Consider the following 459,466-nt stretch of genomic DNA (forward strand, 5'->3'; position numbering starts at 1 on the left):
GTTCGCCGCGCTGTCGGCCGCCACCGGCGTGCAGCTGGTGCTGGACAGCTACCAGGTGCACAGCGTCGGCATCGGCGCCGACGCGCGCGGCGAGGCCAACCTCAGCGTGCGCCACGGCGAGGTCGAGTACGACGGCACCGGCACCAGCCGCGACATCATCGAGGCCAGCGCGCTGGCCTGGCTGGACGTGGCCAACCGCGTGCTGCGCCAGCGCCAGGCGGCGCCGGCCGCCGCCGACGCGATGGCCTGAGCGGCCACGCCGCGGTCATCGTCCTCGTGCACGCTCGCCTTCGCTCGCCCTCTCCGCCCAGCTTTCCTGCCAGGTAGTTCCGCAATGTCCGCCACTCCCCGCACCCTGTACGACAAGCTGTGGGACGCGCACGTCGTCGTCCCCGAAAGCGCCGCCGCCCCGGCGGTGCTGTACATTGATCTGCACCTGATCCACGAGGTGACCTCGCCGCAGGCGTTCACCGAGCTCAAGACGCGCGGCCTGGCGCCGCGCCGGCCCGACCGCACCAAGGCGACGATGGACCATTCCACGCCGACCCTGCCGCGTGGCGCCGACGGCAAGCTGCCGTACTACACCCCGGCCTCCGAGGCGCAGGTGGACATGCTCGCGCGCAACTGCGCCGACTACGGCATCGAGCTGTTCGACATGGGCTCGGACAACCGCGGCATCGTCCACGTGATCGCGCCGGAGCAGGGCTTCACCCAGCCCGGCATGACCATCGTCTGCGGCGACAGCCACACCTCCACGCACGGCGCGTTCGGCGCGCTGGCGTTCGGCATCGGCACCAGCGAGGTCGGCCACGTGCTGGCCACGCAGTGCCTGCTGCAGCGCAAGGCCAGGACCATGGCGATCACCGTCGACGGGCCGCTGGCGCCGGGCGTCGGCGCCAAGGACGTGATCCTGCACATCATCGGCGTGATCGGGGTCAACGGCGGCACCGGCCACGTGCTGGAATACCGCGGCTCCACCATCGAAGCGATGGACATGGAGCAGCGCATGACCCTGTGCAACATGTCGATCGAGGCCGGCGCGCGCGCCGGCATGGTCGCGCCGGACCAGGTCACCTTCGACTGGGTCGCCAACACTCCGCGCGGCCCCAAGGGCGCCGACTTCGACGCCGCCGTGCAGCGCTGGTCGCAGTTGCGCAGCGATCCCGGCGCGCGCTTCGACGCCGAGGTGCACATCGATGCGCGCGACATCCGCCCGACCCTGACCTGGGGCACCCACCCCGGCACCGCGATCGCGGTGGACGTGCCGATCCCGGCCGCACAGGATCCGGCGGCGCAGAAGGGCCTGCACTACATGCACCTGGAAGCCGGGCACGCGCTGATCGGCACGCCGGTGGACGTGGTGTTCGTCGGTTCCTGCACCAACGGCCGGCTCAGCGACATGCGCGCCGTGGCGCAGGTGCTGCGCGGCCGCAAGGTGGCGCCGCACGTGCGCATGCTGGTGGTGCCGGGTTCGGAGATCGTCAAGCGCCAGGCCGAGGCCGAGGGCATCCACGAGGTGGTGCGCGCGGCCGGTGCGGAATGGCGCGAGTCCGGCTGCTCGATGTGCATCGCCATGAACGGCGACCTGGTGGCGCCGGGACAGCTGGCGGTGAGCACCAGCAACCGCAATTTCGAGGGCCGTCAGGGCCCGGGCTCGCGCACTCTGCTGGCCTCGCCACTGACCGCGGCCTGGGCGGCGGTGAACGGCAAGGTCAGCGATCCGCGCGCGCTGTTCGCGGAGGTCGCGTGATGGCGTCGCACATCGCCGCGTTCGCGGCCACGCTGACCTTCGTCGCCACCACCACCCGCGCCTTCGCGCACCGCCACCAGCCGCTGCTGCCGCCGCACGTGCCGCCCGCGGCGCTGCCACCGCCCGTGGCCGACGCCGCAGCGCCCGCCCCCGACTCCGTCGCTTCCCAGGAGACCCCGTGATGGCCGGCTTCGCCACCCTCACCTCGCGCAGCGTGGTGCTGCGCCAGACCAACATCGACACCGACCAGATCATCCCGGCGCGGTTCCTGTCCACCACCGAGCGCGCCGGCCTCGGCCGCCATGCCTTCAACGACTGGCGCTGGCAGGCCGACGGCACGCCGAACCCGGAGTTCGCCTTCAACCAGGCGCACAACGCCGGCCGCCAGATCCTGCTGGCCGGGCGCAACTTCGGCTGCGGCTCCTCGCGCGAGCATGCGCCGTGGGCGCTGACCGACCTGGGCCTGCGCGCCATCGTCAGCAGCGAGATCGCCGACATCTTCCGCAACAACAGCCTCAAGAACGGCCTGCTGCCGATCGTGCTGGCCGAGGACGACGTGCAGACGCTGATGCAGCGCCCGGACGACGAACTGACCGTGGACGTGGCCGCGCGCGAGCTGCGCACGCCCGACGGCCGCGTCTACAGCTTCCCGCTCGACGCGTTCTCGCAGACCTGCCTGCTCGAAGGCGTGGACGAGATGGGCTACCTACTACTGCGCCAACCCGACATCGAACGCTACGAGGCCACCCATGCACGCTGACATCGTCGTCCTGCCCGGCGACGGCATCGGTCCGGAAGTCGCCGCCGCCGCGGTCGCGGTGCTGCGCGCCGTCGCCGCGCGCCACGGCCACGACTTCCAGTTCCACGAACACGACATCGGCGGCATCGCCATCGACCGCCACGGCGAGCCGCTGCCGGCGGCCACGCTGACCGCCTGCCAGGGCGCCGACGCGGTGCTGCTGGGTGCGGTCGGCGGACCGAAGTGGTCCGACCCCAACGCCAAGGTGCGCCCGGAGCAGGGCCTGCTGGCGATCCGCCGCGGCCTGGGCCTGTTCGCCAACCTGCGCCCGGTCAAACCGCACAAGGCGGCGCTGGACGCCTCGCCGATCAAGCCGCACCTGTTGCAGGGCGTGGACATCGTGGTGGTGCGCGAACTGACCGGCGGCATCTACTTCGGCGACAAGACCCGCAGCGCCAGCGACGCCAGCGACCTGTGCCGCTATACCGTCGCGGAGATCGAACGGGTGCTGCGCAGCGCGTTCCGCCTGGCCCGGCAGCGCCGCAACCACGTGGTCTCGGTGGACAAGGCCAACGTGCTGGAAACCTCGCGGCTGTGGCGCGACGTCGCCGCGCGGATCGGCCGCGAGGAATTCCCGGACGTGCGCCTGGAACACCAACTGGTCGATTCGATGGCCATGCACCTGCTGGCCAAGCCGCGCGAATACGACGTGATCGTCACCGAGAACATGTTCGGCGACATCCTCACCGACGAAGCCTCGATGCTGGCCGGTTCGCTGGGGCTGCTGCCGTCGGCCTCGCTGGGCGACGGCCGCATCGGCCTGTACGAGCCGATCCACGGTTCGGCGCCGGACATCGCCGGCAAGGGCATCGCCAATCCGTACGCGACCATCCTCAGCGCGGCGCTGCTGCTGCGCCATTCGCTGGGCCTGGATGCCGAAGCGGTGGCGATCGAGCAGGCGGTGGATGCCGCGCTCGAGGCGCAGGCGTTCACCGCCGATCTCGCCGCGCCCGGCCAGGGCATCTCCACCGAGGCGGCCACGCAGGCGGTGTTGCAGCGCCTGCAAGGCTGATCCGCGCCGGCGCGCTGGCGCCAGCCGCCTCCCGCCCGCCGCGACGATGCGGCGGGTGCGGAACGCCCCACTGGAATACCCCACGCGCTTCGCGGCGCCTGCCTGGCGCCTGCGCGCCCTGCCCACGCAACCTGCGTCGCCGCGCAACCGTCGCGCTGCGTCCGTGTGGCGACAGCGCCCTAGCCCACCACCCGATCGCGGCCTTCGCGCTTGGCCTGGTACAGGAGCTTGTCGGCCTTCACCAGCAGGTCGCGGCGCGTGCGCAGGGTCGGCGACACGCAGGCGAAGCCGATGCTGGCGGTGAAGCGCACCGCGCGCCCGTCGTCGTCGTACAGCACCAGGTCGGCGATGCGCACGCGCAACGCGTCCAGGCGCGCACGCGCCGGTTCCTGGTCCAGGCCGGGCAGCACCAGCAGGAATTCCTCGCCGCCGTGGCGCGCAGCGAACGCCTGCTCGCCGAGGCTGGCGCGCAGCGCCTCGCCGACCCGGCGCAGCACCTCGTCGCCGATCTCGTGGCCGTACGCGTCGTTGATCTTCTTGAAATGGTCGATGTCCAGCAGCGCCACGCACAGGGGCGTGCGCGTGCTCAGCGCCCGCTCCAGCGCCGCGTTGAGGTAGGGATCGCCGGTGCGCCGGTTGGGCAGGCCGGTCAGGGCATCGTGGCCGGCCTGGTAGGCGAGCTTGCGCACCAGATCCTCGCGTTCGAGATTGGCCAGCTTCAAGGCCAGGTTCTTGGCCTTCAGCTCGTGGGTACGCTCGGCGATGATGGTGTTGAGGCGACGCTGGCGGCGCCGGTAGCGATGGCTGCGGCCGCGGTACCACCACAGGATCAGGCCGGTCGCGCACAGGGCCACCAGCACCACGAACGGCCAGCGCTCCCAGAACGGCGGCACCAACTGCAACTGCAGCGAGGCGCTGCCGATGCGGTCGCTGCGCGACCAGTCCAGCGGGCTGGTCATCGCCTGCACGTCCAGGCGATAGCTGCCCGACGGCAGGTTGGTGTAGACGGCCTCCTCGCTGCTGCCGGCATCGACCCACTGGCGGTCGAACCCCTGCAGGCGGTAGCGGTAGCGCACCTTGTCCGGCGAGCGGAAGCTCAGCCCGGCATAGCCGACCGCGAGCCGGGCGACGCCGCCGTGCAGGCGGTACTCGCCCCGCAGCGGCTGCGCCACGCCATCCACCTGCACGTGGGAGATCACCAGCGGCGGCGCCCGTACGTCGCGCCGGCTCGGCAGCGCCGGATCGATCAGCGCCAGGCCGGCCGAGGTCGGGATCAGCAACACCCCATCGCGGCTGCGCCAACCGGCCGGCGCGGTGCTGCCGTTGCCCTGCACGCTGGGCATGCCGTCGCTGCGATCGACCACATCCACCGCCAGGGTGCTGCGCTGGCCGGCGTCCAGTTCCGCCAGACGCGCACGCGCGATGCGCAGCACCCCACGATTGCTGTTGGCCCACAGGTTGCCGTTGCCGTCGTCGAGCAACCGGAACAGCTTGTCGCGCGGCAGGCCGACGCTGTGGTCGTAGATGCGCCACTGCCCGCCGCGTAGCCGCAGCAGCCCGCGGTCGCTGGCGACCCACATCGTGCCATCGGCATCTTCGAGGAAGTCGAAGGCGTTCTGCGCCGGGAAGCCGTGGCCGCTCGGCCGCGCCCGCAGCGTGCCGTCCGCGGCGAGCGTGGCGATGCCCTGGCTGGTGCCGATCCACAGCACGCCGGCGCGGTCGCGGTACAGCGCCTGCACCTGCCGCCCCGGCAAGCCGTCGGCGCTGCCGTAGGCGCGCGTGCGATCGCCCTTGCGGTACAGCAGCCCCTCGTTGCCGCCGATCCACAGGCCGCCGTCGGCGTCGGCCAGCAGCGCGCGCACCATGCTCCGCGGCACGCCCGCGGCCACGCCCAGGCGCTGCCGGATGGTGCCGTCGGCCGACAGCAGCAGCACGCCCTGGTCGTAGGTGCCCACCCACATGCCGCCGTCACGCGCGGCGGCCAGCGCCAGCACCGACGGATCGCGGCCTGCGCGCTCGCTCAATCGCACCCCACGGATGCGGCCGCCCTGCCAGCGGTCGAGGCCCGCGGCATGGCCGATCCAGATCGCGCCATCGGCGTTCTGCTGGACCACGCGCACGTAGTCGCTGCCCAGCCCGTCCTGGCGGGTCAGGCCGCCGGCGTCGCCCTTGGCGACGCGAAACAGGCCGTCGGTACTGCCGGCCCAGATGAGGCCTTCGTGATCCTCGATCAGCGCCGGGCTGACCACGCCGGAAATCGACAGCACTTCGTCGCTGGCGCCGTTGCCGGCGCGCCGCAGCAGTTGTCCGCTGGACAGGCTCATCCACAGCTGGCCGTCGCGGTCCTGCAGCGCGGCATCGACGCGCTGGCCGCGCCGCAGCCATTGCAGGCTGTCATCGGCGCCGAGCCAGAACACGCCCTCGTCGCTGGCCGCCAGCAGGCCGCCGTGGCGGTCGGGGGCCAGGCGCCGGATCGACGCCGTGCGCATCGCCGCCGCGCCCCAGCGCTGCGCGCGCGTGCCATGCGCGGTCAGCCGGAACAGCCCTTGCGGCGTGCCCACCAGCACCGCATCGCGGTAGCGCAGCAGCGCGGCGATACGGGTCCTGCCCAACCCCGCGGCGGCGCCGGCATCGACCAGGCGGCCGTCGGCCTCGATCCGGAACAGGCCGTCCTCGCTGCCCACCCACAGTCCGCCATCGGCATCGCGCAGCATGGCGGTGACCCGCAGCCGTTGCGCGCGCGCATCGCCCAGATGCTCCCAGCGCCCGGCGGCGTAGCGGAACACGCCGTCGTAGGCGGTGCCGACCAGCATGCCGCCGTCGGCGTCGGCGAGCAGCGCGAACACCCCCGACAGCTCCATGCCCGGCGTGTTCTGCCGATCGAAGACGGTGAAGGCGCGGCCGTCGAAACGCGCCACGCCTTCCCAGGTGCCGACCCAGATCATGCCGTCGCGGTCCTGCGCCAGCGCGTGCACGAGGTTGTGCGGCAGCCCTTCTTGCATGGTCCAGCGCGCGATCACCGGGCGCTCGAGCACCGCGCGCTCGGTCAGCGGCGCGGCCGGTTCGGCGCGCGCGACGACACTGGCGCAGCACAACGCCAGCAACAGGCACAGACCCACGCCCAGGCGGCGACACAGCGCGTGCGCGCCGTCGCGAATATCGTGACGCCGATCCCCCTGTTCCATCCTTTCCGAATCACACCGGTAACGGCGCGCGGGTACCCCCTGTGGGCAGATGGCTAATCTATCACCGCCTGTTCGGCGCCGATGTCAGGGTGTTCCTGACGCCCCGGCTGGATTCACGGCGGCAGCGGCAGGGTCACGCAGACGCGCAGGCCGCCCAGGGTCGGGGAGGTGTCCAGGGTCACCTCGCCGCCGTGCGCGCTCACCACCTCGCGCACGATCGCCAGGCCCAGGCCGCTGCCCTCCACGCCGCTGCCCAGTTCGCGGTGGAAGCGCGCGAACACCCGCTCGCGCGCCTCGGCCGGGATGCCGGGGCCGGAATCCTCGACGCTGAAGCAGACCCCGTCGCGCCCGGCGCACAGCGCCACCTCGACCTGGCCCTGCGGCGGCGCGTAGCGCAACGCGTTGTCGATCAGGTTGCGCACCAGCGCCGACAGCGCAGCCTCGTTGGCCGGCAGCCGCGCCGGGTCGTTGCGGCGCAGGTGCAGGTGCTGGCCGCGGCGCGCGGCCAGGTCGTGCGCCTCCTCCACCTGCAGCGCCACCAGCGCGTCCAGCGCCAGCGGCGCCAGCGTCGCGGCGGCAGCCCCCGGCTCGACCCGGCTCAGGGTCAGCAATTGCGCGACCAGCCGCTCCACCCGGCGCACGCTGGCGTCCAGGTGCCGCTGCGAGTCGGCGCGCTCGTCGGCATCGCGGGCGTGCCGCAGGTTGTCGGCGTGCACCTTCAGCGCGGCGATCGGGGTGCGCAGTTCGTGCGCGGCGTCGGCGATGAAGCGGCGTTCGCGCTCCAGCGCGGTCTGCAGGCGCCGCATCAGCCCGTTGACCGCGGCGACCAGGCCGAGGATCTCGCGCGGCACGCCCTGCAGCGGCAGCGGCTCCAGCCGCTGCGGGTCGCGCTCGCCGATCTCTTGCGACACCCGGCTCAACGCGCCGCTGGCCCAGTTCACCAGCAGCCACACCAGCACCACCAGCACCGGCAGCGCCAGCAGCAGCGGCAAGGCCGTGCCCAGCGCGATGTCCTCGGCCAGTTCCTCGCGGATATCGGCCTGCTCGCCGGTCTGGAACCAGCGCCCGCCCGGCGAGCGCAGGCTGAAGGTGCGCCAGCGGTCGCCATCCAGGGTCACGTCGGCGAAGCCGGCGCGCAGTGGCGCCAGTTGCCGGGTCGGCCCGCTGTCCGAGCGCAGCAGCAGATGGCCGTTGCCGTCGCGCACCTGGAACGCCAGCTTGCTTTCGTAGGCGTGCCCGGTACGGAACGCCAGCGCCTCGCCCACGCCCTGCGCCTGGCCATGCCAGCCGTGGATCACGATGGCATCGCCGGCCGGCCCCAGCCGCGACAGATCGTCCAGCGGCTCGTCGACCAGGCTCAGCAGCACCCGCGAGGACTGCACCAGCTTGGCGTCGAACATCTCGCCAGCCTCCTGCAGGCCGGCGCGGTAGCTCAGCAGCGCGGTCAGCGCGAACACCGGCACCACCACGCCGAGCAGGCCGCCCAGCAAGCGTCGCCGCATCGAGCTCATGGCGCGGCCGTCGCGGCCTGGGTGTCGAGCGCGTAGCCGACCCCGCGCACGGTGCGGATCAGCGCCGGATCGAGCTTGCGCCGCAACTGGTGCACGTGCACGTCCACCGCGTTACTGGCCACGTCCTCGTCCCAGCCGTACAGCCGCTGCTGGATCGAATCGCGGGCGATGGCACGGCCATGGCGCTCGGCCAACAGCCACAGCAGGGCGAACTCGCGTCGGGTCAGGTCCAGCGCACGGCCGCGCCAGCGCACCGCCAGGCGCTCCGGGTCCAGGTGCAGCGCACCGATCTCCAGCTGCGGCGTGGCGCGGCCGGCGCTGCGCCGCAGCAGCGCACGCGTGCGCGCCAGCAGTTCGGTGGTGTCGAAGGGCTTGCCCAGGTAGTCGTCGGCGCCCACGTCCAGGCCCAGCGCGCGATCGGCCGGCCGTTCGCGCGCGCTGAGCACCAGGATCGGCACGTCGGCGCCGAGCTGGCGGGTGCGCCGGATCACCTCCAGCCCGTCCATCCGCGGCAGCCCCAGGTCCAGCAGCACCAGGTCGATCTCGCCATCGCCGATCGCGGCCAGTGCAGCGGCACCGTCCTGCACCCAGTCCACCGAATAGGCGGCGCGGCGCAACGCGGTGCGGATGCCTTCTCCCAGCGACAGATCGTCTTCCACCAGCAGGATGCGCATGGCCGCAGTGTGGGCGGCCGCTCAGCGGCTGGCAAGATGCGTTTCGACCTCGTGCAGTACCGCCTGGATCTGCTGGCGGCGGCCGTGGTCGGCCACCTCGCGCCCGGGCCGCGGCGGTGCCGCCAGGGCCTTGCGCAAGGCCGCGGCAGCGCCGCTCCAGTCCTTCTGCGCGCGCAGGAAATCGCCGTAGAAGTAGTTGGCGTCGATGCCGTCCGGATCGTACTGCAGGCCCTGCTGCAACAAGGTCCGCGCCTTGGCGTCGTCGCCGAAGCCGACCGGCCAGCCGGGCACCTGGTAGTACAGCGCGCCCAGGCTGGTGCAGCCGGCGCCGTTCAAGGCGGCCGGGTCCAGCGCCAGCGCCTGCTCGAAATCGCTGCGGGCGCGCTTGACCAGGGCGAGCGCGCCGAGTCCGCCACGTTCATTGGCCTCGCTGGACAGCACGATGCCCTCCCAGATCAGTGCCGCCGGATCGCGCGGCGACGCCTGCCGGGCCACGCCCGCCTGCGTGGCGAGGCGGGCGTAGGCCTGCAGGCGCTGCGGCTTCGGCGTCTGGTAGGTAACCTGCGCCCACTGGTCGCGCACCGCGGCCACCGCCGGGTTCAGTGGCGCGGCAGCGGCCGCCCCCAGCGGCGACAGCGCAAGCAACAACGACAGCGCACGCAGACGGACGTTCATCGGGCATCTCCAAATCGGGAAGGAGCGCGCGCGGCATGCCGGCGCACCACGGGCAACTGCGCTTTCAAACTGCGGTCCACCAGCCCCGGCAAGGCGCCGTTGAGGCGGGCGAAGAGCTTTTCCGGCCAGCCGATCTGCAGGCGCCGATCGCCGCGTTCGATCGCCTGGCGCAGCGCGCGCGCCACCCGCTCGGGCGTATCCGCGCCGACCTTCAGCTCCTGGTTCATCGCATCCACCTGCGCGGTATTGAACGCGGTGCGGGTGGCACGCGGCGCCAGATACTGGAAACGCACATGGCTGTCGGCGTACTCGCGCGCCAGCGCCTCGAACAGGCCGCGCAGGCCGAACTTGCTGGCGCTGTATCCGGCGAAGCCGGGGAACCCCAGGCTGCCGAAGGTCGAGCCGACCGCCACCACCGTGGCCTGCGGCTGCGCCTGCAGCAACGGCAGCAGCGCGCGCACCAGCAACATCGGCGCCATCAGGTTGGTGTCCAGCAGTTGCCGCAGATCCTGCTCGGACTGCTCGGCGAACAGGCCGAAACCGCTCTGCGCATGCGCGATCAGCAGCAGCGACGGACGGATCGGCAAGGCCCCGGCGGCGCCGAGCAACTGCGCGCGCCCGGCCGGCGTGGACAGGTCCAGCGGCAGCGGCAGCACCCGCCCCTGCGGATGCCGGCCGGCGACCTGCGCCAGCCGCACCGGGTCGCGGCCGACCGCCAGCACGCAAGCGCCGGCGGCCACCAGTTCGTCGCACAGGGCGGCGCCGATGCCGCCGCTGGCGCCAGTGAGAATCACGCTGCGTCCGTTGAGATCCATCATGCGGCCTCCGCCATGGGCAGCGCCGGCTGTACGCGCAGGCTGCGGAAGATGTCGCCGTACAGGCCGTAGAAGCGCTTGGCCGCGTGCACCACGGCACGCTGGTCGTCGGCGTCGTCGAGGCGGTCCATCAGGCCTTCGAAGAAGCCGGCATGCTCGATATCCAGGTCGCCGTGCGAGCGCAGGTAGCTGAAGGCGTTGCGCGGCAGGCCCAGCGAGGTCTCGATGCTCTCGGCCGCGCGCGTGGCCAGCGCCACGCTGGTGCCTTCCAGCACCAGCACCATGCCGAAGAAGCCCACCGGATTACCGCGGGCGATGGTGTCGTAGGCGTAGGCCACCATCAGCTCGGTCGCCGCCGACGGCATCGACGCCGCAGCCGCGGCACGGTCGGCACCGCAGGCGGCCAGGTCGTCGAGGATCCACTCCTGGTGGCCCAGTTCTTCCTCGATGTACTCGGCCACCGCGCTGCGCAGCCACTCCAGCCGCGCCGGCAGGCGCGCGCCGCAGGCCATCAGCAACGGCACGGTGTGGCGGACGTGATGATAGGCCTGGCCCAGGAAGGCGACGTAGTCGGCGCGGGCGATCTGCCCGGCCAGGGCGGTCTGGATGATCGGAATGGCGATCAGGTCGGCGCGTTCGGCCTGGGTCTCGGCGAGCAGCCGGGCATGGAAACTCATTGGAAGGCTCCTGGGGCGGGATCGGGTTCGAGTTCGGCGTAGCGCTGCGCCACGGCGTCGGCGTAGCGCTGCAGGATGGCGTCGCGGCGCGGACGGCCGTTGCCGGTGAGCAGGCCGTCGGCGGCGCTGAACGGCGCGGCGGCGCGCACGAAGCCGGCGACGCGGGCGTAATCGGGCAGGCCGGCATTGACCTCGGCCAGCGCCCCTTGCAGCGCGGCGTCGTCTTCGCCGGCGCGGCGCGGCCACAGCACCGCCAGGTTGTGCGCGCGCGCCTCGCCGCACACCACCGCCTGCGCGATCAGCGGATGCTGCAGCAACTCGCTTTCCACCCACTCCGGCGAGACGTTGCGGCCGAACGCGGTGATGAACACATGCTTGCGGCGGCCGGTGATGTGCACGAAGCCATCGGCGTCGACATGGCCCAGGTCGCCGGTGGCGATCGGCCCCGGCGCCGGGCCGGGGGCGCCCAGGTAGCCCAGGCAACGCACGCCGTCGACCTGCAGTTCGCCATCGACCATCTGCACCCGCGCATGCGGCAGCGGCCGCCCGACGCTGCCCAGGCGCTGCGCCTCGGGCCGGTTCAAGGCCACCACCGAGGCGCATTCGGTCAGGCCATAGCCTTCGAACACCGGCAACTGCAGCGCCGCCGCACGGCGCAGCAGGCCCGGGCCGACGCGGCCACCGCCGACCGCCAGGTAGCGCAACGAGGCGGGCAGCGGCACGCCGCGCTCGGCGGCCATGACCAGCCCCAGCAGCAACTGCGGCACCAGGATCACGCTGTGCGGCTGGTAGCGGTGCAGGCAGGCGATCAGGGACGGAATGTCCAGGCCGGCAGCGCCGCTGTAGCCGATCTCGGCCAGCGACGGCAGCGCGATCTGCGCGCCGGACAGCAGTGGCGCGTACAGGCCGCCGACGTTTTCCAGCAGCGTCGACAGCGGCATCAGGCACAGGTGCCGGCGCGGCGCCAGCGCCGAGGCCGCGTCGGCCAGCGAGCCGGCCACCTGCAGCAGCGCCTCGGCACTCAGGCACACCCCCTTGGGCTGGCCGGTGGTGCCGGAGGTGTAGGTGATGCAGCCGGTGCCCGCAGGCAGGGCCACCGGCGCCTGCGCCAGGCGCCGGCCCGCCAGGCCCTGCTCCGGCAGGCGCAGCGCCTCGCCGTCGAGACCGGCCAGCGCCGGACCCGGCGCCGCGATCAGCCCCTGCGCACCGCTGCTGGCCAGGGCGTACTGCACCTGCGCCGGGCTGAAGAAGGTCGGCAGCGGCACGTGCACGCCGCCACCCAGGCGGATCGCCAGGTCCAGCAGCAGCCACTCGGGGCCGTTGTCCAGGCGGCTGGCGACGCAATGCAACCCATGCCCCTGCAGCGCATCGGCCAGGCGCCGGGCGCGCTCGAGCAGATCGCGCTCGGGCAGCGCCTCATCGGCGTAAAGCACCCGCGCGTCGTCGCCGCGCAAGCCGGCCAGCAGGTCGGCGACGCCGGGCGCGCTCACGGCGCCCCCGCCAGGCAGGCGCGGAACGTCGGCAGCACGCCGTGGCGTGGTTCCGCCTCGCGCTGCAGGAAGGCGTGCCCGGCGGCGATATCGCCGAACATCAGCCGCGGCTGCGCCGCGTAGTAGTCGCCCCAGTCGCTGGGGTCGTCGCGCAGGTCCTGGCCGCGCGCCTCGCCCAGCTCCACGGTCGCCAGGTGCAGGCGGTCGAAAGCGTTGCGCAATTGCCGGGTCGCCACGAACAGCACCCAGCGCAGACCCGCGCCATGCAGGGTGCAGGTCAGTGCGCGGATCATCGCCCGCGCATCGCCGGCGTGCTCGGCGGCGAAATTGCCCACCTCCACCAGTTCGCTGCGCACCACCCGCCGCGGCATCCGCTCGGCGATCGCCAGCTCGGCCGGCTGCGCCAGGTACTGCTCGACGAACAGCGGACCCTCGCTGGCGCAGCGCAGGCCCAGCGCGGCCTGCAGGCGACCATCGGCGCCGTGGTAGGCGAGCAGGTGCGGAAGGAAACCGCGCAGGACCGCGCCGTAGCGCTCGCGGTAGACACGGGCGATGAAGGCTTCGACCTGCGCGCGGTCGGGATGCAGGGCATCCACCAGCACGGGATCGGCGAAGCGGAAACCGGAAGCGGCGGAGAGGGGGACGATGGCCATGGCGGCATCGTCGGGGCCGCCGATTAGGCGACCATGAGCCCGATGTTAGGCAAATGTAAGCCGCGCATAAGCAAAGCATTGGATGCCGACGCCGCTGCGCCCCGCCAGGCCGTTCGCTGCCTGCCCTCCCCGACCACGACGCCGGCCAAACGCAGCGTCACAATAATGAACCAACGGGTCTAGTATAAATATCGAACCGACTGGTCTAGTATTGCCACCATGGTCAGCAAATCGCCCGCCGCCGCCAAACCCTCTCCCCGCCCCGCCGGGCCCGGCCGCCCCAAGGACATGGGCAAACGCGCCGCGATCCTGGAAGCGGCGCGGGAGATGTTCACCGAACTGGGCTTCGGCGGGGTCAGCATGGACGGCATCGCCGCCCGCGCCGGCGTCTCCAAGCTCACCGTCTACAGCCACTACGGCGACAAGGAGACGCTGTTCGCCGAGGCGGTGCGCGCGCAATGCCAGGCGCTGCTGCCGGACGACCTGTTCGGGCACGCGCTCAAGGGCCCCCTGCGCACCCAGTTGCTGGACATCGGCCAGGCCTTCTTCGCCATGATCAGCAGCGAGGCGGCGATGGCCACCCACCGCATGATGCTGACCCCCGGCACCGGCGACGACCACGTCCGCGAGATGTTCTGGAATGCCGGCCCCAAGCGCACCCAGCAGGACCTGGCCAGGTTGCTGCAGGCCCACGTCGCCGCCGGCGAACTGGACATCGCCGACCTGGACCTGGCCGCTTCGCAGTTCTTCTGCCTGGTCAAGGGCGAGCTGCACTCGCTGATGATGTGCGGTTTGTGCCGCGACGCCAGCCAGGAGCGGGTCCGCGCCCATGTCGAGGCCAGCATCGACTTCTTCCTGCGTGCCTATGCGGTGCGCTAGCCCGGCCGCCCGGCCGTTCCCCGGCGCCGATGACTTCCGGCACTGCGCGCCGGGCCGTCCGGCGGCGATGCTGCGGCATACGCCCGGCCTCCGTGCCGGCTAAAATGCCCGGCCCTCCGCGTTGGATGCCCGAAATGACGATCGACTACTCCCAAGCCCGCGAAAAGATGGTGGAACAGCAGGTCCGTCCCTGGGACGTGCTGGACCTGCGCGTGCTCGACGTGCTGTCGCGGCTGCCGCGCGAGACCTTCGTGCCGCCGGCCCACCGCGCCGTGGCCTACGCCGACCTGGAAATTCCGCTGGGCCACGGCCAGTTCATGATGAAGCCGGTCATCGAAGGCCGCATGCTGCAGGCCCTGGACCTGCAGCCGGGCGAGGACGTGCTCGAGATCGGTACCGGCAGCGGCTTCGTCAGCGCCTGCCTGGGCGAGCTCGGCCGCGAAGTGGTCAGCCTGGAGATCGAGCCGGCCCTGGCCGCCGCCGCGCGCGCCAACCTGGACGCCGCCGGCCTGGGCAGCAACGTCCGCATCGAGACCGCCGACGCCTTCGCCTGGAACAGCGAACGCCGCTTCGACGTGGTCTGCGTCACCGCCGCGGTCACCGAGATCCCGGCGCAGTTCCTGGCCTGGCTGCGTCCCGGCGGGCGCCTGTTCGCGATCCGCGGCCGCGCGCCGGTCATGGAAGCGGTGCTGGTGCATGCCGAAGCCGGCGCGCCGCGCACGGAATCGCTGTTCGAAACCGACCTGGCGTACTACCTGCGAGGCGCAGCGCCAGTCCCCCAGTTCACATTCTGATCCATCAAGGAAGCCGCAATGATCCGCCGATCCCTCGTCCTGGCGCTGGCCGCCGCGCTGTTTCCGCTGGCCGCCAACGCCACGGACCTGCTGCAAGTCTACGAAATGGCCCGCAACAGCGACCCGCAGTTGGCCTCCGCGGAATCGACCCGGCTGTACGACAAGGAGGGCGAGGTGCAGGCGCGCGCCGCGCTGCTGCCGCAGCTCAACGGCAGCGCATCGCTGCAGCGCAGCCATAGCGAGATCGAGCGCGGCACCGGCGAGCTGTCCGGCACCAGCAAGAGCCGCAGCTACGCCGTGCAGGGCCAGCAGACCCTGGTCAACTTCGCGCAGTTCTCCAACCTGCGCGCGCAGAAGGCGCGCAGCCTGGCCGCCGACTACACCCTGGATTCGGCCAACGACGACCTGATCGTGCGCACCTCGGCGGCCTACTTCAACGTGCTGGTGGCGATCGAGTCGCTGGTCGCCGCCGAGACCAACGAAGCCGCTGCCAAGAAGCAGTTCGACTATGCCGACAAGCGTCTGGAAGTGGGCCTGGCGCCGATCACCGACGTGCACGAAGCCCGCGCCGAGTACGACCAGGCCCGCGCCGACACGATCACCGCGCGCAACTCGCTGCAGGACCTGTACCAGGCGCTGACCGAGATCACCGGCCAGCCGGTGCGCGACCTGCGCGGCCTGCCGGAGGATTTCCGTCCGCAGCTGCCGGCCACCGGCGGCGACATCGACAGCCTGATCGCCTCGGCGCTGGACAAGAATCCGTCGCTGCGTTCCTACCAGTACCAGGTGCAGGCCGCCGAGGCCAGCGTCTCGGCCGCGCGCGCCGGGCACCTGCCGACGCTGAACCTGTCGGCCAGCGCCGGCCGCGATGCGACCTGGGGCGACGGCGTCTCCGGCAGCAATTCGCCGCGCGCCGACAGCAACACCATCGGCGTCACCCTGAGCATCCCGATCTTCGCCGGCGGCGCCACCCAGTCGGCGGTGCGCCAGGCGCTGGCGCAGCGCGACATCGCCCAGGACACCTACGAACTGCAGAAGCGTGCGCTCGACCGCAACACCCGCAACGCCTACCAGACGGTGGTGGCCGGGATCAGCGAGATCGAGGCGCGGCGCCTGGCGGTGGTCTCGGCGCAGGCCGCGTTCGACGCCTCGCAGGTCGGCCTGGAAGTGGGTACCCGCACCGTGCTGGACGTCGTGCAGAACCAGCGCACCCTGTACCAGGCGCAGCTGGCCTACGCGCAGGCGCGCTATAACTTCCTGCAGAACCGCCTGCTGCTGAGCCAGGCGCTCGGCTCGCTGGACGTGGCCGAGGTGCAGTCGATCAACGCGCTGCTGACTCAGAGCGCCGAATCCAAGCTCAACTCCACCAGCACGCAGTAAGCGCGTTCGCGCGCGCATCGAAACGGCGGGCCTTCGGGTCCGCCGTTTTGTTTTGGGGAAGTCGCAGGCGGCGGTGCGTCAGCGCCCTGTTCCCGCTTGCCGGTCGCGGCTGAAGCCGCTTGTGTCAAATAAGGGTCTATCGTTGTAGGTGAGAGCGGAGTGCGGCAGGCCGTTTAGCCGCAGTGCCAGCAAGCACGAGTAGGAGTCAGCGCCGCCGCACTCCGGTTCTCCTGCCTGACAAGCCCGAACAGTTGCCCGAGTGACGAGCTCGAACTCCACAAGCATGGGCATCGGCAGGAGCGCTCTCGTCCATGAGTCTACTGCGGAGAACGTCTATGCGACGCCATGTCGGGATCGATGTATCCAAGGCCGAACTGGTCATTCATGCCCTGCCGGACGAGCAGGCCTGGACCCAGCCCAATACGCCACAGGGGCAGCGTGCGCTGGCCCAACGTCTGGCTGGGATGGACTGCGAGCGGATCGTGCTGGAAGCCAGCGGTGGGTACGAACGTGCCGTGCTGCAAGTGTTGCGGCAGGCCGATCTGCCCGTGGTGCGGATGCCCGCCGATCGTCCGCGCAAGCTCGCCCAGGCCTTGGGCCTGCATGCCAAGACCGATGCCCTGGACGCGCGCCTGCTGGCCATCGCCGCCCAGCACATCCCGACCACCCCCACGCCCGTGGTGCCCGGGCACCAGCAGTCTCTTCGCGAACTGCTGGACCTGCGTGCCACGCTGGTGGGCCAGCGCGATGCCCATCGGCGGCGCTTGGAACACATTACCAGCGCCAAGGCGCAACACCGCTGCCGAGAGGTGATCGCCCTGCTGAACCAGCAGATCCAGACGTTGATGCAGGAGATCGAGCAGCAGGGCAAGACCTGCTCGAGCCTACCCAAGGTGCCTGGGCTCGGCACGATCCTGCGCGCGGTTCTGGCCGCGCGGCTGCCAGAGCTGGGCACGCTGCCGCCACGCAAGCTCGCTGCCCTGATCGGGCTGGCCCCGTTCAATCACGACAGCGGTTGCTGGAAAGGCCAGCGCCGCATCAAAGGCGGACGTGCCGACGTGCGGCGCGTGCTGTACATGGCCACCTGGGCCAGCATCCGCGCCAAATCCCCCTTGGCCAACACCTACGCACGTCTGCGCGCAGCGGGCAAGCCGGCCAAGGTCGCCATCGTCGCCTGCATGCACAAGTTCTTGCGCTGGCTCAATGCCATCGCGCGCGATCAGGCCCCGTACGCTCCTCCTGTCATCGCAGGTGCATGACAGTTGACTCCTACGAGTACGCACTCGCCATGCGACACGCGCCGTGCAGCGTCGCCCGCCATCTGCCAAAGCGAAAGTCGTTCTGACCGTGACAGCAGCCCACTGTGGGAGGGACTTCAGTCCCGACGCGCTGCGCGATGGAAGGGGCGGAATAGGCGAACGGAGAGTGTCATGCGTCGCGGCTGAAGCCGCTCCCACACGGGTCTTTCTGGGATACGGAAAAGGAAGCTGGCGCAGTCACCGTAGGAGCGGCTTCAGCCGCGACGCGCTTTACCGGGAACGCCGAATGACGCACGCATCCCGGCGCCACGCACGTCAGTCCTCCGCACTCGCCTCGCCTGCCAACGGCGGCAGATGCGGCGCGATCAGTTGCAGGGTCCGTTGCAGCGCACCGCGGCCGTTGGCGACCAGCGCGCAGCCGGCCTCGGCCATCTGCTTGCGCGCCTCGGCATCGCCCAGCAGGGACTGCAGCGCCGCGCACACGGCGCCGGCATCCTCGCAGATGGCCACCGCACCGGCCTCGCGCATGCGCCGCGAGATTTCGGAGAAGTTGTGCAGGTGCGGGCCGGTGACCGACGGCGTGCCGACCGCCGCCGGCTCCAGCAGGTTGTGGCCGCCGATCGGCTGCAGGCTGCCGCCGACGAAGGCGACCTGCGCGCAGGCGTAGAAGCCCATCAACTCGCCCAGCGTGTCGATCACGAACACCGCATCGTCGGCACCCGGCCATTGCTGCTGGCGGCGCGTGGCCACGCGCCAGCCCTGGTCGCGCGCCAGCGCCTCGACCTTGGCGAAGCGTTCCGGATGCCGCGGCGCCCACAGCAGCAGCAGGTCCGGCCACTGCCGGCGCAGTTGCCGGTGCATCTCGATCACCGCCGCTTCCTCGCCGTCGTGGGTGCTGGCGGCGATCCACACCGGGCGCGCCGCCGGCACACGCTCGCGGAACGCGGCAACGACCTCCGGCAGGTGCGCGGGCGCGGCGATGTCGAACTTCAGGTTGCCCAGGGCGCGCACCTGCTCGGCGCGCGCGCCCAGCGCGACGAAGCGCTCGGCGTCCTCCTGCGACTGCGCCGCCACACAGGTGACGGTGCGCAGCGCACGCCCGATCAGCGGTCGCAGCACCCGGTAGCCGCGCAGCGAACGCGCCGACAGCCGCGCGTTGAGCACGTACACCGGAATGCCGCGGTCGCGGCAGCCGAACAGCATGTTCGGCCACAGTTCGGTTTCCAGGATCAGCGCCAGGCTCGGGCGGAAATGCTGCAGGAAGCGGCCGACGCTGCCGGGCACGTCGTAGGGCAGGTACACATGGTCCAGCGCGTCGCCCCACAGCGCGCGTACCCGCTCCGAGCCGGTCGGGGTGATGGTGGTGATCACCCAGCGGATGTCCGGACGCTGCGCACGCAGCGCGTTGACCACCGGCGCGGCGACGTTGACCTCGCCCACCGAGACCGCGTGCAGCCACACCCGCGGGCGTCCGCGCGCCTGCGAGTACGAGGCGTAACGCTCGTCCCAGCGCTGGAAGTACTGGCGCACGCGGAAGCCGCGCCAGACCAGGTGATAGACGGTGACCGGCAGCAGCAGATAGAGCACGGCCGAGTACAGGCCGCGCAGCAGCCGCTCGATGAAATCGTTGCGCATCCGGACAGCATAGCCGGTTGCGTCGGGACGGCGGCAGACGATCGCCATGCCCCCAGCCGTGCGCGCCGACGCGGCCGTACGCGTGCCCGGCTAAACTTGGCGCATGTCTGCCGCTCCCACTCCGCCCGCGTCCGCGACCCAGGCCGCACCGCCGCCACGCTCGCCCCGCCACTGGCCCACCTGGCTGCTGCTCGGCCTGGCGGTGATCGCCGCACGCCTGCCGTGGCTGCTGCAGCGCGCCCTGGGCCGCGGCATCGGCTGGCTGGCGCTGCGCCTGGCCGGCACCCGCCGCCATGCCGCCGAGGTGAACCTGACACTGTGCTTCCCGGAGCAGAGCGAGGCCTGGCGCGCGCGCCTGCTGCGCGACAGCTTCGACGCGCTGGGCGTGGGCGTGTTCGAATTCGCCCGCGCCTGGTGGGGCGGCATCGGCGCGATTCGCCGGCGCACCCGCATCGAGGGCCTGGAACACCTGCAGGCGCTGCAGGCGCAAGGCCGCGGCGTGCTGCTGGTGTCGGGCCACTTCATGACCCTGGAGATCTGCGGCCGCCTGCTGTGCGATCACGTGCCGCTGGCCGGCATGTACCGGCGCCACCGCAATCCGGTGTTCGAATGGGCGGTCAAGCGCGGCCGCCTGCGCTACGCCACCGCCATGTTCGCCAACGAGGACCTGCGCGGCAGCGTGCGCCACCTCAAGCGCGGCGGTTTCCTGTGGTACGCGCCGGACCAGGACATGCGCGGCAAGGACACGGTGTTCGTGCCGTTCTTCGGCATGCCCGCGGCGACCATCACCGCCACCCACCAGCTGGCGCGACTGACCGGTTGCGCGGTGGTGCCGTACTTCCACCGCCGCGAAGGCGCCGACTACATCCTGCGCATCGCCCCGCCGCTGGAAGACTTTCCGTCGGAAGACATGGTCGCCGACACCGCGCGGGTCAACGCCGCCATCGAGGCGATGGTGCGCGAGGCGCCGGCGCAGTATCTGTGGATCCACCGCCGCTTCAAGCGCCAGCCCGGCGGCCGCAGCGACTTCTACGAGCGCGGCTGAACACTCACTCCGGCGTCGCGGCGTCGGTGCGTTCGCCCGGTTCGGGGTCGTTCGCCAGCAGGGCGCCGGCGTACAGGCCGATCAGCAGCATGGTCAGCGCGCCCCAGAACGACGAATAGAAGGCCAGGTGGGTGTTGAACGGGAACACCGTGATCAGCAGCGCCTGCATGGCCGGCCGCGCGCGTTCGCGCGCCTGCGCCGACGCGTAGCGCCACGCGCGCCACGCCTGCGCGGCACCGGCCAGCCACAGCAGCAGGCCGATCACGCCGGTCTCGGCGAGCACCTCGAGCACGATCTGGTGGGCATGGAAGGCCGGTTCGCGTCCCCATTCCCCGGCATGGCTCGGGTCTGGATCGCACCCGACGTAGGCCTCGCGGAAGCCGCGCACGCCGACGCCATTGATCGGGTGCTGGCGGATCATGCACCAGGCCGCGGTCCAGATCTGCGCGCGCCCGGTCAGGGCGGCGTTGAGGTCGGCCGGATGCCCGCTGAGCGCGCGCGCGGTGCGCTCGAAGCGGTCGTGCACCTGCGGCGACACCACGCCCAGCACCCCGGCGCCCAGCAGCGCGGCCACGCCCAGCGCCAGCAGCTTGCGCGCGCCAAGCAGGCGCCAGCCCGACAGCACCAGCAGCAGCGCGTAGGTGACCCACGACGCGCGCGACCCGGCCAGCACCAGCACCACGCCCACCGCGCCCGCCGCAAGCAGCCAGCCCCAGGCGCCGCCGCGGCGCGCGGCCACCCACAGCAGGAACGGCGAGACGCTGGCCAGCACCTGGCCGAACTTCAGATTGCACGGGCCGAACACGCCGCTGAGGCGATCGGCCAGGGCGATCTCCTGCGGCGTGCACAGGCCGTGGTGGCTGATCGCCCACTTCAGCTGGTCCATCGACCAGAACAGCGGGCTGGTGCCGCACAGTGCCTGCGCCAGCGCGTCCACGGTCCAGATCGCCGCGATCGCCGCCAGGCCGTTGAAGGTGATGCGGCGCCCACGCGGCGTCGCCACCGCCATCGCCACCAGCCACAGGAACGGCAGGAAGCGCAGGTCCACCGCCGATTCGCGCAGGGCCAGCGCCACGTCCACCGCGCCGAACGCCGACAGCGGCTGCGGCAGCCAGTAGGTGAGGAACAGCAGCGTGGTCAGCGCCCAGGCCGGACCGCTGAGCAGGCGCGCGCCGCCGCGGAAGCGGCTGTGCAGCAGCCGCGCCAGGGTGACCAGGGCGCCCAGCGCCAGCACGCCGGCGGCCAGGCCGGGCGCCGGCCACAGCGCGACGAACACCAGCACCCACACCGGCGCCCAGCGTTCGCGGACCTCGGGCAGGGCAGAAGCGGACAGGGAACCGTCAGGGCCGGAGTTCGTCATAGATCGCCAGGGTGCTGCGCTGCATCGCCTGCAGCGTATAGGGAAGCGTGGCCGGCGGCGCCGGTGGTTGCGCCAGCAGCGCGCGCGCGGCGCCCTGCAGGGCCGTGGCGTCGAACGTCGCCACGGCGCCGGCGGGCTGCAGTTGCGCCAGCAGTTCGCCGACCCCGCCATGCGCCCAGCCCAGGACCGGCCGCCCGACCGCCAGCGCTTCGACCACGGTGCGGCCGAACGCCTCGGGCTTGCGCGAGAGTTGCAGCACCAGGTCGCTGGCGGCATAGGCCTCGGCGATGCGGGCGGTCGGCGGCGTGAACGCCACCGCGTCGGCGACGCCGAGCGATGCCGCCTCGGCCTCCAGCTCGCGCACATACGCGTCGCGCCCGGGCTCGCGCGCGCCGGGCAGCCACAGCCGCGCGTCGCTGCCCTCGCCGCGCAGCGCCGCCAGCAGGCGCAGGGCGTCGGCGTGGCCCTTCAGGCGGGTGCCGCGCCCCGGCAGCAACAGCAGCGGCCCATTGCCGGCCAGCGCCGGCGCCTGGCCAGCGGCCCAGGCCCGCGCCTGCGCGTCCGGCCAGGGACGGCGCGGGAACTGCACCGGATCGATGCCGCGCGGCACCACCCGCAGGCGCGCCGGATCGGTCTGTGGATAGTGCTGCAGCACGTAGGCGCGTACGGTCTCGGACACGCAGATGACCCGCTCGCCGCGGGTCATCACCGCGCTGTAGCGGCTGGGCGAGTTGAGCCCATGCACGGTGGTGACCAGGCGCGGGCGCTGCGCCGCCGGCATGCCCTGCAGCGCGCGCCAGCCCAGCCAGGCAGGCAGCCGCGAGCGCGCGTGCACGATGTCCGCGCGCTCGCGCGCGAACAGGCGCCGCAGCGCCGGCACATGGCGCAGGGTCAGCAGGGACTTGCGGCCGATGTCCAGGGCGATGTGCTCGGCGCCGGTGGCGGCCAACGCCGGGAGCAGGCGGCCACCGGCCGACACGACCACGGCGCGATGCCCGGCGTCGACCAGGGCCTGGGCGATTTCCAGCGTGGACCGCTCGACGCCGCCGGACTCCAGCGCCGGCAGCAACTGCACCACGGTCAGGCGGTGCATCGAATCCGGGTCAGTCGACCAGCACGAAGACCGCGCCGCAGTACGGGCACTTGGCTTCCAGGCCCGGCTCGTCCTCGATCGGCAGGTAAACCCGCGGATGCGAGTTCCACAGCGCCATCTCCGGCGTCGGGCAGCTCAGCGGCAGGTCGGCGCGGCGCACCTCGTAGCGCGTCTGGGCGTTGGCGGGCGCGGTGGCGGTATGGCTCATGGCGGTGGGGACACGGCGAAAAGGGACAGGCGATTCTAGCAGTCCATCCCGGGCCAGGCGCGGGTCCCGGAGGCCGCGGTGGCAGCGATCGCCGGCCGTCCTTTCACGCGCCTTTCCGCTTCGCTTGATACGGAACCAACGCACCACTATGCTGGCATCACGCGGCGCCGACATGCCGCTTTGAGGTGTCTCGTGGATATAGGTGTGCGTTTGATGCAGGCGCGGCGAAATGCCGGTTTCACACTGCGCGAGCTTGCCGCCTTGTTGGGCGTGGCGCATAGCACGCTGGGTCATTGGGAGAACAACCGCTCGGTCCCCAATGCCCGGCATTTGCTGAAGATCGCCGAACTTACCGGCGTCGACGCATATGTGCTGCTGACCGGCAAGCCCTCCAAGCTGAACCAGACGGACGGCGACAGCCTGCCGCTGCCGGTGGGCAAGCGCATGGCCTGAACGAGGCGCGGCGCCGCCGGCGCCGCCCTTCGTGCCTGGCCTTCCCTCGCGCGGCCTTCGTGCCGGCCGCGCGCGCAGCGATGCGAATGGCACTGCGACATTCTGTGTCGCCCACGAATGAAAGCGTTTTCAGTCTCGACCTTTCGGTCCCTCCCCTAGCGTCTCCCTCGCCCGCCGGCCCAGCAGCCGCGCGGATCGTGGCGCCGCTGCTGTTCTCCTCTCGCCCCATACCATTGCGCGCAACCAGCGCAGGCGGCTGCGTGCGCGGCAGGTGCGATTCGCCTGCAATGCGGAAGCGTACGGCAAATCGTCCCACCCTTCTCTCCCGTTGCCCTGTCCGCCGCCGTGGCTATATCTATATTGAGCTGCCACTTTGAGGAAGTTAGGAGAGGGCAATCTGTGGCCTAAAGCTACAAATGAGTTACATCCAGCGAATATGGATCAGAATCCAATTTCCAGGAAAACAATGATCTAGGCTGCATGGCAATCAAAGACCCGACCTTCGCCAATAGCTGCGCTAGCCGCCGGACGAAGTTGCCTACCGTCAAGCCAGGACTGGCAATAACGCCCCTTAACAGCTAAACATTTATGGAAGTCGTCTGGGCAATTTGCCAACGATAAAGGCTCCGCCTCGGACAGACATATACCCAAGGACGAAGATTGTAAAAATCACAGGGGAGCAACTCATTGCTGGATGGATTCAATCAGAAACCACGTACAGCGTAGAAACCGCAACCAATACAACCGGGCCATTGATAGAATTACAACACAGCAAGTCACCAATCACTTGATCGCTCACCAACACCTTTTGATTCTCTACGACTTGCCTCTACCGCATTGCGACAGCCGAATTGCGAAACGGCTTAGAGAAAACAAGCTGGCAGCAACCGACATAACGCATCAGACCTATCGCCAAATAGATTTTGTGACATAAAGAGAGGACATACAGCACTTAACAAAAAAATGGCCAGCCCAAATTGTTGGGTGGCCATTAGAATTTCATAACCGACCCTTGCTACCGGGTCTTGATAAGATATAAGCCACCAAAGCAAAATATGAAAAAAAGAAAACGAGAACTATCCAGATGAATTTGGTACGCCCCGCAGATCTTCGCGAAAAGCAGACATAAGACAAAGGCAGAACCCAGAGAATAAAAACCCAGAAATTATTTAGCCCTGTCACTATCTACTCTCCGAACACCTGAGCGTTGTGCCATCCCAAAAGCATTCGGCACCAGCCCAGTTCATTGCCTGACTAAAATCGCCCTGGGCTCCAAAACCTTGAGCCAAATGAATAAAATTTGTGCGATCATAACCAGGATCACCGGTAAAATTATAGCTTGCGACGGAGCTTCCGTTGCTAACCATCGCTTTATTTTCCGGAATTAGATTACCGTGGGAATCACGAGCCGTCCCCGGTACAGCAGCGTAACTATGGGCCTGGAAATCGACACGATAAGTGCGCTGACTTCCGTCCGGAAATTCAACAATATACGTTGCATTGAAATTGCTGAAATTTATAAGACTTGAGTTAAAGGAATTTTCCAATTCAGCTATCGCCCCAACAAGGCCCGGGCCAAATCCAGGATTGGCTTCAGACAGAGAAGGCGCACTGAAAGCTTGGCTCGCCAATTGATTAATAACGTTCTGGTTCGCCTGAACAGATACCACCGTGTCATAAGCGTTGGTATAGCCATTGTCACTGGAAGAACCTTGCGCTTTCGCCACCGAAACCATCGAATCCAGAAGAAAGGAGATATAGCGACTTAGCAAAGACTCTTGGACAGACGCCGTAGGCGTGATGCCGTGAAGGTAAGCGGTGTAACCAAGCGTCCGGTTATTATTAATGTAGACCTGATAGTACTTGTTGAAAATACCCTGATAGTCTTGACCAACCGCATTATATTGAACTCGGCGCGTTCGGGTCACAGGCTTAGTATCATTAACATCAAGATACGAACAAGCATTATAAAGTTTATTGCTGGAAAAATCTGCCACATAAGTACTGCCAGCACTACAATTGGCAACGAGTTGAATTAATTGCTTCTCGTTGCACCCCTCACAACTTTGAGCAACAACTTGCGCATTAGCGATAGACGAAAAAAGCAAAACCGCCCCAAAACACGTAGAAACTACCGGACCTTTCATAGAACCCCAATGATTTATTGTTAGAAATCCGCTTATCGGCGCCAGCAATATCTTCAACTCAGAAATATGTCTGCGTACGTGCACTCCTAGAGGCGCGTTGGAGGCTCAATTTAGTCACTATTAAGCAGCTACAGCAATGCCTATTGCGCAAATTTTCATACATTTGCGCAATACAATGTTTTAAATATTAAACAATAGTAAGCCAAACAAGATGGCAACCAAGGGCTACCGTGTGTAGTAAGGCTCCGCCGGCATGCCGGGGCCTTCAAAAACATCAGCAACTCAACTTGGCTACTGGAGCGTGACTTGCCCCTTTCTGCTTGCTCAATCCTTGAAATATTCTCTAAAATTCTATCTCAGACCAACATGTAGCGTCTTATACAGACGCCTCATCCGGTATGACTTAGGCCTTCAATTCATCCATTTTGGTTTCTCCATCCCTGAGAACGTGGCGACTCACGTTTTGGAGTCTCCGGATAGCCCCCCCTCGCATATACCAAAAATCTATTCCTTTCCCGGCTGAGCCGGGAAATTCTCAGGCCAGATTAGTATGGATCCAACATAGAAAACCGTCATACATATGCACTAATGGCCATAACCACAGCTAACATTACTACTTATCAGCAATAGCAGGGACACACTCAAGCAGCGAGCACTCTTAGTGCTACTCCAGATAAGAGCTAGCGCTCTCAAGTAGTGCGATTACTGTCGCTAGAAAAGAAATGGGGACATGTCGAGAGAGAATTAAAAGATGCGACTCAAGATCACGACGCGACCTTGGCGCAACACGCATTTCCCCTACAGCACTACCAAGTGCAAGCCAGTCAAAAGCAACTTTCAGTTCTTGGCTAAGGATGCGCAAGCTGCTGAGACTGGGCGCAACACCATCTCCCCGCTCCCAATAAGCAATGGTAGATCTGTGGACACCCAGTTTACTGGCTAGCTCACTCTGCGATAGACCCAGAGCCTTACGAGCCGAACGGATACGGGTTGCGACTTCGCCATCATCCATTTTTTGCCCACCGATCTAGTGCCAAAAGTTGCGCCCACATTCCATTAGAGCAGGCGCAGCAGGCATTTTGCTTGAATCAGTGAGACTGTCAAACGATTGACTATGACCGCCCTCATCTATCTCCTGGGGGATTCCATGCGAGACAAGGGCCGTCCGTATCGGGCAACGTACTTCGGCTAACTCAGCCAGTCTTCTCCGCGTCGCGTTGCTTGCGGATCTGCGCATCGACCGCGGCGATCGCGGTCATGTTCATCACCCGGCGCGAGGTGGCGCTGGTGGTGAGGATGTGCACCGGCTTGGAGATGCCCATCAGGATCGGGCCGATTGCCACGCCGTCGGTGAACACGCGCACCAGGTTGTAGGCGATGTTGGCCGCTTCCAGGTTGGGCAGCACGAACAGGTTGGCGCGGCCCTTCAGCGTGCTGTTGGGCATGATCTGCTTGCGCAGCGCCTCGTCCCACGCGGTATCGCCCTGCATCTCGCCGTCGATGTTGAGTTCCGGCTTGCGCTTGAGCAGCGCCTCGCGCACCTGGCGCATCTTCAGCGCGTCGCGCGAATCGTGGCTGCCGAAGTTGGAATGCGACAGCAGCGCGATGTTCGGCTCGATGCCGAACAGCTTCAGGCGATAGGCGGCCTGCAGCGTGGCCTCGACGATCTGTTCCACGCTCGGGTCTTCCTGCACGTGGGTGTCGACGAAGAAGAACGCGCCCTGCTGGTTGATCACGCCGGTCATCGCCGAGGTCGAGCTGACCCGCGGCTCCAGCGGAATCACGCTGCGCGCGTAACCGAGCTTCTTGTGGAAGCGGCCGACCACGCCGGTGAGCAGCGCATCGGCTTCGCCGCGCGCGACCATCACCGCGGCGATCAGCGTCGGCCGCGAGCGCATCAGTTCCTTGGCCGCGGTGACGGTGACGCCGCGGCGCTCGGTCAGCGCGTGGTAGTACTGCCAGTAGTCGTTGAAGCGCGGATCGTCATGGATATTGGTGATCTCGAAATCCACGCCCGCGGTGATGCGCAGGCCCAGGCGCTGGATGCGCGCCTCGATCACGTCCGGGCGGCCGATCAGGATCGGGAACGCCAGGCCCTCGTCGATCACGCTCTGCACCGCGCGCAGCACCACTTCCTCTTCGCCTTCGGCATAGACCACGCGCTGCTTGTCGGCCCGGGCGCGGTCGTACACCGGCTTCATCATCAGGCTGGTGCGGTAGACGAACTGGCTGAGCTTGTCGCGGTAGGCGTCCATGTCGGCGATCGGCCGCGTGGCCACGCCCGAGTCCATCGCCGCCTGCGCCACCGCCGAGGACAACTCGACCAGCAGGCGCGGATCCAGCGGCCGCGGGATCAGGTAGTCGGGGCCGAAGCTCGGCGTCTCGCCGCCGTAGGCCGCGCCCAGGTCCGAGGCCTCGCGCCGTGCCATCGCGGCGATCGCCTTGACGCAGGCGACCTTCATCTCCTCGTTGATGCCGGTGGCGCCGACATCGATGGCGCCGCGGAACAGGTAGGGGAAGCACAACACGTTGTTGATCTGGTTCGGGTAGTCCGAACGGCCGGTGCCGATGATCGCGTCCGGGCGCACTGCCTTGGCCGCTTCCGGGGTGATCTCCGGATTGGGATTGGCAAGGGCGAAGATCACCGGCTGCGGCGCCATCGTCGCCACCATCTCCGGCTTGAGGATGCCCGCGGCCGACAGGCCGAGGAAGATGTCCGCGCCCTCGACGATCTCGGCCAGCGTGCGCTTGTCGGTGTCGCGCGCGTAGCGCGCCTTGTCCGGATCCAGGTCGGTACGGCCGGTGTGGATCACGCCGTCGCGGTCCAGCGCCAGGATGTTCTCCGGCTTCAGGCCCAGCGAGACCAGCATGTTGACGCAGGAGATGCCGGCCGCGCCCATGCCGGTGGTGGCCAGCTTGACCTCTTCGATCTTCTTGCCGGTGACCACCAGCGCGTTGAGCACGGCCGCGCCGACGATGATCGCGGTGCCGTGCTGGTCGTCGTGGAACACCGGGATGTTCATGCGCTCGCGCAGCTTGCGCTCGACGATGAAGCACTCCGGCGCCTTGATGTCTTCCAGGTTGATGCCGCCGAAGGTCGGCTCGAGGCTGGCGATGATGTCGACCAGCTTGTCCGGGTCGTTCTCGTTGATCTCGATGTCGAACACGTCGATGCCGGCGAACTTCTGGAACAGCACACCCTTGCCTTCCATCACCGGCTTGGACGCCAGCGGGCCGATGTTGCCGAGGCCCAGCACCGCGGTGCCGTTGCTGATCACCGCCACCAGGTTGCCGCGCGCGGTCAGTTCGCTGGCCTGCTGCGGATCGGCGACAATGGCCTCGCAGGCGAAGGCCACGCCCGGCGAATAGGCCAGGGACAGGTCGCGCTGGGTCAGCATGGGCTTGGTCGCGGAGACCTTGATCTTGCCCGCCGGCTGTTGGCGGTGATAGTCGAGGGCGGCCTGTTTGAAATCGTCGTTTGACATCGAGGGCTTCTTTTGTCGAAAGGCGCGGAGGCCCGGAATTCTACCCCCAGCAGCAGGAGTGGTCCTGTCTGGCGGCTGTCGCCAGGGCCTTGAGTGCCGGGAAAAACGCGACGCGCCGGCAAGGCCGGCGCGTCGTGCGGTGCAGCGGATCAGCGCGTGGCGAGCGGTTCGGCCGCCATCGCGGGCAACGGCACGGCCTCGCCGTCCAGGGCCAGGCGTAGGCGGTCGCGATCCAGTGCGTTCTCCCAGCGCGAGACCACCACGGTGGCCACCGCATTGCCCATGAAGTTGGTCAGCGAGCGGCACTCGCTCATGAAGCGGTCCACGCCCAGGATCAACGCCATGCCGGCCACCGGCACTTCCGGCACCACCGCCAGCGTCGCCGCCAGGGTGATGAAGCCGGCGCCGGTCACGCCGGCCGCGCCCTTGGAGCTGAGCATCGCCACCAGCAGCAGCGTGATCTGGTGGCCGAGGGTGAGTTCGGTATTGGTGGCCTGGGCGATGAACAGCGCCGCCAGGGTCATGTAGATGTTGGTGCCGTCGAGATTGAAGGAATAGCCGGTGGGTACCACCAGGCCGACCACCGACTTCTCGCAGCCGGCGCGCTCCATCTTCTCCATCAGCGACGGCAGCGCCGATTCGGACGAGGACGTGCCCAGCACCAGCAACAATTCGGCCTTCAGGTAGCGGATCAGCTTGAAGATCGAGAAACCGCACAGATACGCCACGGCACCGAGGATCACCACCACGAACAGCAGCGAGGTGACGTAAAACGAACCGACCAGCCAGGCCAGCTGCACCAACGAGTGCAGGCCGTGTTCGCCGATGGTGTAGGCGATCGCGCCCAGCGCGCCGATCGGCGCGGTCTTCATCAGGATGTGCACCAGCTTGAACACCGGCGCGATCAGCGCCTCCAGCAGGTTGACCACCGGCTTGCCGCGCTCGCCGATCAGGGCCAGCGACACGCCGAACAGCACGGCGACGAACAGCACCTGCAGCACATTGGGACCGACCAGCTTGCCATTGACCACCTGGTCGCCAGTGAACGCGCCGATCAGCGACGTGGGGATGATGTCCATCAGGAAGCCGACCAGGGTCAGGTCGTGCGACTTCTGCACGTAGCTGGCGACCTTGCTCTGGTCCAGCGTGGCCAGGTTGACGTTCATGCCCGCGCCGGGCTGCACCACGTGCGCGACGATCATGCCCACCACCAGCGCGAGGGTGGAGAAGAACAGGAAGTACACCATCGCCTTGCCGAACACCCGGCCGACCGTCTTCAGGTGGGTCATGCCGGCGATGCCGGTGACGATGGTCAGGAAGATCACCGGCGCGATGATCATCTTCACCAGCTTGATGAAGGCATCGGCCAGCGGCTTGAGCTGGGTGGCGAACTGCGGTTCCAGATGGCCGAGGACGGCACCGATGACGATGGCCACCAGCACCTGGACGTAGGTGTGCCGGTAGAACGGCACAGGCCGCGGCGCAGGCGTGGCCGGGGAAGTTGAGATGTGCATCGAAAGCGCTCCGGGACGGTCCGCCCACCCGACGCGGGTCGCGGAATGCTGCCTTTGTACGCGTCGCCAGCGTCTAAGCAGATAACCTATTGGTACTAGGCCCGGCGCCGCGCCGTGTCGACGCGGTTACAGTGGCGCGGTAGGCTCACGGAAGGGCTAACGCTACGCCGCACGCAGACGCCGCCCCTCGCGGCCGACGGCGGCGCCGTCGCCATCGCAGCGCACGTCTTCAGGGGTAGACGTCGCCGCAGGACTGCAACATCGCCGTAAAGAACGGCCGGGCGCGTCCGCTATTGCATGCAGGGGGCATCACGTCCGGCACTGTGTCCGCATCGCGGCGGCGTCGCCGTTCGCGTGCGGCCCGCCGCCGCACTGCCCGCGTCATCGCACCACCTGCCCGGCCGGGGACTGCCGTGCCTTCATTCCTTACCGAGACGACTCCATCATGCGCCACACTCTTCTCTTCGCCGCGCTGGGCCTGACCGCCGCCGCTCCCGCCTTCGCCGCCAACGGCTTCGACGACTGGCCGACCAAGGTCGCCTTCAACGACGGCACCGAACTGGCCGTGACCGGCAACTACGCCTACGACTGGAACAACTTCTCCAACGACGACGGCCGCCTGGAGGACGACAATACGTTCCGGCGCAAGGAGTTCGGCGCCACGCTGAAGAAGAAGGGCGTGTACGACGCGATGGTGTACTTCGACTTCCAGTCCAAGCTGTGGCTAGACGTGTTCTTCCGCTTCGAGACCAAGGCCCTGTTCGGCGCCGACTACGGCAAGGTGCGCCTGGGCTACATCAAGGTGCCGGTGGGTCTGGAAGGCGTGACCAGCTCGCGTGCGGACAGCTTCATGGAAGTGGCGCTGCCGGTGCAGGCGATCTACCAGGGCCGCCGGACCGGCGTGGAGTGGACCTTCGAGCGTCCGCAGTACCTGCTGCAGGCCGGCGCCTACGGCGGCAAGGATCTGCAGGGCGACAATCCCGGCACCACCCAGGCGGTACGCGGCGTGTGGACCCCGTTCAAGGCCGACGGCGACGTGCTGCACCTGGGCCTGGCGTACTCGCAGGAGAATCCGCGCGGCTACCACAACGGCCTGGACGTGAGCTTCAGCCCGCGCGCGCGCTTCCGTGCGCGTCCGGAAGCCGGCCTGACCGACGTGCGCCTGATCGATTCGGGCACGCTGGTCGACGTCGACCAGGTGCGCCGTACCGGCCTGGAGGCGATCTGGATCAAGGGTCCGTTCTCGATGCAGGGCGAGGCGCTGCGCGCCGACGTGACCCGCGACAACGGCCGTCCCGACTACACCGCCAACGGCCAGTACGTGTTCGCCAGCTACGTGCTGACCGGCGAATCGCGGCCCTACAGTGCCGGCAACGTCGGCAACATCAAGCCGGCCAACGCCTACGGCGCGGTCGAACTGCTGGCGCGCTACAGCCGCCTGGACCTGGACGACGGCACGGTGCTCGGCGGCCGCCAGCACGACTGGACCCTGGGCGCCAACTGGTACCTGACCAGCCACTTCAAGTTCCAGGTGAACTACGTGCGTGCCGATGCCGAGCGCGCCGGCGTGCGCGTCAAGCCGAACTCGCTGGACCTGCGCGCCCAGGTCCAGTTCTGAGCCGACGCAGTCCGGCCGATCCGACGCGATCGGCCGGACTGCGGCCCGCTGCGCCGCGCGAAGGCGCTGCGCAGCGAACTGCTGGCATGGCGCTCGGCGATACCGACGACGACTGGGTGATGTGCCCTGTCCACCCACGACGTGCCCGTTGCAGATCCGCGAGACGGGGTCGCCGACATCCACTGACGCGATCGGCGGCCAATCTGCCTGGGTCCTTCGCTCTCGCTTGGCGATCCACGGCACCGGCCATCGCCACCGCGCACCGCAAACGCCAGCGCACCCTCTAAGCTGATGCGGTCCCGGCCGTCGCGTTCTTCCGCATGCCCTCGCTCCTGCGCCATCGTCGCCTGATCCTGCTGCTGGTCGTCATCGTCGGCGGCATGGTGCTGGCGATGCTGTCGGCGCAACACGTCGCCGAACAGCGCGCGCTGCGCGCAGAGAGCGTGCAGTTGCGCCAACAGCTGGAGCTGTATGCGCAGACCCTGCAGCAGCGCATCGACCGCTACCGCACCCTGCCGCAGGTGCTGGCGCTGGACCCGGAACTGCGCGACGCCCTCACCCATCCGCTGGACGCGGCCACGCAGCAGCAGTTGAACCTGAAGCTGGAACGCGCCAACGACGTCACCCGCTCCTCGACCCTGACCCTGATCGATGCCAACGGCGTGGCCCTGGCCGCCAGCAACTGGCGCCTGGCCAGCAGCAACGTCGGCGCCGACTACAGCTTCCGCCCCTACGTGAAACAGGCCCTGGCGCAAGGCAAGGGCCGTTTCTACGGCATCGGCATGACCACTGGCGTGCCCGGCTACTTCCTCTCGCAGGCGATCCTCGACGCGCATGGACGCCCGCTCGGGGTGATCGTGATCAAGATCGAACTGGCCGCGCTGGAGCACGAATGGCTGCGCGTCCCCGACGTAGTGCTGGTCAGCGATGGGCATGGCGTGGTGTTCCTGTCCAGCCGCGACGTGTGGCGTTACCGCCAGTTGCAGCCGCTCAGCGCGCGCGAGCGCGACGAACTGCTGGCGACCCGCCAGTACGCGCAGCAGACCCTGCTGCCGGCGCGACGGCGGGTCTTGGAGACGCTGGACGATGGCGGCCAAGTGATGCGCATCGACATGCCGGCGCAGCCGGCGCCGCTGCTGTGGCAGAGCATGGCGCTGCCGGAGAGCGGCTGGCGCCTGCACCTGCTGCACGACGTCGGCGGCAGCCGCGCCGCCGGCCGCGCCGCCGCGCTGGCCGCGGCCGGCATCTGGCTGGCGCTGTCGTTTCTGGGCCTGCTGTTCCAGCAGCGCCAGCGCCTGGCGCGGCTGCGCCAACGCAGCCGGCGCGAACTGGAAGCGCTGTTGCAGCAGCACGCGCAGGAACTGCGCACCGCCCAGGATGGCATCGTGCAGGCCGCGCAGCAGGCCGACACCGGCCTCAGCCGCAGCCTGGAGCACCTGCCGCAGGGCGTGGTGATCATCGACGCGCAACTGCGCCTGGTGGCGTGGAATTCGCGCTATCTGGAGATCTTCCGCTTTCCGCCGGAGCTGATCCGGGTCGGCCGCCCGATCGAGGACGTGTTCCGCTACAACGCGCGCCGCGGCCTGCTCGGCCCCGGCCCCGTGGAAGCGGCGATCCAGCGCCGCCTGGACCATCTGCGCAGCGGCCGCCCGCACATGCGCGAGAGCGAGAAGGACGACGGCACGGTGCTGGAGATCCGCGGCAATCCGCTGCCCGACGGCGGCTTCGTGACCAGCTACGCCGACATCACCAGCTACAAGAACGCCGCACGCGAACTGCGCTCGCTGGCCGACGCGCTGGAGCACCGCGTCGCCGAACGCACCCACGACCTGGCCGAGGCCAAGCGCGAGGCCGAGAACGCCAACCGCTACAAGACCCGCTTCGTGGCCTCGGCGGTGCACGACCTGCTGCAGCCGCTCAACGCCGCGCGCATGTTCGTCTCGGCACTGCGCGGCAAGCTGCACGACGCCGATGCGCGGCAGATCGCCGACCACGTCGACAACGCGCTGGCGGCGCAGGATGCGATCCTCAACAGCCTGCTGGACATCTCGCGACTGGAAGCGGGCACGCTGAAGACGCAGGTGCAGGACCTGGCGCTGGACCCGCTGCTGCAGACCCTGGCGCGCGAGTTCGGCATCGTCGCCGAAGGCCGCGGCCTGCGCCTGGACTACGTGCCGACCCGCGCCACCGTGCGCAGCGATGCGACCCTGCTGCGGCGCATCCTGCAGAACTTCCTGTCCAACGCGGTGCGCTATACGCCACGCGGGCGCGTGCTGCTGGGTTGCCGGCGCGACGGCACGCAGTTGCGCATCGAGGTCCACGACCAGGGACCGGGCATTCCCGACGCGCTGCAACAGGAGATCTTCGAGGAGTTCCGCCGACTCGGCGACGGCGTCGCCAACGACCGCGGCGCCGGCCTCGGCCTGGCGATCGTGGAGCGCATCGGCCGCCTGCTCGGCCATCGCATCGGCCTGCGCTCGCAGTTGGGCCGCGGCAGCGTGTTCTCGGTGACCGTGCCGCTGGGCGATGCCGCGGCCGCGCAACGCCAGGCGCCGGCGGCGATGGCCAGCGACAACGGCGACGACCCGATCCTGCACGGCTGCCGGGTCTGGTGCATCGACGACGACCCGCGGGTCTGCGAGGCCAGCCGCACCTTGCTGACGCGCTGGGCCTGCCAGGTGGAACTGGCCGCCGGCCCGGAGCAGGCGTTGGCCGCGGCACAGCCGGCGCAGGCACCGGAACTGGTGCTGCTGGACGTGCGCATGGGCGAATGCGACGGCCCGACCCTGTTCGCGCAGTTGTGCACGCGCTGGCAGGCCGAGCCGCGCGCGATCCTGGTCACCGCCGAGGCCGATCCGGCGCTGCGCACCCTGGCGCAGGAGCGCGGCTGGGGCTTCCTGGCCAAGCCGGTCCGCGCGCCAGCCCTGCGCGCGCTGATGACGCAGATGCTGCTGCGGCGTGGGTGAGGCGTGTGAGCGGTTTATCAGGCTTGGGGAGTGTGGATCTTTGGCTGCCGTACCCTCATCCGCCCCTGCGGGGCACCTTCTCCCGGCGGGAGAAGGAAAGCGCTAGCCCCTCTCCCCCCGGGAGAGGGGTTGGGGTGAGGGTACGGGGCGCGCCGCGCCGCGCACGACCTCATCCGCAGTTGACGCGCCAATCCCACCGCTGCGCTGGCGGCGAAAGAATTCTAGCCGCCGTACCCTCATCCGCCCCTGCGGGGCACCTTCTCCCGGCGGGAGAAGGGAGGCGCTGGCCCCTCTCCCCCGGGAGAGGGGTTGGGGTGAGGGTCCGGGCGCGCAGCGAGGCCTCTACCACTCGCGCGGCGCGATCAGTTCCTCGACGTCGGCGTCTTCGAAACCGTAGGCCTTGGCGATGTGCAGGAAATCCACGCCGATGTTCTCGCTTGCGGCGGTCTCGATCTCGCTGTCGTGGGCCTCGAACTCCAGCGCTAGCTTGTTGAATTCCTCGGTGGCGGCATGGGTCAGCCGGTATAGCGCCGGCAGGTCCGCCGGTGCCTGCGCCTCGATCGCCTCGCACAACCGCAGCAGGATCTTCTGTCCCTTGCCGACCAGCGACGGGGGGAAGTAGTCGTCGTCCAGCATCTCCTGCAGGAACGGATAGTGGGCGGTCTGCTCGTTGCGGAGGGTCGTGGTGGGCATGGTCAGGTGGGCTCCGCCCGCGGGGGGCGCGGGCATCGGCGCATAGCATCGCGTATCCGGGCGCCGCGGAAAACGCCCCCCGCGGCGATTCGGTTCAGGCCTCGCCTTCCGGCTCCAGCGCCTTCACCAGCACCGCGGCCTGGGTGCGGCTGTGGCACTCGAGCTTCTTCAGGATCGCGGTCACGTGGACCTTGACGGTGTTCTCGGCCAGGCCCAGTTCGTAGGCGATCTGCTTGTTGAGCAGGCCGTCGGCCAGGCACAGCAGCACCCGGAATTGCTGCGGGGTCAGTTGCGCCAGGCGCGCGGCCAGCTGCGCGTCTGCCTCCGACCGTGCCGCGGTCAGCGGCGGGAACCAGGTGCCGCCGTCGAGCACCGCCGCCACCGCGATGCCGATGGTCTCGGCCGGCGAGGACTTGGGGATGAAGCCGGCCGCGCCGAATTGCTGCGCACGACGGATGACCCGCGGGTGATCGTTGGAGGAGATCACCACCACCGGCACGTCCGGGCGCTCGCCGCGCACGTGCAGCAGGGCCGAGAAGCCGCGCGCGCCAGGCATGGCCAGGTCCAGCAGGATCAGGTCGGCATCGGCCTGCGCGGCCAGCGCAGCGTCCAGGGTGGCGGCACTGGCCGCTTCCACCACCAGGGCGCGCGGCAAGGCCTGGCGCAGCGCGTGCAGCACGGCAGCGCGGAACAGCGGGTGGTCGTCGGCGACCAGGATCGTCGGGGCATCCATGGGCGTGAGGCGGCTGGCATGACGCCGCGAGGCGTCGGGTGGGCGCGGACGGCGCGCAGGACATGCAGTGTACGTGTAGCGTGGAGGGATGCCGAGCGTGCGGCCGCTCCACCGGAGAGTTGCGCGCCATGGCCGGCCTGCCGGATCTTGTCGGCAGCGCGCGCCACGCGGCACAGCCTTGCACGCGCCGCGCCGGACAATTGCCCGGCATGCTGACCGCCAGTGGCAGCGGCAGGCGCCGACTGCCGCACATTCAAGACCGACACCACAGTGGCCGATAACACGGCGTGATCGTCTCCCTCTCCAACCTGCTGGGCCGCCTGCCGCTGGCCGCGTCCTGGCTCACCCTGTGCCTGGCGCTCGCGCCGGCTGCCTCCGCGGCCGTGACGGCCGACGACGACGCCCTGCCCAGCAGCCTGGAGCACTTCGGCCTGGACGAGGGCCTGTCGCAACTGTCGATCAACGCCTTGCAGAGCGACGACCAGGGCTTCCTGTGGGTCGGCACGCAGGAAGGCCTGAACCGCTTCGACGGGCATCTGTTCCGCGCCTACCGGCGCGAACTCGGCAGCGACAGCCGGCAGAGCCTGCTCAGCAGCAGCATCGACAGCCTCGGCTTCGAGCCGCGCGGCACCCGCCTGTGGCTGGGCACCAACGACGCCGGCCTGGAAGTGATCGAACTGGCGACCTGGCAGCACCACCGTCTCGACACCAAGCAGGGCCTGTCGCACAACCGCATCACCCAGATCCTGATCGATCCGCAGGGCGGCGCGTGGCTGGGCACCGAACGCGGCCTGGACCGGGTCGAGGCCGACCTGCAACGGGCACGGCCGCTGGGCGGCGATGCGCCGGTGGTGGGTCTGACCTGGATGCCGGACGGTACGCAGCCGGTGGCGCTGGACCGGCAATGCCGGCTGTGGCGGCTGAGCCGCGACGCACGCGAGGAGCTGCCGGCGCCGCGCGGGATCGACGAATGCGTGGGACTGCAGTCCGGGCCGGAAGGCCTGTGGCTGGCCTCGGCGCGCGGCGGGCTGTTCCAGCTCGATCCGCGCGGTGCGGTGCTGGCGCACTGGACACCGGCGCAGTTGTTCACCCGCGACAGCGACCTCAGCGCGCTGATCCGGCTGCACGACGGCCGCGTGCTGGTCGGCACCACCAACGCCACGGTGACGCAACTGGACAGCGTGCGCCATGTGCCGCAGCGGCTCAGCTTCGACCTGCCACCGAACAGCGCCATCATCCGCTTCTACCAGGCCCCCGACGGCACCTGGTGGATCGGCACCTACACCGCCGGGCTGTACCGGGTGCGGCCATTGTCGGCGGTGATCCGCAACGACGAGGAGCGCGTCAGCGACACCCACGCCTGGCCCAGCAGCAGCGTGCGCAGCATCTGGCGCGACGGCGAGCGCATGCTGATCGGCACCGACCAGGGCCTGCTGACCCGCGACAACAGCCGCGCCGCCTGGCAGCTGGTGCCGGGGCTGGCCAGCCAGGCGATCCGCAGCATCGCCGCCGATCGCGACGGCTGGTGGCTGGGCACCCGCCAGGGCCTGTGGCGCCTGGACCGCAGCGGCGCGCTGCGACGCCTGGGCGGCCTGGCCGACGAGCACATCAACGATCTGCTGCTGGAAGGCGACACGCTGTGGGTGGCCACCCGCCGCGGCCTGAGCCGCGTGGTCGGCGGCCAGGTGCGCAACGATCCGCGCTGGGCGCCGCTGAACGGACATACCCTGACCCGGATCTACCGCGACAGCGAGGACACGCTGTGGATCGGCTGCAACGACTGCGGCGTGTGGCGCATGCGCAGCGGCCGTCCCGCCGAGCCCTACCGCCCGCGCGGTAGCACCCTCTATCCCTCGGTGTGGTCGCTGTACGAACACGACGGCGTGCTGTGGGTGGGCACCTTCTCCGGCGGGCTGTACCGCATCGACCTCAAGCGCGACGTGGCGCTGCGCTACAGCGACCGCGAGGGGCTCAGCAGCAACGTCATCTACACCATCCTGCCGGATCCGCAGGGGCGGCTGTGGCTGAGCACCAACAACGGCCTGAGCGTGCTCGACCCGCGCACCCGCATCGTGCAGAGCCTGGGCCGCCGCGACGGCCTGCAGAACCAGGAGTACAACAGCGGCCGCGGCTATCGCGACGCGCACGGGCTGCTGTACTTCGGCGGCACCCAGGGCGTGGACGTGGTCGATCCCACGCGCCTGCCGCTGCGCAGCCCGCAGGCGCGCGCGGTGCTCACCGACCTGCGCATCCTCAATGCCGGCGAGGACCGCGACGGCGGCGAGAACCAGACCGAGAGCGACGTGGTCTACGCGCAACGCATCGCCCTGGACCACCGCGACAACGTGTTCACCATCGGCATGACCGCGATCGACTTCGCCGCGCCCGGCACCGCGCGCCTGCGCTACCGCGTCGACGGCCTGCAGAAGGGCTGGGTGTACCCGCAGACCGCGCACAGCGATTTCTCGGTCAGCCACCTGCCGCCGGACCGCTATACGCTGGTGGTGGAAGCGGCCGGGCGCGACGGCCAGTTCGGCGCCGCGCGGCGACTGCAGATCGAGGTACTGCCGCCGCCGTGGCGGCATCCGCTGGCCTACGCCGGCTACGTGCTGCTGGCGCTGGCGCTGCTCGGGCTGGTCTTGCATCGCGTGCGACGCACGGTCAACCGCGAGCGCGACATGGTGGAACTGTTGAACCTCACCGTGGCCGAGCGCACCCGCCAGCTCGAACGCGCCAACCAGCAACTGCTGCAGAGCAACGCGCGCCTGCAGGCGGCCACGCGCCTGGATCCGCTGACCCAGGTCGCCAACCGCCGCGAGCTGCAGGATTGGCTGGCGCGCGAATGCCCGGTCCTGCTGGCGGCGCTGGACGACGGCAGCAGCGCCGATGCGCTGTATTTCTTCATGATCGACGTGGACAACTTCAAGCGCATCAACGACGACTATGGCCACCAGGCCGGCGACGCGGCGCTGGTGCACTGCGCCGACCGCCTGCGCGGGCTGTGCGGCGAGCGCGACCTGCTGGTGCGCTGGGGCGGCGAGGAGTTCCTGCTGGTCACGCGCCTGCCGCGCGAGGACGCCGCCAGCGCCCTGGCCGAACGCCTGCGCGCGGCGATGGCGACGCAGGGCTTCGCCCTGGCCGAGCGCGAACTGACGCTGACCTGTTCGATCGGTTTCGCACCGTGGCCGTTCGTCGCCGCGTGGCCGGCGCTGGGCGACTGGGAACAGAGCGTGGGCCTGGCCGACCGCTGCCTCTACGCCGCCAAGGGCGCCGGCAAGGACGCCTGGGTGGGGCTGGCGCCGGGCGCGGCCCCGGACCGGCCGCGCCTGCACGCGCTGCTGGCCGGCGGCGCGCCGGAAGAGCTGGGCGACAGCGTGCGCGTGCTGTGCTCGCCCGGGCGCCAGCCGCGCTTCGCGCGCTGAGCACCGGCGCCGCGGCTCAGCGCGGCGGCGCCTGCTGCATGCTGCTGCGCCAGGCGTCCAGGAACTGCCGCCGCTTCAGCGCATCCAGGTACACCAGCAGGCCCGGGCCCAGCGCGATCGGGCGGAACGCCGCGGCCGCCGCCGGCCCGCCCTGCGCGACCCCGCCTGGCTGCGGCAGGATCGGCTGCAGCCGCGCCTCGCGCGACAGCACCTGCTGTCCGCGCGGCGACAGCAGGTAATCCAGGAAACGACGCGCCTCCGCCGCATGTGGACTGTCGCGCGGGATCACCGCGGTGCGCAGCGCGACCAGGGTGTAGTCCTCCGGCTGCACGATCGCCAGCGGCGCGCCGGCGTCGATGCGCGCCTGCGCGTACGAACCCAGCACGTTGTAGGCCAGCAACAGCTCGCCGCGCGCGACCTTGTCCAGCAGCACGCCGGTGCGTTCTTCCAGCACCACGTGGTTGTCGCCCATCGCCGCCAGCAGCGCCCCGGCCATGCTGCCGAGCTGGCTGTCCTGGGTCGCGAACAGATAGCCCACGCCGCTGCGTTCGACGTCGTAGGTGCCGATGCGCCCGCGCAGCGGCGATGCGGGCGCGCGCAGCAGTTCCAGCAGCCGGCGGCGGGTCCGCGGCACCTGCGCGGCCGGCAACCGCGCGGTGTTGTAGACGATCGCGACCGGCTCGTAGCTGATGCCGAACACTTCGTGCCGCCATTGCGCCCACGCCGGCAGCGCCTCGGTCTGCGGCGAGCGGTGCGCCAGCGCGTGGCCGTCGTTCACCAGCTTGGTCTGCAGGTCCATGCTGGCGCTGATCAGCAGATCGGCGCAGCGCGGGCCCGGGCCCGGATGCAGGTAACGTCGGTAGATATCGCCGGCGATCACGTCCTGATACACCACCTCGGTGTGCGGATGCAGGCGTTGGTAGTCGCCGATCACCGCGGCGAACACCTCGATGTCGGTCGAGCCCTGGATGCACAGGTGCGCGGTGGCCGCGCCCTGCGCCGGGAAGCGGCGCACCTCGCCGGGCGCGGCCAGCGCGGCATTGGCGAGCAGCATGGTCAGCAGCAGCGGCAGACGGCGCAGCAGCATGGACAGGCTCATGGATGCAACCTCGGCAGATGCAGGCTGGCGATCAGGCCGCCGCCCACGCGGTTGGACAGATCGATGCGCCCACCATGCGCTTCGACCACGCGCTTGACGATCGCCAGGCCGAGCCCGGCGCCGCCGGCGGCCGCGCCCTCGCCGCGCACGAAGCGCTCGAACACGCGCTCGGCCTCGGCCGCGGCGATGCCCGGGCCGTGGTCGGCCACGGTCACCACGCAGTCGCGCGCGCTGCAGGTCAGCGCCACCTGCAGCGCACCGTCGCCGCCGTACTTGCAGGCGTTGTCGATCAGATTCTTGATCGCCTCGCGCAACAGCAGCGCGTCGCCGCGCACCAATGCCGGCTCGCTGGCGACGGCCAGTTGCAAGCGCGGCCGCGGCGCGGCCTGCGGCACCGCTTCGTGCAGCGCCTGGTGCAGCACCTCGGCCAGGTCGACGCTGGCGTAGCGCTGCAGGTTGGAGCGGTGGATCACGCTGGCATCGCTGAGCAACTGGTTGAGCAGGCGGCTCATGTGCGTGGCGTTGCGCTCGATCGCCTCCAGGCTGCGGCGCATCTCCTGCGGGTCGTCCTCGTCCAGCGCCAGTTGCGCCTGCGCGCGCAGCGCCGCCAGCGGCGTGCGCATCTGGTGCGCGGCCTCGGCCATGAACGCACGCAGGGTTTCGTTGCTGCCGGCCAGGCGCGCCATGAAGCGGTTCAACGCCGTCACCATCTGCTGCATCTCCTGCGGCGCAGTCGCGGCCACCGGCTTGAGTTCCGACGGTTCGCGCCGCGACAGCTCGCGCTCCAGCGTGCGCAACGGCCGCAAGGCGCGCGACACGCCCAGCCACACCAGCGCCAGGGCCAGCAGCGACAACAGCGCGATCGCCACCAGCGCGTGCAGCACCACGTCCTGCGCCAGCGCCTCGCGCGCGCGCCGGGTCTGGCCCACCTGCACCCACACCTGGTCCTGCGCCGCCGCCGAGGATACCCGCCGCGACACCACCGCAAAGCGCACCGGCTCGCCGCTGTAGACCGCATCGAACAAGCGCGGTGGCGCGCTGGCGCGCGGCAGCGACGGCGCCGCCGGCAGATCGTCGTAGCCGGTGATGGTGCGCCCGCGCGCATCGAACACGCGGTAGAACACCCGGTCCTCCGGCGCCATCGCCAGCAGGTCCAGCGCCGCGTACGGCAGGTCCACCTGCCACTGGCCGCCGGCCAGCGCCACCGAATCGACGATGGACAGCGCCGAGGACACGAGCAGGTGGTCGTAGGAACGGTTGGCGGCACGCTGGCCGTAGTCGCGCGCCACGAAGAACAGCGCCACCGCGCCGAGCAGCGACAACGCACCCAGGTAGCGCAACAGCGTGCGCCGGATCGACGGCGCCGGCGACGCGGCCTCAGCCATCGCTGTCCGCTGCCGCCGGATCCGGCGGCGTCGCCGCCGCCTCCAGCTTGTAGCCGACGCCGCGCACGGTGACGATGCGCAACGGCGCGGCGGCCAGCTTCTTGCGCAGGCGCCCGACGTACAGCTCGATCGCGTTCGGCCCGGCCTCGTCGTCGAACCCGAACAGGCCGTTGCCGATCTCGTCCTTGCCGACGACCTGGCCGAGCCGGCCGATCAGGATCTCCAGCAAGCGGTACTCGCGGTTGGGCAACTCGATCGGCGTGCCGTCCAGGCTGACGCTGTGCGCGGCGTTGTCGAAGGCGAAACCGCCGAGTTGCACCACCTCGCTGGCCTGGCCGCGGTTGCGCCGCAGCAGCACCCGGCAGCGCGCCTCGAACTCGCGGAAATCGAACGGCTTGCCGAGGTAATCGTCGGCGCCCACGTCCAGCGCCTGCACCCGATCCTCGATGCCGTCGCGCGCGGTCAGCATCAGCACCGGCGTGGTATCGCCGCGCTCGCGCAGCCCGGCCAGCACGCGCAGCCCGTCCAGCCCCGGCAGGCCGATGTCCAGCACCACCAGATCGAAACGCTGGTAGCGCAGCACCCCGGCCGCACTCAAGCCATCGCGCTGCCAGTCCACCGCATGCCCACTGCGGCGCATGCGCCGCACGATCGCATCGGCGAGATCGGCGTTGTCTTCTACCAGGAGGAGGCGCATGTGTCGGGATTCGGGATTGGGGATTGGGGATTCGCAAAAGCGGCTCCGCGCACGCCGGATGCTAACGCGCTTGTGGCAAAGCAGACAGTCGCAATGCGCTGTTGCCAATCCCGAATCCCCAATCCCCAATCCCGGCCCCACCGACAGGTCGTTGACAGCTACGCCCGACTAGGCTGCGTCCATGCCGGTCCGCGGCCGTTGCTGGCGGGCCGATCCAATCGCTGCGACACGCACCTGGGAGGGGACGTGGAACTGAAGACTCTGACATTGGGCAGCGCCTGCGCGTTGCTGTGCCTGGCCGGATCGGCGCGCGCCGCCAGCGACGACGACGGCCCGGTGACCGCCGAACTCGGTGGCCGCCTGCACTGGGATTTCGCCCACTTCGACAACGACAATCGCGGCACGCCCAATCCCGACGACACCGAGATCCGCCGGCTGTGGCTGGACGTGTCCGGCAAGTTCTTCGGCTTCGGCTACAAGGTCGAGGGCGATTTCGCCGGGCTGCAGGACGACTTCAACGGCAAGGGCATCGAGGCCAAGGACGTCTACATCACCCGTAAATTCGATGCCGGCACCCTCACCGTGGGCCAGTTCAAGCAGTACTTCACCCTCGACGACCGCACCGGCTCCAACTTCGGCCAGTTCCTGGAGCGCAGCGGCGCGGCCAGCACGCTGGCGCCGCTGTACCGCAAGGCGGTGTCGTGGCAGGCCGCGGGCACCGACTACACCTGGGCCGCCAGCGTCTACAGCCTGCAGAGCATCGACGTCTCCAACACCCGCGGCCACGCGTTCGGCGGCCGCGGCACGTGGGCGCCAGGCGCGCGCGACGGCGACGTGCTGCACCTGGGCCTGTCGCTGGCGCACGAGCACTACGACCATCCCGGCGCCGGCGGTGCGCCCGCGCTGAGCATCCGCCCGCGCCCGGCCGGGCATCTGTCCGACGACAGCCGCGTCACCCTGGCGCGCTTCGCCGACGGCCGCGATACCGACGTGGACAAGTGGTCGCTGGAATACGCGCAGGTGCGCGGACCGTTGTCGTGGCAGGGCGAGTTCAGCGGCGGATTGTTCGACGACGGCGCGCAGCGTGCCGACGTGATGGCGGCCTATGGCTTCGTCAGCTGGTTCGCCACCGGCGAATCGCGCCGCTACGACGGCAAGACCGGCCGCTTCACCCGCATCAAGCAGGTCAACCACAAATATGGCGCCTTCGAACTGGCATTGCGCTACGACCGCATGTGGGGCGAGCAGCACCGCGATGGGCAGCCCGATCTGCTCGACGCTTCCACCGCGTCGTGGACGCTGGCCGGCAACTGGTACATCAAGCCGAACCTGCGGCTGATGCTCAATCTGATCGACAGCCGCAACCGCGATCACCTGGCCGGGACCACGCTCGACCATACCCGCGCGATTACCGGTCGTTTCCAGTATGACTTCTGAGTGCCGGGATTGGGGAATGGGGATTCGGGATTCGCAACGGCGGGATCGTGCGATGTGACGTCTGGTCGGCCTCTTTTCGGATCCCCGATGCGGGTTCCATCTTCTTTCATGCACTGCCCTGAGGAACTTCCATGCTGACCGCGCTCGGTTTCGGAATGGTCATTACCTTCATGTACCTGATCATGAGCAAGCGGCTGTCGCCGCTGGTCGCGCTGATCATCGTCCCGATCGCGTTCGCGCTGGCCGGCGGCTTCGGTACCGGCATCAACGAGATGATGCTGGAGGGGATCAAGAAGATCGCGCCCACCGGCGTCATGCTGATGTTCGCGATCCTGTACTTCGGGGTGATGATCGACGCCGGCCTGTTCGATCCGCTGGTGCGGCGCATCCTGCGCCTGGTCAAGGGCGACCCGATGAAGATCGTGGTCGGCACCGCGGTGCTCGCGCTGCTGATCTCGCTCGATGGCGACGGCTCCACCACCTATATGATCACCGTCTCGGCGATGCTGCCGCTGTACCGGCGGCTGGGCATGAACGCACTGAACATGACCTGCGTGACCATCCTCGCTGGTGGGGTGATGAACCTGACGCCGTGGGGCGGCCCGACCGCGCGCGCCGCCACCGCCCTGCACGTGGACCCGGCCGACGTGTTCGTGCCGCTGGTGCCCGCGATGGCGCTGGCGATCGCCGGCATCCTGGTGCTGGCCTGGTACCTGGGCATGAAGGAACGACGCCGCCTCGGCGTGGTGACGCTGCCGGGCGATGCCTGGATGGACGGCAGCGTGGCCGACGACGGCGAAGCACTGCCCACCGTGGAAGACGCCGAGGACATCAAGCGGCCGCGGCTGCTGTGGGTGAACCTGGTGCTGACCCTGGCGCTGATGGCCGCGCTGGTGATCGGCGTGCTGCCGATGCCGGTGCTATTCATGATCGGCTTCGCGCTGGCGCTGCTGATCAACTACCCGAACCTGGCCGAGCAGCGCCGCCGCCTGGTCAACCATGCCGGCAACGTGCTGTCGGTGGTGTCGCTGATCTTCGCCGCCGGCGTGTTCACCGGCATCCTCTCCAACACCGGCATGGTCGAGGCGATGTCGCGCAGCTTCCTGGCGGTGATCCCCGACGCCTGGGGGCCTTACCTGGCGGTGATCACCGCGCTGGCCAGCATGCCCTTCACCTTCTTCATGTCCAACGACGCCTTCTACTTCGGCGTGCTGCCGATCCTGTCCGACGCCGCCAGCCACTACGGCATCACCCCGGTGGAAATGGCCCGCGCCTCGCTGGCCGGACAACCGGTGCACCTGCTCAGCCCGCTGGTGCCGTCCACCTACCTGCTGGTCGGCCTGGCCAAGGTCGACTTCGCCGACCACCAGCGCTTCACCCTGAAATGGGCGGTGCTGGTGTCGTTGGTGTTGATGGGCGGCGGGTTGTTGTTCGGCCTGTTTCCTTTGGCGAAGTGAGCGCCGCCCGGGATTGGGGATTGGGCATTGGGCATTCGTAACAGCCACTGCCCGCGCGCCCATCCAATCCCGACTCCCCAATCCCGATTCCCAACTCCGAAGGAGTTCAACGTGACCCTCAGAATCGCCTACGTCACCAGCGGCATGGGCAGCATCGGTACCGCGATCTGCCAGAAACTGGCGCGCAACGGCCATACCGTGGTTGCCGGCTGCGGGCCGGACTCGCCGCGCAAGTCGGCGTGGCTGCGCGAGCAGCGCGAGCTCGGCTTCGACTTCATCGCCTCCGAGGGCAATGCCACCGACTGGGATTCGACGGTGGCCGCGTTCGCCAAGGTCAAGGCCGAGGTCGGCGAGATCGACGTGCTGGTCAACAACGCCGGCGGCAGCCGCGACATGCTGTTCCGGCAGATGGGCCGCGAGGACTGGCAGGCGGTGATCGCCAGCAATCTGCACGCGCTGTTCAACATCACCAAGCAGGTGGTCGACGGCATGACCGCGCGCGGCTGGGGCCGCATCGTCAACATCGGCGCGGTCAGCGCGCAGAAGGGCCAGATCGGGCAGATCAACTACGCCACCGCCAAGGCGGCGATGCAGGGCTTCAGCCGCGCACTGGCGCAGGAAGTGGCCTCGCGCGGCGTCACCGTCAACACGGTGTCGCCCGGCTACATCGCCAGCGCGGCGATCAGCGGCTTCCCGCCGGACGTGCTCGACCGCCTGGCCAGCTCGGTGCCGCTGCGCCGGCTCGGCAAGCCCGAGGAAGTGGCCGCGCTGTGCGCCTGGCTGGCCTCGGACGAGGCCGCCTACGTCACCGGCGCCGACTACGCGGTCAACGGCGGCCTGCATATGGCTTAGGGCGTGTCACCAATTCCCGAGTATGCCGCGCCTGCCAGGCCCAACCCGAAGGGCCGCTCGGGAATTGATGACACGCCATAGCCATGCGCAGCGCCGCGACGCGCGCCTGGCATACACTGCCGGTTCCGCTTCGTCCGTCGCGCCCGCTCCGCATGTCCGACAAACCCGAATCCGGCGCGCCCACCGCGCGCCTGCAGATGGCCGACATCGCGCGCATGGCCGGCGTCTCCGAATCCACGGTGTCGCGCGCGCTGGCCGACAATCCGGTGGTCGCCGAACGCACCCGCGCCTACATCAAGCAACTCGCCCGCGATGCCGGCTACCGGGTCGATCCGGTGGCGCGCAGCCTGCGCTCGCGGCGTTCCAACATCGTCTGCGTGGCCGTGCCGCTGATGCACGCGCACGAACAGCCGCTGTCGGACCCGTTCATGATGACCATGCTGGCGCTGCTGGCCGACGCGCTGACCGCGCGCGGCTACAGCATGCTGCTGTCCAAGCTGGACCAGCACCAGGACCACTGGGTCGAGGACCTGGCGCGCAACAGCCGCGCCGACGGCGTCATCATGCTCGGCCAGAGCCACGAGCACGCCTCGCTGGACGCCGCCGCGCGCGGCGGCCTGCCGATGCTGGTGTGGGGCAGCCGCATCGACGGCCAGGCCTATGCCAGCGTGGGTAGCGACAACCTGCGCGGCGGCGAACTGGCCACCGCGCACCTGATCGAACATGGCCGCCAGCGCATCGCCTTCCTCGGCGACGAGCAGTTGCCGGAGGTGGCGCCGCGCTTCGCCGGCTACCGGCGCATGCTCGACGTGCACGGCCTGGCGTTCGACCCGCGGCTGCACGCGCGCAGCCACTTCCTCAGCGAGGACGCCTACCGCCTGACCCGCGCGATGCTGAAGAAGACCGACCCGCCGGATGCGGTGTTCGCCGCCTCCGACGTGATCGCCCTGGGCGCGATCCGCGCCCTGATCGAGGCCGGCCACCGCGTGCCGCAGGACATCGCCCTGGTCGGCTTCGACGACATCCCCCTGGCCGCCTACAGCCAGCCGCCCTTGACCACCGTGCGCCAGGACCTGGCCCAGGCCGCCACCCTGCTGGTGGACGGCGTACTGAACCTGATCGCCGGCACGCCGGTGGACTCGGTGGAGATGCCGGTGAGTCTGGTGGTGCGGGAGTCGGCTTGAAGGCTGGGAATGGGGAGTCGGGAATGGGGAATCGGAAAAGCGTTGGTCGCGCGCTGACGCTCCATCAGCTGGCCTAGGGCTCTACATTCGAGTAGGGAGTTGGGGAGATCGGTCAGCACGCAGAGTTTCAGCGCACGACGCCGCGCTTTTCCGATTCCCCATTCCCGGTTCCCCATTCCCGACGCTTCACCAACAACATCGCCACCGCCGCCGCCAGCATCAACACGCCGGCCAGGCGAATGACGTTGCGCGGATCGCCCTGCAGCAGGCTGTCGTAGTACAGCGGCAGGGTCACGATCTGGATCAGCATCGGCAGCACGATGAACAGGTTGAACAGGCCCATGTACACGCCGGTGCGTTCGGGCGGGATGCTGTTGGCCAGCATCAGGTAGGGATTGCCCATCATGCTGGCCCAGGCCAGGCCGATGCCGATCATCGGCAGCAGCAACAGCCAGCGGTCGTGGATCGACGGCAGCACGCACATGCCGATGCCGGCGGCGACCAGGCAGGCGGCGTGGGTGGCCTTGGGGCCGACGCGGCGTGCCACCGGCACCATCGCGAACGCGGCCAGGAAGGCGACGAAGTTGTAGAAGCCGCCGATCTGCCCGTTGACCAGGCCGGCCTCGCGGAAGCCGTGCGAATCGGCCGCGGTGGTGCCGAACAGGGTGGTCGACAGCGACAGCACGATGTACTGCCAGTAGCAGAACATCGCATACCACTGGAACAGCATCACCGGCGCCATCTGCCGCATCGTCGGCGGCATCTGCCGCACCGCGTCGACGATCTCGCGCAACGTCGCCAGCGGCCCGACCGCAGCGCTGCGCAGGCGCTGCAGTTCCGCCGCCGGCAGCACCGGCTCGCGCACGCTGCGCGCGGTGAGCAGGATCGAGGCGGCGGAGAACCCCGCACCGATCGCGAACGCGGCGATGGTGACGTAGGGAATGTGGTGGGCGTTGGCCGCGTCCTGGTTCATGCCCAGCCACACCAGCAACGGCGGGGTGACATAGGCCAGGGTCTGGCCGAGGCCGGTGAACGCGCTCTGGGTCAGGTAGCCCAGCGGCCGCTGCGGCGGCGCCAGCACGTCGCTGACCAGCGCGCGGTACGGCTCCATCGCCACGTTGTTGGCCGCATCCAGCATCCACAGCAGCGCCACCGCCATCCACAGCGCCACGCTGAAGGGCATGGTCAGCAGGCACAGGCTGCACACCAGCGCGCCCACCACCATGTACGGCATGCGCCGGCCCCAGCGGGTGACGGTGCGGTCGCTGAGCACGCCGACCACCGGTTGCAGCACCAGCCCGGTGATCGGGCCGGCCAGCCACAGGTACGGCAGGTTGGCGTGGTCGGCACCCAGGTAGTTGTAGATCGGGCTCATGTTGCTCTGCTGCAGCCCGAAGCTGTACTGCACGCCGAAGAAACCGGCGTTGAGCGCCAGCACGCGCGAGAGCGGAAGCAGGGGACGATCGGAACGCATGAGCATCGGCATCGGCCTGGGCGGGTCGGGCACGCGGGAGGCGTGCCGCAGCGGCGGAGCGGAGTGTCGCTGCGCCTGCAATCGTTTGTAAAGCTGCGCTGCACCATGCAGAATGCCTCGAATTCTCAGCGATAAGGTTGGCGGAAGCGCCACAGGTGGATTTGCTGCACTGCAAATTGCAATCGATTGCGGACGGCCGTATCTCTACGCCGCCGCACCCACCGACCGCGCCGCGCCCTGCCCGTTCCGGCAGCGGCGCGCCGCCACCCACTGCACCACTCGCTTCGGGAGAGACAGCGATGCACCACCCTTCGATCCGCCTGCAGACCCTGGCCCTGGCCGTCGCCGCGGCGCTGTCCGCACCGGCCGCGTTCGCGCAACAGGCCACGCCCGCCGCTGCCGACGCCCCGGCGGCGCAGGGCGACGTGGTCAGCCTGGACTCGGTCTTCGTCACCGGCACCGCCACGCCCAAGAGCAAGCTCAAGTCCAGCGTCTCGGTCAGCACCGTCGGCGCCGAGGCGATCGAACAGTCGGCGCCGCGCAGCACCGCCGAGATCTTCCGCAACATTCCCGGCATCCGCTCCGAATCCAGCGGCGGCGAAGGCAACGCCAACATCGCCGTGCGCGGCCTGCCGGTCGCCTCCGGCGGCGCCAAGTTCCTGCAATTGCAGGAAGACGGCCTGCCGGTGCTGGAGTTCGGCGACATCGCCTTCGGCAATGCCGACATCTTCCTGCGCGCCGACTACAGCCTGGAGCGCATCGAGGCGATCCGCGGCGGCTCGGCGTCCACCTTCGCCAGCAACTCGCCCGGCGGCATCATCAATTTCATCAGCAAGACCGGCGACACCGCCGGCGGCAGCGTCGGCCTCACCCGCGGCCTGGGCGGCTACGACAACACCCGCCTGGACTTCGACTACGGCGCACCGTTCGCCGAACACTGGCAGTTCAACGTCGGCGGTTTCTACCGCCGCGGCGACGGCGTGCGCGACGCCGGCTTCACCACCGACAAGGGCGGCCAGCTCAAGGCCAACCTGACCCGGCTGTTCGACAACGGCTACGTGCGCGTCTACGCCAAGTACCTCAACGACCGCGCCGCCGGCTACCTGCCGGTGCCCACGCGGGTCAGCGGCAGCGACGGCTCGCCGCACTTCGGCAGCATCGACGGTTTCGATCCCGGCACCGACACGCTGTACAGCCCGTACTTCCGCAGCAGCGCCACCCTCGATGGCGGCAACAAGCCGTCGCGCGTGGAACTGGGCGACGGCATGCATCCGCTGTCGCGCGCGTTCGGCGCCGAGGCGCAGTTCGACATCGGCGGCGGCTGGACCCTGACCGACAAGTTCCGCATCGCCGACACCTCCGGCCGCTTCGTCGCGCCGTTCCCGGCGCAGGTCGCCGATGCGAGCGCGCTGGCGGCGAGCATCGGGGGCGCCGGTGCCGGCCTGCGCTACGTCGACGGGCCGAACGCCGGCCAGGCCTACACCGGTCTGGCGCTGCGCACGCACCTGTTCAACGTGCACCTCAACGACCTGGGCAACGCGGTCAACGACTTCAGCCTGGCGCGCGACTTCGGCAGCGGCGACGGCGGCAATCTCAACCTCAAGGCCGGCTGGTACACCTCGCGGCAGACCATCGACGTGGACTGGACCTGGAACTCCTACGTGCAGTCGCTGGGGCACCGTCCACGGCTGCTGGACGTGGTCGCCGCCGACGGCAGCCTGCGCTCGCAGGACGGCCTGTACGCCTACGGCGTGCCGTACTGGGGCCTGGACGTCACCCGTCACTACGACGTGCGCTACGACATCAATGCGCCGTACCTGGCGCTGAGCTGGGACCAGGGTCCGCTGAGCCTGGACGGCAGCCTGCGCTACGACATGGGCCGCGCGCGCGGCAACACCGCCGGCGGCGTGCTGGCCAGCAATGTCGACGTGAACGGCGACGGCGTGATCGAGGCGCCGGAGCAACGCGTGGCGACCATCGACTACGCCAACCCCAAGCCGGTGCGCTACGACTGGAACTACCTGTCGTATTCGTTCGGCGGCAACTACATGCTCAACGACGACCTGGCCGCCTTCGCGCGCTACAGCCGCGGCGCCCGCGCCAACGCCGACCGCCTGCTGTTCGGCGTGGTCCGTGACGACGGCTCGGTGTCCTCCAACGAGGCGGTGAACGTGGTCAAGCAGCTCGAGGGCGGCCTGAAGTGGCGCAGCGGCGGGTTGAGCCTGTTCGCCACCGCCTTTGCCGCGCGCACCCAGGAGCAGAACTACGAAGCCACCACCCAGCGCTTCTTCGACCGCACCTACAAGGCGCACGGCCTGGAACTGGAAGCGGCGTACCGCGCGGGTGGCTTCAACCTCAACGGCGGCCTGACCTGGACCGACGCCACCATCGACAAGGACCAGATCACCCCGGCCAACGCCGGCAACACGCCGCGTCGGCAGGCGCGCTTCGTGTGGCAGCTGACGCCGAGCTATCGCGGCGAGCGCTACCAGGTCGGCGTCAACGCGATCGGCACCAGTTCGGCCTACACCCAGGACAGCAACCAGCTGAAGATGCCCGGCTACACCCAGGTCAACCTGTTCGGCGACTACCGCATCACGGATGCGCTGACCGTCTCGCTCAACGTCAACAACCTGTTCAACACCTTCGGCCTGACCGAAGCGGAGGAAGCGTCGATCGCCGACGCGGCTTCCGGCGTGATCCGTGCGCGCTCGATCCCGGGCCGCACCTCCAGCATCAGCCTGCGCTACGACTTCTGACGAGGACCGCACATCCGCGCCCCGCTCGGGGCGCGGCCAAGCCCCCCATGACCGCACCCGCTCCTTCCGCACTGTCCGCGCTCGCCCACACCCTGTGGCAGGCGCATCTGCATCCGGATGTCGCCGCCACACTGTTGCCGCGGCTGCAGCGCCACGGCGAGCGTCTGTTGGCGCCTTTGCATGCGCTATACGGCACGCATCCGGCCTTCACGCAGTGGTTGCCGCAGTGGCTGACGCAACTGGCGACCGCCGCCAACGCGCGGCCGTCGGCGCTGCGCCAGCTCGATGCCGAGCGCGCGCCCGACTGGTTCGCCACCCCGGCGATGCTCGGCTACAGCGCCTATGTCGACCGCTTCGCCGGCACCTTGCATGGCGTCGGCGAACGCGTGCCCTACCTGCAGGAACTGGGCGTGCGCTACCTGCACCTGCTGCCGTTCCTGCGCGCCCGCGCCGGCGACAACGATGGCGGCTTCGCGGTCAGCGACTACGGCCAGGTCGAGCCGCGGCTGGGCGACACCGCCGACCTGGCGGCACTGACCGCACGCCTGCGCGCGGCCGGCATCAGCCTGTGCGCCGACTTCGTGCTCAACCACACCGCCGACGATCACCCGTGGGCGCTGGCGGCCAAGCGCGGCGACGCGCGGCATCTGGACTACTACCACCACTTCCCCGACCGCAGCGTGCCGGACGCCTACGAGCGCACCCTGGGCCAGGTGTTCCCGCACACCGCGCCGGGCAACTTCACCTGGGTGGAGGAAGCCGACGCCTGGGTGTGGACCACGTTCTACCCCTACCAATGGGATCTGGACTGGAGCAACCCGGCAGTATTCGGCGACATGGCGCTGGCGCTGCTGCAGTTGGCCAATCTGGGCGTGGAGGTGTTCCGCCTGGATTCCACCGCCTACCTGTGGAAGCGCCCGGGCACCGACTGCATGAACCAGCCGGAGGCGCACACCATCCTGCAGGCGCTGCGCGCACTCACCGACATCCTGGCGCCGGCGGTGCTGCTGAAGGCCGAGGCGATCGTGCCGATGGCGCAGTTGCCGCCGTATTTCGGCGAGGGCGCCGCGCGCGGCCACGAATGTCACCTGGCCTACCACAGCACGCTGATGGCGGCCGGCTGGGTGGCGCTGGCCGAGCAGCGCGGCGACATCGTGCAGGCCGCGATCGCGCACACGCCGGCGCTGCCGCCGGCCTGCGGCTGGCTCAGCTACGTGCGCTGCCACGACGACATCGGCTGGAACGTGCTGCAGCGCGAAGCCGCCGGTGGCGATGGCGTGGCGCCGTTTGCGCTGGCGCGCACCGCCCAGTTCTACGCCGGCCGCACAGCGGACAGCTACGCGCGCGGCGAAGCCTTCCAGAGCAGCGGCGATGGCGTGCACGGCAGCAACGGCATGAGCGCTGCGCTGGTTGGCATCGCCGCGGCGCTGGCCGCCAGCGACAGCGACGCGCTGGAACTGGGCGTGCGCCGCCTGCTGCTGCTGTACGCGGTGGCGCTGGCGATGCCGGGCATCCCGCTGTTGTACATGGGCGACGAACTGGCGCTGGGCAACGACGAGGACTATCGCCACGACCCGCTACGCCAGCACGAAGGCCGTTGGCTGCACCGCCCGGTCATGGACTGGGCACGCGCGGCGCAACGCCACGACACCGGCAGCCTGCCCGGCCAGGTCTACACCCGCCTGCGCGGGTTGATCGCCGCACGTGCCGCCACCGCGGCGCTGGCCGCCGACCAGCCGTTGCGCGCGGTGCCACTGGGCAATCCCGCCCTGCTCGGGCTGGCGCGCGGCGAGGCGTTCGTGGCGGTGTACAACTTCAGTGCGGAGCCGGTTGCGGTGGAGGTCGCCGATGCGCTTGGAGCAGGCGACTGGCACGCCATCGCCGATGGCGGCAACGATCCGGCAACGCTGGTGCAATGGGATGGCATCCTGCCCGCGTACGGCCTGCGCTGGTGGCGGCGCAACTGAGCCGAAAACAGCAGCGGCGCCGATCAGCGCCGCTGCGTTGCATCTGCGCTTGCGAGTGCGTGCAGTCGGGACTGAAGTCCCTCCCACAGACGTAAAGCCTGCCTGGCATCCGGCGGCACAGGTGTGCGTTGTAGGAGCGGCTTCAGCCGCGACCGGCATCAATGGGAACGCCCGTCGCGGCTGAAGCCACTCCTACGAATGACGGAGCAAGGGTGCGTTTAGTGGAGCACTACAAGGCGGGCTATCAACGCGACCTTCAAGCGCTGCGCCATCACCAGGAACCGAAGCACCCCTTGTGCCGTGATGGCAAGTTGGCCTCGCCATCCTCGCGATCGGTGAGTACTCACTTACCGCGCAGCAATCCCAGCAACGCCTCAGCCGCCGCCTCGGACGAGGCCGGGTTCTGCCCGGTGACCAAGCGACCGTCCTCGACCACGTGCACGCCCCAGTCGGCGCCCTTGCTGTAGTTGCCGCCCAGCCGCTGCAGTTCGTCCTCGACCAGGAACGGCACCACGTCGGTCAGGCCCACCGCGGCTTCCTCGCCGTTGGTGAAACCGGTGACGCGGCGGCCTTTCACCAACGGCGCGCCATCGGCCGCGTTCACCCGGCGCAGCACGCCCGGTGCATGGCAGACGAAGCCGATTGGCTTGCCGGCGCGCGCGAACGCTTCGATCAGCGCGATGGAGTCGCGGTCTTCGGCCAGATCCCACAGCGGGCCGTGGCCGCCCGGGTAGAACAGCGCGTCGTAATCTTCCATGCGCACCGACGCCAAGGTCTGCGTGCTCGCCAACTGCTGCTGCGCCGCCGGGTCGTCCTTGAAGCGATGGGTGGCCTCGGTCTGCGCATCCGGCGCATCGCTCTTCGGGTCCAGCGGCGGCTGCCCGCCCTTGGGCGAGGCCAGGGTGATCTCGGCGCCGGCATCCTTGAACGTGTAGTACGGCGCGGCGAATTCTTCCAGCCAGAAGCCGGTCTTGTGGCCGGTGTCGCCGAGACGGTCGTGCGACGTCAGCACCATCAGGATCTTCATGCGGATCTCCTCGTGAGGGGAAGCGGCCATGCGGGGACAGGCCAGGCGCCGCAGTATCGGCAGCCGCACATTCGCGGCGGGTGAGCATCGCGCAATGCGGTTCAGCTCACACACGCGATCCTGCAAGGCGGCCGAAGCCAGTCACTACGGCGGCAGCCCAGCCGCTGCGCCGGGTCGCCCAGCTTGTTCGAAGCGGATAGCGACCAGTTGATCAGCCAGCGAACCATAGGCGGCCTCCATACACCAGACGAAGTCACCGGCGTCCTGGGGCAGTCCATGCGTCCCCCGGGCCAGGCTGCATGCAGTGCGCGCTCTGTTCGACGTGAAATGAAACTGCAGGCCGAACGGCGGCGCGCACTGGAATCCGCGGCTACCCAAATCCACCGAGTGATGGCGTGGATGCCGATGCGCCGCCACCCCGTACGCACGCGATCAGGCATCGCGCCCGGCTACTCCAGCGAGACACCAGACCACTCCGGCAACTCCATGGCCGGTATCGACCATGCCACTACTTCTTCACGACGGGGGTTTCCGGGAGACTCTGGACGACGTCACCCTTGTCATCAATAAAATCCAACGATGCCTTTCCAGCAGGCGTGACGGACATGATGATCCTGGGATTTCCGGAATCGTCCGCGAGAATCACCGCAGACGATTTTCCGCGAGTACGCCCGACAAAGAGTCTCTGCGTCTGCTCACCACCCGCGTCCTTCCACTGCTTCAACAGCGCATCCTTCTCCGGCCCGTTCGGGGCCGCCAGATACTTTTCATACAGCCCTTCGTACTGCTTGGGGAGTCCGCGATCGAATACGGAAAGGCCGGTTTCCATGAAGCCGCCCTCCTCGTAGTGATGCAGGGCGATTTGCTGATCTCCGCCGAACCGATCCATCGAAAGATGCACGCCGCCACTGGGCTTTCCATCTTGACCGAGACTGCCGTCATAGATGAGCCCGCCGACCTCGTCGCCCACGCCGTTATAGAACAGCATTCCGGGCATGTTGCTCCTCTCGGTTTTCATGACCTTCCCGCCCATCACTGGATCGGGCAGCAAACCGCGGGCGGCCAACACCATGGACCTGGACCCGTCCTCGTTGACGATATTGATGCGCTTGACATCGATTTCGGAAAATGCCTGCTTGCTGCCAGCGCCTCGGGCGCCCATCAGCATCAGCGTCAAAGGAAGGGCGAGCGCCACAGCCGAAAAAATCTTCAGAATTCGATTTTGCCTGCGCAGCTGCGCGATGACGCCAGCCGCTCCCATGTCCCCACCCCTACCTTCCGTCATCGACACGCGAGCCTCCTTATTGGCGATAAATGCGCGACCCAGCATAGGTACTTGATTCTTCTCTCTGCAAGCAAGATGGACATGAGCGAACCATCCTTCTTGCCAGAGAAATGCCTCGGACTTCTTTTCGTTTCTTCAAAAAAAAACGGCCGACAGCCCGCAATAGAAGGTTGCGATAGTCATAGGAACAATGCAGCCGCATTCGACGCTTCCGATCGTCCCCGCGGCTGGTCGCTGCGAATGCCGTCCACTTCTCGCAGCGGCAGCTCCTTCCTTCTGGAGCGCCCTACTCCACCTGATCAATGCGAATCCGGTTGGCGAACAGCGAGAACGCCAGCATCCCGGCCAGGCCGCTGGCGCGCGCCACCCAGGTCGGCAACCAGCGCGGCGGCGCCAGCACGCCGGACTCGAACAGCGGTGCGAACGCGGCCACGTCCTCCAGCGCCATCTTGCCGGCGAACAGCCAGCGGCACAGCGGCAGCCGGTCGCGCTGCAGCGCCTGGCGGAAGAAGGTGTGCACCGACACCAGCCCGCGCAGGTACACGGTGTCCTTGGTGAACGCGGCGCCCCCGGTGGTCGGCACGCCGCGGAACACGCGCTGCGCCGAGGAGAAACTCTCCGCAGGCGATTGCCCGGCCGCATCGAAGTAGCGGAACACCTCGATGAAATCGGCGCCGTCGCGGGCCAGCGCGATCGCCTCGATGCGCAGGCTGATCCGCTTCATTCGCTCGATGTCGATGCTGCCGGTGATCTGCTCGGCGAAGGTCGCCAGGCCTTCCTGGGTGGCGGTGGTGCGCGGCGAGGACAGCGCCAGGCTCGGCAATTGCGCCTGTTGCCGGCCGTTGAGCGCGGTCAGCGAATGCACCAGCGCCTCGTGATGGAACAGTTGCGCGCGGTCGTAATCGCTGAAGTGCGCGCCGGAGCGCAGGCGGATGCGCTGCGCGCCGGCGGCGGCCTTGGCCAGCAGGTCCGGATCCAGTTCCACCGTGATCACCCGCCCGCCGAAGAACTCGTCCAGGTCGCGCTGCAGCAGAAGGCGCAGCGCGGTGGCCGACACCGGTACCTGTTCTTCGGCCGAGAACAGTTCGCGGTCCAGTTCCTGGGCGATGCGGATGAAATGGCCGGCCGCCTCGCGGGTCGTCGGGCCGTGGCCGGGCATCGGGTCGTCCGGCACGCCGAACAACTGCGCCGAGTACGTGCCCACCGCCGGCGTGCCGAGCGCTTCCAGCAGGGCGGCGGCCAGATCCCAACTGTGTACCGAGGCCTGCAGGTAGGCGCCGAGCGGATGCATGGGATCGGCGGCCTCGGCGATCGCCGCCAGTTCGCGGCGGGTGTCGGCGAAATCCAGCCTGGGGTAGTCCACCTGCGGCAGTTGCGGCTGCCCGCGCGCCACGCTCTTCAGGAACGGTGCCTGCAACGCCACCGGCCAACTCGCCAGCGCCAGCAGACGGATGCCGCGCACCGCCTTGACCAGCCGCGCATCGAGCGCGGCGTGGTGGCGGATCTCGGCCGGCAGCGCGCGCTTGGCCACGGCCGGCGTCAGCGGCGCAGGGTGCGCGGCGGCGGGCGCTTGCCGCCCGGCTTGCCGCCGCCGGGCTTGCCGCTGCGGCCGGCGGCCGCGTTCTGCGCCTGGCGCTGCGCCAGCTTGCCGGCGGCGCCGGCCACTTCCTCGCGCAGCTTCAGGTAGTTGGCCAGGCGCGCGGCGTCGATCTCGCCACGCTCGATCGCCGCCTGCACCGCGCAGCCCGGCTCGGCCAGGTGCGCGCAATCGTTGAAGCGGCACTGCGCGGCCAGCGCCTCGATGTCGGCGAAGGCGCCCTCGGCCAGGTCTTCCTCGCCGGTGGGCTTGAGTTCGCGCATGCCCGGGGTGTCGATCAGGCAGGCGCCGGACGGCAGCGGCAGCAGCGCGCGATGGGTGGTGGTGTGGCGGCCGCGCGAGTCGGTGGCGCGTACTGCTGCGGTGCGCATCTTCTGCACGCCGAGCAAGGTGTTGGTGAGGGTGGACTTGCCGGCACCGGACGAGCCGACCAGCACCGCGGTCTGTCCCGGCCCCAGCCACGGCCGCAGCGCGGCGACGCTGTCGGCCTCGCGCGCGTTGACCGTGAGCAGCGGGATCGACTGCGCCGCCAGTTCCTCCAGCACCGCCAGCGCGTCGTCGGCGTACTCGGTGAGGTCGGCCTTGGTCAGCACCACCACCGGTGCCGCACCGCCGCCGCCCACCAGCAGCAGATAGCGCTCGATCCGCCGCGGGTTGAAGTCCGCGTCCAGGCCGCAGACGATGAACACCGTGTCGATATTGGCCGCGATCACCTGCTGGTGGTAGTGCTCGCCGGCGGCGCCGCGCTTGATCGCGGTGCGCCGCGGCAGCAGCGCGACGATGCGCGTCTCTTCCAGCAACACCCAATCGCCGACCGCGGCGCGTTCATGGCTGGGAAACCGCGGCCGCTGCCAGTCCGGCAGCGATTCGACCTTGAATCCGGTGTCCACCGCGTCGGCGACCACGTAGCCGGTGCGGTGCTGCTCCACCACCCGCGCCGGCCGCGCCTGCGGATGCGCCTCGAACAGCGCGCGCCAGGCCGGCTCCTCGGGCATTCCGGGCCAGGGCCAGCCGATAGGGCGCAACGCGTCGAAGTCGATCGGAGAGGTGGTCATGCGCGGATTCTAGAGGGTGCGCCGGGCCCGGAGGTGAGCGCAGTCCGGCCGCGGCGAGACGTGCGGGGCCATGCCTGGCGTCGCTGCCCTGTCCCGCTGCGGCGATCACGGCGCGCCGCAGAGCGGCCTCCCCGGATCGGCCAGCAGTTGGGCACGCGCCGCGTGACGCCTCCGCTGACGCACACGGACCAGCCGCTCGCCGCGCCCATCGCAGCGCCGAGCGCGGAGGCCGGCCGCCGTAGACGGCCCGCCGTTGCGGCGCCCCCTGCCCCGCCGCGGTGTCACATTTCCGCTACCATGCAGGTCCCACGCCCCACCGGCCAATGCGATGCCCACCCTGCCGATAAAGCCGCTCGCGATCCGCGAACGCCTGTCCGAAGTCCGCTACGAGATCCGCGGCGAACTGGCACGGCGAGCCCGCGAGCTGGAGGCCCAGGGGCGCAAGCTGATCAAGCTCAACATCGGCAATCCCGGCGCGTTCGGCTTCCGTGCGCCCGAGCACCTGCAGCGCGCGATCGCTGACGACATGGGCCGCACCGATCCCTACACCCACCAGCAGGGCCTGCCGGAGGCGCGCGAGGCGATCGCCGCGGCCTACGCCCGGCGCCAGCATCCGGACGCGCACCCGGACCGCATCTTCGTCGGCAACGGCGTCAGCGAGCTGATCGACCTGTCGCTGCGCGCGCTGCTCAACCCCGGCGACGAAGTGCTGGTGCCCTCGCCCGACTACCCGCTGTGGTCTGCCGCCACCATCCTCAACGACGGCCGCCCGGTGTACTACCGCTGCGCGCCGGAGAACGGCTTCCAGCCCGACCCGGTGGAGATCGAGACGCTGGTGTCCTCGCGCACCCGCGCCATCGTGCTGATCAACCCGAACAACCCCAGCGGCGCCAGCTACTCGCGCGTGCTGCTGGAGAAGATCGTCGCCATCGCGGTCAAGCACAACCTGCTGCTGATGGTCGACGAGATCTACGACCAGGTGCTGTACGACGCCGCGGAGTTCGTGTCGGTGGCGCCGCTGGCCGGCGCGCATCCGTGCATCAGCTTCGGCGGCCTGAGCAAGGTACACCGCGCCTGCGGCTGGCGCGTGGGCTGGGCGCTGCTGTCGGGCGACGCCGAGCGCGTCGGCGATTTCCGCAACGCCATGGACCTGCTCGGCGCGCTGCGCCTGTGCGCCAACGTGCCGGGCCAGTTCGCCATCGATGCCGCGGTCAACGGCCCAGACACGATCTCGCCGCTGTGCGCCCCCGGCGGCCGCCTGTACGAGACCCGCCGCGCGGTGATCGAGGCCTGCGCGGCCAGCGAGCACCTGTCGCTGGTGCAGCCGGCCGGCGCGCTGTACGCGTTCCCGGCCGTGGTCGGCGCCGCCGCGCGTGGCTTCGACGATCACGCCTTCGCCCTGGAACTGATGGAACAGGAAGGCGTGCTGGTGGTGCCCGGCTCCAGCTTCAACGTGCCCTACCGGCACCATTTCCGCGTCACCCTGCTGCCGGAGGCGGCGACGATGCGCGAGGTGTTCGCGCGCATCGATCGTGTCCTGGCGCGCCGCGCCGAGGACGCCACCAAGGTGGTGCCGCTGAAGCCGCGGGCGGCTGTGGGGCGGTGAGTGGGGACTGGAGAATCGGGAATCGGGAATCGGGAATGGCAAAGCGTGCGCCGTTCCTGGATCGCGTATTCCGGTGATCTGGCAGCTGCCGGTTCCGCATAGATGAGCAAAGGCAGTTTCGCCACGCCCGAGCACACACCGCTGCGCTACCTGGCGCTGGGCGATTCCTACACGATCGGCGAAGGCGTGGATGCCGACGGACGCTGGCCGATGCAGCTGGCGGCGGCGCTGCGCCGCGACGGCATCGCCCTGGCCGATCCGCAGATCGTCGCCACCACCGGCTGGACCACCGACGAACTGGACGCCGGCATCGACGCGGCCGCGCCGCAGGGACCGTTCGACCTGGTGACGCTGCTGATCGGCGTCAACAACCAGTACCGCGGCTACCCGCTCGACGACTACCGCGCGCAGTTCGACGCGCTGCTGCAGCGTGCGATCGGTTTCGCCGACGCGCGGCCGCAGCGGGTGCTGGCGGTGTCGATCCCGGACTGGGGCGTGACCGCCTTCGCGCAGCCGCCCGCGCACGATCCGGCGCGCATCGCCGCGCAGATCGACGCCTTCAACGCCGCCGCGCAGGCCTGCTGCGCCGCGCGCGCGGTGCGCTTCGTCGACATCACCGCCTGCAGCCGCGACGGCGGCGGCGATCCGGCGATGCTGGCCGCCGACGGACTGCATCCGTCGGCGGCGATGTATGCACGCTGGACCGCGCTGCTGTCATCTGCGTCACGCGATGCGTTAGCCTAGCCGGCGTACGACGCCCGCTGCCAAGGACCGACATTGCGCGACGCCAGCACCACCCAGCCCATGACCCGCCCGCAGGCCCTGGCCATCGCCCGCGCCTTCCTGCCCACGCATCCGCTGGGCAACCGCTACGACTACTACTACACGCGCACCAAGCTGCGCACCGATCCACTGTATCCCGGCGTGCTCGCCGCGCTGCGCGGCACCGACGCGCCGGTGCTGGACCTGGGCTGCGGGCTCGGCCTGCTCGCGCACGCGCTGCGCGCCGACGGCCAGCGCCAGCGCTACCACGGCGTGGATATCGACGCGGCCAAGATCCGCCGCGCCGGCGCCATCGCCGCGCGCAACGGGCTGCAGGACACCCATTTCGCGGTGGTCGACCTGGGCCAGTCCTGGCCCGAGCACCACGGCAGCGTCGCGATCCTGGACGTGCTGCAGTACCTGGACCGCGACATGCAGTCCAACCTGATCCGCAGCGTCGCGCGCATGCTCACGCCCGGCGCCAAGCTGGTGATCCGCAGCGGCCTGGGCGATGCCAGCGGCCGCGGCCGCACCAGCCGCATCACCGACGTGCTGGCGCACCTGGCCGGCTGGATGCAGGAACTGCCCAAGGCCTACCCCACCCGCGACAGCCTGCAGGCGCAGCTCGACGCCGCCGGCCTGCGCGCCAGCTTCGCGCCGCTGTACGGCAACACGCCGTTCAACAACTGGCTGATCGTGGCGGAGCCGCGTTGAGGCGGGTGCAGGAAGGTCGCTTACGCAGCGGCCGCGTCGGCTGCGCCGACCCACACCCGGTTTGCCGCGCATGACCGCACCCGCGCCACGGCCACGCTCCGGCCTGGGCATCGCGTCCCTGGCGACCAGCCTGATCAGCGCGTTCGCGGCCCTGGCGACGCTGTTGCTCAGTACCTTCTTCGTGGTCCCGACGTTCACCGCCGATCCGGACGCGCCGATGTCGCTGCTGCTCGGCCTACTCGGCCTGCTGGCACTGTTCACCGCCATCGCGCAGGTCTGCGCCATCGCGCTGGGCATCGGCAACTGCCTGCAGCGTGGCCGAAGCAAGCATTACGGCATTCTCGGCCTGTTGTGTGGCCTGCTCACCCTCGGCGCGATGGCGGCGCTGATGGCCTACGGCATGACGCGGCCGGGCTGATTCAGGCGCCGAGCGAACCGATCGGCACGCGGCGTGCCGCGTGCATCGCACTGCCGCGGCACGACGACGCACCTCCTAGTCAATCCGGCAGCACCGCCTGCAACCCACGCGCCTGCAACGCCTGCAACACCCCCTCCACGATCGCCGGGTTATGCCCGTGCGCAGCGCCCTCGTGCAGCAGCACGATGGCGCCGGGACGCAGATCGCGGGCGATGCGCGCAACGGTGACGGCCGGATCGCAGCGCACGCCATCGAAGCCGCGCGCGCTCCAGGCCACCCGGGTGAGGCCGTGCCGGCGCAACGGTGCGGCGACGAAAGGGTTGGTCATGCCCACCACCGAGCGGTACCAGCGCGGCGCAGTGCCGGCGATCGCGGCCAGGGTCTGCTGCGCCTGGCCGATTTCCTGGGCCATGCGCCGCGGTCCCAGCGCCCAGAACCACGCCTGCGGGTGATGCTGACTGTGGTTGCCGATGCCGTGGCCGCGGCGCAGGATCTCGCGCACCAGCTGCGGGCGCGCGGCGGCGCGGGCGCCGACCAGGAAGAAGGTGGCCTTGGCCTGGTGGCGGTCGAGCAGGTCCAGGATCGCCGCGGTGTCGTCGGACGGGCCGTCGTCGATGGTCAGCCACACCCGCGGCGCACTGCCGGGCAGGTGGTCCAGCACCGGCGCGTACAGCCGCGCCCGCGGCAGGAACACCGGCAGCACCAGCGCCGCGTGCGACAGCAGCAGCGCTGGCAGGCCGACCTGCCAGCCGTACATCCACCACAGCGCCGCCACCAGCGCCTGCGAGGCCAGCGCCCAGGGCAGCCAGCGGTACGGGTGGCGCGGGATGCGATGCAGCGTTTCCGGAACTGTCATGCCCCATGATGCCATGCGGCGTAGAATGACCGGTCCGACTCTGCGACGACTGCTGCCATGTCCCTCGACCCCGCCCTGCGCTCCCGTATCGAAACGCTGCTCAGCTCCAACCGCGTCGTGCTGTTCATGAAAGGCCAGCCGGGCATGCCGCAGTGCGGTTTCTCCGCCAAGGCGGTGGGCGCGCTGAACGAGCTCGGCGTCGACTTCGCCCACGTCAACGTGCTGGCCGACCAGGACATCCGCGAGGGCATCAAGGTCTACGGCGACTGGCCGACCATCCCGCAGCTGTACGTGGACGGCGAACTGATCGGCGGCAGCGACATCATTCTGCAGATGGCCGGCAGCGGCGAACTGAGCGAACTGCTCGGCGTGGCCGCGCCGGATCGCACCCCGCCGTCGATCACCATCACCGATGCCGCCGCCGAGATGCTGCGCGGCGCGTTGGCCGACGCCCCGGGCGCGAGCCTGGCGCTGGCGATCGACGCGCAGTTCCAGCCGAACTTCCAGTTGGCGCCGACCGATCCCAACGCCATCGCCGCCGAGTCCAACGGCCTGCGCGTGCAGTTCGACCTGGGCAGCGCGCGCCGCGCCGACGGCATCACCATCGACTGGGTGGACGACATCCGCGGCCGCGGCCTGGCCATCGACAATCCCAATGCGCCCAAGCCGGTGCAGGACCTCAGCCCGCGCGACGCCGACGACCAGGTGCGCGCCGGCAGCCTGCTCCTGGTGGACGTGCGCCCGCCGGAAGAGCGCGCGGTGGCGGCGGTCAACGTGCCGTTCCGCACCCTCGACGGCGAGCAGCGCGCGCAACTGGAAGCGCTGCCCAAGGACACCGCCCTGGCCTTCCTGTGCCACCGCGGCGGCCGCAGCGCGCAGGCGGCCGAGCACTTCCGTTCGCTGGGCTTCACCAAGGTGCACAACGTGGTCGGCGGCATCGACGCCTGGACCGACCAGGTCGACGGCAGCGTGCCGAAATACTGAGTCACGCACCTCGTTGTTTGCGTCCAGTGCGGACGCGCCGAAAGGGCGATCGAACGATCGCCTTTTTTGTGCCCGCGCGCCGCGTTCGCCACAACGCGCAACCGCGCAACCGCGTAGGAGCGGCTTCAGCCGCGACCTGGCTTTACCGGGAACGCCAGGTCGCGGCTGAAGCCGCTCCTACCCTGGGCACACCACCGCTTGGCGTCTTGCGCACCTGCTGACGGCAGCAGCGAAGTCCGGCAATCCCTGTGGGAGGGACTTCAGTTCCGACTGCAGCGACATCCGATGCGCCAGGGGCGTCGCTGGCATGACGCCGTGATCGCGCAGCCCCCATACCTCACCCAGCAAACCCGCCCGCATCCAGGAACGCCTGCTCCTCCGCCGTGGTCGTGCGCCCCAGCGCCGCATTGCGGTGCGGGAAGCGGCCGAAGCGCTGGATCACGTCCTCGTGCACCACCGCCCACTGCAGCGACTCGGTATCGCCGAGCGCGCTGAACAGTTCCACCGCCTGGCGCTGCCGCGCCGCGTCCTCGGCGTGCGTGTAAGGCAGGTAGAAGAACATCCGCAGTTCCGTATCGGTCTGCTGGTCGAAGCCGGCCGCCAGCGCCTGGTCGGCGTAGCGGCCGGCCAGGCCGTCGGTGGCGAAGGCGTGCGCGCTGCCACGGAACACGTTGCGCGGCACCTGGTCGAGCAACAGCAGCAGCGCCAGCGCGCCCTCGGCGTCGGCCAGCCAGTCGGCGCGTTCGCCGCGCGCGGCGGCGTGGTGCGCCTCCAGCAGGTGCTGGCGGACATTGGCGTCGAAGGAGTCGTTGGCGGCGAACCAGCGTTCGCGGCCGGCGCTGCGCCAGAAGTCCACGACGGTGCGCGCGGGGGTGTCGGTCATCGCAGTTTCCATGGGCGGCAATCGGCCTGGATAGCAGGGTCGGCGTCGCGATCCGGTGCAGCCGGGCGCGCCGATGCCGCACCCGCACTTGGCAAGCGCGCCGGCTCGGGCTAGCGTGCGGGCACGGCCGCAAGGGCCGCGTCCATCTTCCGGGGAAAATCCGATGCGTCATCTGTTGCTCGCCTGCCTGGGCGTGGCGTTGTGCGGCCCTGCCGCGGCCGCCTCGCGTTTCGTCGACGATCCCTATCCCAGCACCTACCGCGCGCTGCCGTCGGTGCCGGTGCTGATCGAACACGCCACCGTGCTCACCGGCACCGGCGAGCGCCTGGACGATGCCGACGTGCTGCTGCAGGACGGCCGCGTGCAGGCGGTCGGCCGCGCGTTGGCCGCGCCGGCCAACGCCACCCGCATCGACGGCCACGGCAAGTGGGTCACGCCCGGCATCATCGACGTGCACTCGCACCTGGGCGTCTACCCCAGCCCGGGCGTCAGCGCGCACAGCGACGGCAACGAGGCGACCGCGCCGGTAACCCCGAACGTGTGGGCCGAGCATTCGATTTGGCCGCAGGATCCCGGCTTCGGCACCGCGCTGGCCGGCGGCGTCACCGCGCTGCAGGTGCTGCCCGGCTCGGCCAACCTGGTCGGCGGCCGCGGTGTCACGTTGAAGAACGTGCCGGCCACCACCTACCAGGCGATGAAGTTCCCGGGCGCACCTTGGGGCCTGAAGATGGCCTGCGGCGAGAACCCCAAGCGGGTCTACGGCGAGAAGGGCGGCCCATCCACGCGCATGGGCAACGTCGCCGGCTACCGCGCGGCCTTCATCGACGCCAGCGAATACCTGCGCAAGAACGCGCCCAAGCAGAAGAGCCCGCCCAAGCGCCATTGGTGGAGCCGCGGCAACGGCGACAACGACAGCAGCGGCGACAGCGGCGGCAAGCGCGACCTGAAGCTGGACACGCTGGCCGGCGCCATCAACGGCGACATCCGCGTGCACATCCACTGCTACCGCGCCGACGAGATGACCACCATGCTCGACCTGGCCAAGGAATTCGGCTTCAAGATCGCCGCCTTCCACCATGGCGTGGAGGCCTACAAGATCGCCGACCGCCTGGCCCAGGAGAACGTCTGCGGCGCGCTGTGGGCCGACTGGTGGGGCTTCAAGATGGAGGCCTTCGACGGCATCCAGGAGAACATCGCCCTGGTCGATCGCCCCGCCAACGGCTGCGCGATCGTGCACTCGGATTCGGAGGAAGGCATCCAGCGGCTCAACCAGGAAGCGGCCAAGGCGATGGCCGCCGGCCGCCGCGCCGGCATGGACATCCCGCCCGAACGCGCGATCCGCTGGCTGACCAGCAACCCGGCCAAGGCGCTGGGCATCGACAGGCAGACCGGTTCGCTGGAGCCGGGCAAGATGGCCGACGTGGTGCTGTGGAACGGCAACCCCTTCAGCTCCTACGCCCTGGCCGACAAGGTCTACATCGACGGCGCGCAGGTCTACGACCGCGCCGACCGCCGCCTGCAACCGACCTCCGACTTCATGCTCGGCCAGGAGGCTGCCCGATGAGCCGCGCCCTGCTCTCGTCCCATCGCCTGGCGCAACGCCTGGCCCTGGCCGCCTGCCTGCTGCTGGGCAGCGCGCCCGGGTTCGCCCAGGACGTGCTGATCCGCGGCGCCACCGTGCACACCGCCAGCGCCCGCGGCACCCTCGCCAATGCCGACGTGCTGGTCCAGAGCGGCGTGATCCGCGCGGTCGGCCCCGGCCTGAGCGCGCCGGCCGGCGTCGCCGTGGTCGAGGCCAAGGGCCGGCCGCTGACCCCGGCGCTGTTCGGCGGCATCACCGAGATCGGCATCGAGGAGGTCTCCGGCGAGGCGTCCACCGTGGACAGCACGCTGACCCTGCCGCATGACCAGCCGATGCGTCCGGAGTTCGACGTGACCCTGGCCTACAACCCCGAATCGGTGCTGATCCCGGTCGCGCGGGTGGAAGGCATCGGCTTCACCGCGCTCGGCGCCAACACCGGCGGCGCCTTCGTCGCCGGCCAGGGCGCGGTGATGCGCCTGGACGGCGGCGCCGACCCGATCGGCCCGCGCGCGCTGTACCTGCACCTGGGCAGCGATGCGCTGGAACTGAGCGGCAAGTCGCGTGCGGCGCAGTGGATGCTGCTCGACCAACTGGTCGCCGAAGCGCGCGGGCGCATGCCCGCCGACTCGCCGCACGCGCTGCTGACCCCAGCCGGACGCGCGGTGCTGGCGCGGTACCTCGCCGGCCAGGGCCGCATCGTGGTCACGGTGAACCGCGCGGCCGACATCCGCCAGCTGCTGCGTTGGGCACAGCGCGAGAAGGTGCGCATCGCCATCGCCGGCGGCGACGAGGCCTGGAAGCTGGCGCCGGAACTGGCGAAGGCGCAGGTGCCGGTGTTCGTCAACGCGCTGGACGACCTGCCGGCCAGCTTCGACCAGATCGGCGCCACCCTGGAGAACGCCGCGCGCCTCAACGCCGCCGGCGTGGCGGTGAGCTTCACCCAGGGCGGCGACGGCGCGCACAACGCGCGCAAGCAGCGGCAACTGGCCGGCAACGCGGTCGCGCACGGGCTGCCGTGGGACGCCGCCCTGGCCGGCCTGACCCGGGTCCCGGCCGAGGCCTTCGGCGTCGGCGATCGCCTGGGCAGCATCGCCCCGGGCAAGCTCGCCGATCTGGTGCTGTGGGAAGGCGACCCGCTGGACGTGGCGCACTATGCCGAGCAGGTCTGGCTGGGTGGCCGCGCCATCCCGATGCGCTCGCGGCAGACCGAGCTGCGCGACCGCTACATGCAGCAGAGCGGCGCGCTGCCGAAGGCGTATACGCACTAAACCGCGTCGAGCACGCCGGGACGGCATCGCACGGACGATGCCGTCCCGCGATAGCGGCGCCCCGCAACGCACAACGCGTCGCTGTGCAAGGCGCCGCCGCGCTGAGCCAGGCAGGAACGGCGGCGCCCGTGCGGCGCCGTCAGTTGGCGCCGATATTGGCCTGGATCCAGGCCCAGCCGTTGCCGCGCACCACCTCGAAACCGGCCTCGACCACGTGCAGGTACATCGCGTTGCTGAAGCGCCCGTCCTGCGCGCGGTGCGTGTGCAGCCAGGTCAGGAACGGCTTGATGTCGATGTTGAGATTGCCGTTGCTCGGCAGGGTCGGCTGGCCCGCGGTGTTGTGCGGAATGAAGGTGTAGACGTAGTAGCCGGCGGCGCTGTTCATGCCTTCCCACAGATCGAAGGTGTAGCCGCCGGCGCTGATGACGTTGCTGGCGGTGAGCGTGCCGATCGGATACGAGTTGTGGCCGCCCCAGATCATCACCTCGGCCTGCGGAATCGCGTTGGAGGACACCGTGCTGTCCCAGCGGAAGAACAGGTCGTAGGCGAAATCGCCGGCCAGGTTGCTGCCGCCGGACGAGTACGCGAAGGTCGCCGGCAACGACCGCAGCGCCGAGACCTGCCGCGGGAAGGTGCGGTCGGCGGTGGGATTGAAGCCGTAGTGCGAGCCGCGCAGGATCGCCGGATAGCCGTACAGGCTGGCGTTGGGGAAATTGAAGGTCACGGTCATGCTTGGCGTGCTGCCGCTGTGGAACGTGCCCTGGATGACGTTGTTGGGATCGTTGAAGTTGTTCACCCAGGCGTACTGGTTGCCGTACACCTGGTAGGGACCGGCCAGCGCCAGCGGCACGACGGCGAGCAGGGCGGCGGCGACCAGCGCGCGTAAAACGCGCGTCCGTCCGCGCCGCGGCGCGATGACGGTGGCGGGAAGGCGCGGCGAAGCGGCAGCGGAAACGGGAGCGGAAGCGTGCATGGCGGTCTCTCCTGAGCGTGCAGGGGCAGCGAAGCTGCTGCCGCGGCGGACGCTAGCAAGGCGCGCGCGCCGCGAGCTATGACAAGACCCGCGCGCGCCATGCGCCAACGCAATAGCGCTACCGCGATCCAGGCCGCAGGCGTGGGCCGCTTCACAGGTATCTCGCGCCGGCGAGATTTTCGCCAATGCATCGTCTACGCAGTGCTGTCCGCATCCGCACCAGGCTGCAACGACGTCCCGCACTGCAGCATGCGCTGACAGGTCGCCGCGCGCGCAGCGCCGCGATAAGCTGATGGGTCATTGCGGAGAAGCACGATGACATTGCGCTGGTACTTCGATTTCATCTCGCCGTTTTCCTATCTGCACTGGCAGCAGGTGAAAACGCTTCCGGAGTTCGACCGGATCCAGCCGGTGCCGATCGTGTTCGGCGCGGTGCTGGCGCAGTTGCAGGCGCGCGGACCGGCCGAGGTGCCGCACAAGCGCGAGTTCACCTACCGCTTCGTGCAGTGGCAGGCGCAGCAGCAAGGCGTGCCGCTGCGTTTCCCGCCGGCGCACCCGTTCAACCCGCTGACCGCGCTGCGCCTGTGCGTCGCCACCGGCACCACGCCGCAGGCCATCGATGCGCTCTTCGACTGGCTGTGGCGCGACGGCCACGCCGGCGACGACGCCGCGGCGCTGGCGCCGGTCGGCCAGGCGCTGGGTATCGCCGACGTGGCCGCGGCCACCGCCGATGCGCAGGTCAAGGCGCAGCTGCGCGCCAACACCGAGCAGGCGCTGGCGGCCGGCGTGTTCGGCGTGCCGACCCTGCAGATCGACGACACCCTGCTGTGGGGCAACGACGCGCACCCGCTGATGCGGGCGGTGCTGGCCGACCCGCAGTTGCTGCAGCGCGGCGAGATGGCGCGCCTGGCGACGCTGCCGGCCGCCGTGCAGCGGGGCGCCTGAGCGGCCGCCATGTTCATCGCCATTTTCCCGTACTGGAGCTTCAGCGGATGCGTATCGGCATCGTCGTAGATTCCGCCTGCGATCTGCCGCAGGACTACATCGCGCAACACGAGCTGGTGGTTTTGCCGATCAGCGTGCGCCTCGGCGGCACCGTGCTGGCCGATCAGCGCGACGAAGCGGCGACCCTGGAATTCCTGCACGCGCAGGTCAGCGCGCACGGCGCCGAGGCCGAGACCGTGCCGTACAGCGTGGGGCAGATCCGCGAGCTGTTCCTTGGCCGGCTGGTCATCGACTACGACCACGTGTTCTGCCTGACCATCGCCAAGACCCGCAGCCCGATCCACGACCACGCGCAGCAGGCCGGCTTCGCCATCCTCAGCGACTACAAGCCGATCCGCCAGGCCGCCGGTCACGCCTCGCCGTTCGCGCTGCGGGTGATCGACACCCAGAACCTGTTCGCCGCACAGGCGGTGGTCGCCGTCGAGGCGGTGCGCTTGCGCGCCGACGGCGCCAGCGTGCAGGCCATCCGCGAGCGGCTGGAGACGCTGGCCGAGCACACCCACGGCTACATGATCGCGCGCGACCTGTACTACCTGCGCAGCCGCGCGCGCAGCAAGGGCGACCGCAGCGTCGGCCTGCTCAGCGCCGCACTCGGCTCGGCCCTGGACATCAAACCAGTGCTGCACTGCCACCGCGGCGAGACCGCGCCGGTGGCCAAGCTCAAGGGCTTCGACCACGCCGTGCAGACGCTGTTCGGCCTGGCCGCCAAGCGCGTGGCCGCCGGGCTGATGACGCCCACGCTGTGCCTGAGCTACGGCGGCGAACTGGCGGAACTGCGCGCCCTGCCCGGCTACGCGGCGCTGCGCCAGGCCTGCGACAGCCACGGCGTAGAGCTGCAGGAAAGCGTGATGAGCCTGACCGGCATGGTCAACGTGGGCAAGGGCGCGCTGGTGCTGGGCTTCGCCGGCGAGGCGCTGCGCTTCGGCTGATTCGTCCGAGCCGCGTCGACGGCGGCGCGGCGCCGGCTCTGCTAGGCTCCGCCGCTTCGTACCGCCCACAAGAGATGCCCATGGCCGTGACCTACTCGATCAGCCTGCCCGATCCCGCCCGTGCCCGCGGCAGCCAGCCATCGCTGAGCTTCACCGCGCACGGCGCCGACGCCTTCGCCGAACAGCTTCAGGCCGCGCTGAGCGACCCGGCCTGGTTCGAGCGCTGGCGCGCGCTGCAGCCGGAGCCGGACGAGGTCGATCCGGCCCTGGGCGTGACCGATCCGGCAGCGCGGGTGACCGGCCGCCAGGACGATCTGCGCATCGACCTGTCCGCCACCACCAGCATCCCCGGCGACATCCTCAAGCAGCGCCTGCGCCTGCTGGCCGGCAGCGGCTGGGAACTGCGCGACGTGCGCTGAAACGCGCGCCCAGGCCACCGCACTGCGGTGGCCGACGCGCCCATGCAGAGCCGCGTCGCGCTACGACGCGGCCAGCGCGCGGCGCGGCCAGGACCAGCGCAGATTGACCGCCAGCGTGCCCAGCACGATCAGCGCCAGGCCCAGCCACTGCACCGGCACCAGCCGGTGGCCGTACAGCAGGTAGTCCAGCAGCAGCGTCACCAGCGGGTAGACGAAGGCCACCACCGCGATCGCCGCCACGTGCAGGTGCCGGTAGGCGCTGTAGAACAGCACGTACACCACGCCGCTGTGGATCACCCCCAGGCCGACCAGCCAGAACCAGTGCCGCCCGGGATGCAGCGCGGCGCTGCTGGAGAAGCCGGCCAGCATCGCCGCACCGACCCAGCACTGCACCGTCACCACCGCCAGCGGCCGCTCGCGGCTGATCCGCCGCGACATCAGCAACGAGGCGCCGCACAGCAGCGCGCCCAGCAGGGTCAGCGCGATCCCGCCCAGGTAGCCACGGTCGGCGCTGGACCACAGCCGCAGCGGATCGGCCGAACAGGCCACGCCGACGAAGGCCAGCAACGTCCAGCCCAGGTCGGCGCGGCGGCTGCGCTCGCCCTGCAGCACCGCCGCCAGGATCAGCATGACGAACGGGAACACGTGGTAGACCATGGTCGCCACGCCGATCGACGAGCGCGCCATGCCGGCGAACAGCGCCACCCAGTTGAGCACCAGCAACACGCCACTGAGCGCCGCGTCGCGCAACAGCGCACGCTCGCGCCACAGTCCGCGCAACTGCCCGCCGAGCAGGCCGCACACGGTCAGGAACAGCGCGCCGAACAGGCAGCGGTAGAACACCGCGGTCACCGGGTCCTGGCCGCTCTCGTGCACGAACACGCCGACCGAACCGATCAGCACCTCGGCCAGCAGCAACTGCCATAGTGCCCGCCGGGACGCGCCCGCGGATGTCGCGACGGCGGCGCTCATAGCGCGATGCTCCCGTGCAGGTACTGCACCGCCGCGCCACGCACCTGCACGTGGTCCGGCGTCACCCGGCACTCCAGCTCGCCGCCGCGCGCCGACGCCTGCCACGCACGCAGGTCGCGCTTGCCCAGGCGCTGCGCCCACAGCGGCGCCAGCGCGGCGTGGATCGAGCCGGTCACCGGATCCTCGGCGCCGCCGTTGGCCGGCCAGAAATAACGCGAGACGAAATCGTGCTCGCGGCCGGGCGCGGTGACCGCGACATCGCGCGGCGCCAGCACCAGCATCCGCGCCAGGTCCGGCACCACCGCGCGCACCTGGGCTTCGTCCGCGTACACGGCGATGTAAGCCTGGTCGTTGCGGTAGGCCGTCTGCGGCGCGATCGACAAGGTCTGCGCGAGCGCCTCCGGCACCGTCGCCAACGCGGTCGGCGCCTGGTTCGGAAAGCGCAGGACGAAGCGTCCGTCGGCCTCGCGGTCCACCCCCAGTTCGCCGACCGCCGCGGCGCGGAACCGCAACGGCAGCGGCGCCAGGCCCTGGGTGGCGACGACGAAAGCGCTGGCCAAGGTGGCATGGCCGCAGAACCCCACTTCGCGCAGCGGCGAGAACCAGCGGATCGCGAACGCGCCATCGGCCTCGCGCACGAAGAACGCGGTCTCCGACAGATTGTTCTCGCTGGCGATGGCCTGCATCAGCGCGTCCGGCAACCACGCCTGCAGCGGCACCACCACGGCCGGGTTGCCGCGGAACCGCACCGTGGTGAAGGCATCGACGATGAACAGCGGCAGTTGCACGCGCGGCCTCGGGAATGGGGAAGGACGCGGCCAGTGTGCGCCGGGGTGGGCGACCAGCACAGAGTCAGATACGCTGCAAATCGACCGATACAGATGAGGCCGCCGCATGCGCCTGTACGAAGCCCTCGCCAGCCAGCTGCGCGAACAGATCGCGCAGGGCACGCTGCGTGCCGGCGAGCGCCTGCCGTCGATCCGGCAACTGGCCGCCGGCCACGGCATCAGCGCCGCCACCGCGGTGCAGGCCTGCCTGCAACTGGAACGCGAAGGCCGGGTGCAGGCACGCCCGCGCTCGGGCTACTTCGTGCGCGCCGCGGCCACGCCGCAACCGACCGGGGCAGGCGCGACTACCCGACGGCGCGCGCCGGGCGCGGTCGCCAATCCGGCGCTGCAGGGCGTGCTGGACATGCTCGCGCGCTCGGACTTGGTGCCGCTGCACACCGCCACACCGGCGGCGGCGCTGCTGCCCGGCGCACACCTGGCCAGCGCGCTGGCGCGGCAGTTGCGCCGCCAGCGCAGCGCTGCGCTCGACTACGCCCCGCCGCAGGGCCACGCCGCGCTGCGCCGGCAGATCGCGCAGCGTTACGCACACTGCGCCACCGCCGTGGCCGCCGACGAGGTGGTGGTGACCGCCGGCGCGATGGAAGCGATCAGCCTGGCGCTGCGCACCCTCACCGCGCCCGGCGACGTGGTGCTGGTCGAGACCCCGACCTACCACGGCATCCTGCAGGCGGTGGCGGCGCTGCGGCTGAAGGTGCTGGAAGTCCCGAACCGGCCCGGCCAGGGCATCGACGCCGCGCGCCTGGATGCGCTGCTGCAGCGCACGCCGGCGCGCGCCGCGGTGCTGGTGCCGAACTTCAACAACCCGCTCGGCAGCCTCACCCCGGACGCGGCCAAGCGCGCCCTGCTGGACAGTTGCGCGCGCCACGGCACGGTGGTGATCGAGGACGACATCTACGGCGAACTCGACTGGTCGGGGCAGCGCCCAAGGCCGCTGCGCCATTTCGACACCCACGGCAACGTGATCACCTGCGGCGCCTTCTCCAAGGTGCTGGCGCCCGGCCTGCGCGTGGGCTGGCTGCTCGGCGGCGCCTGGACCGACGCGCTGGTGCGCGCCAAGTACTTCTCCACCATCGGCGGCGCCAGCCTGCCGCAACTGGCCCTGGCCGACTACCTGCAGCGGCACGACCTGGAGCGGCACCTGCGCAAGCTGCGCCGCACCCTGGCCGACAACGGCCAGCGCCTGCGCGAGGCGGTGCTGCGGCACTGGCCGGCCGGCACCCGCATCGGCGACCCGGCCGGCGGCCTGTCGCTGTGGCTGCAACTGGCCGACGCCGGCAGCGGCCAGGCCTTGTTCGAGGCCGCCCTCGCCGCCGGCATCGGCACCTCGCCCGGGCATCTGTTCTCCAGCCGCGGCGACTACGCCGACCACCTGCGACTGAGCTGCGGCCAGCCGTGGAGCGAGACCCTGGAACACGCCATGCGGCGGCTGGGCACGCTGGCGGCGCGGCTGCCGCGCTGAACGCGACGCCCGGCGCCATGCCGCTGCCCCGATGCGAAACGCGTACTGCCAGCGTCTGCCTGACAGTCCAGCGCACCATGCTGTCCTACCGGCACCGCGGGACGATGCAGCGGATTGCATGCGAGCGCTTGCCGATCCAGGCGATGCCGCCGCAGTACGGCGCGACCGCGTCAGCGCGTCCCGCGCAACGGCGTCGATACGATCGCCGGCAGCCGGGACTGGCTGCGCTATCGCGTGGCCGCGCCGATCGCCAACGCCACGCAGGCACCGAACACGGTACAGGCCAGCATCGCCACCGCGCTGAGCGGGCTGCGCCAGCGCTGCCAGGGGAGCAGCAAGGTGCGACGGCAGGACATGGCGCGGCTCCGATCCAGTGACGTGGGAATGGCGAACACTGCGGAATCTAGCCAGCGCCCGTCTCAGCAGGCGCGAACGCGATCGCACAACCGTACGCTGGCTGCCGCCGCCCCCACGTTTGTTTACGAGACCGGCCACACCGCCGCCGTGATGGTCACGGCGCTGTCATGTGCAGGGCCGGTGCGTGCCGCATGCATCATGTGCCTGCCGCGGCCTGGCCGCGGTGTGCGGCACCCTGCCCGGCGGCACGCGTCGCGCGCGGCCGCCGGCGGAGCGCGCTCAGCCCTGCAGGGCGCGCGCGTGGAAGACGATGTGCTCGCCGATGAAGCTGCCGATGAAGTAGTAGCTGTGGTCGTAGCCGGGCTGCACGCGCAGGGTCAGCGGATAGCCGGCGGCGTCGGCGGCGGCCTGCAGCAGCTGCGGGCGCAACTGCTTGTCGAGGAACTCGTCGCCGCCGCCCTGGTCGACCAGCAGCGGCAGGCGCTCGCTGGCGCTGCCGATCAGCACGCTGGCGTCGTACGCCTGCCACTGCGCGCGGTCCTCGCCCAGGTAGGCGGTGAAGGCCTTCTCGCCCCACGGCACCTGCGTGGGCGCCACGATCGGCGAGAACGCCGACACGCTGCGGTAGCGGCCGGGATTCTTGAGCGCGATCACCAGGGCGCCGTGGCCGCCCATCGAGTGCCCGCTGATGGCGCGGCGGCCGTTGTGCGGGAACTGCGCCTCGATCAGCGCCGGCAGTTCCTGCACCACGTAGTCGTACATGCGGTAGTGCGCGGCCCACGGCGCCTGGGTGGCGTTGACGTAGAAGCCGGCGCCCTTGCCCAGGTCGTAGCCCTCGGCATCGGCGACGTTCTCCCCCCGCGGGCTGGTGTCGGGCGCGACCAGGATCACGCCATGCTCGGCCGCGTAGCGCTGCGCGCCGGCCTTGGTGATGAAGTTCTGCTCGGTGCAGGTGAGGCCGCTGAGCCAGTACAGCACTGGCAGCTTGCTGTGCTCGGCCTGCGGCGGCAGGTACACGGCGACCTGCATGCTGCAGCCGAGCACGGCCGAATCGTGGCGATAGACGTCCTGCCAGCCGCCGCAGCAGGCGTGGTGTTCGATGCGTTCCATGGGCAGTTCCGGGAAGAGGGCCTGCGACCGCGCGCGGCCGCAGGCGGAGATGCCGCGACGCGTCGACCGGCGACGCGCGCGGCAGCGGACTTCAGTGCAGCACGCCGTTCTTGCGCGCCACGTGGGTGGAGATCGCGTCCATCAGCGGCGGCGACAGGCAGTCGTACGGCTCCAGCTTCAGTTCGCGCAGGCGATTGCGTATCCCGTCCATCGCCTCCGGACGCGTGCCGCTCTCGATGATCGAGGACACGAACGCGGCGAAGCCCGGCGCCGACCAGCCCTGCTGCGGCGACAGTTCCGTGTGCACGAAATCCAGGCCGTAGAACGGATGTTCGGTGTTCTCGATGCGGCCGTACATGTGCACGCCGCAGCCGGTGCAGGCATGACGGCGGATGGTCGCGCTCTCGTCCACCACCTTGAGCTTCTCCTCGTGCGCGGTCACCTTGACCTTGTCGCGCGCCACCACCGCCACCACCGAGAACGTCGCGCCCTTCGGCTTCCAGCACTTGGTACAGCCGCACGCATGGTTGTGCGCGGTCTGCGCCCCCACTTCCACCACCACCTTGTCGCTGGCGCAGTGGCATTCCAGGGTGCCGCCCTGGAAATGCTCCGCGCCGGCACGCACGCCGGCATCCACCGACGGATGAATCGTCACAGTACTCATCTTGCCCCCTCCCGGGTTCGTTGCGTCGCTGCAATGCGCGGAAACGGCCGCGCGCCGGACTGACCTGCGGTCAGAAGTGGATGACGGTGCGGATCGACTTGCCCTCGTGCATCAGGTGGAAGGCTTCGTTGATCTCGTCCAGCGGCAGGGTGTGGGTGATGAACGGATCGAGGTCGATCGCGCCGTGCATCGCCTGCTCCACCATGCCCGGCAACTGGGTGCGGCCCTTGACCCCGCCGAAGGCGCTGCCGCGCCAGACGCGGCCGGTGACCAGCTGGAACGGGCGCGTGCTGATTTCCTGGCCGGCGCCGGCCACGCCGATGATGACGCTCTCGCCCCAGCCCTTGTGGCAGCACTCCAGCGCCGAGCGCATCACGTGCACGTTGCCGATGCATTCGAAACTGAAGTCCACGCCGCCATCGGTCAGCTCGACGATGACTTCCTGGATCGGCTTGCTGTAATCCTTGGGGTTGATGCAGTCGGTGGCGCCCATGCTGCGCGCCAGCTCGAACTTGCCCGGATTGGTGTCGATGGCCAGGATGCGGCCGGCCTTGGCCTGCACCGCGCCCTGGATCACCGCCAGGCCGATGCCGCCCAGGCCGAACACCGCCACGGTGTCGCCTTCCTTCACCTTGGCCGTGTTGTGCACCGCACCGATGCCGGTGGTGACGCCGCAGCCGAGCAGGCACACCTTCTCCAGCGGCGCCTCGGGATTGACCACCGCCAGCGAGATCTCCGGCACCACCGTGTACTCGCTGAAGGTGCTGCAGCCCATGTAGTGGTAGATCGGCTGGCCGTTGTAGGAGAAGCGGGTGGTGCCGTCGGGCATCAGGCCCTTGCCCTGGGTGGCGCGCACCGCCTGGCACAGGTTGGTCTTGCCGGACAGGCAGAACTTGCACTTGCGACACTCGGCCGTGTACAGCGGGATCACGTGGTCGCCGACCTTGACGCTGGTGACGCCCTCGCCCACCGCCTCGACGATGCCGCCGCCCTCGTGGCCGAGCACCGCCGGGAAGATGCCTTCCGGGTCGTCGCCGGACAGCGTGAACGCGTCGGTATGGCACACGCCGGTGTGGGTGATGCGCACCAGCACCTCGCCCTGGCGCGGCGGTTCGACATCGATCTCCACGATCTGCAGCGGCTGGCCGGCTTCGAATGCAACGGCGGCTCGGGATTTCATGCGCTTTCTCCTGGCTGAGGAAATGGGTGTGGGGTGCGGATCACTTGAGATAGGAGCGGACCAGCATGCCCATCTCGCGCACGCGCGCGGCGCGCTGCGCGTCGGAACTGGCGGGCTGGCCGAATTCTTCGCGGACGTGGGCTTCCATCACCTCCGACATCAGGCCGTTGACCGCACCGCGGATGGCGGCGATCTGCTGCAGCACGGCAGCGCACTCCGTCCCCTCTTCCAGCGCACGTTCCAGCGCCTCGGTCTGGCCGCGCAGGCGGCGGATGCGGGCGAGGACGCGCTTCTTCTCGTGCGGGGTGTGCGGCATGCGGTGAGGCCCTAGAACTATACTGGGGGATAGTATGCCGGCCGCCGGCAAAAGAAAACGGCCGCGCATCCCGCAACCCCGGCCCAGCCTGTGACAGACGCCCCGCCAGCGCAGGTGCCGACGCATGGCAACGCGTGTCGGCACAGGACACGCGACGGCCATGATCCCGCTGCCGGCGCTGCCTATGATGGCCATGCGTTCAGGCGCGGGCCCCGGGTGCGGTGGCCTCGTCCCTGGGCGCCCCCAGTTCCAGGCAGCCGCGGCCACGTCTAGACTGGGCGACTCCCGTGTGGCGGCCCTTCAAGATCGTGGACATGAAATCCTTCATTCTGGTCGTCGACGACGATCCGGATCTGCGCCGACTCATCAGCGAGTTCCTGAGCGACCACGGCTACCAGGTGGACACCGCCGAGACCGTGGCGGACATGCGCCTGCGGATGGCCGAGCGCCAGCCGGACCTGGTGATCCTGGACGTGATGATGCCCGGCGAAGATGGCCTCAGCGCCGCCCGCCAGCTCGCCAGCGAGCGCGGCGCGCCGGCGGTGATCATGCTCAGCGCGCTGGGCAGCGACACCGACCGCATCATCGGCCTGGAGGTCGGCGCCGACGACTACCTGGCCAAGCCATGCAATCCGCGCGAGCTGCTGGCGCGGGTGCGCGCCCTGCTGCGGCGCAGCCAGGCCACGACGCTGCCGCCGGAAGCGCGCGGCAACGTCTACGAGTTCGCCGGCTGGCGGCTGGACGTGATCCGCCGCGACCTGCGCGATCCCACCGGCATCTTCATCAACCTCTCCGACGGCGAGTTCGCGCTGCTGCGCACCTTCGTCGAGCATCCGCAGCGCGTGCTCAGCCGCGACCAGTTGCTCGACTACGCGCGCGGCCGCGACACCGAGGTCTACGATCGGGCCATCGACAGCCAGATCAGCCGCCTGCGCCGCAAGATCAACGAACGCGTGCAGACCGAACTGATCCGCACCGTGCGCAACGAGGGCTACATGCTGCTGCCGAGCGTCGCCCGCCTGTGAGTGCGTCCACGCGCGCCCGCCGCGGCGTGCCGATCTTCGCCCGCGCCTTCCTGCTGCTGGTGGTGGCGCTGCTCACCGCGCAGCTGATCGGCATCGCCCTGGTGCTGCGCACGCCGGTCTACGAGATGCCGGTGCATCCGCCGGAGGTGATCGCCCTGCTCAGCACGCGCATGCCGGCCGGCACCCAGACCCTGAAGGTGCAGGACACCGCGCATGCACCGCTGCCGGCGCGCGACCAGGTACGCGACCGCAATGCCGAACGGGTGATGGCGCACTGGCTGGACGTGCCGCCGGACCAGGTGCGTTTCTACCGCAACAGCGACGGCCGCCTGGAGCGCCTGCGCCTGCGCCTGGGCGAACACCCACCGCCGCCGCCGCACGCCGTCGCCGCCGACGATGCGTCCTCGCACGGGGCGATGCCGCCGCCGCACGGACAGGAACCGCCGCCGATGGAGCCACCGCCCGGCCCGGGCGAGCCACCGCGCGATGGCGCCTTCGGCGGGGCCATGCATGCATCGGGCTGGCGCGAGCGCGGCTTCGCCCCGGCGGTGCCGCTGCTGGATGGCTTCACCGCCGCACTGCGCCAGCCCGACGGGCGCTGGCGCAGCGTGATGTCGCCGCCGCGGCGGTTTTCCAACGAATTCAAGACCCAGGTGGTCATGCTGTTCCTGGCCGGCATGCTGGCGATGCTGCCACTGGCCTGGTGGTTCTCGCGGGCGCTGTCGGCGCCGATCCGGCGCTTCGCCGAGGCGGCCGATCAGCTCGGCCGCAACCCCGACGCGCAACCGCTGCGGCGCAGCGGCCCCAGCGAGATCGTGCAGGCGGCCGATTCGTTCAACGCCATGCAGGCGCGCCTGAACCGGCTGATCAACGAGCGCACGCACATGGTCGCGGCGATCGCCCACGACCTGCGTACGCCGCTGGCGCGGCTGGCGTTCCGCCTGGAGACCCTGCAGTCGCCGCTGCGCGAGAAGACCATGGCCGACATCGACGAGATGAAGGCGATGATCTCCGCGGCGCTGGACTTCATCCACAACGACAGCCGCCGCGGCAAGCGCTCGCCGCTGGATTTCCGCCTGCTGGTGGAAAGCGTGGTCGACGACGCCAGCGACACCGGCGCCGACGTGGTCCTGCTGCTCGGCGACGCCATCACCCTCGACGGCGACCCGCTGTCGCTGCGGCGCATGGTGATGAACCTGGTGGAGAACGCGCTGAAGTACGGCAAGCGCGCGCGCCTGCAGCTGCGCCACGAGGCCGGCGAGTGCGTGCTGTGGATCGACGACGACGGCCCCGGCATCGATCCGGCGCAGCGCGAAAAGCTGTTCCTGCCATTCTTCCGCGGCGAGAACTCGCGCAACCGCGATACCGGCGGCATCGGCCTGGGCCTGTCGGTGGCGCACAGCATCGTGCTGGCGCATGGCGGCCAGATCGCCCTGGACAACCGCCCCGAGGGCGGCCTGCGGGTCAGCGTGCGGCTGCCCTGCCACGCGGTCGGCGGCTGAGCCGCCCCGCAGCAGTACCGCCGCACGCCGACCGGCTCAGTGCGGGTTCGGATCGACGATCACGGCGGTGCCATAGCACAGCACCTCGGTCAGGCCAGCCATCAGCTCGGTGGCGTCGTAGCGCACCGCGACGATGGCATTGCCGCCCATCTGCCGCGCGTGCTGCAGCATGTCGCGGTAGGTCTCCAGGCGCGCCTGCTCGCACAGTTGGGTGTAGATGGTGATATTGCCGCCGAAGATGGTCTGCAGCCCGCCCAGGAAGTTGCCGACGATGGAGCGCGAGCGCACGGTGATGCCGCGCACGATGCCCAGATTGCGCACGATGCGGTAGCCGGGAAGCTCCAGCGCGGTGGTCACCATCGCATCGTTGAGCGGCGAGGCCGCCATCGCGCGTGGCGGCGAGGAATTGTACGGATCGGTCATGGATGCCCCCTGTGGCGCCGGTCCGTGGTTCCGCGGACCGCGGACCCGGCACGCGTGCGCCGGAACCGGCAGTGTTAGCACTGCAGGAAGAACGACGCAATCGCCAGGACCAGGCCGCCGATCCACAGCAGCAGCATCGCCACGACGCCGGCCAGGACGACCGCGACGCGTCGCCAGCGGCGCAGGCCGCGCGCGCGCCGCACCACGTGCACGCACAACCCGGCGCCCAACACCACACCGGTGACGATCACGGCCCACCCGAGCAGATCGACGAGCGGATCCTTCGGGCCAACGTCAGCCGGGCATTGGCTGGTCGCATGCGCGGATGCCATGCAGCCGAGCAACACGCTCAGGGCGCCGGCCCTGCCGCCGCGGTGGCGCCCCACACCGCTGCCCGCCTTCATGCAGGTCGCGGACTCGGCACGCACGCGACCAAGCGTGCGCAATGCGAAGGAGCTCGACATGCAACGGGACTTCGCGGAACGCGCAAGATGCAGCTCAACGGATCGGCGGCATGGGGCTGCCGGCACCTGTCGATGAGGGTCGCCGAAACTCGGCCGTCACGGATCGCGACAGCAAGCGCGCGATGATCCAGCCATGCAAGGCGACGAAGGCCGCCGCGAAGACCACACCAATCGCGGACATGGCCCACAGCATCGGCTGCATGTCCGGCGCGCCATGCATCTGCGCAACAGCGAGCTGCTTCTGCATGAACGCGATCATCTGCACCTGCACGACCGCGCCTCCCAGGTTCCATGCGATCACCAGCGACATGGCCGCGATGAAACACCACCGCGCCCAATTCGACCGCCGCAGAAGCCCGATCGAACTCGCCAGGGTCCACGCTGAAAACAGCGTAGTCCCAAGAAAAAACCACCGAAAGTGGGAAAAAATGAAGGCGATCGTCGGCGGCATTCCTGGCGGAAACCTGTGCACCGCATCGGCGAACTGCACGTGATCGAACACGGCGAACACAACGAAGACCTGCATGATGCCGATCACCGTGCCGAAACCGGAGAGTGCGATGAAGATCCAGGCCAGGATGGCGACAAAATTGGACCGCTGTGGCGCCTGATGCATACGTCCCCCTGAAGACGAGTCGACAATAGTGCCGCCTGGCCGCTCCCCGTGCCATCGCCTGCAGCCACATCCGATCGCCGAACGCTCTAACCGCGTCGCGCCATGCGCATGCCTCGGGCACCGCGCTGGTACAGCCAGCGCGCCGGCATGACGCCGCAACAGGCAAGACGGCACTCAGCGGCACCGTCAGGCGGCGTCGCCCGCGGCGACGCGCATCGCCTCAACGTCGCTGCGCCAGCGCCGCGGCATGACGCCCCAGCAACAGCGGCAGGGCGGTCTTCCGCCAGAACACCAGGCTGACGTGGCCGGAGGACATGCCACCATGGCTGAGGCGCGGCACGAACACCGACTCGACAGAGGCGTCGTCCAGCGCCGTGCCGACCAGGCGCGCGAAGGTGTCGGCAAGCAGCGCCTCGCACTGCGCGGACGTCGCCGGCAGCGGCACGCCGGTCAGGGTCAACGCCATCTCCTCCCACAGATACGGATCGCCACGGCCGCCCCATGTGGGCGGCTCGTCCTGGAACAGGCCCGCCATGTCTACGGTCGCGGTCATCGTCGTGCTGGCCCAGCGGCGCGCGGCGCTGCGCTCAGTACGCGAACTCGCGGAACACGTGGTCGATGTCGCCCTGCCACGCGCCGTGGTACAGCGCCAGCTTGCGCTCGGCCGCGGTCTCGCCGGCGTGCAGGATTTCCACCAGCGGCTCGAGGAAGCGCGATTCGTCCTGGCCGTCGCGATTCAGGCGCGCACGCCGGCGCAGGCCGTCCAGGGCGATCTTCACCGCCTCGGCGGCCAGGTCCTGCACGGTGCCGTTGCGGAACGGCAGCTTCAGCGCCAGCTTCGGCACGCCGTCGCGCAACGCGTGGCGTTCGACCAGGCTGAAATCCTTGACCAGGTCCCAGGCCGCATCCAGTGCGGCATCGTCGTACAGCAGGCCGACCCAGAACGCCGACAGCGCGCACAGCCGGCCCCACGGGCCAGCGTCGGCGCCGCGCATTTCCAGGTACTTCTTCAGGCGCACTTCCGGGAACGCGGTGGTCATGTGGTCGGACCAGTCGCGCAAGGTCGGCAACGCGCCCGGCAAGGCAGGCAGCCTGCCCTGCAGGAAGTCGCGGAAGCTCTGTCCGCTGGCGTCCACGTAGGTGCCGTTACGGTAGGAGAAGTACATCGGCACGTCGAGCAGGTAGTCGACGTAGCGCTCGTAGCCGAAGCCGTCCTCGAACACGAAGTCGAGCATGCCGGTGCGGTCGGCGTCGGTATCGGTCCAGATGTGCGAGCGGTAGCTGAGGTAGCCGTTGGGCGTGCCGTCGGCGAACGGCGAATCGGCGAACAGCGCGGTGGCGATCGGCTGCAGCGCCAGCGACACGCGGAACTTGCGCACCATGTCCGCTTCGCTGGCGTAGTCCAGGTTGACCTGCACGGTGCAGGTGCGGGTCATCATGTCCAGGCCGAGCGCGCCGACCTTGGGCATGTAGTGTTTCATGATCTTGTAGCGGCCCTTGGGCATCCACGGCATCTCGTCGCGGCGCCACTTCGGCTGGAAGCCCATGCCGAGGAAGCCCAGGCCCAGTTCGTCGGCGACCTGCTTGACCTCGTTGAGGTGGCTGCCCACTTCCACGCAGGTGTCGTGGATGGTCGGCAGCGGCGCGCCGGACAGTTCCAACTGGCCGGCCGGCTCCAGCGTCACCGAGGCGCCGTCGCGCAGCAGGGCGATGGTGTGCCCGGCTTCGCGCACCGGCTCCCAGCCGAAGCGGGTCAGGCCCAGCAGCAGCGCCTCGATGCCGCGCTCGCCGTCGAAGGTCGGCGGCCGCAGGTCGTCCAGGCGGAAGCCGAACTTCTCGTGCTCGGTGCCGATGCGCCACTGCGCTTCGGGCTTCTCTCCAGAGGCGAGCACCTGCACCAGTTCGGCGCGGTCGGTGATCGGCGTCTCGGCAACGTGGCTGGGGCTCGACAAGGGCAGGACTCGCACGGCGGGTGAGGCGATGTGGGGACCGGGCCCGGCCATCGCAAGGCCCGCACTATAGCCTGCCGGGGGTGAGGCCCATATCGCTACCGGCGGCACTGCAGCATTCCACGGCCGCGCCGCCGCCGCGTCGAGAGTGAGACGCAGCAAGCGCCCGCGGCGCCGGCTTCGGTAGGCTGCGGACTCTCCCACCGCCCGCGGCAGGCAACGCATGCGCCCGACCCACTCCGAACGCCATCGCACCGACCGCGCCGGCTGGCTGCGCGCGGCCGTGCTCGGCGCCAACGACGGCATCCTGTCCGTGGCCGGCCTGGTGGTCGGCGTCGCCAGCAGCGGCGCGTCGGCGGCCACGGTATTGACCACCGGCATCGCCGGCCTGGTCGCCGGCGCGATGTCGATGGCCGCCGGCGAATACGTGTCGGTGCAATCGCAGGCCGACACCGAGCGCGCCGACCTGGCGCTGGAACGCCGCGAACTGCACGAGGATCCGCAGAGCGAACTGGAGGAACTGATCGCGATCTATCGCCAGCGCGGCCTCGATCCCGCCCTCGCCCGCCAGGTTGCCGAGCAGTTGACCGCGCACGATGCGCTGGGCGCGCACGCGCGCGACGAACTCGGCATCACCGAGAGCCTGCGTGCGCGCCCGCTGCAGGCGGCCGCCGCATCGGCGGCGGCGTTCTGCAGCGGCGCGGCGCTGCCGATCGTGGCCGCCTGGCTGGCACCGGACGGACGGCAACTGTGGGTGACCGGCGCGGCCACCCTCGTCGGCCTGTCGCTGACCGGCGCGCTGGCCGCGCGCGCCGGCGGCGCCTCGGGCCTGCGCGGCGCGGTGCGCGTGGTGTTCTGGGGCGCGGCGGCGATGCTCGCCAGCGGCGCGATCGGCCATGTGTTCGGCGTGCATGTCTGAGCGGGCATGCGCGGTAATGGGTAGCATCACCGGCATGGCCGACGCCCGTTTCCCCGAAATGCAAGGCAAGCGCACGCCCATCGCTCAAAACGCAACCTGACCTGGAGGACTGAAAATCAACACGGACACCTGCGTCGTCGACCACATGGGATTTTCCGTTTCATCGCTGGAGGAGGCGATCGCGTTCTGGACTGAGGCCATGGGCTTCGAACTTGTCCGCACAGGCGAAATGGGCGGCGATTTCCTGCGCGAGGTGACGGGTGTCGACGATCCTCGTTGCCGCATGGCGCTGGTGGTCTCGCCTGCCGGCTTTCCCATCGAACTGCTGGAATACTCGACAGCTCGCACGTTGGGCAAGACACCCGCGAGCGCTGGCGCGATCGGCGCAGCCCATCTTGCCGTCACCGTGACGGAGATCGACGTGGCTGTCGCCAGGATCCAGGCGCAGGGATGGCACTTGAAAGGATCTCCGCGGCCGATCGAGGCAGGGCCACGCTCGGGAACCGTCGTTGTCTACGTCAGCGGGCCCGACGGGATCACCATCGAGCTCATGCAACCTCCCAGGTAAGCGTGGCTGACAAAACGACTGCGCAGTCGCCAGACCGCGGGGAAGCGGCCTGTGGCGTGCCGAGACCGGCAGTTTGCGGGGCCGGCGCCAGCGCAGTCGTGGTGGTCAGACCGGCTGCGACGTAGCAGCTTGGCGCTTTGCTCTGAGCGCGCGCGCCGCGCTGCGTTAGCATCGCAGCCATGGCCGACACCACCTCTCCCGACGCCCTGCTGCTGGCGCGTCTTTCCAGCCTGGCCGACTGCACCCAGGCGGAGGGCTACGCCTGCATCAGCGCCCGCCGCGAACACGGCGCGCGCTCGGTGGAGATCCCGCGGCCGCAGCTGGCGATCCTGCTGCAGGGCCGCAAGCAGGTGCGCACCGCCACGCAGACCCTGGACTTCGTGCCGGGCGACCTGTTCCTGGTGACGCGGCGCTGCCGCATCGATGTGGTCAACATCCCGGATCCGCACAGCGGCCTGTACCTGAGCGTGCTGGTGCCGCTGTGCGAGGAAGCGCTGAGCGCCGCCCGCGTGCTGTGGAACGAGCCGCTGCCCGCCGCCGGCGCGGAACTGGCGCGCCTGCGTGCCGAGACCTTCGGCGGCACCCTGCTGCAATGGCGGCAGGCACTGCAGGACGGCCGCTACACCGAGGCGCGGCTGGCGCTGGCGGCCCTGGTGGTGGCGCTGTGCCGGCAAGGCCACGGCGGCCTGCTGCTGCCGCCGGCGCCAAGCGTGGCGGCGCAGGTGCGCGAGCTGATCGCCGCACAGCCGCAGCGCGGCTGGCGTTCGCGCGACATCGAAGACCACCTGGGACTGAGCGGTGCGACCCTGCGCCGGCACCTGGCCGGCGAAGGCACCTCCTTGCGCGAGCTGCTTGCCGATGCGCGCCTGGCGCATGCGATGCAGCTGCTGTACACCACGCGCTGGCCGCTGAAGACGGTCGCCGCGCACGCCGGCTACCGCTCGGTGCGCAGCTTCAGCCAACGCTTCCAGCAACGCTACGGCCTGGATCCGGCCAGCATCGGCAATTGAGCCACGTCGGCGTTGAGCGCCGCGCGCAGCGGAATGAGCGAATCGCGCAGCGGGACCGGCGCAGCATTCTGGTACCGCGGCGCCTGCCGCATTGCCAGGAAATCCCATGTCCGTGTTCCCGTTGCGCGCGCTGTGCGCGCTGGCCCTGACCGCCAGCACGGCGCTGACGCTGCCGCCCATCGCCCATGCCGCCGCGCCGGAGAGCGCCGTTGCGCAAGTACCCGGCGTCTATCGCCAGGCGGTCGGCCGCTTGCGCATCACCGCCCTGTTCGACGGCACCGTGGCGCTGCCGCGCGCGCAACTGGCGAACATCCCGCCAGAGGCGATCGCGCGCCTGCTCGACCACCGCTACGTGCCGGAGAACGACAAGGGCCTGCAGACCGCGGTCAACGCCTACCTGATCCAGGACGGCACGCACCTGACCCTGGTCGATACCGGCACCGCGACTTGTTTTGGCCCCGGACTCGGCCAGGTGCTGGCCAACCTGCGCGCGGCCGGCTACGCACCCGAGCAGGTCGACGATGTGCTGCTGACCCACGCCCATCCCGATCACCTGTGCGGCCTGCTCGATGCGCAGGGCCAGCCCGCCTATCCCAAGGCGACGGTGTGGCTGAGCGCCGCTGACGCCGCGTACTGGCTGGATCCGGCCAGCGAGGCCGGCGCGCCGCAGATGTTGCGCTTCGCCTTCCCGCTGGCGCGCGCGGCGGTGGCGCCGTACCAGGCGGCGCAGCGGCTGCGCCGTTTCCACCCCAGCGACGCGTTGCCGGGCGGTGCGGTGGCGCTGGACACCCACGGGCACACGCCCGGACACGTGTCGTACCGCTTCGACGGTGGTGCGGGGCAGCAATTGCTGGTGTGGGGCGACCTGGTGCACTACCACGCGGTGCAGTTCGCGCAACCGCAGGCCTCGTACGAGGCCGACAGCGACCGCGCCGCAGCGATCGCCGCACGCAAGCGCATGCTGGCGCAGGCCGCGGACCACGGCTGGTGGGTGGCCGGCGCGCACCTGCCGTTCCCGGGCCTGGGCCACGTGCGCCGCGAGGGTGAAGCGTTCGCCTGGGTGCCGGCGGAGTTTTCGCCGTTGTCGGCGGCGCCTTGAGGCTGTTCTTTCTTGGAAGAAAGAACAGCTGCTAGCCCCTCTCCCCTCGGGAGAGGGGTTGGGGTGAGGGTCCGGCGCGAAGCGTCTCGCAGAGTTCGAGTGCACGAGGCTTCGCCCGTACCCTCATCCGCCCCTTCGGGGCACCTTCTCCCAAGGGGAGAAGGGAACGGCTAGCCCCTCTCCCTCCGGGAGAGGGGTTGGGGTGAGGGTCCGGCGCGAAAGCGTCTCGCAGCGTTCAAGCGCAAGAGGCCGAATCCGACACCACCCCACTCACTCCGCGACAGTCGGCTCCGTCTCCAACCCCAGCCAGCCACCGACGATGCCACGCAACTCGTCCACGCCCTGGCGGCTCTCGCCGGAGAAGGCCTGCACGCTGACGGTGTCGCCGAACGCGCTGGCCAGCTCCTTGCGTACCTGCTGCAGCACCTGCGCCTGCTGGCCGCGGCCGAGCTTGTCGGCCTTGGTCAGCAACGCATGCGCCGGCAGGCCGCGCTGCACCGCATACCCGAGCATCTGCCGGTCGTAGTCCTTGAGCGGATGGCGGATGTCCATCACCACCACCAGCCCGCGCAGGGCCTCGCGCGTGCGGAAATAGGTGTCGATGAACTTCTGCCAGTGCGCCTGCAGTTCCTGCGGCACCTTGGCGTAGCCGTAGCCGGGCAGGTCCACCAGGTAGCGCTCGGGCTGGACCTGGAAGAACACCAGTTGCTGCGTACGGCCTGGCGTCTTGGAGACACGGGCCAGGGCGTTCTGCCGGGTCAGCGCGTTCAGCGCGCTGGACTTGCCGGCGTTGGAGCGGCCGGCGAAGGCCACCTCCCAGCCGCCGTCGTCCGGCAACTGACGGGCATTGTGGGCGGACAACAGATACTGGGCACGTTCGAGGATCAGCGACATCCGCCTAGGATCGCACGTCCGCGGCCCCTGGCGGGCTTCGTTGACCGCCGGGCCGCGGCATGCCGATAATCGCGCGAGTGCGGTCGCCGGCCCGGCAGCCGCGGGGTCGGGTCATACGGAGCTTCAGCAATGCGCCACGCTCGCGTTCTTGCCTTTGCCGGTCTAGCGGTTTCCGTCGCCGCCGCGGTCGCGTTCGCGCAGACCTCGGTGGTTCCCATTCCAGACCACGCCCCGGTGCGCACCACGCCGCTGGAGAGCGACGTCGGCAAGGCCGCCTGGGGCGATCCCAAGGCCGGCCAGGCCAAGGCCGCGGCCTGCGCCGCCTGCCACGGTGCGGACGGCAATCCCGCCATCGCCATGTATCCGCGCATCGCCGGCCAGATGGAGCGCTACAGCGCGCGGCAGATGGCGCTGATCGCGCATGGCGAGCGCACCAGCGGCGCGGTCGCGGCGATGGTGCCGTTCGTGCAGCCGTTGAGCACGCAGGACATGCGCGACATCGGCGCCTACTTCGCCACGCAGAAGGCCGGCGCCGGCATCGCCGACGACGCAGTGATCGCCGACGGCCCGTACGCCGGCATGAAGTTCTACGAGGTCGGCCAGCAGCTGTATCGCGGCGGCGATGCGACCCGCGGCATCCCCGCGTGCATGGCCTGCCACGGCCCGGCCGGCGCCGGCAACCCTGGCCCCGCCTACCCGCATCTGGGCGGCCAGCACGCCGACTACGTGGCGCGGCGCCTGCAGGAGTACCAGGCCGGCACCACCCAGGAACGCGATCCGACGATGTTCAAGATCATGGCGCAGGTGGCCAAGCCGCTGACCAACCAGGAGATCAAGGCGCTGGGCAGCTACCTGCAGGGCCTGCACGACCGCGCCGACGACGCGGCCGCCGCACAGGCCGCACCGGCCGCGGCAACGCCACAGCAGCCGGCGCCCGCGCAACAATCCTGACCGCGCGCCGCCGCGGCGGCGCCGGCCCGTTTCCCCTTCGCGCCGGTCCCGACGACCGGCGTTCGTTTTTTGCCATTGGAGATCGCATGAATCGTCTGCCCCGCCTGCTGTTGTGCCTGCTCGCCCTGCTGCCGTTGAGCGCCTGCGCGCAACCCAAGTCCGCCACTGTGGTGGAAGGCGAGGACTACACCCTGATCGCCGACCCCAAGCCGTTCGCGCCGCTGGCCGGCAAGATCGAGGTGGTGGAAGTGTTCGGCTATACCTGCCCGCATTGCGCGCACTTCGAGCCGCTGCTGGAGGAATGGGCCGGCAAGCAGGCCAAGGACGTGCGCCTGACCCTGGTGCCGGCGGCGTTCGGCGGCTACTGGGACAGCTTCGCCAGCGCCTTCTACGCCGCGCAGCAACTGGGCGTGCAGAGCCGCAGCCACCGTGCCATGTTCGAGGCCATCCACGACAAGCGCAGCGTGCCGGTGCAGAACGTGGCGCCGGAGGAACTGGCCACGTTCTACGCCGGCTTCGGGGTCAAGCCGCAGGCCTTCATCGCCGCCTACCAGAGCCCGCAGGTCGCCGCGCAGGTGAAGGCCGCGCGCGATTTCGCCGTGCGCGCCGACATCGCCGGCACTCCGGCGCTGATCGTCAACGGCAAGTACCTGGTCAAGGGCAAGAACTTCGAGGACATGCTGCGCATCGCCGATGCGCTGATCGCCCGCGAGCGCGCCGGCAAGTAATCGGCGCACGGCGCTTCATCCGCGCCATGGCATCATGACGGGGTGGCCGGACCGCGCTTGCGGCGCGTCCGGCGTTTTTCCCCCATCCTGCTGGAGATGTCGCCGATGAAGACCCGCTTCGCCCTGACCCTGATGGCCCTGCTGCCGATCCTGGTGGCATGCAAGGCCCAGGACGGCACTGCCGACACCGTCGCCCCTGCTTCCGGCACCGCCGCGGCCCCGGCTGCGCCCGCCGCTGGCACTGACGCCGCCGCGCCCGCCGAGACCCCGGCCGCGCCTGCGGCCACCACCGCCGATGCCGCCGCGCAGCCCGCCGCCACCGACGGCGACAGCGACAGCGCCGCCGCGGCCAAGCCGGTCGCCGCCAAGACCCCGAACGGCCCGGAGCCGGTCGCCGGCACCGACTACGTCGACATCGCGGGCGGCCAGCCGTTCCAGCCGACCAACGGCAAGATCGAGGTGGCCGAGATCTTCGGCTACGTCTGCCCGGCCTGCGCGCGCTTCCAGCCGCTGATCGGCCCGTGGAAGGCTGGCCTGCCGTCGGACGTGCGCTTCGTCTATGTGCCGGCGATGTTCGGCGGCACCTGGGACGACTACGCCCGCGCGTTCTACGCCGCCGAGGCGCTGGGCGTGCAGGAGAAGACCCACGAGGCGCTGTACAAGGCGATCCACGTCGACGAGACCCTGAAGGGCGAGCGCGGCCGCGACTCGGTGCAGGACATCGCCAACTTCTACGCCAAGTACGGCGTGGACCCGAAGCAGTTCGCCGACACCATGGGCAGCTTCGCGGTGGCCACCAAGACCAACCGCGCCAAGCAGTTCGCCACGCGCAGCGGCATCACCGGCACGCCGTCGCTGATCATCAACGGCAAGTACCTGGTCAAGGGCAAGAGCTACGACGACATGCTGCGCGTGGCCGATCACCTGATCGCGCGCGAGCGCGCGGCGATGGCCAAGTAAGCCGTCCGCCCCGGGCCGCACCGCCGTGACCGCTCCCGCCACCCGCACCCTGCGCGTGCTGACCGCCAACATCCAGGCCGGTTCCAGCACACGCCGCTACAGCGACTACGTGACCCGCAGCTGGTCGCATGCGCTACCGGCCGGGCGCAAGCGCAGCAGCCTGGACGCGATCGCGCAACTGGCCAGCGACCACGACATCGTCGGCCTGCAGGAGGCCGACCCCGGCAGCCTGCGCTCGGGTTTCACCAACCAGACCCACTACCTGGCCGAGCGCGCCGGCTTCAACTACTGGAGCCACCAGCCGAACCGCCGCGTGGGCGGCGTGGCGTCCAGCGCCAACGGCCTGCTCAGCCGGCTGGAGCCGGTGGAAGTGCAGGACCACGCCCTGCCCGGCCGGCTCGGCGGGCGCGGCGTGCTGCTGGCCAAGTTCGGCAACGGCGCCGACGGCCTGGCGGTGGCGGTGGCGCACCTGTCGCTGGGCGCCAATTCGCGCGCGGCGCAGTTGGCCTTCATCGCCGAGTTGCTGTCCGATCATCCCAACGCGGTGCTGATGGGCGACTTCAACTGCGTCGCCGACCGCCCGGAAATGCAGTTGCTCTACAAACGCACCCGGCTGCAACCGCCGGGCTGCGTGGTGCCGACCTTCCCCAGTTGGCGCCCGCAGCGCGCCATCGACCACATCCTGGTCAGTGACGGCCTGCGCTGCAACGAACAGCGTGCGGTGCCTGCGGCGTTCTCCGACCACCTGGCGGTGGCCACCGAGATCGACGTGCCGCAGCACTTGTTGCGCTGAGACAGCACGTCGATTCTTTTAGCGCGTCGTCGCGGCTGAAGCCGCTCCTACAGCTCGCATCGATACGCCCTTCGGGAGCGTGCACACGCTCCCGAAGTGTGTCAGGCGTAGGCAGCGACTAGAACTTCAGATCCGCACGCACATACAGGTAACGTCCACCGGGAATGCCGTAGGTGGAGGCGTCGTAGCCGTTGAGCGAGCACGACAGGCAGATCGGCGGGTCCTTGTCGAAGACGTTGTTGACGCCGCCGCTGAGGGTCAGGCCCTTGAGCCAGTCGAAGCGGTAGCCCACCTGCAGGTCGTGGTAGGTGATCGCGTCCAGCGTGTTGGTGCCGGCGACCGGATTGCTGCACACCGGGAACGCGACCGCATCGCCGCATTGCTCGGTCAGCTCGGAGATGTGCCGCAGCGTCCACGACGCGTTCCAGCGGCCGCGCGACCAGTCCAGGCTCAGGTTGCTGGTCCACTCGGGAATCGAGCTGTCCACCACTTCCACGCCCGGGCGCTGCGGCTGCACCTGGCCGGCCGCGCCGGTGGCGACATAGCGGGTGACGAAGGTGTTCTGCCAGCCGATCTTGAAGCGGCCGGCGGCGGTCTCCGGCGAGTTCCAGAACAGGTCCACGTCCCAGCCGTCGGTCTTGATCGAGCCGAGGTTGGTGAGCCGGTTATTGAAGCCGTTGATGCCGCCGGTGGAGGCGCGGGTGATGCCGTCGCAGTAGGTGGGCGACAGCGTGTCCACGCACAGGTCGAGCTGGGTCTGCGCGTTGATCGCCTGGATCGCGCCGTCGATGTCGTGGCGGTAGAAGGTCACCTCCACATCGAAGCGGTCCGACCACGGCACGTTGCTGGCGAACCACGGGCTCCACACGAAGCCGGCGCTGAAGCTGCGCGCCTTCTCCGGCTCCAGCGCGCGGTTGCCGCCGGTGGTCACCGAGATCTGCGAGTTGGCCTGCTGGTAGCCGGTCGGCACGCCGAGCGCGGCACAGTTGCTGGCGCTGCCGCGCGGCGCGGTACCGCCCAGGCCGATCGAGCACGGGTCGGACAGGGTCAGGTCGGCGCGCGCGGCCGAGCCGTACAGTTCGCCGATGCTGGGCGCGCGGAAGCCTTCGGCGTAGCTGGCGCGCAGCACGAAGTCCGGCGCCACCTGCCAGCGCAGTCCGTACTTCGGGGTGAACTTGCCGCCGAAGGTGGAGTAGTCGGAATAGCGCCCGGCCAGGCTCAGGTCCAGTTTGTCGCCCAGCGGCGAGTCGGCGAAGATCGGCACGCTCAGTTCGAGGTAGGCCTCCTTGACGTCGTAGCTGCCCTGCGTCGGCAGCGACGGCACGCCGTTGTAGTGGCCGATCACCGTCAGCGGATCGGGGCGGTAGAAGCCCTCGTACTTGCGGTACTCCACGCCGGTGGCGAAGGACACCGCACCGGCCGGCAGCCGGAACAGGTCGCTGCTGAGGTTGGCGGTGAACTGGGTCAGCTCGTTCTGGCTGCGGTCGTGCACCACCGGCTGGATCCAGCGCAGCATGTCCGGGGTGATGCTGCCGGCGCCGCCGAAGATGTTCAGCGGCACGCAACCGGCCACCGCCGCGCACGCCGCCGGATCGCCTAGCGCCAGGTTGATGTTGTAGATGTTGTAGCTGCCGTAGTTGGTCTGCTCGGCCTTGTTCTTGCTGTAGGCGCCGTTGACGTCCCAGAACCAGGTGCGGTCGGCGCCCTCGAAGCTGCCGATGAAGCCGGTGCCGACGTACTGGGTGTCCACGCGCTGCTCGAACACACGCGACCCGCCTTCCACCGGACGGCGCCCGATCATGATCAGGTTGCTGCCCGAATCCAGCGCGAAGCCGAACGGGTTGTACGGGTTGGCGGCGGAGATGACGATGTTGTCGGCCAGCGGATTGCCGGTGCCAGCGTCGGGGCCAAGGAAGATCGGCTCCGGCGCGGCCTGGTTGGTCGATTCGCGGCGGTTGCCGAGCAGCTTCAGGTACCACTGCACGTCGTCGTTGAAGAAGAAGCGGAACTGGCCAAACACACCCTTGCGCTCGGACGGCGTCAGCAGCAGGTTGGACGCGGCGAAGTTGTAGCGGTCGGCGGTGGTGAAGCAGTGGTAGTCGTCGCTGCGGGTGCAGCCGCCGGTGCCGTCGTAGCGCGGCGTGCCCACGCCGCTGTTGGGCGTCAGGTTCTGCTCGGCGCCGGTGTTGGGGTCGACGAAGATGAAGCGCCCGTCCGGTGTGGCCGAGCTGCCGAAGGTCAGGCCGGTGCCGGGAATCGGATACAGCGACTGCGCACGGTCGCGCGCGTAGATCGGATCCTGCTTGGTGTAGCTGGCGCCGAGGAACAGGCTGGTGCGCTCGGTGCTGTGGCCCCAGGCCAGGTCCACGCCCTTGCTGGCACCGTCGCCCTTGTCGTACTCGCCGTAGTTCAGCGTGACCTGGCCGCCTTCGAAATTGCGCCGGGTGATGATGTTGACCACGCCGGCGATGGCATCAGAGCCGTACAGCGAGGACGCGCCGTCCTCCAGCACCTCGACGCGTTCGACGATGGCCAGCGGGATGGTGTTGAGATCGGTGGCCGCGCCCACGCCCGAGGCCGAGGACTCGTTGACCCAGCGCATGCCGTCGACCAGCACCAGCACGCGCTTGGCGCCGAGATGGCGCAGATCGACCTGCGCCGAACCGGCGCCGACGCCGCTGCCGTCCGGCGGGAAGCCGAAATTGCCGGAGGAATTGAACTTGGCGTTCAAGGCCGAACCGGAGGCGGTGAGTTCCTGCAGCACGTCGCCGATGGAGGTCAGGCCGGTGCGTTCGATGTCGGCGCGGCTCAGGGTCTGCACCGGCACCTGGCCTTCGACTTCGGCGCGGCGGATGCGGGTGCCGGTGACCTGCACGCTGTCCAGCGTGGTGGCAGTGCCGGGAGCGGCCGGGGGCGTCTGTTGCTGGGCGCCGGCGATGGCGGGGACGCCGCCGAGCAGGACCAGGGATACCGCGAAGACCAAAGGATGGCGGTGCAGGAAATTCATCCGTCTCTCTCTCCAGAAAGGATGTGGGTCGGCCGCTGCGACCCCCTGCACCGCGACGGCGTGGAATTCTTTGTAAACAAATCGTAAACGGGCTGCAAGCGTCCGGCCGGCAAAGCGCGGGCCATCGCGACGACTGGTCGATCTGGTAGACACGAGGGGTGAGAGACGCCGTCAACTGGCGACGCACCGAAGCCCCTCTCCCCTTGGGAGAGGGGTTGGGGTGAGGGTACGGAGCGCGAAGCGCCCGCGCGATCTGGCGATCAGAGGCTTCGCCCGCACCCTCATCCGCCCCTGCGGGGCACCTTCTCCCGATGGGAGAAGGGGGAAGCCAAAGCCCCTCTCCCACCGGGAGAGGGGTTGGGGTGAGGGTACGGCGCGAAGCGACTCGCGGAGTTCCGGCGTACGAAGCTGCACCCGCACCTCACCGCCCGTGCCGGAGCACAAAACGCAGGCCGGCGCGCGAATACCGATCTGCAACGCTCCAGGGCATCGCACTGACACGACCTGCCGTGGCTCTACCCGTCGTTGAAACGGCGATTCATCGGCGTTCGGTATAGTCCCGCGCATGATCCTGCGCACGTCCCTTCTGCTGTTCGCCGCCGCGTTGTGCGGCCCCGTTTCCGCCCTCGCCCAGTCCCTGGATGCGCAACGCCCGGCGATCCGCTCGGCGATCGACGATGCCGAACAGGGCCGCTTCGATCCGGTCCGCGCGGCCGCCTTCAAGCAGCATCCGCTGTACGGCTGGCTGGAGTACGCCAACCTGCGCCGCACCATCGACAAGGTGTCCGATGCGCAGGCGCAGGACTTCCTCAAGCGCTACGCGGGGCAGCCGGTGGCCGAGAGTTTCCGCGCGCTGTGGCTGCCGGCGCTGGCGCGGCGCGAGGACTGGCCGGCGCTGCTGGCGAACTGGAAACCCACCGAGAACCTCGGCCTGCGCTGCGCCCAGCTCAATGCGCGCCAGGCCACCGGCCGCGCCGACGCGCAATGGACGGACGAAGCGCAAGCGCTGTGGCGCAACGCCGGCAAGTCGCTGCCCGACGCCTGCGATCCGGTGTTCGCGGTGCTGCAGGCGCGCGGCGGCATGACCGATGCGCTGCGCTGGGCGCGCGTGGAAGCGGCCGCGGACGCACAGCAGCCAGCGGTGATGCGCGCCGCCGCACGCGGCCTGCCCGCGGCCGACCTGGCCCTGGCCAACGACTACGCGGCGTTCCTGGACGCGGTGCACACGCGTGCGCTGAACTGGCCCAAGACCGAGCGCAGCCGCAAGGTGGCGGTGGACGGGCTGCAGAAGCTGGCCAAGATCGACCCGGACGCGGCCGAGCGGCAACTGCCGCAATTCGCCCAGGCGCTGCAGTTGAGCGAGGCGCAGCGCGGCGCGGTGCTGTACCAGATCGCGCTGTGGACGGTGGCCTCGTACGGGCCGGATTCGGCGCGCCGGCTCAACGCCGTGCCCGAGTCCGCCTACGACGAACGCCTGCACGAGTGGCGCGCGCGCGAGGCGATGGCGCGCGGCGACTGGCCGGCGGCATTGGCCGCGATCCGCAAGATGCCGCCGGCGCAGCGCAACGATTCGCGCTGGCAGTACTTCGAGGCGCGGCTGGCGGAGAAGACCGGCAATGCCGGCGAGGCGCAGCGGCTGTACCGCGCGGCCGCCAGCTCCGCCACCTTCCACGGCTTCCTGGCCGCCGACCGGCTCAAGCAGCCCTACGCGCTGTGCCCGTGGGAACCGAACGACAGCGCGCAGGCGCAGGCGACGGTGGCGCGCGATCCGGCGCTGATCCGCGCACTGGAGCTGTTCAAGATCGACCGCGCCGGCTGGGCCGTGGCCGAGTGGAACGATGCGCTGAGCCGCTTCGACGACACCCAGCGGCGCCTGGCGGTGGAAGTGGCCAGCGCCAACGGCTGGTTCGACCGCGCGGTGTTCGGGCTCGGCAAGCGCCCGGAGGAACAGCGCCTGTACACGCTGCGCTTCCCGCTGCACCACGCCGACACCATCCGCCGCGAAGCCGGCAAGAACGCGATCGACCCGGCCTGGGTTGCCGCCGAGATCCGCGCCGAAAGCGTGTTCAACCCGAACGCGCGCTCCCCGGCCAACGCGATGGGCCTGATGCAGGTGGTGCCGGCCACCGGCGCCAGCGTCGCCCGCAGCCTCGGCCTGGCCGGCTACGGCGGCGCCGCCAGCCTGTACGACCCGGACACCAACATCGCCATCGGCACGGCCTACCTGCGCCAGTTGCTCAACACCTACGGCCTGCCCTACCTGACCATCGCCGCCTACAACGCCGGCCCCGGCCCGGCCGCGCGCTGGCAGAGCCAGCGCCCGGGCCACGATGCCGACTTCTGGATCGAGACGGTCAGCTACAAGGAAACCCGCGAGTACGTGGCGCGCATCCTCGCCTTCAGCGTGATCTACGACTGGCGCCTCAACGGCGACGCCCTGCCGGTCACCGAGCGCATGCTCGGCAAGCTGGACGCGCCGCGGAAGAAGTTCGTGTGCGCGGCCGCTGGTGCGGCCGCCGGGAGTGGGGAATAGGGAATGGGGAATCGCACCGGCGCACCGCGCGCAACCGCGCCGAACATTGGGTCGACACGCCAGCGCGACATCAGGCGAAGGGAATCTGCGTCTACCATTCCCCATTCTCTAATCCCCATTCCCAGCCCCCAATGAACATCTACCTCGTCGGCGGCGCCGTCCGCGACGCCTTGCTCGGTCAACCGCCCGGCGACCGCGACTGGGTGGTGGTCGGCGCCACCCCGCAGCAGATGCTGGAGCTGGGCTACAAGCAGGTCGGGCGCGATTTCCCGGTGTTCCTGCATCCGCGCAGCGGCGAGGAATACGCGCTGGCGCGCACCGAGCGCAAGGCCGGGCGCGGTTACCACGGCTTCGTGGTGCAGGCCGATCCGTCGGTGACGCTGGACGAGGATCTGCAGCGGCGCGACTTCACCATCAACGCCATCGCCCGCGACGAGGCCGATGGGCGTCTGGTCGATCCGTATGGCGGCGCACGCGATCTCAAGCAGCGGGTGCTGCGCCATGTCGGCCCGGCCTTCGCCGAGGATCCGCTGCGGGTGCTGCGCGCGGCGCGGTTCATGGCGCGGCTGGCGCCCCTGGGATTCGTCGTCGCGGCCGAGACCATGGACCTGATGCGCGCGATGGCCGCCGGCGGCGAACTGGAAACGCTGGTGCCCGAACGCGTCTGGCAGGAACTGCGGCGCAGCCTGGCCTCGGCGCAGCCCTCGGCGTTCCTGCGCACGCTGCGCGAGGCCGATGCGCTGCGCTGGGTGTTGCCGGAGCTGGATGCGCTGTACGGGGTGCCGCAACGCGCCGAGTACCACCCCGAGGTCGACACCGGCCGCCACCAGGAACTGGTCAGCGACATGGCCGCGCGGCTGGCGCCGGGCGACGCGCTGATCGGCTTCGCCGCGCTGACCCACGACCTGGGCAAGGCACTGACGCCGCCGGAGGAATGGCCGCGCCACCTGATGCACGAACAACGCGGCCTGGCGCCGCTGCGCGCACTGTGCGACCGCCTCAAGCTGCCGCAGGAGCATCGGCAACTGGCCGAGATCGCCTGCCGCGAGCATCTGAACGTGCATCGCCTGGCCGAGTTGCGCGACCGCACCGTGCACGAACTGCTGCAGCGCTGCGACGGCTTCCGCAAGCCCGAGCGCATCGCGGAGCTGGCAACGGTGTGCGAGGCCGACAAGCGCGGCCGCCTCGGCAGCGAGGACGCCGACTATCCGCAGGGCCGCACCCTGCAGCGCCTGCATGCGGCGGCGCTGGCGGTGAACGCGCGCGACCTGGCCGCACAGGGCCTGAGCGGCCCGCAGATCGGCGAGGCACTGGCCAAGGCGCGGATCGCGGCGATCGCTGCGGCGCGGCGGGCGGCAACGATGTCTGCAGAGCGCGGACGCTAGTTTCCTACTGGAACAGTCAAAGTTCGCGCGCCCGCAGCTCCCTGAATCCCGAATCGATCGCGGCCGGATCCGCGAACTCGACCTGCAGACCATTGGAGGCAAGCGCGAGCACCTCACTCCCATCGACAGCCGTACCGCTCATCTTTGCGAGTAGCGGCTCAAGCACGGCCGTGGCGAACGCGCGGGACAAATCCGCGCGACACGCCAGATCGGAGACAGTGACGGGAACGGTACTGGCGGCAGCCAGGTACGTTTCAATATCTCGCGAGGGCTCGAAGAAGGTAGCGACCAGCATACCGACCCCAGGCTGCCCGACCGTCATCAGGCCATAAGGGACGAACAGGTACATGGGGCGCCCATGCTCCGCGGACGTGTCTTTTTCGCTGGCCCCAAACAAATGCGCGACCATGAGCCGACCGCTGTCCCACGGTAACCGGACAAGGCTTCCATCCCTGACGTAGGCACCGTTCTTCCAGGCGGCGAAACCGGCACGAAACTCCTTCAGAAACACGCCGGCGACATGTTCGTTGAACCACGCAGGTGCGGCAGGATGCCGGGCATTTTTGGCAAAGCGCCGATGCAGCAGCATCATTCCAGCCGACAGCTTCATCAACCACAGATGCGCTTCGTCGTCCGCGACCTTGGACCAGTCTTCCGACAGTCGTTGTTCAAGCCGGCCGAACTCAGCATTGGCCTGTGGATCGGCGGGCGCCTTGAAATCGCAGAGCCGGGCAAAGCTCCCGGCACCGCCGAGCAACACCCGGCCCGCACTTTGATGGCGCCGAGCAAGCCATCGGGGAATTACATGCTCGCCGGCGCCTGACACCGGCGCCCCGGTGAAGAGACAGGCCGCGTCCATCGGCTCTTCGAGATAGCGGTTCGGTTCCATGCATTGCCGCCTGCGTTGTCAGCGACGCACACTGTACACAACGCATGGCAGCACGCGCGGGTTTCAGCAGCCTGGCTAAACAGCCGCAGTACCGCCGCCTACTCCATCATACCCGCGATCCAGGTATGCCGGACCTGCAACGTGTCGTCCAGCAGCACCAGGTCGGCCTGATAGCCCGGCGCGATGTGGCCGTAGCGGTGGTCCAGGCCCACGCACTGCGCCGGGTACAGCGAGGCCATGCGCGCGGCTTCTTCCAGCGGCACGTCCAGCCACTGCACGCTGTTGCGCACCGCACTGGCCATGTCCAGCGCCGAGCCGGCCAGGGCGCCGGCGGCATTGCGCACCACGCCGTCGATGGCGGTGATGGTTTCGCCGTACAGGTCGAACGCGGGGCTGTCGGCGCCGACCATCGGCATCGCGTCGGTGACCAGGAACACGGTGCCGCGCGGCTTGGCCGCCAGCGCGACGCGCAGGCTGGCCGGATGCACGTGCACGCCGTCGACGATCACGCCGCACCAGGCGTTGCGATCTTCCAGCGCCGCGCCGACCACGCCGGGATCGCGCCCCTGCAACGGGGTCATGGCGTTGTACAGATGGGTGAAGCCGCAGATGCCGGCGTCCAGCCCGGCGCGGGTCTCTTCGTAGCTGGCGGCGGTGTGGCCGGCGAACACGCGCGCCCCAGCCGCGGCCAGGGTACGGATGCTGGCCGCCGGCACGCGCTCCGGTGCCAGGGTGATCAGGGTGACGCCGTTGTCCAGCGAGGTGGCCATGGCCAGTTCGTCGGCGTCGGGCACGCGGAACTTGTCGGCGTTGTGGGTGCCCTTGCGCGCCGGCGCCAGGTACGGGCCTTCCAGATGGATGCCGAGCACGCCCGGCACGCCTTCGGCGATGGCCTGGCGCGTGGCGGCGATCGCCGCGCGCATCACCTCCACGTCGTCGCTGATCAGTGTCGGCAGGTAGCCGGTGGTGCCGTAGCGGCGATGGCCCTGGCCGATGCGGCGCAGCGCCTCGACGTCGGTGCGGTTGTTGAACAGCACGCCGCCGCCGCCGTTGACCTGCAGGTCAATGAAGCCCGGCAGCAGGCTGCCGCCGCCCAGGTCGTGTTGCACCGGCGCTGCCGCCACGCGCGGATCGGCGTCGTCGAGCAGGGCGAGGATGCGCCCGCCCTCCAGCAGCACGCTGACGCCGTCGAGAAACCCGTCCTCGCCGAGCACGCGCGCATTGCGCAGCGCCACCGTGGTCATCAGACGGTCTCCGTCACTTTGTTCAGATGCGGCGGCAGGTCCGGGTTGTAGCCACGGCGCAGCGCCAGGGCGTTGATCGCACGGTAGAAGCTCTGGATCGCCAGCAACGGCGCACACGCCGGGTGCGGCGCGGCGACCAGCGGCAGATCGCCGCCGGCGCTGGCCAGCCATACCTGCGCGCCGCGGCCGCGGAACTCCTCGGCCAGGCGCCGGGTGCCCTCGCCGGCTTCGTCCGGCTGGTCGAACGCCAGCACCGGGAAGCCCGGGCCGACCAGGGCCATCGGCCCGTGCTTCACTTCCGCCGAGCTGTAGGCCTCGGCATGCAGGCCGCAGGTCTCCTTGAACTTCAGCGCCGCTTCCTGCGCCGCCGCCAGGCCCAGGCCGCGGTCGAGCACGAACAGGTTGTGCGCCTCGACCAGGCCCTCGGTCAGCGAGCGCCAGTCGGCCTGCCAGGCCGCGCGCAGCGCCTGCGGCAGTTCCTGCAGTGCGCCCAGCAGCGCCGGGTCGTTCTTCCAGTGCGCGCCGAGCTGCAGGATCGCCGCCAGCGAGGCCAGATAGCTCTTGGTCGCGGCCACGCTCTTCTCCGGGCCGGCGCCGAGCGGGATCACCGTGTCGGCCAACTGCGCCAACGGCGAATCCTCGACGTTGACCAGGGCCACCACGCGTGCGCCGGCGTCCTTGGCCGCCTGCGCGTTGCGCAGCAGGTCCGGGCTCTTGCCCGACTGCGAGATCACCAGGTACAGCGCGCCGCGCAACTGCAGCGGCGCTTCGTACACCGACCCCACCGACGGCGAGGCCGAGGCGGTGACCACGCCGAGCTGGGTCTCGAACAGGTACTTGGCGTAGGTGGCGGCGTGGTCGGAACTGCCGCGCGCGCAGGTCACCACGAACGGCGGCGGCGTGGCACGCAACGACGCGGCGAGCGCGCTCACGGTGGCGTGGTTGCGTTCGAACTGCGCGGCGATGACCGCGGCGGCTTCCGCGGCTTCGCGGAACATCAGGGTGTCGGTTTCGGAGGGAAGCGCCATGGGCAGGGTCATGTGGGGTCAGGGGAGGAGGAACGACGGGAATGCGGCTGCATGGGCGCGGTCGAGCCACGCACGACCAGTTGCGGCACGAAGCCTTGGTTGTGCACCGGCGCCGGATGGTCTTCGTAGGCATCGCTGCGCAGCTGGCTGATCAGCAGCCGCGCGGCGTGGCGGGCGATGTCCTCGGTGGCCTGCTTGGCGGTGGTCAGCGGCGGCCACGACTGGCGCGAGAACGGGCTGTCCTCGAAGCCGGCGATGGACAGGTCGTAGGGCACGTTCATGCCCGCCGACTTGGCCGCGGCCAGCACGCCGGCGGCGATCTCGTCGTTGGAGCCGAAGATCGCGGTCGGCGGCTCGCGCAGCGCCAACAGGCGACGCGCGCCGCGGAAGCCATCGTCGAAGGTGTAGTCGCCGGGGATCACCAGATGCTTGTCCAGGGTGATGCCGTAGTCCTTCAGCGCCGCCTCGTAGCCGGCATAGCGCTCGCCGCTGGAGCGATGCGAGGTGCCGCCCCACAGGAAGCCGATGCGCTGGTGGCCGAGCTGGATCAGGTGCTCGGTGATCTCGTAGGCGGCATCGCGGTCGTCGACGTAGACGCAGGGGCCATCCTGCGGATCCTCGGTGGCGGCGATGATGCGCACGGTCTTGATCCCGCGCGCGGCCAGCGCCGCGACCAGGTCGGCGCGCTCGGACATCGGCGCGGTCAGCACCAGCCCGGCCAGGCGCGAGCGCTGGGTCCACTCGGCCAGTTCCTCGGCGAGCATCGGCGCGGTGGAATCGCAGGGATGGATCTGCAGGCCGAAGCCGGTCTCGCGGCAGGCGGCGAGCACGCCGTTCTGCACGCCGATGATGTGGTACGGGTTGGGGTTGTCGTACACCAGCCCGATCACGAACGGCGTGCCGCTGCGCAGGTTGCGCGCCGACGGATCCGGCTCGTAGTCCAGCTCGGCGATGGCATGCAGCACGCGCGAGCGCGTGGCCTGCATCACCGACGGTTCGTTGTTGATGACCCGCGAGACGGTCTTCAGCGACACCCGCGCCCGTTCGGCGACGTCTTTGATGGTGGGTCTGCGCATTGGAATGAGTTTGCCGGGTTGGAGAAAAGCGCGTCAGCTCACCGCGCGCCCTGGCCGACGCGGTGACCGCGCAGCGCGAAGAACAAGATGTACAGGTAGCAGGCGATCATCAAGCCGGCGAAGACCACCTGGAAATCGAACGACTCCTTCAGATGGGCGAACAGCTGCGGCACCGCGGCGCCGCCCACGATGCCCATGATCAACAGCGCCGCGCCCTTCTCGGTGAACTTTCCCAGCCCCTTGATGGCCAGCGGGAAGATGGCCGGCCACATGATGGCATTGGCGAATCCGAGCGCCGCCACGAACGCCACCGAGACATAACCGCCGGTCAACATCGCGCACAGCGAAAAGACGATGCCGAGGCATGCCGAAATGGACAGGTACTTCTCCTGCGAGATGTACTTCGGAATCAGCACCAGGCCGACCAGGTAGCCCGCCAGCATGCAGGCCAGGGTGCCGATGGTGAAATACTTCGCGTAGTCCAGCGAGAGGCCGAGGCTGTTGCCGTAGATGCCGATCGCATCGCCCGCCATCACCTCGGCGCCGACGTACACGAAGATGCACAACGCGCCCAGCCACACGTGCGGGAACGCGAAGATGCTGTCGCGGCTGCGCTCGTCGGCGGCCGACGCGTTCGCCTTCTCGGCGCTGATCTCGGGCAGGGGCGAAAACAGGATGGCCACGGAAAGCACGGCAAGCACGCCGGCGATCGCCATGTAGGGGCCGTGGATGCGGCCGGCGAATTCCTGCAGCAGCAGTTCCTTCTGCGCCGGCAGCACCTGTTCGATCTGGGTCGAAAAATCCTCCATGCCGTGCAGGACCACCTTCGCCAGTCCATACGTGGCCAGCGCGCCCGCCACCTTGTTGCAGATGCCCATGAGCGCGATACGGCGCGCGGCGCCGTCGATCGGCCCGAGGATGCTGATGTACGGATTGACCGCAGTCTGCAGCAGGGCCAGGCCGCCGCCGATGATGAAGATGCCGCTCACCGCGCCCACGTAGGAACGGGCGTTGGTGAACTGGCCGAAGATGGCCGCGCCGATCGCCAGGATCAGCAGGCTCAGGGCCAGGCCCTTCTTCATCCCGGTCAGCTTCAGGATGAACGACGAAGGCAATGCCAGGCAGAAGTAGGAAATGTAGAACGCGCTCGGAATGAGGAACGCGAACGTGTCGCTGACATTGAAGGCGACCTTGGCGAACAGGATCAACGGCCCGTTGATCCAGGTAAAGAAGCCCATGATGAAGAACAACAGGCCGACGATGGCGATGGAAGCGTAGGGACTGGCGGGCCGTGCGGTGGTCATGGGCGGGCGTGCTCCGGGAGGGCGCGGGGGTCGGCGATCAGCGTCGCAGTTCGGCGACGAAGTCGTAGTAGTCGTTGTGGCAGTAGGTGTCGGTCAGTTCGATCGCGCTGCCGTCGCGGGTGTAGCCGACCCGCACCACGTGCAGGATCGCCTCGCCTTCCTTCATGCCGAGATGGCCGGCCAGCCGCGCCGGCAGGTTGATGGCGCGGAAGTACTGCAGCGCCCGCACCACCGGGGTACCGCGCTCGTCCAGGTAGCTGTAGAGCGAATCGGCGATGGCGTGCGGATCGGGCACCACGTGTTGCGGCAGCACCGCCTTCTCGTAAGCCATCACCCGGCCGTCGGCGCTGCGCAGGCGGGTCAGCGCCGCAACCACCGTGTCCGGCGACAGGCCCAGGCGCAGGATCTCCTCCCCGTGCGCCGGACGCGTGCGCCGCTCCAGCCAGCGCGTGCCAGGCTCCAGCCCCTTCATGCGCAGGGTTTCGCTGAAGCTGGCCAGGCCGCTGAGCTGGTGCTGGATGTGCGAGGTGACGAAGGTCCCGGCGCCCTGGCGGCGCGACACCAGGCCCTGCTCGACCAGCGCGTCCACGGCCTGGCGCAGGGTCACCCGCGACACCTGCAGGTATTCGCACAGTTGCCGTTCGGCCGGCAGCGCCTCGCCCGGCTTCCACTGCCCGCCCTTGATCGCCTCCACCAGCTTGCTGGCCAGTTGCAGGTACAGCGGCGTCGGCGCGTCCGGATCCACGGCCAGCGCATGCAGGCGTGGATCGGCCTGCGGCTTGGGCTTGGTCATGGCGCGCTCTCCAGTCCGCATGAATTCGTTATGTCCAATATAGTACCAATTTGCGGTCCGTGCACGTTGGGTCACAGCCGCAGGTACAGCCTCCTGCGATCCATCCACCAGCCCACCAGCCAGCACAGCAACGTATAGGCCAACGCGCAGGCCAGGCTGCCCCACGGGCCGGGCAGCAGCCGCTGGAACACCTCCACGCCCAGCCACTGGTACAGGTCCATGCCGCTGGCGCCGGCCGGGACCAGCCGCAGGCAGACCACGAACAGCTCGGAGAACAGGTAGATCGCCAGCGGATTGCGCCCGAGCACGGTGAAGAAGCCGCTGCCGGCCTGCCAGCCGCGCACCTCGATCGCCCACAGCAGCGCGCCCAGCAACCACAGGTCCAGGCCCACGGTCAGCAGCACGAACGAGCCGGTCCACAGTTTCTTGGCCAGCGGGAACCAGGGCTGCCAGGCCAGGGCCAGCAACGCCAGCGCGATTCCGGCCAGCAGCAGCCAGCGCACCGTGCGCGCCTGCTTGCCGACCCGGCGCACGTACAACCCGGTCAGGTAGCCGGCGATGACGTTGACCGTGGCCGGCAACGTGCCGAGCAGGCCCTCTGGATCGAACCCGCCGTCCTTGCGATACAGCTGCGCCGGATCCAGCAGCCACAGGTCCAGGCGCGTGCCGGCATTGCCGAGCTTGCTCAGCTCTGCGCCCGGCTGGCCCCACAGGTACAGCGCGCCCCAGTAGCCGAGCAGCAGCGCGACGCACATGCCCAGCAGGCCGCGCGGCGACAGCCAGCGGCACAGCAGCGCCGCCAGCGCGTAGCACAGCGCGATGCGCTGCAGCACGCCCGGCACGCGGGTCTGGTCGATCGCAGTGAGGCTCCAGTGGCCGTCGGCGCCCTGGTGCACGAACGGGAACCAGTACATCAAGAAGCCGAGCAGGAAGATCAGCGCGCTACGCTTGCCGACCCGGCGCAGGAACGCGCCGAGCGGCTGGCCGCGGTCCAGCGCGAAGCTCATCGCGTTGCCGACCGCGAACAGGAACGACGGGAACACCAGGTCCGCGGCGGTGAAGCCGAACCACGGCGTATGCCGCAGTTGCACGAACGCATCGGCGCCGGCACCCGGCGTGTTGACCAGGATCATCAGGAAGATGGTCAGGCCGCGGAACACGTCCAGCGACAGGAAGCGTTCGCGCGGCGGCGCCGCGGCGGGAAGGCGGACGGACGCGACGCTCATGGCGCATCCACCTGGTGCAGCAGCGTGCGCACCGCCGCGACCGGATCGGCCGGCGCCTGCCGCACGTAGGCCGTGTCGCGCGCCACCCAGTCCCGTTCCCAGGCGCGCAGCCGCTGCTGCAGTTGCGCCTCGTCCACGCTGCCGCCGGCGACCGCCGCCTCGCGCAGCATCTGCAGTGCCAGCGTCCAGCGCGGCAGGTAATAGTCCGCATACATGCCCTGCCAGGCCTTGGACGCGTAATCGCCCAGATTGCCCTCGCCGCCCCACACGCTGACCTGCGCCTTGGCGTCGCGCCGGTAGTAGGCCGCGTCCTGCGGAGTCTTCGCATAGCCGGCGGCGGCGTCGAGCCAGCTCGACAGGGTGTCCTGCTGGCCGCCGACCAGGTTGTCGAGCTGCGTCACCGCCTCGCGCACGCGCGCGGCCGCCGCGTCGCCGGCCGCGACATCGCCGCGCCGGTAGGCGGCCACCGCCTGCTGCAACTGCACGTCCACGCGGCCGGTGGCGTAGTGGCGGGCGAAATCGACCAGGTCGTAGCGGTACAACGGCGCGTCGGCGTATTCCGGCGCCAGCGCCAGCAGTTGCTGCAGCGCGCGGCGCAATCGTGGCGGATCGCCGGGCGCGCCCTCGAACTCGCCGATGTCCAGCGTCGGCCGCTTGAACAACAGGTAGGCGCCGGCGCGGCTGCGCCACCAGCGCGGCGTCCAGTAGCGGGTCGACAGCACCGACGCCTGCAGGTCGTCCCAGGCCGCGCGCAAGGCCGGCGAGGTGTGTCCGTAGCGGGCGCGGGTGTAGTCGTCGAGCCAGTCCTGCAACGGGCGCTGCTGCGCGCCCCAGGCCAATGCGTACATGTACTCGTAGACCACCGAGGTGGTGTGCAGCCCTTCCGGGAAGGCGCCGAAGCCGACCAGTTGCTGCTTGTCCTTGTCGGCGAGCAGCGTGCGCAGGTCCTCGCGGTAGAACGCCAGGTCGCCGTACACCGGATTGCTGCCGCCGTAGTTGTGCACGTAGCCGTAGATCCACTGCTTGCCGTCGAACGCGTCGGACAGTTTCCAGGTGCCGGGGTAGCGGTCGTTGCCGATATCCAGCACCAGTAACTTGTCGTTGGGCACCTCGCGCAGGAACGCGGCGATCGCCTGCGGCGTCCAGAAGTGGCGGTCCGCGCCGAACAGCCAGCCCTGCATCACCCACACCGCATCCGGGTTGGCGCGGTGGATCGAGGCGTACAGCGCGCGGCCGTACGCGGCCAGGCGCTTGTCGCGCTGCGCCGGCGGCACCTCGGGCGGCTTGGCCTTGGCGGTGTTGGCGGTGCTGTCGCCGTAACTGGCCAGGCGCGCGTCGCTGCCGTCGGCGGCGATCGGCGGCAACATCTCGTTGAACGCATCGGCCAGGTAGTAGGTGCCCTTGCCGTAGGTGCGGTCGTAGAGCTGGATGAAGCGCTGCGCGATCTGCGCGAACAGCGGATCGGCCGGATCCAGCCAATAGGTCTCGTGGAAGCCCTCCCAGGCGCGCATGCGGTAGATGCGCGCCTGCGGATGCGCCTGCGCGAACGCCTTCGGCACGTAGCCGGCGAAGGCCGGCAACACCGGTTTCATGCCCAGCGCGCGCATGCGCTGCAGGATGCGCAACTGCAGTGCGTGCTTGTCCTCGATCCACTGCTGCGGCAGCGGCGCGTCGTAGCCTTCGATGTTGCCCATGCGTTGCCATGGCGCGAACGCCGGGCCGGAGAAGTACTGCGCCAGGTCCGCATCGGCGACGCCGAACTCGCGCCACAGCGCCTGCCACACGTACTCCTGGCCTTCCATCGCCAGCGGCATGTCGATGCCGTGCAGCGCCATCCAGTCGATCTCGCGCTCCCAGCGCGGCCAGTCCCACCACGGCGTGGTGTAGCCGTAGGTGCAGACGTTGAGGTAGGCGCGGTGCGCGAACGGGGTGACCACACGCTGCCCCTGGACGTCCGAGTAGGACGGCGGCAGCGCCACGCGGCTGCCCTCCCAGCTCACCGACGCCGCACCGATCGACTGCAGGTAGCTGTACGCGCCATGCGCCAGCGCCACCTCCGAGGACCCGGACACGCGCAGCGTGCCGGCCTCGGCGGCGACCTGGTACCAGTCGTTGCCGCGGCCGCGCGGCTGCCGTTGCAGCTGCAGCTTGGCGGCGCGCGGGCCGAGCGTGCGCAGCAGCACCTCGCGTGCGGTGCCGCCCTGCGTGTCTTGCGCGGGCGACGCGAATGCACCCGGCGCCAGCAGCGCACAGGCCAGCAGTACCAGCACGGCATGCGCGCACAGCGATATCGCCCGGACACGGCGCAGTCCGGCCTGGCCGCGCGGGAAGATCTGGCGGAAAGCATGGTTCATTGGCTCAATACTCCACTGTCGCGACATCGTCGAAGCCGAATGGCGCTCCGGCCTTCACCTGCATCACCACCGCCAGGACCCGTTCGCCGGCCGCCGGCGACAGCCGCAGAGACACCGGCTGCCCCGCCGCCACACTGACGACCCGCTGCCGATCCAGATACACCTGCACCGCGCCGGTCGCGCGGCCGAGCCGCAAGCGGCCGCCGCGCTGCTGGATGCCGGCCCAGGGCGTGAACGCGGTCCGGTACAGCACGTAGCCGTCGCGCTCGGCGCGCATCTCCAGGTTGCCTGGCTGGCAGAAACTCCAACTGTTGTTGTCGTTGGCCGCACGCGGCAGCGCCGGATCCGGCGGCGCGGCGAACGGCAGGGTGCGCCGCCAGCCGCTCACCACCATCGCCGTGGCGGCCGGCGGCAACGACAGCGGCGGCGACGCCGGCTCCAGTGCGATGCTGGCCTGCGCCGCACGCAGGCCGGGCGCGCGCGCCTCGATGCGCAGACTGCGGCGGCCGCTGCCGGCCTCGACGATGGCCTGCGCCAGGCCGTTGAACAGCTGCACCTGCGGCACGTTGTCGGGCGCATGCCGGTTCGGGTCGCCGTTGCCGACGCCGAGCAGGCGCCCGCCTTCGACCTGCAGCGCGATCTGCGCATCGGCGAACGGCACATGGCGGCCCTGCGCGTCCACCGCCTCCAGGGTGATCGGTTGCGCGTCGCGGCCGTCGCCGCGCATGCGCGTGCGATCCGGGCTCAGCCGCAGCGCGACCGGCGCGCCGACCGTCTGCACCCGCTGCCGCGCGACCTCGCGCCCGTCGCGGTACGCCACCGCTTCCAGCACGCCGGGCGCATACACGACCTGCCAGGTGTTCATCGCGATCCGGTCCACCGCCTGCCGCCCTTGCGAGCGGCCGTTGAGCCACAGCTCCACCTGCTGCGCGTTGCAGAACGCCATCACCTTGATCGGGGTGCCCTCGCGGCCCGGCCAGTTCCAGTGCGGCAGCAGCTGCAGCACCGGCGCCTCGTCGATCCACTGCGCCTGGCGCAGCCAGTAGGCACCCTTGGGGAAGCCGCACAGGTCCATGATGCCGAAGAACGAGGACACCGATGGCCATTCGAACGGCGTCGGCTCGCCGCGATAGTCGAAGCCGGTCCAGACGAAGCCGCCGGCCAGGTAGGGCCGCTCGTCGATCAGCTTCCAGGACGCGCGATGGGTGTTGCCCCAGGGCGCGGCCATCGAGTCGTCCTCGGCGATGACGTGCGCGTCCATGTCGGTGAACCAGGCGCCGCGGGTCTGGAAGGCGCTGGTGTCCTCGCTGGACAGCAGCGGCGTGTGCGGCATCGCCGCATGCACCCGGTCGTAGTTGAACTGGCGGTAGTTGAAGCCGACCACGTCCACCGCATGGGACGCATTGCGTTCGGTCAGCATGCCGTCGTTCATCGCCGCGGTCACCGGACGGCTGTCGTCGAGCGTGCGCACCAGCGCCACCGCGCGGCGCACCATTTCGTAGCCGGCGACGGTGCCTTGCATCGGCTCCTCGTTGAACACCGACCACAGGAACACGCAGGCGCGGTTGCGGTCGCGGCGCACCAGCCAGCGTAGTTGCGCCGCGTAGTCGGGCGCCGGATTGAACACGCGGTTCTCGGCCATCACCAGCATGCCCAGGCGATCGCACACGTCGAGCAGTTCGCTCGCCACCGCGTGGTGCAGACGGATCGCGTTGCAGCCCAGCGCCTTGAGCCGGCGGATGCGGAACTCCAACAGGCTGTCCGGCACCGCCACGCCGACCCCGGCATGGTCCTGGTGCAGGCAGGCGCCCTTGATCTTGAGCGGCCGCTCGTTGAGGAAGAAGCCCTGCTGCGCATCGAAGCGCAGCGTGCGGAAGCCGATCGCGCACTCGCGGCGGTCGCGCTCGCGGCCCGCGCTGCGCAGCACCGCCGCGAGCCGGTAGAGATGCGGCGCGACCACGTCCCAACGCTGCGGCTGGTGTACCTGCAACACGACCTGGGCCTGCACCTGCGCCAGCGCGCCGGCCTGCAGCGCGGCGCTGCCCTGCGCCACCACCGCGCCCTGCGCGTCGTACAGCGTCGCCTCCAGCAGCGTCGCATCGACCTGTTCGCCGACATTGGCGACGGTGACCGTCACCGGCAGCGTCCAGCGATCGTCGGCCTCGGCGCGCGGCACCGCGTGCACGCCGTCGCCGACGATGTGCAGCGCGTCGCGCACCGCCAGCCAGGTATGCCGGTAGATCCCGGCGCCTTCGTACCACCACCCGTCCATCGCGTCGGCGTCCACGCGCACCGCGATGGTGTTCAGATCCTGGCCATAGCGGGCGATGGCGGTCATATCGATCGCGATGCCGTCGTAGCCGCTCCAACTGCGCGCCATCAGCAAGCCGTTGACCCACACCGTGGCGCGGCTGGCGATGCCGTCCAGACGCAGTTCCAGCGCCTTGCCGCGCTGCGCCTCGTCCAGGCGCAGGCTGCGCCGGTACCAGGCGATGCCGCGACGACGATAGCCCTGCGCCACGTTGGCGCTGGCCTCGATCGGTTGCTCGATGGCGAAATCGTGCGGCAGCCGCAATTGCCGCCACTGGCTGTCGTCGAAATCGCCGGCGGCCGCGCCCCAGGCCTTGCCGGCCTTGGCGTTGTCGTAGCTGGCGTCCTGCCCGGTGATCGGCGGAAACGGGATGTCGCCCTCGTGGAAATGCCAGCCCTCGTCCAGGCAGAACAGGCCGGGATCGGCCGCCAGGGTCACCGCAGGCACGGCCGCCACCGCGGCCGTGCCCCTGCTGGCGAGCCCGGCAGACGCCGCCGTGCCGGCCCGGCTCCCGCGCGGCAGCGCCAGCAGCAGGCCGGCGCCGGCGCTACCGGCCAGGAAGGTTCTTCGTTGCATGCGCTTGTCCTCATCGGATCGACCGCCCGGCGCCACCGCGGCGCCGGGTCGGGGTCGCGCTAGCCCGCAGGCGCCTGCGCCGCCCTCACAGGATGTCCCACTGCATCGACACGTAGAAGCTGCGGCCGGTGACCCCGGTCATCTGCCAGCGGCTGCTGATGTCCTTGTACGCTTCTTCCTTCTTGTTGGTCAGGTTGAGCACGCCGAGCTGGAAGCTGAGTGTGTCGGTGGCCTGGTAGCCGAGCACCGCATCGACCTGGGTGCGCGCCTTCATGGTGTGGCCTTCGCGGGCGAAGAAGCTGTCGCTGCTGTCCTGCTCGTACTCGCTGCGATGGTTCAGCGACAGGCGCGCGGAGAACATCGCGTTCTCCCAGTAGCCGGTGGCGTTCCAGGTCTTCTCCGACAGGTTGCGGATCTTGAAGTCGGTGTCGCGCTGCGGGATCACCCGGGTGAAGTTGGCGGTCAGGCCGAAGCCCTGGATCGGCAGCCAGGCATCGAAGGATTGGGTCCAGCCCAGTTCGTAGCCCTTGATCTTGACCTTGCTCGGATCGTTGCGGGTGGCGGTGATCTCGTAGATGTTGCCGCTGCCGTCCACGCAGTCGCCGGCGCCATTGGTGGACAGCGCCGTGCCGTTGAACGTGGCCGGACAGACGATGCTGTTGAAGGTGCCGTTCTTGACGTTCTTCCAGAAGCCGGCCAGGGTCAGCCCGCCGCCCTGCCCGTAGTACCACTCCAGGCTGAGGTCGGCCTGGTCGGCGGTCAGCGCCTTCAGGTCGGTCTGGCCCAGCGCCACGTCGTAGGTGGTGGTGCCGCCGGTGTTGCTGCCGGAGGAGATGGTGGTGGCGATGGCGGTGTTGCTGTCCAGGATCGGCCGCACCAGTACCTTGCCGGCGGCGAAGCGCAGCAGCAGGTCCTCGCGCATGTCCAGCACCAGGTTCAGGCTCGGCAGCCAGTTGTGGTAGTCGTACGGCGCGCGCGCGGTGCCGACCACCTCGTTGGCGTCCTCGCTGTACTGCGAGGCGGTGGTCAGGTAGGTGTCGGTGGTGCGCTTGGTGCCCTCGTAGCGCACACCGACGTTGCCGCGCAGGCGCATGCTGCCGACGTCGGTGTCGATCTTGGCCAGCGCGTAGGCGGAGAAGATATCGTTGCGGATATGGTAGCTGGCCTGCGGCGCGAACAGCACCGGCACGGTGATGCCGGAGGCCGCCAGGGCCCTGGCGTAGGCGTACACGTCCGGCGCCACCCAGTCGCTCTGCGAGGCCAGGTCGCCGTCGAGGAAGTTGCTGACGTTGGAGCTGGCCGCCGACAATTCCGGGAACATGCCGTAGCCGGACACCGCGCCGGAGTTGATCAGGTACAGGAAGTCGCGACGCCAGACGTTGCGGTCGAAGGTCTCGCGGCGGAACTTGGTGCCGACCTTGACCGCGTCCAGGAAGCCGTTGCCGACGTAGCGCTCGGCATCGAACTGCAGCGACCATTCCTTGTTGCGCAGCGCATTGATCGCACCGTTGGGGTATTCGTCGCGGACCAGGTTGGCCTTGTTCCAGGCGCTGGCGTCGGTGGCGTCGGCATCGGTGGTCAGCGAGATCGCGCCGGGATTGGACATGTCGAACAGGGTCGCGCTCGGCTTGCGGCCGAGGATCACCGCACGCTCGTCCTCGTCGGTCTTGCCTTCGGTGTAGTTGGCCACGCCGCTGAAGGTCCACGCGTCGCCCTTCCAGCGCGCGTCCCAGGTCAGCAGTTGCGAGCTCAGGTCGTGGCGCTCGAGCTGGCGGTTGTTCTCCAGCCAGTAGTTGGACGCCGACACCTTGGTCGCGGTCAGGCCTTCGGTCTGCAGCACGGTCAGGTAGTTGCGGTCGAAGGAGTAGACCAACTGATTCATGTCGTTGTCGGTCTTGTCCTGCGAATACAGCGCGGTCAGGTTCATCTCCAGGCGGTCGTTGGGTTTCCACTGCAGCCCGGCGGTGAACATCTTGCGGTCGGTCTCGCGCTCGATCGAGCGATAGCGCGGACGGCGCGGGATGTAGAGGGTGCCGTCGCCGGTGTCCTGGGTGTACCAGCGGTCGATCCACAGGTAGTCGGCACGGTCGCGGAGCTTCTGGTAGCCGGCGTTGACGAACACGCCCAGTTCGCCGCCGTCGGCCAGATGGAACTGGTCGATGTAGGTCAGCACGCCCTTGGGCGTCGGCGCGCCACCGGCGAATTCGGCGTACTGCTCCTTCGCCGAGAAGATCAGCTTGCGCTCTTTGTAGTCCAGCGGCTTGGTCGTTTCGATGTTGACCGTGCCGGACAGGCCGCCGGCATCCATGTCCGCCGACGGCGACTTGATCACCTCGATCGCCGCGGCCACCTCCGGCTGGATGATGTCGTAGCGGAAGCCATCGGTGAAATCGGCGCTCTTGATGGTCTGGCCGTTGATCGTGGTGGCCGAGTATTGCGGGCCCAGGCCGCGGATGCTGATGGTCGAGCCGCGCCCGTTGATGGTGGAGATCTGCACGCCGGGAATGCGCTGGATCGCCTCGGCGATGTTTTCGGCCGGGAACTTGCCGATGTCCTCCGACGAGATGCCGTCGGTCATGCGCGCATCCTCGCGCTTGTTGTCCAGCGCGGTGATCAGGCTCTTCTGGTAGGAACTGGTGACGGTCACCGTGTCGAGCTGGGAAATCGAATCGGACGCGGGCGCTTGCTGCGCCTGCACAGCGGCACTGAACAGGCCGAGCGCGATGGCGCTGGCGAGGACGGACAGGGGACAACAATGCGAACGGGAGCGGGCGACATGTGGCATTGGGCTATCCTGGTTGATGGCGATCGGCACGACGACGTCTGACATCCAGGGCGGCGATCGGCAGGCAGCACCCTCCATCGCGCCCGACGCGACGCGCAGGGCGAGGCCGTCCGTGCGGACGGAGTCGATGGAACGTTCTGGCTGTTTCCTGCGCCCTGTGTTGCGGGAGGCGCGTCCCCGTCCCTTCCCCGGAACGGGCGACTGCATGGTGCGGCTTGACGGATCTGACCCGAATTGGCAAGGACCAATTCCAGGCGCTTCGATTCTTATGGTCTTAGAAAGATTGTGTCAACGCCACACCGCACGAAATCGAAGAATGACCCTTGGACTCGCGCGCTTAACCGAATAAACACCTTAAAAATCAATTTCATGCGCGGGGAAAACATTTCTCGCGAGGCGTTGTTCACGCATCGTTGTCACGATACCTATGCCGCACCAATTGTGACAACGAGACCAATTTTGTGCGTTGCCGCATAAGCGCAGTGCATTCTCATTTGCGCAAGGTGATAAGCCGCGCTGAGCGCCCGCACAAGCAATTGATAAACAATGATTTTTATTTCAGCAGCGCATCCTTTCCGGGATCCACTGCCGATATTGAGCGGCAAAACCAGAACCAGACAAATTTTCGTGGCGAGACTTGACATCGTTGTCATGGGCTCGTAAGAATCGGCGCACACGGGGGTGTAGCCGCGCATTGCGGCGCGAAAGCGGGGCCAAGGGAGGCATGTGATCGCAATGATCCGTTCGCACGCGTCGCGTGTCGCACGCGGCACTTCGTGGCATGACCAAGCACAGCCGTTGCCGAGCGCGCATGCCGCGCCCAGTCCACTGCGGCTGTTGCTGCGCCGCACCGCTCTCGCAGCCCATTTCGATCGACCGCGATGGGCGGCCTCGCTGATCGCCGTCTCCGGGGACCGCCCTACCACCCTGCCCGCACCAAGACCGGCCACGCATGCGCGTGCGCCCCGCACCGGCAGCACCCGCCGTCCCGCGCAACACGCGACGGCCTTCGCGTTTCGCAACACCCGGCACTCCAGCCCGCATCCGCAGCACAGGCAGTAAGGCAACAGGCACCCCGGCGCGCGGCGCACCGTCCGCGCAATCGCGTTGATCCATTGAATGATGAGGGAGAGACATCATGCAATATCGCCATTCCGTCTTGTCCGCGGCCATCGCCGCCAGCGTCCTCACCTTCGCCGCGCAGGCGCAGCAGGCCGATTCCGCCGCCACCGATCTGGACGCGGTCCAGGTGGTCGGCATCCGCGCCAGCCTGGAAAAGTCGCTGGACACCAAGCGCAACAACGTCACCGTGTCCGAGGCGATCACCGCCGAGGACATCGGCAAGTTCCCCAGCACCAACGTCGCCGAGGCGTTCGCGCAGATTCCCGGCGTCACCATCGACCGCCGCTTCGGCCAGGGCGAGCGGGTCAGCATCGACGGCACCGATCCCAGCCTCAACCTGTCGTTTCTGGACGGCCACCCGGTGGCGCAGGCGATCTGGCTGTATGGCGAGCAGCCCAACCGCGGCTTCGACTACACCCTGCTGTCGCCGCAGATCCTGGGCCGCGCGGAGATCGTCAAATCCTCCGAAGCGCGGCTGACCGAGGGCAGCCTCGGCGGCACCGTGCTGATGCACACCCGCCAGCCGCTGGACCTGAAGGCCAACGAGATCGCCGGCTCGGTCGGCTACAGCTACAGCCAACAGGCCAGCGAGGGCAAGCCGAACGCGTCGCTGCTGTACAGCTGGAAGAATCCGCAGGAGACCTTCGGCATCGCGGTGTCCGCGCAGCACTACGAGGAACGCGTGGACCGCCAGGGCCTGGAGGTGTTCGGCTACGCCAAGGCCGGCACCTTCGCCAACGCCAGCGGCGTGCCTGCCGATGCGGACGTGCCCAACTCGATCAACGCCGCCTGGTTCCAGCAGGACCGCAAGCGCGACAGCGCGGTGCTCAACCTGCAGCTCAAGCCCAGCGATGCGCTGGAGTTCAACCTCAGCGGCCTGTACATCAAGGAAGACTTCGACAACTACAACCAGTCGATGTACAGCTTCCTGACATGGAATCCGGGCACCGTCGCCGCGGTCGACGCGCTGGGCGACGTGCGCAACGGCGTGGTCCGCAGCGGCCATTCCAGCGCCAACGCCAACGCGGGCGGCGGCACGGTGATCTACGACAACAACGTGCGCCAGTCGCAGGTGACCACCAAGGGCCTGGATTTGCGTGGCGCCTATCGCGGCGAACGCTGGACCCTGCGCGGCCAGCTCGGCCAGAGCAAGTCCGACAACGACGACCTGGCGCAATACTTCATCGAACCGTTCTACAACGGCGGCTTCCGCTGGGATCTGGACCGCGGCATCCGCTTCGACGATCCCACCGCCGCGCGCAACCCGGCCAACTGGGGCTCGGCCGGCGGCTGGATCGGCAACAACGGCGTGTTCTCCACCCAGAGCAAGGACCGCTATGGCCAGCTCGACCTGGAGCTGCAGTTCGACGGCGTGTTCAACCAGTTGCTGGTCGGCGTGCGCCAGGGCAAGCACGACGAGGACTTCGCGCTCAACGTCTACGGCGGCGTCACCCCCGGCACGCTGGCCGACATCGGCACCATCGGCCTGACCGACATCCGCGGGTTCTATCCCGACCACGGCCAGCACGTGCAGGCCGGGCGCGGCAACGTGATCGACTGGATCCGCAACAGCCCGGTCGACTACGCCAACCCGGATCCGTCCAGCTACCTCAACAACACCTGGGCGCTGCAGCAGACCAACAACGCCGCCTACGTGCAGCTGAACTTCTCCAATGCCGGCCTGCGCGGCAACCTCGGCCTGCGCTACGTGGATTCCAAGACCGAAGGCAGTGGCTTCGTCTACAGCGGCACGCCGACGCTGCAGGACCTGGACAGCAAGTGGCAGACCCGCACCAAGACCGAGCACTTCCTGCTGCCGTCGCTGAACCTGGCCTACGACACCGACAACGACTGGGTGTTCCGCTTCGGCGCCGGCAAGGTGATCGCCTGGGCGCCGTACAACCAGATGGTCAACAACACCTTCCTCAACGACACCACGCTCACCGGCAGCGGCGGCAACGCCGAGCTGTCGCCGTACGAATCGTGGAACTTCAACCTCTCGGCCGAGTACTACTTCGCGCCGCAGGCAGTGGTGGCGTGGTCGGTCTTCTACAAGAAGATCGACAACTACATCGACACCTCGGCCACCATCGAGCGCCAGTACAACGCGATCCGCGACACCTCGCCGCAGACCTGGGCGCAGATGCTCGGCAGCAACGGCTGCACTGCCGACGGCTACTGCGACTACAGCATCCAGCGCCCGCGCAACGCCGGCACCGGCAAGGTCAAGGGCTTCACCCTCGCCTACCAGCAGCCGTTCGGCGACAGCGGCTTCGGCCTGTCGGCCAACTACACCTACGCCAGCGGCGAGAACAACAGCGGCAACCCGCTGCCCTACCAGTCGCGCAACAGCATCGCCTTCAGCCCGTACTACGAGAAGGGGCCGTGGAACGCGCGGATCAGCCTGAACTGGCGCGACAGCTACCTGGCCGGCGGCTACGTCGCCGGCGCCGCGCCGGCCAGCGTCGACGACTACACCGACCTGGGCGCGAGCGTGGGCTACGCCATCAATGCGCAGTGGTCGCTGCAACTGGACGCGCAGAACCTGCTGGACGAGGAGTACCTGCAGTACCTGGGCGACAAGGACCACCCGGCTGGGCGCTACCACAACGGCCGCCGCTACATGGCGACGTTGCACTTCAAGTTCTGAGCACGCGCCTGCGCCTGCGCTGCGGCGTCACCTCCGCGGCGCAGGCACGCGCGCAAGTGGAAGCAGCGCCGGCGCGCAACCGCCGGCGCATGAACGAGCGCCAGTCAACGCGGGAACTGCACGTGCCCGTCGGCGAAGTACACGCCCTTGTCGCCCTGGCTGGGCAGCGCGCCGAGGGTGTCGGTGACCACCTGGCCGCGAATATCGGTCAGGCGGATCTCCAGCAGTTGCGCGCCCATCTGCTCGCCGACGAAGTGGTTGTACGCGGTCTTGGGCAGGCTGACCCAGTCGCCGTTCTTCTTGTATTCGAACTTCACCACCGGATAGCGGTGGTTGCGCACCTGGATCGCCGCCCAGTACTGCGAGCTGCCCTCCTTGATCCGGTACACCACGTTGCCGGTGACCGGCGCGGCCACCACCTGCCAGCGGATCGGGATGCGCCCGGCGCTGGTGTCGCCGATCGCGGCGAAGGCATTGGGCGACAGGTCCAGCCCGCAGTCGGCACCGTCCGGATACAGGTCGGTCACGTACACGGTGACCGTGCCGCGCGGCCCCTGCACCTGCAGATAGGCGCCGGCCAGCGCCGCCTGGATTCCGCCATAGTTGAGCTGATTGGGGTTCAACGCGGTGATCGTGGCGGTCGGGTCGATGGGATCCAGCAGCAAGGCGCCGCCGGAATAGCCGGAGCTGGTGTAGGTGGCGGTGCCATTGCAGAGATCGTTCCAGGCGGCGCTTGCGGGCGCGGCGCTGATCGCCAGGCACAGCGCGGCGCACAGGCCGGCGCCGCGCGCGGCACGGGTGGACTGTCGTGCTTGCATGCGTGTTCTCCTGCACAGGCGCGCGGAGCCGCCGCGCGGCGACCGGGCGGGGTACCCGGCGCCGGCACTCTAGGACGCGGCGCACCTGCCGCGCCTTGCGCGCGGCCGGGAAATCCGGCGTTTGGCCGATGGCGTAGACCGCGCCGCCGCCGCGCTCAACGACGGTGCAGGCTGCCGCGCTCCAGCCGCCACAGCAGATCGCGCCACGGCGTGGCCGCGGTGGCCATGCCGGCCGCCACGCCCAAGGCGTCGGCCAGGGCATCCAGCGGATCGGCCGAGCGCGTGGTGGTCCAGGCGCCCTGCGCGAATTCGATACCCACGCCCAGCGCCAGCAGGCCCAGCGCGGCCCAGGTCCAGGCGCGCGGCCCGGCATAGACCTGCACGGCCGCGGCGGCCAGCAGCAGGTAGGCGATGAAGTGCTCGGCCTTGTCGCTGTCGGGCAGGTCCGACAATTGCGGCGGATGCGGCATCATGCACACGTAGATCAGCACCACGATGCCCAGCCACCACAGCCCCAGCCACAGCCAGGGCCAGCGGAAGTCGCGCACTGCCGCCATCACAGCCGCCAGGTCAGGTCGCCGGACAGGAACGCCGGCGCCAGCGACACGTCGCGCTCGAAGCCCATCACCTGGAAACGCTCGCCCATCTCGCTGGGCAGGGTCAGTCGCTTCACCTGCTGGCGCAGGCGCAGCCGCGCGGCCTCGTCGCTGCGTGCCTCGGCCTCGGCCAGCAGCGCGTCCAGGCCGTTGCCGAGCAGGAAGCTGGCCTGATTGCAGTAGCCGGCCAGGTCGAAGCCGGCCCCGGTGCCGGCCTCGGCCAGCGCGGTGAAGTCCACCGAGGCGGTCAGGTCCTGCAGGCCCGGCCAGCGGTACGGATCGGCATGCGTGCGGTGCCGGTAGAACGCGCGCAAGGTGCCATCGTCGCGCTCGGGCAGATAGAACTCGCGGCGCGGATAACCGTAGTCCACGAACAGCATGGCGCCGCTGCGCAGGCCGCCGGCCACCGCCTGGATCCAGTACGGCAACTGCGGCAGCAGTTCGGAGCGGTAGCCGTCGGCGAACGGCGTCTGCAGATAACGCTCGAGGTGGCGCACCGCCGCCGCTAGCAGCGGATCGGCCGGCTGTTCGCCGCGGCGAAAGCGGCCCTCGCCGTCCAGCATCACCGTCTCCTCGAACACCTCGCCGTCGCGCAGCGCGAAGCGCGGCGTCGGCAACGCGTCGATCACCTCGTTGGCGAACAGCACGCCGTTCCAGTCGTCGTCGAACGGCCGGTCCAGCCATTCCACCAGGTCGAACACCGGCGGGATCAGCGTGCGCGCCAGGCGCTCGCGCTGGCGTTCGCGCAAATCGGCGCTGGGCTCCAGGATCGCATAGCGCTCGGGCAGCGCATCCAGCGCCAGCAGGCGCTTGAGCATGACCTCGGCGAACGCGCCGCTGCCGCCGCCCACTTCCAGCATGCGCGCCTGCGGCCCGAGTTGCTGCAGCACCGGCGCCAACGCATTGGACACGGTGGCGGCAAACAAGGGCCCCAGCTCCGGCGCCGTGACGAAATCGCCCTCTTCGCCGAACTTGCTGCTGCCGGCGCTGTAGTAGCCCAGGCCGGGCGCGTACAGCGCCAGCTCCATGAAGCGCGAGAACGGAATGGCCCCGCCAGCGGCGGCGATCTCGGCGCGCATATGCGCGGCCAGGCGATCGCTGTGGGCCAGCGCGGTGGCATCGGGCAAAGGAAGGTCGGTGGGCATGCGCTGCGCGATTGCGTGGACAATGCACAGCATAGCCGAGCATGGAACCCGTACATGACCCAGACCAAAGTCGCCCTGATCACCGGCAGCGCGCGGCGCATCGGCGCCGGCATCGCCCGGCGCCTGCACGCAACCGGCTATGACGTCGCCTTGCATGCGCACACCTCGCAGGCCGAACTGCAGGCGCTGGCACAGGAACTGGAATCCCTGCGCGCCGGCAGCACATTGACCCTGCAGGCCGACCTGCGCGACATCGCACAGCTACCCGACCTGGTGACGCAGTGCGTGGACCGCTTCGGCCGGCTCGACGCGCTGGTCAACAATGCCTCCAACTTCTATCCCACGCCGCTGCACGAGGCCACACCGGCGCAATGGGACGACCTGTTCGCGGTCAACGCACGCGCGCCGCTGTTCCTGGCGCAGGCCGCCGCCGCGCAGCTGCGTCAGCACGGCGGCGCGATCGTCAACATGACCGACATACACGCGGAAACGCCGCTGCGCGCGCATCCGCTGTACAGCGCGGCCAAGGCCGCCCTGGCGATGCTGACCCGCTCGCTGGCGCTGGAACTGGCGCCGCAGGTGCGCGTCAACGCCATCGCCCCCGGCGCGATCCTGTGGCCCGACGCCGGCAAGGACGCCGCCGCACAACAAGCGCTGCTGGCACGCACCCCGCTGGCGCGCACCGGCCAGGTCGAGGAAATCGCCGACACGGTGCGCTGGCTGCTCGACGACGCCAGCTTCGTCACCGGGCAGACCGTGCGGGTGGATGGCGGGCGTGGGTTGATGTGAGGCCGGGATTGGGGATTCGGGATTGGGGATTCGCTGTGAAGCAGGGATTCGGGATGCAGGGATTGGGGATTCGCTTCAGGCAGCAGCAACAGCGAGACCTCATCGGGTAAGCGCAACGACGTTCAAGCGGACGCTATCGGACCGCTGGAATCCGCTTTTGCGAATCCCGAATCCCCAATCCCTAATCCCGGCTACTCATCCAACTCGACCACCTCGAACGCCTTCCCATGCTCCGCATGCGCCTGCCATAGCGCGCCCAGGGTCTGGCCGCTGACCGGATCGACGAAATCGGCAGCGATGTCGGCCAGCGGCTTGAGCACGAAGGCGTGGCGCAGCTCGGGCCGCGGGATGCGCAGGTGGCCGGGGCCTTCGACGATGCGGTCGCCGTAGAACACCACGTCGATGTCCAGGGTGCGGTCGCTGAAGCGCGGGCCGCTGCGGTCGCGGCCATGCGCGTCCTCCAGCGCATGCAGCCAGTCGTCCAGCGGCGCCAGCTCCCAGTCGGTCTGCAGCGCCACCGCGTTGTTCAGGAACGCCGGCCCGTCGAAGCCGACCGCCGCGGTGCGATAGGTCGGCGACACCGCGATCGCGCCGAACTGCCGGCGCAGCGCCGCGATCGCCGCGGCCAGGTGGTGATGCGGGCGCAGATTGCTGCCCAGGCTCAGAAGCACGGTGGTCATGCACTATTCGCGCATGCCGCGGCGCCGAGCGTCAACGGCTAGCCAGCCCGCGCCAGCCCGCATAGAATCCAGATGCACCCGGTTTCGGCATCGCCATGACATATTGCGTCGGCATCGAAGTGGACGAAGGCCTGGTCTTCGCCGCTGACACCCGCACCAACGCCTCGCTGGACGACGTCCGCGTGCACCGCAAGCTGCACGTGTTCGAGTATCCGGGCCAGGCGGTGTTCGCACTGATGTCGGCCGGCAACCTGGCGACCACCCAGCTGACCATTTCACGCCTGCAGCGCGACGCCGAGGATCCGGAGGCGCCGCGCAGCCTGCGCAGCTTCCGCCACCTGTTCGAGGTGGCCGAGTACGTCGGCGAGGTGCTGGCCTCCAGCCAGATCAAGCTCTCCGAGCAATCCCAGCAAAGCGGCGTCAACGTGCAGTCGACGCTGATCCTGGGCGGGCAGATCGCCGGCGAACGGCCCGGGCTGTACATGATCTACCCGCTCGGCAACGCCATCGCCACCTCGCCGGAGACGCCCTACCTGCAGATCGGCGAATCCAAGTACGGCAAGCCGATCCTGGACCGCATCATCCGTTCGGAGATGCAACTGGAAGATGCCGCGCGCACCGCCCTGGTGTCGCTGGACTCGACCATCCGCTCCAACCTGTCGGTGGGCATGCCGATCGACCTGGCGCTGATCCGCCGCAACGACCTGCGCGTGACCGAGCGCATGCGCCTGGAAGCCGACACCCCGCTGTACGCCGAGATCCACGACACCTGGTCGCGCAAGCTGGAGAACGCCGTGCGCACCCTGCCGCGCTTCCCCTGGGAACCGGCCCTGGCCGCCGGCCACGACACCGAAGCCCGCGACGCCCTGCCGCCCCTGCCTCCCCGCCGCTCCCCCGCCCGCCGCGACCCGGAAGACCAGTCGGCGCAGCAGTGAGAAGCTGGGATTGGGGAATCGGGATTCGGGATTCGCAAAAGCGGGTTTCTGGGAACTGACACCGCGCGCTTAGAGCATCGCTGCGCTTCGCGCGCGAAGCGGAGACGGCCGTTGCTGTTGCCTCCAACGAATCCCTAATCCCGACTCCCGAATCCCCGCTTCACAACGAATCCCCAATCCCCAATCCCTAATCCCGGCCCCTGACTCAGCCACTTTCGAGGGCATGCGCCACAGCCCGGAACACGCGCTGCATTTCCAGCGGCTTGCGCAGGACGTGCACGGCGATGTCGGCGGGGAAGTGGTCGCGCTCCAGGGTGGTGCCGATGTCCTCGAGGACGATCGCCGGCCCCTGGTAGCCCAAGTCCTGCAGCGCCAGCAGCAGGTGCACCGCCGAGAGCAGGATGATGTCGCTGTCGACGATCACCAGCTCCGGCAGGCCGTGCTCCTCGACGTCGCGCAACGCCGCGGCGCCGTCCGAGGCCAGTTGCGGGCGATAGCCCTGGCTGGACAGCGCATTGCCGAGCAGCGACAGGCGCGTGGCCTCGCCGTCGACCAGCAGCACGCGCTGGCCCTTGCCCATCGGCAACGACAGCTCGGGCTCGGTCGATGGCGCCGGCGTGCGCAGCGGAATCAGCATTTCGAAACAGGTGCCCTGGCCCGGCGTGCTGTCCACGCCGATCCGGCCGCCGTAGCTTTCGACGATGCGCTTGCACGAGATCAGGCCCAGGCCGGTACCGTCCGGCTTGGTGGTGAAGAAGGGGCTGAACAGCCGCGCCTGGGTCGCCGCGTCCATGCCCATGCCGCTGTCGCGGACCAGGATGCGCACCTGCTCGCTGCCGTCGGCGCCGATCGCCGGCGCCGCCGAGAAGCTCAGCTGGCCGCCATCGGGCATGGCCTGGATCGCGTTGAGGCCGAGGTTGAGCAGGCACTGCTGCAGTTCGGTGTAGTTGGCTTCGATCGACAGCGCCGGATCGGCCACGTCCGCCTGCAGCGTCACCCGCTCCGGGAGGCTGCTCTTGAGCAGCATCTGCACCGCCTGGAACAGTTCGGCGATGCGCACCCGCTCGCTCGGCGTGCGCGAGCCGCGCACGAACGAGAGCATCGACTCGGCCATTTCGTGGCCGCGCCGGCCGCACTCGGCGATGACGTCGGCCAGGTGCCGCAGTTGCGGATCGTCGCTGCGACCGACGATCAGTTCCGGCACGATCAGCAGCGGCTGCAGGATGTTGCGCAGGTCGTGGCTGAGGCCGGCGGCGAGCAGGGCCAGGCTCTCCAGCCGCTGCGCGCGCATCAGTTCGCGCTCCACCCGCTGCCGCTCGCGTTCGGTGCGGGCCTCGCGGATCGCCCGCGCCACCGCCGACGGCAGGCGGGTCGGGTTGTGCTTGATGATGTAGTCGTTGGCGCCGTCGCGCAGCGCCTCCACCGCGGTCTCCTCGCCGATGGTGCCGGAGACGAAGATGAAGGGCACCGCGTTGCCGTCCTCGCGCACCACCCGCAACGCCTCGTGCCCGGAGAACCCGGGCATGCTCAGGTCCGACAGCACGATGTCCGGGGCGAACTCGCCCAGCGCCTCGCGCAGGGTCGGCTCGCTTTCCACGCGGCGGAAGGTCGCCTCCAGGCCGGCGTCCAGCAACTGGTCGGACAGCAGCTCGGCATCCTCCGGCGAATCCTCGACCATGAGGATCCGGATCGGGCCAAGCCTGGGGCCGGTGGTGGGCATGCGCGCTTACTCTTTGTCCGGCGCCTGGTTGATCAGCGCCCAGAAGGTGCCCAGGGTCTTCACCGCGGTGAAGAACTGGTCCACGTCCACCGGCTTGACCACATACGCGTTCACGCCCAGGTCCCAGCTGCGGGCCAGGTCGCTTTCCTCGCGCGAGGACGACAGGATCACCACCGGCAGGCGCTTGAGCGATTCCTCGCTGCGCACCAGCTTGAGCACTTCCAGGCCGTCCATGCGCGGCATCTTGATGTCCAGCAGCAGCACCGCCGGCAGGCCTTCCTCGCGGTCGGCATAGGCGCCGCGGCGCAGCAGGTAGTCCATCGCCTCCACGCCGTCCTCGACGTGCACGATGGGATTGGCCAGACGCGCGTCGCGCAACGCATCCACCGCCATTTCGGCATCGGCGGGGCTGTCTTCGGCAAGCAGGATGGTGCGGATGGCGGTCATGCAATGAACTCGGTAGAGGACGCTTCGGGCGCCGGGGGCAAGACGAAATGGAAGGTGGCGCCCTGGTCGGGGGCGGACTCGGCCCAGATGTGGCCGCCATGGCGGGCCAGCACGCGGCGCACGCTGGCCAGGCCGATGCCGGTACCGGAATACTCGCTGGCCTTGTGCAGGCGCTGGAATACGCCGAACAGCTTGGCCGCGTAGGTCATGTCGAAGCCTGCGCCATTGTCGCGCACGCTGAAGTGATGGCTGCCGTCCGGCTGCACCTGGTAGCCGACCTCGATCTGCGCGACCTCGCGCTTGGCGCTGTACTTGACCGCATTGCCGAGCAGGTTCAGCCACAGCTGGCGCATCATGTTTTCGTCGGCGACCAGGATCGGCAACGGCGCGATGCTCCATTCGATGCGATGCCCGCTGTCGCCATGGTCGGACTGGTAGTTGGCGTCGAGCACCGAACGCGTCTCCGCCACCAGCGACTGCATGTCCACCGCCTGCAGGCGCAGCGCACTGCGACCCAGGCGCGAGTACACCAGCAGGTCGTCGATCAGCGAGGCCATGCGCCGCGCCGAGGTGCCGATCACCTCCAGGTAGTGCCGGCTCTTCTCGTCGGCACCATCGCCCAGGTGCCGCACCAGCTTGTCGGCGAAGCCGGCCACGTGGCGCAGCGGCGCGCGCAGATCGTGCGAGACCGAGTAGCTGAACGCCTCCAGTTCGCGGTTGACCTCCGACACCTGCTCGACCTTGCCCTCCAGTTGCCGGTTCAGCTCCTGGATGCGCTGCTGGGCGCTCTTTTGCAGGGTGATGTCGCTGACCGTCATCAAGACCACTTCATCCTCGCTGTCCGGCAGCGGCATGCGCCGCGCATTCAGCAGCATGGTCCTTGGTACGCCGTCCGCGCCAAGTTGTTCGTGCTCGAAATCCCACAATTCGCGTCCGCGCAGCAGCACGTCGGCCAGGCGCTGGGCGATGATCGGATCCTGCCAGACGCCGTCGCCGACATCGGTCAGCATCCTCGGCGGATCGGCCAGGTCCATGCCGTACAGTTCGGCGAAGGCGGTGTTGTGCATCAGCATGCGCTGCCCGTTGTCGAGCAGCACGATCGGCTCGCGCACGGTCTGCAGCACCGCCGCGGCGCGACCGTTGGCGCGCAACATGTCGCGCTCGGCGTCCAGGCGCCGGCCGATCTGCCGTTGCAGCAGCCAGATCACCAGGCCCAGCAGCAGCAACTGCACCACGAGCGAGGTCCAACTGACAGCGGAGGCCAGCATGCGTCGCTCATCGGCGTCGGCGGTGCGCTCGACCAGCAGGTCGTCCTCGCGCCGTTGCAGTTCGTTGATCAGGCCACGCACCGGGTTGTCGGCGGTCATGTCCTGGATCAGGGCGCGGATCCGCTCCGGATCGCGGGTCTGCGCGATCCGCTCGGCGATCAGGCCGCGCCGTTCCAGCGTGCTCTGCAGACGACCGACGCGGATCTGCTGGTCCGGATTGTCGCGGGTCAGCTCGGCCAGGTGCGCAAGCGTCGGCTGCAGCGACTTGCGCGACTGCTGCATGCGCGCGGTCAGGATCGGCGACTGCACGCCATGCGACATCGCCATCGCCGCCGATTCCATGTCGCGCAGGTCCGCCTCCATCCCGTTCAGGGTGGCGGTCACTTCCTGGCTGTGCGCCACCCAGTCGGCCGCGCGCAGGGTGCTGGCATTCATCTGCCGCAGCAGCAGCGAGGGCAGGATGACGATCAGGACGACGGCCAAGGCCAGCAGCGGCAGGCGCCAGCGGTCCCAAGCATCGTGTTTGGCGATGGTCTGCATAGCGGATGCGTGAAAAGAAGGAACGGCTGCGGCCATCGCGGGCGCGCATTGTCGCCCATCTTCCCCGGCAGCAGATGAATTATTCAGCGGAAACGCGACACCCCGATCGCGGCAGCGGCAATGACTCTATCCCAGTGCACGCGCACGACGAAACGGGCGGCATGGGGCCGCCCGCACGAATCCCACGCACACACCGCGCTCAGGGCCGGCGCGCCGGGGGCGGGGCGGAACCGGCATTGGCGCCGACCAGGGTCCAGGCCGGCATGCCGGCGCGCACCAGCAGGAAATCGGCGTGGCTGTGCAGGCGCCGGCGCTCGGACAGGCTCAGGCCCTGATCCAGCTCCTGCATCAGCACGGAGAACGCGGGCCAGAAGCCGGCGTCGTCATGAAAGGTGGTCAGCAGCATGCTCAATTGCGCCTCGAGCCTGCGCACGGCCGGCAGCAACAGCGACGGCTGGGCGCCACGGCTCGACAGCGCGGCGCCGAGCGCTTCGGCCGCCGCGGCCGCAGGGCTCGCGGCTGGGTGGGCTTGGGTCTCCAACATCGCGCGTGATCCGTTGACGAACATGAAGGGATGATGTCTGAACCGGTGTCAAAGCGACGCGAAATGCGATGCGCGTCTCCAATTTCGAGCTCCCAAAAAAAACGCACCCCGCAGGGTGCGTCGCAGGCCGGCTGTCGCGGGTGGGGCGCCTCGTCGCATCCCCACCCGCGGCCGCGGAGCGCAATGCTTACTTCTTGGCGGCGGCGCTGACCTTCAGGTCGGTCGCATCGACCTTCTTGACCCCGTCGATCTTCTTGGCGACCGCCACGGCCTTGTCCTTCTCCGCCTTGGTCGCGACCGCGCCCGAGAGCTTGACCGTGCCATTGACGGTATCGACCTTGATCTCGGTGCCCGACACGTTCTTGGTGGCCAGCAGATCGGCCTTCACCTTGGTAGTGATCCAGGTGTCGGTGACCGGCTCCTTGGAATCGTGGCGGCTGGCGTCGTGGGCGGTGGTGTCGTGCTGCATGGTGTCCTGCTGGCCCATGGTGCCGTGGTCCTTGGCGCCGGTGGCCTGACCGGCGGCGAACGCCTGGCCGGCGCCGAACGCGAAACCGGCCATCAGGGTGGCGCCGAGCAGGGTGCGTGCATTGATCGTCTTCATCGTGTCTTCCTCCGCTGAATGTGCGCGCAGTCTCCACCACGCCGTCGTACAGGCAGCGTGACCACGGAATCGCCGCAGCGTGAATGCGCAATGCGTACCAGCAGCCGGGCGATACTGGATGCCCGTCGCTTCCGCCCGCGCCCATGTCCGACTTCAATCTCGCCCTGCTCGGCTTCGGCTACGTCGGCCGCACCTTCCATGCGCCGCTGATCGCACACACGCCCGGCCTGCACCTGCACACCGTGGTCTCGCGCCAGGCCGAGGCGGTGACTGCGGCCTGGCCACAGGCGCACGTGGTCGCCGATGCGGCGCAGGCCTTCGCCGATCCGCGGATCGATGCGGTGGTGATCGCCACGCCCAACCAGACCCACGCGCCGTTGGCGCTGGCCGCCCTGGCCCAGGGCAAGCACGTGCTGGTGGACAAGCCGTTCACCCTGGACGTGGCCGAGGCGCAGCAGGTGCTCGACGAGGCGCAACGCGTCGGCCGCATCGTCAGCGTGTTCCAGAACCGGCGCTGGGACGGCGACTTCCTTGGCGTGCGTGCCTTGCTGGAGGCCGGCACGCTCGGCGAGATCGCCGAGTTCCATTCCCACTTCGACCGCCATCGTCCGCAGGTGGTCGACCGCTGGCGCGAGCACGCGCTCCCCGGCTCGGGGCTATGGTTCGACCTGGGGCCGCACCTGCTCGACCAGGCGCTGCAGCTGTTCGGCCCGCCCCAGGCACTGCAGGCCGACCTGGCGCTGCAGCGTCCCGGCGCGCAGACGGTGGATTACGTGCACGCGGTGCTGCGCTATCCGCGGCTGCGGGTGGTGCTGCATGCCGGTTCGCTGGTCGCCGCAAACGGCCTGCGCTTCGCGCTCCACGGCACCGCCGGCAGCTATCTCAAGCATGGACTGGACACGCAGGAAGCGCAGTTGCGCGCCGGAGTCGCGCCGGGCGCGCCCGGCTGGGGCGAGGATCCCCTGCCCGGCCAGTTGCGCCTGGTCGGCGCCGACGGCACGCACGCGGTGCAGACGCTGCCGGCGCACCGCGGCGATTACCGCGACTGCTACGCGGCGTTTCGCGAGGCGCTGGCCGGGCGTGCACCTGCGCCGGTGCATGCGGCGCAGGCGCTGGCAGTAATGCGCCTGCTGGAGGCGGGCGTGCACAGCGCCGCCTCCGGCTGCAGCGTGACGCTGGACTGAGCGCCGCGGCTCAGGCCGGACGCGTGCCGCCCGGCGCGGGTGCGGCGCCGCCCTCGTGCTTGATCGCATGGCCGCCGAACTGGTTGCGCATCGCCGCCAGCAACTTGTCGGCGAACGAATCGTCGTCGCGCGAGCGCAGCCGCTCCAGCAGCGACAGCGTGATCACAGGAGCAGGCACGTCCAGGTCGATCGCCTCGGCCACGGTCCAGCGGCCTTCGCCGGAATCCTGGACGAACGGCGCGATGCCGGCCAGGGTCGGATTCTCGCCCAGCGCATCGGCGCACAGGTCCAGCAGCCAGGAACGCACCACGCTGCCCTGGCGCCAGACCTCGGCCACCTGGTGCAGGTCCAGCGCGAACTCCTGCTTGCGCCCCATCAGCGCGAAGCCTTCGGCATAGGCCTGCATCATTCCGTACTCGATGCCGTTGTGGACCATCTTGGTGAAGTGGCCGGCACCGCTGGGGCCGACGTGTCCCCAACCGGCATCGGCGGCCGGCGCCAGGGTCGCGAACACATCGTGCAGGCGCTGCACCGCGGCGGTGTCGCCGCCGATCATCAGGCTGTAGCCCTCGCGCAGCCCCCACACGCCGCCGCTGGTGCCGCAGTCGACATAGGCGATGCCGTGCGCGGCGAGTTCGCCGGCACGGCGCATCGAATCCTTGTAGTAGGAATTGCCGCCGTCGATCACCACGTCGCCCTCGCCCAGCAGCGGCAGCAGCGCCGCCAGGGTGTCGTCGACGACCTTGCCGGCAGGCACCATCAGCCACACCGCGCGCGGCGCCGGCAACGCCGCGATCAGCGCGGCCATGCTGTCGACCGCTTCCACCCCGCGCTGCTGCGCCGCACTGCGCGCGGCCTCGCCCAGGTCGAAACCGACCACGCGATGCCCGCCGCGCACCAGCCGCTCGGCCATGTTGGCGCCCATCCGGCCCAAGCCTACAAGTCCCAGTTCCATGCGTCGTTCCCGGTTCGAAAAAAGGAGGGTTAGGGTCTCACGAAGCGGCGGCGCCGACGTGACGCTCAGCTAAGGCGCCGGTGCATCGGCACGCGCCGCCTGTGCGCAGTCGCGCAATTGCAGATCGCGCCAGCGCCGGTACAGGGTGGTGTGCAGGTTGTGCAGGGTCAGTTCGACCGCGAACGGGGTGCGCGGATTGCGATCCAGCAGCCGCACCACGTGATAACCGATCGGCTTGACGCCCTTCGGATGCACGTAGACCTGAAAGCCCCGGTAGAACGGATCGTCGAGCAAGGCGTCGAGTTGCGCGAGCACCGCCTGCTGCGCCGGATCCAGGCGCGCGCGCAGCGCCGGGTCGCGCGCGTAAAGCAAGCGCTCGAAGCGCTCCCGCCCCGGACCGCGCAGCGCCTGCGCCAGTTCCCAGATGCGCCGGTTCTGCTCGTCGTAGTACGCGAAACCGCCGTGCGCGCGTAACGCCGTGGCGGCCTCGGCACTGACCGCGGCGACCACGAAGTTCTCCGCCTGGTTGTTGATGTCGTCCAGGTAACGGCGCTCGAACACGTGCACGATGTAGCCGGGCGCACCGAGGAAGGCCGCACGGCCGCGCTGCGCGGTCCTGGCCGCCTTGCCGTCGGCGAAGAACTCGCCGGCATGCGCGCCGAGCAGGATGCTGTCGGTCTCGTGCAGGGCCAGGAAAGTGCCGATCGACAGCTCGTCGGCGCTGAACGCACGATCGAACGCGGCATCGCCATACAGTTCGCGCTGCGTCGCGAGTTGCGCGATCTGCCGGCCGACGCCGCATTCCGAGCGCACGTGGCCGCTGTAGAACGCCTCGATCGCCTGCGCATTGCCGCCTGCCGGCCGATAGCCGCGGCCGAAACTGCGGAAGCGCTCCCAGCCCTGCGCGTGCGCGCCGCGCAGGCCGAAGCCGATCCAGCCCAGTTGCAGCGCCGAGAAGCGATAGCCCGGGTTGTCCTGCAGCCGCGCGACCGCGCGCGTGGTGGCCGCGCCCAGTTGCAGGAAATAGCCGCACTGCGTCGCCGGCGCGTCCAGCAAGGCGCGCAATGCCTGCTGCCGCTGCGCGTCGTTCCAGCCGGTGGGCAAGGCCGCCTGCAGATCGCCGTGCGCCTGCGCCTCGGCCAGCGAACCGCGTTCGCAGGGTGCGCCGGCCGCGATCTGCGGCTGCGCTGCGGCGGTGCTGCCGATGCGCCAGCCCAACTGCTCCAGCAGCGCGGCCAGGCAGGCCGCGCTGGCCTGGTCGGCCGGCGCCGGCGCGGCGGTGGCCGCGGCACTGGCGAGCAGCGCAGCCAGCAGCAGACCCACGCCGCGGCGCGGACGCGGCATGCGCGCGAATCGGGGTGGTCGGATCATGGAGCGGGCATCGCGAACAAGAGCTTCCGTTGGCCACGTGGCGGCGGCGCCCGCGCAGCGTGCCGCCGCGCCCGTGCAGGCGTCGCGAAACCCATCGCCGCCGCGCCGGCGGCCCGGTATTCACTCTTCCGCCATGCCCGGCGCACCTACACTGCGGCTCCCTTGCCGCAAGCGATCCCCTGCATGCACGTGCTCGTTACCGGAGGCACCGGATTCATCGGCCGCGCGTTGTGCGCTGCCCTGCTCGACGCCGGGCACAAGGTCAGCGTGCTCACCCGCGACCCGGCGCGCGCGGCGCGGCTGTTGCCGGCGGTGCAGGCACTGGACGACCTGCGGCGCGCCGCACCGGCCGATGCGGTGATCAACCTCGCCGGCGAACCGCTGACCGAGGGCCGCTGGAGCGCCACCCGCAAACGCCGCTTCCGCACCTCGCGCATCGGCACCACCCGCGCCCTGCTCGACTGGATGAGCGGACTCGACGCTGCGCGGCGCCCGGGTTGCCTGATCTCCGGCTCGGCGATCGGCTACTACGGCGATCGCGGCGACGAGGTCCTGGACGAAACCAGCACGCCCGGCGACGACTTTTCCGCCGAGCTGTGCCGCGACTGGGAAGCCGAAGCGTTGCGCGCGCAGGACCTGGGCGTGCGCACCAGCCTGGTCCGCACCGGCGTGGTGCTGGGCCGCGACGGCGGCGCGCTGGCGCGGATGCTGCTGCCGTTCCGCTTCGGCATGGGCGGACGCATGGGCGATGGCCGCCAGTGGATGAGCTGGATCCACCGCGACGATCAGGTCGGGCTGCTGCTGTGGCTGCTGCAGCATGGTGGCGAAGGCGCCTACGATGCCACCGCGCCAGCGCCGGTGACCAATGCTGCGTTCGCGCAGCAACTCGCCGCCACCCTGCATCGTCCGGCGCTGCTGCCGATGCCGGCGGCGGCGCTGCGCCTGGGCTTCGGCGAGATGGCGGAACTGCTGCTGGGCAGCCAGCGCGTGCTGCCCACACGCGCACAGCGCGAGGGCTACGTGTTCCGTTATCCGCAGCTGGAGACGGCGCTGCGCGACCTGCTCGCCGGTTGAGCTACGGCGGCGGCGCATCGCGCGACGTCGCAACCGACATCCCAAAGAAAACGCCCCGGCGGAGGCCTCCGCCGGGGCGTGCTTTATCACGTCGTCAGGTCGTCAGGTCGGCGCCGGACGCCGACCGACACGGCGCAGCCGCGCGACTCAGTAGCGCTTGCAGACGGTCTCGACCACGCGATTGCCATTGGCCTGCTGACGCTGGCCCTGGATGTAACGGCCGGTGGCGCCACCGGCGACCGCGCCGCCGACCGTGGCCAGCTTGCGGCCGTCGCCCTTGCCGATCTGGTTGCCGAGCAGGCCGCCGATCGCCGCGCCCGCCAGGGTGCCGCCGATGCGGTCCGGGTCGGTGCTGTTCTTGCGCACCGCGACCTTCTTGCAGTGCACGCGGGTGCCGTCGCTGAAGCGGCGGCCATTGTCCTCGGGGCCGTAATGGCGCTGCGCCTCGGCGAGCGGCGCGGCGGCCGTGGCGATGGCGAGCACGGAAAGACACAAGGCGGATTTGAGAGTGTTCATGCTGATTGCTCCTGGGTGGCGGAGCCGATGCACTAGCACCGCGCTCTCGACGGGCGCCACCTTCTCACCGACTTCGCGAATGGTTCGTGAAGCGAAATCGGCCGCATTCAGCTTGTGCAGCAGCGCCTGAATCAGTCGGCGCCGCCGGGTTCGTTGCTTGCCGGCGCCGTCGTGACCGGCGGCTGCGCTGCCGTGGCCGCCGCGGGTGCCGGCGGCGGCGCGGGCACTGCGGCGGGCGGCGGTGACGGCTCGGTCGACGCGGCCGCGGCAGGGGCTGCCGGTGTCGGTGTCGGTGCCGCCATCGCCGCCGGCGCCGGCGGATGCGCAGGCGGCTCCGGTGCCGGCTTGCTCTTGGGCAGGTACTCGCTCATCAACTGGAAGAAGCGCTTGTAGAAGTCGCCGTCCTGCACGGTGCTGCTGGCGACCCGCACCATCGAGTCGTCGCTGCTGCCGATCGGCAGCGACACCGAGCCCAGCACGCCGACACCGACGCTGGCCGAGGTCGGGCTCTTCTTCAGCGCATAGCGGTCCTGCAAGGCACTCACGAACACCCAGGATTCGTCCTGCCCGTGCGCCACGCAGGACACGCGCAGTTCCAGTTGCTCGTGCAACTCGTCGCTGGGCTGGAAGTTCTTGGTGCCTTCCACCGCATCGGCGGTGGCCTTGGACACCACGTAGCCCTGGCTCAGCAGCGCGCGGCGCGCCGATTCGCAGGCCTGCGCCGGCTGCACCGGATAGTTGCGCGAATACGTGTTGTCGGAGTTGAAGGTCTCTTTCACCAGGCCGTCCTGCTTGCGCGCGAAGCAGCCGCTCAGGCCGATCGCGATCAGCGCGAGCGCGGGAATGGCGAGAACCTTGGGGGTAGCGGACATAGGCCGTTGACCGGAGAGAGGGAACCGCGGCAAAGGATAGCCGCAAGCGCGTCGGCGCGGCCTTGACGCCGCCGCGGCCGCTCATCCCGCGGTTAGCGAGATGCGCGGCCGGGCCGCCGCCGGGTCAGGCGGCGGCGGGTTCCAGCGCCAGGTCCACGCGCAGCAGGCCGCCGTCGCCGGCCCGGCGTTCGGCGCGCAGGTAATGATGGGCGTCGAGCAGTTGCAGGGTCGGCGGCGCCGCCAGCGGCTCGCCCCACAGGCTCAGCAGGAAGCCACGCGCGCGCAGCCAGTCGAGCAGCCGCAGCAGGCCGTCCAGGTCGCGCGGCAACAGCAGGTCGACGTCGCCGGGCAGACGCGGTGCCGCCGCCGGATCGGCCAGCCAGCGCGGATAGCTGCCGTACAACGCGAAGGCGAAACCGTCGGCGCGCAGGGCCGCCAGCAGTTGCGCCGTGCCCGCCAAGTCGATGCGCTGGCGCCGGTGCTGGAAGATCAGCGCGTACTCGTGGCTGCGATCGTTGCGGGTGTCGCCGGGCGCCAGCGGCTGCGCCGTTTCGCGCGGGTAGCACAGCACGCGCTCGGGACAGGGCGCGAACAGGCTGCCGAGGATCCGGGCCAGGTCCCAGGCCTGCGGCACGGTGACCTCGCCGAGTTGGACGTTCTCCACCATTGCGATGCAGAAGCCGTCCTCGCGCAGGTGGCGGCGCACGCCATGGAACACCGCGCGCAGGCCGTGCAGGTAGCTTGCATAGTCGGCGCTGGCGTAGAGCTGACCGGCCCCTGCCTCGGCGGGCCAGGCACAGCCGAAGTACGGGACGTTGGTCAGGCACAGGTCCACCGGTGCGGATGGCGCGCAGTGCGGCAAGCCGCCGTCCAGCACCTCGGCGTGCAGGCCCAGCCGCTGCAGCCGTTCGCGCGCCAAGCGCGCACGTGCCGCGTCGATCTCCAGGCCGATGCCGTGGCGGCCTTCCAGTTCGGCCGCGAGCAGCGTGCTGCCGAAGCCGCAGAACGGATCCAGCACACGCGCGCCGGGCGCGCTGAAGTGGCGCACGAACGGCCGCATCTGCCCGACCCAGCCGCAGTCGCGCGCGCCCAGCGGATCGCGCTGGCGCAGGTCCTCCGGCAGCCGATGTTGCGGCGGATCCGACGACGGCGTCCACCAGCTGCGGCTATCCATGCGGCGCCCGCCACAGCAGATCGCGGTCCGGCTGCCAGCCCGCGCACAGCCGGCCGTCGGCGAAGAACACCAGCTTGTAGATGTCGCCGCTGTCGTGGCGCGCGTGCATCGCGCCATAGTCGGAGGTCTCGAATACCACCTCCATGCCGTCGGCGGTGGCCAGGCGCAGGTTCCAGAAGTAGTAGCCCTCGGTGATCTGCAGCGGCTGCAGCGTGCGCCACCACGGCGCGGCCATGCAGGCGCCGAGCACCTGCTCCACCGCGACCCGTGCCTGCGTCAGATAGCGCGCGGTGCCGCCGTCGCGGTAGCCGTCGCCGAGCCGGGAGAACTCGCGGAAGATCACCGTGCGCGCCCCGCAGGCGCGCGCCCAGTCCAGGTAGGCGGCGACGCCGTCGGCATCGGCGATGCCGCCGTGCTGCAGGATGCACACCATGCGCAATGGCAGCGCTTCGGCGATGCGCTGCGCGGTGGCGACGAAGACGCCCGCGTCGGCAATCGCTTCGCCGTCGCGGAAACGCATGATCGCGTCGTTGCACGCCTGCTGCGGATGGTGCCGCGACAGTTCGATCCACGACAGGTCGAAGCGCTGCAAGGCCTGCAGCAGCGCGTCGCCATGGCCGCGGGCGAAACCGGCGCCATTGCTGTACAGCACCCGCTGCTCGACCAGCAGGCCCTCGCGCTCGGCCGCACCCAGGGTCTGCAGCAGCTCCACGAACCAGGCTTCGTCGTCGGTCATCTCCAGCCCCGACAGCGAGTGCGACAGCGGCAGTCCGCGCAGTTGCGCCAACGCCTGATGCAGTTGCGCGAAGTAGTCCGGCGGCGGCCGCAGGCTGGCCGCGGCGGTGCCGCCGGCCTGTGGCCGCAGGGTTTCCGAGCAGAAGCGGCAGCGTGCCGAACACGGCCGCACCGATGCGTAAGGAGTGAAGGTCACTGGCTGCGCGACGCGGTAGTCGCGTGCGCCGATGCGCTGCTGGCGCCAGCGCGACGCATCGGCGGCGGCCGGCACCCGCCATTCCAGGTGCGGGGTGCTGGCGCGCAGCGCGGCGAACAGCGGCGAGCCGCCGCTCAACGGCGGCGCGCTCGGCAGGGAGGCGTGCATGGCCGCCTCCTACAGGCGCGCGGCGTTCGCGCGCTCGCGCACCTCGGCGAAGCTCCAGTCGTGCAGCAGGCGGCCGTTCTCCCACACGGTGACCATCGCATCGTCGTAGCCGGCCGGGCCGGCGACCGCTTCGGCCGACACCGCGTCTGGCGCCACCGGCTCGGTGCGGTAGCTGCCGTACTCGCGGTGCCGCAGCAGGCGCATGCGCCCGCGCTTGCTGAGCTTGCCCTTGTCGGTGACCGGATCCTTGTAGACGTCGATCCAGCGGCCGTCGACGCGCGCGGCCGAACACTTCAACGCGAACTTCTGCGTATCGCGGTCGAGCCGCTGCAGCAACGCGCCGCCCATGCCGAAGGCCAGGTTGTCGGTGGCGTAGCCGGCGCTGGTGATGCGCTCCAGGATCGCGCGGATGCTGGTCGGGTTGACCCCGTCGCCCTGGATCACCCGCACGTGGTTGAGCACCTTGTAGCCCTTGCCGTTGACGCTGTGGCCGAAGGCCTCGTCGAGCAGTTCCAGGCACTGGTGCACCACCGCCACCGGATCGCCGGAGTCCGGGCGGATCACCACGGTGGCGCCGGAGGCGATCACCTCCTCGCGCAGCGTGGTGCCCCAGTGCTCACGGATCGCGTGGAAGATGTCGTAGCTGTCCGACACCACCGCGACCACGCCGCCGGGCTTGCCGAACTGCTTGAGCATGTTGCGGTACGCATCGACCTCGCGCTCGCGGCCCCAACTGGTGATGGTGCTGTGCTCGGCGGCGGGGATCGAATAGCCGGCCATCGGCTCGTGGTAGTGCGCGCGCGCCAGCAACAGCCCGGACACGGTGTCGGTGCCGAGGAAGTTGACCAGGTGCGCCGCGCCACCGATCGCCGCCGATTCCAGGCTGGACACGCCGCGCGCGCCGAAGTCGTGCAGCTTGAACGGCAACTGCCCGTCCGGATCGTCGCTGGTGCGCTCCAGGAACTGGCGGATGGTCTGCTTGGCATGCCAGCTCACCGTGGCCACGGTCACCGGATACCAGATGCGCAGCAGCAGCGTCTCCAGGTACGACGGCACCCAGTAGGCCTGCGCGTCGGTGGACTCGATGGTCATCAGCGCGTTGTGGGTCGGCACCACGCTGCCCTCGGGCACGGCGCGGATGCGGATCGGCAACTGGCCGCCGAGGCGGTCGACGATGTCGCGCCAGCCGGCCTCGTTGAACGGCTCGCCGTGCGCGGCGAACAGGTCGCGCGCCTCGTCGATGTCGGCATGGGTGACGGGGCGGCCCAGCGCCTCCTTCAGGATCGACTGCAGGCCGAAGAACACGGTGCGGTCGTAGACGCCGCCGCGCGATTCCACATAGAAGAACGTGGCGTCGGTGCCGGGCGGGTACTGCAGCCAGTGGCTGGCCTTGTAGCTGTCGGTGTTGAGCAGCAGGTTGTTCAGGCATTGCATGACGGAAGCTCCTTCGCGTCTGGGAAAGCCGGCGGTCTGTCCGCCGACCGGGAAGGCCGCGTCAGCCGCGGCCCAGGAAGAATTCGAGCAGGTGCAGGTGGTCTTCGAACAGTTTCGGGCCCATGCCCAGCACTTCGCTGACCGGCACCCAGCGCGCCTTGTCGGCGTCGTCCCCGCCGCGCACCTCGGGCAGTTCGCCGAACACGAACTCGAAGTGGAAGGCATGGGTGATGGTGCGCCCGCGCAGGCTGCGTTCGGGGTGGTCGAAGACGTGGCGGTTCTTCAGCGAGCCCTTGAGCACCGGCACCGGGATCTTCAGCCGGGTCTCCTCGCGCAGCTCGCGCAGGCACGCATCGAGGATGCTCTCGTGCTGGCCGACGAAACCGCCCGGCAGCGCCCACAGGCCCTTGCCCGGCGCCGCGCGGCGGCGCACCAGCAGCACGTGCCCGGAATGCACCACCACCGCATCGGCGGTGACGAAGGTCGGCGGATACGGCGCCTCCTTCCAGGCGGCGCGGTACTGCTCGATGAACTGGTACTCGGCGAGCAGTTCGGCATACGACGGCGAGTTCTTGCGGAACGCCTCGAGCATGTCGAACACCGGCGCCGGCACGTTGCCGCGCAGCATCAGCAGCGCGCCGTGGAAATCGATGCTGCCGGCCTCGAACAGGTAACGGCGCAGCTCGGTCGCCGACAGCGTCTCGGTGTGCTGCACGTCGACCAGCGGCCACTGCGGGAACTCGCGCAGGTAATAGCTGCTGGCGTCCTTGTCCATGCCGATCAGGCCGATCCGCGCCTCGGCGCTGCCGCCGTCGCTGCGCACCGCCTCGGCCACCGTGGACTGCACCGCGGCGATCCACTGGCTTTCGTTGTACAGGTGATCGCGCAGCGGACGCAGGATCAAGCGCTCGCCGGCACCTTCCAGTGCGGCCTGGATCATCACGCTGCGCTCGGCAACGGTCCAGGGATTGCGGATGGTGCGGGGAGTCTCGGCCGAGCCGATCAGGAAGATGAGTTTCTGTCCACGCGCCAGGGCGTGGCGGGCAACGGCGGCGTGGCCGTTGTGGAAGGGCTCGAAGCGCCCGATGAACACCAGATAGTCGAACTCCATGAGCATCCCTCACGGTTGGGTGGATCGCCGCGGGTCTGTCCCTTGGCGTGGGGGAAATGCTACGCCGATGCCGCATCGCGTCAAGTGACGCACCGCGCAGATTCATCGGCCATCCAGACAGCGCGCGCGGACGCCGCGCCGGCGACGCTGCAGTGCAGCGCGCGTCGCCACAGCGATCGCGCTAGCCTCGTGCGCGCCGCGGCCACGGGGACCGCCCGGCACGTCGCGCCGGCCGTCGTTCGCGGTCCGCGCGACGCCCCTTCTTCCCTCCTCCCATCACTGCGAGAATCGCATGAACCGATCGAGCAAGCGCGTGTCCGCCTGGCTGCTGGTGTTGTTGCTCGCCTGTCTGTGTGCGCCGGCCATGGCGCAGACCTTCGCCAAGGGTGCCGATGTCAGTTGGATCGACCAGCAGGAGAGCAGCGGGCGCGTGTTCCGCAACGCCTCCGGCGCCACCACCGATTTCTTCTCGCTGCTCAAGGGCACCGGCGTCAACGCGATCCGGCTGCGCGTGTGGGTCAATCCGCAAGGCGGCTGGAACGACGGCGCCGACACGCTGAACATGGCCAAGCGCGCGAAGGCGCAGGGCATGCGCATCATGATCGACTTCCACTACAGCGACAGCTGGGCCGATCCCGGCAAGCAGACCAAGCCGGCGGCCTGGAGCAACCACGACTTCGCCACCCTGGTGAAGGACGTGTACTCGCACACCAACGGCATCCTGTCCTACCTCAAGTCCAACGGCATCGACGTGAACTGGGTGCAGGTGGGCAACGAGATCAACAGCGGCATGCTGTGGCCGGACGGCAAGACGCCCAACTTCGGCAACCTCGCGCAGCTGATCAACAGCGGCTACAACGCCAGCAAGTCGGTCTACCCCAACGCCAAGGTGATCGTGCACCTGGCCAATGGCTACGACAACGCGACCTTCCGCTGGTTCTTCGACAGCCTCAAGTCGGCCGGCGGCAAGTGGGACGTGGTCGGCATGTCGCACTACCCGTCCCCCAATGCCTGGCAGAGCGCCAACACCCAGATCGCCAGCAACATGCAGGACATGGTGGCGCGCTACGGGTCGGACGTGATCGTCAGCGAGGTCGGCATGGACTGGCAGCAGGCCGCCACCACCCGCGCGATGCTGGCCGATCTGCTCAGCAAGACCCGCGCGCTCGGCAGCCGCGGGCTGGGCGTGTTCTATTGGGAACCCGACGCGTATCCGGGCTGGCAGGGCTACACGATGGGCGCGGTCGACAACAACGGCAAACTCACCCAGGCGCTGTCGGCGTTCAACTGATCGCCGCTCGGCAGGCGCGCCACGCGGTGGTCACCGACACCACCGCCGTGCCACCATCGCGTGCTCCGCTCCTGTCGAGATCTGCCATGTCGCTGTCGCTGTCGTCCGCGCGCAAGCTCGCGCTTCCTCTGCTGCTGGTGCTGGGCGCGTGCATCGCGCCGGCGCAGGCGCGCACGCCCGCAATGCCCGCCGCGCCGGCCCCGCTCAAGGTGATGAGCTTCAATGTGCGCGTGCCGGTCGACACCGACGGCGACAAGCGCTGGGACGTGCGCCGCAGCGCGATGGCCTCGCTGATCCGCGCGCAGCATCCGGATGTGTTCGGCACCCAGGAACTGGTCGAGCGCCAGGCCGACTACCTGGCCGCGCAATTGCCGGAGTACCGCTGGTTCGGTCCCAGCCGCGACGGCAAGGACGACGGCGAACGCATGGGCGTGTTCTACGACAGCCGCAGGCTGAAGCTGGTGGACTCGGGACACTTCTGGCTGTCGGACACGCCGGAGGTGATGGGCAGCATCAGCTGGGGCCACCCGCTGCCGCGCATGGTCAACTGGGGGCTGTTCGAGCGCATCGGCGATGGCCGCCGCTTCTACCTGTTCGACACCCATCTGCCCTATCGCGACGAGGACGAAGCCGCGCGCGCCAAGGGCGCGGCGCTGATCGTGTCGCGGCTGAAGGCGCTGCCGGCGGACGTGCCGGTGGTGCTGACCGGCGACTTCAACACCGTGCCGGACTCGCCGACCTACCGCACCCTCACCGCCAGCCTGGCCGATGCGCGCACGCAGGTGGCGCAGCCGCGGGGCCCGGAAGCGACCTTCCACGATTTCACCGGCCACCCGGACCGGCGCATCGACTGGATCCTCTCGCGCGGGCTCAAAGCAACCGACTACGCCACACTCGACGCGCGGCCGGAAGGCCACTGGCCATCGGACCATTTCCCGGTGATCGCCACCTTCGCCTGGCCGCAGTGAGGCGCGTGGGCCTGCGGCATGAACCGCAGGCCCGCGAACGGAAGCGGTTCCTATCTGTTCGGTATCAGCCGCGACGAGGCGCCAGCGGTAAAGCCTGTCGCGGCTGAAGCCGCTCCTACCAGGCGACGTCATGCCTGGTGAGGCAGACGGTTAGCTAACGAAGTGCCGCTCGTCGTAGGAGCGGCTTCAGCCGCGACGCGCGTCACCGGGGAACAGCCGTCGCAAGCGATCCCGGACAGCGTAACAAGGCCCGCGCCTGCCAGTTAACGATGCCTCGCTGCACCATTGCGCAAGCGCATCGTCAGAGGCGTCCGTCGTACGCCAGCCGACGGATCCTCAGGCCGTCGGCACGGCATGCGCGCACAACCAGTCCAACACCTGCTGCACCGGCGACGATGGCGCCGGTGTCGGTCGCCACACGATCGACAACTGGCGCAACGCCCACGGCTCGTGCAGCGGCACCGCGACCAGTTGCGCGCGCACGCTGACCCGCTCCAATGCCGCCTGCGGCAGGATCGCCACGCCGGCGCCGCGTGCCAGCATCCGGCACAGCGGCTCGATGCCGTGCACCTGTGCGCGCAGACGCAACTGGCCACCGGCACGCGCGGCCTGGGTCCGCAGATGCTGCTGCAACGCGCTGTCCTCGGCCAGGCCGAGCAACTGCGCCTGCCACACCTGTGCGAACCGCAGCTGCGACGCCTGTGCCAGCGGGTGCGTGGCCGCGGCCACCAGCACCAGCCGGTCCTGCCGGAATGGGTGGGCCTGCAAGCCCTGCAGATCGGCGTGATCGGCGATCACCGCCAGGTCGGCGCGTTGCTCGCGCAGTGCGTCGGCCGCGGCGACGCTGCCTTGCTCGCGCAGCGCCAGATCGATGCGCGGATGCGCCACCAGGAACTCGGCCAGCACCTCCGGCAACCACTCCGACAGCGCCGCGGTATTGGCCAGCAGGCGCACACTCGCCTGATGGCCGCCAGCGTATTCGCCCAGTTCGCTGCGCATCGCCTCGGCCTGGCGCAGCAACTGCCGCGCGTGCCGCAGCAGCGCGGTGCCGGCCGCGGTGAGGCCGACGCCGCGCGGGCCGCGGTCGAACAACGCGACGCCGAGCTGCGTCTCCAGCGCGCGGATGCGTGCACTGGCGGCGGCCAGCGACAATGCTGCGCGGTCGGCGCCGGCGGTGATGCTGCCGGCTTCGGCCACCGCCAGGAACAGCCGCAGATCGGTGAAATCCAGATGCATCGGCGCTCCCGCCTTCGTCGTTGCCGAAGTCTGCCTGAAGCATTTGCGCATTGTCCGGCCGCCTCGGCACGCCGATGCTCGACGTCATGGACACGCTCGCCCCGCACCTGCTGCCGATCGCCCTGGTCTTCCTGCTGGCCGGCGGCGTCAAAGGCGTGGCCGGCATGGGCCTGCCGACGGTGGCGATGGGCCTGCTCGGGCTGTGGCTGACGCCGACCGAGGCGGCGGCGCTGCTGGCATTGCCATCGCTGCTGACCAACCTGCAACAGGCCTGGGGCGCAGGCACGGGCGCGCTACTGCGGCGGCTGTGGCCGCTGCTGGCCTGCATCGTCGCCGGCACCTGGTGCAGCGCCGGCATCCTCGCCGGCGCCGACCCGCGGCTGGCGCGCGCCGGCCTGGGCGCATTGCTGGCGCTGTACGCCGCGATCGGCCTAAGCAAGTGGCAAGGGCGCCTGTCGCCCTCGCAGGCGCGCTGGGCGGGGCCGCCCGTGGGCCTGGCGACCGGATTGCTGACCGGCGCGACCGGCGTGTTCGTGTTGCCGGTGCTGCCCTACCTGGTGGCGCTGGAGCTGCCGCGGGACACGCTGATGCGCGCCCTGGGCAGTTGCTTCGCCGCGGCGACACTTGCGCTGGCCGCGGCCCTGGTCGCGCACGGCGCCTTCCCCTCGCACGCACTGGGTCCATCGCTGCTGGCGCTGCTGCCCACCGCCATCGGCATGTGGCTGGGCGCACGGCTGCGCCAGCGCATCTCCGCCAACACGTTCCGCCGCGTGTTCTTCCTGACCTTGCTGGGATTGGGCGTGCACCAGGTGTGGCAGGCGCTGGGCTGAAGACGTGGTTGCGCCGCTGTATCGCGCAGCGGTAGGAGCGGCTTCAGCCGCGATGGGGCCTTCTCGGGAATGCTGGGTCGCGGCTGAAGCCGCTCCTACGACGCCACACGGCAAGGACGCGGCGGACCCAACGCCGCGTCCGCGGTGCGTACCGATCCAGGAGATGGACTGCCGGCCCACGCAACTCGCCAGTTCCTCCTCACGCATCGACGCAGCGGACCGATCGACCAGCGCAGGGCGATGACGCATGTCGGCTACCTGCAAAACCCGACCTGCAACAAAAAACGCGCCACCGCTGGGCGATGGCGCGTTCGTGTTCGGACGAAGGCGGCGTGCGGGCTCAGTCGGCCCAGCGCCCCGGGCCGGTGGACTGCGGCAGCACCTGCACCGATAGCGGGCGGTCCTTCTCCAGCAGGTTGACCGCATCGCTCAGGATCGAGGCCGACTCGCGCAGCAGCGGGTCCGGACGCTTGTCGACCAGCTTCTCGCGCGCGGCGTCCTTGACGATGTCGCGCTCGTTGCCGGTCAGGCCGTCGTCGCTGCTGTCGTCGGCCAGCGGATCCAGCGGCAGGCCGAGCTGCTTGCGGATCTCCTGGCGCTGCTTGCGCTGCGCGTCCTGCTTCTCGCGCTCGGCGCGGCGCTCGGCCTCGTTGAGCACCACGTACTTCTTCGCCGCTTCGTCGCGGAACTGGCGCACGTCCTCTTCCCACCACTGGAATTCCTTGTCGTTGGCGATGCGCGTGGTGTGCAGCGCCTCCAGCTTGGGCAGCAGCGGCGCGAAATTGCCGTACTGGGTGTGCGGCACCGCGGCGATGCGGCTCCACGGCAGCGCGTTGTCGTAGGTGCTCTCGCCGAACTCGGTGGCATCGACGCTGGCCGGGAAGGCGATGTCCGGCACCACGCCCTTGTGCTGGGTGCTGCTGCCGCTGACGCGGAAGAACTGGGCGATGGTCAGCTTGACCTGGCCGAAGCGGTCGGTCTCGTTGGCCGGCCAGCGGTCCAGGTCGACGATGTTCTGCACCGTGCCCTTGCCGAAGCTGGTCTCGCCGATGATCAGGCCGCGGCCGTAATCCTGGATGGCACCGGCGAAGATCTCCGACGCCGAGGCCGAGCCACGGTTGATCAGCACCGCCAGCGGGCCGTCCCAGGCCACGGCCGGGTTCTGGTCGCTGTTGACGGTGACGCGGCCGCCGGATTCGCGCACCTGCACCACCGGGCCCTGCTCGATGAACAGGCCGGTCAACTCGATCGCTTCGTCCAGCGAACCGCCGCCGTTGTTGCGCAGGTCCAGCACCACGCCGTCGACCTTGTCGGTCTTGAACCCGGCCAGCAGCTTGGCCACGTCGCGGGTCGCCGAGGCATAGTCCTTGGCGTTGCGGCGGCGGCCTTCGAAGTCCTGGTAGAACGCCGGCAGCTTGATCACGCCGATGCGCCGCGCCGGTTCACCGTCCTTCGCCGGCAGCTCGATGGTCTCGCCCTTGGCGGCCTGCTCGGCCAGGCGCACCTTCTGCCGGGTCAGCAGCACCTGGCGATGCTTGCCGTCCACGCCGGCTTCGGCGGGGATGTACTCCAGACGCACCTGGGTGTCCTTGTCGCCGCGGATCTTGGCGACCACGTCGTCGATGCGCCAGCCGATCACGTCCTCGACCGGACCGCTCTTGCCCTGGCCGACGCCGACGATGCGGTCGCCCGGCTTGAGCGTGCCGTCCAGCGCGGCGGGACCGCCCGGAATCACCTCGCGGATCACCACCAGGTCGTCCTGCTTCTGCAGCTGCGCGCCGATGCCTTCCAGCGACAGCGACATCTGCTGGTTGAAGTTCTCGGCGGTGCGCGGGGTGAAGTAGTCGGTGTGCGGGTCGACCGTGTTGGTGTAGGCGTTCATGAAGAACTGGAACACGTCCTCGCTCTTCAGTTCCTTCACCGAGTCGTCGAGGTTGGCGTAGCGCTTATCGAGCGTCTTGCGGATGTCCTCCGGCTTCTTGCCGGCGAGCTTGAGCCGCAGCCAGTCGTTCATCACCGACTTGCGCCACAGCGCATCCAGTTCCTGGTCGTCCTTGGCCCACGGCGCGTTCTTGCGGTCGTACTCGAACTTCTCGTCGCCGTCGAAGTTGAAGTCCTGCTTGAGCAGCTTGCGCGCGTAGGCGATGCGCTCGTCCACACGTTGCCGGTACACGGCGAAGATCTGGAACGCCGGTTCCAACTGGCCCGAGGAAATGTTGGCGCCGAGGTTGTTCTGGAAGGCGGCGAACTTGTCGATGTCGGCCTGGGTGAAGAACTGCTTGCTGCCGTCCAGGGTCTCCAGATACTTCTTGAAGACCTCCTTGGAGGTCGCCTCGTCGAGGGCGCGCGGCCGGTAGGCGTAGCGGCTGTCGGAGAGCAGGCCGTACACCAGCTTGGCGGTGGTGGCCTGGTCGGCGGTGGCAGCGGCCGGCAGGGCGGGCGCATCGGTACGGGCGAACAGCGCCAGCGGTGCGGTCAGCGCAAACGCCAGCAGGAAGGCGGAAGCTTTGAATTTCATCTGGGGACTCTCGGCACCAGGCCGTCAGGGGGGCAGCACATCGCGTGAGACAACACGACAGTGACGCAAGTTGCAGGCCGTGTCACCTGTTCATGAAGCAGACTAGCGGCGCGCCTGCGCAGAAGTGTGAACGCTGCCGGTGCGAGCCGCGCGGACGGTCGTCCTGCGGCGACGAACGCGCGTCGACGCCGCGCACAGGCGCGATCGACGACGCGGCTCAGGAAGACGCGATTCAGGCGGCGACGCCGGCGCCGGCCGCCTGGCGATCGGCGTGATAGGACGAACGCACCATCGGCCCGGAGGCGACGTGGCTGAAGCCCAGCGCGTTACCGTACTCCTCCAGCGCCTTGTATTCGTCCGGCGTCCAGTAGCGCATCACCGGGTGGTGATGGGCAGTCGGCTGCAGGTACTGGCCGATGGTGACCATGTCCACATCGTGCGCGCGCAGGTCGCGCAGGGTCGCCTGCACCTGCTCCAGGGTCTCGCCCAGGCCGAGCATGATGCCGGACTTGGTGGCGATCGCCGGATGCTGCGCCTTGAACTTCTTCAGCAGGGTCAGCGACCACTGGTAGTCGGCGCCGGGGCGCACGTTCGGGTACAGGTCCGGCACGGTCTCGATGTTGTGGTTGAACACGTCCGGCGGATTGGTCGCCAGGATTTCCAGCGCGCGGTCCATGCGGCCCTTGCCGCGGAAGTCCGGGGTCAGGATCTCGATGCGGGTGTTCGGCGCGGCGACGCGGATGGCGCCGATGCAGTCGGCGAAGTGCTGGGCGCCGCCGTCGCGCAGGTCGTCGCGGTCGACGCTGGTCACCACCACGTACTTCAGGCCCATGTCGGCCACGGTCTGCGCCAGGCTGGCCGGCTCGCCCGCATCCGGCGGCTTGGGCCGGCCGTGCGCGACATCGCAGAACGAGCAGCGCCGGGTGCAGACCTCGCCGAGGATCATGAAGGTGGCGGTGCCGTGGCCGAAGCACTCGTGGATGTTCGGGCAGCTGGCCTCTTCGCAGACGGTGACCAGGCGGTTCTCGCGCAGCTTGGCCTTGAGGGTCTGCACCGCATTGCCGGAGGGGATGCGCACGCGGATCCACGAGGGTTTGCGCAGCACCGGCGCGTCGGCGAACTGCACCGGCGAGCGCGCGATCTTGTCGCCGCCCAACTGCTTGACGCCGGTCTGCAGCGGCGCGGGCGCGCTGTCGCCGGAAAGGACCTGCAAGGGAATGGAGCGTGCGCTGGGCTGGGTCATGGCGTGGTCGGCGGGCAGGCGGTCAGGCCGCGTGCGTGAGCGAAAGATCGGGCAAGGCGTCGAGCGACTGCAGGGTCAGCCCGAACTGGCGCGCCAGTTGGGCCAGCAGGACCGGGGTGACCGCCTGCATGCCGGAGGGACCGCCCAAGTCTAGCACCGCGGTCACCTGCAGGCCCTGGTAGCCGCAGGGATTGATCCGGTGGAACGGCTCCAGGTCCATCGCCACGTTGAACGACAGGCCGTGGAACGTGCAGCCGCGGCGCACGCGGATGCCGAGCGCGGCGACCTTGGCGCCGCCGACATAGACGCCCGGCGCGCCTTCGCGGCGCTCGCCGAGGATGTTCCATTCGTCGAGGGTGTCGATAATCGCCTGCTCGATCCGGCACACGTAGTCGCGCACGCCGATGTGCAGCCGGCGCAGGTCCAGCAGCGGGTACACCACCAACTGGCCGGGGCCGTGGTAGGTGACCTGGCCGCCGCGATCGACCTGCAGCACCGGGATGTCGCCAGGCGCCAGCACGTGTTCCGGCTTGCCGGCCTGGCCGAGGGTGAACACCGGCTCGTGTTCGACCACCCACAGTTCGTCGGAGGTCGCCTCGTCGCGCGCATCGGTGAAGCGCTGCATCGCCCGCCACACCGGCTCGTAGGGCTGGCGGCCGAGCTGGCGCACCCGGCACGGCGGCAGCGCGAGCGCCGGCGCCACTGGCGCGTCCCCGGCTACAGCGTCCACTTCACTTCCGGGTGCTCGCGCAGCGCCTGGTGCGCGGCGTCGTACTGGGCGCGGTCCACCGCACGGAAGGCGATGCGCACCGACACATACTTGCCATTGGACGAATGCTTCCAGCTGATGCGCTCCTCCATCACCTCCACGCCGGCGGCGACCAGCAGGCGCGGCAGTTCGGCCTCCAGGCCGGTGTTGGCGGTGCCCATGGCGCTGAGTTCGAACACGCCGGGGAACTGGAAACCGTGATCGGGGTTGTCGGAAGTGATGTCCATGCCCGCATTATCGTGCCGGCGCCGGGCAAACCCAAGGCCGCGCAGGGGTGGACGGCAACGGCCCGGGCCTGCCAGCGGCATGCCAGGCACGGATGGGGAGCGGCCACGCTGCCTCGGCATGCGCCTACCTGCGCGGGTCATTGCGCACCATCGCCTTCACACGACAAGAGGGCGAATGGGACAGACAAACCCAAACGGACGAATTTGTCCGCTACGGCACTTTTGCCTATCCTTCACTGCACGGGCTGCGTTCATGGTCCGGGATGTCGCCGGCATCGACTGCCTGCAGGCGGACATCGCCGCTCACGCCTTTTCCGACCAGAGACGCCGCCCATGCCGTCACCCCGCCCGCTTGTTCCGCTGGCCATCGCCCTGGCCTTCGCCTCGGCCCCGGTCGCCGCCACCACGCAATGTCCACACGACACCCTGGAAGCGACCGCGCCGACCATCAACGTCCGCGTCGACAACGACCTGTTCGGTGGCGCCGGCCAGGACCAGGGCTATACTAATGGGTTCGGCCTGATCATCGTCTCGCCGAACCTGCGCGACTACACCGACGACCCCTGCCTGCCGCGGCTGGCGCGGGCGGCGAACCGCGCCCTGACCTGGCTGCAGCCGAACAGCGATTTCACCCAGCGCAACATGACCTTCGCGATCGGCCAGGCGTTGTTCACCCCCACCGACAAGACCCGCCGCGACCTGATCGAGGACGACCGTCCCTACGCCGGCCTGTTGCTGATGAACATCGGCTACAACGCGCGCAACGACGAGCGCCTGCGCACCACGCAACTCACCCTGGGCCTGGTCGGCCCGTCGGCGCAGGGCAAGCAGGTGCAGGATGCGGTGCACGACCTGCTGGGCGACGCCAAGTTCCAGGGCTGGGACAACCAGTTGCACGACGAGCCGGTGTTCCGCGTGCTGCACGAACGCCTACGCCGCTGGTCCGGCGACGGCAGCCGCGACGACTGGGGCTGGGACGCGATCAGCCACTGGGGCGGCGCGCTCGGCACGCTGGATACCCACGCCAATGCAGGCATGGAACTGCGCCTGGGCTGGAAGCTGCCCGACGATTTCGGGAGTTCGCCGCTGCGCCCCGCCGGCGAGAACGTCGCCCCGCCGGCCGACAGCGTCGGCAGCGGCTGGTCGGCGCACCTGTTCGTGACCACCGATGGACGCTGGGTACTGCGCGACATCACCCTGGACGGCAACACCTTCCGCGACAGCCACAGCGTGAAGAAGCGCCCCTTCGTCGGCGACGCCGGCATCGGCCTGGCGGTGATGCGCGGCAAATGGAAGTTCGCCCTCGCCCGCTACTGGCGCACCCGCGAGTTCGACCTGCAGCGGCAGACGCCGGTGTTCGGGAGTTTTACGGTCAGCAGGCGGCTTTAGCCGCCGGGATTTGGGATTTGGGATTTGGGAGTCGGGATTCGAAGGTATTCGCGAGCGCGCGGTGCCGTAGGAGCGGCTTCAGCCGCGACGCTTTATCGGTAAGGCGTCGCGGCTGAAGCCGCTCCTACGAAGAGCGAGAGGCAGCACGCACGCGCTGTCGCCACCAATCCCGAATCCCCACTGCCGAATCCCCAAGAAAAAAGCCGGCGTCAGCCGGCTTTTTTCAAACACTCATTCCGATTCCCACCACATCCAGAAGCTGTCCCACAGGCGCTTGAAGAAGCCGGCCTCGTCGACCGCCTTCAGCGCCACCAGCGGGGCCTGCGCCACCACCTTGCCGTCCAGGCTCACCTTGACCGTGCCGATCTGCTGGCCCTGCTTGATCGGGGCCTCCAGGGTCTTGGGCACTTCGATCGCCGGCTTCAATTCGTTGTAGCGGCCGCGCGGCACGCTGACCAGCAGCGGCTGCGCCACGCCCAGCAGCACCTGCTTCTCGGTGCCCTTCCACACGCGCTGCTGCGCGACCTGCTTGCCCGGCTCGTACAGGCTGTGCGTCTCGAAGAAGCGGAAGCCCCAGTTCAGCAGTGCCAGGCTGTCCTCGGCACGCTGCTTCTCGGAACTGTCACCCATCACCACCGCGATCAGGCGCTGGTCGCCGCGCTTGGCCGAGCTGAGCAGGCAGTAGCCGGCTTCGGAGGTGTGGCCGGTCTTGATGCCGTCCACGCTCGGGTCGCGCCACAGCAGCAGGTTGCGGTTCGGCTGGGTGATGTCGCCGACGCGGAATTCCTTGATCTTGTTGTACGCGTAGGTTTCCGGATAGTCGCGCACCATCGCCCGGCCCAGCAGCGCCAGATCGTAGGCGGTGGTGTAGTGGCCGTCGGCCGACAGGCCATGGGCGTTGACGAAGTGCGAGCCGGTCATGCCGATCTTCTTCGCATACTCGTTCATCAGCGAGGCGAAGGCTTCCTCGCTGCCGGCGGTATGTTCGGCCAGCGCGATCGCCGCGTCGTTGCCGGACTGGATCGCCATGCCCTTTTCCATGTCTTCCAGGCGCGCGGTCTTGTTGACCGGGAAGCCGCTGTAGCTGCCGTCGGTGCCGGCGCCGCCCTCGCGCCAGGCGCGCTCGCTGAGCATGACCTGGTCGTCGCGGGTGATCTTGCCCAGCTTCAGTTCGGCCGCGATCACGTACGAGGTCATCACCTTGGTGATGCTGGCCGGAGCCACGCGTTCGTGCTCGTTTTCGCCAGCCAGCACCTGGCCGGTGGCGTAATCCATCAGCACCCAGGACTTGGACACGGCCGGCTTGGGCGCGGGCGGGATCGCCACGGTGGCCGGAGCGGCGGCAGCGGCGGCCGGCGGCGCGGGAACCGGACCGGGCGTCTGCGCGGAAACCAGGCCGACGGCGAACGTGGCCACGGCAGCGACGGCGAAGCGGAATTTCATCTAAAACGACTCCTGGCGGGCCCGAAGGCCGATGGAAAACGCGACATTGTAGGCCGAGCCGGCGCCCGGGCAGGCGCGGCCGGGATACGCGCGCAAACCGGCGTTAAGCCATCGGCGCGCCGAAAGCCCGCCGCGGTGGGCGAGCTACCTCAATCCTTGACGATCTGCGGCCGGCCGAAGCCGAGGCCGGCGATGCGCGTGGCCAGTTCCGCGGCGCGGCCATGGTCCTCGGCCGCCACCCGCAGCCGCCACAGGGTGCGGCCGCCGGAGACGATGTCGCTGATGCTAGCGCCGACGATGCCGGCCGAGGCCAACTGCGACAGCGCGCGGTTGGCGTTCTCGCGACTGGCGAAGCTGGCCACCTGCAGCAGGATGCCGAGCGGACCGCGCGCGCTGTCGGCGTCGGACCGCGGCTCGGCGCTGGCGACCGCTCTAGAAGGAGTCGCCGGCGTCAACGTGGTCACGGCGACACTCGGCGCAGGGGCGGCCGTGGGCGTGGCGGCTGCAGTGCCGCGGGATCCGCGCGCCGGGGTGCTCGCCGCGGCCACGCTGGGCGCCGGCGTGGTCGGCTTGCCGGTGGCCACGCGCACGCCACGCGACTTCATCCACGCGTCGAAGCGGTCCGCATCGCCGACCCGGCCCGGCGCGTCCTGGACACGATAGCGCCAACGCTCGCCTTCCGGCAGCGCCGCGGCCGTGGCGGTCGCCGCGGCGGCGGTAGGCGCGGCCACCGCAGCCACCGGCACGGCGCGCGCCGGCGCGGTCGTGGCGGCGGCCACCGTGCCGACGGCCGTTCCGGCCGACGTCGCCGGCAGGGCCTTGACCAGATTGTCCATGTCCGCCGCGCGCCGCACCGCCGCGGGATCGCGCGTGGCGGCCGCAGTGGACGCGCTGGCCAGCAGCGTCGCCGGGCGCCGGCCGGGAGTGCGCCGTGCCAGCAGGTCGCCGTTGTCGGCCGGGGTCAGGCCGCGCACTTCCACGCGGCCGGTGCCCTTGCCGGTGATGCCGAGCTTGACTGCCGCCGCGTAGCTCAGGTCGATCAGCCGGTCGTCGTGGAACGGGCCGCGATCGTTGATCCGCACCACCACCGATTCGCCGTTGTCCAGGTTGGTGACCAGGGCGAAGCTGGGCAGCGGCAGGGTCTTGTGCGCGGCGGTGAACGCGTACATGTCGTAGACCTCGCGGTTGGAGGTCAGCCGGCCGTGGAACTTGCTGCCGTAGTACGAGGCGGTGCCGCGCTCGACGTAGCTGTGCGGATCGTCGATGACCACGTACTCGCGGCCCAGCACCATGTAAGGGGAGCGGTTGCCGATCGCCGAGCGCGGTTCGTCGGTGACCAGCGGCTCGGGAATGCAGGCGACGTTGGGCACGTAGTCCGGGGTGCTGTCGCGCACGCCGGGCGCGTACAGACCGCCGGCGGTGTAGTTGCCGCGTTTGGACGGGTCTTCCTTGGCCGGCGCGTAGGGCGAGGTCGAGGGGCAGCCGGTGGCGACATGCGCCGGGCCCTTGCCCTCGACCCGGATGCCGGGTCCGGCGCCGCCGGCGGTCTTCTTCGGGGCGCTGCTGCAGGCGGCCAGCGCCAGCACAGCGACGACGGGAGCGATCCGGAGCAGCGCGTTCGGGTTCATGCCGGTGGTAACTCCTTGCCGGCGATGGCCTGGGACAGTTGATAGACGGCCATCGCGTACATCTTGGAATTGTTGTAGCGGGTGATCGCGTAGTAGTTCTGGAAGCCCAGCCAGTACTGCTTGCCGGCGCTGCCGTCGAGGCTGATCGGCGTGGCGGTGCCCGCCGTCGCCGGCACCGGCGCGGTCGGCGTGTAGCCGCGCGCGGCCAGGTCGGCCAGGGTGTAGGTCGGCGTCCAGTCGGTCGGATTGAATTCCTCCGCCCCCGGACGCAGCGTCGCCGGCACCGCGACCAGTCCGTCGCGCACCCAGCCGCCCTTCTTCACGAAGTAATTGGCGATCGACGAGAACGCGTCGTCGTAGTCGGTGAACAGGTTGCGCTTGCCGTCGCCATCGCCGTCGACCGCGAACTGGCGGTAGCTGGAGGGCATGAACTGGCCCAGGCCCATCGCGCCGGCATAGCTGCCGATCAGGCCGGTGATGTCCAGGTTCTCCTCGCGGGCCAGCGCGAACAACTGGCCGAGCTCATCGCGGAAGAACAGCTCGCGGCGCACCTCGCGCTCGAGCTTGGCCGGGTCGCCGCTGCGCGGGTAGCGGAACGCCAGGGTGTATAGCGCGTCCAGCACGCGGTAGGAGCCGGCGTTCTTGCCGTAGCTGGTCTCCACGCCAATGATCGCCACGATGGTCTCGGCCGGCACGCCGGTGCGCGCCTGCACCCGCTGCAATTCGTCGCGGTGCGTGGCCAGGAACGCGCGACCGCCGTCGATGCGCGCCTGGCTGATGAACATCGGCCGGTATTCGCTCCACGGCTTGACCCGCTCGGCCGGGCGCGACATCGCCGCGACGATCGCATCCTTGAACTGCGCCTGCGCCAGGGTCGCCTCGATCTGCGCCGGATCGATGCCGTACTTGGCCGCGGTGTCGCGCACGAAGTTGGCGCGGGCGACCTCGAACGGCACCGGGGTCAGGTCCACCGGCGGCGCCTGCACCGCCTCGGGTGCGGCTTCGACCGGCGGTGCCGGGCGTGGGGCCGGCGGCGGCGCGCTGGCCTGCGGCGGCGACGGCGGCGCCTTGGGCTGGGTCGCGCATGCGACCAGGCCAAGCGTGAGCAGGCAAATCAGCGAGCGTCGGATCATGCCGGCAGACTAACAGATTCAAGATGAATTTCTACCAATAACGCCATGAAACAAAAGAACTTTGCCTCAGGTCAAGTGCGCCTGCAGCATGACCTGCCGGCGTGCACCGGGGCGCACGCCCCGGCCCCGACGTGGCGACGGCACAAAAAAGCCGCCGGGGTTGCCCCCGACGGCCTAGCCTGACGCATGGCGCCCACTCAGAACGGCGCGTCGATGTCGACCACGTCGATCAGCTTGTGATTGACGAATTCCTTGATTCCCAGCCCGATCAGTTCGCGCCCGTAGCCGGAGCGGCGCACGCCGCCGAACGGCAAGTCTGCCTTGACCATGGTCGGGTGGTTGACGAACACCATGCCGGTGGAGATGCGCCTGGCCACCGCCACGCCGCGCGCCTCGTCGCCAGTGAACACCGAACCGCCGAGGCCGAACGGCGAATCGTTGGCGATACGCACCGCGTCGTCCTCGTCCCTGGCGCGAAACAGCATCGACACCGGGCCGAAGAATTCCTGGTGGTAGGCCGGGTTGTCCGGGGCGACGTCGGTAAGGAGGGTCGGCTGCACGAACGCGCCATGCACCGGCACCGGCGGCCCGACCTCGGTCGCGGTGGCGCCATGCCTGACCGCCTCGGCGATCTGCCGCTTCAGCTCGTCGGCGGCGCCTTGCGAAGACAGCGGCGCCAGGGTGGTGGCCGGATCCATCGGATCGCCGGCACGCAACGCCGCCACGCCGGCGCGGTAGCGCTGCAGGAATTCCTCGTACACCTCCTGCACCACGATCATGCGCTTGGACGACACGCAGACCTGCCCGCCGTTCCAGTGGCGGCCGAACACCGCCCACTTCACCGTCTTCTCCAGCGGCGCATCGTCCAGCACCACGAAGGCGTCGGCACCGCCCAGTTCCATGGTCGACTTCTTCAGTGCCTTGGCCGCCTGGGCCGCGACGATGGCGCCGGCGCCTTCCGACCCGGTGAGCGCCACGCCGTGCACGCGCGGATCGTTGAGGATGGTCTCCACCTGGCCGCGGGTCGCGTAGAGATTGGCGAAGGCCCCGGCGGGCAACCCGGCTTCGGCCATCAGCGCCTCGAACTTGGCCGCGCACTGCGGCACATTGGAGGCGTGCTTGAGCAGCACGGTGTTGCCGGCCGACAGTTGCGGGGCGATGATCCGCGCGATCTGGTAGTACGGGAAATTCCACGGCTCGATCGCCAGCAACACGCCCAGCGGCTCGTGCACCACCATCGCCCTGCCCTCGGCCGGATCGGCCACCGGCAGATGCTCCGGCGCCAGCAAGCGCTCGGCATTGACCGCGTAGTACTCGAAGATGTCCGCCGACAGCCGCACCTCGGCTTCGGCCTCGCCGATCAGCTTGCCCATCTCCAGCGTCAGCAGGCGCGCGTAGTCGCGGGTGTTGGCGCGCAGCAGCCGCGCTGCGGCATGCATCACCCTGGCGCGCTCGGCGAACGAGGTCTGCTTCCATTGCTGGAACGCGGCGTCGGCGGCATCGATCGCGGCCAGCACCTGCGCATCGGTGGCCTCGGGGAAGGTGGCGAGCAATTCGCCGGTATAGGGATTGCGGGTCGCATAGGTCATGGTGGTGTCCTCGTGGAAGGTCGAAAGCGCCGGACGCCTCGCGCCGGCGCGGGAAGCGGTTGGGTCAGGCGGCCAGCTCCTTCACCGCCTGCACCATGCGGTTGAGCACCGCCGCGGCGTCGCCGTAGACCATGTCGCAGTTGTCGCCGTAGAACAGCAGGTTTTCCACGCCGGCGTAGCCCTTGCCCTGGCCGCGCTTGATCACGTAGACCTGATGCGCCTGGTCCGCGTTGAGGATCGGCATGCCGTAGATCGGCGAGGCCTTGTCGGTGCGCGCCGCCGGATTGACCACGTCGTTGGCGCCGATCACCAGCGCCACGTCGGTGCTGGCGAAGCTGTCGTTGATGTCCTCCATGTCGTAGATCAGGTCGTAGGGCACGCCGGCTTCGGCCAGCAGCACGTTCATGTGCCCGGGCATGCGCCCGGCGACCGGATGGATGGCGAACTTCACGTCGACGCCGGCGGCCTGAAGCAGCTTCACCAGTTCGTACAGCCGCCCTTGCGCCTGCGCCACGGCCAGGCCGTAACCCGGCACGATGATCACGCTGGAGGCGTAGCGCATCGACGTTGCCGCATCGCCCGGCTCGACCGCGGTCATGCGGCCCTGCACGTCGCCCTGCGCGACCGCGGCGCCGTCGCCGAAATTGCTGAACAACACATTGCCCAGCGAGCGGTTCATCGCCTTGGCCATCAGCACGGTCAGCAGGGTGCCGGCCGAGCCGACCACCATGCCGGCGATCATCAGCGCCGGGTTCTGCAGGGCGAAGCCTTCCAGGCCCACCGCCAGGCCGGTGAACGCGTTGTACAGCGAGATCACCACCGGCATGTCGGCGCCGCCGATCGGCAGCGTCATCAGCACGCCGAAGCCCAGCGCGGCAATGAAGAACGCTGGCGCCGCCCAGGCGCCGCCCGTAGCGGTGACCACCAGCGCGCCGAGCACCAGCGCGGCCAGGAACACCACAGCATTGAACGCGCTCTGCCCCTTGAACCGCCATGCGGTGTTGATGCGGCCATCGAGCTTGGCCCAGGCGATCACCGAGCCGGACAGCGAGATCGCGCCGATCAGCGCACCGAGCACGGTCACCCCCAGATGCAGGCCGCCCTGCTGCGGCTGCCGCGCGGTCAGCGCGACCCCGGCCACCGCCGCGGCTGCGCCGCCGCCCATGCCGTTGTACAGCGCCACCATCTGCGGCATCGCGGTCACCGCGACACGGCGGCCGCTGCGCCAGGCCCAGGCACCGCCCAGCAGCAGCGCCAGCAGCGCCAGGGCCAGATTGGTCAGCGCATGCGGACGCGCCGCGGGCTGCAGGTCGGCGAGATAGCCGAAGGCGGCGGCCACCGCGACCAGCATGCCGATCCCGGCCAGGACGATGCCGCGCAGCGCGGTCACCGGCGAGGACATGCGCTTGAGGCCGAGGACGAACAGCAATGCGGCGGCGAATCCGCTCAGTTCCACCAGGAGCGAGAGCATGGCGCTACTCCTTCGCGGCCGGCGCGGCGCTGGGCTTGAACATCGCCAGCATGCGGTCGGTGACCACGTAGCCGCCGGCGGCATTGCCGGCGCCCAGCAACACACCGATGAAACCGATCGCCTGGCCGGCGACGGTGTCGGCATTGAACAGCGCGTGCATCGCACCGACCACGACGATGCCGTGGACGAAGTTGGAACCGGACATCAGCGGCGTGTGCAGGATCGACGGCACCTTGCCGATCACTTCGTAGCCGGTGAACGCGGCCAGCATGAACACGTACAACGCGATCAGCCAGCTCATCGACAGATCAAGGGACATGACTCAGGACTCCTTGGTGGGAACGGGCGCGACGGCCGGCACCAGTGGGTGGCAGAGGCGGCCGTCGTGGGTAAGTGCGGTGCCGGCAACGACCGCATCGTCGAAGTCAGGCGCCAATGCGCCGTCGCGCACCAGCAGGTCGAGCAGACCTAGCAGGTTCTTGGCGTACAGTTCGCTGGCATGCTGGGCCAGCGCCGAGGGCACGTTGCGCGGGGCGACGAGGGTGACCGGTCCGACGTCCACGGTCTGCCCAGGCACGCTGCCCTCGCAGTTGCCGCCGCTGTCGGCGGCAAGATCCACGATCACCGCGCCGGGCTTCATGCCGGCGATCTGCTCGCGGTCGATCAGGATCGGCGCGGTGCGCCCGGGCACGTTGGCGGTGGTGACGATCAGGTCGGCCTGCTGGATGTGCTGGGTCAGTACCGCCGCAGCCTTGGCCCGCTCCTCGGCGCTGAGTTCGCGCGCATAGCCGCCCTCGCCGCGCGCGTCGATGCCGGTGTCGACGAAGCGCGCGCCGACCGACTGCGCCTGCTCGCGGGTCTCCGGACGCACGTCGTAGCCTTCGGTGATCGCGCCTAGCCGGTGCGCGGTGGCCAGTGCCTGCAGGCCGGCCACGCCCAGGCCCATCACCAACACGCGCGCGGCGCGCAGCGAACCGACCGCGGTGGTCATCATCGGCAGGATGCGCGGCAGGTGCACGGCACCGAGCAGCGGCGCGTAATAGCCGGCCAGCGCGGCCTGGCTGGACAGCACATCCAACGCCTGCGCGCGGCTGATACGCGGCACCGTCTCCATCGCAAAGGCGGTGATGCGGCGTTCGCACAGCAGCTCCAGCAGGCCGGGCAGCTTGGCTGGGTACAGCATCGCGATCAGCATGCTGCCAGGGCGCAGCGCCGCCACCGTACGCAGCGATGGCGCCTGCACGGCCAGCAGCAGATCCGCACCCGCCACTATCTCATCCGCATCGTCGAGCACGGTGGCGCCGGCATAGGCCGCATCCGGCAGTCGCGAGCCACTGCCGGCACCGGCCTGCAGGCGCAGTTGCGCGCCCAGCCTGGCCAGCTTCGGCAGCACCGCGGGCACCATCGCCACGCGGCGCTCCTCGGCCTGTTCTTCCTTCAGCACTGCAACAGTGAACGCCATGATCGCGGCTCGCTTGGAGGACGCGTGCACTGTGCGCGTCGGCCGACGCGCGGGCATTGATCCGGATCAAGCGCGCTGCAGGGTCACGGGCAAAACGAACGCGCGCGCGGTCACCGCAGCAAGGTGGCGGGACGCCTGCGATATGACAAGGCGATTGCAGTGCGTGCCGGCGCACACCGTCGCAACGGCAGGAGGCAGGCACCGACGGCTTCGCGCCACGCGGGCGCGCGCCGAGTGGCCACCGGCGTTGTGCGCGGGCTAAAGCGCCGGGAACACCGGCGCGCTGGCGCAGGCGGGGACCGAACCGGCCAGCGTGGTCGCATAGGTGGAGGCGGCGCTACTGTCCTGGCTCAACTGCAGGTTGGACTGGTCCACGCCGATGCGCGCGTTGCCGGCATGCAGGGCAACGACGTCGGCCTCCACGTGCGCGAGCACCAGGTCCAGCGGTGTCGCGGCGCTGTCGCCCTGCACGGTGCTGCCCTTGCCGGCAGGCGTGTCCTGCGCGCGCAGTCCGTCGACCACGATTCCGACGAAGGTCGGCACGCTGCCGCTGCGACTTCCGCCGTGGTCGTGGCCGTAGCGCGGCGTGATCACCAGCGGCCTGGCCACGCCGAACAGGCAGGTGTTGCGGTAGAGCACATCGCGCACCGGGCCGCCCTTGGTCGGGCCGGTCTTGATGCGCAAGCCGTTGTTGTCGGTGGCGACGATGCCGTCGGCGTCGTGGCCGACCAGGCGGTTGCCGTCCACCCGCACGTTGTCGACGCCGTACATCACCTCGCTGCCGATGGAGATGCCGTGGGTGCCGTAGAAACGCGAATCGCGCACGGTGATGTCGGCCGAACGCGCGGCGCTGGTCTTGATCGCGATGCCGTCGTCGCCGGCCATCACGTCGTTGTCGGCCAGGGTCGCATTGCGCACGCTGTCCAGATCCAGGCCATCGGTGTTGGGGCTGTTGGCCGGTGCCCTGACCCGCACGCCCCACACGGTGACGCCGTCGCCGCCGTGCACGAAGAAGTGGAAGTACGGCGCATCGATCAGGTTGAGGTGGTAGAGCTGCAGATCGGCGACGTCCTGCGCACGGATCAGGTCGGGCGCGTTCTGGGTCAGGCCGGCGGCCTTGGCGCTGCGCGCGAACTGCCACCAGCTGTCGCTGCCGCCGAGCATCGGCAGGTCGCCGCGGCCGTCGATGCTGCCCTGGTGGCCGGCGGCGTCGCGCACGCCCATCACCCCCAGGGCGCGCCCGTGCAGGGTGATCAGCGCGCGGCAGCTGCCACTGCGATCCGCGGCCTGGCCGCAGGCGCTGCGGCCAGAGACCTGGTAGTCGGCCGGCTGGCGCGAGGCGAACAGGGTCACGCCGCTGTCGATGACCAGCGTGGTGTTGTTGCGGATCGTCAACGGCCCGCTGAGGAAGGCGGTACCGCTGCCGGCGCGCAGCAGCACCGCGCCGTGCGCGCCGTCGGCGCAGCGGTCGAGCGCGGCCTGGATGCGTGCGGTGTCCGGCGGGCGGCGCTCCTGCGCGTCGGCGAAGCGGCGTTGCTGCGCCTGCAGGGTCGCATCCAGGGTCGTACACACCGGCGGCAGCTGCGGTTCGACGACACGGCGGGCATCGCCGGTCGCAGCGGCGCTGGCGAACGCCACGGCCGCGAGCAGGCCGCCGCAGACCAGCGCAACGCGCATGCGCAGGCTCATTGCCGCAGCGCGGCGTGCGACGGCGGCAGCGCGGCGGCGGGCGATGCCGTGGCCGCGGCAGGACGCGGCGCGCGCAATTCGGCCACGGGCAGGCGCGCGTCGGCGGACAGTTGCTGCCAGCGGTCGTCGACGATCGTCGCCAGCCCCGCCGGGTGTTGGTCGAAATGGTGACCGCCGTGCAACACCACCACCTCCGCGCCGCGCGCACGCAATTGCGGGCAGAGCGTATCGGTTTCCTTGTCGCCGTACACGCACAGCAACTGCGCCGGGGCGATGCGCGCCACTTCCGGCTGTACCGGCAAGGCATCGTCGGCGTCGCCGAGATTGAACCAGCCGCGCACGCGGATCTGGAAATCGGCCTTGTGCTCCAGGCCCAGCAGGGCCACCAGGCCGACCTGCTCGCGCTGCGCCGGCGGCAGCCGGTTGACCATGAACGGCAGCGTGGTGGCGCCGAAGGAATAGCCGACCAGCAGGATCTTCTGCGGACGCCAGCGCTGCTGGTAATAGGCGATGACCCGGCTCAGGTCGGCGCTGGCCCGCGCCGGCGGCTTGGCCCGCCAGAAGTAGCGCAGACTGTCCCAGCCGACCACTGCGATGCCGCGGCGCTGCAGGGCCTCGGCCATGCCCTTGTCGATGTCGCGCCAGCCGCCGTCGCCGGACAGCACGATGGCCAGCGGCGCGCCCGGGATGTTCGACGGCAGTTCGGTCAGCGGCAGGTCGTCCAGCGCACCGCCGCGGCCGCGCGCGTGCAGGTGCACGGCGACGCGCGCCGCCAGCGCGGCATCCACGCCGCCATCGGCCGGCGCCGCCACGGTGTCGACGAAGCCCTGCGCCGGAGTAGCGGCGGCGGTGCCGGCGCAGACCTCGGTGGGTGCCGGCGCCACGCCGATGGCGCCGCCCAGGGTCGCGGTCGGCGCCGCCCCGACGATGCGCTCGGCGAGGGTCGCGGCGGTACCGGTGCCGGCCAGCACCGGCAGGTAGTAGCTGTCGCCATGCAACTGCCGCTGCAGCCGCCGGCTCAACTGCTCGGCGTCGTGCCAAGCCTTGTCGCAGCCGTGGCCGCCACGACGCAGGTGCTTGAGATAACGCTGGCCGTCGACCACCGCGACCAGCGCGCCGCTGGCGGCGATGCGCTGCGCGGCGGCCTGCCGCTGCGCCGGGCTGCCGCTGGCGAGCAGGATCACCAGGCCCTGCGGCGTGCCCTGCGGATGCACCAGGGTCGCACGACCGTAGCCGCGGGCATGCAGCGCACCCGGCGGAAAGTAATAGCGCAGCAGTGCGTAGCCGCTCAGGCCCAACACCACGCTCGTCAACAGCAATACACGCAGGAATTTCATCAAGACGCATCCAGCCCGGCAGTGCCGGACATCGGGACAACCACGGGACGCGAGGAAACGGCGTTGCGGCGAACGCACGCGGACGCGCAGGCCTGAGCCCGGGTCGGCGGACGTGCTGCGCGTGGCTCCTCGACGACGGTGGGCTGGGATGGATGCGCGGGGTCGCACCTGCCTACCCGGAACGTTCCTGCGCGCGTGCGGGCCGGGGGGAGCGGCGCGCGTCACGTGGCATCGACGCGAATTGTGGCACGCGTGACACGCGCTGCCATCCTGCAGTCATCTGCCTGCAAGGGAGCGGTTAAGCCAGCGCGCGGCAGCGGCCGTGCGGCTCGCTCAGTAACCGTGCACCGGACGGTGCGCCTTCACCGCCATCACCAGGCCCAGTCCGGCCAGCAGCGACACCGCCGAGGTGCCGCCGTAGCTCATCAGCGGCATCGGCACGCCGACCACCGGCAGCAGCCCGGAGATCATGCCGCCGTTGACCAGCACGTAGACGAAGAACGCCAGGCCGGTGGCGCCGGCCAGCAGCCGCGAGAAGGTGTCGCGCGCCTGCGAGGCGATCCACAGGCAACGCCCGATCACGATCAGGTACAGGGTCAGCACGGTGGCCACGCCGATCCAGCCGAACTCCTCGCTGAGCACTGAGAAGGCGAAGTCGGTGGTCTGCTCGGGAATGAAGTTCAGGTGCGACTGCGAGCCCAGGCCCCAGCCCTTGCCGTGCAGGCCGCCGGAGCCGATCGCGATCTTGGACTGGATGATGTTCCAGCCGGCGCCGAGCGCGTCGTTCTCCGGGTTGAGGAACATCATGATGCGGTCCTTCTGGTAGGGCCGCAGCAGCCACAGCCACGCCACCGGCGCGGCCGCGGCGACGCCGCCGACGGCGATGCCCACCCACCACCACGGCAGGCCGGCCAGCAGCAGCACGAAGCCGCCGCTGGCGGCGATCAGCACGCCGGTGCCGAAGTCCGGCTGCAGCATGATCAAGGCGGTGGGAATGCCGATGATGACCGCGCTGACCAGCACCGTGGGGATGCGCGGCGGCAGCGGCATGCGATGCAGGTACCAGGCCACCATCATCGGCATGCTGATCTTCAGCAGTTCGGCCGGCTGCAGGTAGAACACCTTCAGGTCCAGCCACTGCCGCCCGTACTTGCCGGTGCCCAGCACGAACACCGCCAGCAGCGGCAGCATCGACAGCGCATAGATCAGCGGGGTCCAGGCGCGCAGGCGCAGCGCCGACACCCGCGACAGGCTCCACATCGCCGCCGCGCCGATGGCGAAGCGCGCGCCCTGCGCCATGACGAGGTGCATGCCGCCGGCGCTCTTGAGCACCGCCAGCCCCATCGCCATCAGCGCGCCCAGCGCCAGGCACAGCGGCCAGTCCAGGGTGCGGGTGAAGCGGCCGCCGATGTCGACCAGCCAGCGCAGGAAATCCTTCATCGCTCGTCCGGAATCTCGTCGGGGATCGCCGGCGCCGCGGACTGCAGCGGCACCACCGCCGCATCCACCTCGGCCTGGCCGATCAGCACCGGGCGTTCGCCGGCGGCCAGGGCGACCGCATCGGCGGCGGCGCGCGAGCCCGGATCCTCGGCGTAGTACAGGTGGCTGCCGAAGGCGGTGGCGCCGCGCAGGCTGTCCAGCGGCTCGACGCCGGGCGGCAGCCGGCCGAGCAGCCAGGCATCGAAGATCTTGCGCGCGATCGGCGCGGCGGTACTGGCGCCGTAGCCGCCGCCTTCCACCGCGATCGCCAGGGCGATGGTCGGCCGCTCGGCGGGCGCGAAGCCCTCGAACAGCGAGCGGTGACGCAGGTGCATCGGCAGGCTGCGCGGATCGACCGCGGCCAGCCCCTTGCGGCTGACCACCTGCGCGGTGCCGGTCTTGCCGGCCATCTGGTACGGCGCACCGACGGTGATGGCATAGCCGCTGCCGCCCGGGCGCATGGTGTCCATCATGCCCTCGCGCACCGCCTGCAGGTTGCTGGGGTTGTCGCTGATCGGCTTGCTCGGCTCCGGCTGCACCGGCGCCCACGGCTGGTCGAAGGCCTGGCGCGTGGCCATCACCAGGTGCGGCGTGCGCAATTGCCCGTCGGCGATGCCGGCAACCCCGCGCACCAGTTGCAGCGGCGTCACCTTCCAGTCGCCCTGGCCGATGGCGATGTTGACCGTGTCGCCGGGGTACCAGGCTTCCTTGCGGCTCTTGGCCTTGTAGGCCGGCGACGGCACGATGCCGCCGGTCTCGCCGACCAGGTCGATGCCGGTGGGCACGCCGAAGCCGTAGCGGGTCATGTACTGGTCGACCTTGGTGATGCCCATGTCGATGGCCAGCTTGTAGTAGTAGGTGTTCACCGACTGCGCGATCGACTTGCGCAGGTCGGTCCAGCCGTGGCCGCCGCGGTGCGAGTCGCCCCAGCCGCGGCTGACCCCGGGCAGGTAGAACATGCCGGTGGAGAGGATCTTGTCCTCCGGGCGGCGGGTGCCACTGTCCAGGCCGGCCAGGCCCATGAACGGCTTGATGGTGGAGCCGGGCGCCACGCCGCCCAGCACCAGGCGGTTGAACTGCGGCCGCGACGGGTCGCTGTTGAGCGCCTGGAAATCGGCGTGGGAGATGCCGTTGACGAACAGGTTGGGGTCGTAGGATGGCAGGCTGACCATGGCCAGGATCTCGCCGGTGCGCGGATCGATGGCGATCGCCGAGCCCTGGTAGTCCCCGAAGGCGGCGACCATGGCGCGCTGCAGATCGGCGTCGATGGACAGGCGCAGGTCGGCGCCGGATTGCGCCGGCACCCGGCCGACGGTGCGGATCGCGCGGCCCTGCACGTTGGTCTCGACCTGCTCGTAGCCGACCTTGCCACGCAGTTCCTCTTCGTAATAGCGCTCCAGCCCGGACTTGCCGATGTGGGTCAGCGCGGCGTTGCCCTCGCCCAGCGCCTCCAGGTCCTTCTCGTCGATGCGGCCGACGTAGCCGATGATGTGCGCGAACAGGTCGCCGTAGGGGTAGTGCCGGGTCAGGTAGGGCTCCAGCTCCACGCCCGGGAAGCGCCAGCGGTCCACCGCGAAGCGCGCCCGCTCCTCCTCGCTGACACGCAGCTTCAGGGTGATCGGACGGAAGCTGCGGCTGGCCTTGCGCGCGGCCTGGAAACGCTCGATGTCTTCCGGCGACAGCGCGATGACCTTGCCCAGCTCGGCCAGCAGCGCGTCCATGTCGGCGACCTTGTCCGGGGTCACGTCGAGCCGGAACGCGGGCACGTTCTCGGCCAGCAGGCGGCCGTTACGGTCGTAGATCATGCCGCGCCCGGGCACCACCGGCCGCGGCTTGATACGGTTGGCGTCGGAGCGGGTGGCGTAGACATCGTGGTCCAGCACCTGCAGCTTGAAGTACCAGCCGCCCAGGCCCAGCAATGCCACCAGCACGCCGAGGAAGCCCAGCGCCGCGCGGCGCCGGAACTGCTCGGCCTCGGCGTGCGGATTCTTCTGCGCGCGGCGCGGATGCAGGGCCATGCTACTTGCTCCGCCGGCCCAGCCGCAGCGCGTCCAGCAGCACGAACAGCGGCGGCCACAGCGCCATGCCCAGCAGCGGCGCCCACCAGTAGTTCCACGGCAGCGTCGGCTCGCCGACGGCCAGGTGCACCGCCGCGGCGACGATGCGGTCGTTGACCAACAAACCGCCGATCGCCAGCGCCTGCTGCGACATCGGGAAGAAGCGGATGCGCGCGCGGAAGCGCTGCAGGATGAAGCTCAGGATCACCAGGCGCAGCGCCTGCTCGCCCAGCACCCCGCCGTACAGCAGATCGGCGAGCACGCCGACCGCGAAGGCGAAGCCCAGCCCGACCTTGTCCGGGGTCTCGATCACCCAGTACGCCACCACCAGCGCCAGCCAGTACGGCCGCAGCGGCTGCACCACCAGCGGCAACGGCATCAGCCCCAGCAACAGCGCCACGATCACGCTGACCGGAAGCACCCAGCCTTTGCTGCGCAGGCGGCTCATTGGCCCGTCTCCTTTGGAGCCGGGCGGGAATCGGGAATGGGGAGTCGGGAATCGGAGGTCGCGCGTGCCGGCTTGGTCGGCGGCGGCGTGGTCGCGTTGCCGGACGGGTGCGCGTTTGGCGATGTCGGGGCGGCGGCTGTGGTTGCGGGGGCTTGAGTCACGCCCTGCGCTGGCTTGCCGCCACCGCTTTGTGCTGCTCCAGCCACGTGCGAGGCCCCTTCCGCTGCCGCGGACGCCGGCTTCGCCAATTCCCGATTCCCGATTCCCCACTCCCGGCTCTTCAGCAACAACACATCCCGCCCCCGGTCCAGCTTCGCTGCCGGCTTCAGTTCGCCGACCAGGAAGGCGTGGGTGTCGTCCGGGCGCAGGGCGGAGATGGTGCCGACCGGGAAGCCGGCCGGGAAGCGGCCGCCCAGGCCGGAGGTGACGATCTCGTCGCCCACTTCGACGCCGGCGCTGAGCGGGATGTCGCGCAGTTCCAGGCTGCCGCCGCGGCCGTAGACGATCAGGCGCACGCCGTTGCGCGCCACCGTCACCGGCACCGCGTGGTCGGGGTCGGTCAGCAGCAGCACGGTGGAGTGCAGCGGGGTCACCGCGATCACCTGGCCCATCAGGCCGCCGGCGTCGATCACCGCCTGGCCGACGTGCACGCCGTCGCGGCTGCCGGCGTCGAGCACCAGCCGCTGCCGGGTCGGGTCCAGGTCGATGTCCAGGATCGGCGCGAGTTGCACGTCCAGGCCGCGGCGTTCTGCCACGCCCAGCAGTTCGCGCAGCTGCGCGTTGTCCAGCGCCGCGGTCTGCAGCCGGGTCAGGCGCGCCTTGGCGATCAGCAGCTCGTTGCGCAGCGCGCGGTTTTCCTTGACCAGTTGCGCGTGGCTGGCCGCGTTCTCCTGCACCTGGGTGCCCAGCCGCCCGGGCAGGCCGGCCAGCGCCCAGATCGGCTGCACCAGCACCGTGGCCTGGCTGCGCAGGCGGGCCAGCCAGTCGGCCTGCGCGTCGAGCACGATCAGCACCAGCGCCAGCGCCAGGTAGACCAGCAGGCGCGGCGTGCTGGCGGATTCGCCGGGGCGGGCGGTGACGGGAGGACCGGCGTAAGGAGGCACGGGCTAAAGCCGGGAATGGGGAATCGGGAATGGGGAATCGAACAACAACGGCGCGCTCCCGGCTCGATCGGGCCGGGGCGCGGATACGGCGGTGAACGCGGGCACTGGGGCATCGGTGCGGATGGGGCATTGGATTCCCCATTCGCCATTCCCGATTCCCAGCCTCACCATCACTCCGGCGCGAAGAACTCGTTGCCGTGCATGTCCACCAGCTCCAGCGCACGGCCGCCGCCGCGGGCCACGCAGGTCAGCGGATCGTCGGCGACCTGCACGTGCAGGCCGGTTTCCTCGGAGATCAGCCGGTCCAGGTCGCGCAGCAGCGCGCCGCCGCCGGTCAGCACGATGCCGCGCTCGGCGACGTCGGCGCACAGTTCCGGCGGGGTCTGCTCCAGCGCCAGCTTGACCGCCGAGACGATGCCCGACAGCGGCTCGTGCAGCGCCTCCAGCACTTCGTTGGAGTTGATCTTGATCATCTTCGGCACGCCCTCGGCGAGGTTGCGGCCGGAGATCTCCATCTCCTGCACCACCGCCTGCGGGTAAGCGCAGCCGATTTCCAGCTTGATCCGCTCGGCGGTGGCCTCGCCGATCAGCATGCCGTGGTTGCGGCGCACGTAGTTGGTGATCGACTCGTCGAAGCGGTCGCCGCCGATGCGCACCGACTGCGAATAGACGATGCCGTTCAGCGAAATGACCGCCACTTCGGTGGTGCCGCCGCCGATGTCGATGACCATCGAGCCGCGCGCCTCGGTGACCGGCATGCCGGCGCCGATCGCCGCGGCCATCGGTTCCTCGATCAGGTACACGTCGCGGGCGCCGGCCTCCTCGGCCGATTCCTTGATCGCGCGGCGCTCGACCTGGGTGGAGCCGGCCGGCACGCACACCAGCACGCGCGGGCTGGGACGCAGGAAGCGCGACTTGTGCACCTTCTTGATGAAGTGCTTCAGCATCGCCTCGGTGTAGGTGAAGTCGGCGATGACGCCGTCCTTCATCGGGCGGATGGTGGTGATGTGGCCCGGCGTACGGCCGAGCATCTGCTTGGCCTCGGCGCCGACCGCGGCCACCGAGCGGGTGCCGCCGATCGCCCGGTCCTGGCGCACTGCCACCACCGACGGTTCGTTCAGCACGATGCCCTGGCCACGCACGTAGATGAGGGTGTTGGCCGTGCCCAGATCGATGGACAGGTCGTTGGAGAACATGCCGCGGAGTTTCTTGAACATCGGGGGATTGGGTCCTGGGGCGCGCGCCGTCGCCAGAATGGCGAAAAAATGGGCAGAAAACGAAGTCCGCTAGCCTAGCAACCCGCCTGGGTGCGGGCAAGGAAAATTCTCGCTAAAACCACGCGTTGCGTGGTATCGGCGGGACCGCGACGGATCGTGGTTCTGGCCCTGCCGGGCCGCAGCCGTTACCCTTTGCGCCGCGGCGACCCCGCCCCTCGCCCGCCTGAATGCGGGCTCATTCCTCCGCCAAGGCCTGCCCGATGTCTGCACTGATCTGTGGTTCTCTCGCTTACGACACCATCATGGTGTTCCCGGACCAGTTCAAGAACCACATCCTGCCGGACAAGGTGCACATCCTGAACGTGTCGTTCCTGGTGCCGCGGATGCGCCGCGAGTTCGGCGGCTGCGCCGGCAACATCGCCTACAACCTGCACCTGCTGGGCGGCCACCCGATCCCGATGGGCACGGTGGGCCAGGACTTCGGCCCGTACCGCGAGCATTTCCAGGCGCTGGGCATCGACCTGTCGCGGGTCAAGGTGATCGAGGAGCTGTTCACCCCGCAGGCGTTCATCACCACCGACCACGACAACAACCAGATCACCGCCTTCCATCCCGGGGCGATGATGCGCAGCTACGAGAACCACGTGAAGGACGTGCCGGGCGTGACCCTGGGCCTGGTCGGCCCGGACGGGCGCGAGGGCATGATCCAGAACGCCGAGGAGTTCAGCGCCGGCGGCGTGCCGTTCATCTTCGACCCCGGCCAAGCCATGCCGCTGTTCAACGGCCCGGAACTGCGCCAGTTCATCGAGCAGGCCGACTACGTGGTGGTCAACGACTACGAGTCCAACCTGCTGCAGGAGCGCACCGGCTGGGACGAGAAGGACATCGTCTCGCGCGTGCAGGCCTACATCACCACCCAGGGCCCGAAGGGCGCGCTGGTGCACACTCCCGAGAAGACCTACGACATCCCGCCGGCGCACGAGCGCCGGGTGGTCGACCCCACCGGCTGCGGCGACGCCTTCCGCGCCGGCCTGATCTTCGGCATCCAGCGCGGCTGCGACTGGCTGACCATCGGGCGCATGGGCAACCTGATGGGCGCGCTGAAGGTCGAGCACCCGGGCACCCAGAACCAGCGCTTCGACTTCGACGAATTCAACGACCAGTTCAAGCAGCAGTTCGGGTACGCCTTGTAGAGCTGGGATTTGGGAGTCGGGATTGGGGATTCGTAAAAGCTGGCCCTGGTGCCCTGAGTCCACGAAGAACCGCGCGATCGCGCGGTTTTTTCGTTTGGCCTGAGCGGAAAAAAGAAGCCACCCCAGCCAAGCCGCTTTTGCCAATCTCCAATCCCGACTCCCCAATCCCCGCCTTTGCTGCACTGCGGGTTGAGCGCCGGTCCGGTTTGTGCGTCACTTGCGCAAGGGCCCCTGGGGGGGACGAGAGCGCGCCCATGTCCGAGTCGACTGTCGCCAGCCTCGCGCAAGCCAAGGCCGTCGCAGCATCCGCCGCCGAGGCCGACTGTGCGCCGCTGGCGCGCATGCGCCATTTCCGCCAGATCGAGTCCCTGCCGCCGGTGCTGGCACGCTCGTGGCGGCGCTGCCTCGACGAGTACGGCCTGGACCCGGACACCCATCCCTCGCCGATGGTCCACGACGACGGCGAGCTGCGCGAGCGCCAGCAACGACTGGAGGCGCTGCTGCGCATCGCCAAGGTGGAGATGGAAAATCTCTACGAACAGATCGCCGGCGGCAGCTACGCGGTGGTGTTCGCCGACACCGAGGCCACGGTGCTGCACAGCGTGCAGGATCCGGCGCTGTTACGCGCGTTCCGCGAGACCGGGCTGTTCTGCGGCGCCAGCTGGGCCGAGCGCTATCAGGGCACCAACGGCATCGGCACCTGCGCGGTGGAGGGCAGCGCGCTGAGCGTGCACCGCGGCGAACACTACCTGGAGCGGCACCTGCCGTTGTCATGCAGCGGCGCGCCGATCCTGGATCCGCAAGGCCGCCTGCTGGCGGTGCTGGACGCTTCCACGCCCGACGCGCGCGACACCAAGCTGGTGCAATGCCATACCGGCGCGCTGGTGCGCATGTCGGCGGCGCAGATCGCCCGCGCGTACTTCCTGGAACAGTACCGACATGCCTGGATCCTGCGCTTCCACAGCCGCCCGGAATTCGCCGGGCTGCTGCACGAAGCGCTGATCGCGGTGGGCGGCGACGGCCGCGTGCTCGCGGTCAACGAGGCGACGCTGGAACAGCTCGGCAAGCCCGACCGCTCCCCGCTGGTCGGGCGCGACATCGCCCAGGTGATGCAGCTGGATTTCGACACGCTGGAGCAGCGCGCGCGCAACGACGCCAGCACATTGTGGTCGATCCGCTGCGCCTGCCACGGCCGCCGCTTCTTCGCCCTGGCGCAGCCGCCACGCGCACGTCCCCCCGCCAGCCGTGCCCGCGCCGGCGGCGCGGATGACCAGGCCACGCGCGCCAACGACCATGTCGGCTCCGATCCCCGTATGCTGCACAACCTGGACAACGCGCTGAAGCTGGCCAAGCACCGCGTGTCGATCCTGCTGTGCGGCGCCACCGGCACCGGCAAGGAAGAATTCGCCAAGGCGGTGCACCGCAGCTCGCCCTGGGCCGACCGGCCGTTCGTGGCGGTGAACTGCGCGGCGATCCCGGAAGCGCTGATCGAGAGCGAGCTGTTCGGCTATGCGCGTGGCGCCTTCACCGATGCCGCCCGCGAGGGGCGTCACGGCAAGCTGCTGCAGGCCAGCGGCGGCACCCTGTTCCTGGACGAGATCGGCGACATGCCGCTGCCGCTGCAGACGCGCCTGCTGCGCGTGCTGGAGGAACAGAGCGTGACCCCGCTGGGCAGCGACCGCGCGGTGCCGCTGGAACTGCACGTGATCAGCGCCAGCCACCGCGACCTGGCGCAGATGGTCGGCAGCGGCGGCTTCCGCGAGGACCTGTACTACCGCCTCAACGGCGTGGTGCTGCACCTGCCGCCGCTGCGCGAGCGCAGCGACAAGGCCGAACTGATCCGCACACTGCTGCGCGAGGAGAGCGGCGAACAACCGGTGCGCATCAGCGAGGACGCCCTGCACAAGCTGCTCAGCTATGCCTGGCCCGGCAACCTGCGGCAGCTGCGCAACGTGCTGCGCACCGCCGCGGTGCTGTGCGCCGACGGCGTCATCCGCATCCCCAACCTGCCGCAGGAGATCGTCGACGCCGACAGCGGCCCGTGCCTGCTCGGCGACGATGCGCATGCCGGCGACGGCGTGCCCGGCCGCGTCGCCCTGGACAGCGCCGAGCGCAGCGTGCTGCAGCAGCAGCTCGAGCGCCACCGCTGGAACGTCAGCCGCACCGCCGATGCGCTGGGCATCAGCCGCAATACCTTGTATCGCAAGCTGCGCAAGCATGGGTTGGCGACGGTGTGAGTCGAGGTGACATCGCGATTCGATGGGGTTGCTGCGTGTCGCGAATGAAGCCTGGCCGATCGCGACTTGCCGTTCGGTAGATGCGTGGGTGCTGCCGGGTATTCGCACTCCAACCGCTAAGGCGGCTGGAGGATGCCCGGCTTCGACGTCGCGGCTGAAGCCGCTCCTACAGGAATCGCTGCGCCGGTGGCGGCACGCTACCTCCGCAGGAGCGGCTTCAGCCGCGACAGTCGCCGGAGTCGGCTTCCGGCCGCATGCACCAGACGGATCGTGCGAAGCCGATCAGCACTGCACGACCGCCGCTAGAACCGCCAGCGCAGGCCGATCTGGTACTGCCGCGGTGCGCCAGGTGCGACGAAGCGCGAGGGGCCGTCCTCGACCGCGGCGTCCTGCGGGCGCGCCAGGGCTCCGCCCGGAAACAGATCTTCGGCGATGGCCGCATACGTCTCGTAGCGGCGGTCGAACACGTTGTTGACCCGCAGGTACAACGATAGGCCCTCGGCGAGTTCCCAGGTGCCGTGCAGGTCAAGCAAGGCGTAGCCGCCGGTGGACAGGTCGTGGCGCGCTGGCGCCTCGCCTTCCTCCGGATCCTCGACCAGGCCGTCCTCGTTGCCGCTGGCCACGCGCCGCGACACCGCACGCAGATCCGCGCCCAGTGCCAGCTGCGCCAGCGCCTGCCATTCCACGCCCAGCTTCAGCGTGTTGCGCGACAAGCCGGCGATGCGCGTGCCCGGGCGCAGCGTCACGGTGCGTTCGCCCGAGAGCAGTTCGCCGGCGCTGCGGTAGGTGGCGTCCAGATAGCTGTAGCCGGCGAACCAGCGCAGCGCGCCGTGGCTGCCGCGGTAGCTGAGATCGGCGCCCTGGTAGCGGGTGCGGTCGACGTTGTCGAAGTAGCCCTGCTGGGAATTGGGTGCGCGCAGGAACAGGATGTCGTCGCGGTTGTCGGCGCGATACAGCGACGCGTTCAGCGTCTGCGCCGGCGACGGATTCCAGCGCAGGCCGAGCTCGTAGGTGCGCGAGACGATCTGCTCCAGGCGCGGATCGGCCTGCAGCCCGGTCGGCAGCCGGCACGGTTGCTCCGGGTCGGCGCAGCCGAGTTCGATCGCGGTCGGCGCGCGGCTGTTCTGCGAGGCCGAGGCGAACGCGGTGAAGCCGCCGCCCAGGCGCTGGGTGATGCCCAGCGACGGATTGGCCTTGGCGAACACGAAGCGCTCGCGCGGCAGCACGCCGTCGTCGGCGGTGGACAGGGTGTTGGCAACGGCGACGCGGTTCCAGCGCAGCGCAGCGCTGACATGCGTGCCCTCGCTCAGCTCCCAGGTATCGGCGGCGAACAGGCCCAGGGTACTGCTGCGGCCGTCGACGCCGGAGAAGAACTCCCGGTCCTCGTCCGGATCGGCGACCACCGAGCGATCGTCCTGCACGAACGCCTCCTGCTCGTACTGCCGATAGCGCACCCGGCTGCGGTCGTAGGTGGCGCCGATGCTCAGCGCGTGCGCGCCGGCCTGGCGGCTGAGGTTCAGCGCCACGCCCTCGGCGTGCTGGCGCATCTGCGTGGTGTTGAGCACGCCGCTGTGCAGGGCGTCGGCATCGGCGCGCGAGACCGTGCAGCCGGCATCCAGCGGCGTGCCGTCGGCGGCGTAGCCGTCGGCGCAGTCGTCGACGAATTCCTCGTAGTCGTCGTTGATGTCGCCGTTGACGGTGTCGCGGCGCCCCTGCCGGTAGTAGGCCAGCAGATGCAGCGCGGTGCGCTCGTCGAAGCGATGGTCGAACTGCCCGGTCAGCAGGGTGTTGCGGTTGCGGGTCAGGTCCGGCGAGGTGTAGACCGCGGCGCGGTCGGCTTCGTACAGCCCCGGCTCGATGTCCTCGTCGGTGTAGCGGTAGCTCGGCAGCAGGCCATTGCCGACCAGGCGGCTGCGCCCGTGCAGCAGCGACACGTCCCAGTCGGTGCTGTCGCCCTGGCGCCCGAACTTGCCGAACACGGTGCCCAGGCGGCCGGCGGAGGCGTCGCGCCAGCCGTTCTCGTCGAAGCCGGTGACCGCGACGAAGGCATGCAGGCCGTCGCGCCCGGCGTAGCCGTAGGACGCATCCAGGCGCTTGCGCGCGCCGCTGCCCACCGACAGGTCGGCGCGCAGGCCCGGCGCGGTCAGGCCGGACTGGGTGGTGAAGGCCAGCGCGCCGCCCAGCGTGTTGGGACCGAACAGCGGGTTGGAGCCCGGCATCAGCGCGACGCTGCGGATCGCCGCCTCCGGCATCATGTCCCAGCTGACGATGTCGGCGAACGGCTCGTTCATGCGCACGCCGTCCAGGTACACGGACACGCCCTGCGAGGCGCCGGGCAGCGCCGAGGCGCGGAAGCCGCGGAAGGTCAGATCGGTCTGGAACGGACTGCCCTGCACCTCGTTGGTGTCCACGCCGTTCATCTCGCGCAGCAGGAAGTCGGTGAGGTTGCCGGCCTGGCTGCGCGCGATGTCGTCGGCATTGGCGGTCTGCACCGTGTACGGCAGCAGGTCGGCATCGATCAGCGTGCCGGGAATGGGCGTGGCGGTGACCTCGACCCGGTCCAGCGCGGTGATCTGCGCATCGTCGGCGTTGACCGTGGTCTGCGCGCGCGCCGGTGCGGCGAGCACGCCGATGGCAGTGGCGACGGCCAGGGCGAGCAGACTCGCCGACGGGGTGCTGGATCCTGGGGTATGGGGCATGCGGGTTCCTTGAGGCTCAGTAGAGAACGATCGATTTGATGCCGCGGCCGGCGCGCATTGCTTCGAAACCGCGATTGATGTGGTCCAGCGGCAGGGTTTCGCTGATCAGTTCGTCGATGCGGATCTCCCCGGCCAGGTAGCGCTCGGCATAGGCCGGCAGTTCGCTGCGGCCCTTGACCCCGCCGAAGGCGCTGCCGCGCCAGGCGCGGCCGGTGACCAGTTGCAGCGGCCGCGTGCTGATCTCCTGCGCGCTCGGTGCCACGCCGAGGATGATGCTTTCGCCCCAGCCCTTGTGGCAGCACTCCAGCGCCGCGCGCATCGCGCGCACGTCGCCGACGCAGGCGAAGCTGTGGTCGGCGCCGCCGTCGGTGAGATCGACGATGACCTGCTGCACCGGCGCACCGAAATCCTTCGGGTCCAGGCAATCGGTGGCGCCCAGCGCGCGCGCCAGCGGGAACTTGTCGCGGTTGATGTCGACCACGATGATGCGTTCGGCGCGCGCCATCACTGCGCCCTGCACCACCGACAGGCCGATGCCGCCCAGCCCGAACACGGCCACGCTCTCGCCCGGACGCACCCGCGCGGTATTGAGCACCGCGCCGATGCCGGTGGTGACCGTGCAGCCGAGCAGGCAGGCCTTGTCCAGCGGCGCGGCCGGATGGATTCTGGCCACCGCGATCTCCGGCAACACGGTGTATTCGGCGAAGGTGCTGGTGCCCATGTAGTGCAGCAGCGGGCGCCCGTGCAGAGAGAAGCGGCTGCTGCCGTCGGGCATCAGCCCGCGGTCCTGGCTGCTGCGGATCGCCTGGCACAGGTTGGTGCGGTTGGAACGGCAGTACTTGCACACGCCGCATTCGGGCATGTACAGCGGGATCACGTGATCGCCCGGGCGCACGCTGGTGACGCCGACACCGACTTCCTCGACCACGCCGGCGCCTTCCTGGCCCAGAATAACCGGAAACGCCGCCTCGGCATCGATGCCGGACAAGGCGATGTCGTCGCCATGGCAGATGCCGCTGGCGACCATGCGCACCAGCACCTCGCCGGCCTTGGGCGGCTGCAGATCCACTTCCTCGATGGCCAGCGGCTGGTTCGCCGCCCAGGCGACCGCGGCTCGCGTCTTCATTCCGGCTCTCCCCGCCTCCCGTCGCGGCGCCCGAGAGCGCCGCTCGCCTCACCTCACTGCGCCACGACCACACCCCATGGCATCTCGCCCACCGCGATCTGCTTGATCTCCTTCATTGCCGCCGTGTCGATGACACTGACGCTGTTGGAACGGCCATTGGCCACGTACAGCTTCTTGCCGTCAGGACTCAGCGCCGGATTCCACGGCCGTTGCCCGACCGGGATCTCCGCCAGCACCCGGCGCGCGGCCGGGTCGATCACGCTGACCGTGCCTGCACCGTTGGAGGCATACACGCGGCTGCCGTCGCGGGCGATGGCGATGCCGGCGGTGCGTTGCCCGGCCGGGATGCTGGCCACGCGCTTGCGCGCCGCCAGATCGATCACGTCGACCACGTTGGCCGCTTCCTGCGCCACGTACGCCGTCTTGCCGTTCGGCGCGAACGCCATGCCGCGCGGATGCCCGCTGGTGGCGATCACGCCGATGGACGTGCCGGCCTTCAGGTCGATCACGTCCAGGTCGTTGGAGCCCTCGTTGCTGGTCAGCAGCAGCGCGCCGTCCGGGGTGTACACGCAGTGTTCCGGCGCCTGCCCGCGGGTGGCGATGTGCGCGCCGATGGTGAAGCCGGCCGGGTCGATCAGCATCACCTGGTTCTGCCCTTCCACGCACACCGCCAGCTGGCGGCCATCCGGCGACGCGGCCACGCCTTCGGCGTTCTCGCCGATGTCGACGCTGCGCAGCACGCGGTCCTGCACGGTATCCAGGTCCAGCAGGCGATGGCCCTGCGCGTCGATGACGTACAGATGCCCGGGCGGACCCGGCACCACCTGCTGCAGGCGCTTGCCCAGCTGCCCCTGCGCCGACAGCGTCCGCACCACGCGGTCGCTGCCGGTGTCGATCACCGAGATGGTGCCGCTGCGCTGGTTCGGTACGTAGGCCAGCGCCGCGGCAGTGGCCGTCGGTGCCGGCGCAGCCTTCGCGGCGTCGGCCCCTGCGGCTGGCGCAGGGGCACGCTGGCAGGCCGCGGCGCACAGCGACAGCGCGACGACAGCGGCCAGTCGCAACGCATTCCTCATTGCGGGGCGCCCGCGGTCTTGTTGATGGAATGGATGAAGGCCAGCAGCTTCTCGGTATCGCCTGGCTTGAGCACCGGTCCGAACGGCGGCATCTGCCCGACCACCTTCTCGTGGCCGATGCGGGTCTTGCCGTGCGCGGCCATGCCGGCGGTGCCTTCGGTGATCAGCGCGCGCAAGGTGTCGTCGTCGCTGCCGTAGACCCAGATGTCGTTGGTCAGCGGTGGGCACATGCCGCCGCCACCGGTGCCGCCGTGGCAAGCGGTGCAGCCGGCGGAGTTGAAGATCGCCTTGCCTTCGGCGACCAGCTCCGGGGTGACCTTGACCGGCGGCCCCTTCGGAATCGGCGTGACCGCCGCAGCGGGTGCAGGTGCAGGCGCCGCGGCAGCGGGCGCGGCAGGCGCGGCCGGTGCAGGCGCAGGCGCTGCGGCAGGCGCGGCTGGGGCCGGCGCGGCCGCGGGCGCAGGCGGCGTCTCCTGCTTGCCGCAGGCGGCCAGCAACAGGAACGCGGCGAACAGGGACATGGACAGCAGCACGGAGACGGCGCGACGGCGGACGGAAGCAGGACGCATGGGGACAACACCTTTGCGGAGTGCACGATGGGAAGAGCAGGCCGCGCGGGCGGCATGTGCGGGACGACAGGAAGCGGTCATTGCGTGCGTCGGTGCTGGGCCTCCGTCAACAGGTGGGCGAGTTCGGCATTGCCGCGTTGCTGGGCCAGCGCCGCGGGCGTCTTGCCGTCGGCGTCGCGCGCATCGGCGCTGGCGCCGGCGGCGAGCAGACGCCGGGCGCTGTCCTCGCGACCGGCGGCGGCAGCAAGCATCAAGGGAGTGACGCCGGCGCGGTTCGCGCGGTCGGGCTCGGCGCCGCGCTTGAGCAGCAGGTCGAGGATCTTCGGCTCGTTGCGCGCCACCGCGAACATCACCGGGGTGAAGCCGGCCGGATTGGCGTGGCGCACGCTGGCGCCGGCGTCGAGCAGCGCCTGCACCACGTCGGCATCGGCGTAGGAGATGGCCAGGTCCAGCGGCGTCCAGCCGTCGGCGGACACCGCCTCGACCTTGGCACGATGCGCCAGCAACTGCGCGACACTCTTGCCATCGTTGGACCAGGCCGCCTTCATCAATGGCGTCCAGCCATTGCTGTCGCGGTTTTCGACCTTGGCGCCGGCAGCCAGCAGTTCGCCGACCAGCAGCGGCGCCTGGTTGCGGATCGCCTGCTGCAACGGCGGCTCGCCGAGCTGGTTGGGCGTGTCGGCGCTGGCGCCATGGCGCAGCAGCCAGGCCACGCGCACCCCATCGCCGGCGTCCAGCGCGTGTGCCAGTTCCTCATTGGGATCGGCGCCACCGGAGATGCGCAGCTGCAGTTGCGCCAGCATGTCCGAGGAGGCCTGCGCGCTCGGCGTGTCGTCCTGGTCGGCGGGTGGCGCGTAGGGACCGTGCGAGCGCAGGTCGCCGGCAACGATGCAATCGGCGCAGGCCACCAGCGGCACGTGATACTCGCGCAGGATCGCATCGATCTTGCCGGCACTGCGCTGCATCGCCGCGTTCAGCGCATCGCGCAGGTCCGCGTTCTTGCGCGACACCGCCCACGCCATCGAATACTCCAGCACCTCGTTGTCGATGACGTTCAGCGGCACCACGCCGAGGCCGCCGCGCGCGGCGTAGTAGCCGGCCACCGGGCCCCAGGATTCGGCGGCATCGAGCTTGCCCGCGGCGACCTGCTCGGCGAGCTTGCCGGGATGTTCCTGCGGCGCGCTGGCCGAGTCGTAGAACAGGTATTGCACCTCGCCCTGCACGCCATGATCGAACAGCGCCTGCCGCGCCGGCGAACTCTGGAACACGCCGACCTTGAGTTTTTTCAGCGCCGGATCGTCCAGCGACGCCGGGCGCAAATCCAGGCCCTTGCGCGTGACCAGCACATAGGTGGAGCGATACAGCGGGCGCGTGGGCAGGCCCATTTCGAAATCGCTGTTCATGTCCATCAGCACGTCGCAGCGCCCGGCGTTGATCGTGCTGCGCGCCAGGCCGCGTTGGTAGTAGCTGCGCCACTCGTACTCCAGGCGCCGGCCCATCTCCGCGGCCACCACCTGGGCGATCTTGTTCTGGAAGCCCTCGCCTGCGCGATCGGACAACGGCATGTTGCCGGGATCGGCGCAGACCCGCAGCACCGGCGCATCGGCCGGCAGCGTCGTGGCGGGCGCGGCGGAGGCCGGCGCCGCAGCGGCGGGCGGGGCAGCAGGAGCGCGAGCCGTCGCGGACGACGGCTCGCGCGTGCAGCCTGCGGCGACGAGTCCGAGGCTGCACAACAGCAACACGGCGCGCGCGCCCGCAGGCAGGCGCCGCGAGACGGGCGCCATGCGGCCCCCGCTCGCACCCTGGACGCGGCGCCGCCGGCTCATCGCACCGTCTTGGCGGCAACTGCCGCGCTGCCGCCGCCCGCGGCCGCGGTGGCGGTCGTGGTAGGCGTGACGGTCTTGCCGGCGCCGTCGATGCGGAAGGTGTGCACCATGCCGCCCAACGGAATCTTGTCGAAGCCATTGCTGAAGGCCAGGCCTGCGGCACCCAATGCGCCGTACGGATCGCCCGGATCCAGGCCGGCGGCGACCGGCAGGCCGATCCAGCCGCCGATGCCCGAGAACACCGCCACGTACTGGTGGCCGTTGGCCTTGTAGGCGATCGGGTTGCCGATGATGCCCGAGGGCAGCTTGGTCTCCCACAGCTTCTTGCCGGTGTCCTTGTCCACCGCGCGGAACCAGCCGTCCAGCGTGCCGTAGAACACCAGCCCGCCGTCGGTGACCAGGGTGCCGCTCCACACCGGGAACTTCTCCTTGATCTCCCACTTGGACTTGCCTTCGACCACATCGAACGCCTTGACGATGCCCAGCGCGCCGGGCTCGTTCGGCTTCATCAGCACGTTGGCGAACACGTACGGCAGGCCCATCATGGTGTTGCCGCGCTCCTGCGGGTCGAGTTCCATGTGCCAGTTGTTGGTGCCGCAGAAGAACACCGCCGAGTTGGCCGGATCCACCGAGCACGGCTGCTGGTCCTTGCCGCCCATCGCCGACGGGAACGCCTCGACCTTGCGGCCGCGCTCCAGCGGCGAGTGCGCCGCGACCTTGACCGGACGCCCGGTCTTCATGTCGATGCGCTCGGCCCAGTTGGCCGGCACGAACTTGTTGGCGCGCAGCAGGGTGCCGTCGCGGCGGTCGAGCACGTAGGCAAAGCCGTTGCGGTCGAACTGCACCACCGAGGGCACCTGCTTGCCGTCGATGGTCAGGTCGACCAGGATCGGCTCGTTGATGCCGTCGTAGTCCCACTGGTCGAACGGGGTCTTCTGGTAGCCCCACACCGCCTCGCCGGTGTCGATCTTGCGCGCGAACAGGGTCATCGACCACTTGTTGTCGTACTCGCCGGTGTCGCATTCCTTCTGCGTGGTCTTGCCGCAGCGGTACGACGGGCTCCACAGGCCGGGATTGCCGGTGCCGTAGTAGAGCAGCTTGAGTTTCGGGTCGTAGCTGTACCAGCCCCACGCCGCACCGCCGCCGCGCTTCCAGCCTTCGTCGGGATAGGTCTTCTGGCCGAGGTCGCCGAGCTGGCCGTGCTGCGGATTGGCCTTGTTGAAGTCCGGGCCGAGGCAGATCTCCTTGTCGGTGCCGGTGGCCTCGCAGGACCAGGCCTGCTTGCCGTCGGCCAACGCGTACGCGGCGACACGCCCGCGCACGCCGAACTCGTTGCCGCTGATGCCGGCCACGACCTTGCCGTCGGCGATGATCGGAGCCATGGTGATGGTCTCGCCCTTCTCGGGATAGGCGAGCTTCTGCTTCCACACTTCCTTGCCGGTCTTGGCATCGAGGGCGATCACGTCGCCGCTGAGGCTGCCGAACACCAGTTTGCCGTCGGCGTAGGACGCGCCGCGGTTGACCGTGTCGCAGCAGGCCACCGCCACCGCGCGCTCGTCCTGCTGCGGGGTGTACTTCCACAGCACCTTGCCGTTGTCTTCCTGCGACAGGTCGATCGCGAACACGTTGTTCGGATAGGCGCTGACCATGTACATGGTGCTGCCGATCACCAGCGGCTGGCCTTCGTGGCCGCGGGTGGCGTCGGTCTTCATCTCCCACGACATCTTCAGGTTCTTGACGTTGTCGCGATTGATCTCGGCCAGCGGGCTGTGCCGGTTCAGGCCGAAGTCGCGACCGATGCCACCCCAGTTGTCGGGGTTGGCGGCATTGGTGGCGAACTCGCTGTCGGTGTCGGCAACCGCGGCCGGCGCAGCGGCCGGCGGTTGTTGTGCGGCGGCGGCCGGTGCGGCTGGTGCCGGGGCCTCTTCCTGCTTCTTGCAACCCGCCAATGCCAGCGCAGTGGCCAGCGCGAGCAACGTACAAGCCTGGGTACGACGTGAATGACTGTGCATCGTTCTACTCCCCTCGTTGAAGAGCCGCGACAGCTGCACCTGGGTCGGCGTGTGCCACGGAACCTGAAGCGTGGGTGTATGCGAGCAACGTCCATGCCATCGCAGCGCTGCGATGCAACATCCCTTGACGTGCGGATCACGACGCCATGCGCCGCCCTGAAGGTGTCCATCCAGGCGTCCGCAAACGTCTCGAGAACGTGACACTTTGTGCCACGCCGTTGCATCGCCCGTAGCGCAGTGTGAGCACACGCCTCGGTGGCACACCCTGCGCCATCCAGGCCCGTGCGTGGAGGCACGGCAGGGGAAGTGAGACCGCGGCAGCCGTCAGCCGCCGCGGCGCACGGTCAGTGCGGCTGCGGCCCGGCGCCGTCCTGCCACCACGCCAGCAGCGCGGCGCAATCGGCGAAGTGCAGATCGGCCAGCGCCGGCCAGGGGTTGTCCGGATGCAACAGCACGGTCGTCGCACCGGCGTGGCGCCCGCACTGCAGGTCGTAGGCGTGATCGCCGACCATCGCCAGCGCCTGCGGGGCCACGCCCCAGTGCTCGGCCAATTGCAGCAGGCCGCCGGGATGCGGCTTGGGCGGCGCCTCGTCGCGACCGAGGATGGTCACCTCCTCGAACAGATCGTCGACCTCGATCTCCTCCAGGGTCAGTTGCGCCAGCTCGCGCGCGTTGCGGGTCAGCACCGCCAGCCGACAATCGGCCGCACGCAGGGTGCGCAGCAGCGCCGGCGCGCCGTTGGCCGCGGTGGCCTCCTGGGCCAGCAGCCGCTCGTGCTCCAGCAGCCAGGCGTGCTTGCTGGCGCGCTGCGCGTCCGGCAACGCCGCCAGGTGCTGCAGGATGTCGGCCTGCGGCGGAATCTGCAGTTCGCGGCGGATCAGCGCGAAATCGTGCACGGCGCGGGTCAGCGTGCCGTCCATGTCGAACACCCAGTGACGGACCTGGCGCAGGGCTTCGGCTGGCGGCGGCGTGGCGGCATGCATGGTGCTCAATCCCAACCCGGCATCTGCGCGCCGTCCAGGCCGCCGGTCTCGAACACCGCGGTGCGGGTGCCCCCGGCCTTCACCGGGAAGGTGATCTGCAGCACCGTGGTCTTGCGCGCCAGCTTCCACAGCGCCTTGTCGTCGCTGATGAACATGGCGATGGCTTCGTCGGTCTTGGGCCGCCAGGCTGCGGCCGCGTGCGGCGGCGCGTCGTCGGCCTTCAGTTCCACCTTGCAGCCGCCGGCGCAGCGGAAATCGCCGGACTGCAGCACCAGATAGGCGCTGCGCTTCCATTCCGGGTGGTCGCGGAACACCAGTTGCACCGGCTTGGGCCCGCTGCCGTCCACGTCGACCTTGTCGCGGCTGTACAGCATCGCCGAGCGCTGCACGCCCTTGCCGGCCGGCACCTGCGAGTACTGCCAGGCCGCCTGCATGCGCCGCAGCTCGCGCGCCGCCTCACCCTTAGCCTTGACCTCGGCATAGCCGGGCTGGATGCGTTCGGCCGCGTCCGACCCGGGATACTGCTGCAGCAGCGCCGCACCATGGATCCGCGCCAGATCCCAGTTGCCGGACTTCACCGCGGCGTCGTACTGCTTGGCCAGATCGTCGGCCGCCTGCGCCTTGGCCTGCGCTTCGGCCGCAGCCTGCGCCTTGCGCTCGGCCTCGTGATCGCCGCAAGCGGCCAGGGCAACGGCGCACAGCGCGCCGAGCAGGATGCGTTTCATCGTGGGGTTCCTCGTTGGATCAGGGCGTCGATGGCCTGCGCGACCTCGGCGGGCTTTTCGACGATGGACATGTGGCCGCTGCCGTCCAGCAGCACCTGGATCGCCTGCGGCAGGCGTTGCGCGTACAGCGCCAGCGCGCTGGCGTCGATCACCGCGTCCTGCACGCAGTTCAGCAGCAGCGCCGGCTGGCGAATGCGCGCGGCCTCCTCGAACGGCAGAAACGCTTCCTCGCCGCGGCCGATGCGCGCCAGTACCTGCTGCTCGAACGCGGCCTCGCGGCGGCGCCAGGCCACCACCGCCGGCACCGCCCAGCGCGGGATGTGCGGCTTGGCGCGCTCGAGCAGGAACACGGTGTCGATGTAGCGCTGCAGCGACGCGGCATCGTGCACCGCGAACGGATTGTGCCCGTCCAGCACCGCCTGGCCGAAGACGTTGTCGGCGAAGCGCACGCCGGCAGCGTTGAACAGGCCGACGCGGTCGAACACGGTGGGATGGCGCGCCGCGGCCAGCGCGGCGATGCCGCCGCCCATCGAATGCCCCAGCAGCACGCATTCGCTGCCCGCACGGCGTGCGCACTGCAGCGCGAACGCGGCCACGCGCTCGGCCTGCGCGACGAAACCGTAGTCCTGCCCGGCGATGCGCTGGCTCTCGGCCCAGCCGGGCAGATCCGGGATCACCAGGTGATAGCGCGTGCCCAGCGCGCGCGCCAGCGGCAGCCAGTTCTCCTTGCTGCCGGTGAAGCCGTGCACCAGCAGCAGGGTCGGCGCGGCGGGATCGGCCGCGGCGCGCACCAGATAGGTCCAGCTGTGTCCGGCGACCTGCGCCTGGCGCCGCTGCAGCCCGCTGCCACGGCGCTGGCGCAGGCTCTCCAGGCGCACCAGCAGGAACGGATCGCGCAGCACCAGCAGCACGCCGACCAGCGCCACCACCAGCAACAGGACGCCGGCCAGCAGCAGCCAGACCATCGTCAGCACCAGCATGGCGACACCGGAAGGCGGAGACGGATCATGCGCTCACACCACCACGTCGGCTTCGCCGAGATGGATGGCCAGCCACACGGTCGGCTGCCCGGGATCGGTGAAGGTCACCCAATGCGGCGTATCGGCCGGGATGAACAGATGATCGCCCGGCACCAGCGCGACCTCGCGCTCGCACAGCGCCACCCGCGCGCTGCCGCGCAACAGCAGCACCCATTCGTCATGCGCCTGCACATAGGGCGTGTCCTGCGGCGTGGTCTGCCCGTGCGAGACGATTCGCTCGACGCGGCAACCGGAGCGCCGCAGCAGTTCGGTGAAGATTTCGCCAGCGCGCGCATCGGGCAGCGCGGCCAGCAGGGAACCGGACAGTGGATGCGCGTCGCTCATCTCAGCCGCACCTCGACACGCGCAGGCGATTCCGCTCGCATCGGCATCGGCACTGTCCTGCCGTGGCAATGGCGTTTGCAGCGGAGACCAGGGAGGCGGTGGCGAACGGGGTCATGCGCGCATGGACCGGAGACCATCGGGACTGCCGAGGATATCGCGAATGCGTGGCAACGGGTCGCTGCGCGCGAGCAGCGACATGTGTGGAATTCGTTAACGCCGCACTGGGCAGACGCGCGTCGTGCAGGACGCGCAAGCGATGCCGCGCATGCGCATCTGGCGCAACGTGCGCGCAGCGAACTGCTGCAGCGATCGCCGCTTTCGCATGGCGCGCCCGCCGCATCATGCAGGCCTCGCAAACGCACACGGCGCCGGGATTGCTCCCGGCGCCGTGTGCGCGGTCTTCAGCAGCAGACGCGCGTCAGTGCGCGGTGTTGCCGGCCTTGGCCTTGTCCAGCATCTCCTGCACCGACACCGTGGTGATCGGGTGGTAGCCGGGCTTGGCCTTGGCGAACACCTCCTCGGCGAAGGCCAGGCCGTCCGGCGTCTTCACCAGTTCGGCGTAGATCGGCAGGATCAGCTTGCGGCGACCGACGCGGGCGATGAACTCGCCGGCGGCCGGGCGCGCGTCCAGGTAGCCGCTGCGGATCGCCAGCGGATACCAGCGCATGGCGATCTCGCCGTTGGCGGTGCCGGTGAAGTGGTAGGCGTCGTCGAGCTGCTTGAGCTGCGCCGGGGTGAGCTTGTCGCCCAGGCCGCTGAGGAAGCGCGTCCATTCCTGGGTGCTCCACGCATCGGTCACCTGCTTGCCCGGTAGCGTGCCGCTGCCGCTCCAGGCGATGCGGGCGGTGTCGACCATGGCGAAGTTGCGCGAACGCGCCTTCTGCGCGAACGCCGGAATGCCCGGCTCGTCCAGCCACGCATGCAGCTCCTGCGCGGTCACCGCGTTCGGCTTCTTCGACAGCAGGTGGGTCTTCAGGTACTCGACGAACTGGTCGGTGTTGGCGCTCTGGAACGCGTGGTCGTCGAACCAACCGCGCAGGAACGGATCGAAGGTGTCGCGACCGAAGCGCTGCTCCAGGAACTGCAGGAACCATGCGCCCTTGACATAGGCGACCTGGCTCAGCGCCTCGTCCGGATCGCGCTCGGTCAGCGCCGGCAGCGCCAGCGCCTGGTCGGCCGGGCTCATGCCCTTCAGTTCGGCCAGCAGATCGGTCTGGTCGATCTCGCGCTCCATCTCCGCCGCTTCGGGGCCGTACAGCGCCTCGGTGATGCGCGCCTGCACGTAGGTGGTGAAGCCTTCGTTGAGCCAGATGTCCTTCCAGCTGGCGTTGGTCACCAGATTGCCGGACCAGCTATGCGCCAGCTCGTGCGCGATCAGCGACACCAGCGACTTGTCGCCGACGATCACCGTCGGGGTGGCGAAGGTCAGGCGCGGATTTTCCATGCCGCCGAACGGGAACGACGGCGGCAGCACCAGCATGTCGTAGCGGCCCCAGCGGTACGGGCCGTACAGCGTCTCCGCGGCCACGATCATCTTCTCGGTGTCCTCGAACTCCTTGGCCGCCTTGTCGACCATCGCCGGCTCGGCCCACACGCCCGAGCGCGCGGAGATCGGCTTGAACACCAGGTCGCCGGCGGCGATGGCCAGCAGGTAGGACGGGATCGGCTGCGGCATCTTGAAGCGGTAGTCGCCGTTGCGCACCGCCTTGGGATCGTTGTCGGCGCTCATCAGCACCATCACGTCCGGACGCGAGACCACGTGCGCGCTGTAGGTGAACCGCACGCTCGGCGTGTCTTGCAGCGGCACCCACGAACGCGCGTGGATGGCCTGCGACTGGCTGAACATGAAGGGCAGCTTCTTGCCCTCGGTCATCGACGGCTCCAGCCACTGCAGGCCCGAGGCGGTCGGTGCGGTGTGGTAGGTGATGCTGATCTTCTGCGGCTGGGTCGGCGCCTCGATGGTCAGCTTGCTGCCGTAGATCTTGTCGGCCGGCGCCAGCGCGTACTGCAGCGGCGCCTCCTGCCCCTTGCCGTCGTCGGATTGCACCTTCTCGATGGTCAGGTCGCGCGTATCCAGCACCAGTTGCTTGGCGCTCTTGTCCTTCCAGTCCAGCGTGTAGGTGGCGGTGCCGCCGATCTGCTTGCTGTCGAAATCCAGCTTCAGATCCAGCGCCAGATCCTTGATCACGACCTTGGACGGCTCGGCGTAGGAGGTCTCGTCGTGACTGCGGTCGGCCGGCTTGGCCGCGGCGGGCGCCGGCTTGGCGGCAGGTGCGGCCGCATCGGGCGCAGGTGCTTCACGGGAACACCCGGACGCGACCATCGCGGCCAGGGACAACAACAGGAACGGGGAACGCATGGCAGTAACCGGTTCGAGGAAAACTCGCAGTCTACCGGAAGGCCGGGATTGGGGATTCGGGAGTGGGGATTCGCAACAGCAGTGCAGCGCACACTGCCGGACCGCGCGTCGGGACTGAAGTCCCTCCCACAAGGACGACACAGCGCCGCGATCAGGCAGTACCCGATCGCCCGCCTTTGCGAATCCCCAATCCCGAATCCCCAATCCCGGCTCTAAATCCTATAGCCCGAATGGATCGCCACGATCCCACCGGTGAGATTCTTGTAGTGGCTGCGGGCGAAACCGGCCTCTTCCATCATCCCCTTCAGCGCGTCCTGCGGCGGATGCTTGCGGATGCTCTCGGCCAGGTACTGGTAGCTGTCGGCGTCCCTGGCGAACAGCTTGCCCAGGCGCGGCAGCACCTTGAACGAATGGAAGTCGTACAGCGGCTTGAACCAGTCGGCGGTGACTTCGGAGAACTCCAGCACCCGCGCCTGGCCGCCGACCTTGAGCACGCGGTACATCTCGCGCAGCGCCGCGTCCTTGTCGGTGACGTTGCGCAGACCGAAGGCGATGGTCACCAGGTCGAAGCTCTGGTCCGGGAACGGCAGCGCCTCGGCGTTGCACTGCACGTAGTCCAGGCCCGCGACCAGGCCACGGTTGGTGAGGCGGTCGCGGCCCACCGAGAGCATGCCGGCGTTGATGTCGCCCAGCACGATCTCGCCGTCGGCGCCGACCCGCTCCTTCAGCAGCGCGGCGATGTCGCCGGTGCCGCCGGCCAGGTCGAGCACGCGGTCGCCCGGCTTGACCTGCGCGGTGGCGACGAAATAGCGCTTCCAGACCCGATGGATGCCCATGCTCATCAGGTCGTTCATCAGGTCGTAGTTGCCGGCGACCGAGGTGAAGACCTCGCCGACCAGCTTCTGCTTGTCCTTGGCGGCGACGTCGCGGAAGCCGAAATGGGTGGTACCGGTCTTGTAGGGGGATTCGCTCATGCCGGGATTATTGCACTGCCGGCCGCCGCGTGCCGGTGAAGCGCCGCCCGGGATGACAGCCGCCGGCCGCCTGGGCCAGACTGCCGGCCACTCCCTTCCCCCGGCCCTGCCATGCTGACCACGCCCGACTACCGCGCCCTGCTCGACACCGCCATCGCCGAAGCCCGCCAGGGCCTGGCCGAGGGCGGCATCCCGATCGGCGCCGCCCTGTACCACCGCGACGGCCGCCTGCTCGGCTGCGGCCACAACCGCCGCGTGCAGGAGGGCGACCCGTCCGTGCACGGCGAGACCGACGCCTTCCGCAAGGCCGGCCGCCAGCGCCGCTACAAGGACACCATCATGGTCACCACCCTGGCGCCGTGCTGGTACTGCAGCGGCCTGGTGCGGCAGTTCAACATCGGCACGGTAGTGGTCGGCGAATCGGTGACCTTCCAGGGCGGCATCGACTGGCTGCGCGAGAGCGGCGTGGAGGTCATCGACCTGCACAGCCAGGAATGCATCGACCTGCTCGGCGGCTTCATCGCCGCGCACCCGGACGTGTGGAACGAGGACATCGGCGAGGACTGAGCCTTGCGCCGCCGCGCCGGTGCAGGCGCGGCGGCCTGACGACGCGATCCGCGGACAGATACCCGCGTCCGCCAAGGATCGCGCCCTCGCCCCGTCTGGCGCGCGCCGCCGGCACGACCGGCCATCGCCCCGCGTGACCATCAGGGTCGCGACGGCGCCCGACGCGCAAGTGTTATATTGTTTCAATATTCGACACTCGCCGTCACGCATGCCACCCGCTGCTTCCGTTTCCGCCGCGCCCGCATCCTTCGTCCTGCCCGCCGTTGCCACGGCCCACACACGCCTGGCCTCGATCGACCTGCTGCGGGGCACGGTGATGCTGCTGATGCTGCTCGACCACGTGCGCGAGACCTTCTACCTGCACCACCCGGTCGGTGACCCGATGCAGGTGGAAGACACGGCGCCGGCGCTGTTCGTCGCGCGCACCCTGGCCCACCTGTGCGCGCCGGTGTTCGTGTTCCTGACCGGCCTGTCGGCGTGGCTGTCGGCGTCCAGGCAGGCCGACGGGCGCGCGGCGGCCGCCCGTTTCCTGCTCAAGCGCGGCCTGTTCCTGATCGTGCTGGAACTGACCCTGGTCAACCTGGCCTGGAGCGGCGCCTTCCCGCCACAGGCGCTGTACCTGCAGGTGATCTGGGCGATCGGCCTGAGCATGCTCGCGCTGGCCGCGCTGCTGTGGCTGCCGCGGCCGGCGCTGGCGGTGCTGGGCGCGGCGCTGGTTGCCGGCCATCACCTACTGGACGCCGTGCAGGTGCAGGGCGACGGCCCGCTCGCGGCCGCCTGGGCGGTGCTGCACGATCGGCGCTGGCTGGAACTGGGCGATCTGCGCCTGCGCACCTCGTATCCGGTGCTGCCGTGGATCGGGGTGATCGCGCTCGGCTACGCCGCCGGCCCCTGGTACGGCGCCGCCACCGACCCGGCGCAACGCCAGCAGCGCCTGCTGGCCTGGGGACTGGGCGCGCTGGCCGGCTTCCACCTGCTGCGCTGGCACAACGGCTACGGCGATGCGCCCTGGCAGGCGCAGGACGACCTCGCGCATACCGCGATGAGCTTCTTCAACGTCACCAAGTACCCGCCTTCGCTGCAGTTCCTGCTGCTGACCCTGGGCGTGGGCCTGCTGTTGCTGCGCCTGTACGAACACCCCGCCGTGGCGCGCAGGCTGGCGCCATTGGCGGCGATCGGCGCGGCGCCGATGTTCTTCTACCTGCTGCATCTGTACGTGCTCAAACTCGCCTACCTGGCTGCGCTGGCGCTGTGGGGCGCCAACCACGGCGCCGTCTTCGGCGTGGACAGCGTGGCCGCGCTGTGGGCGATCGCCGCGGCGCTGGGGCTGGCCCTGTACTGGCCCACCGCCGCGTTCGCGCGGCTCAAGGCGCGGCGCCGCGACCAGGCCTGGCTGCGCTACTTCTAGGAGCGATGGGCGGTTCATCTGCGTGCAATGCGGGCGTGCTCGACTGCCGCTTCCCTCGTCCGCCCCGGAGACCCGCGATGTCCACCCGCCTGCCGCAGTTGCTGCTGATCGGCCTGACCCTTGCCGCATGCGCCGGGGGCGCGACGGCGGCGAGCAAGCGCGACGCCTGGGTGGTGCAGCAGATCCACGACTACAACCATCCCTACGCCGCGCAGCGCGCCGAGCTGGACACCAAGATGGCGACCATGGCCACCAGCGCCTACGCCTTCTACCGCGGCACCGACCACATTTTCTACCAGGACATGACGACCCTGCCGGAATCGCTGTGGACCTCGCCACAGACCGGCTACACCTGGCTCGGCGGCGACACCCACCTCGGCAACTTCGATGCGGCGCGCGACAGCAGCGGCAAGGCGGTGTTCAAGGTCGCCGACTTCGACGAAGGCCACCTCGGCCAGTACGTGTGGGACCTGCGCCGGCTCGCCGCGAGCATGGTCCTGGCCGGCCGCGACAACGGCCTGTCCGACAGCGACATCGGCGACGCCATCGACACCATGGTCGGCGCCTACCTGGACAAGATCGCCGACTTCCGCGGCAGCGACGCCGAAGCGAGCTTCCAGCTGAGCAAGCGCAACACCAGTGGCGCGGTGGCCAAGATCATCGACAGCGCCGACGGCAAGAGCCGCAGCAGCCTGCTGTCCAAGTACACGGTGGTCAGCGGCGGCAAACGCCAGTTCCAGGACCTGGACAACCTGGTCGCGGTGGACGCCGGCACCGCCTCGGCGGTGGCCGCGGCGATGAACGGCTACATCGGCTCGATCGCCGCGTCCAAGCGCTATGCCGCCAGCTACTACACCATCAAGGACGTGCGCCAGAAGCTGGGTTCGGGCACCGGCAGCCTCGGCCGCCTGCGCCTGTACGTGCTGATCGAAGGCCCGAGCACGTCGACCAGCGACGACGTGATCCTGGAATGGAAGCAGGAAGCGGCCAGCGTGGTCGCGGTGGCCGCGCCGTCGCAGATGCCGGCCTCCACCTACGACAACAACGAGGGCGCGCGGGTGGCGCGCACCGCCAAGGCGCAGACCATCGACGCCGACGTGCTGATCGGCTACGCCAGCGTCAACGGCACCCCGTTCTACGTGCACGAGAAGTCGCCGTTCCAGCAGGACCTGGACCCGACCGCGCTGGACAGCGCCAGCAAGCTCGCCACCGCCGCCACCTACCTCGGCCAGGCCCTGGCCTCGGCGCACGCCCTGGCCGACCAGGACTACGACCCGAACGTGGTGCCCTACAGCATCGACAAGCAGATCGACCAGGCGGCCACCAGCAAGAGCGGGCTGAAATCGGAACTGCGCCAGTTCGCGTTCGACTACGCCGCGCAGGTGCAGTTGGATTGGCAGTCGTTCGTGGCCGCGTACAAGGCGGGCACGCCGCTGTATTGAGTTCGCAGTTGCATGCGGTCGACCATCCTGGCGCGGCGGCGCTAGCACGCGGCGTCTGGTGCGCGTCAGCGACCGCCACTGGCCGCCGATGACGCGCTTGCGCTGCCACCGCCACGCCTAGGAGAGAAGCGGCGCCACGCCGTCGCAGCGCAGGCGGGCGGCGCCAGCGCGCCTCAGTGCAAGGTCGGGCTGTGCGGATCCAGCCGATCGATGACGCCCTGCATGGCGCTGTCGAAGGCGCCGTCGTCCACATGCGCGCGCAGCCGGCCCAGCCGCACCATCACCGCCAGTTCTTCCGGCGAGGCCACGCAGAAGCGCACGCCGCGCCGGTTGACGAACAGCAGGCGCGACGAGATCGGGCTCACCCACGACAGCTTGCCGGCCTGCATCTTGCCGTCGCGGTCGACGAAATCCAGCCAAGTCCCGATCGGCATCGCGCGGAAGCGGTCGGCATCGGCGTTGTCGAAATCGTCCATGGTCTGCGGCGGCGCCACCTCCACCGGTTGCGCCTCCTGCACCGGCGGTTGCGGCAGCGCCACCTGCGGCAGTTCCGGCAGCGGCCGCTCCAGTTCCGGACGCAGTTCGGCCACCGCCTGCAGCGTGTCGTGCAGCGCATCGATCGCCGCCGTGGCCGCCTCGGCATGCAGGCCGACGCTGGCGAAGACCCGCTGCAGCGCGCCCTGCCAGGCCTGCAGCCAGGGCTTGCCGACGATGTGCCGCTGCGCCTCGGCGGCTTCCTCGAGCAGGCCGTCGGCCAGCGCCAGCGCATCGCGCACGCCGGGGCCGCCCTCGCCTTCGCGCAGCATCGCCATGGTCAGGTGGTGCTGCCACGGCTGGCGCAGGAAATCCTGCAGCGCCTGCGGCAACTGCCGGCCCTGCAGGCGCAGCTGCAGTTCGGCCTCGGCGCGCTGCCGCGCCAGTTCCAGCTTCTCCTGGCCGCGCTGGGTCTCGGCGGCGCGGCGCTCGGCGATCTCGATGCGGCGGCGGTGCTGCACCAGGAAATCGCGGAATTCCTCTTCCAGGGTCAGGAAGATCGCCAGGTTCTCGTTGAACTCGGCCACCAGCCGGTCGATGATCTCCTCGACCTTGCCCATCAGCACGCGCTCGGCCTGGCTCTCGCCGGTGTTGCCCTCGCAGGCCTCGGCCAGCGAGTTGAGCAGGCGCCGCGCCGGATGGGTCTTCTGCACGAACATGCGCCGGTCCAGCAGCGCGACCTTGACGAACGGCACCACCAGCCGGCCGATCAGTTCGCGCGAGCGGCCTTCCAGGTCGCGCTCGTCGAGCATCACGTCGAACAGCATGCCGACCAGGTCGATCGCATCCTCGTCGACCGGATCCAGCCGTGCATGCGCCGGGTCCACGCCGAACTGGGTGGCGTTGGACAGCACCTCGCTCTTGAGCCGCTGCGCCAATGACTCGCTGTCGTCGCCGATCGCCGCGCGCAGGGTGGCGCTGGGCGTGGCCTGCAGCAGCGACAGCACCGACATCATCTCGCGCTGGCTCAGCGGGCGTTGCTGGCCGACCGCCGCGGTCGCCGCGGAGGTGGCGCTCTCGCGCGCGTTGCGGGTCTGCTGCAGCAGTTCGTGCAGCGCCTCCAGCAACACGCCCTGGCTGCCGCCGGGCAGGCGCGCCTCGGGGTCCTCGTAGCGCTCGCCGGCCTGTAGGCTGCCGCGGCGCTCGGCCCACCGGTTGACGAAGCGATTGGCCCAGGCCGGCGCGTAGTGTTCCTCGTCCTCGCCCAGCTCGGCGCCGATGCCGGCATCGGCCGCAGCGCCGGTGTCGCGCGGCGGGCGCTGCTCCGGCGGCGGCGCGCGGCGCGGCGGCGGCGTCCGTGGCCGCGAGATCTCCGGCATCACCCCGGCCTGGGCGAGGCTGTCGTCCAGGTCCTGGTAGAGCTTGCCGACCCCGGCGGTGAAGTCGCGCTCGCACAGCTTGATCAGCACCAGCCGCACTTCCGGGGCCAGGTCGCTGGTGGAGAAGGCGGCATGCACGGCCACGCCGATGTGTTCGGGGCCGATCGGGTTGGTGTCCGCATCCAGTTCCAGGCCGCCGGCGATCCAACCCAGGCGCCGGTCGATGCGGGTCAGCACCGGCTTCCACTCGCGCAGCAGCACGCTGGCCAGGTTGCGCACCGCCAGCCGCGATTCCAGTTCGTGTTCGGAGATCAGGCTCAGGCCCTGCCCATAGCCGGCCAGGGCGACTTCGGCCGACAACGGCGCGCCGGCCTCCAGCGCCTCCCAGGCGGTATGCAGTTGCGCGCGGAAGCGCGCGGCGATCTCGTCGCGGCGGCGCCGTAACTCGCGCATCCCGTCCAGGAACAGCAGCTGCGACGCACCCGCGCTCTCGGCGCGGTCGAACAGCACGTCGTCGAAGTGCGCCAGCGCCTCGGCGAACGCCTGGCCCAGCACCGGCAGCATGCCCTCGCGCGCCTGCGTCAACAGGCGCGGGTCACGCGCCGGGTGTGCGTGCGGGCTGGGGCTGAAACTCATGCGCGACGGCTCCGCGCCATGGACGGCGCCAGATGGAGGAATGGTGGAGGACAAACAGACGCGGCCCCTGTTTCCGCTCCTGCATGGTAGGCAAGGTAGCTGAATATCGACCGTGACGGGCTACGCATTTCTCGCTCCAGAACGTGACCCCGAGCAGAATCGTAGCGGTCGGCAGCGTAACCGCGTGTGCAGCGCGGCCTGAATGCGCAACCGCTCAGGCCGCGACCGCCACCCGTTCCAGGCGGTCGACCACGCCCTGCATGGCACTGTAGAAGGCATCGTCGTCGCGATGCAGGCGCAGCCGGTCCAGCCGCGCCATCACCGCCAGCGCCTCGGCCGAGGCGACGCACAGCCGCCCGCCACGACGGTTGACGAACAGCAGGCGCGCCGAGATCGGACTCACCCAGGTCAGCTTGCCGGGTTGCACGCGGCCCTCGCGGTCGACGAAGTCCAGCCAGGTCCCCAACGGCAGGTTGCGGAAGTAATCGGCGGTGATGTGGTCGAAATCGGTGGCCTGGGCCGGTTCCGGCAGGGCCGGCACGGTCTCGGCGGCGGGCGGTTCGGGCACGTCCACGCCCGTCGCGGGCGGCGCGGCCTGCAGCGGCCGCGCGTGTGCCAGGTCGTCCAGCGCCGTGTGCAGGGCCTGCCAGGCGGCTTCGGCCGCCGCGGCGTCCAGGCCGACGCTGGTCCACAGCCGGGTCAGCTCGGCATGCTGCAGCTGCAGCCACCCTTCCGCCGGTGCCACGCCGGACTGGGCCTGGCGGCACTGCGCCAGCACCGCATCGCCCAGCGCCAGCGCCGCGGCGAGCGCGCTGCCCTGGCCGTCGTCGCGCAAGGCCGACTGCTGCACGTACTGGCACCAGGACTGGCGCAGGAACGCCTCGATGGGCAGCGGCAGGGCCAGGTCGTCGCCGGCCTGCTGCAGCAGCTCGTGCAGGGCCTGCGTGGCGCGCTGCCGGGCGACCTCACGGCGCTCCTCGGCCCGCTGCAGTTCGGCCGCGCGGCGCTCGGCGATCTCCACCCGGCGCCGGTACTGTTCGTAGGCGCTGCCGAATTCGGCCTCTAGCGCCAGGAACACCGCCAGGTGCTCGTCGAAATCGCGCACCACCCGCTCCACCGCCGCCTGCGCCTGCGCCAGCAGCGCCTGCTCCGGGCCGGTGCTGCCGGCATTGCCGTCGCAGGCGTCGGCCAGCAGGTTGAGCAGGCGCCGCGCCGGGTGCCCGTCGCGCACGAACAGGCGGCCGTCGATCAGCGCCACCTTGGCCATCGGCACCAGCATCTGCCCCAGCAGCTCGCGCTGCGCCGGCTGCAGCACGCATTCCTCGAGCATCACGTCGAACAGCAGGCCGACCAGATCCAGGGTGTCGGCATCGGCCGGGTCCAGGCAGGTGCTGGCCGGGTCCAGGCCGAGCGAGGCGCCGACCCCGGCGATCTGCCGGCGCAGGCCCTGCGCCAGCGGACCGCCGTGTTCGCAGACCGCGGCGAATCCGGCCAACGGCATGGTCTGCAGCAGCGACAGCACCGACAGCACCTCGCGCGGCGACAGGCAGCGCCGGCCGTCGCCCGGGCCCGCCTCCGGCTGCGCCTCGTGCAGCAGCGCGCGCAACGCCGGCGGCAGTACTTCCTGCTCGTTGCGCGCGTGCGCGTCCAGCACGCGCGCGGCACGGCGCTGCGCCGCCGACAGCGGCGCGGCGGTGTCCCAGTTCTCGAAGAAGCGGCTGATCCAGTCCGGCGCCGCCTCGTCCTCGCTCGCGCCCAGGCGCGGGATGGCACGGCGGCGCGGACGCCCGCTGGGCAGCGCGCGCGCGCGCGCAACCTCGTTCAGGCGCTGCTCCAGTTGCGCATACAGCTCGCCGACGCGCTCCTGCAGTTCCTGTTCGCAGATCTTGACGATCGCCAGTTGCACCTGCGGCGCCAGCACCAGCCCGTGCAGCGCCGCGTACACCGCTGCGCCCACGTGCTCGGGGCCGAACGGGTTGTTGTCGGCATCGATGCGCTGGCCGCCGGCGATGAAGCCGAGGAACCGGTTCAGCCGCATCAGCTCCGGCCGCCAGCGGTGCTGGATCGCGCCGGCCAGGTTGCGCACCGCCAGGCGCACGTCCAGTTCCTGCTCCGAGACCAGGCTGAGGTCGCCGCGCTCGCGCGCCAGGCTGCGCTCCACCGACAGCGGACGGCCGGCTTCCACTGCCTGCCAGGCCTGGGCCAGATGCGCGCGGAACCGCGCGGCGATCGGCTCGCGCTGCTGGCGCAACAGCTGGATCGCCTCGAAGTAGTCGTTCTGCGCCGGCCCGGCGCGCTCGGCCATGCGGAACAGCGCCTCGGCGAGCACGTCCAGCACCTCGCCGAACGCGCCCGCGAGCGGAACCGACACCACGTCACGGACCTGCTCGAGCAGATCCGCGTTGCGGCTGGGCGACAACTCTTCAGCGTATTCAGCAAGGGTCATGGCAGTGTGATACGCAGGCGGCAGTGAGACCGACGTCAATTCGGAAGCTAGCGGCAGATCAGCAACGCAACGTGATTGTCCGTGTAACCGCGGCATCCGCTGCCGCCTGCGAGCGCCCGACTATAATTCCGCGCTCGCCCCACGGAATCGAGACTATGCGCACAATTCATTCGCTGCAAGCGCTGGATGCGCGCCGTTCGGTGCCATCCAAGCAGTTGAGCGAGCCGGGACCGGACGCGGAGACGCTGCTGGCGATGCTGCAGTCGGCAGTGCGTGTCCCCGATCACGGAAAGCTGGTGCCGTTCCGCTTCCTGCGCATCGCCGGCCCGGCGCGTCAGGCATTGGGCGACATCCTCGCCGCGCGTACCCTGCAGCGCGATCCCGGCGCGGCGCCGGCGGCGGTGGAAAAGGACCGCGAACGCTTCGCCCACGCGCCGCTGGTGATCGCGGTCATCGCGCGCCTGCAGCGCGGGCACAAGGTGCCGGAGATCGAACAGTGGATGACCGCCGGATCGGTGTGCTTCGCGCTGCTGCAGGCGGCGCAGGCCTACGGCTTCGGCGCGCAGTGGCTGACCGGCTGGATGGCATATGACGAAACGGTGACCGCGCGACTGGGCCTGGCCGAGCACGAGCATGTCGCCGGCTTCATCCACATCGGCACCGCCCGCCTCGACGTCCCGGAGCGCGAGCGGCCGGACCCACGCGCGCTGCTCAGCGACTGGACGCCGTGAACGCAGGCCTGCCCGTGTCGCGGCCGCTGTACCTGGTCGACGCCAGCCTGTACGTGTTCCGCGCCTGGCATTCGATTCCCGACGAGTTCCAGGACGCGCAGGGCTGGCCGACCAATGCGGTGCACGGCTTCGCCCGCTTCCTGCTCGACCTGCTCGAGCGCGAGCGCCCGCAGCACATCGTGATCGCCTTCGACGAAGCGCTGGACAGCTGCTTCCGGCATCGGCTGTACACCGCCTACAAGGCCAATCGCGCGCCGGCACCGGACGCGCTGCGCCGCCAGTTCGCGCACTGCAAGGCGCTGTGCGCGGCCCTGGGCCTGGGCGTATTGGCGCACCACGACTACGAGGCCGACGACCTGATCGGCAGCGCCCTGCACAGCGCCCGCGGCAACGGCTTCCACGGCGTGATCGTCTCCGCCGACAAGGACCTGTCGCAGTTGTTGCTGGAGTTCGACGAACAGTGGGACTACGGCCGCGGCCAGCGCTGGGGCGCGGCCGGGGTCAAGGCGCGCCACGGCGTGCATGCGCACCAGATCGCCGACTACCTGGCGCTGACCGGCGATGCGATCGACAACATCCCCGGCGTCACCGGCATCGGCGCCAAGTCGGCGGCGATCCTGCTGGCGCATTTCGGCGACCTGGACACGCTGCTGGCACGGGTCGACGAAGTGGCATTCCTGCGCCTGCGCGGCGCCGCGCAGATGGCCGTGCGCCTGCGCGAGCAACGCGAACACGCGCTGCTGTGGCGGCAGCTGACCACCATCGCCCTGGACGCGCCGCTGCACACCGCCACCGCGGATTTCGCCCGCGGCGCGGCCGATGCCGACATGCTGCACGGCCTGTGCGAGGCGCTACGCTTCGGGCCGCTGACCCGGCGCCGGCTGCTGCAGGCCGCAGGCCTGGAGTTCGTGGCCGGCTGAGCGCCGGCCCCGCGTCGCGCCCGCCCACCGCTGGCCGCAGGGCACGCATCAAAAAAACACAGCACACGCTCTACACTGCACCGCATCGCCGGACCGCGCCGCGCGCGACCGCGCCTTCTTCCTCCGCCATCTTGCGAGCTGCCCATGCCCCGCCACGATTCCCCGCCCCGCGTCGTCTACGAAGGCAAGTACCAGCGCATGGTCGTGCGCGGCACCTGGGAGTATTCCGAACGGGTGCATGCCGGTGGCCTGGCCGCGATCATCGTGGCGGTCACGCCGGACGACGAAGTGCTGTTCGTCGAACAGTTCCGCGTGCCGCTGCAGGCGCGCACCATCGAGATGCCGGCCGGGCTGGTCGGCGACATCGATGCCGGCGAATCGATCGAAGTGTCGGCGGTGCGCGAACTGGAGGAGGAGACCGGCTGGACCGCCGACCACGCCGAAGTGCTGCTGATCGGCCCGACCTCGGCCGGCGCCAGCAACGAGAAGATCGCCTTCGTGCGTGCCACCGGCCTGCGCAAGGTCGGCAACGGCGGCGGCGACGCCAGCGAGGACATCACCGTGCATTCGGTACCGCGCGCCCGTGCCGCCGCGTGGCTGGTGCAGAAGATGGGCGAAGGCTACGCACTGGACGCGAAGCTGTGGGCCGGCCTGTGGATGATCGAACACGAGCTCGACGGGACGCCGCGTGGCTGAGGCGCCCCGTTCCGATCTGCCGCCGCTGCTGGGCGCCGGCGACCCGGCGGTGTTAACCCTCCACCGCGCACACGGCGTCTCGCCGTTCGTGCTGCTGGCCGACCACGCCGGCCAGGCGGTGCCGCGCGCACTGCACGGTCTCGGCCTGGCGCAGGCGGACCTGGACCGGCACATCGGCTGGGACATCGGCATCGCCGGCACCACCCGCGCGCTGTCCGCGCTGCTCGACGCCTGGGCGATCGAACAGACCTATTCGCGACTGCTGATCGACTGCAATCGCCCGCTGGCCTCGCCGACGCTGATTCCGCCGGTCAGCGACCACACCGTGGTGCCGGGCAATGCCGCACTGACGGCGGCGCAGCGGCAGCAGCGCATCGACGCCGTGCATGCGCCCTACCACGCGCGCATCGCCGCCGAACTGGACGCACGCCGCGCCGCCGCGCGCCCCACCCTGCTGGTGATGATGCACAGCTTCACCCCGGTGATGGACGGCGTGCCGCGGCCCTGGCATGCCGGCGTGCTCTACCACCGCGACACCCGCTTCGCCCACGCGCTGCTGCAGGCGCTGCGCGAGGAAGACGACCTGCTGGTCGGCGACAACGCGCCGTACGCGGTCAGCGACAGCAGCGACTACGCGGTCCCCGTGCATGGCGAAGGCCGCGGCCTGCCGCACGTGGAACTGGAGATCCGCCAGGACCTGATCGCAGACGCCGCCGGCCAGCAGGCCTGGGCGCAGCGGCTGGCGCGGATCTTCAGCGCGCTGCAGCCGCAGTTGCTGGCGCTGGGCTGAGTACAAGAGGGTCGGCAAGGAGCGCCGTGAGCGATGTGGCTTCTGCCGCGTCCCTCCGTCGAAGACGAGCGACCACCGCGCCCACGCAGTCCGCAACCGGCAGCGCCGCCGCAAGGCGCTCCCAGTGCGCCGGCACTTGGCTTAGCGCGCACGTCGCGCCGCGGTTTCGCCACCCACCCGTCGCCAATGCGTCGGTTCGACATGCACTGAGCCCCCTCCTCCGCTCAGCATGCTGAAGCGGCGAGCGCCCGCCTTCACGCCAAGCTGAGCGCGGCCTGCGCACGCTGGGGTTGGACCGGTCCGCGCCGGCAACCCGCCCCGCACCGGACACCCCATGCTCATCCGCCTCGGCTACGAGATTCGCTACCGGTTCGCGCAAGCGACGCCGATGCTGGCAATGCTGGACATCCACGACAGCCGCCACGACGACATCGTCGCCGCCACCGCCCTGCACAGCGTGCCGGCAGTGCCGCTACACACCTATCGCGACGGCTTCGGCAACCGCTGCACGCGCCTGCAGGCGCCCGCCGGCACGCTGACCCTGCGGGCCGATGCGGTGGTGCGCGACAGCGGACTACCGGACCAGTACCGCTACGACGCGGCGCAGACCCCGGTGGAGGCGTTGCCCGACGACACCCTGGTGTATCTGCTCGGCAGCCGCTACTGCGAGACCGACCTGCTCAGCGGCATGGCCTGGGAACTGTTCGGTGGCACGCCGCCCGGCTGGGCGCGGGTGCAGGCGATCTGCGACTACGTGCATGCGCGCATCGCCTTCGGCTACGCCCACGCCTGCGCCACCAAGAGCGCCGCGCAGGCGCTGCAGGAAGGGCGCGGGGTGTGCCGCGATTTCGCGCATGCGGCCATCGCGCTGTGCCGCTGCATGAACATCCCGGCGCGCTATTGCACCGGCTATCTCGGCGACATCGGCGTCCCAGCATCGGACGCGCCGATGGATTTCTCCGGCTGGTTCGAGGCCTTCCTCGACGGGCACTGGTACACCTTCGACGCGCGCCACAACCTGCCGCGCATCGGCCGCGTGCTGATCGCGCGCGGCCGCGACGCCGCCGACGTGGCGATCAGCACCACCTTCGGCGACAACGTGCTGGAATCGTTCGTGGTCTGGACCGAGGAGACCACGCAGGCGCAGCTCGACCCGCTGCCTGCACCGGCCAGTGCCACCGCGGCTGCCGGTTGCGAACCCGGCAACGCGCTGGCCTGCTGAGCCGCAGACCGGCGCACCGCGAACGGCGCCGCGCGCGGACTCAGGCGAAGCCGTCGGTGGCGCGCACCAGCGCGTCGACGTTCTCGGCCTCGAACGCAGAATGGCCGGACGCCGGCGTGATCTGCAGCGTGGCCTTTGGCCAAACCTTGGCCAGGTCCCAGGCATTGGCCAGCGGGCAGACCACGTCGTAGCGACCGTGCACGATCACGCCCGGGATGTCGGCGATGCGGTGCGCGTCGCGCAGCAACTGGTCCTCGACCTCGAAGAAGCCGCCGTTGACGAAGTAGTGGTTCTCGATGCGCGCGAACGCCAGCGCGAAGTGCGGGTCTTCGTGGCTGTCGACGAAATCGGCATCCACGTGCAGGAAGCTGGTGGCACCCTCCCACACGCTCCAGGCCTTGGCCGCTGCCAGGCGGGTGGCCTCGTCGTCGCTGGTCAGGCGCCGGTGGAAGGCCGAGATCAGGTCCGCGCGCTCCACCGGCGGGATCGCGGCGACATAGTGTTCCCACGCATCCGGGAACAGGCGGCTGGCGCCTTCCTGGTAGAACCACTCCAGTTCCCAGCGACGCAGCATGAAGATGCCGCGCAGCACCAGTTCGGTGACGCGGTCCGGATGGGTCTGCGCGTAGGCCAGCGCCAGGGTCGAGCCCCAGCTGCCGCCGAACACCTGCCAGCGGTCGATGCCCAGGTGCGTGCGCAGCCGCTCGATGTCGGCGACCAGGTCCCAGGTGGTGTTGTCGACCAGGTCGGCGTGCGGCGTGGAGCGGCCGGAGCCGCGCTGGTCGAACAGCACGATGCGGTACTTTGCCGGGTCGTGGAAGCGGCGCATCTTGGCGTTGCAGCCGCCGCCCGGACCGCCATGCAGCAGCACCACCGGCTTGCCGTGCGGATTGCCGCACTGTTCGTAGGACAGGGTATGCCGTGCGTCCACCGGCAACATGCCGCTGTCGAACGGCTCGATCTCGGGATACAGCGTGCGCATGGCGCCTCCTGCAGGGAAACTCCCGATTCTACCCAGCGCATGGCCTGGACTCGCAGACGAATGCACCGCGCTCCCTTGGCGCCTGGGGCGAGTCGACACGACCGCTCGGCGCAGCGCGGGGGGCGCTTCCCTGCACGGCGCGCATCGCGTGCCCGCCATCGGCAACGGTCGCGCGCCCCACAGACCCTGTCGCTCAACTGGTCGGCCACTGCCCCAGCGTGACCCGGTCGCGCGCTTCCAGGTCCTGCCGGGTCGCCACCTCCGCGAAGCCGGCCGCGTCCAGCAGCGCGCGCACCGCCGCGCCCTGGTCCCAGCCGTGTTCCAGCAGCAGCCAGCCGCCGGGCAGCAGATGCGCCGGCGCAGCGGCGACGATCCGGCGCAGATCGTCCAGCCCGTCCGCGCCGGATGCCAGCGCGCTGGCCGGTTCGTAGCGCAGGTCGCCCTGCTGCAGGTGCGGATCGCCATCGGCGATGTACGGCGGGTTGCTGGCGATCAGGTCGAAGCGCTGGCCGGCCAGCGGCGCCAGCCAGGCACCGTGGACGAAGGCGACGTTGCCCAGGCCGTGCGCGTGCGCATTGGCCTGCGCGACCGCCAGCGCGGCTGCACTGAGGTCGGTGGCCGTCACCTGCGCCTGCGGGCGCTCGCTGGCCAAGGCCAGGGCGATGGCACCGCTGCCGGTGCCGAGGTCGGCGACACGCCGGCCCGGCGCACCATCCAGCCGCTCCAGCGCCAGTTCCACCAGCCGCTCGGTGTCCGCGCGCGGGATCAGCGTGGCCGGCCCGACCGCCAGGTCCAGGGTCCAGAAGCCGCGCCGGCCGGTCAGGTAGGCCACCGGCTCGCCCTGCGCACGCCGCGCCAGCAGGGCCTGGAACCCGGCGACCACATCGCCGGGCAGCGGCTCGCGGGCGTGCGCGAACATCCAGGCGCGGTCGCGTTGCAGGGCATGCAACAGCAGGGCTTCGGCATCGCCGCGCTCGACCTGGGTGCAGGCCGCGCGCAGCAGGGACTCGGGGGTAGGCGCATTCATCGCTGTCACGATGACGCAGCGAGCCTGGAAAAGCCAACGTGGTAGAAGGACACCACGCCTACGCGCCATGGGCGGCTGGCGCCATCGCGCGGCAGTGCAGCAAAGAGCCAGGCTTGGAAATCGATAGAGGAAACCTATCTATTCAATTCCATCAATCGATTTGAGGGATCTATCGGCGCCCCCTATCATGAGCCTCGTTCCATCCCCCGACCCCTATCGCAACCACGAGGAAACTCCATGTCGTCTTTGATCAACACCCAGGTCCAGCCGTTCAAGGCCAACGCCTACCGCAACGGCGAATTCATCGAAGTCACCGACGCGGACCTGAAGGGCAAGTGGTCGGTGCTGATCTTCATGCCGGCTGCCTTCACCTTCAACTGCCCCACCGAAGTGGAAGACGCCGCCGAGCATTACGCCGAGTTCCAGAAGATCGGCGCCGAGGTCTACATCGTCACCACCGACACCCATTTCTCGCACAAGGTGTGGCACGAGACCTCGCCGGCGGTGGGTAAGGCCCAGTTCCCGCTGGTCGGCGACCCGACCCACCAGCTGACCCGCGCCTTCGGCGTGCACATCGAGGAAGAAGGCCTGGCCCTGCGCGGCACCTTCGTGATCAACCCGGAAGGCGTGATCAAGACCCTCGAGATCCACGACAACGCCATCGCCCGCGACGTCACCGAGACCCTGCGCAAGCTCAAGGCCGCGCAGTTCGTCGCGTCGCACCCGGGCGAGGTGTGCCCGGCCAAGTGGAAGGAAGGCGAGAAGACCCTGAAGCCGTCGCTGGACCTGGTCGGCAAGATCTAAGCCGCCCGCGCTCCCATCTCCGCCTCGCGGCGGGGGTGGGGGTGAACCGCAGCCGGCATCGCGCGCCGGCGCCGGCTGCGGTTCATCCCTCCTCCCTCTTCGCAGCGCGCTGCTCCGGCAGCTCGCTTCCTCCTCGCTTTGCCCAACGTCAGGAGTCCGCCATGTTGGATGCCGATCTGAAAACCCAGTTGAAGGCTTACCTGGAGCGGGTCGTCCGGCCCATCCACATCACCGCGTCGGTGGACGATGGCGCCAAGTCGCGCGAGATGCTCGACCTGCTCGAGGATCTGGTGCTGCTGTCGGACAAGATCACCCTGGACGTGCACCGCGACAGCGGCGAGCGCACCCCGTCGTTCGCGCTGAACAGCCCCGGCCACGACATCCACCTGCGCTTCGCCGGCCTGCCGATGGGCCACGAGTTCACCTCGCTGGTGCTGGCGCTGCTGCAGGTCGGCGGCCACCCGTCCAAGGCCACCGCCGAGCTGATCGAGCAGGTGCGCAACCTGCCCGGCGAGTACCGTTTCGAAACCTATTTCTCGCTGTCCTGCCAGAACTGCCCGGATGTGGTGCAGGCGCTGAACCTGGCCGCGGTGCTGAACCCGAACATCCAGCACGTGGCGATCGACGGTGCGCTGTTCCAGGACGAGGTCGAGGCGCGGCAGATCATGTCGGTGCCCACCGTCTACCTCAACGGCGAAGTGTTCGACCAGGGCCGCATGACCCTGGAGCAGATCGTGGCCCGGCTCGACACCGGCGCGGCCAAGCGCGATGCGGCGGCGATCGCGGCCAAGGCGCCGTTCGACGTGCTGGTGGTCGGCGGCGGCCCGGCCGGCGCGGCCGCGGCGATCTACGCCGCGCGCAAGGGCATCCGCACCGGTGTGGCGGCCGAGCGCTTCGGCGGCCAGGTGCTGGACACCATGGCGATCGAGAACTTCATCTCCGTGCAGGAGACCGAAGGCCCGAAGATGGCCGCGGCGCTGGAACAGCACGTGCGCCAGTACGACGTGGACATCATGAACCTGCAGCGCGCCGAACAGCTGCTGCCGGCCGGTTCCGACGGCCTGGTCGAGGTCAGGCTGGCCAACGGCGCCTCGCTGAAGAGCCGCACGGTGATCCTGTCCACCGGCGCGCGCTGGCGGCAGATGAACGTGCCCGGCGAAGACCAGTACCGCAACAAGGGCGTGGCCTACTGTCCGCACTGCGACGGCCCGCTGTTCAAGGGCAAGCGCGTGGCGGTGATCGGCGGCGGCAACTCCGGCGTGGAAGCGGCGATCGACCTGGCCGGCATCGTCAGCCACGTCACCCTGGTCGAGTTCGACAGCAAGCTGCGCGCCGACGAAGTCCTGCAGCGCAAGCTGCGCAGCCTGGGCAACGTCGACATCCTGGTCAACGCGCAGAGCACCGAGGTGCTGGGCGACGGCCAGAAGGTCACCGGCCTGGTCTACAAGGACCGCGTCGGCGGCGATGTGCATCGCGTGGCGCTGGAAGGCATCTTCGTGCAGATCGGGCTGCTGCCGAACACCGAATGGCTGCAGGGCACGGTGGCGCTGTCGCCGCGCGGCGAGATCGTGGTCGACGACCGCGGCCAGACCTCGCTGCCGGGCGTGTTCGCCGCCGGCGATGCGACCACGGTGCCGTACAAGCAGATCATCATCGCCATGGGCGAAGGCTCCAAGGCCGCGCTGAGCGCCTTCGACCACCTGATCCGCCACAGCGCACCGGTCGCCAGCGGCAGCGTCGCCGAAGCGGCCTGATCCGCCCCGGTCCCGCGCCGCACTGCCGGCGCGGGACCACGGCACGCGGCCTGCGCCGCGCGCACCCATCTGTCTCGCCGCCATCTGCGCCAGACGCTCTATGCTGTGACCCTGCGACACCTCCCGCCGCTGCGTCCCGAGGACCCCGTCGATGAACCTGCGTGATCTGAAATACCTGGTGGCGCTGGCCGATCACAAGCATTTCGGGCGCGCCGCCGCGGCCTGCTTCGTCAGCCAGCCGACGCTGTCCACGCAGATCAAGAAGCTCGAGGACGAACTGGGCGTGCCGCTGGTCGAACGCGCCCCGCGCAAGGTCATGCTGACCCCGGCCGGGCGCGAGGCCGCCAGCCGCGCGCGCGGCATCGTCGCCGAGATCGAGCAGATGAAGGAGGCGGCGCGGCGCAGCCAGGATCCGGAAGCCGGCACGGTGCGCCTGGGCATCTTCCCCACGCTGGGTCCGTACCTGCTGCCGCACGTGATCCCGCGCATCCGCGAGCGCTTCCCGCAGCTGGAACTGCTGCTGATCGAAGAGAAGAGCGATGTGCTGCTGACCCGCCTGCGCGAAGGCCGGCTGGACGCGGCGCTGCTGGCGCTGCCGCTGCACGACGAGCAGTTGCACGCCGAATTCCTGTTCGAGGAACCGTTCGTGCTGGCGGTGCCCGAGCAGCATCCGCTGGCGCGGCGGCCGACCCCGCTGACCCTGGAGGAACTGCACGCGCAACGCCTGCTGCTGCTCGAGGATGGGCATTGCTTGCGCGACCAGGCGCTGGACGTGTGCCACCTGTCCGGCGCGTTGGAGAAGGCCGAGTTCCAGGCCACCAGCCTGGAGACGCTGCGGCAGATGGTCGCCGCCAACGTCGGCGTGACCCTGCTGCCGCTGCTGGCGGTGCAGCCGCCGGTGGCCAATCCGCCGAACCTGCGCCTGCTGCCGTTCGCGCACGACGGCGGACCGAGCCGGCGCATCGCCATGCTGTGGCGGCGCAGTTCGGCGATGGGCGCGTTCCTGCAGCAACTGGCGCACCTGTTCGGCGCGCTGCCCGAAGACCTGTTCACCCTGCCGGCACAGGCGCCACTGCCGAACCAGGCGCCGCGGCAGGTGGCCTGAGCGGGGCAGACCCGGCCGCAGCGTCGCATCGGCGCCTGCTTGCTTGCACAATGGCAACAGGGGGCGGCACGGTGCCGCCCCCGTGCGTTGTGCCATCCAACCGGAGCCTGTCCATGACCTCGCAACACCACAGCGGCCTGCCGCCCTCGTTGATCGTCTCCAGCCGCGATTTCGCGCGCCTGGAAGCCCTGCTCGATTCCCCTGCCTTGCACCAACACCCGGCCGCGCTCGCGCTGGGCGCAGAACTCGACCGCGCCACCGTCGTGGCGCCGGAGCAACTTCCTCCCGGCATCGTCGCCATGCATTCCCGTGTGGAGTGCGAAGACGAACTGCACGGTGAACGCCACCACCTGACCCTGGTCTATCCGCACGAAGCCGATGCCGCGCATGCGCGCATCTCGGTGCTGGCCCCGGTCGGCAGCGCCCTGCTCGGCCTGGCCGTGGGCCAGTCGATCGACTGGCAGGCGCCTGGCGGACGCCCGCTGCGCCTGCGCGTGACCGCGGTGCAGCGCGCCGACGACGACAATGCGCGCGCAGCGCGTTAACGTGCGCGGCCCTATCCTTGTTCCCACTCGTTCCCGAGAGATACCGATGACCTCTTCCGCCCCCTCCAAGCTCGCCCAGTTGCGCGAGTTGTCCGTGGTCGTGGCCGATACCGGCGACTACGACGCGATCAAGCGGCTCAAGCCGGTGGACTGCACCACCAACCCGACCCTGGTGAAGAAGGCGCTGGACCTGCCGGTCTATGCCGACCTGATCGACGAGGCGCTGGCCTGGGCGCGCGGCCAGGACGGCGACCACGCCGCCCTGGTCGACGAGATCGCCGACCGCCTGACCATCGGCGTCGGCGCCAAGCTCAGCGCGCTGGTGCCCGGCCGCGTGTCCACCGAAGTGGACGCCGACCTGGCCCACGACACCGACGCCACCATCGCCAAGGCACACAAGTTCATCGCCATGTATGCCGAGCGCGGCATCCCCAAGGACCGCATCCTGATCAAGGTCGCCGCGACCTGGGAAGGCATCGAGGCGGCGCGGCAGCTGCAGAAGGACGGCATCGACTGCAACCTGACCCTGATCTTCAACCGCACTCAGGCCCTGGCCTGCGCCGAGGCCGGCGTGTTCCTGATCTCGCCCTTCGTCGGCCGCATCCTCGACTGGTACGTGGCCAAGGGCCAGACCCCGGCGACCATCGACGAAGACCCGGGCGTGCAATTCGTGCGCGGCGTGTACGACGAGTTCAAGCGCCGCGGTTCGGCGACCGTGGTCATGGGCGCCTCGTTCCGTTCCACCGCGCAGATCGAGGCGCTGGCCGGCTGCGACCGCCTGACCATCTCGCCGGACCTGCTGGAGAAGCTCGACGCCGACCACGGCCCGCTGCCGCGCAAGCTCTCGCCCGGCCAGGCCGACGGCGCCAAGATCGAGCCGATCGACGCCAAGCGCTTCGCCGCCGACCTGGCCGCCGATCCGATGGCCACCGAGAAGCTGGCCGGCGGTATCGACACCTTCGCCAAGGACCTGCAGACCCTGCGCGACACGATCCGGCACAAGCTGGTCGGCTGAGTGTTGCCTGCACCCCAAGCGCGGTGATGCTGCGCTTGGGGTGCCGGGAATAGGGAAACGGGAATGGGGAATTGGGAAAAGCGAGTCCCGTTTCTCTGCCATCTCCCGATCGATTCGATGACGTCTGCACGCGGTTGCACTGCGCGAGCGCGAAGGTGCACGTCCCCGCGAACGCCGAAAACAGACTAGGAGCAGCGCACATCACCTGCGGCACTTCGACGCCGCGTTGGCGCGGCCGCAACTTTTCCCGGGCTATGCTGCGCGCCCGAGTGCAGAGGCAAGGCAATGGCAACGATCGCAGTGGTGATGGTGGACGGCGTGGCGGACTGGGAAATCGGCACCATCCTGCCGGCGGCGCGGGCCTGGTTCGGCGACACGATCCAGATCGCCAGCATCGACGGCAAGCCCATCACCTCGATCGGCGGACTCGACCTGCACCCCACCCACGCGCTGTCGGACCTGGCGCCGCTGGACGCCGACCTGTGGCTGCTGCCCGGCAGCGACCGCTGGCAGGCCGGCGAGATTCCGGGCCTGAGCGCGTTGCTGCAGCAGCGCCTGGAGGCCGGCCGCGGCGTCGCGGCGATCTGCGGCGCGACCCTGGCGCTGGCCTACGCCGGCCTGCTCGATAGCCGCCCGCATACCAGCAACTCCGAAGCCTTCCTGCGGGAGCACGCCGGCGTCTATGCCGGCAGCGCGCACTACCAGGAACGCCGTGTTGTCAGCGCCGGCGGCCTGATCACCGCACCGGGCACCAGCCCGGTCAGCTTCGCCGAGGAATGCCTGCGTTTGCTGCATCCCGAACGCGAGGAGCAGATCGCGCAGATGCGGCAGATGTTCGCGGCCGAGTTCGTCTAGCGCGACCAGTGCCACCTGTCATGCAGACGGCGGTGGCGCAGAATGACTACACTTGTCGCCACACCCTGCAGTCCGCCATTGGCGGCTGAGCGCGGCGCCGCGGTCGATCCGTGGCGGACGTGACGTAACGGCGCTCACGCACACCAGCGCGCCGGCAGGGTGCTTCCACGGCCTGGACAGGAGAGAGCGCATGCGCAGATGGGTGGCGCGTTGGTTGTTTTCGCTGACGCTGGCTGCCGCCAGCGCCACCGGCATGGCCGCCACGCCGGCACCGACCCGGGTCGCGATCCTGGGCGTGGAGCACGCCGCGCAACTGGTCTCCGAGCGCGACCAGCCGGGCGTGCTCGCCGCGTTCCTGGAGCACCTCGCGCCGGATGCGATCTGCCTGGAGCGTCCGCCGGAGCAGGCGGCGCGCGGCGACTATTACGAGTACACCTACGAGGTACAGGGCGTGATCCTGCCGTACGCCGCGGCGCATCCAGTCGCCCTCTGTCCGATCGACTGGATGCCGCCGGTGGAGGACGCCAGGCTCGGCTTCGGCGTGGACCTGGACACCCCGCTGGAACTGCGCCGCGAGCAGGGTTTCCAGGGCTTCCTGTCGTTCCCCGACGAGGCCGCCCTGCAGCGCGATTTCTTCGCGGCGGATGCGGCCGAGAACGTGGCCGCGGTGCAGAAGTGGGCGCAGACGCCGGCGCCGCGGGCCGACCAGGACCTGCCGCGACGCCTTTACCTGTACCGCACCTTCCTGCAAGCCCAGCGCATCCGCGCCGCAGCACTGGCGCACCCGGGCAAGACCGTGCTGGTCGTGGTCGGCTATTTCCACAAGCCGGACCTGGAAGCGATCCTCGCGCACGATCCGGCGATCGCTTTGGTCAAGCCCCCGACGCTGGGGCGCCCGGCGGCGGACGCGGTCGAGCGCGCCACCACCGCGACGCAGCGCGCCGCGATCCTCGCCTTCAACCTGCTCGGCACCCAGGCCGACACCGGCAACGTCGATTGGGCGTGGATGGGCCGCGTCCTGGATGCCTACGCGGTCGACGCGCCAGCCGCCGAAACGGCGCTGTTGCAGACGCGCCTGGCACTGCTGAGCGGCCGCATTGCACCGGCCGAGGCGCGGCGGCGCTACGCACGGCTCGCCGAGGACACGCCGGTCGAACTGGGGTTCGGCTGGACCGGCGTGCAGGACCGCACACGCGTGGATTCCTTCTTCGATCCCTTCGGCAACCTGACGGTGCGCCAGCGCGCGACGCTGGAACTGGCGCGGACCGACTACGCGCTCGGCCGCAGCCGTGACGGCGACGCGGCGATCGAACGGCTCAAGGCCGAGCTGTCGCCACGCAAGGCGCTGCAACTGTCCGGTTATGCGGCGCGGCTGCGGCCGGCCGCCACGAGCACGCGCGATCCGCATGCCGCGAAGTAACGGGCTCGCGCCAAGACGTCACCCGCGGTCGCCGTGACCCCCGATGGCGACAGCAGCCTGCGCACACCATCCGCGGATGCGCTCGCTCAGGCCTCCAGCCCGATCGAACAACTCACCCCGGTCCCGCCCAGGCCACAGTAGCCGCCCGGGTTTTTGGCCAGATACTGCTGGTGCTCGTCCTCGGCGTAGTAGAACGGCGGCGCCGGGAAGCGGATCTCGGTGGTGATGGGACCGTAGCCGGCGGCGTCCAGGCGCTGCTGGTAGGCATCGCGGCTGGCCAGCGCGGCCTCGTACTGGGCCTGGGTGGTGCAGTAGATCGCCGAGCGGTACTGGGTGCCGGTGTCGTTGCCCTGGCGCATGCCCTGGGTCGGGTCGTGGCTTTCCCAGAAGGTCTGCAGCAACTGCTCGAAGCGCACGGTCTGCGGGTCGAACGCCACCAGCACCGCCTCGGTGTGGCCGGTCTGGCCCGAGCAGACCTCGCGATAGGTGGCATTGGGCGTCTCGCCGCCGGCGTAGCCGACCGCGGTGCTGAACACGCCCGGCAGCGACCAGAACTTGCGTTCGGCGCCCCAGAAGCAGCCCAGGCCGAACTGCACCTGCTCCAGGCCGGCGAAGGCGTCGCGCAACGGATGGCCGTTGACGAAGTGGCGGTTGTGCAGCGGCAGCGGCTGCGCGCGTCCCGGCAAGCTCTCGCCCGGACGCGGCAGGCGCTGCTTGAAGGCACCGATTCCCAACATGGCATGGACTCCTGGCAGCGACGTCGATGTCTTTGTGGATGGCGCTGCCGGAGTCCGCTTTCAAGTGCGCCGGCCACCGCGGCGGCGGCGGGCGCGACGTTCACTTCGTTGCGGTGCTGGCCGTCGCGGCGGCGACCGGCTCCGGCATCGCCGAGCTGTGGTGGTTGATGATCAGCCAGCGCCCGTCGCGCTTTTCGTAGACGAAGGTGTAGCGCGCCTGCACCTGGCGGGTGCTGCCGTCGGGATTGTTCAGGGTGAAGGTGTAGACGCCGGCGTCGACCGCGCTGTCGTCGTCGAGCAGCCGCACCTGGCGGTAGTTGATGGCGCCGCGCGGCTTGGCGGCGAGGAAGTGGCTGAAGTAGTCCTCGATCTCGGCGCGGCTGGCGCGGACCTGGTTGGACACCGTGGGCAGCAGCACGCCGTCGCGGGCGTACAGGTCGGCCACGCGCTGCGGATTGCCGGTGGCCAGCGCCGCGTTCCAGCGGTCGAACAGGCCGGCGATCTCGCGCTCGGCGCTGCTGGCCGGCGTCGCCGGCTGGCCGTCGTAGTGCATCGCCGGCGCGGCCAGCGCGGTGGTGGTGGTGGTCAGGCCCAGTGCCAGGGCGAACAGGATGCGACGCATGGGAAGTCTCCGTGTGCTGAGGGGATGCCGTCTCGGGGCGAAGCGAGTATTGGCAACCGCGGCTTGCGCAACATCCGCTGGGCGGCATATCCTCGAATATGCCGTTCGGCATACCGGAGACGCGCCCGTGCACCCTCCCTCCAATGCAGGCCAGTGGCGTGAGGCACTACGCCGCGACGCTGCCGACGCGGCACGCTGGCAGGCGGTGGCCGCCGCCGCAGTGGCGCTGCGCGAGTCCGGCGATGCCGCCCAGGCCGCCGCGCACGCGCTGGTGCCGGCCAGCGCCCTGGTGGCGGCCCCGCACGCCGCGGTGCTGGCGGTGCGGGGCGCCCGCTGCCTGGTGCTGGCCAGCCAGGGCGATGCGTTGCCGCCGGGCGCCAGCGTCGCCGTCGAGGCGCCAGCGCATGCGTGGCGCCTGCGCGGCGATGCCGCCAACGAGGCCGGCGAACTGTGCCTGCCGATCGCCGCGCTGGGCGTGCCGCTGGGCACGCTGTGCCTGGGCTGGGACGCCCGCACCGTGCCAGCGCCGGAAGACGTGCAGGCCCTGTCCGCGATCGCCGCGCTGCTGGCACCGCTGGCGGCCGAACCGCCGCGTGCGCCGCGGCGACGCAAACCGGCGCAGGCCGACCGCCTGGCCGTGCTCAGCGCGCGCGAGCGGCAGGTGCTGGCGCTACTCTCGCGCGGCCTCACCAATGCCGCGCTCGGCGCCGAACTCGGCATCAGCGCCGGCACCGCCAAGGTCCACGTCGAGCGCATCCTGCACAAGCTGCAGGTGGCCGACCGCACCCAGGCCGCGGTGGTCGCGGTGCAGGCCGGGGTGGCGCTGTGAAGGCGCTGGCGCGCCGCTGGAACGACTGGCCGCTGACCCGCAAGAGCCTGGCGCTGGTGGCGCTGCCGCTGTTGCTGCTGGTGGCGGCGCTGGTGGCGATCTACAGCGTGGAGCGGCAGAACATCGCCGCCGAGAACGACGTGCGCCGCACCCTGCAGTTGCTCAGCGACCTGCACGAGGCGCATGCGCTGCTGGCCGAGACCGCCGCCGGCGTGCGCGGCTACCGGCTGGTGCGCCAGGACGCGTTCCTGACCCCGTACCGCGATGCCGAGCCGCGGCTGAAGACCGTGGTGCAGCGCCTGTCGCAGCGCATCACCGACCCGCGCCAGGCGCAGCGCTTCGCCCGCATCCAGCCGCTGTTCGAGGAGAAGATGCAGGGCTGGCGGCGGCTGCTCGCGCCGGACCTGAGCCGCGAGGAAGAGATCCGCCAGCTGCGCGAAGGCAAGGTCACCCTCGACATCCTGCGCGCGGAACTGCGCGAGCTGCGCAACTACGAGACCGCGCAGTTGCAGGTGCGTACCGCCAAGGCGCAGGCGCTGCGCCAGCGCAACCTGCTGATCACCCTGTGCGCGGCGATGCTGGGCGGGCTCGGCGCGGTGCTCGCGGTGGCCTGGTTCGCCTCGTCGCTGTCGCGGCGCCTGCGCCAGCTCTCGGCCAATGCCGACCGCCTCGGCGACGGCCGGCCGCTGGCGCCACAGCCACCGGCCGGCGACGAACTGGGCCAGGTCGCGCAACGCCTGCAGCAGGCCAGCACCCTGCTCGCCGCGCGCGCCGAGGAAGCGCAGTCGGCGCGCCGCGAGGCCGAGAGCGCCAACCGCGCCAAGACCGAATTCCTCTCGCGCAGCAGCCACGAACTGCGCACCCCGCTCAACGCCATCCTCGGCTACGCGCAGGTGCTGGAGATGGACCTGCCGGGCGCGGCGCAGCGCGATCACCTGCAGCACATCCTCGGCGCCGGCCGGCATCTGCTGGGGCTGATCACCGAACTGCTGGACATCGCCCGCATCGAGGCCGATCAGCTCGACCTGAGCCCGCGCCCGGTGCCGGTGCGCACCGCGCTGGAAGAGGCGCTGGGGCTGGTCGCGCCGGAGGCGCGGGCGCGCGGCATCGTGCTGCGGCCACCGCAACTGCCGCCGGAGTGGACCGTGCGCGCCGACCCGCAGCGGCTACGCCAGGTGCTGATCAACCTGCTGTCCAACGCGATCAAGTTCAATCGCCCCGGTGGCGCGGTATGGGTAAGCGCGGTGCCCGAAGGCCAGTCCCTGGCGCTGACCGTGCACGACCAGGGCCACGGCCTGACGCCGGCGCAGGTGGAACGCTTGTTCACGCCGTTCGAGCGGCTCGGCGCCGAGCGCTCGGCGATCGAGGGCACCGGCCTGGGCCTGGCGCTGAGCAAGCGCCTGACCGAGGCGATGGGCGGGCGCATCGCCGTGGACAGCGGCCCGGACGGATCGCAGTTCATGATCGCGCTGCCGCTGGACCGGCCGCAGGCCGCGGCGCAGCCGGACCTGGCGGTGGCGACGACGACGGCGGGCGGGGGACAGCGCCAGTTGCTGAGCGTGGAGGACAACCCCTCCAACCAGGCGCTGATCCGTACCCTGGTCGAACGCCGACCGCACTGGCGCCTGTACGAGGCCGCCAGCCTGGCGCAGGCGCACGCGCATCTGCAGCACGCCACGCCCGACCTGATCCTGCTCGACCTGCATCTGAGCGACGGCAACGGCGAGGACCTGCTGCAGGCGCTGCGCGCGCAGCCGCACACCGCGGCGATCCCGGTGGTGGTGGTCAGCGCCGATGCCACCGCGACCACGCTGGCCCGCGTGCAGGGCGATCCCGTGCGCGCCTACCTGACCAAGCCGCTGGACGTGGCCGACTTCTTCTCCGTTCTGGACCGACACCTCGCATGACCCGCAACGATGTCCTCGCCGCGCGCATCCTGATCGTCGACGACGAACCGGCCAACGTGCGCCTGCTGGAAGAACTGCTGCAGCGCGAAGGCTTTCGCCAGGTGGTGGCGACCACCGACCCGCAGCGGGTGCTGGGCCTGGTCGCCGCGTTCGCACCGGACCTGATCCTGCTCGACCTGATGATGCCGGAGCTGGACGGCTACGCGATCCTGGAACAGCTGGCGCGCCTGGCCGGCCCGTCCAGCTTCCTGCCGGTGATCGTGCTCACCGCCGACCCCAGCCGCAGCGCCCGCCACCGCGCCCTCGGCCTGGGCGCCAAGGATTTCCTGACCAAGCCGCTGGACACCTTCGAAGTGGCCCTGCGGGTCTGGAACGTGGCCGAGACCGTGGTGCTGTTCAAGCGCCTGCGTGCGCTGGCCGTGGCCGATGCCGTGCCCCCGGGCTGGTCGACGGCCGGGATTGGGGATTAGGGATTAGGGATTCGCAACGGCGGCACCCCGCTTTTGCCAATCCCCAATCCCGACTCCCCAATCCCCGCCCCCAACCTACATCGCCCGCGTCACCTGCCCGCCCAGGCCCAGCGTCATCAGCACTTCCTGGGCCTTTTCAAGCAGTTCGTCGGCCACGCAGACCTGGACCACGCCGAACGGCAGCTCGCCGGCGCCACCGAGCAGGGCCTCGCCGAACACGAAGGCGGTGATGCCGGCGTCCTCCAGCGCGTGCTTGGCCAGGTGCGCATCGATCAGGTGCTGGGCGCGGTAGGCGATCTGCATGGTCGCGCCCTCAGCGGCGTCCGCCAACGTCGGCGGGGTGGGCGCTGCGGGCGCGCTGCGGCCGCGTGGGCTGGAGCCGATCGCCGACGACGGAGCAGGACAACAAGGACATGGCGGGATCTCGCAGCTGGGCCAAGCCGCAGCCTACGCGCCGGGGCGGCCGCCGGCCAGCTCGGCTAAACTTGCGCTTTACTTATTCGCTGACGCGCATGTCCGACACCCCCGCCACCGACGCCTCCGCCCCGGCCGAGAAGAAAGACTTCATCCGCCAGATCGTCCGCGAGGACCTGGCCAGCGGCAAGCACACGGCCATCCGCACCCGCTTCCCGCCCGAGCCCAACGGCTACCTGCACATCGGCCACGCCAAGGCGATCTGCCTGGACTTCGGCATCGCCGCCGAGTTCGGCGGGCGCTGCAACCTGCGCTTCGACGACACCAACCCGGCCAAGGAAGATCCCGAATTCGTCGCCGCGATCCAGGACGACGTGCGCTGGCTGGGCTTCGACTGGGCCGAGCTGCGCCACGCCTCGGACTATTTCGAGGTGTACTACCTGGCCGCCGAGAAACTGATCCGCGACGGCCACGCCTTCGTCTGCGACCTCTCCGCCGAGCAGGTGCGCGAATACCGCGGCACCCTCACCGAGCCGGGCCGCGACTCGCCGTACCGCACCCGCAGCGTCGAGGAGAACCTGGACCTGTTCCGGCGCATGCGCGCCGGCGAGTTCCCGGACGGCGCGCGCACCCTGCGCGCCAAGATCGACATGAGCAGCGGCAACATCAACCTGCGCGACCCGGCGCTGTACCGGATCAAGCACGTCGAGCACCAGAACACCGGCAACGCCTGGCCGATCTACCCGATGTACGACTTCGCGCATTCGCTGGGCGATGCGGTGGAAGGCATCACCCACTCGCTGTGCACGCTGGAGTTCGAGGACCACCGCCCGCTGTACGACTGGTGCGTGGACAAGGTCGACCTGGCCGGCCACCCGGAACTGCTGCAGCCGCTGCTGGACAAGGGCCTGCCGCGCGAGGCGGCCAAGCCGCGGCAGATCGAGTTCTCGCGGCTCAACATCAACTACACGGTGATGAGCAAGCGCAAGCTGACCCAGCTCGTCGCCGAGGGCCTGGTGGACGGCTGGGACGACCCGCGCATGTACACCCTGCAGGGCCTGCGCCGCCGCGGCTACACGCCGGCCGCGCTGCGCCTGCTGGTCGACCGCGTCGGCATCAGCAAGCAGAACTCGGTGATCGACTTCTCGGTGCTGGAAGGCTGCCTGCGCGAAGACCTGGACGCGCACGCGGCGCGGCGCATGGCGGTGATCGAGCCGCTGAGGCTGGTGCTGAGCAACCTGCCGGAAGGGCACAGCGAGACGTTGACCTTCTCCAATCATCCCAAGGACGAGGGCTTCGGCACGCGCGAGGTGCCGTTCTCGCGCGAACTGTGGATCGAGCGCGAGGACTTCGCCGAAGTCCCGCCCAAGGGCTGGAAGCGGCTGGTGCCGGGCGGCGAAGTGCGCCTACGCGGTGCCGGCATCGCCCGCGTCGACGAAGTGATCAAGAACGACGCCGGCGAGATCGTGGAACTGCGCGGCTGGCTCGACCCGGAATCGCGCCCGGGCATGGAAGGCGCCAACCGCAAGGTCAAGGGCACCATCCACTGGGTCAGCGCCGCGCACGCGGTGGAAGCGGAGATCCGCCTGTACGACCGCCTGTTCTCGGTGGAGAAGCCCGACGACGAATCCGACGGCAAGACCTACCGCGATTACCTCAATCCCGACTCCAAGCGCAGCGTGCGCGGCTACGTCGAACCCGCCGCCGCCAAGGCCGTGCCGGAGCAGGCGTTCCAGTTCGAGCGCACCGGCTATTTCGTCGCCGACCGCTACGACCATCGCGCCGATGCGCCGGTGTTCAACCGCAGCGTGACTCTGCGCGACACCTGGAGCGGCGGCCAGGGCGGCGCCTGACGCAGTGCGCGTGCGGTCCTCGCGGCCGCACGCGCAGCGCCCCGCATGGGCCAGCGCCGGCCGATATCGGCGCCTGGTCTCCGCACCGCAGCATCGCTGGTACACCGCGATGAAACGCTCGAAGCGTCCGTAGGAGCGGCTTCAGCCGCGACGGGCCTTACCAGGAGCCCAGGGTCGCGGCTGAAGCCGCTCCGACGACGACAGCGCACCATCGGGCTGTTGCGAATCCCCAATCCCCGCCCTTCCCCCACCACCATCCGCGCGCTAGCGTAACGGGCATGTCACCCGCCCCATCCCTGAGCCTGCGCAGCTACGGCCGCGACGGCGCCGCCCATCAGCACGACCACGTGCAGTTGGTGCTGCCGTTGCATGGCGCGATGGAACTGGAAGTGGACGGCCGCGGCGGCTATCTGGATCGCTTCCGCGCCGCGGTGGTCGCGCCGCAGACCCGGCATGCGCAGTGCGCGCTGGACGCCAACCGCTTCCTGGTCGTCGATTGCGCCGCCGGTGCCTTCGGCGACGCTGCGCTGGAGCGCCTGCGGCGCCAGCCATTCCTCGACCTGCCCCCTCCCCTGCAGGATCTGCTCGCCGCCCAGGCACCGCATCCACACCTCGCGATCGCCCATGCCGATGCCGGCGCCGCCGTGCTGGCCTGGCTGCAGGCGGGCACTGCGCCGCGCGGCTGGCAGCGGCTGCAGGCGCTGTGCCGACGCATCGAGGCCGCGCCCGGCCAAGACTGGCCGGTGCGGCGCATGGCGCAGGTGGCGCACCTGAGTCCGAGTCGCCTGCACGCGCTGTTCCGCGCGGCGTTCGGACGCACGCCGCAGGACTGGGTGACGGCACGGCGGCTGGACTGGGTGCGCCGACAGCTGGCGCATGGCAACCGGCCGATCGCCGACCTGGCCCAGGACAGCGGCTATGCCGACCAGAGCGCGCTGACCCGCGCGCTCAAGCGCAGCACCGGCCAGACCCCGGCCGCCTACCGCCGCCGTCATCGCCCGGCGCCTGGACAGGAGTCTGGGACAAGCCGGCCGCTGCCGGCGCCGGCATGCTGAGCCGTCACGGCTGACACGGCCGATACGGAAACGAACCGCATGCGCGAACGTCTATGGGCAGGGGTCGGCAGCGGCATGGTCGCGGGCGCGCTGTGGGGCCTGGTGTTCCTGGCGCCGCAACTGCTGAGCGCCTTTTCGCCGCTGCAATTGGCCATCTCGCGCTACCTGGCCTATGGCGCCATCGCCGCCGCGCTGCTGCTGCCGCGCTGGCGCGCCGCCACCGCGCCGCTGGGCGCGGCCGAATGGTGGGCGCTGCTGCGCCTGAGCCTGCTCGGCAACATCGTCTACTACGTGCTGCTGGGCAGCGCGGTGCAGTGGGCCGGCGGCGCCGCCACCGCGCTGATCATCGGCCTGCTGCCGGCGGCGGTCACCGTGATCGGTTCGCGCGCGGCCGGCGCAGTCCGCCTGCGCCGGCTCGCCGCGCCCTGCGCGCTGTGCGTGCTCGGGGTGGCGCTGGTCGCGGTGCAGACCCTGGCCGTCGCGCGGCCGCACATTCCGGCCAGCCTCGGCCTGCGTGCGGCGGGACTGGCCTGTGCGGTCGGTGCGCTGGCGTGCTGGACCGCCTACTCGATCAAGAACGCGCGCTGGCTGCGGCGGCGCCCGGACCTGTCCGGCCGCGACTGGTCGCTGCTGACCGGCGTGGTCACCGGCGCGCTGGCCCTGGGCCTGGCGCTGCCGGCGTTCGCGCTGGCCGGCACGCCACACGCCGGCGCCGAGTGGATGCGCTTCTGGGGCATGGCGCTGGTGCTGGCGCTGTTCGCCTCTGTCATCGGCAACGCCTGCTGGAACCACGCCAGCCGGCTGCTGCCGCTGACCCTGGTCGGGCAGATGATCGTGTTCGAGACCGTGTTCGCGCTGCTGTACGGCTTCCTGTGGGAGCAGCGCTGGCCGACCGCGCTGGAACTGCTGGCGATCGCCTGCCTGCTCGGCGGCGTGCTGTGGTGCACCCTGGTGCATGCGCGGCCGCAACCCGCCGTGCGCGAAGCCAAGCCCGGTTAAGCGGCGCTGCCTAGACTTGCGCAGGTCCTCCCACGGGAATCGCGCCATGCACACCGTCCTGCGCCGTTGCTGCCCCGTCCTCGCGCTGGTCTTCGCACTCACCGGCTGCAGCAACGCTTCCACCGCACCGTCCCCCGCGACACCGGACTCGGCCGTCACCGCCAGCGCATCGGCGGCAACCGGCAAGTGCGACGCCGTCCCCGACCATGCCTACGACCTGCCGGCCGGGCGCTTCGATGAGGTGTCGCAGCAACTGGCCCACGCCACCGGCTGCATGGTCGTGTACCGCGATCCAGGCCTCGCGTCCTTGCCGGTCAACGCGGTGAAGGGACAGGTCAGCATCCGCCAGGCGCTGCACCAGGCGCTGGACGGCACGGCGTTGCGGATCGCGCAGGAGAACGCGGACACGTTGACGGTCGTGCGCCGCTGACCCGGCGGCGGCGCGGGGGGTTGCTACCATGGCCGCACTCCACCGCACGGAAGGTCGCCATGTCCCGCCATTTCGCGTCGTTGCTGTGTTTCCTGTGCCTGCTCGCCGGCATGCTGCTGTCCAGCGCCTGCGCGCGCAGCGAAACCGCCAAGCCGGCGGTGCCGGCGCCGGCGCCGGCGCAAGCGGCATCCGCACCGGGCTTGCCGATCAAGGTCGACAGCAGTTGCCGCACCGATGCCGACTGCACCGTCAAGAACGTCGGCAACTGCTGCGGCGCGATGCCGGCCTGCGTCAACCGCGACAGCCCCACCGATCCGCAGGGCGTGATGGCGCAGTGCCAGGCCAGCGGGCGCATGAGCGTGTGCGGCTCGCGCGCCATCGCCGGCTGCTCCTGCGTGTCTGGGCAATGCAGCGCGCGCCCCGCGCAAGCCGATACACTGCGCGCCCCCCAGCCTGCCGAACCCGTCCGCTGATGCTCTACGCGCAAGTCCACCTCACCCTGCCCGCCTGGATCCACGACGCGGTCGATCCGCAGGCCGTCTACGCCAGTGACACCGACAAGGTCGCGCTGGCGGTGGAACTGTCGCGGCTGAACGTGGACGCCGGCAGCGGCGGCCCATTCGGCGCGGCGGTGTTCGGCCCGGACCACCGCATCGTCGCCGTCGGCGTGAATCGCGTGGTACCGCAGACCACGTCGCTGGCGCATGCCGAGAACATGGCCTACATGCTGGCCCAGCAGCGCCTGCAGACGCCGCGGCTGAACGCGGTGCTGTCGCCGGTGACCCTGGCCACCTCCTCGCAGCCGTGCTGCCAGTGCTACGGCGCCACCATCTGGGCCGGCATCGACCGCCTGCTGATCGGCGCCAGCGCCGAGGACGTGATGGCGCTCACCCCGTTCGACGAAGGCCCGCTGCCGGCGGACTGGGTGGGCGAACTGCAGCGCCGCGGCATCGAGGTGGTGCGCGGCCTGCACCGCGACGCCGCCTGCGCGGTGCTGCGCCGCTACGGCGAACTCGACAGCCCCCGCTACTGACGCCGCCGGCGAAGGCTTGCCCATGTCCTCCGAGAACGGCCCGCTGGTCCATGGCCTGCTGTGCTACTGCCGGCCCGGCTTCGAACCCGAACTGGCGGCCGAGCTCAACGCCCGCGCCGGGGAGGCCGGGCTGGCCGCCTACGCCCGCACCGAGCGCAACAGCGGCTATGCGCTGCTGCTCAGCGACACCGCGGTGCCGGCGCAGGCGTTGCCCTGGCGCGGGCTGATCTTCGCCCGGCAGAAGCTGCAGTTGCTGGCCGACCTGCGCGAGTTGCCGGCCAGCGACCGCATCGCGCCGATCCTGCAGGCGCTGGCCGGACAGCCGCGCTTCGGCGACCTGTGGGTCGAACATCCGGACTCGGACGCCGGCAAGCCGCTGTCGGGCCTGGCACGCAGCTTCGGCAACGCGCTGCGCCCGGCGCTGCGCAAGGCCAGCCTGCTCAGCGACAAGCCGCAGCCGCGGCTGCCGCGCCTGCACGTGTGCTTCGTGACCGGCACCCACGCCCTGCTGGCGGTGGCCGACAGCGAGGACAGCGCGCCGTGGCCGCTGGGCATCCCGCGCCTCAAGCTGCTGCCGGAGGCGCCCTCGCGTTCGGCGCTGAAGCTGGAGGAAGCGCTGCTGGCGCTGCTGACCCCGCACGAGCGCGAGACGCTGCTGCGTCCGGGCATGCGCGCGGCCGACCTCGGCGCCGCCCCCGGCGGCTGGACCTGGGTGCTGACCCGCCAGCACCTGCACGTGACCAGCGTGGACAACGGCCCGCTGCGCCAGCATGTGCTCGACAGCGGCCTGGTCGACCACCTGCGCGCCGACGGCTTCCACTGGAAACCGCCGCAGCCGCTGGACTGGATGGTCTGCGACATGGTCGAGCAACCGCGCCGCGTCGCCGAGCGCATGGCCACCTGGTTCCGCGAAGGCTGGTGCCGGCACGCGATCTTCAACCTCAAGCTGCCGATGAAGAAGCGCTGGGATGAGACCCGGCTGTGCCTGGACCTGTTCGCCGAGCGCGCCGAGCGTCCGCTGCAGTTGCGTGCCAAGCAGCTGTACCACGACCGCGAAGAGATCACGGTGCTGGCGATGCCGCGCTGAGCGGCGGCAAGCCTCCATCCCGTTTTTTCGTAGGAGCGGCTTCAGCCGCGACGGGCTGTCCCGGGAACGCCTATCGCGGCTAAAGCCGCTCCTACGAAGAGCGCATTGGCTCCGCCCACCGCTACAACACGATCCGCGCCCCGTCTTCCCGCGCCGAGCGCTGGATGGCATCGACGATGCGCATGTCGCGCAAGCCTTCCTCGCCAGGCACCCGCAGCGGCGTACCCTGCAGGATCGCCAGCGCGTCCTCGTCCATCTGCAGCGCCTGCTGGTGGTGCACCCGCGCGTCGAACAGGCGGCCATCGCTGGCCCGGCCGCGCACGCCGTCGTAGGCCTGGAACGGCGCCAGTTCGTACCAGCCATTCGCGCACTCGGCGCGCAGCAGGTTCATGGTGCGGCCGAAGCTGGCCGCGCAGCTGGCGGTCACCTCGTGCGGGAACTCCAGGGTGAAGTGCATGTGCTCGTCGACCTCGTCGAACAGCGCCGGCCGATCGGTGGATCGCCGTGCGCTGACCGCCAGCGGCTCGGCGCCGGTCGTGTAGCGCGCCGCATTGAGCGGATACACGCCCATGTCGTACATCGCGCCGCCGCCATACTGCGCGCGCAGCCGCCACGGCCGCTGCGCCGGGTCGGTGTCGCCATAGCCGGCATAGCCCGCCTCGGCGCGCACGCTGCGCATCGCCCCGAACGGGCGTTCGCCGGCCAGGGCGATGAGGCGCCGGGTGTTGGGCTCGTGCTGCATGCGGTAACCGATGCTCAACCGCACCTTGTTGCGCGCGCAGGCCTCGATCATCGCCTGCGCCTGCGCGGCGTGCAGCGCCATCGGCTTCTCGCACCAAACGTGCTTGCCGGCGGCGGCGGCGCGGATGCTCAGCGGCGCATGCAGATGGGTGGGCGTGACCACGTAGACCACGTCGATGTCCGGGTTGTCGGCGATGCGCTCCAACTCGTCGTAGCTGTAGACGTTGCGATCCGGGATGCGGTAGCGCGCCTGCCACTGCGGGATCTTCTGCGGCGAGCCGGTGACGATGCCGGCCAGGCGGCAGTGCCTGGTCAGGGTGAGCCCCGGAGCCAGGCGGCTGCTGGCGTACTCGCCGAGCCCGACCAGGGCCACGCCCAGCGGCTTGCGGCGACGCGCCGGCGTGGCCGCCCACGTGGACGCTCCGAGCATGCCGGCGGCGGTGGCGGAGAGGCCGGCCAGCAACAGGCGGCGGCGATTCGGCGAGGACGGATCCATGCGCAACTCCGACCGGAAGGATGCTCCACCCTAACCGCTCGTGCGGCATCGGCACTGTGAGCGCTATCGCGCGATGCGCCGGGGCCTCTGGCACACTGCCGCCTCCCCCGCCGTCCGGACACCCGATGCGCTGCCGCCCACTGCTTGCCGCCCTCGCCCTGCTGCTGGCTGCCCCGGCCGGGGCGCAGGACCCCCTGTTCCAGGCCCGCGACCTGGTCGGCGATGGCGTGTTCACCGACAAGATCGAAGGCCCTGCGACGGGTCCCGATGGTGCGCTGTACGTGGTCAACTTCGCCCACGACGGCAGCATCGGCCGGGTCCAGCGCGATGCCGACGGCCGCGGGCGGGCCACTCTGTTCGTCGATCTTCCTGAGGGCAGCATCGGCAACGGCATCCGCTTCGACCGCCGCGGGCGCATGTACGTGGCCGACTACGGCCAGCACCGCATCCTGCGCATCGCCCTGCGCAGCAAGCGCATCGAGGTCTACGCCACGCTGCCGGGCGCGTTCCAGCCCAACGACATCGCGATGGCGCCCGACGGCACCCTGTACGCCAGCGACCCGGACTGGAAGCACGACGGCGGCCAGCTGTGGCGCATCGACCGCGACCGCAGCGCGCACCTGATCGAAACCGGCATGGGCACCACCAACGGCATCGAGGTCAGCCCCGACGGCAAGCGCCTGTACGTCAACGAGAGCGTGCAGCGGCGAATCTGGGTCTACGACCGCGCCGCCGACGGCAGCGTGTCGAACAAGCGGCTGTTCGCCAGCTTCGCCGACGCCGGCCTGGACGGCATGCGCTGCGACGTCGACGGCAACCTGTACGTGGCCCGCTACGACGCCGGCAAGGTGATCGTGCTGGCGCCCGACGGCACGCTGCTGCACGAGGTCGCGACCAAGGGCCGCAAGCCTACCAACCTGGCCTTCGGCGGCGCCGACGGCCGCGATGTCGACGTGACCCTGCAGGACCGCGGCGCGATCGAAACCTTCCGCAGCGAGCGCCCCGGGCGCGAGCACGGACGTTGATGGGATGCGTATCGCAGCGGTGTCTCAGCCCGCGCAATGGCTGCCTGGCATCCTGGCTGCACTGACTGGAGGGCCGCGCACATGCAGCCGATCGAACTGAACAACCCGGCCGGCTTCGCCGACGAATTCCTGCGCCTGACCCTGTTGCAAGGCTTCCAGTCGCTGACCAAGCGCGACCTGGAACTGCTGATCTTCGTGTTGCTGGAACGCGACGGCGCGATCTCGCGCAGCGATTCCAACAACGCGGTGGCGATGCGCCTGCGGGTGACCCCGGCCAAGGTCAAGGGCCTGCGCCGCGACGGCTATGCGCGCTGGCGCGCGCTGGTGCCCGAGGACAACGAGGCGGCGCTGCAGCGCATCGTCGCCACCGTGCTCACCGAGGACAACCTGCGCGCCGGGGCCAAGCACGTCAGCGAGCGCAGCAAGAAGGACGGCTTCCTGGCGATCCGCATCGAACACCCCGACGACCAGCAGCGCTTCGAACAGGCCATCGTCGACGTCGGCGCCATGCCCGTGTACGAGCGCAACCGCGACGTGATGGCGGTGCGCTTCGACACGCTGCTGAAGATCGCCGAGCGCTGGGGCTATCTGCAGCCGGAGCCGGAGAAGGTGACACAGGAACTGCAGAAGCTGGCGCCCACCGCCGAAGAGGTCGCCGACCTGTTGAAGAAGGACGTGAGCAAGCTACGCTGGGAGGACGTGCGTCGCGCGCTCAACAGCCTCGGCGCCAAGGCCGTCGCCAGCACCGCCGAGGGCGGGCTGAAGGGTTTGTTGAAGCTCGCGTTTCCGTTCATCCCCGGCTGAGCCGGGGCCGCCATCCATCGCCATACCGGAGTTTCGTCGTGTCCAGTTCCTGCCGTTGCCTCGTCCTGCTCTGCTGCCTGTGCGCCTGCGCCGCGCCGGCCGCGGCGCAGAATCTCAACAGTGCCTCCAGCGCCACCACCGAACCGCTGCGCGATGCGCCGGTCAACGTGCGCGCGCAGCCGCTCAGCAACGGCGTGGTCACCCACCAGGTGCAGCTGCCGGCGACGCCGGGCGAAGCGCAGGTGACCGTGCGCAGCATCCAGCCGGACCGCGTCGCCGGCAGCTACCGCATCGACTTCGAGGCGCTGGACACCGACCACGACGGCTACATCAGCCGCAGCGAAGCGCAGGCCAATCCGTCGCTGGCCGACGAGTTCGACGCGCTCGACACCACCCACAGCGGCCGCCTCAGCCGCGCGCAGCTGGCCGGCTGGCTGTAGGGCGTCTCGCATCACGCCAGGACGCGTTCTGCAGGAGCGGCTTCAGCCGCGACGGGTTTACCGGTAACGCCCCGTCGCGGCTGAAGCCGCTCCTGCAGGCAAGCTGCATCCGGCTTGCGTGTGGCGGAGGCAGATCATGCGAAGTGCGCTGTCGCCGCGCCGAGGTGCGTCCAGCCCGCCATGGCGGACGCCGTGGCGGCGTGATCCGCGTTGCAGCGCGCATTGGAAACACTTGCTAAACAGCGCCGGCACGCAGATGCGAACGGCCGATTTTTTTAGCGTCGATTAATTCGGCCAGGCCTATGTTCTTGACTCCTTCCCAGCAACAGGAGTCGTGCCATGAACCGCATCGTTCCTCGTCTCGTCCCGTTGGCGTTCGCGCTGCTTGCCGCGCCGGCGCTGGCCATGGCGCAGTCGGCGCCGGACGAAGTGACCCTGCACCAGAACGGCCAGATCATCAATGTCACCTCGGTCGAACCGAACTCGATCGTCGGCGACTACCACATCGATTTCGCCAAGCTCGACCGCAACCATGACGGCTACATCAGCCGCGCCGAAGCCAAGGCCGACCCGACGCTGTACGCCGAATTCGATGCCGTCGACGTGCATCACCACGGCCGCCTGAGCAAGGCCGACCTGGAAGGCTGGATGTCGACGTGACGCGACTTGCGCGTCGACCGATTCGCGTCCTTCCCACCACACGCGCCGCCTGCGGCCTCCCCGCCGCATGCGGCGCGATTGTTTTCCGAAGCAGCAATACCGCAGACACCCGTCACGCGCCGGCCGGAGCGTCATGCGCTCGCTTCAGTGCAGTTGCCGCCGCCGCATCGATCGCCACGCCGCGCGCGTCATCCAACACGCCCTCCATCTCGCCTCGCCCACCGCGCCGCTGAGCGTTACAGCATTCCTTCCTAAAGCGGCGCATCCTGCGTTCCGCCCCAGGGATCATTCAGCAGATAACGCGCCGCCACCGGCTGCGTCGCCGGCACCAGGGTGAGCCGGTAATACACCTCGCCGTCGCCTTCGCAGACTTCGTAGTACAGCGCGTAGTCGCCAGGCTGCAGAACCAGCGTCACATCGAAGGCCTCGGCGGCGGACGCCACCTGCACCCTCGTATCCGGACCCACCCGGAACGGCACCTGCATGCGCCGCTGCGCACGCGGATCGGGCGCGAACGCCGCGGCCAGCACCAGGTGCACCTGCGCGCCGAACGCGTCCTCGGGCAACGGATCGAACACCACGTAGTCGCGATGCAGGATCGCGCCCTGCTCCAGATTGCGCGGCCCCCAGCGGCAGGCGGCCTCGTCGAAGCCACGCGCGCGCAACTGCACCTGGCTGTGGGAAATCAGCAGATCCACGGCCTGCGTCCGGGTCGCGTCTTGCATCATCGTGCTCCATGGCAGGAACGCGGCCTGCGTGCTGCGCTTCGCGCCCTACCCTCACCCCAACCCCTCTCCCGAGGGGAGAGGGGCTCAAGCAAACCAGCCGACGCTGGCTCTTCCTTCTCCCTCCGGGAGAAGGTGCCCCGAAGGGGCGGATGAGGGTACGGGCGCCGCTCGGCGCGGGTGGTCGAATCTGCGGCCGCCGCGTCCGGCCGGAGCGTGCGGTCACACGCCGGAAGCGCGCTTCCAGAAACCGTGCATCAACAAGGGCAGCTTGCCGGCCAGGCCCAGCAGCGGGCCGCGCAGCAGGGTCAGGTGCAGCTCGTCGTTGGAGAACAGCCGGTTGATCGCATCGAAGCCGTAGGCGGCCACGGTGTTGTCGCTGCGGCGACCACGCGCCCAACGCGCCAGCCGCTGCGGCGCCGCCCAATCGACCCGCTGCGCCTGCGCCTGCCGCACCAGCGTCGCCAGCGCGGCGACGTCGCGCAGGCCCAGGTTGACGCCCTGCCCGGCCAGCGGATGCACCACGTGCGCGGCATCGCCCAGCACCAGCAGGCGGCCGCGCTGGTAGGCCTCCACCAGTTGCCGGCGCAGCGGGAACGCCAGCCGCGGCGACAGCGCGCGCACCGCGCCCAGGCGGGCGCCGAAGGCCTGGGTCAGTTCGGCGCCGAAGGCCGCATCGTCCAGCGCCAGCACCCGCGCCGCCTCGGCCTCGGGCAAGGTCCACACGATCGAGCTGCGGCCGTCGGCGAACGGCAGGAACGCCAGAGGCCCGCCCGGCAGGAACCGCTGCCAGGCGGTGTCCTGGTGCGGTTGTTCGGTCTGTACGAAGGCGACCACGCCGCGCTGGCCGTAGTCGTGCGCCGGCGCGTCCAGCCCGGCCAGCCCGCGCAGGGTGGAATCGGCACCGTCGGCGGCGATCGCCAGGCGCGCATCCAGGCGACTGCCGTCGTCCAGGCGCAGGCGCGCGCGTTCGGTCGAGGGCTCCAGCGCCTCCACTCGCGCCGGGCAGTGCACCTGCACGCCGGCGGCCGGCAGCGCCGCCCACAGTTGTTCGACCAGCAGGCTGTGTTCGACGATCCAGCCGAGTTGGTCGCGGCCCAGGGTGTCGGCGTCGAAGGCCAGTTCGCCACCGCCGCCGGCATCCCACACGCGCATGCGCCGGTACGCGCTGGCGCGGCTGGCGACGACCTGCGGCCACACGCCCAGGCCCTGCAGCAGCGCCGCGTTGTCCGGGGCGAAGGCGTAGACCCGCAGGTCCGGCGTGTCCGCCGACCAGCGTGGCGGTTCGCGGCCCTCGACCAGCGCCACCGCCAGGCCTTCGCCGGCCAGGGCCAGCGCGCATGCGGCACCGACCACGCCGCCGCCCACCACCACCACATCCAGCACACCGCGCCGGCTCATGCGCGCGTCTCCCGGCACAGCTGCGGCACATCGCCGCGGAAGCCCATCGCGCCACCGACCAGGAACGACTGCAACGGCGCGGCCTGCGCCGCCGCCAGCAGGCCCAGGCTGCGCAGCGGGCGCAGCAGCGTGGCCGGGTTGGCGGTCAGCCGCGCCAGCCCGCCGGAGAACGCCACCGTGCGCTGGCGATCCTGCTCGCGGCGCTGCGCGTACTGCTGCAGCAGCGCCGGCGCGCCCGGGTCGGTGCCGTCGCGCTCTATCAGTTCTGCCAGGGTCAGCGCATCGCGCAAGCCCAGGTTGAAGCCCTGCGCGCCCAGCGGGTGCAAGGTCTGCGCGGCATTGCCCAGCAGCACCGCGCGCGCGTCGGTCAGCCGCTCGGCCAGCACCTGCACGATCGGATAGGCGCTGCGCTCGCCACTGCCGAGCAGGCGGCCGACGCGCCAGCCCAGCGCGTCCTGCAGCCGCTGCAGCCAGGCGCCTTCGTCCAGCGCCGCCACCGCATCGGCGTCCTCGGCGGCGACCGCGTGGATCGCGCCGTAATGGCGGTCGCCGCGCGGCAACAAGGCGGTCGGGCCGTCGTCGCGGAAGCGCTCGTAGGCGGTGCCGTCGGGCTGGCGGCTGCCGCGCACCCGCGCCACGAACAGGGTCTGCTGGAAATCATGGCGCGCCGCGGCGATGCCCAGCGCTTCGCGCACCGCGCTGGCGCTGCCGTCGGCACCGACCAGCAGCCGCGTGTGCAGGACCTGCTCGCTGCCGTCGCGGGCGATGCGCAGGCGGCGCTCGCCCTCCTCGGTGCCGGCCTCCAGCGCCACGAACTGCGCCGGGCGATAGCGGGTCAGCCGCGTGGTCGCCGCCAGGCTGGCCTCCAGCGCCTCGCCGAAGTCGCGCGCGACCACCACCTGACCGAAGGCCTCGCGCCCGTAGTCGGCCGCCTCCAGCCGCACCCGGCCGAAATCGCCGGCGCGGCTGACGTGGATGCGGCGGATCGGGCCGGTCGGCGCGCGCAGCCGCTGCATCACCCCGAGCGCGCTCAGCGCGTTGACCGTGGCGGCGGCGAAGCTGAGGTTGCGCTGGTCGAATACCGGCGGCAACGCGCCCGGCGGCGCGGCCTCGACCAGCCCCACGTCCACACCCAGCCGGTCCAGGGCGATGGCCAGGCTGGCGCCGACCAGGCCGCCGCCGACGATCACTACGTCATGTCGTTTGCTCATCCGGCCATGATACGACCGGCACCCGTCTGGCCGGTGAGCGCCACCGCCCAGCTTGCGCACCGTGGCGGGAGCGGCGCGCGGCGCTCGCGCGCGCCGCGCTTCCAGTAGAATCCGGGGTCTTACGTGCCCCGGTGCCCGCCGTCATGACGCCTTCCGCCCACCGCCTTCCCGCCCTGCTGCTGTTGACCGCGCTGCTGGCCGCGACCCGCATCAACCACTTCGGGGCGATCCCGGACGCCTCGTGGGCGGTGTTCTTCGTCGGCGGTTTCTACCTGCGCAGCTGGACCCGCTGGGCGTTCCCGCTGCTGATGGCGCTGGCGGTGCTGGTCGACTACCTGGTCATCCGCAGCCAGGGCCTGGATTTCTGGCAGCACTACTGCGTGTCGCCGGCCTACTGGTGCCTGATCCCGGCCTACTTCGTGCTGTGGGCCGGCGGCGCCTGGCTGGCGCAGCGCTACCGCGGCGCCGACTGGCGGGCCCTGGGCCTGGCCGCCGGCAGCCTGCTGGTGGCGGTGGCGTTGTGCCACCTGCTGGCGCAGGGCAGCTTCTATTGGGTCAGCCGCAGCGTACCGAACCCGACCCTGGCCGGCTGGTGGCAGAACTACAGCGACTGGCTGCTGCCCTACCTGGGCAGCGCCAGCCTGTACGTGGCGCTGGCCGCCGCGGTCCAGGTCGGCGTCGAGCAACTGGCGCGGCTGGGCCAGCGCGGCCAGCCGGTCGGTCACTGACCGGGATGGGCAACCGCCTCTCCAAGATCTACACCCGCACCGGCGACGACGGCAGCACCGGCCTGGGCGACGGCAACCGGGTCGGCAAGGACTCGGCGCGGGTCGCCGCCTACGGCACCGTGGACGAGGCCAACTCGGCGATCGGCGTGGTCCTGGCCTGCGCGCTGGCCGAGGACGTGCGGCAGTTGCTGACCGCGATCCAGCACCAGTTGTTCGACCTCGGCGGGGAGCTGTGCATCCCCGGCCACGCCGCGATCCATGCCGCCGACATCGACGCGCTGGAACGGCACCTGGACCGCTACAACGACACCCTGCCGCCACTGCAGGACTTCATCCTGCCCGCCGGCGGCGAGGCGGCGGCGCGCTGCCACCTGGCCCGCACCATCGTGCGCCGCGCCGAGCGCGAGACGGTGGCGCTGTCGCGGCAGGACGCGGTGCGCCCGGAAGCGGTGCGCTACCTCAACCGCCTGTCCGACCTGCTGTTCGTGCTGGCGCGGGTGCTGGCGCGGGCCGACGGCCACGGCGAAGTGCTGTGGCGCCACGACCGGCGCCAGGCCTGAGCGACGCCCGGGCCGCGGCCGCGCATGCTGATCTACACCCATCCTGCCTGCCTTGGCCACGCGCCCGGACCGGAACACCCGGAACGTCCGCAGCGCCTGGAGGCGGTGACCAGCGCGCTGCGCGAGGCGTTTCCTGCGCTGGAATGGCGCGAGGCGCCGCTGGCCAAGCTCGGCGACCTGGCCCGGGTGCATGAGCGCGACCTGATCGACCGCGTCCTGGCCGACCTCGACGGCCCGCAGATGCTCGACGTGGACACGGTCCTCTCGCCCGGCTCGCGCGCCGCCGCGCTGCGTGCCGCCGGCGCCGGCGTGGCCGCGGTGGACGCGGTCATGCACGGCGTCAGCGACACCGCGTTCTGTGCGGTGCGCCCGCCCGGCCACCACGCCACCGCCGACACCGCGATGGGCTTCTGCCTGTTCAACAACGTCGCCGTGGCCGCCGCGCACGCCCGCGACACGCACGGCCTGGAGCGGATCGCCATCGTCGATTTCGACGTGCATCACGGCAACGGCACCCAGGCGATCTTCGAGCGCGAGCCCCGCGTGCAGTACCTCAGCACCCACCAGTCCGGGCTGTTCCCGCACACCGGCGGGGTCCACGACCGCGGCGTCGGCAACCTGCACAACGCGCTGCTGCCGCCGGGCAGCGGCGGCTTCCGCTTCCGCAACACCTGGGCCGACCAGATGCTGCCGCTGCTGGACGCGTTCAAGCCGCAGCTGCTGCTGATCTCGGCCGGCTTCGACGCGCACATGCGCGATCCGCTGGCCGACCTGATGCTGGACACCGAGGACTTCGCCTGGATCACCGCCGAACTGCGCGCGGTGGCCCAGCGGCACGCGCGCGGCCGGGTGGTGTCCCTGCTGGAAGGCGGCTACGACCTGCAGGCCCTGCGCGAGGGCAGCGTCGCCCACGTCGACGCGCTGCGCTGAGCGTCCCGCCGGCCCGATGAACCCCGTCCCCCGCCCCGGGGACGCCTTCATTGCCCCTATGCACAGGATGGGGCAAGCTAGCGACCGTTTTCGCCCGATACCTGACGCGCGTGCGCCGAACCCTTCGCCTGCTCCCTCTTCCGTTCAGTATCGCCCTGTGCCTGCCGGCAGTGGCGGCTGAAAAGCCGCCGAACTGGGGCCTGTGCCCGACTCCGGACGTGCTGCCCAAGTTCGACGACGCGCAGCAGCCGGATCCCAAGCTCGCGCAGAACCGCGACCAGCAGCCGACCAATATCGAAGGCGACCAGCTGTCGGGCACCACCACCATCCCCAACTACACCGGCAACGTCGCGCTCAAGCGCGGCGACCAGTTCATGGGCACCGACAGCCTGCGGGTGGACACCGAGACCGGCAACTACATCGCCGAGGGCCACGTGCGCTACCAGGATTCGTCGATCCGCATGATCGCCGACCGCGCCGAGGGCAATCAGGACACCGATACCCACAAGATCACCAACATCCGCTACCAGCTGCTGGCGCGCCGCGGCAACGGCAAGGCCGACTCGGTCGACCTGCAGGGCGCGCTGGGGCAGATGCACCGCTCCACCTACACCACCTGCGACCCCTCGCAGCGGGTGTGGGAACTGCATGCGCCGGAAATCGACGTCGACAACGACGAGGGCTTCGGCACCGCGCGCAACGCGATCCTCAAGGTCTACAACGTCCCGATCCTGTACGCGCCCTGGTTCAAGTTCCCGATCGACGATCGCCGCAGCAGCGGCTTCCTGTTCCCGGCGATCGGCATGTCCAGCCGCAACGGCTTCGACTACACCCAGCCGTACTACCTGAATCTGGCACCGAACTACGACGCCACCCTGTATCCGCGCTTCATGGCCCGCCGCGGCCTGATGCTGGGCAGCGAATTCCGCTATCTCTACGATGGCGGCAAGGGCGAACTGCAGGCCGCCTACCTGCCCGACGACAAGCTGCGCGACAAGGATCGCGGCCGGTTCGGCTACCAGGGCTACCACAACATCAATTCGCAGTGGCAGGCGCGCGCCTCGCTGGCCTGGGTCAGCGACGAGCGCTACACGGAAGATTTCTCCAACCGCCTGCTCGGCAATGCGGTGTCCAACATTCAGAGCCAGATCGGCGTCTACGGCACCGGCGACACCTGGACCGCGGGCGTGATGGCCGACCGCTGGCAGCTGACCGACTACACCCTGACCGAGGACGCGCTGCCGTACAACCGCCAGCCGCGCGCCTTCTTCAACTGGGACCAGTCGTTCGGCAACTATTTCGAAGCCGGCCTGTACAGCGAGGCGGTGCGGTTCGTGCACGACGACATCCATGCCAAGGACGCGCTGTACGAGCGCACCGGCGTGGTCACGCCGCGCCCCGGCGGCAGCCGTCTGGACCTCAAGCCCTACATCTCGATGCCGCTGGCCGGCGCCGCCTGGTTCCTCAAGCCCACGCTGGCCTGGCGCTACACCGCCTATCAACTCGACAAGGATCTGGCGGCCACGCTGGGCGGCGATACCACGCCCTCGCGCAGCCTGCCGATCGCCACCGTCGATGCGGGCGTGTACTTCGACCGCGATACCAAGATCGGCAACACCAACTATCTGCAGACCCTGGAACCGCGGCTGTTCTACCTGTACACCCCGTACCGCGACCAGAACGACCTGCCGATCTTCGATACCCGCGAGTTCACCTTCAGTTGGGGCCAGTTGTTCCGCGATTCGCGCTACACCGGCGCCGACCGTCAGAACGACGCCAACCAGCTGACCATGGCGTTGAGCTCGCGCCTGCTGCGCCAGGACGACGGCAAGGAAAAGCTGTCGGTCAGCCTCGGCCAGATCCTGTATTTCAGCGATTCGCGGGTCAGCCTGCCCAACAGCGACACCACCATCGAGCAGGGCAAGTCGGCCTGGGTGGCCGATGCGAACTACATGATCAACGACCGCTGGAACCTGGGCGCCACCTACCAGTGGGATCCCAAGTACCGGCGCAAGGACCTGGCCAGCTTCCGCGCGCGCTATCTGATGCCGGGCGACGGCATCGTCAACATCGCCTACCGCTATCGCCGCGACCTGCTGGAGCAGGCGGATGTGTCGTTCCTGTACCCGATCAACCCGACCTGGAGCGTGGTGGGCCGGCATTACTACTCGCTGATGGACAAGAAGCCGCTGGAAAGCATCCTCGGCGTGCAATGGGACAGCTGCTGCTTGGCGGTGCGGGCGCTGGCGCGGCGCTACGTGCGCAACCGCACCGGCGCGCTGGATACCGCGTTCCAGGTCGAGTTCGTGCTCAAGGGCCTGTCGTCCCTGGGCCAGGACACGGACCGCGTTCTGCGCCGTGCTATTCTCGGCTACAACCGCGACGACCTGTACTTGGTCCCGCCCAGCAACACCACGACCGATCCGGACGCTTACGATCCGAACCAGATTCCATGACCAAGACCCTTTCTGTATTTCTCGCCGCCCTGATGGCGGTCGCCGGCGTGTCCGCTCCGGCCGCCGCGCAACAAACCCAACCGCTGGACCGCATCGCCGCGGTGGTCGACGAGGATGTCGTGCTGCAGAGCGAACTGGATCGTGCCGTGCGCAACGTGAAGGCGCAGTATGCCGGCCGCGAGGCGCAGCTGCCGCCGGATAACGTGCTGCAGCGGCAGGTGCTGGAACGCCTGGTCCTGGTCAAGCTGCAGGTCGCGCGAGCCAACAGCACCGGCATCCGCGTCGGCGACGACGAACTGAACCGCGCCATCGCCAGCATTGCCCAGCAGAACGGCACCGACGTGGACGGCCTGCGCAAGAAGCTGGCCGCCGACGGCATGTCCTATACCGATTTCCGCAACTCGGTGCGCGACGAAATCACCGTGCAGCGCCTGCGCCAGAGCTTCGCGCAGAGCCGCATCAACGTCAGCGAGGCCGAAGTCGACGCAGCGCTGGCGCAGCAGGCCACCACCGGCGCGCAGTACCACCTGGCGCACATCCTGGTCGGCCTGCCGGAAGGCGCCACCGCCGAGCAGATCAAGACCGCCCAGGGCAAGATCGACGGGGTCAAGAACCTGATCGACAAGGGCGAGATCGACTTCAACGCCGCGGCGGTGCGCTACTCCGACAGCCCCAATGCGCTGGAAGGCGGCGACCTGGGCTGGCGCAGCCTGGACGAAATCCCCAATGCGTTCGCGCAGCTCATCCGCGACATGAAGCCGGGCCAGGTGGTCGGCCCGCTGCGCGGCCCCAGCGGCTTCCAGCTGCTGAAGCTGGTCGAGGTGCGCGACGCCTCGGCCAATCCGGAAAAGAAGACCGTCACCGAGTACCACGCCCGCCACATCCTGATCCGGGTCAACGATGCACAGCCCGATGCAGCCGCCAAGGCCAAGATCGAGACCCTGCGTGCGCGTATCGCCGGCGGCGCCGATTTCCAGGCCGTGGCCAAGGAAGCGTCGGAAGACACCAACAGCCGCAGCCAGGGCGGCGACCTGGGCTGGTTCCCGGCCGACGCGTTCGGCCCGGACTTCGGCCAGCACGTGGCGAGCCTGCAGGACGGCCAAGTGTCGCAGCCGTTCCGCACCGAGGCCGGCTGGCACATCGTGCAGCGCGTCGGCGAGCGTCAGACCGACGTGACCAGCGATACCCAGCGCGCCCAGGTCCGCGAGACCATCGGCCGCCGCAAGCTGGAAGAGGAATACAACCGCTTCCTGCAGGAAATGCGCGGCGAAGCCTACGTCGACCTGCGCGTGGGCAACACCGACGCCGCCACCGCGCCGACGGCCACGCCCGCGCCGGCGCCCGCCGCCAAGCCCTGACCCATGCGCCCCTCGCTCGCGCTGGTGCCGGGCGAGCCGGGCGGGATCGGCCCGGAGCTGTGCGTGCGGCTGGCGCAACAGCCGCGCCACGACTGCCAGCTCCTGGCCTTCGCCGATCCCGACACCTTGCGCGCCGCCGCGGCGGCGCTGGCGCTGCCACTGCAGCTGCTCCCCGAATCCAGCCCCGCCCTCGCCCCTGGCGACCTGCGCCTGCGCACGGTCGCCAATGCCGTGCCCAGCCGCTTTGGCGCGACCGAACCGGCCAATGCCGCGGCGGTGATCGCCGCCCTGACCCAGGCCGCCGATGCCTGCCTGCGCGGCGAACTGGCCGGCATGGTCACTGGCCCGGTGCACAAGGCTGCGATCAACGCCGGCGGCATCGCCTACACCGGCACCACCGAACTACTGGCCCAGCACGCTGGCCGCGAGGTGGTGATGATGCTGGCCAACGCCATCGTGCGCGTGGCCCTGGTCACCACCCATCTGCCGCTGCGCGCCGTCGCCGATGCGCTCACGCCGGCCCTGCTGGAACGCAGCCTGCGCATCACCGAGGCCGCCTTGCGCCATGAGTTCGGCATCGCCACGCCGACCATCGCGGTGCTGGGGCTGAACCCGCATGCCGGCGAGGACGGCCACCTGGGCCTGGAGGAGATCCAGGTGATGCAGCCGGTGCTGGATGCCTTGCGCGCGGAGGGCATGCACCTGCTCGGCCCGCTGCCGGCCGATACCGCGTTCCTGCCGCAGAAGCTGGCGAGCGTGGACGCGGTGCTGGCGATGTATCACGACCAGGGCCTGCCGGTGCTCAAGTACAGCGGCTTCGAGCAGGCGGTGAACCTGACCCTGGGCCTGCCCTACCCGCGCGTGGCGGTCGACCACGGCACCGCGCTGGAGCTGGCCGGCCGCGGCGTGGCCGACCCGTCCAGCCTGTTCGCCGCCACTGCGCTGTGCGCGCAACTGGCCGCGCGCCGCGCGCAGTCCTAGCTGCCGGGCCGAGCGCGTTCGGCGCTCTGTCGCAACCAGGCTCCCGGTCATGCCGGTCGCGGCTGAAGCCGCTCCTACGTCGCCGCAGGCGCGCGCCACCCGGCGCATGCCGATAAAATGCCCGCCATGACCTCCTCCTCCGGCTTCGGCGCCCCGGCCAAGAAATCCCTCGGCCAGCACTTCCTCAACGACCGCCACTACATCGACAGCATCGTCCGCGCGGTCGATCCCAAGCCGGGCGATCGCCTGGTGGAGATCGGTCCCGGCCAGGGTGCGATCACCTTCCCGCTACTGCGCCGGCATGGCCAGCTGACCGTGATCGAATTCGACCGCGACCTGATCGCGCCACTGACCGCGGCGGCGGCCGGCGTCGGCGAACTGACCATCCTCAACCGCGACGTACTGTCGGTGGATTTCGCCGCCCTGGCCGAGGGCGCGCGTATCCGCCTGGTCGGCAACCTGCCCTACAACATTTCCTCGCCGATCCTGTTCCATGCACTGGACCACGCCGCGGCGATCGCCGACATGCACTTCATGCTGCAGAAGGAAGTGGTCGACCGTATGGCCGCCGACCCGGGCAGCAAGGTCTACGGCCGGCTCAGCGTGATGCTGCAGGCGTATTGCGAGGTGACCTCGCTGTTCGTGGTGCCGCCGGGTGCGTTCCGGCCGCCGCCAAAGGTGGATTCGGCGGTGGTGCGGCTGGTGCCGCGGCCGCCGCAGACCGTGGGCATCGCCGATCGGACGCGCTTCGCCGACGTGGTCCGCGCCGCGTTCGGGCAGCGCCGCAAGACCCTGCGCAACGCCTTGAACGGCGTCTGCGATGCCGCCCAGTTCGAGGCCGCGGGCGTGCGCCCGGACGCGCGCGCCGAGCAACTCGAGGTCGCCGACTTCGTGCGCCTGGCCAACATCGCGCAAGCCTGAGCGGACGTCCGCGCGGCGCACGCATGCATGCGTGGTGCGAACCTCCGCGCGCGCGTTGCTCCGCTCCTTGCATGCCGGCGCAGGCGTCGCCGACCTGCACCGTAGACATGGTGATGACGGCACCGCCTCGACACCGCAGCGTGGCAAGCCGCACAACACAGACCGCCACCGCGAACGACGGCCCTCCTGCACACTGCCCGCGGCAACAACAGGCCCGCACGGGCGGCTCGCGCAGGCGGCAGCCAGGGCCACTGCCACGCGTCAGCCGCCTGGCAGTGACAACCGTTGACGCATCTCGCCTCAAACGGCAAAACACGCTCTAAACTGTGGGGATGAACGATGACGCCCCCTATCGGATCGAGGTCGAAGTGTCGCCCCGATTCCTCGACGACCAATCGGCGCCGGAGGACGGACGCTACACGTTCGCCTACACGATCCGCATCCACAACCGCGGCCGCGTCGCCGCGCGGCTGATCGCCCGGCACTGGGAGATCACCGACGGCAACGGCCGCATCGAACGCGTGGACGGCGACGGCGTGGTCGGCGAACAACCGCGGCTGCGCCCGGGCGAGGATTTCCGCTACACCTCCGGGCTGGTGCTGGAGACCGAACACGGCACGATGCGCGGCCACTACGACATGGAGGCCGACGACGGCACCCACTTCATCGCCGCGATCGCCCCGTTCGTGCTGTCCGTCCCACGGACCCTGCACTGATGGCGGTCTGGGCGATCGGCGACCTGCAGGGTTGCTACGACATCACCCAGCAACTGCTGGAGAAGATCCGCTTCGATCCGGCGGTGGACCGGCTGTGGTTCTGCGGCGACCTGGTCAACCGCGGCGGGCAGTCGCTGGAGACCCTGCGCCTGGTGCACTCGCTGCGCGAACACAGCGTGGTGGTACTGGGCAACCACGACCTGTCGCTGCTGGCGATCGGCGAGCGCAGCCCGGACGAGCAGCGCAAGGTCAACCCGGACCTGCAACGCATCGTGCTGGCCGAGGACCGCGACGAACTGCTGACCTGGCTGCGCATGCAGAAGCTGCTGCACGCCGACCGCCAGCTCGGCTGGATGATGATCCACGCCGGCCTGGCGCCGAAGTGGACCACCGCGCTGGCCGAGAAGCACGCGCGCGAGGTCGAGCAGCAACTGCATGGCAACGGCTACCGCAAGCTGTTCCGCAACATGTACGGCGACCGCCCCGCCTGGTCGCCGGGCCTGACCGGCTACGACCGCTCGCGCGCGATCATCAACCTGTTCACCCGCGCCCGTTACTGCACGCCGCGCGGGCGCATCGCGATCGAGGAAAAGGGCACGCCCGGCACCCAGGCGCAGGGCCTGTACCCGTGGTTCGAAGTGCCGGGACGGGTCGAGCGCGACCTGAAGATCGTCTGCGGGCACTGGTCGACGCTGGGCCTGACCATCACCCAGGGCGTGCACGCGATCGACACTGGCGCGGTCTGGGGCGGCAAGCTCACCGCCCTGCGCCTGGACAGCGAGGACCTGCAGGTGGTGCAGGTTCCGGGCCGTCCGGTGCAGGGACCGCCACCAGCGGCGCGCGGTGGCACGCCGCGGCGGCGCAGCGCGCCGAACCGTGGACAACCGGCGCCGGCTGCATCTGCGCCCGAGCAGGAGTGAGTTTCACGCGAGCCATCGCGATCTCGTAGGAGCGGCTTCAGCCGCGACAGGCGTTCCCGGGAATGCCCGTCGCGGCTGAAGCCGCTCCTACGAAAGCCTGGCGGCGCCTACACAGCGCCAGATCGGCGCCGGTAATCCACAAACTCGAAAGCCAGCGCATGCCGCGCATCCGCCGGATGCGCCTGCCGCGCCACCACGTCCCACTGCGCCGGATCGAACGCGGGGAAATGCGCATCGGCACCGTCGACCACGGTGTCGACATGGGTCAGATACAGCGCCTCGGCCAACGGCAGGGCCAGGGCGAAGATGTCGCCGCCGCCGATCACCGCCAGTTCCGTGGCGCCGGCTTCGCGCGCCGCGTCGATCGCCGCCTGCAGCGACGCCACCGGCTGCATGTCCGCGAACGGCACCTGCCCCGAACGGGTCATCACCAGGTTCAAGCGCCCGGGCAACGCGCGCCCCAGCGACTGCGCAGTCTTGCGCCCCATCAGCACCGGCTTGCCCAGGGTCAGCGCCTTGAACCGCTTGAGATCGTCCGGCAGGCGCCACGGCAGATCGTTGTCGCGGCCGATCGCATTGGCCCGGTCCAGCGCCGCGATCAGGCTCAACTGCAGCGAGGGGCGCGTAGACCGCTCCAAACCCGTCCCCGCCGCCACTGCCACCTTTTCCGATTCCCCATTCTCCATTCCCCACTCCCCGCCACTCACACCGCCACCGGCGCCTTGATCGCCGGATGCGGGTCGTAGCCCTCGATGGCGATGTCGTCGTAGGTGAAGGCGAACAGATCGGTCACCGCCGGATTCAGCCGGAGGCGCGGCAACGGCCTCGGCGTGCGCGCCAGTTGCTCGCGCGCCTGCGCGAAGTGGTTAGAGTACAGGTGCGCATCGCCCAGCGTATGCACGAAATCGCCCACACCCAGGCCGGTCGCCTGCGCCACCATGTGGGTCAGCAGCGCGTAGCTGGCGATGTTGAACGGCACGCCGAGGAAGATGTCGCCGCTGCGCTGGTACAGTTGGCAACTGAGCTTGCCGTCGACCACGTAGAACTGGAACAGACTGTGGCACGGCATCAGCGCCATCTGCGGCAACTCGGCCACGTTCCAGGCGCTGATCACCAGCCGCCGCGAATCCGGATTGCGCTTGATCTCGTCCACCAGCCACTGCATCTGGTCGATCTCGCGGCCATCGGCGCCGGTCCAGCGCCGCCACTGCTTGCCGTACACCGGGCCGAGTTCGCCCTGCGCATCGGCCCACTCGTCCCAGATGCTGACCTTGTTGTCCTTGAGATAGGCGATGTTGGTCTCGCCCTTCAGGAACCACAGCAACTCGTGCACGATCGAGCGCAGGTGCAGCTTCTTGGTGGTGACCAGCGGGAAGCCGTCGTTGAGATCGAAACGCATCTGCCAGCCGAACACGCTGCGCGTGCCAGTGCCGGTGCGGTCGGCTTTCTCCGCGCCGCGCTCCAGCACGTGCTGCAGCAAGTCCAGGTATTGCTTCACTTGGTCACCTCCGGCGGCGGCACCGGCTGCAGCACAGGCGCGCTGCGCGAGCGCCACAGCAGGAACACGCCCAACAGGATCAGCGGAATGCTCAGTTGCTGGCCGCGCGTCAGCCAATGGAACGCCAGGTAGCCGAGCTGCGCATCCGGCACTCGCACGAACTCCACGGCGAAGCGGAACACGCCGTACAACAACGCGAACAGGCCGGACACCGCATAGCGCGCGCGCGGCTTCATCGAGAACGTCCACAGCACCACGAACATCACCAGGCCTTCCAGTGCCGCTTCGTACAGCTGCGACGGATGGCGGGCATAGCGATCGAGCATGCCGGCGGCGTACTGCTGCTGCAATTGCGCGCTGCTCATCAAGCTCTCCAGCGCTGGCGCGTTGGCCACCCCGTCCTGCACCGGTGCGTGCGGGAAGATGACGCCCCAGCCGGCGTGGGTCAACTTGCCCCACAACTCGCCGCCGACGAAATTGCCGATGCGACCGAAGCCCAGGCCCAGCGGCACCAGCGGGGCGATGAAGTCGACGGTGTCGAAGAAATGCAGGCGCGCCTTGCGCGTCCACCACAGGCAGGCCGCCAGCACGCCCAGCAGGCCGCCGTGGAAGCTCATGCCGCCGTCCCACACCTTGAAGATCAGCAGCGGATCGGCCAGGAAATCGGACAGCGCGTAGAACAGCATGTAGCCGATGCGCCCGCCCAGCACCACGCCCAGCATCGCGTAGAACAACAGGTCGGAGAAACCGTCCTCGTTCACCCCGGGCAAGCGCCCGGCACGGATGCGGCGGCGGCCCAGCCACCAGGCCGAGATAAAGCCGGCCAAGTACATCAGCCCGTACCAATGCACCTTCACCGGCCCGAGCGAGAAGGCGATGGGGTCGATCTGGTGGAGATAGGTCATGCGCAAGCGTCGGCCGGGGGGCAAAGAGCGCCTATTCTGCCACCGACTCCGCTCCTTGCCGCGATTGCGGATGGCACAGCGGGGTGGCGCTTCATCTGCTGGCAGGCGCACGCGTCTGCCACCGACTCCGCTCCTTGCCGCGATTGCGGACGGCACAGCGGGGTAGCGCTTCATCTGCTGGCAGGCGCACGCGTCTGCCACCGACTCCGCTCCTTGCCGCGCCTGCGGATGGCACAGCGGGGTGGCGCTTCATCTGCCGGCAGGCGCACGCGTCTGCCACTGACTCCACCGCCGACTCTGCGCATGACCGATGTGCAGCCGGATGCTGTGCGCATTCCCGTAGGAGCGGCTTCAGCCGCGACGAGGCTTTACCGGGGAACGCCCGTCGCGGCTGAAGCCGCTCCTACGGGAGGATCCGTCGGTGGCGAAGGTCGGTGCAAAAATCCCAGCCAAGTAAATGGCTCGGATCGGCAGCAGGTGGACAGCGCATTCTGATTCCCCCTGCATGCTTGCGGAAGCCAAGCCCCTGAAATCCACCACATCGGCGCCAAAACGCCGCGTGTCATCTACCGGCAGGACACGCCCGAACTCCAGGCGCGCTCAATCCAGCACCCGCGGCAGATTCGGCAATTCGTTCTCGCCCTGCTGGCCCGGCTGCGCCGGGAAGTGCGCGGCCAGCAACGCGGAGACTGCGCCGACGCCGGCGATCACCGCCTGCTCGGGCTGGCCGGCGCGCATGTCGCGCTCGATCAGCGCGCAGACCTGGCGCCACTGCGCCGCGTCCACCCGTCCGCGCAGGCCGCGGTCGGCGACGATCTCGATGTGGTGGTCGGCCAGCAGCAGATAGATCAGCACGCCGTTGTTGGCCTCGGTATCCCAGGTGCGCAACTGCGCGAACGCATGCTCGGCGCGCAGCTGCGGGGCCATGCCGCGCAGCACCTGCGCCGGTGCCAGCCCCGATTCCACCGCGAACATCACCTGCCCGCTGTGCAGGCGCTCGCCCTCGGCGATCGCCGCGCCGATGCGTTCCAGGCTGGCCGCGGGAAACAGGCGCTGCGCGGACGGCGCGAACAGGTGCCGAAGCAAGCGCATCACCAGCTCCCCGAGGCGCCGCCGCCTCCGGAACTGCCGCCCCCACCGCCCCAGCCGCCTCCGCCGAAGCCGCCTCCGCCGCCACCCCAACTACCGCCACCGCCGCCCCAGCCACCGCCGAAGCCGCCGCCACCCCAGCCGCCCCAACCGCCACCGCCAGCCGAGCGGCCAGGCGCGATGCCGACGAACAGGCCCAGCAGCAGGCCGATCGCGCCGGTCAGCGCACCGACGAACAGCGACAGGCTCAGCAGCAGGCCGACGCCGCCGCCGACCACGCCGCTCAGCACACCGCGCACAGGACGCGACAGCTGCGCGAACAGCACCTGCGCGACCAGCGCCGCGAACAGGCCGGCGAAGAATCCGAATCCCAGGCCGCCGCCGCGCGAGGTGGAAGCGTGCGCACTCACCGGCGCCGGCAACGCCTCGCCGTCGATCAGCTTGACCAGCATCGCGGTCGCTTCGGCAATGCCGCCGCTGTAGTCGCCGGCGCGGAAGCGCGGCACCAGGTACTCCTGGATGATGCGGTTGGCGGTGGCGTCGGGAATCGCGCCCTCCAGGCCGTAGCCGGGCTGGATGCGCACGCGTCGGTCGTCCTTGGCCACCACCAGCAGCACGCCGTCGTCCACGCCCTTGCGGCCGAGCTTCCACTGGTCGAACACGCGCTGGGTGTATTGCTCGATGCTCTCCGGGGCGGTGCTGGGCACCACCAGCACCTGCAACTGGCTGCCTTTGCGCTGCTGCAGCTGCACCGCCTGCCGGTCCAGCTCCAGGCGCTGGTTCGGTGTCAGCGTGCCGGTGGTGTCCACCACCGGCGCATCCAGCGGCGGGATCGGCGCCTCGGTCTGCGCCCAAGCCAGCCACGGCAACAGCGCCAGCAGCAGCACCAGCCAGACGCAGACGTGCCGACGGCCGGCCGCAGCGCGGGTGCCACCGCACGACGCCGTCGCTGCGGCGGCGCGCTCAGCCGCGGAGGTGAAACGCACGGTCGGGCCGGCCTGCAGCGACGCTTACTGCGCCGGTGCCGGCTGCTGCGGCTGCTGCGGCTGCTGCGGCGCGGACGCCGGCTGGCCGCCGAAGTTCACCGCCGGCGCCTCGGAGATCTGCGCCTCGTTCTCCACCGAGAAGTTGGGCTTCTCCTTGTAGCCGAACATCTTGGCGGTGAGCACCTGCGGGAAGGACAGGATGTAGGTGTTGTAGTCCTGCACCGCCTGGATGTAGCGGCCGCGTGCCACGGTGATGCGGTTTTCGGTGCCTTCCAGCTGCGCCTGCAGGTCGCGGAAGGCCTGGTCGGATTTCAGGTTGGGATAGTTCTCGCTGACCACCAGCAGCCGCGACAGCGCGCTGGACAGCTGGCCCTGTGCCTGCTGGAACTGCTGCAGCGAGGCGGCGTCGTCGGCGTTGACCTGCACCTGGCCGACGCGGGCGCGGGCGTTGGTCACGTCGGTGAGCACCTGCCGCTCCTGGTCGGCATAGCCCTTGACCGTGTTGACCAGGTTCGGCACCAGGTCGGCACGGCGCTTGTACTGGTTCAGCACTTCCGACCAGCCGGCCTTGACCGCCTGGTCCTTCTGCTGGATCGCGTTGTAGCCGCAGCCGGACAGCAATACCGCCAGCGCGGCCAGGAACAGGGAGCGGGACAACAGGCGCATGCGAGGACTCCGGCAGATGACTGCGCGCAGCTTGCCACGCCGCCGGTGAAAACGCAGCCGACCTCAGCGGTGGCTCACCACTTGCCGGCGCCGGGCACCTGGTGCGCGGCGGCGCGCCGGCGCATCAGCAGGTTCAGCCACTCCACCAGCACCGAGAAGCCCATCGCCGCGTAGATGTAGGGCTTGGGCACGTGCACGTCCAGGCCATCCAGGATCAGCACCACGCCGATCATCAGGATGAAAGCCAGCGCCAGCATCTTCACCGTCGGGTTGGCGTCGATGAAGCGGCCCAGCGGGTTGGCCGCCAGCAGCATCACCGCCACCGCCAGCAGCACCGCGGCGATCATCACCGGGATGTGCTGGGCCATGCCCACCGCGGTAATCACCGAATCCAGCGAGAACACGATGTCGATCACCGCGATCTGCGCGATCACCATCCAGAACACGCCCGAGGCCTTGCTGGTGGTGGGATCTTCGTCCTCGCCGCCGGTGATCAGCTCGCGGATCTCCATGGTGCCCTTCACCAGCAGGAACAGGCCGCCGACGATCAGGACCAGGTCGCGGATCGAGATGCCCATGCCGGCGACGCTGAACAGTTCGCCCTGCATGCGCGCCAGGAACGCCAGCGACACCAGCAGCGCGATACGGGTCAGGCAGGCCACCGCGATGCCGAACTTGCGCGCGGCTGGGCGTTGCGCTTCCGGCAGCTTGCCCACGGCGATGGAGATGAACACCAGGTTGTCGATGCCCAGCACGATCTCCAACGCACTCAGCGTCAACAGCGTCAGCCAGGTGTTGGGATCGGCGAGAAATTCGAGGGCCATGGTGTCGGGTCCTTTAACGGAAGAAGAAACGGGCGGCGATCACAGCAGGCGCGGCAGCAGGATCAGGCCCCAGCACAGCACCACGTTGGCCAGCATCACGAACACCGCGGCCGAGCCCATGTCCTTGGCGCGGCCGGCCAGCTCGTGATGCTCGGGACCATAGCGCTCGATCACCGCCTCGATCGCCGAATTGAGCAGTTCCACGGCCAGCACCAGCAGCAGCGAGCCGATCATGAGCACCTGCTGCACCGGCCCCTGCCCCAGCCACAGCGCCAACGGCGCCAGGATCAGGAACAGGCACACCTCCAGGCGGAAGGAGGATTCGTGCAGCCAGGCGGCGCGCAAGCCCTGCCAGGACCAGCGCGCCGCCATCAGCATGCGGCGCGGCCCGCGCGGCAGGTGCCCGAATTGGTCGGCCACGGCTCAGCCCCGCCCCGTGCAACGGGGGCGCGACGACGACGGCCGGAAGGAATCGGTCATGGGCAAGGGCGCAGCGGGATAGGCCGCAATTTTGCCACAAGCCCCGCGGCGGCGCCGGCATCGCCGCGGATTTGCCTGCATGTCGCGCCTGCGGCACCATCGGCGATCCCCTTGCTTCGAGGAGGCGTCATGCCCCGTTCGCCGCTGCGCGCACCGCTGCTCGCCCTGAGTCTGTTCAGTCTGTCCCTGCTGAGCCTGTCGCCGGCGCTGGCGCTCACCCCGCCCCCGCCGCCCAGCGTGCCCGAGCAGGTCTCCAATGCCGCCTGGGAAGAGGACATGGCGCGTTTCGCCAAGGACGATGCCGCGCATCCGGTCAAACCCGGCGGCGTGCTGTTCGTCGGCAGTTCCTCGATCCGCTTCTGGACCTCGCTGGCCACCGATTTCCCCGGCGTGCAGACGCTGAACCGCGGTTTCGGCGGCTCGGAGATCCGCGACAGCACCTGGTACGCCGACCGCATCGTGGTGCCGTACAAGCCGCGCCTGATCGTGTTCTACGCCGGCGACAACGATCTCAACAGCGGCCGCAGCCCGCAGCAGGTGCGCGACGACTTCGTGGCCTTCGTGACCCGCGTGCGCCGCGACCTGCCCAAGACCCGCATCGTCTACCTGTCGATCAAGCCCAGCCCGTCGCGCGCGGCGCTGATGCCGAAGATGGCCGAGGCCAACGCGCTGATCCGCACGGCCGCGGCCGGCCTGAAGCAGATCCAGTTCGTCGACGTGTACACGCCGATGCTGGGCGCGGACGGACAACCGCGCGCCGAGCTGTTCGGCCCGGACAAGCTGCACATGAACGCGGCCGGCTACGCGCTGTGGCGCGACACCCTGCGTCCTTACCTGCAAGACTGAGATACCCGGACGCCCGCGCCACGGCGCGCGGGCGCTCAGGGCGACGGTGGGAACCGCACCGTCGCGAGAATGCCCCCGCCCTCGGCGTTCTCCAGGGCCACCTGCCAGCCAAAGCGGTCGCACAGCCGGCGCACAATCGACAGGCCCAGCCCGGTGCCCTGCGGACGTTCCGGCTCGGCGCGGAAGAACGGCTCGAAGGCGTGCCGCAGCGCTTCCTCGGACATGCCGATGCCGGTGTCGCGGATGCGGATGCGGTCGGCCTCGACCTCGACCTCCACGCGTCCGGCATCGGTGTAGCTGCAGGCGTTGCGCAGCAGGTTGCTGACCACCACGTGCAGCACCCGTGGCGGCGCGTGCAGTGTGGCCGGGGCCAGCACGCGCACGCTCAGGGTCACCGGCTTGTCCGCCAGCAACTCACGGGCGTTTTCGGCCTCGTATTCCACCAGCTCGGCGACATCGATGGTCTCGCTCTGCGGCACCACGTCCGCTTCCCGCGCCAGGATCAGGAACGCGTCGATCACCGCTTCCATGTCGCGGCCGGCACGCTGGATCCGCTGCAGGCTGCGGTTCAGGCGCGGCGGCAGTTCCTGCTCGGTCATCGCGATGTCGGTGGCGACGCGGATCACCGTCAGCGGGGTGCGCAGTTCGTGGCTGGCATCGCGGGTGAAGTTGCGTTCGCGGGCGACATGGTCGGTGACGCGCTGGGCCAGCGCATGCAACGCGGCGGCCAACTGCCGCGCCTCGCCCTGCACGTCGGCCGGCAGGTTTTCCGGGGCCAGATCGGCGGCGGCCGGGTGCCGCGGATCCCAGCGCGAGACCCGCCGCGCCAGCCAGTTCATCGGCGACAGCAAGCGTCGCGACACTCGCCACGTCAACCAGGCCACCACGATCACCGCGATCAGGGTCAGCAGGGTCGGCACCACGCCGAACCAGAACGCCAGCCGCTGCGCCGGCGCGCGCAGGAATACCAGGTACAGGCGACCGGACGGGTTCTGGTCGACCAGCACGATCTCCCCGCCAGGGCGGTCCTCGTGCAGGCCGGGCGCCAGCCCCCGCAGGTCGACGGGCACGGCGGCATCGGATTGGCCGGGCGCCACCAGGTAGCCGCGCAGGCTGTGGGTGTTGGGCGGAAGCTGCTGCGGCTGCTGCGCATGCACGCGCCAGTAATAGCGCGCTTCCTGCTTCAGGATCGAGCCGACCAGCGAGTGCTGCACGATCGCCACCACCAGATAACTGGCAAGCGTGACCACGCAGCCCGCAAACACGATGCGGGCGATCAGGGCGAGGCGAAGTTTGCGCGGCAACCCGTGCGGCATACGGCATCCGTGATCGTTGCCGCGATTATAGGAAGGCCGATCGTGATCCTTTCGTGCAAACGGCCCCGTGCAACGGGGCCGTCACGCTGTCCACGAGCGGAGCCGCCTCAGCTCATCGGCTGGGCGATGTCGGCGATGCGGTAACCGGCGCTCTGCACGGTGTGCAGCAGCGGGCGGTCGAACGGCTTGTCGATGATCTTGCGCAGGTTGTACAGATGGCTGCGCAGGGTGTCCGAATCCGGCAGGCCGTTGCCCCAGATCTCGCGCTCGATTTCCTGGCGGGTGACCACGCGCGGCGATTCGCGCATCAGGATGGTCAGCAGGCGCAGGCCGATCGGCGAGAGCTGCAGCTCGGTGCCGGCGCGGGTGGCGCGCATGCTCACCGGGTCCAGCACCAGGTCGGCCACCTTCAGCACTTCCGAGCCGACCTGGCGGCGCTCGCGGCGGATCAGCGCACGCAGGCGCGCTTCCAGTTCCTGGATCGCGAACGGCTTGGTCAGGTAGTCGTCGGCACCGAAGCCCAGGCCGGTGAGCTTGTCGTCGAGCGTGTCGCGCGCAGTCAGCATCAGCACCGGAGTGGACTTGCGCGCGTCGTTGCGCAGGCGGCGACACACTTCGATGCCGTCCAGACGCGGCAGCATCAGGTCCAGCACCACCACGTCGTAGCTGTTCTCCGCCGCCAGGCGATAGCCGTCCAGGCCATCGCAGGCGTAATCCACTTCGAATCCGCGGCCCTCCAGATACTCGCCGATCATCTCGGAAATATTGCGGTTGTCTTCCACGACCAGCACGAGCCCGGATGTTTCCTTGGTCTGACGCATAACGCTTCCTCAGTCTTCAGCTTTGTGAAACATGCCGGATGTGCGGTGGTGGCGGCGTGAAGGTCGCTTCATCTGCCTGAGCCGGTAAAAAACTATCGAGCGATCAATGGCTTGAGCTGCGGCCAAACGTTGTCCAGCACCTTGGGCTGGGCTGCGGCGGTGGGGTGCAGACCGTCGCCCTGCATCAGCGCCGGGTTCAGCGCCACGCCCTCCAGCAGGAATGGCAACAGGCCGGTCTGGTACTGCTTCGCCAGGTCCGCGTAGACCGCGCGCAGGCGCTGGCGGTAGCCCGGGCCGTAGTTCGGCGGCACGTCGATGCCCAGCAACAACACCTTCGCACCCGCGTCACGGCTGAGCACGATCATCTTCTCCAGGTTGCCGCGCAGTTCGGCCGGGCTCAGCCCGCGCAACGCGTCGTTGCCGCCCAGTTCGATCACCACCACCGACGGCCGGTGCTTCTGCAGCAGCGCCGGCAGGCGGGTCAGCGCGCCAGAGGAGGTCTCGCCGCTGATGCTGGCATTGACCACCGCCGGCGGCGTCCGCATCTGTTGCTGCAGGCGCTTGTCCAGCAAGGCCACCCAGCCGGATTGCACCGGAATGTTGTGCGCGGCGCTGAGGCTGTCGCCGAGCACCAGCACCGGACCCGTCGCACCTTTGGCACAGGCGATGACGGGCAGCAGCACCCACCATGCCAGCAGCAGCCAGGCGCGGCGCGTCCAGGCCGGCTTGCTTCTCGTCTCATCACCACGCATCGGAGATTCCCTCATCGACAGTCAGGCCCCCACGCTTCGCGCCGGCATCGCCATCGACGTGCGCGATGTCGGCAAATCCGTCAGCGGACCGGAGGGTACGGTCCACATTCTCGACAAGGTCGGATTGACCATCGGTGAAGGCGACAGCGTCGCCATCGTCGGTGCCTCCGGCTCCGGCAAGACCACCCTGCTCGGCTTGCTGGCCGGCCTCGACCTGCCGACGCGCGGCGAGATCGTGCTGGCCGGGCAGTCGCTCAATGCGCTGGACGAGGAAGCGCGCGCTGCGCTGCGTGCGCGCGAGGTCGGCTTCGTGTTCCAGAGTTTCCACCTGCTGCCGTCGCTGACCGCGGCCGAGAACATCGCCCTGCCGCTGGAACTGGCCGGACGCGAGGATCCGGCGCGGGTGCGCGAGGTGCTGGAGGCGGTGGGGCTGAGCGCGCGGGCGCGGCACTACCCGCGGCAACTGTCCGGCGGCGAGCAGCAGCGCGTGGCCTTGGCGCGCGCGTTCGTGGCGCGGCCGCGCATCCTCTTCGCCGACGAGCCCACCGGCAGCCTCGACCAGGCCACCGGGCAGCAGATCAGCGACCTGCTGTTCGCGCTCAACGCCGGCAGCGACACCACCCTGGTGCTGGTCACCCACGACATGCGCCTGGCGCAGCGCTGCGAGCACCGCTACCGCCTCGACGGCGGCCGCCTGCGCGCCGCCGACGCGGCGGATGCCGCATGAACGTGCTGCGCCACGCCGCGCGCGCACTGCGCCGCGAACTGTTCGCCGGCGATCTGCTGACCGTGTTCGCCGCGCTGGTGCTGGGCGTGGCGGTGATGACCGCGGTCGGCACCCTGGTCGACCGGGTGACCCTGGCGCTGACCGGCAGCGCCGCCGAGGTGATCGGCGGCGACCTCGGCGTCAGCGGGCGCCAGGACATCCCCGCCGCCTTCGCCGAGGAGGCGCAGCGGCGCGGGCTGCGCAGCACGCGCATGGTCAGTTTCCCCAGCGTGCTGTTCCATGGCGACGCCAGCCAGATGGCCAACATCAAGGCGGTGAGCGCGGGTTATCCGCTGCGCGGCGAGTTGCTGGTCGCGCGCGACACCGTCGGTGCCGGCAGCGAACGCGCCGGGCCGCCGCCACGCGGCGAGGCCTATGCCGATCCGCGTCTGCTCGAGGCGCTGGGGCTGAAGCTCGGCGACGCGCTGGAGTTCGGCGCCGGCACGCTGCGCGTGACCCGGGTGCTGCGCGCCGAACCGGATGCCTCTGGCGAACTGATGCAGTTGTCGCCGCCGCTGCTGGTCAACCGCGCCGACGTCGATGCCGCCGGCCTGCTCGGCCCTGGCAGCCGTGCCTCCTATCGGTTGATGTTCGCCGGCGCGCCCGGCGAGATCGCCGCCCTGCGCGCATGGTTGGCGCCGCGTGCCAAGGCGTTCCGCCTGGTCGGCATCGAGGACACCCAGCGCGGCGTGCGCGGCGCCTTCGACCGCGCCGGACGGTTCCTGGCGCTGGCCGCGTTGCTGGCGGTGCTGCTGGCCGGCGTCGCCACCGCACTGGCCGCCAACCGTTTCGCGTTGCGCCGCATCGACAACGTGGCCGTGCTGCGCTGCCTGGGCGCGCGCCAGCGCGACATCCTCGGCGCGCTGGCCCTGCAGTTGCTGCTGCTGGCGATCCCCGCCTGCGCGCTCGGCGTGGGCCTGGGCATGCTGGCCCAGGTCGGCCTGGTCGAAGCGCTGGGCAGCCTGATTCCCAACCGCCTGCCGCTGCCGCAGGCGACGCCGGCGCTGGCCGGCGCAGGCATCGGCCTGTTGCTGCTGCTCGGCTTCGGCCTGCCGCCGCTGCTGCGCCTGCGCGACGTGCCGCCGATGCGCGTGCTCAACCGCAGCTTCGCCGCGCTGCCGCCGACCTCACTGCTGGTCTACGCCGCCGCGCTGGTCGCCACCGTGGTGCTGGCGGTGTACGCCACCGGCGACGGCGTGCTGGCGGCCTGGGTGCTGGGCGGCCTGACCCTGCTGGCGGCGCTGGCCGCGGCGGTCGGCGGCGTGCTGCTGGCGGTGCTGCGGCGGCTGCAGGGACGCCTGCGCGGGCCGTGGAAGCTGGGCCTGGCGGCGCTGACCCGGCGCCGCGCGCTGAGCGTGGTGCAACTGGTGGGATTGTCGCTGTCGCTGTGCGCCCTGCTGTTGCTGGCGGTGATCGGCCCCGGCCTGCTGGGGCAATGGCGCGACCGGCTGCCGGCGGATACGCCCAACTACTTCCTGATGAACATCCAGCCCGACCAGGCCGAGCAGGTGCTGGGCACCCTGCGCACGCTCGGCGTCGCCGACGCGGCGGTGGAACCGTTCAGCACCGGCAAGCTGGTGGCGATCAACGGCAAGCCGCCGCAGCGCCGCGAGCAGGGTCCGGAGGACGATGGCGACGGCAGCGACCGGCCGATCAACTTCTCCTGGCGGCACGAGTTCCCCGCGGCCAACCGACTGCTGTCCGGCCGCTTCTGGGCCGCCGACAGCACCGCCGCCGAGGCCTCGGTGGAGGAAGGCTGGGCGCAGCGCTACGGGCTCAAGCTCGGCGACCGCATCACCCTGCTGCTCGGCGACCAGCAGCGCAGCTTCACCGTGACCAGCCTGCGCAAGGCCGACTGGGATTCGTTCCGGGTCAATTTCTTCCTGCTGCTCAACGCCGGCGCGGTGCAGGATGCGCCGTATAACCTGATCTCCGCCTTCCACCTGCCGCGCGCCTCGGCCGCGCAACTGAGCGGGCTCAGCCGTGCCTATCCGAACGTGTCGCTGCTGGACATCGACGCGATCCTGCAGCGGGTGCGCGAGGTCATCGACCGCGTCGCCCAGGCCGTGCAACTGGTGATGGGCTTCAGCCTGCTGGCCGGCGCGCTGGTGTTGCTGGCTGCCCTGCAGGCCACTGCCGGCGAGCGCCGCTACGACAGCGCGGTGCTGCGCACGCTGGGCGCACGCCGTGGGCAGTTGCGCGGTGCGGTGCTGGTGGAGTTCGGCGCGCTCGGCCTGCTCGCGGCGATCCTTGCGGTCGGGGCGGCGGCGATCATCGGTGTGGTGGTGGCCAGGCAGGCCTTCGACCTCGCGCTGTCGCCACCGTGGTCGGCGCTGCTGCTCGGCGGCCTCGGCGGCGTGGCGCTGAGCCTGCTCGCCGGCTGGTCCGGCACCCGCCGCATCCTGCGCACGCCGCCGGCGCTGGCCTTGCGCGAGAACTGAGCACACGGCGGCCCGGCACACCGGGCCGCTGCAAGACGCGGGCATCGCCCACGCATGCTTGAAACCATCGGCGGCGCGCAACGGCTCCGGGGATCCACAGACCACTGCGAATCCCGAATCCCCAATCCCCAATCCCGGCACCACACATATGCCGGTTGCGTATAAGCACCATCCGAATCGTTGCTTCGGCGCGCGCCGGACGCGGCCTAGAGTGGGTGTGCACGCCGCATGCCGGAGCCGCGGCGTCGCATCCTTCGCAGACGAGGCCGCCGCATGCCACGCGCATCCATCGCAACACGGCCGGCCGCCGCCGCGCCGACGGTCCGCATCGAACCGTTCGCCGCGCCGCTGGGCGCGCAGGTGCTGGGGCTGGACCTGACCCAGCCGCTGGACGCCAGCACGTTCGCGCTGCTGCATCGCGCCCACCTGCACTACCACGTGCTGGTGTTCCGCGACCAGCGCATCACCCCGGCGCAACAGGTGGCCTTCAGCCGCCGCTTCGGCCCGCTGCAGATCCATGTGCTGCGCCAGTTCCAGCTGCGCGATCACCCGGAAGTGCTGGTGGTGTCGAACATCAAGGAGCATGGCCAGCCGATCGGGCTGGGCGATGCCGGCCACTACTGGCATTCGGACCTGTCGTACAAGCCGACCCCGAGCCTGGGCTCGATGCTGCTGGCGCAGGAGTTGCCGGCCGAGGGCGGCGACACCTTGTTCGCCAACCAGCACCTGGCCTGGGACACGCTGCCGCTTGAGCTGCAACGCGCGGTCGACGGACGCCTGGCCGAGCACAGCTACCTGGCCAAGTACGAGGACCTGCGCAAGCGCAATCCGTGGCGGCCGCCGCTGACCCAGGCGCAGATCGACGAAGTGCCGCCGGTGCGCCATCCGATCGTGCGCACCCATCCGGAGACCGGGCGCCGCGCGCTGTTCGTCAGCGAGCACTTCACCACCCGCGTCGTTGGCCTGCCGCAGGACGAAAGCGATGCGCTGCTGCAGGCGCTGTTCGCGCACAGCAGCGCCGATGCGCTGGTCTATCGGCACCGATGGCAGCCGCACGACATGGTGTTCTGGGACAACCGCTCGGTCACCCACCTGGCCGGCGGCACCCCGGACCACCTGCGCCGGCGCCTGCACCGCACCACCATCGAGGGCGACGTGCCGTTCTGAGCCACGCCCCTGCACGCGCGCATCCGCCGCTTTCCGACCGCGTAGTCCCCTCCCCCACTGGAACGACGCATGACCGCTTCCGATTTGCCCGCTCTCCCGGCCATCGCGCCGCCCGCCGCCGCGCCGCGGCGACTGCGCTGGTTCGCCGCCGCACTGCTCGCCGTCGCGCTGCTGCACGTCCAGCCTGCGCAGGCCGAAGGCCGGCTGCGTATCGCCAAGCAGTACGGCATCGTCTACCTGCTGCTGGACGTGGCGCAGGAGCAGAAGCTGATCGAGAAGCACGGCAAGGCCGCCGGCATCGACATCGCGGTGGAGACCGTGCAGTTGTCCGGCGGCGCGGCCGCCAACGATGCGCTGCTGTCCGGGTCGATCGACGTGGCCGGCGCCGGCGTCGGCCCGCTGTTCACCCTATGGGACCGCACGCGCGGCCGCCAGAACGTGCGCGGCGTGGCCTCGCTGGGCAACTTCCCGTACTACCTGATCAGCAACGATCCGCGGATCAAGACCCTGGACGACTTCGGCCCGCGCGACCGCATCGCGGTGCCGGCGGTCGGCGTGTCGGTGCAGTCGCGGCTGCTGCAGCACGCCTCGGCGCAGCGCTGGGGCGAGCGCGCCTACAACCAGCTGGACGCGCAGCAGGTGGCCTTGCCGCATCCCGACGCGGCCGTAGCGATCATCCGCGGCGGCACCGAGATCACCGCGCACTTCGCCAGCCCGCCGTTCCAGGAACAGGAACTGGCGCGCAACCCGAAGGCGCACATCGTGCTCGACTCGTACGCGATCGAAGGCGGCCCGACCTCGGCCACGGTGCTGTACGCCACCGAGAAATTTCGCCGCGACAATCCCAAGACCTACCAGGCCTTCGTCGCCGCGCTGGCCGAGGCGGCGGTCTTCGTGCAACGCCAGCCGGAACAGGCGGCGGACCTGTTCGTGCGCCGCAATGGCGGCAAGATCGATCGCGCGCTGGTGCTGCGCATCCTCAAGGACCCGAAGGTGCAGCTCAAGACCGCGCCGCAGAACACGCTCAAGCTCGGCCAGTTCCTGTCCCGGATCGGCGCGATCAAGCAGGCGCCGACCTCGGTCAAGGACTATTTCTTCGACAGCGCGCAAGTCGCCGGAGGCAGCTGAGATGAACCGCTTCGCCTTGACGCCGGCGCCGTTGCTGCAGCTCGAGCGGGTCAGCCTGGACTACGCCAGCGGATCGCGCGTGGTCCGCGCCACGCATCAGGTCAGCTTCGATGTGTACGCTGCCGACCGCATGGTGCTGCTCGGCCCGTCGGGCTGCGGCAAGTCGACCCTGCTCAAGGCCATCGCCGGCTTCGTCACGCCGAGCGAAGGACAGATCCGCCTGGATGGGCAGGTGCTGCGCGCGCCGGGACCGGACCGGGTGGTGGTGTTCCAGGAATTCGACCAGTTGGCGCCGTGGAAGACGGTGCGTCAGAACGTCGCCTTCGGCCTGCGTGCGGCACGCAAGCTGGGGCGGCGCGAAGCGGGCGAGCGCGCGGATCATTTCCTGCACAAGGTCGGCTTGTCCGCGTTCGCCGATGCCTATCCGCACACCTTGTCCGGCGGCATGAAGCAGCGCGTGGCGATCGCGCGGGCGCTGGCGATGCAGCCGCGCGTGCTGCTGATGGACGAGCCGTTCGCCGCGCTCGACGCGCTGACCCGCCAGCGCATGCAGGAGGAGGTGCTGGAACTGTGGGACGAGGCCCGCTTCACCCTGATGTTCGTGACCCACTCGATCGAGGAGGCCTTGCTGGTCGGCAGCCGCATCGTGCTGCTGTCGGCGCATCCGGGCCAGGTCCGCGCCGAACTCAACAGCCACGGCTTCGGGCCCGGCAGCGTCGGCAGCCCGGCGTTCCAGCACGCCGCACAGCGCATCCACCGGCTGCTGTTCGATGCGCCGGGCACCACCGACGTCGGCGACGACACCGAGGGAATGGCGACGGCCACCAGCAACGTGGCGCCGCTGCTCCGACGCGCCGGCGTGCGCGAGGCCGCACCATGAGCGCCGCCGCACCATTGCGGCCGCCGATCCGCGCCGAGTACGAAAACCCGGTCGTGCCCTACACCGCCGCCGTGCCGGCGGCCGTGGCGCGGCGGCGGCAGGTCCCGGACTGGCTGCGCCAGGCGCTGGTGCTGGTCGCGCTGGCGGCACTGTGGGAAGCGGCGGCGCGCTGGCTCGACGACGACCTGTTGCTGCCGAGCTTCCTGCAGACCGCGCGTGCCTTCGTCGACGGGATATGGACGGGCGAATTGCTGGGCCGTGTCGGCGCCTCGCTGCGCATGCTCGCGCAGGGTTATGCGCTCGGCGTGGCATTGGCCTTCGGCCTGACCGCGCTGGCGGTCTCGACCCGGATCGGACGTGACCTGCTGAGCACGCTGACCGCAATGTTCAATCCGTTGCCGGCGATCGCGCTGTTGCCGCTGGCCCTGCTGTGGTTCGGCCTGGGCAACGGCAGCCTGGTGTTCGTGCTGGTGCACGCGGTGCTGTGGCCGCTGGCGCTGAACACCTACGCCGGTTTCCAGGGCGTGCCGGAGACGCTGCGCATGGCCGCGCGCAACTATGGGCTGCACGGCCTGCGCTACGTGGCCGCGATCCTGGTGCCGGCCGCGCTGCCGGCGATCCTGTCGGGCCTGAAGATCGCCTGGGCCTTCGCCTGGCGCACGCTGATCGCCGCCGAACTGGTGTTCGGCGCCACCTCCGGCCAGGGCGGCCTCGGTTGGTACATCTTCCAGAATCGCAACGAGCTCTACACCGACCGCGTCTTCGCCGGTCTGGCGATGGTGATCCTGCTCGGCCTGGTGGTGGAAGGCGCCGGCTTCCGCGTGCTGGAACGGCTCACCGTGCGCCGCTGGGGCATGCAGCGCTGAGCGACTCGGGCGTCTCTCCACAACGGGTCGCCGCCGGGCACGAGCGCCCGCGTATCGGTGAAACGCAAAAAAGGGGAAGGCGCCATCCCGGCCGCCTTCCCCACCCTGGCTGTGGCGCCGGCGCTGGCCTCAGCGCGCGGCCGGTGCCGGCGCCGTCCATTGCGCGAACACCGCATCGAGTTGCGCATCGCTGACCGGCTTGCCCTGTTGCACCGCCTCGGCCTGGCCGAACAGCGGCACGATGATCGCCATGCCGTCGACCTTGGTCTTCAGCTGCACGCCCGGCGCCTTGCCGAGCAGGCCGTCCCAGCGCGCGCGCACCCTGGCCCAGTAGCCCTGGGTGGCCTTCCAATAGGCGTAGGCCGGGGCGAAATCGACGGTCGTGGTCTTGACGTAGTCGTTGAAGCCGAACTCGCGGGCGATGGCCTGCTGGCTGCCGTCGGGCTTGCGCAGCACCTTGGTGTTGAACTGTTCGTGGGTCCAGCCGGCCGGGGTCAACGTGTGCCGGTTGATCACCGCCAGTGCGTTGTAGTCGCTGCGCTTGGTGTACTCGCGGCGCGGCAACGGGCGCCAGCTCAGGTCGCTGGTCCAGGTCGGATGGCCATCGGCGTAGTCCCAGCGCCCGGTGCCGCAGTAGCGCGGCGCGTCGCTGACCTCGTACACGCACTGGGTCCAGGCGCCGCGGGTGGCCGCGGCGTCGAGCGGGCGCACCTGCCAGGTCTGGTCGGCGCTGAACTCGAAACGCTGCGGCGCCTCGTAGATCCAGTCCTGGCGCCAGTGCTTGGTCACGTGGCCGCTCTTGGGCTCCACCAGCAGGTGCTGCAGCACGACCTTGCGCGGGCTGTCCTCGACCACGATCACCACTTCGTCGCCGCCGCTGCGCATTGGCGCGGCGCGCGTGTAGCCGGGTTGCAGCAGCACCGTCTCGTCGAAGGCGAACGCCACGGTGTACTCGCCCTGCATCGCCAGGATGCTGGCGCGGTCGCGGGCCGGATCGGCCTCCGCGGCGTGGACGGGAAGACTGCCGGCAAGCAGCAGGGCGCAGAACAGAGGCGGAGCTTTCATCATCGAGAGGTGTGGTTGTTGTTGATGGGAAACGGGGAAGCGCGATCGGCCACTCACAATCGCAGCAGCGGCCACGGCCGCTCGGGATCGGGACGCGGCGCAGTGCGACCGGCGCGGGCGCAACAGCAGTCGTCGACCAGCACGTCGCCCTCGGCCGCCTCCAGGCGCGCGATGCGCCTGGCGATGCTGGCGCCGAGCGGCGACACGCCGGCCACACTGGCCGCCAGCACGCCATCGGCCGCGTGCAGACGCAGCGCCCGTGCATGCCATCCATCGCCGCGCAGGCGACCGGCCACGCGCCGCCACAGTCGCTCGGCAACACTGCCGTCGGCGGCGTCCTGTGCCGCGGGCAACGCCGACAGCAGCATGTCCCAGGCGACGAAATCGCTGTCCGGCAGCAGGTACAGGCGCCAGCAGCACTGCTGCTGGCGGTCGTAGAAGCGCAGGCTCTCCAGCACGCCGTCGCTGTCCACGTCCAGGTGCGCGGCCACGCTGCGGGCGTGGCGCCAGCCGATCAGCTCGGCGCCGGTGCGGGCGCGGTACAGGCACAGCACGGTGCCCAGCGAGGCCAGTTGCGCCGGACGCGGCAGCGGCGCAAACGCGGCCATCCGCTCCTGCTCCGTCCGCGCTGGCGACACCGTGCGCACGCGCCGCTACCAGTCCAGCGCCAAACTGACCGAGACGTTGCGCCCGGCGCCGGTATAGCGGTCGAGCACGCTGCTGCTGGCCAGGGTCGCGCCAGGCAGCATGTTCCAGTCGATGTAGCGGCGGTCGGCCAGGTTGAACACGCCGACGTCGAGCCGCGCGCCTTCGGTGAAGTGCCAGTGCGCGAGCAAGTCCAGCGTCGCGTATCCGGCCGGGGTGTAATAGGTCGGCAGCTCCGGCCGGCGTTTCTTCGCCACCGCGGTGGCGACCAGTTGCGTGCCCCAGGTGCTGCGGTCGTAGCCCAGGCCGAGCACGCCACGCAGCGGATCCACCGAATTGAGCGGGGTGCCGTCGGTGCGGTTGTCGCCGCGCGCATAGGCCGCGCTGGCCTGCAGCGACCAGCCGGTCCAGCGCGCGTCGAGTGCGCCAAAGTCGATGCCGGCCTTGGCCTCGACGCCGCGGATGGTCACCCGGTCGACGTTGCGCGATTGATACAGCATCAGGCCGTCGGCGTTGAAGCCGACGAAGCGGTAGGACTCGATGAAGTCGCGATAGGCGTTGCGGTAGGCGCTCAGGCCGGCGTAGACGGCCGGACCGGCGTAGCGCACGCCCAGTTCGGCGCCGCGGCTGGTCTCCGGCTTCAGGTCGGGATTGGCGATCGCGGTGTAGCCGATCAGCAGGTTGGTGAAGCCGATATTGACGTCGTTGTAGGGCGGCGCGCGGAAGCCGTGCGCGTAGTTGGCGTACAGCGACCAGGCGTCGTCCAGGCGCCAGATCGCGCCGAGCTTGGGCGAGACGTTGCGGTCGCTGATCTTCTTCGCCGCCACGCCGGGATTGTCGGTGGCGAAGATCGCATCCACCTGCGGCGACAGCCGGTAGTAGTCGGCGCGCAGCGCCGGGATCAGGCTGACGCGGCCGTCGGCCAGCGCAATCTCGTCCTGCAGGTAGGCGCCGGCCTTGAGCGTCTCGGTGATCGGGAAGTCGCGAACCGGGAAGGTTTCCATGCCCACGGTCTTGCTGATCGCGCCGGTGCGCAGGTTCAGCGTGTGGCCGTCGCGCTTCTCGTGGGTGTCGGTGTGCGACAGGTCGATGCCGTAGCTGATGTCGTGCACGACGCGGCCCTGCTCCACCCGCTTGTGCAGATTGGCCTGCAGTCCGTACAGGCGCTGGTCGAAGTCGTGCTCCATGTGCCGCAGGGTGGCGTTGCTGCGGCGCTCGTCGGTGCGTTGCAGGCTCTGGCTGTCCTGGCGGTACAGCTGCCACTGCAGGTCGTCGGCAAGCCACGTGTCGAGCTGGTCCACCTCGTGCCCCAGCGACACGCGGGCGCGGGTCTGATGGTCGCGCCCGCGCTGCGACAGGATGCTGGCGGTGACGTTGCTCAGCGCATCGATGCGCGAATAGTCCTCGTTGCCTTCGACGGTCAGCTTGAAGCGCTGGTTGGCGCTGGGCGCGTAGACCAGCTTGCTGAGCAGGCTGCGGCCATCGCTGCTGAGCGGATTGGGCGCGGTGCGGGCGGCGCCGATGCTGCGGTTGTCGCCCTGGGTCTCGCTTTCCTGGCCCTGGCGATGGCTGAGCGCGGCCATGGCGCTCCAGCGGTCCCCGCCGAAGGCGACCAGCGCACCAGCGAACAGGCCCTTCCACTCGCTCTCGTAGCCGAACTTCAGGCCGACGTAGCTGTCCTTGCCCGGCGCCAGATAGTCGGCCGGATCCTTGGTGACGTAGGCGACCACGCCGCCAAGCGCATCCGAACCGTACAGCGCGCTGGCCGGGCCGCGCACGATCTCCACGCGCTTGAGCGTGTCCATGTCGACGAAATTGCGGTTGGCGTTGAGGTAGCTGCCGAAGCTGAAGGTGTCCGAGACCGGGATGCCGTCGGTCTGGATCAGCACTCGGTTGCCATCCAGGCCACGGATGCGGATGCCGGAGATGCCGCTGAAGCGGCCGCTGTTGCCGGTGGCGGACACGCCGGGCGTGTAGCGCAGCAGATCCTTCAGGTCGTGGACCAGGGCGCGGTCCATCTGTTCGCGGTCGATCACATCGACGCTGCCAGGTACGTCGACGATGGCGCGCTGGGTACGCGTGGCGGTGACCTGCAGGCGGTCGAAATCGCGGACGGCGGACGCCGCACTGGCGTCGGCGTCGGCGTTGGAGGAAGAGACAGGAGCGGCATGCGCGCCGGCGGCCAGGGCCAGCCACAGCGCGCCGGTGAGCGGGGCGGTACGGAACATGGGGAGCATCGGTGGTCGCGGAAGACCCTCGACCGGCACGGCGCGGGATCCGCGCCTGGCCGAGGGGGAGAGAAGGATCGCGACTGCGAGGCGGCCGCGGCCGACGCGCAGGGGCGTCGGCCAGGTGGCGGCAGGTCGAGCGGAAAGGCCGGCCGCGCGCGGCGGCCGGACGGCGTTACTTGGTCAGGATCAGCTTGTCGTTGCTGGTGTGGCGCAGGCGATAGACGCGGTCGCCGTGCTGGATCAGCACTTCGCGGCGGCCCTTGAGCAGCGCCTGGCTGCTGATGGTTTCTTCGGCCGGCACGGCGCGCGGCACGGTGCGCTCGCGCAGGCTCAGGGTCTCGGGGTGACGCAACAGCACGGGTTGAGCGGTCATGGTCGAACTCCATCCACGGGGTGCATCGAGATGATAATGATTCTCAATACTTAATCAAGACCCATTCTCGCCCGATTCGATTCGCAGTCCTGATCGAAACTGCGCCCGCGAAAGATTCCGAAAATCGCAACGCCCTCGCCGCTCGCTGGCGCGCCGCCGCTGCATCGCGGCGGCGCACGCACACATCGTCAGCGCACGGCGGCTTCGACCCGCTCCCACCATGCCGCGTCGTCGCGCGCGGCCAATTCCAGCGCGGCCAGGTTCTCCAGCAACTGCGCGACCCGGCTGGCGCCGAGGATCACCGTGGACACGTGCGGATTGCGCAGGCACCAGGCGATCGCCAGCGACGCCGGCGCCACGCCCTCGGCCGCGGCCAGCGCGGTGAAGGCACGCGCGCGCTCGATGCGGCGCTGCGCCGGCGGCCCGATCACCTCCTGCTGCAGCCAGGCATTGCGCTCCTGGCCCAGCCGCGAGGCCGGATCGATGCCGTCGTTGTACTTGCCGGTGAGCAGGCCCGAGGCCAGCGGCGACCAGATGGTGGTGCCCAGGCCGAGTTCGGCGTACAGCGGCGCGTATTCCTGCTCGACGCGCTCGCGGTGCAGCAGGTTGTATTGCGGCTGTTCCATCGACGGCCCGTGCAGGCCCAGCGCGCGCGCCACCTGCGCCGCCTCGCGGATGCGCTCGGCCGGCCACTCGGAGGTGCCCCAGTACAGCACCTTGCCCTGGCGGATCAGCGCGTCCATCGCGCGCACGGTTTCCTCCACCGGCGTGTCCGGATCGGGGCGGTGGCAGTAGTACAGATCCAGATACTCCACCCGCAGCCGCTTGAGCGCGGCATGGCAGGCGTCGGTGACGTGCTTGCGCGAGAGCCCGCGCTGGGTCGGGCGCGGCGACTCGACCGCGCCGAAGTAAACCTTGCTGGACACGCAGAACCCGTCGCGCGGCAGCCGCAGGTCGGCGATCACGTCGCCCATTACCTGCTCGGCGCGGCCATGCGCATAGACCTCGGCGTTGTCGAAGAAGTTGATGCCGTGGTCCCAGGCGGCGGCGATCAGGTTGCGCGCTTCGTCGCGGCCGGTCTGCCCGCCGAAGTTGATCCAGGCGCCGAACGACAGCGCCGACAGTTGCAGCCCGGTGGCACCGAGGCGACGGTAATGCATGGCAACTCCTCCTGAACAAACCCGCGGCACAGCCGGGGGCGGCCGCACAGTGTAGCGGCCGCGCCCGACACCGCCCTGCCAGCAGCAGGGCACCCCGCTCTTGCGAATCCCCAATCCCAAATCCCCAATCCCCCATCTGAACACCGCTCGCCTTGCCGGCCGTCACCCCCTGCACTAGGCTTCCCGTCTTTGGTCGGGGACCGGGGACGCAGATGGTCGAGGGATTGGGAAGGATCGGCTTCGGCCTGTTCGGGTTGGCGGTGTTGATCGGGATCACCTGGCTGTTCTCCAACAACCGCCGCGCGGTGGACTGGAAGCTGGTCGCGACCGGCCTGGTCCTGCAGATCGGCTTCGCCTCGCTGGTGCTGCTGGTCCCCGGCGGCCGCGAAGTGTTCGACTGGCTCGGCCAGGTGTTCGTGAAGGTGCTGAGCTTCGTCAACGAAGGCTCCAGCTTCATCTTCGGCAGCCTGCTCGACACCAAGACCTACGGCTTCATCTTCGCCTTCCAGGTGCTGCCGACCATCATCTTCTTCTCCGCGCTGATGGGCGTGCTGTACCACCTGGGGGTGATGCAGGCGGTGGTGCGGGTGATGGCCTGGGCGATCACCAAGGTGATGCGCGTGTCCGGCGCCGAGACCACCAGCGTCTGCGCCAGCGTGTTCATCGGCCAGACCGAGGCGCCGCTGACGGTGCGCCCGTACATCCCGCGCATGACCGAGTCCGAACTGCTGACGATGATGATCGGCGGCATGGCGCACATCGCCGGCGGCGTGCTGGCGGCCTACGTGGGCATGCTCGGCGGCGGCGACCCGGCGCAGCAGGCGTTCTACGCCAAGCATCTGCTGGCGGCCAGCATCATGGCCGCGCCGGCGACGCTGGTGGTGGCCAAGCTGCTGATCCCGGAAACCGGCACGCCGCTGACCCGCGGCACGGTCAAGATGGAAGTGGAGAAGACCACCAGCAACGTGATCGACGCCGCTGCCGCCGGTGCCGGCGACGGCCTGCGCCTGGCGCTGAACATCGGCGCGATGCTGCTGGCGTTCATCGCGCTGATCGCGCTGGTCAACGCGCCGCTGACCTGGATCGGCGACGTCACCGGCCTGGCCGGCGTCATCGGCCGCCCGACCAACCTGTCCACCATCTTCGGCTACGTGCTGGCGCCGGTGGCCTGGGTGATCGGCACGCCGTGGCCGGATGCGACCACGGTCGGTTCGCTGATCGGCCAGAAGGTGGTCATCAACGAGTTCGTCGCGTATACCGAGCTGTCGCGTATCGTCCAGGGCCAGGTGCCGGGCGTGAGCCTGAGCGCGGAGGGCCGGCTGGTCGCCACCTATGCGCTGTGCGGCTTCGCCAACTTCAGCTCGATCGCGATCCAGATCGGCGGCATCGGCGGCCTGGCCCCGGAGCGCCGCCACGACCTGGCCCGCTTCGGCCTGCGTGCGGTGCTGGGCGGCTCGATCGCCACCTTCATGACCGCGACCATCGCCGGGGTGCTGTCGCACTTCGCCTGATCCGGCCGCAACATCCGCTCCACCGTTTTTCCTTTTTCAGTTCCAGTCGAGAAGCAGTACATGCCTATGAGTTCGGTCATCGTCGTCGGTTCGTTCAATGTCGACCATGTGTGGCGTTGCGAGAATCTGCCCGCACCGGGGGCGACCATCGCCGGCCGCTACAGCACCGGCCCCGGCGGCAAGGGCTTCAACCAGGCGGTGGCGGCGGCGCGTGCCGGCGCGCGCACCAGCTTCGTCTGCGCGCTCGGCGACGATGCCGGCGGCGCGATGGCACGCGGTCTGGCCGCGCAGGACGGCATCACCCTGGTCGCCGAGGCCAGCAGCGAGCCGACCGGCACCGGCGGCATCTATGTCGACGGCCATGGCCGCAACACTATCGTCATCGGTGCCGGCGCCAACGCGGCGCTGAGCCTGGACTTCGTGCAGGCGCAGCGCCCGCTGCTGGGCTCGGCGCGGGTGCTGCTGGCGCAGCTGGAATCGCCGATCGAGACCATCGAGGGCACCCTCGCCCTCGCCCGCGAGGCCGGCCTGACCACCGTGCTCAACGCCGCCCCGGCCAATGCGCAGACCAGCATCGGCCTGCTCAAGCTGGCCGACGTGCTGACTCCCAACGAAACCGAGTTCGCCGCCCTGCTGGCGCGCCATGTCGGCGTGCGCGTGGACGCCGACGACGTCGCCGCCACCGATGGCGGCAGCCTGCACGCGCTGTGCCGCAAGCTGCTGCCCGGCGGCACCGTGGTGGTGACGCTGGGCGCGGTGGGCGCGTTCATCTCGCACCCCGAGGAGCGCCTGCTCGGCGACACCCAGCCCTACTACCGGATCGGCGCCGAAGCCGCGCACACCGTGGACACCACCGGCGCCGGCGACGCCTTCAACGGCGCCCTGGTGGCGTCGCTGGCGCAGTCGCCGAACGCCGCGTTCGCCACCCACGTGCGCTTCGCCAACCACTATGCGGCGCGCTCCACCGAGGCCGAAGGCGCGGCGGCGTCGATGCCGCGGCTGACGCCCGAGGCCGGCTGAGCGATCGGCGCGACGGTGCCGGCCGTCGCCGTTGCCTGCCGTCACAAACCAGCGCCGGCGCTGCGCCGGCCACGCATCCGCCAAGGAGTTGCCGATGCCCCGCCGTTCCGTCACCCAGTTCGCCGCGCTGTGTGCGCTGCTGCTCCCGCTGTCCGTCGCCGCGGCACCGCGCTGCGACTGGAACAGTCTGGCCGCCGATGCCGACCGCGCCGCGGTGACCATCTCCGCCGAACGGCTGCAGCAGGTGATCGCGGCGCATTACGACGATGCCGAGCAGGAACAGGGCGCGGCGCTGGCGCGGACCCTGCTGCAGCGCGCGCAGACGCCGCAGGCGCCCGGCACATTGGAAGGCCGCTGGAAGGTGCGCTCGATCCAGGTCGATCCGCACTTCGCCTACGCCTATCCCTACTTCAAGGCCGAGATCCGCCGCGATCCCTGCGGCTATCACCTGAGCAAGACCAGCGGCTCGCAGCGGCGCAGCGGCACGCTGTACCCGCTGTCCGCCGGCAGCCGCGAACTGGCCTTCCTCGGCGCCAGCACGGTCAACGACGAGCCGGAAGCGGCGTACGCGCCCGGTCATGTCTCTGACGGCACGCATGGCAACAGCGTCGGCCGCCTGGTCGCGCTGGGCCCGAACGAACTGCTGCTGATCCTGGACGGCAAGGACAACGGCTTCGAGCTGTACCAGCTGATGCGCTGACGGCCGCGCGGCGCCGCCCAGCCCGCCAGCGCATACGCCCCGCTACACTACGCGCATGCGCATCGGCCCCTACACGATCGAACCGAAGGTGATCCTGGCACCGATGGCCGGGGTCACCGACAAGCCGTTCCGGCTGCTGTGCAAGCGCCTGGGCGCCGGGCTGGCGGTGTCGGAAATGACCATTTCCGATCCGCGCTTCTGGCAGACCCGCAAGTCGCTGCAGCGCATGGACCATGCCGGCGAGCCGGACCCGGTCAGCGTGCAGATCGCCGGCACCGAACCGCAGCAACTGGCCGAGGCCGCGCGCTACAACGCCGACCATGGCGCGCAACTGATCGACATCAACATGGGCTGCCCGGCCAAGAAGGTCTGCAACGCCTGGGCCGGCTCGGCGCTGATGCGCGACGAGGCGCTGGTGGCGCGCATTCTCACTGCGGTGGTGAAGGCCTCGCCGGTGCCGGTGACGCTGAAGATCCGCACCGGCTGGGATTGCGACCACCGCAACGGCCCGGTCATCGCGCGCATCGCCGAGGACTGCGGCATCGCCGTGCTGGCGGTGCATGGGCGCACCCGCGACCAGCACTACAGCGGCCAGGCCGAATACGCCACCATCGCCCAGATCAAGGCGATGCTGCGCATCCCGGTGATCGCCAACGGCGACATCGACTCCCCGCAGAAAGCGGCGCAGGTGCTGGCCGCGACCGGCGCCGATGCGGTGATGGTGGGGCGCGCGGCGCAGGGCCGGCCGTGGATCTTCGGCGAGATCGCGCACTATCTGGCCACCGGCGAACTCCTGCCGGCGCCGTCGCTGGCGTTCGTGCGCGACACCCTGCTCGGCCACCTGCAGGCCCTTCACGATTTCTACGGCGAGACGCAAGGCGTGCGCATCGCGCGCAAGCACCTGGGCTGGTACGCCAAGGATCGGCCCGAGAACGCCGCGTTCCGCGCCGTGGTCAACCGTGCCGAGAGCGCGCAGGCGCAACTGGCGCTGACCGCCGAGTACTTCGATGCGCTGATCGCCGGCGTGCCACCGGCCTTGTCCGCCGCCGCCTGACGTTTTCTCCCTGGAGCACCGCCATGCGCTCGTCTCCCGACACCCCGACCTACCTGCACGGCTATTCCGACACCGAGCAGGCGCGCCTGCTGAAACAGGCGCGCTTGCTGGAAGCCACCCTGTTCAACCAGATCGACTACACCGGCGCGCGGCGCCTGCTCGAAGTGGGCAGCGGCGTCGGCGCGCAGACCGAAGTGCTGCTGCGGCGCTTCCCGGAACTGCACGTCACCGGCATCGACCTGAGCGAGGCGCAGTTGCAGGCCGCACGCGAGAACCTGCAGCGCATGCCCTGGTGCCAAGACCGCTATACCCTGCAGCAGGCCGATGCCGGCGACCTGCCGTTCCAGCCGCGCAGCTTCGATGCGGCGTTCCTGTGCTGGGTGCTGGAGCACGTACCGTCGCCGGCGCGGGTGCTCAGCGAAGTGCGGCGCGTGCTGGCGCCGGGCTCGCCGGTGTACGTGACCGAGGTGATGAACGCCTCGTTCCTGCTGCATCCGTACTCGCCGAACGTATGGCGCTACTGGATGGCGTTCAACGACTTCCAGTACGACCATGGCGGCGACCCGTTCGTCGGCGCCAAGCTCGGCAACCTGCTGCTGGCCGGCGGCTATCGCGACGTCAGCACGCAGATCAAGACCCTGCACCTGGACAACCGCGAACCGGCGCGGCGCAAGACCATGATCGGGTTCTGGGAAGAACTGCTGCTGTCGGCTGCCGAACGCCTGCTGCAGGCCGGCGCGGTGGATGCGGAGACCGTGGCCGGCATGCGCCGGGAAATGGCGCAAGTACAGAGCGACCCGGACGCGGTGTTCTTCTATTCGTTCGTGCAAGCGCACGCGACGGTGTATTGAGCGGCGTCGACGGCGGTGCTGGTGAAGCCTGTGTATCGAGCGGCGATCGCGACGTTGCCGGGCGAAGCCGCGTTTGCTGGCGATGCGGGTCGGCTTGGCTCAGTCTCCTGCAGAAGTCCGGATCAACGCGGCGCCTGTACACCCGAATAGTGGCAACATGGCCCGCATTCTCTTTTTGATGAAAAGGCGTCCCCATTGGGAACGCCTTTCTTCATCTGCACTCCCTGAAGCAGCTTAGGGGAGGCACTATTGGTAGGCGTAGAGCGGGAAATATCCCTGTGAAGCAAGTACATGAAACGCTGCGCGCGAGGTGGCAGCACCCAACTCGCCGTCACGAAACAGAAAGTAACCGACTGCATCGCACCCTGAGACCCACAACCAGCCCTGGTTCGGGTCCGGAGACGCAGCGTATTTCGCCGTGGTGCCGGCCGCGAATTTGGACCAGTAGCGCGCGGAGTGTCTGAGCACGCTCAGCCCGCCCAGCACCAGCGCGCCGTTCTTCGACTTGGGATCGAGCCGTGCGATGCCTTCCCGTTCCAATTCCTCGAATTGCACCGCCGCCGCGTCCAGGCTCCCGGCGTTCTGCACGATCTGGTCCATGCGCACGATGAACGAGAACTCGTAGGCACTGAGTTCCTGGCGTAGCCCGGTCAGGCTCTCGGTCATCGGCCGGGTCGGATCGATCGCATCGATCATGGGCTTGCGCGTGGCGATGAAGCGCTCCAGCGGCATGCCGGGATCGTAGCCGCACTTCTCGACCAGGACAGCGAGGTCCTCGTCGGGCGAGACCTTGGTATCCATCAGGCAGCCGAGGTACATGTTGTGCTTGATGCCCGCCTGGTCCATCGGGTTCTCGGCCGCTAGCGCGGGGGCGGCGCCAAAAGCACTGCCGATCAGGAGCGCGGCAGCCGCGCCAAAAAGCGTTTTGTTCATGAACATTCTCATGCAATAGATGGGAAGAGGATGGCCTAGGCCTCCAGAAGTTCTTGAGGAGGACACCTGCGAGGCGACCACCGCCGCATCGGCACACGACGCGATGCGACGGTTTCAGGCTAGGCGGGTCTGCGGCGACGCACGAGGGCAAAATCGGGTCGCGACGGGAACGAACCGGGTCGAATTGGCGAACTGGGCATCACCGCTGCAGTGCGGAGACGCGGCCCTGGCTTGCAGCGGGCGCTCCATGATCGAAGAATTAATGCTTGCGCCGATTCGTTCCCCAATGAGGGCGCGCCATGCCTCGGTCGATTGTGTGCCGTGCTCAACGCGCCGCTGTCGGCACCTGCGCACCGACCGGCACGGGCGACGCCGGTTCGACCCAGATCCGTTGCCACATCCGCGCCAGCGCTGCCCGAATCTGCCCACGTGCCGCCGGCGCCCGGTACGCCGCCTGCAGCTGTCGCGGCGGAATCGCCTGCCAGCCATTGCCCTGCTGGCGCGCCACCGCGAAGTTGAAGTTGTAGTCTGGCTCCAGGCCCATGCGCAGGTCGCTGAGCACCAGTTCGCCGTCCTTGACCTGCGCGCGCATGAAGCCGCGGTTGAACCAGCTCAATCGCTGCACCACCGGCAGCTCGCGCACCTGCGCCAGCGCCTGGGTGTTGGAAGGATAGCCCTGGAAGCGCATCGGCCCGCGATCGGCGACCAGCGAGCGCTCGCCGATCACGTAGCCGCTCGGCGTCATCGCCACCACCCGCCACAGCAATGTGTTGAACGGCATCGGTACCGAGAAGCGCGGCGCCTGCGCCAAGCCGATCGCCGCCAGCGCGCGGTCGGCCTCGCGATCGACCAGGTGCTTGGCCAGCAGCGACCAGCCCAAATAGGCGCTGCTCAACAGCAAACCGACCAGCAACGCCTGCTGCCCCACGCGGCGCGCGCGGGCGAACCAGGCGATGGCGCAGGCCAGCAGCAGCCACAGCGTGTAGGCGGGATCGATGATGAACACGCTCGACCACATCGTCGGCGGCGGCCGCAGCGGCCACCACAGCTGCGTGCCGTAGACGGTGAACGCATCCAGCAGCGGATGGGTGATCAGCGCCAGCTGGATCGCCCAGAACCAGCGCCGTGGCGCTTCGGCGACCCGTCCATGGCCGAAGCGCCGGAACAGCCACCAGATCAGCCAGCCCAGCAGCGGCAGCACGAACAGCGAATGGCTGACGCTGCGATGCACCGTCATCAACGTGACGGGATCGCGGGTCAGCGGCAACAGGATCAGCGAATCGAGATCGGGCACGGTGCCAAGCGCGGCACCCGCAAGCAGAGCCGCGCGCCGATGCGTAGCCGGCGCGATGGCGGCGGCAATGGCGCCGCCGAGGACGATCTGGGTAAGGGAATCCATCGGCCGATGCTAGCAGCGATGCGGGGATGGGGCACAGCGATGCAGGGCGGCCGCAGCACTGCCGCGCCCGGTTGCACATACCGGCCGGCACGCTGCGAATCACATAGAGCCGGCTCGCTCCTGACATCCGGTTGGGCGGCTGCCAGCACGCCGCACCGGGAGTGTGGAGAGGCCTCCCATGGGAAGCGAGGTTGCTGGCGACAAGCAGGCCGCCTTGGCTCAACGGTCTGCAGAAGCACGGTGCAGTGCTGCGCCCGCACACGAGATGTCCGCCTTCCGGGTGTGCCCGATGCAGAAAGGCGCCCCCGATGGGGGACGCATCTGCCTATTTCATCTGCGTTGCCTGAAGCAGGATCATGGAGAAGACTCTTGGGATGCGTAGAGTGGGAAATATCCTTCAGAAAGGAGGATGCCAAAGGCCAGAAACGACATGCCTGACGCCATTTCGCTGTCACCAAAGAGAAAGTAGCCCACCGCATCACTCGCTGCGACGATCGCCCAGCCCGTGTGCGGAGGCGCAGCCTGTCTCGATGTGGTGTCGGCCGCAAATTTGGACCAGTAGCGCGCGGAGTGTCTGACCACGCTCAGCCCGCCCAGGACCAGCGCGCCGTTCTTCGACTTGGGATCGAGCCACGCGATGCCTTCCCGTTCCAATTCCTCGAATTGCACCGCCGCCGCGTCCAGGTCCTGGGCGTTCTGCACGATCTGGTCCATGCGCACGATGAACGAGAATTCGTAGGCGCTAAGCTGCTGGCGCAGTCCAGCCAGGTTCTCGGTCATCGGTCGGGTCGGGTCGATCGCGTCCACCATGGGCTGCCGCGTGGCGATGAAGCGCTCCAACGGCATGCCGGGGTTATAGCCGCACTTTTCCACCAACACGGCAAGGGCATCTGCGGGCGAGGCGTTGGTCTCCATCAGGCAGCCCAGGTACATGTTGTGCTGGATGCCAGCCTGGTCGACCGGGTTCTCGGCCGCCAGCGCGGGGGAGGCACCGAAGGCACTGCCGGCCAGAAGGACGGCGGTCATTGCAAAAAGTCTTTTGTTCATGGACATCCTCGTGAAATGGAGGGGTAGCAGGTGGCCAGGTGTCCGGGCGTTCCTGCGCAAGGCCCCGGCAAGGCAACCACTGGCGCACCGGCAGTCAGCGCGATGCGGCATACGGGAAGACGCCCACCGGGCGCCTTCCCCTTCTACGTGCCCGCTCAGGTCGGGGTTCCCAAAGACTGGCGAGCAGATGGATCGGCTCACGGTTGCGGATTGGGAGTCGGAGTCGTCGTACCGAAGATCGCACCATGGGCCTGGTTGGAGGCCGAGGCCGACGTGCCGACATTCTCATTGGAAGCAAAATAGCCAAGGACATCCACTGCGATGACAGCCAACCATTTCCAGAAACGTCCTTTCGCCGTGACACCATCGCCGCTCTCGGCCGCATGCTTGGACCAGTACTGGGTGGAGTGCCTGGCCACGCTCATCCCGCCCAGGATCAGCGCGCCATTCTTCGACTTGGGATCGAGCCGCGCGATGGCTTCCCGCTCCAGTTCCTCGAACTGCAGCGCTGCCGAATCCAGATCCTCGGCGTTCTGCACGATCTGGTCCATGCGCACGATGAACGAGTATTCGTAGGCACTGAGCTGCTGACGCAGCCCGGGCAGGTTCTCGGTCATCGGCCGGGTCGGGTCGATCGCGTCGATGATGGGCTGCTGCGTGGCGACGAAGCGTTCCAGCGGCACGCCGGGGGCATAGCCGCACTTCTTGACCAGCAGGGTCAGCGCGTCTTCGGCCGTGGCATTCAGGTCCATCAGGCAGCCCAGGTACATGTTGTGCTGGATGCCGGCCTGGTCGACCGGGTTTTCGGCCGCCAGCGCAGGCGCGCCGACGACACTGCCCACCAGCAGAGCGGTTGCGACAAGGAACTTCTTCTTCATGAGCGTTCTCTCGCTATATGGAAGTGACTGGAGATGGCTGGGGTGCGTGGATCGCCCCCGGGGGATGGCCACCGCCGCATCGGCAGACGCTGCGATCCGGCGATTCCAGGCTAGGCAGCGCGTCGGCGCGGCACGAGGGCGAAGCCGGGCCGCCCACGGAACGAACCGGGTCGGATTGGCGACGCCGTGCCAGGCGGAGCGACTGCACAGTGGCGCGCCTCGCGCCTGCACCACGGATGCCACGGCCGAAAAATCAACGCCTTAGGTGGATTTATTCCCGATCTATACCCGCGGATGCGCTGGAATCCGCACCGCCGCCATTCGTAGGCTGCAGGTCTCTTCTCTGCGCGTTGCGAGGTTCCGATGTCCACCCACTGTTCCCTCTTTCATGCCGCCCTCGTCGCGGTGCTGCTTGCCCTGCCCCTGGCCGCCCACGGCCACGACACCCTGCCGCCGGACTGGTGCCTGGAGCAGGACCAAGAGCCGGAGGTGGTGGTGAAGTTCGATTTCGACGGCGAGCAATTGCGGCAGACGATGGACAAGTGCGGGGTGGTCGACAGCCACGAGCCGTACACGAACACGCTGAACACCGTCGCCGCCTATTGCGAGGTGGTGGCGCCGTCGCGATCGGCCAAGCCCATCGTGCTCGGCCCGACGACCTTCCTGGCCCGCGACCACCACAGCAGCTACCGCATGGAACACGGCCTGAAGGGCGCGTGCGTGGTCTGCCCGGCCAAGCGCGGGCGCTGACGCACCATGCAGGCGCGCGCGCCGATTAGCGCAGCCGACGATCGCCGACAGCAGAAGTGCCGGGCTTGCTCAGCCGAGCGCGTCCCGGCGGGTGTAGGCAAGCACCGTGTCGATCCGCGACTGCAAGGCGGCGCGCGCCTCTGCCGACAGACCCTCGCAGTGTGCGAGCACGAAATAGGCCGAGCGCAGCACGTCGCGCCAGCGCGGGTTGCGCGGCAGCTTGGAGACCGTCAGGTAGCGCTCCATCGCCCGCGCACGCAGGCGGCCGTCGTCGATGTTGACGCGCCAGATCCGGCTGCGCTCGGCCAACTCCAGCCGGCCGGTCGCCGTGGCGCGCTCCCAGGTGTCGATGACCGCCAGCATCAAGTCGACCAGCGCGCGCCGAAACGCGTCGCGCAACGCAGGCGCGGCGGCCGACTCTTGCGCGTGCTTGGCCTGCGCGGTGTCCGACGCCGCGCTACTGTCGCGCTCCTGCAGGGCGAGCACGACCAGGCCATCGCCGCCCTGCCAGGGCGCGAGAGTGGCGGCGAGCGGCACGCCGTGTCGCGCCACGACCTCAAGGCGCTGCGCGGCGCTGTCCTCCATCCGCTCAAGGGCAGCCTGCAAGGCCGGGCGGTCGCTCTCGGCAACGCAGGCGAACACCGCCTGCCCGACTGGTTCGGCGGCGTCCGCGCCGCCAAGCAACAGGCGGCCGGCACGATTGGTGGCCAGCACCTGGCCTTCGGCATCAAGCAGGCACAACGCATCCTCGCGACTGTCGAGCAAGGTCTGCAGCAGGCTGCGATCCTCGGCCAGCGCATCGGCCTCGCGCCGATAGCGCGCGAGCTGCTCCTCGTGGCGGACCTGCTGCGCGGCCTGCAACACGCGCTCACGCTGCCGGCGACGCTGCAACCACAGCCACACGCCGAGCACGGCGGCGACGCCGGACACCAGCGCCAGCCACAGCAACAGCGTGCGTTGACGCAGTTGGACCTGGCGCAGGCGGTTTTCGCTCTGCAGGGCATCGATGGTGCGCTGCTTTTCGGCGGTATCGAAACGGACCCGCAACCAATCCAGTTGGCGATCGTGCTGCGCGCGCACCAGCGCGGCGGCTTCCGCGTTCGCGCGCCGCAGCGTGGCGATGGCCGCCACCGTATCGCCACTGCCTTCCTGCAGCCGCGCCAGTTCCTCCAGCAACGGTACCCGCACCGGATCGCCGCCGGCGGCCGCCGCCAGTGCCGCGCGCAGGCGGGCCACGGCGGCCGCGGTATTGCCTTCGAGCCGCGACGTCCGCGCCAGTTGCAGTTGCAATGCAGACGGCAACGGCAGCGCCCATGCCTCGGCCAGCGCCAGCGCACTGGAACTCCAGCGCTGCGCCTGCGCCACGTCGCCAAGCGCCAGTGCCGCGCGGATCAGGCCATCGTGCACGCGCAGTTCGTACACCCGGCGGCCCTGCGCGCGGTACACGGCCAGGGCCTCCTGCAACCAGGCCAGCGCCTGCGCCGTGTCGCCACTGTCGAGCGCCAGCTCGGCCATGGTTTCCTGCACATGTGCGGCCTCGATGGCGTCGCCCTGTGCGCGGTTGGCGGCCAGTGCGTCGCGGTAGTAGCGCATGGCGGTGACGGGCTCGCGCAGCTCGCGATACACGTCGGCGATATTGGTGAGCACCGAGGCCGACGCCGCGCCGCGCGCGCGTTGCAGATCCAGGCTCAGCGTCAGGTTGCGCAGGGCGCCGCGGAAATCGCCGAGCCGGCGCAGCGCCGCACCGACATTGTTCAGGTCGCGCGCCTCGCCGGCACGGTCGTGCAGCGAGCGGGACAGCGCGGCCGCGCACTCGAAGCGCGCCAGCGCCTGCGGCAGGCGCTCGCGGCGGAAATCGAGAATGCCGCGGCGGCGGGTGAGCTCGTAGCGCGATCGCGCATCGCTGGCATCGCCGATGTTGGCTTCGGCGCAGTCCAGCGCCTGCTCGGCGGCATCGAAACGGCCGCCGTCGAGCTGCTCCTTGGCCCGTGCGAACAGCGCGCCCACGCGCGTGTCGCCGGCTGCGTGCGAGGTCGACAGACCGGCCTGCTGCACGCACAGCATCGCATCCGGAAGTGTGCGGGGGGCTTCGGCATCCGTGCAGCCGTAGACCGTGTTCTGCGCGATGGCTGTTGCACTCGTCGCAAGCAGCAGGCCCAAACAGACGACGCCAGGGCGTACCCGCTGCCGAGCGCATGCCGCAGCAGCGCACGCATGCAGCAGATGGCCGGAACACGCAGACCATCCCGGGCGCAACCAGGTCCATGCGGATCGCAGCGACCAGCCACACCATGCCTTCCCTGGTTTCACGTTCTCCACGACTCCAGAACCGCTGACCGAACCACGGCATCGTTGCACCGCAGCGATATCGCGCGGTGCGGCGACCAAGCTCGAGCATCGACACCTGCCCGGGCGTGCCGCTCCGACGCAATGCAGTAGACCCGATGCGACGAAGGCCGGGCAAGCGGACGCGGCGGCGACGCGCGAGCCGTTCGATCACCGTGGAATGCGCGTCACGCTCGGTTCTACGCTTCCGTCCACGACGTGAGCGACACCGATGCGGTCGTGTGCGCGGCGCGGGTCTCTACAACACCGGACGTGGAGGACATTCCCAGGCGCACTTGCCTGGGAAATGCGGGGCCATCCCGGACGGGCCGGCAGCTTCAGGCCGCGCGCGGCCAGGCCTTCTCCTGCACCAGCCGCAGGCGCGGCGGCAGTTCGCGCAGCACCTCGCCGCGGTGCGAGAGCAGGCGCAGCGTGCCGTCGGCCTCCTCGGCGAGCGCAGTGAGGTTTTCGACCCAATCGCCGTCGTTGGCGTAGACCAGGCCGTCGCGTTCGAACAGCCCGGCGCGGTGCACGTGGCCGCAGATCACCCCATCCAGGCCGCGACGGCGCGCGTCGTCCAGGCCGGCGGCGACGAAGCGCTCGATGTAGCGCTCGGCGGCGCTGCTCTGCCGCTTCAGGTAGTCGGCCAGCGACCAGTAGCGCATGCCCAGGCGGCGGCGCACGCGGTTGGTCAGTTGATTGCCGGTGAGGATGCGGTAGTACAGCCAGTCGCCGAACTTCTCCTGCAGGCCACCGAACTGGGTCACGCTGTCGTAGTCGTCGCCGTGCACCACCAGCAGGCGGCGTCCGTCGGCGGTGGCGTGCACCGCGCGCCGGCGCACCTGCATCGCCGGCAGTGCGAGTCCGCAGAAGCGGCGGATCGGGCGGTCGTGGTTGCCGGGGACGTAGATCAGTTCGGTGCCGCCGCGGGCCAGCGCGTGCAGCGCATCGACCACGCGCTGGTGCGCGGCGCCCCACACCGCGCGGCGCTGCGCCATCCACCAGAAGTCGACGATGTCGCCGACCAGGTACAGCTGGTCGCAGTGCAGGCCGCCGAGGAAGTCGGCCAGTTCGCGCGCATGGCAATGCGGCGCGCCCAGATGCACATCGGAGACGAACACCGCGCGGCGCGGCGCCAGGCTGTTGAGCGGACTCATGCCACCACCTCTGCTTCGTTGCGGGGACGTTCGAGGTAGCGCGCGCGCTTCTTGCTGCGGATGCGCTGCAGATCCAGCTCGATCAGGCCGTCGACGGCGTCGTTGAACGCCGGGTCCACGCCGAAGGCGAGGAAGCGCGCACCGCCGGGCTCGCACAGATCGGTGTACTGCTTGTAGAGCATCGGCACCGCCGCGCCCAGCGCGTCGAGGTTGCCCTTGAGCACCTTGAAGGCGGTGTCGGCGTCGAGTTCGTCGAATGCCGGCGGCGCTTCCGGATACGGGAACGGCCGCGCCGAGGCGGCTTCGCCGCTGGCGTCGCCGTAGTAGCGCGCGTAGTAGGCCACGATCTGCTCGCGCGCCTCGTACGGCAGCGCGGCGCTGATCGACACCGCGCCGAACAGGTAGCGCACCTGCGGATGGTCCTGTAGATAGGCGCCGATGCCTTGCCACAGGTAATCGATGCTGCGGCTGCCCCAGTAGTCCGGCACCACGAAGCTGCGGCCCAGTTCCATGCCCGCGGCGATGCGCGGCAGCATGCCCTCGCCGTAGCGGAACAGTTCGGCGGTGTAGAAGCCAGCCAGGCCGCGTTCGGCCAGCACCGGCGCGCCGCGGGCGACCCGATACGCGCCGACCACGCGCGTGGCGGCCCCGTCCCACAGCACGATGTGTTCGTACCAGGTGTCGTAGTCGTCCAGATCCAGACGCCGGCCGGTGCCCTCGCCCACCGCACGGAAGGTCAGTTCGCGCAGGCGGCCGATCTCACGCAGCAGCGCCGAGCCGGCACGCAGCCGGCCGACGCGGATCTGCTTGCCATCCAGGGTATGGCCGAGGCTGCGCAGCCCGGCCACTTCCACCGCCAGTTGTGCCGGGTCCTCGGCGGCGACCAGCGCTTCCTCGCTCGGCGCGGCCTGTCCACCGCTGCGGCCGAGCGCATACAGCTCGCTGCGCAGGCGCCGCATCAGATCGGCTTCGGGCAGGTCCTGCGGCAGCGCGCGGGCGCGGCCCAGGCTGAGCGCGATGCGGCGCTCGCGACGAGCGAACATCTCCCGCGCCAGCAGCGCGGTCCCGGCTGGCTTGAACAGTGCCGAGGCGCCATAGAACAGCGCCGAGTTGCGCGCATGGATACGCACCGGCAGCACCGGCGCGGCGGTACGCAGGGCAAAGCGCAGGAAGCCGCGGCGCCAGCGCCCGTCGGCGACGCCGCCCCAGCCCAGCCGCGAGACCTCGCCGGCCGGGAACACGATCACACATTGCTCCTGGGCCAGCGCCTGCTCGATCGCCCGCACGCTGGCCGGCGACGGCGCGCCGCCGAGGATGCGCACCGGCAGCAGCAGGTCGCGCAGGCCTTCCAGCGCCCACAGGAAATCGTTGGCGACGATCTTCACGTCGCGCCGCACCTGGCCCACGCAGTCCAGCAGGGCCAGCGCATCCAGCGCGCCGGAAGGATGGTTGGCGACGATCAGCAGACGCCCGCGCGCCGGAATGCATTCGGCGGCGGTCGGTGCGACCACGTAGCGGGCCTGCAGGAAATCCAGTCCGGCCTGGACCAGGGCGAACCCGCGCAGGTCGCGGTTGGCCTCCAGGAACGCGTCCAGCGCGTCCAGTCCCGACCATTTCTGCAGACTACGCAGCAACGGCCGGACCAGCCGCGAGCGGCGTCCGGCAAACCAATGTGGGTAGCGGTCCTGAAGACGGCGTTCGAGTGCGAGCACGGCAAGCCCCCTTGCTGACTGCGCACAGCTTCGGCCGCGGCGGCGACACCGATCTTGCAATCTGGCTACGGCAAGGTGACGGACGCACCGTGGCGCGCCAACCGGTTAACCTTGGGCAACGTCCGCCCCGGGCATCATGCACGCCGCCCGGCGCCCGTGTATCATTCGCCTCCATCTTTTCATCCGAATACAAGGATATAGCCGCGATGTCCAGCTATCTCTTCACCTCCGAGTCGGTCTCCGAAGGCCACCCGGACAAGATCGCCGATCAGATCTCCGATGCGGTGCTCGACGCGATCCTGACCCAGGACAAGCGCGCGCGCGTGGCCTGCGAAACGCTGGTCAAGACCGGCGTGGCGATCGTCGCCGGCGAGATCACCACCAGCGCCTGGATCGATCTGGAAGCGCTGACCCGCAAGGTGATCCTGGACATCGGCTACAACAGCTCCGACGTCGGTTTCGACGGCGAGACCTGCGGCGTGCTCAACCTGATCGGCAAGCAGTCGCCGGACATCAACCAGGGCGTGGACCGCAAGAAGCCGGAAGAACAGGGCGCTGGCGACCAGGGCCTGATGTTCGGCTACGCCACCCGCGAGACCGACAGCTTCATGCCGGCCGCCATCCACCTGTCGCACCGCCTGGTCGAACAGCAGGCCAAGGTGCGCAAGAAGAAGAACTCGCCGCTGGCGTGGCTGCGCCCGGACGCCAAGAGCCAGGTCACTCTGCGCTACGAAGACGGCGTGGCGACCGCGATCGACGCAGTGGTGCTGTCCACCCAGCACGATCCGGACATCAAGCAGAAGCACCTGGTCGAAGCCGTGCGCGAGGAGATCCTCAAGCCGGTGCTGCCGGCCAAGTGGCTGCACAAGGGCACCAAGTTCCACATCAACCCGACCGGCAAGTTCGTGATCGGCGGGCCGGTGGGCGACTGCGGCCTGACCGGGCGCAAGATCATCGTCGACACCTACGGCGGCTGGGCGCGCCACGGCGGCGGCGCGTTCTCCGGCAAGGATCCGTCCAAGGTCGACCGTTCGGCCGCCTACGCCGCGCGCTACGTCGCCAAGAACGTCGTCGCCGCCGGCTTGGCCGACCGCTGCGAAGTGCAGGTCTCCTACGCCATCGGCGTGGCCGAGCCGACCTCAATCTCGGTCACCACCTTCGGCACCGGCAAGATCGCCGACGACAAGATCGAGAAGCTGATCCGCAAGCATTTCGACCTGCGTCCGTTCGGCATCATCCAGATGCTCGACCTGATCCACCCGATGTACCAGCAGACCGCCTCGTACGGCCATTTCGGCCGCACCCCGAAGGCCTTCACCTACACCGACGGCACCGGCGCCCAGCACCAGGCCACCGCGTTCTCGTGGGAGAAGACCGACCGCGCCGAGGCGCTGCGCGCGGACGCCAAGCTGAAGTAAGCCGGCCTGCCGCGCTTGCAAGAAAGAACGGGCCGCATTGCGGCCCGTTCTGCGTTTGGGTGGTGGGTGGTGCTGAGCCGTCGACGCAGGCCCTGTCGCGGGATGCGCCGTCGTAGGCGCCACCGCCGCCGTGGCTGGGCGTCACGACGCAGCCCCGTCGCGGCTGAAGCCGCTCCTACAGGATCAGCGGCAGATCGTTGTCGCCTGCACGCAAAGGGCACGGCATCGCGATGCCGGCAACGCGTCATCCATCCACGCGTCAGCGCACCGTCCGCCGTAGGAGCGGCTTCAGCCGCGACTGGCATTCCGGGGAACGCCTGTCGCGGCTGAAGCCACTCCTACGCTGAGCGGACGAGCAGACGCGCGAAGAACCGCCTCAGCCGCGCCGCTGCAGCGCCGCCTGCAGCAGCGACTCGAACTTCGGCAGCGGACACAGCCCGGTCGTGGCGTCGCTGCACCCAGGGATCTGCAGCGTCTGCAGCAGCGGCGGGTGGCGCAGGCTCAATGGGGTCAGTGCGCGCAGTTGATCCAGCGACTGCGCCTGGTAGCGCACGCGCACGTAACGCTCACCGTTGGATGCATCGCGCACCTGCTCCACCACCAGCGCGCCGCCCGGGGGCGCGTCGTCGCGGCCGAAGCCGGGCAGATGGAAGTGCAGGTCAAGCAGGCCGCTGAGCGCGGCGATGTGGGTGTCGCTGGCGACCAGCACGCTCAGCCGCGGCGCGTCGTCCGCGCCCAGCGTGTCCAGCAGCCGATGCGCCAGCGGCGCGCCCGCGCGCGCGGCCATGTACTGCGGCCGTGCGTAGATCTCGAACAGCAAGGCGTGCAGTCGCGACACCGCGGCGATGCGCGCCGGCGTCGCGCGGCCCCAGCCGACCTGGTCCAGCGGCATGCCTTCGGCGTACTGCAGGATGAACACCTCGGCCGTGCCCGAGGTCAGGTCCAGCGGCCCGTGCAGGGCCAGGCTGCGCCCGTTCGCGCCCGCGGTCAGCGACGAGGGCATGTGCACGAAGTCGCAGCGCTCGGCGCAGCCGAGGATCTCCTGCATGGTGCGCAGTTCGCGCGCATACGGCGCCAGCACCGCGCCCGGGCCGCCGGTCTGGCGCTGGATCGAGGCCACCGCGGCGGCGGCATCGAACTCCACCGCGCCGGCTTCCACCGGGCGGAACAGCGGGTCGTCGCTGCCTTCGGGCTGATGGCCGGCCTGCAGATGGCAGCCGGGCGCCAGCGTGTCGGCGAGCAACTGCGCACTGACGATGGTGCGCTGGTCGGTGTTGGCGTAAATGCTGACCGTGCCGTCCGCAGGGCAGCCCTGCGCCGGCAGCACGCCATCGCGCAGCAGCCATTGCCGGGTGTAGTCGCCACTCCGCTCCACCGCCGTGCGGCCATGCGCGGTGAGCAGGCTCGGCGGCGTGTCCCACACCGGCCAGGGCTGCGGCGCCAGCGCGGCGGCCGCGGCCTCGCCCGGCAGCGGCGCGCGCACGCCGTGGCGGAACAGCATCCACACCTTTTCCACCTGCAGTGCGGGCGCGGCCTTGGGCGCCGGCCGCGCCTGCGCGCCCAATGCCGCCACCAGCAGCACGACCCACAGCATCCAACGCGTACCTGTTTTCATCATCGTCCCCAACATGGAAAGTCTCACGGTGCGCTCGTGCCGCACGCGGCCGTGACCCGGTCGCAGCGCAGGCCCGTGGCGATGCCGAGCCAATAGCCGAGGCGCTGCGGATCCGGCGCGCCGGCGTAGTAATCGGTGCTGATCCATTGCGCGCCGGCCTCCACTGCCGCCTGTGCGCGGCGGCGGTCGTGCGCGCGCGCCTCGCGGCCGTCGGTATCGGCGCGGGTGCGCACCACGAAGCCCTGCGCGACCAGGGCGCGGATCTTCGGCGCCTCGGCCAGCGGATCCTCGATCGACAGCACCGCGGCTTCCTGCTGGTCCGGCGCGTACCAGCCGAACATCATGCGTCCGCGCAGCGACGGATGCGCCTGGCGATACAGCGCCTCGTGCCGCGGATTGCCATCGAGCACGAACAGCATGCGGCCGCGCGCCTGCGCCACGCGTGGCCAGGCATGCGCCAGCACCGCCTCGCGCAAGCTCGGCGCGGCGCCGCGCACGTCGTCGGGCACGATCAGGCGCGGACGCCCGACGACCTCGGCGATGTCGCGGTCCAGTGAGTCCAGGTCGTTGGCGTCGAAGGCGGAGCGGTGCGGCCACAGGCCCGGCACCGGATCGAAATCCACCGCATTGACCAGCACCACCAGCGGCGTGTGCCGCGGGTGCGCGCGCGACCAGGCGGCAAGGATCGCCAGGCAGTCGCGGAAGCGCAGGCAATGGCTGGCGTAGTCCAGGCCCGGCTGGTGCAGCACCTTGGCGCCGGGCGCGTGCATGCGGGCCTGGGTCGCCACATCCGCCCGTGCATACGGCGCGGCGTACAGGCCGCCGTGCGGATCGGCGGCCACGTCGAGTTCGAGTTGCCGCAGCCCCAGCGCGAGCTGGGCCTGCAGCGAAGGATGGCCATAGGCCAGTGCCGGCCATTCGGCGGCGTCGTGCGCCTGCAGGCGCTGGCGCACCTGCGCGGTCGGCACCGGCCGATAGCTGTTGTGCGAGCCGAGCAATTGCACCTGGTCCAGGCGCAGGCCATCGATCGGCGCCGTCACCGGCGCCTCTGCCGCCATGGCCATTCCCGGCAGGATCGTCAGCGCCAGCCAGACGAACATCGCGGAGATGCCGACAACGCGCCACCCGCCGCGCGGCACAGGGCCGTGCGACGGGTGGCGACGTCCAGCGTGCGCAAGCGCCCGCTTCAGAACGTGTACTTCACGTTCAGCAGCGCGGTGCGGCCGGCATCGACGATGTCGGAGATCGCGGTGCTGTTGTGGCCCACGTGCGCCCAGTAGCTCAGGCGGTTGGTGAGGTTGGCCACCGACAGGTCGGCGCGCAGATGCTCGTTGAAGGTGTAGCCCACGTGCAGGTCCACGCGCGTGATCGGCTTGACCCACAGGTCGTCCCAGGTCGCGCCACGGTTGTAGTAGTCGTACACCGAGACGTATTCGCCGGAGTAGTGGTAGGCCAGGTTCACCGACAGCGGGCCCTTCTCGTAGAACAGCTCGGCGTTGGCCATCAGGTCCGGCGCGTTCTGGATGCGCTCGTCGTGGAAGCCGTCCATGCCCAGGTCGACGCGGGTGGTCTGGCGGGTGACGTTGGCGCCGATGCCGAAGCCGTCCAGCGGTGCCGGCATGCCCTGCAGGGTCTGCCGCACCGCGGCCTCGAAGCCGAGCACCTTGCCATCGCCGCCGTTCTGCGGACGCACATAGCGCACGTTGCCGGCGCCGGTGCTGGTGCCGGCGTTGGCCGGATCCGAGCCGCTCTCGTAGATGTAGTCGGTCAGGCGCTTGTAGTAGCCGGCCAGCATCGCGTGGCCGCCATGGCCGTTGTCCCACTCGCCGGACAGGTCCACGTTGAGCGACTTGATCGGCTTCAGGTCCGGATTGCCCTCGGTGATGACCGTGGTGCCGTCGCTGGAGACGTCGTAGTTGGCGCCACCGCCGAGCTGCACCAGCGCCGGCCGGGTGTAGCTGGTCCACACCGAGGCGCGGTACACCGCACTGCCGTCGCCCGGGCGGTAGTTCAGGAACACGCTCGGCAGCGGCACGTCGTAGCTGGTGTGGTTGCTGCTGAAGAAACCGGGCAGTTCGTTGCCCTTGGCGTCTTCGGGCATGGTCCAGAAGGTGTTGCGGATGCTGGTGTGCTCGAAGCGCACGCCCGGGATCACCTCCAGGTCGCCGCTGCGGAAGGTGGCCATCGCATACGCCGCGGTCACCGCCTCGTCGCCACGCATGGTCGCGCAGTTCTGGTTGTTGATCGCCAGGCTGCCGCAGGTGTCGAAGCTGGCCGCGGTCAGGTGCTGGGCGATCATCGCCTTCAGCCCGCCGTTGCTGAGCTTGACCGTCGGCCACGCGTACTTGCCCGGATACACCGAGTCGTACTGGCCGACCACCAGGCCGGTGTCGCGCAGCAGGGTGCCATCGGTGAACTTGCTGTTGGTCCAGTCGCGCGATGTGAAGTCGCGCGAGCTGTCGACGTACTTCACGCCGAACTGGAGGTTGCTCAGCGCGCCCTGGTCGAAGTCGTAGCGCACGTCGAACTTGGCGCCGCCCTTGGTCTGGCCGCTGTAGGACTTGGTCAACTGGCCGTAGCGGCGCGCATACAGGCTGCCGATGTCGCTGGCCTTGGCCTGCAGCGCCGGGGTCAGCAGCGGCTTGGGGAAGCCTTCGCTGTCGTAGCCGGAGAAGGTGCTGGCGCCGCCGTACGGGAACTGGGTGGAGGCGTACTGGTCCACGCGTGCGGAAATCTCCACGTGGTCCGGGCGATCGTTGTCGCCGTAGCTGTAGAACAGGTTCGGCGACAGCGTCCAGTTGCCCAGTTGCTTGTCGGCGCCGAACTGGAAGGTGGCCAGGTCCGCCACTTCCGGATTGGTCTCGTACCAGTAGCGCACCGCCACGCGGTTGATCTGCGGCTGGTATACGCCGGTGGTGCCGATCTGCGCCAGGCTCACGTTGGCCGGCACCAGCTGGGTGTAGCCGGTGTTCTGCTCGGTCTTGGCGTAGGCATAGGTGGCGCGCGCGTACAGCTGCAGGCTCGGGTCGACGTGCCAGTCGAAGGACACGTTGCCGCCGTAGCGCGTGGTGTCGCCGGCGGAATAGCCGATGTTGGCGCCGGTGGCCATCAGCAGGTCCTGCGGATCGTAGCCGGGCGCCGGCTGGCCGCTGGCGTCGGTGCGCGAGAAGTAGCGCTTGTTCCAGTCGCCACGCGAGGCGGCGGCGTTGGCCACTTCGCTGTTCACGTAGTGGCGTTCGTCGTAGTACGCGCTGGTGTAGATGCCGAACTGGTTGTCGGCGCCGAACTTGGCGTGGAATTCGCCGGCCGCGCCCTTGCCCAGGCCGTTGTCGCCGTAGTCGCGCGCACGGCTTTCCATGCGCCCGCTGGCGGTGACGCTGCCGCCCATCGCCTCGCTGTAGTCGAAGCCGCTGGGGGTGCGGTAGTCGATGGTGCCGCCGATCGCGTCGCCGTCCATCGCCGCGGTGGAGGTCTTGTTCAACACGATGGTCTGCAGGCCCGACGGCGGCAGCAGGCTCAGCTGCACGCTGCGGCTGTAGGGCAGGCCCTGGGCGACGTTGACGCCGTTGATCAGGTTGACGTTGTACTCGGCGTTGAGGCCGCGCACCGAGGCGAACATGCCCTCGCCGCGCGCGGCGCCGTCGACGCCGCCGAAGTACGACTGCCCGGTGTTGACCACGTTGACGCCCGGCAGCAGGCCCAGCGCCTCGGCGATGTTGTGCACGGCGGTGTACTTCAGGTCCTCGGCCGACAGCACGTTGGCCGTGTTGGTCGCCGCCATCTGCATGTCCGCGGCGTTGTAGCGGGTGACGGCGACGGTGATCTTGTCCAGGGTCTTGGCGCTGGCGTCGGACGCGGCGGTCTGCGTCTCCTGCGCATCCTGCGCCTGGGCCAAGGCCATCGGCGCGACACCGAGCAACGCTGCGGCGATCGCCAGTGACAGGCGTTTTTGAAGATGGATCGAGTGCGACATGAAAAATCCAAACGTAGGCGCGGCCAACGGAACGCGCCGCAGGCCGGGCATGGAGGGGAGAGAGGCCGTGATCGTGTTCACGGCGGCGCGCATTGTTCGGGTTGGTGGCTGCAATTTCGTGACAACGATGTCATCGGCAACCATCGACGGACAATTCGACGCGTTTCCTGCGTAATTCGGCACAACCGCAGCGATGCGTCGACGCTGCGATGCGGGTATGGCACTGCGGAGAAGGCGATGGGTTAGGTGTTCCCGCCCGATGCGCCGCGAAGCGATCGTTGGCGCTGCATCGCGCCTCTCCGGGCGTGCACGGCGGCAACGCGATGCCCTCGGCGCGCGCGACGACGGCGCGTGCAACCGCCCGTCGCGGGCATCGTCACCGCGTCGCGGTGGCGTCCATCTGCAATTGCGCATGCAGGATGCGGCGGATCTCCAGGATCGCCTGCGGCGTCTCCTGCACGCTGTGGCCCGAGGTGATCACCAGTTCGGACACTGCGCCCGGCAGGTGCGCACTGCGGTACGGCACCAGCCCATCGTCGGAGGCGACCAGCGGCACCGCCGGATCGCGGCGAGCGATGATGGTGTGGTAGCGCACCGCCGGCGCGATCGGCAGATCCGCCGCCGCGCGCACGAACGGATCGGTGTCGCGCAGGTTGTCGATGCTGTTGGGCACGCGCACCGGCGCGCCATCGGGGCCGTCGATCCCCTGCAGCAAGGTGTTCAGGCGATCGAGCAGCGTCACCGGCAGGCGCACCAGGCGCCCGGCCAGGCGCCCGAGCCGCCCTTCGGCGAAGGCGGTGCCGCGTTGCGGCGCGGCGATGAAGATGGCGCGGTCCACCTCCGGCAATGGCGCGAAGCGCAGCAGCGGCTGCAACTGCGCCAGCGCCTGCGGGTCCAGCGGGCGCCGGCCGGTGCGTGCGCCGATCAGGTCGTTCCACAGCGTGTCGCCGGAATCGCTGACCAGCAGGCGCCCGATCACCCCGCCCATGCTGTGGCCGATCAGGACCATGTGCTGCGAGGCCGGCGCCTGCCCGGGCGGATCGAAATGGCGCAGGGTCTGCTGCAGCAGCGTGGCGATCTGCGCACGGTTCCAGGCGATCGGCATGTTGGTCGGGTAGTAGACCTGCCAGATCTGGTAGTGCCGGCGCAGTTGCTCGTCGCCCATCAGTTCGTTGGCGACGTTGACCCAGGCCTCCGGACTGCTGGCCAGGCCGTGCAGCATCAGGATGATGCGTCGGTCCGGATCGTACGGCTGCATCAGGTACAGATGCGGCTGGTCGATGCCATCTCCACGGCCGAGCATCGAGCGCAGCGACTGCCGGGCGAAGCCGGCGCGGGCCAGCCACAGGCCGTAGGCGGCGGTAAAGTTGGCCGCCAGCGGCAGGCGCTGGCCGTGTACCTCGACCTCGCCGTCGCGGTACGGATCGTAGGGCGCGACCACCACGCTGCGGGTGTCGAGTACCTGCGCCAGGCTGTCGCCGTCGAAGCGCAGCAGCACCGTGGTCGGCGCATACGGCATTTCGCTGAACGCTGGCGCGTGCGGGTCCGGCGCGCCCTTGGCGGCGGCCGCCGCGGTCGGGTCGCCGACCTTGGCCGGCGCGATCTCCGCGACCAGTTCGGCGCCGAAGCCGTCGCGCCGGTAGGTGCTGCGCAGGCCATCGAAGCGCAGCGTCGACGCCGGCAGCATCGCGTCCGGCCGCGCCACCCCGCCGGGCAGGCGGAAGCTGCCCATGTCCGCGCGCACCTGCCAGCCGGCCGTGCGCAGCGCGTCGTCGTCGTGCAGCTCACCGCTGGCGCTGCCGGCGCGCCAGCGCAGGAACAGTTCGCCGACCGCCTGCTGCACGGCGTAGTTGTAGTAGTCGCGCACCTGGGTCTGCCGATCCTCGAAGGCGCGCGCGCTGGCCGGGCGCGGGGTGTAGAACAGATAGGCGTAGGCGTAGCGCGCCGCCTCCAGCCACGCCTGCAGCGTCGCATCGTCCAGCGCCCTCGCCTGCCGCGGCGTGCGCGCATTGGCCACATGCACCCACAGCTCCGACAGGGTCGCCAGCCGCCGCTCCTGGTCCAGCCCCTGCAAGGCGCGCAGTTGCGTGGCGCAGGCAGGAACGTCCGCCTCGCAGGTCTTGGGATCGAGCGCGAGGACGCGCAGCGTCTCCAGGCTGGCATCGCTGAGCCTGCCGGTGCTGAGCACATCGCCGCGCTGGGTGGCGATGTAGTCGGCGGCGCTGCGCGACTGCACGCTGACCATCGCGCAGCCGCTGCCGAGCAGCGACGCGGCAGCCAGCAGCGCGGCGCCCGTGCACCGCGCAAGACGTGCGCGCAGGGTCATGGCCTGGACGCGGGGTCGTCGCCGGGAATGCCGGCGCGGATGCGCGCGGAAAAATCGGCGCCGGCGCCGGCCGCGCGGGCGCGTTCGCCGATGCGGCCGCGCGCGCGCAGCGTGGCCAGGCTGTAGCCGGGCACGAAGCCGTGCTGCACGTAGACGTAGGACGGCAGGTAGCCGGACAGCAGCAGGCGGATGTCGAGCGGCAGTGCGGGATCGAGCTTGCGCGCCAGCTCGAACACGATGGTGGTGCAGTTGCTGGTGGCGGTGTTGTAGAACCGCGGCGTGCGCTGCAGTTGCTGCGCCCGCGCCACGTAGCCGAGGAACAGTTGGCGCAGTTGTGCGCGCGAGAGGTTGAGCCGGTACAGGTACACGTCCTCGCCGCGCACGTTGCTGCGCACCGCCAGGATGTCGCGCTCGTCGGCGGCCACCATCACCTGCTCGAAATTGCGGAAGAACCCGGCCAGCGCCGAGAACGCCTCGTCGCGCTCCTTGCGAATCTCCAGCGAGAACACCACGCGGCGGCCGTCGTCGAAGCCGAACGAAACCAGGGTGTGGGCGATCGCCGGCCCCATCCAGTACGACAGCGCCAGGTCCGCCGAGGCCAGCCGCTCCAGGTCGTAGCGGCGCGTCTCCCAGCGCGGGGTGTAGTCGTGGTCGCTGCGCCAGGCGAAGTTGCGCACGTTGTGCAGGGTCACCACGTGCCCATCCACCTGCGGCTCCAGCAACTGCGCGACATCGTCGGCCCAGTCGCGGTTCTGCTGCGGCTGCAGCGCCGACCAGCCCACCGCCATGCCCGCACAGCCCAGCGCGAACAGCAGCGGCAGCACGCGGTACTCGCGCGGATGGCGAAGGCCCCACAGCGCAGCGGCGCCCAGCGCGGCCCACAGCAGCGCCGAGCCGTAGCGCACCACGGCGCCGGTGTGCGGCAGATAGGCCAGGAACAGCGCGCCCCACAGACTGGCGGCCAGCACCGCCAGCATCGCCACGGCGCGCGCCAGCCGCCACGGCCAGGCGCGTCGGCGCGTGGCGCTGTCGGCGCTCACAAGTCCGCCGCCGCCGCGGGCGTGGCCAGGGCGTGGCACAGCAGGCGGCAACCGCGTTGCGCCAGCGCCTTGCGTTCGGCCTCGTCGCTGCCGCGCTGGCAGGCGCCGAGCATGTCCATCGCCAGGGCCAGATCCTCCTCGCCCAGGTCCGCACGGCACAGGCCGGCGGCGATCGCACGCTGCAGGAACGGCAGCAGGATCGCCATCGCCCGCGTATGCGCCGCGTCCATCATCGGATGCTCGCGCGGCAGCGACCGCCAATAGTCGGCCAGCGGCGCCGACATCGCGATGTGTTCGGCGACGTCGTACATCAGCAGGAACAGCCCGTCCGGCCGCGTGCCGATTTCGCGCGCGCAGCCCTCCAGGCCGTCCAGGCCGCGTTCCAGCAGCGCCGCCATCAGTTCGGTGCGGTCGGCGAAATGACGGTACAGGGTGGCGCGGCCGAGGCCGGCGCGCTCCACCACCAGCTCCAGCGGCGCCAGCACGCCGTGCTCACAGAACACCTCGTCGGCGGCGTCCAGCAACAGGCGGCGGCGGTGGGCGGTATCGGCTCGCATCTCCATGCGCGGCATTATCGGACAATTTTGTCCGCCCGCAAGCGGGTGGCGACGGGCGGCCGCCGGCAGCGACCGGCGGCGCCTTGTGGCATCGGCCTCAACCGGTGTTCTGCACGCCCTGGGCGACGCCATTGACGCAGGCCACCAAGGCACGCAGCAGCTCCTCGTCCTCGCCGTCGGTGGCGCGCCAGCGCTGCAGCAGGTCCACCTGCAGCACGCTGATCGGGTCGATGTAGGGATTGCGCAGGCGGATCGACAACGCCAGGCGCGGGTCGTGCTGCAGCAGCGAGGCCTGCCCGGTCAGCGCCTTCACCCAGCCCTTGGTCAGCGCCAGTTCGTCGCGGATGCGCGGAAAGAAGCGCGCGTGCAGCGGCCCGGACAGGCGCGAGAACATCTCGGCGATGTTGAGGTCGCCCTTGGACAGCACCATGGCGATGTCGTCGAGGAAGGTGCGGAAGAACGGCCAGTCCGCGGCCATCGCGCGCAGCGCATCCTCGTGGCCGGCATCCACCGCCGCCTGCAGGCCGCTGCCCACCCCGTACCAGCCCGGGATCACCGCGCGCGCCTGGCTCCAGGCGAATACCCAGGGAATCGCCCGCAGGTTGGACAGCGCCGCATCCTGGCCCAGCCGGCGCGACGGCCGCGAGCCCAGGGTCATGCGCTCGATCACGTCGATCGGCGTGGCCAGGCGGAAATAGCGCATGAACTCGGCATCGCCGACGAAGCCGCGGTACGCCTGGCTGCTGTGCTCGGCGACCAGGTCCATCACCGGCCGCCAGCCGGCCTCGCGCGCGTCGGCCGCGCGCGGGCGCAGGCTCGACAGCAGCACGGCGCCAGTCATCTGCTCCAGCGAGCGCAGCGCCAACGCGCGGATGCCGTACTTGCGGTGGATCACCTCGCCCTGCTCGGTCACGCGCAGGCGCCCGTCGACGCTGCCGCGCGGCGCCGCTTCCAGCGCGCGCGTGGTCTTGCCACCGCCGCGCACGATCGAGCCGCCGCGGCCGTGGAAGAAGGTCAGGCGGATGCCCAGCTCGGCCGCCGCCTCCAGCAGTTCCACCTGCGCGCGCTGCAGGCCCCAGCGCGAGGCGGCGATGCCGCCGTCCTTGCCGCTGTCCGAATAGCCGAGCATCACCATCTGCACGTCGTCGCGCGCGGCCAGGTGGCGGCGGTAGACCGGATCGGCCAGCAGGTCGCGCAGGGTCGCGGTGCCGCCGCGCAGGTCGTCCACGGTCTCGAACAGCGGCACGATGTCCAGCGGCACCGCACCTTCGGCATCGACCAGGCCGCCGCGGCGCGCCAGCGCCAGCACGGTCAGCACGTCGGCGCGGTCGTGCGCCATCGAGATGATGTAGCTGCCCAGCGCGTCGGCGCCGTGCCGCGCGCGCGCATCGGCGAGCGCGGCGAACACCGCGTCCAGCCGCGCGTTGCCGTCGTCGTCGGCCGCCGGCAGGGTCTGCTCGCCGCTGGCGTAGGGACCGAGCAGGCCTGCGCGCTCCTCCACGGCACGCGTGTCCCAGTCCTGCGTGTCCAGCGCGGCGGCGACCGCGCGCGCGTGCACGCTGGACTCCTGGCGCACGTCCAGCCGCGCCAGGTGGAAACCGAAGCTGCGCACCCGCCACAGCAGGCGCCGCACCGCGAACCAGCCGGCGTGCAGGCCCTTGTTGGCCTGCAGGCTGTCCAGGATCAACTGCAGGTCGCTTTCCAGTTCGGTCGGCGCGACATAGGCGCCGGGCGCGTCGTCCAGGGTGGCCTGCAGGCGCGCGCGCATCAGGTCGTTGAGCAGGCGGTAGGGCATGTCGCCATGGCGCGGCCGCGAGCGCGCCGCCGCCTCCGGCAACAGTTGCCGGTAACGCTCCAGTTGCTCCAGCAGCGGTGCGCTCACCGCGACCAGGGTGGTCGACTGGCTGAGCAGGCTGGCCAGCTGCCACAGCTCCTTCAGATAGCGCTCCAGCACCGCGCGCCGCTGCGCGTCGAGGGTGGCGGTGATGGTGGCGGCATCGACATTGGGGTTGCCGTCCATGTCGCCGCCGACCCAGGTGCCGAAGCGCAGCAGCCGCGGCAGGGGCAGCGCCTGCCCGTAGGTCTGCTCGATGGCGTGCTCCAGGGTCTCGTACATCACCGGGATCACCCGGTACAGCACCTGGGTCAGGTAGAAGCCGACGTGCTCGCGCTCGTCCTCCACGGTGGGGCGCACCGGCGAGGAATCGGCGGTCTGCCACGAGGCGGTCAGCGCCATGCGGAAGCGCGCCGCGTCGGTGGCGCGCTCGCCCGGGGTGCGCAGGCCGTCGAGGTTGTCGACCAGGCTGGCCACCATCAGCTGTTCCTTCTCCAGCAGCGCGCGCCGCACCGCCTCGGTCGGGTGCGCGGTGAACACCGGCTCGACGTCGATGCGCGGCAGCCAGTCGCGCAGTTCCTCGATGCCGACGCCCTGCGCCTTGAGCCGGCGCAAGGCGTCGAGCAGGCCGTCCGGCTGCGGCGTGTCGGCGCTGCTGCGCTGGTAGTCGCGGCGGCGGCGGATGCGGTGCACGCGCTCGGCGATGTTGACCACCTGGAAATAGGTACTGAAGGCGCGCACCAGCGCTTCGGCATCGCGCGGCGCGCGGCCGGCGAGTTGCTCGCTCAGCGAAGACAGCGGCGCGGCGCGCTCGCGGCGTGCGATCGCGGTGGTGCGGATGCGTTCGATCTCGTCGAGGAACTGCGCCGAGACCTGTTCGGCGAGCAGGTCGCCCACCAGGGCGCCGAGCCGGCGCACGTCGTCGCGTAAGGGAAGGTCGGGCGTGGCGAAGGCGATGCTGCTGCGGGACTCGTTCATCGGGAAACGCATGGCTCGGCAGTGGGGGCGCCGCAAGCCTAACCGAAAAGGGCGCGCGCTCCCGTCGCCCGTGGCGACGGTTTCAAAGCGAACCATTTGCGCGGTCCCACGGTGTGCTGTGCCACGGCCGCGCACGCGTGCGGCCGTGGCACAGGCGCGGCTCAGTGCGACGCGGCTCCGGCCGCGGCAGGCGTAGGCGCCGGCCCCAAATAGGTGCGCAGCCAGCGCTCGCTCTCGGCCAGCATCTGCAGCACCGATTCGCGTGCGCGGTAGGCATGCGCCTCGTTGGGCAGCATCACCAGCCGCGCGGTGCCGCCGTTGCCCTTGATCGCCGCGTACATGCGCTCGCTCTGGATCGGGAAGGTGCCGGAGTTGTTGTCCTCGGCGCCGTGGATCAGCAGCAGCGGATCCTTGATCCGGTCGGCGTAGTTGAACGGCGACATCGCCTGGTAGACCGGCTGCGCCTGCCAGTAGGTGCGCTCTTCGGACTGGAAGCCGAACGGGGTCAGCGAGCGGTTGTAGGCGCCGCTGCGGGCGATGCCGGCCTTGAACAGGCGCGTGTGCGCGAGCAGGTTGGCGGTCATGAAGGCGCCGTAGGAATGCCCGCCGATGGCGATGCGATCGCGATCGGCGACGCCGCGCCGCACCACCTCGTCCACCGCCGCCTGCGCATCGGCGACCAGTTGCTCGACATAGGTGTCGTTGGGTTCGCGCGCGCCCTCGCCGACGATCGGCATCGACGGGTCGTTGAGCACCGCATAGCCCAGCGCCAGGAACGCCTGCGGCCCCCAGTAGCCGATCGCGTTGAAGCGGTACGGCGAGTCGGTGACCTGGCTGGCGGCGTCGGCGGATTTGAACTCGCCCGGGTAGGCCCACATCAGCATCGGCAGCGGGCCGTCGCGCTTGGCGTCGTAGCCTGGCGGCAGCAGCAGGGTCGCGGTCAGTTCCACGCCGTCCTTGCGCCGGTAGCGGATCTGCTCCTTGTGCACATCGCGCAGCTGCGGCGTGGGATGCGGGAAGCGGGTCAGCGCCACCGGCTCCGCGTCCGCACGGTCGAGCCGATAGAAGTTGCGCGGCTCCTGCGGCGTCTCGCGGGTGATCAGCAGGCGCTGGCCGCTGTCGTCGAGCAAGGCCTGCGGCACCGCGTAGTACGGCGCCTGCGACTGGAACAGACGGGTGCTGTGCCGCGTGTCCAGATCGTAGCGATCCAGGAACGGCCGGTCGCCCTGCGGCGAGGCGCCTTCGCCGCGCAGGAACAGGCTGTGGCCGTCGGCGGCGATCAACAGGCGCGGGTTGCCGGCCGCATCGCGCTCCGTCACCGGCGTGCCCGGATCGGCGTAGCGGTCTTCCTGCGACCGCTGCACCAGCAGCTGCGGCGCCTGCGCGGGGTTGTCCGGTGCCACGCGCCATTGCCTGGTCTGCCGCGTCTTCCACCAGAACTCGTCGATCAGCGCCAGGTCGCCGCGGCCCCAGAAAATACCGGCGAAGCGCGACTGCAGGCGCGCCAGCGTCACCGGCGGCGCGGTAAACGGCGCCGCCTGCATCAGCACCGCGTCGCGCACCGCCGCCTCGCGCGCCGGATCGCCACCGTCCTGGGCCTCGGCCCAGACCAGGGTGGCCGGGGCGTCGCTGCGCCAGTCGATGTCGCGCACGCCGGTGCGCACCGCATCGTTACCGGTCGGCAGGCCTTCCACCAGCGGCAGTTGCGCCACCGTGTGCACCGGCTTGCCGGCGCGGTCCAGCACCTCGATGGTGCGCGGGAAGCCGCTGGCCGGCACCAGGTAGGAGAACGGCCGCTGCAGGCGCTGCGCCAGCAGATAGCGGCCGTCCGGCGACGGCGCCAGCGACAGGTACAGGTCCGGGGAGGCGATACGCTGCTGGTGCCCGTCCACATCGACCAGCGCCGGCTGCGCGCGCAACTGGTAGTCGAACTGGCGCGCGTCGGCCTCGTTCTTCAGCAGGTCCTGGTAGGTGCGCAAGGCGGTGGCGCCGCCACCGGCGGTCTGCTGCACCGCCGGCCCGGTCGGCACCGCATCGGTGGGCGGCGCGGCGCCCTGCTCCGGCGGCTGCAGCAACACCAGCAACTGACGGCTGTCCGGCATCCACGCATAGCCCTCGCCGGACACGGTGTTGAGCCGCTCGGCGACCCGCCGCGCCCGCAGCGCGGCGATGTCCACCACCCACAGCTCGTTGGCGCCGCTGCGCGCATCGACGCGGTTGAAGGCCAGATGCCGCTGGTCCGGCGCCCACGCCATGCCGGCGATCGACAGCGGCGACGGCAGGCCCTCGATGCGCAGTTCGCTGCCGTCGGCGATGCGCAGCAGCCACAGCTTGTCGCCGAAAGCGAAGCGGCTCTGCGAACGGGTGCGCGGATGGATGCGCAACCCGGCGAGCTTGAGTTCCGGCTGCGCGACCTGAGCGATGCCGGGCAATGCGGGCAACTGCAGCATCGCCGCCAGATCGCGCCGCGGGCTCAGCGACAGTTGCGGCGGCCGCGGCGCATCGACGATGGCCTGCAGCGGCGCCGACGGCACCTGATAGCCGCTGTCGGCGGCATCGGCGGACGCGGCGGCGGACGCAGGTGCCGGGGTGGCCTCCGCCGCGGCGCTGCCGGCCGCCGCCAGGGCCGCGCACAGCAGGCCGCAGACCGGGCCGGCCACGCGGCGGCGCCCACGCACTGTGATCTGGTTCATCTCTCCCCTCTCCTTCCATCGATCGAACCGACGACGGTAGCAGGGCCGGCGCCGCCCGCCCCCTGTCGATGGTTGGGCACGGGCGCGTGTTCAAGCGCCGCACGTGGCAGCCGCTATAATCGGTTACCCCTTGCGCCGAGGGGCGCTGCGACCGGATCGAGACCGGATTCCCCGTCTCCAGACCCGGCCAGGCTCGGCGCGAGGCTTGAGCGACAACGGCGCCCGGACTTCGCGAGTTTCTCGCCATTGACCGGAGCTTTATCGATGAACGCTGCACTCAAGAGCTTTTCCACCGAGGGCGACTACAAGGTCGCCGACATCAGCCTGGCCGACTGGGGCCGCAAGGAATTGGACATCGCCGAGCACGAGATGCCGGGCCTGATGTCGATCCGCCGCCAGTACGCCACCGCCAAGCCGCTGGCCGGCGTGCGCGTCACCGGCTCACTGCACATGACCATCCAGACCGCGGTGCTGATCGAGACCCTGAAGGACATCGGCGCCGACGTGCGCTGGGCCTCGTGCAACATCTTCTCCACCCAGGACCACGCCGCCGCGGCGATCGCCGCCACCGGCACCCCCGTGTTCGCCTGGAAGGGCGAGACCCTGGAGGAATACTGGGACTGCACCCTCGACGCGCTGACCTTCACCCTGCCCGACGGCACCCAGACCGGCCCTGAGCTGGTGGTGGACGACGGCGGCGACGTGACCCTGCTGATCCACAAGGGCTACGAACTGGAGAACGGCGCCAAGTGGGTGGACGAGCCGTCCTCTTCGCACGAGGAGCAGGTGATCAAGAACCTGCTCAAGCGCGTGGCGGTGGAGCGCCCGGGCTACTGGACCCGCGTGGTCAAGGACTGGAAGGGCGTCTCCGAAGAGACCACCACCGGCGTGCACCGCCTGTACCAGCTGGCCGAAGCCGGCACCCTGCTGATCCCGGCGATCAACGTCAACGACTCGGTGACCAAGAGCAAGTTCGACAACCTGTACGGCTGCCGCGAATCGCTGGCCGACGGCCTCAAGCGCGCGATGGACGTGATGCTGGCCGGCAAGGTCGCGGTGGTGTGCGGCTACGGCGACGTCGGCAAGGGCTCGGCGCACAGCCTGCGCGCCTACGGTGCCCGCGTCATCGTCACCGAGATCGACCCGATCTGCGCGCTGCAGGCGGCGATGGAAGGCTTCGAGGTCAACACCGTCGAGGACACCCTCGGCCAGGCCGACATCTACGTCACCACCACCGGCAACAAGGACATCATCCGCATCGAGCACCTGACGCAGATGAAGGACCAGGCCATCGTCTGCAACATCGGCCACTTCGACAACGAGATCCAGGTCGAGGCGCTGTACAAGCTGCCGGGCGTGCAGAAGATCAACATCAAGCCGCAGGTGGACAAGTTCGTGCTGCCCAACGGCAACGCGATCTTCCTGCTGGCCGAAGGCCGCCTGGTCAACCTGGGCTGCGCCACCGGCCACCCCAGCTTCGTGATGTCCAACAGCTTCGCCAACCAGACCCTGGCGCAGATCGACCTGTGGCAGAACAAGGACAGCTACGAGAAACAGGTGTACCGCCTGCCGAAGAAGCTGGACGAGGAAGTGGCGCGCCTGCACCTGGAAAAGATCGGCGTGAAGCTGACCAAGCTCACCGACGCACAGGCCGCCTACCTCGGCGTGCCGGTCGACGGCCCGTTCAAGCCGGAGCACTACCGCTACTGAGCCATCGGCAGGACATCGCCAGGCAGACCAGAACGGGCGCCGCGAGGCGCCCGTTTTTTGTTTGATCGGCGCCGCAAGCGCGTGGGGGGAGAAGAGAGCTGGAAATCGTACGGAGCGAAAACCGCAGACATCGCCACCTTGCGCACTCCCTGCTGCAAGCGACCTTTTCCGACCAGTCGGCCGACGCGCCTGTCCAGCAAGGCCATCTGTACCACACCTGTGCTACATTGATTCCACACCAATCGCCTGGAGCTCCCCAATGAGCACCACCACCATCCGCCTGCCGGACGCGCTCAAGGCCCGCGTCGCCAAGGCCGCGGAAGCGGCCGGCACCACCTCGCACAACTTCATCCTGGAAGCCATTGCCGAGAAGGCCGAGTTGGCCGAGCGGCGCGTCGACTTCCATGCAGAGGCCGAGCGCCGTTGGGGCGAATTTCTCGAAACCGGCGAGAGCATTCCCTGGGACGAGATGCGTCGCTATCTGATGGAACGCAGTGAGGGCAAGCACACTCCTCCTCCCGCCCCCCGCAAGTTCGCGAAATAGCATGGCGCACGTCGAGTTCCTGCCCTCTGTCAACGAGGATCTACGGCGCATCATCGGCCATCTGGAACAACACGAAGCCGAGCATATCCAAGAGCGTCTGAGCGAGATCGTCAGCGCATCGAACGTGCTGACGAACAATCCGCTGATCGGCCGGCTGACGCGCCATGATCTGCGTGAACTGGTGATTGGCCAAGGCGCTCAGGGATATATTGCCCTCTACCGATACGTGGTGGCGCTGGATACCGTCTTTGTCCTGGCGATCCGCGCACAACGCGAGGCAGGCTATGCACGCGATGCATGAAACCGGGGCCGGTGCCCACGCCGACCTGGTCCATGCGGTGCTTGCCTGATTTGCTGTCACTGCCTCCCATGGCGCGGGCTAGCGCAGCACTTCGCAACCGAGGATGGCATGCTGGGTGTTTCCCGCCGTAACTGGCGATCGCGAAGCCAAGCACCCGTGCCGGGTCGTAGCACGGGCGTCGACCAGACCAGACACGATGCGCGCGGCTGCAGGCGCGGTTCGCCTAGACAGCAACGGGATAGCCTAGTCCGGCAACGGCATGGCCGCAGGCGCCGAATGCGACAAGGTTCAGCGGCTTACGACGTCGCCACTCGCAGACCGGACATCGCTGTCCAGCGCTTACGACGGCGCGAATCTCTCAGGCCGTGCGCTCACTGGTCGGTGCATACACCGAAATCTGGATGCGGCTGCGCGCGTGGTACGGCGTGCGTGCCCAGTCGCTCCAGCGCGCCTCCAGGCGCAGGCCGGCGATCTGCGCCATCAGATCCAGTTCCGATGGCCACACGTAGCGGCGGCGCTCGCTGAAGATGCGCGTGCCGGATTCGCCCAGTACCACCACGCGCTGGTCGATGCGCTGCTGCAGCGGATCCGGCTGCGAGCACACCAGCATCACTGCGGCGCCGTCGCCGTCGGTGTCCGGCACGTCCAGCACCTGGCTGACCTTGCCGCCGCCTTCGAACACCTCTGCGCCCGGCACCGCGCTCTGGATCAGCAAGCGCCCGTCGGGCGCCAGGCAGCGCGCCGCATTGACCACGCACCGCAGTTGCTCGGCCTGGCTCAGCAGATAGCCGAACGCACCCACCGCATAGATCAGGCCGAACGGCCCGGACACCGGCATGTCGGCAAAATCGGCGCAGACCAACTGCAGGCGGTCGCTACCGGGTTTGGCACGCAAAACCTCAAGCATCGCCGGGGAATTGTCGATACCGGTGACCGGCACATCGCGGTGCGCAAGCGGCAAGCCGATGCGGCCGGTTCCGATGCCCAGTTCCAGCGCCGCACGGCCCGCGGCCAGTTCGGCCAGCACGTCGACGCACTGCTGCGTAGCGGCGGCAGGCCAGCGATCGTAGATGCGATCGTAGATCGCGGCCAGGCGATCGTACTCGTGGGTCACGGGCATCCGCAGCCACTCGTTGCCGAATTGGCGCGACGATAGCACGCAGCGATCGCGACGCAATGGCGCACGCACGGCAGCGACGCCGACGGCAAACGCGGCGACGCGATCCGATCGCTTGGGACGCAAGGTGCTCGGCGAAAAATGACAAGAATATTGCAGTTGGCGGCGCTTCAGTCTTTCGCTTGCGTCGCCGTAGTCGAGCGAGGAAGCTTTCTGCGCGCCTGCCACAGGCGGCAGGCGCGACGATCGCAACAGAGTCCCCCGTTCAATCAGGAGTATCGCCATGAAGCGCCTTTTTGATTCGCTGTCGCGTTGGGTACAGAGCCTCGGTGGCAACAGGCTCGGCTACATCTACACCTACTGACTTCCCGCCACCGTTGCGTGGCATTCGCGTGCGAGAGGGGGCGATCCGTCCCCCCTCTCTTCGGCACTCGGCGCATTGCATGGCCACGCATGCGTTCGCCATCGGTCCCATGTCGCCTTCCGCATCGCGGTGCACCGTGCCTTCATGCTTCTTCGTGCAGGTGAGTGCGTGACACAGACGCAACGGTGTCCGCCCGGTCCGCGTGGGCATTGGGCGTTCGGCAACCGGCAGGCCTTCGCGCACGATCCCCTCGACTTCCTGCAGCGCTGCGCACGCGAACATGGCGACGTGGCGCGGATCGCCGAGCGCACCTACCTGCTGGCGTCGCCGGCAGCCATCGCGACCGTGCTGGGCGACGACGGCAGCCTCTATGCCAAATCCGATCCAGACCCACGCGCGCGGCGTGCTGCATTCCCGGCCTCGGTGATGAACAGCGAGGGCGAGGCCTGGCGACACAAGCGCCAGGCATTGCAGCCCGCATTCCGCGCCGGGCTGGTCCGCGACTATGCCGGACAGGCACTCGCGGCCACGCAGGCGCTGCTGCAATCGGGCGACGACAACGCGCATGCGCAGGACCTGCGCCTGACGATGACGGCGCTCTGTGCGGAACTGGGCGCCGGCTTCCTGCTCGGCGATGCGGTGCACGCACCCGCGCTGCTGCAGATGCTGCCGATGGTCGACGCGATCCTGCAGCAGACACGCACGCCATCCGCAGCGCCGGCCTGGTGGCCGAGTGCCGGCAAGCGCCGTCTGCGTGCCGCGCGTAGCGCACTGGACAGCGCACTGACGCAGATCCTGGCATCGCCGTCTCCGCCAGGCGTGGACGCCTCGGTGCTGGACCTGCTGCGGCGCGACGATCCACAGGGTCAGGGCGACTGGTGCCGCGATGAGACGGCGGCGATGCTGATGTCGGCACTGGAACCGATGGCGGCTGGCCTGACCTGGACGCTGTTGCTGCTGGCGCAACATCCGTCGATCGCGCAGGCGGTGGCGGAGGAAGCCGATGTATTGCCCGACATCGGCAACGCGTCCACCACGGCAGGCGACGACACTCTTGTCGAACACCTGTCACTGACCCGCGCCTGTGTGAAGGAAGCCATGCGCCTGTATCCGCCGGCATGGATGACCGCGCGCATCGCGCAACGCGACACCACGCTGGAGGGATTCGCGGTGCCGCGCGGCACGCAGTTGATCGTCAGCCAGTGGGTGGTGCAGCGCGATCCGCGCCACTTCGCCGCGCCGGAGCGCTTCCTGCCGACGCGCTGGCTGGATGCCGCGCACACGCCAGCGCGCTACACCTACTTTCCGTTCGGCGGCGGCCCGCGCAGCTGCATCGGCACCCAACTCGCGCTGGTGCAGATGACCGTGGTCGTGGCGGGCCTGTTGCGCGAGCGCACGCTGCACCTGGCGGCGGATGCGCAGCCGCGGCCGTTCCCGGCGCTGGTGCTGCGCCCACTCGACGTCCGCATCGCGCTGCGGCCACGCATCACTACCCATGGCCGTCGGTCGCATGACACGACATCACCCCACCCTCTTGCCCCGGACGCCCCGCATGGCTGACCTCGCCGCCTTCGCCAAGACCCGGGAATATCCCAACCGCTTCTTCGATTCCGCCGCCTGGAACGAACTGGAGTTCCGCGACGGCGACATCGTCATCGCCAGCTACGCCAAGGCCGGCACCACCTGGCTGCAGCAGATCGTGGCGCAACTGCTGTTCGAAGGGGCGGCCGACGTCGACGTGTCGGCGATCTCGCCGTGGTTGGACGGCGTGTACCCGGACCGCGCCAGTAAGCTCGCGCTGCTGCAGGCGCAGACCCACCGGCGTTTCATCAAGACCCATCTGCCGGCCGATGCGCTGGTGATCAGCGACCGCGCCAAGTACCTGTACATCGGCCGCGATGGCCGCGACATCGCGCTGAGCCTGTACGACCACCAGTGTGCGGTCAGCCAGGATGCGCAGGCGCGCCTGGATGCCGGCGCGGCCGAACCGGGCAAGATGCGCGTGGTACCGCCGCCGAGCCTGCCGGTGGACGCCTACGTGGCGCATTGGCTGGCCCACGACGGCGCGCCGTTCTGGCCGTTCTGGGAAGGCGTGCGCAGCTGGTGGCAGCAGCGCGCGCAGCCGAACGTGCTGCTGGTGCACTACGCCGATCTGCTGGTGGATCTGCCCGCGCAGGTGCGACGCATCGCCGCGTTTCTCGAGATCCCGATACGTGACGCCACCTGGGACACGATCCTGGCGCACTGCCAGTTCGACTACATGCGCCAGCACGCCGCGCGCTACGTGCCGCAGGGCGCCGGGCTGTGGCGCGAAGGCGGCAAGGCCTTCTTCAACCAGGGGCGCAGTGGCCGCTGGCGCGCGCTGTTGCCGGCGGCCGTCGCTGCCGACTACGTGGCGCGTGCGCAGGCGGAACTGGGCCGCGAGGCGGCGCAGTGGCTGGCGCAGGGCGCCGGGGCGACGCCATGAGCCTGCGCATCATCGGCGCCGGCCTCGGCCGCACCGGCACCCTGTCGCTGAAGCTGGCGCTGGAGCATCTGGGCCTGGGCCGTTGCTACCACGCCATGGAACTGGCTGCGAACCTGCGCCAGGCCTTGCCGCGATGGGATGCGGCGCTCGACGGACAGGCGGACTGGGACACGCTGTTCGCAGGCTACACCGCCACCGTCGATTATCCCGGCTGCTGCTTCTGGCGCGAACTGGTCGCACGCTATCCGCAGGCCAAGGTGATCCTGACCGTGCGCGATGCCGATGCCTGGTTCGATTCGGTACGCAACACCATCTTCGCCAGCGACCGCCGCGTGCCGGCGCTGTTCGGCCCCGACGGCCAGCGCCTGAGCCAGTTCCTGCGCCGCGACTTCGCCACGCGCATCGACGATCGCGGCTTCATGACCGACTATTTCCAGCGCTGGAACCAGGAAGTGATCGCCAACGTGCCGGCGCATCGCCTGCTGGTCCTCGACACCGACACGCAGACGGGCTGGGAACCGCTGTGCGCCTTCCTCGACGTGCCGGTGCCGGCGCAGCCGTATCCACGCGTACATGCGCGCAGCAGCAGCGCCCAGGCGCGTCCGCTGCCCAGCGACCCGGCGCAACGCGAACAACGCCTGCGCGACTACCTGGACCGGCTCGCCGTGGAGGCGTTCGCGCCGCCAGCCGATGGCTGAGCGCGCGTCCGGCTACAGCGAAAAACTGCGCTTGATGGTGAACGACCAGGCGCCGTCGATCGGGTTGGAGACATGCACCCGGCCTTCGCCGTCCGCCACGCCGGTGGTGTAGCGACGATAGACGCCGGCGCTGTTCCAGGCCCGTGCGTAGCTCAAACCGAATTCGGTGCCGCGCCAGGTGCGGCTCACACCGAGACGCGCATCGGTCCAGCCGTAGTCGGCGAAGTTGCGCACGTGCTGGTGGCCCGCATGCACGCTGGCCTGCCAGTCCGATGCCAGCGGCAGCGTGGCGTCCAGGGCTAGATAGCCGGAGCCGCGCGAGTGCCGGCCCTGGCCGACACCCAGCGTGGCGCTGTTGTAGCCGAAGTAGTCGCGCGTCCAGGTGCTGGCGTAGGACAGTTCCAACGTGCGCCAATGCCCGGCGACGATGGCCTCGCCGTAGTCGTAGCGCGTGCCGCTGGCGCTCATGCGTGCACCGGGATAGGCATAGTGGTAGACGCCGGCACGCCAGCCCCAGTCGCCGCGACTGGCCGCGTAGCCGGCGTACACGTCCCACTCCACGTGCCCGCCTTCGATGAAGTACGGGCTCACCCCCGACGCCCAGGTGCCGGCATACCAGCCGCTGTCCGCGGCCACGTCCAGCCCGCCCTGCAACACCGGCCGGCCCCAGCTCTGCTCGAATCCGCGCGAGACGTAGTTCGAGGTCGCGGCCAGGTTGGCGCTGGCGGTGCCGGCCCAGGCCGGTACGGCGACGCCCAGCGCCAGCAGCAGCGCGGCGCTGCGCATGGCCCTCACGACACCACCTCCAGCCGCGTCCGGCCCGGCGCGGCCAGGCGGCCCGATGCGGGCGCGGCAAGCTTGAACAGCGCCACCGCGCGCTGCAGTTCCCCGGCCTGATCCTCCATCGCCCGCGCCGCCGCCGTGGCTTCCTCGACCAGCGCGGCGTTCTGCTGGGTCACCTCGTCCATCTGCACGATGGTCTTGCCCACCTGTTCGATGCCGGCGCTCTGTTCCTGCGAGGCGGCGGCAATCTCGCTCATGATGTCGGTGACCTGGCGCACGCTGGCCACCACCTCGCGCATGGTGTCGCCGGCGCCGTTGACCAGCTCGGTGCCATCGTCGATCTTGCCGACCGAGGCGTCGATCAGGCCCTTGATCTCGTGCGCCGCGGTCGCCGAGCGCTGGGCCAGCGCGCGCACCTCGCTCGCCACCACCGCGAAACCGCGGCCCTGCTCGCCGGCACGCGCCGCCTCCACCGCGGCATTGAGCGCCAGGATGTTGGTCTGAAAGGCGATGCCGTCGATGACGCCGATGATCTCGGCCATCTTCTTCGACGCTTCGGCGATGCCGGACATGGTCTCCACCACCTGCTCGACCACCGCGCCGCCGCGCGAGGCCACGCTCGCGGTGTCCTGCGCCAGCCGATTGGCCTGATGCGCATGCGCGGCGTTTTGCTTCACCGTGGAGGTCAGCTCCTCCATCGACGCGGCGGTCTCTTCCAGGTTGGCCGCCTGCTGCTCGGTGCGGCGCGACAGGTCGTCGTTGCCGGCAGCGATCTCGCTGGCGGCGGTGTTGATCGCGGTGGTGGCGTGCTGGATGCGGCCGACGATACCGGTCAACTGCTCCACGGTGGCATTGGCGTCGTCGCGCATCTGCGCGAACACGCCATGGAACTCGCCATGCATCCGCGCGGTGAGGTCGCCCCGGGCTACCGCGCGCAACAGCGCCGACAAGGCCGAGAGGTTGCCCTCGGTCAGCTCCATCAGCCGGTTCAGCCCGACCACCATGCCGCGGAATTCGTACTGGAAGCGCTCGGCGTCGCCGCGCCGGGAGAAATCGCCGGAGGCCGCGGCCTGCGCCAGTTCGGTGATGGCCTGGTTGATCGCCTGCAGGCTGCGCTTGGTAGTGCGCATCGCCTCGGTGATCGCCGCCTTCTCGCCCGGCAGCGCCTCCATGTCCACCTGCATGTTGCCGATCGCGTACTGCGACATCACCTCGACCAGGCGTCGCTGCACGTCCACGTGCGCGGCGACCAGCGCATTGGTGCCATGGACCATCCGGCCGTACTCGCCGGGGAAGCGCGCGGCGTCCATCCGGTAGCTCATCTCGCCGGCGTCGTGGCGCTGCGCCATCTCCGCCTGCGCCTGCATCACCGCCTGCAGCTGCGTCTGCATGCTGCCCATCGCCTCCAGCAACTGGCCCAGTTCGTCGTCGCGACGGTGCCGGACCTGGCTGTCCAGGCGTCCGGCGGCGACCGCGGAGGACACCCGCACCGCCTCGGCCAGCGGGTCGAGCACCTGCCGGCGCAGCAGCAGGTACAGCGCGCCGCTCAGCAACAGCGCCGAGAGCAGGCCGACCGCGGCGATGGTCCACAGCAGCGCACGCGCCTTGGCCATCACCAGCGCATACGGCACCGAGATGCCCAGCGCGAACGCCTGCGGCGCATCGCCGATCTTCAGCGGCACGAACACATTCAACGCATCCTCGCCATCCGCACGATGATGGTCGAACACCACATGCCCCTTGGCCACGCGCGCCAGCATGTCCTTGGACCAGGCGTCGTTGCGGGTCTTGCCGACCTGCTGCGGATCGCGGCTGGCCATCACCATGCCCAACGGCGACAACAGGCTGGCATGGCCCTCGCCCATCGGCCGCAGCGCGGCGATGCGCTGCTGCAGGGTATCGAGGGTGAAGTCGACGGTGACCACGCCCAGGAAACGCCCGTTCTCCAGGATCGGCGTGGCCAGCGTGGTCATCAGTGTGTCCTTGCCGGCCACCGGGTAGTAGTACGGCTCGATCACCACCGGCTTGTGCGTGTTGCGCGCCAGCAGGTACCAGTCGCCGTCGCCCGGCTTCTCGTAGTCGCGCAGCGCCTCGCGCACCAGTTGGCCGTTCTGCCGCGACCACCAGGTCATGTAGCGGCCGGTGGCGTCGTGGCCCTCGGCACCGACGAAGCCCTTGTCGTTGCCGTCGAACGCGTCCGGCTCCCACATGGTGCTGATGCCCAGCCACTGCGGATGTGCATCGAGCTGGCTGCGCAGCACCGCGGTGGCGGTGGCCCGCGACAGGCCGCCGGCGCCATGCTGTACGCGGAAGCTGTTGGCCAGCGCCTCGCTGGCGTCGAAGGCCACGCCGATCTCGCGCGACACGCGCTGCGCTTCCAGTTGCGCCAGGTTCTCGATGCTGGTGCGCGAGGTCGACAGCAACGCATCGCTGCTGCGCCAGTAGATGATCATCGCGGTCAGGCCGAAACAGGCCAGCGCGAGCAGGCCGGTACCCAGCATCAGGCGTTTGGCGACGCTGCCGCGACGGCGATGCGGCGACGGAGTGGACATGACAACTTCCTTGGCGGGGGGAGGGAATGCGGTCGCGGGGAACGCGCCGCGCGGCACAGCCCACCGCGGCGCACGGCGCGAGCGCGCGTGTCCGTTGCCGATGACCTGCTGCCCGGGACGCCTTCCCCACCGGCCACGACGCGCCGCCGGAAATCGCTTCCCGGCGCTGCTGCGTGCGGCCCACCTTCTCGCTATCGTCCCGTCGTGCGCAAACTTGATGGTCTTCCCGCGAGAGCCGGATGAACGGACATGGCTTCGCCGTGAAAGTGGTCAATAGCGCGCTGTTTACGCGCGTGCGCCAATGAACAGGCATGCACACTGATGCAGCACGGCGTTGCCGGCTTCGGCAACGTACACACGCAGCAACAGAGACGTAAGCGCGCATGGAGCAGCCATAGGCACTCGCGCCTGCGTTGTGACCGGCGATGCATGCATCATCGTCGCGGGCTCATCGATGCTTGCGCGCGCCCAGTTCGCTGGGCGCAAACGGCGCGTAGCGCTTACGGCCGCCAGTTGGCGTTGTGCTCCCAGAACGCCACGCTGCGCCGGTAGGCGTCGCGATCCAGCGGCACGCCGGAGCCGCCCTCCTCCACGCCCAGCGCATTGCGCAGCATGGTGATCGGCGCCATCGGGATTTCCTGCGGCTCGGCGGTGTACAGGCAACCGACCACGCCCCAGTCGGCCTCGATCGGCGCGCCCTCGTGGGCGAGCTGTTCGCGGCTGTAGAGGATCGGCAGCAGGTAGGCGGCCACCGGCGGCTCGACGCCTTCGAACCAGCGCACCAGCACAGGGAGCTCCTCGCGGCTGCGCGCCTCGTAGCCGGAACGCAGCAGGCGCCGGTTGGCGTCGGTGATCGGCACGGTCAGGCAGCGCGTCGAGGTCCAATTGCGGTGCACGTGCAGCTTGCAGAACGGCGCGTAGCCGTCGAGCACCTGCAGCGGCGCGTTGGCGTTGAGATGCTGCTCGAACTGCTCCGGCGTGCAGTCCTGGATCGCATTGCGACGTCCGTCGCGCGGGAACAGGCGGGTGCGGGCGAACGGCGTGAGGACGATGGACATGGCATGCATGGCGAACGAGGACGGACAAGCGTAGCGCGCGGCAGGGTCGGTGCCCACCGCGGCCGGCGCATCCGAGCGTGCGGAAGCCCGACGTAGGAGCGGCTTCAGCCGCGATGGGCGTTACCGGTAAGGCAACGCGGCTGAAGCCGCTCCTACACGGTCATGCATCACATTGCGACGACGGATGCGCCAACGCGTAGTCGATCGCCGCGCGCACCGCCGCCACCTGCGCGGCGTTGCACTGCTCCGGCGTCGCGCTGGCGCTGTCCGGATACACCTCGGTGGTGGTGGTATAGCGCGCGTCGGTGATGCCCGCGCACAGGCCCAGCCGCTTCACCGGATAGTTGATGACCCCCGGTGCCGCCAGCGGCGTGCCGATCAGTTCGCCCGCGGCGTCGGCCGGCGCGATATGGGTGACCTGTGCCACCGCGGCCAGGACTGCCTGCTGGAAGGCCGGCTGCGGATTCTCGCTGTCGCCGACCAGGTAGAAGCCATCGGGAATGCCGCCCGGCGCGTAGTCGACGCCATCGCGCGCGGCCAGCGCCGGACGGAATTCGGACTCGTCGCTGTCGGTGGTCTCGTGCAGATCGATGTGCATGCGAACGTGCTCGCGCAACGGCGCGACCAGGCGCAGCAACGCCGCCGATTCCTGTGCCGGACTGTCGGCGCGGAACGAACGGTTGGGATCCAGCGCATCGGCGTTCCAGCGATGGATGCGCTCGTACGCCCAGGGGCTCACGCACGGCGCCACCAGCACGTTGGCGCGGCCGGCGTAGTCCCCGGCATGCTGCTGCGCGAACTGCAGCGCGCCGTGCACGCCGCTGGTCTCGTAGCCATGCACGCCGCCGGTGACCAGCATGCACGGCAGCGCCGCGTTCCAATCGCGGCTGCGCAGCGCCAGCAGCGGATAGCGCTCCTGGGCGTAGGCCAGTTCACCGTATTCGACCAGCTCCCACGGCCCACGCAAGCGCTCGATGGCCGCCACCACCTCGTCCTGATAGCTGCGCCGGCGCGGTTGCCCGGCCAGCCACGCCGCCTTCTCGGCGGCGCCCCAGGGCACGCCGGGGGTTCCGATCGGATAGAAGGCTGCGCTGGTCATGATGCGGCTCCGCGTCGACAGGTGAGGGCGGCGACTGTAGCAAAGCGCAGGGGCCGCGATGCGCTATGTGCCACGAACACCGCGCTAGCGGTACCTCGTTGCGGAAGCGGATGCCGATCCCGCTTTCGCGCGCTGTCGCCATGAATACGTATGTAGCGCGCGCATGTTGCGCCGCGATGCGCGCTTAGCATCCTCCCGCCGCACGCCAGCCCCGCGGCGAGGTCATGCCCCTGTCCTGCAGGCCCCCGCCTGCGCCCACGCAACGAGGAGATCGAACGATGCGCGTCCCATCCGCTGCAAATCGTCTGCTGCGCCTGCACCGCTGGCGCAGCCTGCTGGTCGGCCTGCTGCTGCTCCTGGCCACCGCCAGCGCCCAGGCCGACGTCATTCTGCATGCCTTCAACTGGCCCTACGCGACCGTGGAAGCGCGTGCCGCGCAGATCGCCGCCGCCGGCTACCGCAAGGTACTGGTGGCGCCGGCCTACCGCTCGCAGGGCGACGCCTGGTGGGCGCGCTACCAGCCGCAGGACATGCGCCTGATCGACAACCCGCTCGGCGACACCGACGCCTTCGCCAGCATGGTGCAGGCGCTGAAGGCCGCGGGCGTGGAGACCTATGCCGACGTGGTGCTCAACCACATGGCCAACGAAGCGGCCACGCGCTCGGACCTGAACTACCCGGGCAGCGCGGTGCTGGGCCAGTACGCCGCCAATCCGCAGCGCTATGCCGCGCTGCGGTTGTTCGGCGACCTCTCGCAGAATTTCCTCAGCGCCAGCGATTTCGGACCGGCGCAGTGCATCACCAACTACAACGACCCTTACCAGGTACGCACCTACCGCATCTGCGGCGGCGGCAACGATCCCGGCCTGCCGGATCTGGTCGGCAACGACTGGGTGGTACAACAGCAGCGCAACTACCTGCTGGCCTTGAAGGAGCTGGGCGTCACCGGTTTCCGCATCGACGCCGCCAAGCACATGACCTTCGACCATCTGAACAAGGTGCTCGATGCACAGGTCCGCTCCGGCGTGCTGGTGTTCGGCGAAGTGATCACCGGTGGCGGCAGCGGCAACTCCGACTACGACCAGTTCCTGGCGCCGTATCTGCAGGCCACCCCGCACGCGGCCTACGACTTCCCGCTGTTCAACTCGGTGCGCAATGCCTTCGCCTACGGCGGCAGCATGGACCTGCTGGTCGATCCGGGCGCCTACGGCCAGGCGCTGCCGGGCGCGCGCGCAGTGACCTTCGCCATCACCCACGACATCCCCAACAACGCCGGCTTCCGCTACGCGATCATGGACCCGGTCGACGAAACCCTGGCCTACGCCTACCTGCTCGGCCGCGACGGCGGCGTGCCGATGGTGTACTCGGACAACAACGAGAGCGGCGACAACCGCTGGGTCAACGCCTACCAGCGCGACGACCTCAAGCGCATGGTCGGCTTCCACAACGCCGCGCAGGGCCGCGACATGCAGGTGTTGGCGCACGGCGACTGCTACCTGCTGTTCCGCCGCGGCGACCTGGGCATTGTCGGCATCAACAAGTGCGGCACCACCGTCACCGCCGCGGTGCCGATGAACGGCAGCGTGCTGCGCTGGAACGTCGACTACACCGATGCGCTGGGCTCGGGCAGCGTGGTGCGCATTTCCAGCGGCAACTACACCTTCAGCCTGCCGCCGCGGCAGGCGCGGATGTGGAAGCGCTGAGCGTCCGCATCCAGCCGGCGCGCCCAGGTGGGCGCGTCGGCGTCGTGCCGACCTGGCCCGCGTGGTCCCGCGGCTTCGGCGCGGCGCCGGCCGTCCCGTTCCGGCGGCCCGGTCTTTTCTTGCACATCCATCCGGATGAAGAGATATACTGACCGCACCGCCCGCTGCGTTGCGCCCATGACCGCCATCAGCTTCGAGTTCTATCCGCCCAAGACCGACGAACAGCGCGCGCAGCTCGACCGCACCGCCGCGCGGCTGAAGGCCTACGCGCCCGAGTACGTGTCCTGCACCTTCGGCGCTGGCGGCTCGACCCTCAGCTACACCTCCGAGACCGTGCGCCACCTCAAGCAGCATCACCGCTTCGAGGCCGCGCCGCACCTGTCCTGCGTGGGTGGCAGCCGCGAGGAGATCCGCGAACTGCTCAAGCTGTACCGTGCCATCGGCTGCCGGCGCCTGGTCGCGCTGCGCGGCGACCTGCCCTCCGGCATGGGCCACCCCGGCGACCTGCGCTATGCCGCCGACCTGATCGCCTTCATCCGCGCCGAGCACGGCGACGCCTTCCACCTGGAAGTGGGCGCCTATCCGGAGACGCACCCGCAGGCCCACGACGCGCTCAGCGACCTGCGCCACTTCAAGGCCAAGGTCGACGCCGGCGCCGATGCCGCCATCACCCAGTATTTCTACAACGCCGACGCCTACTTCCACTTCGTCGACGCGGTGCGCAAGCTCGGCGTACAGATCCCAATCGTGCCGGGCATCATGCCGATCTCCAACTTCAGCCAGCTGCGGCGCTTTTCCGAGCAGTGCGGCGCGGAAATCCCGCGCTGGATCGGCAAGCGCATGCAGGCCTACGGCGACGATGCCGACGCCATCCGCGAGTTCGGCGCCGACGTGGTCGCCGCGCTATGCCAGCGCCTGATCGACGGCGGCGCGCCGGCCCTGCATTTCTATACGCTCAACCTGGCCAAGCCGACCACCAGCGTCCTGGCACGGCTGCCCTCAGCCGTCGGCTGAGTGTCGCGGCTGCTGTGCGGCCGCTCGGGATTGGGGATTGGGGATTAGGGATTCGCCAAAGCGGGGCCGCGCGCCGCTGTTGCCAATCCCCAATCCCGAATCACCAATCCCGGCGTGACCACGCATTCGCTCCGCGATCACGCCGGCTGCGGCTACCCTGCGCCGATGCGCGCCCTTCCGCCGATCCTGCTGCTGTTGTGCCTGTGCGTCTTCGCCACGCCCGCGATGGCGCAACGGGTCAACCGTTGCACCGGGCCCGACGGCACCACCGTGTTCAGCGATCGCCGCTGCGAAGACGTCGGCGCGATCGACCGCTTGCCGCCACCGGTGGCGCCCGGCAACGTCGGCAGCGATGCCCGCGGCCTGACGCCGCCGCAGTGCGTGCGCCGGCTGAGTGTGCTGGTCCAGCAGATCCGCAGCGCCGTGGACGCCCGCGACGTCAATCGGCTATCGGCGCTGTACTGGTGGAATGGCGTTTCCGACGACGGCGCGCAACGCATCTTCGACCGGCTGGAGGCGATCGTGCGCCGCCCCCTGGTCGCGATCGTGCCGGTGTTGCCGGACACCAGCGCGATCACCGATCCCGCAGCCAGCACGTCGTCGACAGCCGCATCCGCGACAACGGCCACGTCGGCCGCGAGGGATGCCGACGGTGGCGAGGCGCCATCGCGCCCGCATCCGACCGGCCTGCGCCTGCAGCAGACTCTCGCCGGCAGCATCACCCCCGCCTCCACCGTACTGGACCTGCGCCGGCAGTACGACTGCTTCTGGATCAGTTTCTGAAGGGCCGGGATTGGGGAATGGGGATTGGGGAATCGCAACCGCGGCTCCCTGCGCGCGCAGCGCGTCATCTGTAGGAGCGGCTTCAGCCGCGACGCGATGGAGCCGGGATTCGGGAATGGGGATTCGGGAATCGCGACAGCGGCTCCCTGTGTGCGCACCGCATTATCTGTAGGAGCGGCTTCAGCCGCGATCGGGCCGTCTCGGTGGCTGCACGGTCGCGGCTGAAGCCGCTCCTACGATTGGGCATGCGGTTTGGCGGCACTCACGCCACATCGGCCGCCAGCGGCCATAGCCCGCGGATTGCGGCGATGCCCTGGCCGCCGTGGCGGCGCGCTTCGGCCACCTGGCTCGGCAGCAGGCCGCCGATCGGGTAGATCGGCAGGGCGACCTGCTCGCGCAGGCGTTCGAACGCCTCCCAGCCCAGCGGGGCGGCGCCGGGATGGCTGGCGGTGGCCGCCAGCGGCCCGACCACCGCGAAGTCGCAACCGATACGCTGCGCCGCCTGCAATTCTTCGAGGCTGTGGCAGGACGCCGCCACAGGCTGCCCAGCCGGCAACGGACGCGCCTGCCACTCCGACAACTGCTCCGCGCCCAGGTGCACGCCCACGCCCAGCTCCTGCGCCAGCGCCACGTCGCGGTTGACCAGCACCTGTGCGCCACGCGCCGTACACAGCGTCGCCGCGGCCCGCGCCAGCGGCAGCCACTGCTCGGCCGGCAGGCCTCGCGCGCGCAACTGCACGCGGCGCACGCCAGCGTCCAGCGCGCGCTGCAGCGCCGCCAACCAGGGACCCGGCTCAGCCGGCTCCGGCGTCACCAGGTAACAGGCGGGCTGGCGCAGCATCGCCACCACCGGCTGGTCGGCTGGCGGCATCGCGTAGCGGCCCAGCTTGTCGGCGCTCACCCAGGTCAGTGCCTGGCCCTCGCGGCCGCGCGGCGTGCCCTTCCACGCCGCCACCTGGCGCACTTCCAGGCGCAGGCGCTTGTCCGGATAGCGCTGCGGCACTTCCATCAGCCACTCGCCGACCACCGCATCGATGCCCAGTTCCTCCTGCAGCTCGCGCACCAGCGCCTGCTCCGAGGTCTCGCCGGGCTCGCGCTTGCCGCCAGGGAACTCCCACAAGCCGGCCAGGTCGCGGCCCTCGGTACGGCGGGTCAGCAGGATACGACCGCGCGCATCGGTGATGACGCCGGCGACGACATGAATGGATCTGAGCGGTTCGGACATGGCGCAAGCTTGCCGTTTCCGGCAGCGCCAGCGCAATCAACCGGGTTCACATCGGCGACGATCGGCCATGCAAGCGGCGCCAATGCAATCCGGAAACCGCGCGCTGCGCGTCGGCGTGCGCTGCTGGCCGGGCTGCCACGCCAAGGCAAGATCATGCGCAGGCTGGCCCGCCACGCTGCGGGCATCTACCGCTGCCCCTGCGCGGCCGCCTGCATCGCGTCGGCGCCGCCCATCCAGCGCGCACCGGTCAGGCCGCCAGACCGTGGCCGATCCGCCACAGCACGCCGCCGGGATCGTGCAAGGTGAAATCGCGCATGCCCCAGGGCCGGTCCTCGGGCTCGCCCATGCTCGCGCCGTAGCGGCCAGCCAGGTCGGCCGCATGCAGCCGCCGCCACCACGCATCGGCATCCTCCACCCACAGGTGCAGCACGAGGTTGTGCGCCAGGCCCGCGTGGTAGAAATCCTGCAGCAGGAACGCGCAACGGTCGCCATGGCGGAAGCAGATCAGGCCGTCGCCGAGCGGCTCGGACGCGAAGCCCATGTCCGCATAGAACTGCGCCGACAGCGCGAGATCCTGCGCCGGCACGAAGACCTTGAGTTCCAGACTGGGCGAAAGCTCCACGGCAGGCCTGCAGAGGCAATGGCGACATCGGCCACCCTACGCGCCGCGCGCACGATACGCCACGTCGGCAAGCGCATCGCCCCAAGCCCTTCCCAAAAAAAGAATGCCCCGCGCAAGGCGGGGCGATTCGCAAACGCGCGATCGATCCGACACCTGCATCCGTCGCCCGCTCCTTCACCGCAGGGCGTGGACCAGCGGCGTGGGGGCGTGATGGCCGGCGCACCGGCACCCACAGCGTGCGGCGCCGCATGCGGGGCCGCCGCGCGATTGCGCAGCGGTCCGCGCAACGGCAGGCTCAGCTCAGCTGGCCGTGGCAGTGCTTGTACTTCTTGCCGCTGCCGCAGGGGCACGGATCGTTGCGGCCGACCTTCGGCGCTTCGCGGGTCACCTGCGCCACGGTCGGCGCTCCCGCTTCGCCGCGCTGCACCTGCTCGGCTTCCTCGTCGGCGCCGTAACCGCCGGCGTCCTGGTGCTGGAACTGCGCCTGGCGCAGCTGCGCCTCCATCTGCTGGCGCTCCTGCGCCTCCAGCGCCGCCACTTCCTCCTCGCTGCGGATGCGTACCCGCGCCAGCAGGGTCACCACTTCGCGCTTAGCGTGCTCCAGCATCTCCGAGAACAGCTCGAAGGCTTCCTTCTTGTATTCCTGCTTGGGCTGCTTCTGCGCGTAGCCGCGCAGGTGGATGCCCTGGCGCAGGTAGTCCATGCGCGCCAGGTGCTCCTTCCAGCTCTGGTCGAGCACGGTGAGCATCACGTGCTTCTCCAGCGCACGCATGGTCTCGCTGCCGATCGCCGATTCCTTCTCGCGGAAATGGCGGTCCACTTCCTCGCGCACCTTCTCGACGATGCCGTCCGCGTCCAGTTCCTCGTGGCGCTTGACCAGGTCGGCGACCGACAGCGACAGGCCCAGCTCGCTGGCCAGCGTGGCTTCCAGGCCCGGCAGGTCCCACTGGTCGTCCACCGAGTTCGGCGGCACGAAGCGCGAGACGATGTCGTAGATCACGTCGTCGCGGATGCCGTCGACGTTCTCCTTCACCGACTCGGCGTCCAGCAGCTCGTCGCGCTGGGCGTAGATCACCTTGCGCTGGTCGTTGTTGACGTCGTCGAAGTCCAGCAGGTTCTTGCGGATGTCGAAGTTGTGCGCCTCGACCTTGCGCTGCGCCTTCTCGATCTGCCGGCTGACCAGCTTGTCCTCGATGACGTCGTCTTCCTTCATGCCCATCATGCGCATCGCCTTCTGCACCCAGTCCGAGGCGAAGATGCGCATCAGGTTGTCTTCCAGCGACAGGTAGAACCGAGAGGAACCCGGGTCGCCCTGACGGCCGGAACGGCCGCGCAGCTGGTTGTCGATACGCCGCGACTCGTGGCGCTCGGTGCCGATGATGTGTAGGCCACCGGCAGCCTTGACCGCGTCGTGGCGCTCCTGCCAGGCCGCCTTCAGGCGCGCGCGCGTCGCGTCATCCAGTTCCTCGCCCAGCGCGTGCAGTTCGGCTTCCAGCGAGCCGCCGAGCACGATGTCGGTACCGCGGCCGGCCATGTTGGTGGCGATGGTCACCGCGCCCGGCTGGCCGGCGTTGGCGACGATCTGCGCTTCGCGCTCGTGCTGCTTGGCGTTGAGCACTTCGTGCTTCACGCCCGCCTTGCGCAGGTGCTCGGACAGCATCTCCGAGGTTTCGATCGAGGTGGTACCGACCAGCACCGGCTGACCGCGCTTGGCGCAGTCCTCGATGTCGGCCAGCACCGCGTTGAACTTACCCTGGCGGTTGAGGAACACCTGGTCCGGCCAGTCCTTGCGGATGGTCGGGCGGTTGGTCGGGATCACCACCACTTCCAGGCCGTAGATGCTCTGGAATTCGTAGGCTTCGGTATCGGCCGTACCGGTCATGCCGGACAGCTTCTTGTACATGCGGAACAGGTTCTGGAAGGTGATGCTGGCCAGCGTCTGGTTCTCGCGCTGCACCGGCACGCCTTCCTTCGCCTCCACCGCCTGGTGCAGGCCGTCGGACCAGCGCCGGCCCGGCAGGGTGCGGCCGGTGAACTCGTCGACGATCACCACCTCGCCGTCGCGCACGATGTAGTCGACGTCGCGCTGGTAGATCGCGTGCGCGCGCAGCGCCGCGTTGAGGTGGTGGACCACGCTCAGGTTCTGCGCGCCGTACAGGCGGTCTTCCTCGTCGGTGAGGATGCCGGCGGCGCGCAGCAATTCTTCGGCGTGCTCCATGCCCGCCTCGGACAGGTGCACCTGCTTGCCCTTCTCGTCGACCCAGAAGTCGCCCTCGCCCTCTTCCGACTCCTGCTTGACCAACTGCGGCACGATGCGGTTGACGCGGATGTACAGCTCCGGCGACTCGTCGGCCGGGCCGGAGATGATCAGCGGGGTGCGCGCTTCGTCGATCAGGATCGAGTCGACCTCGTCGACGATGGCGTAGTTGAGCCCGCGCTGGAAGCGGTCGGCCTTGGACAGCGCCATGTTGTCGCGCAGGTAGTCGAAGCCGAATTCATTGTTGGTGCCGTAGGTGATGTCGGCGGCGTAGGCGGCATGCTTGTCGCTGTGCGGCATGCCCGGGTACACCACGCCCACGCTCAGGCCCAGCCAGTTGTACAGCTTGCCCATCTGCGCGGCGTCGCGGCGCGCCAGGTAGTCGTTGACGGTGACCACGTGCACGCCCTTGTCTTCCAGCGCGTTGAGGTACACCGGCAGCGTCGCGACGAGGGTCTTGCCCTCGCCGGTGCGCATTTCCGCGATCTTGCCCAGGTGCAGGACCATGCCGCCGATCAACTGCACGTCGTAGTGGCGCATGCCCAGCACGCGGCGGCTGGCCTCGCGGCACACCGCGAACGCTTCCGGCAGCACCTTGTCCAGGGTCTCGCCGCCGGCGATGCGCCCGCGCAGTTCCGGGGTCTTGGCCTGCAGCTGCTCGTCGGAGAGCTGCTCCATCTCCGGCTCCAGCGCATTGATCTTGGCGACGATACGGTGGAGCTGGCGCAGTTGGCGCTCGTTGCGGCTACCGAAAACGCGAGTAAGCAGACTGTTGATCATTGAAGGAACCGGTTGGAAAGGAACGCCTCGACGGCCCGATCCCCCATGGAATCGACGGGCCGCAAACGAAACAGGGCGCGAGGCGCCCTGTCGATGGCAAAGCACATTGTAGCTTGGGGCGGCGCCCGGCGATTCAAGCGCCGGCACGCCAGGCCCCGCGCGGCTCAGCCGCGGCCGCGGCGGCCCACCGGAATGGCGCCATCGCCGAGGAACTTGGCCGGATTCACCACCACCCCGTCCTTCCACACCTCGAAGTGCACGTGGGCGCCGGTGGAACGGCCGGTGGAGCCGGCCTTGGCCACTTCCTGGCCGACCCGCACCAGGTCGCCGACCTTCACCGACAACCGCGAATTGTGCGCATAGCGGGTGACATAGCCATTGCCGTGGTCGACCTCGACCACGTTGCCGTAGCCGCCGCGCACGCCGGCGTAGCTGACCACGCCGTCGGCCACCGCCAGCACCGGGTCGCCGACGTTGGCGTGGAAGTCGATGCCCTTGTGGTTGCCGGTGCCGCGGCCGAACGGATCGGCGCGGCCGCCGAAGGCCGAGGTGATGTAGCTGTTGCGGATCGGCATCCGCGAGGGCACCGCGTTCTGGTCCAACTGGTGGTCGAACAGCAGCGATTCCAGCACCGACAACTGCTGGCCGGAGGTGGCGAACTGCTGCTGCAGCCCGTCCAGTTCCTTGCCGAGCTGCTGCGCGGGCATGTCGTGGCTGGGTTCGTCGTCGCCGCCACCGACGCCGACCGGCTGGTCGAAATCGAACTCGCCGTCCTGCAGCTTGCCCATGCGGGTCAGGCGATCGCCGAGTGCGTTGAGCCGGGTCGCCTGCGCCTGCAGTTCGCCCAGCCGCGCCGCCAGGGCGTTGACCTGGGTCTGCGCGTCGCGGCGCACCTGCGCCAATTCCTGGTCCTGCCGCTCGAGCTTGGCGCGCAGTTGCGCCGACCCACCCCACCCGGCTGCAGCGCTGACGCCGATGCCGAGTACCATGCCGAGGCCGAGCACGGAACCGAGCGCGGCGAGGGGGCGGCGATCGGCGAAATCGCGCAATCGCCACGGCAACGTCTTGACCCCCTTTTCACTGGAACGGATTACGATCTTCTTGAACGTCATATGAGTTTTCATGTCTAAGCGAAAGTCCGGCGAAGGCCATACCGCCACGCCGCAGCCGGCGCTGGACGCCGCACTGGCGGACAAGGCGGGCGACCCGTTGCGCCGTGCCCTGTGGCTCGACGCGCTGGACCGGCAGTTACGCCCCCATCTGCCGCCGAACCTGGCCTCCCGGTGTCGGTTGGCCAATGTGAACGGCGAACAGCTCGTTTTTCTCGTTGAGTCTCCGGTCTGGCACGCCCGGGTCAGGCTGGCCGAGGCCGACATCCTTGCTGCGGCCCGTTCCCTCGGGCTGAAAGCCACCAAAGTGACCGTCAAGACTGCGACTGCACCCGCGCATTCCCCAATGCAGCAGGCAAGAAGCACGCCAGCTCCGGTTTCTGCGGCCACGCACAAGGGGTTGCGCGAGGCCCTGGCTTCCCTGCAGGACGTCGTCTCCGCGACGCCTGATGCGACCACGGGCTCCGACCGTGGCCGTCGACGTACGTAGACACGCACGCCGCGACCGACGCATCCTAGCGGGCGTCGGGCGTCAGGTCGTTACCGATTCGTTAAATCGGCGTTAAGGGGAGAAGAAGGAACAGCCGATTGCCGATTCCGTGATACCCACCCGGCCGTCACCGGGTTGAACGGGTTCAGGCGTAAGCCGCCGCCCCGTAGGCCACCGGCGCCTGCTGCGCGGCGGATTCGAAGCTGACCCATTCCCACGCCGCCTGCTCGGCGAGCAGGGCGCGGACCAGCTTGTTGTTCAGTGCGTGGCCGGACTTGTAGCCCTCGTAGGCGCCGAGGATGGCACCGCCGGCCAGGTACAGGTCGCCGATCGCATCGAGGATCTTGTGGCGCACGAACTCGTCGGCGTAGCGCAGGCCGTCGTCGTTGAGCACGCGGAACTCGTCGAGCACGATGGCGTTGTCCATCGAACCGCCCAGGCCGAGATTGCGCTCGCGCATGTACTCCAGGTCGCGCATGAAGCCGAAGGTGCGCGCGCGGGAGATTTCCTTGATGTAGGCCATCGTCGAGAACTCGATCTCCTGGCGCGACTGCTTGGCCGGGATCATCGGGTGGTCGAACTGGATGGTGAAGCCGAGCTTGTAGCCGCCGTCGTAGGGCACGAAACGGGCGATCTTGTCGCCGTCGCGCACTTCGACCTCGCGCTTGATGCGGATGAAGCGCTTGGCCTTGTCCTGCTCGACGATGCCCGCCGACTGCAGCAGGAACACGAACGGACCGGCCGAGCCGTCCATGATCGGCAGTTCGGCCGAGGACAGTTCGACGATGGCGTTGTCCACGCCGAGGCCGGCCATCGCCGACATCAGGTGCTCCACCGTCTGGATCTTGGCCTGGCCGCGGCTCAGGCCGGTGCACAGCGTGGTCTCGGTGACCAGCTCGGCATCGGCAGGCACGTCCACCGCCGGATCCAGGTCCACGCGTCGGAACACGATGCCGTGGTCGGCCGGTGCGGGGCGCAGGGTCATGTAGACCTTGTCGCCGCTGTGCAGGCCCACGCCAGTGGCGCGGATCGTGTTCTTGAGGGTGCGTTGCTGGGTCATGGCAGACAGTCTGGGAACGTCTGTTCGCACGGGAACTGAACAGACAACGAGAATATCACGCGTTTAGCTAAATTTTAACAAAGCGGTCACAGCATCCCATGCTTGCAACACTGGCCCGTGCCGGCGTCGCGGTCGCAAAAACCTGCCGGGTCGCGGGGACCCGGCAGCAAGGGACACGGCGCGCCGGCCAGGGAGGCGCTCCCGGACGGCGGTGTTGCGGGCCGGCGCGCGCGCCGGCCGATGACGCAGACCTCAGTCGGCCTGGCGGCGCAGGGCGGGCCGCTTGCTTGCGAAGCACTGCTTCGCGAGCGGCCCCGCGCCCGGCCATGGATGGCCGGGCAGGCCCATCCGCAAGCCGGACGACTGCGCCAGGGACGGCATCAGTCAGCCTGGCGGCGCAGGAACGCCGGAATATCCAGGTAGTCGCTCGGCAGGTCGGCTGCGGCCGGCGCCGGTGCGGACGGCGCCGCGCCCATGCCGTCGCCGCTCGGACGGCGCAAGCCCAGGCCCATCGCACCGCCGACCGCCTTGGACACGGCATCGCCGCCGTGCTCGAAGTCGCCGAACTCCGGCTGGCCGGTGGTGGCGTTGCGCACCAGCTTGATCGGCGCACGCTGCTCCGGACGCTGCGACTGGCGCGACACCGCACGGTTCAGGCCGGTGGCGACCACGGTCACGCGCACTTCGTCCTGCATGTCCGGATCCAGCACGGTGCCGACCACCACGGTGGCGTCCTCGGAGGAGAAGCCTTCGATGGTACGGCCGATCTCGTCGAACTCGGCCATGGTGAAGTCCGGGCCGGCGGTGATGTTGACCAGGATGCCGTTGGCGCCGGCCAGGTTGACGTCGTCCAGCAGCGGGTTCTGGATCGCCGCTTCGGCGGCGGCCTGCGCGCGGTCGTCGCCGCGGGCCGAGCCGGTGCCCATCATCGCCAGGCCCATTTCCGACATCACGGTGCGCACGTCGGCGAAGTCGACGTTGATCAGGCCCGGACGCACGATCAGGTCGGCGATGCCCTGCACCGCGCCCTGCAGCACGTCGTTGGCGGCGCGGAACGCCTGGATCATGGTGGCGTTGCGGCCGAGCACGGTGATCAGCTTTTCATTCGGAATGGTGATCAGCGAGTCGCAGTGCTGGCTCAGTTCCTCGATGCCCTTCAGCGCCACCTGCATGCGGCGGCGGCCTTCGAACGGGAACGGCTTGGTGACCACGGCCACGGTCAGGATGCCCATTTCCTTGGCCAGCTGCGCCACCACCGGCGCGGCGCCGGTGCCGGTGCCGCCGCCCATGCCGGCAGTGATGAACACCATGTCCGCGCCCTGCAGCGCGTCCATGATGCGCTCGCGGTCTTCCAGCGCGGCCTGGCGGCCGACTTCCGGGTTCGCGCCCGCGCCCAGGCCCTTGGTGACGTTGGTGCCGAGCTGCAGCTGCAGCTTGGCGCCGCAGTTCTTGATCGCCTGCGAGTCGGTGTTGGCGGTGATGAACTCCACGCCGTCCACGCTGCTGCTGACCATGTGCGCGACCGCGTTGCCGCCGCCGCCGCCCACGCCGACCACCTTGATCACTGCATTGGGTGCCATCTTTTCAATCAGTTCGAAATGCGCCATGTCCGTTTCCTCTTTGAGCCGGGATTCGGGATTGGGGATTGGGGATTCGGAAGTACTCCGATCCTTTTTTCCTGCCTCTCCGTCCGGCGAGTGTTGTTGTTTGGATGCCGGGATTGGGGATTCGGGATTGGGGATTCGCAAAAGCGACTCTCCGGTCCGTCACCCTCTCCGCAGCGGAATCACTGCAAAAAAACCTATCGCCTGCCTACCTACCGCTCTCCACTCTCTCTGCCTACCGCTGTTGCTCCCACCAATCCCGAATCTCCAATCCCGAATCCCGAATCCCGGCCTCATCAAAACTCACCGCGATACCAGTTCTTCAATTTCTTGAACAAGCTGCCGGCGCGACCGGTCGGCAGCGACGGGCGGCGCGGGTGTTCGATCTGGCTGCCCATCAGCAGCAGGCCCACGCCGGTGGCGTGGACCGGGTTGCCGACCACTTCGCCCAGGCCGGTGACGTGCTGGGGAATGCCCACGCGCACCGGCATCTGCACCATTTCCTCGGCCAGTTCGACCACGCCTTCCATCTTCGAGGCGCCGCCGGTCAGCACCATGCCGGCGCGCACCAGTTCCTCGAAGCCGGAGCGGCGCAGTTCCGCCTGCACCATCTCGAAGATCTCCTCGTAGCGGCCCTGCACCGCCTGCGCCAGCGAATGGCGCGGCATGCGCCGCGGCGGACGGTCGCCGACGCTGGGCACCTGGATGCTTTCTTCCGCGGTGGCCAGCTGCGCCAGCGCGCAGGCGTAGCGCACCTTGATCTGCTCGGCTTCCGGGGTCGGCGTGCGCAGCATGTGCGCGATGTCGTTGGTGACGTGGTCGCCGGCGATCGGCAGCGAGGCGGTGTGGCAGATCGCGCCCTGCACGAACACCGCCAGGTCGGTGGTGCCGGCGCCCATGTCCACCAGCACCACGCCCAGTTCGCGCTCGTCGGCGGTCAGCACCGCCACCGAGGACGCCAGCGAGGACAGGATCAGGTCGTCCACCTGCAGGCCGCAGCGCTGCACGCACTTGCTGATGTTGGCCGCGGCCGACTGCGCGCACACCACCAGGTGCGCGTGCACCTCCAGGCGCACGCCGGTCATGCCGACCGGGTTGCGGATGCCTTCCTGCGAATCGTCCAGCACGTACTCGCGCGGGATCGCATGGAGGATGCGCTGGTCGGCCGGGATCGCCACCGCCTTGGCCGCTTCCAGCACGCGGTCCAGGTCGTTCCAGGTCACCTCGCCGTCGCGGATCGGGACGATGCCCGGCGAGTTCTTGCACTGCACGTGGTTGCCGGAGATCGACGCGTACACCGAGCGGATCTCGCAGCCGGCCATCAGCTCGGCTTCCTCGATCGCGCGCTGGATCGATTGCACGGTGGATTCGATGTCCACGACCACGCCGCGCTTGAGCCCGCGCGACTCATGCGAACCGATGCCGATCACCTCGATCGGGTTGCCGGGCGAGTATTCGCCGACCAGCGCGACGACCTTGGAGGTGCCGATGTCCAGTCCAACGATGAGGGATTTGTCGCCTTTGCGGTTCATGTCTTGGAGCCGGGAATAGAGAATCGGGAATGGGGAAGGGAGAAGAGCGGGCTCTCGCGATGGGATGGAGGGTCGGCCAGTGCCGCGTGCCGCGCGGGCTGGGCCGGCGCCGCGGGCTTCTTCTCCTTGCCCGGCTCCTTACTCGGCTCTTTGCTCTCGGGTACCCATGCCACGGTGAATCCGTTGGTGTAGCGCAGATCGGCGCGCGCCAGCGGCGGCTGGCCTGGCTGCAGCAATTGCGGCAGCACCCGCGCGAAGCGCTCCAGGCGGGCGCGCGCGTCGTCGCGGCCGACCACCACCTGCACGCCGTTGCCCAGCGCCAGCGACCAGCTGCCGCGCGCGTCCAGGGCCACGCCCTGCACCGGCAGGCCGACCGGGGCGAACAGCGCGCGCGAGGCGCTGTACAGCGCGACCACGTCGGCGGCCTTGGCGTCGGGGCCGGCCAGGTGCGGCAGGGCCACGTCGCGCAGTTCGTTGGGCAGGGCGAAGATGCGGCCCTGCTCGGACAGCATGCGGTCTTCGCCCCAGCGCGCGAACGGGCGGTGCTCGACGACACGCACTTCCAGCACGTCCGGCCAGCGCTTGCGCACGCGCGCGCTCTCGACCCACGGCAGGCGCTCGATCGCGTCCTGCGCATCCTGCAGGCGCACCGCGAAGAAGCCGCGCCGCGCATACGGCAGCACCACCTGGCGCAACTGCTCGGCGGACACGCGCTTGAAGTCGCCGCTCACCTGCAACCGGCTCAGCGGCCAGCGCTCGGCGCCGACCCAACCGTTGAGCACGGCCACGATCGGCAGCGCGACCAGGGCCAGCGCCAGCAGCCAGGCGAGGATGCGCAGGGAGGCGTTCATTGGCGCACCTTTCGGTGCGCGGGCTTGGGGATTGGGGATTGGGGATTGGCGCAACGCGCGCAGCAGACCGCGCCGGCAGCGCGCAGCGCCGCTCCTGCGAATCCCCAATCCCGAATCCCTAATCCCGGCTTCACAACGTCTGCTCCAGGATGCGCCAGCACAGGCCGGCGAAATCCACGCCCAGTTGCGCGGCGGCCTTGGGCACCAGCGAGTGGCTGGTCATGCCCGGGGCGGTGTTGACCTCGATCAGTTGCAGGCCGCGCACGCGGTCGCGCATCACGTCCACGCGACCCCAGCCGCTGCAGCCGGCGGCGGCGAAGGCCTGCAGCGCGAGCTGGCGGATCTCGGTCTCGTCCTCGCCTTGCATGCCCGGGCACAGGTACTGGGTATCCTCGGCGATGTACTTGGCGTGGTAGTCGTACCAGTCGCCGGCGGGGACGATGCGGATCGACGGCAGGGCGATGTCGCCGAGGATGCCGACGGTGTATTCCTCGCCCTGCACCATCTGCTCCATCAGCAGTTCGCCGCGGTAGTCGGCGGCGAAGGCGCGCACCGGCGCCAGGTCGGCCTCGGACAGCACGCGGAACACGCCGACGCTGGAGCCTTCGCAGGCCGGCTTGACGAACAGCGGGTAGCCCAGCGCGGCGGCGGCCGCGGCCAGGTCGGCCTGGGCGTCGATGCGGGCGAAGCCCGGGGTCGGCAGGCCGGCGGCGATCCACACCTGCTTGGTGCGGATCTTGTCCAGGGTCAGCGCGCTGCCGAGCACGTCGGGGCCGGTGAACGGCACCTGCAACGCACGCAGCAGGCCCTGCAGCACGCCGTTCTCGCCGTCGCCGCCGTGCAGGATGTTGAACACGCGATCAACCTCGCCGGCGCGGATGCGCTCGAACAAGGCGGGAATGCCATCCACCGGCTGCGCGTCGACGCCGCGACTGCGCAGCGCCTCGAGCACGTTGGCGCCGGAGTTCAGCGACACCTCGCGTTCGCTGGAACTGCCGCCGAGCAACACGGCGACACGACCGAACGCGGCCGGGTCGGTGACGCGCGGCGGCGGCAAGGTCTGCGCGCTCATGCGTCCGCTCCGCCGGCGAAGCCGTGCTGGGCGATGTGCTGGGCGACGTAGCCGATGTCGCCCGCACCCATCATCAGCAGCAGATCGCCGTCCTGCAGCACGTCCGGCAGCACACCGTCGAGTTCGCCGACCTGGCCGACCACCACCGGCTCGCTGCGGCCGCGCGCGCGGATCGCACGCGCCAGCGAGCGCGCGTCTGCGCCCGGGATCGGCGCCTCGCCGGCCGGGTAGACCTCGCTGAGCACCAGCGCGTCCACTTCCGACAGCACCGCGGCGAACGCGTCGAACTGGTCGCGGGTGCGGCTGTAGCGATGCGGCTGGAACGCGACCACCAGGCGCTTGTCCGGCCAGCCGCCGCGGGCGGCGGCGAACACCGCGGCCAGCTCGCGCGGGTGGTGGCCGTAGTCGTCGACCACGCGCACGCGCGCGCCGCCGGCGGTGGTCACTTCGCCCAGATCGTTGAAGCGGCGGCCGATGCCGGCGAAGCTCTGCAGCGCGCTGGCGATCGCTTCCGGCGCCACGCCGAGCTGCCAGCCGATGGCGGCGGCGGCCAGCGCGTTGAGCACGTTGTGCCGGCCCGGCAGCGCCAGGGTCACCGGGATGCTGCTGCCTTCGGGCAGGCGCAGGGTGAAGCGCATGCGCGGGCCATCCTGGACCACGTCCTCGGCGCGCACGTCGGCGTTCTCGCTGAGGCCGTAGCTCATCACGTGGCGCGGCGTCTTCGCTGCCAGCGCGGCCACTTCCGGATCGTCGATGCACAGCACCGCCAGGCCGTAGAACGGCAGGCGCTGCAGGAACTCGGCGAATGCGGCCTGGACCCGGGCGAAGTCGTTGCCGTAGTTCTCCAGGTGATCGGCATCGATGTTGGTGATGACCGAGATCAGCGGGTTCAGGCGCAGGAAGCTGCCGTCGCTCTCGTCGGCCTCGGCCACCAGCCACTGGCCGCCGCCGAGCTTGGCGTTGGCGCCGGCGGCGAGCAGTTGCCCGCCGATCACGAAGGTCGGGTCCAGCCCGCCTTCGCTGAGCACCGCCGCGGCCAGGCTGGTGGTGGTGGTCTTGCCATGGGTACCGGCCACCGCGATGCCGCGGCGGAAGCGCATCAGTTCGGCGAGCATCGCCGCGCGCGGCATGATCGGAATGCGCTGGCTGCGCGCTTCCATCAGTTCCGGGTTGTCCTCGCGGATCGCGCTGGACACCACCACGCAGTCGGTGCCGAGCACGTTGGCCGCCGAGTGCCCGCGCATCACCCGTGCGCCGAGCTTGACCAGGCGCCGGGTCGCCGCGTTGTCGGCGTTGTCCGAGCCGGAGACCTCATAGCCCAGCGTCAGCATGACCTCGGCGATGCCGCTCATGCCGGTACCGCCGATGCCGACGAAGTGCACGCGCGGGAACGCGCGGACCAGATCGCCGGTGTCGTGGAGGCGGCGAATCATTGCTGGCCTCCTGCGGAGGCGGGATTCGGGAATCGGGATTCGGGATTCGGGAAAAGCGAAGCGCTGGCGGCGATCCGCGCCTGCCGCGTGTTCGTGTCTGCGTGTGTCACTGCGTGATTCTGCCCTTGATTGTGCTTGTACCCATTCCCCATTCCCGGTTCTCCATTCCCGGCTTCTTCCATAACGATGTCCGCAATCCGCTCGGCCGCATCCGGCTTGGCCAGTTGGCGCGCGGCCTCGGCCATGGCCAGGCGCTGCGCCGGCTGCGCCAGCAGGTCGCGCAGCACGCGCTGCAGGTGGCCGGCGAGCGCGTCGTCCTGCTTCAGCAGCACGGCGGCGCCGCGCTCGACCAGGTATTCGGCGTTGCGGGTCTGGTGGTCGTCGACGGCGGCGGCGAACGGCACCAGCACGCTGCCGATGCCGACCGCGCACAGTTCGGCCAGGGTCGAGGCGCCGGCGCGGCACACCACCAGGTCGGCCCAGGCGTAGGCGGCGGCCATGTCGCCGATGAAGGCTTCGACGCTGGCGGCGACGCCGGCGTCGGCGTAGGCGCGCGCGGCTTCCTCGCGCAGCGCTTCGCCGCACTGGTGGCGCACCTCGACGGCCACGCCGAGCGCGGCCAGCGCCTGCGGCAGCGCCTGGTTGAGCACGCGCGCGCCCTGGCTGCCGCCCAGCACCAGCAGCCGCGGCGCGCCATGGCGCGCAGCCAGGCGCTGCGCCGGCGGCGCCAGTGCGGCGATCTCGGCGCGCACCGGATTGCCCACCGCTTCCTCGCGCGTGGCGAAGCTGCCGGGGAAGCCGGTCAGCACGCGCCGCGCGACCCGCGCCAGCACCTTGTTGGTCAGGCCCGGCGCGCGGTTCTGCTCGTGCACCAGCAGCGGCAGCTTGAGCAGCCGCGCGGCCAGACCGCCGGGGCCGGCGGCGAAGCCACCGAAGCTGATCACCGCCCGCGGCGCCCGCCGGCGCAGCACGAAGCCGGCGGCGCGCACCGCGCGCATCACCCGCACCGGCGCGCCGAACAGGGCCAGCGCGCCCTTGCCGCGCAGCCCGCCGATCTCGATCGTATCCAGCTCGATGCCGTGCTCCGGCACCAGCCGCGTTTCCATGCGCCCGGCCGCGCCCAGCCACACCACCGGCACGCCGCGCGCGCGCAGCACCTTGGCCACGGCCAGCGCGGGGAAGATGTGCCCGCCGGTGCCGCCGGCGAGGATCATCACCGGACGATCGCCCTGCACCGCGCTCATCCGAGCCTCCCGAAGGTGGGTTCGACCCGCGGCTGCATGCGGCTGGTGCCGCGCCCCGGGGTGCCCTGGATCGCCGCGGCGACCGCGCTGGCGCTGGCCTCGCGTGCGGCCTGCAGGTCCTCGGCGTTGTCCACGGTCTGCTTGACCGGCATCGCCGCATCGCTGCGCACCAGCGCCACCTGGCGCTCGGCGCGGTTGAGCTCGTAGGACACGCGCAGCAGCAGGCCCATCGCCGCGCAGGTCATCAGCACGCTGGAGCCGCCGGCGGAGATCAGCGGCAGGGTCAGGCCCTTGGTCGGCAGGATGCCCAGGTTGACGCCGACCGAGACGAAGCTCTGCAGGCTGATCCACAGGCCGATGCCGAAGGCGATGTAGCCGGAGAAGTGGCGCTTCATCTCCACGCAGCGCATGCCCAGCCAGAACGCGCGGCCGACCAGCAGCGCGTACAGCGAGATGATCAGGCACACGCCGACGAAGCCCAGTTCCTCGGCGATGACCGAGAAGATGAAGTCGGTGTGCGCTTCCGGCAGGTAGTTGAGCTTCTGCACCGAACCGCCCAGACCGACCCCGAACAGTTCGCCGCGGCCCACCGCCATCAACGCGTTGGACAACTGGTAGCCGGAGCCGAGCTGGTCGGCCCACGGATCCAGGAACGAAGTGATGCGGCGCAGGCGGTACGGCTCGAGGATCGCGATGAAGGCGAACACCGGCAGGCCGATCACGATCGGCATCGACATGCGCGGCAGGTTCACCCCGCCAAGCACCAGCATGCCAGCGGTGATCGCCAGCAGCAGCGTGGAGGAGCCGAAGTCCGGCTGCAGCAGCAGCAGGCCGACCAGCGCCACCGCCACGCCCAGCGGCTTGAGCATCGCCGGCCAGGTCGCGTTGACCTCGTCGCGGAAGCGCACCAGGTAGCTGGACAGCCACACGATGTACAGCACCTTCACCGCTTCCACGGTCTGGAAGCGCGAGATGCCCAGGTTGATCCAGCGCCGCGCGCCGTTGACGGTGCTGCCCAGGCCGGGCACGAACACCACCAGCAGCAGGCCGAAGCAGGCCAGCAGCAGCAACTGGTTGTACTGCTCGATGTTCTTCAGCTCGGTGCGCATCGCCCAGAACGCCAGGCCGATGCCGCCGGCCAGGAACAGCAGGTGGCGGCTCAGGTAGTAGAACGGGCTGGTGGTCAGTTCGATCGAGCTGGAGCCGACCATCACCACGCCCAGCGACGCCAGCGCCACCGCGGCGCCGAGCAGCCACGGGTCGTAGCGGCCACCGATGGCCTCCAGGCGGGTCGCTTGGCGGGCAGCGTCGTTCATCAGCGCACCTTCAACGTGGCCAGGCCGACCAGCACCAGCACCACCGAAATGATCCAGAAGCGCACGATCACCCGCGGCTCCGGCCAGCCCTTCAGCTCGAAGTGGTGGTGGATCGGCGCCATGCGGAACACGCGCTTGCCGGTGAGCTTGAACGAGGCGACCTGGATCATCACCGACAGGGTCTCGATGACGAACACGCCGCCCATGATCACCAGCACCAGTTCCTGGCGCACGATCACCGCGATGGTGCCGAGCACCGCGCCCAGCGCCAGCGCGCCGATGTCGCCCATGAACACCATCGCCGGATAGGTGTTGAACCACAGGAAGCCCAGGCCCGCACCGGCGATCGCCGCGCAGATGATGATCAGTTCGCCGGCGCCGGGAATCGTGGGAATCTTCAGGTAGGCGGAGAACACCGCGTTGCCCGACGCATAGGCGAACACGCCCAGCGCGCAGGCCACCAGCACGGTCGGCATGATCGCCAGGCCGTCCAGGCCGTCGGTCAGGTTGACCGCGTTGGAGAAGCCGACGATCCAGAAATAGGCGATGGCGACGAAGCTGATCCCGGCCAGCGGCAGCGCGATCGACTTGAACATCGGAATGTAGAAGGTGATCGCCGCCGGCACGTCGGCGGTGTAGTACAGGAACAGGCCGGCGGCCAGGCCGAAGATCGACTGCAGCAGGTACTTCCAGCGCGACTTCAGCCCGTTCGGGTCGCGGCGCACAATCTTGATCCAGTCGTCGTACCAGCCGATCACGCCGAACGCCAGCATCACCGCCAGCACCAGCCACACGTAGCGGTTGCGCAGGTCGCCCCACAGCAGCACCGACAGCAGCACGGTGAGCAGGATCAGCGAGCCGCCCATGGTCGGGGTGCCGGCCTTGGAGAAGTGGGTCTGCGGGCCGTCCTGGCGGATCGGCTGGCCGCCCTTGAACTGCGCCAGCTTGCGGATCACCGCCGGGCCCAGCCACAGCGACAGGAACAGCGAGGTCAGCGCCGCGAGGATGCCGCGGAAGGTCAGATAGCCGAACAGCCCGAACATGCTTTCGAGCTGCTGCAGCCAGCGGGCGAGTTCAAGCAGCATGCGGCGCCTCCTGTGCCTGGTTCAGCAGCGCGCGAACCACGGTGTCCATGGCGCTGCCGCGCGAGCCCTTGACGAGGAGCGTGGCCGGGGCCGGCTGGAGCGCGCCATGCGACGGCGCGCCGGTGTTCTCATGCATGTGCTTGAATTCCTGCTCTTGATCCTGCTCTTGCCGATTCCCGGTTCCCGATTCCCGATTCCCGGCCACCGCCGCCAAGTCGCGCTGCAGCGCCTCGATCAGCGCCGCATGGCTGTCGAACACCCGGCCGTTCTCGCCGAAGGCCTGCGCGGCGTGGGCGCTGAGCGGGCCGAGCGCGTACAGCCGGGTCAGCCCGGCGTCGCGCGCGCGGCGCCCGCCGCTGGCGTGCAGGGCTGCGGCGTCGGCGCCGAGTTCGCGCATGTCGCCGAGCACCAGCCAGCGCTCGCCGCCGGCCGCGGCCAGGGCATCGATCGCCGCGGCCAGCGAGCCGGGGTTGGCGTTGTAGCTGTCGTCGATCAGCACCGCGCCGTCGGGCAGCGTGTGGGTGATCTGCCGGCCGGGAACCGGCTGCACCTGCGCCAGGCCGGCGGCGATGCGCGCCGGGGCCACATCCAGCGCCAGCGCCAGCGCGGCGGCGGCCAGGGCGTTCTGCAGGTTGTGCCGGCCCGGCAGCGGCAGCGTCGCCTCGACGTCACCGCGCGGCGTGGTCAGCACGAACTGGGTGCGGTCGGCGGCCATGCGGATCTGCGCGGCACCGACCTCGGCGCCCGGCTGCAGGCCGAAGCGCAGCACCTGCGGCCGCGCCTCGCCGGTCGGCAGGCGCTGCTCGAACCACAGACCGAAGGCGTCGTCGGCATTGATCACCGCGGTGCCGTCGGCCTGCAGCGCGGTGTAGATCGCGCCCTTGGTCTGCGCCACGCCCAGCAGGCTGCCCAAGCGCTCCAGGTGCGCAGCGGCGATGTTGTTGACCAGCGACACCTGCGGCGGCGCAATGTCGGTGAGATAGGCGATGTCGCCCGGCTTGCCGGCGCCCATTTCGTAGATCGCGTAGTCGGCGTCGTCCGGCGCCTCGATCACCGCCAGCGGCAGGCCGATCTCGTTGTTGCGGTTGCCGGGGTTGGCGTAGACGCTGCCGCCGTCGATGCGGCAGGCATGCTGCAGGATCGCCAGCAGCAGCGCCTTGACGCTGGTCTTGCCGTTGCTGCCGGTGATCGCGGCCACGCGGGTGGCGCGGCCACGCTGCATGCCAGCGGCGATCCGCGCTAGCGCCAGTTGGGTGTCGGCGACGACGATCTGCGGCAGTTCGATCTGCGGCTGCACGCGCTCCACCAGCAGCGCGCTGGCACCACGCGCAGCGGCGTCGGCGACGAAGGCGTGGCCGTCGAAACGCTCGCCGCGCAGCGCCACGTACAGGCTGCCGGCAGCCAGGCTGCGGGTGTCGTGGCTGATCGCGTCGATCGCCACGTCGTCGCCATGCAGTTCGGCGCCGGCCCAGTGCGCGATCATCGACAACGGCAGACGCTTCATCGGGCCGCCTCCGTCGCATGCGCGCGCAGGGCGTGCGCGGCGACTTCGGTGTCGTCGAACGCATGGCGCACGCCGGCGATCTCCTGGTACGGCTCGTGGCCCTTGCCGGCGATCAGCACGATGTCCTCGGCGCCGGCGTCGGCGACCGCCATGGCGATGGCCTGCGCGCGGTCGCGCTGCACCTGCACCGCCTGCATGCCGTCGAAGCCGGCCAGGATGTCGGCGACGATGGCATCGCCGTCCTCACCACGCGGGTTGTCGTCGGTGACCACCACGCGCTCGGCCAGGCGCTGCGCGATCGCCGCCATCTGCGGGCGCTTGCCGGTGTCGCGCTCGCCGCCACAGCCGAACACGCAGGTGATGCGGCCCTGCGCGTGCGCGCGCAGGCTCTGCAGCGCCTGCTCCAGCGCGTCGGGGGTGTGTGCGTAATCGACCACCACCAGCGGCTGCGCGCCATCGCCGCCGAGGCGGTTCATGCGCCCGCGGATCGGCTGCAGTTGCGCCAGGGTGGCGGCGATGCGCACCGGCGCCACGTCCAGCGCATGCAGCGCGCCGGCCACGGCCAGCAGGTTGTCGACGTTGAAACGGCCCAGCAACGGCGACTGCAGCGGATGCCGCTCCTCGCCGATCGCCAGGGTGAAGCCGATGCCGCGCGCGTCCAGGCGCAGCGCCTCGGCGCGCACCTCGGCGCCGTCCTGGCCGCGCGAGCTGACCGCGATGCGACGCAGCGCCGGATCCAGCGTGCCCAGCAGCTCGCGGCCGAACGCATCGTCCAGGTTGACTACCGCCGACTTCAGCCCCGGCGTGGCGAACAGGCGCGCCTTGGCCGCGCCGTAACTGGCCATGTCGCCGTGATAGTCGAGATGGTCGCGGGTGAGATTGGTGAACACCGCCACGTCGAAATGCACCGCATCCACGCGGCCCTGGTCGAGCGCGTGCGAACTGACTTCCATCGCCACCGCCTGTGCGCCAGCGTCGCGCAACTGCGCCAGCAGCGCGTGCAGCGGCAGCACCAACGGCGTGGTGAAGCCGGTCGGCTGCACCTGCCCGTACAGGCCGGCGCCGAGCGTGCCGATGCTGCCGCTGCGCGTGCCCAGCAGGTGCCAGGCCTGCGTCAGCAACTGCACGGTGGAGGTCTTGCCGTTGGTGCCGGTGACCCCGACCATGGTCATGGTCTGCGACGGATGGCCGTGGAACTGGTCGGCCATCGCGCCCATGCGCGCGCGCAGGCCGGGGACTGCGATCGCGTCGGCCGGCGCCGGCAGTTCGGCCGGCGCCGGCGGGTCGTACAGCACCGCGACCGCGCCGTTGGCACGCGCCTGCTCGACGAAGCCCAGGCCGTGCGCGCCGAAGCCGGCGATCGCCACGAAGGCATCGCCCGGGCGCACCGCGCGGCTGTCCATGACCAGCCCGGACACCTGCACGTCGTGCGCCAGCGCCACGCCCGGCAGCAGTTGCGACAGCGACATCGCGCGGGTCACTGGCGGGTCTCCTGCAGCGGCGCCGGCAACGCGGCCGGCGCTGGCGGCGCCACCGCGCGCGCGCTGGGCAGCGCGGCATCGACCTCGGCGGCGGCGTCGGGCACGGTGGCCGGATCCGGTTCCACCGGCGCCGCCGGCGGCGCATGGCCGCTCTTGCCGGCGGCCTGCGCGGCCAGCCACGACTGGATGTCGTCCGGCGGCACGTCCATCAGGCGCAGCGCGCCTTCCATCACGTTGTGGAACACCGGCGCCGAGACCAGGCCGCCGTAGTACTTGGCGCCCTGCGGGTCGTTGATGACGATGACCGTGGCGAAGCGCGGGTTGCTCGCCGGCACCAGGCCCGCGAACAGCGCGTTGTAGTGGCCGCGCTCGTAGCCGCCGGGGCCGGCCTTGCGCGCGGTGCCGGTCTTGCCGGCGACGTGGTAGCCCAGGATCGCCGCGCCCTTGGCGCCGCCCTGGGTGACCACCGTCTCCATCATCGCCACCACTTCCTTGGAGATCGCCGGGTCCAGCACCTGCTTGCTGTCCTCGTGCTGGCCCTTGACGAAGGTCGGGGTCACCAGGCGCCCGCCGTTGCCCAGCGCGCAATAGGCGCGGGCGATCTGCAGCGGCGTCACCGACAGGCCGTAGCCGTAGGACATGGTGGTCTTGGACGAACCGCTCCAGCGCGCCGGCGACGGGAACACGCCGGCCGATTCGCCGGGAAAGCCGCTGTGCGGGGAGCTGCCGTAGCCGTAGCTGTGGACCTGGTCGTAGAAGGTCTGGTCCGGCAGCTTGGCCGCGATCTTGGCCGCGCCGATGTTGGAGCTGCGGGTGATCACCCCGGTCACGGTCAGCACGCCGTTGTTGCGCGGCACGTCCTTGATGGTGAAGCGGCCCACCGACATGTAGCCGGGGTTGGTGTCGATCAGCGTGTCCTTGGTCACCACCCCGGCCTTGAGCGCGGTGGAGATGGTCAGCGGCTTCATCGTCGAGCCCGGCTCGACCAGGTCGGTGACCGCGCGGTTGCGGCGCACGTCCGGGTTGACCCCGTTGACCGCATTGGGGTTGTAGGTCGGCAGGTTGACCATGGCCAGGATCTCGCCGGTGGCCACGTCCATGATCACGATCGAGCCGCCGGCGGCCTTGTTCTCGACCAGCGCGTTGCGCAGTTCCTTGTAGGCCAGGAACTGGATGCGGCGGTCGATGCTCAGGGTCAGGTCCTTGCCCGGCTGCGCCGGCTTGACCAGGTCGATGCTCTCGACGATCGCGCCCTTGCGGTCGCGGATCACCCGCTTGGCGCCCGGCTTGCCGCGCAGCCAGGAATCAAACGCCAGCTCCAACCCTTCCTGGCCGCGGTCGTCGATATTGGTGAAGCCCAGCACGTGCGCCATCGCTTCGCCCTGCGGGTAGAAGCGGCGGAATTCGCGCTGCGAGAACACGCCGGGGATGCCCAGCGCGACCACCGCATGCGCTTTGTCCGGATTGATCCGGCGCTTGAGGTACATGAACTCCTTGTCCGCCTTCTGCGACAGCTTGGCGGTGAGTTCGTCGACCGGCAGCTCCAGCGCCTGCGCCAGCTGCGGGATGCGGTCGGGGCTGCGCAGCAGCTCCTGCGGATTGACCCAGATCGACTCCACCGGCGTGGACACCGCCAGCGGCTCGCCATTGCGGTCGGTGATCATGCCGCGCGAGGTGGCGATCGGCAGTTCGCGCAGGTAGCGCGCTTCGCCCTGGCGCTGGTAGAAGTCGCTGTTGATCAGCTGCACGTAGGCCGCACGGCCGATCAGCGTCACCGAACACAGGCCCAGCGCCGCGCCGACCAGCGCCAGGCGGCCGCGCAGGTTGAAGTTGCTGCGGGGGCGGTTGCGGCCGGTCTTGTTCACGGGCGCACCACCACGATGTCGCCGGTCTCGGGGAACTTCATTCCCAGCCGCTCGCGCGCGACCTGGTCGACGCGATTGCTCTCGGCCCAGGTCGCCTGCTCCAGCTGCAGCCGGCCGAACTCGATGTTCAGCTCATCGCGGTTGTGCTCCAGCCGCGACAGCTCCACGAACAACTGGCGATGGCGGTGGCGCATGTACACCACCCCGATCGCCGAGGCGATGGTGCAGGCGAGCAGCACGAGCAGCAGCAGCCGGCTCATTGGGCGTCTCCTTGCGGAGACGCCGGGATTGGGGATTCGGGATTCGGGATTCGTCGGGCGCGCTCTTCCAATCCCGAATCCCGAATCCCCAATCCCAGCTTCTCAGCCACCCGCAGCACCGCGCTGCGCGCGCGCGGGTTGACCGCCAGTTCGTCGGCGTCGGCCTTGATCGCGCCACCGTGCAGGCGCAGGGTCGGCACGAAGGTCGTGGCCTCCGGCAGGCGGCGGTTGCTCGGCGGGGCCTTGGCGTGGCGCTGCATGAACTGCTTGACGATGCGGTCTTCCAGCGAGTGGAAGCTGATCACCGCCAGGCGGCCGCCGGGCTTGAGCCGGGCCAGCGCCGCGTCCAGGCCGGTTTCCAGATCGGCCAGTTCGCGGTTGATGTGGATGCGGATGGCCTGGAAGCTGCGCGTGGCCGGATGGGTCTTGCTGTCGCCGCGCGGCATCACGCTGGCGATCAGGTCGGCCAGTTCGGCGGTGCGGGTCAGCGGCTGCTTCTCGCGGCGGGCGACGATGGCGCGGGCGATGCGCCGGCTCTGCCGCTCTTCGCCGTAGGTCCACAGCACGTCGGCGATCTCGCGCTCCTCGGCGCGCGCTAGCCACTGCGCCGCGCTCTCGCCGGCATCCGGGTCCATGCGCATGTCCAGCGGGCCGTCCTTGCCGAAGGAGAAGCCACGTGCGGCCACGTCCAGCTGCGGCGAGGACACGCCCAGGTCGAACAGCACCCCGTCCAGGGCGGTGGCGGCGTCCCACTGGCCCAGTTCGGCGAAGCTGCCGCGATGGATGGACACGCGCGCGTCGGCGCCGAACGCTTGTTCGGCTTCGGCGATCGCCTCGGGGTCCTTGTCCATCACCAGCAGCCGGCCTCCTGGGCCGAGTTTGTGCAGCACCCCGCGCGCGTGTCCGCCACGCCCGAACGTGCCATCCAGATAGATTCCGTTTTCGATCACCTGCAGCCCGTCCAGGACCTGCGCGAACAACACCGGCACATGCGCCGCCGATGGTTGCGACACCGGGAGGTGACCGGCCTGCGCCTGTCCGCGCATCCGGACACCCCGACTCACAACTTCAGATCGAGCAATCCATCGCCCAGATCCTCGTCAGACAACGTCTGCTGGATCAGTGCGCGATGAGCCTGCTCGCTCCACAGTTCGAACTTGTCGCCCATGCCCAACAGCACGGCGCGCTTTTCAATGCCCACCGCGGCGCGATGGCTCGGCGGAATGGTGATGCGGGCGTTGGCGTCCAGCTCCAGCGCCGCCGACGAACCCACCAGCTTCTGCTGCAGGACCCGCACCACGCGCTGGGTGTTGGGCTTGGCCATGACGTCGTCACGGACCCGCTCCCACTCCTTCTCCGCATACAGCCACAGGCAGCCGGCCTCGAACGGGTTGTAGGTCAGCACCAGCCGATTGCCGCTCACGCGCGCGACGAGGTCGCGGTACGCGGTGGGAACCGCCATACGCCCCTTGTCGTCCACAGTGATTGCGGTCTCGCCCTGAAACACGACGCCTGCACCTTTCCGAATCCGCCTGGGCGGTCATTGAACCACGAAAAACCACAAAAAACCCGGTTTCCCCTCAAGTGCCCACCTTAGCAGCGCGCAACGGGTTGTCAACAACTTTGCGAGCGGCAAATCGCTAGCGGGATCAATGGTTTGCAACGATCTTTAGAGACTTGTTCAAGGCTTATCCACAAGTTACTGTTTCGTCTCAAATTTTGAGATTGAACGGAAATTCAGGCCTGTGTAGGGGGTGTTAAGGCGGTCGTCACCGGCCGTCGACATTGCGCCTGGGCTCGCCTCGCGTTGCGCAAGCGCGCACACTGCCGGGCATGTGTCTGGTCGTTCTCGCGCACGCTGCGCACCCGCGATGGCGCTTGCTGCTGGTCGGCAACCGCGACGAATTCCACGCCCGCCCGACCGCGCCGCTGCAGCGCTGGCCGGCCCCGGCGCAGCGCCTGCTGGCCGGGCGCGACCTGCGCTCCGGCGGCACCTGGGTGGGACTGGACACCACCGGCCGCTGCGCCGTGGTCACCAACGTGCGCGACCCGCTGGCGTTGATGTCCGGCGCCTCGCGCGGCGCCCTGATCGCCGATTACCTGACCGGCGAACAGCCGGCCGCCGGCTTCGCCGACGCGCTGGCGGCGCGCGCCGACGCCTACCCGCCGTTCAACCTGCTGCTGGCCGATGCCGCCGGCGCCGCCTACGTCGGCAATCACCCGCCCGGCCGCAGCGCCCTGGCGCCCGGCGTGCACGGCATGTCCAACGGTGCGCTGGACGCGCCCTGGCCCAAGACCCGGCGCCTGCGCGCGGCCGTGACCGCCTGGATCGCCGCCGGCGACGACGACCTGGCGCCGCTGTGGCGGGCGCTGGCCGACGAGACCCTGGCCGATCCGGCCGACCTGCCCGACACCGGCGTCGGCCCGGACCTGGAACGGCGGCTGTCGCCGGCCTTCATCCGTGGCAGCGAGTACGGCACCCGCGCCAGCACCATCGTCGCGGTGGATGCCGCCGGGCACGGCTGGATCCATGAGCGCCGGTTTGGTCCCGATGGGGTGTTCCTGGGGGAGACGCGGCTGGAGAACCGGGACGTGGAGGCGGACGCCGGGAAGCAGTGACGCCTGCGCTCAGGCATCGATCCTGCCGGCGGTGGCGTGGTGGAACAGCGCTGGCCCGTCGAGTGGCTGCAGTCGGGACTGAAGTCCCTCCCATAAGGGAAACACGGCGACGGCGGAGGGAAGCAACATGGAGACGGCGACCAGCCGGGATCCATGACGCCGCCGGCGTCAGCACCTGACAGGCGAGCGGGACAGTCGAGCGAGCGGCGCAGCGCGTCTGGAAAAGAAAAAGTGGCGGAGCCGGCCGATAAGCCGGGTTCTGTCGTGGACAGTCATTCTTCTAGGCGCACCGTCACCGGTACGCTCAAGCAACCTACCCGGACCCGACGCGGGCCGCGCCATGAGGTCCCTATTTGGTCTTGCTCCAGGTGGGGTTTGCCGTGCCGGTCCGTTACCGGACTCGCGGTGCGCTCTTACCGCACCATTTCACCCTTACCGGCCTGCTTGCGCAGACGTAGGCGGTATCTTTCTGTTGCACTAGTCCGTCGGCTCGCGCCGCCCAGGCGTTACCTGGCACCTTGCCCTATGGAGCCCGGACTTTCCTCGGCATCCCGCCGCACCGAAATGCGCTGGGATGACGCGACTGTCTGGCCGGCTCCGCCGCGGGCATTGTCGCATGGCTGTAGGAATAAATTCCCAATTGCGCGCAAACGCCCGGTGAAGCCGGACAACAAACGCACGCCTCAACCGCCGTACAAGGCCTTGCGCGACGCACCGGTCAGCTCGGCGGCAAGCTTGGCGGCGGTGGACGGCGGCAGGTGTTCGCTGAGCTTGGCGTAGACGCGGCGGCCTTCGGCCAGCTGCGCGTCGGCGTCGTCGCCGGCGCCCTGCACCATCAGCACGAACTCGCCCTTGCGCTGGTTGTCGTCGGCCTCGACCCGGGCATGCAGGTCGGCCAGGGTGCCGTCGAGCACGGTCTCGAACAATTTGGTCAGTTCGCGCGCCAGCACCGCCGGGCGGGCGTCGCCAAAGGCGGCGCGGCAGTCGGCCAGGGACTCGGCGATGCGGTGCGAGGCTTCGTAGAACACCAGGGTGCGCGGTTCGCTGGCCAACCGGACCAGGCGCTCGCGGCGTGCCGAGGCCTTGGCCGGCAGGAAGCCCTCGAAGGCGAAGCGGTCGCTGGGCAGGCCAGCCACGCTGAGCGCGGCGATCGCCGCGCAGGCGCCCGGGACCGGGCTGACCCGCACCCCGGCCGCGCGCGCCGCGCGCACCAGGCGATAGCCGGGGTCGCTGACCAGCGGGGTGCCGGCGTCGCTGACCAGGGCCAGCGACTGGCCCTCCAGCAGGCGCGCGACGATGCGCTGGGACAGCGCCTCCTCGTTGTGTTCGTGCAGCGCCAGCAGCGGCCGCTCGATGCCGAAGTGGGCCAGCAACTGGCCGCTGCGGCGGGTGTCCTCGGCGCAGATCGCCGCCACCGAGCGCAACGTCTCCTGGGCGCGCGGCGTCAGGTCGGCGAGGTTGCCGATCGGCGTGGCGACGACGTGCAGGGTTCCGGGCTGGGCGCTCATCTACGGGCTTTCCATGGTCAAGGGTAGAATCGTAGCGGTTTTCCCCGGCGCGCCCGGCGTGCCCAGCCGAATGGACCAGAAATGAACAAGCGATTCGCAAGGATTTCCGCCCTGTCGCTGCTGGCGCTGCTGATCGCCGGCTGCGCCACCACCAGCGTGACGCCGAGCGCCTCGCCGGCCCAATCGGCCGCGCTGGCGCTGCTGGACCAGGGCAAGCCGAAGGACGCGGCGCAGCAGCTCGAGGCGCAGGCCGCCAGCGCCACCGGCAGCGCCCGCAACCAGTTGCTGGGCGACGCCGCCTTCGCCTGGTACGAGGCCGGCGACGCCGCCCGTGCGCGCAGCCTGCTGGCGCAGGTGCAGCCGCGGCAGTTGCCGCCACTGAGCAAGGTGCGGGTGGCATTGGTGGAGGCCGAGCTGGCCCTGGCCGACCGCCAGCCGGCCAAGGCGCTGCAGGCGCTGGGCAGCGATCCGCGGGACGTGCCGCAGAACCTGCGTGCGCGCTGGCACCTGGCCCGTGCACAGGCGCTGGAAGGGACCGGCGACGCCACCGCGGCGCTGGACGAGCGCGCCCGCGCCGACAACGGCCTCAGCGGCCAGGCGCGCAGCGACAACCAGCGCGCCATCGTGCGCCAGTTGGCCACGCTCAACGACGCCACCCTGCAGGCGCGCGCCGCCGCGCTGCCGGCTGGCGATCCGCTGTACAACTTCGTCGGCCGCGCGCTGCTGAGCCGTGGTCTGGCGCTGCCGCGCCCGTTCGACCGCGGCGAGCAGTGGGGCTTCGACACCAGCAAGCGGCCGCCGGCCGAGCGCGACGGCTATCGCCCGCCGGCCAAGCTGGCGGTGCTGCTGCCGTTGAGCGGCAGCCTGGCCACCGCGGCCGCGCCGGTCCGCGACGGCCTGCTCGCCGGCTACTACGGCGAGACTCGGCGGCGTCCTGCGATCGACTTCATCGACACCACCGGCACCCCGGCCGGGGCGCTGGCCGCCTACCAGAAGGCGGTCGACGGCGGCGCCGACTTCGTGGTCGGCCCGCTCGGTCGCGACGAGGTCACCGCGCTGTTCGCACGCGACGCGCTGCCCGTGCCGGTGCTGGCGCTGAACCGCGGCACCCACGCCCCGCCCGGCGGCAGCGCCGGCTTCTCGCTGGCGCCGGAAGACGACGGCATCGCCGCCGCCGAGTACCTGCTGGCGCACGAGCGCCACAACACCCTGGTGATCGGCAGCAACGACGACAACGGCCGCCGCGCGGTGGCCGCGTTTCGCGACCGCTTCAGCGAGCGCGGCGGCAAGGTCGCCGGCAGCATCAGCGTGGCCGAAACGCCCGGCGACATCGCCGCGCAACTGCGCAACGCCGGTGCCGCCGACTCGGTGCTGCTGGCGGTCAAGGGCAACACCGCCCGCGCGCTGGCGCCGCAGCTGGCGTTGGCCGGTTTCGCCGGCAAGACCCGGGTGGCGACTTCGCAGCTGGTGCTGGGCACCGGCAAGCCGGAGGACGACCTGGTGCTGGACGGCATCGTCTACCCGAGCGAACTGTGGAACGTGCGCGGCGTCGGCGGCCTGCCGGCGGCGACCAGCGTGGCCGACATGCTGCCGACCGCGCGCGGCCCGGCCGGGCGCCTGTTCGCGTTCGGCTACGACGCCTGGCAGATCACCGCCTACCTGGAGAAGCTGGCGACCGGCAAGGACAGCGGCCTGCGCGGCGCCACCGGCGTGCTGCACCTGGACGGCTTCGGCAACATCGTGCGCACCCCGGCCTGGTCCACCTTCAGCGGCGGGCGCCCGACCCCGCTGCCCGATGGAAACTGAGCGGCGCCGACGCGGTAACGCGGTGGAAGCGGCGGCGCGCGCCGAACTGGAGCGCGCCGGCCTGCGCTTGATCGCCGCCAACGTCGCCTTCCGTGGCGGCGAGCTGGATCTGGTGATGCAGCAGGCGCAGAGCCTGGTCTTCGTCGAAGTGCGCTACCGGCGCAGCACCGCGTTCGGCGGCGGCGCGGCCTCGGTCGACCTGCGCAAGCGCCGCCGCCTGCTGCTGGCGGCGCAACTGTTCCTGGCCGCGCATCCGCAGTATGCCAACTGGCCGTGCCGCTTCGACGTAGTCGAGGCCGACGGCGATCCGCCGCGGCTGACCTGGCTGCGCGATGCGTTCCGCGCCGAGGATTGCTGAGGTGCCCAGCATCTTCACCCACGCCGCGGTGCCGCTGGCGCTGTGGGCCGCCGCCGATCGTGGGCGCATCTCCACGCGCCTGCTCGGCGCCGGCATCGTCGCGGCGATGCTGCCCGACGCCGACGTGCTCGGCTTCGCCCTGCACATCCCCTACGCCGACGCCTTCGGCCATCGCGGCGCCAGCCACTCGCTGCTGTTCGCCGCGGTACTGGGCGTATTCGGTGCGCTGCTGCACCGACCCTTGCGCGCCGGTGCGCTGCAAGCGGCCGCGTGGCTGTTCGTCTGCACTGCCTCGCATCCGCTGCTCGATGCGATGACCTCCGGCGGCCTCGGCGTGGCCCTGGCCTGGCCGTGGAGCGAGCAGCGCTGGTTCGCGCCGTGGCGGCCGATCCGGGTCTCGCCGTTCGCCAACGGCTTCTTCAGCGCGCGCGGCATGGCCACGCTGTGGTCCGAACTACGCTGGGTGTGGCTGCCGCTGGCGCTGGCGGTGTTCACCTGGAAACTGTTGCAGCCGCCCTCGCCCTCCACTTCGTCGTCGCCGCCTTCGCCATGACCACCGCCTTGCCCGCCGCGCTCACCGACACCCTTTCCGCCCTGCTCGGCGCCGAGGGCTGGCGCACCGACCCCGACAGCCGCCGCAGCTACGGCGAGGACGATTCGCGGCGCTGGGCGCTGGCCGATGCGGTGGCGCTGCCGCAGACCCGCGAGCAGGTGCAGGCGATCGTGCGCGCCTGCCGCGCGCACCGCGTGCCGCTGGTGGCGCGCGGCGCCGGCACCGGCACCGCCGGCGCCGCGGTGCCGTTCGCCGGCGGCGTGGTGCTGTCGTTCGCGCGCATGAACCGCATCCTGCAACTGCGCCCGGCGGACCGCTGCGCGGTGGTCGAACCCGGCGTGCTCAACGGCGACCTGCAGCAGGCCTTGGCGCCGCACGGGCTGTTCTGGCCGCCGGATCCGTCCAGCGCGGAGATCTGCAGCGTCGGCGGCAACCTGTCGACCAATGCCGGTGGGCCGCGCGCGGTGAAGTACGGCGCGACCCGCGACAATGTGCTCGGCCTGGTCGCGGTGACCGGCACGGGCGAGCTGATCCGTTGCGGCGGCGCCTACACCAAGGACGCCACCGGCTACGACCTGACCCACCTGCTGGTCGGCAGCGAAGGCACGCTGGCGCTGATCGTGGAAGCGACGCTGAAGCTGTCGCCGCGGCCGCTGGCGCAGGCCGGGCTGCGCGCGCTGTACCGCGACGCCGCCGCCGCCGCCGCCGCGGTGTCGCGGCTGATGGCGCAGCCGAGCACGCCGACCATGCTCGAGTTCATGGATCGCAGCGCGATCGCGCTGCTGCGCCGCAATGGCAGCGACGTACCCGAGGCCGGCGCAATGCTGCTGATCGAGGCCGACGGCGACCACGACACCCTGCCCTACGCGCTGCAGGCGCTGGGCGCGGCGGCCGAGGGCGACGGCCTGCTGACGCTGGACGTGGCCGCCGACGGCAGCGCACGCGACCGCCTGTGGGCCGCACGCCGCGCGCTGTCGCCGGCGTTGCGCACGATCCGCCCGGGCAAGATCAACGAAGACGTGGTGGTGCCTGTGTCGCGCATCCCCGACCTGGTGGCCGGCGTGGAAGCGCTGGCCGCCGAGTTCGACCTGCCGATCGTGGCCTTCGGCCATGCCGGCAACGGCAACCTGCACGTCAACATCATGTACGCGCCGGACGACGCCGCCGAAAGCGCGCGCGCGCAGGCGGCGCTGCCGCGACTGTTCGCACTGGTGCTGTCGCTGGAAGGCACGCTGTCGGGCGAACACGGCATCGGCGTGGCCAAGCGCGACTACATGGACCAGGCCTTCGACGCGGCCACGCTGGACGCGATGCGCGCGATCAAGCGGGCACTGGATCCGGATGGAATCCTCAATCCGGGGAAGGTGTTGCCGCCGGGATGAGAGATCGCAGCGTCCAGGCGCTCAGTCGCAGGGGCGATCGGGGTTGCCGGACCGCGGAAACCAGCGGTAGGCCAGTTCCTTGCCCTCGCGCGGCGAATAGGTGATATCCAGCGCCTTGCCGTCGCGCGTCACCTTGACCGTCGCCTGGCTGTCGTAGCGTTCGTTGAGCCCGTGCTCCACGAAGGCTTCGCGCAGGATGTCGCCATCACGCAGGCCGGCGTTGAACGCACCAGACCCCGGCACCACATGCGCGACGCGATCGCCCTTGCCCATGGTGTTCGTACTGAAGCCCAGCGCGTAATGGCCCGCCACGATCGAGCGCGCCACCAGGCAGGGACCGAACGCGCCCGCCGCAGGCTGCAGCAGCTGCCCCGCCAGCATCGCGCGCCACTCCGCCAGCGCCCACGGCCCGGCCGATTGCTGCAGCACACGTTCCCAATCGTCAGGCCCGAGGGAATGGTCCTCGCCCAATGCATTCATCTTGCCCACAAGATCGATGACGGTCAGCTTTGCGCCATGCGCGCGCAAGCCTGCCTCGAGGTTGGCGAAATACAGCGCGCCGCGCGTATACCCCAGCGACCAGGCGTTGCTCTTCGACCACTTGCTTTCGGCGATCTCCGCATTGGGGGTCTGCCGCAGCGGGTTGAGATAATAGAAAGCCGCCTCCGCATTGACCAGGTCGAGATACTCGCGTGGGGTATACAACCCTGCGGCGTTCGGCACGACCAGGGCCGCATAGTCGGCGATCCCCTCGTTGTACCAATCCCCGGGGCCATCGGTATCCGGCAGATAGCCGGCCACCAACGAATGCACCATCTCGTGGGCGATGATGGAATGGTTTTTCTGGTCGTCGAGCCGCGCGTCGACCGGCAGGAAATAGAGGAATCCACCGCTGCGCGACGTACCGCTGTCGAAGGACTGCCGATCGTGCGAGAAGAACATGATGCGGTAGCCGAGGCGCGGGTCGCCTTGGAAGGCGTCGCGCATCACCGGGAAGACCTTGGCGAACCACTGCCGGGCCCGGACGACGTCCTCGGCCGGACGTCCAAGTCCCGCCACCACCAGGGTGCGATCGGAAAGCCGCTGCGGTGCGTAACGCAACGGCCCCGCCACGAACAAGGTGCCGGCAAGCTCGGAGAAGGTGGTCCGACGCGTGAAGTCGCCGATCTGCTGATTGCTCACCGCGTGTTGGCCCGCCGGCAGGCGCCAGCGCACCGCGATATCGATCGGGGCGTCCACCCGGGGAGCGAGCAGGAAGCTCTCGAACGCACCGGACAAACCGCCACCGCTGTTTTGCAGATAGGTGATCGGCCCACTATGGGGCACGTCGTGCGGCGCTGCAGGCACCACATAACGCACCACGACGTCCCCGTGCGTCGCGCGGCCTGCACGCCACAGATCATCGTTGTCCTCGCGCGCAGGGCCGACCAACGGCAGCAGGCCAAGATCGTCTTGGGCGACGAGTGACTGGACCGTATCGGCGGTACGCCGATAGGCCGGCGCCATCGTCGCGAACGCAAGCGTGAGCGTCTGTCCGCTCGGCAGCATGTCTGCGGGAAGATGCTCGACGACGCGCATCTCGGCAGCGTGCTCCGAGACCACCGGTTGCAGCTCGAGTGTCGCGCGGACCGGGTCGGCGGCCAGCCCTGGGCCTGCCGCCGCGCCCAGTGCCCCGATGAGCAAAGAACCTCCCATCCGCCGCCCGCCAAGGCGGATCAGGCGGATGGCGAAATGCCGATGGTGCGAAGGGTCGGCTGCAAGCTCGGACATGGTGTGCACGACGATCTGAACCTGCAGGGATGGGCCAAGGTGAAATGGTAGCTGCGCACTACCTCACGCGTCATGGCAGGCGCGGCGATGCAGTTCATTGGCGCCGAGCCGGTATACGCGCCCTGCCCAATAACCATTCCGGGATCGGCACGGACTGCGGGACAGACGCGGCGGTGCCTCCCGGTGACTAATCGGCGAGGGCAATGACGCGGACGTGATCGGCGCCTTCGGCGAGTGTCGGCGCTTCGAACAGGTTGTGCACCGAGCGGATCGCCGCCTCCGGAACCTGTTCGTCCGCGGCACGCTGCAGGTTCCGCGCGAGCGCAACGTGCAACGCGACCTTGATCCAGACGATCTCGATCCTGGCACCGGCCGCCTTCGCGATGGCGACGATCGGCGCCCGGTGTCGAGCACCCGGCAAGGCTGCGTCGAAATAGACGGTACAAGGCCGCGCCGGTTGCCGCGCAATCCATGTGGTCTTTCCCGCGCCCTGCAGGCCGCACACGATGACGACCGTCCAGGTTCCGGCGGGTTCACACGGACCGTCGAGGATCGTCGTCAGGGCATCGTGGCTTTGCCGCCAGGCCGGCTTGGTTGCGTTCCGGCGTCCACACACGGCCACGCTCCGTTTGCAGGAAGCAATCCGGGTTGATCACGATGGGAGGGGAGCACAAGCTCATCTGTTCTTCCGTTTATCGCGTTCCACCAGCTCCCAGAGCATGCGTTGCCGCCGTAGGAGCGGCTTCAGCCGCGACCGGGCGTTACCGGGAAGCCCAAGGTCGCGGCTGAAGCCGCTCCTACGGACAGCCGGGAAGGGCGCCACGACACATCACGCGGACGGGCACTGCACGCCGATGAAGCGCAGCCCCACGCCCGGCTCGGTGGCGATGTAGCGCGGGGCCACCGCGCTGTCGCCGAGCTTCTGCCGCAACTTGCCGACCAGGATGCGCAGGTAGTGGGTGTCGTCCTGGTGGGTGGGTCCCCACAGTTCGCGCAGCAGTTGCGGCTGCGTCACCACGCGGCCGCTGTGCCGCAGCAGCAGCGCGAGCAGCGCGTACTCCTTGCGGCTGAGCGGCAATGCCTCGCCTTCAAGGCGCACTTCGCGCAGGCCCAGGTGGATGTGCAGGTGGCCGTCGTCGAACACCGGCTCGGCCTCGCCAGCGACGGGCTGCATGCGCAGCAGCACGCGGATGCGTGCCATCAGTTCCTGCACGCCGAATGGCTTGGTCACGTAGTCGTTGGCGCCGGCGTCCAGCGCCTGCACCTTCTCGTCCTCGCCGGCCCGCACGGTCAGCATGATCACCGGCACCGACGACCATTGCCGCAGTTCGCGCAGCACGCTGTGCCCGTCCTGGTCGGGCAGGCCGATGTCCAGCACCACCAGTTCGGCGCCGTGCGCGGCCAGTTGCGCCAGGCCGCCGGCGCCGGTGTCGGCCTGCAGCACGCGGTAGCCCTGCGCGCGCAGGCTGATGTCGAGGAACCGGCGGATCTGCGGCTCGTCGTCGATGACCAGCACGCGCGGCGGCGGAATCGGATCGGCGTGGGACTCAGTCGGCATCGGGGCGGGACGGCGGCGCGGCGGGTTCGATGAGCGGCAGGGTAATGCGGATCGTGGTGCCGCGGCCATCGGGGCCCGGCAGCGCCTCGACGCTGCCGCCGTGCGCGCCGATCATGCCCTGGCAGATGGTCAGGCCCAGGCCGGTGCCGTGGCGGCCGCGGTCGCCGCGCTCGACGCTGTAGAACATGTCGAAGATGCGCGCGCGCTCGTCCTCGGGAATGCCCGGTCCGCGGTCGCTGATGTCGATGCGCAGGCGGCCCTCGACCATGCCGGCGGCCACGCGGATCGCCGCGTCCGCCGGGGAGAACTTGGCCGCGTTCTCCAGCACGTTGAAGATCGCCTGCTCGACCAGCGCCGGGTGCACCCACAGCGTCGGCAGCTCCGCGGCCAGGGCGATGTCCAGCCGCACCTGCGGCTGGTAGCGCTGCAGGCGCCGCGCGGCCGAGCCGATCAGTTCGTCCACGCCGATCCAGTCGCGGTTCAAGGTCAGCCCGGTGTGGCCGAGCCGGGTCATGTCCAGCAGGTTCTGGATGTAGCGGTCCAAGCGCTCGCCTTCCAGTTGGATCGTCTCGAGCAGGCTGCGGCGGTCCTCCGCGTCCATCGCCTTGCCGTAGCTGGACAGGCTGCTGGCCGCGCCGATCATCGCCGCCAGCGGCGAGCGCAGGTCGTGCGAGACCGAGGACAGCAGGGCCGAGCGCAGCCGCTCGGTCTCGCCGCTGACACGCGCGCTTTCCAGGTCGGCGACCAGGCGCGTGCGCAGCGCCGCCTGGCCGATGTCCTCGACCATCGCCTCGGCCAGGCGCTGCTGCTCCAGGCCCGGGCGCTGCACGCCGGCGCCGAAGCGCAGGCCGACCACGCCGATGGTGCCGCGCTCGTGGCGCACCGGCAGGAACCACCAGCTCGCGCCGGCCAGGGTGTCGGTGAAGCGCCCGGTGGCCTGACCGTGGCGCTGCGCCCAATCGGCGGCGCTGCGGTCCACCGCGGCCATCGACGGCGCGTAGTCGTCGGCCTCGGCGTGCGCGCGCTCCAGCGGTTGCAGACGTAGCCAGGCCTCGGCGTCGAGGGTGCCGGCGAGCGCGCGGCGGCCGGCCTCCAGCACCTGCCCCAGGTCGGCGGCACTGGTGAGTTCGCGGCCCAGCCGCTGCAGTGCGGTGGTCTGTGCGTTGACCGCGCGCAGCGCCAGCACCTGCATGCGCAGGCGCGAGGCCAGGCGCCCGGCGACCAGCGCCGCGACCAGGAACAGCAGCACCGTGACCACGCCCTGGCGCGCGCCGATCTGGAAGGTGAAGCGCGGTTCGATAAAGAAGAAGTTGTAGCTGAAGAAGCTCAGCAGCGCCGCCAGCACTGCCGCGGTCATCCGCGTCTTCGACGCGACCATCACCACTGCGACGATGAACACCATCGACAGGTCGTCGATGCCGACCCAACTTTCGGCGATCCAGGCGACCACCACCGCCAGCGCCGAGGCCACCGTGGCGAACAGCAGGTCGTCGCGCGACAGCCAGTGCGCCGGGCTGCGCCAGCGCCGCCGCGCCCGCGCGCGCGCTTCCGGCGAACTGATGATCACCAGTTCGTAGTGCGCGCCGCGTTGCAGCAGTTGCTGGGTCAGGGTGCGGTTGATCATGCGCGCCAGCGGGCGCTCGCGGGTGCGGCCCAGCACCAGGGTGGACACGCCGCTGCGCGCGGCGTGGTCGAGCAAGGCGTCGGCGACGTTGGCGCCGTGCAGCAGCGCGGCCTCGCCGCCGAGCCGGCGCGCCAGCGCGAAGGCGCGGTCGATCTCCAGTTGCCAGTCGGCATCCGGCTGCGCCTGGGTCTGCACGGTGACCACGGTCCACGGCGCGCCGCGGCGCTCGGCCAGGCGCCGCGCCACCCGCACCAGGTAGTCGGACTGGCCGCGCCCGTCGATCGCCACCATCACCGTGCGCCGCAGGGCGACGCTGGTGCGGCCCTGCGCGGCCTGCACGTCGCGCAGATCGTTGTCGACGCGGTCGGCCGCGGTCTGCATCGCCAGCTCGCGCAGCGCGGCCAGGTTCGACGGCGAGAAGAATGCCTGCAGCGCCTGCCCGGCCTGCTCGGGCAGGTAGACCTTGCCCTGCTGCAGGCGCTCGATCAGCTCGCGCGGCGGCAGGTCGACCAGCACGATGTCGCGCAGGCGGTCGAAGATCGCATCGGGCACGGTCTCGCTGACGCGCACGCCGGTGATGCGGTGGACCACGTCGTTGAGGCTTTCCAGGTGCTGGATGTTGACCGTGCTGTAGACGTCGATGCCGGCGTCGAGCAGTTCCTGCACGTCCTGCCAGCGCCGCTCGTGGCGGCTGCCGGGCGCGTTGCGATGGGCCAGTTCGTCCACCAGCACCAGCGGCGGGCGCAGCGCCAGCAACGCATCCAGGTCCATCTCGTCCAGGGTCCGGCCGCGGTACTCCAGGCGCCGCCGCGGCTGCACGGTGAGGCCTTCCAGCAACGCCGCGGTCTCGGCGCGGCCGTGGGTCTCGACCACGCCGACCACCAGCTTGCTGCCCTGCTGCTGCAACTGCCGCGCGCGCGACAGCATCGCGTAGGTCTTGCCCACCCCCGGCGCCGCGCCGAGGAACACGGTCAGGCGCCCGCCGCGCTCGCGCTGCAGTTCGCCGATCAGGGCGTCGGCCTGTTGGGTGCGGGGGTCGGGCATTTGGTGCTGGGAATGGGGAATTGGGAATGGGGAATCGCAGAGCGCAAAGCCTACATGGCTGCGCGATTTACCGCTGTTGCTCCTGCTTTTGCCCATTCCCGATTCCCGTTTCCCCATTCCCGGCCGCGTCCAAGGCCAAATTCAGCGCCAGCACGTTCACCCGCGGCGCGCCCAGCACACCGAACTGGCGCGGCTGGGTTTGGGCGGCGACCAGGGCGGCGACGGTCTGCGGCGGCAGGCCGCGCGCGGCGGCCACGCGCGCCACTTGGATGTGCGCCGCGTCCACGCTGATGTCCGGGTCCATGCCGCTGCCGGACTGGGTGACCAGATCGTCCGGCACCTGCGAAGGGTCGATGCCCTCGCGTGCGGCCACCGCCTGGCGGGTGTCATCCAGGCGCTTGCGCAGGTCGGGGTTGCTGCGCGCCTGGTTGCTGCCGGCGGCCGACATCGGGTCGTACTTGGCACCGGACGGCCGCGGCTGGAAGTAGCCGGCAGCGGCGAACGGCTGCGCCACCAGCGCCGAGCCGACCACGCGGCCGTCCTTGGTGCGCAGGCTGCCGTTGGCCTGCTCGGGGAACAGCGCGCCGGCCAGCACGGTGGCCAACAACGAGTACAGCGCGGCGGAACCGAGCACCAGCAGCGGCAGCACCAGCACCGCGCGCCAGCGCATCGGTTCGCGGGGGGAAACGGAGGACACGGTCATGGAGGCAATTCCGAAAGAGCGTAGAGATCGGCGCCGGGGTCAGCCCAGCGCCACCAGCAGCAGGTCGATGGCCTTGATCCCGACGAACGGCAGCAGCACGCCGCCCACGCCGTAGATCAGCATGTTCCGGCGCAGCAGCGAGGTCGCCGAGGACGGGGTGAAGCGCACGCCGCGCAGCGCCAGCGGGATCAGCGCCGGGATCACCAGCGCGTTGAAGATCAACGCCGCCAGTACCGCGTTGGTCGGGCTGGACAGGCGCATCACGTTCAGCGCGGCCATCTGCGGGATCGAGGCGGCGAACAGCGCCGGCAGGATCGCGAAGTACTTGGACACATCGTTGGCCAGCGAGAAGGTGGTCAGCGCGCCGCGGGTGATCAGCTGCTGCTTGCCCACTTCCACCACCGCCAGCAGCTTGGCCGGATCCGAATCCAGATCGACCATGTTGCCGGCCTCCTTGGCCGCCTGGGTGCCGGAGTTCATCGCCAGGCCGACGTCGGCCTGGGCCAGCGCCGGCGCGTCGTTGGTGCCGTCGCCGACCATCGCCACCAGGCGTCCGCCAGCCTGCTCCTGGCGGATGCGCGCCAGCTTGTCCTCGGGCGTGGCCTCGGCGATGTAGTCGTCGACGCCGGCCTCGGCGGCGATGGCCGCAGCGGTCAACGGGTTGTCGCCGGTGATCATCACCGTCTTGACGCCCATCGCACGCAGCCGCGCGAACTTCTCGCGCACGCCGTGCTTGACCACGTCCGAGAGCTCGGCCACGCCCAGCACGTGTCGGCCCTCGGCCACCACCAGCGGCGTGGCGCCGCTGCGCGCGACCTGCTCGACCCGGCTCTTCAGTTCCGCCGGCACCTGCCCGCCCAGCGCGGTCACGTGGCGGATCAGCGCATCGGCGGCGCCCTTGCGGATCGCCCGCGGCGGCTGCATGCCGTTGGCCGGCAGATCGACACCGGACATGCGGGTCTGCGCGGTGAAGGCGATGAACTCGGCGCCTGCCGGATCGGCCGGCGGCAGGCCCTGCTCGCGCGCCAGGCGCACGATCGACTTGCCTTCGGGGGTCGGGTCGGCCAGCGACGACAGCATCGCCGCCTCGCGCAGCTGCGCCACGTCCACGCCGCTGACCGCATGGAACGCGGTGGCCTGGCGATCGCCGTGGGTAATGGTGCCGGTCTTGTCCAGCAGCAGCACGTCGACGTCACCGGCCACTTCCACCGCCTTGCCGGACTTGGCCAGCACGTTGGCCGACAGCGCGCGGTTCATGCCGGCGATGCCGATCGCCGGCAGCAGGCCGCCGATGGTGGTCGGGATCAGGCACACCAGCAGCGCGATCAGCAGCAGCGGATCCACCTTGACGCCGACGAAGGCGGCGATCGCCGGCAGCGAGGCGACCACGATCAGGAAGGTCAGCGTCATCGCCGCCAGCAGCATGGTCAGCGCAATCTCGTTCGGCGTCTTCTGCCGGTTGGCGCCTTCCACCAGCGCGATCATGCGATCCAGGAAGCTGTGGCCCGGCTCGGCGGTGACCTTCACCAGGATCTCGTCGGACAGCACCTTGGTGCCGCCGATGACACCGGAGCGGTCGGTGCCGGCCTCGCGCAGCACCGGTGCCGATTCGCCGGTGACCGCGGCCTCGTTGATGGTGGCCAGGCCGTGCACGATCTCGCCGTCGGCGGGGATCAGTTCGCCGGCCGAGACCACCACCAGGTCGCCCGGACGCAGTTCGGCGGCGGGCACGCTGGTCTCGCCGTCCAGGCGCACGCTGGCGACCCGGCGCGCCACCAGGTCCTTGCGTGCGCGCCGCAACGAGGCGGCCTGGCCGCGGCCGCGCGCCTCGGCCACCGCCTCGGCGAAATTGCCGAACAGCACGGTGACCAGCAGGATCGCGGTCACCGCCCAGCCGAAGCCGGCCGGGCCCTGGCCGGCCACGGTGATCAGTGCCGACAGCAGGGTGCCGGCGAAGACCACGGCCATCACCGGGCTGCCGAGCAGGTGCCTTGGCGACAGCTTCAGCACGCTGTCGCGCAGCGCCGCACGCAGCGCGGCGGCGTCGAACAGCCCGGGCCGGCGCGCCGGTGCGGAGGCCATGGAAGAAGATTGGTGCGGGGTGCTCATCGTCGTCGTCTCAGTGCGCAGCCAGGGTCAGGTGATCGGCGATCGGTCCCAACACCAGGGCCGGCGTGAATTGCAGAACAGTCAGGATCACGATGACCGCGATCAGGGTCAGCGCGAAGGTCGGGGTTTCCACCTGCAGGCTGCCGCCGGTTTCCGGCGCCACCCGCTTGCGCGCCAGTTGCGCGGCCACGATCAGCGGCACGATCAGCGCCGGATAGCGGCCCAGCAGCAGCACCGCGGCACAGCTCAGGTTCCACCACGGAATGCCGTCGCCCAGCCCCTCGAAACCGGAGCCGTTGTTGGCGAACGCCGAGGTGTACTCGTAGAACACCTGGCTGATGCCGTGGAAGCCGGGATTGGAGGTCGCCGACATCGAGGCCGGCAGCGCCAGGGTCACCGCGGTGAAGCCGAGCAGCACCAGCGGCTGCAACAGGATCAGCAGCGCCAGCAGGCGCACTTCCGGCGCCTCGATCTTGCGTCCGAACAACTCCGGGGTGCGCCCGGTCATCAGGCCGGCCAGGAACACGCTCAGCAGCAGATACACCAGGAACTGCTGCAGGCCGCAGCCGATGCCGCCCCAGATCGCGTTGATCAGCATGTTGACCATGGCCACGCCGCCGGTCAGCGGCGCCAGCGAATCGTGCATGGCGTTGACCGAGCCGTTGGAGGTCTGCGTGGTCAGCGACGACCACGCCGCCGAGCTGTCCACGCCCAGGCGCACTTCCTTGCCTTCCATCAGTGCGGCGCTGGCGGTGCTGGCGGGATTGCCTTCGGCCCACATCGACAGCGCGGTGGACGCCAGCGACATCACCAGCATGCTGCCGAACACCAGCGCGGTGAACTTGCGGCGCCCGGTGAACGGGCCGACCATGAACGCCACCGCCACCGGGATCAGGATGATGCCCAGTACCTCCAGCAGATTGGAGAACGGCGTGGGATTCTCCAGCGCCATCGCGCTGTTGGGGCCGTACCAGCCGCCGCCGTTGGTGCCGAGCTGCTTGATCGCCACCATCGCCGCGACCGGGCCGAGCGGGATCTTCTGCGTCTGCTGCCCGGCACTGGCGTCCAGCGGCGTGGCGACCGGACCGGCGGCCAGGGTCGAGGGCACGCCCTGCTGGGTCAGCAGCAGCGTCCACAGCAGGCACAGCGGCAGCAGGAAGCGCAGGGTCGGACGGATCACGTCGGCCCAGTAGTTGCCGAGATCGATGTCGTCCTCGCGCATCGCCTGATGCTGCAATCCCACGCTAGCTGCAGCAGGCGGCCGTCCCTGGCGCGACGCCATCGGCTCCGGATCGTCCGGCCCGGTCATCCCTGGCCGGGCGCTCACGGTCGCGGCCGATGCCGATAGGGCATCGGCCGAGCGTGCGACCGTTCGCCCACCGAACAGGCCGCGCAGCGTCGCCGCCACCAGCGCCAGGCCCATCATCGGAGTGATGAACTGCAGGCCGACCACGCCCACCGCCTGCGACAGGTACGACAGCTGCGCCTGTCCGGAGTAGTGCTGCTGATCGGTGTTGGTCAGGAACGAGATCATGGTGTGCAAGGCCACGTCCCAGCGCATATTCGGCACCGCATCGGGATTGAACGGCAGCCAGGCCTGGGTCACGAACAGCACGAACACCAGCACGCCCAGCACCAAGTTGCTGGCCAGGAACGCACCGGCATAGGCGCGCCAGTGCATGCCGCGCGCCGGATCGGTGCCGAGCAGGCGGTAAAGCGGGCGTTCGATCCAGCCGAACAGCGCGTCGCCGCGCATCGGCGCCCCGCGCATCACCTTGGCCAGGTACAGGCCCAGCGGCCATCCCAGCAGCAGCGCGAGCGCATAGACAAGCAATGTATCGATCATGGAAGTGGCACTCGGCTCAGAAATCTTCGGGGCGCAGGATCACGTACAGCAGGTAACCGGCCGCGACGATCACCGCCACGCCGCAAACGAACGAAAGCCAACCGCTCATGGTCTCAACTCCGAAACAAGGGGACGGCCCGCCGCATGGCAGGCCGCAATCGCATGGGAAGGCCGCCGCGCGCGACGCGCACGGCGGCAGAAGGGAAGCGCAACACAGCGACGGACACCGGGTCGGACAGGCCTTCTGGCCCAGGCCGGCATTATCGAAGCCGCCGCCATAAACTCTCCGTGGCGAAGCCGCGCGGCGCGCATAAATTCTGCGTAAAACCGTGCGGCGTTCGCGATCGCGCCGCACGTCGCAGATGCATCGCCGCTGCCGACGCCGGCAGCGCGCGTGCCGTCCTCAGTAATGCAGGATCGCGTCGATCAGCGCCGTTGCCTGATGGTTGCGATGTCCGCCGTCGTAGGCGGGGAAATCGTAGGCGTGCTCGTAGCGCAGCTCGGGGCGGATCTCCAGGTCCTGCGACACCCAGTGGGTCAGGCCGATGGTGTGGCTGGAGTAGCGCGTGGCGAAACCGGTGCGCTGGCCGTCGTGGTCGTTCACGAACTCGTTGCGGATCGCCAGCATGTCCGAGGCGCCGAGCTGGATGTTGACGTAGTTGACGATGGCGTCGGCGCTGCTGCGCCCCAGCGGGAAGTCCGGCGCCTCGCCCAGCGCGTAACCGGGGCGGCCGGTCGGCGCGTGCGACTGCGACGGATCGGTGGCCAGCGCCTGGTCGCGCACGTAGATGTGGTAGGCCTCGGTGAGCATGTGCACCTTCGGCGAGAAGCGGTGGCCCCAGGTCAGCACGAACTCCTGCAGATTGTTGTAGGTCTGCGCGGCGTTGTTGTACGACTCCACGCACGGATACAGCATGTCGTCGTTGCTCTTGGACACCCAGCGCAGGCAGGCCTGCGCACTCAGGCGGCTGGTCGCGTCCCAGATCGCCGAATCGTCGCCGCCGTGCACGCCGAGCTGCAGCGTCCACTGATCGTTGAGCTTGGTGGTGGTGAGGATGCCCATGTTGGTATAGGCATCGACCGTGTACAGGATCGAATGGGTCAGCAGGTAGTTGTTCGGCGAGAACTGCGCCTCGATGTCCGGCAGCGAGAGGTAGCGACCGACCGTGACCAGCATGCCCTGGGCCACCGACGGCAGGTACAGATCCACGTGCGCGATCATCGGATCGTTGCCGTAGATCTTGCCGTTGAGCGCGCTGTTGGGCTGCGGGTGGTGCAGCAGCTGGTCGCTGGTGACGCCCTTCATCGTGGTGTAGTGGTAGTCGTAGCCGTACAGGTCGTCGAGGTGGAATCCCCAGTCGACATGATCGGTCTGCACCGTGTCCGGCACGCGCTGCAGGCGGATCAGCGCCTGGTTGAATTCGCCGCGGTTGGGCCGCGTGGAATAGGACAGCGGATAGTTGCTGCGCGAGGACGTGCTGGCGTTGAGCGAGGGATTGATCCAGCCGTACAGCTCGATGCGGTTGCGCTGCATCCACTGCCCCACGCGCGTGCACGCCAGCGCCTTCTCCACCGGATACTGCGCATTCTCGTTGGGCACCCCGACCGGGTAGTCGACCGCGCCAAGCTGCCATTCGGCCGACGGGAACGGCGGCGAGGAGAACGGCGCCGACAGCCCGCGGCGCGCCGGCGTCGGCGCATCGGGATCGGCCGGCTGCGCATCCTCGCGATAGGCCGAGGCCAGGCGCGAGAAGAAGCCATTGGCGCAATCGGCACTGCGCGCCAGCGGTGACGTGGCGACGTCCTGCGCCGCTGCCGGCAGCGCCTCGGAAACCGGCGCCGCCAGACCAGCGGCAGCGGCGGGGCCAGCACACAGCGCAGCCAGGGACAGGAACAGGGGGTGGAGCTTCATGGACATCGGGTTCTCGGCTCGCGAGGAGCCGTCCTTCTTTGGGTGGAGGGAAGCAACGACAGCGCGACGCGTCACGCGCACGCGCTATCGCAGGCGATGCGCCTGGTGGCGTATCGCGGGAAGAGAGTTAAAATGCAGCGCCGCGGTGGCGGCGTCAGCGGATCAATGCGCGTGCAGCGAACGCGCGCGACTGTGTGGGGGCGGATGCTGCAACGCGCTGCGGCAACCATGGTGGCGTCGCGCTGCACGCGGCGTGTCGCGTCGCCTGGTCCGGAGGCCCGAGTGTTGCGCCGTCGCCGGATGCGATACACCGCGTCCGTACACGACCGTTGCGGGCAGCGACACGCTCAAGATTGCAGCCATCGATTCCTCGCAAACACCCCTGTCGTCAGCGCGGAAAGTATAGGAATCGCCGAATATCTTCGTTGCAAAGCGCACGCCGGTTCGAATAAAAGCTGCGTAAATTCGTGTGCTTGGCGTGGCGTGCGCGCTGTGTGGCGATGCCGTGGTGCCGTACCCTCATCCGCCCCTGCGGGGCACCTTCTCCCAACGGGAGAAGGGAGAGGCTAAGCCCCTCTCCCACCGGGAGAGGGGTTGGGGTGAGGGTACGGCGCGCGAAGCGCGCGCGGCGACCTATCACTGCGAGGCTTCGCCCGTACCCTCATCCACCCCTGCGGGGCACCTTCTCCCACGGGGAGAAGGGAGAAACTAAGCCCCTCTCCCACCGGGAGAGGGGTTGGGGTGAGGGTCCGGCGAGCGAAGCGCCACGCCGATCTGGCCATGCGAGGCTGCGCCCGCACCCTCATCCGCCCCTGCGGGGCACCTTCTCCCAGTGGGAGAAGGAGAGGCCAAAGCCCCTCTCCCACCGGGAGAGGGGTAGGGGTGAGGGTCCGGCGAGCGAAGCGCCACGCTGATCTGCCTATGCGAGGCTGCGCCCGCACCCTCATCCGCCCCTGCGGGGCACCTTCTCCCAGGGGAGAAGGGAAACGCCAACTGCCTCAGTGCAACGGCACACTCAAGAACGACGGCGTCGCCGCCGGCGAGCTGAAGCTCACGGTGCCGCCGAAGCGGCTGGCCGAGGTGTAGCGCGGATCGGTGGTATCCACCACCAGCACCAGGCGACGACCAGCCGGGATCTCGGCCGCGGCCGCCTGCAGCGCCAGGTCGAGGGTCACCGGCGTGCCCGGCGTCGCATTGCGCAGGGTGTACGGCACATGGCTCAGCAACTGCGCCGACCCCGCGCTGTCCATGCTGTAGAGATAGGCGAACAGCGACACGTTGGATTGGCTCGGGGTCACCGTCAGCCGCAACGACGGCGCGCCGGCCAGGCGCTTGTCGCTGGACAACACCGGACCGCTCCACACCGCGGCGCCCACCCGGCTGACCAGCGGAATCGAGGTGGTCACCGGCTGGCCGAGGCCCTGCAGCAGACCACTGACCATCACCACGCCGGAATCGGCCAGCGTCGGCACGTCGGTGGCGATGCGGTAGTTCCAGCCGCTGCTATTGCCGCTGGTCAGCGACCCGGTCGGCAGCAACAGGCCGCTGGGGCCGGTCAGGCCGTAGCGGGTGGCGCCGGCCTGCACGCTGTTCCAATCGGCATAGCTGAGCCAGGTGCCGCCGACGGTCGACAGCTGCACCGGCGCTTCGCGGTCAACGCCGTTGTCGCGGCCCTTCAGATAGCGATCGAACCAGCGCGTGGCCTCGGTATACACCTGGTTCGGCAGGCCCAGCGCGCCCGGCAGTTCGGCGGTGGCGTGGTCGCCCTGGCTGAACATCAGGTGCTTGGGCACGCTCAACCGGTTGTACAGGTCGATGTACTGGTTCGGCGGGAACAGGCCGTCGTTGAATGCGTTGGCCATCAGCACCGCTGGGCCGTTGCGGTTGAGCGCCTGCACCTCGTTGATCACCCCGCGCTCGGCCGCCTTGGGCAGGAAGCCCTGCACCGCGCCGTCGTAGTCGCCCACCGCCACGTGCGCGGTGATCCGCGCCAGGTCCGGACCGGGCCGACCGGTGGCGACCCCGGCGGCGACCAGCAGACCCACGCCCTGCTGGCTGACCGTGCTGTTGGCGTACAGCGAGGCCTGCAGGTCGGCCCAGCCGCTGAGCGCGGCCACCGCCTTGATCCGCGGGTCGCGCGCGGCGGCGAGCAGGCTGGTGCCGGCGCCGTAGGAGATGCCCGACACGCCGATCGCCTTGGCGTCGGCCGGGGTGTTGGCCAGCGCCCAGTCGATCACCGCGCTGACGTCCTCCACCGTCGGTGCGCCGGCGATGTCGATCAGGCCCTGCGAATCCCAGAAGCCGCGCGAGGTATAGCTCACCACCACGTAGCCGTCGTTGGCCAGTTCGCTGGCGCGGCCCACGTATTCGAGGTTCGGCAACGACCAGCTGGCCGGCATCACCACCAGCGGGAACGGCCCTGGCCCCTGCCCTTGCGGCACCAGGACGAGCGCGCCGAGCTTGGTGCCATCGAAACTGGAAATGCTCTGGTACTGCTTGGTGAAGCCGGCCGCAGCCGCGGCGGCGGAGAACACCAGCAACATCGCGCCAAGGGCGATGCGACGTGACACGGACATGCGCATGGACTGCCTCCCAAGCGGCGCCGGACCGGGATGGCCGGCTGCCGGAACGGTAATGCCAGAACGGTGACAAGCGCTCGACGTGGGGCCGGGCAGGCGGACCGTACCACCTGGTACGGGCGATATTCACGCCGCAGTGCGGCACGGTATGGAAGGCGACACAGTTCCGTCCACGTTTAGGCCGGAGTGTACGGCTGCACATGACCTGACCTGAGTCATGCACCAGAACCATTCAGGACGTCCGGCGGTACCCCGGCGCTCGTGCATACGCAGGCTGCAGCGAGCCTTCTATAGCTCCGCACTGCAGCCATACACTTATCGCGGTCAAGCGCATCTCCACAGGCAAACCGCCTCATATTGAACGACCGTTCGCAAGCAGCAGCACAGCACTGGCTTCAGGATACAAGCGCGACAGAAGCGCGCCTTCCGACTTCGCGATTCTTTGTGCCAGGCACTTTGCCCAATTAGCGGCAGCCGCCTGTAGCGTCAAGCAAGCCAAATGACGGATCGAACACGCTACCAGGCGTCGCGTCGCCGCTGACCCAATCCTCCACTGCTTTGGCACAGATGTGTGTGCTCGAAGAAAGGGACTTTCTCGCAAAACCAATAACACCTTCGAAGCAGACCACATCGACTGATATGATCGCTCGGCAGGGGGTGGAATCAACATATGGAGCTACAAATGAAGTGGATGCACTTTGCAACGACTGTCGCAGCATTGACATTTTCTTCAGGTATTGCGCCTGCCAAATCGAGTGAAGCACCGGCTGCGGTAACTGCAACAGCTTGGACTGATCTGCAGCCGCAACTGCAGGCAGCGATGCAGGCCTTCGTGGACAAGCAAGAAAGATATCCAGGGCAAGACAAGACGATCGTGGTGCGTGTTTCATACGACACCGCCTCCAGAACCGTGATCGTGGACCTTGGCCGAGGCTTCATACCGAAAGGCATGACCAAATGGCGCGAAGGCTTTAGTGACACCTACAACAGGGTAAGCCAGTACGGACACGATCTTGTCGATGGGATCATCGACATCTCGACAGTCTCGCTTCGCTTCGACGGCTCCAGCATCAATACGCTATTCCCTGCGGACTTCCCTATACAAACAGACCGTTCCGACACGTCGACCCTTCCGACACCTCCGCCGGTCGTCCTCAATCCGGGAAGCGGCTACTACTTCAACCATGGATCCAACCAATGGGTCACACAGCAAAGCCCCTCCAATGGAATCCTTGAAGACGACTACACGGCAAAGTTCTCGGACTATCTGCAAAACCAGATTTATACCAAGAACACGGCCGTGAAAAGCATCAAGCAGACCAGGAATCTCCGCGATTTCTTCATCGACCCCACCAGCAATGTCGCGGGATGGAGACTTGCAAGCAGATATTACATGCAGAAACTTTATCCCGACAACGGCCCCACGTTGTGGAATATCTTTCCGAATGGAACCGACGATACAACGAGGCTCGACCTGCGCGAGCAAGACGAAGACCTGGCTTCCAGGCCTCTCTACGCCAACCTGGTGAACGCCACCCACCTGATCTCCATTCATACCAACAGCGGCGAGACAGGCAAGACCGGGGCAGAGGTCATCGTGCAATCCGGCAGCCCATTCGCTCAAAAGCTCGGAAACAGCGTCCTGTGCTATCTGCGAGAGCAGATCCATTCCGTACCCGGCTACGAAAATTTCAAGATCGCCCATAGCGTGACCGAACTGGACAAACTCGAGAATCGCAAGGCCACCATGCCTGCCATCATTATTGGACTGGGTTACCACACCAACACGCAGGACGCCGCGGCATTGAAGGACCAGAATTTCGCGCAAGCCGCGCTGCGCGGAGTCGAAAAGGGGCTGAGGCTTCGCTCGGTGGATTGCTCACCCTTTACCCTCGTCAGCATTGAACAACCCACCTCTGCACCATCGCGAGATGTCTATCCAAAGCTGACTTATTCCGGTGACTTCGATACATGGCTTCACATCGACACGACCTTTATCAGCTGCCCTGTTGGAAAATGCAAAGCGAAGCATTTCCAATTCGCGAGATCGCCAGCAGATAAAACCGTCGAACTCGAGTTCGCCTGCCCTTCGGGAATAAAGCAGCCGACGACATTTGTCGCAAAAACCAAAATCTACGATGCCTTCAACGTCCAGGGGGGCGAGTTGCAGCACCAGTACATTTGCACACCCTAGCGTCACCGGATTCCGTGGCGCCGACCCGCGCCACGGAATCTCTTTTCGTCAGCGTTTTTACTAAGCACCACGCCACTCAGCACTGATTGCTACTCATGCAATTGCGCCCGCGATCCGCGTGCGCGGATGGGCCTGCCAATGCAGTGACTGCGAGCGCAGGAGCCATTGGGGCAAAGCCCCAAACGGGGCGGCAACTCGAACACCTCCCCCTCTCTATCAGCAGCCTTGGCAGTGACCGGGCACTGCCAGAGCCGGCTGTCTCCATAAGCCCAGAGCCAACCACGCTGGGCTCGAAGCAGACATCAGACGTGGTCAGCCGCAAAACGCATCGGCGACAGTCCTGAGATCGCACGTCTGCGAATCGATCAACTTGGACGATCGACAAGATCGACCGCTGCGCGCTCATCGGCGCACGGCCTTGAACAGCTCAGAGACAGCGACGTACGCGCGCCGCGCCGATACTCGCGACGGTTCCTCCCATCACGACGCAACCCACTACTTGACGAAATGCTCATATCCGCGTCGCGGCGGCTGCCAGGGCCGGCCACCGGCATCGCGCACCACGATGCCACGGCCGGCGACGATGCGCCCGATCGGCGTCGCCGTCACCCCGACCGCCTGAAGCGCCTGCGCGATCGCCGCGCGCTGCGTCGGGGCGGCGGTGAAGCACAGTTCGTAGTCGTCGCCGCCGCCCAGTTGCCAGGCGTGCACCTGCGCAGGGTCCGCGTCGGCCGGGGCGGCGACCGCCGGCAGCGCGGCCAGGTCCAGTTCGGCGCCGACGCCGCTGCGCGCACAGATGTGCTCCAGGTCGGCCAGCAGGCCGTCGGAGACGTCCACGCAGGCCCGCGCCAAGCCGCGCAGGCGCAAGCCGGCCTGCACCCGCGGCGTCGGCCGCAGCAGGCGCTGGCGCAGGCGTTCGTGCAGCGGATCGGCGGCCGGCGCGGTCACGTCCAGCCGCCCCGCCTGCCACAGCGCCAGCGCCGCGGCGGCCTCGCCCGGCTGGCCGGTCACCCAGACCGCGTCGCCGACCTGCGCGGCGTCGCGGCGCAGCGCCGCCGTCGCCGGCACGCTGCCGATCGCGGTGACCGACAAGGCCAGCGGCCCGCGCGTGGTGTCGCCGCCGGCCAGGCCGATGCCGTGCGCGTCGGCCAGGGCGAAGAAACCCTCGGCGAACGCATCGACCCAGGCCATGTCGACCTGCGGCAGCGACAGCGACAGCGTGCACCAGCGCGGCTGCGCGCCCATCGCCGCCAGGTCGGACAGATTCACCGCCAGCGTCTTCCAGCCGATGTCGGCGGCCGCGGTCTCGGCCGGGAAATGCACCCCGGCATTGAGCGTATCGGTGGTGATCGCCAGCAACTCCCCCGCCGGCGGCAGCAGCAACGCCGCATCGTCGCCGATGCCCAGCGGCAGGTCGTCACGCGCCCGGCTGCGTGCGCGCAGGCGCTCGATCAGATCGAATTCGGGCATTGGGGGCTGGGAATGGGGAAACGGGAATGGGGAATGGGAAAAGCAGGAGCAACAACCGGCGCGCCGGCGATCTTGGAGGGGACGGCAGTTGCTTTTGCCATTCCCCATTCCCGTTTCCCCATTCCCAGCCCTCAGCCCCCCGACTCCACCGCGCGCCACTGCAGCGCGGCGCGGTCGAGGACGCCGTTGACGTAGGTGTGGCCGTGTTCGGAGCCGAAGCGCTTGGCGGTCTCGATCGCTTCGTTGATCACCACGCGGTACGGCACGTCCATGCGGTACAGCAGTTCGTAGGCGGCCAGGCGCAGCACCGCGCGTTCGATCGCATCCACTTCCTCGACCGTGCGGTCCAGGTAGCCGACCAGTGCTTCGTCCAGTTCGGCGCGGTGCTTGAGCACCCCTTCGACCAGGTTCTCGAAGTACACCAGGTCGGCGATCTCGTGCGCCTGCTCGTGCGCGAACTGGGCGATCACGTGCTGGGCGTTGCCGCCGGAGATCTGCCAGGCGTAGATCGCCTGCAGCGCACGCCGGCGCGCACGCGAACGCAGGACCGGATCGACGCCGTCGCGGCGCGGGTGGTGCTTGTGGCCAGCGGGTTTGTTCACGGCAGCAGCTCCAGCAGGTTGACCATCTCCAGCGCGCCCAGCGCCGCTTCCTCGCCCTTGTTGCCGTGGCTGCCGCCGGCACGCGCCTCGGCATCCTCGACCTGCTCCACCGCGAGCACGCCGTTGAGCACCGGGATGCGGAAGTCCAGCGAGACCCGCAGCAGGCCCTCGGCGCAGCCGTCGGCGACGTGTTCGTAGTGACGGGTATCGCCACGGATCACGCAGCCCAGCGCGATGATCGCGGCATGCTTGCCGGCCGAGGCCAGGCGCGCGGCGACCAGCGGCAGTTCCCACGCACCCGGCACGCGGATCACGTCCACCGCGTCCTCGGCGATGCCGTTGCCGGCCAGGCTCTGCCGCGCGCCGGCGACCAGCACGTCGGTGATGCGGGCGTTCCAGCGGCTGGCGATGATCGCGAAACGCGCCGACTCGGGAGTGCGGAGGTCGCCTTCGTAGTGGGACATGGCGGTGGCAGCTTGAGGGGGTGGGAGAGTTTAGCAGGCGGTGGGCCCGCGCCCCGAGGAAGCGCTCCCGGGGCACCGTGCAGAAGGCCGAACCACCGCCAACGGCAGGAATCGCGCGGGATCAGCTTTTACCGATTCCCCAATCCCGATTCCCGATTCCCGGCTCTACATGCTCCACCACCTCTAGCCCGAACCCCGCCAACCCGACCTGCCGGCGCGGGGTGCCAAGCACGCGCAGCTTGCCCAGGCCCAGGTCGGCCAGGATCTGGCTGCCGGCGCCGTTGCGCCGCCACTGGCCCACGTCCTTGCCGTGCGCCGCTTCCGGCTGGGCGCGCAGCCGTGCCAGCAGCGCCTCGCTGTCGCGCGGCGCCGACAGCACCACCATCACCCCGCGCTCGGCGGCGGCGATCGCGCGCAAGGCGTCGCTGGCGGCCACGCCGAAGTCGTCGCGGCGCCAGTGCAGCAGGTCGGCCAGCGGATTCTCCACCTGCACCCGCACCAGGGTCGGCGTCTCGGCGTCCGGGGTGCCGCGGACCAGGGCGAAATGCAGGTCGTGGGCGATGCGGTCGCGGTAGGTGACCAGGGTGAAGCCGCCGAACTCGGTGTCGATCGGCCGCTCGTCGATGCGTTCGACGGTGTGCTCGGTGGCCAGGCGGTAGGCGATCAGGTCGGCGATCGAGCCCATCTTCAGGCCATGGGTGCGCGCGAACTCCTCCAGTTGCGGACGCCGGGCCATGCTGCCGTCGGGGTTGAGCACTTCCACCAGCACACCGGCCGGCTCCAACCCCGCCAGCATCGGCAGGTCGCTGGCGGCCTCGGTGTGGCCGGCGCGGGTCAGCACGCCGCCGGGCTGGGCGATCAACGGGAAGATGTGGCCGGGCTGGCTGAGGTCGTGCGGCTTGGCATCGGGCTTGACCGCGGTGCGCACGGTGTGGGCGCGGTCGTAGGCGGAGATGCCGGTGGTCACGCCCTCGGCGGCCTCGATGCTGACGGTGAAGTTGGTATGGAACTGCGCGGTATTGCGCTGGACCATCGGCGCCAGGCCCAGCTGCGCGCAGCGCTCGCGGGTCAGCGACAGGCACACCAGGCCGCGCGCGTGGGTGACCATGAAGTTGATGTCCGAGGGCTTGACCAGCTCGGCGGCCATGATCAGGTCGCCCTCGTTCTCGCGGTCCTCGTCGTCGACGATGACCACCATGCGGCCGGCGCGGAGTTCTTCCAGCAGCTCGGGGACGGAGGCGAAATTCAGGCTCGGGGTAACGGAAGGCGACATGCGGAAACTCGAGGAAAGACGGAGGATGCCGCGCGCGCCGCAGGCGGCGGCGCAGCGTGGCGAATAGGCGGAAGGCTGGACGCGGGCAGAATCAGTCCTGGCGGCCCTGCAGCAGGCGTTCGACGTAGCGCGCGACCAGGTCGATCTCCAGGTTCACCGCCGCACCGACAGCGGTGTGCGCGAACGCGGTGTGCGCCACGGTGTGCGGAATCAGCGCGACCTCGAAGCCTTGCGCATCCACTTCATTGACGGTGAGGCTGACCCCGTCCACGCAGATCGAGCCCTTTTTGGCGATGTAGCGCAGCAGCGACGCCGGCGCAGCGAAGCGCCAGCGCTGCGCGCGCGCGTCGTCGTGGATCGACAGCACCTCACCGAGGCCGTCGACGTGGCCGCTGACCAGGTGCCCGCCGAGGCGGTCGCTGGGGCGCATCGCCCGCTCCAGGTTCAGCGCCGCGCCCTCGGCCAGGCGGCCGAGCGTGGTCAGCGCCAGGGTTTCGGTGGAGGCGTCGGCCTGGAACGCCGCCGCGTCGAAGGCGATCACGGTCAGGCACACGCCATTGACCGCGATGCTTTCGCCCAGGCGCACGTCGGCGAACGGCAGGCTGCCGGTGGCGAAGGTGAAGCGCAGATCGCCGCCCTGCGGCTGGCGTGCGGCGAGGTGGCCGACGCCTTCGATGATTCCGGTGAACATAGCTACGTTTCTCGCAATGGGGTGAGCGAAAAACGCCACAAGGCAAACAGGCACGCGCACAGCCGCGAGGCTGCGCGAAAGCCGTCTTCTTTCATCCGGACTATACCGTCGGCCCCGGCATCGCACCGGATCTGCTGACCTTCCCGAGCCGGCGCATCGCGCCTGCGCCGGGAAGCGCTCGCGGGCTCGTGCGCGAACGCACCTACCGCCGGTGGGGAATCGCACCCCGCCCTGAAGACGTTTGTGGTCGCCGGCGAACCGGCCCGGGCATTTTAGCAGGCGTGGTCGGGCGGGTCCGACCCGCACTGTCGATCGGGACAGGACACTGCATCGCGCGGCATGCCTGCCCCCAAGACAGCAATGTGAAATATTTGTTAAGATGCGCAAGGCGACAGCGACGTCGCCCGTGTCCGCCCTGCAACGGGGCACCGACACTGTCATTCATTCGGAGAGCACCACCCATGCGCAACACCCTGATCCTGGCTGCCCTGTTGGCGGCCGCACCCTTTGCTGCGTCGGCCGAGGGCCTGAGCTACACCTATGTCGAAACCGGCTACTCGCGCCTTGACCCGAAATCGGACGCCCTCGATGGCGCCTATGTGCGCGGCTCCGTCGCCATTGCGCCCCAGGTTTTCGTGTTCGGCGGCTACACCCGCGTTACCGACACCCGGTACTACTCGATCTTCGACGACGGCAGCCACGACTTGACCGAAAAGTACATCGCCAGCGATTCGGAGATCGGCATCGGCTACCACATGGAATTCACCGAAAAGCTGGACTTCGTCGCCGATGCGGCGTTCCAGCGCAGCCAGCTCGAACTCAAATCGAATTTCCTCGGCGACCGCTATACGACCAAGGACCATGCCAACATCGGACAGGTCACTGCCGGCGTTCGCGGCAAGCCGTCGGCACGCACCGAAGCCTGGATCAAGGGCGGCTACTTCGACGGCAACGCGATGAAAGAGGGCAAGTTCGTCGGTGTGCTTGGCGGCCAGGTCAACGTCACCCGGACTTGGGGTCTGGTGACCGAGTTCCGGTTCGTCGAGCAGAGCAACCAGGGCTGGCTGGGCGTTCGCGCAAGCTTCTGATCGCAAAACAGCTCCATCAAGAAAGGTCCCGAGCGGGACCTTTCTTTTTTGCGTTCGACTATTGGCAATGCAGCGCCGTCGATCGTATGGAACGGTAGGCCGCCGTGGCCGCCACCGTCCTTGTCAGGCATCCACGGCCGCAGGCCGCAGCAACAGGCGCAGGTCGTCGCCGACCTGACGCACGTCCTGCAGCTGCAGCGGCACCTGCTGCGCCATGGCCTCGATGCCGAGCCCGGCCAGCAGCGGGCGAGCGCTATCGCCAAGCAGCAGCGGCGCCATGTACACCAGCAGTTCATCGACCAGGCCGGCACGCAGCAGTGCGCCGCTCAGTGTCGCCCCGGCCTCGACCTGCACCTCGTTGATGCCGCGTTCGCCGAGCAGGCGCAGCGCCGCATGCAGATCGCAGCGCCCGTCGTGCAGCGGCACGGCGGCGAATGTCGCGTGATCCAGCGTCGGCGGCACGCAGTCCGGTGCATGCAGGTACAGGGTCGGCGCACTGCCGTCGCGGACCTTGGTCTGGGCCAGGCTGCGCAGTTGCGCGTCCAGCACCACGCGCAGCGGCGGTACCACCTCGGTCGCCGCATCCAGGCGCACGGTCAGCGCCGGGTCGTCGGCCAGCACGGTGCCGGCGCCGGTGAGGATGGCGCCGGCGCGGGCGCGCCAATGCTGCACGTCCTGGCGCGCCGCCGCGCCGGTGATCCATTTCGATTCGCCGCTGGCCAGGGCGGTGCGTCCGTCCAGGCTGGCACCGAGCTTGATCCGCAGCCACGGCCGGCCACGCTCCACCCGCGACAGGAAGCCACGGTTGAGCGCACGCGCCTGCGCTTGCATCAACCCGGATTGCACCGCGATACCGGCTTCGCGCAGCAGTGCGAAGCCGCCGCCGTTGACCTGCGGGAACGGGTCGGCCATCGCCGCCACCACCCGCGCTACGCCAGCCTCGATCAGCGCCAGCGCGCACGGCGGGGTGCGGCCGTAGTGCGCGCACGGCTCCAGGGTCACGTAGGCGGTGGCGCCGCAGGCGCGTTCGCCGGCGGCGCGCAGCGCGAACACCTCCGCGTGCGGCCCGCCGGCGCGCTGGTGGAAGCCCTCGCCGACCACCGCGCCGTCGCGCACGATCACGCAACCGACCATCGGATTGGGCCGCGTGGTGTAGGCGCCGCGCTCGGCCAGGCGCAGGGCCTGCGCCATCCAGCGATGGTCGTCGGCGGAAAAGCCGGGCGCCTGCGGAGCGCTCATGCGGCAGCGCCGCCAGCGTCGATACGCATCACCACCACGTGCAACGGCCCCAGCGGCAGGTCGGCATGGCGCTGCCAGCCCAGGCGCTCGTAGAACGGCACCAGCACCGGCTCGCAATACAGGTACAGCCACTGCACGCCGAAGCCCGCGGCGGCCTGCACGCAATGCGCGACCAAGGCGGCGCCGACGCCGGCGCCGCGCGTCTGCGGCCGCACGTACAGCGTGGCCAGCCACGGCGAGAACTGGCGGATGCGCGCATCGTCGTTCTGCAGCAGGCTCACCGAGCCCAGCCAGTCGTCACCCGCGAGCGCGATCCAACTGGTGGGAATGCGCTTGTCGTCGCGGTGGCTGCGCAGGTCGGCCTCGGCCTCGACCACGTTCCATTCCGGCAGCAGCGGACCGAAGGCCTGCAGATGCTCCTGCGCTAGCGTCGGGATGTGCTGCGCGGCCTCGGCCAGACAGACGATGCGCATGCGCTCAGCGCTTGCCGGTCTTGTCGCCCGGCTTGGCCGCGCGCACCAGGTCCAGCAGCGGCAACTGCTCGCTGCCCACCGGCAATTCGCGCTCGAGCTTCTCGATCTCCTCGCGGAAATCGGCCACGTCCTGGAAGCTGCGGTACACCGAGGCGAAGCGCACATAGCCGACATGATCGAGCTTGCGCAGCTCGGCCATGACGTACTCGCCGACCCGGATCGAGGGCAGTTCGCGCTCGCCGGACATGCGCAACTGATGCACCACCGCACGCACCGCCGCCTCGATCTGTTCCTCGGCCACCGGTCGCTTCTGCAGCGCGCGATCGAAGCTGGTGCGCAGCTTGCGCGCATCGAACGCCTCGCGACCGCCGTCGCTCTTGATCACCGTCGGCAGCTTGAGCTCGATCGTCTCCAGCGTACTGAAGCGCTCGCCGCAGGCCTCGCACTCGCGACGCCGGCGGATCGTCGCGCCATCCTCGGACACGCGCGAATCGATTACCCGGGTATCGGTGTGCTGGCAGAAGGGGCAGTGCATCAGGGGCTGGGATTGGGGATTGGGGATTGGGGATTGGAAAAAGCAGAAACCTCAGGAGCCGAGCTTACGCCCAATCCCGAATCTCCAATCCCCAATCCCGGCTTCTCAGCCATACACCGGATACTTGCGGCACTGCGCGGTCACCGCGTCGCGCACGCGCGCCAGCACGGTGTCGTCGGCCGGGGCGTCGAGCACGTCGGCGATCCAGTTGGCCAGGTCGACGCAGTCCTGCTCCAGGTAGCCGCGGGTGGTGATCGCCGGGGTGCCCAGGCGCAGGCCCGAGGTCACGAACGGCGAGCGCGGGTCGTTGGGCACCGAGTTCTTGTTGACGGTGATGTGGGCCTTGCCCAGCGCCGCTTCCGCGTCCTTGCCGGAGACGTCGCGGCCGATCATGTCGACCAGCATCAGGTGGTTTTCGGTGCCGCCGGAGACGATCTTGTAGCCGCGCGCGATCAGGGTCTTGGCCATGGCCTGCGCATTCTTCACCACCTGCTGCTGGTAGCTGGCGAACTCCGGCTCCAGCGCTTCCTTGAACGCCACCGCCTTGGCCGCGATCACGTGCATCAGCGGGCCGCCCTGGATGCCGGGGAACACGATCGATTGCAGCTTCTTGGACAGGTCCTCGAGCTTGTCGCCGGCGCCGGCGGCACTGGCGACGATGATGCCGCCGCGCGGGCCGCGCAGGGTCTTGTGGGTGGTGGAGGTGACCACGTGCGCGTGCGGCAGCGGGGTCGGATAGACGCCAGCGGCGACCAGGCCGGCCACGTGCGCCATGTCCACGAAGAAGTACGCGCCGACCTTGTCGGCGATGGCGCGGAAGCGCGCCCAGTCGATGACCTGCGAGTACGCGGAGAAGCCCGCCACCACCATCTTCGGCTTGTGTTCCAGGGCCAGGCGCTCGACCTCGTCGTAGTCGATCAGGCCCTGGTCGTTGACGCCGTACTGCACGGCGTTGAACAGCTTGCCGGAGGCATTGACCTTGGCGCCGTGGGTCAGGTGGCCGCCGTGCGCCAGCGACATGCCGAGGATGGTGTCGCCCGGCTGCAGCAGCGCGAAGTACACCGCCTGGTTGGCCTGCGAGCCGCTGTGCGGCTGCACGTTGGCGTAGTCGGCACCGAACAGCTGCTTGACCCGGTCGATGGCCAGTTGCTCGGCGACGTCGACGAATTCGCAGCCGCCGTAGTAGCGCTTGCCCGGATAGCCTTCGGCGTACTTGTTGGTCAGCTGGCTGCCCTGCGCTTCCATGACGCGCGGGCTGCAGTAGTTCTCGCTGGCGATCAGCTCGACATGGTCTTCCTGGCGGCCGGCTTCGGCGGCGATGGCGCGGGCCAGTTCGGGATCGTAGGTTTCGATGCGGGCGTCGCGCGGGAACATCGGGTCTCCGGGGGCATGGACAGAAGGCAGACGACTAGTTTAAGCCCCGCGCGCGCCCGAGGGCGAACCAAAACGCGAACGGCCTCCCGAAGGAGGCCGTTCGGCAGTGCTGCGGCGGGGATCAGCGGCCGCTGAGCACCAGGTCGGCGATGATGCCGGTGGCGACGGCGACCAGCAGCAGGTTGCCGGTGTCGTCGCGCACCCAGCGGTAGCCGTACGGCGGGCGCCGGACCTGGTAGCGGTCGTAGTCGTAGACCACGTAGTTCGGGCCGTAGTAGCGCTGGCCGCGCGCCCAGCGCGGCGGGCCCGGACGGTAGTAGACGACGTCGGGGCCATTGCGATAACCGTCGCGGTAGCCGCGATCGTAGGCGCGACGGGCATCGCGGCGATCGCGCTCGCGGTCGCGCCAGTCGCGATCGCGATCGGCGTCGCGGTATCCGCGGTCGTACCAGCCATGGTCGCGCGGGCCCGGTCCCGGGGGCGGGGGCGGCGGTCCCGGAGGACCCCAGCCCGGGCCCGGGCCTCCCGGACCCCAGGCGAACGCGGATGGCGCCATGAAACCCAGCGCCAGCGCGGACGAGAGGGCAATTGTGGCAAGGCGTTTCATGTTCATGGCAGCTCCGTCACGTGGTGTGGCGATTGCATTTAGAGCCTTGCCGTCTGAACCGCCTCCTGCTGGAATCGGTTACGTATTCAGCTTTGCCGATCGGGCTAAGAAAGCGTTCATCCATGGGTACTTGCGGCCTGCGCGTGCAGGCGCAACAACGCGGCCTGCGCTGTGTCATCGGCTGGCAAATAGACCACCAGGCGGTTGCCGTTGCGCGGCGCCGACCACCAGTTGACCTGCTGCAGGCGCAGCTCGCCTTCCTGCGGATGGCGGAAGCGCTTGAGCTGATTTTCCACCCCGCGCACCTCGCGCCGCTGCCGCCACAGCGCATCGAACTCCGCCGAGGCGGCACGGTAGCGCGCCAGCAAGGCCTCCCATTCCGGCTCGCCCAGGTGCTCGGCCATCGCCGCGCGCAACATCGCCACCATGTGCTGCAGCACGTCCTGGCGATCGAGCAGCGCGTGGCGCCAGCGCGGATTGGTGAAGGCCTGATAGACGCAGTTGCGATCGGCATCCGCCAGGCCGGCCAGGGTCACGCCCATCAGCCGCTCGAAGGCCGGGTTGGCGCCGAGGATGTCGAAGCGCGGCGTCTGCAGCATCGCCGGCCACGGCCCGAGCTGATCGAGCAGCATGCGCGCGGTGCCGGTCAGGCGTTCGCACGGCGGCGGCGCCAGGGCCGCGGTCTCGCCCACCCCCGCCAGCGCCAGCACGTGCGCGGTTTCCACCTCCGAGCACTGCAGGGCGCGGGCGATGGCGGTCAGCACACGCGCCGAGGCGCGGACCGGGCGCCCCTGTTCCAGCCAGGTGTACCAAGTGACGCCGACATCGGCGAGCAAGGCCACCTCCTCGCGGCGCAGGCCCGGGGTGCGGCGCCTGCCGCCGCGCGGCAGCGCCAGGCGCGCCGGGTCCAGGCTCTCGCGACGCGCGCGCAGGAACGCGCCCAGCGCGCGGGCACGCTCGCCGGCCAGGGCCGGGCCGGACGCGGCCGCTGCGGCCGCCCGCTGCGGCGTGGGGGTGGAATGCGCGAGGTCCAGTTGCATCGTCTTCTCCGCGTCGTTGTCTGCCGGCACCGATCGATACGGCGCCAGGACCCGGCGCACGCCGCGCCGCCGCGTCCGGCCGCGCCTGAGACGCCGCTCGGGACCGTCAGGGAGGCACTGCCAGTACCAGGATAAATGAGTCCTTGTACCAGTTTATCGACTCCCCATACTGCGCGCCATGACCACGCCCACCTCTCCCGCTTCCGCCATGTCCGCCAGTGCCCCCACCCTGAGCCACCGCGGCCTGGGCATCCTGCTGATCGGGCAGATGCTGCCGCTGATCGACTTCTCCATCCTCAACGTCGCGCTCGGCTCGATCGCGCACACGCTGCATGCGTCGGCGACCCAACTGGAACTGATCGTGGCCGTCTACGGCGTCGCCTTCGCGGTGGGCCTGGCGGCGGGCGGCCGGCTCGGCGACAACCTCGGCCGGCGCCGCGTGTTCGGCGCGGGCGTGCTGCTGTTCGGCCTGGCCTCCTTGCTGTGCGGGGTCGCCGGCTCGGTGGCGGCGCTGTTGGCCGGCCGCATCCTGCAGGGCCTGGGGGCGGCGCTGGCGGTGCCGCAGATCCTCGCCACCATCCACGTCAGCCTGCACGGCAAGGCACATGCCCGGGCGCTGGCGCTGTACGGCTCGCTGGGCGGCATCGCCTTCGTCATCGGCCAGGTGCTGGGCGGATCGCTGGTCAGCGCCAACATCGGCGGCTCCGGCTGGCGCAGCGTGTTCCTGATCAACCTGCCGTTCTGCTTGCTGGCACTGGCCTGCCTGCGCGCGGTGCCGGAGACCCGCGCGGCACGGCGGATGCCGCCCGACCTGGCCGGCGCTGGGCTGCTGGGGCTGTTCCTGGCCTGCCTGCTGCTGCCGTTGGCGCTGGGCCCTTCCCTGCACTGGCCGCCGGCGTGCCTGGCGGTGCTGGCCGCGTGCCTGCCGCTGCTGGTGGCGCTGGCCCGGGTCGAACTGTGGCAGGAACGCCGCGGGCGCACGCCGCTGCTGCCGCCGGCCCTGCTGCGGCTGCCCAGCGTGCGCTTCGCGCTGCTGGTGGGCGGGGTGTTCTTCACCTGCTGGAGCGGCTTCATGTTCGTGCTGGCGCTGACCCTGCAGACCGGCGCCGGGCTGTCGCCGCTGCAGTCGGGCAATGCCTTCATCGTGCTGGGGGCCGCCTACTTCGCCTCCGCGCTGGTCAGCGCCCGCGTGGCGACGCGCTGCGGCCCGCTGCCGACGCTGTTGCTGGGCTGCGTGGTGCAGATGCTGGGCCTGCTGGCGCTGGGCTGGACGCTGCACGCGGTGTGGCCGCATCCGGGCGCGGGCAACCTGGCGCCGGCGACGGCGCTGATCGGCGCCGGCCAGGCCTGGATCGTGGCCAGCTTCTACCGCATCGGCCTGTCGCAGGTGCCCACCGCGCATGCCGGCGCCGGCAGCGCCATGCTCTCCACCATCCTGCAGGCGGCCATGGGCCTGGGGCCGGCGGCACTGGGCGCGATCTACGCGCACGCCCACGGCGGCGGCAGCCTGGCCGCGATGCAGGCAGCGCTTCACAGCGAGTGGCTGGCGATGCTGCTGCTGGTGCTCTGCGCGCTGTTCTACCTGCGCCGGCAGCGCCACGCCGGCGCATCGTCGACGGCGTCGACCGCGGCACTGCCGCCGATCGCCGAATAGCCCGCGCAGCACCGCCAGCGCGTGTGCTGGCGCAACCGCGGCAACGATTGCCGGCGGCCGTCCGGCTATAATCCGTCATCCCTTTCGACGCCCTCCGGCTGCCGGCCGGCGGGCGCCCTGCGCCTTTGGAGCTGCCATGTCGCAATACATCTACACCATGAACCGGGTCAGTAAGACCGTGCCGCCCAAGCGCCAGATCATCAAGGACATCTCGCTGTCCTTCTTTCCCGGCGCCAAGATCGGCCTGCTCGGCCTCAACGGCGCCGGCAAGTCCACCGTGCTGAAGATCATGGCCGGCGTGGACACCGATTTCGAAGGCGAGGCGCGTCCGCAGCCCGGCACCAAGGTCGGCTACCTGGCGCAGGAGCCGGAACTGGATCCGAACAAGACCGTGCGCGAGTCGGTCGAGGAAGGCGTGGGCGAAGTGCTGCAGGCGCAGGCCGCGCTGGAAGCGGTGTACGCCGCCTATGCCGAGGAAGGCGCCGATTTCGACGCGCTGGCCAAGGAACAGGAGCGCCTGGAGGCGATCCTGGCCGCTGGCGACGCGCACACCCTGGAGAACCAGCTCGACGTGGCCGCCGACGCGCTGCGGCTGCCGCCGTGGGACGCCAAGATCGCCAACCTGTCCGGCGGCGAGAAGCGCCGCGTGGCGCTGTGCCGGCTGCTGCTGCAGAAGCCGGACATGCTGCTGCTCGACGAACCGACCAACCACCTCGACGCCGAGTCGGTGGAGTGGCTGGAGCAGTTCCTGGCGCGCTACACCGGCACCGTGGTCGCGGTCACCCACGATCGCTACTTCCTCGACAACGCCGCCGAGTGGATCCTGGAACTGGACCGCGGCCGCGGCATTCCGTGGAAGGGCAACTACACCGAATGGCTGATGCAGAAGGACGAGCGCCTGAAGCAGGAAGAGAACCAGGAAAAGGCGCGGCAGAAGGCGATCCAGAAGGAACTGGAGTGGGCCCGGCAGAACGCCAAGGGCGGCCGCTCCAAGGGCAAGGCACGTCTGGCGCGCCTGGACGAACTGCAGTCGGTCGATTACCAGAAGCGCAACGAGACCAACGAAATCTTCATCCCGCCGGGCGAGCGCCTGGGCAACTCGGTGATGGAGTTCAAGAACGTCTCCAAGAAGTTCGGCGACCGCCTGCTGATCGACAACCTGTCGATGATCATCCCGCCGGGCGCCATCGTCGGCATCATCGGCCCCAACGGCGCCGGCAAGTCGACCCTGTTCAAGATGATCACCGGGCAGGAGAAGCCGGATTCGGGCGAGATCGTGGTCGGCCCGACCGTGCAGCTGTCGTACGTGGACCAGAGCCGCGACAAGCTGGAAGGCAACCACAACGTGTTCCAGGAGATTTCCGGCGGCCTGGACATCCTCAACATCAACGGCGTGGAGATCCAGTCGCGCGCCTACATCGGCCGCTTCAACTTCAAGGGCCAGGACCAGCAGAAGATGGTCGGCTCGCTGTCCGGCGGCGAGCGCGGCCGCCTGCACATGGCCAAGACCCTGCTGCAGGGCGGCAACGTGCTGCTGCTCGACGAACCGTCCAACGACCTGGACATCGAAACCCTGCGCGCGCTGGAAGACGCGCTGCTGGAGTTCCCGGGCAACACCTTCGTGATCTCGCACGATCGCTGGTTCCTGGACCGCATCGCCACCCACATCCTCGCCTTCGAGGGCGACTCGCACGTGGAGTTCTTCCAGGGCAACTACCGCGAGTACGAGGAAGACAAGAAGCGCCGCATGGGCGACGACGCCGGCCCCAAGCGCCTGCGTTTCAAGGCGCTGAAGTAAGCCGCAGCGCGTTTCTCGCAGCACCCGCCACGGCCCGCTTCGCGCGGGCCGTGCGCGTTTTGGGCAGCGCCTGTGATCGGCGCTGTCCTAGGAGCGGCTTCAGCCGCGACCAGGCGTGACCGGGAACGCCCGGTCGCGGCTGAAGCCGCTCCTTGTATCTGGACATGAGGCCCCCGCGGCGTTATGTCTTCCGACTGATCATCGGAGCAGTGCGGGAAGCCCAGTCGCTCCTAAAGCCACGAGCTTGCATTGTAGATTGGCTCCCGCATTGCGCATGCTGGCCCATCGGTGTCCGTACGGTATCCAGAGTCCGCCGCTGGCGTGAACTCGCATCCACAAGGCAGGACCGGGCGCAGCGGTGATCGTGTTCACCCTACGATGGAGGAATTCCCCATGTCCCCAGTCGTCGGTATCGACGTCGCCAAACACAGTTTCGATCTGGCCATCGATCTGGCCAACGGCAAGTACCGCACCAAAGCCAAGCTTGCGAACGATCCCACGGGGTTCCAGACCCTACGCACGTGGCTGCAGACCCACGCGCAGGCGGACAGCTGGATCGTGATGGAAGCCACCGGCACCTACCACGAGGCGCTGGCCGAGTTCGTGCACGCCTTGGGCTACCGGGTGTGTGTCCTCAACCCGGCGCAGACGGCGCTGTATGCGCGCAGCCAGCTGACTCGGGTCAAGACCGACCGGAGCGACGCCAAGCTGATCGCCAGCTATGGCCTGCGCCATGCGTCGCAATTGCGGCCGTGGCAGCCCGATCCGCCGGCCCTCAAGCATCTCAAGGCGCTGGTGCGCCGCCGGGACGACCTGCTGCAGATGCTGCAGATGGAGCGCAATCGCCTGGATGTCGCCGCGCCGGTGGTGCGCGACTCGCTGCTGGAGATCATCAGCCAGCTCCAGGCGAGCATCGCCCAGATCGAACGGGCCATTGACGACCAAATCGACCAGGATCCGACCCTGCGCGGGCAGCGCGAGCTGCTGGTCAGCATCGACGGGATTGCCCACAGGAGCGCAGCGTTGTTGCTGGCGGAGCTTGGCAACGTGGAGCGCTTCTCTCACGCCTCGGCGGTGACTGCCTTTGCCGGGTTGAATCCACGGCTGCAGGAGTCGGGTAAGCGCCAGGGCCAGGTCTGCATCTCCCGCACCGGCTCCCCACGCCTGCGCGCCGGCCTGTTCCTGCCGGCCTTGGTCGCCATGACCCACAACCCGGTCGTGCGCGCGCTCAAACAACGCCTGCGCGAACGCGGCAAGGCCAACAAGCAGATCATCTGCGCCGCCATGCGCAAGCTGCTGCATATCGCCTACGGCGTGCTCAAATCCCGCACGCCCTTCCTCCCTCAAAAGGCCCTTGCCTGTTAGAGGGGAAGACGGTATCTACGAAAACACACAGCGCGATCTCGATGCCGGCCCTACAAGTCGTAGGACAGCACGTCCTCGAAGCCGAACTTGTCGAAGTCGCGGATGCGCGAGGGATATAGCCGACCGATCAGGTGGTCGTGCTCGTGCTGCACCACCCGGGCGTGGAAACCTTCGGCGTCGCGTTGCAGCGGGGTGCCGTCGGGCAGCACGCCGCGGTAGCGGATGTGCCGGTAGCGCGGAATCACCGCACGCAGCCCGGGAATGGACAGGCAGCCTTCCCAGCCGTCCTCCAGGTCGTCGGACAGCGGCTCGATCTCCACGTTGGCCAGCGCGGTGCGCGGCACCGGCGGCGCGTCCGGATAGCGCGCGCTGCGCTCGAAGCCGAATACCATCAACTGCAGGTCCACCGCGATCTGCGGCGCGGCCAGGCCGACACCGCGCGCGGCATCCATGGTCTCGAACATGTCGGCCACCAGCGCGTGCAATTGCGCGCTGTCGAAGTCGGTGACCGGCGGCGCCTGGCGCAGCAGACGCGGATCGCCCATGCGGATGATGTCGCGGATCATGGCGGAATCCTGTGCGGGGATGGCCGCGATTATCCGCCGTGGCGGCGGCGCGTGCAGCGGGGCGGCGATGTACCGTGCCCCAGCGACTGTCTGCAGCGGTGCGATATCTGCATTTCAGCAAAGCGCCGACACAACGTCGTAGGAGCGGCTTCAGCCGCGACAGGTTTCATGGGAACGCCTGTCGCGGCTGAAGCCGCTCCTACGACGGGAGCAGCGCGCTTGCTGCGCCCTACTCCGGCACGTACGGCGAGGCCAGCACCTGCGGGCGGCGGCCGAGGCCGGCGCCGAGCCGGTCGAGCACGAAGCGCACGTAGAGGTTGGTGCTGAACTGGGTGTAGTCGCGGGCGTTGTTCAGCAGCAGGCGGCCGCCCAGGAACAGTTGTGGGGCGATCTGCCATTCGGCCGCGCCGGCGATGTTGTAGGACATGCCGGTCTTGCTTTGCCCGGCGTAGACCGGCGCGACGTAGCGGTCGGTCAGCCCCAGCAGCGCGGCCAGCGAGGCAGCGTCGTAGGCGGCCTGCTGCATCTGCGCGCTGGTCGGGAAGTACGGGCTGTCGTCGCTGCGGAAATGCTGCACGCCGACGCTGGCGTCCACGCTCCAGTTGACCGTGCGTCCGGCCGTGCGCCCGCTCCAGTGCACCGGGAAGCCCAGATCCACGTAGTCCTGCGGGCTGAAGTAGCCGCCCTGGCCGTAGGTGTAGCCGCCCAGGTTCTTGTCGTACTGCATCGCGGTCAGGTTGAGGCCGGCGGTCAGCGACTGGTTCTCGGTGTCCAGCGCGTGCACGTACACGCCCAGGTCGACCTGGCGGTGGTCGTTGCTGGCGACGTTGCGGCCGACCAGGCGGTCGGCGCTGGCGCTGGCGTAGCCGCCGAGCAGGCCGTTGTCGAGGGTGGCCGACAGGCGCAGGCCGTTGCTGGTCACGCCACCCCAGCCGAGCCCGGTGCGGCCGTCGTCGACGCCGCCGAAGGACAGCAGGCTGTCGCTGACCGCGCGGCGGAACACCTCGCCCGAATAGGTGAGGTTGTCGCCGGCCTGGCCGCGATAGCCGACGCCGCCGACGATGCGGCGCTCGGGGAAGCCGACCGGCGTGCTGCCGAGATCGGCGCTGAAGCCGCCGTTCTTGTAGGTCACCGCCATGCCGACGCCGCGCGCGTCCTGGTCCATGCGCCGCGCGCCGTTGCCGTTGGCGGCCATGGTGTACAGCGCCTGACTGAAGCCGGCCGGCGTCAGCGCCGCGGCAGTGGGGTTGGCGGCGAGGTTGCGGAAGCGGGCGATGTCGGCGGTGCTGAGGTCGGCGCTGCGCGAGGCATCGCCGAGGATGGCGCCGGCCAGCGTGCCGATCGCGGTGTCGGCGGCGGTGTTGCCGAGCAGGAACGCCGACAGCGGTTCGGCGTACAGCGCCTGCAGGGCTGCCGCCTCGCGCTGCGCGTTGGTCAGCGCCGGGTCGGTGTCGTTGAACAGCTTGTTGTACAGCCCGCTGTTGACCGCGTAGGTGCGCAGCGCGTTGCGGGTGGCGTTGCTGTTGCCCTCGGTGAGCAGCAGTTGGTACAGGTCGCTGCCGACCAGGCTGTCGATCGGCGTGCGGTCGGCGGCCAGGGCATCGCCCATCGCCGCGGCGGGGCCGGCGCCGAAGCGGCTGGCGGTGGCGTAGTCGGTGCCGAGCGTGCCGGCGTCGAGCAGGGTCGGGGTGACGTCGACCTGCAGCTTGCCCTCGCCCACCGCGAATTCGCCGTGCAGCGGCACTTCCAGATCGCGCAGCCGGCCCAGGCCGGCCTCGCCGTCGCGGGCGCGGTAGCTGGCGCCGGTGGCGAGGCTGTCGCTGTTCTCCGCCTGCACCTCGCGCAGTTCGTCGAGCACGCTGGAGCCGCCGGCGGCGGTGGCCGGTGCGGCCGGCTGGCGCAGGGACGCGCGCGGCGCGGCGGCCAGCAGCCCGTCCTCGTCGGGCAGCGCGCGCGGCGCGGTGCGGGCGGTGGTGGCGCGCTGGCCCGGCACCGGCAACGCGGCCAGGGCCAAGCCCGCGGCGCTGGCGCTGGCCGGCGGCGGCAGGTCGTCGCCGGCGCTCATCGCCGGCGCGGATGTCGGCAGCGCGGACGCCGCGTAGGCCGGGGCCGGCGCGCCGCCGCCGAGGCTGTCGGACACCACCGCGGCGCTGCGCGGCATGCGTCCGTTCATGCCGGCGAACGGGTTGAGCGGGCGCCCGGCCGCGGCGTAGGACGCCGGGCCGTTGGCGGCCGGCAGGCCGTTGTCGTACTGGCCGGATTGGCGCGCCTGCGCCGCCAGCGCTGCGCGGAAATAGCTCTCGGCCTTGCGGTTCTTGCCGGCGCTGCGGTACACGCGCCCGGCAGCGGCAAGCACCTGCGGCGAATCCGGCGCCTGCGCCAGCGCGCGCTGCAGGTAGTCCTCGGCACTGTGCAGGTCGCGCAGCGCGGCGGCGGTGTTGGCCGCGGCGATCAGCGTGTCCAGGTCGTTGGGCGACTGCTGCAGTTGCTGCTGGTACAGCACCAGCGCCTGGCGCTGGTCTCCGGCGGCGGCGTACAGCCGCGCCAGCGCGGCCACCGCCTGCGGATCCTGGTTCTGCTGCGCCAGCAGCGGCGCCAGCGCGTCGTAGGCGGCTTCGAGGTTGCCGAGTTCGCGCAGCGCATCGACCTGGCGCAGCACGTAGCCGCTGCGCAGCGCCTGGTAGCGGCGCTGCTGTTCGGCGCTCATCTCGCTGTCGCGCAACTGACGCAGGGTGGCGGCCAGCTCGGCGTCCTGGTGCGCGCGCAGCAGCACGCCGGCGTACTGCAGGCGCGCTTCAGTGGAGGGGTTCTGCGCGACCAGACGCTGCGCCAGGGTCAGCGCACGCTGGTTGCTGCCGATGTCGGCATAGGCACCGGCCATCGCCGCCAGCAGCGCCGGCTGCTCCAGCGCCTCGCCCAGCGCGGCCTCGGTGCGGCCGAGCAGCAACTGCGCTTCGCCGCCGCGGCCCTGCTGTTGCAGCAGGCGCGCCTGGGCCGCCTGCTGTTCCACCCAGGCGGTGTTGCGCAGCGCGCTCATCTCGGCGGTGCGCGCACTGGCCGGGATGCGCTCCAGGCTGGCATAGGCGCCGGCCCAGTCGCCGCGTTCCTGCGCCAGCAGCGCATTGGCGTACAGCGCCTCGGGCATGTCGCCGTGCACCGCGAGCAGGCCGTCCATGACGCTGCGCGCCTGGTCCGGACGCCCCGCCTGCTGGTACAGCCGCGCCAGGTCCAGCCGCACCCACGGGTCGCCCGGGTTGTCGACCATCGCCTTCTCCAGCTCGCTCTGCGCGGTGACGGTGTCGCCGGCCTCCAGCGCCTGCTGCGCACGGGCGCGCTGCAGGTTGGCTTTCAATGCCGACTCGCCACCGGCCTGCTGGCGCTGCGCCGGGCTGAGCCTGGCGAACAAGGCACTGGCCTCGTTGGCGCGGCCCTGGCGGCTGTACAGGGCGATCAAGCCCTGCAGCGCGCCGGCATCGTCGGCGTGCAGGCGCAGCGCCTCGCGGTAGCTCTTCTCGGCAGCGGCAGCATCGCTGGCCGACTGCAGATCGCCCAGCAGGGCGTAGCCGGCGGCTTCCTCGGGCTTGAGCTTGACCGCCTGCTGGACCAGGCGCAGCGCGGCGTCGGTGTCGCCGCGGGTGCGTGCGGCCTGCGCCTGCTGCAACTGCAGCCAGTAGCGCGCGCTGTCCAGCGCGCTGCGCCACTTGCCGTTGGCGGCCGCGGCCGGGCGCAGCAGTTCCTGCGCTTCGCCGAAACGCTGCTGGCGCAGCCGCACCGAGCCCAGCCCGCCGAGCGCCTCGGCATCGCGCGGACGCGCGCGCAGCACCTGCGCGAAACGCTGCTCGGCCAGCGCCAGGTTGCCGGCGTTGAGCGCCTTGAAGCCCTCGCCCAGCTGTTCGCCGGCTGGGTCGCCAACGCCTTGCGCGCGGCGTTCCTGCAGTTGCGCGGCCTTCTTGGCGACCTCGGCATCGTTCGGATTGGCGGCCAGGAACGCCTGGTACAGCGGCGCATCGGCGAGGCCGGCGTTGAGCCACAGCAGGGCCTGGCGCCAGGCGGCGCGGGCCGGGCCGGCGACGTCGGTGCGCTTGCTCAGCGTGGCGAGCTGGGCGATGCCCTCGCGCCGCGACGGTTCGCGGTAGGTCAGCACCTGCGCCAGCGCCAGCGCCGCGGCGGTGTTGTCCGGCTGCGCGGCGGCCAGGCGGCGCAGGCCGTCGCGGGCGCCGTCCCAGCCTTGCGGGGTGCCGGCCAGCGCCTGGTAGTACTCCAGCGCCAGCGAGTCCGGTGGGCCCTTGCCGTCGAACAGTGCCTGGTAGGCGCGCACCGCGTCCACGTAGCGGCCGGCGGCGGCGGCGCGGCGTGCGTTGCGCAGGTCGGCGTTGTCGCCGATGCCGCCGATCGACATCGCCAGGCGCTGGGTCTGCGGCGCCTGCGGATGCGCCTTCTGCAGCTGTGCCAGGCGCTTGCGCGCATCGGTCTGGCGGCCCTGCGCCAGGTCGATCTGGGCCAGGCCCAGCAGCGCGTCGGGCTGGTTCGGATCGACCTGCAGCAACTTGCGCCAGGCGTCGGCGGCGAGATCGTCGCGGCCCTGGTCGTGCCAGTAGTTGCCCTGGCTGACCAGTTGCTGGGTGGCGCCGGCGTTCTGCGCCTGCGCGCTGCCGGCGAGCAGGCACAGGTCGATCATGCCGGCCAGGTACAGGGGCTTGAGGTTCATGCGGAGCATTGGGTTCTCCAGGCGGGCTGCAGCGCGCCGTCTGCGGAAAAGCGGTAGCGGTTGTCGAGCCAGGCGCGTCCGAACAGGATCAGCACCCGGTCGTAGTAGGGAAGCCGGGCCGCGGCGGTGTCGCCGGGCGCGGGAATGCGTTGCGCCTGGGCCTTGAGCAGCGCCGGTTCGCGCAGCGCGCTCAGGTACGGCAGCAGCGCCGCGGCGAAACCGGGCGGCGCCTGGCCATTGCCGACGCCCTGGCGGGTGTCGATCTTCTCGTCGAGGCGGCCCTGTGCGCGCAGTTGCTGCAGCGGGCCGGACAGATCGTCGAGCAGCGCCTTGCGCAGCGGATCGGCGGCATCGAGCATGCCGGCCCACAGGTACACGCGGATCGCGTCGTAGCTGCCGATCGCGCCCTTGTCCGGATCGACGCCGAACGTGCGACCGTCCCAGGCGATCCAGTCCGGTGCGAACCCGACCGGCGCACTGTCGCGCAGCATCCGCGCGCTGCGCGTGGCCAGGCCGGCCCACGGCCCTTTCGGATCGACCGCGGCGAAGCGCCGCAGCAACTGCAGCGGCAGGTAGCTGGGATTGAGCGTCCAGCGCTGCGGCTGGACGAAGCCCTTGGCCGCCGGCAACAGCATGCTGCCGAACCCGGGCAGCTCGGCCAGCTCGGCGCGCCGCACCAGCGCCAGCATCTGCAGGCCGGCCTGGGTGTAGCCGGGCCGCTGCCACAGGCGCCCGGCCTCGAGCAGCACGTAGGCGATCCACAGGTCGGCGTCGCTGGCGCTGTTGCCGTCGAGCACGCGCCAGCTGCCGTCGCTGGCGCGGCCCCACAGCCAGGCCGGCAGCACCTGCTGCGGGCGGCCGCCGCACAGGTTGTGCCGGGTCCAGCCGAGCACGCGCTCGAACAGCACCTGGTCGTTGGCCACCAGCGCGAAGAACAGCGCATAGGACTGGCCTTCGGAGGTGCTGCGCTGGTCGGCGTGCTGGAAATCGATCACCCGCCCGCTGGCATCGAGGTGCTTGGCGACGAAGGCGCTCCACTCGCGCCACGGCGCGCAGGCCGGCGCCACCGCCAGCGCAGCGCGCGCCGGCGGCAGCAGCGTCGCCGCACCGGCGGCGAGCAGGCCGCCGAGCAAGCGCCGGCGTTGGCCGGGGTGTGCGTTCACTGTCCTTCCTGCAACCGCGCCGCCGAATGCCGGCGCAGCACCACGCGCGCGGCCAGCGCCAGCAGCACGCTCAGCACCACCACCGCCAGGCCGAGCAGCAGCGGATGCTGCGAGAAGTACCAGCGCGCCCAGGTCGGCAGCGGCAGGTGGCCGACGTAGTAGGTCTGGTCGCCGGCCAGGCTGCGCACCTTGCCCCTCTGCAGCAGCACCACGCTGCCCTGGAAGTCCTTCAGCGTGGCCGGCTCCAGCCAGGCGTCGAAGAAGTCCTCGACGCTGGCCGGATCCTCGGCCAGCAGCGCGACCACGCTGCGTCCGGCCTTCAGCGGCGACTGGAAGCCCATCAGCACCACATCGCCGGGCGCCGGCTTCACCGCGACCTCGGCGGTGGTCGGCAGATCGGTGCGGCGCGCGTCGAACGAGAGGAACCCGGGCAGCTTGTCGAGCACCCAGTCGCTCATCGAGAAGCGCCGGCCGCTGGCGCCGTCGCCGATCGGCAGCGCCGCGCTCCAACGCTGGAACAGCGGCTGCGAACGCAGGCTGCCGAACACCAGCAGGTCGCTGTCGGCGTGCTGGTCGACCTCGGCGGCATGGATCAGGGTCACCCGCAGCGCCGGGTAGCCGGTGGACGCGCCGAGCCGGCCGAGCAGGGTCAGCAGGTTGGCCATGTCCTGGTCGCCGATCTCGTCCGGCACCACCACGGTGGACTCGGACAGATCGGCCAGGCGCGTGAACGGGAAGCCGGCATTGCCGAACGCGGCCAGGTTCGGCATCGCCATGTAGTGATGGAACGAGCGCAGGTCCACACTGGAATCGGCATCGATCGCGCCGGACACGTCGGGGAAGGTGTTCTTGCACGCCTGCGCCTGCGGGCGGTCGAAGAAGAAATGGAAGCGCAGCTGGCTGTTGGCCGAGAACGGCCCGGTCGGCAGCAGCAGTTTCTGCTCCACCGGCATCGCGCCCTTGGGCGAGAGTTCGTGCCACCAGCGCAGCGGCAGCGACTCGGCATAGGCGTGACCGGTCAGCGGCAGCGTGGTGACGAAGGCATCGTTGATGCTGACGTTGAGCGCGGACTTGTTCTGCGTCTCCGGCACCGTGTAGCGGTAGCGCAGGTTGACCGGGATGCCGTCGCGCTGCCACACGAACAGGTCCGGCGGCAGCTGCAGGCCGACCCGGATCAGGTCGGGGTGGTAGCCGCTGACGTTCAGTTGCGAAGTCTGCGCCACCAGGTCGCCGAAGTGCACCGGCCGATCGCTGGAGATCCAGTTCGGCGCGTCGTAGGGCTTGCGCGGCTGCGCCTGCTTGAGTTCGCCGATGCGCGCCACCGGGCCATTGAACGGCGTGCCCAGGCTCAGCGCGGTAGCGGCCTGCTGCAGGTCGTTGTCGTCGCGGCCCAGCACCAGCAGCAGCTTGCCGGTGGCATCGCGCGGGTTGGCGATCATCGCCAGGGTCGGACCGGCGATCTCGCTCAGGCCGGCCTGGGTCGTCGCCAGTTCCGCCGGCAGGGTCGCGGCGGTGGCGAACAGCACCGCATTGCCGGTGGCCGGCACGTCGCCGATGGTCACGCCGAACGCGGCGCCGCGGTAGCCGGCCTGCGCGCCGAACCAGGAGGCGACGATGCCGGCGCTGCGCAGCGTGGCCAGGTCCGGGCGCTGCGGGAACACGAACGGCAGTTCCAGCCGGCGCGTGTCGCGCTTGTCGTAGAACGGCACCGGCAGCAGCGCCAGGTCGTTGCGCAGCACCAGCGGCGTGGCGGTCAGCGACAGCCGCGTGGCCGGATCGATGTTGGCCCACAGGCTGGTGTGGTCCGGATCCTCGCAGTCGCGGGTGTAGTGGCCGATCAGTTGCAGGTTGAGCCGGTTGTAGTCGCTGATCAGGCGCGGATCGATCGGCACGTCGCTCTGCTGCAGCCTGCCGGCGTTCTCGCGGCTGACCGGCAGGGTCGCCACGGTGACGCCGTTGACGCTGACTTTCAGGTGCGACAGGTCCGGCAGCAGCGCGGGCGAATAGCTGTAGACCAGATGCAGGTTCGCCGCCTGCACCACTTCGTCGGTGCGGGTGCTGAAGGCGATGCCGGCGCTGCCCTGGATGCCGCGCAGGGTCATCTCGTAGTCCACGCCGAGCTGCTTGAGCGTGGCCGAGCGCTCGCGTTCGGCTGGCGCCGGCTGCGGCGTGGCGGTCGCGGCGGCGGCGGGCGCCGGCGCGGTGGCGGGAAGGGTCGGCTCCTGGGCCAGGGCGAGGCCGGAGAGGACCGTGAGACAGCACGCAGCCAGGGCGGGTAGACGCATCGACGGCAACCGGAAGGAAATGAGAGAGAGGAAGGAACGCGACACAACGCAACGACGACTCACGGCGCAGCCTCCTCGCCGGCGGTGCGGCCGCGCCAGCCGCTGCGCGCACTGCTGGCAACGTGCTGGCCGAGGCGCTTGAAGCCGCGCATGCTGGCCGCGAACACGCGCCCCAGCGACACCCAGAAGCGGTCGCGGTCGTGGCGGCCCCACTGCGACACCCAGATGTCGGCGCGGGCGAAGGTGCAGGCCACCAGCCAGCGCTCCTGCTCGATCGACATCGGTCGGAACTGGATGCTGATTTCGCCGTCGCGGTCGTGGCGCACCATCGCCGGCAGGCGCTTGGAACTGCCGCGCTGCGGCAGCGCGATCTCCACCGGCAAGTCCGGCTCCACCGGCACCGGCGAGAGCAGGCGCAGCGCCATGCCGCCGGTGGAGAAATTGACCGTGCGGCAATCCAGTTCGCGGCCATCGGCCAGGTGCAGCGTGGCCGGGATGTCCAGCGGCACGCGGTGCGAACGGCGCACCTGACGCATCTCGCTGGCGGTGGCGATGGTGGCGCCGAGCAACAGCACGTTGTACGCGGTCCAGGCCAGGTTGAACCAGATCGTCTGCGCCTCGCCGCCGGCCTGCACGCTGAGCAGGCGCATCACGCCGGCGGCCAGGCCGGCCAGGTTGAGCACCAGCAGGAACAGATAGGGTTTGGCGATCTGCCCATCGAAGTAGCTGCGCGGCACCAGGCCGCCCTTGGGGGTGACGTTGAACTTGCCGAGCTTGGGATTGAACAGCGCCACCAGCGTCGGGCGCAGGATGTACCAGGCCAGGGTGGTCTCGTAGACCTCGTTCCACAGCAGGTGGCGGAACTTGCCCTGGGTGCGCAGGTTGGTCAGGTTGGCCTGCAGGATGTGCGGCAGCGCGTAGGCCAGGATCATCAGCGCCGAGGCGTGGATCACGTGCGCGCCGAAGAACAGGAAGGCCAGCGGCGCGGTGAGGTAGACGATGCGCGGCAGCCCGTAGAAGAAGTGCAGCATCGCGTTGGCGTAGCACAGCCGCTGCGACAGGCGCAGGCCCTTGCCCAGCAGCGGGTTGTCCAGCCGCGCGATCTGCGCCATGCCGCGCGCCCAGCGGATGCGCTGGGCGACATGGCCGGACAGGCTCTCGGTGGCCAGGCCGGCGGCCTGCGGCACCGCGATGTAGGCGCTGCGGTAGCCGCGACGGTGCAGCTTCAGTGCGGTGTGCGCATCCTCGGTCACGGTCTCCACCGCCACCCCGCCCACTTCCTCCAGCGGCTTGCGCTTGATCACCGTGCACGAGCCGCAGAAGAAGGTGGCGTCCCACTGGTCGTTGCCGTCCTGCAGCAGGCCGTAGAACAGCTCGCCCTCGTTGGGCACCTTGCCGTGGTTGCCGAGATTGCGCTCGAACGGATCGGCCGAGAAGAAGTAGTGCGGCATCTGCACCACCGCCAGCTTGGCGTCGCGCAGGAACCAGCCCATCGCCACCTGCAGGAACGAGCGCGTGGGGATGTGGTCGCAGTCGAAGATCGCCACGTACTCGCCGCTGGACTTCTTCAGCGCAGCGTTGATGTTGCCGGCCTTGGCGTGGAAGTTGTTGGTGCGGGTGACGTAGTGGATGCCGACCTGCGCGCAGAACGCGCGGAACTCCTCGCGGCGGCCGTCGTCGAGCAGGTAGATGTTGAGCTTGTCGGCCGGCCAGTCCATCACGCTGGCGGCGAGAATGGTCGAGCGCACCACCGACAGCGGTTCGTTGTAGGTGGGAATGAACAGATCGACGCTGGGCCATTGCCCCTGGTCGGCCGGCAGCGGCAGCGGCCGCCGGTTGAGCGGCCACAGCACCTGGAAGTAGCCCAGCGCCAGGATCACAAACGCGTACAGTTCGGCCAGCAGCAGGCCCAGGCCCAGGCTCAGGTCGATCGGGCTGCTCATGCCCACGGTCTGGGTCAGGCGCCACCAGATGTAGCGCGAGGACACCGCCAGCGACAGCGCCATCATCACCAGGATCGCCAAACGGCTGCCGCTGCGCCGCAGCAGCATGGCCGCGGCGAAGACCACCAGCGAGAACAGCAGTTGCTGCGGCACATCCATCGGGATGGCGACGACGAAGACCAGCAACACGGCGCCCAGCAGCCACAGCGACCAATTGGCCAGGACATGCAGCGGGCGCGCGGCACGCGACGCGGAGGCAGCGCTCATCGGCGATTCCTAACAAGGGGAGGAGGTCGGCGCGCGGTCTTCCCCACCGCGCGGCGACGGCAAACAGGTGCGGCGCCCGCAGGCGCCGCGTGACATCAACGATTCAAGAAGCGCTTGAGCGGTCCGCCCGGCGCCGGCACTGTGGCCTCGCGGCCGACCTCGAGCAAGCGCTGGAACAGCTGCTGCAACGGCGTGCCGGTCGCGGCGGCCGTGCCGGCAGCCGGCGCAGCCGCCGCCGCTGCGGCAGGCGCCATCGGCAACGGCGCGGCAGGCACCGGTACGGCCGGCCTGGGCTCGATCGCGGCGCGTACCACCGACAACACCGGCGCCGGCGCGGCGGGTACCGGTGCGGCAGGCGCCGCTGGCGGCGCGGCGGCCGGTTCGGCGGCGCTGAGCCGGTCGGCGGAGAAATCCTGGTACGCGGTGGCACCGCTGCTGCCGAGCTTGGCGAACAGGCTGGAGACGTCGTCGCCGGTTTCGGCACCCGTCTGCTTGGACTTCTTGGACATGACGCCCCTCATGACGATCTGAAAATAATCGGTTGCTACCGCCGAGTTCAGCCGGCCCTGGCCAGCACGAAACGCCGCAGGTCTTCGTTCCCGGACGACAACGCACGCACGCCCAGGCCGGACGACATCCCTACCTGCACGAACCATGCCTGATACACCCCTTCCAGGAAGCCGTCGGCGCCGCTGGCCTGCCCGGCCAGGCCGATGTGCAGCGGCGAACCGGCGTGCAGCAACTCGACGCGGTCGGCGTGCTCCTCGAAACGCGCGTAGCCCCATTCCAGCCGGTCCCAGACGCGGTTGGCAGCGTCCTCCAGTTCCTGCAGGGTGTTGCAGGCGCCCACCGGGTGCTCGACCGCGAAACGGCGGCCGATGCGCGCCATCAGCAGGGCCAGGTCCTCGGCGCCCAGTTCGGCGGCGAATTCCTCGGCCAGCGCGCGCAGAAAACCGCGCCACTGCCGCGAACAGGCGTGGGTGCGGTAATGGGTCTGCAACGCGTGAACGCTCATCGAGGAAGTCTCTGGCCAGGGACGGAACGACAACGGCGTAGCGGCTGTGGCGCCTCGGACCGGCCGCTGGCGGCCGTCACTATTGCGACACAGTTCTCACTTTGCAATGCAGTGTATCTCACTCTTTCTTCACAGCAAAGCCCTCGCATACCGAAATGCGACCGCTGCCCGGCCGCCAGCGGTCGGCGCGCACAGGCCGGCCATTCCCGGCTCAGGGCTGCTCCTCGGCCGGCACCTGGAACACCTGCCGCAGGTAGGCCAGATAGGCGGGGTCGTCGCACAGCGTCTTGCCGGGCGAGTCGCTGAGCTTGGCCACCGGCTGGCCGTTGCAGCGGACCATCTTGATCACGATCTGCAGCGGCACCAGGCCCAGGTCGTTGGTCAGGTGCGTGCCGACGCCGAACGCCAGCATGCAGCGGTCGCGGAAATGCGCGTACAGCCGCATCACCTTGTCGATGTCCAGGCCGTCGCTGAACACCAGGATCTTGCTGCGCGGATCCACCCGGTGCCGCTGCAGGTGCGCCAGGATCCGCTCGCCCCACTCGAACGGATCGCCGGAATCGTGGCGCATGCCGTCGAACAGCTTGCAGAAGTACAGATCGAAATCGCGCAGGAACGCGTCCAGGCCGACCACGTCCGACAGCGCGATGCCGAGATCGCCGCGGTACTCGCGCGCCCACGATTCCAGCGCCGCCGCCTGCGAATCGCGCAGCCGCGGCCCCAGCGCCTGGAACGCCTGCAGGTACTCGTGCGCCATCGTGCCCAGCGGGGTCAGGCCATAGCGGCGGGCGAAGTACACGTTGCTGGTGCCGACGAACTGCTTGCCCAGGGTCTGCTGCAGTACCGGCAGCAATTCGCCGTGCCAGGCGCGCGAATAGCGGCGGCGGGTGCCGTAGTCGGCGATGGCGCAGTTGTCGTAGCCCGGAGTGTCGCGCAGCAACGCGATCTTGGCCTGCAGGCGGCGCAGACCTTCGGCATGGTCGGCACCGCCGGCGTTGCGGAACCACACCTCGTTGACGATCGCCAGCAGCGGCACCTCGAACAGGATGGTGTGCAGCCACGGCCCGCGGATGCGCAGCTCGATCTCGCCGGGCACGCTGGTCGAGGCCTGCAACTGCAGGTACTTGCGGTCCAGGTGGAACAGCGCCAGGAAATCGACGAAATCCGGCTTGATGAAGCGCATCGCGCGCAGGTAGTCCAGCTCGTCCTCGCGGAAGCGCAGCGCACACAGCGCGTCGATCTCTTCGGAGATCTGCGGCAGGTACTGCGCCAGGTCGATGCCCGGGGTGCGGCACTTGAAGCGGTATTCCACCTGCGCGCCGGGATGCTGATGCAGCACCGCCTGCATCATGGTGAACTTGTAGAGGTCGGTGTCCAGCAGCGAGTCGATGATCATCCGCCGATTATGCGCTCAGTGCGTTGCAGGCTCCGTCTTCGTGCTTTTCTGTGGGAGCGTCAGCCGCGACCGGGCGTTCCGATAAGGTGCGGCCGCGGCTGATGCCGCACAATTCAGCCATGGTGACAGCGAGTGCAAGAGCAAAGCTTTCGCCTTGCGGCGAGTTACTTTTCTTTGCTTGTGCAAAGAAAAGTAACCAAAAGAAGCGCTTCACCACAGCCGAAGGCTGGTCAAGCACATCCTGCCTCGCGCCCTCCGCGCTAACGCGCTCTGGGTCCGCGTCCATGCCGGGGATTCGCGGAAGGGGCATCCTGCCCCTGCCGCGAACGGCGCACATCCATGTGCGCCGCCCCTTCGGGGTTTTTCCCCGGCACGGCCGCCGCTTCGGAAGGGAACCCGGTAAGTCAAAAGCAAGGGCAACAGCCAAAGCCAAGCGACTGCGACTCCCAAAAGGACTCGCGCTGATCGGTGTCCGGACGTGATGTGGGAGGGACTCTCGCCGCCCTTTTGTGGGATCAGTCACGACGGCTTCCGAGGTCAGATCGTCCGCCTACTCCGTTCGTCGTGGTTGCATGACAGTTGACTCCTGCCAAGGGCGAAGCGCGCCCCTGATCCCTGACCCTCACCGCTTCAGCACCGCCTGCGCCGGCTTGTGCTGCACGGTGAAATCGCTGTCGCGCGCGCCGCCGGCGTCCGGATCGGTGTACCAGCACCACAGCGCGATGCCGGCGATGCGCGGCTGCGCGTCGAGTACGTCGCGCCACTCGCGCAGCACCTGCGCCTGCAACGCGGTGTCGACCTCGGCCGTGCGTTGCTCCGGGCTTTCCCACGGCGCCGCCAGGCTGCCGTGCGCCGAGCGCAGGCCCAGCTCGGCCACCCACACCGGGCGGCCGCTGCGCTCGCCCAGCGCCTGTACCCGCGCGGCCGCCGCGCGCATCTGCGCGCGCCGTTGCTCCGGCGCGGCGGCCAGCGCCGGATACAGGCTGGTGCCGACGAAATCGAAGCGGTCCCAGTAACCGAAGCGCTCGGCCTGCTCCAGGCCGTCGGCGACGTAGCCGATCGGGCCACGATAGACCTGGCGCACCGCCGCCAGCAGCGCCGGCCACTGCGGCGCATCCTGCAGCTGGCGCAGTTCGGTGCCGACGATCAGCGCGCTGGCGCGTTCCTTGGCGGCGACCTGGGCCAGTTGCAGCAGCGCGCGCCGATAGGCCGCGAACCAGGCATCGCGATCGGCCGGCGCGGCCTCGCCGGCCCAGTGTCCGGGAATCCACAGATGCACCTTCAGCACCGGCTGCAGGCCGGCGGCGCGCATCTGCCGCAATCCGGCGCGGACTAGCACCGGGCTGCTGTCGCTGCCCAGCACCGGGGCCGAAGACTGCGGCGACGCCTGCCAGACGAAGGCGACCAACAGCGCGCGCGAAGCGCCGGCCTCGGCCAGTTGCCGCAGCGACTGCTGCGCCGCCGCGCTACCCCAGGGCGCCTGCGGCGACACCTTGACGTTGGCGCCCATCCACGGCGGCGCCGGCGCCGCACTGCAGCCGCCGGCGCTCAGCGCCAACAGCAGTGCGGCCAGCAGTCTCACGGCAATCGGCGCCATACCCGGTAGATGCCCTGGTGGTAGACCAGACTGTAGCCCGGCAGGCCCTGCTGCCATAGCTGCGGGAAGCGCCGGTTGAGGCTGTCCAGCGCGCCGGCCTGGCTGGCCGGGTCGCTCACCACCACCTGCGCCGGCATCTGCCGCGGATCGACCAGCGCCTGCTTGAAGCGCGGGTCGAACGGCAGGATCAGTTGCCTGGCGTCGCCACGGGCGACGATCACCGGATAGCTGGCGCGGTCGTCGAGCAGGGTCGGCAGCCGCGCCTCGGCCAGCCACGTGCCCAACTGCGCGGCGTCGGCATGCCGCGGCGGCGCCGGCGCCTGCAGCGCGGCGATCCAGTCGCGGGTGGTGGAGGTGGCGGTACGCGCGATCACCCAGCCGCTGGACACCGCGCCGGCCAGCAGCAGCGCCAGGCCCAGCCAGCGCGCGTTGCGGCGCAGGTCGCCCAGCACCAGCGCGGCCGGCACCAGCAGCAGGGCCAGGAAGTCCAGCGGCTGCGCGCTGAAGTGCGCCCAGGTGGCCAGCGTGCCGGCACCGAGCACGGTGGCGATGGCGGCGAGCACGCTGCGCCAGGTATCGCCGTCGCGGGTGTGGCGCAGCAACAGCAACAGCGGCGCGCTGACGATACCTGCCAGCAGCAGCCACAGCGGCGGCCACCACGGCCGCGCCGCGGCCTGCTGCAGCCACGGCTGCAGCGCCGCCTGCGCAGAGATACCGCGGAAAGCAGAGGTGGCGTCGCGCACGAACAGCAGCGGATCGCCGAAGAACATGTAGTTGAGGTACATCCATGCCCCCACCGCGAACAGGAACGGCAGGTAGCACACCAGGTAGAAGGCCAGCGGCGCCTGCCGCATCAGCCGCGGCGGCGCGATCAGGAACAGCCACGGCGCCAGCGCCAGCGCCAGGAAGCAGGCGCGTTCGTCGACGAAGAACAGCAGGCACAGGCTCGCGGCCAGGCGCAGGTAGGCGAAGGCTTCCGGATCGTCGCGGAAATGGCGCAGCGCGCGCGCGGCCACGTAGAACACCAGCAGGCCCAGGCCCTGGTTGTTGCCGGACAGCGTAGGCCACAGGAAGAACGGCTGGATCACCACACCCGCACTCAGCGCCCAGGCCCAGCCGCGGCCCAGCCCGGCGGCGATGTCGCGCCACAGCAGGGTCACCAGCGCCGCCCCGGCCAGCACGTCGACCAGGTACGGCAGCAACGGCGTGGACAGGCCCGGCAGGCCGCCGATCAGCACGCCCAGGTACAGCGAGGCCTGCGCGTACAGGAAGCCCAGGTACTCGATGCGGAAACCGGCCGCGTCGCGCAACAGCAGCAGCTTGGCGTACTGCGCCATCGCGTCGTCGCTCATGTAGCCGTGCGCGAGCAGCCGGTGGCACAGCAGCGCCAGCAGCACCGCGGTGAACACGAACACCGCGGTGCCGCGCGCGCGCGGCGGCGCGTCAGTCGTCGAGCGCGGCGCGGCGCTCTTCGGCCATGTGCTTGCTGATGCCATGGGTGGTCTTTTCCCAGTAGAACGGGTTGCGGATGAGCTGCCACAGGCCCTTGTAGGCGGCGATGGACTGCAGCAGCCAGTACAGCGGCACGGTCAGCGCGTAGGGCGCCAGGCGGAAGTAGTCGCGTTTGAACGCCGCCACCAGGGTCATGTAGATCAGGAAGCCGTTGCCGAGCAGCAGGTTGAGCAGGCTCAGGTACAGCAGCGCCGGCGGGAAGAACGGGTCGAAGAACTTCGAGCCCACCGCCAGCCACAGCCCGTAGCTCAGCCACATCAGCGGCGCGGCCAGCGCGGTGAAGAAGGTGCCGCCGACGAACAGCTGGAAGCCCCAGAACCCGCGCACGCCGGTGGAGCGGTACAGCTGCACCGGGTCGCGCATGTGCACCAGCCAGGTCTGCATGTAGCCCTTGAGCCAGCGCGAACGCTGCCGGATCCAGTTGGGGATGCTGACGTTGGCTTCCTCGAACGTGGTCGAGTTGACCACGCTGACCCGGTAGCCCTGCTGGGTCAGGCGCACGCCCAGGTCGGCGTCCTCGGTGACGTTGTACGGGTCCCAGGCGTGGACCTTGCGCAGGATGTCCAGGCGGAAGTGGTTGGAGGTGCCGCCGAGCGGAATCGGGATGCGCAGGGTCTCAAGCGCCGGCAGGTAGAAGTCGAACCACAACGTGTATTCGAGCGTGAACATGCGCGTGAGCCAGTTCTCGTCGGCGTTGTAGTAGTTCAGCCGCGCCTGGATGCAGGCCACGTCGGCCGGCGACTTGCGGAACGCGGCGACCACGCGCTTGAGCTGGTCCGGCTCCGGCTTGTCCTCGGCGTCGTAGATGGTGAGCATCTGCCCGCGGGCGAAGCGCAGCGCGTAGTTGCAGGCCTTGGGCTTGGTCTTGGGTTGCGACGGCGGCACCCGGATGATCTCGAAGAACGCCTCCAGGCCCAGCGCCTTGGCCGCCTCGATGGTCTCGGTGTCGTCGGCCTCCAGCACCAGCTTCACGTCCAGCTTGGAGGTCGGGTAGTCGAGCCGGCGCAGCGCGTTGGCCAGGATCGGCAGCACGTCCGGCTCCTTGTACATCGGCACCAGCACCGTGTAGACCGGCAGGTCCTCGTCGCCGAGCGCGGCCACTTCCTCGTCGCTGACCTTGATGTCGATGCGGCGCCGCGCACCGCGCCAGGCCAGCACCAGCTTCAGCCCGAAGGTGGCCAGGAACGCCACCGCGATCAGCGTGTTGAGCGCGATCAGGGTGACCAGCGGCCACAGCGCCAGGGCCGCGGCCAGCACCACCGTGAGCGCCACCAGGAACACCGACTGCGCGCGGGTGATCACCTGCCGCGCCGAATGCTCCGGCGCATGTTCGGCCAGCAGGTTCAACGCATCGTGGGTGAGCTGCGCGTCGGCGTGCTGCTGCAGGCTCCACACGATGTCGAACTTGGAGGTGCCGACGAAACGCACCTGCTCGCCGTAGGTGGCGCGCGCCCAAGAGAAGGTCTCCGGGCCGGGATCGGCCACCGCCAGCACCAGGTGGCCGTCCTCCTCGCGCCACGGCAGCACCAGGCGCTGCGCGTAGTCGGCCAGCCGCTCCGGCTGGAACAGCGCCGGGTCGATCGGCTGCTTGAGCAGATTGACGAAGTGCAGCCCGAAATGCTCCGCCAGCACCGTGTAGAAGCGCAGGGGCGCAACCCCGCGCTGGGCCAGCACCACGTCGCCCAGCCGCGAGCGCCAGCGCGCCTGCAGCGACAGCGCGTTCTGCAGCTGCGGCGGATCGATCACCCCGGCGGCGACCAACGCCTCGCCGATCGGCGCCTGCAGGCCGCCCTCGGTCGGCAGCCGCCCGAGCCGGCCGGGGACGCTCGCCTCGGCGGCGACGCTCTCGTGTTCGCCGGACACGGCTAGAACCGCCACCAGGCGGCCACGAACGGACCGCCCGCGCCGCCGGTGTTGCGCCCGGCCACCGGCTGCTGGTAGCCGAGCTGCAACTGCGTGCCGCCGGGCAGCGTGTACAGCACCGAGGCCTGCAGCTTGCTGAAATCGAAGTTGTTGCCGCGGATCGGCGTGTTGTCGCCGGGCGCGTAGATCCGGTTCGGCCCCTTGCCGTTGCCCAGGCTCTGGATCACGTTGAACTCGCCGATCAGCATCCAGCGCGGCGCCAGCGCCACGCCGCTGGACACGTCCAGCCGCGCCTCGTCGGAGGCGTCGCCGCCGCGCAGGCGCACCGCCGTGCCCAGGTCGACATAGCCGTCGTGCTCGCCCAGGCGGTAGCCGCGGCCCACGCTGTAGCGCAACTCGGCGCCGTAGTCGCCCTGGCCCAGTGCCGGCCGCTCGCCATCGCGCTGGCGCGCATACGCGGGCACCAGCGCCAGCACCTGCAGCGCGCCCTGCCAGGGGCCGTCGCGGCCGTCCGGGTCGAGCCGGTAGCGCAGGCCGATTTCCTGGTCGGACCAGCCGCTGCTGCGGCGGTCGCCGTAGCCGCTGTCGTTGCGGTAGCCGACCTTGCTGAAATAGAAGTTGCCGACCAGGGTCAGGTCCGCGCTCAGCCCGTATTCGCCGTAGAGATTGAGCTGGTCCTGGCGGCTGCGCCCGGCATCCGGGAAGTTGCCGGACTGGCCGTGGCTGTTGAACACCGCGCCGCCATCGGTGTGGCTGGCCTTGAGGATCACCAGCCCGTGGCCGGCCTCGTCGACCCAGGCGCTGGCCCAGCAGGGGCCGGCCGCCAGCGCGAGCAGCGCCAGCGTCAGCCGCGCGCGGCGCGCGGGCGTGGCGCGGCGGGCACCGGGCATGGGCACAGCAGACGCGCAGGCACGCGCGTGGGTGCGCGGACGCACGCCGTCGAAATCATGCATGGTTGAGTTCCTGGTGGGGGTCCCCCGAACCGGAAAGCAGGCGCGGTCCAGGAGGAAATCGGCGGAACACGTCATTTGTTAAGTGACGCACTTCCCAATATAGCGAATTTATGCTGCCATGCCGCACGCGCGCGCGGCGCGCGCCGATTTCGTTCAGCCTGGGCGACGCCAGCACAGCCGGGCGAAGGTGACCCAGGCGTGCAGCCAGATCACCGCCCAGACCGCCGCCCGCACCGGCCACGCCCGGCTGGGCGCCTCGAACTTGCGGAAGTAGCGCCACAGCCCGCGGTGCTTGTGCCACTCGACGAACCACGGCCGCTTGCGGCTGGAGACGCCGCGTACGTGCAGCACGCGCAGAGTGTTCAGCACCGCCACGGTGGCGCCGGCCTGGCGGACCCGGCGGCACAGGTCCAGATCCTCGGCATGCAGCCGGTAGCCGGCGTCCCAGCCGCCGATACGCACGAACAGCGCGCGCGGCAGCAGCATCAGCGCGCCGGACAGCGCCGGCACCGGCTGCAGCGGCTGCGCCGGGTCGGCCGCCAGCGCCAGCCGCGAGCCGGCCAGCGGATGCCGCAGCATCGCCGCGAAGTCCGGGTCACGGCGGCGCACCGCGGCGTCGGCGCGGCCGTGTTCGTCGACCTGCTCCACGCCCAGCAGCGCCTCGCCGAGCGCGGCGGCCTGCGCGCGCAACTGCGCCAGGGTGTCGGGCTCGACCATCAGGTCGGGATTGACGAAGGCCAGCCACGGCGCATCGCTGGCCGCGGCGCCCTGGTTGCAGGCGGTGGCGAAACCGGGATTGTCGGGATTGGCGATGAAGCGCACCCGCGCATCGTCCAGCGCATGCCGCTGCACCAGCGCCAGCGTGTCGTCGCGCGAGGCGTTGTCGACCACCCGAATCTGTGCCACCCCGGCCGCCGCGCGCAGCCGCTGCAGACAGGCGTCGATGGTGCTGCCGCTCTCGTAGGTCACCACCACCACGGCTATCTGCTGTTCGCTCATCGGCCGATTATCCCGCATGCGCTGCCCACCACGCGCGCGGCGGGCATGGCGGCGGCGGCGATTGCCGCGCATACTCTGCGCCCCGTGCGCTGCGCGGCCGTTTGCGGCCCGCACGTGCGGGAGACGGAGCGATCCGTGTCCTTTCCTTCGCCCAGTGCAGATGCCGGTCAGCGTTGTTTCCTGTCCCAGGCTGCCGCCCCACCCCGCAGACCGCGCGCGCCGCCCGAGCCCGCGCGCATGCCGAGATGCCGGCGGCGCCCGCTTCTCCGCTCCCGATCGCGCGACCGGGCCCTGCCCCAGGCCTCCCCGCCCCTGGTCTAGACCAACCACTCGCAATGGCAGTGCCGCCGCGCATGCCGGGGCTGGCGTGCGGCGGCGGGTCCGGCGCGCCGGGTCGCGCCTGCGCTGCGAGGCATGCGCATGAGCGCCCGCCACCAGATGCACGGCATGGGCACGCAGACCGTGGCCGCCGACTGGCCGCCGCTGTCCGACGGCGAGGTGGAGGCGCTGCTGCAGCAGTACGCCCTGCCCGGTCACCTGCGCGGACTGCGCTGGCATAGTCCGCGCCCGTTCTCGGCGGCGGCGGAGGTCGAGACCGGCGTCGGCACGCTGTTCGTCAAGCGCCACCACCGCCGCGTGCGCGATCTGCACGCGTTGGGCGAGGAGCACGCCTTCATCGCCCACCTGCGCGCGCAGGGCGTGCCGGTGCCGGAGGTGCTGCGCGACCGCGACGGCGCCAGCGCGGTGCGGCGCGGCCACTGGACCTACGAGGTGATGCGCGCCGGCGCGGGCGAAGACCGCTACCGCGAGGCGATGTCGTGGACGCCGTTCGCCGACACCGCCCATGCCGCCGCCGCCGGCCACGCGCTGGCGGCGTTGCACCGCGCCGCCGCCGACTACACCGCGCCTCCGCGCAGCACCACGGTGCTGGTCGCCAACCTGCGCCTGTTCGCCCAGCCGCAGCCGGTGCAGGCGCTGCAGCAGGATCTGGCGCGGCGCCCGGCGCTGGCGACGTGGCTGCAGCGGCACGACTGGCAAGACGACCTGCGCGCGCTCCTGTTGCCCTGGCACGCACAGGCCTGGCCGCTGCTGCAGACGCCGCCGCCGGCGCTGTGGACGCATGGCGACTGGCACGCCTCGAACCTGCTGTGGCGCGGCCACGGCGCCGCCAGCACGGTCAGCGCGGTGTTCGATTTCGGTCTTGCCGATCGCAGCTTCGCCCTGTTCGACCTGGCCACCGCGATCGAGCGCAACCTGATCCCGTGGCTGCAACTGGACGACGGCGGCACCGCCGTCGCCGACCTCGACCAGCTCGATGCGCTGCTGCACGGCTATTCCACCCTGCTGCCGCTGGACGCGGCGCACCTGCGCCTGCTAGCCGCGCTGCTGCCATTGGTGCATGCCGATTTCGCGCTCAGCGAGATCGAGTACTTCGCCGGCATCACCGGCTCGCAGGCGCACGCCGACATCGCCTACCGCCGCTACCTGCTCGGCCACGCCGCCTGGTTCGGCGATGACGAAGGCCAGCGCCTGCTGCGACACCTGCAGCGGCGTGCCGCGGCCGCGCCATGAACCGTCGCATCCACCCCGACACGTCCGCGGTCACGCCTGCCGCGCACGCACCGCGCGGCGCTGCCGCTTCCCACTTTTGTTTCGTTTGCCCGAGGTCGTTCCGCATGCTTCCCACCCGCCGTTTCCCCGCTCCGCACGCCCTCGCGCTGGCCCTGGCCACCGCCCTGCCGTTGCCGGCCCTGGCCGCCGACGATGCGCCGGCATCCGCCAGCACGCAGACCCCGGTCGAACTGGACGCGGTCAACGTGCAGGGCCGGCAATCGCACAACCGCAGCAGCCTGAGCGGCTATGGCGATGCGCCGCTGCTGGACACGCCGATGGCGATCGCCACCATCGACCGCAACCAGCTGTCCGACCGCCAGGTGCGCGTGCTCAGCGAGGTCCTGCGCGCCGACGCCGCGGTCGGCGACAGCTACGCGCCGATCGGCTACTACGAGAACTTCCTGGTGCGCGGCTATTCGCTGGATGCGGCCAACAGCTACCGCATCAACGGCCTGACCATCGCCGGCGAGCAGAACGTGGCGCTGGAGAACAAGGAGCAGGTGCAGGTGCTCAAGGGCCTGTCCGGGGTGCTGTCCGGCATCACCACCCCGGCCGGCGTGATCGACTACCAGACCAAGCGCCCGCAGCACGTGCGCAGCCTGGTGCTGAGCGGCGACGACGACGGCAGCCGCGGCGCGGCGGTGGACCTGGGCGACTGGTTCGGCAGCGAACGCCAGTTCGGCCTGCGCGTCAACGCCGCGCACGAGACCCTGCGCAGCTATGTGGATCACGCCGACGGCCACCGCAACTTCCTGTCGCTGGCCGCGGACTGGAACATCGATCCGCAATCGACCCTGCAACTGGACGTGGAATACCAGGACCGCCAGCAGCGCTCGGTGCCGGGCTACCAGTTGCTCGGCGGCACGCAGTTGCCGAGCGGGGTGTCGGTGCATCGCCTGCTCGCCTACCAGCCGTGGTCCAAGCCGGTCGGCATCGAGGCGCTGAATGCGCAGGCGCGCTACGAATACCGCTTCAGCGACGCCTGGACTCTGCGTGTGGCCGCGTCGCACAGCCGCGCGCTGATCGACGATTACTCCAGCTTCGCCTGGGGCTGCTACGGCGCGGCCAGTTGCGCCGGCGACGCGGTGCCCAACCACTTCAGCCGCGAAGGCGACTACGACATCTACGACTACCGCAGCCCGGCCGACAGCCGCCGCAACGACGAACTGCAGGCGATCGCCAGCGGCAGCGCCAGCACCGGCGTGCTGCAGCACCAGTTCCAGGTGGGCGTCGACTATCTGCATCGCACCATCGACCGGCACGGCTCGATCAACGAGATGATCGGCAGCGGCAACATCGATGCCGACCCGCCGCTGCTGGCGCCGGCTGACGCCACGCTCGGCCCCAAGCGCCGGCGCCTGGACAGCGAGCAGACCGCGCTGCTGGCCAGCGACCGCATCGGCATCGGCGATGCCTGGCAACTGCTGCTGGGCGCGCGCCAGGTACGCTACGACGAACGCGCCTGGGACCGCGACGGCATGCTGACCCGGCGCACGCGCCGCTCGGTGCTGCTGCCGCAGGCGGCATTGCTGTTCAAGCTGCAGCCGTCGCTGTCGCTGTATGCCAGCTTCGCCAAGGGCCTGGCGCCGGGCGGCACCGCGCCGTGGTTCGCCAGCAACGCCGACAGCATCCTCGCGCCGACCAGCGCCTACCAGCGCGAGGCCGGCATGAAGTACGAGCGCGACGGCCTGACCCTGGGCGCGGCGCTGTTCGACATGCGCCAGGCGGACCAGTACGCGCAGCCGCAGGCCGACGGCAGCTTCCTGTTCGTGCAGCAGGGCCGCCTGCACAACCGCGGCATCGAACTGTCTGCCGCCGGCACGCTCGGCGCCGGCCTGCACCTGCAGGCCAGCGTCGCCGGCATCCGCGCGCGCGCCGAGGACACCGGCACGCCGGGCGACGAAGGCCATCAGGCACTGAACGTGCCGCGCTTGCGTGCCAGCGCCCAGGCCAGCTGGGACGTGCCCGGCGTCAGCGGCCTGGCGCTGCTGGGCGGCGCGCAGTACAGCGGCGCCAAGTACGCCGACCGCGGCGGCCAGGTCGCCGTCGGCGGCTACAGCGTCTATAACCTCGGCGCCCGCTACGCCACGCGCCTGGGCGCGGTGCCGACCACGCTGCGACTGAGCGTGGACAACCTCACCGACAAGCGCTATTGGCGCGACGTCGGCGCCTACGAAGGCGACGACTATCTGTTCCTCGGCGCGCCGCGGACAGCGCGGCTGGCGGTGCAGTTCGAGTTTTGAGGGGCGGGGATTGGGGATTCGGGATTGGGGATTCGTAAAAGCCGAGCGCGAGAAATGGAGCGTCACCTGTGTGGGAGCGGTTTTAGCCGCAACGCGCTATTGCTGACGGGTCGCGGCTGAAGCCGCTCCTACAGCACCCAAGATCCGATGCGTTTTCAGTATCCCCAATACGGATGCACTGATCCAAGACGACTCGAATGCCAGCTGTACCGAAGACCAGCGTAGGAGCGGCTTCAGCCGCGACGGGCTTTCCCGGTAACGCCTGTCGCGGCTGAAGCCGCTCCTACAACACGCGCGCAATGCACTGCGCTCGCGAACCACCCCCAATCCCGAATCCCCACTCCCCAATCCCGGCCTCCCACCATGTCCCCCCTCGAATTGCTCGCCGTGCTGGTCAACGTGTTGGGTGTATGGCTGACCGCGCGGCGGGTGCGCTGGTGCTGGCCGGTCAACGTGGTGGCGGTGCTGCTCTACGCGTGGCTGTTCTATCAGTGGAAGCTGTACTCGGACATGCTGCTGCAGGGCCTGTACGTGGTGCTGCAGGGCTACGGCTGGTGGCGCTGGAGCAACGGCCTGGGCGACGACGGCAAGGTCCAGGTCGGGCCGCTGCCGTGGGCCGAAGGGGTGCGTTCCCTGCTGGCCGGCGCCGCCGGCGCGGCGCTGCTGGGCTGGTGGATGCACCGTCACACCGATGCGGCGCTGCCGTGGCTGGATGCGGCGCTGTCGGCGTTCAGCGTGGTCGCCAGCGTGTGGGCCGCGCGCAAGCGCATCGCCAACTGGGGCCTGTGGATCGTGCTGGACTGTGTCTACGTCGGCGTGTTCGTGTACAAGGGGTTGTATCCCACTGCCGCGCTATATGCAGGATTCGTGGTGCTGGCGGTGTACGGCCTGCGCCTGTGGCAGGCCGATCTGCGCCGCGCGCAATCCGTCACCTGATACGTCACTCCATTTTTGCCGGCTAGCTGCACAGCATGCGCCGCCGCCAGGTCATCGCGGATGGCGCAAAGAAACCACGCGAACATTGGAGACACACCCACCGTCCGCATGCCTGCCGGCAGCGTAGTCTTGTCAGCCACGCTTCACCACGCCCAGAACGCCACATGAGCTTCCCCACTGCCGCCGCCGCCGGCTTCGCTCAACGCATCGCCGATGCGCTGCTGGCGCGCATCACCGCCGGCGAATGGCGCGCCGACCAGCGGCTGCCGGTGGAGCGCGAACTGGCCGCGTTGTTCGGTTGCACCCGCATCACCTTGCGCGAGGCCCTGCAGCAACTGGAATCGGATGGGCACATCTACCGCGAGAACCGTCGCGGCTGGTTCATCAGCGCGCCGCGGGTGCGTCACGATCCCAACAGCATCGCCGGCTTCATGCAGTACGTGGCCGCACAGGGCGGCGCCCCGCGCACCGAACTGCTCGCCGCGCAGCGTCAGCCGGCCGGCCCGGCGCTCGCCCGTCATCTGCACCTGGACGATCCGGCAACCGACGTGTTCGTGCTACGCCGCCGCCGCTGGATCGGGCGCCGCGCAGTGTTGCTGGAGACCAATGCGATCCTGGCCGCGTGGGCACCACGCCTGCTCGACCACGACCTGGCCGGCTCGCTCAGCGCGGTGCTGACCCAGCGCCTGGGCTTGCGACAGGCGCGCAGCCGGCTGTCGATGTATCCGGCCACGCTCGATGCCGAGCAGGCGGCGCTGCTGCAATCCACCGCCGGCACGCCCTGCTTCCGCCTGCAGCGCGTCAGCTACGATCCCGACGGACGCGCCGTGGAATTCGACATCGAATCCTGGCGCCACGACGTGCTGGAAGTGTCGGTGGATGTCTACGCGCCACCGGAGTGAAGCCGACTCTGCAGAGCGCCGCGCAGGCGCGCTGCAGGGAATGGCTTGCATGGCCAGCCAAGTCGTTCCCGCCTCACCACCAGAACCACAGGCGAAGATCGCCCCTGCCGATGCAGTGGTCTCCCCGCCCCTTCGGAATGCCGTCGATTCCGTCTCGCAGGGCTGCAAGCCAGGCCGCACCGATCTCGAGTGCGGCCGGCGCCAGATCCGCTGGAAACGACCACCGATCATCGATCGTCGAGAAGGTGAGCCGCAGCTTCTCCGGGGCGACCCACGCAGCGCGACCGCGCCGATTGTTTGGAACGGCAAGCTCGGCCCTGGTGGGCGCCGTGATCGCGATGACACGCGAACCGTCGCCATCGGTGGCCAACGCGTCAAGCAGCATCAACAGCGACTGGCACCCGGCCGCGTCTGCATTGAGATGCCAGCCGGGAAAGTTGCGCTCGTTCTCGAGATAACGCCACAGCGAGATGCGGCCGGTTTGCGTCCAGCGATGGGCAAGCCGCAGATCGGACGGCGACAGGCTACGCATCGAACAGCACGCGCTGCGGATCCGGTGGCGGCAGCGTGTCGTACAGGCGCTGCAACTCCTCGCGGCAGGCGCGCAACGGATCGTGCATCAGGAAGCCGGCCAGGCGCGCGTGCCAGGCCGGCCAGCGCGTGGCCAGCGCGTCCATGTCGCCGTCGGCGGCGCGGCCTTCGCCGCTGCACGCGACATGCGCGGTCTCGCACAGCACGTTGCGCCAGCCGAGTCCGGCCATGCGCAGCGACAGGTCGGTCAGCGCCGCATACCAGGAGCCGTAACTGCTGGCGTCCAGGCCACCGGCGCGTTGCCGCGCCACCCCGCGCAGCACCACCGCATGGCACACCGCCGACGGCAGTTCCGGATGCAGCGGCGGCAGCGCCGCGCAGGCCCGCGCCAGGCGCTCGGGATCCTCGGGCAATGGGTTGATCTCGCCCAGCCGTGGCCACGCGCAGGCTTCGCCGGCATTGCTCCACGGCGTGGCGCTGGCGATGGCCGCATCGCGCGCCAGGCAGGCGCTCAACTGCAGCAGCCAGCCCGGCCCGGGCTGCGCGTCGGCGGCCAGCACCGCCACGTCGGCATCGCCGCAGGCGCGCAGCATCTCGTCCAGATGCGCCACCTCGCCGAGCATGCGCGGCCGCCGCGTGTAGTCGGCCTGCAGGCGCGTGTGCGCCAGCCAGGCCTCGATCACCCGCATGCCGCGCGGGCCGGCCTGCGCATCGTCGGCCAGCCACACGCGGGTGCCGGCCGGCGTGTTCGCTTCGAGCGCGCCCAGGCAGGCGTCCAGCGCGACGTCGTCGACGCCGACCGCCAGCAGCACGATGGGCAGGCTCACCCGCTTACTTCTTGCCGCGTGCCGGCAGCGGCTCCATGGCCTTGAACTTCGCTCCGTACTCATCGGTGAGATTGCGCGCTTCCTGCGGGTTGCGCACGATCGACGGCGTGATCAGCACGATCACTTCCTGGCGATCCCGATTCTGGGTCTTCTGCCCGAACAGCGCGCCGACCACCGGCAGCTTGCTCAGGTACGGCACGCCGTTGCTGCCATCGGAGGTGCTGTCGTTGATCAGGCCGGCCAGCATGATGGTGTCGCCGCTCTGCACCGCCGCCTCGGTCTTGACCCGGCGCGTGTTGATCGGCACGTTGCAGGCGGTGCTGGTGCCGGCGCTGGTGCCGCAGTTGGTCGATGCCGCACCAGGCGAACTGACTTCCTGCACGATGTCCAGGAACACCATGCCGTCCTTGGTCACGCGCGGGCGCACCTTCAGGATCACGCCGGTATCGATGTAGTTCACCGACGAGTAGGTGGTGCCGGTGCCCAGGCCGGTGTCGACGCTCACCGAATTGATGGGGATGCGCGTACCCACATTGAGCGTGGCCTCGGCGTTGTTGCGCACGAACACCGACGGCGTCTGCAGCAGCTTGACGTCGGTGACCTCGTCCAGCGCGGTGATCACGGCCGCAGCGTTCTTGCCGAGGAAGGTCCAGCCCAGGCCACTGCTGCCGGTGATCTTGCCGGCGATATCGCCCCAGATCTTGCGGCCCGCCGCGCTGGGCAGATTGGCGCCGCCGCCGATGCCGATATTGGTGGCGTCGGACGCCGCATTCACCGCCTGCTCGAAGTACCAGTTGACACCGTACTTGAGATCACCGGACAGGTTGACCTCCGCAACCTGCGCCTCGATATGCACCTGCATCGGCATCACGTCGAGCTTCTCGACCACGTCGCGGATCGAGCGCCAGGCCTGCGGGGTCGACCGCACCAGCAGGGTGTTGGTTTCCTCCACCGCCGACACGCCGACCTTGTCGCCCTGCACTTCCAGGGTCACGCTGCCGTTGCCGGACGTGCGCGGCGACAGTTGCAGGCTGCCACTCCCCAAACCGCCGCTGCTGCTGCCGGAGGAACTGCTGCTGCCCAGGCTGTCGCTGCTGCTGCCGCTACTGCCCAGGCTGCCGCCACCCAGGCTGCTGCTGTCGCTGCCGTTGAAGCCGCCCAGGCCGCCGCCGTTCAACTGGCTCATCTGCGAGCCCGGCATCAGCGAGGCGTTGGAGTCGCCGCGGTTGTTGCCGCCGGCGCCGAACACTTCGGCCAGGCGGTCGGCCAGATCCTTGGCCTTGATGTACTTGAGCTCGTAGGAGAACAGCCGTGCGCCGCCGCCGGCGCTGTCGATGCGGTCCAGCCACTCCTGGATCTGGTCCAGGTAGCGCGCCTGCGGGGTGATCACCAGCACCGCGTTGGCGTTCTCCAGCGGCATGAAGCGGAACATGCCGGCGCTGGGGGTCTTGCTGTTCTCGCCGAACACCTTCTCCAGGTCGGCCGCGACCTGCTCGGCCTTGCCCGACTGGATCGGAAACACGCCCACCGACATGCCCGACAGCCAGTCGACGTCGAAGATCTGCACGGTGCGCAGGTAGTTCTCCAGCTCGGCGCGGGTGCCGCCCAGGGTGATGACGTTGCGCGAGCTATCGATGCCGACGATGGCGTTGGGCCGCGCGTAGGGCTCCAGCACCTTCTTCATCTCGCTGGCGGAGATGTACTTCAGCGGCACCACGCGCACCTCGAAGCCGCGCGCGTTGGCCGGCGAGGCGGTGCTCGGCGCCACCGTGCCGGCCAGGGCCTGGTCGGCGGGGACGATGTTGTAGCGGCCGCCGCTGTAGACCATGCGCGCGTTGTTCCAGCCCAGCACCATCTCCAGCAGGTTCAGCGCCTGCGCCGGCGACACCGGCTTGGGCGTGGCCAGGGTCACCGTGCCCTGCACGCCCGGCGCGATCACGTAGTTCTGCCCGAGCATGTCGCCGAGGATGGCCTTGACCACCGCCTGCAGCGATTCGCCTTCGAAGTTGAAGGTGGCGCTGCCGCTGCTGGCGTTGCCCAGCGACGGCGCCGGCGCCGCGGCGGCCGCGGAATTGATCATGGTGCCGCTGCCGCGGCGGATCACCGGGGTGGCGCGCTCGGGCAAGGCATTGGGATCGGCCGGGCCGCCCTCGCCGTCGGTCTGGGTGCTGCCGGCCGCGCCGACCTGGGGATTGATCGCGGCGCCGCGGCGGACGTCCGGCGAAGGCGTGGTGGCACAGCCGGCCACCAGGCCGATGGCGAGGAACAGGGAAAACAGACGCGGCGTCATGCGATCACTCTTCAAGGGTTCTGACCTGAGGGGTTGTTCTGGCGCTGTTGCTGCAATTGCCGGCGCCGCGCTTCGATCCGCTCGCGGATGGCCTGCAACTGCTCCGACGAGGGGGCCGGTGAGGACGGCGGCGGCGCGCTCGGGGTCGGCGCCTGGTTCGGCACCGGGTTGGACGCGGAGGGAGTCTGCGGTCGCGGCGCGTTGGCGTTGGACTGGCCATTGGCCGCGGACGCCGGCGGCGGCATCTGCCCCTGCGCAGCGGCGCGTCCGGCCTGGCCGAGCACGGTCGGCGGTTGCCCGCCCTTGCCGTCGAACACCTTCAATTCCAGGGTCTGGGTGCCACCGGAACCGCTGACCGTGGCCTGCCGCGGCGACAGCGACAGCAGCCGCCAGCCCTGCACGGCGTCGCCGCCTTCCTTCAGGCGCAGCGATTCGCCCTGCTCGGTGGTCAGCGTCGCCATCTTGAAGCGGTCGGTGAGCAGCACGCCGGTCAGGCGCACGTTGGGCGCGGCGGCCTGGCCGTTGTCGGCGCTGAGGAAGAACGGATGCGGGCGGCGGTCCTCGGCAAATATCGGCCGCGCGGCGATCTCGCCGTACTGCGAGAAATCGCCCAGACGCTGCGTGGTGGCCGCGGGCAAGCCCGGCAGCCGCTGCAGCATCGACGGATCGTCGGGCAGCGGCGCCACGCGCTCGCCGAGCCCGCCCAGGCCCAGCGCCCAGACCAGCAGCCCCCACAGCGCCAGCGTGCCCAGCCACACGGTGCGCAGGCCCATCGCTTCAATTCGCATGGCGGCCCTCCACCTGTTGCGGCAGGTCCGCCGGTGCGGCATTCGCGGCACCGGGCGCACCCGGCGGATTGGTCGCGCCGGGCGTGCCCGGCGGCGGCGGCGGTGGCGGCATGGACGCCGGCTCGCTCGGCCCGGCGCCGGCGGACCCGCCGGCGTTCATCACCGGCGTGGCGGCGGCGGGTGCCGTCGCGGCAGACGGGTCGGGACCGGCGGACGCCGCCGGCGGCGCCGGCATCGCGTTCGGGCGCAGGTAGCCGGCCAGTTCGAAGGCCACGTCTAGGCCGTTGCCGCTCTCGCCCGGCGAGAGCTGGTACCGCTGCGCCATCACGTTGAGGTTGTCGATGAACAGCGCCGGCGTACCGCTCTCCAGCGCATGCAGTACGGCCGCCAGTTCCGGCGTGCCGCAGCGCAGACGCACCTGCACCGCGACGCGGGTGAAGCGATCGCTGCGGTTGTCGGCGGCCAGCGGCGAGCGGTTGCTGATCGCGCAACTGCGGTTGCCGGGACTGGCCGTGGCCACCGCGCTTTCCAGGCGCTGCACCAGGCCGGCCGAGGCCAGCTCGGCCGAGGTCTCGCGCAGGAAGCCCGGGCGCGTGGCCAGGTCGCGCTGCGCCTGCTGCAGCCGTTGCGCCACCTGCGGCGCCTGCTGCAACTGCATCCGCACGCGCAGCTCGCGCTGCTGAAGTTCCTGGATCTGCGCATCGACCTCGCGCATCGGCACGGTCCACCACGGATGCACCAGCACCAGGTAGCCCAGCGCCAGTGCCGCCAGCAGCAGGCCCAGCGCCAGCCAGCGGTCGCGCTTATCGACCTGCACCGGCATCGGCGGCCTCCTTGCGCTTGGTGCCGGCCAGCTCGGCGGTGAGGGTGAAGCGGTCGCGGTGGCTGCCCGGATCGGCCTGCAGCACGCCGGTCAGCGACGGCGTACGCCACAGCGGCGAACCTTCCAGGCGCCCGACCAGCGACGAGGCCTCGCTGCTGAGGCCGATCAACTGCAACTGGTTGCCCTCGATCGAGAACTTCTCCAGATAGGTGCCCTCCGGCAGGCGCTTGCTCAGCTCGTTCCAGACCTCCACCGAGGCCGGACGCTCGGCGCGCAACTGGTCGAAGAACGCGGCGCCTTCGACCAGATCGAGCAATTGCTGGCGCTGCGCGGCCACCGCGCGTGCGCGCTGCGCGCCGCTGTCCACCTGCGTGCGCAGGTGCTCCAGCGCATCGCGGCGATTGTCCAGCAACTGCCAGCCGGCCGCGCACAGCGCCAGCAGGGCAGTGGCGGCGAGGATCGCGTTCCAGCGCCGCATCGGGTCGGCGCGGCGGTGGCGCTGTTCCTGCGGCAACAGGTTCACCCCCAGCGGCGCGCCATCGCTACCAGCGACGTCGATGCCGGCCAGGGTCGGGCGCAGCGCACCGGCGCTGGCCTGCAGGTCGTCCAGCACGCGGCGCGGCGCCACCACCAGTTCGGCATCGAGCTGGGCGTCGTCGCGGCGGCCGTCGGCGCGCACGTCGTAGATCACCTGGTCGGCCTGGAACGGGGTCTGCCGGTCGATCTCGAACTTCACCACCTCGCGCAGGTGCTCGGCCGCCGCCGCCGGCAGCCGCAGCCGGCGTTGCAGCGCCGCCTCGGCCGGCAGCAGCCACACCCGCGGCAACGCCGCCAGGCGCGGCCCCAGCAGCGCCTCCAGTTCGGCGGGCAGCAGCGGCCACGGCAGCGCCAGCGGCGCGCCCAGCTCGGACTCGACCTGCCGCGCCAGCATCAGCTGCTCGCCCTCGCGCCACAGCAGCAGCCGCGCCTGCGACCAGCCCAGCTGAAGTTGCCAGCGCGGCGGCAGCCACGCCATCAGCGAGCGCTGCCACCAGGCCAGCAGCCCGCCCGCACCGGGGGCGATGCGTACGCCAAGTTTGTCCATCGTGTCGCGCCACGCCGTCATCGCACCGTCGTTCCTTCTTCCCAACGCAACACAGTGTAGGCGGAGCCCGGCAGCGCCGACGAGCCTGGGCGCACCACCGCGCGCAACACGCCCTCGCGGCCATTGCCCAACCGCGCCCGGCTTTCGATGCTGTAGGTGCCGCCCCCGCCCATGCCGACCATGCCGAGCTGGGTCTGGTCGGTGCGTTCGCGCTGCGCCAGCACCTGCTGCGCGTCCAGGCCGAGCGCGGTCAGCACCGGCCCCGGCGCGAAGTCCGGCGTCGGCCGCGACACCCCGCCGTACAGGGTCAGGTTGGGCAGCAGCTTGGCGTACAGCTCCGGGTCCATGCCCAGTACCAGTTGCAACTCGGCCAGGCTTTCGAACGGCGCATCCTTGGCGCCGTAGGGCAGGCCGGCCGCGGCGTAGTCCGGATCCTCGGCGCCGTTGGGCTGGGTCAGGTTGTCCGGGTCGCGCCAGTCCACGATCGCCGCGGCGATGCGCTCGGCGCGCTGCGGATCCTCGCCGACCGCGCGCACCAGCGCCGCCAGCAGCGGCGCATCGGCCATGTTCAGATCGACCTTGCCGCTTTCGTCGGTGACCCGCAGATCGACCGTGGCGCCTTCGTACTGCCAGCGGTAGCGCCGGCCGTCGGCACGCCAGCCCGGCTGGGTGGGGGTGCCGGCGAGCCGGGTCAGCGCGTATTCCAGGCCGGCGCGGGCGCGCTCCTGCGCCTCGGCGCCATCGCCCAGCACCTTGCCCTGCAGGTTCTCGGTGCGCGCGGTCAGCGCGAAGGCGCCGATCAGCGCGGTCAGCAGCGCGATCAGCCACAGCACCAGCACCAGCGCGGCGCCGCGGTGGCGATGCGCCGCGCTCATTGCCGCATCTCCGCGCCGCCGGCCTGGCGCAGCGCCACCACCAGCGGCGGCCACGCCGTGCCGTCGCCGCTGCGCAGTTCGATCGAGACCAGCAGCGGCAGCGTGTCGGTGCGCTCCCAGCGCTCCTGCCAGGGGCCGATGGTGCCGCGCTCCGGATCCAGGCCGCGGTAGCGGAAGCGCACCTCGCGCAGGTCGCGCGCCAGCGGTTCGGGCGGGCGCGGCGGGGTCTCGACCAGTTGCTTGCCGGCCTGCACCTGCACCAGCGCGATCGCCAGTTGCCGATGGTCGCCCTCGCCGCTGACCCGCAGGTCGTGCAGGTAGGGGCCGCCGCGGCCGAGGTACTCGGGCAGATCGGCCACGAACTGCATGCGCTGCGGTTCGCCGACGAAACGCACCGGCTGCAGCGTGTGCGTGTCGATATCCAGCGGCAGCGACTGCGCGCCGCTCAGGCGCCGGCGCAGGAAGCCTTCGACCGCGCGCATGCGTTCGCTGCGTCCGGCGATCGCCTCGCCGCGGCCGCTGATCGCCATCGCCGAGCGCAGCGTGGCGAAGGCCAGGGTCAGGCCGCCGACCAGCAGCACCGTGGCCAGCAGCACTTCGATCAGGGTGAAGCCGCGCGCGCTGGCGCGGTGCGGCGCGCGTGCGTTCATTGCGGCACCCCGTTGCCTTGCGGGGCGACCAGGCGCAGGGTCTTCCACTGCAGCGCCTGCGCCGGCGCATCCCCCCAGCGCACCTGCAGGCTCAGTTGCAGCAGGGTCGGTGCGCCGGGCGTCACCGCGGCATCGGGCGGCCGCCGCGGATCCGTGTAGGGCGCCACGTCCAGGGTCCAGCGGTAGCGGCCCTGGTCCAGGGTGCCCTGGCTGCGCCCGGGCTGCAGCGGCTGCTCCACGCCCTGCGCCGCCAGCAGCGACTGCGCGTACAGCGTGGCACGGCTCACTTGGTCGGCGCGCTGCACTTGGCGCGCGGCGCCGGACAGCGAGCCGAGCAGCAGGGTCAGCGCCAGCGCCAGCAGCGCGAACGCCACGATCACCTCGATCAGGGTGTAGCCGCGCTGGCGGTTCATGAACCCGCCTGCTCCGGCGCACGCCCGACCGTGACTTCGCCGGTCAGCCAGGTCACGTCGATGCGCCAGCGCGCCTGACGCGCCTGCAGCTCGATGCGTCCGCCGCTGGAGGCGCCGTCCTCGAAGAACTGGATCGCGCCCTCCCCTTCGCGGCGCTGCGCCTGGCGCGCGCCGGTGAAGCGGATCGTCAGCGACGGCGGGATCTCGCCGTGGCGGCCGTTGGGCGCCTGCCAGCGGTGCGCCTGCGGATCGATCAGGAACCGCTGCGGCTGGCCGCTGGCGATCGCCTGGGTGCGGGTGTAGCGCAGTTGCGAGGCGATCTCCTTGGCCGCCGAGCGCAGGCGCATGCCGTCGATGCCGCCGGTCAGCACCGAGGCCGCCAGCAGCGCGGCGATCGCGATCAGGCCCACCACCAGCAGCATCTCCAGCAACGAGACGCCGCGCATGCGCGCACGCGCGGCCGGCGCGCACGCCGGCGCGCCGAAGCGCAGCGCGCCGGCAGGGGCCCGGATCACGGCGCCGGATCACTCGTACTTGATGTCGGCGTCGTAACTGCTGCCGCCGGGCTGGCCGTCCTTGCCCAGGCTGATCAGGTCGAACGGACGGCCGTCGCCGGGCACCTTGTACTCGATCGGGTGGCCCCAGGGGTCGTTCAGTTCGGCGGGCTTGGCATACGGGCCGAGCCAGCCGCTGACGCCGCCCGGCGCGGTGACCAGGTCGTCGAGCTTGGACGGCAGCTTGCCGGTATCGAGCTGGTAGTTGTCGACCTTGCCGGCCAGGGTCTGGATCTGCGACTTGGCCAGGTTGGCCTTGCCGCGATCGGCGCCGCCGAGCACGCGGCTGCCGACCAGGGTCAGCACCGCGCCGATCAGCACGATGACGATGATGATTTCCAGCAGGCTCATGCCCGCCTGGCGTGCGGCGGACGGGGAACGGGTGAGGGAGCGGCGGAGAGTGCGCATTGCATGGATCCTTGCGGTGGAAGACCTATGTAGCCGAACACGGTGACGATGGCAGCCGGCGGCGGCCGGCGGTACAGCGGCGCGTCACGCACGCCGTCACACCTGCCGCCGGAGGATCCGTGCCGCGCGCACGCACGGCCGCGGCCGGCGCGCAAGGCGCCGCTGGCAATGGGACAGGGGCGGCGGCCGAAGGTTCCCGGCCGGGACCGCGCGGCGTCACACTCCGTGGCAGTCGCCTGAGGCCCGGACGGGGCCGGGCGTTCGGCGCCACATGCGCCATGGCGCACCGCGCGGACGCACCAGGCAAGGCCGCTGCCGTCCATGGCGTCGCATCGCCGGCGCCGGACAGACCGGCCCGGCCATCCATGGCCGGGCGTTCGGCCATGCGCGAACCTGCGGTTCGCAAGCGCATGGCCTCCTTCGATTCATTCGTCCACTGCGCCAGAAGCCTGCATCGCCATCCATGGCGCAACATCACGAGCGCCGGAACCACCGGCCCGGCCATCCCTGGCCGGGCGTTCGGCGCCACATGCGCCATGGCGCATAAGCGTGGCACCTCACCCAATCGCATTGGTAAGGTCGTAAAGCGGAACAAGGACGGAAATGATCACCAGGCCGACCACCGAGGCCAGGACCAGGGTGATCGCCGGCACCATCGCCGCCAGCAGGCGGTCGATGGCCTGGGCGGTCTCCTGTTCGAAGGTGTCGGCGGTCTTCAGCAGCATGATGTCGAGCGCGCCCGATTCCTCGCCGACCTGGATCATCTGCAGCGCCAGGCGCGGGAAGCGCTTGCCCTTGGACAGCGATGCCGACAGCCCGTGGCCGTTCTTGACGTCGTCGGCGGCGGCGCCGACGTCGGCGGTCAGCGCCAGGTTCGACAGCACGTTGCGGGAGATGCCCAGCGCCGCCAGCAGCGGCACGCCGTTGCGCAGCAGCGTGCCGAGCGTGCGGGTCAGGCGCGCAGTCTCCAGCCGGGCGATCAGCACGCCGACGAAACGCTGCCGCAGCAGCCAGGCATCGAAGCTGGCGCGGAACGCCGGGTCGCGGCGCTTGCGGTCCACCGCCAGGATGGTCACCCCGGGCACCACCAGCAGCACGATCCACCAGTCGCGCACGAACAGGCCCACGCTCAGCACCGCCTGGGTGAACCACGGCAGGGCCACGTCCAGGCTCTCGTACATCTGCGCGAACTGCGGCACCACGTAGCCGAGCAGGAACAGCAGCGCGCAGCCGACCACGCTGACCAGAATCGCCGGGTAGATCAGCGCGTTGATCACGCGCCCGCGCAGTTCGCGGCTGCGCTCCAGGTACTCGGCCAGGCGCTGCAGGGTGTCGTGCAGGCTGCCGCCGGCCTCGCCGGCGCGCACCATGTTGATGTACAGGCGCGAGAACAGCCCGTGCTGGCGCTCCAGCGCGGTGGACAGCGGCGCGCCGCCGCGCACCGCGTCGCGGATGTCGCCGACGGTGCGCTTGGAACGCTCGTCCTCGGGCAGTTCGAGCAGGATCGACAGCGCGCGGTCCAGTGGCTGGCCGGCGCTGAGCAGGGTCGCCAGCTGCTGGGTGAACTGCACCAGCGCCGCGCCGTCGAACGGCTTGGGCCGGAACAACCCGCGCAGCGAGGTGCCGCCGCCCTCGGCCGCCAGCCTGGCCTGCATCGGCATGTGCCCCTGCTCCTGCAGGCGCAGCGCCACCTCCGCCTCGCTGGCGGCTTCCATCTGCCCTTCCAGGATCTCGCCATGCGAGTCCAGGGCCTTGTAGCGGTACAGGGGCATCAGGGCTGGAGCTGGGACTGGAGAATGGGGAATCGGGAATGGGAGAGCGCATCGCGCGCGGCCGGTGCGTTCCCGAACACGGGCAGCCCGCGCATGGCCAGGCGACACGCCTCCACAGCCGGAGCGCACGCCGCGCGCATCAGGTTTCCTCCGTCACGCGCAGCACTTCCTCGATCGTGGTCTGGCCGCTGAGCGCCTTGGCCAGGCCGTCTTCGTACATGGTGCGCATGCCGGCCTCGCGCGCCAGTTGCTCGATCTCGCCCATGCCGGCGTGGCGCATCACCGCACGGCGCAGCACGTCGTTCATCACCAGGAATTCCATGATGGTGGTGCGGCCCACGTAGCCGGTCGGCGCGATCGCCGAGGGCCGCGGGCGGTACAGGAAGATCTCGCCTTCAGGCTGCAGCCGGCGCAGCTCGAACTTCTCGATCTCCTCCGGCGAGGCCGCATAGCGCTCGGCATGGGTCGGCTCCAGCCGCCGCACCAGGCGCTGGGCGAGGATGCCGTTGATGGTGGAGGTCAGCAGGTAGTCCTCCACGCCCATGTCGAGCAGGCGGGTGATGCCGCCGGCAGCGTTGTTGGTGTGCAGCGTGGACAGCACCAGGTGACCGGTCAGCGCGGACTGGATGGCGATGCGCGCCGTCTCCAGGTCGCGCATTTCGCCGATCATGATGATGTCCGGGTCCTGGCGCACGATGCTGCGCAGCGCATGCGAGAAATCCAGGCCGATCTGCGGCTTGGCCTGGATCTGGTTGATGCCTTCGATCTGGTATTCGACCGGATCCTCGACGGTGATGATCTTGACGTCGGCGGTGTTGAGCTGGCTCAGCGCGGTGTACAGCGTGGTGGTCTTGCCCGAGCCGGTGGGGCCGGTGACCAGCAGGATGCCGTGCGGCTGCTCCAGCACCTTGCGGAACTGCGGCAGGAACGCGTCGGTGAAGCCGAGCCGGTGGAAGTCGAACACCACGGTCTCGCGGTCGAGCAGACGCATCACCACGCTCTCGCCGTGCGCGGTGGGCACGGTGCTCACGCGCAGGTCCAGCTCCTTGCCCTGCACCCGCAGCATGATGCGGCCGTCCTGCGGCAGGCGGCGCTCGGCGATGTTGAGCTTGGCCATGATCTTGACGCGGCTGATCACTGCCGCGGTCAGGTTCGCCGGCGGGCTCTCACCGTCGATCAGCACGCCGTCGACGCGGTAGCGCACCTTCAGCCGGCTCTCGAACGGTTCGATGTGGATGTCCGAGGCGCGCAGTTCCACCGCGCGCTGGATCACCAGGTTGACCAGGCGGATCACCGGCGCCTCGGAAGCCAGGTCGCGCAGGTGCTCGATGTCGTCGGCGGCGACGCTGTCGCCGTCGGCGGTTTCCACGATCGCGCCCATCGCGCTGCGGCCCTGGCCGAACCAGCGCTCGATCAGGTCGTCGATCTCCGAGCGCAGGCCGACCCGCGGCAGCACCTGCAGGCCGGTGGCCAGGCGCACCGCGTCGGCGGCATAGGCGTCGTGCGGATCGGCCATCCACAGTTCCAGCACGCCGTCGTGTTCGCCCAGCGGGCACACATGAAATTGCTTGAGGAAGCGCAGCGACAGCGGTTGCGCCTCGGGCAGGCTCTCCGGCGCGGTGGCCGGCAGCTGCTTGGCGTCGAGCAGCGGCAGGCCCAGGACCTCGGCGCTGAGTTCGGCATGGTCGCGCTCGGAGACCAGGCCCAGGCGCGCCAGCAGCGCCAGCAGTCCGCCGCCGGATTCGCGCTGCAGTTGCCGCGCGCGCGCCAGGTCGCCGTCCTTGAGCCGGCCCTTGGCCAGCAACGCCGCGATGATGCGGGTTTCGGGCGTCTCCACGGCGACGGCAGTGTCCTTCACGAGCGCATTCACGCGATCCCTCCCAGATGACCGTGCGACTTTAGCAGTTCGGCATGACCCGACGCCGAATCCGGCGCGCGCCGGCGTCGCTGTCTACCGGCGGCCAGGACGTCGGCGCTGGCAGGACGCGCCGCCGTCATCGGCCTGACATTCCGGCAGGCGATGGTGGACGGTTAGGCGCCGGCCACCGGAGCCGCGACTGCGGCCTGTGCGCCTGCTGCAGACGCAGGAAACCCGGCCGGAGCCGGGTTTCCTGGGACACCATGGCGCCTCCCTGCGCCGCGTGCGCTTACTGGCGCGCGACTAGGCTGACGCCGCTGTAGGTGCTCTCGCCGACCAGCTTGATGTAGTAGGTGCCGGCCTGCGGCGCGGTGAAGCGCACCGTCTCGTTGTTGCCCGGACGGGTCGACTTGGCGTCGGCATTGCCGGTGCCCGGCTCCTTGCCGAAGCTCACGTACATCGACACGTTGCCGCTGCCGCCGTAGGTGAGGAAGCTCAGCACCGCGCCGGCCTTGGCCTCGAAGCTGTACAGCGCCTCGTTGCCGGCGGCACCGGCCAGGCCCGCCACCGCCACCTTGTTGGTCAGCGCGGTCGCCGTCGGCGCGCACTGCTCGGTGGCCGGATCGCACGGCTCTTCCAGCGCCTTGTCCAGCGCGGCCTTGGCATCGACGATGCCGGTGCCGATCGGGGTGCTGGACGGGATCGACACCGGGAACGGACGCGCGGTCTGCTTGAGCAAGGTCTCCAGCGCAGCCGGGGTCAGCGGCGCCTTGCCCGCGGCGATCAGCGCGCTCTGCACCAGCGCCGCCACCGCGGCCACGTGCGGCGAGGCCATCGAGGTGCCGCCCATGCCCATGTAGGTGTAGTTGCCGGAGGTCGGCGTGGTCGCGCCGGTGTAGCCGTTCTGCCAGACATAGCCGCCCGGGTTGCCGTCGACGCTGCCGCCGCCGCCCGGACCGGACAGGTCCACCTTGGCGCCGTAGTTGGAGTAGTAGGTGATGCCGCCGGTGATGCGGGTGGCACCGACCGCGATCACGTTGTCGCAGCTGGCCGGGCTGAAGTTGGCGGCATTGGCGGTGTTGTTGCCGGCGGCCACCACCACCGTGGTGCCGCGCGAGACCGCGCCGTTGATCGCGTCCTGGGTGACGCTGTCGCAGGCACCGCCGCCGCCCAGGCTCATGTTGATGACCTCGGCCGGGTTCTGGTTGGCCGGCACGCCGGACACGGTGCCGCCCGAGGCCCAGATGATGGCGTCGGCGATGTCGGAGGTGTAGCCGCCGCACTTGCCGAGCACGCGCACCGGCAGCACGGTGGCGTTGGGCGCCACGCCGGCCATGCCGACGCCGTTGTTGGTCGCCTCGGCGACGGTGCCGGCGACGTGGCTGCCGTGCCAGGAACTGTCGTCGGCGACGGAGCCGGCGTAGCACTCGTTGTCGTTCTCCACCCAGTCGCCGTAGTCCAGCGCGCCCGGCACGCGGTCGTCGGTCGCACGCCGCGAGGTCGCCGCGTCGGAAATGAAGTCGTAGCCCTGCAGCAGGTTCACCGCCACGTCCGGGTGGTTCGGCAGGATGCCGGTGTCGAGCACCGCCACCACCACGCCGTCGCCCTTGGACACGTCCCACGCGGCCGGCGCGTTGATGCCGCCGTTGGCGTTGCTGTAGTGCCACTGGTACTGCGCGTACAGCGGGTCGTTGGGCACGAACTGCGGCTGCACCTGCGCCTTGGCCCGCAGCACCTCGACCGGGCGCAGCTTGGCGTCGACCTGCGCGTACTTCACCGCCGGGTCGGCGGCGATCTCGGCCACCACCTTGTCCAGGTCGGCCTTGCTCAGCTTGCCGGTCAGGCGGATCAGGTCCGCGCCGATGCCCAGGGTGCGCACGTACTCGGCGCGCACGCTGGCCGCGGCCGCGCGCGAGATGCCGTTGCCGCCGCCGAGGCTGGCGCGGCCCACCGCCGACTGCACCGCCGATAGCTTGGCGCTGCGGTCGCTGGCCGCGGCGCTGCCGGCGTTGTAGCGCACCAGGATGCGGTTGGAGGTCACCGCATCGGCCGGCGCGGAGGTGCCCGGTTCCTTGACCGGCAGCGGTGCCGAAGCGCCGGCCGCGATCGCGCTCGAGGCTCCCAGCGACATCGCCAGCATGGCGGCGGCGATGGCATTGATACGAAGGTTTTGCTTGTCGATCACGTTGACGTCCTCTTCAAAGTTTCGTGGATCAGGCGACAGTTGCGGCCGTAAAACTCCCTTTTCCGAATCCGTTGGCCGGCCCAGCCAAGGTCCTGTGGTCTGCCCCCTCAGGCCATTGCGTAGCGGACGGCGGCAGCTGCCGCCGTCCGCGATGGATCACCAGCCGAAACCGGCACCGATGCCAATCGAGCTGTCGTCACTGCTGAAGGCACCGCCGATGGTCACCGTGGCGCGGTCGCTAAAGGCGCGCTGGTAGCCCACCGACAGCGCCGACTCGCCGTTCTGGAAGCCGATGCCGGCACCGACGCGGTTCTGGGTGCGGATACCGGCGGCGCTGGTGGCCATGTTGAGCATGGCCGCGCTCATCGCGCCCTGGCGATCGATGCGGCGGTCCTGGTCGCGCAACCGGGCATCGACGTCGCCGCGCAGCACCTCGAAGCTGTCGGCCATGGTGCCGAAGCGCGCATCGGTGTACGACTTGGCCGTAGCCACGCCGTTGTCGAGCTGGCTCTTGTTGACCGCATCGGTGGCCTGGGTGCCGGCGGCGACGTTGGCGAGCTGGCGCTCGTTGCCGGCGCTGCCGATCGAGACCGTCTGCGCACGATCGGCCACCGACCCCTGCCCCAGGGCGACCGCGCCCTGCGCGGTGGCGCTGGCGCCCTGGCCGAGGGCGGTGCCCGAGGCCGCGCTGACGCTGGCGCCCTCGCCCATCGCCACCGCGTTGGTCGCCACCGCCGCGATGTGGCTGTTGGCGCCCACCGCGGTGCTGCCGTCGGCATTGACCTTGGCGTTGCTGCCGATCGCGGTGTCGTTGGCGCCATGCGCGTAGGCGCTGCCGCCGATCGCGGTGCCGGTGACGTCGTTGGCGCGCGCGGCGGTCCCCACCGCCGTGGCGCTGGAGGCCACCGCCGTGCTTTCGCCGACCTGGGCGGTGCCGATGCTGCCGGACACCGACGCGGTCGTGGTCGTGGCCGTCGCCGCGGTCTCGGTTGCTGTCGCCGGCGCCGCCTCGGTGGCCTGCGCGGCCACCGCACTGGTGCCGACCACGCGCGCGCTGCGTGCCGCGGTGGCGCTGCCACCGGTGCGCGCATCCAGTTCGCTGACCTTGCCGTCCAGCGCCGCCAGCGCCGCGCCGACGTTGTTGTAGCTGGCGCCCTGGATCACGTACGTCGGCGCCACGAACAGGCCTTGCGCGCCGAGTCCGGCGCCGCCGCCCAGGAACGTGGCCATGTTGCTCAGCGACTGGTACAGCTGGCCACCGTTGATCGCGTCGGTGCTACCGGAGGCGACGCTGCCGGCGGTCAGGTTGACGATGCGCCGGGTGGCCGGGCCGCCGCGGCCGTTGCCGCTGCCCAGCGACACGGTGTCGGCCTCGTACACCCGCGAGCCGGCACCGAGCGCGACTGCGTTGTCCGCGGATACGCCGGCATTGGCGCCGAGCGCGACGCCGTTGCTGCCGCTGTTGCGGACGAAGCTGTTGTAGCCCATCGCCACGCCGTTCTCGCCGATCGCGTTGGTCTGCAGGCCGATCGCGGTGCTGCGCGCACCGGTCGCCGAGCTGCCGGCACCGGTGGCGGTGGCACCGGCGCCAGCGGCGACGGAACCCACGCCCAGCGCGGAACTGCGCAGGCCGCTGGCGGTGGCGCCGGCACCGGCCGCGGTGCTGTCCACGCCGCTGGCGCTGGCCACCGCGGTGCCGGAACTCTGGAAGCGCGCACTGGTGTCGCCGGCGGCGGTGGCCACCGCGTCCAGCTGCGCCTTGTTCACCGCATCGGTGGCGTTGACCGCCGCGCCGACGTTGGTGATGCGGCGCGTGGCCGGCGCAGTGACGCCGTTGCCGCCACCCACCGACACCACGTTGGCTTCGCTGGTGCGCGCGCCCGAGCCCAGGGCGACGCTGCCGGCGCCGCTGGCCGAAGCGTTGATGCCCAGCGCCGTGGCATTGGTGCCGCCATAGGCGAAGGCGTTCTGGCCGATCGCGGTGCCGCCCTGTGCGGTGGCCCAGGCGAACTGGCCGACCGAGGTGGTCTGCGCCGCGGTGGCCCAGGCCGAGGCGCCGAGCGCGGTCGCATCCTCGCCGGTGGCGCGGGCGCTGTAACCCAGCGCCGCGGCGTAGGCGCCGGAGGCGGTGCTGCCCCAGCCCAGCGCCGAGGCGTAGTTGCCCGCCGCGGCCGCGCCGTAACCGAACGCGCTGGTCCGGGTGCCGCTGGCGGCGCTGAAGGCACCGACCGCAGTGCTGTAGTCGCTGCCGGCCGTCGCCTTGTAGCCGTCGGCCGTGGCCTGCAGGCCGCTGGCGATGGCGCCGGCGCCACTGGCGCTGCTGAATGTGCCGCTGGCCTGCGCGCCCGCGCCCAGCGCGGTGGCGCCGGCGGCGCTGGCGGTGGTGGTGCCGTCAAGCAGCACGTTGCCGGACGCGTCGGTGTAATACAGCGAGCCGCCGATCGCGGTGCTGGATTCGCCGGTGGCGGTGGCGTTATAGCCGGACGCGGTGGCGTAGCGGGCGCCGGCCAGCGCGCCGCTGCCGAACGCCGAGGCACCGGTGCCGTAGGCGTTGCTGGCCTCGCCGGCGGCGGTGGCGTAGGTGCCTTCCACGTAGCTGCCGACATCGTCGGCCGGGTCGCTGCCGCCGCTCGCCTTGAACTGCTTGCCAGTGGCATCGGCGGACTGCTTCACCTCGTTCAGTTGCGCCACGTTGACCGCATCGGTGGCCTCGGTGCCGGCGGCGACGCTGGTGATCTGCCGCTCCTTGCCGGCGCTGCCCACCGAGACGGTGTTGTCGCGCGCCGCCTCGGAGTTCGCACCCAGCGCCACGCTGTTGACGCCGGATGCATAGGCGCCGTAGCCGAACGCACTGGCGCTGTCGGCGCTGGCGTAGCTGAGGCTGCCGAGCGCGCTGCTGAAGTCCGCGGTGGCACCGGCGCCGGCACCGAACGCGGCGCTGTTGGCGCCCGAGGCTTCGGCCGGGATCAGGCCGAAGAACGAGGTACCGCCGACCGCCACGCTCTCCTCGCCGGAGGCCACGCTGTACTCGCCCACCGCCACGCTGCTGCTGCCGGAAGCGGTGGAGGACACGCCGACTGCGGTGCCGTAGCTGCCCGAGGCGAGTGCGCCGTAACCCAGCGCCGAGGACAGATAGCCCGTGGCCTCGCTGTAGCCGCCCAGGGCGGTGGCGCCGATGCCCGACGCAGCGCTGCGGAAGCCAGTGGCCGTGGCCTGGTTGTCCGAGGCCACCGCTTCGTTGCCGGTGGCGGTGGAATAGGTGCCGCTGGCCTGCGCGCCGGCGCCGCTGGCGGTGGCGCCGATCTCGCTGGCCTGGGCGTTGCTGCCGATGGCGATGCTGCTCTCGCCCGACGCCTGGCTGGCGTTGCCCAGCGCGACCGCATCGACACCGCTGGAGACGGCGTTGAAGCCGATCGCGGTCGCCCCGGCGGCCACCGCATTGGCGCCGCCACCGAGCGCAGTGGCACCGTCGGCGGTAGCGTTGGCGGCCTCGCCGGCGGCCAGCGCATTGTCGCCGTCGACCAGGGCGCCGGCATCGCTGTCGGCGCTGCCACTGGCCTGGAAGTACTTGCTGGTCGCTGCCGCGGCCTGCTTCACCGCATCCAGTTGGGCGACGTTGACCGCATCCGTGGCCTCGGTGCCGGCGGCGACGTTGGTGATCTGCCGCTCCTGCCCGGCACTGCCCACCGACACGCTGTAGGCGCGGTCGGCGACCGCCCCGGCGCCCAGCGCCACCGCATTGGACGCCGTCGTCTCGCTGCCGGCGCCGATGCTGATCGCGCTTTCCGCATCGGCCACGGTGTTGGTGCCGATGGCGATGGTGTTGACCTGGTTGCCCAGCGCCTGGAAGCCCAGCGCCACGCTGTAGTTGCCGTAGCCGAACGCGCCGCGGCCGACCGCGGTGGCGCTCAGGCCCGGCGCCCAGCTGTTGAAGCCGATCGAGGTGGCGCCGCTGCCGCTGGCCCACGCCCCGGTGCCGAACGCCGACGCGTTGGCGCCGGTGGCCCAGGCCGAGGTGCCGAATGCCGAGGCGCCATCGGCCGTGGCCCAGGCGTAGGCGCCGACCGCGCTGGCGTCCTCGCCGCTGGCCCAGGCGTTGTCGCCCTGCGCCAGGCTGTAGTTGCCGGTCGCGCGCGCCTTGTAGCCGCCGGCGGTGCTGTGGTCGCCGGTGGCCTGCGCGCCGTAGCCGGTGGCGGTGGCGACGCTGCCGGTGGCCTGCGCGCCCGCGCCGAGCGCGGTGGCGTTCTCGCCGGCATTGGCACCGATCAGCACCGGCTTGCCGTCGGCATCGACGATCGGCTGGTTGTACTGGTCGTAGGCCTGGCCGCGGCCGCCGATGGCGGTGCCGCCGGTGCCGCCAGCCGTGCTGCCGTTGCCCAGCGCGACCGCGTCATCGCCCATCGCCGCGGCACCGCTGCCGAACGCCGCCGCACCGCTGCCGTAGGCATTGGCCGCATCGCCAGCGGCCAGCGCGCCGGCGCCGTCGGCATAGGCGCCGACCGTGCCGTCGCCGCCATGCGCGAAGAACTTGGAGGTGCCTTCGGCGGTGGCGCGCACCGCATCCAGTTGCGCGAGGTTGACCGCATCGGTGGACTGCGTGCCCGCGGCGACATTGACGATCTGCCGCTCGCTGCCGGCATCGCCGACCGAGACCGTGTTGGCCCGACGCGCCACCGAGTTCGCACCCAGCGCCACGCTGTCGGCGGCCAGCGCGGTGCTGTAGTAACCCACCGCGGTGCTGTTGGCGCCGCTGGCCCAGGACTGCGCGCCCAGCGCGCTGGCGTAGTCGCCCGGCGCGTAGGCGAAGTAGCCCAGCGCGGTGCTCTGCAGGCCAGAGGCCTCGGTCATGCTGCCGTTGGCGGTGGAGTCGTCGCCCGAGGCGATCGCGCCGGCGCCGAACGCGGCCGCGTTGGCACCGCTGGCCTGGGTCTGCACGAACAGGCCCAGGCCCGGGATCAGGTCGGCCGGACCGCCGACCGCCACGCTGCTGGTGCCGGTGGCCGCACTCTGCGTGCCGACCGCCGTGGCGTAGTCGCCGGTGGCATTGGCCACCGCACCGAACGCCGATGCCTGCGCGCCGCCGGCGTAGGCGCCCACGCCCACCGCCGAGGCGGCGAAACCGCTGGCATCGGCGCTGGCGCCCAGCGCGGTACCGCCCACCCCGGCGCTGGTGGCGCCGGTGTCCACCGCCACCCCGCTCTTGGTGATCAGCGGATCGCCGTTGGCGTCCACCGCCACCCCGCCGACCGCCACCGCCGCCGGCCCGGTGGCCTGCGCGTTGGTGCCGAAGGCGGCGCTGTTCTGCCCGGCCGCGACCGCGCCGCTGCCCACCGCGGTCGCCCCGCTGTTGAGCGCATCGGCGCCGGCGCCGAGCGCGGTGCTGCCGTTGCCGATGGCATTGGCGGCCTCGCCGGCGGCGAGCGCGTCGTCGCCTTCGACGTAGGCGCCGGCATCGCTGTTGCCGGCGCTGGCCTGCAGGTACTTGCCGGCCTCCTGCAGCTGCGCCACGTTGACCGCGTCGGTGGCTTCGGTACCCGCGGCGACGCTGGTGATCTGCCGGGTCAGGCCGTTGCCCACGTCGCCGACCGAGACGCTGTTGTCGCGGTTCGCGTAGGAATACGCGCCAAGCGCGACCGCGCTGGACGCCGAGCGATCCTGCGCATCCGCGACCCAGCTGCTGACCCGCGCGCCGTAGCCGATCGCGGTCGCGTCGGCGCCATTGGCCGCACTGTTGGCACCGAGCGCGGTGCTGCTGTCATGGAACGTGGAGGTCACCGCATCGGCGCCGAGCGCCACGCTGTTGGCGTTCCACGCGGTGGCTGCCTGGCCGATCGCCACCCCGCCCTCGCCCGCGGACAGCGCATAGGCGCCGAGCGAGACGGTGTGCGGCGCGAACGAACCGGCGCTGTGGCCGATCGCCACCGAGTCGGCGGTGCCGTTCTCCAGGTTCGGGAACACATTGGCGTTGTAGCCCATGGCGATCGCGTAATCGCCCTGGCTCTCCGCGCCTGCCCCCAGCGCCACGCTGCCGACGCCGGTGGCGGCGGTGATGCCGACGCTGTTGCCGGCACTCGCCGCGGCGGTGCTGACGCCACCGATCGCCACGCTGTCGGTCCCGCTGGCCAGCGAGTTCATGCCCATCGCCACGGTGCTGGTCGCGGTCGCCCGCGCGCCGATGCCGGCCGCGGTGGCGTAATCGCCGGCCGCGCGCGAGGCATAGCCCACCGCCGTGCCCAGGTCGCCGGCCACTTCGGACAGGCCGCCGACCGCGGTGGCGCCATCCTTGAAGGTCTGCGCGTGGTAGCCCAGCGCGGTGCTCTGCACGCCGCTGGCCGAGGTGCCGGTGCCGACCGCGGTGCTCAGCGGATCCAGCGCCTGCGCGCCGCCGCCGACCGCGGTCGCGGCCACGCCGAGCGCCTGGGTGGTCTGTTCGCGGCTGCCGACGATGAAGCCGTTCTCGTCGTACTCGTACACCGTCGCGGTGCTGCCGATCGCCGTGGCCGAGGTGCCGACCGCGGTGGCATCGGTACCGACCGCGCTGGCGTGGTCGCCGCTGGCGACCGCGCCGCTGCCCAGCGCCGCGGCGCCGAGGCCGGCGGCGGTGCTGGTGGAACCGATGGCGGTGGTGTAGTCGCCATCGGCCAGCGCGTCGGCACCGGCGGCGGTGGCCTGCTGACCCTGCGCCAGCGCAGTGCCGTCGCCGCTGCCGGCGAACAGCCGCGCGGTGCCGTCGGCCACCTGCTTGACCGCGTCGAGCTGGTCGAGGTTCACCGCGTCGGTGCCCTCGGTGCCGGCGGCGACGTTGGCGATCTGCCGCTCCTTGCCGGCGCTGCCGACCGAGACGGTGTCGGCGCGATCGGCGACCGATCCCTGGCCGAGCGCGACGCTGCCGCTGGCCGCGGCCTTGGCGCCGTAGCCCAGCGCGGTGGAATCGTCGGCCTGCGCCCAGGACGCAGCACCGAACGCGGCGCTGGAGGCGCCGTCGGCCGAACTCAGCCAGCCGACCGAGGTGGAGAAGTCGCCATTGGCCCAGGCGCCGGCGCCGAACGCGCTGCCGCCTTCGCCCTGCGCCTCGGTGGTGAACAGGCCGAGCACGCTGCCGCCGACGGCGGTGCTGGACACGCCGCTGGCGAGACTGGAAAAGCCCACCGCCACGGCGTCGCCGCCGCTGGCGTTGGCGCCGTAGCCGAACGCGGAGGCGAAGTCGCCGCCGGCCTGGCTGAAGCCACCGGTGGCGGTCGCGGCCAGCCCGGTCGCGGCGGCGGAGAAGCCGGTGGCGGTGCTCTGCGTGCCGTCGGCACGCGCGGCGGTGCCCAGCGCGGTGGAGAACGCGCCATTGGCCTGCGCACCGGCGCCGAATGCGCTGGCGCCCTGCGCGGCCGCGGTGGTGGTGCCTTCCAGCAGCACCTCGCCGTTGTCGTCGACGATCGACAGCGCACCGCCGACCGCGGTCGCCGACGCACCGACGGCGGTGGCGTTGCTGCCGACTGCAGTGGCGTTGCCGCCCACCGTCGTGGCGCCGCTGCCGAGCGCGCTGGCACCGTTGCCGATGGCGTTGGCGCCTTCGCCGGCGGCGATCGCATTGGCGCCCTCGACATAGGCGCCGGCATCGCTGGCGTCGCTGCCGCTGGACTGGAAGTACTTGGCGGTGGTGTCGGCGGTCTGCTTGACCGCGTCCAGCTGCGCCACGTTGACCGCATCGGTGGCCTCGGTGCCGGCGGCCACGTTGGTGATCTGGCGTTCGCCGCCGGTCTTGCCGACCGACACGCTGTCGTCGCGGTCGGCCACCGCGTCGGCGCCCAGCGCCACGCTGTTGCGGCCCTGCGCGACCGCGCTGTTGCCCAGCGCGGTGCTGTTGAAGCCGCTGGCGCTGGAGAAACCGCCGACCGCAGTGGCGTACTCGCCCGTCGCATCGGCGGCCACGCCGACCGCGGCGCTGGCGGCGCCGGAGGCGATGCTCTCGGCGCCGAGCGCGGTCGCGCCATCGCCGCTGGCGGTGCTGTAGTAGCCAAGCGCGCTGGCCTCCACGCCGCTGGCGTCGCTGAGGGTGCCGCTGGCCACGCTGCCGTCGCCGCTGGCGTTGCTGGCCGCGCCGGTCGCGGTGCTCTGTGCGCCGCTGGCGTTGCTCTCGGCACCGACCGCGGTGGCGTAGTCGCCGCTGGCATTGGCGTTGTCGCCGATCTGCACGGCCTGCGCCTGGGCGCTGCCGGGAAGGGCGCCGGCGCCCAGCGCCAGGGCGATCGCGCCGGCCAGGGCCAGGCCGTGTGCGCGTGCGGCACGGCGATCGCGGACGACCGCGCCGCGGGCATCGCCGCTGGCCAGTTCCGATGCCACCACCCACATCCCCAACGCGTTGTTCCAGACCTTGCGATAAATCCGATTCATCGACGACTGCTCCTCAATTCGGCTGGTTTTTGGTCAAAAAGCCACCCTCGCCCGGCGTTCCGGCCGGCCGACCCCCTGTCGGTTTTTTAGGTGCCGCACGTCCCAACCGGGACGCGAGAGGCTCACGCCTGTCGCTGCTCGGAGCTGTAGATGAACCGAGGTGGAATGCGGAACTGACTCGAGTGTTAACCCGGCCTTTCAAGTACGTCAAGTTTTTGACTTAACGCGACACACGCCGTGACACAGACCGCGAATTCAGGCTCGTTTCGTTAATTTTTCGATAAATATCAATGAAAACAACCCACTCGCGCCAACTTTTCGGCACGGACCTTGCCAGTCTTGACACACGGCGGTCGGGGCGATTTCGTTTATCGTCAAGGACTTGACGCAAACGTGTGGTAAGTGCGCCAGGAGCTGCACAGTCGAGGTACGCGATCGCGCCAGACGGACGCGAATGGCGCCGATTGCGCGAAACAGGCGCCCGTGGTCACACGGCGGCGCGACCCCGGGGGCGGACGGCGGAATGGATGCGGCCGCAGTGCGACCATGCAGCCCGGAGCGCCAGGTGGGCGCACGCCACCGGCTTGTTCACCGTGACGGTGGCGCAGGCACACGCACGCGACCGCCCTGACGGCAGCGCGCGCGGGACAAAACCCTGCAGTTTTCGTAGATACCGTCTTCCCCTCTAACAGGCAAGGGCCTTTTGAGGGAGGAAGGGCGTGCGGGATTTGAGCACGCCGTAGGCGATATGCAGCAGCTTGCGCATGGCGGCGCAGATGATCTGCTTGTTGGCCTTGCCGCGTTCGCGCAGGCGTTGTTTGAGCGCGCGCACGACCGGGTTGTGGGTCATGGCGACCAAGGCCGGCAGGAACAGGCCGGCGCGCAGGCGTGGGGAGCCGGTGCGGGAGATGCAGACCTGGCCCTGGCGCTTACCCGACTCCTGCAGCCGTGGATTCAACCCGGCAAAGGCAGTCACCGCCGAGGCGTGAGAGAAGCGCTCCACGTTGCCAAGCTCCGCCAGCAACAACGCTGCGCTCCTGTGGGCAATCCCGTCGATGCTGACCAGCAGCTCGCGCTGCCCGCGCAGGGTCGGATCCTGGTCGATTTGGTCGTCAATGGCCCGTTCGATCTGGGCGATGCTCGCCTGGAGCTGGCTGATGATCTCCAGCAGCGAGTCGCGCACCACCGGCGCGGCGACATCCAGGCGATTGCGCTCCATCTGCAGCATCTGCAGCAGGTCGTCCCGGCGGCGCACCAGCGCCTTGAGATGCTTGAGGGCCGGCGGATCGGGCTGCCACGGCCGCAATTGCGACGCATGGCGCAGGCCATAGCTGGCGATCAGCTTGGCGTCGCTCCGGTCGGTCTTGACCCGAGTCAGCTGGCTGCGCGCATACAGCGCCGTCTGCGCCGGGTTGAGGACACACACCCGGTAGCCCAAGGCGTGCACGAACTCGGCCAGCGCCTCGTGGTAGGTGCCGGTGGCTTCCATCACGATCCAGCTGTCCGCCTGCGCGTGGGTCTGCAGCCACGTGCGTAGGGTCTGGAACCCCGTGGGATCGTTCGCAAGCTTGGCTTTGGTGCGGTACTTGCCGTTGGCCAGATCGATGGCCAGATCGAAACTGTGTTTGGCGACGTCGATACCGACGACTGGGGACATGGGGAATTCCTCCATCGTAGGGTGAACACGATCACCGCTGCGCCCGGTCCTGCCTTGTGGATGCGAGTTCACGCCAGCGGCGGACTCTGGATACCGTACGGACACCGATGGGCCAGCATGCGCAATGCGGGAGCCAATCTACAATGCAAGCTCGTGGCTTTAGGAGCGACTGGGCTTCCCGCACTGCTCCGATGATCAGTCGGAAGACATAACGCCGCGGGGGCCTCATGTCCAGATACAAGGAGCGGCTTCAGCCGCGACCGGGCACGGTCAGATCGTCCGAAGACGGGATTTGCCGAAGACACCCATCTCGACGCACAGAAAACTTCGCAGCGTGGCCCGGCGAACCGCCGGTCTGTCGCGGCCGGACACGGTCCTGCGTCGGGACTGAAGTCCCTCCCACATGGGACGCAGCGACGCGCGACCCGGCGCGTCGACGCTCGATCGGACTGGGCGACACCACGCCGTCGCCGTCGCGCAGGCGCGTCGCCATCGCGGCGAGCGCGCCAGGGGCAACGCCGCGTCAGCCCACCCACACCCGCGCGTTGCGGAACATGCGCAGCCACGGCGATGCGTCCGGCCACTCGGCCGGATGCCAGCTGAGGTTGAGCGAGCGCAGGGTGCGTTCCGGGTGCGGCATCAGGATCGTCACCCGGCCGTCGTCGCTGGTCAGGCCGGTGATGCCGTCGGGCGAGCCGTTCGGGTTCAGCGGGTACTGCGTGGCGACGGCGCCATGGCCGTCGACGAAGCGCAGCGCCACCCGCGCGGCGGCCTGGTCCACGGCAGTATCGAACTCGGCGCGGCCTTCGCCGTGCGCCACCGCCACCGGGATCCGCGAGCCGGCCATGCCGCGCAGGAAGATCGACGGCGATTCCACCACTTCCAGCAGGCTGGTGCGCGCCTCGAACTGCTCGCTGCGGTTGCGCAGGAAGCGCGGCCAGTGCTCGGCACCGGGAATGATGTCCTTGAGCTGGCTGAGCATCTGGCAGCCGTTGCACACGCCCAGGGCGAAGGTATCCGGACGCGCGAAGAACGCGGCGAAGGCATCGCGCAGCGCCGGCCGCTCCAGGATCGAGGTGGCCCAGCCGCGGCCGGCACCGAGCACGTCGCCGTAGCTGAAGCCGCCGCAGGCGGCCAGGCCCACGAAGTCGGCCAGGTCGACGCGGCCAGCGATGAGGTCGCTCATGTGCACGTCGAAGGCGCGGAACCCGGCGCGCTCGAACGCATTGGCCATCTCGATCTGGCCGTTGACGCCCTGCTCGCGCAGGATCGCCACCTTCGGCCGCTGGCCGCTGGCGACGAACGGCGCGGCGATGTCCTCGGCCGGGTCGAAGGCCAGCTTCGGCTTCAGCCCGGGCGCGGCGAAATCGCGCGCCAGCGCGCGCTCTTCGGCGGCGCTGTCGGGGTTGTCGCGCAGCGTCTGCATGGCGTGGGTCACCGACCACCAAGCATCGAACAGCTCGTCCCAACGCCATTCGGCCAGGGTCTTGCCGCCCAGGGCCACGCGCACCGCCGCGGCGGTGCTGGGGCGGGCGATGCGCTGCGCGCACTCGGTCAGCGCATGGCGCTCGACCAGGTCGGCGAACGCGGCGCGGTCTTCCTTGGCGACCTGCACCACCGCGCCCAATTCCTCGTTGAACAGGCTGCGGAACGGATCGTCGCCCCAGGCATCGAGGGTGATGTCCAGGCCCTGGCGCGAGGCGAACGCCATCTCGCACAGCGCGGCGAACGCGCCGCCATCGCTGCGGTCGTGATAGGCCAGCAGCATGCCGGCCTCGCGCGCATCGCGGATCAGCTCGAAGAACGCACGCAGCCGCTGCGGATCGTCCAAATCCGGCACCGCGCCGCCGAACGCCGGCAGCGCACCGTCGCCATGCACCTGCGCCAGCACCGAACCGCCCAGGCGCTGCTTGCCGCCGCCCAGCCCGATCAGCCACAACTCGCTCTCGGCCTCGCGCGCCAGCAACGGCGTCAACTGCGCCCGCGCATCGGCGACGGGCGCGAAGGCGGAGACGATGAGGGAGACGGGCGAGACGCTTTTGTGCGTGGCGCTCGCGCCGGGAGTGGGGAGTGGGAATTCGGGATTCGCAGAAGCGCTCTCCCCAATCCCCAATCCCGAATCCCGAATCCCGGCCACACCCCACTGCGCCTGCATCGACAGCGAGTCCTTGCCCACCGGGATGCTCAGGTCCAGCTGCGGGCACAGCTCCATGCCCACCGCCTTGACCGCGGCGTACAGGCGCGCGTCCTCGCCGTCGTGGTTGGCCGCGGCCATCCAGTTCGCCGACAGCTTGACCTGGTCCAGCGCCTGCACCGGCGCCGCGCACAGGTTGGTGATGGCTTCACCCACCGCCATGCGCGCGGCCGCGGCGGCGTCGAGCAGGGCCAGCGGGGTGCGCTCGCCGATCGCCATCGCCTCGCCGGCGTGGGTATCGAAGCCGGCCAGGGTGATCGCGCAATCGGCCAGCGGCAACTGCCAGGGACCGATCATCTGCTCGCGCGCGGTCAGGCCACCGACGCTGCGGTCGCCGATGGTGACCAGGAAGCTCTTCGCCGCCACCGTCGGATGGGCCAGCACGCGCAGCCCGGCCTCGCGCAGGTCCAGCGCATCGGTGTCCAGCTCCGGCCAGCGCGGCGCCGGCGGCTGCCGGGTGTCGCGGTGCATCTTCGGCGGCTTGCCGAAGAGCACGTCCATGGGCAGATCGATGGGGTGCTGGGAATGGGGAGTGGGGAATGGGGAATGGGCAACAGCGGAGTCGGCCGGCTTTTCACCATTCCCGATTCCCGATTCTCCATTCCCACCGCCGAGCACCCCGTAACCCACGACGAGCCGTTCCTCGGCGGTCGCCACACCCACAGCGGCGAACGGGCAGCGCTCGCGCTCGCAGATCGCGGCGAATTCGGCCAGGCGCGCCTGCGGCACGCCGAGCACGTAGCGCTCCTGCGATTCGTTGCACCAAAGCTGCATCGGCGACAGCGAGGGGTCGTCGCTGGGCACGCGGTCCAGGTCGATGAGGCCGCCGACGCTGGAATCGTGCAGCAGTTCGGGAATGGCGTTGGACAGGCCGCCGGCGCCGACGTCGTGGAACCAGCGGATCGGGTTGTCCGTGCCCAGCGCCACGCAGCGGTCGATGACCTCCTGCACGCGCCGCTCCATCTCCGGGTTGTCGCGCTGCACGCTGGCGAAATCCAGGTCCTCGGCGCTGTCGCCGGAGGCCACCGAACTGGCCGCGCCGCCGCCCAGGCCGATCAGCATCGCCGGGCCGCCGAGCACGATCACCGCATCGCCAGGCTGCAGCGGGATCTTCTCCACCTGCACGCGGTCGATCGCGCCCAGGCCGCCGGCCAGCATGATCGGCTTGTCGTAGGCGCGGGTCAGGTCCTGCGTCTCCGGCAGCTCGAAGCTGCGGAAATAGCCGAGCAGGTTGGGCCGGCCGAATTCGTTGTTGAACGCGGCGCCGCCGAGCGGGCCGTCCAGCATGATTTCCAGCGCCGGCGCCATGCGCGGGTTGAGCGGACGCGCGCCCTCCCAGGGCTGCGGCAGGCTGGGAATGCGCAGGTGCGAGACGCTGAAGCCGGTGAGGCCGGCCTTGGGCTTGCCGCCGCGGCCGGTGGCGCCCTCGTCGCGGATCTCGCCGCCGGCGCCGGTGGAGGCGCCCGGGAACGGCGCGATCGCGGTCGGGTGGTTGTGGGTCTCGACCTTGATGCAGAACGCCGACGGCGTCACCGCCTCGCTGCGGTACTCGCCGCTGGTCGGATCCGGGCGGTAGCGCGCGGCCGGGTGCCCTTCCACCACCGCCGCATTGTCGCTGTACGCGCTGAGCGTGTGCTGCGGGGTCTGCTGGTGGGTGTGCTTGATCATCCGGAACAGCGAGCGGTCCTGCTCCTTGCCGTCGATGGTCCAGCTGGCGTTGAAGATCTTGTGCCGGCAGTGCTCGGAATTGGCCTGCGCGAACATCATCAGTTCCACGTCGGCCGGATCGCGGCCGAGTTCGCCGAAGCGCTGGCGCAGGTAGTCGATCTCGTCCTGGGCCAGGGCCAGGCCCAGGCGCGCATTGGCCGCTTCCAGCTGGTCCAGCGGGATACGCTCGACCTCGCCGCGCGCCGGCGCCTGGAACAGCGCCTGCGCCTGCGCGGCATCGTCCAGCAGCGACTGCGTCATCGGATCGTGCAGCAGCTTGGCCAGCGCGGCCTGGTCGGCCGGCGCCTGCGGCCAGCCGGCCAGGTCCAGGCGGGTACCGCGCTCGACCCGGCGGATCGCCAGCCCGGCGCCGCGCACCAGTTCGGTGGCCTTGCTCGACCATGGCGAGCGCGTGCCCAGTCGCGGCACCACGTAGCGCGAGCAGGTGCCCGCGTCGGCCGGCGCCGGCGCGTCCTGCGCCTGCAGGATGCGCCGCGCCGCGACCAGGTCGAGCGACCCGGCGTTCTCGCCGTCGATGAAGTAGACGTGCCAGGCGCCGGCGATGCGCACGCCGGGAACGAGGGACTGCAGGCGGGTTTCGAGCCGAGCGCGACGGAACGGCGAAAGGGCGGGAGCGCCCTCGAGGACGATCATGTCCGGGGAACCGTGTGAGGAAACGGGCTGGCTATTGTAAGCCGGGATTGGGGATTCGGGATTTGGGATTGGTAAAGGCGGCGCTCCGTGCACGGGTGTGCTCCCGGTAACGCCTTGACGATGGACACGTGGCGGGGTTGCGGGGTCGAGCGCGGCGGTCGCCGCGTCCCGGCTGGCGTCCTCGCCATCGGACGCGCTGACGGCGTCCTGCTCGCAGTAGACGTCTAAATCAGCAGCCCGCATCCGCAAGCGGGGCGTCTGCGCAAGGAGATTCGCCGAAGCAGCGCTCCAGCGAATCCCCAATCCCGAATGCCGAATCCCGGCGCGCGGCCCTTAACGGCTTCCGCCAGCCTTCGTCGCTTCCGCCGCGCGCTTATCGAGCGCTTCGCGCATCTTGGCCGGGGGCAGGTAGCCGCCGATCTGGGTGCCGTCCGGGGCGAAGATCGCCGGGGTGCCGTTCACGCCCAGGCGCTGGCCCAGGTTGTACTGCATGGTCACCGGGTTCTTGCAGTTGGCCGCGCTCGGCACCTTGCCATTGGCCTTGGCGTCGGTCAGGGCCTTCTTCTTGTCGGCCGCGCACCACACCGCGACCATGTCCTTGTAGTCCTGGCTGCCCAGGCCCATGCGCGGGAACGCCAGGTACTCCACGGCGATGCCCTGCTTGTTGAGCTCGCCGATCTCGCTGTGCAGCTTGCGGCAGTAGCCGCATTCGATGTCGGTGAACACGCTGATGGTGTACTTGGGATTGGCCGGGGCGAACACGATGCGGTCGGCACGCGGCGCCGATTCCAGCAGCTTGCGGCGGTAGCTCAGCAGGCCCTCGCTGGAGGCGAACTGCTTTTCCTGGATGTCGAACGGCTGCGCCTGGAACAGGTAGCGGCCGTCGTCGGAGACGTACAGCACCTGGCCGCCCACCACCACTTCGCGGAAACCGGGGAACGGCGCGGCGCCGATGTAGTCGGGCTTGAAGTTGGGATCGAGCTGCAGCAGCGCCGACCGCACGCGCTGCTCGCCCGGTGCGCCGCTGACGGCGGGTGCGGCCTTGGACGACGCGGCGGCACCGGCCGGCGGCGTGGTGGACTGTGCGCAGGCGGAGAGCGAAGCCGCGCCCAGCAGCGCGCAAAGAGCAAAACGGAGCATTGGCGATCCATGAGGGCTGCGAATGGCCGGATTGTCGCACACCCCCCAGCGCGGTCCATGTAGACAGGCTGAGCGGCGTCGCGCAACGCGGCCACCTTCATGAACGCTCCAAATCACCCGCAGGAGCGGCGTCGGCCGCGACGGCATTCCCCGAAAACACCATCGCGGCTGAAGCCGCTCCTGCACGATCGCGCGCAGCCCACGTGGCGGATTGCAGGGACCTTCAACCGCGCGGATGATGCTTGCGGTGCAGGCTCTGCAGGTGCTCGCGCGCGACCAGGGTATAGATCTGGGTAGTGGACAGCGAACTGTGGCCGAGCAGCATCTGCAGCGCGCGCAGGTCTGCACCGCGGTTGAGCAGATGCGTGGCGAAGCTGTGGCGCAGGCCGTGCGGACTGATCCGCGCCGGATCGATCCCGGCCACCGCTGCATAGCGCTTCACCAACACCCAGAACTGCTGGCGGGTCAGCGCGCGGCGCGCGGCGTCGATGAACAGCGGCACCACACCATCGCTGGCCGGCACCGCCTGCCCGGCCGCCAGGGCCGGCCGCGCACCGTCCAGGTAGCGCTGCAGCCAGTGCTGCGATTCCTCGCCCAGCGGCACCAGCCGCTCCTTGCTGCCCTTGCCGGTGACCCGCAGCACGCCCTGGCGCAGGTTCACCGCGTTGGCCGGCAGGTTCACCAGCTCGCTGACGCGCAGCCCGGCGGCGTACATCAGCTCGAGCATGGCGCGATCGCGCAGGCCGGCCGGCGCGGTCGCGTCCGGCGCCGCCAGCAGCGCATCGATCTGGCTTTCGGCCAGCGCCTTGGGCAGCGAACGCGGCAGCCGCGGCGGCTCCAGCAGCGCGGTCGGATCGTCGCTGCGCTCGCCGCGGCGCACACGCAGGGCGAAGAACGCGCGCAACGACGACAGCCAGCGCGCATTGCTGCGCGGCGAATAGCCCAGTCCGGTGCGCCAGGCCAGGTAGTCGAACAGCGCCTGCCGATCGGCCCCGGCCAGGCCACCGCCCGCACCGTCGCGCCAGCGCGCGAACCCCTCCAGGTCGCGGCGATAGCTGTCCAGGCTCTGCCGCGCCAATCCCTGCTCGGCCCAGGCCGCATCCAGGAACTGCTGGATCGCCAGCGCATCGGCCTCGCGCAGCGGCGCGAGCCGTTGCGTCTGCTGGCGGCGCTCGGCGGGGGAATGCAGGGAGGGCATTTGGGGGATTCGGGATTCGGGATTCGGGATTCGGGAAAGCCTAGCGGCTTCGCCGGGGGGCGCAAGGTCGATGTGGGCGGGACGCGCGCAGGGCTGCGCATGCGCGAGCCGCACGACACGCAGTCCACCGCAAAGCGCGCCACTGGCTCTAAGCTGTGCCGATGAGCGCCTCGCCTCCCGATCCCGTCCCCCGCCCGCGCGCGCTGCTGCTGTGGCGGCTGCTGGCGCTGTTCTACGACGCCTGGCCGGTGCTGGCGCTGTGGTTCGTGGTCTCGGCGCTGTTCACCCTCGGCTACACGCTGGAAGGCCATGCGCCACGCGAGAACATCGCCCCGTTCAGCGCCCTGCAGTGGCTGCTGTGGCTGTGTTGCTGGGTGGTGGCCGGCCTGTACGCGACGCTGAGCTGGCGCCGCGGCGGCCAGACCCTGGGCATGCGTCCGTGGCGCCTGCGCCTGCACGGTGCCGATGGCAGCACGCCGAGTTGGGGCGCGCTGTGGCGGCGCTATCTGGTCGGTACCGTGTCGTTATTGCTGGGCGGGTTGGGGTTCTGGTGGGCGCTTTTTGATCGGGAACGGCTGACATGGCACGACCGCGCCAGCGGTACCCGTCTGATCCGCCAGCCCAAAGCCAGGCCCTGACTGCAGCACATGGGCGCGCGCCATCGCGCGCGAAGGTGAGAGCACGGCACGTCGCGCCGCCGCCAACGCAGCGACGCGGCCACGCAACCCCTAGACCTTGGTTTGCCCGGTCACGACGCGCTCGATGACCGCCAGCCTGACCCTGTCCTCGGGCGAGTCGCTGAGGTTCAGAAATCCGTCGACACCGTGCTTGGTGCCATTGCGGAAATCCTGGAAGGTGTCGAGGATCCGGGTCGGGTAGCGCTCGAGGTGCTGCGCATCCTTCAGGAACACGGTCACGCAGTCGTTCCATTGATCCAGGTGCTGGTTGCTGACATAGGACTCGAGCAGCACCGCATCGATCTTGTTCCACTTCGCCCAGGTGACCAGCGCCTGGCCGGCGTCCGGATAGAAGCGCCAGCAGTCGACGGGGTAGCGATGGAAGTCGCCATTGGAGGGCGTATTCAAGTAACACAGCCCGCCCGGCTTCAGCACCCGCAGGATCTCCAGGAACACCACCCAGAACATTTCCGAATGTTCGAGGCAACTGCTCGACACCACCATGTCGATGGACGCATCGTCGAACGGGAGCGCATACGGCGAATCCAGCACGACATCGACGCCGTCGCCGCTCGCAAAATCCACACCGATGTACTCGAACTGCTCCGGCGTGACCTGGCGCAGGGTGCCGTTGAAATTCCTGGATCCGATCTCGACGACCTTGACGCTCGATTGGCTTTTGAATGGCTCGGAGTACGCGTCGAAAAAACGCTGGCCATTACTCATTGCAGTGGGATGCATCGAAAACCCTTCCAGATGGCAATTACAACGATTCCAGCCTTCGTCAAGCCGGCGACAACGCCGCTCGAAAGACCGCCAATGATGGGGCACAAAGGCAATGCCACCCCTGCAGAACGCGCACGATTATTGCCGCATCGGGCAGGCGGGGTAAAGCGTGCCCGACGCGGCGGCCGGGCGCCGCTGCGTCCCCCGAACGACCGCGGAACGCCAGGCCCGACAGCGCCCGGAGCCGCGTCTGCGACATGCGCTAGCTGCTGCGTTTGCGGAACAGCAACCAGGACACGGTCAGCATCACCAGCGGCGGCAAGGCGTAGGCGATGCGGTAGTCGAACTTCAGGGCGCCGGCCATACGTCCGAAGAACAGTTGCAGCAGCCAGAACACCAGCGCGAACAGGATGCCCAGGAACAGGCGTTTGCCCATGCCGCCGCTGCGCAGCGCGCCGAACGCGAACGGGATCGCGGCGAAGCACAGCGCCAGCACGTTCAGCGGGTAGAACCAGCGGCTCCAGTACTGGTCCTCGTAGTCGCGCGCATCCAGGCCATTGCGGCGGCGGTATTCGATGCTGGTGTGCAGGTCGCGCGCCGACAGGTTGCGCGGCTTGGCCAGGCCCGAAGCCAGCGCCTTCGCATCCAACTGCGATTGCCATGGCAGGCTGTCGAACTTCTCGCGTTGCACCGAGCGTTCGGCGAAGTTGTCGCGGTAGGCCTGCTTGAGGGTCCAACTGCTGCGACGGTGCTCGGCGATGGCGGCGTGGGTCAGCGACGCCAGCCGGCCGCTGTCGTCGAGCGTGTACAGGCGCACGTCGCGCAGTTCCAGCCAGGTGCCGCCGTCGTCTTCTAGGTGCTCTTCGCCGGCCTGCGCGTTGAGGAAGGTGTTGCCCTCGCGCGCCCACAGCCCGGAATAGCGGGCCATGCTCATGTCGCCGTTGTACTTGGCGTTGGCCTTGATCGCGTCCGCCTGGTTCTGCGCCCACGGCGCCAGGGTCTCGCCGTTGACCACCATGACCACGGTCAGCACCGCCATGGTTGAGGCTGCGGCCAGGCTGAGCCGGCGCCGCGACAGGCCCAGCGCGCGCAGCGCGGTCAGCTCGGAGGTGGCGGCGAGCTGGCCCAGGCCCATCAGCACGCCGATCACCGCGCCGGTCGGGAACAGGGTGTAGGCGCGGCGCGGCACCGTGTAGGCCACGAACGCGGCCGCATGGCCCAGGCTGTAGCTGCCGGTGCCGATCGTCTTGAACTCGTTGGACAGGGCCATGATCACGTCCAGGCCCAGCAGCACCGCCCAGGTCAGCAGCACCGTGCCGAGCACGGCGCGGCCCACGTACACATCGTGCAGGTTCGGACGCAGCCTCATGCCGGCTGCCTCCGCGGCCGCGACAGCCGGCCATCGCGCAGGTACATCCACACCGACAGCGCCAGCAGCGGCAGGGTCAGCCACCACAGGCCGAGCGCGCGCGGCAGCTTCTCGGTGCTCAGCCACTGGGTGCCCAGGAACATCAGGTTGGTGCCGACCAGGTAGGCCAGGAAAGCCAGCATGATCCGGCCATAGCGCTGCTGCCGCGGCGAACTGCGCGACAGCGGCAGGGTCAGCAGGGCGAAGGCCAGCGCCAGCAGCGGCGGCGCCAAGCGCGCATGCAACTGCGCATTGGCCTGCGGGCGCGGATCGCCGATCAGCTTGGCGGTGGGCAGCAGCTCCGGATCGTCATCCTTGCGCGCGGCGTTGCGGTCGGGCAGCGCCACGTCGTTGCTGACGAAACGCATCATCCGGTAGTCCAGCCCGTCGCCGGCCAGCGGGCCCTCGACCCGGTAGCCGTCTTCCAGGCGCAGGTAGCGGTCGGCCTTGCCCTCGAAGAACATGGCGCCGCGCTGCGCGGTGACCACGTCGAGGCGGCCGTCCTTCTGCCGCTGCATGAACACCTTGCTGAGCTTGGTGCCGTCCCCGGACAGGGTGCTGATGTAGACGATGCCGCCATTGGACAGCGGGGTGAAGCGCCCCGCCTCCAACCCGGCCATCAGCAGGCTGTGGTTGGCCTCGTCGATCAGCCGGTCGGAGGTACGGTCGGCCCAGGGGCCCAGCCACAGCGAGCACAAGCCGACCAGGGTCACCACCGGGATCACCAGCATCAGGATCGGCCGCAGCAGGCGCCGCGGACCCACGCCGATGGCGGTGATCACCGCCATTTCCGAGTCGCGGTACAGCCGCGCCAGCGCCAGCAGCAGGCCCAGCATCAGCGCCAGCGGCAGGATCAGCGGCAGGTACACCACGAACTGCAGGCCCAGCTGGGAAAACAACAACTTGGCCGGGATGCGGCCATCGGCGATGTTGCCCAGGATGTCCACCAGCACACCACCGACGCTGACCACCAGCAGCACGATCAGGGTGGCCGAGAAGCTCTGGACGAAATCGCGCAGCAGGTATCGATCGAGCTTCGGCATGGGGGTGGGTTGATTTAAACTCTCGGATTCGTTCGCGGCGGACCCAGCCTATCCGACTGGGGGTAAAGAGTCCGCGATTGTACGGATTTGCCAACGGAATCTGATCAATGGCCCTGGAATTCACCCTGAACCACGACGCCCCGGCCACCGCGGCGTTCGATTGCATCGTCGTCGGCGTGTTCGCCGACAAGCGCCTGTCCCCGGCCGCCCAGGCCCTGGACACGGCCAGCGGCGGACGCCTGACCGCCCTGGCCGAGCGCGGCGACGTCAGCGGCAAGACCGGCGCCACCGCCCTGCTCCACGACCTGCCGGGCGTGAGCGCGCCGCGGGTGCTGGCCGTGGGCCTGGGCGACGCCGCCAAGTTCGGCGTGCCGCAATACCTGAAGGCGGTCGGCGACGCCGCGCGTGCGCTCAAGAGCGGGCCTGTGGCCAGCGCCCTGCTGACCCTGAGCGAACTGGAGGTCAAGGGCCGCGACCGCGCCTGGGCGATCCGCCAGGCGGTGATCGCCAGCGACCACGCCTGCTACCGCTACACCGCCACCCTCGGCAAGAAGAAGCCCGACGACAGCGGCCTCGCGCGTATGGCCGTGCACGGCGACGACGCCACCGCGCTGGCCCAGGGCCAGGCGATCGCCGCCGGCGTGAAATTCGCCCGCGAACTGGGCAACCTGCCGCCGAACCTGTGCACCCCGGCCTACCTGGCCGAGACCGCCGCCGCCTTCGCCCAGGGCGTGGACGGCGCCGAGGCCGAGATCCTCGACGAGACGCAGATGCAGGAACTGGGCATGGGCTCGCTGCTGGCGGTGGCGCGCGGCTCGGCCAACCGCCCGCGGCTGCTGGTGCTGAAGTGGAACGGTGGCGGCGACGCTCAGCCCTACGTGCTGGTCGGCAAGGGCATCACCTTCGATACCGGCGGCGTCAACCTGAAGACCCAGGGCGGCATCGAGGAGATGAAGTACGACATGTGCGGTGGCGCCAACGTCATCGGCACCTTCGTCGCCGCCGCGACCGCGCGCCTGCCGCTGAACCTGGTGGTGGTGGTGCCGGCGGTGGAGAACGCGATCGACGGCAACGCCTACCGCCCGTCGGACGTGATCACCAGCATGTCCGGCAAGACCATCGAGGTCGGCAACACCGACGCCGAGGGCCGCCTGATCCTGTGCGATGCGCTGACCTACGCCGAGCGCTTCAAGCCGGCGGCGCTGATCGACGTGGCCACCCTCACCGGCGCCTGCATGGTCGCCCTCGGCCACCAGACCGCCGGCCTGATGAGCAAGCACGACGACCTGGCCGCAGAACTGCTGGCCGCCGGCGAGCACGTGTTCGACCGCGCCTGGCGCCTGCCGCTGTGGGACGAGTACCAGGGCCTGCTGGATTCCAGCTTCGCCGACGTCTACAACATCGGCGGCCGCTGGGCCGGCGCGATCACCGCCGGCTGCTTCCTGTCGCGCTTCACCGAAGGCCAGCGCTGGGCGCACCTGGACATCGCCGGCGTGGCCAGCGACGAAGGCAAGCGCGGCATGGCCACCGGCCGCCCGGTAGGCTTGTTGTCGCAGTGGTTGCTCGACCGCGCCGCAGGCGGCGCGGCGTGATTAGGGAGTCGGGATTGGGGATTCGTGAAAGGCGCCTCCGCGTTTCCTTCGCGTGCCCCATGCTCCAGCAGGCGACCATGGTCCGCCGTTGCCAATCCCCAATCCCCAATAACGAATCCCCGCTCTGATGCGCGCCGACTTCTATCTGATCGCCAAGCCGCGGTTCCTCAACGAACCGCTGCGGCTGGTGTGCGAACTGGCGCGCAAGGCCAACGACGCCAATCTGTGGACGCTGGTGCTGGCGCGCGACATGGCCCAGGCCGAGGAACTGGACGAGTTGTTGTGGGCGTTCGATGCCGACGCCTACATCCCGCACCAGATCGCCGACGCCGATGCCGACGAAGAAGAGGCCCAGGTGCTGATCGTCCCGCCCGGCGTCGACGCGCCGCAGCGGCCGCTGGTGATCAACCTGCGCGATGCGCCCTACCTGGGCGCCTGCGACCGCGTCCTGGAAGTCGTGCCGGCCGACCCGTCCGCGCGCGACCCGCTGCGCGAGCGCTGGAAGCAGTACAAGGCCCAGGGCTACGCGGTCAACAAGCACGACATGTGAGGGGCCGGGATTGGGGATTGGGGATTCGGGATGAGTTCCTGCCCCGCTCCCTCATCGGCACCGCACGGCAACGAATCCCGAATTACGAATCCCCAATCCCGGCTTCCCCATGACCACCCTCGCCTCCAGCTACGATCCCACCTCCTTCGAATCGCGCCTGTACGCGCAATGGGAAGCGTCCGGCTACTTCGTGCCGTCCGGGAAAGGCACGCCATACACCGTGCTGCTGCCGCCGCCGAACGTGACCGGCACGCTGCACATGGGCCACGCCTTCCAGCAGACGCTGATGGATGCGTTGGTGCGTTACCACCGCATGCGCGGCTTCGACACGCTGTGGCAGGTCGGCAGCGACCACGCCGGCATCGCCACCGAGATGGTGGTGTCGCGCAACCTGACCTTGGAGGGCAAGGGCGAGACCCGCGATTCGCTGGGCCGCGACGGTTTCATCGCCAAGGTCTGGGAGTGGAAGCAGCATTCCGGCGACACCATCGAGCGGCAGATGCGCCGCCTCGGCACCTCGGCCGACTGGTCGCGCAGCACCTTCACCATGGATCCGCAGCCGTCGGCGGCGGTGATCGAGGCCTTCGTGCGCTGGCACGAACAGGGCCTGATCTACCGCGGCCAGCGCCTGGTCAACTGGGACCCGGTGCTGAAGACCGCGATCTCCGACCTGGAAGTGGAGAACGTCGAGGAAGACGGCTTCCTGTGGTCGATCGCCTACACATTGGACGACGGCGCCAGCTACGAACACGTCGAGCACGACGCCGACGGCAACGAAACCCTGCGCGAGACCCGCGACTACCTGGTAGTCGCCACCACCCGCCCGGAGACCCTGCTCGGCGATACCGCGGTGATGGTGCACCCGGAGGATGCGCGTTACGCGCACCTGATCGGCAAGACGGTGACGCTGCCGCTGACCGGCCGCCGCGTGCCGGTGATCGGCGACGACTACGTCGATCGCGCGTTCGGCACCGGCGTGGTCAAGGTCACCCCGGCGCACGACTTCAACGACTATCAGGTCGGCGTGCGGCATGGGTTGCCGATGATCAACATCCTGACCAAGGACGCAAAGATCATCGGTGCACCAGAGAGCCATGCGGAAATCAGCGCCGAGCTATCGAAAAACGACCCTTCCGATAGCGGCGCGCTCGTCCCCGATGACCTCTTCAGCCCCGAACGTATTCCAGCCAAATACCGCGGCCTGGACCGCTTCGATGCGCGCAAGGCAGTGCTGGCCGACCTCGAGGAACAGGGCATCCTGGTCGAGACCAAGCCGCACAAGCTGCAGGTGCCGCGCGGCGACCGCACCGGCCAGGTGATCGAGCCGTACCTCACCGACCAGTGGTTCGTGAAGATGGACGCGCTGGCCAAGCGTGGCCTGGAGCTGGTCGAGTCCGGGCAGATCCAGTTCGTGCCGCCGAACTGGATCAACACCTACCGCCACTGGATGGAGAACATCCAGGATTGGTGCATCAGCCGCCAGCTGTGGTGGGGCCATCGCATTCCGGCCTGGTTCGACGACACGGGCAAGTACTACGTCGGCCGCGACGAGGCCGACGCGCGCGCTAAGGCCGGCCTTGGCGCCGACGTCGCCCTGCAACAGGACAGCGACGTGCTGGAAACCTGGTTCTCCTCGCAACTATGGCCGTTCTCGACCATGGGCTGGCCGGATCCGCAGGCGATGGCCGAGCGCGGCTTCGACCGCTACCTGCCGTCGAGCGTGCTGGTCACCGGCTTCGACATCATCTTCTTCTGGGTGGCGCGCATGATCATGGCCACCGACAGCTTCACCGGCAAGGTGCCGTTCCGCGACGTCTACATCACCGGCCTGATCCGCGACGGGCAAGGCCAGAAGATGTCCAAGTCCAAGGGCAACGTGCTCGATCCGCTGGACATCATCGACGGCATCGACATCGAGGCCCTGGTCGCCAAGCGCACCACCGGACTGATGAAGCCGCAGGACGCCCCCAAGATCGAGAAGGCCACCCGCAAGGAATTCCCGAACGGCATCATCGCCCACGGCGCCGACGCGCTGCGCTTCACCATCGCCGCGCTGGCCGGCCACGGCCGCGAGATCAAGTTCGACCTGGGCCGCGCCGAGGGCTACAAGAACTTCTGCAACAAGCTGTGGAATGCCAGCCGCTTCGTGTTGATGAACACGCCGGGCGGGGAGTCGGAAGTCGGGATTCGGGAATCGCAACAGCTTGCACCAGTCACCGATGCCGAGAAGTGGATCCTGCTGCGGTTGCAGGCGGTGACTGCCGAGGCGCAGGCGCAGTTTGCCGCGTACCGCTTCGACCTGCTGGCGCAGTGCCTGTACGAATTCGCCTGGAACGAGTTCTGCGACTGGTTCCTGGAACTGGCCAAGCCGGCGCTGAGCGGCGACGATGCGGCCGCCGCCGACAGCACCCGCCACACCCTGCTGCACGTGCTGGAAACCCTGCTGCGCCTGCTGCACCCGCTGACCCCGTTCCTCACCGAGGAACTGTGGCAGCAGGTGGCGCCGCGCCTGGGCATCGCCGCGCCGACCATCTCGCTGCAGCCATACCCGGAGGCCGCGGCGATGGACGTGGCCGCCTACGCCGGCGCCGCGGCCGACGTGGAATGGCTGAAGGCGATGGTGTCGGCGCTGCGCCGCGTGCGCAGTGAACTGCAGGTGGCACCGTCGCGGCAGGTGCCGCTGCTGCTGCAGGGTGGCCAGGCACAGGACCGTGCGCGGGTGGAACGCTTCGCGGCGCAGTTGCGCTTCCTGCTCAAGCTGGAGTCCATCCAGTGGCTGGACGACGGCGCGCCGTCGCCGGCCGCGGCCACCGCGATCGTCGGCGAACTGACGCTGCTGGTGCCGCTGGAAGGCCTGGTCGACCTGGATGCCGAACGCCTGCGCCTGGACAAGGAGATCGCCCGCGTCGCCGCGGAGAAGGACAAGAGCGAGGCCAAGCTGGGCAAGTTCACCGACAAGGTGCCGCCCGCGGTGATCGAGCAGGAACGCCAGCGCCTGGCCGACTGGAGTGCGCAACTCGACGGCCTGCGCGCGCAGCGCGCCAAGCTGTAACGCAACACAGGTTGTAGGAGCGGCTTCAGCCGCGACCTCTGTCCCTAACGGGTCGCGGCTGAAGCCGCTCCTACAACACAGCAGCGCCATGCCACGGCCGGGCATCGGCAGCGATGCGGACGGCCTCGGACCATCCCAACGTCATCTCGGCTTGGCATCGCGACTGACGCCCCATCGCCGCACCACCACGCCGCCGCCCGACCTCCGGGCGGCAGCGCACAGATGCCCTTACAGCTTGCCGGCGCCGGCCTTGGCCTTGACGTCGGCTGCCACCTTGTTCGCCGGCAGCAGCGAATAGGTGTACGGCGGGGTCCAGCCGATGTTGTTGTTCCACGAGCAGGTCAGCGCCTTGCCGTTGAGCAGCGAGCCGAAATCGCGATAGACGCTGCCGCCGTAGTCGGCCGCGATCTTGTCGCAGCTGCTCACGCCGCTGATGTCGAAGACGTTGTTCTCGGAGAAGATCTTCGACTCCTTGCCGACGCCGTGCGCGTAGGAGAACGGATACACCGCGTTGCTGGTGCTGCCGACGTGGTAGTTGTTGTACAGGTGCACCTGGCCGAAGCGCACCCGCGGCGCGCGCGCGGAGATGTTCTCGAACAGGGTGTTGTGGATGGTCACCTTGAGCTTGCCGCTGTCGGTGCTGGAGGCGCTGTCGCTGGAGCCGATCAGGTTGTTCTTCTCGTGCGACTTGAACGCCGAGTAGGACACGGTGACGTAGTTGGCGCCCTTCTTGATGTCCAGCGCGCCGTCGTGGTGCTGCTTGGGCCGGCCGTTGGCGGTGCCGTTCTGGTCGTCGGTGCGGCGGCCGTCGGTGAAGGTCACATGGTCCACCCACACGTTGCTGGCGCCCTCGATGGTCATGCCGTCGTATTCGGAATTCCAGTTGCCGGCGCTGCCGTCGTCCGGATCCCACACCGGTTGCGGATCCCACGGATTCTCGATGGTGATGTTGCGCACGATCACGTCGTTGGCCTTGACGTAGAAATAGCCCTCGCGGATCTCGGCGTTGCTGCCGACGCCGATCAGCGTGGTCTTGGTCGGGACGTCCAGGCGTGCGCGGCTCTTCATGTCGGCGGTGGTGCTGTACGGCGTGCCCTCGCTGATGTCGATGATGCCATTGATCTTGATGATGCGGCCGTTGCTGCCGGCGCTGGCCTTCAGCGCGGCCTTCAGTTGCGCCGCGGTGCTGACGCTGTAGATGTCGGCCGCGGCGGCCTTGGAACCGCCCTTGGTGCCGCCGTTCTGCGTGGCCCAGCCGGTGGTCGCGACCTCCAGGCTGGCGTCGGCATGGGCGGCGCCGGCGATGCCGGCCAGGCACAGGGCCAGGCCGAACGTGCGCAGCGGCGAGCGCGGCGATGGAGCGATGCGGGACTGCGTGGTCATCCTGGAAACCTCGTGAGCATGCGTGGTTTGGACGCAGGCGCGCGTGCTCCGCCACGGCGGAATGCACGGCGACGCCTGCGCGGTCGCTGTCCCTTCGGACAACTGCGGGTCATGCCTTCGTGGGAGGCAGGCGCCGAAGAGGCGCGCACTGTAGGCAGAGCGCGGCGGCTGTAAAGTGCCGCTGTAGACACCCACGATCCAGCAGCAGGATGTGTGAGATGCGTCGCACAAATCGGCCGCCGGCGGCAACGCGCCGTGGCGCCCACGCTGCGGGACAACAACGCTGTCCCACCGACAGCAGCGCGACATTGCCAAGCAGCCTGCAACCGCGCCAGGACCGCGCAAAAACGTGCGTGGCGGACGCGGACCAAGCGTGCGTGCTCGCCGCCGGAGAGCGCGCTCGTCGCGGCAACGCTGCCGGCAAAGCGGCGTGACCCGCTTAGGCGGAGGTGTGCCGCACCGGGTGCGCAGTTCGGCATCCCGGCAGCGGCAAGGCAGACGCCGGACACAAGCAGGCCGCGGCGCGCGGCATGCACGCAATCCGCCACCCAGGCGAAGCGGCGGCGCGCGGCGCGCGAACGCGCCTCAGGACATGCCGTCGAAGAACAGTTCGATCGCCATCACCAGTGCGTCCTCGCGGCCGTTCGCGGCCGGGTAGTAGCGCGGGCGCCGGCCGATCTCGTTGAAGCCTTCGCTGTGGTAAAGGGCGATCGCGTTGGGATTGGACGGGCGCACTTCCAGGAACACCCGGCGCGCGCCGAGATCGACGCCGTACTTGATCAGCGCGCGCAGCAGCAGCCGGCCGTAGCCGCGCGATTGCCGCTCCGGCGCCACGCAGACGTTGAGGATATGCGCCTCGTCGGCGGCGACGCTGATCACCCCGTAGCCGACGATCGTGCCCTCCTCCACCAGCACCCAACCCGGGTAACCGGCCTGCAGGCAGTCGCGGAAGATGCCGCGGGTCCAGGGGAACGGATAGGCGCGGCGCTCGATCTCCATCACCGCGTCCAGATCGGCCTCACGCAGGGCGCGCAGCGTGGCCGGCGGCGCCGACGCCGAGCCGAGCGCGCTCATCGCGGCGCCCGCTTGCGCAGCGCGCGCAGCTGCGGCCACAGCGCGCGCTTGGCCGCGGCATTGCCGCGCAGTTCGTCCAGCGGCCAGGTCGCCATCAGCGCCTGCGTGGCCGGATCGTTGGGATTGAGGCCGGAAGCGCGCAGCAAGGCGATCTGCAGGCGGTCTGGCAGGCGCAGGCCGACCCGGCGCGCCCCGGCCGCAGGCGCCGCACGCGGCGCGTCCGGCTGCACCGCCGGTGCCGGGGGCGCGGATGCCCGCCGCCGCTCCGGTGCGTCGCCAGCCGGCATGTCGGCGGCATGGCCGCCACGCGGCGGCGCCGATGCCGATGGCGCGCGCTGCACCGGCGGCGCCGGCTCGGTCGCCGGCGACGGGACGGGCTCAGGCTCGACCACGGCCGCGGCATCCACGTACACGGTGTGGCCGAGCGCCTGCAGCCAGCCGACCTGCTCGGCCGACCACAGCGGCGCATGCATGGACGCCTGCTCGCTCATGCCGCGTCCGGCACCTTGCGCCAGCGCCGCCACAGCCACAGGCACGGCCCGGACAGCGCGTACAGCACGCCGATCGCCAGCAGCGCCCGCGCCAGGTCGATCACCAGCACCGCCAGCACGATCGGCGCCAGCACCAGCATCAGGAACGGCACCCGGTCGGTTCGCGGGCCCTTCTCGCCGCTGCCCTTGAAGCTCCAGAAGCGGATGCGGCTGACCATCAGCAGTGCCGCGGTCACGGTCAGGCCCAGCGCCACGTAGCGCAGCTGTTCGCCGTCCCAGCCCAGCGAGCCGTCGGCGAAGGACCACACGAAGGCCATCATCAGCCCGGCCGCGGCCGGACTGGCCAGGCCCACGAACCAGCGCTTGTCGACCGTGCCGACCTGGGTATTGAAGCGGGCCAGGCGCAGCGCGGCGCAGGCCGCGTACAGGAACGCCGCCGACCAGCCGACCCGGCCGAGCATGCCGCCGTCGAACTTCAGCGCCGACAGCGACCAGTGGTACATCACCAGCGCCGGCGCCATGCCGAAGCTGACCAGGTCGGCCAGCGAGTCGTACTGCACGCCGAATTCGCTGCTGGTGCCGGTCAGCCGCGCCACGCGCCCGTCCAGCCCGTCCATCACCGCGGCCACGAACACCGCCACGCTGGCGTGCACGAACTGGCCGTTGGCGGCGGCGATGATGGCGTAGAAACCGGAGAACAGGCCGGCGGTGGTGAACAGGTTCGGCAGCAGGTAGATGGTGCGCGAACGGGGGGGCGGTCGGGATGGGTCCATCCCGCCAGTCTAATCGACTTGCCAGGCCCGTCGGCGGGTGCTGCAATCGGCGCTCCCGCCGCGCCCTGGAGACCGAGATGCGCGCCCTGCCCCGGTTTTGCTGCCTGTCCCTGCTCGCCGTCAGCGGCATGCTCGGCGCCACCACCCTGTACCAATGGAAGGACGCCCAGGGCGTCACCCACTATGCCGAGACCCCGCCGACCGGCGGCAAGTACCAGGTCCGCAAGGTCGACACCCGCGGCGACGCCCCGGCCGAGACGCCCGCGGCCGCACCGGCCGAGAACGGCCAGTGCCTGACCGCGCGCAAGAACCTGGACATCCTCAACAAGCCCGGCAAGATCACCACCGACAGCGATGGCGACGGCAAGCCGGACGGGGAGCTGGACGAATCCCAGCGCGCCGCGCAGAAGGCCCTGGCCGAGGCCGCGATCAAGGCCTACTGCAGCCCGGTGGCCGCGCCCGCCAAGTAAGCCGGCCGCGCCCCGAACGCGCGCCGCCAGCCGCGGGCGATGCCCGCAGCGCCGGCAATGACTGGCAAAATGGGCGACCCGCCGTCTGCGAAGCCCCTCGATGCGCCTTTCCCAGTTCCACCTGCACACCACCAAGGAAACCCCGGCCGACGCCGAACTGGTCAGCCACCAGCTGATGCTGCGCGCGGGCATGATCCGCAAGCTCGCCTCCGGCCTGTACACCTGGTCGCCGCTAGGCCTGCGCGTGCTGCGCAAGGTGGAAGCGGTGGTGCGCGAGGAAATGAACCGCGCCGGCGCGGTGGAAGTGCTGTTCCCGACCATCCAGCCGCGCGAGCTGTGGGACGCCACCGGGCGCTGGAGCAAGTTCGGCGGGCTGATGCTGCGCATGCAGGACCGCAAGGAACAGGACTACTGCTACAGCCCGACCGCCGAAGAGGCCGCCGCCGATTTCGCGCGGCAGGAGCTGAGCAGCTACAAGCAGTTGCCGGTCAACTTCTACCAGATCCAGACCAAGTTCCGCGACGAGATCCGTCCGCGCTTCGGGGTGATGCGCGCGCGCGAATTCCTGATGAAGGACGCCTACTCGTTCCACATCAGCGACGAGGACCTGGCGCGCGAATACGAGAACATGAAGGCGGCCTACACCCGCATCTTCACCCGCCTGGGACTGCAGTTCCGTGCGGTGCAGGCCGATTCGGGCGACATCGGCGGCGACGCCTCGCAGGAGTTCCACGTGCTGGCCGCCTCCGGCGAGGATTCGCTGGCGTTCTCAACCGGTTCGGACTACGCGGCCAACGTCGAGGCCGCGATCGCCGCGGCCCCGGCACCGCGCGCCGCAGCGAGCGAGGAACTGCGCAAGGTCGCCACGCCCACCCAGAAGACCTGCGAGGCGGTGGCCGAGCTGCTCGGCATCCCGCTGCAGCGCACGGTCAAGTCGGTGGCGGTGATGGCCGGCGAGACCTTCGTGCTGGCGCTGGTGCGCGGCGACCACACGGTCAACGAGATCAAGCTGGGCAAGGTCGCCGGCCTGGCCGGCTATCGCATGGCCAACGAGGCCGAGATCCTTGCGCATCTGGGCAGCGAGCCCGGCTTCCTCGGCCCGCTGGGTCCGCGCCAGCCGATCCGCGTGGTCGCCGACCGCGACGTGGCGGCGCTGGCCGACTTCGTGGTCGGCGCCAACGAACGCGGCTTCCATCTGGCCGGGGTCAACTGGGGCCGCGACCTGCCGGAACCGGACGCCGTCGCCGACCTGCGCAACGTGGTCGAGGGCGAGCGCGCCCACGACGGCGGCGAGATTCGCCTGGCCCGCGGCATCGAGGTCGGCCATGTATTCCAGCTCGGCCGCCAGTATGCGCAGGCGTTGGATGCCACTGTGGTGGACGAGAACGGCAAGACGGTGACGCTGGCGATGGGCTGCTACGGCATCGGCATTTCCCGCATCGTCGCCGCGGCGATCGAGCAGAACCACGACGATGCCGGCATCCGCTGGCCGCAGCCGATGGCGCCGTGGACGGTGGCGGTGTGCGTGATCAATCCCAAGCGAGATGCGTCGGTGGACGCCGCCGGCGAGGCACTGCTGGCCGAGCTGCAGCAGGCCGGGCTGGACGCGGTGCTGGACGACCGCGGCCTGCGCCCCGGCGCGATGTTCGCCGATATCGAACTGATCGGCGTGCCGCACCGGGTGGTGGTCTCGGAGCGGGGACTGGCTGCCGGCACCTTCGAATATCGCGCGCGCAGCGGCGGCGATGCCGAGCACCTGGATCGAAGCGCCTTGCTGGCACGCCTGCAGGCGTGACAAAGGGCCGGGAGGATATCCCGGCCCTTTTTCTTTACGCCGCCGTCACGCCATATAGGGGAAACCGGAGCGGCACGTTCGCAATTGAATACACTGGACATGGATCCATAAGGACATATTCCAGCGGCATTGCGACTGGAAATACTCGCAGCGAATAAGCCGGATATTTGTCAATCCGATAAAGCATCATTATGATCCTGCGCTGGCCAGGGAATGGCGGAAGCCACCACCCATTTTCCGGAGTAAAGATGACCATCGATCTCAGTGGCCTGTCGGCCAAGCAGTTGGGCGCCCTCATCAAGACCGCCAAGAAGCAGCAGTCCATCGTCGCCAAGCGCACCCCCATCGCCAAGGTCCGCACCCAGCTGGCGCGCCTGGCCAAGAGCCACGGCTACAGCATCGAGGAAGTCTTCGGCGGCGCCCCCGCCGCGCGCGGCCGCAAGGCCGGCAAGCCGGGTCCGAAGCCGGGCCGCAAACTGGGCAAGGTTCCGCCGAAATACCGCAATCCCGCCAATGCCGCCGAAACTTGGACCGGCCGCGGCAAGCAGCCGCGCTGGCTGGCCGACTTGGTCGCAAAGGGCAAGAAGGTCGAGGATTTCCTGATCGCCGGCGGCGCTGCCAAATCCGCCGCGCCGGCCAAGAAAACCGCCAAGAAGGCCACCAAGCGCGTCGCCAAGAAGGCCAGCAAGAGCGCCGCGCCGAAGGCGTGATTCGCCGCGACGACAGTAACAAAAAACGCCGGCGCATGCCGGCGTTTTTCTTTTCAGTATTCAAAGATTCTTGCGCGCCGGTACCAACAGATTGCCGAACAACAGGCCGGCGACCAGCGCCATCACGATATTGGTCACCGTCAACAGCGCCGATTGCCCGCCGATCACGTCCTGCTGCTGGACCATCGTCAGCAGCCCGCGCAGGCTGGCGCTACCGGGCACCAGCATGATGATGCCCGGCAGCCGGACCAGCGCGCCCGGCCGCTGCACGATGCGCCCGAACAGATTGCCGGCCGCGGTCAGCACCATCGCCGACAGGAAGATGCCGACCGGGCTGCCCCAGGCGTCGCCGGCGAAGCGCGCGATCGCATAACCAGCCACCGAGGCGGCCATCACGAACGGATAATCGCGGCCGCTGGCCTTGAACAGCAGCGCGAACGCGTAGGCGGCCACCAGCAGCGACGCCCACTCCACCCAGCCGTGCTGCGGACGCGACGCCTGCACCATCGGCTCCAGGCCGAGCAGTTGCGCCAGCGTCACCGCGATCACCGCGCCGACGGTCAGCTTGAGGATGGTGGTCACCGCGCCGGCGAAGCGCGCCGTGCCCGAGACCCAGTGCTGGCTGGTCAGTTCGTTGACCGCATTGGTCAGCGCCATACCCGGCAGCAGCACCACCAGCGAGGCGATGATCACCGTATTGAGATTCAGCGGCGCCACGAAACTGGCCACCAGGGTCGCGACGAAACCGGCCAGCAGCGCCGCCAGCGCATCGTTGGCCTCCTTGGTCGCCGGGCGTTTGTCGGTGAGCTGGGTGAGCACGCCGATCAGCAGGCCGATGGCGCTGGCGGTGGCGATGTCCAGCCACGGCAAGCGCCACAGCCCGGCCACGCCGGCCGCGGCCAGGCCGAAGCCGAGCACCTGCATCGCCATCCAGCGCCGTCCCGGCGGCTGGTCCAGTTGGCGCAGCGCGGTGTGGCCCTGGGCCACGCTCATGCGCCCGCTGGCCACGTCGTCGGCGATGCGGTCGGCGACGCTGAGCTTGTGCAGGTCGTTGTCGCCCGGCGCCAGACGCACCACGCGGGTGATGTCGCTGGATCCGATCGCCTTGGTCGGGTCGCTGAAGCTCAGGATCAGCCCGGTCGGGTTGGACCAGGGTTCGCAGTCCAGGTCCAGTTGCTGCGACAGCGCCACCACCGCCGCCTCCAGCCGCTGCGCGGTGGTGCCGTAGGTGTGCAGTCGCCCGGCGATATCGGAGACGAAGGCGATGCGCTGCGCGTAGGTCGCGTTGGCGGAGGGACTGACGGTGGGAGCGGCGGGCATGTCGGCTAGTATGGCGCGAACGCCGCGCCCGGCCACCCCGCCGCGATCACCACATCTGCAACACGGGCGAAACAGGTATGCTCGCGCACCGGACGCCCCCATGATCGAACCGCAACCGCCCAAACTCAGCCAGGACGACCGAGACCCCTCGCGGGTGCGGCTGACCGGCAGTTGGACCCTGGCCACCGCCCTGGCCTCCTCGGAAGTGCTGCGCGGCATGCCGGCCGGCACCACCGGCATCGACGCCAGCGGCATCGGCCAGCTGGATTCGGCCGGGGTGCTGCAGCTGATGCGCTACGCCACCCGCAACGGCATCGCCCACGAGGCGCTGGATTTCCGCCAGGATCACCGCGCGCTGGTCTCGACCATCGAGGACGTGGCCGACGACCGCCCCAAGCGCAAGCGCGACTATGGTTTCGCCGCGGCGCTGGAACGCCTGGGCTACGCGGTACACCGCAACGGCAAGGAAATCGTCGCCCTGGTCGGCTTCCTCGGCGAGACCCTGGTCAAGCTGCTGCGGCTGCTGCACGCGCCGCGCCGGTTCCGCCTGACCGCCACCGTGCACCACATGGAGCAGGTCGGCCTGGACGCGGTGCCGCTGGTGGCGCTGCTGTCGTATCTGGTCGGCGCGGTGATCGCCTTCCTCGGCTCCACGATCCTGCGCGACTTCGGCGCCGAGATCTACGTGGTGGAGCTGGTCAGCATCGCCTTCCTGCGCGAGTTCGCGGTGCTGCTGACCGCGATCGTGCTGGCCGGGCGCACCGCCAGCGCCTTCACCGCGCAGATCGGCGCGATGAAGGCGCGCGAGGAGGTCGATGCGATCCAGACCCTGGGCCTGGACCCGATGGACCTGCTGGTGATTCCGCGGCTGGTGGCGCTGCTGCTGATGCTGCCGCTGCTGACCTTCGTGGCGATGATCGCCGGCCTGGCCGGCGGCGTCACCGTCGGCGCCTTCGACCTGGGCATCCCGCCGCAGATGTACCTGGCGCGCATGCACGACACCATCCAGATCCGGCACATGCTGGTCGGCCTGTCCAAGGCGCCGATCTTCGCCATCGTGATCGGCCTGATCGGCTGCCTGGAGGGACTGCGCGTGGAAGGCACCGCCCAGTCCGTCGGCGAGCGCACCACCTCCAGCGTGGTGCAGACGATCTCGCTGGTGATCATCATCGACGCGATCGCCGCGCTGTGGTTCATGAACATGGGGTGGTGATGGAGCCGGGATTGGAGATTGGAGATTGGGGATTGGTTGAAGCCGGGCACTACGCGCCGGGACGGGAGCGGTTGCGTTGACCAATCCCGAATCCCCACTCCCGAATCCCGAGCAAGAACTCGCCATCTCCGTCCGCGGCTTGGTCAATCGCTTCGGCAGCCAGACCGTGCACGAGGACCTGGACCTGGATGTGCGCCGTGGCGAGATCCTCGGCGTGGTCGGCGGCTCGGGCACCGGCAAGTCGGTGCTGATGCGCACCATCCTCGGCCTGCGCGAGCCCGATGCCGGCAAGATCCAGGTGCTCGGCGTGGATACCGACTCCGGCCGCCGTGCCGATCGCCTGCATGTGGAGCGCAATACCGGCGTGCTGTTCCAGGACGGCGCGCTGTTTTCCTCGCTGACCGTCGGCGAGAACGTGCAGGTGCCGCTGAAGGAGCATTTCGGCGAACTGCCCGACAGTTGGCATTACGAGCTGGCGCTGCTGAAGGTGAAGCTGGCCGGCCTGCCCGCCGATGCATTGAACAAGCTGCCCTCGCAACTGTCCGGCGGCATGCGCAAGCGCGCCGGGCTGGCGCGCGCACTGGCGCTGGATCCACCCCTGTTGTTTCTGGACGAACCCACCGCCGGCCTGGACCCGATCGGCGCGGCCGCCTTCGACCGGCTGATCCGCACCCTGCAGGAAGCGCTGGGCCTGACCGTGTTCCTCATCACCCACGATCTGGACACCTTGTACGCTATCTGCGACCGCGTGGCGGTGCTGGCCGACCGCAAGGTCATCGCCAACGCGCCGCTGGCCGAGATCGAGCAAGTGGACCATCCGTGGATCCAAGAGTATTTCCACGGCCCGCGCGCACGCGCCGCGCGCGATGCCAAGACCGCCTGGACCGAGACCCCCTGAGCCCATGGAAACCAAAGCCAATTACGTGCTGATCGGCGCCTTCACCATCGTGGTGGGGATCGCGCTGCTGCTGTTCGGACTCTGGGCCGCCAAGTATTCCTCCGACCGCACTTGGCAGGAGTACCGCGTGGTGTTCCGCGAGGCGGTGACCGGCCTGTCGGTCGGCAGCCCGGTGCAGTACAACGGCATCGCGGTGGGCTCGATCACCGAGCTGACCCTGGCGCCGAACGATCCGCGCCAGGTGGTGGCGCGGATCCGGGTCAACTCGACCACGCCGATCAAGAGCGACACCCGCGCCAAGCTGGGCATCACCAGCCTGACCGGCCCGTCGATCATCCAGCTCTCCGGCGGCACCCCGGAAGCGCCGGCGCTGACCTCGATCGACAACAGCGATGCGCCGATCATCCAGACCACGCCCTCGGCGCTGCAGAACATCACCGACACCGCCAACCGCATCGTCGAGCGCCTGGACGAGGTGCTCAGCGACCGCAACGTCGCCAGCATCACCACCACCCTGCACAACCTGGAAACCATCAGCGGCGGCCTGGCCGACCGCGACCAGGGCATGCAGTCGCTGATCGTCAGCGCGCGCGATGCCGCGCGCAACCTCGACACCACGCTCAAGACCACCAACGGCACCATCCAGCGTCTGGACCAGAATCTGGTGCAGCAGCTGCCGCCGATCCTGGACAAGCTGGAGGACACGCTGAGCAAGCTGGATTCGGCCGCCGGCAATGCCGACAAGATCCTTGGCGAGAACCGCTCGGCGATCAACAGCTTCGCCAACGACGGCCTCGGCCAGCTCGGCCCGACCCTGACCGAACTGCGCGGCCTGATCCGCGACCTGCGCCGGGTCAGCGACCGCCTGGACAACAACCCCGCGCGCTACCTGCTCGGCCGCGACGCCCCGAAGGAGTTCAAACCCAAATGAAGCCGATGCGCGCCCTCTTCCTGCTCGCCGTGCCGGCCCTGCTGCTGGCCGGCTGTTCGCTGCCCGGCGGCAGCAAGGCGCCGGTGACGATCTACGCGCCGGACGTGCGGGTGACCGCCGACCCGGCCTGGCCGCAGGTGAGCTGGCAGCTGGCGCTGACCAAGCCCAGCGCCGCGCGCGTGGTCGACAGTTCGCGCATCGCCGTACGGCCGACGCCGGACGAACTGCAGGTGTACGGCGGCGTCAGTTGGGCGCAGCCGGCCACCGACATGCTCGAGGACATGCTGCTGCGCGCGTTCGAGGATTCCGGGCGGATTCCGGGCGTGGCCCGGCTCGGCACCGGCATCCGCGCCGACTACAAGCTGCTGCTGGACCTGCGCCGTTTCGAATCGGACTACGCCGGGCGCACGGTGCCGTCGGCCACCATCGAACTCAACGCCAAGCTGCTGTACAGCGCCGACCAGCGCGTGGTCGCCTCGCGCACCTTCCTGGTGACCCAGCCCGCCGCCGGCACCGCCGAATCGCAGGTGGTCGACGCCTTCGGCCAGGCCATGTCGCAACTCGGCCACGACGTGGTCGGCTGGACCCTGCAGCAGGGCCAGGCCGACGCCGCCACCGCGCTGGCGCCCAGCGTGCCACCGCCGGCCAGCCCGAAGCCGCCACGGCGCTGAACGGCTCCCCTCTCCCTTCGGGAGAGGGGTCGGGGGTGAGGGTGCGGCGGCCACGGAGTCCTCTCCAGACAGCTCCCTAGCAACCCGACCCTCATCCGCCCCTTCGGGGCACCTTCTCCCAAAGGGAGAAGGGATCAAAGCGTCGCTCCCCTCTCCCAGCGGGAGAGGGGTCCGGGGTGAGGGTGCGACCGCTAGGGAGCCATCTCCCCCCGATGCCTCCCTAACAACTCGTACCCTCATCCGCCCCTTCGGGGACCTTCTCCCAGAGGGAGAAGGGATCAAGGCTTCGCTCCCCTCTCCCACCGGGAGAGGGGTGGGGGGTGAGGGTGCGACCGCCAGGGAGCCATCTCCCCCAGACACCTCCCTGGCAACTCGGACCCTCATCCGCCCCTTCGGGGCACCTTCTCCCGAAGGGAGAAGGGATCAAGGCTTCGCTTCCCTCTCCCATCGGGAGAGGGGCCGGGGGTGAGGGTGCGACTGCCGCGGAGTCCTCTCCAGACAGCTCCCGCAACCCCACCCTCATCCGCCCCTTCGGGGCACATTCTCCCGGAGGGAGAAGGGATCAAGCGCAATGCGGCGAAACGTCAGGTTGATCCGTTCGCCGACCGGCTTGGCGGTGCGCGGCAGGGCATGTCGGTAAAGGCGCTGGGTGTCGCCCGCCATCAGCAGCAAGCCGCCGGAGGTCAGCTCCAGCGCCTGGCGCAGTGCCGGCTGCTGACGATGGCGCAGCACGAAGCGCCTCGGGGCGCCCAGGCTCAACGAGGCGATCACCGGGTTGGGGCCGAGTTCGCGCTCGTCGTCGCTGTGCCAGCCCATGGCGTCGCGGCCGTCGCGGTAGCGGTTGGCGAGCACGCTGTTGAAGGCCACCCCGGTCTCGGCCGCCAGCCGCGCACGCAGCGGCAGCAGCGCCGCCGGCCACGGATGCGGCGCAAAGCGGGTGCCGGAATAACGGTAGCTGGCGTCGGCGTCGCCGATCCAGCAACTCAGCCGAGGCGAATCCACCAGCTTGCCGAACAGGCGGATGCGGTGCACCTCCCACGGCACTTCATGCAGCAACTGCGCGCACAGCGCCGCGGCCGCGGCCGGGTCCAGCCACTCGGGATACCAGCGCATATCGGCGCCGGGCAGGTCCAGTTCCATCGCGCCACGCTAGCATGCCGGCGGCCACCATACGCCTGCGTGCGGAATTTGCCCCTTCACGCGCAAACCCTGAAAATGCGGGCAGCCAGAACGAGCCAACGGGAGCGGAGCAGATGACGGGAACCGAGGGCGGCGCCAATGCGCCGGAGCCAGTGGAGCGCGACGTCATGGAATACGACGTCGTCACCGTCGGCGCGGGCCCGGCCGGGTTGGCGTTCGCGATCCGGCTCAAGCAGCTCAACCCCGACATCTCGGTCTGCGTGATCGAGAAGGCCAGCACCATCGGCGCGCACATCCTGTCCGGCGCGGTGATCGAACCGGCACCGCTGGACGCGCTGCTGCCGGGCTGGCGCGACAACCCGCCGCCGATCTGCGTACCCGCGGCCGAGGACGAGTTCTGGTACCTGAGCAAGGACGGCGGGCACAAGTTCCCGATGGTGCCGCCGGGCATGCGCAACCACGGCAACTTCATCGTCAGCCTCGGTGCGATGTGCGCCTGGCTGGCGCCGCAGGCCGAGGCGCTGGGCGTGGAGATCTACCCCGGCTTCGCCGCCGCCGAGACCCTGCACGCCGAGGACGGCACGGTGCTGGGCGTGCGCATCGGCGACATGGGCGTGGCCAAGGACGGATCGCACAAGCCCGGCTACACCGCCGGCATCGACATCCGCGCCAAGGTCACGGTGCTGGCCGAAGGCGCGCGCGGGCACCTGACCAAACGCCTGATCGCGCGCTTCGCGCTCGACGCCGGCCACGATCCGCAGGCGTTCTCGATCGGCATCAAGGAGCTGTGGCAGTTGCCCGAAGGCCGGGTCAGCCCCGGCAAGATCGTGCACACCCTGGGTTGGCCAGCCGACAGCAAGACCTATGGCGGCAGCTTCCTGTATCACCTGGAGAACAACCAGGTCGCGCTGGGTTACGTCAGCGGCCTGGACTACCACGATCCCGAATACCGCCCGTGGGAGGCCTTCCAGCAGTGGAAGAACCACCCGATGATGAAGTCGCTGCTGGAAGGCGGCACCATCCTCTCGGCCGGCGCGCGCGCCATCGCCAGCGGCGGCTGGCAGTCGCTGCCGAAGGTGGAGATGCCCGGCGCGCTGCTGATCGGCGACACCGCCGGCCTGCTCAACGTGCCCAAGATCAAGGGCACCCACCAGGCGATCCGCAGCGGCATGCTCGCCGCCGAACACCTCGCCGCCGGCGCCGCGCTCGATCCGGCCGGCTTCGACGCGCGCCTGCGCGGTTCGGAGGTGATGGCCGAACTGCGCCAGGTGCGCAACATCAAGCCCGGCTTCAAGAAGGGCCTGTGGTTCGGCCTGCTCAACGGCGCCTGGGAGACCCTGGTCAAGGGCGCCTCGCCGTGGACGCTGAAGGTCGGCGCCGACTGGAAGAGCCTGGACCGGCTCGGCGAGCACGAGCAGCCCAAGCGCGACTACGTGCAGCGCGAGCTGGCCCCGCGCGACCGCCTGCAGGGTGTGTACTTCGCCGCCACCGAGCACGACGAGGACCAGCCGGTGCACCTGCACGTGCGCGACCCGCAGATCTGCGTGACCCGCTGCACCGAGGAATACGGCAATCCCTGTACGCGCTTCTGCCCGGCGGCGGTGTACGAGATCGTCGACGACGCGGCCGGCAAGCGCCTGCAGATCAACGCCGCCAACTGCGTGCACTGCAAGACCTGCGACATCAAGGATCCCTACGCGATCATCGATTGGGTGACGCCGGAAGGCGGCTCCGGGCCGAACTACCAGAACCTGTGAGCCCAGGCCTGCCCGCGCGCCTGAAGACCGCACTGTTCCTGACGCTGCGTGCCGGCTTCCGCGCTCTGCCGCTGTCGCAGGCACAACGCGACCGCCTGCGCGCGCGGTTCCTGGAACGCCATGCGGACCTGGTGCCGCCACCGCCGCGCGGACAGGTGGGCGGTGGGTTCGGCGAACGCCGGCCGCGCGCGCGCGCCGACGAGCGTGCGATCGGCTACGTGCCTTCGCAGCAGGCGCCGTTGCCCGCGCCGCTGCCGGCCACCGTGGTGGCGTTCTACCTGCCGCAGTTCCATCCGATTCCGGAGAACGATGCCTGGTGGGGCACCGGTTTCACCGAATGGCGCAACGTCACCCGCGCGCTGCCGCAATTCGAGGGACACGTGCAGCCGCGGCTGCCGGCGGACCTGGGCTTCTACGACCTGCGCAATCCGCAGAGCATGCGCCAGCAGGTCGCCCTGGCGAAGCAGTACGGCGTCGGCGCGTTCTGCTTCTACTTCTACTGGTTCGGCGGCAAGACCCTGCTGGAGACGCCGCTGCGGCAGTGGCTGGACGATCCCACGCTGGAGCTGCCGTTCTGCCTGTGCTGGGCCAACGAACAATGGTCGCGGCGCTGGGACGGCCGCGGCGACGACGTGCTGATGGCGCAGGCGCACAGCGCGCAGGACGACCTGGACTTCATCGCGCACGTCGCCGACTACCTGCGCGACCCGCGCTGCCTGCGCGTGGACGGCCGGCCGATGCTGCTGGTGTACCGTCCGCACCTGCTGCCGGATCCGCAGGCCACCGCCACGCGTTGGCGCGACTGGTGCCGCGCGCACGGCATCGGCGAACTGCACCTGGCCTATGTGCAGGGCTTCGAGCGGCCCGATCCGCGCGACATCGGTTTCGACGCGGCGGTCGAGTTCCCGCCGAACATGAGCAATCCGCGTTCGCTGGCGGCCGACCAGCACCTGCTCAATCCCGACTACAGCGGTGCCGTGCTGGATTGGCGCGCCCTGGCCGCGGAGATCGCCGCGCGCCCGCTTCCCGACTACCTGCTGTATCCGGGCGTCAACCCGGGCTGGGACAACGAAGCGCGCCGCCCCGGTGCCGGCCGCGTCTATCTGCATGCCTCGCCGCGCGGCTACGAGGACTGGCTGCGCACCACGATCCACACGCGGCTGCAGGGCCGCCGCGCCGAGCAGCGCCTGGTGTTCGTCAACGCCTGGAACGAATGGGCCGAAGGCGCCGTGCTGGAGCCGGATGCGCGACTGGGTCATGCCTATCTCGACGCCACCCGTCGCGCGCTTGCACCGCTGCCGGCGCGCGACACGACACCGCACGCGATCATCCACGCGTGGTATCCGCAGGTGCTGCCGGAACTGCTGGCGCAACTCGCCGCGAGCGCCCTGCCATGGCGCCTGCTGGTCACCACCTCGCCCGAGCAGGCCGATGCCGTGCGCGCGCACCTGCACGCGTGCGCGTTCCCGTTCGAGCTGATGGTGCTGGAGAACCGCGGCCGCGACATCCTGCCGTTCCTGCATGCGGCCGAGCGGCTGCTGCGCGAGGGCGTGGACTTGGTGCTGAAACTGCACACCAAGCGCAGTACCCATCTGTCCAACGGCGATGCCTGGCGCAGCGAACTGCTGCAGCGCCTGGCGGGCGCCGACCGCGCCGCGCGCGTGCTGCAGGCCTTCGCCCAGGATCCTGCGCTCGGCCTGGTCGCACCCGAAGGCCATCTGCTGCCGTTGGCCGAGTTCTGGGGCGGCAACCGCGCGGGCGCCGACTATCTGCTGCGCCGCACCGGGCACAGCGACGCGCGCCTGGCGCAGGCGCAGTTCATCTCCGGCAGCATGTTCTGGGCGCGCCTGCAGGCGCTGCGGCCGCTGCTGGACAGCGGCCTGTGCCCGTCCGAATTCGAGCCCGAGCAAGGACAACTCGACGCCACCCTGGCGCATGCGGTGGAGCGGCTGGTCGCGCCGCTGGCCGAGTGCGTCGGCTATCGCGTCGCCACCGCCGCCGACCTGCTCGGCCAACCGCCGCCAGTGTCCGCCGACTACGCCTACGCGCAGCGCAGCACCTGAGCGGCGCTGTTCCGGCGCTTAGCCGCGTCGGAACGGCACGCCGGTCTTGGCGGCCAGTTCCGCCTCGTCCACGCCCTCGGCGGTCTCGACCAGGACCAGGCCGCTGTCGGTGACGTCGAACACGGCCAGGTCGGTGATGATGCGGTCGACCACGCCGACGCCGGTCAGCGGCAGGTCGCAGGCCGGCAGGATCTTGTGGCTGCCGTCCTTGGCCACGTGTTCCATCAGCACGACCACGCGCTTGACCCCGGCCACCAGGTCCATCGCCCCGCCCATGCCCTTGACCATCTTGCCGGGCACCATCCAGTTGGCCAGGTCGCCCTTCGCGCTGACCTGCATCGCGCCGAGGATGGCCAGATCGATATGACCACCGCGGATCATCGCGAAGGAATCGTGGCTGCCGAAGTAGCTGGCGCCGGCGCGGGCGGTGACAGTCTGCTTGCCGGCGTTGATCAGGTCGGCGTCGACCTCGTCCTCGGTCGGGAACGGGCCGATGCCGAGCAGGCCGTTCTCCGACTGCAGCCACACATCCACGCCCTCGGGAATGTGGTTGGCGACCAGGGTCGGCAGGCCGATGCCCAGGTTCACGTAGGCGCCGTCGGTGAGTTCGCGGGCGGCGCGCTGCGCCATGTCGTCGCGGGTCCAGGCCATGTCAGGCGTCCTTCTGGCGCAGGGTGCGCTGTTCGATGCGTTTTTCGGGGTGCGGGTTGTGCACGATGCGGTCGACGTAGATGCCGGGCAGGTGCACCTGATCCGGATCCAGACTGCCGGTCTCCACCACCTGCTCGACCTCGGCGATGCAGAGCTTGCCGGCCATCGCGCAGGCCGGGTTGAAGTTGCGCGCGGTCTTGCGGAACACCAAGTTGCCGGCGGCATCGGCCTTCCACGCCTTGACCAGGGCCACGTCGGCGCGCAACGCGGTCTCCAGCACGTAGTGCTTGCCGTCGAACTCGCGGGTCTCCTTGCCCTCGGCCACCACCGTGCCGTAGCCGGTGGCGGTGAAGAACGCGGGGATGCCGGCACCGCCGGCGCGCAAGCGTTCGGCCAAGGTGCCCTGCGGATTGAATTCCAGCTCCAGTTCGCCGGCCAGGTACTGGCGTTCGAACTCCTTGTTCTCGCCGACGTAGGACGAAATCATCTTGCGGATCTGTCGCGTCGCCAGCAGCTGGCCCAGGCCGAAGCCATCGACGCCGGCGTTGTTGGAGATCACCGTGAGGCCGTTGACGCCGCTGTCGCGCAAGGCCGCGATCAAGGCCTCGGGAATGCCGCACAGGCCGAACCCGCCGACCGCCAGGATCTGTCCATCCGCCACCACATCGGCCAGCGCCGTGGCCGCATCGGGGAAAAGCTTGCCGCGCCGCCCGCCCGCAGGGGTAGAGGTGTCGCCCATTCGCCAGCTCCGCATTGGAATGTAGACAGCTAGTTTAGCCGCTCGGGGACTGCGACCCCCGCCGCACCGCCGCAACGACCGATTAAGCGCCGTAACGTTACACTCGGGTTTCCCCCAACTAGGACCCTCTTCCATGTCGCTTCCCGCATTCAAGGCCTACGACATCCGCGGCCGCGTTCCCGACGAACTGAACGAGGACTTGGCCCGCAGGATCGGCGTGGCGCTGGCGGGGCAATTGGGCAGCGGCCCGGTGGTGGTCGGCCACGACGTGCGCCTGGCCAGCCAGGGGCTGCAGGACGCGCTGTCGGCCGGCCTGCGCGCCAGCGGCCGCGAGGTCATCGACATCGGCCTGTGCGGCACCGAGGAAGTGTATTTCCAGACCGACCACCTGCAGGCCGCCGGCGGCGTGATGGTCACCGCCAGCCACAATCCGATGGACTACAACGGCATGAAGCTGGTGCGCGAGAATGCGCGTCCGATTAGCTCCGATACCGGCCTGTTCGCGATCCGCGACACCGTCGCCGCCGACACCGCGGCGGCCGCCGAGCCGACCGCCGCCGAGCATCACCGCCCGGACAAGAGCGCTTACATCGAACACCTGTTGAGCTATGTCGACCGCGCCACGCTCAAGCCGCTGAAGCTGGTGGTCAACGCCGGCAACGGCGGCGCCGGCGCCATCGTCGACCTGCTTGCGCCGCACCTGCCGTTCGAGTTCGTGCGCGTCTTCCACGAGCCGGACGGGCACTTCCCCAACGGCATTCCCAACCCGCTGCTGCCGGAGAACCGTGCCGCCACCGCCAACGCGGTCAAGCAGCACGGCGCCGACTTCGGCATCGCCTGGGACGGCGACTTCGACCGCTGCTTCTTCTTCGATGCCGACGGCCGCTTCATCGAGGGCTACTACCTGGTGGGCCTGCTGGCGCAGGCGATCCTGGCCAAGCAGCCGGGCGGAAAGGTCGTGCACGACCCGCGCCTGACCTGGAACACGATCGAACAGGTCGAGGAGGCCGGCGGCATTCCGGTGCTGTGCAAGAGCGGCCATGCCTTCATCAAGGAGAAGATGCGCAGCGAGAACGCGGTGTACGGCGGCGAGATGAGCGCGCACCACTATTTCCGCGAATTCGCCTACGCCGACTCCGGCATGATCCCGTGGCTGCTGATCGCCGAGTTGGTGTCGCAGTCCGGCCGCTCGCTGGCCGACCTGGTCGAGGCGCGCATGCGCAAGTTCCCGTGCAGCGGCGAGATCAACTTCAAGGTCGCCGACGCCAAGGCCGCGGTGGCGCGGGTGATGGAGCACTTCGCCTCGCACGCACCGACGCTGGACTACACCGATGGTGTCAGCGCCGAATTCGCCGACTGGCGTTTCAACCTGCGCAGTTCCAACACCGAACCGCTGCTGCGCCTGAACGTGGAAACCCGCGGCGATGCGGCGCTGCTGGAGCAGCGCACCCAGGAGATCTCCGAGCTGCTGCGCGGCTGATCCCACCACCCTCCCCTAGACGCACTATGGAGTTCCCCCGCCCATGAG

The 459,466-nt window shown here is 69.8% G+C and carries 376 protein-coding genes, 1 other RNA gene, 4 pseudogenes and 2 riboswitches (2 of these 383 only partly in view); of the genes and pseudogenes, 147 read left to right on the forward strand and 234 right to left on the reverse strand.

Going from position 1 to position 459,466, the window contains the following annotated elements:
- The 5 genes from AC1PLR_RS16215 to leuB form a co-directional block, all read left to right on the forward strand.
- Positions 1–250: the end of a 2-isopropylmalate synthase gene (locus AC1PLR_RS16215; protein ID WP_481101648.1), read on the forward strand. Its footprint begins 1,307 nt before the window's first position; 250 of the gene's 1,557 nt are visible here — the last part of the coding sequence; its start codon lies beyond the left edge, outside the window; the stop codon is at positions 248–250.
- Positions 251–334: 84 nt separating this feature from the next.
- Complete coding sequence (gene leuC, locus AC1PLR_RS16220; RefSeq protein ID WP_481098832.1) at positions 335–1,750, forward strand: 3-isopropylmalate dehydratase large subunit; 1,416 nt, start codon at positions 335–337, stop codon at positions 1,748–1,750.
- Positions 1,750–1,932: a hypothetical protein gene (locus AC1PLR_RS16225; RefSeq protein ID WP_152235851.1), complete on the forward strand. Its 183-nt coding sequence runs from the start codon at positions 1,750–1,752 to the stop codon at positions 1,930–1,932. The genes leuC and AC1PLR_RS16225 overlap by 1 nt, the downstream gene beginning before the upstream one ends.
- The gene (gene leuD / locus AC1PLR_RS16230; RefSeq protein ID WP_152239328.1) at positions 1,932–2,510 is read left to right on the forward strand and encodes a 3-isopropylmalate dehydratase small subunit; all 579 of its coding nucleotides are present in this window, start codon (positions 1,932–1,934) and stop codon (positions 2,508–2,510) included. The genes AC1PLR_RS16225 and leuD overlap by 1 nt, the downstream gene beginning before the upstream one ends.
- The gene (leuB, locus tag AC1PLR_RS16235; RefSeq protein WP_209246087.1) at positions 2,500–3,561 is read left to right on the forward strand and encodes a 3-isopropylmalate dehydrogenase; all 1,062 of its coding nucleotides are present in this window, start codon (positions 2,500–2,502) and stop codon (positions 3,559–3,561) included. Before leuD ends, leuB begins: the two co-directional genes overlap by 11 nt.
- 179 nt (positions 3,562–3,740) lie before the next feature.
- Here leuB and AC1PLR_RS16240 read toward each other — a convergent pair whose 3' ends face one another.
- From AC1PLR_RS16240 to AC1PLR_RS16275, 8 genes are all read right to left on the reverse strand, one after another.
- Positions 3,741–6,746 (reverse strand): two-component regulator propeller domain-containing protein, encoded by a 3,006-nt coding sequence (locus AC1PLR_RS16240; RefSeq protein ID WP_481101649.1) that lies wholly within the window; start codon positions 6,744–6,746, stop codon positions 3,741–3,743.
- 113 nt (positions 6,747–6,859) lie between these two features.
- Entirely contained in the window at positions 6,860–8,236 is a 1,377-nt protein-coding gene (locus tag AC1PLR_RS16245; protein ID WP_481103620.1) for an ATP-binding protein, read from the reverse strand.
- Positions 8,237–8,253: 17 nt separating this feature from the next.
- On the reverse strand, positions 8,254–8,931 hold the full coding sequence (locus AC1PLR_RS16250; protein WP_010344484.1) for a response regulator transcription factor: 678 nt from the start codon (positions 8,929–8,931) through the stop codon (positions 8,254–8,256).
- A 21-nt stretch (positions 8,932–8,952) separates the two neighbouring features.
- Positions 8,953–9,606 (reverse strand): tetratricopeptide repeat protein, encoded by a 654-nt coding sequence (locus tag AC1PLR_RS16255; protein ID WP_481101650.1) that lies wholly within the window; start codon positions 9,604–9,606, stop codon positions 8,953–8,955.
- Entirely contained in the window at positions 9,603–10,421 is an 819-nt protein-coding gene (locus tag AC1PLR_RS16260) for an SDR family oxidoreductase (protein ID WP_152239343.1), read from the reverse strand. The genes AC1PLR_RS16255 and AC1PLR_RS16260 overlap by 4 nt, the downstream gene beginning before the upstream one ends.
- Complete coding sequence (locus tag AC1PLR_RS16265) at positions 10,421–11,098, reverse strand: iron-containing redox enzyme family protein (protein WP_010344488.1); 678 nt, start codon at positions 11,096–11,098, stop codon at positions 10,421–10,423. Before AC1PLR_RS16265 ends, AC1PLR_RS16260 begins: the two co-directional genes overlap by 1 nt.
- The gene (locus AC1PLR_RS16270; protein ID WP_481101651.1) at positions 11,095–12,588 is read right to left on the reverse strand and encodes an AMP-binding protein; all 1,494 of its coding nucleotides are present in this window, start codon (positions 12,586–12,588) and stop codon (positions 11,095–11,097) included. Before AC1PLR_RS16270 ends, AC1PLR_RS16265 begins: the two co-directional genes overlap by 4 nt.
- Positions 12,585–13,241: a thermostable hemolysin gene (locus tag AC1PLR_RS16275; RefSeq protein WP_209030843.1), complete on the reverse strand. Its 657-nt coding sequence runs from the start codon at positions 13,239–13,241 to the stop codon at positions 12,585–12,587. The genes AC1PLR_RS16270 and AC1PLR_RS16275 overlap by 4 nt, the downstream gene beginning before the upstream one ends.
- Before the next feature lie 219 nt (positions 13,242–13,460).
- On the opposite strand from AC1PLR_RS16275, the gene AC1PLR_RS16280 reads away from it, so the two are divergent.
- From AC1PLR_RS16280 to AC1PLR_RS16295, 4 genes are all read left to right on the forward strand, one after another.
- Complete coding sequence (locus tag AC1PLR_RS16280) at positions 13,461–14,120, forward strand: TetR/AcrR family transcriptional regulator (RefSeq protein WP_481101652.1); 660 nt, start codon at positions 13,461–13,463, stop codon at positions 14,118–14,120.
- Between the two features lie 134 nt (positions 14,121–14,254).
- On the forward strand, positions 14,255–14,914 hold the full coding sequence (locus tag AC1PLR_RS16285) for a protein-L-isoaspartate O-methyltransferase family protein (protein WP_010344493.1): 660 nt from the start codon (positions 14,255–14,257) through the stop codon (positions 14,912–14,914).
- A gap of 18 nt (positions 14,915–14,932) precedes the next feature.
- Positions 14,933–16,294, forward strand: coding sequence for a TolC family outer membrane protein (locus AC1PLR_RS16290; protein ID WP_481101653.1), 1,362 nt, complete (start codon positions 14,933–14,935; stop codon positions 16,292–16,294).
- Positions 16,295–16,629: 335 nt separating this feature from the next.
- A complete protein-coding gene (locus AC1PLR_RS16295) occupies positions 16,630–17,553 on the forward strand; it encodes an IS110 family transposase (protein ID WP_481101609.1) in 924 nt (307 codons plus the stop codon).
- Between the two features lie 315 nt (positions 17,554–17,868).
- Here AC1PLR_RS16295 and waaA read toward each other — a convergent pair whose 3' ends face one another.
- Complete coding sequence (gene waaA, locus AC1PLR_RS16300) at positions 17,869–19,188, reverse strand: lipid IV(A) 3-deoxy-D-manno-octulosonic acid transferase (RefSeq protein WP_010344495.1); 1,320 nt, start codon at positions 19,186–19,188, stop codon at positions 17,869–17,871.
- Positions 19,189–19,291: 103 nt separating this feature from the next.
- Here waaA and AC1PLR_RS16305 point away from each other — a divergent pair, with 103 nt between their 5' ends.
- Positions 19,292–20,233 carry an LpxL/LpxP family Kdo(2)-lipid IV(A) lauroyl/palmitoleoyl acyltransferase gene (locus tag AC1PLR_RS16305; protein ID WP_481101654.1) on the forward strand — a complete coding sequence of 314 codons (942 nt, stop codon included), beginning with the start codon at positions 19,292–19,294 and terminating at the stop codon, positions 20,231–20,233.
- A gap of 4 nt (positions 20,234–20,237) precedes the next feature.
- On the opposite strand, the gene AC1PLR_RS16310 is transcribed toward AC1PLR_RS16305, so the two are convergent.
- From AC1PLR_RS16310 to AC1PLR_RS16320, 3 genes are read right to left on the reverse strand one after another with little or no spacing between them, the layout of a single operon-like run.
- Positions 20,238–21,593, reverse strand: coding sequence for an O-antigen ligase family protein (locus AC1PLR_RS16310; RefSeq protein WP_481101655.1), 1,356 nt, complete (start codon positions 21,591–21,593; stop codon positions 20,238–20,240).
- Positions 21,574–22,686, reverse strand: coding sequence for a glycosyltransferase (locus tag AC1PLR_RS16315; protein ID WP_481101656.1), 1,113 nt, complete (start codon positions 22,684–22,686; stop codon positions 21,574–21,576). Before AC1PLR_RS16315 ends, AC1PLR_RS16310 begins: the two co-directional genes overlap by 20 nt.
- A gap of 10 nt (positions 22,687–22,696) precedes the next feature.
- Positions 22,697–22,894, reverse strand: coding sequence for a zinc-finger domain-containing protein (locus AC1PLR_RS16320; protein ID WP_010344507.1), 198 nt, complete (start codon positions 22,892–22,894; stop codon positions 22,697–22,699).
- Between the two features lie 78 nt (positions 22,895–22,972).
- On the opposite strand from AC1PLR_RS16320, the gene AC1PLR_RS16325 reads away from it, so the two are divergent.
- The gene (locus tag AC1PLR_RS16325) at positions 22,973–23,347 is read left to right on the forward strand and encodes a helix-turn-helix domain-containing protein (RefSeq protein WP_234006538.1); all 375 of its coding nucleotides are present in this window, start codon (positions 22,973–22,975) and stop codon (positions 23,345–23,347) included.
- 1,181 nt (positions 23,348–24,528) lie between these two features.
- Here the strand turns inward: AC1PLR_RS16325 and AC1PLR_RS16330 are convergent.
- From AC1PLR_RS16330 to AC1PLR_RS16345, 4 genes are all read right to left on the reverse strand, one after another.
- Positions 24,529–25,551 (reverse strand): hypothetical protein, encoded by a 1,023-nt coding sequence (locus AC1PLR_RS16330; RefSeq protein ID WP_481101657.1) that lies wholly within the window; start codon positions 25,549–25,551, stop codon positions 24,529–24,531.
- 607 nt (positions 25,552–26,158) lie between these two features.
- Positions 26,159–26,506, reverse strand: a complete 348-nt coding sequence (locus AC1PLR_RS16335; RefSeq protein ID WP_481101658.1) for a helix-turn-helix transcriptional regulator — start codon at positions 26,504–26,506, stop codon at positions 26,159–26,161.
- A 181-nt stretch (positions 26,507–26,687) separates the two neighbouring features.
- A complete protein-coding gene (locus AC1PLR_RS16340) occupies positions 26,688–28,979 on the reverse strand; it encodes an NADP-dependent malic enzyme (RefSeq protein ID WP_481101659.1) in 2,292 nt (763 codons plus the stop codon).
- Between the two features lie 149 nt (positions 28,980–29,128).
- Positions 29,129–30,493 (reverse strand): dicarboxylate/amino acid:cation symporter, encoded by a 1,365-nt coding sequence (locus AC1PLR_RS16345; RefSeq protein WP_481101660.1) that lies wholly within the window; start codon positions 30,491–30,493, stop codon positions 29,129–29,131.
- Positions 30,494–30,938: 445 nt separating this feature from the next.
- Between AC1PLR_RS16345 and AC1PLR_RS16350 the strand changes: the two genes are divergently transcribed.
- The gene (locus AC1PLR_RS16350; protein WP_481101661.1) at positions 30,939–32,111 is read left to right on the forward strand and encodes an OprO/OprP family phosphate-selective porin; all 1,173 of its coding nucleotides are present in this window, start codon (positions 30,939–30,941) and stop codon (positions 32,109–32,111) included.
- Between the two features lie 320 nt (positions 32,112–32,431).
- Entirely contained in the window at positions 32,432–35,077 is a 2,646-nt protein-coding gene (locus tag AC1PLR_RS16355; protein ID WP_481101662.1) for a hybrid sensor histidine kinase/response regulator, read from the forward strand.
- A 342-nt stretch (positions 35,078–35,419) separates the two neighbouring features.
- On the opposite strand, the gene AC1PLR_RS16360 is transcribed toward AC1PLR_RS16355, so the two are convergent.
- Together AC1PLR_RS16360 and AC1PLR_RS16365 are read right to left on the reverse strand one after the other, a co-directional pair.
- Positions 35,420–35,770: a DUF5713 family protein gene (locus AC1PLR_RS16360; RefSeq protein WP_010344517.1), complete on the reverse strand. Its 351-nt coding sequence runs from the start codon at positions 35,768–35,770 to the stop codon at positions 35,420–35,422.
- A gap of 94 nt (positions 35,771–35,864) precedes the next feature.
- The gene (locus tag AC1PLR_RS16365) at positions 35,865–36,503 is read right to left on the reverse strand and encodes a LuxR C-terminal-related transcriptional regulator (RefSeq protein WP_048490880.1); all 639 of its coding nucleotides are present in this window, start codon (positions 36,501–36,503) and stop codon (positions 35,865–35,867) included.
- Positions 36,504–36,790: 287 nt separating this feature from the next.
- Here AC1PLR_RS16365 and AC1PLR_RS16370 point away from each other — a divergent pair, with 287 nt between their 5' ends.
- Positions 36,791–39,925, forward strand: coding sequence for a two-component regulator propeller domain-containing protein (locus AC1PLR_RS16370; protein WP_481101663.1), 3,135 nt, complete (start codon positions 36,791–36,793; stop codon positions 39,923–39,925).
- 16 nt (positions 39,926–39,941) lie between these two features.
- Here AC1PLR_RS16370 and AC1PLR_RS16375 read toward each other — a convergent pair whose 3' ends face one another.
- Genes AC1PLR_RS16375 through AC1PLR_RS16385 form a run of 3 tightly spaced genes read right to left on the reverse strand, consistent with a single transcriptional unit; the run spans position 39,942 to position 43,106 of the window.
- Positions 39,942–40,979: an ABC transporter substrate-binding protein gene (locus AC1PLR_RS16375; RefSeq protein WP_481103621.1), complete on the reverse strand. Its 1,038-nt coding sequence runs from the start codon at positions 40,977–40,979 to the stop codon at positions 39,942–39,944.
- Positions 40,980–41,020: 41 nt separating this feature from the next.
- Entirely contained in the window at positions 41,021–42,409 is a 1,389-nt protein-coding gene (locus AC1PLR_RS16380; RefSeq protein WP_481101664.1) for a sensor histidine kinase N-terminal domain-containing protein, read from the reverse strand.
- The gene (locus tag AC1PLR_RS16385) at positions 42,402–43,106 is read right to left on the reverse strand and encodes a response regulator (protein WP_420007724.1); all 705 of its coding nucleotides are present in this window, start codon (positions 43,104–43,106) and stop codon (positions 42,402–42,404) included. Before AC1PLR_RS16385 ends, AC1PLR_RS16380 begins: the two co-directional genes overlap by 8 nt.
- A 246-nt stretch (positions 43,107–43,352) precedes the next feature.
- On the opposite strand from AC1PLR_RS16385, the gene AC1PLR_RS16390 reads away from it, so the two are divergent.
- The 4 genes from AC1PLR_RS16390 (at position 43,353) to AC1PLR_RS16405 (ending at position 48,036) form a co-directional block, all read left to right on the forward strand.
- Positions 43,353–44,543, forward strand: a complete 1,191-nt coding sequence (locus AC1PLR_RS16390; RefSeq protein ID WP_481101665.1) for an OprO/OprP family phosphate-selective porin — start codon at positions 43,353–43,355, stop codon at positions 44,541–44,543.
- 131 nt (positions 44,544–44,674) lie between these two features.
- Positions 44,675–46,000, forward strand: coding sequence for a CitMHS family transporter (locus tag AC1PLR_RS16395; RefSeq protein ID WP_420007726.1), 1,326 nt, complete (start codon positions 44,675–44,677; stop codon positions 45,998–46,000).
- 111 nt (positions 46,001–46,111) lie between these two features.
- Positions 46,112–46,852: an acetoacetyl-CoA reductase gene (gene phbB / locus AC1PLR_RS16400; RefSeq protein WP_010344527.1), complete on the forward strand. Its 741-nt coding sequence runs from the start codon at positions 46,112–46,114 to the stop codon at positions 46,850–46,852.
- 152 nt (positions 46,853–47,004) lie between these two features.
- Entirely contained in the window at positions 47,005–48,036 is a 1,032-nt protein-coding gene (locus AC1PLR_RS16405; protein ID WP_481101666.1) for a LacI family DNA-binding transcriptional regulator, read from the forward strand.
- A 127-nt stretch (positions 48,037–48,163) separates the two neighbouring features.
- On the opposite strand, the gene AC1PLR_RS16410 is transcribed toward AC1PLR_RS16405, so the two are convergent.
- Positions 48,164–49,510 (reverse strand): MFS transporter, encoded by a 1,347-nt coding sequence (locus AC1PLR_RS16410; RefSeq protein ID WP_481103622.1) that lies wholly within the window; start codon positions 49,508–49,510, stop codon positions 48,164–48,166.
- 299 nt (positions 49,511–49,809) lie between these two features.
- On the opposite strand from AC1PLR_RS16410, the gene AC1PLR_RS16415 reads away from it, so the two are divergent.
- Both AC1PLR_RS16415 and AC1PLR_RS16420 read left to right on the forward strand, forming a co-directional pair.
- On the forward strand, positions 49,810–52,269 hold the full coding sequence (locus tag AC1PLR_RS16415) for a TonB-dependent receptor domain-containing protein (RefSeq protein WP_481101667.1): 2,460 nt from the start codon (positions 49,810–49,812) through the stop codon (positions 52,267–52,269).
- A 47-nt stretch (positions 52,270–52,316) separates the two neighbouring features.
- Complete coding sequence (locus AC1PLR_RS16420) at positions 52,317–54,236, forward strand: alpha-amylase family glycosyl hydrolase (protein WP_481101668.1); 1,920 nt, start codon at positions 52,317–52,319, stop codon at positions 54,234–54,236.
- A 343-nt stretch (positions 54,237–54,579) separates the two neighbouring features.
- Here the strand turns inward: AC1PLR_RS16420 and AC1PLR_RS16425 are convergent, their stop codons facing one another.
- The 4 genes from AC1PLR_RS16425 to rsgA all read right to left on the reverse strand — a co-directional run bounded on the left by AC1PLR_RS16425 (position 54,580) and on the right by rsgA (position 59,200).
- Positions 54,580–55,263 (reverse strand): type 1 glutamine amidotransferase domain-containing protein, encoded by a 684-nt coding sequence (locus AC1PLR_RS16425; protein ID WP_481098853.1) that lies wholly within the window; start codon positions 55,261–55,263, stop codon positions 54,580–54,582.
- A gap of 508 nt (positions 55,264–55,771) precedes the next feature.
- Entirely contained in the window at positions 55,772–56,554 is a 783-nt protein-coding gene (locus AC1PLR_RS16430) for a hypothetical protein (protein WP_420007730.1), read from the reverse strand.
- 280 nt (positions 56,555–56,834) lie between these two features.
- Entirely contained in the window at positions 56,835–58,079 is a 1,245-nt protein-coding gene (locus tag AC1PLR_RS16435; RefSeq protein WP_481101669.1) for a flavohemoglobin expression-modulating QEGLA motif protein, read from the reverse strand.
- 8 nt (positions 58,080–58,087) lie between these two features.
- Positions 58,088–59,200 (reverse strand): ribosome small subunit-dependent GTPase A, encoded by a 1,113-nt coding sequence (gene rsgA / locus AC1PLR_RS16440; protein WP_481101670.1) that lies wholly within the window; start codon positions 59,198–59,200, stop codon positions 58,088–58,090.
- Between the two features lie 328 nt (positions 59,201–59,528).
- Between rsgA and AC1PLR_RS16445 the strand changes: the two genes are divergently transcribed.
- From AC1PLR_RS16445 to AC1PLR_RS16460, 4 genes are all read left to right on the forward strand, one after another.
- Complete coding sequence (locus AC1PLR_RS16445; RefSeq protein WP_481101671.1) at positions 59,529–60,806, forward strand: pyridoxal phosphate-dependent aminotransferase; 1,278 nt, start codon at positions 59,529–59,531, stop codon at positions 60,804–60,806.
- A gap of 102 nt (positions 60,807–60,908) precedes the next feature.
- Positions 60,909–61,550: an SGNH/GDSL hydrolase family protein gene (locus AC1PLR_RS16450; RefSeq protein ID WP_481101672.1), complete on the forward strand. Its 642-nt coding sequence runs from the start codon at positions 60,909–60,911 to the stop codon at positions 61,548–61,550.
- Positions 61,551–61,610: 60 nt separating this feature from the next.
- Positions 61,611–62,282: a methyltransferase domain-containing protein gene (locus AC1PLR_RS16455; protein ID WP_017910897.1), complete on the forward strand. Its 672-nt coding sequence runs from the start codon at positions 61,611–61,613 to the stop codon at positions 62,280–62,282.
- A 70-nt stretch (positions 62,283–62,352) separates the two neighbouring features.
- On the forward strand, positions 62,353–62,700 hold the full coding sequence (locus AC1PLR_RS16460; RefSeq protein WP_481101673.1) for a hypothetical protein: 348 nt from the start codon (positions 62,353–62,355) through the stop codon (positions 62,698–62,700).
- Between the two features lie 79 nt (positions 62,701–62,779).
- On the opposite strand, the gene AC1PLR_RS16465 is transcribed toward AC1PLR_RS16460, so the two are convergent.
- Entirely contained in the window at positions 62,780–63,571 is a 792-nt protein-coding gene (locus AC1PLR_RS16465) for a polysaccharide deacetylase family protein (protein ID WP_481101674.1), read from the reverse strand.
- A gap of 42 nt (positions 63,572–63,613) precedes the next feature.
- On the opposite strand from AC1PLR_RS16465, the gene grxD reads away from it, so the two are divergent.
- Positions 63,614–64,540, forward strand: a complete 927-nt coding sequence (gene grxD, locus AC1PLR_RS16470) for a Grx4 family monothiol glutaredoxin (RefSeq protein ID WP_440985041.1) — start codon at positions 63,614–63,616, stop codon at positions 64,538–64,540.
- A gap of 337 nt (positions 64,541–64,877) precedes the next feature.
- Here grxD and AC1PLR_RS16475 read toward each other — a convergent pair whose 3' ends face one another.
- The gene (locus AC1PLR_RS16475) at positions 64,878–65,423 is read right to left on the reverse strand and encodes a DUF924 family protein (protein ID WP_481101675.1); all 546 of its coding nucleotides are present in this window, start codon (positions 65,421–65,423) and stop codon (positions 64,878–64,880) included.
- A 163-nt stretch (positions 65,424–65,586) separates the two neighbouring features.
- Here AC1PLR_RS16475 and AC1PLR_RS16480 point away from each other — a divergent pair, with 163 nt between their 5' ends.
- Both AC1PLR_RS16480 and AC1PLR_RS16485 read left to right on the forward strand, forming a co-directional pair.
- Entirely contained in the window at positions 65,587–66,987 is a 1,401-nt protein-coding gene (locus AC1PLR_RS16480) for an amidohydrolase (protein WP_420007738.1), read from the forward strand.
- On the forward strand, positions 66,984–68,273 hold the full coding sequence (locus AC1PLR_RS16485; RefSeq protein ID WP_481101676.1) for an amidohydrolase family protein: 1,290 nt from the start codon (positions 66,984–66,986) through the stop codon (positions 68,271–68,273). The genes AC1PLR_RS16480 and AC1PLR_RS16485 overlap by 4 nt, the downstream gene beginning before the upstream one ends.
- Positions 68,274–68,412: 139 nt before the next feature.
- On the opposite strand, the gene AC1PLR_RS16490 is transcribed toward AC1PLR_RS16485, so the two are convergent.
- Positions 68,413–69,246: a GH12 family glycosyl hydrolase domain-containing protein gene (locus AC1PLR_RS16490; RefSeq protein WP_481101677.1), complete on the reverse strand. Its 834-nt coding sequence runs from the start codon at positions 69,244–69,246 to the stop codon at positions 68,413–68,415.
- A gap of 315 nt (positions 69,247–69,561) precedes the next feature.
- Between AC1PLR_RS16490 and AC1PLR_RS16495 the strand changes: the two genes are divergently transcribed.
- The 3 genes from AC1PLR_RS16495 to AC1PLR_RS16505 all read left to right on the forward strand — a co-directional run bounded on the left by AC1PLR_RS16495 (position 69,562) and on the right by AC1PLR_RS16505 (position 71,599).
- Complete coding sequence (locus AC1PLR_RS16495; protein ID WP_481101678.1) at positions 69,562–70,191, forward strand: DsbA family protein; 630 nt, start codon at positions 69,562–69,564, stop codon at positions 70,189–70,191.
- A 47-nt stretch (positions 70,192–70,238) separates the two neighbouring features.
- Positions 70,239–71,180, forward strand: a complete 942-nt coding sequence (locus AC1PLR_RS16500) for a DegV family protein (RefSeq protein ID WP_481101679.1) — start codon at positions 70,239–70,241, stop codon at positions 71,178–71,180.
- A gap of 80 nt (positions 71,181–71,260) precedes the next feature.
- Complete coding sequence (locus AC1PLR_RS16505) at positions 71,261–71,599, forward strand: hypothetical protein (RefSeq protein WP_193314198.1); 339 nt, start codon at positions 71,261–71,263, stop codon at positions 71,597–71,599.
- A gap of 60 nt (positions 71,600–71,659) precedes the next feature.
- Here AC1PLR_RS16505 and AC1PLR_RS16510 read toward each other — a convergent pair whose 3' ends face one another.
- Positions 71,660–72,571 carry a DMT family transporter gene (locus AC1PLR_RS16510; protein ID WP_481101680.1) on the reverse strand — a complete coding sequence of 304 codons (912 nt, stop codon included), beginning with the start codon at positions 72,569–72,571 and terminating at the stop codon, positions 71,660–71,662.
- Entirely contained in the window at positions 72,568–73,359 is a 792-nt protein-coding gene (locus AC1PLR_RS16515) for a PhzF family phenazine biosynthesis protein (RefSeq protein ID WP_481101681.1), read from the reverse strand. Before AC1PLR_RS16515 ends, AC1PLR_RS16510 begins: the two co-directional genes overlap by 4 nt.
- Before the next feature lie 106 nt (positions 73,360–73,465).
- On the opposite strand from AC1PLR_RS16515, the gene AC1PLR_RS16520 reads away from it, so the two are divergent.
- A complete protein-coding gene (locus AC1PLR_RS16520) occupies positions 73,466–74,878 on the forward strand; it encodes an aminotransferase-like domain-containing protein (RefSeq protein WP_481101682.1) in 1,413 nt (470 codons plus the stop codon).
- A gap of 227 nt (positions 74,879–75,105) precedes the next feature.
- On the opposite strand, the gene AC1PLR_RS16525 is transcribed toward AC1PLR_RS16520, so the two are convergent.
- The 5 genes from AC1PLR_RS16525 to AC1PLR_RS16545 form a co-directional block, all read right to left on the reverse strand.
- Positions 75,106–75,234 (reverse strand): hypothetical protein, encoded by a 129-nt coding sequence (locus AC1PLR_RS16525; RefSeq protein WP_017916620.1) that lies wholly within the window; start codon positions 75,232–75,234, stop codon positions 75,106–75,108.
- Positions 75,235–75,514: 280 nt separating this feature from the next.
- Positions 75,515–76,345 carry an S-formylglutathione hydrolase gene (fghA, locus tag AC1PLR_RS16530; RefSeq protein ID WP_481101683.1) on the reverse strand — a complete coding sequence of 277 codons (831 nt, stop codon included), beginning with the start codon at positions 76,343–76,345 and terminating at the stop codon, positions 75,515–75,517.
- Positions 76,346–76,436: 91 nt separating this feature from the next.
- Positions 76,437–77,009 carry an S-(hydroxymethyl)glutathione synthase gene (gfa, locus tag AC1PLR_RS16535; protein ID WP_010344556.1) on the reverse strand — a complete coding sequence of 191 codons (573 nt, stop codon included), beginning with the start codon at positions 77,007–77,009 and terminating at the stop codon, positions 76,437–76,439.
- Between the two features lie 70 nt (positions 77,010–77,079).
- Complete coding sequence (locus AC1PLR_RS16540) at positions 77,080–78,189, reverse strand: S-(hydroxymethyl)glutathione dehydrogenase/class III alcohol dehydrogenase (protein ID WP_481101684.1); 1,110 nt, start codon at positions 78,187–78,189, stop codon at positions 77,080–77,082.
- Positions 78,190–78,229: 40 nt separating this feature from the next.
- Positions 78,230–78,505: a metal/formaldehyde-sensitive transcriptional repressor gene (locus tag AC1PLR_RS16545; RefSeq protein WP_010344558.1), complete on the reverse strand. Its 276-nt coding sequence runs from the start codon at positions 78,503–78,505 to the stop codon at positions 78,230–78,232.
- Between the two features lie 314 nt (positions 78,506–78,819).
- Between AC1PLR_RS16545 and AC1PLR_RS16550 the strand changes: the two genes are divergently transcribed.
- From AC1PLR_RS16550 to AC1PLR_RS16560, 3 genes and pseudogenes are all read left to right on the forward strand, one after another.
- Positions 78,820–79,530, forward strand: a complete 711-nt coding sequence (locus tag AC1PLR_RS16550; RefSeq protein WP_209030781.1) for a response regulator — start codon at positions 78,820–78,822, stop codon at positions 79,528–79,530.
- Positions 79,527–79,854, forward strand: a pseudogene (locus tag AC1PLR_RS16555) (two-component sensor histidine kinase); the annotation flags it as partial. The gene AC1PLR_RS16550 and the pseudogene AC1PLR_RS16555, both read left to right, overlap by 4 nt.
- A 218-nt stretch (positions 79,855–80,072) precedes the next feature.
- A pseudogene (locus AC1PLR_RS16560) lies at positions 80,073–81,032 on the forward strand (ATP-binding protein); the annotation flags it as partial.
- Between the two features lie 36 nt (positions 81,033–81,068).
- On the opposite strand, the gene AC1PLR_RS16565 reads toward AC1PLR_RS16560, so the two are convergent.
- The 5 genes from AC1PLR_RS16565 to AC1PLR_RS16585 form a co-directional block, all read right to left on the reverse strand.
- Positions 81,069–81,455 (reverse strand): YbjQ family protein, encoded by a 387-nt coding sequence (locus AC1PLR_RS16565; RefSeq protein WP_481101685.1) that lies wholly within the window; start codon positions 81,453–81,455, stop codon positions 81,069–81,071.
- A gap of 74 nt (positions 81,456–81,529) precedes the next feature.
- On the reverse strand, positions 81,530–81,919 hold the full coding sequence (locus AC1PLR_RS16570) for a hypothetical protein (RefSeq protein ID WP_481101686.1): 390 nt from the start codon (positions 81,917–81,919) through the stop codon (positions 81,530–81,532).
- Between the two features lie 34 nt (positions 81,920–81,953).
- Positions 81,954–82,535 carry a hypothetical protein gene (locus AC1PLR_RS16575; protein ID WP_481101687.1) on the reverse strand — a complete coding sequence of 194 codons (582 nt, stop codon included), beginning with the start codon at positions 82,533–82,535 and terminating at the stop codon, positions 81,954–81,956.
- 220 nt (positions 82,536–82,755) lie between these two features.
- Positions 82,756–83,088: a hypothetical protein gene (locus AC1PLR_RS16580; RefSeq protein ID WP_481101688.1), complete on the reverse strand. Its 333-nt coding sequence runs from the start codon at positions 83,086–83,088 to the stop codon at positions 82,756–82,758.
- A 34-nt stretch (positions 83,089–83,122) separates the two neighbouring features.
- The gene (locus tag AC1PLR_RS16585; protein WP_481101689.1) at positions 83,123–84,487 is read right to left on the reverse strand and encodes a glutamate--cysteine ligase; all 1,365 of its coding nucleotides are present in this window, start codon (positions 84,485–84,487) and stop codon (positions 83,123–83,125) included.
- 220 nt (positions 84,488–84,707) lie between these two features.
- On the opposite strand from AC1PLR_RS16585, the gene AC1PLR_RS16590 reads away from it, so the two are divergent.
- The 4 genes from AC1PLR_RS16590 (at position 84,708) to AC1PLR_RS16605 (ending at position 88,080) form a co-directional block, all read left to right on the forward strand.
- On the forward strand, positions 84,708–85,403 hold the full coding sequence (locus AC1PLR_RS16590; protein ID WP_481101690.1) for a VIT1/CCC1 transporter family protein: 696 nt from the start codon (positions 84,708–84,710) through the stop codon (positions 85,401–85,403).
- 145 nt (positions 85,404–85,548) lie between these two features.
- The gene (locus AC1PLR_RS16595) at positions 85,549–85,971 is read left to right on the forward strand and encodes a VOC family protein (RefSeq protein ID WP_481101691.1); all 423 of its coding nucleotides are present in this window, start codon (positions 85,549–85,551) and stop codon (positions 85,969–85,971) included.
- 179 nt (positions 85,972–86,150) lie between these two features.
- Positions 86,151–86,981 carry a helix-turn-helix domain-containing protein gene (locus AC1PLR_RS16600; RefSeq protein WP_371183490.1) on the forward strand — a complete coding sequence of 277 codons (831 nt, stop codon included), beginning with the start codon at positions 86,151–86,153 and terminating at the stop codon, positions 86,979–86,981.
- A gap of 106 nt (positions 86,982–87,087) precedes the next feature.
- The gene (locus AC1PLR_RS16605) at positions 87,088–88,080 is read left to right on the forward strand and encodes an MBL fold metallo-hydrolase (RefSeq protein ID WP_481101692.1); all 993 of its coding nucleotides are present in this window, start codon (positions 87,088–87,090) and stop codon (positions 88,078–88,080) included.
- A 270-nt stretch (positions 88,081–88,350) separates the two neighbouring features.
- Here the strand turns inward: AC1PLR_RS16605 and yihA are convergent, their stop codons facing one another.
- On the reverse strand, positions 88,351–88,974 hold the full coding sequence (gene yihA, locus AC1PLR_RS16610) for a ribosome biogenesis GTP-binding protein YihA/YsxC (RefSeq protein ID WP_481101693.1): 624 nt from the start codon (positions 88,972–88,974) through the stop codon (positions 88,351–88,353).
- A 129-nt stretch (positions 88,975–89,103) separates the two neighbouring features.
- Between yihA and AC1PLR_RS16615 the strand changes: the two genes are divergently transcribed.
- The 4 genes from AC1PLR_RS16615 to AC1PLR_RS16630 all read left to right on the forward strand — a co-directional run bounded on the left by AC1PLR_RS16615 (position 89,104) and on the right by AC1PLR_RS16630 (position 92,406).
- Complete coding sequence (locus AC1PLR_RS16615; RefSeq protein WP_481101694.1) at positions 89,104–89,925, forward strand: c-type cytochrome; 822 nt, start codon at positions 89,104–89,106, stop codon at positions 89,923–89,925.
- 86 nt (positions 89,926–90,011) lie between these two features.
- Positions 90,012–90,653: a thiol:disulfide interchange protein DsbA/DsbL gene (locus AC1PLR_RS16620; protein ID WP_481098878.1), complete on the forward strand. Its 642-nt coding sequence runs from the start codon at positions 90,012–90,014 to the stop codon at positions 90,651–90,653.
- A gap of 105 nt (positions 90,654–90,758) precedes the next feature.
- Positions 90,759–91,613, forward strand: a complete 855-nt coding sequence (locus AC1PLR_RS16625) for a thiol:disulfide interchange protein DsbA/DsbL (RefSeq protein ID WP_481101695.1) — start codon at positions 90,759–90,761, stop codon at positions 91,611–91,613.
- 25 nt (positions 91,614–91,638) lie between these two features.
- Positions 91,639–92,406 carry an endonuclease/exonuclease/phosphatase family protein gene (locus AC1PLR_RS16630; RefSeq protein WP_040902002.1) on the forward strand — a complete coding sequence of 256 codons (768 nt, stop codon included), beginning with the start codon at positions 91,639–91,641 and terminating at the stop codon, positions 92,404–92,406.
- Positions 92,407–92,524: 118 nt separating this feature from the next.
- Here the strand turns inward: AC1PLR_RS16630 and AC1PLR_RS16635 are convergent, their stop codons facing one another.
- The gene (locus tag AC1PLR_RS16635; protein ID WP_481101696.1) at positions 92,525–95,413 is read right to left on the reverse strand and encodes a TonB-dependent receptor; all 2,889 of its coding nucleotides are present in this window, start codon (positions 95,411–95,413) and stop codon (positions 92,525–92,527) included.
- Between the two features lie 565 nt (positions 95,414–95,978).
- Here AC1PLR_RS16635 and AC1PLR_RS16640 point away from each other — a divergent pair.
- Together AC1PLR_RS16640 and AC1PLR_RS16645 are read left to right on the forward strand one after the other, a co-directional pair.
- The gene (locus AC1PLR_RS16640; protein WP_481101697.1) at positions 95,979–97,946 is read left to right on the forward strand and encodes a transglycosylase SLT domain-containing protein; all 1,968 of its coding nucleotides are present in this window, start codon (positions 95,979–95,981) and stop codon (positions 97,944–97,946) included.
- A gap of 131 nt (positions 97,947–98,077) precedes the next feature.
- Positions 98,078–99,331 carry a multifunctional CCA addition/repair protein gene (locus AC1PLR_RS16645; protein ID WP_481101698.1) on the forward strand — a complete coding sequence of 418 codons (1,254 nt, stop codon included), beginning with the start codon at positions 98,078–98,080 and terminating at the stop codon, positions 99,329–99,331.
- Positions 99,332–99,347: 16 nt separating this feature from the next.
- Here AC1PLR_RS16645 and AC1PLR_RS16650 read toward each other — a convergent pair whose 3' ends face one another.
- The 11 genes from AC1PLR_RS16650 to AC1PLR_RS16700 all read right to left on the reverse strand — a co-directional run bounded on the left by AC1PLR_RS16650 (position 99,348) and on the right by AC1PLR_RS16700 (position 115,612).
- Complete coding sequence (locus AC1PLR_RS16650) at positions 99,348–100,220, reverse strand: hypothetical protein (protein WP_481101699.1); 873 nt, start codon at positions 100,218–100,220, stop codon at positions 99,348–99,350.
- Between the two features lie 98 nt (positions 100,221–100,318).
- The gene (gene nagA / locus AC1PLR_RS16655) at positions 100,319–101,464 is read right to left on the reverse strand and encodes an N-acetylglucosamine-6-phosphate deacetylase (protein WP_481101700.1); all 1,146 of its coding nucleotides are present in this window, start codon (positions 101,462–101,464) and stop codon (positions 100,319–100,321) included.
- Positions 101,464–102,492: an SIS domain-containing protein gene (locus AC1PLR_RS16660; RefSeq protein WP_481101701.1), complete on the reverse strand. Its 1,029-nt coding sequence runs from the start codon at positions 102,490–102,492 to the stop codon at positions 101,464–101,466. Before AC1PLR_RS16660 ends, nagA begins: the two co-directional genes overlap by 1 nt.
- An 8-nt stretch (positions 102,493–102,500) precedes the next feature.
- Positions 102,501–103,568 (reverse strand): LacI family DNA-binding transcriptional regulator, encoded by a 1,068-nt coding sequence (locus AC1PLR_RS16665; protein WP_010343153.1) that lies wholly within the window; start codon positions 103,566–103,568, stop codon positions 102,501–102,503.
- A gap of 38 nt (positions 103,569–103,606) precedes the next feature.
- The gene (locus AC1PLR_RS16670) at positions 103,607–104,872 is read right to left on the reverse strand and encodes a sugar MFS transporter (protein ID WP_010343152.1); all 1,266 of its coding nucleotides are present in this window, start codon (positions 104,870–104,872) and stop codon (positions 103,607–103,609) included.
- 37 nt (positions 104,873–104,909) lie between these two features.
- On the reverse strand, positions 104,910–105,665 hold the full coding sequence (locus tag AC1PLR_RS16675) for a GntR family transcriptional regulator (RefSeq protein WP_010343151.1): 756 nt from the start codon (positions 105,663–105,665) through the stop codon (positions 104,910–104,912).
- A gap of 71 nt (positions 105,666–105,736) precedes the next feature.
- Positions 105,737–106,891 (reverse strand): acyltransferase family protein, encoded by a 1,155-nt coding sequence (locus AC1PLR_RS16680; protein ID WP_481101702.1) that lies wholly within the window; start codon positions 106,889–106,891, stop codon positions 105,737–105,739.
- Entirely contained in the window at positions 106,888–109,245 is a 2,358-nt protein-coding gene (locus AC1PLR_RS16685) for an alpha-N-acetylglucosaminidase (protein WP_481101703.1), read from the reverse strand. The genes AC1PLR_RS16680 and AC1PLR_RS16685 overlap by 4 nt, the downstream gene beginning before the upstream one ends.
- Before the next feature lie 4 nt (positions 109,246–109,249).
- Positions 109,250–112,132, reverse strand: coding sequence for a beta-galactosidase GalA (gene galA, locus AC1PLR_RS16690; RefSeq protein WP_481101704.1), 2,883 nt, complete (start codon positions 112,130–112,132; stop codon positions 109,250–109,252).
- A gap of 85 nt (positions 112,133–112,217) precedes the next feature.
- The gene (locus tag AC1PLR_RS16695; RefSeq protein ID WP_481101705.1) at positions 112,218–114,917 is read right to left on the reverse strand and encodes a TonB-dependent receptor; all 2,700 of its coding nucleotides are present in this window, start codon (positions 114,915–114,917) and stop codon (positions 112,218–112,220) included.
- A 425-nt stretch (positions 114,918–115,342) separates the two neighbouring features.
- Positions 115,343–115,612, reverse strand: a complete 270-nt coding sequence (locus tag AC1PLR_RS16700; protein ID WP_481101706.1) for a hypothetical protein — start codon at positions 115,610–115,612, stop codon at positions 115,343–115,345.
- Between the two features lie 443 nt (positions 115,613–116,055).
- Between AC1PLR_RS16700 and AC1PLR_RS16705 the strand changes: the two genes are divergently transcribed.
- Positions 116,056–118,689, forward strand: coding sequence for a TonB-dependent receptor (locus tag AC1PLR_RS16705; protein ID WP_481101707.1), 2,634 nt, complete (start codon positions 116,056–116,058; stop codon positions 118,687–118,689).
- A gap of 104 nt (positions 118,690–118,793) precedes the next feature.
- On the opposite strand, the pseudogene AC1PLR_RS16710 reads toward AC1PLR_RS16705, so the two are convergent.
- The 3 genes and pseudogenes from AC1PLR_RS16710 to AC1PLR_RS16720 form a co-directional block, all read right to left on the reverse strand.
- A pseudogene (locus AC1PLR_RS16710) lies at positions 118,794–119,396 on the reverse strand (expansin EXLX1 family cellulose-binding protein); the annotation flags it as partial.
- A gap of 266 nt (positions 119,397–119,662) precedes the next feature.
- Complete coding sequence (locus AC1PLR_RS16715; RefSeq protein ID WP_481098890.1) at positions 119,663–120,064, reverse strand: VanZ family protein; 402 nt, start codon at positions 120,062–120,064, stop codon at positions 119,663–119,665.
- A complete protein-coding gene (locus AC1PLR_RS16720; protein WP_010343142.1) occupies positions 120,064–121,248 on the reverse strand; it encodes a class I SAM-dependent methyltransferase in 1,185 nt (394 codons plus the stop codon). The genes AC1PLR_RS16715 and AC1PLR_RS16720 overlap by 1 nt, the downstream gene beginning before the upstream one ends.
- Before the next feature lie 54 nt (positions 121,249–121,302).
- Here AC1PLR_RS16720 and AC1PLR_RS16725 point away from each other — a divergent pair, with 54 nt between their 5' ends.
- Positions 121,303–122,037: a pteridine reductase gene (locus AC1PLR_RS16725; protein ID WP_481101708.1), complete on the forward strand. Its 735-nt coding sequence runs from the start codon at positions 121,303–121,305 to the stop codon at positions 122,035–122,037.
- A 191-nt stretch (positions 122,038–122,228) separates the two neighbouring features.
- Here the strand turns inward: AC1PLR_RS16725 and folK are convergent, their stop codons facing one another.
- The gene (gene folK / locus AC1PLR_RS16730; RefSeq protein WP_481101709.1) at positions 122,229–122,717 is read right to left on the reverse strand and encodes a 2-amino-4-hydroxy-6-hydroxymethyldihydropteridine diphosphokinase; all 489 of its coding nucleotides are present in this window, start codon (positions 122,715–122,717) and stop codon (positions 122,229–122,231) included.
- Between the two features lie 95 nt (positions 122,718–122,812).
- Between folK and AC1PLR_RS16735 the strand changes: the two genes are divergently transcribed.
- Positions 122,813–123,652, forward strand: a complete 840-nt coding sequence (locus AC1PLR_RS16735; protein ID WP_481101710.1) for a proteasome-type protease — start codon at positions 122,813–122,815, stop codon at positions 123,650–123,652.
- Positions 123,653–123,857: 205 nt separating this feature from the next.
- On the opposite strand, the gene AC1PLR_RS16740 is transcribed toward AC1PLR_RS16735, so the two are convergent.
- The 5 genes from AC1PLR_RS16740 to AC1PLR_RS16760 form a co-directional block, all read right to left on the reverse strand.
- Positions 123,858–125,372 carry an ATP-binding response regulator gene (locus tag AC1PLR_RS16740; protein ID WP_481101711.1) on the reverse strand — a complete coding sequence of 505 codons (1,515 nt, stop codon included), beginning with the start codon at positions 125,370–125,372 and terminating at the stop codon, positions 123,858–123,860.
- Between the two features lie 6 nt (positions 125,373–125,378).
- Entirely contained in the window at positions 125,379–125,819 is a 441-nt protein-coding gene (locus AC1PLR_RS16745) for a response regulator (protein WP_010343137.1), read from the reverse strand.
- Positions 125,816–127,627 carry a sensor histidine kinase gene (locus tag AC1PLR_RS16750; protein WP_481101712.1) on the reverse strand — a complete coding sequence of 604 codons (1,812 nt, stop codon included), beginning with the start codon at positions 127,625–127,627 and terminating at the stop codon, positions 125,816–125,818. Before AC1PLR_RS16750 ends, AC1PLR_RS16745 begins: the two co-directional genes overlap by 4 nt.
- A gap of 199 nt (positions 127,628–127,826) precedes the next feature.
- On the reverse strand, positions 127,827–128,195 hold the full coding sequence (locus AC1PLR_RS16755; protein ID WP_209231485.1) for a hypothetical protein: 369 nt from the start codon (positions 128,193–128,195) through the stop codon (positions 127,827–127,829).
- A gap of 163 nt (positions 128,196–128,358) precedes the next feature.
- Complete coding sequence (locus AC1PLR_RS16760) at positions 128,359–128,775, reverse strand: BON domain-containing protein (RefSeq protein ID WP_481098895.1); 417 nt, start codon at positions 128,773–128,775, stop codon at positions 128,359–128,361.
- A gap of 143 nt (positions 128,776–128,918) precedes the next feature.
- Between AC1PLR_RS16760 and AC1PLR_RS16765 the strand changes: the two genes are divergently transcribed.
- On the forward strand, positions 128,919–129,959 hold the full coding sequence (locus tag AC1PLR_RS16765; protein WP_481101713.1) for an oxidoreductase: 1,041 nt from the start codon (positions 128,919–128,921) through the stop codon (positions 129,957–129,959).
- Between the two features lie 10 nt (positions 129,960–129,969).
- Here AC1PLR_RS16765 and gnd read toward each other — a convergent pair whose 3' ends face one another.
- Both gnd and AC1PLR_RS16775 read right to left on the reverse strand, forming a co-directional pair.
- Positions 129,970–130,914, reverse strand: a complete 945-nt coding sequence (gene gnd / locus AC1PLR_RS16770) for a phosphogluconate dehydrogenase (NAD(+)-dependent, decarboxylating) (protein ID WP_481101714.1) — start codon at positions 130,912–130,914, stop codon at positions 129,970–129,972.
- A 69-nt stretch (positions 130,915–130,983) separates the two neighbouring features.
- Positions 130,984–132,285: a hypothetical protein gene (locus tag AC1PLR_RS16775; protein ID WP_481101715.1), complete on the reverse strand. Its 1,302-nt coding sequence runs from the start codon at positions 132,283–132,285 to the stop codon at positions 130,984–130,986.
- Between the two features lie 183 nt (positions 132,286–132,468).
- Here AC1PLR_RS16775 and AC1PLR_RS16780 point away from each other — a divergent pair, with 183 nt between their 5' ends.
- The gene (locus AC1PLR_RS16780; protein ID WP_420007781.1) at positions 132,469–133,359 is read left to right on the forward strand and encodes a TIGR01777 family oxidoreductase; all 891 of its coding nucleotides are present in this window, start codon (positions 132,469–132,471) and stop codon (positions 133,357–133,359) included.
- A gap of 147 nt (positions 133,360–133,506) precedes the next feature.
- Here the strand turns inward: AC1PLR_RS16780 and AC1PLR_RS16785 are convergent, their stop codons facing one another.
- From AC1PLR_RS16785 to AC1PLR_RS16810, 6 genes are all read right to left on the reverse strand, one after another.
- A complete protein-coding gene (locus tag AC1PLR_RS16785; RefSeq protein ID WP_048492391.1) occupies positions 133,507–133,875 on the reverse strand; it encodes a glycine zipper 2TM domain-containing protein in 369 nt (122 codons plus the stop codon).
- A gap of 131 nt (positions 133,876–134,006) precedes the next feature.
- Positions 134,007–134,747: a DUF2242 domain-containing protein gene (locus tag AC1PLR_RS16790; RefSeq protein WP_420007782.1), complete on the reverse strand. Its 741-nt coding sequence runs from the start codon at positions 134,745–134,747 to the stop codon at positions 134,007–134,009.
- 124 nt (positions 134,748–134,871) lie between these two features.
- Positions 134,872–135,921, reverse strand: a complete 1,050-nt coding sequence (locus AC1PLR_RS16795; RefSeq protein ID WP_420007783.1) for a DNA methyltransferase — start codon at positions 135,919–135,921, stop codon at positions 134,872–134,874.
- Positions 135,914–137,020, reverse strand: coding sequence for a hypothetical protein (locus AC1PLR_RS16800; RefSeq protein WP_420007784.1), 1,107 nt, complete (start codon positions 137,018–137,020; stop codon positions 135,914–135,916). Before AC1PLR_RS16800 ends, AC1PLR_RS16795 begins: the two co-directional genes overlap by 8 nt.
- A 9-nt stretch (positions 137,021–137,029) precedes the next feature.
- A complete protein-coding gene (locus tag AC1PLR_RS16805) occupies positions 137,030–138,454 on the reverse strand; it encodes a nicotinate phosphoribosyltransferase (protein ID WP_420007785.1) in 1,425 nt (474 codons plus the stop codon).
- A gap of 61 nt (positions 138,455–138,515) precedes the next feature.
- A complete protein-coding gene (locus AC1PLR_RS16810; RefSeq protein WP_010343124.1) occupies positions 138,516–139,571 on the reverse strand; it encodes a bifunctional nicotinamide-nucleotide adenylyltransferase/Nudix hydroxylase in 1,056 nt (351 codons plus the stop codon).
- Between the two features lie 286 nt (positions 139,572–139,857).
- Between AC1PLR_RS16810 and AC1PLR_RS16815 the strand changes: the two genes are divergently transcribed.
- Together AC1PLR_RS16815 and AC1PLR_RS16820 are read left to right on the forward strand one after the other, a co-directional pair.
- Entirely contained in the window at positions 139,858–140,856 is a 999-nt protein-coding gene (locus tag AC1PLR_RS16815; RefSeq protein ID WP_371183435.1) for an arabinogalactan endo-1,4-beta-galactosidase, read from the forward strand.
- A gap of 86 nt (positions 140,857–140,942) precedes the next feature.
- Positions 140,943–141,824, forward strand: a complete 882-nt coding sequence (locus tag AC1PLR_RS16820; RefSeq protein ID WP_481101716.1) for an endonuclease/exonuclease/phosphatase family protein — start codon at positions 140,943–140,945, stop codon at positions 141,822–141,824.
- 336 nt (positions 141,825–142,160) lie between these two features.
- Here AC1PLR_RS16820 and AC1PLR_RS16825 read toward each other — a convergent pair whose 3' ends face one another.
- Positions 142,161–143,060: a LysR substrate-binding domain-containing protein gene (locus tag AC1PLR_RS16825; RefSeq protein ID WP_481101717.1), complete on the reverse strand. Its 900-nt coding sequence runs from the start codon at positions 143,058–143,060 to the stop codon at positions 142,161–142,163.
- A gap of 86 nt (positions 143,061–143,146) precedes the next feature.
- Between AC1PLR_RS16825 and AC1PLR_RS16830 the strand changes: the two genes are divergently transcribed.
- Complete coding sequence (locus tag AC1PLR_RS16830; RefSeq protein ID WP_481103623.1) at positions 143,147–143,890, forward strand: sulfite exporter TauE/SafE family protein; 744 nt, start codon at positions 143,147–143,149, stop codon at positions 143,888–143,890.
- A gap of 340 nt (positions 143,891–144,230) precedes the next feature.
- On the opposite strand, the gene AC1PLR_RS16835 is transcribed toward AC1PLR_RS16830, so the two are convergent.
- From AC1PLR_RS16835 to AC1PLR_RS16850, 4 genes are all read right to left on the reverse strand, one after another.
- A complete protein-coding gene (locus tag AC1PLR_RS16835; RefSeq protein ID WP_371183429.1) occupies positions 144,231–146,408 on the reverse strand; it encodes a carboxy terminal-processing peptidase in 2,178 nt (725 codons plus the stop codon).
- 232 nt (positions 146,409–146,640) lie between these two features.
- Positions 146,641–147,651: a lipoyl synthase gene (gene lipA / locus AC1PLR_RS16840; RefSeq protein ID WP_267082856.1), complete on the reverse strand. Its 1,011-nt coding sequence runs from the start codon at positions 147,649–147,651 to the stop codon at positions 146,641–146,643.
- Between the two features lie 22 nt (positions 147,652–147,673).
- Entirely contained in the window at positions 147,674–148,381 is a 708-nt protein-coding gene (lipB, locus tag AC1PLR_RS16845) for a lipoyl(octanoyl) transferase LipB (protein WP_481101718.1), read from the reverse strand.
- Positions 148,369–148,647 (reverse strand): YbeD family protein, encoded by a 279-nt coding sequence (locus AC1PLR_RS16850; protein ID WP_160945443.1) that lies wholly within the window; start codon positions 148,645–148,647, stop codon positions 148,369–148,371. The genes lipB and AC1PLR_RS16850 overlap by 13 nt, the downstream gene beginning before the upstream one ends.
- A gap of 333 nt (positions 148,648–148,980) precedes the next feature.
- Here AC1PLR_RS16850 and AC1PLR_RS16855 point away from each other — a divergent pair, with 333 nt between their 5' ends.
- On the forward strand, positions 148,981–150,036 hold the full coding sequence (locus AC1PLR_RS16855) for a lipid A deacylase LpxR family protein (protein WP_481101719.1): 1,056 nt from the start codon (positions 148,981–148,983) through the stop codon (positions 150,034–150,036).
- Between the two features lie 231 nt (positions 150,037–150,267).
- Here AC1PLR_RS16855 and AC1PLR_RS16860 read toward each other — a convergent pair whose 3' ends face one another.
- The 14 genes from AC1PLR_RS16860 to AC1PLR_RS16925 form a co-directional block, all read right to left on the reverse strand.
- Positions 150,268–151,479 carry a D-alanyl-D-alanine carboxypeptidase family protein gene (locus AC1PLR_RS16860; RefSeq protein ID WP_010343114.1) on the reverse strand — a complete coding sequence of 404 codons (1,212 nt, stop codon included), beginning with the start codon at positions 151,477–151,479 and terminating at the stop codon, positions 150,268–150,270.
- 149 nt (positions 151,480–151,628) lie between these two features.
- Entirely contained in the window at positions 151,629–153,107 is a 1,479-nt protein-coding gene (locus AC1PLR_RS16865; RefSeq protein WP_481101720.1) for a septal ring lytic transglycosylase RlpA family protein, read from the reverse strand.
- On the reverse strand, positions 153,104–154,240 hold the full coding sequence (gene mltB, locus AC1PLR_RS16870; RefSeq protein ID WP_481101721.1) for a lytic murein transglycosylase B: 1,137 nt from the start codon (positions 154,238–154,240) through the stop codon (positions 153,104–153,106). The genes AC1PLR_RS16865 and mltB overlap by 4 nt, the downstream gene beginning before the upstream one ends.
- A 197-nt stretch (positions 154,241–154,437) precedes the next feature.
- The gene (locus AC1PLR_RS16875) at positions 154,438–155,829 is read right to left on the reverse strand and encodes an NAD-dependent succinate-semialdehyde dehydrogenase (RefSeq protein WP_481101722.1); all 1,392 of its coding nucleotides are present in this window, start codon (positions 155,827–155,829) and stop codon (positions 154,438–154,440) included.
- A 64-nt stretch (positions 155,830–155,893) separates the two neighbouring features.
- Positions 155,894–157,300: an NAD(P)(+) transhydrogenase (Re/Si-specific) subunit beta gene (locus AC1PLR_RS16880; protein ID WP_481101723.1), complete on the reverse strand. Its 1,407-nt coding sequence runs from the start codon at positions 157,298–157,300 to the stop codon at positions 155,894–155,896.
- A gap of 4 nt (positions 157,301–157,304) precedes the next feature.
- Positions 157,305–157,619, reverse strand: coding sequence for an NAD(P) transhydrogenase subunit alpha part 2 (locus AC1PLR_RS16885; protein ID WP_481101724.1), 315 nt, complete (start codon positions 157,617–157,619; stop codon positions 157,305–157,307).
- Positions 157,620–157,622: 3 nt separating this feature from the next.
- Positions 157,623–158,762, reverse strand: a complete 1,140-nt coding sequence (locus tag AC1PLR_RS16890) for an NAD(P) transhydrogenase subunit alpha (protein WP_481101725.1) — start codon at positions 158,760–158,762, stop codon at positions 157,623–157,625.
- A gap of 258 nt (positions 158,763–159,020) precedes the next feature.
- Positions 159,021–160,439 (reverse strand): glycoside hydrolase family 28 protein, encoded by a 1,419-nt coding sequence (locus AC1PLR_RS16895; protein WP_481101726.1) that lies wholly within the window; start codon positions 160,437–160,439, stop codon positions 159,021–159,023.
- A gap of 8 nt (positions 160,440–160,447) precedes the next feature.
- Positions 160,448–161,788, reverse strand: coding sequence for a virulence factor family protein (locus tag AC1PLR_RS16900; RefSeq protein ID WP_481098914.1), 1,341 nt, complete (start codon positions 161,786–161,788; stop codon positions 160,448–160,450).
- A gap of 333 nt (positions 161,789–162,121) precedes the next feature.
- Entirely contained in the window at positions 162,122–163,228 is a 1,107-nt protein-coding gene (rodA, locus tag AC1PLR_RS16905; RefSeq protein ID WP_010343696.1) for a rod shape-determining protein RodA, read from the reverse strand.
- Complete coding sequence (mrdA, locus tag AC1PLR_RS16910; protein ID WP_481101727.1) at positions 163,225–165,285, reverse strand: penicillin-binding protein 2; 2,061 nt, start codon at positions 165,283–165,285, stop codon at positions 163,225–163,227. Before mrdA ends, rodA begins: the two co-directional genes overlap by 4 nt.
- Before the next feature lies 1 nt (position 165,286).
- Positions 165,287–165,772 carry a rod shape-determining protein MreD gene (gene mreD, locus AC1PLR_RS16915; protein WP_010343694.1) on the reverse strand — a complete coding sequence of 162 codons (486 nt, stop codon included), beginning with the start codon at positions 165,770–165,772 and terminating at the stop codon, positions 165,287–165,289.
- Positions 165,769–166,875 carry a rod shape-determining protein MreC gene (gene mreC, locus AC1PLR_RS16920; protein ID WP_481101728.1) on the reverse strand — a complete coding sequence of 369 codons (1,107 nt, stop codon included), beginning with the start codon at positions 166,873–166,875 and terminating at the stop codon, positions 165,769–165,771. The genes mreD and mreC overlap by 4 nt, the downstream gene beginning before the upstream one ends.
- Positions 166,876–167,045: 170 nt before the next feature.
- Positions 167,046–168,092: a rod shape-determining protein gene (locus AC1PLR_RS16925; protein ID WP_010343692.1), complete on the reverse strand. Its 1,047-nt coding sequence runs from the start codon at positions 168,090–168,092 to the stop codon at positions 167,046–167,048.
- A gap of 260 nt (positions 168,093–168,352) precedes the next feature.
- On the opposite strand from AC1PLR_RS16925, the gene AC1PLR_RS16930 reads away from it, so the two are divergent.
- Positions 168,353–169,285: a carbohydrate kinase family protein gene (locus AC1PLR_RS16930; RefSeq protein ID WP_010343691.1), complete on the forward strand. Its 933-nt coding sequence runs from the start codon at positions 168,353–168,355 to the stop codon at positions 169,283–169,285.
- A 254-nt stretch (positions 169,286–169,539) separates the two neighbouring features.
- A complete protein-coding gene (locus AC1PLR_RS16935; RefSeq protein ID WP_481101729.1) occupies positions 169,540–171,522 on the forward strand; it encodes a sigma-54-dependent Fis family transcriptional regulator in 1,983 nt (660 codons plus the stop codon).
- Positions 171,523–171,824: 302 nt separating this feature from the next.
- Here AC1PLR_RS16935 and AC1PLR_RS16940 read toward each other — a convergent pair whose 3' ends face one another.
- From AC1PLR_RS16940 to ubiE, 12 genes are all read right to left on the reverse strand, one after another.
- The gene (locus tag AC1PLR_RS16940) at positions 171,825–174,221 is read right to left on the reverse strand and encodes a TonB-dependent receptor (RefSeq protein ID WP_481101730.1); all 2,397 of its coding nucleotides are present in this window, start codon (positions 174,219–174,221) and stop codon (positions 171,825–171,827) included.
- A gap of 16 nt (positions 174,222–174,237) precedes the next feature.
- On the reverse strand, positions 174,238–175,347 hold the full coding sequence (locus AC1PLR_RS16945) for an S-(hydroxymethyl)glutathione dehydrogenase/class III alcohol dehydrogenase (protein WP_209247057.1): 1,110 nt from the start codon (positions 175,345–175,347) through the stop codon (positions 174,238–174,240).
- A gap of 53 nt (positions 175,348–175,400) precedes the next feature.
- Positions 175,401–176,420: a beta-propeller fold lactonase family protein gene (locus tag AC1PLR_RS16950; protein ID WP_481101731.1), complete on the reverse strand. Its 1,020-nt coding sequence runs from the start codon at positions 176,418–176,420 to the stop codon at positions 175,401–175,403.
- A complete protein-coding gene (locus AC1PLR_RS16955; RefSeq protein WP_481101732.1) occupies positions 176,417–176,989 on the reverse strand; it encodes a c-type cytochrome in 573 nt (190 codons plus the stop codon). Before AC1PLR_RS16955 ends, AC1PLR_RS16950 begins: the two co-directional genes overlap by 4 nt.
- A 77-nt stretch (positions 176,990–177,066) precedes the next feature.
- Positions 177,067–178,773, reverse strand: a complete 1,707-nt coding sequence (locus AC1PLR_RS16960; RefSeq protein WP_481101733.1) for a quinoprotein dehydrogenase-associated putative ABC transporter substrate-binding protein — start codon at positions 178,771–178,773, stop codon at positions 177,067–177,069.
- 38 nt (positions 178,774–178,811) lie between these two features.
- A complete protein-coding gene (locus AC1PLR_RS16965; RefSeq protein ID WP_481101734.1) occupies positions 178,812–180,827 on the reverse strand; it encodes a methanol/ethanol family PQQ-dependent dehydrogenase in 2,016 nt (671 codons plus the stop codon).
- A gap of 344 nt (positions 180,828–181,171) precedes the next feature.
- Positions 181,172–181,810: an HAD family hydrolase gene (locus tag AC1PLR_RS16970; RefSeq protein ID WP_481101735.1), complete on the reverse strand. Its 639-nt coding sequence runs from the start codon at positions 181,808–181,810 to the stop codon at positions 181,172–181,174.
- Positions 181,811–181,815: 5 nt separating this feature from the next.
- Entirely contained in the window at positions 181,816–182,535 is a 720-nt protein-coding gene (locus AC1PLR_RS16975) for a hypothetical protein (protein ID WP_017910020.1), read from the reverse strand.
- Positions 182,532–183,515, reverse strand: a complete 984-nt coding sequence (locus AC1PLR_RS16980) for an alpha/beta fold hydrolase (RefSeq protein ID WP_481101736.1) — start codon at positions 183,513–183,515, stop codon at positions 182,532–182,534. Before AC1PLR_RS16980 ends, AC1PLR_RS16975 begins: the two co-directional genes overlap by 4 nt.
- 33 nt (positions 183,516–183,548) lie before the next feature.
- Positions 183,549–183,899 carry a cupin domain-containing protein gene (locus tag AC1PLR_RS16985; protein WP_481101737.1) on the reverse strand — a complete coding sequence of 117 codons (351 nt, stop codon included), beginning with the start codon at positions 183,897–183,899 and terminating at the stop codon, positions 183,549–183,551.
- Positions 183,900–184,317: 418 nt separating this feature from the next.
- Positions 184,318–186,258, reverse strand: coding sequence for a M1 family metallopeptidase (locus AC1PLR_RS16990; protein ID WP_481101738.1), 1,941 nt, complete (start codon positions 186,256–186,258; stop codon positions 184,318–184,320).
- A gap of 212 nt (positions 186,259–186,470) precedes the next feature.
- Complete coding sequence (gene ubiE, locus AC1PLR_RS16995) at positions 186,471–187,232, reverse strand: bifunctional demethylmenaquinone methyltransferase/2-methoxy-6-polyprenyl-1,4-benzoquinol methylase UbiE (protein ID WP_481101739.1); 762 nt, start codon at positions 187,230–187,232, stop codon at positions 186,471–186,473.
- Positions 187,233–187,343: 111 nt separating this feature from the next.
- Here ubiE and AC1PLR_RS17000 point away from each other — a divergent pair, with 111 nt between their 5' ends.
- From AC1PLR_RS17000 to AC1PLR_RS17010, 3 genes are all read left to right on the forward strand, one after another.
- Positions 187,344–187,799 carry a nucleoside deaminase gene (locus AC1PLR_RS17000; RefSeq protein ID WP_010341927.1) on the forward strand — a complete coding sequence of 152 codons (456 nt, stop codon included), beginning with the start codon at positions 187,344–187,346 and terminating at the stop codon, positions 187,797–187,799.
- Positions 187,800–188,007: 208 nt separating this feature from the next.
- Positions 188,008–189,207 (forward strand): acetyltransferase domain-containing protein, encoded by a 1,200-nt coding sequence (locus AC1PLR_RS17005; RefSeq protein ID WP_481101740.1) that lies wholly within the window; start codon positions 188,008–188,010, stop codon positions 189,205–189,207.
- Positions 189,208–189,284: 77 nt separating this feature from the next.
- Positions 189,285–190,649: a DUF2252 domain-containing protein gene (locus AC1PLR_RS17010; RefSeq protein WP_481101741.1), complete on the forward strand. Its 1,365-nt coding sequence runs from the start codon at positions 189,285–189,287 to the stop codon at positions 190,647–190,649.
- A 173-nt stretch (positions 190,650–190,822) separates the two neighbouring features.
- Here AC1PLR_RS17010 and AC1PLR_RS17015 read toward each other — a convergent pair whose 3' ends face one another.
- Both AC1PLR_RS17015 and AC1PLR_RS17020 read right to left on the reverse strand, forming a co-directional pair.
- Positions 190,823–193,138 (reverse strand): DUF1631 domain-containing protein, encoded by a 2,316-nt coding sequence (locus AC1PLR_RS17015; protein WP_481098927.1) that lies wholly within the window; start codon positions 193,136–193,138, stop codon positions 190,823–190,825.
- Between the two features lie 214 nt (positions 193,139–193,352).
- Positions 193,353–195,584 (reverse strand): DUF1631 family protein, encoded by a 2,232-nt coding sequence (locus tag AC1PLR_RS17020; RefSeq protein WP_481101742.1) that lies wholly within the window; start codon positions 195,582–195,584, stop codon positions 193,353–193,355.
- Between the two features lie 155 nt (positions 195,585–195,739).
- Between AC1PLR_RS17020 and AC1PLR_RS17025 the strand changes: the two genes are divergently transcribed.
- From AC1PLR_RS17025 to AC1PLR_RS17045, 5 genes are all read left to right on the forward strand, one after another.
- Complete coding sequence (locus AC1PLR_RS17025; protein WP_481101743.1) at positions 195,740–196,315, forward strand: nitroreductase family protein; 576 nt, start codon at positions 195,740–195,742, stop codon at positions 196,313–196,315.
- Positions 196,312–197,235 carry a 5'-3' exonuclease gene (locus AC1PLR_RS17030; RefSeq protein WP_481070368.1) on the forward strand — a complete coding sequence of 308 codons (924 nt, stop codon included), beginning with the start codon at positions 196,312–196,314 and terminating at the stop codon, positions 197,233–197,235. The genes AC1PLR_RS17025 and AC1PLR_RS17030 overlap by 4 nt, the downstream gene beginning before the upstream one ends.
- 144 nt (positions 197,236–197,379) lie before the next feature.
- Entirely contained in the window at positions 197,380–197,931 is a 552-nt protein-coding gene (locus AC1PLR_RS17035) for an NUDIX hydrolase (protein ID WP_019801603.1), read from the forward strand.
- Positions 197,924–198,721, forward strand: coding sequence for an N-formylglutamate amidohydrolase (locus AC1PLR_RS17040; protein ID WP_481101744.1), 798 nt, complete (start codon positions 197,924–197,926; stop codon positions 198,719–198,721). Before AC1PLR_RS17035 ends, AC1PLR_RS17040 begins: the two co-directional genes overlap by 8 nt.
- 334 nt (positions 198,722–199,055) lie before the next feature.
- Positions 199,056–199,943: a transglutaminase-like domain-containing protein gene (locus AC1PLR_RS17045; protein ID WP_481101745.1), complete on the forward strand. Its 888-nt coding sequence runs from the start codon at positions 199,056–199,058 to the stop codon at positions 199,941–199,943.
- 40 nt (positions 199,944–199,983) lie between these two features.
- Here AC1PLR_RS17045 and pip read toward each other — a convergent pair whose 3' ends face one another.
- On the reverse strand, positions 199,984–200,925 hold the full coding sequence (gene pip / locus AC1PLR_RS17050; protein ID WP_481101746.1) for a prolyl aminopeptidase: 942 nt from the start codon (positions 200,923–200,925) through the stop codon (positions 199,984–199,986).
- Between the two features lie 193 nt (positions 200,926–201,118).
- A complete protein-coding gene (gene prmC / locus AC1PLR_RS17055) occupies positions 201,119–201,952 on the reverse strand; it encodes a peptide chain release factor N(5)-glutamine methyltransferase (RefSeq protein WP_481101747.1) in 834 nt (277 codons plus the stop codon).
- A 237-nt stretch (positions 201,953–202,189) separates the two neighbouring features.
- Between prmC and ahpC the strand changes: the two genes are divergently transcribed.
- From ahpC to AC1PLR_RS17090, 7 genes are all read left to right on the forward strand, one after another.
- Positions 202,190–202,756 (forward strand): alkyl hydroperoxide reductase subunit C, encoded by a 567-nt coding sequence (ahpC, locus tag AC1PLR_RS17060; protein ID WP_010341941.1) that lies wholly within the window; start codon positions 202,190–202,192, stop codon positions 202,754–202,756.
- 161 nt (positions 202,757–202,917) lie between these two features.
- Positions 202,918–204,510 carry an alkyl hydroperoxide reductase subunit F gene (ahpF, locus tag AC1PLR_RS17065; protein WP_481101748.1) on the forward strand — a complete coding sequence of 531 codons (1,593 nt, stop codon included), beginning with the start codon at positions 202,918–202,920 and terminating at the stop codon, positions 204,508–204,510.
- Positions 204,511–204,661: 151 nt separating this feature from the next.
- Positions 204,662–205,615 (forward strand): LysR substrate-binding domain-containing protein, encoded by a 954-nt coding sequence (locus AC1PLR_RS17070; RefSeq protein WP_420007816.1) that lies wholly within the window; start codon positions 204,662–204,664, stop codon positions 205,613–205,615.
- A gap of 113 nt (positions 205,616–205,728) precedes the next feature.
- Entirely contained in the window at positions 205,729–206,160 is a 432-nt protein-coding gene (gene rnk, locus AC1PLR_RS17075) for a nucleoside diphosphate kinase regulator (protein ID WP_481101749.1), read from the forward strand.
- A 46-nt stretch (positions 206,161–206,206) separates the two neighbouring features.
- Positions 206,207–207,175 carry a transaldolase gene (gene tal / locus AC1PLR_RS17080; protein ID WP_481101750.1) on the forward strand — a complete coding sequence of 323 codons (969 nt, stop codon included), beginning with the start codon at positions 206,207–206,209 and terminating at the stop codon, positions 207,173–207,175.
- A 285-nt stretch (positions 207,176–207,460) separates the two neighbouring features.
- Positions 207,461–208,030, forward strand: a complete 570-nt coding sequence (locus AC1PLR_RS17085) for a type 1 glutamine amidotransferase family protein (protein ID WP_371183363.1) — start codon at positions 207,461–207,463, stop codon at positions 208,028–208,030.
- Positions 208,031–208,220: 190 nt separating this feature from the next.
- Positions 208,221–209,450, forward strand: coding sequence for a hypothetical protein (locus tag AC1PLR_RS17090; RefSeq protein WP_481101751.1), 1,230 nt, complete (start codon positions 208,221–208,223; stop codon positions 209,448–209,450).
- 86 nt (positions 209,451–209,536) lie between these two features.
- On the opposite strand, the gene msrA is transcribed toward AC1PLR_RS17090, so the two are convergent.
- Both msrA and AC1PLR_RS17100 read right to left on the reverse strand, forming a co-directional pair.
- On the reverse strand, positions 209,537–210,187 hold the full coding sequence (gene msrA, locus AC1PLR_RS17095; protein ID WP_481101752.1) for a peptide-methionine (S)-S-oxide reductase MsrA: 651 nt from the start codon (positions 210,185–210,187) through the stop codon (positions 209,537–209,539).
- 100 nt (positions 210,188–210,287) lie between these two features.
- A complete protein-coding gene (locus tag AC1PLR_RS17100) occupies positions 210,288–210,809 on the reverse strand; it encodes an SgcJ/EcaC family oxidoreductase (RefSeq protein WP_481098940.1) in 522 nt (173 codons plus the stop codon).
- Between the two features lie 127 nt (positions 210,810–210,936).
- Here AC1PLR_RS17100 and AC1PLR_RS17105 point away from each other — a divergent pair, with 127 nt between their 5' ends.
- Genes AC1PLR_RS17105 through AC1PLR_RS17115 form a run of 3 tightly spaced genes read left to right on the forward strand, consistent with a single transcriptional unit; the run spans position 210,937 to position 214,015 of the window.
- Positions 210,937–211,638, forward strand: a complete 702-nt coding sequence (locus AC1PLR_RS17105; protein WP_481098941.1) for a helix-turn-helix transcriptional regulator — start codon at positions 210,937–210,939, stop codon at positions 211,636–211,638.
- On the forward strand, positions 211,635–213,545 hold the full coding sequence (locus AC1PLR_RS17110) for an ATP-binding protein (protein ID WP_481101753.1): 1,911 nt from the start codon (positions 211,635–211,637) through the stop codon (positions 213,543–213,545). The genes AC1PLR_RS17105 and AC1PLR_RS17110 overlap by 4 nt, the downstream gene beginning before the upstream one ends.
- Positions 213,542–214,015, forward strand: a complete 474-nt coding sequence (locus tag AC1PLR_RS17115) for a response regulator (RefSeq protein ID WP_209247109.1) — start codon at positions 213,542–213,544, stop codon at positions 214,013–214,015. Before AC1PLR_RS17110 ends, AC1PLR_RS17115 begins: the two co-directional genes overlap by 4 nt.
- A 75-nt stretch (positions 214,016–214,090) precedes the next feature.
- On the opposite strand, the gene AC1PLR_RS17120 is transcribed toward AC1PLR_RS17115, so the two are convergent.
- A complete protein-coding gene (locus tag AC1PLR_RS17120; protein ID WP_017912582.1) occupies positions 214,091–214,318 on the reverse strand; it encodes a putative signal transducing protein in 228 nt (75 codons plus the stop codon).
- Positions 214,319–214,527: 209 nt separating this feature from the next.
- Here AC1PLR_RS17120 and AC1PLR_RS17125 point away from each other — a divergent pair, with 209 nt between their 5' ends.
- From AC1PLR_RS17125 to rlmM, 7 genes are all read left to right on the forward strand, one after another.
- Positions 214,528–216,282: a glutamine--tRNA ligase/YqeY domain fusion protein gene (locus tag AC1PLR_RS17125; protein ID WP_481101754.1), complete on the forward strand. Its 1,755-nt coding sequence runs from the start codon at positions 214,528–214,530 to the stop codon at positions 216,280–216,282.
- Between the two features lie 278 nt (positions 216,283–216,560).
- A complete protein-coding gene (locus AC1PLR_RS17130) occupies positions 216,561–217,337 on the forward strand; it encodes an AraC family transcriptional regulator (protein ID WP_481101755.1) in 777 nt (258 codons plus the stop codon).
- A 39-nt stretch (positions 217,338–217,376) separates the two neighbouring features.
- The gene (locus AC1PLR_RS17135) at positions 217,377–218,336 is read left to right on the forward strand and encodes a DMT family transporter (RefSeq protein ID WP_481101756.1); all 960 of its coding nucleotides are present in this window, start codon (positions 217,377–217,379) and stop codon (positions 218,334–218,336) included.
- Between the two features lie 46 nt (positions 218,337–218,382).
- Entirely contained in the window at positions 218,383–218,766 is a 384-nt protein-coding gene (locus AC1PLR_RS17140; protein WP_481101757.1) for an STN domain-containing protein, read from the forward strand.
- Between the two features lie 59 nt (positions 218,767–218,825).
- Entirely contained in the window at positions 218,826–219,239 is a 414-nt protein-coding gene (locus AC1PLR_RS17145; RefSeq protein ID WP_481101758.1) for a hypothetical protein, read from the forward strand.
- A complete protein-coding gene (locus AC1PLR_RS17150) occupies positions 219,239–219,799 on the forward strand; it encodes a nucleoside deaminase (RefSeq protein ID WP_481101759.1) in 561 nt (186 codons plus the stop codon). The genes AC1PLR_RS17145 and AC1PLR_RS17150 overlap by 1 nt, the downstream gene beginning before the upstream one ends.
- A 22-nt stretch (positions 219,800–219,821) precedes the next feature.
- Positions 219,822–220,886: a 23S rRNA (cytidine(2498)-2'-O)-methyltransferase RlmM gene (rlmM, locus tag AC1PLR_RS17155; RefSeq protein WP_481101760.1), complete on the forward strand. Its 1,065-nt coding sequence runs from the start codon at positions 219,822–219,824 to the stop codon at positions 220,884–220,886.
- Positions 220,887–221,007: 121 nt separating this feature from the next.
- On the opposite strand, the gene AC1PLR_RS17160 is transcribed toward rlmM, so the two are convergent.
- Complete coding sequence (locus AC1PLR_RS17160) at positions 221,008–222,123, reverse strand: Gfo/Idh/MocA family protein (RefSeq protein WP_481101761.1); 1,116 nt, start codon at positions 222,121–222,123, stop codon at positions 221,008–221,010.
- A gap of 125 nt (positions 222,124–222,248) precedes the next feature.
- Here AC1PLR_RS17160 and AC1PLR_RS17165 point away from each other — a divergent pair, with 125 nt between their 5' ends.
- From AC1PLR_RS17165 to AC1PLR_RS17180, 4 genes are all read left to right on the forward strand, one after another.
- Positions 222,249–223,148, forward strand: coding sequence for an SMP-30/gluconolactonase/LRE family protein (locus AC1PLR_RS17165; RefSeq protein ID WP_481101762.1), 900 nt, complete (start codon positions 222,249–222,251; stop codon positions 223,146–223,148).
- 81 nt (positions 223,149–223,229) lie between these two features.
- Positions 223,230–223,952 carry a hypothetical protein gene (locus tag AC1PLR_RS17170; protein WP_010340013.1) on the forward strand — a complete coding sequence of 241 codons (723 nt, stop codon included), beginning with the start codon at positions 223,230–223,232 and terminating at the stop codon, positions 223,950–223,952.
- A 38-nt stretch (positions 223,953–223,990) separates the two neighbouring features.
- Positions 223,991–224,392 carry an EF-hand domain-containing protein gene (locus tag AC1PLR_RS17175; protein WP_420007832.1) on the forward strand — a complete coding sequence of 134 codons (402 nt, stop codon included), beginning with the start codon at positions 223,991–223,993 and terminating at the stop codon, positions 224,390–224,392.
- A gap of 339 nt (positions 224,393–224,731) precedes the next feature.
- On the forward strand, positions 224,732–225,052 hold the full coding sequence (locus tag AC1PLR_RS17180; RefSeq protein WP_481101763.1) for a hypothetical protein: 321 nt from the start codon (positions 224,732–224,734) through the stop codon (positions 225,050–225,052).
- A 251-nt stretch (positions 225,053–225,303) separates the two neighbouring features.
- On the opposite strand, the gene comJ is transcribed toward AC1PLR_RS17180, so the two are convergent.
- The 3 genes from comJ to ubiH all read right to left on the reverse strand — a co-directional run bounded on the left by comJ (position 225,304) and on the right by ubiH (position 228,389).
- A complete protein-coding gene (comJ, locus tag AC1PLR_RS17185; protein WP_481101764.1) occupies positions 225,304–225,777 on the reverse strand; it encodes a competence protein ComJ in 474 nt (157 codons plus the stop codon).
- A 222-nt stretch (positions 225,778–225,999) separates the two neighbouring features.
- Positions 226,000–227,178: a UbiH/UbiF family hydroxylase gene (locus tag AC1PLR_RS17190; RefSeq protein ID WP_481101765.1), complete on the reverse strand. Its 1,179-nt coding sequence runs from the start codon at positions 227,176–227,178 to the stop codon at positions 226,000–226,002.
- Complete coding sequence (gene ubiH / locus AC1PLR_RS17195; RefSeq protein WP_481101766.1) at positions 227,175–228,389, reverse strand: 2-octaprenyl-6-methoxyphenyl hydroxylase; 1,215 nt, start codon at positions 228,387–228,389, stop codon at positions 227,175–227,177. Before ubiH ends, AC1PLR_RS17190 begins: the two co-directional genes overlap by 4 nt.
- Positions 228,390–228,532: 143 nt before the next feature.
- Here ubiH and AC1PLR_RS17200 point away from each other — a divergent pair, with 143 nt between their 5' ends.
- From AC1PLR_RS17200 to AC1PLR_RS17240, 9 genes are all read left to right on the forward strand, one after another.
- A complete protein-coding gene (locus AC1PLR_RS17200; protein WP_010340007.1) occupies positions 228,533–229,117 on the forward strand; it encodes a hypothetical protein in 585 nt (194 codons plus the stop codon).
- Positions 229,118–229,122: 5 nt separating this feature from the next.
- Complete coding sequence (locus tag AC1PLR_RS17205) at positions 229,123–229,677, forward strand: cob(I)yrinic acid a,c-diamide adenosyltransferase (protein ID WP_209247137.1); 555 nt, start codon at positions 229,123–229,125, stop codon at positions 229,675–229,677.
- Positions 229,678–229,701: 24 nt separating this feature from the next.
- Positions 229,702–230,607: a histone deacetylase family protein gene (locus tag AC1PLR_RS17210; protein WP_481101767.1), complete on the forward strand. Its 906-nt coding sequence runs from the start codon at positions 229,702–229,704 to the stop codon at positions 230,605–230,607.
- A gap of 110 nt (positions 230,608–230,717) precedes the next feature.
- Positions 230,718–233,063, forward strand: a complete 2,346-nt coding sequence (lptD, locus tag AC1PLR_RS17215; protein WP_081481854.1) for an LPS-assembly protein LptD — start codon at positions 230,718–230,720, stop codon at positions 233,061–233,063.
- Positions 233,060–234,421, forward strand: coding sequence for a peptidylprolyl isomerase (locus AC1PLR_RS17220; protein ID WP_481101768.1), 1,362 nt, complete (start codon positions 233,060–233,062; stop codon positions 234,419–234,421). The genes lptD and AC1PLR_RS17220 overlap by 4 nt, the downstream gene beginning before the upstream one ends.
- A gap of 3 nt (positions 234,422–234,424) precedes the next feature.
- Positions 234,425–235,402, forward strand: a complete 978-nt coding sequence (pdxA, locus tag AC1PLR_RS17225; protein WP_481101769.1) for a 4-hydroxythreonine-4-phosphate dehydrogenase PdxA — start codon at positions 234,425–234,427, stop codon at positions 235,400–235,402.
- Positions 235,403–235,528: 126 nt separating this feature from the next.
- Positions 235,529–236,323 (forward strand): 16S rRNA (adenine(1518)-N(6)/adenine(1519)-N(6))-dimethyltransferase RsmA, encoded by a 795-nt coding sequence (rsmA, locus tag AC1PLR_RS17230; RefSeq protein ID WP_481101770.1) that lies wholly within the window; start codon positions 235,529–235,531, stop codon positions 236,321–236,323.
- 332 nt (positions 236,324–236,655) lie between these two features.
- A complete protein-coding gene (apaG, locus tag AC1PLR_RS17235; RefSeq protein ID WP_010340000.1) occupies positions 236,656–237,039 on the forward strand; it encodes a Co2+/Mg2+ efflux protein ApaG in 384 nt (127 codons plus the stop codon).
- Complete coding sequence (locus AC1PLR_RS17240; protein WP_481101771.1) at positions 237,039–237,959, forward strand: symmetrical bis(5'-nucleosyl)-tetraphosphatase; 921 nt, start codon at positions 237,039–237,041, stop codon at positions 237,957–237,959. Before apaG ends, AC1PLR_RS17240 begins: the two co-directional genes overlap by 1 nt.
- Positions 237,960–238,066: 107 nt before the next feature.
- Here the strand turns inward: AC1PLR_RS17240 and AC1PLR_RS17245 are convergent, their stop codons facing one another.
- The 8 genes from AC1PLR_RS17245 to AC1PLR_RS17280 form a co-directional block, all read right to left on the reverse strand.
- Positions 238,067–238,573, reverse strand: a complete 507-nt coding sequence (locus AC1PLR_RS17245) for a dihydrofolate reductase (protein WP_481103624.1) — start codon at positions 238,571–238,573, stop codon at positions 238,067–238,069.
- Positions 238,574–238,662: 89 nt separating this feature from the next.
- Positions 238,663–239,457: a thymidylate synthase gene (locus tag AC1PLR_RS17250; protein WP_481101772.1), complete on the reverse strand. Its 795-nt coding sequence runs from the start codon at positions 239,455–239,457 to the stop codon at positions 238,663–238,665.
- The gene (gene lgt / locus AC1PLR_RS17255; protein ID WP_371183325.1) at positions 239,454–240,362 is read right to left on the reverse strand and encodes a prolipoprotein diacylglyceryl transferase; all 909 of its coding nucleotides are present in this window, start codon (positions 240,360–240,362) and stop codon (positions 239,454–239,456) included. The genes AC1PLR_RS17250 and lgt overlap by 4 nt, the downstream gene beginning before the upstream one ends.
- Positions 240,363–240,962: 600 nt before the next feature.
- Entirely contained in the window at positions 240,963–241,454 is a 492-nt protein-coding gene (locus AC1PLR_RS17260) for a TPM domain-containing protein (RefSeq protein WP_481101773.1), read from the reverse strand.
- Positions 241,454–242,341, reverse strand: a complete 888-nt coding sequence (locus AC1PLR_RS17265; protein WP_481103625.1) for a TPM domain-containing protein — start codon at positions 242,339–242,341, stop codon at positions 241,454–241,456. The genes AC1PLR_RS17260 and AC1PLR_RS17265 overlap by 1 nt, the downstream gene beginning before the upstream one ends.
- Before the next feature lie 120 nt (positions 242,342–242,461).
- A complete protein-coding gene (locus tag AC1PLR_RS17270; protein WP_371183321.1) occupies positions 242,462–243,103 on the reverse strand; it encodes a LemA family protein in 642 nt (213 codons plus the stop codon).
- A 74-nt stretch (positions 243,104–243,177) separates the two neighbouring features.
- Positions 243,178–243,927: a TerC family protein gene (locus tag AC1PLR_RS17275; RefSeq protein WP_010342213.1), complete on the reverse strand. Its 750-nt coding sequence runs from the start codon at positions 243,925–243,927 to the stop codon at positions 243,178–243,180.
- 39 nt (positions 243,928–243,966) lie between these two features.
- Positions 243,967–244,347, reverse strand: a complete 381-nt coding sequence (locus AC1PLR_RS17280; RefSeq protein ID WP_010342212.1) for a diacylglycerol kinase — start codon at positions 244,345–244,347, stop codon at positions 243,967–243,969.
- A gap of 189 nt (positions 244,348–244,536) precedes the next feature.
- Here AC1PLR_RS17280 and AC1PLR_RS17285 point away from each other — a divergent pair, with 189 nt between their 5' ends.
- Positions 244,537–245,253 (forward strand): SGNH/GDSL hydrolase family protein, encoded by a 717-nt coding sequence (locus AC1PLR_RS17285; protein ID WP_481101774.1) that lies wholly within the window; start codon positions 244,537–244,539, stop codon positions 245,251–245,253.
- A gap of 35 nt (positions 245,254–245,288) precedes the next feature.
- Here the strand turns inward: AC1PLR_RS17285 and AC1PLR_RS17290 are convergent, their stop codons facing one another.
- The 3 genes from AC1PLR_RS17290 to AC1PLR_RS17300 all read right to left on the reverse strand — a co-directional run bounded on the left by AC1PLR_RS17290 (position 245,289) and on the right by AC1PLR_RS17300 (position 248,142).
- Positions 245,289–246,569, reverse strand: a complete 1,281-nt coding sequence (locus AC1PLR_RS17290; protein WP_481101775.1) for a sensor histidine kinase — start codon at positions 246,567–246,569, stop codon at positions 245,289–245,291.
- Positions 246,570–246,676: 107 nt separating this feature from the next.
- A complete protein-coding gene (locus AC1PLR_RS17295; protein ID WP_003481607.1) occupies positions 246,677–247,390 on the reverse strand; it encodes a response regulator transcription factor in 714 nt (237 codons plus the stop codon).
- A gap of 92 nt (positions 247,391–247,482) precedes the next feature.
- Complete coding sequence (locus tag AC1PLR_RS17300) at positions 247,483–248,142, reverse strand: arylesterase (protein ID WP_481101776.1); 660 nt, start codon at positions 248,140–248,142, stop codon at positions 247,483–247,485.
- 124 nt (positions 248,143–248,266) lie between these two features.
- On the opposite strand from AC1PLR_RS17300, the gene AC1PLR_RS17305 reads away from it, so the two are divergent.
- The 6 genes from AC1PLR_RS17305 to AC1PLR_RS17330 all read left to right on the forward strand — a co-directional run bounded on the left by AC1PLR_RS17305 (position 248,267) and on the right by AC1PLR_RS17330 (position 255,390).
- Positions 248,267–248,869 (forward strand): ABC transporter ATP-binding protein, encoded by a 603-nt coding sequence (locus AC1PLR_RS17305; protein ID WP_010342203.1) that lies wholly within the window; start codon positions 248,267–248,269, stop codon positions 248,867–248,869.
- A complete protein-coding gene (locus AC1PLR_RS17310; protein WP_481101777.1) occupies positions 248,866–251,349 on the forward strand; it encodes an ABC transporter permease in 2,484 nt (827 codons plus the stop codon). The genes AC1PLR_RS17305 and AC1PLR_RS17310 overlap by 4 nt, the downstream gene beginning before the upstream one ends.
- 273 nt (positions 251,350–251,622) lie before the next feature.
- Positions 251,623–252,516 carry a TauD/TfdA dioxygenase family protein gene (locus tag AC1PLR_RS17315; RefSeq protein ID WP_481101778.1) on the forward strand — a complete coding sequence of 298 codons (894 nt, stop codon included), beginning with the start codon at positions 251,623–251,625 and terminating at the stop codon, positions 252,514–252,516.
- A gap of 69 nt (positions 252,517–252,585) precedes the next feature.
- Positions 252,586–253,644: an ABC transporter substrate-binding protein gene (locus tag AC1PLR_RS17320; protein WP_481101779.1), complete on the forward strand. Its 1,059-nt coding sequence runs from the start codon at positions 252,586–252,588 to the stop codon at positions 253,642–253,644.
- A 1-nt stretch (position 253,645) separates the two neighbouring features.
- Positions 253,646–254,524, forward strand: coding sequence for an ABC transporter ATP-binding protein (locus tag AC1PLR_RS17325; protein ID WP_481101780.1), 879 nt, complete (start codon positions 253,646–253,648; stop codon positions 254,522–254,524).
- Positions 254,521–255,390, forward strand: coding sequence for an ABC transporter permease (locus AC1PLR_RS17330; protein ID WP_481101781.1), 870 nt, complete (start codon positions 254,521–254,523; stop codon positions 255,388–255,390). The genes AC1PLR_RS17325 and AC1PLR_RS17330 overlap by 4 nt, the downstream gene beginning before the upstream one ends.
- A 129-nt stretch (positions 255,391–255,519) precedes the next feature.
- Here the strand turns inward: AC1PLR_RS17330 and AC1PLR_RS17335 are convergent, their stop codons facing one another.
- From AC1PLR_RS17335 to AC1PLR_RS17355, 5 genes are all read right to left on the reverse strand, one after another.
- Positions 255,520–256,458: a DUF6607 family protein gene (locus tag AC1PLR_RS17335; RefSeq protein ID WP_481101782.1), complete on the reverse strand. Its 939-nt coding sequence runs from the start codon at positions 256,456–256,458 to the stop codon at positions 255,520–255,522.
- 50 nt (positions 256,459–256,508) lie between these two features.
- Complete coding sequence (locus tag AC1PLR_RS17340; protein WP_481101783.1) at positions 256,509–257,063, reverse strand: Hemin transport protein; 555 nt, start codon at positions 257,061–257,063, stop codon at positions 256,509–256,511.
- A 45-nt stretch (positions 257,064–257,108) separates the two neighbouring features.
- Complete coding sequence (locus AC1PLR_RS17345) at positions 257,109–259,328, reverse strand: TonB-dependent hemoglobin/transferrin/lactoferrin family receptor (RefSeq protein ID WP_481101784.1); 2,220 nt, start codon at positions 259,326–259,328, stop codon at positions 257,109–257,111.
- 175 nt (positions 259,329–259,503) lie between these two features.
- Positions 259,504–259,704, reverse strand: coding sequence for a hemin uptake protein HemP (gene hemP, locus AC1PLR_RS17350; RefSeq protein WP_017907561.1), 201 nt, complete (start codon positions 259,702–259,704; stop codon positions 259,504–259,506).
- Between the two features lie 188 nt (positions 259,705–259,892).
- The gene (locus AC1PLR_RS17355) at positions 259,893–260,864 is read right to left on the reverse strand and encodes an aldo/keto reductase (RefSeq protein ID WP_371183291.1); all 972 of its coding nucleotides are present in this window, start codon (positions 260,862–260,864) and stop codon (positions 259,893–259,895) included.
- A 212-nt stretch (positions 260,865–261,076) separates the two neighbouring features.
- Between AC1PLR_RS17355 and AC1PLR_RS17360 the strand changes: the two genes are divergently transcribed.
- From AC1PLR_RS17360 to AC1PLR_RS17380, 5 genes are all read left to right on the forward strand, one after another.
- Positions 261,077–262,375 carry a NupC/NupG family nucleoside CNT transporter gene (locus AC1PLR_RS17360; protein WP_010342192.1) on the forward strand — a complete coding sequence of 433 codons (1,299 nt, stop codon included), beginning with the start codon at positions 261,077–261,079 and terminating at the stop codon, positions 262,373–262,375.
- Between the two features lie 66 nt (positions 262,376–262,441).
- The gene (locus AC1PLR_RS17365; RefSeq protein WP_010342191.1) at positions 262,442–263,395 is read left to right on the forward strand and encodes a ribokinase; all 954 of its coding nucleotides are present in this window, start codon (positions 262,442–262,444) and stop codon (positions 263,393–263,395) included.
- A gap of 94 nt (positions 263,396–263,489) precedes the next feature.
- A complete protein-coding gene (locus AC1PLR_RS17370) occupies positions 263,490–264,095 on the forward strand; it encodes a DUF4893 domain-containing protein (protein ID WP_481101785.1) in 606 nt (201 codons plus the stop codon).
- Between the two features lie 55 nt (positions 264,096–264,150).
- The gene (gene dusB, locus AC1PLR_RS17375; RefSeq protein ID WP_481101786.1) at positions 264,151–265,149 is read left to right on the forward strand and encodes a tRNA dihydrouridine synthase DusB; all 999 of its coding nucleotides are present in this window, start codon (positions 264,151–264,153) and stop codon (positions 265,147–265,149) included.
- A gap of 23 nt (positions 265,150–265,172) precedes the next feature.
- Positions 265,173–266,000 carry a class I SAM-dependent methyltransferase gene (locus tag AC1PLR_RS17380; RefSeq protein WP_010342188.1) on the forward strand — a complete coding sequence of 276 codons (828 nt, stop codon included), beginning with the start codon at positions 265,173–265,175 and terminating at the stop codon, positions 265,998–266,000.
- A 246-nt stretch (positions 266,001–266,246) separates the two neighbouring features.
- Here AC1PLR_RS17380 and AC1PLR_RS17385 read toward each other — a convergent pair whose 3' ends face one another.
- The 4 genes from AC1PLR_RS17385 to AC1PLR_RS17400 form a co-directional block, all read right to left on the reverse strand.
- The gene (locus tag AC1PLR_RS17385; protein ID WP_481101787.1) at positions 266,247–266,933 is read right to left on the reverse strand and encodes a hypothetical protein; all 687 of its coding nucleotides are present in this window, start codon (positions 266,931–266,933) and stop codon (positions 266,247–266,249) included.
- A 325-nt stretch (positions 266,934–267,258) separates the two neighbouring features.
- Complete coding sequence (locus AC1PLR_RS17390) at positions 267,259–268,332, reverse strand: metal-dependent hydrolase (RefSeq protein WP_481101788.1); 1,074 nt, start codon at positions 268,330–268,332, stop codon at positions 267,259–267,261.
- A gap of 354 nt (positions 268,333–268,686) precedes the next feature.
- Positions 268,687–269,379: a hypothetical protein gene (locus AC1PLR_RS17395; protein WP_481101789.1), complete on the reverse strand. Its 693-nt coding sequence runs from the start codon at positions 269,377–269,379 to the stop codon at positions 268,687–268,689.
- 197 nt (positions 269,380–269,576) lie between these two features.
- A complete protein-coding gene (locus AC1PLR_RS17400) occupies positions 269,577–270,257 on the reverse strand; it encodes a hypothetical protein (RefSeq protein WP_481101790.1) in 681 nt (226 codons plus the stop codon).
- A 363-nt stretch (positions 270,258–270,620) separates the two neighbouring features.
- Here AC1PLR_RS17400 and AC1PLR_RS17405 point away from each other — a divergent pair, with 363 nt between their 5' ends.
- Complete coding sequence (locus AC1PLR_RS17405; protein WP_481101791.1) at positions 270,621–271,007, forward strand: hypothetical protein; 387 nt, start codon at positions 270,621–270,623, stop codon at positions 271,005–271,007.
- A gap of 69 nt (positions 271,008–271,076) precedes the next feature.
- Here the strand turns inward: AC1PLR_RS17405 and AC1PLR_RS17410 are convergent, their stop codons facing one another.
- The 3 genes from AC1PLR_RS17410 to olsF all read right to left on the reverse strand — a co-directional run bounded on the left by AC1PLR_RS17410 (position 271,077) and on the right by olsF (position 276,201).
- Entirely contained in the window at positions 271,077–273,071 is a 1,995-nt protein-coding gene (locus tag AC1PLR_RS17410; protein WP_481101792.1) for a tetratricopeptide repeat protein, read from the reverse strand.
- Positions 273,072–273,670: 599 nt separating this feature from the next.
- A complete protein-coding gene (locus AC1PLR_RS17415; protein WP_481101793.1) occupies positions 273,671–274,489 on the reverse strand; it encodes a UDP-2,3-diacylglucosamine diphosphatase in 819 nt (272 codons plus the stop codon).
- On the reverse strand, positions 274,486–276,201 hold the full coding sequence (olsF, locus tag AC1PLR_RS17420) for a bifunctional ornithine lipid synthase OlsF (RefSeq protein WP_481101794.1): 1,716 nt from the start codon (positions 276,199–276,201) through the stop codon (positions 274,486–274,488). The genes AC1PLR_RS17415 and olsF overlap by 4 nt, the downstream gene beginning before the upstream one ends.
- A 206-nt stretch (positions 276,202–276,407) precedes the next feature.
- Between olsF and metK the strand changes: the two genes are divergently transcribed.
- Complete coding sequence (metK, locus tag AC1PLR_RS17425) at positions 276,408–277,619, forward strand: methionine adenosyltransferase (protein WP_010342184.1); 1,212 nt, start codon at positions 276,408–276,410, stop codon at positions 277,617–277,619.
- 376 nt (positions 277,620–277,995) lie between these two features.
- Here metK and AC1PLR_RS17430 read toward each other — a convergent pair whose 3' ends face one another.
- The 3 genes from AC1PLR_RS17430 to AC1PLR_RS17440 all read right to left on the reverse strand — a co-directional run bounded on the left by AC1PLR_RS17430 (position 277,996) and on the right by AC1PLR_RS17440 (position 283,135).
- Positions 277,996–279,213, reverse strand: a complete 1,218-nt coding sequence (locus tag AC1PLR_RS17430; protein WP_481101795.1) for a histidine-type phosphatase — start codon at positions 279,211–279,213, stop codon at positions 277,996–277,998.
- 44 nt (positions 279,214–279,257) lie between these two features.
- Positions 279,258–280,334 (reverse strand): Ca2+-dependent phosphoinositide-specific phospholipase C, encoded by a 1,077-nt coding sequence (locus AC1PLR_RS17435; protein WP_481101796.1) that lies wholly within the window; start codon positions 280,332–280,334, stop codon positions 279,258–279,260.
- A gap of 86 nt (positions 280,335–280,420) precedes the next feature.
- Positions 280,421–283,135: a TonB-dependent receptor gene (locus tag AC1PLR_RS17440; RefSeq protein ID WP_481103626.1), complete on the reverse strand. Its 2,715-nt coding sequence runs from the start codon at positions 283,133–283,135 to the stop codon at positions 280,421–280,423.
- Between the two features lie 70 nt (positions 283,136–283,205).
- On the opposite strand from AC1PLR_RS17440, the gene AC1PLR_RS17445 reads away from it, so the two are divergent.
- Complete coding sequence (locus AC1PLR_RS17445; RefSeq protein ID WP_481101797.1) at positions 283,206–283,382, forward strand: hypothetical protein; 177 nt, start codon at positions 283,206–283,208, stop codon at positions 283,380–283,382.
- Positions 283,383–283,583: 201 nt separating this feature from the next.
- On the opposite strand, the gene AC1PLR_RS17450 is transcribed toward AC1PLR_RS17445, so the two are convergent.
- The 5 genes from AC1PLR_RS17450 to AC1PLR_RS17470 all read right to left on the reverse strand — a co-directional run bounded on the left by AC1PLR_RS17450 (position 283,584) and on the right by AC1PLR_RS17470 (position 292,635).
- Positions 283,584–285,527: a lipase family alpha/beta hydrolase gene (locus AC1PLR_RS17450; RefSeq protein ID WP_481103627.1), complete on the reverse strand. Its 1,944-nt coding sequence runs from the start codon at positions 285,525–285,527 to the stop codon at positions 283,584–283,586.
- Between the two features lie 2 nt (positions 285,528–285,529).
- Complete coding sequence (locus AC1PLR_RS17455; protein WP_481103628.1) at positions 285,530–286,510, reverse strand: Lnb N-terminal periplasmic domain-containing protein; 981 nt, start codon at positions 286,508–286,510, stop codon at positions 285,530–285,532.
- Between the two features lie 59 nt (positions 286,511–286,569).
- Positions 286,570–287,145 (reverse strand): TetR/AcrR family transcriptional regulator, encoded by a 576-nt coding sequence (locus AC1PLR_RS17460; protein WP_010342178.1) that lies wholly within the window; start codon positions 287,143–287,145, stop codon positions 286,570–286,572.
- Positions 287,146–287,227: 82 nt separating this feature from the next.
- Entirely contained in the window at positions 287,228–289,942 is a 2,715-nt protein-coding gene (gene ppc, locus AC1PLR_RS17465; protein ID WP_481101798.1) for a phosphoenolpyruvate carboxylase, read from the reverse strand.
- 161 nt (positions 289,943–290,103) lie between these two features.
- Positions 290,104–292,635: a S9 family peptidase gene (locus tag AC1PLR_RS17470; RefSeq protein WP_481101799.1), complete on the reverse strand. Its 2,532-nt coding sequence runs from the start codon at positions 292,633–292,635 to the stop codon at positions 290,104–290,106.
- Positions 292,636–292,766: 131 nt separating this feature from the next.
- Positions 292,767–292,866, forward strand: a riboswitch (S-adenosyl-L-homocysteine riboswitch).
- A gap of 33 nt (positions 292,867–292,899) precedes the next feature.
- Between AC1PLR_RS17470 and ahcY the strand changes: the two genes are divergently transcribed.
- The 3 genes from ahcY (at position 292,900) to AC1PLR_RS17485 (ending at position 295,190) form a co-directional block, all read left to right on the forward strand.
- Complete coding sequence (gene ahcY / locus AC1PLR_RS17475; protein WP_152235560.1) at positions 292,900–294,345, forward strand: adenosylhomocysteinase; 1,446 nt, start codon at positions 292,900–292,902, stop codon at positions 294,343–294,345.
- A 259-nt stretch (positions 294,346–294,604) separates the two neighbouring features.
- Entirely contained in the window at positions 294,605–294,889 is a 285-nt protein-coding gene (locus AC1PLR_RS17480) for a CopG family ribbon-helix-helix protein (protein ID WP_153751547.1), read from the forward strand.
- A gap of 1 nt (position 294,890) precedes the next feature.
- Positions 294,891–295,190 (forward strand): type II toxin-antitoxin system RelE/ParE family toxin, encoded by a 300-nt coding sequence (locus AC1PLR_RS17485; protein ID WP_153751548.1) that lies wholly within the window; start codon positions 294,891–294,893, stop codon positions 295,188–295,190.
- Between the two features lie 358 nt (positions 295,191–295,548).
- Here AC1PLR_RS17485 and AC1PLR_RS17490 read toward each other — a convergent pair whose 3' ends face one another.
- The gene (locus AC1PLR_RS17490) at positions 295,549–296,310 is read right to left on the reverse strand and encodes a class I SAM-dependent DNA methyltransferase (RefSeq protein ID WP_481103629.1); all 762 of its coding nucleotides are present in this window, start codon (positions 296,308–296,310) and stop codon (positions 295,549–295,551) included.
- 529 nt (positions 296,311–296,839) lie between these two features.
- On the opposite strand from AC1PLR_RS17490, the gene AC1PLR_RS17495 reads away from it, so the two are divergent.
- The 3 genes from AC1PLR_RS17495 to AC1PLR_RS17505 are packed head-to-tail and all read left to right on the forward strand — an operon-like array spanning position 296,840 to position 299,836.
- Positions 296,840–298,231, forward strand: coding sequence for a cytochrome P450 (locus AC1PLR_RS17495; protein WP_481101800.1), 1,392 nt, complete (start codon positions 296,840–296,842; stop codon positions 298,229–298,231).
- Complete coding sequence (locus AC1PLR_RS17500; protein WP_481101801.1) at positions 298,224–299,138, forward strand: sulfotransferase domain-containing protein; 915 nt, start codon at positions 298,224–298,226, stop codon at positions 299,136–299,138. Before AC1PLR_RS17495 ends, AC1PLR_RS17500 begins: the two co-directional genes overlap by 8 nt.
- Positions 299,135–299,836 (forward strand): sulfotransferase family protein, encoded by a 702-nt coding sequence (locus AC1PLR_RS17505; RefSeq protein WP_481101802.1) that lies wholly within the window; start codon positions 299,135–299,137, stop codon positions 299,834–299,836. Before AC1PLR_RS17500 ends, AC1PLR_RS17505 begins: the two co-directional genes overlap by 4 nt.
- Before the next feature lie 12 nt (positions 299,837–299,848).
- Here the strand turns inward: AC1PLR_RS17505 and AC1PLR_RS17510 are convergent, their stop codons facing one another.
- From AC1PLR_RS17510 to AC1PLR_RS17525, 4 genes are all read right to left on the reverse strand, one after another.
- Complete coding sequence (locus AC1PLR_RS17510; RefSeq protein ID WP_481103630.1) at positions 299,849–300,622, reverse strand: TorF family putative porin; 774 nt, start codon at positions 300,620–300,622, stop codon at positions 299,849–299,851.
- Positions 300,623–300,627: 5 nt separating this feature from the next.
- Positions 300,628–303,171, reverse strand: a complete 2,544-nt coding sequence (locus AC1PLR_RS17515) for a methyl-accepting chemotaxis protein (protein ID WP_481101803.1) — start codon at positions 303,169–303,171, stop codon at positions 300,628–300,630.
- A gap of 500 nt (positions 303,172–303,671) precedes the next feature.
- Positions 303,672–304,229: a DUF3228 family protein gene (locus AC1PLR_RS17520; RefSeq protein WP_481101804.1), complete on the reverse strand. Its 558-nt coding sequence runs from the start codon at positions 304,227–304,229 to the stop codon at positions 303,672–303,674.
- 160 nt (positions 304,230–304,389) lie between these two features.
- Positions 304,390–305,328: a M14 family metallopeptidase gene (locus AC1PLR_RS17525; RefSeq protein ID WP_481101805.1), complete on the reverse strand. Its 939-nt coding sequence runs from the start codon at positions 305,326–305,328 to the stop codon at positions 304,390–304,392.
- Between the two features lie 332 nt (positions 305,329–305,660).
- On the opposite strand from AC1PLR_RS17525, the gene AC1PLR_RS17530 reads away from it, so the two are divergent.
- The 3 genes from AC1PLR_RS17530 (at position 305,661) to AC1PLR_RS17540 (ending at position 308,828) form a co-directional block, all read left to right on the forward strand.
- Positions 305,661–307,031 carry an alpha-amylase family protein gene (locus AC1PLR_RS17530; protein ID WP_481103631.1) on the forward strand — a complete coding sequence of 457 codons (1,371 nt, stop codon included), beginning with the start codon at positions 305,661–305,663 and terminating at the stop codon, positions 307,029–307,031.
- Positions 307,032–307,208: 177 nt separating this feature from the next.
- Positions 307,209–308,045 carry a methylenetetrahydrofolate reductase [NAD(P)H] gene (gene metF / locus AC1PLR_RS17535; RefSeq protein ID WP_371183252.1) on the forward strand — a complete coding sequence of 279 codons (837 nt, stop codon included), beginning with the start codon at positions 307,209–307,211 and terminating at the stop codon, positions 308,043–308,045.
- Between the two features lie 165 nt (positions 308,046–308,210).
- On the forward strand, positions 308,211–308,828 hold the full coding sequence (locus AC1PLR_RS17540; RefSeq protein WP_481101806.1) for a DUF4124 domain-containing protein: 618 nt from the start codon (positions 308,211–308,213) through the stop codon (positions 308,826–308,828).
- A 262-nt stretch (positions 308,829–309,090) separates the two neighbouring features.
- On the opposite strand, the gene AC1PLR_RS17545 is transcribed toward AC1PLR_RS17540, so the two are convergent.
- The 4 genes from AC1PLR_RS17545 to AC1PLR_RS17560 form a co-directional block, all read right to left on the reverse strand.
- Positions 309,091–310,053 carry a Nudix family hydrolase gene (locus AC1PLR_RS17545; RefSeq protein ID WP_481101807.1) on the reverse strand — a complete coding sequence of 321 codons (963 nt, stop codon included), beginning with the start codon at positions 310,051–310,053 and terminating at the stop codon, positions 309,091–309,093.
- A gap of 247 nt (positions 310,054–310,300) precedes the next feature.
- A complete protein-coding gene (locus tag AC1PLR_RS17550; protein WP_481101808.1) occupies positions 310,301–310,675 on the reverse strand; it encodes a VOC family protein in 375 nt (124 codons plus the stop codon).
- A gap of 295 nt (positions 310,676–310,970) precedes the next feature.
- Complete coding sequence (gene secA / locus AC1PLR_RS17555) at positions 310,971–313,712, reverse strand: preprotein translocase subunit SecA (RefSeq protein ID WP_481101809.1); 2,742 nt, start codon at positions 313,710–313,712, stop codon at positions 310,971–310,973.
- 164 nt (positions 313,713–313,876) lie between these two features.
- Entirely contained in the window at positions 313,877–314,824 is a 948-nt protein-coding gene (locus AC1PLR_RS17560; RefSeq protein WP_481101810.1) for a peptidoglycan DD-metalloendopeptidase family protein, read from the reverse strand.
- Between the two features lie 10 nt (positions 314,825–314,834).
- Here AC1PLR_RS17560 and AC1PLR_RS17565 point away from each other — a divergent pair, with 10 nt between their 5' ends.
- Positions 314,835–315,311 carry a DciA family protein gene (locus AC1PLR_RS17565; protein ID WP_010340118.1) on the forward strand — a complete coding sequence of 159 codons (477 nt, stop codon included), beginning with the start codon at positions 314,835–314,837 and terminating at the stop codon, positions 315,309–315,311.
- A gap of 145 nt (positions 315,312–315,456) precedes the next feature.
- Here the strand turns inward: AC1PLR_RS17565 and lpxC are convergent, their stop codons facing one another.
- The 15 genes from lpxC to AC1PLR_RS17640 form a co-directional block, all read right to left on the reverse strand.
- Positions 315,457–316,371 (reverse strand): UDP-3-O-acyl-N-acetylglucosamine deacetylase, encoded by a 915-nt coding sequence (gene lpxC / locus AC1PLR_RS17570; protein WP_010340119.1) that lies wholly within the window; start codon positions 316,369–316,371, stop codon positions 315,457–315,459.
- Positions 316,372–316,751: 380 nt separating this feature from the next.
- Complete coding sequence (gene ftsZ, locus AC1PLR_RS17575) at positions 316,752–317,978, reverse strand: cell division protein FtsZ (RefSeq protein ID WP_017909650.1); 1,227 nt, start codon at positions 317,976–317,978, stop codon at positions 316,752–316,754.
- A gap of 293 nt (positions 317,979–318,271) precedes the next feature.
- Positions 318,272–319,507 (reverse strand): cell division protein FtsA, encoded by a 1,236-nt coding sequence (ftsA, locus tag AC1PLR_RS17580; protein ID WP_010340121.1) that lies wholly within the window; start codon positions 319,505–319,507, stop codon positions 318,272–318,274.
- Positions 319,504–320,358, reverse strand: coding sequence for a cell division protein FtsQ/DivIB (locus AC1PLR_RS17585; protein WP_481101811.1), 855 nt, complete (start codon positions 320,356–320,358; stop codon positions 319,504–319,506). Before AC1PLR_RS17585 ends, ftsA begins: the two co-directional genes overlap by 4 nt.
- Positions 320,359–320,488: 130 nt before the next feature.
- Entirely contained in the window at positions 320,489–321,430 is a 942-nt protein-coding gene (locus tag AC1PLR_RS17590; protein WP_481101812.1) for a D-alanine--D-alanine ligase, read from the reverse strand.
- Entirely contained in the window at positions 321,427–322,863 is a 1,437-nt protein-coding gene (gene murC / locus AC1PLR_RS17595; RefSeq protein WP_481101813.1) for a UDP-N-acetylmuramate--L-alanine ligase, read from the reverse strand. The genes AC1PLR_RS17590 and murC overlap by 4 nt, the downstream gene beginning before the upstream one ends.
- Positions 322,860–324,107 carry an undecaprenyldiphospho-muramoylpentapeptide beta-N-acetylglucosaminyltransferase gene (murG, locus tag AC1PLR_RS17600; RefSeq protein WP_481101814.1) on the reverse strand — a complete coding sequence of 416 codons (1,248 nt, stop codon included), beginning with the start codon at positions 324,105–324,107 and terminating at the stop codon, positions 322,860–322,862. The genes murC and murG overlap by 4 nt, the downstream gene beginning before the upstream one ends.
- On the reverse strand, positions 324,104–325,423 hold the full coding sequence (gene ftsW / locus AC1PLR_RS17605) for a putative lipid II flippase FtsW (protein WP_371183235.1): 1,320 nt from the start codon (positions 325,421–325,423) through the stop codon (positions 324,104–324,106). The genes murG and ftsW overlap by 4 nt, the downstream gene beginning before the upstream one ends.
- Entirely contained in the window at positions 325,423–326,508 is a 1,086-nt protein-coding gene (gene mraY / locus AC1PLR_RS17610) for a phospho-N-acetylmuramoyl-pentapeptide-transferase (protein WP_010344435.1), read from the reverse strand. The genes ftsW and mraY overlap by 1 nt, the downstream gene beginning before the upstream one ends.
- The gene (locus tag AC1PLR_RS17615) at positions 326,498–328,012 is read right to left on the reverse strand and encodes a UDP-N-acetylmuramoyl-tripeptide--D-alanyl-D-alanine ligase (protein WP_481101815.1); all 1,515 of its coding nucleotides are present in this window, start codon (positions 328,010–328,012) and stop codon (positions 326,498–326,500) included. The genes mraY and AC1PLR_RS17615 overlap by 11 nt, the downstream gene beginning before the upstream one ends.
- Positions 328,009–329,481, reverse strand: a complete 1,473-nt coding sequence (locus tag AC1PLR_RS17620) for a UDP-N-acetylmuramoyl-L-alanyl-D-glutamate--2,6-diaminopimelate ligase (protein ID WP_481103632.1) — start codon at positions 329,479–329,481, stop codon at positions 328,009–328,011. The genes AC1PLR_RS17615 and AC1PLR_RS17620 overlap by 4 nt, the downstream gene beginning before the upstream one ends.
- An 8-nt stretch (positions 329,482–329,489) precedes the next feature.
- Entirely contained in the window at positions 329,490–331,358 is a 1,869-nt protein-coding gene (locus tag AC1PLR_RS17625) for a peptidoglycan D,D-transpeptidase FtsI family protein (RefSeq protein WP_481101816.1), read from the reverse strand.
- The gene (gene ftsL / locus AC1PLR_RS17630; protein WP_010344441.1) at positions 331,355–331,618 is read right to left on the reverse strand and encodes a cell division protein FtsL; all 264 of its coding nucleotides are present in this window, start codon (positions 331,616–331,618) and stop codon (positions 331,355–331,357) included. Before ftsL ends, AC1PLR_RS17625 begins: the two co-directional genes overlap by 4 nt.
- On the reverse strand, positions 331,615–332,664 hold the full coding sequence (rsmH, locus tag AC1PLR_RS17635) for a 16S rRNA (cytosine(1402)-N(4))-methyltransferase RsmH (RefSeq protein WP_481103633.1): 1,050 nt from the start codon (positions 332,662–332,664) through the stop codon (positions 331,615–331,617). The genes ftsL and rsmH overlap by 4 nt, the downstream gene beginning before the upstream one ends.
- Before the next feature lie 14 nt (positions 332,665–332,678).
- Entirely contained in the window at positions 332,679–333,080 is a 402-nt protein-coding gene (locus tag AC1PLR_RS17640; RefSeq protein ID WP_010344444.1) for a division/cell wall cluster transcriptional repressor MraZ, read from the reverse strand.
- Positions 333,081–333,451: 371 nt separating this feature from the next.
- Between AC1PLR_RS17640 and AC1PLR_RS17645 the strand changes: the two genes are divergently transcribed.
- Positions 333,452–334,237, forward strand: a complete 786-nt coding sequence (locus AC1PLR_RS17645; RefSeq protein ID WP_481101817.1) for an NRDE family protein — start codon at positions 333,452–333,454, stop codon at positions 334,235–334,237.
- 232 nt (positions 334,238–334,469) lie between these two features.
- Here AC1PLR_RS17645 and rnpB read toward each other — a convergent pair.
- Both rnpB and rsmI read right to left on the reverse strand, forming a co-directional pair.
- An RNA gene (gene rnpB, locus AC1PLR_RS17650) (RNase P RNA component class A) lies at positions 334,470–334,836 on the reverse strand.
- Positions 334,837–334,920: 84 nt separating this feature from the next.
- Positions 334,921–335,745 carry a 16S rRNA (cytidine(1402)-2'-O)-methyltransferase gene (rsmI, locus tag AC1PLR_RS17655; RefSeq protein WP_267096031.1) on the reverse strand — a complete coding sequence of 275 codons (825 nt, stop codon included), beginning with the start codon at positions 335,743–335,745 and terminating at the stop codon, positions 334,921–334,923.
- Positions 335,746–335,826: 81 nt separating this feature from the next.
- On the opposite strand from rsmI, the gene AC1PLR_RS17660 reads away from it, so the two are divergent.
- Genes AC1PLR_RS17660 through AC1PLR_RS17675 form a run of 4 tightly spaced genes read left to right on the forward strand, consistent with a single transcriptional unit; the run spans position 335,827 to position 339,844 of the window.
- On the forward strand, positions 335,827–337,551 hold the full coding sequence (locus tag AC1PLR_RS17660; RefSeq protein ID WP_481101818.1) for a penicillin-binding protein activator: 1,725 nt from the start codon (positions 335,827–335,829) through the stop codon (positions 337,549–337,551).
- Complete coding sequence (locus tag AC1PLR_RS17665) at positions 337,541–337,909, forward strand: YraN family protein (protein WP_029562323.1); 369 nt, start codon at positions 337,541–337,543, stop codon at positions 337,907–337,909. Before AC1PLR_RS17660 ends, AC1PLR_RS17665 begins: the two co-directional genes overlap by 11 nt.
- Before the next feature lies 1 nt (position 337,910).
- Complete coding sequence (locus AC1PLR_RS17670) at positions 337,911–338,462, forward strand: metal-dependent hydrolase (RefSeq protein ID WP_481101819.1); 552 nt, start codon at positions 337,911–337,913, stop codon at positions 338,460–338,462.
- Entirely contained in the window at positions 338,459–339,844 is a 1,386-nt protein-coding gene (locus AC1PLR_RS17675; RefSeq protein WP_481101820.1) for an FAD-binding oxidoreductase, read from the forward strand. The genes AC1PLR_RS17670 and AC1PLR_RS17675 overlap by 4 nt, the downstream gene beginning before the upstream one ends.
- 21 nt (positions 339,845–339,865) lie before the next feature.
- Here AC1PLR_RS17675 and AC1PLR_RS17680 read toward each other — a convergent pair whose 3' ends face one another.
- From AC1PLR_RS17680 to AC1PLR_RS17725, 10 genes are all read right to left on the reverse strand, one after another.
- Positions 339,866–341,623, reverse strand: a complete 1,758-nt coding sequence (locus AC1PLR_RS17680; protein WP_481101821.1) for a M61 metallopeptidase family protein — start codon at positions 341,621–341,623, stop codon at positions 339,866–339,868.
- 178 nt (positions 341,624–341,801) lie between these two features.
- A complete protein-coding gene (locus tag AC1PLR_RS17685; RefSeq protein WP_481101822.1) occupies positions 341,802–342,230 on the reverse strand; it encodes an AAA family ATPase in 429 nt (142 codons plus the stop codon).
- A gap of 213 nt (positions 342,231–342,443) precedes the next feature.
- Positions 342,444–343,172 carry a response regulator gene (locus AC1PLR_RS17690; protein WP_481101823.1) on the reverse strand — a complete coding sequence of 243 codons (729 nt, stop codon included), beginning with the start codon at positions 343,170–343,172 and terminating at the stop codon, positions 342,444–342,446.
- Entirely contained in the window at positions 343,162–345,840 is a 2,679-nt protein-coding gene (locus tag AC1PLR_RS17695; RefSeq protein ID WP_010341965.1) for a sensor histidine kinase, read from the reverse strand. The genes AC1PLR_RS17690 and AC1PLR_RS17695 overlap by 11 nt, the downstream gene beginning before the upstream one ends.
- A gap of 67 nt (positions 345,841–345,907) precedes the next feature.
- Positions 345,908–346,543: a potassium-transporting ATPase subunit KdpC gene (gene kdpC / locus AC1PLR_RS17700; protein WP_481101824.1), complete on the reverse strand. Its 636-nt coding sequence runs from the start codon at positions 346,541–346,543 to the stop codon at positions 345,908–345,910.
- A gap of 39 nt (positions 346,544–346,582) precedes the next feature.
- Positions 346,583–348,652: a potassium-transporting ATPase subunit KdpB gene (kdpB, locus tag AC1PLR_RS17705; RefSeq protein WP_481101825.1), complete on the reverse strand. Its 2,070-nt coding sequence runs from the start codon at positions 348,650–348,652 to the stop codon at positions 346,583–346,585.
- Between the two features lie 10 nt (positions 348,653–348,662).
- The gene (gene kdpA, locus AC1PLR_RS17710; RefSeq protein ID WP_481101826.1) at positions 348,663–350,498 is read right to left on the reverse strand and encodes a potassium-transporting ATPase subunit KdpA; all 1,836 of its coding nucleotides are present in this window, start codon (positions 350,496–350,498) and stop codon (positions 348,663–348,665) included.
- Between the two features lie 16 nt (positions 350,499–350,514).
- Positions 350,515–350,607 (reverse strand): potassium-transporting ATPase subunit F, encoded by a 93-nt coding sequence (locus tag AC1PLR_RS17715; RefSeq protein WP_010341961.1) that lies wholly within the window; start codon positions 350,605–350,607, stop codon positions 350,515–350,517.
- A 294-nt stretch (positions 350,608–350,901) separates the two neighbouring features.
- Entirely contained in the window at positions 350,902–352,416 is a 1,515-nt protein-coding gene (locus AC1PLR_RS17720) for an outer membrane beta-barrel protein (protein ID WP_481101827.1), read from the reverse strand.
- Between the two features lie 992 nt (positions 352,417–353,408).
- Positions 353,409–354,992 carry a CocE/NonD family hydrolase gene (locus AC1PLR_RS17725; RefSeq protein WP_481101828.1) on the reverse strand — a complete coding sequence of 528 codons (1,584 nt, stop codon included), beginning with the start codon at positions 354,990–354,992 and terminating at the stop codon, positions 353,409–353,411.
- Between the two features lie 679 nt (positions 354,993–355,671).
- Between AC1PLR_RS17725 and AC1PLR_RS17730 the strand changes: the two genes are divergently transcribed.
- On the forward strand, positions 355,672–357,183 hold the full coding sequence (locus tag AC1PLR_RS17730; RefSeq protein ID WP_481101829.1) for an N-acetylmuramoyl-L-alanine amidase family protein: 1,512 nt from the start codon (positions 355,672–355,674) through the stop codon (positions 357,181–357,183).
- Between the two features lie 495 nt (positions 357,184–357,678).
- On the opposite strand, the gene thiL is transcribed toward AC1PLR_RS17730, so the two are convergent.
- The 5 genes from thiL to AC1PLR_RS17755 all read right to left on the reverse strand — a co-directional run bounded on the left by thiL (position 357,679) and on the right by AC1PLR_RS17755 (position 361,683).
- Positions 357,679–358,653, reverse strand: a complete 975-nt coding sequence (gene thiL, locus AC1PLR_RS17735; protein WP_481101830.1) for a thiamine-phosphate kinase — start codon at positions 358,651–358,653, stop codon at positions 357,679–357,681.
- 131 nt (positions 358,654–358,784) lie between these two features.
- Positions 358,785–359,255 carry a transcription antitermination factor NusB gene (nusB, locus tag AC1PLR_RS17740; RefSeq protein WP_010340900.1) on the reverse strand — a complete coding sequence of 157 codons (471 nt, stop codon included), beginning with the start codon at positions 359,253–359,255 and terminating at the stop codon, positions 358,785–358,787.
- On the reverse strand, positions 359,252–359,719 hold the full coding sequence (gene ribH, locus AC1PLR_RS17745; protein ID WP_481101831.1) for a 6,7-dimethyl-8-ribityllumazine synthase: 468 nt from the start codon (positions 359,717–359,719) through the stop codon (positions 359,252–359,254). Before ribH ends, nusB begins: the two co-directional genes overlap by 4 nt.
- 121 nt (positions 359,720–359,840) lie before the next feature.
- Positions 359,841–360,968, reverse strand: a complete 1,128-nt coding sequence (ribB, locus tag AC1PLR_RS17750) for a 3,4-dihydroxy-2-butanone-4-phosphate synthase (protein WP_481103634.1) — start codon at positions 360,966–360,968, stop codon at positions 359,841–359,843.
- Between the two features lie 115 nt (positions 360,969–361,083).
- Positions 361,084–361,683 (reverse strand): riboflavin synthase, encoded by a 600-nt coding sequence (locus AC1PLR_RS17755; protein ID WP_481099016.1) that lies wholly within the window; start codon positions 361,681–361,683, stop codon positions 361,084–361,086.
- Positions 361,684–361,762: 79 nt separating this feature from the next.
- Positions 361,763–361,926, reverse strand: a riboswitch (FMN riboswitch).
- A 218-nt stretch (positions 361,927–362,144) separates the two neighbouring features.
- Here AC1PLR_RS17755 and AC1PLR_RS17760 point away from each other — a divergent pair.
- Positions 362,145–362,771, forward strand: coding sequence for a hypothetical protein (locus AC1PLR_RS17760; protein ID WP_481101832.1), 627 nt, complete (start codon positions 362,145–362,147; stop codon positions 362,769–362,771).
- Between the two features lie 123 nt (positions 362,772–362,894).
- Here AC1PLR_RS17760 and ribD read toward each other — a convergent pair whose 3' ends face one another.
- The 6 genes from ribD to AC1PLR_RS17790 all read right to left on the reverse strand — a co-directional run bounded on the left by ribD (position 362,895) and on the right by AC1PLR_RS17790 (position 368,039).
- Positions 362,895–364,010, reverse strand: coding sequence for a bifunctional diaminohydroxyphosphoribosylaminopyrimidine deaminase/5-amino-6-(5-phosphoribosylamino)uracil reductase RibD (gene ribD / locus AC1PLR_RS17765; protein ID WP_481101833.1), 1,116 nt, complete (start codon positions 364,008–364,010; stop codon positions 362,895–362,897).
- The gene (locus AC1PLR_RS17770) at positions 364,007–364,483 is read right to left on the reverse strand and encodes a GNAT family N-acetyltransferase (protein ID WP_481101834.1); all 477 of its coding nucleotides are present in this window, start codon (positions 364,481–364,483) and stop codon (positions 364,007–364,009) included. The genes ribD and AC1PLR_RS17770 overlap by 4 nt, the downstream gene beginning before the upstream one ends.
- Before the next feature lie 4 nt (positions 364,484–364,487).
- Entirely contained in the window at positions 364,488–365,018 is a 531-nt protein-coding gene (nrdR, locus tag AC1PLR_RS17775; RefSeq protein ID WP_010340907.1) for a transcriptional regulator NrdR, read from the reverse strand.
- A 105-nt stretch (positions 365,019–365,123) separates the two neighbouring features.
- A complete protein-coding gene (gene glyA, locus AC1PLR_RS17780) occupies positions 365,124–366,392 on the reverse strand; it encodes a serine hydroxymethyltransferase (protein ID WP_420007915.1) in 1,269 nt (422 codons plus the stop codon).
- A gap of 121 nt (positions 366,393–366,513) precedes the next feature.
- Positions 366,514–367,005 carry an RcnB family protein gene (locus tag AC1PLR_RS17785; protein WP_481099021.1) on the reverse strand — a complete coding sequence of 164 codons (492 nt, stop codon included), beginning with the start codon at positions 367,003–367,005 and terminating at the stop codon, positions 366,514–366,516.
- Positions 367,006–367,115: 110 nt separating this feature from the next.
- On the reverse strand, positions 367,116–368,039 hold the full coding sequence (locus AC1PLR_RS17790) for a helix-turn-helix transcriptional regulator (protein ID WP_481101835.1): 924 nt from the start codon (positions 368,037–368,039) through the stop codon (positions 367,116–367,118).
- Between the two features lie 208 nt (positions 368,040–368,247).
- Here AC1PLR_RS17790 and AC1PLR_RS17795 point away from each other — a divergent pair, with 208 nt between their 5' ends.
- The 3 genes from AC1PLR_RS17795 (at position 368,248) to AC1PLR_RS17805 (ending at position 372,856) form a co-directional block, all read left to right on the forward strand.
- The gene (locus AC1PLR_RS17795) at positions 368,248–369,693 is read left to right on the forward strand and encodes an MFS transporter (protein ID WP_481101836.1); all 1,446 of its coding nucleotides are present in this window, start codon (positions 368,248–368,250) and stop codon (positions 369,691–369,693) included.
- Between the two features lie 136 nt (positions 369,694–369,829).
- Positions 369,830–371,491, forward strand: a complete 1,662-nt coding sequence (gene ettA, locus AC1PLR_RS17800; RefSeq protein WP_010341954.1) for an energy-dependent translational throttle protein EttA — start codon at positions 369,830–369,832, stop codon at positions 371,489–371,491.
- 393 nt (positions 371,492–371,884) lie between these two features.
- On the forward strand, positions 371,885–372,856 hold the full coding sequence (locus tag AC1PLR_RS17805) for an IS110 family RNA-guided transposase (RefSeq protein WP_481101059.1): 972 nt from the start codon (positions 371,885–371,887) through the stop codon (positions 372,854–372,856).
- A gap of 50 nt (positions 372,857–372,906) precedes the next feature.
- Here the strand turns inward: AC1PLR_RS17805 and AC1PLR_RS17810 are convergent, their stop codons facing one another.
- From AC1PLR_RS17810 to AC1PLR_RS17870, 13 genes are all read right to left on the reverse strand, one after another.
- Complete coding sequence (locus tag AC1PLR_RS17810) at positions 372,907–373,422, reverse strand: peptide deformylase (protein WP_010341952.1); 516 nt, start codon at positions 373,420–373,422, stop codon at positions 372,907–372,909.
- A gap of 229 nt (positions 373,423–373,651) precedes the next feature.
- Positions 373,652–378,139 carry a cellulose synthase subunit BcsC-related outer membrane protein gene (locus tag AC1PLR_RS17815; protein WP_481101837.1) on the reverse strand — a complete coding sequence of 1,496 codons (4,488 nt, stop codon included), beginning with the start codon at positions 378,137–378,139 and terminating at the stop codon, positions 373,652–373,654.
- Positions 378,127–379,293: a cellulose synthase complex periplasmic endoglucanase BcsZ gene (gene bcsZ / locus AC1PLR_RS17820; RefSeq protein ID WP_481101838.1), complete on the reverse strand. Its 1,167-nt coding sequence runs from the start codon at positions 379,291–379,293 to the stop codon at positions 378,127–378,129. Before bcsZ ends, AC1PLR_RS17815 begins: the two co-directional genes overlap by 13 nt.
- Positions 379,290–381,578 carry a cellulose biosynthesis cyclic di-GMP-binding regulatory protein BcsB gene (bcsB, locus tag AC1PLR_RS17825; RefSeq protein WP_481101839.1) on the reverse strand — a complete coding sequence of 763 codons (2,289 nt, stop codon included), beginning with the start codon at positions 381,576–381,578 and terminating at the stop codon, positions 379,290–379,292. Before bcsB ends, bcsZ begins: the two co-directional genes overlap by 4 nt.
- Before the next feature lie 59 nt (positions 381,579–381,637).
- Positions 381,638–383,788 (reverse strand): UDP-forming cellulose synthase catalytic subunit, encoded by a 2,151-nt coding sequence (gene bcsA, locus AC1PLR_RS17830; protein ID WP_481101840.1) that lies wholly within the window; start codon positions 383,786–383,788, stop codon positions 381,638–381,640.
- A gap of 95 nt (positions 383,789–383,883) precedes the next feature.
- Entirely contained in the window at positions 383,884–384,297 is a 414-nt protein-coding gene (locus AC1PLR_RS17835; protein ID WP_481101841.1) for a hypothetical protein, read from the reverse strand.
- Between the two features lie 47 nt (positions 384,298–384,344).
- Positions 384,345–384,803, reverse strand: coding sequence for a cellulose biosynthesis protein BcsD (bcsD, locus tag AC1PLR_RS17840; RefSeq protein WP_481101842.1), 459 nt, complete (start codon positions 384,801–384,803; stop codon positions 384,345–384,347).
- 211 nt (positions 384,804–385,014) lie between these two features.
- On the reverse strand, positions 385,015–386,199 hold the full coding sequence (pncB, locus tag AC1PLR_RS17845) for a nicotinate phosphoribosyltransferase (protein WP_481101843.1): 1,185 nt from the start codon (positions 386,197–386,199) through the stop codon (positions 385,015–385,017).
- 622 nt (positions 386,200–386,821) lie between these two features.
- Positions 386,822–387,796, reverse strand: a complete 975-nt coding sequence (locus AC1PLR_RS17850; RefSeq protein WP_481101844.1) for a glycoside hydrolase family 113 — start codon at positions 387,794–387,796, stop codon at positions 386,822–386,824.
- Positions 387,778–389,292 carry a hypothetical protein gene (locus AC1PLR_RS17855; protein WP_481101845.1) on the reverse strand — a complete coding sequence of 505 codons (1,515 nt, stop codon included), beginning with the start codon at positions 389,290–389,292 and terminating at the stop codon, positions 387,778–387,780. The genes AC1PLR_RS17850 and AC1PLR_RS17855 overlap by 19 nt, the downstream gene beginning before the upstream one ends.
- A complete protein-coding gene (locus AC1PLR_RS17860; RefSeq protein ID WP_420007929.1) occupies positions 389,240–391,171 on the reverse strand; it encodes a glycosyltransferase family 2 protein in 1,932 nt (643 codons plus the stop codon). Before AC1PLR_RS17860 ends, AC1PLR_RS17855 begins: the two co-directional genes overlap by 53 nt.
- A gap of 2 nt (positions 391,172–391,173) precedes the next feature.
- Positions 391,174–392,124: a hypothetical protein gene (locus AC1PLR_RS17865; protein ID WP_481101846.1), complete on the reverse strand. Its 951-nt coding sequence runs from the start codon at positions 392,122–392,124 to the stop codon at positions 391,174–391,176.
- 153 nt (positions 392,125–392,277) lie between these two features.
- Complete coding sequence (locus tag AC1PLR_RS17870) at positions 392,278–393,123, reverse strand: glycosyltransferase family 2 protein (protein WP_481101847.1); 846 nt, start codon at positions 393,121–393,123, stop codon at positions 392,278–392,280.
- 420 nt (positions 393,124–393,543) lie between these two features.
- Between AC1PLR_RS17870 and AC1PLR_RS17875 the strand changes: the two genes are divergently transcribed.
- From AC1PLR_RS17875 to AC1PLR_RS17890, 4 genes are all read left to right on the forward strand, one after another.
- Positions 393,544–394,695, forward strand: a complete 1,152-nt coding sequence (locus tag AC1PLR_RS17875; RefSeq protein ID WP_481101848.1) for a phosphotransferase enzyme family protein — start codon at positions 393,544–393,546, stop codon at positions 394,693–394,695.
- Between the two features lie 104 nt (positions 394,696–394,799).
- Positions 394,800–396,980, forward strand: a complete 2,181-nt coding sequence (locus tag AC1PLR_RS17880; RefSeq protein WP_481101849.1) for a TonB-dependent siderophore receptor — start codon at positions 394,800–394,802, stop codon at positions 396,978–396,980.
- A 363-nt stretch (positions 396,981–397,343) separates the two neighbouring features.
- Positions 397,344–397,916 (forward strand): nicotinamide riboside transporter PnuC, encoded by a 573-nt coding sequence (gene pnuC / locus AC1PLR_RS17885; protein WP_481101850.1) that lies wholly within the window; start codon positions 397,344–397,346, stop codon positions 397,914–397,916.
- A gap of 164 nt (positions 397,917–398,080) precedes the next feature.
- Positions 398,081–398,818 (forward strand): UTRA domain-containing protein, encoded by a 738-nt coding sequence (locus AC1PLR_RS17890; protein ID WP_481101851.1) that lies wholly within the window; start codon positions 398,081–398,083, stop codon positions 398,816–398,818.
- A gap of 73 nt (positions 398,819–398,891) precedes the next feature.
- Here the strand turns inward: AC1PLR_RS17890 and AC1PLR_RS17895 are convergent, their stop codons facing one another.
- From AC1PLR_RS17895 to xerD, 19 genes and pseudogenes are all read right to left on the reverse strand, one after another.
- Positions 398,892–399,350: a hypothetical protein gene (locus AC1PLR_RS17895; protein WP_371183154.1), complete on the reverse strand. Its 459-nt coding sequence runs from the start codon at positions 399,348–399,350 to the stop codon at positions 398,892–398,894.
- Entirely contained in the window at positions 399,343–400,176 is an 834-nt protein-coding gene (locus AC1PLR_RS17900) for a glycosyltransferase (RefSeq protein ID WP_371183152.1), read from the reverse strand. The genes AC1PLR_RS17895 and AC1PLR_RS17900 overlap by 8 nt, the downstream gene beginning before the upstream one ends.
- A 4-nt stretch (positions 400,177–400,180) precedes the next feature.
- Positions 400,181–402,466: a type II secretion system secretin GspD gene (gene gspD / locus AC1PLR_RS17905; RefSeq protein ID WP_481101852.1), complete on the reverse strand. Its 2,286-nt coding sequence runs from the start codon at positions 402,464–402,466 to the stop codon at positions 400,181–400,183.
- Between the two features lie 11 nt (positions 402,467–402,477).
- Positions 402,478–403,254, reverse strand: a complete 777-nt coding sequence (xpsN, locus tag AC1PLR_RS17910) for a type II secretion system protein XpsN (RefSeq protein ID WP_481101853.1) — start codon at positions 403,252–403,254, stop codon at positions 402,478–402,480.
- 178 nt (positions 403,255–403,432) lie between these two features.
- Positions 403,433–404,077 (reverse strand): annotated as a pseudogene (gene gspM, locus AC1PLR_RS17915) (type II secretion system protein GspM); the annotation flags it as partial.
- Positions 404,058–405,182: a PilN domain-containing protein gene (locus AC1PLR_RS17920; RefSeq protein ID WP_104609552.1), complete on the reverse strand. Its 1,125-nt coding sequence runs from the start codon at positions 405,180–405,182 to the stop codon at positions 404,058–404,060. The gene AC1PLR_RS17920 and the pseudogene gspM, both read right to left, overlap by 20 nt.
- Entirely contained in the window at positions 405,179–406,036 is an 858-nt protein-coding gene (locus tag AC1PLR_RS17925; RefSeq protein WP_481101854.1) for a type II secretion system minor pseudopilin, read from the reverse strand. Before AC1PLR_RS17925 ends, AC1PLR_RS17920 begins: the two co-directional genes overlap by 4 nt.
- Entirely contained in the window at positions 406,033–406,686 is a 654-nt protein-coding gene (locus tag AC1PLR_RS17930) for a type II secretion system protein J (RefSeq protein WP_481101855.1), read from the reverse strand. Before AC1PLR_RS17930 ends, AC1PLR_RS17925 begins: the two co-directional genes overlap by 4 nt.
- The gene (gene xpsI, locus AC1PLR_RS17935) at positions 406,683–407,099 is read right to left on the reverse strand and encodes a type II secretion system protein XpsI (RefSeq protein ID WP_010343594.1); all 417 of its coding nucleotides are present in this window, start codon (positions 407,097–407,099) and stop codon (positions 406,683–406,685) included. The genes AC1PLR_RS17930 and xpsI overlap by 4 nt, the downstream gene beginning before the upstream one ends.
- On the reverse strand, positions 407,096–407,545 hold the full coding sequence (xpsH, locus tag AC1PLR_RS17940) for a type II secretion system protein XpsH (protein WP_029562178.1): 450 nt from the start codon (positions 407,543–407,545) through the stop codon (positions 407,096–407,098). Before xpsH ends, xpsI begins: the two co-directional genes overlap by 4 nt.
- Before the next feature lie 78 nt (positions 407,546–407,623).
- Positions 407,624–408,061 (reverse strand): type II secretion system major pseudopilin GspG, encoded by a 438-nt coding sequence (gene gspG / locus AC1PLR_RS17945; protein WP_029562177.1) that lies wholly within the window; start codon positions 408,059–408,061, stop codon positions 407,624–407,626.
- 557 nt (positions 408,062–408,618) lie between these two features.
- A complete protein-coding gene (xpsF, locus tag AC1PLR_RS17950) occupies positions 408,619–409,833 on the reverse strand; it encodes a type II secretion system protein XpsF (RefSeq protein ID WP_481101856.1) in 1,215 nt (404 codons plus the stop codon).
- 139 nt (positions 409,834–409,972) lie between these two features.
- Positions 409,973–411,703 carry a type II secretion system ATPase GspE gene (gene gspE / locus AC1PLR_RS17955; RefSeq protein ID WP_420007944.1) on the reverse strand — a complete coding sequence of 577 codons (1,731 nt, stop codon included), beginning with the start codon at positions 411,701–411,703 and terminating at the stop codon, positions 409,973–409,975.
- Between the two features lie 277 nt (positions 411,704–411,980).
- Positions 411,981–413,876, reverse strand: coding sequence for a S8 family serine peptidase (locus AC1PLR_RS17960; protein WP_019799990.1), 1,896 nt, complete (start codon positions 413,874–413,876; stop codon positions 411,981–411,983).
- Positions 413,877–414,032: 156 nt separating this feature from the next.
- The gene (locus tag AC1PLR_RS17965; RefSeq protein ID WP_481101857.1) at positions 414,033–422,261 is read right to left on the reverse strand and encodes an ESPR-type extended signal peptide-containing protein; all 8,229 of its coding nucleotides are present in this window, start codon (positions 422,259–422,261) and stop codon (positions 414,033–414,035) included.
- A gap of 685 nt (positions 422,262–422,946) precedes the next feature.
- A complete protein-coding gene (locus AC1PLR_RS17970) occupies positions 422,947–423,918 on the reverse strand; it encodes an IS110 family RNA-guided transposase (protein ID WP_481101059.1) in 972 nt (323 codons plus the stop codon).
- Positions 423,919–424,441: 523 nt separating this feature from the next.
- Positions 424,442–428,473 carry a phosphoribosylformylglycinamidine synthase gene (gene purL / locus AC1PLR_RS17975; protein ID WP_481101858.1) on the reverse strand — a complete coding sequence of 1,344 codons (4,032 nt, stop codon included), beginning with the start codon at positions 428,471–428,473 and terminating at the stop codon, positions 424,442–424,444.
- Between the two features lie 333 nt (positions 428,474–428,806).
- Entirely contained in the window at positions 428,807–429,613 is an 807-nt protein-coding gene (locus tag AC1PLR_RS17980) for a DsbC family protein (protein WP_481101859.1), read from the reverse strand.
- Between the two features lie 223 nt (positions 429,614–429,836).
- On the reverse strand, positions 429,837–430,811 hold the full coding sequence (xerD, locus tag AC1PLR_RS17985; protein WP_481101860.1) for a site-specific tyrosine recombinase XerD: 975 nt from the start codon (positions 430,809–430,811) through the stop codon (positions 429,837–429,839).
- 161 nt (positions 430,812–430,972) lie between these two features.
- Between xerD and AC1PLR_RS17990 the strand changes: the two genes are divergently transcribed.
- Positions 430,973–431,449 carry an RDD family protein gene (locus AC1PLR_RS17990; RefSeq protein ID WP_481101861.1) on the forward strand — a complete coding sequence of 159 codons (477 nt, stop codon included), beginning with the start codon at positions 430,973–430,975 and terminating at the stop codon, positions 431,447–431,449.
- Positions 431,450–431,539: 90 nt separating this feature from the next.
- Here the strand turns inward: AC1PLR_RS17990 and AC1PLR_RS17995 are convergent, their stop codons facing one another.
- The 3 genes from AC1PLR_RS17995 to lptF form a co-directional block, all read right to left on the reverse strand.
- Positions 431,540–432,214, reverse strand: a complete 675-nt coding sequence (locus AC1PLR_RS17995) for a methyltransferase domain-containing protein (protein ID WP_481099049.1) — start codon at positions 432,212–432,214, stop codon at positions 431,540–431,542.
- 262 nt (positions 432,215–432,476) lie between these two features.
- Positions 432,477–433,583 carry an LPS export ABC transporter permease LptG gene (gene lptG, locus AC1PLR_RS18000; protein ID WP_420007952.1) on the reverse strand — a complete coding sequence of 369 codons (1,107 nt, stop codon included), beginning with the start codon at positions 433,581–433,583 and terminating at the stop codon, positions 432,477–432,479.
- Positions 433,580–434,665, reverse strand: coding sequence for an LPS export ABC transporter permease LptF (gene lptF / locus AC1PLR_RS18005; RefSeq protein ID WP_481101862.1), 1,086 nt, complete (start codon positions 434,663–434,665; stop codon positions 433,580–433,582). Before lptF ends, lptG begins: the two co-directional genes overlap by 4 nt.
- 107 nt (positions 434,666–434,772) lie before the next feature.
- On the opposite strand from lptF, the gene AC1PLR_RS18010 reads away from it, so the two are divergent.
- The 3 genes from AC1PLR_RS18010 (at position 434,773) to AC1PLR_RS18020 (ending at position 439,859) form a co-directional block, all read left to right on the forward strand.
- The gene (locus AC1PLR_RS18010) at positions 434,773–436,257 is read left to right on the forward strand and encodes a leucyl aminopeptidase (RefSeq protein ID WP_481101863.1); all 1,485 of its coding nucleotides are present in this window, start codon (positions 434,773–434,775) and stop codon (positions 436,255–436,257) included.
- A gap of 124 nt (positions 436,258–436,381) precedes the next feature.
- Positions 436,382–436,807: a DNA polymerase III subunit chi gene (locus tag AC1PLR_RS18015; protein WP_029562175.1), complete on the forward strand. Its 426-nt coding sequence runs from the start codon at positions 436,382–436,384 to the stop codon at positions 436,805–436,807.
- A gap of 109 nt (positions 436,808–436,916) precedes the next feature.
- The gene (locus tag AC1PLR_RS18020; protein ID WP_481101864.1) at positions 436,917–439,859 is read left to right on the forward strand and encodes a valine--tRNA ligase; all 2,943 of its coding nucleotides are present in this window, start codon (positions 436,917–436,919) and stop codon (positions 439,857–439,859) included.
- A gap of 228 nt (positions 439,860–440,087) precedes the next feature.
- Here AC1PLR_RS18020 and AC1PLR_RS18025 read toward each other — a convergent pair whose 3' ends face one another.
- From AC1PLR_RS18025 to pssA, 4 genes are all read right to left on the reverse strand, one after another.
- Complete coding sequence (locus AC1PLR_RS18025) at positions 440,088–441,242, reverse strand: pectate lyase family protein (RefSeq protein ID WP_481101865.1); 1,155 nt, start codon at positions 441,240–441,242, stop codon at positions 440,088–440,090.
- A 585-nt stretch (positions 441,243–441,827) separates the two neighbouring features.
- Positions 441,828–442,316, reverse strand: coding sequence for a ribosomal protein S18-alanine N-acetyltransferase (gene rimI / locus AC1PLR_RS18030; protein WP_010343574.1), 489 nt, complete (start codon positions 442,314–442,316; stop codon positions 441,828–441,830).
- The gene (locus AC1PLR_RS18035) at positions 442,313–442,789 is read right to left on the reverse strand and encodes an alanine acetyltransferase (protein ID WP_481071000.1); all 477 of its coding nucleotides are present in this window, start codon (positions 442,787–442,789) and stop codon (positions 442,313–442,315) included. Before AC1PLR_RS18035 ends, rimI begins: the two co-directional genes overlap by 4 nt.
- A gap of 14 nt (positions 442,790–442,803) precedes the next feature.
- On the reverse strand, positions 442,804–443,580 hold the full coding sequence (gene pssA, locus AC1PLR_RS18040; protein WP_010340188.1) for a CDP-diacylglycerol--serine O-phosphatidyltransferase: 777 nt from the start codon (positions 443,578–443,580) through the stop codon (positions 442,804–442,806).
- A 77-nt stretch (positions 443,581–443,657) separates the two neighbouring features.
- Here pssA and AC1PLR_RS18045 point away from each other — a divergent pair, with 77 nt between their 5' ends.
- The 3 genes from AC1PLR_RS18045 to AC1PLR_RS18055 all read left to right on the forward strand — a co-directional run bounded on the left by AC1PLR_RS18045 (position 443,658) and on the right by AC1PLR_RS18055 (position 446,555).
- Positions 443,658–444,050, forward strand: coding sequence for a DUF4124 domain-containing protein (locus AC1PLR_RS18045; protein WP_481101866.1), 393 nt, complete (start codon positions 443,658–443,660; stop codon positions 444,048–444,050).
- 100 nt (positions 444,051–444,150) lie between these two features.
- The gene (locus AC1PLR_RS18050; RefSeq protein ID WP_481101867.1) at positions 444,151–445,845 is read left to right on the forward strand and encodes a proline--tRNA ligase; all 1,695 of its coding nucleotides are present in this window, start codon (positions 444,151–444,153) and stop codon (positions 445,843–445,845) included.
- A gap of 248 nt (positions 445,846–446,093) precedes the next feature.
- Positions 446,094–446,555 (forward strand): H-NS histone family protein, encoded by a 462-nt coding sequence (locus AC1PLR_RS18055; protein ID WP_010340192.1) that lies wholly within the window; start codon positions 446,094–446,096, stop codon positions 446,553–446,555.
- A gap of 60 nt (positions 446,556–446,615) precedes the next feature.
- Here AC1PLR_RS18055 and AC1PLR_RS18060 read toward each other — a convergent pair whose 3' ends face one another.
- The gene (locus AC1PLR_RS18060; protein WP_010340193.1) at positions 446,616–447,875 is read right to left on the reverse strand and encodes a threonine/serine exporter family protein; all 1,260 of its coding nucleotides are present in this window, start codon (positions 447,873–447,875) and stop codon (positions 446,616–446,618) included.
- Positions 447,876–447,975: 100 nt separating this feature from the next.
- Between AC1PLR_RS18060 and AC1PLR_RS18065 the strand changes: the two genes are divergently transcribed.
- The 4 genes from AC1PLR_RS18065 (at position 447,976) to AC1PLR_RS18080 (ending at position 451,588) form a co-directional block, all read left to right on the forward strand.
- Positions 447,976–449,088: an ABC transporter permease gene (locus tag AC1PLR_RS18065; protein WP_010340194.1), complete on the forward strand. Its 1,113-nt coding sequence runs from the start codon at positions 447,976–447,978 to the stop codon at positions 449,086–449,088.
- A 76-nt stretch (positions 449,089–449,164) separates the two neighbouring features.
- Entirely contained in the window at positions 449,165–449,986 is an 822-nt protein-coding gene (locus tag AC1PLR_RS18070) for an ABC transporter ATP-binding protein (RefSeq protein WP_481101868.1), read from the forward strand.
- 4 nt (positions 449,987–449,990) lie between these two features.
- Positions 449,991–450,917: an MlaD family protein gene (locus AC1PLR_RS18075; protein ID WP_481101869.1), complete on the forward strand. Its 927-nt coding sequence runs from the start codon at positions 449,991–449,993 to the stop codon at positions 450,915–450,917.
- A complete protein-coding gene (locus AC1PLR_RS18080) occupies positions 450,914–451,588 on the forward strand; it encodes an ABC-type transport auxiliary lipoprotein family protein (RefSeq protein ID WP_420007961.1) in 675 nt (224 codons plus the stop codon). The genes AC1PLR_RS18075 and AC1PLR_RS18080 overlap by 4 nt, the downstream gene beginning before the upstream one ends.
- 519 nt (positions 451,589–452,107) lie before the next feature.
- Here the strand turns inward: AC1PLR_RS18080 and AC1PLR_RS18085 are convergent.
- The gene (locus AC1PLR_RS18085; protein ID WP_481101870.1) at positions 452,108–452,728 is read right to left on the reverse strand and encodes an alpha-ketoglutarate-dependent dioxygenase AlkB family protein; all 621 of its coding nucleotides are present in this window, start codon (positions 452,726–452,728) and stop codon (positions 452,108–452,110) included.
- 113 nt (positions 452,729–452,841) lie between these two features.
- Between AC1PLR_RS18085 and AC1PLR_RS18090 the strand changes: the two genes are divergently transcribed.
- Positions 452,842–454,485, forward strand: coding sequence for an electron transfer flavoprotein-ubiquinone oxidoreductase (locus AC1PLR_RS18090; protein WP_481101871.1), 1,644 nt, complete (start codon positions 452,842–452,844; stop codon positions 454,483–454,485).
- Entirely contained in the window at positions 454,482–456,548 is a 2,067-nt protein-coding gene (locus AC1PLR_RS18095) for a glycoside hydrolase family 99-like domain-containing protein (protein ID WP_481101872.1), read from the forward strand. The genes AC1PLR_RS18090 and AC1PLR_RS18095 overlap by 4 nt, the downstream gene beginning before the upstream one ends.
- Positions 456,549–456,566: 18 nt before the next feature.
- Here AC1PLR_RS18095 and AC1PLR_RS18100 read toward each other — a convergent pair whose 3' ends face one another.
- Both AC1PLR_RS18100 and AC1PLR_RS18105 read right to left on the reverse strand, forming a co-directional pair.
- Positions 456,567–457,199: a CoA transferase subunit B gene (locus AC1PLR_RS18100; RefSeq protein WP_481101873.1), complete on the reverse strand. Its 633-nt coding sequence runs from the start codon at positions 457,197–457,199 to the stop codon at positions 456,567–456,569.
- Position 457,200: 1 nt separating this feature from the next.
- Entirely contained in the window at positions 457,201–457,938 is a 738-nt protein-coding gene (locus tag AC1PLR_RS18105; RefSeq protein ID WP_481101874.1) for a CoA transferase subunit A, read from the reverse strand.
- A gap of 133 nt (positions 457,939–458,071) precedes the next feature.
- Here AC1PLR_RS18105 and AC1PLR_RS18110 point away from each other — a divergent pair, with 133 nt between their 5' ends.
- Both AC1PLR_RS18110 and AC1PLR_RS18115 read left to right on the forward strand, forming a co-directional pair.
- Positions 458,072–459,418, forward strand: coding sequence for a phosphohexomutase domain-containing protein (locus AC1PLR_RS18110; RefSeq protein WP_481101875.1), 1,347 nt, complete (start codon positions 458,072–458,074; stop codon positions 459,416–459,418).
- 43 nt (positions 459,419–459,461) lie between these two features.
- On the forward strand, positions 459,462–459,466 hold the start of the coding sequence (locus tag AC1PLR_RS18115) for a mannose-1-phosphate guanylyltransferase/mannose-6-phosphate isomerase (RefSeq protein ID WP_019799262.1). It continues 1,399 nt past the right edge of the window; the window shows 5 of its 1,404 coding nt (coding positions 1–5); its start codon is at positions 459,462–459,464; its stop codon lies beyond the right edge, outside the window.

The sequence above is a fragment of the Xanthomonas sp. NCPPB 3570 genome (assembly GCF_056725115.1).

Excerpts from the sequence above, each read along its gene's own strand:
- AC1PLR_RS16860 (WP_010343114.1), bottom strand. The coding sequence starts at position 151,479 with ATGAAATTCCGCTTCGCCGTCGCTGCCGTGGCCACGTTCGCCGTCGGC.
- ahpC (WP_010341941.1), top strand. The coding sequence starts at position 202,190 with ATGTCGTCTTTGATCAACACCCAGGTCCAGCCGTTCAAGGCCAACGCC.
- AC1PLR_RS18025 (WP_481101865.1), bottom strand. The coding sequence starts at position 441,242 with ATGACCACGCAGTCCCGCATCGCTCCATCGCCGCGCTCGCCGCTGCGC.
- leuD (WP_152239328.1), top strand. The coding sequence starts at position 1,932 with ATGGCCGGCTTCGCCACCCTCACCTCGCGCAGCGTGGTGCTGCGCCAG.
- AC1PLR_RS17875 (WP_481101848.1), top strand. The coding sequence starts at position 393,544 with ATGAGCGCCCGCCACCAGATGCACGGCATGGGCACGCAGACCGTGGCC.
- AC1PLR_RS17895 (WP_371183154.1), bottom strand. The coding sequence starts at position 399,350 with ATGCGTAGCCTGTCGCCGTCCGATCTGCGGCTTGCCCATCGCTGGACG.
- AC1PLR_RS16695 (WP_481101705.1), bottom strand. The coding sequence starts at position 114,917 with ATGCCACATGTCGCCCGCTCCCGTTCGCATTGTTGTCCCCTGTCCGTC.
- AC1PLR_RS16990 (WP_481101738.1), bottom strand. The coding sequence starts at position 186,258 with ATGCGTTCCCCGTTCCTGTTGTTGTCCCTGGCCGCGATGGTCGCGTCC.
- AC1PLR_RS17795 (WP_481101836.1), top strand. The coding sequence starts at position 368,248 with ATGTCCGCCAGTGCCCCCACCCTGAGCCACCGCGGCCTGGGCATCCTG.
- AC1PLR_RS17150 (WP_481101759.1), top strand. The coding sequence starts at position 219,239 with ATGCTCTACGCGCAAGTCCACCTCACCCTGCCCGCCTGGATCCACGAC.
- AC1PLR_RS17805 (WP_481101059.1), top strand. The coding sequence starts at position 371,885 with ATGTCCCCAGTCGTCGGTATCGACGTCGCCAAACACAGTTTCGATCTG.
- xpsN (WP_481101853.1), bottom strand. The coding sequence starts at position 403,254 with ATGCGAATTGAAGCGATGGGCCTGCGCACCGTGTGGCTGGGCACGCTG.
- AC1PLR_RS17125 (WP_481101754.1), top strand. The coding sequence starts at position 214,528 with ATGTCCGACACCCCCGCCACCGACGCCTCCGCCCCGGCCGAGAAGAAA.
- mreD (WP_010343694.1), bottom strand. The coding sequence starts at position 165,772 with ATGAGCCGCCTGCGCAGCAAAGGCTGGGTGCTTCCGGTCAGCGTGATC.
- AC1PLR_RS16465 (WP_481101674.1), bottom strand. The coding sequence starts at position 63,571 with ATGGCATCATGGGGCATGACAGTTCCGGAAACGCTGCATCGCATCCCG.
- AC1PLR_RS16750 (WP_481101712.1), bottom strand. The coding sequence starts at position 127,627 with ATGCAGACCATCGCCAAACACGATGCTTGGGACCGCTGGCGCCTGCCG.
- folK (WP_481101709.1), bottom strand. The coding sequence starts at position 122,717 with ATGACCACCGTGCTTCTGAGCCTGGGCAGCAATCTGCGCCCGCATCAC.
- AC1PLR_RS16460 (WP_481101673.1), top strand. The coding sequence starts at position 62,353 with ATGACCGCACCCGCGCCACGGCCACGCTCCGGCCTGGGCATCGCGTCC.
- AC1PLR_RS16660 (WP_481101701.1), bottom strand. The coding sequence starts at position 102,492 with ATGGCGCTTCCCTCCGAAACCGACACCCTGATGTTCCGCGAAGCCGCG.
- AC1PLR_RS16450 (WP_481101672.1), top strand. The coding sequence starts at position 60,909 with ATGAGCAAAGGCAGTTTCGCCACGCCCGAGCACACACCGCTGCGCTAC.
- AC1PLR_RS17645 (WP_481101817.1), top strand. The coding sequence starts at position 333,452 with ATGTGTCTGGTCGTTCTCGCGCACGCTGCGCACCCGCGATGGCGCTTG.
- AC1PLR_RS17430 (WP_481101795.1), bottom strand. The coding sequence starts at position 279,213 with ATGCTGTGGGTCGTGCTGCTGGTGGCGGCATTGGGCGCGCAGGCGCGG.
- ftsL (WP_010344441.1), bottom strand. The coding sequence starts at position 331,618 with ATGAGCCGGCTGCTGCTGCTCGTGCTGCTCGCCTGCACCATCGCCTCG.
- AC1PLR_RS17435 (WP_481101796.1), bottom strand. The coding sequence starts at position 280,334 with ATGTTCGTCTGGCTGGCGCTGACGATCCTGCCGGGAATGGCCATGGCG.
- grxD (WP_440985041.1), top strand. The coding sequence starts at position 63,614 with ATGTCCCTCGACCCCGCCCTGCGCTCCCGTATCGAAACGCTGCTCAGC.
- AC1PLR_RS16815 (WP_371183435.1), top strand. The coding sequence starts at position 139,858 with ATGAACCGATCGAGCAAGCGCGTGTCCGCCTGGCTGCTGGTGTTGTTG.
- AC1PLR_RS17165 (WP_481101762.1), top strand. The coding sequence starts at position 222,249 with ATGCGCTGCCGCCCACTGCTTGCCGCCCTCGCCCTGCTGCTGGCTGCC.
- AC1PLR_RS17590 (WP_481101812.1), bottom strand. The coding sequence starts at position 321,430 with ATGAGCGCGCAGACCTTGCCGCCGCCGCGCGTCACCGACCCGGCCGCG.
- msrA (WP_481101752.1), bottom strand. The coding sequence starts at position 210,187 with ATGTTGGGAATCGGTGCCTTCAAGCAGCGCCTGCCGCGTCCGGGCGAG.
- AC1PLR_RS16635 (WP_481101696.1), bottom strand. The coding sequence starts at position 95,413 with ATGAATTTCCTGCACCGCCATCCTTTGGTCTTCGCGGTATCCCTGGTC.
- AC1PLR_RS17115 (WP_209247109.1), top strand. The coding sequence starts at position 213,542 with ATGACCCGCAACGATGTCCTCGCCGCGCGCATCCTGATCGTCGACGAC.
- xpsH (WP_029562178.1), bottom strand. The coding sequence starts at position 407,545 with ATGCGCGGCGTCTCGTTGCTGGAGATGCTGCTGGTGGTGGGCCTGATC.
- AC1PLR_RS17460 (WP_010342178.1), bottom strand. The coding sequence starts at position 287,145 with ATGCCGCGCATGGAGATGCGAGCCGATACCGCCCACCGCCGCCGCCTG.
- AC1PLR_RS16380 (WP_481101664.1), bottom strand. The coding sequence starts at position 42,409 with ATGGCTGAGGCCGCGTCGCCGGCGCCGTCGATCCGGCGCACGCTGTTG.
- AC1PLR_RS17585 (WP_481101811.1), bottom strand. The coding sequence starts at position 320,358 with ATGAACGCCTCCCTGCGCATCCTCGCCTGGCTGCTGGCGCTGGCCCTG.
- mraY (WP_010344435.1), bottom strand. The coding sequence starts at position 326,508 with ATGCTGCTTGAACTCGCCCGCTGGCTGCAGCAGCTCGAAAGCATGTTC.
- AC1PLR_RS18090 (WP_481101871.1), top strand. The coding sequence starts at position 452,842 with ATGACGGGAACCGAGGGCGGCGCCAATGCGCCGGAGCCAGTGGAGCGC.
- AC1PLR_RS16500 (WP_481101679.1), top strand. The coding sequence starts at position 70,239 with ATGCGTATCGGCATCGTCGTAGATTCCGCCTGCGATCTGCCGCAGGAC.
- AC1PLR_RS17870 (WP_481101847.1), bottom strand. The coding sequence starts at position 393,123 with ATGAGCGAACAGCAGATAGCCGTGGTGGTGGTGACCTACGAGAGCGGC.
- bcsD (WP_481101842.1), bottom strand. The coding sequence starts at position 384,803 with ATGAGCGTTCACGCGTTGCAGACCCATTACCGCACCCACGCCTGTTCG.
- ahcY (WP_152235560.1), top strand. The coding sequence starts at position 292,900 with ATGAACGCTGCACTCAAGAGCTTTTCCACCGAGGGCGACTACAAGGTC.
- metF (WP_371183252.1), top strand. The coding sequence starts at position 307,209 with ATGACCGCCATCAGCTTCGAGTTCTATCCGCCCAAGACCGACGAACAG.
- AC1PLR_RS17320 (WP_481101779.1), top strand. The coding sequence starts at position 252,586 with ATGACCGCTTCCGATTTGCCCGCTCTCCCGGCCATCGCGCCGCCCGCC.
- glyA (WP_420007915.1), bottom strand. The coding sequence starts at position 366,392 with ATGTTCCCGCGCGACGCCCGCATCGAAACCTACGATCCCGAACTGGCC.
- AC1PLR_RS16625 (WP_481101695.1), top strand. The coding sequence starts at position 90,759 with ATGAAGACCCGCTTCGCCCTGACCCTGATGGCCCTGCTGCCGATCCTG.
- AC1PLR_RS17565 (WP_010340118.1), top strand. The coding sequence starts at position 314,835 with ATGTCTAAGCGAAAGTCCGGCGAAGGCCATACCGCCACGCCGCAGCCG.
- AC1PLR_RS16595 (WP_481101691.1), top strand. The coding sequence starts at position 85,549 with ATGGGATTTTCCGTTTCATCGCTGGAGGAGGCGATCGCGTTCTGGACT.
- AC1PLR_RS16295 (WP_481101609.1), top strand. The coding sequence starts at position 16,630 with ATGCGACGCCATGTCGGGATCGATGTATCCAAGGCCGAACTGGTCATT.
- AC1PLR_RS17965 (WP_481101857.1), bottom strand. The coding sequence starts at position 422,261 with ATGAATCGGATTTATCGCAAGGTCTGGAACAACGCGTTGGGGATGTGG.
- ettA (WP_010341954.1), top strand. The coding sequence starts at position 369,830 with ATGTCGCAATACATCTACACCATGAACCGGGTCAGTAAGACCGTGCCG.
- AC1PLR_RS16795 (WP_420007783.1), bottom strand. The coding sequence starts at position 135,921 with ATGGATAGCCGCAGCTGGTGGACGCCGTCGTCGGATCCGCCGCAACAT.
- AC1PLR_RS17240 (WP_481101771.1), top strand. The coding sequence starts at position 237,039 with ATGGCGGTCTGGGCGATCGGCGACCTGCAGGGTTGCTACGACATCACC.
- AC1PLR_RS16590 (WP_481101690.1), top strand. The coding sequence starts at position 84,708 with ATGCGCCCGACCCACTCCGAACGCCATCGCACCGACCGCGCCGGCTGG.
- AC1PLR_RS16620 (WP_481098878.1), top strand. The coding sequence starts at position 90,012 with ATGAATCGTCTGCCCCGCCTGCTGTTGTGCCTGCTCGCCCTGCTGCCG.
- lptG (WP_420007952.1), bottom strand. The coding sequence starts at position 433,583 with ATGAGGCTGCGTCCGAACCTGCACGATGTGTACGTGGGCCGCGCCGTG.
- AC1PLR_RS17000 (WP_010341927.1), top strand. The coding sequence starts at position 187,344 with ATGCTGACCACGCCCGACTACCGCGCCCTGCTCGACACCGCCATCGCC.
- AC1PLR_RS17070 (WP_420007816.1), top strand. The coding sequence starts at position 204,662 with ATGAACCTGCGTGATCTGAAATACCTGGTGGCGCTGGCCGATCACAAG.
- AC1PLR_RS16650 (WP_481101699.1), bottom strand. The coding sequence starts at position 100,220 with ATGGAACCGAACCGCTATCTCGAAGAGCCGATGGACGCGGCCTGTCTC.
- AC1PLR_RS16255 (WP_481101650.1), bottom strand. The coding sequence starts at position 9,606 with ATGAACGTCCGTCTGCGTGCGCTGTCGTTGTTGCTTGCGCTGTCGCCG.
- AC1PLR_RS18110 (WP_481101875.1), top strand. The coding sequence starts at position 458,072 with ATGTCGCTTCCCGCATTCAAGGCCTACGACATCCGCGGCCGCGTTCCC.
- AC1PLR_RS17015 (WP_481098927.1), bottom strand. The coding sequence starts at position 193,138 with ATGAGTTTCAGCCCCAGCCCGCACGCACACCCGGCGCGTGACCCGCGC.
- AC1PLR_RS16740 (WP_481101711.1), bottom strand. The coding sequence starts at position 125,372 with ATGCCCACCACCGGCCCCAGGCTTGGCCCGATCCGGATCCTCATGGTC.
- rimI (WP_010343574.1), bottom strand. The coding sequence starts at position 442,316 with ATGAGCGCGCTCGGCTCGGCGTCGGCGCCGCCGGCCACGCTGCGCGCC.
- AC1PLR_RS17470 (WP_481101799.1), bottom strand. The coding sequence starts at position 292,635 with ATGAACCAGATCACAGTGCGTGGGCGCCGCCGCGTGGCCGGCCCGGTC.
- AC1PLR_RS17025 (WP_481101743.1), top strand. The coding sequence starts at position 195,740 with ATGCGCACAATTCATTCGCTGCAAGCGCTGGATGCGCGCCGTTCGGTG.
- gspG (WP_029562177.1), bottom strand. The coding sequence starts at position 408,061 with ATGCGCACTCTCCGCCGCTCCCTCACCCGTTCCCCGTCCGCCGCACGC.
- AC1PLR_RS17790 (WP_481101835.1), bottom strand. The coding sequence starts at position 368,039 with ATGCAACTGGACCTCGCGCATTCCACCCCCACGCCGCAGCGGGCGGCC.
- AC1PLR_RS17120 (WP_017912582.1), bottom strand. The coding sequence starts at position 214,318 with ATGCAGATCGCCTACCGCGCCCAGCACCTGATCGATGCGCACCTGGCC.
- AC1PLR_RS17455 (WP_481103628.1), bottom strand. The coding sequence starts at position 286,510 with ATGCTGGCGGTGCTGGCCGCCAGTCTGTGGGGCGCGCTGTTCCTGGCC.
- AC1PLR_RS17620 (WP_481103632.1), bottom strand. The coding sequence starts at position 329,481 with ATGTCGCTGTCGCAACTGCTGCCGGGCGTGGCGCTGGCGCACGACGTG.
- AC1PLR_RS17715 (WP_010341961.1), bottom strand. The coding sequence starts at position 350,607 with ATGAGCGGTTGGCTTTCGTTCGTTTGCGGCGTGGCGGTGATCGTCGCG.
- ahpF (WP_481101748.1), top strand. The coding sequence starts at position 202,918 with ATGTTGGATGCCGATCTGAAAACCCAGTTGAAGGCTTACCTGGAGCGG.
- AC1PLR_RS16310 (WP_481101655.1), bottom strand. The coding sequence starts at position 21,593 with ATGACGAACTCCGGCCCTGACGGTTCCCTGTCCGCTTCTGCCCTGCCC.
- AC1PLR_RS16745 (WP_010343137.1), bottom strand. The coding sequence starts at position 125,819 with ATGACCGCCATCCGCACCATCCTGCTTGCCGAAGACAGCCCCGCCGAT.
- kdpA (WP_481101826.1), bottom strand. The coding sequence starts at position 350,498 with ATGATCGATACATTGCTTGTCTATGCGCTCGCGCTGCTGCTGGGATGG.
- purL (WP_481101858.1), bottom strand. The coding sequence starts at position 428,473 with ATGATCGTCCTCGAGGGCGCTCCCGCCCTTTCGCCGTTCCGTCGCGCT.
- AC1PLR_RS17520 (WP_481101804.1), bottom strand. The coding sequence starts at position 304,229 with ATGTCCATCGTCCTCACGCCGTTCGCCCGCACCCGCCTGTTCCCGCGC.
- AC1PLR_RS17730 (WP_481101829.1), top strand. The coding sequence starts at position 355,672 with ATGAAGTGGATGCACTTTGCAACGACTGTCGCAGCATTGACATTTTCT.
- AC1PLR_RS16800 (WP_420007784.1), bottom strand. The coding sequence starts at position 137,020 with ATGCACGCCTCCCTGCCGAGCGCGCCGCCGTTGAGCGGCGGCTCGCCG.
- xpsI (WP_010343594.1), bottom strand. The coding sequence starts at position 407,099 with ATGAACCGCCAGCGCGGCTACACCCTGATCGAGGTGATCGTGGCGTTC.
- AC1PLR_RS17210 (WP_481101767.1), top strand. The coding sequence starts at position 229,702 with ATGCTGATCTACACCCATCCTGCCTGCCTTGGCCACGCGCCCGGACCG.
- AC1PLR_RS17855 (WP_481101845.1), bottom strand. The coding sequence starts at position 389,292 with ATGGCATCAGCAAGCACATGGCCGAAGAGCGCCGCGCCGCGCTCGACG.
- AC1PLR_RS17295 (WP_003481607.1), bottom strand. The coding sequence starts at position 247,390 with ATGCGTCAGACCAAGGAAACATCCGGGCTCGTGCTGGTCGTGGAAGAC.
- AC1PLR_RS17925 (WP_481101854.1), bottom strand. The coding sequence starts at position 406,036 with ATGAGCGCGGCGCATCGCCACCGCGGCGCCGCGCTGGTGCTGGTGCTG.
- AC1PLR_RS16395 (WP_420007726.1), top strand. The coding sequence starts at position 44,675 with ATGCTGACCGCGCTCGGTTTCGGAATGGTCATTACCTTCATGTACCTG.
- AC1PLR_RS16645 (WP_481101698.1), top strand. The coding sequence starts at position 98,078 with ATGAACATCTACCTCGTCGGCGGCGCCGTCCGCGACGCCTTGCTCGGT.
- AC1PLR_RS17675 (WP_481101820.1), top strand. The coding sequence starts at position 338,459 with ATGACCACCGCCTTGCCCGCCGCGCTCACCGACACCCTTTCCGCCCTG.
- AC1PLR_RS16685 (WP_481101703.1), bottom strand. The coding sequence starts at position 109,245 with ATGAACCATGCTTTCCGCCAGATCTTCCCGCGCGGCCAGGCCGGACTG.
- AC1PLR_RS16305 (WP_481101654.1), top strand. The coding sequence starts at position 19,292 with ATGTCTGCCGCTCCCACTCCGCCCGCGTCCGCGACCCAGGCCGCACCG.
- AC1PLR_RS16600 (WP_371183490.1), top strand. The coding sequence starts at position 86,151 with ATGGCCGACACCACCTCTCCCGACGCCCTGCTGCTGGCGCGTCTTTCC.
- AC1PLR_RS17130 (WP_481101755.1), top strand. The coding sequence starts at position 216,561 with ATGTCACCCGCCCCATCCCTGAGCCTGCGCAGCTACGGCCGCGACGGC.
- AC1PLR_RS17370 (WP_481101785.1), top strand. The coding sequence starts at position 263,490 with ATGCCCCGCCGTTCCGTCACCCAGTTCGCCGCGCTGTGTGCGCTGCTG.
- AC1PLR_RS16885 (WP_481101724.1), bottom strand. The coding sequence starts at position 157,619 with ATGTCCCTTGATCTGTCGATGAGCTGGCTGATCGCGTTGTACGTGTTC.
- AC1PLR_RS16715 (WP_481098890.1), bottom strand. The coding sequence starts at position 120,064 with ATGGCGGCAGTGCGCGACTTCCGCTGGCCCTGGCTGTGGCTGGGGCTG.
- AC1PLR_RS17920 (WP_104609552.1), bottom strand. The coding sequence starts at position 405,182 with ATGACGGCGTGGCGCGACACGATGGACAAACTTGGCGTACGCATCGCC.
- AC1PLR_RS17525 (WP_481101805.1), bottom strand. The coding sequence starts at position 305,328 with ATGACCAGCGCAGCCTTCTATCCGATCGGAACCCCCGGCGTGCCCTGG.
- AC1PLR_RS17285 (WP_481101774.1), top strand. The coding sequence starts at position 244,537 with ATGCCCCGTTCGCCGCTGCGCGCACCGCTGCTCGCCCTGAGTCTGTTC.
- AC1PLR_RS16810 (WP_010343124.1), bottom strand. The coding sequence starts at position 139,571 with ATGCTCATGGAGTTCGACTATCTGGTGTTCATCGGGCGCTTCGAGCCC.
- xerD (WP_481101860.1), bottom strand. The coding sequence starts at position 430,811 with ATGCCCTCCCTGCATTCCCCCGCCGAGCGCCGCCAGCAGACGCAACGG.
- AC1PLR_RS16835 (WP_371183429.1), bottom strand. The coding sequence starts at position 146,408 with ATGAAATTCAAAGCTTCCGCCTTCCTGCTGGCGTTTGCGCTGACCGCA.
- AC1PLR_RS16785 (WP_048492391.1), bottom strand. The coding sequence starts at position 133,875 with ATGAACACTCTCAAATCCGCCTTGTGTCTTTCCGTGCTCGCCATCGCC.
- AC1PLR_RS17865 (WP_481101846.1), bottom strand. The coding sequence starts at position 392,124 with ATGCATGATTTCGACGGCGTGCGTCCGCGCACCCACGCGCGTGCCTGC.
- AC1PLR_RS16570 (WP_481101686.1), bottom strand. The coding sequence starts at position 81,919 with ATGTCGAGCTCCTTCGCATTGCGCACGCTTGGTCGCGTGCGTGCCGAG.
- AC1PLR_RS18055 (WP_010340192.1), top strand. The coding sequence starts at position 446,094 with ATGACCATCGATCTCAGTGGCCTGTCGGCCAAGCAGTTGGGCGCCCTC.
- AC1PLR_RS16855 (WP_481101719.1), top strand. The coding sequence starts at position 148,981 with ATGCCGTCACCCCGCCCGCTTGTTCCGCTGGCCATCGCCCTGGCCTTC.
- AC1PLR_RS17260 (WP_481101773.1), bottom strand. The coding sequence starts at position 241,454 with ATGCGCTTGCTTCGGCACCTGTTCGCGCCGTCCGCGCAGCGCCTGTTT.
- AC1PLR_RS16735 (WP_481101710.1), top strand. The coding sequence starts at position 122,813 with ATGACATATTGCGTCGGCATCGAAGTGGACGAAGGCCTGGTCTTCGCC.
- AC1PLR_RS16565 (WP_481101685.1), bottom strand. The coding sequence starts at position 81,455 with ATGACCGATCCGTACAATTCCTCGCCGCCACGCGCGATGGCGGCCTCG.
- galA (WP_481101704.1), bottom strand. The coding sequence starts at position 112,132 with ATGCAACGAAGAACCTTCCTGGCCGGTAGCGCCGGCGCCGGCCTGCTG.
- AC1PLR_RS16360 (WP_010344517.1), bottom strand. The coding sequence starts at position 35,770 with ATGCCCACCACGACCCTCCGCAACGAGCAGACCGCCCACTATCCGTTC.
- AC1PLR_RS17270 (WP_371183321.1), bottom strand. The coding sequence starts at position 243,103 with ATGCGCCTGTTGTCCCGCTCCCTGTTCCTGGCCGCGCTGGCGGTATTG.
- AC1PLR_RS16850 (WP_160945443.1), bottom strand. The coding sequence starts at position 148,647 with ATGGACATCACTTCCGACAACCCCGATCACGGTTTCCAGTTCCCCGGC.
- xpsF (WP_481101856.1), bottom strand. The coding sequence starts at position 409,833 with ATGCCCCTGTACCGCTACAAGGCCCTGGACTCGCATGGCGAGATCCTG.
- AC1PLR_RS18075 (WP_481101869.1), top strand. The coding sequence starts at position 449,991 with ATGGAAACCAAAGCCAATTACGTGCTGATCGGCGCCTTCACCATCGTG.
- AC1PLR_RS16240 (WP_481101649.1), bottom strand. The coding sequence starts at position 6,746 with ATGGAACAGGGGGATCGGCGTCACGATATTCGCGACGGCGCGCACGCG.
- waaA (WP_010344495.1), bottom strand. The coding sequence starts at position 19,188 with ATGCGCAACGATTTCATCGAGCGGCTGCTGCGCGGCCTGTACTCGGCC.
- tal (WP_481101750.1), top strand. The coding sequence starts at position 206,207 with ATGACCTCTTCCGCCCCCTCCAAGCTCGCCCAGTTGCGCGAGTTGTCC.
- AC1PLR_RS16385 (WP_420007724.1), bottom strand. The coding sequence starts at position 43,106 with ATGCGCCTCCTCCTGGTAGAAGACAACGCCGATCTCGCCGATGCGATC.
- AC1PLR_RS17085 (WP_371183363.1), top strand. The coding sequence starts at position 207,461 with ATGGCAACGATCGCAGTGGTGATGGTGGACGGCGTGGCGGACTGGGAA.
- pnuC (WP_481101850.1), top strand. The coding sequence starts at position 397,344 with ATGTCCCCCCTCGAATTGCTCGCCGTGCTGGTCAACGTGTTGGGTGTA.
- AC1PLR_RS16665 (WP_010343153.1), bottom strand. The coding sequence starts at position 103,568 with ATGCGCAGACCCACCATCAAAGACGTCGCCGAACGGGCGCGGGTGTCG.
- AC1PLR_RS17135 (WP_481101756.1), top strand. The coding sequence starts at position 217,377 with ATGCGCGAACGTCTATGGGCAGGGGTCGGCAGCGGCATGGTCGCGGGC.
- pncB (WP_481101843.1), bottom strand. The coding sequence starts at position 386,199 with ATGATCATCGACTCGCTGCTGGACACCGACCTCTACAAGTTCACCATG.
- AC1PLR_RS16425 (WP_481098853.1), bottom strand. The coding sequence starts at position 55,263 with ATGAAGATCCTGATGGTGCTGACGTCGCACGACCGTCTCGGCGACACC.
- AC1PLR_RS16410 (WP_481103622.1), bottom strand. The coding sequence starts at position 49,510 with ATGCGTTCCGATCGTCCCCTGCTTCCGCTCTCGCGCGTGCTGGCGCTC.
- AC1PLR_RS16455 (WP_017910897.1), top strand. The coding sequence starts at position 61,611 with ATGACCCGCCCGCAGGCCCTGGCCATCGCCCGCGCCTTCCTGCCCACG.
- AC1PLR_RS16415 (WP_481101667.1), top strand. The coding sequence starts at position 49,810 with ATGCACCACCCTTCGATCCGCCTGCAGACCCTGGCCCTGGCCGTCGCC.
- AC1PLR_RS18080 (WP_420007961.1), top strand. The coding sequence starts at position 450,914 with ATGAAGCCGATGCGCGCCCTCTTCCTGCTCGCCGTGCCGGCCCTGCTG.
- AC1PLR_RS17485 (WP_153751548.1), top strand. The coding sequence starts at position 294,891 with ATGGCGCACGTCGAGTTCCTGCCCTCTGTCAACGAGGATCTACGGCGC.
- AC1PLR_RS16225 (WP_152235851.1), top strand. The coding sequence starts at position 1,750 with ATGGCGTCGCACATCGCCGCGTTCGCGGCCACGCTGACCTTCGTCGCC.
- AC1PLR_RS16680 (WP_481101702.1), bottom strand. The coding sequence starts at position 106,891 with ATGAGCGTCGCGTCCGTCCGCCTTCCCGCCGCGGCGCCGCCGCGCGAA.
- pdxA (WP_481101769.1), top strand. The coding sequence starts at position 234,425 with ATGCGCCCCTCGCTCGCGCTGGTGCCGGGCGAGCCGGGCGGGATCGGC.
- AC1PLR_RS16955 (WP_481101732.1), bottom strand. The coding sequence starts at position 176,989 with ATGCGTCCTGCTTCCGTCCGCCGTCGCGCCGTCTCCGTGCTGCTGTCC.
- AC1PLR_RS18105 (WP_481101874.1), bottom strand. The coding sequence starts at position 457,938 with ATGGGCGACACCTCTACCCCTGCGGGCGGGCGGCGCGGCAAGCTTTTC.
- AC1PLR_RS16900 (WP_481098914.1), bottom strand. The coding sequence starts at position 161,788 with ATGAAATTCCTGCGTGTATTGCTGTTGACGAGCGTGGTGTTGGGCCTG.
- AC1PLR_RS16275 (WP_209030843.1), bottom strand. The coding sequence starts at position 13,241 with ATGGCCATCGTCCCCCTCTCCGCCGCTTCCGGTTTCCGCTTCGCCGAT.
- AC1PLR_RS18020 (WP_481101864.1), top strand. The coding sequence starts at position 436,917 with ATGACCACCCTCGCCTCCAGCTACGATCCCACCTCCTTCGAATCGCGC.
- AC1PLR_RS16925 (WP_010343692.1), bottom strand. The coding sequence starts at position 168,092 with ATGTTCAAGAAACTCCGCGGCATGTTCTCCAACGACCTGTCCATCGAT.
- gnd (WP_481101714.1), bottom strand. The coding sequence starts at position 130,914 with ATGGAACTGGGACTTGTAGGCTTGGGCCGGATGGGCGCCAACATGGCC.
- AC1PLR_RS16670 (WP_010343152.1), bottom strand. The coding sequence starts at position 104,872 with ATGACCACCGCACGGCCCGCCAGTCCCTACGCTTCCATCGCCATCGTC.
- AC1PLR_RS17400 (WP_481101790.1), bottom strand. The coding sequence starts at position 270,257 with ATGAAGAAGAAGTTCCTTGTCGCAACCGCTCTGCTGGTGGGCAGTGTC.
- AC1PLR_RS16780 (WP_420007781.1), top strand. The coding sequence starts at position 132,469 with ATGCACGTGCTCGTTACCGGAGGCACCGGATTCATCGGCCGCGCGTTG.
- AC1PLR_RS17835 (WP_481101841.1), bottom strand. The coding sequence starts at position 384,297 with ATGTCCAAGAAGTCCAAGCAGACGGGTGCCGAAACCGGCGACGACGTC.
- AC1PLR_RS16880 (WP_481101723.1), bottom strand. The coding sequence starts at position 157,300 with ATGCTCTCGCTCCTGGTGGAACTGAGCGGATTCGCCGCCGCATTGCTG.
- AC1PLR_RS17850 (WP_481101844.1), bottom strand. The coding sequence starts at position 387,796 with ATGGCGCCGATTGCCGTGAGACTGCTGGCCGCACTGCTGTTGGCGCTG.
- AC1PLR_RS16290 (WP_481101653.1), top strand. The coding sequence starts at position 14,933 with ATGATCCGCCGATCCCTCGTCCTGGCGCTGGCCGCCGCGCTGTTTCCG.
- AC1PLR_RS17660 (WP_481101818.1), top strand. The coding sequence starts at position 335,827 with ATGAACAAGCGATTCGCAAGGATTTCCGCCCTGTCGCTGCTGGCGCTG.
- leuC (WP_481098832.1), top strand. The coding sequence starts at position 335 with ATGTCCGCCACTCCCCGCACCCTGTACGACAAGCTGTGGGACGCGCAC.
- rsgA (WP_481101670.1), bottom strand. The coding sequence starts at position 59,200 with ATGACCACCTCTCCGATCGACTTCGACGCGTTGCGCCCTATCGGCTGG.
- rsmH (WP_481103633.1), bottom strand. The coding sequence starts at position 332,664 with ATGCGCGGACAGGCGCAGGCCGGTCACCTCCCGGTGTCGCAACCATCG.
- AC1PLR_RS17045 (WP_481101745.1), top strand. The coding sequence starts at position 199,056 with ATGCTCATCCGCCTCGGCTACGAGATTCGCTACCGGTTCGCGCAAGCG.
- AC1PLR_RS16950 (WP_481101731.1), bottom strand. The coding sequence starts at position 176,420 with ATGAGGAATGCGTTGCGACTGGCCGCTGTCGTCGCGCTGTCGCTGTGC.
- AC1PLR_RS17145 (WP_481101758.1), top strand. The coding sequence starts at position 218,826 with ATGTCCCGCCATTTCGCGTCGTTGCTGTGTTTCCTGTGCCTGCTCGCC.
- AC1PLR_RS17725 (WP_481101828.1), bottom strand. The coding sequence starts at position 354,992 with ATGCGCATGTCCGTGTCACGTCGCATCGCCCTTGGCGCGATGTTGCTG.
- mltB (WP_481101721.1), bottom strand. The coding sequence starts at position 154,240 with ATGATCCGACGCTCGCTGATTTGCCTGCTCACGCTTGGCCTGGTCGCA.
- AC1PLR_RS17360 (WP_010342192.1), top strand. The coding sequence starts at position 261,077 with ATGGTCGAGGGATTGGGAAGGATCGGCTTCGGCCTGTTCGGGTTGGCG.
- AC1PLR_RS17770 (WP_481101834.1), bottom strand. The coding sequence starts at position 364,483 with ATGCGCATCGTCTGTCTGGCCGAGGCCGCGCAGCACATCCCGACGCTA.
- AC1PLR_RS17310 (WP_481101777.1), top strand. The coding sequence starts at position 248,866 with ATGAACGTGCTGCGCCACGCCGCGCGCGCACTGCGCCGCGAACTGTTC.
- AC1PLR_RS16315 (WP_481101656.1), bottom strand. The coding sequence starts at position 22,686 with ATGCACCGCCTGACCGTGGTGCAGTTGCTGCCGGCGCTGGAGTCCGGC.
- AC1PLR_RS16930 (WP_010343691.1), top strand. The coding sequence starts at position 168,353 with ATGTCTGCACTGATCTGTGGTTCTCTCGCTTACGACACCATCATGGTG.
- AC1PLR_RS17100 (WP_481098940.1), bottom strand. The coding sequence starts at position 210,809 with ATGCGTCGCATCCTGTTCGCCCTGGCACTGGGCCTGACCACCACCACC.
- prmC (WP_481101747.1), bottom strand. The coding sequence starts at position 201,952 with ATGAATGCGCCTACCCCCGAGTCCCTGCTGCGCGCGGCCTGCACCCAG.
- apaG (WP_010340000.1), top strand. The coding sequence starts at position 236,656 with ATGAACGATGACGCCCCCTATCGGATCGAGGTCGAAGTGTCGCCCCGA.
- AC1PLR_RS17200 (WP_010340007.1), top strand. The coding sequence starts at position 228,533 with ATGACGCCTTCCGCCCACCGCCTTCCCGCCCTGCTGCTGTTGACCGCG.
- gfa (WP_010344556.1), bottom strand. The coding sequence starts at position 77,009 with ATGAGTACTGTGACGATTCATCCGTCGGTGGATGCCGGCGTGCGTGCC.
- AC1PLR_RS16485 (WP_481101676.1), top strand. The coding sequence starts at position 66,984 with ATGAGCCGCGCCCTGCTCTCGTCCCATCGCCTGGCGCAACGCCTGGCC.
- AC1PLR_RS16525 (WP_017916620.1), bottom strand. The coding sequence starts at position 75,234 with ATGTCCTGCCGTCGCACCTTGCTGCTCCCCTGGCAGCGCTGGCGCAGC.
- AC1PLR_RS16265 (WP_010344488.1), bottom strand. The coding sequence starts at position 11,098 with ATGAGTTTCCATGCCCGGCTGCTCGCCGAGACCCAGGCCGAACGCGCC.
- nrdR (WP_010340907.1), bottom strand. The coding sequence starts at position 365,018 with ATGCACTGCCCCTTCTGCCAGCACACCGATACCCGGGTAATCGATTCG.
- ubiE (WP_481101739.1), bottom strand. The coding sequence starts at position 187,232 with ATGAGCGAATCCCCCTACAAGACCGGTACCACCCATTTCGGCTTCCGC.
- AC1PLR_RS17220 (WP_481101768.1), top strand. The coding sequence starts at position 233,060 with ATGACCAAGACCCTTTCTGTATTTCTCGCCGCCCTGATGGCGGTCGCC.
- AC1PLR_RS16720 (WP_010343142.1), bottom strand. The coding sequence starts at position 121,248 with ATGCCCACCGACCTTCCTTTGCCCGATGCCACCGCGCTGGCCCACAGC.
- AC1PLR_RS16760 (WP_481098895.1), bottom strand. The coding sequence starts at position 128,775 with ATGAAGACGATCAATGCACGCACCCTGCTCGGCGCCACCCTGATGGCC.
- lipA (WP_267082856.1), bottom strand. The coding sequence starts at position 147,651 with ATGACCCAGCCCAGCGCACGCTCCATTCCCTTGCAGGTCCTTTCCGGC.
- AC1PLR_RS16345 (WP_481101660.1), bottom strand. The coding sequence starts at position 30,493 with ATGCACATCTCAACTTCCCCGGCCACGCCTGCGCCGCGGCCTGTGCCG.
- AC1PLR_RS16985 (WP_481101737.1), bottom strand. The coding sequence starts at position 183,899 with ATGAGCGACGCGCATCCACTGTCCGGTTCCCTGCTGGCCGCGCTGCCC.
- AC1PLR_RS16940 (WP_481101730.1), bottom strand. The coding sequence starts at position 174,221 with ATGCCCCATACCCCAGGATCCAGCACCCCGTCGGCGAGTCTGCTCGCC.
- AC1PLR_RS17140 (WP_481101757.1), top strand. The coding sequence starts at position 218,383 with ATGCACACCGTCCTGCGCCGTTGCTGCCCCGTCCTCGCGCTGGTCTTC.
- AC1PLR_RS16820 (WP_481101716.1), top strand. The coding sequence starts at position 140,943 with ATGTCGCTGTCGCTGTCGTCCGCGCGCAAGCTCGCGCTTCCTCTGCTG.
- AC1PLR_RS16790 (WP_420007782.1), bottom strand. The coding sequence starts at position 134,747 with ATGTCCGCTACCCCCAAGGTTCTCGCCATTCCCGCGCTCGCGCTGATC.
- ppc (WP_481101798.1), bottom strand. The coding sequence starts at position 289,942 with ATGAACGAGTCCCGCAGCAGCATCGCCTTCGCCACGCCCGACCTTCCC.
- AC1PLR_RS16865 (WP_481101720.1), bottom strand. The coding sequence starts at position 153,107 with ATGAACCCGAACGCGCTGCTCCGGATCGCTCCCGTCGTCGCTGTGCTG.
- ftsZ (WP_017909650.1), bottom strand. The coding sequence starts at position 317,978 with ATGGCGCATTTCGAACTGATTGAAAAGATGGCACCCAATGCAGTGATC.
- AC1PLR_RS17160 (WP_481101761.1), bottom strand. The coding sequence starts at position 222,123 with ATGGATCCGTCCTCGCCGAATCGCCGCCGCCTGTTGCTGGCCGGCCTC.
- metK (WP_010342184.1), top strand. The coding sequence starts at position 276,408 with ATGTCCAGCTATCTCTTCACCTCCGAGTCGGTCTCCGAAGGCCACCCG.
- ftsW (WP_371183235.1), bottom strand. The coding sequence starts at position 325,423 with ATGAACGACGCTGCCCGCCAAGCGACCCGCCTGGAGGCCATCGGTGGC.
- AC1PLR_RS17810 (WP_010341952.1), bottom strand. The coding sequence starts at position 373,422 with ATGATCCGCGACATCATCCGCATGGGCGATCCGCGTCTGCTGCGCCAG.
- AC1PLR_RS17755 (WP_481099016.1), bottom strand. The coding sequence starts at position 361,683 with ATGTTCACCGGAATCATCGAAGGCGTCGGCCACCTCGCCGCACGCCAG.
- ribD (WP_481101833.1), bottom strand. The coding sequence starts at position 364,010 with ATGAGCGCTCCGCAGGCGCCCGGCTTTTCCGCCGACGACCATCGCTGG.
- AC1PLR_RS16805 (WP_420007785.1), bottom strand. The coding sequence starts at position 138,454 with ATGCAATGCCTGAACAACCTGCTGCTCAACACCGACAGCTACAAGGCC.
- AC1PLR_RS16365 (WP_048490880.1), bottom strand. The coding sequence starts at position 36,503 with ATGGATGCCCCGACGATCCTGGTCGCCGACGACCACCCGCTGTTCCGC.
- AC1PLR_RS17890 (WP_481101851.1), top strand. The coding sequence starts at position 398,081 with ATGAGCTTCCCCACTGCCGCCGCCGCCGGCTTCGCTCAACGCATCGCC.
- AC1PLR_RS16935 (WP_481101729.1), top strand. The coding sequence starts at position 169,540 with ATGTCCGAGTCGACTGTCGCCAGCCTCGCGCAAGCCAAGGCCGTCGCA.
- pip (WP_481101746.1), bottom strand. The coding sequence starts at position 200,925 with ATGCGCACGCTGTATCCCGAGATCGAGCCGTTCGACAGCGGCATGTTG.
- AC1PLR_RS16605 (WP_481101692.1), top strand. The coding sequence starts at position 87,088 with ATGTCCGTGTTCCCGTTGCGCGCGCTGTGCGCGCTGGCCCTGACCGCC.
- AC1PLR_RS16975 (WP_017910020.1), bottom strand. The coding sequence starts at position 182,535 with ATGAAACGCATCCTGCTCGGCGCGCTGTGCGCCGTTGCCCTGGCCGCT.
- AC1PLR_RS16510 (WP_481101680.1), bottom strand. The coding sequence starts at position 72,571 with ATGAGCGCCGCCGTCGCGACATCCGCGGGCGCGTCCCGGCGGGCACTA.
- AC1PLR_RS17980 (WP_481101859.1), bottom strand. The coding sequence starts at position 429,613 with ATGCTCCGTTTTGCTCTTTGCGCGCTGCTGGGCGCGGCTTCGCTCTCC.
- AC1PLR_RS17035 (WP_019801603.1), top strand. The coding sequence starts at position 197,380 with ATGCCCCGCCACGATTCCCCGCCCCGCGTCGTCTACGAAGGCAAGTAC.
- AC1PLR_RS17760 (WP_481101832.1), top strand. The coding sequence starts at position 362,145 with ATGCGCAACACCCTGATCCTGGCTGCCCTGTTGGCGGCCGCACCCTTT.
- AC1PLR_RS17405 (WP_481101791.1), top strand. The coding sequence starts at position 270,621 with ATGTCCACCCACTGTTCCCTCTTTCATGCCGCCCTCGTCGCGGTGCTG.
- AC1PLR_RS16755 (WP_209231485.1), bottom strand. The coding sequence starts at position 128,195 with ATGTTCGTCAACGGATCACGCGCGATGTTGGAGACCCAAGCCCACCCA.
- lpxC (WP_010340119.1), bottom strand. The coding sequence starts at position 316,371 with ATGACCCAGCAACGCACCCTCAAGAACACGATCCGCGCCACTGGCGTG.
- AC1PLR_RS17335 (WP_481101782.1), bottom strand. The coding sequence starts at position 256,458 with ATGATGAAAGCTCCGCCTCTGTTCTGCGCCCTGCTGCTTGCCGGCAGT.
- AC1PLR_RS17005 (WP_481101740.1), top strand. The coding sequence starts at position 188,008 with ATGCCACCCGCTGCTTCCGTTTCCGCCGCGCCCGCATCCTTCGTCCTG.
- AC1PLR_RS17440 (WP_481103626.1), bottom strand. The coding sequence starts at position 283,135 with ATGGCCTTGGCCCAGGCGCAGGATGCGCAGGAGACGCAGACCGCCGCG.
- lptF (WP_481101862.1), bottom strand. The coding sequence starts at position 434,665 with ATGCCGAAGCTCGATCGATACCTGCTGCGCGATTTCGTCCAGAGCTTC.
- AC1PLR_RS17395 (WP_481101789.1), bottom strand. The coding sequence starts at position 269,379 with ATGAACAAAAGACTTTTTGCAATGACCGCCGTCCTTCTGGCCGGCAGT.
- AC1PLR_RS16970 (WP_481101735.1), bottom strand. The coding sequence starts at position 181,810 with ATGCATGCCGCCACGCCGCCGCCAGCCGAAGCCCTGCGCCAGGTCCGT.
- AC1PLR_RS16580 (WP_481101688.1), bottom strand. The coding sequence starts at position 83,088 with ATGACCGCGACCGTAGACATGGCGGGCCTGTTCCAGGACGAGCCGCCC.
- AC1PLR_RS16640 (WP_481101697.1), top strand. The coding sequence starts at position 95,979 with ATGATCCTGCGCACGTCCCTTCTGCTGTTCGCCGCCGCGTTGTGCGGC.
- secA (WP_481101809.1), bottom strand. The coding sequence starts at position 313,712 with ATGATCAACAGTCTGCTTACTCGCGTTTTCGGTAGCCGCAACGAGCGC.
- AC1PLR_RS16545 (WP_010344558.1), bottom strand. The coding sequence starts at position 78,505 with ATGCCGCACACCCCGCACGAGAAGAAGCGCGTCCTCGCCCGCATCCGC.
- AC1PLR_RS17365 (WP_010342191.1), top strand. The coding sequence starts at position 262,442 with ATGAGTTCGGTCATCGTCGTCGGTTCGTTCAATGTCGACCATGTGTGG.
- AC1PLR_RS16700 (WP_481101706.1), bottom strand. The coding sequence starts at position 115,612 with ATGCGCGGCTACACCCCCGTGTGCGCCGATTCTTACGAGCCCATGACA.
- AC1PLR_RS16945 (WP_209247057.1), bottom strand. The coding sequence starts at position 175,347 with ATGAAGACGCGAGCCGCGGTCGCCTGGGCGGCGAACCAGCCGCTGGCC.
- kdpB (WP_481101825.1), bottom strand. The coding sequence starts at position 348,652 with ATGAGCACCCCGCACCAATCTTCTTCCATGGCCTCCGCACCGGCGCGC.
- AC1PLR_RS16490 (WP_481101677.1), bottom strand. The coding sequence starts at position 69,246 with ATGCACGCTTCCGCTCCCGTTTCCGCTGCCGCTTCGCCGCGCCTTCCC.
- AC1PLR_RS17640 (WP_010344444.1), bottom strand. The coding sequence starts at position 333,080 with ATGGCGGTTCCCACCGCGTACCGCGACCTCGTCGCGCGCGTGAGCGGC.
- lgt (WP_371183325.1), bottom strand. The coding sequence starts at position 240,362 with ATGACCTATCTCCACCAGATCGACCCCATCGCCTTCTCGCTCGGGCCG.
- mrdA (WP_481101727.1), bottom strand. The coding sequence starts at position 165,285 with ATGGCCCTGCATCCGCGCCGCGCGCAGAAGAATCCGCACGCCGAGGCC.
- AC1PLR_RS17325 (WP_481101780.1), top strand. The coding sequence starts at position 253,646 with ATGAACCGCTTCGCCTTGACGCCGGCGCCGTTGCTGCAGCTCGAGCGG.
- AC1PLR_RS16540 (WP_481101684.1), bottom strand. The coding sequence starts at position 78,189 with ATGAAATCCCGAGCCGCCGTTGCATTCGAAGCCGGCCAGCCGCTGCAG.
- AC1PLR_RS17815 (WP_481101837.1), bottom strand. The coding sequence starts at position 378,139 with ATGCTCCGCATGAACCTCAAGCCCCTGTACCTGGCCGGCATGATCGAC.
- AC1PLR_RS16825 (WP_481101717.1), bottom strand. The coding sequence starts at position 143,060 with ATGCATCTGGATTTCACCGATCTGCGGCTGTTCCTGGCGGTGGCCGAA.
- AC1PLR_RS17930 (WP_481101855.1), bottom strand. The coding sequence starts at position 406,686 with ATGAACGCACGCGCGCCGCACCGCGCCAGCGCGCGCGGCTTCACCCTG.
- AC1PLR_RS17340 (WP_481101783.1), bottom strand. The coding sequence starts at position 257,063 with ATGGCCGCGTTTGCGCCGCTGCCGCGTCCGGCGCAACTGGCCTCGCTG.
- AC1PLR_RS16675 (WP_010343151.1), bottom strand. The coding sequence starts at position 105,665 with ATGACCAAGCCCAAGCCGCAGGCCGATCCACGCCTGCATGCGCTGGCC.
- AC1PLR_RS17345 (WP_481101784.1), bottom strand. The coding sequence starts at position 259,328 with ATGTTCCGTACCGCCCCGCTCACCGGCGCGCTGTGGCTGGCCCTGGCC.
- AC1PLR_RS17020 (WP_481101742.1), bottom strand. The coding sequence starts at position 195,584 with ATGACCCTTGCTGAATACGCTGAAGAGTTGTCGCCCAGCCGCAACGCG.
- AC1PLR_RS18010 (WP_481101863.1), top strand. The coding sequence starts at position 434,773 with ATGGCCCTGGAATTCACCCTGAACCACGACGCCCCGGCCACCGCGGCG.
- AC1PLR_RS17785 (WP_481099021.1), bottom strand. The coding sequence starts at position 367,005 with ATGAACATGAAACGCCTTGCCACAATTGCCCTCTCGTCCGCGCTGGCG.
- AC1PLR_RS17300 (WP_481101776.1), bottom strand. The coding sequence starts at position 248,142 with ATGCGTGGTGATGAGACGAGAAGCAAGCCGGCCTGGACGCGCCGCGCC.
- AC1PLR_RS18100 (WP_481101873.1), bottom strand. The coding sequence starts at position 457,199 with ATGGCCTGGACCCGCGACGACATGGCGCAGCGCGCCGCCCGCGAACTC.
- AC1PLR_RS18035 (WP_481071000.1), bottom strand. The coding sequence starts at position 442,789 with ATGCATGCGCCGCTGTGGTCGGCCGAGCAGGTCGGCTGGCTGCAGGCG.
- AC1PLR_RS17205 (WP_209247137.1), top strand. The coding sequence starts at position 229,123 with ATGGGCAACCGCCTCTCCAAGATCTACACCCGCACCGGCGACGACGGC.
- rnk (WP_481101749.1), top strand. The coding sequence starts at position 205,729 with ATGACCTCGCAACACCACAGCGGCCTGCCGCCCTCGTTGATCGTCTCC.
- AC1PLR_RS16965 (WP_481101734.1), bottom strand. The coding sequence starts at position 180,827 with ATGCACAGTCATTCACGTCGTACCCAGGCTTGTACGTTGCTCGCGCTG.
- AC1PLR_RS18050 (WP_481101867.1), top strand. The coding sequence starts at position 444,151 with ATGCGCCTTTCCCAGTTCCACCTGCACACCACCAAGGAAACCCCGGCC.
- AC1PLR_RS17970 (WP_481101059.1), bottom strand. The coding sequence starts at position 423,918 with ATGTCCCCAGTCGTCGGTATCGACGTCGCCAAACACAGTTTCGATCTG.
- AC1PLR_RS17500 (WP_481101801.1), top strand. The coding sequence starts at position 298,224 with ATGGCTGACCTCGCCGCCTTCGCCAAGACCCGGGAATATCCCAACCGC.
- AC1PLR_RS16980 (WP_481101736.1), bottom strand. The coding sequence starts at position 183,515 with ATGCTGGTGCTGACGATGGTCTGGCTGCTGCTGGCCGGCGTCCTGTTG.
- ubiH (WP_481101766.1), bottom strand. The coding sequence starts at position 228,389 with ATGAGCAAACGACATGACGTAGTGATCGTCGGCGGCGGCCTGGTCGGC.
- AC1PLR_RS16335 (WP_481101658.1), bottom strand. The coding sequence starts at position 26,506 with ATGGATGATGGCGAAGTCGCAACCCGTATCCGTTCGGCTCGTAAGGCT.
- AC1PLR_RS17615 (WP_481101815.1), bottom strand. The coding sequence starts at position 328,012 with ATGAAGCGTCTGCCGTTGTCGATGATCGCGCACTGGGCCGGCGCCGAA.
- dusB (WP_481101786.1), top strand. The coding sequence starts at position 264,151 with ATGCGCATCGGCCCCTACACGATCGAACCGAAGGTGATCCTGGCACCG.
- AC1PLR_RS16765 (WP_481101713.1), top strand. The coding sequence starts at position 128,919 with ATGTCCGACTTCAATCTCGCCCTGCTCGGCTTCGGCTACGTCGGCCGC.
- murG (WP_481101814.1), bottom strand. The coding sequence starts at position 324,107 with ATGAGCGCGGTGCAGGGCGATCGTCCGGTGATGATCCTCGCCGGCGGC.
- AC1PLR_RS16705 (WP_481101707.1), top strand. The coding sequence starts at position 116,056 with ATGCAATATCGCCATTCCGTCTTGTCCGCGGCCATCGCCGCCAGCGTC.
- AC1PLR_RS17390 (WP_481101788.1), bottom strand. The coding sequence starts at position 268,332 with ATGGATTCCCTTACCCAGATCGTCCTCGGCGGCGCCATTGCCGCCGCC.
- AC1PLR_RS17690 (WP_481101823.1), bottom strand. The coding sequence starts at position 343,172 with ATGCCGACTGAGTCCCACGCCGATCCGATTCCGCCGCCGCGCGTGCTG.
- AC1PLR_RS17330 (WP_481101781.1), top strand. The coding sequence starts at position 254,521 with ATGAGCGCCGCCGCACCATTGCGGCCGCCGATCCGCGCCGAGTACGAA.
- AC1PLR_RS18085 (WP_481101870.1), bottom strand. The coding sequence starts at position 452,728 with ATGGAACTGGACCTGCCCGGCGCCGATATGCGCTGGTATCCCGAGTGG.
- AC1PLR_RS17010 (WP_481101741.1), top strand. The coding sequence starts at position 189,285 with ATGTCCACCCGCCTGCCGCAGTTGCTGCTGATCGGCCTGACCCTTGCC.
- AC1PLR_RS17515 (WP_481101803.1), bottom strand. The coding sequence starts at position 303,171 with ATGTCCACTCCGTCGCCGCATCGCCGTCGCGGCAGCGTCGCCAAACGC.
- AC1PLR_RS17445 (WP_481101797.1), top strand. The coding sequence starts at position 283,206 with ATGAAAAATCCAAACGTAGGCGCGGCCAACGGAACGCGCCGCAGGCCG.
- bcsA (WP_481101840.1), bottom strand. The coding sequence starts at position 383,788 with ATGAGCGCTGCCTCCGCGTCGCGTGCCGCGCGCCCGCTGCATGTCCTG.
- AC1PLR_RS17540 (WP_481101806.1), top strand. The coding sequence starts at position 308,211 with ATGCGCGCCCTTCCGCCGATCCTGCTGCTGTTGTGCCTGTGCGTCTTC.
- yihA (WP_481101693.1), bottom strand. The coding sequence starts at position 88,974 with ATGTCGCTGATCCTCGAACGTGCCCAGTATCTGTTGTCCGCCCACAAT.
- AC1PLR_RS16575 (WP_481101687.1), bottom strand. The coding sequence starts at position 82,535 with ATGCATCAGGCGCCACAGCGGTCCAATTTTGTCGCCATCCTGGCCTGG.
- AC1PLR_RS16505 (WP_193314198.1), top strand. The coding sequence starts at position 71,261 with ATGGCCGTGACCTACTCGATCAGCCTGCCCGATCCCGCCCGTGCCCGC.
- thiL (WP_481101830.1), bottom strand. The coding sequence starts at position 358,653 with ATGCCCGAATTCGATCTGATCGAGCGCCTGCGCGCACGCAGCCGGGCG.
- pssA (WP_010340188.1), bottom strand. The coding sequence starts at position 443,580 with ATGGACCCATCCCGACCGCCCCCCCGTTCGCGCACCATCTACCTGCTG.
- AC1PLR_RS17315 (WP_481101778.1), top strand. The coding sequence starts at position 251,623 with ATGCCACGCGCATCCATCGCAACACGGCCGGCCGCCGCCGCGCCGACG.
- ribH (WP_481101831.1), bottom strand. The coding sequence starts at position 359,719 with ATGTCCCACTACGAAGGCGACCTCCGCACTCCCGAGTCGGCGCGTTTC.
- leuB (WP_209246087.1), top strand. The coding sequence starts at position 2,500 with ATGCACGCTGACATCGTCGTCCTGCCCGGCGACGGCATCGGTCCGGAA.
- AC1PLR_RS16340 (WP_481101659.1), bottom strand. The coding sequence starts at position 28,979 with ATGTCAAACGACGATTTCAAACAGGCCGCCCTCGACTATCACCGCCAA.
- AC1PLR_RS18045 (WP_481101866.1), top strand. The coding sequence starts at position 443,658 with ATGCGCGCCCTGCCCCGGTTTTGCTGCCTGTCCCTGCTCGCCGTCAGC.
- murC (WP_481101813.1), bottom strand. The coding sequence starts at position 322,863 with ATGATTCGCCGCCTCCACGACACCGGCGATCTGGTCCGCGCGTTCCCG.
- hemP (WP_017907561.1), bottom strand. The coding sequence starts at position 259,704 with ATGACCGCTCAACCCGTGCTGTTGCGTCACCCCGAGACCCTGAGCCTG.
- AC1PLR_RS17385 (WP_481101787.1), bottom strand. The coding sequence starts at position 266,933 with ATGAACAAAACGCTTTTTGGCGCGGCTGCCGCGCTCCTGATCGGCAGT.
- AC1PLR_RS17410 (WP_481101792.1), bottom strand. The coding sequence starts at position 273,071 with ATGCTGTGCGTGCAGCAGGCCGGTCTGTCGACCTCGCACGCAGCCGGC.
- AC1PLR_RS16550 (WP_209030781.1), top strand. The coding sequence starts at position 78,820 with ATGAAATCCTTCATTCTGGTCGTCGACGACGATCCGGATCTGCGCCGA.
- rlmM (WP_481101760.1), top strand. The coding sequence starts at position 219,822 with ATGTCCTCCGAGAACGGCCCGCTGGTCCATGGCCTGCTGTGCTACTGC.
- AC1PLR_RS16355 (WP_481101662.1), top strand. The coding sequence starts at position 32,432 with ATGCCCTCGCTCCTGCGCCATCGTCGCCTGATCCTGCTGCTGGTCGTC.
- kdpC (WP_481101824.1), bottom strand. The coding sequence starts at position 346,543 with ATGACCGTGTCCTCCGTTTCCCCCCGCGAACCGATGCGCTGGCGCGCG.
- AC1PLR_RS17490 (WP_481103629.1), bottom strand. The coding sequence starts at position 296,310 with ATGCCCGTGACCCACGAGTACGATCGCCTGGCCGCGATCTACGATCGC.
- AC1PLR_RS16960 (WP_481101733.1), bottom strand. The coding sequence starts at position 178,773 with ATGGCGCCCGTCTCGCGGCGCCTGCCTGCGGGCGCGCGCGCCGTGTTG.
- AC1PLR_RS17380 (WP_010342188.1), top strand. The coding sequence starts at position 265,173 with ATGCGCTCGTCTCCCGACACCCCGACCTACCTGCACGGCTATTCCGAC.
- rsmA (WP_481101770.1), top strand. The coding sequence starts at position 235,529 with ATGACCTCCTCCTCCGGCTTCGGCGCCCCGGCCAAGAAATCCCTCGGC.
- comJ (WP_481101764.1), bottom strand. The coding sequence starts at position 225,777 with ATGCAAGACGCGACCCGGACGCAGGCCGTGGATCTGCTGATTTCCCAC.
- AC1PLR_RS17560 (WP_481101810.1), bottom strand. The coding sequence starts at position 314,824 with ATGACGTTCAAGAAGATCGTAATCCGTTCCAGTGAAAAGGGGGTCAAG.
- AC1PLR_RS17995 (WP_481099049.1), bottom strand. The coding sequence starts at position 432,214 with ATGAGTAATGGCCAGCGTTTTTTCGACGCGTACTCCGAGCCATTCAAA.
- gspD (WP_481101852.1), bottom strand. The coding sequence starts at position 402,466 with ATGACGCCGCGTCTGTTTTCCCTGTTCCTCGCCATCGGCCTGGTGGCC.
- AC1PLR_RS17990 (WP_481101861.1), top strand. The coding sequence starts at position 430,973 with ATGAGCGCCTCGCCTCCCGATCCCGTCCCCCGCCCGCGCGCGCTGCTG.
- AC1PLR_RS16480 (WP_420007738.1), top strand. The coding sequence starts at position 65,587 with ATGCGTCATCTGTTGCTCGCCTGCCTGGGCGTGGCGTTGTGCGGCCCT.
- AC1PLR_RS16375 (WP_481103621.1), bottom strand. The coding sequence starts at position 40,979 with ATGCTGCTCGCCAATGCCGCGCTGGCCGCGCCCGGCGAGGTGCGCCGC.
- AC1PLR_RS17695 (WP_010341965.1), bottom strand. The coding sequence starts at position 345,840 with ATGCCCGACCCCCGCACCCAACAGGCCGACGCCCTGATCGGCGAACTG.
- AC1PLR_RS16280 (WP_481101652.1), top strand. The coding sequence starts at position 13,461 with ATGGTCAGCAAATCGCCCGCCGCCGCCAAACCCTCTCCCCGCCCCGCC.
- rsmI (WP_267096031.1), bottom strand. The coding sequence starts at position 335,745 with ATGAGCGCCCAGCCCGGAACCCTGCACGTCGTCGCCACGCCGATCGGC.
- AC1PLR_RS16520 (WP_481101682.1), top strand. The coding sequence starts at position 73,466 with ATGCGCCTGTACGAAGCCCTCGCCAGCCAGCTGCGCGAACAGATCGCG.
- bcsB (WP_481101839.1), bottom strand. The coding sequence starts at position 381,578 with ATGCGTCTACCCGCCCTGGCTGCGTGCTGTCTCACGGTCCTCTCCGGC.
- AC1PLR_RS17510 (WP_481103630.1), bottom strand. The coding sequence starts at position 300,622 with ATGCGCAGCGCCGCGCTGCTGCTGGCGCTGGGCGTCGCCGTACCGGCC.
- AC1PLR_RS17290 (WP_481101775.1), bottom strand. The coding sequence starts at position 246,569 with ATGCCGCACGGGTTGCCGCGCAAACTTCGCCTCGCCCTGATCGCCCGC.
- AC1PLR_RS16420 (WP_481101668.1), top strand. The coding sequence starts at position 52,317 with ATGACCGCACCCGCTCCTTCCGCACTGTCCGCGCTCGCCCACACCCTG.
- AC1PLR_RS17415 (WP_481101793.1), bottom strand. The coding sequence starts at position 274,489 with ATGAGTCCGCTCAACAGCCTGGCGCCGCGCCGCGCGGTGTTCGTCTCC.
- AC1PLR_RS17505 (WP_481101802.1), top strand. The coding sequence starts at position 299,135 with ATGAGCCTGCGCATCATCGGCGCCGGCCTCGGCCGCACCGGCACCCTG.
- AC1PLR_RS16615 (WP_481101694.1), top strand. The coding sequence starts at position 89,104 with ATGCGCCACGCTCGCGTTCTTGCCTTTGCCGGTCTAGCGGTTTCCGTC.
- AC1PLR_RS17180 (WP_481101763.1), top strand. The coding sequence starts at position 224,732 with ATGAACCGCATCGTTCCTCGTCTCGTCCCGTTGGCGTTCGCGCTGCTT.
- AC1PLR_RS16475 (WP_481101675.1), bottom strand. The coding sequence starts at position 65,423 with ATGACCGACACCCCCGCGCGCACCGTCGTGGACTTCTGGCGCAGCGCC.
- ftsA (WP_010340121.1), bottom strand. The coding sequence starts at position 319,507 with ATGAACCGCAAAGGCGACAAATCCCTCATCGTTGGACTGGACATCGGC.
- AC1PLR_RS16250 (WP_010344484.1), bottom strand. The coding sequence starts at position 8,931 with ATGCGCATCCTGCTGGTGGAAGACGATCTGTCGCTGGGAGAAGGCATC.
- AC1PLR_RS16350 (WP_481101661.1), top strand. The coding sequence starts at position 30,939 with ATGCGCCACACTCTTCTCTTCGCCGCGCTGGGCCTGACCGCCGCCGCT.
- AC1PLR_RS17665 (WP_029562323.1), top strand. The coding sequence starts at position 337,541 with ATGGAAACTGAGCGGCGCCGACGCGGTAACGCGGTGGAAGCGGCGGCG.
- AC1PLR_RS16830 (WP_481103623.1), top strand. The coding sequence starts at position 143,147 with ATGGACACGCTCGCCCCGCACCTGCTGCCGATCGCCCTGGTCTTCCTG.
- AC1PLR_RS18065 (WP_010340194.1), top strand. The coding sequence starts at position 447,976 with ATGATCGAACCGCAACCGCCCAAACTCAGCCAGGACGACCGAGACCCC.
- AC1PLR_RS17275 (WP_010342213.1), bottom strand. The coding sequence starts at position 243,927 with ATGGCCCTCGAATTTCTCGCCGATCCCAACACCTGGCTGACGCTGTTG.
- AC1PLR_RS16320 (WP_010344507.1), bottom strand. The coding sequence starts at position 22,894 with ATGAGCCATACCGCCACCGCGCCCGCCAACGCCCAGACGCGCTACGAG.
- AC1PLR_RS16445 (WP_481101671.1), top strand. The coding sequence starts at position 59,529 with ATGCCCACCCTGCCGATAAAGCCGCTCGCGATCCGCGAACGCCTGTCC.
- AC1PLR_RS17090 (WP_481101751.1), top strand. The coding sequence starts at position 208,221 with ATGCGCAGATGGGTGGCGCGTTGGTTGTTTTCGCTGACGCTGGCTGCC.
- AC1PLR_RS17545 (WP_481101807.1), bottom strand. The coding sequence starts at position 310,053 with ATGTCCGAACCGCTCAGATCCATTCATGTCGTCGCCGGCGTCATCACC.
- AC1PLR_RS16875 (WP_481101722.1), bottom strand. The coding sequence starts at position 155,829 with ATGACCTATGCGACCCGCAATCCCTATACCGGCGAATTGCTCGCCACC.
- nagA (WP_481101700.1), bottom strand. The coding sequence starts at position 101,464 with ATGACCACGGTGGCGCTGCGCAATGCGCGCGTGCTCGGCGAGGACGGG.
- AC1PLR_RS16725 (WP_481101708.1), top strand. The coding sequence starts at position 121,303 with ATGACCCAGACCAAAGTCGCCCTGATCACCGGCAGCGCGCGGCGCATC.
- AC1PLR_RS16890 (WP_481101725.1), bottom strand. The coding sequence starts at position 158,762 with ATGGCGTTCACTGTTGCAGTGCTGAAGGAAGAACAGGCCGAGGAGCGC.
- rodA (WP_010343696.1), bottom strand. The coding sequence starts at position 163,228 with ATGAAGGATTTCCTGCGCTGGCTGGTCGACATCGGCGGCCGCTTCACC.
- AC1PLR_RS17480 (WP_153751547.1), top strand. The coding sequence starts at position 294,605 with ATGAGCACCACCACCATCCGCCTGCCGGACGCGCTCAAGGCCCGCGTC.
- AC1PLR_RS16495 (WP_481101678.1), top strand. The coding sequence starts at position 69,562 with ATGACATTGCGCTGGTACTTCGATTTCATCTCGCCGTTTTCCTATCTG.
- AC1PLR_RS16260 (WP_152239343.1), bottom strand. The coding sequence starts at position 10,421 with ATGGATCTCAACGGACGCAGCGTGATTCTCACTGGCGCCAGCGGCGGC.
- AC1PLR_RS18060 (WP_010340193.1), bottom strand. The coding sequence starts at position 447,875 with ATGCCCGCCGCTCCCACCGTCAGTCCCTCCGCCAACGCGACCTACGCG.
- AC1PLR_RS17190 (WP_481101765.1), bottom strand. The coding sequence starts at position 227,178 with ATGAGCCGGCGCGGTGTGCTGGATGTGGTGGTGGTGGGCGGCGGCGTG.
- AC1PLR_RS16405 (WP_481101666.1), top strand. The coding sequence starts at position 47,005 with ATGTCCGACAAACCCGAATCCGGCGCGCCCACCGCGCGCCTGCAGATG.
- AC1PLR_RS16775 (WP_481101715.1), bottom strand. The coding sequence starts at position 132,285 with ATGATCCGACCACCCCGATTCGCGCGCATGCCGCGTCCGCGCCGCGGC.
- AC1PLR_RS16285 (WP_010344493.1), top strand. The coding sequence starts at position 14,255 with ATGACGATCGACTACTCCCAAGCCCGCGAAAAGATGGTGGAACAGCAG.
- AC1PLR_RS17880 (WP_481101849.1), top strand. The coding sequence starts at position 394,800 with ATGCTTCCCACCCGCCGTTTCCCCGCTCCGCACGCCCTCGCGCTGGCC.
- AC1PLR_RS17355 (WP_371183291.1), bottom strand. The coding sequence starts at position 260,864 with ATGCATTACCGTCGCCTCGGTGCCACCGGGCTGCAACTGTCGGCGCTG.
- AC1PLR_RS17720 (WP_481101827.1), bottom strand. The coding sequence starts at position 352,416 with ATGTCCATGAAGCTCCACCCCCTGTTCCTGTCCCTGGCTGCGCTGTGT.
- fghA (WP_481101683.1), bottom strand. The coding sequence starts at position 76,345 with ATGGAACGCATCGAACACCACGCCTGCTGCGGCGGCTGGCAGGACGTC.
- AC1PLR_RS16895 (WP_481101726.1), bottom strand. The coding sequence starts at position 160,439 with ATGCGCGTTGCGCTGGTCTGCGGCGGCCTGCTCGCGGCCGTGGCGTTC.
- AC1PLR_RS17170 (WP_010340013.1), top strand. The coding sequence starts at position 223,230 with ATGCAGCCGATCGAACTGAACAACCCGGCCGGCTTCGCCGACGAATTC.